The organism is Bradyrhizobium sp. B120 (genome assembly GCF_049075665.1).
GTDB lineage: Bacteria > Pseudomonadota > Alphaproteobacteria > Rhizobiales > Xanthobacteraceae > Bradyrhizobium.
The window spans coordinates 7,484,975-7,938,153 of record NZ_CP185242.1; the positions used below are offsets into that span (position 1 = coordinate 7,484,975).

418 protein-coding genes, 3 tRNA genes and 1 pseudogene (2 of these 422 running past the window's edge) are annotated in these 453,179 nt (G+C 64.5%); 207 read left to right on the forward strand and 215 right to left on the reverse strand.

Going from position 1 to position 453,179, the window contains the following annotated elements:
• The 4 genes from gudD to ACOIX3_RS34825 form a co-directional block, all read left to right on the forward strand.
• Window positions 1–260: the 3' end of a glucarate dehydratase gene (gene gudD, locus ACOIX3_RS34810; protein ID WP_420966578.1), read on the forward strand. It extends 1,096 nt beyond the left edge of the window; 260 of the gene's 1,356 nt are visible here — the last part of the coding sequence; the start codon falls outside the window, past its left edge; its stop codon occupies window positions 258–260.
• 17 nt (window positions 261–277) lie between these two features.
• Window positions 278–1,726 (forward strand): aldehyde dehydrogenase family protein, encoded by a 1,449-nt coding sequence (locus ACOIX3_RS34815; protein WP_420966579.1) that lies wholly within the window; start codon window positions 278–280, stop codon window positions 1,724–1,726.
• A 189-nt stretch (window positions 1,727–1,915) separates the two neighbouring features.
• Window positions 1,916–3,457 carry a galactarate dehydratase gene (gene garD, locus ACOIX3_RS34820; protein WP_420966580.1) on the forward strand — a complete coding sequence of 514 codons (1,542 nt, stop codon included), beginning with the start codon at window positions 1,916–1,918 and terminating at the stop codon, window positions 3,455–3,457.
• A gap of 139 nt (window positions 3,458–3,596) precedes the next feature.
• Window positions 3,597–3,803: a hypothetical protein gene (locus ACOIX3_RS34825; RefSeq protein ID WP_420966581.1), complete on the forward strand. Its 207-nt coding sequence runs from the start codon at window positions 3,597–3,599 to the stop codon at window positions 3,801–3,803.
• 89 nt (window positions 3,804–3,892) lie between these two features.
• Here ACOIX3_RS34825 and ACOIX3_RS34830 read toward each other — a convergent pair whose 3' ends face one another.
• From ACOIX3_RS34830 to leuC, 6 genes are read right to left on the reverse strand one after another with little or no spacing between them, the layout of a single operon-like run.
• On the reverse strand, window positions 3,893–4,765 hold the full coding sequence (locus ACOIX3_RS34830) for an ABC transporter permease (RefSeq protein WP_420966582.1): 873 nt from the start codon (window positions 4,763–4,765) through the stop codon (window positions 3,893–3,895).
• Entirely contained in the window at window positions 4,762–5,595 is an 834-nt protein-coding gene (locus ACOIX3_RS34835; RefSeq protein WP_420966583.1) for an ABC transporter ATP-binding protein, read from the reverse strand. Before ACOIX3_RS34835 ends, ACOIX3_RS34830 begins: the two co-directional genes overlap by 4 nt.
• Entirely contained in the window at window positions 5,592–6,653 is a 1,062-nt protein-coding gene (locus tag ACOIX3_RS34840; protein WP_420966584.1) for an ABC transporter substrate-binding protein, read from the reverse strand. The genes ACOIX3_RS34835 and ACOIX3_RS34840 overlap by 4 nt, the downstream gene beginning before the upstream one ends.
• Window positions 6,653–7,786, reverse strand: a complete 1,134-nt coding sequence (leuB, locus tag ACOIX3_RS34845) for a 3-isopropylmalate dehydrogenase (protein ID WP_420966585.1) — start codon at window positions 7,784–7,786, stop codon at window positions 6,653–6,655. Before leuB ends, ACOIX3_RS34840 begins: the two co-directional genes overlap by 1 nt.
• Window positions 7,783–8,433, reverse strand: a complete 651-nt coding sequence (gene leuD, locus ACOIX3_RS34850) for a 3-isopropylmalate dehydratase small subunit (RefSeq protein WP_420966586.1) — start codon at window positions 8,431–8,433, stop codon at window positions 7,783–7,785. The genes leuB and leuD overlap by 4 nt, the downstream gene beginning before the upstream one ends.
• Before the next feature lie 3 nt (window positions 8,434–8,436).
• Window positions 8,437–9,840 (reverse strand): 3-isopropylmalate dehydratase large subunit, encoded by a 1,404-nt coding sequence (leuC, locus tag ACOIX3_RS34855; protein ID WP_420966587.1) that lies wholly within the window; start codon window positions 9,838–9,840, stop codon window positions 8,437–8,439.
• A gap of 145 nt (window positions 9,841–9,985) precedes the next feature.
• Between leuC and ACOIX3_RS34860 the strand changes: the two genes are divergently transcribed.
• Window positions 9,986–10,756: an IclR family transcriptional regulator gene (locus tag ACOIX3_RS34860; protein ID WP_420966588.1), complete on the forward strand. Its 771-nt coding sequence runs from the start codon at window positions 9,986–9,988 to the stop codon at window positions 10,754–10,756.
• A gap of 110 nt (window positions 10,757–10,866) precedes the next feature.
• Here the strand turns inward: ACOIX3_RS34860 and ald are convergent, their stop codons facing one another.
• Entirely contained in the window at window positions 10,867–11,982 is a 1,116-nt protein-coding gene (ald, locus tag ACOIX3_RS34865; RefSeq protein ID WP_420966589.1) for an alanine dehydrogenase, read from the reverse strand.
• 126 nt (window positions 11,983–12,108) lie between these two features.
• On the opposite strand from ald, the gene ACOIX3_RS34870 reads away from it, so the two are divergent.
• On the forward strand, window positions 12,109–12,597 hold the full coding sequence (locus tag ACOIX3_RS34870; protein ID WP_420966590.1) for an Lrp/AsnC family transcriptional regulator: 489 nt from the start codon (window positions 12,109–12,111) through the stop codon (window positions 12,595–12,597).
• Between the two features lie 4 nt (window positions 12,598–12,601).
• Here the strand turns inward: ACOIX3_RS34870 and ACOIX3_RS34875 are convergent, their stop codons facing one another.
• Complete coding sequence (locus ACOIX3_RS34875) at window positions 12,602–13,150, reverse strand: cytochrome b (RefSeq protein WP_420966591.1); 549 nt, start codon at window positions 13,148–13,150, stop codon at window positions 12,602–12,604.
• Between the two features lie 507 nt (window positions 13,151–13,657).
• On the opposite strand from ACOIX3_RS34875, the gene ACOIX3_RS34880 reads away from it, so the two are divergent.
• A complete protein-coding gene (locus tag ACOIX3_RS34880; protein ID WP_420971867.1) occupies window positions 13,658–14,632 on the forward strand; it encodes a hypothetical protein in 975 nt (324 codons plus the stop codon).
• Between the two features lie 85 nt (window positions 14,633–14,717).
• Entirely contained in the window at window positions 14,718–15,431 is a 714-nt protein-coding gene (locus tag ACOIX3_RS34885) for a type 1 glutamine amidotransferase (RefSeq protein ID WP_420966592.1), read from the forward strand.
• 6 nt (window positions 15,432–15,437) lie between these two features.
• Here the strand turns inward: ACOIX3_RS34885 and ACOIX3_RS34890 are convergent, their stop codons facing one another.
• Both ACOIX3_RS34890 and ACOIX3_RS34895 read right to left on the reverse strand, forming a co-directional pair.
• A complete protein-coding gene (locus ACOIX3_RS34890; RefSeq protein ID WP_198964647.1) occupies window positions 15,438–15,788 on the reverse strand; it encodes a hypothetical protein in 351 nt (116 codons plus the stop codon).
• A gap of 248 nt (window positions 15,789–16,036) precedes the next feature.
• Window positions 16,037–16,972 (reverse strand): LysR substrate-binding domain-containing protein, encoded by a 936-nt coding sequence (locus tag ACOIX3_RS34895; RefSeq protein WP_420966593.1) that lies wholly within the window; start codon window positions 16,970–16,972, stop codon window positions 16,037–16,039.
• A gap of 202 nt (window positions 16,973–17,174) precedes the next feature.
• Between ACOIX3_RS34895 and ACOIX3_RS34900 the strand changes: the two genes are divergently transcribed.
• From ACOIX3_RS34900 to ACOIX3_RS34915, 4 genes are all read left to right on the forward strand, one after another.
• Entirely contained in the window at window positions 17,175–18,503 is a 1,329-nt protein-coding gene (locus ACOIX3_RS34900; RefSeq protein WP_420966594.1) for an MFS transporter, read from the forward strand.
• A 34-nt stretch (window positions 18,504–18,537) separates the two neighbouring features.
• The gene (locus ACOIX3_RS34905; RefSeq protein WP_420966595.1) at window positions 18,538–19,563 is read left to right on the forward strand and encodes an amidohydrolase family protein; all 1,026 of its coding nucleotides are present in this window, start codon (window positions 18,538–18,540) and stop codon (window positions 19,561–19,563) included.
• Window positions 19,564–19,596: 33 nt separating this feature from the next.
• Window positions 19,597–20,271 carry an RraA family protein gene (locus ACOIX3_RS34910; protein WP_420966596.1) on the forward strand — a complete coding sequence of 225 codons (675 nt, stop codon included), beginning with the start codon at window positions 19,597–19,599 and terminating at the stop codon, window positions 20,269–20,271.
• 613 nt (window positions 20,272–20,884) lie between these two features.
• On the forward strand, window positions 20,885–23,068 hold the full coding sequence (locus ACOIX3_RS34915) for a TonB-dependent receptor (RefSeq protein ID WP_420971868.1): 2,184 nt from the start codon (window positions 20,885–20,887) through the stop codon (window positions 23,066–23,068).
• 165 nt (window positions 23,069–23,233) lie between these two features.
• Here ACOIX3_RS34915 and ACOIX3_RS34920 read toward each other — a convergent pair whose 3' ends face one another.
• Complete coding sequence (locus tag ACOIX3_RS34920; RefSeq protein ID WP_420966597.1) at window positions 23,234–24,007, reverse strand: SDR family NAD(P)-dependent oxidoreductase; 774 nt, start codon at window positions 24,005–24,007, stop codon at window positions 23,234–23,236.
• 124 nt (window positions 24,008–24,131) lie between these two features.
• Window positions 24,132–24,752: a hypothetical protein gene (locus tag ACOIX3_RS34925; RefSeq protein WP_420966598.1), complete on the reverse strand. Its 621-nt coding sequence runs from the start codon at window positions 24,750–24,752 to the stop codon at window positions 24,132–24,134.
• A 359-nt stretch (window positions 24,753–25,111) separates the two neighbouring features.
• On the opposite strand from ACOIX3_RS34925, the gene tuf reads away from it, so the two are divergent.
• The 3 genes from tuf to ACOIX3_RS34940 all read left to right on the forward strand — a co-directional run bounded on the left by tuf (window position 25,112) and on the right by ACOIX3_RS34940 (window position 29,305).
• Window positions 25,112–26,317 (forward strand): elongation factor Tu, encoded by a 1,206-nt coding sequence (gene tuf, locus ACOIX3_RS34930; RefSeq protein WP_420966599.1) that lies wholly within the window; start codon window positions 25,112–25,114, stop codon window positions 26,315–26,317.
• Between the two features lie 195 nt (window positions 26,318–26,512).
• A complete protein-coding gene (locus ACOIX3_RS34935; protein ID WP_420966600.1) occupies window positions 26,513–26,884 on the forward strand; it encodes a DUF2946 family protein in 372 nt (123 codons plus the stop codon).
• A 147-nt stretch (window positions 26,885–27,031) separates the two neighbouring features.
• A complete protein-coding gene (locus ACOIX3_RS34940) occupies window positions 27,032–29,305 on the forward strand; it encodes a TonB-dependent receptor (protein WP_420966601.1) in 2,274 nt (757 codons plus the stop codon).
• Window positions 29,306–29,337: 32 nt separating this feature from the next.
• Here ACOIX3_RS34940 and ACOIX3_RS34945 read toward each other — a convergent pair whose 3' ends face one another.
• Window positions 29,338–30,270 (reverse strand): LysR family transcriptional regulator, encoded by a 933-nt coding sequence (locus ACOIX3_RS34945; protein WP_420966602.1) that lies wholly within the window; start codon window positions 30,268–30,270, stop codon window positions 29,338–29,340.
• Window positions 30,271–30,385: 115 nt separating this feature from the next.
• Here ACOIX3_RS34945 and ACOIX3_RS34950 point away from each other — a divergent pair, with 115 nt between their 5' ends.
• The 3 genes from ACOIX3_RS34950 (at window position 30,386) to ACOIX3_RS34960 (ending at window position 31,515) form a co-directional block, all read left to right on the forward strand.
• Window positions 30,386–30,724, forward strand: a complete 339-nt coding sequence (locus ACOIX3_RS34950; RefSeq protein WP_420966603.1) for a hypothetical protein — start codon at window positions 30,386–30,388, stop codon at window positions 30,722–30,724.
• Between the two features lie 42 nt (window positions 30,725–30,766).
• On the forward strand, window positions 30,767–31,231 hold the full coding sequence (locus ACOIX3_RS34955; protein WP_420966604.1) for a hypothetical protein: 465 nt from the start codon (window positions 30,767–30,769) through the stop codon (window positions 31,229–31,231).
• A gap of 131 nt (window positions 31,232–31,362) precedes the next feature.
• Window positions 31,363–31,515: a hypothetical protein gene (locus ACOIX3_RS34960; protein WP_420966605.1), complete on the forward strand. Its 153-nt coding sequence runs from the start codon at window positions 31,363–31,365 to the stop codon at window positions 31,513–31,515.
• Between the two features lie 37 nt (window positions 31,516–31,552).
• On the opposite strand, the gene ACOIX3_RS34965 is transcribed toward ACOIX3_RS34960, so the two are convergent.
• Window positions 31,553–32,461, reverse strand: coding sequence for a LysR family transcriptional regulator (locus ACOIX3_RS34965; RefSeq protein WP_420966606.1), 909 nt, complete (start codon window positions 32,459–32,461; stop codon window positions 31,553–31,555).
• Window positions 32,462–32,598: 137 nt separating this feature from the next.
• Between ACOIX3_RS34965 and ACOIX3_RS34970 the strand changes: the two genes are divergently transcribed.
• Both ACOIX3_RS34970 and ACOIX3_RS34975 read left to right on the forward strand, forming a co-directional pair.
• A complete protein-coding gene (locus ACOIX3_RS34970; RefSeq protein ID WP_420966607.1) occupies window positions 32,599–33,372 on the forward strand; it encodes an SDR family oxidoreductase in 774 nt (257 codons plus the stop codon).
• A 135-nt stretch (window positions 33,373–33,507) separates the two neighbouring features.
• Window positions 33,508–34,443 (forward strand): helix-turn-helix domain-containing protein, encoded by a 936-nt coding sequence (locus ACOIX3_RS34975; RefSeq protein ID WP_420966608.1) that lies wholly within the window; start codon window positions 33,508–33,510, stop codon window positions 34,441–34,443.
• A gap of 145 nt (window positions 34,444–34,588) precedes the next feature.
• On the opposite strand, the gene ACOIX3_RS34980 is transcribed toward ACOIX3_RS34975, so the two are convergent.
• Entirely contained in the window at window positions 34,589–34,969 is a 381-nt protein-coding gene (locus ACOIX3_RS34980; protein WP_420966609.1) for a carboxymuconolactone decarboxylase family protein, read from the reverse strand.
• Window positions 34,970–35,362: 393 nt separating this feature from the next.
• Between ACOIX3_RS34980 and ACOIX3_RS34985 the strand changes: the two genes are divergently transcribed.
• The 22 genes from ACOIX3_RS34985 to ACOIX3_RS35090 all read left to right on the forward strand — a co-directional run bounded on the left by ACOIX3_RS34985 (window position 35,363) and on the right by ACOIX3_RS35090 (window position 59,860).
• Window positions 35,363–36,607, forward strand: coding sequence for an acyl-CoA dehydrogenase family protein (locus ACOIX3_RS34985; protein WP_420966610.1), 1,245 nt, complete (start codon window positions 35,363–35,365; stop codon window positions 36,605–36,607).
• Window positions 36,608–36,627: 20 nt separating this feature from the next.
• Complete coding sequence (locus tag ACOIX3_RS34990) at window positions 36,628–37,347, forward strand: SDR family NAD(P)-dependent oxidoreductase (protein WP_420966611.1); 720 nt, start codon at window positions 36,628–36,630, stop codon at window positions 37,345–37,347.
• A 494-nt stretch (window positions 37,348–37,841) separates the two neighbouring features.
• A complete protein-coding gene (locus tag ACOIX3_RS34995) occupies window positions 37,842–39,092 on the forward strand; it encodes an ABC transporter substrate-binding protein (protein ID WP_176533280.1) in 1,251 nt (416 codons plus the stop codon).
• Between the two features lie 138 nt (window positions 39,093–39,230).
• The gene (locus tag ACOIX3_RS35000; protein WP_420966612.1) at window positions 39,231–40,049 is read left to right on the forward strand and encodes a helix-turn-helix transcriptional regulator; all 819 of its coding nucleotides are present in this window, start codon (window positions 39,231–39,233) and stop codon (window positions 40,047–40,049) included.
• A 119-nt stretch (window positions 40,050–40,168) separates the two neighbouring features.
• Entirely contained in the window at window positions 40,169–41,179 is a 1,011-nt protein-coding gene (locus ACOIX3_RS35005; RefSeq protein WP_223969581.1) for a branched-chain amino acid ABC transporter permease, read from the forward strand.
• Between the two features lies 1 nt (window position 41,180).
• Window positions 41,181–42,266 carry a branched-chain amino acid ABC transporter permease gene (locus ACOIX3_RS35010; protein ID WP_420966613.1) on the forward strand — a complete coding sequence of 362 codons (1,086 nt, stop codon included), beginning with the start codon at window positions 41,181–41,183 and terminating at the stop codon, window positions 42,264–42,266.
• Window positions 42,259–43,041 (forward strand): ABC transporter ATP-binding protein, encoded by a 783-nt coding sequence (locus tag ACOIX3_RS35015; protein WP_021075866.1) that lies wholly within the window; start codon window positions 42,259–42,261, stop codon window positions 43,039–43,041. Before ACOIX3_RS35010 ends, ACOIX3_RS35015 begins: the two co-directional genes overlap by 8 nt.
• Window positions 43,034–45,244: an ABC transporter permease gene (locus ACOIX3_RS35020; protein ID WP_420966614.1), complete on the forward strand. Its 2,211-nt coding sequence runs from the start codon at window positions 43,034–43,036 to the stop codon at window positions 45,242–45,244. The genes ACOIX3_RS35015 and ACOIX3_RS35020 overlap by 8 nt, the downstream gene beginning before the upstream one ends.
• Window positions 45,245–45,247: 3 nt before the next feature.
• Window positions 45,248–46,081, forward strand: coding sequence for a phosphoenolpyruvate hydrolase family protein (locus ACOIX3_RS35025; RefSeq protein WP_420966615.1), 834 nt, complete (start codon window positions 45,248–45,250; stop codon window positions 46,079–46,081).
• Between the two features lie 24 nt (window positions 46,082–46,105).
• Entirely contained in the window at window positions 46,106–48,997 is a 2,892-nt protein-coding gene (locus ACOIX3_RS35030) for a flotillin domain-containing protein (protein ID WP_420966616.1), read from the forward strand.
• Window positions 48,998–49,006: 9 nt separating this feature from the next.
• Window positions 49,007–49,444, forward strand: coding sequence for an SRPBCC family protein (locus ACOIX3_RS35035; protein ID WP_173641096.1), 438 nt, complete (start codon window positions 49,007–49,009; stop codon window positions 49,442–49,444).
• Between the two features lie 3 nt (window positions 49,445–49,447).
• The gene (locus tag ACOIX3_RS35040) at window positions 49,448–49,891 is read left to right on the forward strand and encodes an SRPBCC family protein (protein WP_420966617.1); all 444 of its coding nucleotides are present in this window, start codon (window positions 49,448–49,450) and stop codon (window positions 49,889–49,891) included.
• A 15-nt stretch (window positions 49,892–49,906) separates the two neighbouring features.
• Window positions 49,907–50,725: an FAD binding domain-containing protein gene (locus tag ACOIX3_RS35045; RefSeq protein WP_420966618.1), complete on the forward strand. Its 819-nt coding sequence runs from the start codon at window positions 49,907–49,909 to the stop codon at window positions 50,723–50,725.
• A 6-nt stretch (window positions 50,726–50,731) separates the two neighbouring features.
• Window positions 50,732–51,211: a (2Fe-2S)-binding protein gene (locus tag ACOIX3_RS35050; RefSeq protein ID WP_097673267.1), complete on the forward strand. Its 480-nt coding sequence runs from the start codon at window positions 50,732–50,734 to the stop codon at window positions 51,209–51,211.
• A gap of 12 nt (window positions 51,212–51,223) precedes the next feature.
• Window positions 51,224–52,813 (forward strand): xanthine dehydrogenase family protein molybdopterin-binding subunit, encoded by a 1,590-nt coding sequence (locus ACOIX3_RS35055; RefSeq protein WP_420966619.1) that lies wholly within the window; start codon window positions 51,224–51,226, stop codon window positions 52,811–52,813.
• 2 nt (window positions 52,814–52,815) lie between these two features.
• Window positions 52,816–53,838 (forward strand): xanthine dehydrogenase family protein molybdopterin-binding subunit, encoded by a 1,023-nt coding sequence (locus ACOIX3_RS35060; RefSeq protein WP_420966620.1) that lies wholly within the window; start codon window positions 52,816–52,818, stop codon window positions 53,836–53,838.
• 9 nt (window positions 53,839–53,847) lie between these two features.
• Entirely contained in the window at window positions 53,848–54,729 is an 882-nt protein-coding gene (locus ACOIX3_RS35065; RefSeq protein ID WP_420966621.1) for an AAA family ATPase, read from the forward strand.
• Window positions 54,726–55,844 carry a vWA domain-containing protein gene (locus ACOIX3_RS35070; protein WP_420966622.1) on the forward strand — a complete coding sequence of 373 codons (1,119 nt, stop codon included), beginning with the start codon at window positions 54,726–54,728 and terminating at the stop codon, window positions 55,842–55,844. The genes ACOIX3_RS35065 and ACOIX3_RS35070 overlap by 4 nt, the downstream gene beginning before the upstream one ends.
• Window positions 55,841–56,731 carry an amidohydrolase family protein gene (locus ACOIX3_RS35075; RefSeq protein ID WP_420966623.1) on the forward strand — a complete coding sequence of 297 codons (891 nt, stop codon included), beginning with the start codon at window positions 55,841–55,843 and terminating at the stop codon, window positions 56,729–56,731. The genes ACOIX3_RS35070 and ACOIX3_RS35075 overlap by 4 nt, the downstream gene beginning before the upstream one ends.
• A gap of 51 nt (window positions 56,732–56,782) precedes the next feature.
• Window positions 56,783–57,631, forward strand: a complete 849-nt coding sequence (locus ACOIX3_RS35080; protein WP_420966624.1) for an MBL fold metallo-hydrolase — start codon at window positions 56,783–56,785, stop codon at window positions 57,629–57,631.
• An 18-nt stretch (window positions 57,632–57,649) separates the two neighbouring features.
• Window positions 57,650–59,221 carry an isochorismatase family protein gene (locus ACOIX3_RS35085; protein ID WP_420966625.1) on the forward strand — a complete coding sequence of 524 codons (1,572 nt, stop codon included), beginning with the start codon at window positions 57,650–57,652 and terminating at the stop codon, window positions 59,219–59,221.
• A 12-nt stretch (window positions 59,222–59,233) separates the two neighbouring features.
• Window positions 59,234–59,860: an FMN-dependent NADH-azoreductase gene (locus ACOIX3_RS35090; RefSeq protein ID WP_420966626.1), complete on the forward strand. Its 627-nt coding sequence runs from the start codon at window positions 59,234–59,236 to the stop codon at window positions 59,858–59,860.
• Between the two features lie 207 nt (window positions 59,861–60,067).
• Here ACOIX3_RS35090 and ACOIX3_RS35095 read toward each other — a convergent pair whose 3' ends face one another.
• The 3 genes from ACOIX3_RS35095 to ACOIX3_RS35105 all read right to left on the reverse strand — a co-directional run bounded on the left by ACOIX3_RS35095 (window position 60,068) and on the right by ACOIX3_RS35105 (window position 62,794).
• Window positions 60,068–61,120: a sensor histidine kinase gene (locus ACOIX3_RS35095; protein ID WP_420971869.1), complete on the reverse strand. Its 1,053-nt coding sequence runs from the start codon at window positions 61,118–61,120 to the stop codon at window positions 60,068–60,070.
• A 307-nt stretch (window positions 61,121–61,427) separates the two neighbouring features.
• The gene (locus ACOIX3_RS35100) at window positions 61,428–62,120 is read right to left on the reverse strand and encodes a response regulator transcription factor (protein ID WP_420966627.1); all 693 of its coding nucleotides are present in this window, start codon (window positions 62,118–62,120) and stop codon (window positions 61,428–61,430) included.
• Between the two features lie 146 nt (window positions 62,121–62,266).
• Window positions 62,267–62,794: a hypothetical protein gene (locus tag ACOIX3_RS35105; protein ID WP_420966628.1), complete on the reverse strand. Its 528-nt coding sequence runs from the start codon at window positions 62,792–62,794 to the stop codon at window positions 62,267–62,269.
• A 433-nt stretch (window positions 62,795–63,227) separates the two neighbouring features.
• Here ACOIX3_RS35105 and ACOIX3_RS35110 point away from each other — a divergent pair, with 433 nt between their 5' ends.
• A complete protein-coding gene (locus ACOIX3_RS35110; protein WP_420966629.1) occupies window positions 63,228–64,691 on the forward strand; it encodes a catalase in 1,464 nt (487 codons plus the stop codon).
• Between the two features lie 150 nt (window positions 64,692–64,841).
• On the opposite strand, the gene ACOIX3_RS35115 is transcribed toward ACOIX3_RS35110, so the two are convergent.
• From ACOIX3_RS35115 to ACOIX3_RS35130, 4 genes are all read right to left on the reverse strand, one after another.
• The gene (locus ACOIX3_RS35115) at window positions 64,842–67,181 is read right to left on the reverse strand and encodes a Tex family protein (RefSeq protein ID WP_420966630.1); all 2,340 of its coding nucleotides are present in this window, start codon (window positions 67,179–67,181) and stop codon (window positions 64,842–64,844) included.
• 119 nt (window positions 67,182–67,300) lie between these two features.
• On the reverse strand, window positions 67,301–68,155 hold the full coding sequence (locus ACOIX3_RS35120; protein WP_420966631.1) for an amidohydrolase family protein: 855 nt from the start codon (window positions 68,153–68,155) through the stop codon (window positions 67,301–67,303).
• Window positions 68,152–69,201 (reverse strand): aldo/keto reductase, encoded by a 1,050-nt coding sequence (locus ACOIX3_RS35125; RefSeq protein WP_420966632.1) that lies wholly within the window; start codon window positions 69,199–69,201, stop codon window positions 68,152–68,154. Before ACOIX3_RS35125 ends, ACOIX3_RS35120 begins: the two co-directional genes overlap by 4 nt.
• Before the next feature lie 160 nt (window positions 69,202–69,361).
• Entirely contained in the window at window positions 69,362–69,679 is a 318-nt protein-coding gene (locus tag ACOIX3_RS35130; RefSeq protein ID WP_420966633.1) for a monooxygenase, read from the reverse strand.
• Window positions 69,680–69,759: 80 nt separating this feature from the next.
• On the opposite strand from ACOIX3_RS35130, the gene ACOIX3_RS35135 reads away from it, so the two are divergent.
• Complete coding sequence (locus ACOIX3_RS35135) at window positions 69,760–70,338, forward strand: TetR/AcrR family transcriptional regulator (RefSeq protein ID WP_420966634.1); 579 nt, start codon at window positions 69,760–69,762, stop codon at window positions 70,336–70,338.
• 9 nt (window positions 70,339–70,347) lie between these two features.
• Here ACOIX3_RS35135 and ACOIX3_RS35140 read toward each other — a convergent pair whose 3' ends face one another.
• From ACOIX3_RS35140 to ACOIX3_RS35175, 8 genes are all read right to left on the reverse strand, one after another.
• A complete protein-coding gene (locus ACOIX3_RS35140) occupies window positions 70,348–71,187 on the reverse strand; it encodes a class I SAM-dependent methyltransferase (protein ID WP_420966635.1) in 840 nt (279 codons plus the stop codon).
• Window positions 71,188–71,243: 56 nt separating this feature from the next.
• Window positions 71,244–72,101: an alpha/beta fold hydrolase gene (locus tag ACOIX3_RS35145; protein WP_420966636.1), complete on the reverse strand. Its 858-nt coding sequence runs from the start codon at window positions 72,099–72,101 to the stop codon at window positions 71,244–71,246.
• Between the two features lie 84 nt (window positions 72,102–72,185).
• Window positions 72,186–73,229 carry a hypothetical protein gene (locus ACOIX3_RS35150; protein WP_420966637.1) on the reverse strand — a complete coding sequence of 348 codons (1,044 nt, stop codon included), beginning with the start codon at window positions 73,227–73,229 and terminating at the stop codon, window positions 72,186–72,188.
• 248 nt (window positions 73,230–73,477) lie between these two features.
• On the reverse strand, window positions 73,478–74,599 hold the full coding sequence (locus tag ACOIX3_RS35155; protein WP_229166805.1) for a branched-chain amino acid ABC transporter substrate-binding protein: 1,122 nt from the start codon (window positions 74,597–74,599) through the stop codon (window positions 73,478–73,480).
• 235 nt (window positions 74,600–74,834) lie between these two features.
• A complete protein-coding gene (locus tag ACOIX3_RS35160; protein WP_420966638.1) occupies window positions 74,835–75,338 on the reverse strand; it encodes a hypothetical protein in 504 nt (167 codons plus the stop codon).
• 27 nt (window positions 75,339–75,365) lie between these two features.
• On the reverse strand, window positions 75,366–76,580 hold the full coding sequence (locus ACOIX3_RS35165; RefSeq protein ID WP_420966639.1) for an acyl-CoA dehydrogenase family protein: 1,215 nt from the start codon (window positions 76,578–76,580) through the stop codon (window positions 75,366–75,368).
• Between the two features lie 168 nt (window positions 76,581–76,748).
• Window positions 76,749–77,768, reverse strand: coding sequence for a DUF4424 domain-containing protein (locus ACOIX3_RS35170; protein WP_420966640.1), 1,020 nt, complete (start codon window positions 77,766–77,768; stop codon window positions 76,749–76,751).
• Window positions 77,769–77,804: 36 nt separating this feature from the next.
• Window positions 77,805–78,152, reverse strand: coding sequence for a hypothetical protein (locus tag ACOIX3_RS35175; RefSeq protein ID WP_420966641.1), 348 nt, complete (start codon window positions 78,150–78,152; stop codon window positions 77,805–77,807).
• A 218-nt stretch (window positions 78,153–78,370) separates the two neighbouring features.
• Here ACOIX3_RS35175 and ACOIX3_RS35180 point away from each other — a divergent pair, with 218 nt between their 5' ends.
• On the forward strand, window positions 78,371–78,697 hold the full coding sequence (locus ACOIX3_RS35180) for a hypothetical protein (RefSeq protein ID WP_420966642.1): 327 nt from the start codon (window positions 78,371–78,373) through the stop codon (window positions 78,695–78,697).
• A 39-nt stretch (window positions 78,698–78,736) separates the two neighbouring features.
• Here the strand turns inward: ACOIX3_RS35180 and ACOIX3_RS35185 are convergent, their stop codons facing one another.
• On the reverse strand, window positions 78,737–79,750 hold the full coding sequence (locus ACOIX3_RS35185) for an AraC family transcriptional regulator (protein WP_420966643.1): 1,014 nt from the start codon (window positions 79,748–79,750) through the stop codon (window positions 78,737–78,739).
• Window positions 79,751–80,089: 339 nt separating this feature from the next.
• Here ACOIX3_RS35185 and paaG point away from each other — a divergent pair, with 339 nt between their 5' ends.
• Window positions 80,090–80,881: a 2-(1,2-epoxy-1,2-dihydrophenyl)acetyl-CoA isomerase PaaG gene (gene paaG / locus ACOIX3_RS35190; protein ID WP_420966644.1), complete on the forward strand. Its 792-nt coding sequence runs from the start codon at window positions 80,090–80,092 to the stop codon at window positions 80,879–80,881.
• A 117-nt stretch (window positions 80,882–80,998) separates the two neighbouring features.
• Complete coding sequence (gene paaZ / locus ACOIX3_RS35195) at window positions 80,999–83,026, forward strand: phenylacetic acid degradation bifunctional protein PaaZ (RefSeq protein ID WP_420966645.1); 2,028 nt, start codon at window positions 80,999–81,001, stop codon at window positions 83,024–83,026.
• A gap of 8 nt (window positions 83,027–83,034) precedes the next feature.
• Here paaZ and ACOIX3_RS35200 read toward each other — a convergent pair whose 3' ends face one another.
• Window positions 83,035–83,688 (reverse strand): TetR family transcriptional regulator, encoded by a 654-nt coding sequence (locus ACOIX3_RS35200; RefSeq protein ID WP_420966646.1) that lies wholly within the window; start codon window positions 83,686–83,688, stop codon window positions 83,035–83,037.
• 171 nt (window positions 83,689–83,859) lie between these two features.
• A complete protein-coding gene (locus ACOIX3_RS35205; RefSeq protein WP_176533312.1) occupies window positions 83,860–84,780 on the reverse strand; it encodes a LysR substrate-binding domain-containing protein in 921 nt (306 codons plus the stop codon).
• A gap of 100 nt (window positions 84,781–84,880) precedes the next feature.
• On the opposite strand from ACOIX3_RS35205, the gene ACOIX3_RS35210 reads away from it, so the two are divergent.
• The 21 genes and pseudogenes from ACOIX3_RS35210 to ACOIX3_RS35310 all read left to right on the forward strand — a co-directional run bounded on the left by ACOIX3_RS35210 (window position 84,881) and on the right by ACOIX3_RS35310 (window position 108,758).
• Complete coding sequence (locus tag ACOIX3_RS35210; RefSeq protein ID WP_420966647.1) at window positions 84,881–85,654, forward strand: ABC transporter ATP-binding protein; 774 nt, start codon at window positions 84,881–84,883, stop codon at window positions 85,652–85,654.
• Complete coding sequence (locus tag ACOIX3_RS35215) at window positions 85,651–86,373, forward strand: ABC transporter ATP-binding protein (protein ID WP_420966648.1); 723 nt, start codon at window positions 85,651–85,653, stop codon at window positions 86,371–86,373. Before ACOIX3_RS35210 ends, ACOIX3_RS35215 begins: the two co-directional genes overlap by 4 nt.
• 1 nt (window position 86,374) lies before the next feature.
• The gene (locus tag ACOIX3_RS35220; protein WP_420966649.1) at window positions 86,375–87,289 is read left to right on the forward strand and encodes a branched-chain amino acid ABC transporter permease; all 915 of its coding nucleotides are present in this window, start codon (window positions 86,375–86,377) and stop codon (window positions 87,287–87,289) included.
• A 3-nt stretch (window positions 87,290–87,292) separates the two neighbouring features.
• On the forward strand, window positions 87,293–88,366 hold the full coding sequence (locus tag ACOIX3_RS35225) for a branched-chain amino acid ABC transporter permease (RefSeq protein ID WP_420966650.1): 1,074 nt from the start codon (window positions 87,293–87,295) through the stop codon (window positions 88,364–88,366).
• A gap of 30 nt (window positions 88,367–88,396) precedes the next feature.
• Window positions 88,397–89,584 carry an ABC transporter substrate-binding protein gene (locus ACOIX3_RS35230; protein ID WP_420966651.1) on the forward strand — a complete coding sequence of 396 codons (1,188 nt, stop codon included), beginning with the start codon at window positions 88,397–88,399 and terminating at the stop codon, window positions 89,582–89,584.
• An 88-nt stretch (window positions 89,585–89,672) separates the two neighbouring features.
• Window positions 89,673–90,401, forward strand: a complete 729-nt coding sequence (locus tag ACOIX3_RS35235) for a LamB/YcsF family protein (protein ID WP_092124377.1) — start codon at window positions 89,673–89,675, stop codon at window positions 90,399–90,401.
• A 39-nt stretch (window positions 90,402–90,440) separates the two neighbouring features.
• Window positions 90,441–90,683: an acetyl-CoA carboxylase gene (locus ACOIX3_RS35240; protein ID WP_420966652.1), complete on the forward strand. Its 243-nt coding sequence runs from the start codon at window positions 90,441–90,443 to the stop codon at window positions 90,681–90,683.
• A gap of 14 nt (window positions 90,684–90,697) precedes the next feature.
• A complete protein-coding gene (locus ACOIX3_RS35245; RefSeq protein WP_420966653.1) occupies window positions 90,698–92,098 on the forward strand; it encodes an acetyl-CoA carboxylase biotin carboxylase subunit in 1,401 nt (466 codons plus the stop codon).
• 43 nt (window positions 92,099–92,141) lie between these two features.
• Window positions 92,142–93,017: a 5-oxoprolinase subunit B family protein gene (locus ACOIX3_RS35250; RefSeq protein WP_092124374.1), complete on the forward strand. Its 876-nt coding sequence runs from the start codon at window positions 92,142–92,144 to the stop codon at window positions 93,015–93,017.
• On the forward strand, window positions 93,007–93,984 hold the full coding sequence (locus ACOIX3_RS35255; RefSeq protein ID WP_420966654.1) for a biotin-dependent carboxyltransferase family protein: 978 nt from the start codon (window positions 93,007–93,009) through the stop codon (window positions 93,982–93,984). Before ACOIX3_RS35250 ends, ACOIX3_RS35255 begins: the two co-directional genes overlap by 11 nt.
• A 210-nt stretch (window positions 93,985–94,194) precedes the next feature.
• Window positions 94,195–95,160, forward strand: coding sequence for a LysR family transcriptional regulator (locus ACOIX3_RS35260; RefSeq protein ID WP_420966655.1), 966 nt, complete (start codon window positions 94,195–94,197; stop codon window positions 95,158–95,160).
• Window positions 95,161–95,266: 106 nt separating this feature from the next.
• Complete coding sequence (locus ACOIX3_RS35265) at window positions 95,267–96,226, forward strand: helix-turn-helix domain-containing protein (RefSeq protein WP_420966656.1); 960 nt, start codon at window positions 95,267–95,269, stop codon at window positions 96,224–96,226.
• 190 nt (window positions 96,227–96,416) lie between these two features.
• Window positions 96,417–98,459 carry a hydantoinase/oxoprolinase family protein gene (locus tag ACOIX3_RS35270; RefSeq protein ID WP_420966657.1) on the forward strand — a complete coding sequence of 681 codons (2,043 nt, stop codon included), beginning with the start codon at window positions 96,417–96,419 and terminating at the stop codon, window positions 98,457–98,459.
• 3 nt (window positions 98,460–98,462) lie between these two features.
• Window positions 98,463–100,424: a hydantoinase B/oxoprolinase family protein gene (locus ACOIX3_RS35275; RefSeq protein WP_420966658.1), complete on the forward strand. Its 1,962-nt coding sequence runs from the start codon at window positions 98,463–98,465 to the stop codon at window positions 100,422–100,424.
• A 247-nt stretch (window positions 100,425–100,671) separates the two neighbouring features.
• Window positions 100,672–101,457, forward strand: a pseudogene (gene torT, locus ACOIX3_RS35280) (TMAO reductase system periplasmic protein TorT); the annotation flags it as partial.
• A 4-nt stretch (window positions 101,458–101,461) separates the two neighbouring features.
• The gene (locus tag ACOIX3_RS35285) at window positions 101,462–102,991 is read left to right on the forward strand and encodes a sugar ABC transporter ATP-binding protein (RefSeq protein ID WP_420971870.1); all 1,530 of its coding nucleotides are present in this window, start codon (window positions 101,462–101,464) and stop codon (window positions 102,989–102,991) included.
• Window positions 102,988–104,004 carry an ABC transporter permease gene (locus ACOIX3_RS35290; RefSeq protein ID WP_420966659.1) on the forward strand — a complete coding sequence of 339 codons (1,017 nt, stop codon included), beginning with the start codon at window positions 102,988–102,990 and terminating at the stop codon, window positions 104,002–104,004. Before ACOIX3_RS35285 ends, ACOIX3_RS35290 begins: the two co-directional genes overlap by 4 nt.
• Window positions 103,997–105,010 carry an ABC transporter permease gene (locus tag ACOIX3_RS35295; RefSeq protein WP_420966660.1) on the forward strand — a complete coding sequence of 338 codons (1,014 nt, stop codon included), beginning with the start codon at window positions 103,997–103,999 and terminating at the stop codon, window positions 105,008–105,010. Before ACOIX3_RS35290 ends, ACOIX3_RS35295 begins: the two co-directional genes overlap by 8 nt.
• Window positions 105,007–105,900: an FAD binding domain-containing protein gene (locus tag ACOIX3_RS35300; protein ID WP_420966661.1), complete on the forward strand. Its 894-nt coding sequence runs from the start codon at window positions 105,007–105,009 to the stop codon at window positions 105,898–105,900. Before ACOIX3_RS35295 ends, ACOIX3_RS35300 begins: the two co-directional genes overlap by 4 nt.
• Window positions 105,901–105,915: 15 nt before the next feature.
• Window positions 105,916–106,374: a (2Fe-2S)-binding protein gene (locus ACOIX3_RS35305; RefSeq protein ID WP_420966662.1), complete on the forward strand. Its 459-nt coding sequence runs from the start codon at window positions 105,916–105,918 to the stop codon at window positions 106,372–106,374.
• A 14-nt stretch (window positions 106,375–106,388) separates the two neighbouring features.
• Entirely contained in the window at window positions 106,389–108,758 is a 2,370-nt protein-coding gene (locus ACOIX3_RS35310; protein WP_420966663.1) for a xanthine dehydrogenase family protein molybdopterin-binding subunit, read from the forward strand.
• Window positions 108,759–108,889: 131 nt separating this feature from the next.
• Here ACOIX3_RS35310 and ACOIX3_RS35315 read toward each other — a convergent pair whose 3' ends face one another.
• The gene (locus ACOIX3_RS35315; RefSeq protein ID WP_420966664.1) at window positions 108,890–109,648 is read right to left on the reverse strand and encodes an SDR family NAD(P)-dependent oxidoreductase; all 759 of its coding nucleotides are present in this window, start codon (window positions 109,646–109,648) and stop codon (window positions 108,890–108,892) included.
• Window positions 109,649–109,727: 79 nt separating this feature from the next.
• Window positions 109,728–110,999: an ROK family protein gene (locus ACOIX3_RS35320; RefSeq protein ID WP_420966665.1), complete on the reverse strand. Its 1,272-nt coding sequence runs from the start codon at window positions 110,997–110,999 to the stop codon at window positions 109,728–109,730.
• 241 nt (window positions 111,000–111,240) lie between these two features.
• Between ACOIX3_RS35320 and ACOIX3_RS35325 the strand changes: the two genes are divergently transcribed.
• The 7 genes from ACOIX3_RS35325 (at window position 111,241) to ACOIX3_RS35355 (ending at window position 119,423) form a co-directional block, all read left to right on the forward strand.
• On the forward strand, window positions 111,241–112,206 hold the full coding sequence (locus ACOIX3_RS35325; RefSeq protein ID WP_420966666.1) for a sugar-binding protein: 966 nt from the start codon (window positions 111,241–111,243) through the stop codon (window positions 112,204–112,206).
• Between the two features lie 64 nt (window positions 112,207–112,270).
• Window positions 112,271–113,797 (forward strand): sugar ABC transporter ATP-binding protein, encoded by a 1,527-nt coding sequence (locus ACOIX3_RS35330; RefSeq protein WP_420966667.1) that lies wholly within the window; start codon window positions 112,271–112,273, stop codon window positions 113,795–113,797.
• Entirely contained in the window at window positions 113,794–114,855 is a 1,062-nt protein-coding gene (locus ACOIX3_RS35335; protein ID WP_420966668.1) for an ABC transporter permease, read from the forward strand. Before ACOIX3_RS35330 ends, ACOIX3_RS35335 begins: the two co-directional genes overlap by 4 nt.
• A gap of 307 nt (window positions 114,856–115,162) precedes the next feature.
• On the forward strand, window positions 115,163–116,512 hold the full coding sequence (locus tag ACOIX3_RS35340) for a carbohydrate porin (RefSeq protein WP_420966669.1): 1,350 nt from the start codon (window positions 115,163–115,165) through the stop codon (window positions 116,510–116,512).
• A gap of 39 nt (window positions 116,513–116,551) precedes the next feature.
• Window positions 116,552–117,316, forward strand: coding sequence for an ATP-binding cassette domain-containing protein (locus tag ACOIX3_RS35345; protein WP_207835400.1), 765 nt, complete (start codon window positions 116,552–116,554; stop codon window positions 117,314–117,316).
• Entirely contained in the window at window positions 117,316–118,398 is a 1,083-nt protein-coding gene (locus tag ACOIX3_RS35350) for an ABC transporter permease (protein WP_420966670.1), read from the forward strand. The genes ACOIX3_RS35345 and ACOIX3_RS35350 overlap by 1 nt, the downstream gene beginning before the upstream one ends.
• 92 nt (window positions 118,399–118,490) lie before the next feature.
• The gene (locus tag ACOIX3_RS35355) at window positions 118,491–119,423 is read left to right on the forward strand and encodes a sugar-binding protein (RefSeq protein WP_176533336.1); all 933 of its coding nucleotides are present in this window, start codon (window positions 118,491–118,493) and stop codon (window positions 119,421–119,423) included.
• Between the two features lie 129 nt (window positions 119,424–119,552).
• Here the strand turns inward: ACOIX3_RS35355 and ACOIX3_RS35360 are convergent, their stop codons facing one another.
• Together ACOIX3_RS35360 and ACOIX3_RS35365 are read right to left on the reverse strand one after the other, a co-directional pair.
• The gene (locus tag ACOIX3_RS35360; RefSeq protein WP_420966671.1) at window positions 119,553–119,753 is read right to left on the reverse strand and encodes a hypothetical protein; all 201 of its coding nucleotides are present in this window, start codon (window positions 119,751–119,753) and stop codon (window positions 119,553–119,555) included.
• Window positions 119,754–119,943: 190 nt separating this feature from the next.
• Window positions 119,944–120,849 (reverse strand): LysR family transcriptional regulator, encoded by a 906-nt coding sequence (locus ACOIX3_RS35365; protein WP_420966672.1) that lies wholly within the window; start codon window positions 120,847–120,849, stop codon window positions 119,944–119,946.
• Window positions 120,850–120,972: 123 nt separating this feature from the next.
• Between ACOIX3_RS35365 and ACOIX3_RS35370 the strand changes: the two genes are divergently transcribed.
• Both ACOIX3_RS35370 and ACOIX3_RS35375 read left to right on the forward strand, forming a co-directional pair.
• On the forward strand, window positions 120,973–121,911 hold the full coding sequence (locus ACOIX3_RS35370) for a ring-cleaving dioxygenase (RefSeq protein ID WP_420966673.1): 939 nt from the start codon (window positions 120,973–120,975) through the stop codon (window positions 121,909–121,911).
• A complete protein-coding gene (locus ACOIX3_RS35375; RefSeq protein WP_420966674.1) occupies window positions 121,908–122,537 on the forward strand; it encodes an alpha/beta hydrolase in 630 nt (209 codons plus the stop codon). Before ACOIX3_RS35370 ends, ACOIX3_RS35375 begins: the two co-directional genes overlap by 4 nt.
• Before the next feature lie 55 nt (window positions 122,538–122,592).
• Here ACOIX3_RS35375 and ACOIX3_RS35380 read toward each other — a convergent pair whose 3' ends face one another.
• The 8 genes from ACOIX3_RS35380 to ACOIX3_RS35415 form a co-directional block, all read right to left on the reverse strand.
• Complete coding sequence (locus ACOIX3_RS35380; protein ID WP_420966675.1) at window positions 122,593–124,194, reverse strand: Na+/H+ antiporter; 1,602 nt, start codon at window positions 124,192–124,194, stop codon at window positions 122,593–122,595.
• Window positions 124,195–124,200: 6 nt separating this feature from the next.
• On the reverse strand, window positions 124,201–124,896 hold the full coding sequence (locus ACOIX3_RS35385; protein WP_420971871.1) for a YoaK family protein: 696 nt from the start codon (window positions 124,894–124,896) through the stop codon (window positions 124,201–124,203).
• 1 nt (window position 124,897) lies between these two features.
• Complete coding sequence (locus ACOIX3_RS35390; RefSeq protein ID WP_420966676.1) at window positions 124,898–126,319, reverse strand: alginate export family protein; 1,422 nt, start codon at window positions 126,317–126,319, stop codon at window positions 124,898–124,900.
• Between the two features lie 8 nt (window positions 126,320–126,327).
• On the reverse strand, window positions 126,328–127,278 hold the full coding sequence (locus ACOIX3_RS35395) for a glyoxalase (protein ID WP_420966677.1): 951 nt from the start codon (window positions 127,276–127,278) through the stop codon (window positions 126,328–126,330).
• Window positions 127,279–127,303: 25 nt separating this feature from the next.
• Window positions 127,304–127,744, reverse strand: coding sequence for a DoxX family protein (locus ACOIX3_RS35400; RefSeq protein ID WP_420966678.1), 441 nt, complete (start codon window positions 127,742–127,744; stop codon window positions 127,304–127,306).
• A 1-nt stretch (window position 127,745) separates the two neighbouring features.
• A complete protein-coding gene (locus tag ACOIX3_RS35405; protein ID WP_420966679.1) occupies window positions 127,746–129,623 on the reverse strand; it encodes an amidohydrolase in 1,878 nt (625 codons plus the stop codon).
• The gene (locus ACOIX3_RS35410) at window positions 129,620–129,904 is read right to left on the reverse strand and encodes a XapX domain-containing protein (protein ID WP_420966680.1); all 285 of its coding nucleotides are present in this window, start codon (window positions 129,902–129,904) and stop codon (window positions 129,620–129,622) included. Before ACOIX3_RS35410 ends, ACOIX3_RS35405 begins: the two co-directional genes overlap by 4 nt.
• A gap of 132 nt (window positions 129,905–130,036) precedes the next feature.
• Window positions 130,037–130,675 carry a hydrolase gene (locus ACOIX3_RS35415; RefSeq protein ID WP_420966681.1) on the reverse strand — a complete coding sequence of 213 codons (639 nt, stop codon included), beginning with the start codon at window positions 130,673–130,675 and terminating at the stop codon, window positions 130,037–130,039.
• Between the two features lie 342 nt (window positions 130,676–131,017).
• Here ACOIX3_RS35415 and ACOIX3_RS35420 point away from each other — a divergent pair, with 342 nt between their 5' ends.
• Both ACOIX3_RS35420 and ACOIX3_RS35425 read left to right on the forward strand, forming a co-directional pair.
• Window positions 131,018–131,833 carry an alpha/beta fold hydrolase gene (locus tag ACOIX3_RS35420; RefSeq protein WP_420966682.1) on the forward strand — a complete coding sequence of 272 codons (816 nt, stop codon included), beginning with the start codon at window positions 131,018–131,020 and terminating at the stop codon, window positions 131,831–131,833.
• A 14-nt stretch (window positions 131,834–131,847) separates the two neighbouring features.
• On the forward strand, window positions 131,848–132,474 hold the full coding sequence (locus tag ACOIX3_RS35425) for a hydrolase (RefSeq protein WP_420966683.1): 627 nt from the start codon (window positions 131,848–131,850) through the stop codon (window positions 132,472–132,474).
• Window positions 132,475–132,491: 17 nt separating this feature from the next.
• Here ACOIX3_RS35425 and ACOIX3_RS35430 read toward each other — a convergent pair whose 3' ends face one another.
• Window positions 132,492–133,415 carry an AraC family transcriptional regulator gene (locus ACOIX3_RS35430; protein WP_342713092.1) on the reverse strand — a complete coding sequence of 308 codons (924 nt, stop codon included), beginning with the start codon at window positions 133,413–133,415 and terminating at the stop codon, window positions 132,492–132,494.
• A gap of 190 nt (window positions 133,416–133,605) precedes the next feature.
• Between ACOIX3_RS35430 and ACOIX3_RS35435 the strand changes: the two genes are divergently transcribed.
• Entirely contained in the window at window positions 133,606–134,037 is a 432-nt protein-coding gene (locus ACOIX3_RS35435; protein WP_420966684.1) for a hypothetical protein, read from the forward strand.
• Between the two features lie 91 nt (window positions 134,038–134,128).
• Window positions 134,129–136,990: an ATP-binding protein gene (locus ACOIX3_RS35440; RefSeq protein WP_420966685.1), complete on the forward strand. Its 2,862-nt coding sequence runs from the start codon at window positions 134,129–134,131 to the stop codon at window positions 136,988–136,990.
• A 99-nt stretch (window positions 136,991–137,089) separates the two neighbouring features.
• On the opposite strand, the gene ACOIX3_RS35445 is transcribed toward ACOIX3_RS35440, so the two are convergent.
• Entirely contained in the window at window positions 137,090–138,031 is a 942-nt protein-coding gene (locus tag ACOIX3_RS35445; protein WP_420966686.1) for a ring-cleaving dioxygenase, read from the reverse strand.
• Window positions 138,032–138,679: 648 nt separating this feature from the next.
• Between ACOIX3_RS35445 and ACOIX3_RS35450 the strand changes: the two genes are divergently transcribed.
• Window positions 138,680–139,744, forward strand: a complete 1,065-nt coding sequence (locus ACOIX3_RS35450; RefSeq protein ID WP_420966687.1) for an alkene reductase — start codon at window positions 138,680–138,682, stop codon at window positions 139,742–139,744.
• Window positions 139,745–139,920: 176 nt separating this feature from the next.
• On the opposite strand, the gene ACOIX3_RS35455 is transcribed toward ACOIX3_RS35450, so the two are convergent.
• Both ACOIX3_RS35455 and ACOIX3_RS35460 read right to left on the reverse strand, forming a co-directional pair.
• A complete protein-coding gene (locus ACOIX3_RS35455; protein WP_420966688.1) occupies window positions 139,921–140,664 on the reverse strand; it encodes a 2-keto-4-pentenoate hydratase in 744 nt (247 codons plus the stop codon).
• Window positions 140,661–142,076 carry an amidase gene (locus ACOIX3_RS35460; RefSeq protein ID WP_420966689.1) on the reverse strand — a complete coding sequence of 472 codons (1,416 nt, stop codon included), beginning with the start codon at window positions 142,074–142,076 and terminating at the stop codon, window positions 140,661–140,663. Before ACOIX3_RS35460 ends, ACOIX3_RS35455 begins: the two co-directional genes overlap by 4 nt.
• 113 nt (window positions 142,077–142,189) lie before the next feature.
• Between ACOIX3_RS35460 and ACOIX3_RS35465 the strand changes: the two genes are divergently transcribed.
• From ACOIX3_RS35465 to ACOIX3_RS35485, 5 genes are read left to right on the forward strand one after another with little or no spacing between them, the layout of a single operon-like run.
• A complete protein-coding gene (locus ACOIX3_RS35465; protein WP_420966690.1) occupies window positions 142,190–142,948 on the forward strand; it encodes a GntR family transcriptional regulator in 759 nt (252 codons plus the stop codon).
• Window positions 142,948–143,742 (forward strand): transporter substrate-binding domain-containing protein, encoded by a 795-nt coding sequence (locus ACOIX3_RS35470; RefSeq protein WP_420966691.1) that lies wholly within the window; start codon window positions 142,948–142,950, stop codon window positions 143,740–143,742. Before ACOIX3_RS35465 ends, ACOIX3_RS35470 begins: the two co-directional genes overlap by 1 nt.
• 8 nt (window positions 143,743–143,750) lie before the next feature.
• Window positions 143,751–144,410, forward strand: coding sequence for an amino acid ABC transporter permease (locus tag ACOIX3_RS35475; RefSeq protein WP_420966692.1), 660 nt, complete (start codon window positions 143,751–143,753; stop codon window positions 144,408–144,410).
• Window positions 144,411–144,414: 4 nt separating this feature from the next.
• Window positions 144,415–145,068, forward strand: coding sequence for an amino acid ABC transporter permease (locus ACOIX3_RS35480; protein ID WP_207835347.1), 654 nt, complete (start codon window positions 144,415–144,417; stop codon window positions 145,066–145,068).
• Window positions 145,052–145,789, forward strand: coding sequence for an amino acid ABC transporter ATP-binding protein (locus ACOIX3_RS35485; RefSeq protein ID WP_420971872.1), 738 nt, complete (start codon window positions 145,052–145,054; stop codon window positions 145,787–145,789). The genes ACOIX3_RS35480 and ACOIX3_RS35485 overlap by 17 nt, the downstream gene beginning before the upstream one ends.
• A gap of 330 nt (window positions 145,790–146,119) precedes the next feature.
• Here the strand turns inward: ACOIX3_RS35485 and ACOIX3_RS35490 are convergent.
• The 4 genes from ACOIX3_RS35490 to mnmA form a co-directional block, all read right to left on the reverse strand.
• Window positions 146,120–146,196: transfer RNA gene (locus ACOIX3_RS35490), tRNA-Met, on the reverse strand.
• Between the two features lie 115 nt (window positions 146,197–146,311).
• The gene (locus ACOIX3_RS35495) at window positions 146,312–146,668 is read right to left on the reverse strand and encodes a hypothetical protein (RefSeq protein ID WP_176533400.1); all 357 of its coding nucleotides are present in this window, start codon (window positions 146,666–146,668) and stop codon (window positions 146,312–146,314) included.
• Between the two features lie 52 nt (window positions 146,669–146,720).
• Window positions 146,721–147,359 (reverse strand): class I SAM-dependent methyltransferase, encoded by a 639-nt coding sequence (locus ACOIX3_RS35500; RefSeq protein ID WP_420966693.1) that lies wholly within the window; start codon window positions 147,357–147,359, stop codon window positions 146,721–146,723.
• 25 nt (window positions 147,360–147,384) lie between these two features.
• Complete coding sequence (gene mnmA / locus ACOIX3_RS35505) at window positions 147,385–148,581, reverse strand: tRNA 2-thiouridine(34) synthase MnmA (RefSeq protein ID WP_420966694.1); 1,197 nt, start codon at window positions 148,579–148,581, stop codon at window positions 147,385–147,387.
• Between the two features lie 362 nt (window positions 148,582–148,943).
• Here mnmA and ACOIX3_RS35510 point away from each other — a divergent pair, with 362 nt between their 5' ends.
• The 3 genes from ACOIX3_RS35510 to ACOIX3_RS35520 all read left to right on the forward strand — a co-directional run bounded on the left by ACOIX3_RS35510 (window position 148,944) and on the right by ACOIX3_RS35520 (window position 152,027).
• Entirely contained in the window at window positions 148,944–150,536 is a 1,593-nt protein-coding gene (locus tag ACOIX3_RS35510) for a flagellar hook-length control protein FliK (protein WP_420966695.1), read from the forward strand.
• Window positions 150,537–150,546: 10 nt separating this feature from the next.
• On the forward strand, window positions 150,547–151,266 hold the full coding sequence (locus ACOIX3_RS35515) for a flagellar hook assembly protein FlgD (RefSeq protein ID WP_212316070.1): 720 nt from the start codon (window positions 150,547–150,549) through the stop codon (window positions 151,264–151,266).
• Between the two features lie 578 nt (window positions 151,267–151,844).
• Complete coding sequence (locus tag ACOIX3_RS35520) at window positions 151,845–152,027, forward strand: hypothetical protein (RefSeq protein ID WP_420966696.1); 183 nt, start codon at window positions 151,845–151,847, stop codon at window positions 152,025–152,027.
• Between the two features lie 136 nt (window positions 152,028–152,163).
• Here ACOIX3_RS35520 and ACOIX3_RS35525 read toward each other — a convergent pair whose 3' ends face one another.
• Window positions 152,164–152,451 carry a hypothetical protein gene (locus ACOIX3_RS35525; protein WP_176533406.1) on the reverse strand — a complete coding sequence of 96 codons (288 nt, stop codon included), beginning with the start codon at window positions 152,449–152,451 and terminating at the stop codon, window positions 152,164–152,166.
• A gap of 397 nt (window positions 152,452–152,848) precedes the next feature.
• A complete protein-coding gene (locus ACOIX3_RS35530; RefSeq protein WP_420966697.1) occupies window positions 152,849–153,826 on the reverse strand; it encodes a helix-turn-helix domain-containing protein in 978 nt (325 codons plus the stop codon).
• Between the two features lie 566 nt (window positions 153,827–154,392).
• Here ACOIX3_RS35530 and ACOIX3_RS35535 point away from each other — a divergent pair.
• Together ACOIX3_RS35535 and ACOIX3_RS35540 are read left to right on the forward strand one after the other, a co-directional pair.
• Complete coding sequence (locus tag ACOIX3_RS35535; RefSeq protein WP_420966698.1) at window positions 154,393–154,572, forward strand: hypothetical protein; 180 nt, start codon at window positions 154,393–154,395, stop codon at window positions 154,570–154,572.
• 122 nt (window positions 154,573–154,694) lie between these two features.
• On the forward strand, window positions 154,695–155,951 hold the full coding sequence (locus tag ACOIX3_RS35540) for an OpgC family protein (RefSeq protein ID WP_420966699.1): 1,257 nt from the start codon (window positions 154,695–154,697) through the stop codon (window positions 155,949–155,951).
• A 142-nt stretch (window positions 155,952–156,093) separates the two neighbouring features.
• Here ACOIX3_RS35540 and ACOIX3_RS35545 read toward each other — a convergent pair whose 3' ends face one another.
• The gene (locus ACOIX3_RS35545) at window positions 156,094–156,873 is read right to left on the reverse strand and encodes an alpha/beta fold hydrolase (protein WP_420966700.1); all 780 of its coding nucleotides are present in this window, start codon (window positions 156,871–156,873) and stop codon (window positions 156,094–156,096) included.
• A 552-nt stretch (window positions 156,874–157,425) separates the two neighbouring features.
• Between ACOIX3_RS35545 and ACOIX3_RS35550 the strand changes: the two genes are divergently transcribed.
• The 6 genes from ACOIX3_RS35550 to ACOIX3_RS35575 all read left to right on the forward strand — a co-directional run bounded on the left by ACOIX3_RS35550 (window position 157,426) and on the right by ACOIX3_RS35575 (window position 163,021).
• Entirely contained in the window at window positions 157,426–157,701 is a 276-nt protein-coding gene (locus ACOIX3_RS35550; RefSeq protein WP_002714638.1) for a DUF1153 domain-containing protein, read from the forward strand.
• A 227-nt stretch (window positions 157,702–157,928) separates the two neighbouring features.
• Window positions 157,929–159,503 (forward strand): flagellar basal-body MS-ring/collar protein FliF, encoded by a 1,575-nt coding sequence (gene fliF / locus ACOIX3_RS35555; protein ID WP_420971873.1) that lies wholly within the window; start codon window positions 157,929–157,931, stop codon window positions 159,501–159,503.
• A gap of 1 nt (window position 159,504) precedes the next feature.
• Complete coding sequence (fliG, locus tag ACOIX3_RS35560; RefSeq protein WP_021077001.1) at window positions 159,505–160,590, forward strand: flagellar motor switch protein FliG; 1,086 nt, start codon at window positions 159,505–159,507, stop codon at window positions 160,588–160,590.
• Complete coding sequence (locus ACOIX3_RS35565; RefSeq protein WP_420966701.1) at window positions 160,590–161,213, forward strand: FliH/SctL family protein; 624 nt, start codon at window positions 160,590–160,592, stop codon at window positions 161,211–161,213. The genes fliG and ACOIX3_RS35565 overlap by 1 nt, the downstream gene beginning before the upstream one ends.
• An 18-nt stretch (window positions 161,214–161,231) precedes the next feature.
• Window positions 161,232–161,582 (forward strand): flagellar motor switch protein FliN, encoded by a 351-nt coding sequence (gene fliN / locus ACOIX3_RS35570; protein ID WP_050631817.1) that lies wholly within the window; start codon window positions 161,232–161,234, stop codon window positions 161,580–161,582.
• Between the two features lie 53 nt (window positions 161,583–161,635).
• Window positions 161,636–163,021 carry a sigma-54 interaction domain-containing protein gene (locus ACOIX3_RS35575; RefSeq protein WP_207835228.1) on the forward strand — a complete coding sequence of 462 codons (1,386 nt, stop codon included), beginning with the start codon at window positions 161,636–161,638 and terminating at the stop codon, window positions 163,019–163,021.
• A 41-nt stretch (window positions 163,022–163,062) separates the two neighbouring features.
• Here ACOIX3_RS35575 and ACOIX3_RS35580 read toward each other — a convergent pair whose 3' ends face one another.
• Entirely contained in the window at window positions 163,063–163,218 is a 156-nt protein-coding gene (locus ACOIX3_RS35580; protein ID WP_420966702.1) for a hypothetical protein, read from the reverse strand.
• Window positions 163,219–163,399: 181 nt separating this feature from the next.
• On the opposite strand from ACOIX3_RS35580, the gene ACOIX3_RS35585 reads away from it, so the two are divergent.
• On the forward strand, window positions 163,400–163,777 hold the full coding sequence (locus ACOIX3_RS35585; protein ID WP_342726619.1) for a hypothetical protein: 378 nt from the start codon (window positions 163,400–163,402) through the stop codon (window positions 163,775–163,777).
• A gap of 24 nt (window positions 163,778–163,801) precedes the next feature.
• Here ACOIX3_RS35585 and ACOIX3_RS35590 read toward each other — a convergent pair whose 3' ends face one another.
• The 7 genes from ACOIX3_RS35590 to ACOIX3_RS35620 form a co-directional block, all read right to left on the reverse strand.
• Window positions 163,802–164,386 carry a flavin reductase family protein gene (locus tag ACOIX3_RS35590; protein ID WP_420966703.1) on the reverse strand — a complete coding sequence of 195 codons (585 nt, stop codon included), beginning with the start codon at window positions 164,384–164,386 and terminating at the stop codon, window positions 163,802–163,804.
• 7 nt (window positions 164,387–164,393) lie between these two features.
• A complete protein-coding gene (locus ACOIX3_RS35595) occupies window positions 164,394–165,224 on the reverse strand; it encodes an ATP-binding cassette domain-containing protein (protein WP_420971874.1) in 831 nt (276 codons plus the stop codon).
• 8 nt (window positions 165,225–165,232) lie between these two features.
• Window positions 165,233–166,039, reverse strand: coding sequence for an ABC transporter permease subunit (locus ACOIX3_RS35600; RefSeq protein ID WP_092117282.1), 807 nt, complete (start codon window positions 166,037–166,039; stop codon window positions 165,233–165,235).
• Window positions 166,036–167,217, reverse strand: coding sequence for an FMNH2-dependent alkanesulfonate monooxygenase (gene ssuD, locus ACOIX3_RS35605; RefSeq protein WP_420966704.1), 1,182 nt, complete (start codon window positions 167,215–167,217; stop codon window positions 166,036–166,038). Before ssuD ends, ACOIX3_RS35600 begins: the two co-directional genes overlap by 4 nt.
• Window positions 167,199–168,152, reverse strand: a complete 954-nt coding sequence (locus ACOIX3_RS35610; protein ID WP_420966705.1) for a sulfonate ABC transporter substrate-binding protein — start codon at window positions 168,150–168,152, stop codon at window positions 167,199–167,201. The genes ssuD and ACOIX3_RS35610 overlap by 19 nt, the downstream gene beginning before the upstream one ends.
• Before the next feature lie 39 nt (window positions 168,153–168,191).
• Window positions 168,192–169,142 carry a sulfonate ABC transporter substrate-binding protein gene (locus ACOIX3_RS35615; protein WP_420966706.1) on the reverse strand — a complete coding sequence of 317 codons (951 nt, stop codon included), beginning with the start codon at window positions 169,140–169,142 and terminating at the stop codon, window positions 168,192–168,194.
• A gap of 216 nt (window positions 169,143–169,358) precedes the next feature.
• The gene (locus ACOIX3_RS35620) at window positions 169,359–170,564 is read right to left on the reverse strand and encodes an LLM class flavin-dependent oxidoreductase (protein WP_420966707.1); all 1,206 of its coding nucleotides are present in this window, start codon (window positions 170,562–170,564) and stop codon (window positions 169,359–169,361) included.
• A gap of 198 nt (window positions 170,565–170,762) precedes the next feature.
• Here ACOIX3_RS35620 and ACOIX3_RS35625 point away from each other — a divergent pair, with 198 nt between their 5' ends.
• From ACOIX3_RS35625 to ACOIX3_RS35650, 6 genes are all read left to right on the forward strand, one after another.
• Window positions 170,763–171,872: an ATP-dependent DNA helicase gene (locus ACOIX3_RS35625; protein WP_420966708.1), complete on the forward strand. Its 1,110-nt coding sequence runs from the start codon at window positions 170,763–170,765 to the stop codon at window positions 171,870–171,872.
• 392 nt (window positions 171,873–172,264) lie between these two features.
• Window positions 172,265–172,981: a peptide-methionine (S)-S-oxide reductase MsrA gene (gene msrA / locus ACOIX3_RS35630; RefSeq protein ID WP_420966709.1), complete on the forward strand. Its 717-nt coding sequence runs from the start codon at window positions 172,265–172,267 to the stop codon at window positions 172,979–172,981.
• A 115-nt stretch (window positions 172,982–173,096) separates the two neighbouring features.
• On the forward strand, window positions 173,097–173,510 hold the full coding sequence (msrB, locus tag ACOIX3_RS35635) for a peptide-methionine (R)-S-oxide reductase MsrB (RefSeq protein WP_420966710.1): 414 nt from the start codon (window positions 173,097–173,099) through the stop codon (window positions 173,508–173,510).
• Window positions 173,511–173,743: 233 nt separating this feature from the next.
• A complete protein-coding gene (locus tag ACOIX3_RS35640) occupies window positions 173,744–174,121 on the forward strand; it encodes a hypothetical protein (protein WP_420966711.1) in 378 nt (125 codons plus the stop codon).
• 137 nt (window positions 174,122–174,258) lie between these two features.
• On the forward strand, window positions 174,259–174,423 hold the full coding sequence (locus ACOIX3_RS35645; protein ID WP_016844323.1) for a DUF3309 family protein: 165 nt from the start codon (window positions 174,259–174,261) through the stop codon (window positions 174,421–174,423).
• A 222-nt stretch (window positions 174,424–174,645) separates the two neighbouring features.
• Window positions 174,646–174,936 carry a hypothetical protein gene (locus ACOIX3_RS35650; RefSeq protein ID WP_097673192.1) on the forward strand — a complete coding sequence of 97 codons (291 nt, stop codon included), beginning with the start codon at window positions 174,646–174,648 and terminating at the stop codon, window positions 174,934–174,936.
• Window positions 174,937–175,015: 79 nt separating this feature from the next.
• Here ACOIX3_RS35650 and ACOIX3_RS35655 read toward each other — a convergent pair.
• The 3 genes from ACOIX3_RS35655 to ACOIX3_RS35665 form a co-directional block, all read right to left on the reverse strand.
• Window positions 175,016–175,962 (reverse strand): IS630 family transposase gene (locus ACOIX3_RS35655; protein WP_420966712.1). Its coding sequence is split into 2 segments (ribosomal slippage): window positions 175,016–175,623 and window positions 175,623–175,962, totalling 948 coding nucleotides; the frame shifts between segments, so codons are not numbered across the junction.
• Between the two features lie 91 nt (window positions 175,963–176,053).
• Window positions 176,054–176,614, reverse strand: a complete 561-nt coding sequence (locus ACOIX3_RS35660) for a DUF4112 domain-containing protein (protein ID WP_420966713.1) — start codon at window positions 176,612–176,614, stop codon at window positions 176,054–176,056.
• 97 nt (window positions 176,615–176,711) lie between these two features.
• Window positions 176,712–177,674: an AraC family transcriptional regulator gene (locus ACOIX3_RS35665; RefSeq protein ID WP_420966714.1), complete on the reverse strand. Its 963-nt coding sequence runs from the start codon at window positions 177,672–177,674 to the stop codon at window positions 176,712–176,714.
• A 236-nt stretch (window positions 177,675–177,910) separates the two neighbouring features.
• Between ACOIX3_RS35665 and ACOIX3_RS35670 the strand changes: the two genes are divergently transcribed.
• Together ACOIX3_RS35670 and ACOIX3_RS35675 are read left to right on the forward strand one after the other, a co-directional pair.
• Complete coding sequence (locus ACOIX3_RS35670; protein WP_420966715.1) at window positions 177,911–178,153, forward strand: hypothetical protein; 243 nt, start codon at window positions 177,911–177,913, stop codon at window positions 178,151–178,153.
• Between the two features lie 78 nt (window positions 178,154–178,231).
• Window positions 178,232–178,477, forward strand: coding sequence for a GCG_CRPN prefix-to-repeats domain-containing protein (locus ACOIX3_RS35675; RefSeq protein ID WP_420966716.1), 246 nt, complete (start codon window positions 178,232–178,234; stop codon window positions 178,475–178,477).
• A 90-nt stretch (window positions 178,478–178,567) separates the two neighbouring features.
• Here ACOIX3_RS35675 and ACOIX3_RS35680 read toward each other — a convergent pair whose 3' ends face one another.
• The 5 genes from ACOIX3_RS35680 to ACOIX3_RS35700 all read right to left on the reverse strand — a co-directional run bounded on the left by ACOIX3_RS35680 (window position 178,568) and on the right by ACOIX3_RS35700 (window position 184,424).
• Complete coding sequence (locus ACOIX3_RS35680; RefSeq protein ID WP_420966717.1) at window positions 178,568–178,978, reverse strand: Crp/Fnr family transcriptional regulator; 411 nt, start codon at window positions 178,976–178,978, stop codon at window positions 178,568–178,570.
• A gap of 21 nt (window positions 178,979–178,999) precedes the next feature.
• Window positions 179,000–180,622, reverse strand: a complete 1,623-nt coding sequence (locus ACOIX3_RS35685) for an inorganic phosphate transporter (RefSeq protein WP_420966718.1) — start codon at window positions 180,620–180,622, stop codon at window positions 179,000–179,002.
• A gap of 283 nt (window positions 180,623–180,905) precedes the next feature.
• Window positions 180,906–181,340 carry a DUF5413 family protein gene (locus ACOIX3_RS35690; RefSeq protein ID WP_097673188.1) on the reverse strand — a complete coding sequence of 145 codons (435 nt, stop codon included), beginning with the start codon at window positions 181,338–181,340 and terminating at the stop codon, window positions 180,906–180,908.
• Between the two features lie 193 nt (window positions 181,341–181,533).
• Window positions 181,534–183,096, reverse strand: a complete 1,563-nt coding sequence (locus ACOIX3_RS35695) for a hypothetical protein (protein WP_420966719.1) — start codon at window positions 183,094–183,096, stop codon at window positions 181,534–181,536.
• 35 nt (window positions 183,097–183,131) lie between these two features.
• Window positions 183,132–184,424 carry an adenylosuccinate synthase gene (locus tag ACOIX3_RS35700; protein WP_420966720.1) on the reverse strand — a complete coding sequence of 431 codons (1,293 nt, stop codon included), beginning with the start codon at window positions 184,422–184,424 and terminating at the stop codon, window positions 183,132–183,134.
• A 349-nt stretch (window positions 184,425–184,773) separates the two neighbouring features.
• Between ACOIX3_RS35700 and ybaK the strand changes: the two genes are divergently transcribed.
• On the forward strand, window positions 184,774–185,256 hold the full coding sequence (gene ybaK, locus ACOIX3_RS35705; protein WP_223969685.1) for a Cys-tRNA(Pro) deacylase: 483 nt from the start codon (window positions 184,774–184,776) through the stop codon (window positions 185,254–185,256).
• 63 nt (window positions 185,257–185,319) lie between these two features.
• On the opposite strand, the gene ACOIX3_RS35710 is transcribed toward ybaK, so the two are convergent.
• Genes ACOIX3_RS35710 through ACOIX3_RS35720 form a run of 3 tightly spaced genes read right to left on the reverse strand, consistent with a single transcriptional unit; the run spans window position 185,320 to window position 187,557 of the window.
• A complete protein-coding gene (locus ACOIX3_RS35710) occupies window positions 185,320–185,538 on the reverse strand; it encodes a hypothetical protein (RefSeq protein ID WP_092117320.1) in 219 nt (72 codons plus the stop codon).
• Window positions 185,539–185,576: 38 nt separating this feature from the next.
• The gene (locus ACOIX3_RS35715; protein WP_420966721.1) at window positions 185,577–186,941 is read right to left on the reverse strand and encodes a cytochrome P450; all 1,365 of its coding nucleotides are present in this window, start codon (window positions 186,939–186,941) and stop codon (window positions 185,577–185,579) included.
• Complete coding sequence (locus ACOIX3_RS35720; protein WP_420966722.1) at window positions 186,901–187,557, reverse strand: acyl-homoserine-lactone synthase; 657 nt, start codon at window positions 187,555–187,557, stop codon at window positions 186,901–186,903. Before ACOIX3_RS35720 ends, ACOIX3_RS35715 begins: the two co-directional genes overlap by 41 nt.
• A gap of 79 nt (window positions 187,558–187,636) precedes the next feature.
• Between ACOIX3_RS35720 and ACOIX3_RS35725 the strand changes: the two genes are divergently transcribed.
• The 5 genes from ACOIX3_RS35725 (at window position 187,637) to ACOIX3_RS35745 (ending at window position 192,504) form a co-directional block, all read left to right on the forward strand.
• A complete protein-coding gene (locus ACOIX3_RS35725) occupies window positions 187,637–188,410 on the forward strand; it encodes a helix-turn-helix transcriptional regulator (RefSeq protein ID WP_420966723.1) in 774 nt (257 codons plus the stop codon).
• Window positions 188,411–188,749: 339 nt separating this feature from the next.
• Complete coding sequence (locus ACOIX3_RS35730) at window positions 188,750–189,136, forward strand: hypothetical protein (protein WP_420966724.1); 387 nt, start codon at window positions 188,750–188,752, stop codon at window positions 189,134–189,136.
• A gap of 287 nt (window positions 189,137–189,423) precedes the next feature.
• Complete coding sequence (locus tag ACOIX3_RS35735; protein ID WP_420966725.1) at window positions 189,424–190,350, forward strand: DMT family transporter; 927 nt, start codon at window positions 189,424–189,426, stop codon at window positions 190,348–190,350.
• A gap of 82 nt (window positions 190,351–190,432) precedes the next feature.
• Window positions 190,433–191,242 (forward strand): MlaD family protein, encoded by an 810-nt coding sequence (locus ACOIX3_RS35740; RefSeq protein ID WP_420966726.1) that lies wholly within the window; start codon window positions 190,433–190,435, stop codon window positions 191,240–191,242.
• Window positions 191,243–191,349: 107 nt separating this feature from the next.
• Window positions 191,350–192,504, forward strand: a complete 1,155-nt coding sequence (locus ACOIX3_RS35745) for an alpha-hydroxy acid oxidase (RefSeq protein WP_420966727.1) — start codon at window positions 191,350–191,352, stop codon at window positions 192,502–192,504.
• Between the two features lie 2 nt (window positions 192,505–192,506).
• On the opposite strand, the gene ACOIX3_RS35750 is transcribed toward ACOIX3_RS35745, so the two are convergent.
• Window positions 192,507–192,911 (reverse strand): hypothetical protein, encoded by a 405-nt coding sequence (locus tag ACOIX3_RS35750; RefSeq protein WP_420966728.1) that lies wholly within the window; start codon window positions 192,909–192,911, stop codon window positions 192,507–192,509.
• A gap of 74 nt (window positions 192,912–192,985) precedes the next feature.
• On the opposite strand from ACOIX3_RS35750, the gene ACOIX3_RS35755 reads away from it, so the two are divergent.
• Window positions 192,986–193,603, forward strand: a complete 618-nt coding sequence (locus ACOIX3_RS35755) for a TetR/AcrR family transcriptional regulator (RefSeq protein WP_420966729.1) — start codon at window positions 192,986–192,988, stop codon at window positions 193,601–193,603.
• 586 nt (window positions 193,604–194,189) lie between these two features.
• On the opposite strand, the gene ACOIX3_RS35760 is transcribed toward ACOIX3_RS35755, so the two are convergent.
• The gene (locus tag ACOIX3_RS35760) at window positions 194,190–194,591 is read right to left on the reverse strand and encodes a DUF1330 domain-containing protein (RefSeq protein WP_420966730.1); all 402 of its coding nucleotides are present in this window, start codon (window positions 194,589–194,591) and stop codon (window positions 194,190–194,192) included.
• 133 nt (window positions 194,592–194,724) lie between these two features.
• Between ACOIX3_RS35760 and ACOIX3_RS35765 the strand changes: the two genes are divergently transcribed.
• Together ACOIX3_RS35765 and ACOIX3_RS35770 are read left to right on the forward strand one after the other, a co-directional pair.
• A complete protein-coding gene (locus ACOIX3_RS35765; protein ID WP_420966731.1) occupies window positions 194,725–195,570 on the forward strand; it encodes a metal-dependent phosphohydrolase in 846 nt (281 codons plus the stop codon).
• Window positions 195,571–195,817: 247 nt separating this feature from the next.
• Window positions 195,818–196,777: a DMT family transporter gene (locus tag ACOIX3_RS35770; RefSeq protein ID WP_420966732.1), complete on the forward strand. Its 960-nt coding sequence runs from the start codon at window positions 195,818–195,820 to the stop codon at window positions 196,775–196,777.
• 2 nt (window positions 196,778–196,779) lie between these two features.
• On the opposite strand, the gene ACOIX3_RS35775 is transcribed toward ACOIX3_RS35770, so the two are convergent.
• The gene (locus tag ACOIX3_RS35775) at window positions 196,780–197,736 is read right to left on the reverse strand and encodes a LysR family transcriptional regulator (protein WP_420966733.1); all 957 of its coding nucleotides are present in this window, start codon (window positions 197,734–197,736) and stop codon (window positions 196,780–196,782) included.
• A gap of 135 nt (window positions 197,737–197,871) precedes the next feature.
• Here ACOIX3_RS35775 and ACOIX3_RS35780 point away from each other — a divergent pair, with 135 nt between their 5' ends.
• Complete coding sequence (locus ACOIX3_RS35780; RefSeq protein ID WP_420966734.1) at window positions 197,872–198,255, forward strand: nuclear transport factor 2 family protein; 384 nt, start codon at window positions 197,872–197,874, stop codon at window positions 198,253–198,255.
• Between the two features lie 222 nt (window positions 198,256–198,477).
• Here ACOIX3_RS35780 and ACOIX3_RS35785 read toward each other — a convergent pair whose 3' ends face one another.
• Entirely contained in the window at window positions 198,478–200,163 is a 1,686-nt protein-coding gene (locus ACOIX3_RS35785; RefSeq protein ID WP_420966735.1) for a methyl-accepting chemotaxis protein, read from the reverse strand.
• 269 nt (window positions 200,164–200,432) lie between these two features.
• Between ACOIX3_RS35785 and ACOIX3_RS35790 the strand changes: the two genes are divergently transcribed.
• The 4 genes from ACOIX3_RS35790 (at window position 200,433) to ACOIX3_RS35805 (ending at window position 204,958) form a co-directional block, all read left to right on the forward strand.
• Window positions 200,433–201,476, forward strand: a complete 1,044-nt coding sequence (locus ACOIX3_RS35790) for a C-terminal binding protein (RefSeq protein ID WP_194458843.1) — start codon at window positions 200,433–200,435, stop codon at window positions 201,474–201,476.
• A gap of 146 nt (window positions 201,477–201,622) precedes the next feature.
• Entirely contained in the window at window positions 201,623–202,969 is a 1,347-nt protein-coding gene (locus tag ACOIX3_RS35795; protein ID WP_420966736.1) for an ABC transporter substrate-binding protein, read from the forward strand.
• 131 nt (window positions 202,970–203,100) lie between these two features.
• The gene (locus tag ACOIX3_RS35800) at window positions 203,101–204,057 is read left to right on the forward strand and encodes a carbohydrate ABC transporter permease (RefSeq protein WP_420966737.1); all 957 of its coding nucleotides are present in this window, start codon (window positions 203,101–203,103) and stop codon (window positions 204,055–204,057) included.
• A gap of 58 nt (window positions 204,058–204,115) precedes the next feature.
• Window positions 204,116–204,958: a carbohydrate ABC transporter permease gene (locus ACOIX3_RS35805; RefSeq protein ID WP_375789772.1), complete on the forward strand. Its 843-nt coding sequence runs from the start codon at window positions 204,116–204,118 to the stop codon at window positions 204,956–204,958.
• 181 nt (window positions 204,959–205,139) lie between these two features.
• Here the strand turns inward: ACOIX3_RS35805 and ACOIX3_RS35810 are convergent, their stop codons facing one another.
• From ACOIX3_RS35810 to ACOIX3_RS35835, 6 genes are all read right to left on the reverse strand, one after another.
• The gene (locus ACOIX3_RS35810; RefSeq protein ID WP_420966738.1) at window positions 205,140–205,961 is read right to left on the reverse strand and encodes a TonB family protein; all 822 of its coding nucleotides are present in this window, start codon (window positions 205,959–205,961) and stop codon (window positions 205,140–205,142) included.
• A 5-nt stretch (window positions 205,962–205,966) separates the two neighbouring features.
• On the reverse strand, window positions 205,967–206,413 hold the full coding sequence (exbD, locus tag ACOIX3_RS35815; RefSeq protein ID WP_420966739.1) for a TonB system transport protein ExbD: 447 nt from the start codon (window positions 206,411–206,413) through the stop codon (window positions 205,967–205,969).
• A 3-nt stretch (window positions 206,414–206,416) separates the two neighbouring features.
• Window positions 206,417–207,169, reverse strand: a complete 753-nt coding sequence (exbB, locus tag ACOIX3_RS35820) for a tonB-system energizer ExbB (protein WP_420971875.1) — start codon at window positions 207,167–207,169, stop codon at window positions 206,417–206,419.
• Window positions 207,170–207,227: 58 nt separating this feature from the next.
• Window positions 207,228–207,737: a heme utilization cystosolic carrier protein HutX gene (hutX, locus tag ACOIX3_RS35825; RefSeq protein ID WP_420971876.1), complete on the reverse strand. Its 510-nt coding sequence runs from the start codon at window positions 207,735–207,737 to the stop codon at window positions 207,228–207,230.
• 11 nt (window positions 207,738–207,748) lie between these two features.
• Complete coding sequence (locus tag ACOIX3_RS35830) at window positions 207,749–208,081, reverse strand: antibiotic biosynthesis monooxygenase family protein (protein WP_021080657.1); 333 nt, start codon at window positions 208,079–208,081, stop codon at window positions 207,749–207,751.
• A 135-nt stretch (window positions 208,082–208,216) separates the two neighbouring features.
• Window positions 208,217–210,565, reverse strand: coding sequence for a TonB-dependent hemoglobin/transferrin/lactoferrin family receptor (locus ACOIX3_RS35835; RefSeq protein WP_420966740.1), 2,349 nt, complete (start codon window positions 210,563–210,565; stop codon window positions 208,217–208,219).
• 251 nt (window positions 210,566–210,816) lie between these two features.
• On the opposite strand from ACOIX3_RS35835, the gene ACOIX3_RS35840 reads away from it, so the two are divergent.
• The 6 genes from ACOIX3_RS35840 to ACOIX3_RS35865 all read left to right on the forward strand — a co-directional run bounded on the left by ACOIX3_RS35840 (window position 210,817) and on the right by ACOIX3_RS35865 (window position 216,044).
• Window positions 210,817–211,023, forward strand: a complete 207-nt coding sequence (locus ACOIX3_RS35840) for a hemin uptake protein HemP (RefSeq protein ID WP_420966741.1) — start codon at window positions 210,817–210,819, stop codon at window positions 211,021–211,023.
• Window positions 211,024–211,031: 8 nt separating this feature from the next.
• Window positions 211,032–211,982: a heme/hemin ABC transporter substrate-binding protein gene (locus ACOIX3_RS35845; RefSeq protein WP_420966742.1), complete on the forward strand. Its 951-nt coding sequence runs from the start codon at window positions 211,032–211,034 to the stop codon at window positions 211,980–211,982.
• Window positions 211,979–213,079, forward strand: coding sequence for a FecCD family ABC transporter permease (locus tag ACOIX3_RS35850; RefSeq protein ID WP_420966743.1), 1,101 nt, complete (start codon window positions 211,979–211,981; stop codon window positions 213,077–213,079). Before ACOIX3_RS35845 ends, ACOIX3_RS35850 begins: the two co-directional genes overlap by 4 nt.
• Entirely contained in the window at window positions 213,076–213,879 is an 804-nt protein-coding gene (locus tag ACOIX3_RS35855) for a heme ABC transporter ATP-binding protein (protein WP_420966744.1), read from the forward strand. Before ACOIX3_RS35850 ends, ACOIX3_RS35855 begins: the two co-directional genes overlap by 4 nt.
• Before the next feature lie 108 nt (window positions 213,880–213,987).
• A complete protein-coding gene (locus tag ACOIX3_RS35860) occupies window positions 213,988–215,340 on the forward strand; it encodes an esterase-like activity of phytase family protein (protein WP_420966745.1) in 1,353 nt (450 codons plus the stop codon).
• Window positions 215,341–215,600: 260 nt separating this feature from the next.
• Window positions 215,601–216,044 (forward strand): hypothetical protein, encoded by a 444-nt coding sequence (locus tag ACOIX3_RS35865; RefSeq protein WP_420966746.1) that lies wholly within the window; start codon window positions 215,601–215,603, stop codon window positions 216,042–216,044.
• A gap of 76 nt (window positions 216,045–216,120) precedes the next feature.
• Here the strand turns inward: ACOIX3_RS35865 and ACOIX3_RS35870 are convergent, their stop codons facing one another.
• Both ACOIX3_RS35870 and ACOIX3_RS35875 read right to left on the reverse strand, forming a co-directional pair.
• Window positions 216,121–217,788 (reverse strand): mucoidy inhibitor MuiA family protein, encoded by a 1,668-nt coding sequence (locus ACOIX3_RS35870; RefSeq protein WP_420966747.1) that lies wholly within the window; start codon window positions 217,786–217,788, stop codon window positions 216,121–216,123.
• 175 nt (window positions 217,789–217,963) lie between these two features.
• Window positions 217,964–219,391, reverse strand: a complete 1,428-nt coding sequence (locus ACOIX3_RS35875; protein ID WP_420966748.1) for an MFS transporter — start codon at window positions 219,389–219,391, stop codon at window positions 217,964–217,966.
• 85 nt (window positions 219,392–219,476) lie between these two features.
• On the opposite strand from ACOIX3_RS35875, the gene ACOIX3_RS35880 reads away from it, so the two are divergent.
• Window positions 219,477–219,935, forward strand: coding sequence for a MarR family winged helix-turn-helix transcriptional regulator (locus ACOIX3_RS35880; RefSeq protein ID WP_420966749.1), 459 nt, complete (start codon window positions 219,477–219,479; stop codon window positions 219,933–219,935).
• A gap of 74 nt (window positions 219,936–220,009) precedes the next feature.
• Here the strand turns inward: ACOIX3_RS35880 and ACOIX3_RS35885 are convergent, their stop codons facing one another.
• The 10 genes from ACOIX3_RS35885 to ACOIX3_RS35930 all read right to left on the reverse strand — a co-directional run bounded on the left by ACOIX3_RS35885 (window position 220,010) and on the right by ACOIX3_RS35930 (window position 230,224).
• On the reverse strand, window positions 220,010–221,182 hold the full coding sequence (locus ACOIX3_RS35885) for a thiolase family protein (protein ID WP_212316190.1): 1,173 nt from the start codon (window positions 221,180–221,182) through the stop codon (window positions 220,010–220,012).
• Between the two features lie 291 nt (window positions 221,183–221,473).
• Complete coding sequence (gene serA, locus ACOIX3_RS35890) at window positions 221,474–223,063, reverse strand: phosphoglycerate dehydrogenase (protein ID WP_207835184.1); 1,590 nt, start codon at window positions 223,061–223,063, stop codon at window positions 221,474–221,476.
• 210 nt (window positions 223,064–223,273) lie between these two features.
• Window positions 223,274–224,446, reverse strand: a complete 1,173-nt coding sequence (locus ACOIX3_RS35895; protein ID WP_420966750.1) for a phosphoserine transaminase — start codon at window positions 224,444–224,446, stop codon at window positions 223,274–223,276.
• A gap of 78 nt (window positions 224,447–224,524) precedes the next feature.
• On the reverse strand, window positions 224,525–224,737 hold the full coding sequence (locus ACOIX3_RS35900; protein ID WP_420966751.1) for a hypothetical protein: 213 nt from the start codon (window positions 224,735–224,737) through the stop codon (window positions 224,525–224,527).
• A 162-nt stretch (window positions 224,738–224,899) separates the two neighbouring features.
• Window positions 224,900–225,370: a GNAT family N-acetyltransferase gene (locus tag ACOIX3_RS35905; RefSeq protein ID WP_420966752.1), complete on the reverse strand. Its 471-nt coding sequence runs from the start codon at window positions 225,368–225,370 to the stop codon at window positions 224,900–224,902.
• An 18-nt stretch (window positions 225,371–225,388) separates the two neighbouring features.
• Complete coding sequence (locus ACOIX3_RS35910) at window positions 225,389–225,979, reverse strand: glutathione S-transferase family protein (protein ID WP_420966753.1); 591 nt, start codon at window positions 225,977–225,979, stop codon at window positions 225,389–225,391.
• Window positions 225,980–226,050: 71 nt separating this feature from the next.
• Window positions 226,051–226,902, reverse strand: a complete 852-nt coding sequence (locus ACOIX3_RS35915; RefSeq protein WP_420966754.1) for an outer membrane protein — start codon at window positions 226,900–226,902, stop codon at window positions 226,051–226,053.
• Between the two features lie 191 nt (window positions 226,903–227,093).
• Entirely contained in the window at window positions 227,094–227,945 is an 852-nt protein-coding gene (locus ACOIX3_RS35920; RefSeq protein ID WP_420966755.1) for an outer membrane protein, read from the reverse strand.
• A 542-nt stretch (window positions 227,946–228,487) separates the two neighbouring features.
• Window positions 228,488–229,834: a phosphoglucosamine mutase gene (glmM, locus tag ACOIX3_RS35925; RefSeq protein ID WP_092117402.1), complete on the reverse strand. Its 1,347-nt coding sequence runs from the start codon at window positions 229,832–229,834 to the stop codon at window positions 228,488–228,490.
• 216 nt (window positions 229,835–230,050) lie between these two features.
• Complete coding sequence (locus tag ACOIX3_RS35930; protein ID WP_420966756.1) at window positions 230,051–230,224, reverse strand: hypothetical protein; 174 nt, start codon at window positions 230,222–230,224, stop codon at window positions 230,051–230,053.
• A gap of 123 nt (window positions 230,225–230,347) precedes the next feature.
• Here ACOIX3_RS35930 and ACOIX3_RS35935 point away from each other — a divergent pair, with 123 nt between their 5' ends.
• The gene (locus ACOIX3_RS35935; protein ID WP_420966757.1) at window positions 230,348–231,484 is read left to right on the forward strand and encodes an alpha-hydroxy acid oxidase; all 1,137 of its coding nucleotides are present in this window, start codon (window positions 230,348–230,350) and stop codon (window positions 231,482–231,484) included.
• Window positions 231,485–231,656: 172 nt separating this feature from the next.
• On the opposite strand, the gene ACOIX3_RS35940 is transcribed toward ACOIX3_RS35935, so the two are convergent.
• The 6 genes from ACOIX3_RS35940 to ACOIX3_RS35965 all read right to left on the reverse strand — a co-directional run bounded on the left by ACOIX3_RS35940 (window position 231,657) and on the right by ACOIX3_RS35965 (window position 238,097).
• Window positions 231,657–232,265, reverse strand: a complete 609-nt coding sequence (locus tag ACOIX3_RS35940; RefSeq protein ID WP_420966758.1) for a hypothetical protein — start codon at window positions 232,263–232,265, stop codon at window positions 231,657–231,659.
• 314 nt (window positions 232,266–232,579) lie between these two features.
• Entirely contained in the window at window positions 232,580–233,158 is a 579-nt protein-coding gene (locus ACOIX3_RS35945) for a hypothetical protein (protein WP_420971877.1), read from the reverse strand.
• Window positions 233,159–233,274: 116 nt separating this feature from the next.
• Window positions 233,275–234,141, reverse strand: a complete 867-nt coding sequence (locus ACOIX3_RS35950; RefSeq protein WP_420966759.1) for a shikimate dehydrogenase — start codon at window positions 234,139–234,141, stop codon at window positions 233,275–233,277.
• Between the two features lie 31 nt (window positions 234,142–234,172).
• Window positions 234,173–234,814: a YoaK family protein gene (locus ACOIX3_RS35955; RefSeq protein ID WP_420966760.1), complete on the reverse strand. Its 642-nt coding sequence runs from the start codon at window positions 234,812–234,814 to the stop codon at window positions 234,173–234,175.
• A gap of 149 nt (window positions 234,815–234,963) precedes the next feature.
• A complete protein-coding gene (locus ACOIX3_RS35960) occupies window positions 234,964–237,012 on the reverse strand; it encodes an elongation factor G (protein ID WP_420966761.1) in 2,049 nt (682 codons plus the stop codon).
• A 170-nt stretch (window positions 237,013–237,182) separates the two neighbouring features.
• Window positions 237,183–238,097, reverse strand: a complete 915-nt coding sequence (locus ACOIX3_RS35965) for a LysR substrate-binding domain-containing protein (protein WP_420966762.1) — start codon at window positions 238,095–238,097, stop codon at window positions 237,183–237,185.
• Between the two features lie 124 nt (window positions 238,098–238,221).
• Here ACOIX3_RS35965 and ACOIX3_RS35970 point away from each other — a divergent pair, with 124 nt between their 5' ends.
• Entirely contained in the window at window positions 238,222–239,154 is a 933-nt protein-coding gene (locus ACOIX3_RS35970) for an alpha/beta fold hydrolase (protein WP_420966763.1), read from the forward strand.
• Here the strand turns inward: ACOIX3_RS35970 and ACOIX3_RS35975 are convergent.
• From ACOIX3_RS35975 to ACOIX3_RS35985, 3 genes are all read right to left on the reverse strand, one after another.
• Complete coding sequence (locus ACOIX3_RS35975; protein WP_097673135.1) at window positions 239,151–239,633, reverse strand: DUF992 domain-containing protein; 483 nt, start codon at window positions 239,631–239,633, stop codon at window positions 239,151–239,153. The genes ACOIX3_RS35970 and ACOIX3_RS35975 overlap by 4 nt on opposite strands.
• Window positions 239,634–239,895: 262 nt before the next feature.
• Window positions 239,896–240,420 (reverse strand): DUF992 domain-containing protein, encoded by a 525-nt coding sequence (locus ACOIX3_RS35980; RefSeq protein ID WP_097673134.1) that lies wholly within the window; start codon window positions 240,418–240,420, stop codon window positions 239,896–239,898.
• A 252-nt stretch (window positions 240,421–240,672) separates the two neighbouring features.
• A complete protein-coding gene (locus ACOIX3_RS35985; RefSeq protein ID WP_420966764.1) occupies window positions 240,673–241,875 on the reverse strand; it encodes a pyridoxal phosphate-dependent aminotransferase in 1,203 nt (400 codons plus the stop codon).
• A 634-nt stretch (window positions 241,876–242,509) separates the two neighbouring features.
• Between ACOIX3_RS35985 and ACOIX3_RS35990 the strand changes: the two genes are divergently transcribed.
• The 3 genes from ACOIX3_RS35990 (at window position 242,510) to ACOIX3_RS36000 (ending at window position 243,736) form a co-directional block, all read left to right on the forward strand.
• A complete protein-coding gene (locus tag ACOIX3_RS35990; protein WP_420971878.1) occupies window positions 242,510–243,163 on the forward strand; it encodes a glutathione S-transferase family protein in 654 nt (217 codons plus the stop codon).
• A gap of 179 nt (window positions 243,164–243,342) precedes the next feature.
• Window positions 243,343–243,519: a hypothetical protein gene (locus tag ACOIX3_RS35995; protein ID WP_420966765.1), complete on the forward strand. Its 177-nt coding sequence runs from the start codon at window positions 243,343–243,345 to the stop codon at window positions 243,517–243,519.
• 76 nt (window positions 243,520–243,595) lie between these two features.
• A complete protein-coding gene (locus ACOIX3_RS36000; protein WP_420966766.1) occupies window positions 243,596–243,736 on the forward strand; it encodes a hypothetical protein in 141 nt (46 codons plus the stop codon).
• Window positions 243,737–243,746: 10 nt separating this feature from the next.
• Here ACOIX3_RS36000 and ACOIX3_RS36005 read toward each other — a convergent pair whose 3' ends face one another.
• On the reverse strand, window positions 243,747–244,100 hold the full coding sequence (locus ACOIX3_RS36005) for a DMT family protein (RefSeq protein ID WP_212016991.1): 354 nt from the start codon (window positions 244,098–244,100) through the stop codon (window positions 243,747–243,749).
• A gap of 211 nt (window positions 244,101–244,311) precedes the next feature.
• Here ACOIX3_RS36005 and ACOIX3_RS36010 point away from each other — a divergent pair, with 211 nt between their 5' ends.
• The 3 genes from ACOIX3_RS36010 (at window position 244,312) to ACOIX3_RS36020 (ending at window position 246,907) form a co-directional block, all read left to right on the forward strand.
• Window positions 244,312–245,127: a PAS-domain containing protein gene (locus tag ACOIX3_RS36010; protein WP_420966767.1), complete on the forward strand. Its 816-nt coding sequence runs from the start codon at window positions 244,312–244,314 to the stop codon at window positions 245,125–245,127.
• A 103-nt stretch (window positions 245,128–245,230) separates the two neighbouring features.
• Complete coding sequence (locus ACOIX3_RS36015) at window positions 245,231–245,692, forward strand: GNAT family N-acetyltransferase (protein WP_420966768.1); 462 nt, start codon at window positions 245,231–245,233, stop codon at window positions 245,690–245,692.
• A gap of 276 nt (window positions 245,693–245,968) precedes the next feature.
• A complete protein-coding gene (locus tag ACOIX3_RS36020) occupies window positions 245,969–246,907 on the forward strand; it encodes an aldo/keto reductase (RefSeq protein WP_420966769.1) in 939 nt (312 codons plus the stop codon).
• A gap of 162 nt (window positions 246,908–247,069) precedes the next feature.
• Here the strand turns inward: ACOIX3_RS36020 and ACOIX3_RS36025 are convergent, their stop codons facing one another.
• A complete protein-coding gene (locus ACOIX3_RS36025) occupies window positions 247,070–248,299 on the reverse strand; it encodes a DUF1501 domain-containing protein (RefSeq protein ID WP_420966770.1) in 1,230 nt (409 codons plus the stop codon).
• The gene (locus ACOIX3_RS36030; RefSeq protein ID WP_420966771.1) at window positions 248,296–249,873 is read right to left on the reverse strand and encodes a DUF1800 family protein; all 1,578 of its coding nucleotides are present in this window, start codon (window positions 249,871–249,873) and stop codon (window positions 248,296–248,298) included. The genes ACOIX3_RS36025 and ACOIX3_RS36030 overlap by 4 nt, the downstream gene beginning before the upstream one ends.
• A 315-nt stretch (window positions 249,874–250,188) precedes the next feature.
• On the opposite strand from ACOIX3_RS36030, the gene ACOIX3_RS36035 reads away from it, so the two are divergent.
• A complete protein-coding gene (locus ACOIX3_RS36035; RefSeq protein ID WP_420966772.1) occupies window positions 250,189–250,863 on the forward strand; it encodes an HAD family hydrolase in 675 nt (224 codons plus the stop codon).
• A gap of 52 nt (window positions 250,864–250,915) precedes the next feature.
• Here the strand turns inward: ACOIX3_RS36035 and ACOIX3_RS36040 are convergent, their stop codons facing one another.
• Both ACOIX3_RS36040 and ACOIX3_RS36045 read right to left on the reverse strand, forming a co-directional pair.
• Complete coding sequence (locus ACOIX3_RS36040) at window positions 250,916–251,170, reverse strand: hypothetical protein (protein WP_420966773.1); 255 nt, start codon at window positions 251,168–251,170, stop codon at window positions 250,916–250,918.
• A 272-nt stretch (window positions 251,171–251,442) separates the two neighbouring features.
• Window positions 251,443–252,039, reverse strand: a complete 597-nt coding sequence (locus ACOIX3_RS36045; RefSeq protein WP_420966774.1) for a TetR/AcrR family transcriptional regulator — start codon at window positions 252,037–252,039, stop codon at window positions 251,443–251,445.
• Between the two features lie 89 nt (window positions 252,040–252,128).
• On the opposite strand from ACOIX3_RS36045, the gene ACOIX3_RS36050 reads away from it, so the two are divergent.
• Window positions 252,129–252,920: a crotonase/enoyl-CoA hydratase family protein gene (locus ACOIX3_RS36050; protein WP_420966775.1), complete on the forward strand. Its 792-nt coding sequence runs from the start codon at window positions 252,129–252,131 to the stop codon at window positions 252,918–252,920.
• Between the two features lie 151 nt (window positions 252,921–253,071).
• Here ACOIX3_RS36050 and ACOIX3_RS36055 read toward each other — a convergent pair whose 3' ends face one another.
• Window positions 253,072–253,779 (reverse strand): glutathione binding-like protein, encoded by a 708-nt coding sequence (locus ACOIX3_RS36055; RefSeq protein ID WP_420966776.1) that lies wholly within the window; start codon window positions 253,777–253,779, stop codon window positions 253,072–253,074.
• A gap of 220 nt (window positions 253,780–253,999) precedes the next feature.
• On the opposite strand from ACOIX3_RS36055, the gene ACOIX3_RS36060 reads away from it, so the two are divergent.
• Window positions 254,000–255,115, forward strand: coding sequence for an MBL fold metallo-hydrolase (locus tag ACOIX3_RS36060; RefSeq protein WP_420966777.1), 1,116 nt, complete (start codon window positions 254,000–254,002; stop codon window positions 255,113–255,115).
• Complete coding sequence (locus ACOIX3_RS36065; protein ID WP_420966778.1) at window positions 255,112–255,747, forward strand: SCO family protein; 636 nt, start codon at window positions 255,112–255,114, stop codon at window positions 255,745–255,747. Before ACOIX3_RS36060 ends, ACOIX3_RS36065 begins: the two co-directional genes overlap by 4 nt.
• 19 nt (window positions 255,748–255,766) lie before the next feature.
• Here the strand turns inward: ACOIX3_RS36065 and ACOIX3_RS36070 are convergent, their stop codons facing one another.
• Window positions 255,767–256,000 carry a hypothetical protein gene (locus ACOIX3_RS36070; protein WP_420966779.1) on the reverse strand — a complete coding sequence of 78 codons (234 nt, stop codon included), beginning with the start codon at window positions 255,998–256,000 and terminating at the stop codon, window positions 255,767–255,769.
• A gap of 111 nt (window positions 256,001–256,111) precedes the next feature.
• Here ACOIX3_RS36070 and ACOIX3_RS36075 point away from each other — a divergent pair, with 111 nt between their 5' ends.
• The 4 genes from ACOIX3_RS36075 to ACOIX3_RS36090 all read left to right on the forward strand — a co-directional run bounded on the left by ACOIX3_RS36075 (window position 256,112) and on the right by ACOIX3_RS36090 (window position 258,808).
• Window positions 256,112–257,014 (forward strand): LysR substrate-binding domain-containing protein, encoded by a 903-nt coding sequence (locus ACOIX3_RS36075; RefSeq protein ID WP_420966780.1) that lies wholly within the window; start codon window positions 256,112–256,114, stop codon window positions 257,012–257,014.
• A complete protein-coding gene (locus tag ACOIX3_RS36080; protein ID WP_420966781.1) occupies window positions 257,007–258,227 on the forward strand; it encodes an NAD(P)-binding domain-containing protein in 1,221 nt (406 codons plus the stop codon). Before ACOIX3_RS36075 ends, ACOIX3_RS36080 begins: the two co-directional genes overlap by 8 nt.
• 153 nt (window positions 258,228–258,380) lie before the next feature.
• Window positions 258,381–258,605: a hypothetical protein gene (locus ACOIX3_RS36085; RefSeq protein ID WP_097673115.1), complete on the forward strand. Its 225-nt coding sequence runs from the start codon at window positions 258,381–258,383 to the stop codon at window positions 258,603–258,605.
• Window positions 258,602–258,808 carry a hypothetical protein gene (locus ACOIX3_RS36090; protein WP_420831769.1) on the forward strand — a complete coding sequence of 69 codons (207 nt, stop codon included), beginning with the start codon at window positions 258,602–258,604 and terminating at the stop codon, window positions 258,806–258,808. Before ACOIX3_RS36085 ends, ACOIX3_RS36090 begins: the two co-directional genes overlap by 4 nt.
• A gap of 66 nt (window positions 258,809–258,874) precedes the next feature.
• Here ACOIX3_RS36090 and ACOIX3_RS36095 read toward each other — a convergent pair whose 3' ends face one another.
• Window positions 258,875–260,089 (reverse strand): hypothetical protein, encoded by a 1,215-nt coding sequence (locus ACOIX3_RS36095; protein WP_420966782.1) that lies wholly within the window; start codon window positions 260,087–260,089, stop codon window positions 258,875–258,877.
• A 290-nt stretch (window positions 260,090–260,379) separates the two neighbouring features.
• Here ACOIX3_RS36095 and uvrB point away from each other — a divergent pair, with 290 nt between their 5' ends.
• Complete coding sequence (uvrB, locus tag ACOIX3_RS36100) at window positions 260,380–263,292, forward strand: excinuclease ABC subunit UvrB (RefSeq protein ID WP_420966783.1); 2,913 nt, start codon at window positions 260,380–260,382, stop codon at window positions 263,290–263,292.
• A 12-nt stretch (window positions 263,293–263,304) separates the two neighbouring features.
• Here uvrB and ACOIX3_RS36105 read toward each other — a convergent pair whose 3' ends face one another.
• On the reverse strand, window positions 263,305–263,634 hold the full coding sequence (locus ACOIX3_RS36105; RefSeq protein ID WP_420966784.1) for a hypothetical protein: 330 nt from the start codon (window positions 263,632–263,634) through the stop codon (window positions 263,305–263,307).
• A 34-nt stretch (window positions 263,635–263,668) separates the two neighbouring features.
• Between ACOIX3_RS36105 and ACOIX3_RS36110 the strand changes: the two genes are divergently transcribed.
• Window positions 263,669–264,127 (forward strand): BglII/BstYI family type II restriction endonuclease, encoded by a 459-nt coding sequence (locus tag ACOIX3_RS36110; RefSeq protein ID WP_420966785.1) that lies wholly within the window; start codon window positions 263,669–263,671, stop codon window positions 264,125–264,127.
• 244 nt (window positions 264,128–264,371) lie between these two features.
• Here the strand turns inward: ACOIX3_RS36110 and ACOIX3_RS36115 are convergent, their stop codons facing one another.
• The 4 genes from ACOIX3_RS36115 to ACOIX3_RS36130 form a co-directional block, all read right to left on the reverse strand.
• On the reverse strand, window positions 264,372–264,872 hold the full coding sequence (locus ACOIX3_RS36115) for a GNAT family N-acetyltransferase (protein WP_420966786.1): 501 nt from the start codon (window positions 264,870–264,872) through the stop codon (window positions 264,372–264,374).
• Window positions 264,873–264,909: 37 nt separating this feature from the next.
• A complete protein-coding gene (locus tag ACOIX3_RS36120; RefSeq protein WP_420966787.1) occupies window positions 264,910–265,296 on the reverse strand; it encodes a hypothetical protein in 387 nt (128 codons plus the stop codon).
• Between the two features lie 255 nt (window positions 265,297–265,551).
• Window positions 265,552–265,743, reverse strand: coding sequence for a hypothetical protein (locus ACOIX3_RS36125; protein WP_420966788.1), 192 nt, complete (start codon window positions 265,741–265,743; stop codon window positions 265,552–265,554).
• Between the two features lie 80 nt (window positions 265,744–265,823).
• Window positions 265,824–266,063, reverse strand: a complete 240-nt coding sequence (locus tag ACOIX3_RS36130; RefSeq protein WP_420966789.1) for a hypothetical protein — start codon at window positions 266,061–266,063, stop codon at window positions 265,824–265,826.
• A gap of 142 nt (window positions 266,064–266,205) precedes the next feature.
• Here ACOIX3_RS36130 and ACOIX3_RS36135 point away from each other — a divergent pair, with 142 nt between their 5' ends.
• The 7 genes from ACOIX3_RS36135 (at window position 266,206) to ACOIX3_RS36165 (ending at window position 271,194) form a co-directional block, all read left to right on the forward strand.
• Window positions 266,206–267,039 (forward strand): hypothetical protein, encoded by an 834-nt coding sequence (locus ACOIX3_RS36135; protein WP_420966790.1) that lies wholly within the window; start codon window positions 266,206–266,208, stop codon window positions 267,037–267,039.
• Window positions 267,040–267,219: 180 nt separating this feature from the next.
• Complete coding sequence (locus ACOIX3_RS36140; RefSeq protein ID WP_420966791.1) at window positions 267,220–267,672, forward strand: nuclear transport factor 2 family protein; 453 nt, start codon at window positions 267,220–267,222, stop codon at window positions 267,670–267,672.
• Between the two features lie 354 nt (window positions 267,673–268,026).
• Window positions 268,027–268,287, forward strand: coding sequence for a hypothetical protein (locus ACOIX3_RS36145; RefSeq protein ID WP_420966792.1), 261 nt, complete (start codon window positions 268,027–268,029; stop codon window positions 268,285–268,287).
• 317 nt (window positions 268,288–268,604) lie between these two features.
• Entirely contained in the window at window positions 268,605–269,039 is a 435-nt protein-coding gene (locus ACOIX3_RS36150; protein WP_171947760.1) for a nuclear transport factor 2 family protein, read from the forward strand.
• A 245-nt stretch (window positions 269,040–269,284) separates the two neighbouring features.
• The gene (locus ACOIX3_RS36155; protein ID WP_420966793.1) at window positions 269,285–270,250 is read left to right on the forward strand and encodes a hypothetical protein; all 966 of its coding nucleotides are present in this window, start codon (window positions 269,285–269,287) and stop codon (window positions 270,248–270,250) included.
• Between the two features lie 154 nt (window positions 270,251–270,404).
• Window positions 270,405–270,824 (forward strand): hypothetical protein, encoded by a 420-nt coding sequence (locus ACOIX3_RS36160; RefSeq protein ID WP_092117486.1) that lies wholly within the window; start codon window positions 270,405–270,407, stop codon window positions 270,822–270,824.
• A 229-nt stretch (window positions 270,825–271,053) separates the two neighbouring features.
• Window positions 271,054–271,194 (forward strand): hypothetical protein, encoded by a 141-nt coding sequence (locus ACOIX3_RS36165; RefSeq protein ID WP_173640867.1) that lies wholly within the window; start codon window positions 271,054–271,056, stop codon window positions 271,192–271,194.
• 107 nt (window positions 271,195–271,301) lie between these two features.
• On the opposite strand, the gene ACOIX3_RS36170 is transcribed toward ACOIX3_RS36165, so the two are convergent.
• The 3 genes from ACOIX3_RS36170 to ACOIX3_RS36180 form a co-directional block, all read right to left on the reverse strand.
• Window positions 271,302–271,445, reverse strand: a complete 144-nt coding sequence (locus ACOIX3_RS36170; RefSeq protein WP_223969772.1) for a hypothetical protein — start codon at window positions 271,443–271,445, stop codon at window positions 271,302–271,304.
• A gap of 208 nt (window positions 271,446–271,653) precedes the next feature.
• Window positions 271,654–272,136 (reverse strand): MaoC family dehydratase, encoded by a 483-nt coding sequence (locus tag ACOIX3_RS36175; protein WP_420966794.1) that lies wholly within the window; start codon window positions 272,134–272,136, stop codon window positions 271,654–271,656.
• A gap of 8 nt (window positions 272,137–272,144) precedes the next feature.
• Window positions 272,145–272,603: a MaoC family dehydratase gene (locus tag ACOIX3_RS36180; protein WP_420966795.1), complete on the reverse strand. Its 459-nt coding sequence runs from the start codon at window positions 272,601–272,603 to the stop codon at window positions 272,145–272,147.
• 321 nt (window positions 272,604–272,924) lie between these two features.
• On the opposite strand from ACOIX3_RS36180, the gene ACOIX3_RS36185 reads away from it, so the two are divergent.
• Both ACOIX3_RS36185 and ACOIX3_RS36190 read left to right on the forward strand, forming a co-directional pair.
• A complete protein-coding gene (locus ACOIX3_RS36185; protein WP_092126096.1) occupies window positions 272,925–273,221 on the forward strand; it encodes a DUF4282 domain-containing protein in 297 nt (98 codons plus the stop codon).
• Between the two features lie 224 nt (window positions 273,222–273,445).
• Complete coding sequence (locus tag ACOIX3_RS36190) at window positions 273,446–273,592, forward strand: hypothetical protein (RefSeq protein ID WP_420966796.1); 147 nt, start codon at window positions 273,446–273,448, stop codon at window positions 273,590–273,592.
• A gap of 193 nt (window positions 273,593–273,785) precedes the next feature.
• Here the strand turns inward: ACOIX3_RS36190 and ACOIX3_RS36195 are convergent, their stop codons facing one another.
• The 10 genes from ACOIX3_RS36195 to ACOIX3_RS36240 all read right to left on the reverse strand — a co-directional run bounded on the left by ACOIX3_RS36195 (window position 273,786) and on the right by ACOIX3_RS36240 (window position 283,097).
• Entirely contained in the window at window positions 273,786–274,466 is a 681-nt protein-coding gene (locus ACOIX3_RS36195; RefSeq protein WP_021081815.1) for a ParA family protein, read from the reverse strand.
• A 181-nt stretch (window positions 274,467–274,647) separates the two neighbouring features.
• On the reverse strand, window positions 274,648–274,974 hold the full coding sequence (locus tag ACOIX3_RS36200; protein WP_420966797.1) for a hypothetical protein: 327 nt from the start codon (window positions 274,972–274,974) through the stop codon (window positions 274,648–274,650).
• A gap of 220 nt (window positions 274,975–275,194) precedes the next feature.
• Window positions 275,195–275,515, reverse strand: coding sequence for a hypothetical protein (locus tag ACOIX3_RS36205; protein WP_420966798.1), 321 nt, complete (start codon window positions 275,513–275,515; stop codon window positions 275,195–275,197).
• 925 nt (window positions 275,516–276,440) lie between these two features.
• A complete protein-coding gene (locus tag ACOIX3_RS36210; protein ID WP_420966799.1) occupies window positions 276,441–276,863 on the reverse strand; it encodes a hypothetical protein in 423 nt (140 codons plus the stop codon).
• Between the two features lie 27 nt (window positions 276,864–276,890).
• Window positions 276,891–277,823: a DUF2950 domain-containing protein gene (locus ACOIX3_RS36215; RefSeq protein WP_420966800.1), complete on the reverse strand. Its 933-nt coding sequence runs from the start codon at window positions 277,821–277,823 to the stop codon at window positions 276,891–276,893.
• Window positions 277,820–279,478 carry a DUF3300 domain-containing protein gene (locus ACOIX3_RS36220; protein ID WP_420966801.1) on the reverse strand — a complete coding sequence of 553 codons (1,659 nt, stop codon included), beginning with the start codon at window positions 279,476–279,478 and terminating at the stop codon, window positions 277,820–277,822. The genes ACOIX3_RS36215 and ACOIX3_RS36220 overlap by 4 nt, the downstream gene beginning before the upstream one ends.
• A gap of 87 nt (window positions 279,479–279,565) precedes the next feature.
• A complete protein-coding gene (locus ACOIX3_RS36225; protein ID WP_420966802.1) occupies window positions 279,566–280,876 on the reverse strand; it encodes a TAXI family TRAP transporter solute-binding subunit in 1,311 nt (436 codons plus the stop codon).
• A 108-nt stretch (window positions 280,877–280,984) separates the two neighbouring features.
• Complete coding sequence (locus ACOIX3_RS36230; RefSeq protein ID WP_420966803.1) at window positions 280,985–281,398, reverse strand: hypothetical protein; 414 nt, start codon at window positions 281,396–281,398, stop codon at window positions 280,985–280,987.
• Window positions 281,399–281,422: 24 nt separating this feature from the next.
• A complete protein-coding gene (locus tag ACOIX3_RS36235) occupies window positions 281,423–282,655 on the reverse strand; it encodes an HlyD family secretion protein (RefSeq protein ID WP_420966804.1) in 1,233 nt (410 codons plus the stop codon).
• Window positions 282,648–283,097, reverse strand: coding sequence for a hypothetical protein (locus ACOIX3_RS36240; protein WP_420971879.1), 450 nt, complete (start codon window positions 283,095–283,097; stop codon window positions 282,648–282,650). Before ACOIX3_RS36240 ends, ACOIX3_RS36235 begins: the two co-directional genes overlap by 8 nt.
• A 148-nt stretch (window positions 283,098–283,245) precedes the next feature.
• Here ACOIX3_RS36240 and ACOIX3_RS36245 point away from each other — a divergent pair, with 148 nt between their 5' ends.
• Window positions 283,246–283,698 carry a hypothetical protein gene (locus tag ACOIX3_RS36245; RefSeq protein WP_420966805.1) on the forward strand — a complete coding sequence of 151 codons (453 nt, stop codon included), beginning with the start codon at window positions 283,246–283,248 and terminating at the stop codon, window positions 283,696–283,698.
• A 25-nt stretch (window positions 283,699–283,723) separates the two neighbouring features.
• Window positions 283,724–284,524: a polyphosphate kinase 2 gene (gene ppk2, locus ACOIX3_RS36250; protein ID WP_420966806.1), complete on the forward strand. Its 801-nt coding sequence runs from the start codon at window positions 283,724–283,726 to the stop codon at window positions 284,522–284,524.
• A 43-nt stretch (window positions 284,525–284,567) separates the two neighbouring features.
• Here the strand turns inward: ppk2 and ACOIX3_RS36255 are convergent, their stop codons facing one another.
• The 3 genes from ACOIX3_RS36255 to ACOIX3_RS36265 all read right to left on the reverse strand — a co-directional run bounded on the left by ACOIX3_RS36255 (window position 284,568) and on the right by ACOIX3_RS36265 (window position 289,640).
• Window positions 284,568–285,002: a hypothetical protein gene (locus tag ACOIX3_RS36255; RefSeq protein ID WP_420966807.1), complete on the reverse strand. Its 435-nt coding sequence runs from the start codon at window positions 285,000–285,002 to the stop codon at window positions 284,568–284,570.
• Window positions 285,003–285,036: 34 nt separating this feature from the next.
• Window positions 285,037–287,787: a decarboxylase gene (locus tag ACOIX3_RS36260; RefSeq protein WP_420966808.1), complete on the reverse strand. Its 2,751-nt coding sequence runs from the start codon at window positions 287,785–287,787 to the stop codon at window positions 285,037–285,039.
• A 176-nt stretch (window positions 287,788–287,963) separates the two neighbouring features.
• Window positions 287,964–289,640, reverse strand: coding sequence for a SulP family inorganic anion transporter (locus tag ACOIX3_RS36265; RefSeq protein WP_420971880.1), 1,677 nt, complete (start codon window positions 289,638–289,640; stop codon window positions 287,964–287,966).
• A gap of 181 nt (window positions 289,641–289,821) precedes the next feature.
• Here ACOIX3_RS36265 and ACOIX3_RS36270 point away from each other — a divergent pair, with 181 nt between their 5' ends.
• Window positions 289,822–290,709 (forward strand): alpha/beta hydrolase family protein, encoded by an 888-nt coding sequence (locus ACOIX3_RS36270; RefSeq protein ID WP_420966809.1) that lies wholly within the window; start codon window positions 289,822–289,824, stop codon window positions 290,707–290,709.
• A gap of 25 nt (window positions 290,710–290,734) precedes the next feature.
• Window positions 290,735–291,325, forward strand: a complete 591-nt coding sequence (locus ACOIX3_RS36275) for an invasion associated locus B family protein (protein WP_420966810.1) — start codon at window positions 290,735–290,737, stop codon at window positions 291,323–291,325.
• 16 nt (window positions 291,326–291,341) lie between these two features.
• On the opposite strand, the gene ACOIX3_RS36280 is transcribed toward ACOIX3_RS36275, so the two are convergent.
• The 3 genes from ACOIX3_RS36280 to ACOIX3_RS36290 all read right to left on the reverse strand — a co-directional run bounded on the left by ACOIX3_RS36280 (window position 291,342) and on the right by ACOIX3_RS36290 (window position 294,382).
• Window positions 291,342–291,716, reverse strand: coding sequence for a response regulator transcription factor (locus ACOIX3_RS36280; RefSeq protein WP_420966811.1), 375 nt, complete (start codon window positions 291,714–291,716; stop codon window positions 291,342–291,344).
• A gap of 183 nt (window positions 291,717–291,899) precedes the next feature.
• Window positions 291,900–292,532 (reverse strand): response regulator transcription factor, encoded by a 633-nt coding sequence (locus tag ACOIX3_RS36285; RefSeq protein ID WP_420966812.1) that lies wholly within the window; start codon window positions 292,530–292,532, stop codon window positions 291,900–291,902.
• Between the two features lie 86 nt (window positions 292,533–292,618).
• Window positions 292,619–294,382, reverse strand: coding sequence for a sensor histidine kinase (locus ACOIX3_RS36290; protein ID WP_420966813.1), 1,764 nt, complete (start codon window positions 294,380–294,382; stop codon window positions 292,619–292,621).
• A gap of 328 nt (window positions 294,383–294,710) precedes the next feature.
• On the opposite strand from ACOIX3_RS36290, the gene ACOIX3_RS36295 reads away from it, so the two are divergent.
• Entirely contained in the window at window positions 294,711–295,379 is a 669-nt protein-coding gene (locus ACOIX3_RS36295) for a helix-turn-helix domain-containing protein (RefSeq protein WP_420966814.1), read from the forward strand.
• Window positions 295,380–295,387: 8 nt separating this feature from the next.
• Here ACOIX3_RS36295 and ACOIX3_RS36300 read toward each other — a convergent pair whose 3' ends face one another.
• The 3 genes from ACOIX3_RS36300 to aspD form a co-directional block, all read right to left on the reverse strand.
• Complete coding sequence (locus ACOIX3_RS36300) at window positions 295,388–295,825, reverse strand: ion channel (RefSeq protein ID WP_420971881.1); 438 nt, start codon at window positions 295,823–295,825, stop codon at window positions 295,388–295,390.
• The gene (locus tag ACOIX3_RS36305) at window positions 295,825–296,904 is read right to left on the reverse strand and encodes an AI-2E family transporter (protein WP_420966815.1); all 1,080 of its coding nucleotides are present in this window, start codon (window positions 296,902–296,904) and stop codon (window positions 295,825–295,827) included. Before ACOIX3_RS36305 ends, ACOIX3_RS36300 begins: the two co-directional genes overlap by 1 nt.
• Window positions 296,905–297,854: 950 nt before the next feature.
• Window positions 297,855–299,486, reverse strand: coding sequence for an aspartate 4-decarboxylase (gene aspD, locus ACOIX3_RS36310; protein WP_420966816.1), 1,632 nt, complete (start codon window positions 299,484–299,486; stop codon window positions 297,855–297,857).
• Between the two features lie 323 nt (window positions 299,487–299,809).
• On the opposite strand from aspD, the gene aspT reads away from it, so the two are divergent.
• Complete coding sequence (gene aspT, locus ACOIX3_RS36315; RefSeq protein WP_420966817.1) at window positions 299,810–301,501, forward strand: aspartate-alanine antiporter; 1,692 nt, start codon at window positions 299,810–299,812, stop codon at window positions 301,499–301,501.
• 83 nt (window positions 301,502–301,584) lie between these two features.
• Window positions 301,585–303,222, forward strand: a complete 1,638-nt coding sequence (locus ACOIX3_RS36320) for an aspartate-alanine antiporter (protein ID WP_420966818.1) — start codon at window positions 301,585–301,587, stop codon at window positions 303,220–303,222.
• A gap of 208 nt (window positions 303,223–303,430) precedes the next feature.
• Here ACOIX3_RS36320 and tenA read toward each other — a convergent pair whose 3' ends face one another.
• Window positions 303,431–304,102, reverse strand: a complete 672-nt coding sequence (gene tenA, locus ACOIX3_RS36325; RefSeq protein WP_420966819.1) for a thiaminase II — start codon at window positions 304,100–304,102, stop codon at window positions 303,431–303,433.
• A 520-nt stretch (window positions 304,103–304,622) separates the two neighbouring features.
• Here tenA and ACOIX3_RS36330 point away from each other — a divergent pair.
• On the forward strand, window positions 304,623–305,369 hold the full coding sequence (locus ACOIX3_RS36330) for an Abi-alpha family protein (RefSeq protein WP_420966820.1): 747 nt from the start codon (window positions 304,623–304,625) through the stop codon (window positions 305,367–305,369).
• 115 nt (window positions 305,370–305,484) lie between these two features.
• On the opposite strand, the gene ACOIX3_RS36335 is transcribed toward ACOIX3_RS36330, so the two are convergent.
• The 3 genes from ACOIX3_RS36335 to ACOIX3_RS36345 all read right to left on the reverse strand — a co-directional run bounded on the left by ACOIX3_RS36335 (window position 305,485) and on the right by ACOIX3_RS36345 (window position 307,961).
• Window positions 305,485–306,840, reverse strand: coding sequence for a hypothetical protein (locus ACOIX3_RS36335; protein ID WP_420966821.1), 1,356 nt, complete (start codon window positions 306,838–306,840; stop codon window positions 305,485–305,487).
• A 132-nt stretch (window positions 306,841–306,972) separates the two neighbouring features.
• Window positions 306,973–307,653, reverse strand: coding sequence for a hypothetical protein (locus ACOIX3_RS36340; RefSeq protein ID WP_420966822.1), 681 nt, complete (start codon window positions 307,651–307,653; stop codon window positions 306,973–306,975).
• The gene (locus tag ACOIX3_RS36345; RefSeq protein WP_420966823.1) at window positions 307,626–307,961 is read right to left on the reverse strand and encodes a hypothetical protein; all 336 of its coding nucleotides are present in this window, start codon (window positions 307,959–307,961) and stop codon (window positions 307,626–307,628) included. Before ACOIX3_RS36345 ends, ACOIX3_RS36340 begins: the two co-directional genes overlap by 28 nt.
• A 198-nt stretch (window positions 307,962–308,159) precedes the next feature.
• On the opposite strand from ACOIX3_RS36345, the gene ACOIX3_RS36350 reads away from it, so the two are divergent.
• Window positions 308,160–308,825 carry a recombinase family protein gene (locus tag ACOIX3_RS36350; protein ID WP_420966824.1) on the forward strand — a complete coding sequence of 222 codons (666 nt, stop codon included), beginning with the start codon at window positions 308,160–308,162 and terminating at the stop codon, window positions 308,823–308,825.
• Window positions 308,826–309,109: 284 nt separating this feature from the next.
• Here the strand turns inward: ACOIX3_RS36350 and ACOIX3_RS36355 are convergent, their stop codons facing one another.
• Window positions 309,110–310,744 carry an SIR2 family NAD-dependent protein deacylase gene (locus tag ACOIX3_RS36355; protein WP_420966825.1) on the reverse strand — a complete coding sequence of 545 codons (1,635 nt, stop codon included), beginning with the start codon at window positions 310,742–310,744 and terminating at the stop codon, window positions 309,110–309,112.
• A gap of 732 nt (window positions 310,745–311,476) precedes the next feature.
• Between ACOIX3_RS36355 and ACOIX3_RS36360 the strand changes: the two genes are divergently transcribed.
• The 6 genes from ACOIX3_RS36360 (at window position 311,477) to ACOIX3_RS36385 (ending at window position 319,126) form a co-directional block, all read left to right on the forward strand.
• Window positions 311,477–312,424 (forward strand): hypothetical protein, encoded by a 948-nt coding sequence (locus ACOIX3_RS36360; RefSeq protein WP_420966826.1) that lies wholly within the window; start codon window positions 311,477–311,479, stop codon window positions 312,422–312,424.
• A gap of 392 nt (window positions 312,425–312,816) precedes the next feature.
• On the forward strand, window positions 312,817–313,551 hold the full coding sequence (locus ACOIX3_RS36365; RefSeq protein WP_420966827.1) for a hypothetical protein: 735 nt from the start codon (window positions 312,817–312,819) through the stop codon (window positions 313,549–313,551).
• A gap of 968 nt (window positions 313,552–314,519) precedes the next feature.
• Window positions 314,520–315,347, forward strand: coding sequence for a phage tail protein (locus ACOIX3_RS36370; RefSeq protein ID WP_420966828.1), 828 nt, complete (start codon window positions 314,520–314,522; stop codon window positions 315,345–315,347).
• Between the two features lie 19 nt (window positions 315,348–315,366).
• On the forward strand, window positions 315,367–316,116 hold the full coding sequence (locus tag ACOIX3_RS36375) for a phosphoadenosine phosphosulfate reductase family protein (protein ID WP_420966829.1): 750 nt from the start codon (window positions 315,367–315,369) through the stop codon (window positions 316,114–316,116).
• A 121-nt stretch (window positions 316,117–316,237) separates the two neighbouring features.
• Window positions 316,238–316,636: a hypothetical protein gene (locus ACOIX3_RS36380; RefSeq protein WP_420966830.1), complete on the forward strand. Its 399-nt coding sequence runs from the start codon at window positions 316,238–316,240 to the stop codon at window positions 316,634–316,636.
• A gap of 528 nt (window positions 316,637–317,164) precedes the next feature.
• Window positions 317,165–319,126 (forward strand): hypothetical protein, encoded by a 1,962-nt coding sequence (locus ACOIX3_RS36385; protein WP_420966831.1) that lies wholly within the window; start codon window positions 317,165–317,167, stop codon window positions 319,124–319,126.
• Between the two features lie 419 nt (window positions 319,127–319,545).
• Here ACOIX3_RS36385 and ACOIX3_RS36390 read toward each other — a convergent pair whose 3' ends face one another.
• The 4 genes from ACOIX3_RS36390 to ACOIX3_RS36405 all read right to left on the reverse strand — a co-directional run bounded on the left by ACOIX3_RS36390 (window position 319,546) and on the right by ACOIX3_RS36405 (window position 322,636).
• A complete protein-coding gene (locus tag ACOIX3_RS36390; RefSeq protein WP_420966832.1) occupies window positions 319,546–321,168 on the reverse strand; it encodes a hypothetical protein in 1,623 nt (540 codons plus the stop codon).
• A gap of 84 nt (window positions 321,169–321,252) precedes the next feature.
• Window positions 321,253–321,329, reverse strand: a tRNA-His gene (locus tag ACOIX3_RS36395).
• A 187-nt stretch (window positions 321,330–321,516) separates the two neighbouring features.
• On the reverse strand, window positions 321,517–321,954 hold the full coding sequence (locus ACOIX3_RS36400; RefSeq protein WP_092123552.1) for a phasin: 438 nt from the start codon (window positions 321,952–321,954) through the stop codon (window positions 321,517–321,519).
• Window positions 321,955–322,237: 283 nt separating this feature from the next.
• Entirely contained in the window at window positions 322,238–322,636 is a 399-nt protein-coding gene (locus tag ACOIX3_RS36405) for a phasin family protein (protein WP_229199309.1), read from the reverse strand.
• 375 nt (window positions 322,637–323,011) lie between these two features.
• On the opposite strand from ACOIX3_RS36405, the gene ACOIX3_RS36410 reads away from it, so the two are divergent.
• Both ACOIX3_RS36410 and ACOIX3_RS36415 read left to right on the forward strand, forming a co-directional pair.
• On the forward strand, window positions 323,012–326,935 hold the full coding sequence (locus tag ACOIX3_RS36410; RefSeq protein ID WP_420966833.1) for a PAS domain-containing protein: 3,924 nt from the start codon (window positions 323,012–323,014) through the stop codon (window positions 326,933–326,935).
• A gap of 394 nt (window positions 326,936–327,329) precedes the next feature.
• Entirely contained in the window at window positions 327,330–328,157 is an 828-nt protein-coding gene (locus tag ACOIX3_RS36415) for a metallophosphoesterase family protein (protein ID WP_420966834.1), read from the forward strand.
• Here the strand turns inward: ACOIX3_RS36415 and ACOIX3_RS36420 are convergent.
• From ACOIX3_RS36420 to ACOIX3_RS36435, 4 genes are all read right to left on the reverse strand, one after another.
• Window positions 328,096–328,581, reverse strand: a complete 486-nt coding sequence (locus ACOIX3_RS36420; protein WP_092123548.1) for a cyclic nucleotide-binding domain-containing protein — start codon at window positions 328,579–328,581, stop codon at window positions 328,096–328,098. The two genes, ACOIX3_RS36415 and ACOIX3_RS36420, sit on opposite strands and share 62 nt — an antisense overlap.
• 397 nt (window positions 328,582–328,978) lie before the next feature.
• Window positions 328,979–330,673, reverse strand: coding sequence for a vWA domain-containing protein (locus ACOIX3_RS36425; protein ID WP_420966835.1), 1,695 nt, complete (start codon window positions 330,671–330,673; stop codon window positions 328,979–328,981).
• Between the two features lie 448 nt (window positions 330,674–331,121).
• Complete coding sequence (locus tag ACOIX3_RS36430) at window positions 331,122–331,649, reverse strand: tautomerase family protein (protein ID WP_420966836.1); 528 nt, start codon at window positions 331,647–331,649, stop codon at window positions 331,122–331,124.
• 102 nt (window positions 331,650–331,751) lie between these two features.
• Window positions 331,752–332,777: a GlxA family transcriptional regulator gene (locus tag ACOIX3_RS36435; RefSeq protein WP_420966837.1), complete on the reverse strand. Its 1,026-nt coding sequence runs from the start codon at window positions 332,775–332,777 to the stop codon at window positions 331,752–331,754.
• A 488-nt stretch (window positions 332,778–333,265) separates the two neighbouring features.
• On the opposite strand from ACOIX3_RS36435, the gene ACOIX3_RS36440 reads away from it, so the two are divergent.
• Complete coding sequence (locus ACOIX3_RS36440; protein ID WP_420966838.1) at window positions 333,266–334,291, forward strand: IS30 family transposase; 1,026 nt, start codon at window positions 333,266–333,268, stop codon at window positions 334,289–334,291.
• A gap of 29 nt (window positions 334,292–334,320) precedes the next feature.
• On the opposite strand, the gene ACOIX3_RS36445 is transcribed toward ACOIX3_RS36440, so the two are convergent.
• The 3 genes from ACOIX3_RS36445 to ACOIX3_RS36455 all read right to left on the reverse strand — a co-directional run bounded on the left by ACOIX3_RS36445 (window position 334,321) and on the right by ACOIX3_RS36455 (window position 336,403).
• Window positions 334,321–334,965, reverse strand: a complete 645-nt coding sequence (locus ACOIX3_RS36445) for a GNAT family N-acetyltransferase (protein ID WP_420966839.1) — start codon at window positions 334,963–334,965, stop codon at window positions 334,321–334,323.
• A gap of 1 nt (window position 334,966) precedes the next feature.
• Entirely contained in the window at window positions 334,967–335,617 is a 651-nt protein-coding gene (locus tag ACOIX3_RS36450) for a 3-oxoacid CoA-transferase subunit B (RefSeq protein ID WP_420966840.1), read from the reverse strand.
• Between the two features lie 78 nt (window positions 335,618–335,695).
• Window positions 335,696–336,403, reverse strand: a complete 708-nt coding sequence (locus ACOIX3_RS36455) for a CoA transferase subunit A (protein WP_092123538.1) — start codon at window positions 336,401–336,403, stop codon at window positions 335,696–335,698.
• 244 nt (window positions 336,404–336,647) lie between these two features.
• On the opposite strand from ACOIX3_RS36455, the gene ACOIX3_RS36460 reads away from it, so the two are divergent.
• From ACOIX3_RS36460 to ACOIX3_RS36475, 4 genes are all read left to right on the forward strand, one after another.
• Window positions 336,648–338,612 (forward strand): AsmA family protein, encoded by a 1,965-nt coding sequence (locus ACOIX3_RS36460; RefSeq protein WP_420966841.1) that lies wholly within the window; start codon window positions 336,648–336,650, stop codon window positions 338,610–338,612.
• Between the two features lie 222 nt (window positions 338,613–338,834).
• Window positions 338,835–340,220: an ABC transporter substrate-binding protein gene (locus ACOIX3_RS36465; RefSeq protein ID WP_420966842.1), complete on the forward strand. Its 1,386-nt coding sequence runs from the start codon at window positions 338,835–338,837 to the stop codon at window positions 340,218–340,220.
• Window positions 340,221–340,418: 198 nt separating this feature from the next.
• Window positions 340,419–341,288, forward strand: coding sequence for a carbohydrate ABC transporter permease (locus ACOIX3_RS36470; RefSeq protein WP_092123532.1), 870 nt, complete (start codon window positions 340,419–340,421; stop codon window positions 341,286–341,288).
• Window positions 341,285–342,136, forward strand: coding sequence for a carbohydrate ABC transporter permease (locus tag ACOIX3_RS36475; protein WP_420966843.1), 852 nt, complete (start codon window positions 341,285–341,287; stop codon window positions 342,134–342,136). Before ACOIX3_RS36470 ends, ACOIX3_RS36475 begins: the two co-directional genes overlap by 4 nt.
• A gap of 335 nt (window positions 342,137–342,471) precedes the next feature.
• Here the strand turns inward: ACOIX3_RS36475 and ACOIX3_RS36480 are convergent, their stop codons facing one another.
• Genes ACOIX3_RS36480 through ACOIX3_RS36490 form a run of 3 tightly spaced genes read right to left on the reverse strand, consistent with a single transcriptional unit; the run spans window position 342,472 to window position 345,298 of the window.
• Window positions 342,472–343,287, reverse strand: coding sequence for an ABC transporter permease (locus tag ACOIX3_RS36480; protein WP_420966844.1), 816 nt, complete (start codon window positions 343,285–343,287; stop codon window positions 342,472–342,474).
• Window positions 343,287–344,201, reverse strand: coding sequence for an ABC transporter permease (locus ACOIX3_RS36485; RefSeq protein ID WP_420966845.1), 915 nt, complete (start codon window positions 344,199–344,201; stop codon window positions 343,287–343,289). The genes ACOIX3_RS36480 and ACOIX3_RS36485 overlap by 1 nt, the downstream gene beginning before the upstream one ends.
• Complete coding sequence (locus tag ACOIX3_RS36490; protein WP_420971882.1) at window positions 344,198–345,298, reverse strand: ABC transporter ATP-binding protein; 1,101 nt, start codon at window positions 345,296–345,298, stop codon at window positions 344,198–344,200. The genes ACOIX3_RS36485 and ACOIX3_RS36490 overlap by 4 nt, the downstream gene beginning before the upstream one ends.
• 344 nt (window positions 345,299–345,642) lie before the next feature.
• On the opposite strand from ACOIX3_RS36490, the gene ACOIX3_RS36495 reads away from it, so the two are divergent.
• On the forward strand, window positions 345,643–345,957 hold the full coding sequence (locus ACOIX3_RS36495) for a hypothetical protein (RefSeq protein WP_420966846.1): 315 nt from the start codon (window positions 345,643–345,645) through the stop codon (window positions 345,955–345,957).
• A gap of 775 nt (window positions 345,958–346,732) precedes the next feature.
• Here the strand turns inward: ACOIX3_RS36495 and ACOIX3_RS36500 are convergent.
• On the reverse strand, window positions 346,733–347,020 hold the full coding sequence (locus ACOIX3_RS36500; protein ID WP_420966847.1) for a hypothetical protein: 288 nt from the start codon (window positions 347,018–347,020) through the stop codon (window positions 346,733–346,735).
• 504 nt (window positions 347,021–347,524) lie between these two features.
• Here ACOIX3_RS36500 and ACOIX3_RS36505 point away from each other — a divergent pair.
• Window positions 347,525–348,754: a tetratricopeptide repeat protein gene (locus ACOIX3_RS36505; RefSeq protein WP_420971883.1), complete on the forward strand. Its 1,230-nt coding sequence runs from the start codon at window positions 347,525–347,527 to the stop codon at window positions 348,752–348,754.
• 164 nt (window positions 348,755–348,918) lie between these two features.
• Here the strand turns inward: ACOIX3_RS36505 and ACOIX3_RS36510 are convergent, their stop codons facing one another.
• The 7 genes from ACOIX3_RS36510 to ACOIX3_RS36540 form a co-directional block, all read right to left on the reverse strand.
• The gene (locus ACOIX3_RS36510) at window positions 348,919–349,380 is read right to left on the reverse strand and encodes a hypothetical protein (RefSeq protein ID WP_420966848.1); all 462 of its coding nucleotides are present in this window, start codon (window positions 349,378–349,380) and stop codon (window positions 348,919–348,921) included.
• A gap of 126 nt (window positions 349,381–349,506) precedes the next feature.
• Window positions 349,507–350,121: a hypothetical protein gene (locus tag ACOIX3_RS36515; protein ID WP_420966849.1), complete on the reverse strand. Its 615-nt coding sequence runs from the start codon at window positions 350,119–350,121 to the stop codon at window positions 349,507–349,509.
• Window positions 350,108–350,911: a hypothetical protein gene (locus tag ACOIX3_RS36520; RefSeq protein WP_420966850.1), complete on the reverse strand. Its 804-nt coding sequence runs from the start codon at window positions 350,909–350,911 to the stop codon at window positions 350,108–350,110. The genes ACOIX3_RS36515 and ACOIX3_RS36520 overlap by 14 nt, the downstream gene beginning before the upstream one ends.
• Before the next feature lie 35 nt (window positions 350,912–350,946).
• Window positions 350,947–351,861 (reverse strand): IS1595 family transposase, encoded by a 915-nt coding sequence (locus tag ACOIX3_RS36525; protein ID WP_420966851.1) that lies wholly within the window; start codon window positions 351,859–351,861, stop codon window positions 350,947–350,949.
• A gap of 92 nt (window positions 351,862–351,953) precedes the next feature.
• On the reverse strand, window positions 351,954–353,420 hold the full coding sequence (locus ACOIX3_RS36530) for a glycerol-3-phosphate dehydrogenase (protein WP_420966852.1): 1,467 nt from the start codon (window positions 353,418–353,420) through the stop codon (window positions 351,954–351,956).
• A gap of 305 nt (window positions 353,421–353,725) precedes the next feature.
• The gene (locus ACOIX3_RS36535; RefSeq protein ID WP_420966853.1) at window positions 353,726–355,249 is read right to left on the reverse strand and encodes an ABC-F family ATP-binding cassette domain-containing protein; all 1,524 of its coding nucleotides are present in this window, start codon (window positions 355,247–355,249) and stop codon (window positions 353,726–353,728) included.
• Window positions 355,250–355,606: 357 nt separating this feature from the next.
• Window positions 355,607–358,294, reverse strand: a complete 2,688-nt coding sequence (locus tag ACOIX3_RS36540) for an EAL and GGDEF domain-containing protein (protein WP_420966854.1) — start codon at window positions 358,292–358,294, stop codon at window positions 355,607–355,609.
• A 267-nt stretch (window positions 358,295–358,561) separates the two neighbouring features.
• Here ACOIX3_RS36540 and ACOIX3_RS36545 point away from each other — a divergent pair, with 267 nt between their 5' ends.
• Window positions 358,562–359,665 (forward strand): NAD(P)/FAD-dependent oxidoreductase, encoded by a 1,104-nt coding sequence (locus ACOIX3_RS36545; protein ID WP_420966855.1) that lies wholly within the window; start codon window positions 358,562–358,564, stop codon window positions 359,663–359,665.
• A 93-nt stretch (window positions 359,666–359,758) separates the two neighbouring features.
• On the opposite strand, the gene ACOIX3_RS36550 is transcribed toward ACOIX3_RS36545, so the two are convergent.
• Entirely contained in the window at window positions 359,759–359,944 is a 186-nt protein-coding gene (locus tag ACOIX3_RS36550; protein WP_050422666.1) for a YdcH family protein, read from the reverse strand.
• Between the two features lie 240 nt (window positions 359,945–360,184).
• On the opposite strand from ACOIX3_RS36550, the gene ACOIX3_RS36555 reads away from it, so the two are divergent.
• From ACOIX3_RS36555 to ACOIX3_RS36565, 3 genes are all read left to right on the forward strand, one after another.
• Window positions 360,185–360,391 carry a YdcH family protein gene (locus ACOIX3_RS36555; RefSeq protein WP_024583705.1) on the forward strand — a complete coding sequence of 69 codons (207 nt, stop codon included), beginning with the start codon at window positions 360,185–360,187 and terminating at the stop codon, window positions 360,389–360,391.
• Window positions 360,392–360,577: 186 nt separating this feature from the next.
• A complete protein-coding gene (locus ACOIX3_RS36560) occupies window positions 360,578–360,787 on the forward strand; it encodes a hypothetical protein (protein WP_092123514.1) in 210 nt (69 codons plus the stop codon).
• 19 nt (window positions 360,788–360,806) lie between these two features.
• On the forward strand, window positions 360,807–361,058 hold the full coding sequence (locus ACOIX3_RS36565; RefSeq protein ID WP_050422668.1) for a hypothetical protein: 252 nt from the start codon (window positions 360,807–360,809) through the stop codon (window positions 361,056–361,058).
• A 3-nt stretch (window positions 361,059–361,061) separates the two neighbouring features.
• Here the strand turns inward: ACOIX3_RS36565 and ACOIX3_RS36570 are convergent, their stop codons facing one another.
• Window positions 361,062–361,778, reverse strand: coding sequence for a GGDEF domain-containing protein (locus tag ACOIX3_RS36570; RefSeq protein WP_420966856.1), 717 nt, complete (start codon window positions 361,776–361,778; stop codon window positions 361,062–361,064).
• 146 nt (window positions 361,779–361,924) lie between these two features.
• Here ACOIX3_RS36570 and purE point away from each other — a divergent pair, with 146 nt between their 5' ends.
• Window positions 361,925–362,413: a 5-(carboxyamino)imidazole ribonucleotide mutase gene (gene purE, locus ACOIX3_RS36575; protein WP_212316300.1), complete on the forward strand. Its 489-nt coding sequence runs from the start codon at window positions 361,925–361,927 to the stop codon at window positions 362,411–362,413.
• Entirely contained in the window at window positions 362,410–363,513 is a 1,104-nt protein-coding gene (locus tag ACOIX3_RS36580; protein ID WP_420966857.1) for a 5-(carboxyamino)imidazole ribonucleotide synthase, read from the forward strand. The genes purE and ACOIX3_RS36580 overlap by 4 nt, the downstream gene beginning before the upstream one ends.
• A gap of 89 nt (window positions 363,514–363,602) precedes the next feature.
• On the opposite strand, the gene aqpZ is transcribed toward ACOIX3_RS36580, so the two are convergent.
• Window positions 363,603–364,325, reverse strand: a complete 723-nt coding sequence (gene aqpZ / locus ACOIX3_RS36585) for an aquaporin Z (protein ID WP_420966858.1) — start codon at window positions 364,323–364,325, stop codon at window positions 363,603–363,605.
• Window positions 364,326–364,589: 264 nt separating this feature from the next.
• Here aqpZ and rpsU point away from each other — a divergent pair, with 264 nt between their 5' ends.
• Together rpsU and ACOIX3_RS36595 are read left to right on the forward strand one after the other, a co-directional pair.
• Window positions 364,590–364,886 carry a 30S ribosomal protein S21 gene (rpsU, locus tag ACOIX3_RS36590; protein WP_021078544.1) on the forward strand — a complete coding sequence of 99 codons (297 nt, stop codon included), beginning with the start codon at window positions 364,590–364,592 and terminating at the stop codon, window positions 364,884–364,886.
• Between the two features lie 188 nt (window positions 364,887–365,074).
• Window positions 365,075–365,659 carry a tetratricopeptide repeat protein gene (locus tag ACOIX3_RS36595; protein ID WP_420966859.1) on the forward strand — a complete coding sequence of 195 codons (585 nt, stop codon included), beginning with the start codon at window positions 365,075–365,077 and terminating at the stop codon, window positions 365,657–365,659.
• A 172-nt stretch (window positions 365,660–365,831) separates the two neighbouring features.
• Here the strand turns inward: ACOIX3_RS36595 and ACOIX3_RS36600 are convergent, their stop codons facing one another.
• The 10 genes from ACOIX3_RS36600 to ACOIX3_RS36645 form a co-directional block, all read right to left on the reverse strand.
• Window positions 365,832–366,725, reverse strand: coding sequence for a hypothetical protein (locus ACOIX3_RS36600; RefSeq protein ID WP_420966860.1), 894 nt, complete (start codon window positions 366,723–366,725; stop codon window positions 365,832–365,834).
• A 274-nt stretch (window positions 366,726–366,999) separates the two neighbouring features.
• Entirely contained in the window at window positions 367,000–367,284 is a 285-nt protein-coding gene (locus ACOIX3_RS36605; RefSeq protein WP_028340624.1) for a cupin domain-containing protein, read from the reverse strand.
• A gap of 120 nt (window positions 367,285–367,404) precedes the next feature.
• Complete coding sequence (locus ACOIX3_RS36610) at window positions 367,405–368,502, reverse strand: ionic transporter y4hA (protein ID WP_342726401.1); 1,098 nt, start codon at window positions 368,500–368,502, stop codon at window positions 367,405–367,407.
• 54 nt (window positions 368,503–368,556) lie between these two features.
• Window positions 368,557–369,375, reverse strand: a complete 819-nt coding sequence (locus ACOIX3_RS36615; protein ID WP_420966861.1) for an alpha/beta hydrolase — start codon at window positions 369,373–369,375, stop codon at window positions 368,557–368,559.
• 15 nt (window positions 369,376–369,390) lie between these two features.
• Entirely contained in the window at window positions 369,391–369,525 is a 135-nt protein-coding gene (locus tag ACOIX3_RS36620; RefSeq protein WP_420966862.1) for a hypothetical protein, read from the reverse strand.
• Window positions 369,526–369,573: 48 nt separating this feature from the next.
• Window positions 369,574–370,971: an NAD(P)(+) transhydrogenase (Re/Si-specific) subunit beta gene (locus ACOIX3_RS36625; RefSeq protein WP_420966863.1), complete on the reverse strand. Its 1,398-nt coding sequence runs from the start codon at window positions 370,969–370,971 to the stop codon at window positions 369,574–369,576.
• Between the two features lie 43 nt (window positions 370,972–371,014).
• The gene (locus tag ACOIX3_RS36630) at window positions 371,015–371,332 is read right to left on the reverse strand and encodes a proton-translocating transhydrogenase family protein (protein WP_016841609.1); all 318 of its coding nucleotides are present in this window, start codon (window positions 371,330–371,332) and stop codon (window positions 371,015–371,017) included.
• A gap of 11 nt (window positions 371,333–371,343) precedes the next feature.
• Window positions 371,344–372,468, reverse strand: coding sequence for a Re/Si-specific NAD(P)(+) transhydrogenase subunit alpha (locus ACOIX3_RS36635; protein ID WP_420966864.1), 1,125 nt, complete (start codon window positions 372,466–372,468; stop codon window positions 371,344–371,346).
• A gap of 144 nt (window positions 372,469–372,612) precedes the next feature.
• Window positions 372,613–372,765, reverse strand: a complete 153-nt coding sequence (locus ACOIX3_RS36640; protein ID WP_092123491.1) for an aa3-type cytochrome c oxidase subunit IV — start codon at window positions 372,763–372,765, stop codon at window positions 372,613–372,615.
• A gap of 250 nt (window positions 372,766–373,015) precedes the next feature.
• Window positions 373,016–374,947, reverse strand: a complete 1,932-nt coding sequence (locus ACOIX3_RS36645; RefSeq protein WP_420966865.1) for a M3 family oligoendopeptidase — start codon at window positions 374,945–374,947, stop codon at window positions 373,016–373,018.
• 142 nt (window positions 374,948–375,089) lie between these two features.
• Between ACOIX3_RS36645 and ACOIX3_RS36650 the strand changes: the two genes are divergently transcribed.
• The 3 genes from ACOIX3_RS36650 to ACOIX3_RS36660 all read left to right on the forward strand — a co-directional run bounded on the left by ACOIX3_RS36650 (window position 375,090) and on the right by ACOIX3_RS36660 (window position 381,000).
• A complete protein-coding gene (locus tag ACOIX3_RS36650; RefSeq protein WP_420966866.1) occupies window positions 375,090–376,580 on the forward strand; it encodes a sigma-54-dependent transcriptional regulator in 1,491 nt (496 codons plus the stop codon).
• Window positions 376,581–376,886: 306 nt separating this feature from the next.
• Window positions 376,887–379,136 carry a L,D-transpeptidase family protein gene (locus ACOIX3_RS36655; RefSeq protein WP_420966867.1) on the forward strand — a complete coding sequence of 750 codons (2,250 nt, stop codon included), beginning with the start codon at window positions 376,887–376,889 and terminating at the stop codon, window positions 379,134–379,136.
• Between the two features lie 265 nt (window positions 379,137–379,401).
• Entirely contained in the window at window positions 379,402–381,000 is a 1,599-nt protein-coding gene (locus tag ACOIX3_RS36660; protein WP_420966868.1) for a DUF882 domain-containing protein, read from the forward strand.
• A 32-nt stretch (window positions 381,001–381,032) separates the two neighbouring features.
• Here ACOIX3_RS36660 and ACOIX3_RS36665 read toward each other — a convergent pair whose 3' ends face one another.
• The 3 genes from ACOIX3_RS36665 to ACOIX3_RS36675 form a co-directional block, all read right to left on the reverse strand.
• A complete protein-coding gene (locus ACOIX3_RS36665) occupies window positions 381,033–382,796 on the reverse strand; it encodes an adenylate/guanylate cyclase domain-containing protein (RefSeq protein WP_420966869.1) in 1,764 nt (587 codons plus the stop codon).
• Between the two features lie 133 nt (window positions 382,797–382,929).
• A complete protein-coding gene (locus ACOIX3_RS36670; RefSeq protein ID WP_029085502.1) occupies window positions 382,930–383,202 on the reverse strand; it encodes a DUF2312 domain-containing protein in 273 nt (90 codons plus the stop codon).
• A 174-nt stretch (window positions 383,203–383,376) separates the two neighbouring features.
• Window positions 383,377–383,679 (reverse strand): DUF1244 domain-containing protein, encoded by a 303-nt coding sequence (locus ACOIX3_RS36675; protein WP_029085501.1) that lies wholly within the window; start codon window positions 383,677–383,679, stop codon window positions 383,377–383,379.
• Window positions 383,680–383,876: 197 nt separating this feature from the next.
• Here ACOIX3_RS36675 and ACOIX3_RS36680 point away from each other — a divergent pair, with 197 nt between their 5' ends.
• Window positions 383,877–384,485, forward strand: a complete 609-nt coding sequence (locus tag ACOIX3_RS36680) for a DUF1036 domain-containing protein (RefSeq protein ID WP_092123478.1) — start codon at window positions 383,877–383,879, stop codon at window positions 384,483–384,485.
• Entirely contained in the window at window positions 384,482–385,918 is a 1,437-nt protein-coding gene (pyk, locus tag ACOIX3_RS36685) for a pyruvate kinase (protein WP_420966870.1), read from the forward strand. Before ACOIX3_RS36680 ends, pyk begins: the two co-directional genes overlap by 4 nt.
• Before the next feature lie 53 nt (window positions 385,919–385,971).
• Here pyk and ACOIX3_RS36690 read toward each other — a convergent pair whose 3' ends face one another.
• Both ACOIX3_RS36690 and ACOIX3_RS36695 read right to left on the reverse strand, forming a co-directional pair.
• Complete coding sequence (locus tag ACOIX3_RS36690; protein WP_420966871.1) at window positions 385,972–386,400, reverse strand: OsmC family protein; 429 nt, start codon at window positions 386,398–386,400, stop codon at window positions 385,972–385,974.
• 82 nt (window positions 386,401–386,482) lie between these two features.
• A complete protein-coding gene (locus ACOIX3_RS36695; RefSeq protein WP_092123472.1) occupies window positions 386,483–387,157 on the reverse strand; it encodes a TetR/AcrR family transcriptional regulator in 675 nt (224 codons plus the stop codon).
• 411 nt (window positions 387,158–387,568) lie between these two features.
• Between ACOIX3_RS36695 and ACOIX3_RS36700 the strand changes: the two genes are divergently transcribed.
• The gene (locus ACOIX3_RS36700; protein ID WP_420966872.1) at window positions 387,569–389,068 is read left to right on the forward strand and encodes a hypothetical protein; all 1,500 of its coding nucleotides are present in this window, start codon (window positions 387,569–387,571) and stop codon (window positions 389,066–389,068) included.
• A gap of 2 nt (window positions 389,069–389,070) precedes the next feature.
• Here ACOIX3_RS36700 and ACOIX3_RS36705 read toward each other — a convergent pair whose 3' ends face one another.
• The 13 genes from ACOIX3_RS36705 to ACOIX3_RS36765 all read right to left on the reverse strand — a co-directional run bounded on the left by ACOIX3_RS36705 (window position 389,071) and on the right by ACOIX3_RS36765 (window position 403,909).
• Window positions 389,071–389,484 (reverse strand): DUF3052 domain-containing protein, encoded by a 414-nt coding sequence (locus ACOIX3_RS36705; protein WP_420966873.1) that lies wholly within the window; start codon window positions 389,482–389,484, stop codon window positions 389,071–389,073.
• A 12-nt stretch (window positions 389,485–389,496) separates the two neighbouring features.
• A complete protein-coding gene (gene ftsH, locus ACOIX3_RS36710; protein WP_097676103.1) occupies window positions 389,497–391,419 on the reverse strand; it encodes an ATP-dependent zinc metalloprotease FtsH in 1,923 nt (640 codons plus the stop codon).
• A gap of 258 nt (window positions 391,420–391,677) precedes the next feature.
• Window positions 391,678–392,712, reverse strand: coding sequence for a tRNA lysidine(34) synthetase TilS (gene tilS, locus ACOIX3_RS36715; protein ID WP_420966874.1), 1,035 nt, complete (start codon window positions 392,710–392,712; stop codon window positions 391,678–391,680).
• Between the two features lie 51 nt (window positions 392,713–392,763).
• Complete coding sequence (gene ybgF, locus ACOIX3_RS36720; RefSeq protein WP_420966875.1) at window positions 392,764–393,780, reverse strand: tol-pal system protein YbgF; 1,017 nt, start codon at window positions 393,778–393,780, stop codon at window positions 392,764–392,766.
• A 243-nt stretch (window positions 393,781–394,023) separates the two neighbouring features.
• The gene (pal, locus tag ACOIX3_RS36725; protein WP_092123460.1) at window positions 394,024–394,518 is read right to left on the reverse strand and encodes a peptidoglycan-associated lipoprotein Pal; all 495 of its coding nucleotides are present in this window, start codon (window positions 394,516–394,518) and stop codon (window positions 394,024–394,026) included.
• A gap of 270 nt (window positions 394,519–394,788) precedes the next feature.
• Window positions 394,789–395,523 (reverse strand): N-acyl amino acid synthase FeeM domain-containing protein, encoded by a 735-nt coding sequence (locus tag ACOIX3_RS36730; RefSeq protein ID WP_420966876.1) that lies wholly within the window; start codon window positions 395,521–395,523, stop codon window positions 394,789–394,791.
• Window positions 395,524–395,699: 176 nt separating this feature from the next.
• Window positions 395,700–398,024 (reverse strand): putative bifunctional diguanylate cyclase/phosphodiesterase, encoded by a 2,325-nt coding sequence (locus ACOIX3_RS36735; protein ID WP_420966877.1) that lies wholly within the window; start codon window positions 398,022–398,024, stop codon window positions 395,700–395,702.
• A 184-nt stretch (window positions 398,025–398,208) separates the two neighbouring features.
• Window positions 398,209–399,543: a Tol-Pal system beta propeller repeat protein TolB gene (gene tolB / locus ACOIX3_RS36740; RefSeq protein WP_420971884.1), complete on the reverse strand. Its 1,335-nt coding sequence runs from the start codon at window positions 399,541–399,543 to the stop codon at window positions 398,209–398,211.
• Between the two features lie 71 nt (window positions 399,544–399,614).
• Window positions 399,615–400,559 carry a protein TolA gene (locus tag ACOIX3_RS36745; protein WP_420966878.1) on the reverse strand — a complete coding sequence of 315 codons (945 nt, stop codon included), beginning with the start codon at window positions 400,557–400,559 and terminating at the stop codon, window positions 399,615–399,617.
• Between the two features lie 33 nt (window positions 400,560–400,592).
• Window positions 400,593–401,060: a biopolymer transporter ExbD gene (locus ACOIX3_RS36750; protein ID WP_212320444.1), complete on the reverse strand. Its 468-nt coding sequence runs from the start codon at window positions 401,058–401,060 to the stop codon at window positions 400,593–400,595.
• Window positions 401,061–401,155: 95 nt separating this feature from the next.
• Entirely contained in the window at window positions 401,156–401,869 is a 714-nt protein-coding gene (tolQ, locus tag ACOIX3_RS36755) for a protein TolQ (protein ID WP_016846954.1), read from the reverse strand.
• A gap of 808 nt (window positions 401,870–402,677) precedes the next feature.
• Window positions 402,678–403,064, reverse strand: a complete 387-nt coding sequence (gene crcB / locus ACOIX3_RS36760; protein ID WP_420966879.1) for a fluoride efflux transporter CrcB — start codon at window positions 403,062–403,064, stop codon at window positions 402,678–402,680.
• A 245-nt stretch (window positions 403,065–403,309) separates the two neighbouring features.
• Entirely contained in the window at window positions 403,310–403,909 is a 600-nt protein-coding gene (locus tag ACOIX3_RS36765; RefSeq protein ID WP_021078629.1) for a superoxide dismutase, read from the reverse strand.
• Window positions 403,910–404,051: 142 nt separating this feature from the next.
• Here ACOIX3_RS36765 and ACOIX3_RS36770 point away from each other — a divergent pair, with 142 nt between their 5' ends.
• The 3 genes from ACOIX3_RS36770 (at window position 404,052) to ACOIX3_RS36780 (ending at window position 406,743) form a co-directional block, all read left to right on the forward strand.
• Window positions 404,052–404,582, forward strand: coding sequence for a GNAT family N-acetyltransferase (locus tag ACOIX3_RS36770; RefSeq protein ID WP_420966880.1), 531 nt, complete (start codon window positions 404,052–404,054; stop codon window positions 404,580–404,582).
• A gap of 136 nt (window positions 404,583–404,718) precedes the next feature.
• A complete protein-coding gene (locus ACOIX3_RS36775) occupies window positions 404,719–406,104 on the forward strand; it encodes an MATE family efflux transporter (protein WP_420966881.1) in 1,386 nt (461 codons plus the stop codon).
• A 195-nt stretch (window positions 406,105–406,299) separates the two neighbouring features.
• On the forward strand, window positions 406,300–406,743 hold the full coding sequence (locus tag ACOIX3_RS36780; RefSeq protein WP_420966882.1) for a DUF2147 domain-containing protein: 444 nt from the start codon (window positions 406,300–406,302) through the stop codon (window positions 406,741–406,743).
• Window positions 406,744–406,814: 71 nt separating this feature from the next.
• Here the strand turns inward: ACOIX3_RS36780 and ACOIX3_RS36785 are convergent, their stop codons facing one another.
• The 5 genes from ACOIX3_RS36785 to ACOIX3_RS36805 form a co-directional block, all read right to left on the reverse strand.
• Window positions 406,815–407,963, reverse strand: coding sequence for a DUF3095 domain-containing protein (locus ACOIX3_RS36785; RefSeq protein WP_420966883.1), 1,149 nt, complete (start codon window positions 407,961–407,963; stop codon window positions 406,815–406,817).
• Between the two features lie 268 nt (window positions 407,964–408,231).
• Window positions 408,232–409,437: a zinc metallochaperone GTPase ZigA gene (gene zigA, locus ACOIX3_RS36790; RefSeq protein ID WP_420966884.1), complete on the reverse strand. Its 1,206-nt coding sequence runs from the start codon at window positions 409,435–409,437 to the stop codon at window positions 408,232–408,234.
• A 365-nt stretch (window positions 409,438–409,802) separates the two neighbouring features.
• The gene (htpG, locus tag ACOIX3_RS36795; RefSeq protein WP_420966885.1) at window positions 409,803–411,665 is read right to left on the reverse strand and encodes a molecular chaperone HtpG; all 1,863 of its coding nucleotides are present in this window, start codon (window positions 411,663–411,665) and stop codon (window positions 409,803–409,805) included.
• A gap of 86 nt (window positions 411,666–411,751) precedes the next feature.
• Complete coding sequence (locus tag ACOIX3_RS36800) at window positions 411,752–412,558, reverse strand: MBL fold metallo-hydrolase (RefSeq protein WP_420966886.1); 807 nt, start codon at window positions 412,556–412,558, stop codon at window positions 411,752–411,754.
• A gap of 60 nt (window positions 412,559–412,618) precedes the next feature.
• On the reverse strand, window positions 412,619–413,599 hold the full coding sequence (locus ACOIX3_RS36805) for an AraC family transcriptional regulator (RefSeq protein ID WP_420966887.1): 981 nt from the start codon (window positions 413,597–413,599) through the stop codon (window positions 412,619–412,621).
• Window positions 413,600–413,668: 69 nt separating this feature from the next.
• Between ACOIX3_RS36805 and ACOIX3_RS36810 the strand changes: the two genes are divergently transcribed.
• On the forward strand, window positions 413,669–414,346 hold the full coding sequence (locus ACOIX3_RS36810) for a sigma factor-like helix-turn-helix DNA-binding protein (RefSeq protein WP_420966888.1): 678 nt from the start codon (window positions 413,669–413,671) through the stop codon (window positions 414,344–414,346).
• 92 nt (window positions 414,347–414,438) lie between these two features.
• Here the strand turns inward: ACOIX3_RS36810 and ACOIX3_RS36815 are convergent, their stop codons facing one another.
• The 5 genes from ACOIX3_RS36815 to ACOIX3_RS36835 all read right to left on the reverse strand — a co-directional run bounded on the left by ACOIX3_RS36815 (window position 414,439) and on the right by ACOIX3_RS36835 (window position 420,761).
• Complete coding sequence (locus ACOIX3_RS36815) at window positions 414,439–415,383, reverse strand: ABC transporter substrate-binding protein (RefSeq protein ID WP_420966889.1); 945 nt, start codon at window positions 415,381–415,383, stop codon at window positions 414,439–414,441.
• Window positions 415,384–415,450: 67 nt separating this feature from the next.
• The gene (locus tag ACOIX3_RS36820) at window positions 415,451–416,485 is read right to left on the reverse strand and encodes an ABC transporter permease subunit (RefSeq protein ID WP_420966890.1); all 1,035 of its coding nucleotides are present in this window, start codon (window positions 416,483–416,485) and stop codon (window positions 415,451–415,453) included.
• A complete protein-coding gene (locus ACOIX3_RS36825; RefSeq protein WP_420966891.1) occupies window positions 416,478–418,013 on the reverse strand; it encodes a sugar ABC transporter ATP-binding protein in 1,536 nt (511 codons plus the stop codon). Before ACOIX3_RS36825 ends, ACOIX3_RS36820 begins: the two co-directional genes overlap by 8 nt.
• Window positions 418,014–418,129: 116 nt before the next feature.
• On the reverse strand, window positions 418,130–419,638 hold the full coding sequence (gene xylB / locus ACOIX3_RS36830; RefSeq protein ID WP_420966892.1) for a xylulokinase: 1,509 nt from the start codon (window positions 419,636–419,638) through the stop codon (window positions 418,130–418,132).
• 19 nt (window positions 419,639–419,657) lie between these two features.
• Window positions 419,658–420,761, reverse strand: coding sequence for an asparaginase (locus ACOIX3_RS36835; RefSeq protein WP_420966893.1), 1,104 nt, complete (start codon window positions 420,759–420,761; stop codon window positions 419,658–419,660).
• A 225-nt stretch (window positions 420,762–420,986) separates the two neighbouring features.
• On the opposite strand from ACOIX3_RS36835, the gene ACOIX3_RS36840 reads away from it, so the two are divergent.
• The 5 genes from ACOIX3_RS36840 (at window position 420,987) to ACOIX3_RS36860 (ending at window position 425,080) form a co-directional block, all read left to right on the forward strand.
• Window positions 420,987–422,159, forward strand: coding sequence for an acyl-CoA dehydrogenase family protein (locus tag ACOIX3_RS36840; RefSeq protein ID WP_420966894.1), 1,173 nt, complete (start codon window positions 420,987–420,989; stop codon window positions 422,157–422,159).
• Window positions 422,160–422,244: 85 nt separating this feature from the next.
• Complete coding sequence (locus ACOIX3_RS36845) at window positions 422,245–422,859, forward strand: TetR/AcrR family transcriptional regulator (protein WP_420966895.1); 615 nt, start codon at window positions 422,245–422,247, stop codon at window positions 422,857–422,859.
• Between the two features lie 329 nt (window positions 422,860–423,188).
• On the forward strand, window positions 423,189–424,358 hold the full coding sequence (locus ACOIX3_RS36850) for an OpgC domain-containing protein (protein WP_420966896.1): 1,170 nt from the start codon (window positions 423,189–423,191) through the stop codon (window positions 424,356–424,358).
• Window positions 424,359–424,369: 11 nt separating this feature from the next.
• On the forward strand, window positions 424,370–424,903 hold the full coding sequence (locus ACOIX3_RS36855; protein WP_420966897.1) for an alanyl-tRNA editing protein: 534 nt from the start codon (window positions 424,370–424,372) through the stop codon (window positions 424,901–424,903).
• Between the two features lie 87 nt (window positions 424,904–424,990).
• Complete coding sequence (locus ACOIX3_RS36860) at window positions 424,991–425,080, forward strand: hypothetical protein (RefSeq protein WP_420971885.1); 90 nt, start codon at window positions 424,991–424,993, stop codon at window positions 425,078–425,080.
• 27 nt (window positions 425,081–425,107) lie between these two features.
• Here the strand turns inward: ACOIX3_RS36860 and ACOIX3_RS36865 are convergent, their stop codons facing one another.
• The gene (locus ACOIX3_RS36865; protein WP_420966898.1) at window positions 425,108–426,397 is read right to left on the reverse strand and encodes an MFS transporter; all 1,290 of its coding nucleotides are present in this window, start codon (window positions 426,395–426,397) and stop codon (window positions 425,108–425,110) included.
• 249 nt (window positions 426,398–426,646) lie between these two features.
• On the opposite strand from ACOIX3_RS36865, the gene ACOIX3_RS36870 reads away from it, so the two are divergent.
• A complete protein-coding gene (locus ACOIX3_RS36870) occupies window positions 426,647–428,164 on the forward strand; it encodes a helicase HerA domain-containing protein (protein ID WP_420966899.1) in 1,518 nt (505 codons plus the stop codon).
• 156 nt (window positions 428,165–428,320) lie between these two features.
• Here the strand turns inward: ACOIX3_RS36870 and ACOIX3_RS36875 are convergent, their stop codons facing one another.
• Both ACOIX3_RS36875 and ACOIX3_RS36880 read right to left on the reverse strand, forming a co-directional pair.
• On the reverse strand, window positions 428,321–441,298 hold the full coding sequence (locus ACOIX3_RS36875; protein ID WP_420966900.1) for a beta strand repeat-containing protein: 12,978 nt from the start codon (window positions 441,296–441,298) through the stop codon (window positions 428,321–428,323).
• An 81-nt stretch (window positions 441,299–441,379) separates the two neighbouring features.
• On the reverse strand, window positions 441,380–442,702 hold the full coding sequence (locus ACOIX3_RS36880) for an autotransporter strand-loop-strand O-heptosyltransferase (RefSeq protein ID WP_420966901.1): 1,323 nt from the start codon (window positions 442,700–442,702) through the stop codon (window positions 441,380–441,382).
• A 152-nt stretch (window positions 442,703–442,854) separates the two neighbouring features.
• Here ACOIX3_RS36880 and ACOIX3_RS36885 point away from each other — a divergent pair, with 152 nt between their 5' ends.
• On the forward strand, window positions 442,855–443,658 hold the full coding sequence (locus ACOIX3_RS36885) for an FkbM family methyltransferase (RefSeq protein WP_420966902.1): 804 nt from the start codon (window positions 442,855–442,857) through the stop codon (window positions 443,656–443,658).
• A gap of 21 nt (window positions 443,659–443,679) precedes the next feature.
• Here ACOIX3_RS36885 and ACOIX3_RS36890 read toward each other — a convergent pair whose 3' ends face one another.
• Complete coding sequence (locus ACOIX3_RS36890) at window positions 443,680–445,092, reverse strand: HlyD family type I secretion periplasmic adaptor subunit (protein WP_420966903.1); 1,413 nt, start codon at window positions 445,090–445,092, stop codon at window positions 443,680–443,682.
• Window positions 445,076–447,217 (reverse strand): type I secretion system permease/ATPase, encoded by a 2,142-nt coding sequence (locus ACOIX3_RS36895; protein WP_420966904.1) that lies wholly within the window; start codon window positions 447,215–447,217, stop codon window positions 445,076–445,078. Before ACOIX3_RS36895 ends, ACOIX3_RS36890 begins: the two co-directional genes overlap by 17 nt.
• A 570-nt stretch (window positions 447,218–447,787) precedes the next feature.
• On the opposite strand from ACOIX3_RS36895, the gene ACOIX3_RS36900 reads away from it, so the two are divergent.
• Window positions 447,788–450,784, forward strand: coding sequence for a hypothetical protein (locus tag ACOIX3_RS36900; RefSeq protein ID WP_420966905.1), 2,997 nt, complete (start codon window positions 447,788–447,790; stop codon window positions 450,782–450,784).
• A 131-nt stretch (window positions 450,785–450,915) separates the two neighbouring features.
• Here ACOIX3_RS36900 and ACOIX3_RS36905 read toward each other — a convergent pair.
• Window positions 450,916–450,992: transfer RNA gene (locus ACOIX3_RS36905), tRNA-Met, on the reverse strand.
• 317 nt (window positions 450,993–451,309) lie between these two features.
• Between ACOIX3_RS36905 and ACOIX3_RS36910 the strand changes: the two genes are divergently transcribed.
• Together ACOIX3_RS36910 and ACOIX3_RS36915 are read left to right on the forward strand one after the other, a co-directional pair.
• Window positions 451,310–452,743 carry an aldehyde dehydrogenase family protein gene (locus tag ACOIX3_RS36910; RefSeq protein WP_420966906.1) on the forward strand — a complete coding sequence of 478 codons (1,434 nt, stop codon included), beginning with the start codon at window positions 451,310–451,312 and terminating at the stop codon, window positions 452,741–452,743.
• A gap of 124 nt (window positions 452,744–452,867) precedes the next feature.
• Window positions 452,868–453,179, forward strand: partial view of a GMC family oxidoreductase gene (locus ACOIX3_RS36915; protein ID WP_420966907.1) — the 5' portion only. It continues 1,290 nt past the right edge of the window; the window shows 312 of its 1,602 coding nt (coding positions 1–312); it begins with the start codon at window positions 452,868–452,870; its stop codon lies beyond the right edge, outside the window.

Here is a 453,179-nt window from a genome sequence, read left to right on the forward strand (position 1 = left end):
GCAAGGTGACCGCGATCGACACCCACTGGATCTGGCAGGACGGCCAGGCGTTGACCAAGGAGCCGTTGCAGATCAAGGGCGGCAAGATCGCGATCCCGGACCGTCCCGGCCTCGGCATCGAGCTCGATCGCGGTGCCATCGAGGCGGCGAACGCGCTATACAAGCAGCATGGCCTCGGCGCACGCGACGATGCGCTGGCCATGCAGTTCCTGATTCCCGGCTGGACATTCGACGACAAGCGTCCCTGCCTCGTGCGCTAACAAGAAAGGTTGGAAACATGACCGCCCACCAGAAGAACTTCATCGCCGGCGAATGGATCGACGGAACAAGCATCACGCGGGACATCAACCCCTCCAACACGGCCGACGTGGTCGGCGAATACGCCAAGGCCGACAAGGCACAGACCGAAAAGGCGATCGCCGCGGCGAAGGCCGCCTTCCCGGCCTGGGCGCGCTCAACGCCGCAGGAGCGCTTTGACGCGCTGACCAGGATCTCCGTCGAAATCCTCGCCCGCAAGGAAGAGCTCGGCCGCCTGCTGGCGCGCGAGGAAGGCAAGACGCTGCCCGAGGGCATCGGCGAGGTGGCGCGCGCCGGGCAGATCTTTGCGTTCTTCGCCGGCGAGGCGCTGCGGCTGATGGGCGAGAAGGGAGCATCGGTGCGCCCCGGCCTCGATGTCGAGATCACCCGCGAGCCGGTCGGCGTCATCGGCATGATCACGCCGTGGAATTTCCCGATCGCGATCCCGGCCTGGAAGATCGCGCCCGCGCTCTGCTACGGCAATTCAGTGGTGTTCAAGCCGGCCGAGCTGGTGCCGGGCTCCGCGCATGCGCTGTCCGAGATCATCGCGCGCTCCGGCATTCCGGCCGGAGTCTTCAACCTCGTGGTCGGCTCGGGCTCGGTGGTCGGCCAGACCCTGCTCGATCATCCTGATGTTGCCGCGATCTCCTTCACCGGCTCGGTACAGACCGGCCGCAAGATCGCGCAGGCCTGCGTGCTCTCCAATCCGATGAAGAAGTTCCAGCTCGAGATGGGCGGCAAGAACCCGCTGGTCGTGCTCGATGACGCCGACGTCAAGGTCGCGGTCGAGGTCGCGGTCAACGGCGCCTATTTCTCGACCGGCCAGCGCTGCACGGCGTCTTCGCGCCTGATCGTCACCGCGGGGATTCACGACCGCTTCGTCGCCGCGATGACCGAGCGCATGAAGGGGCTCTCGGTGGATGACGCGCTGAAGAGCGGCGTGCATGTCGGCCCCGTGGTCGACCAGAGCCAGCTCGACCAGGACCTCCGCTACATCAAGCTCGGCCAGGACGAAGGCGCCCGGCTGCACTGGGGCGGCGAACTGCTGAACCGCGAGACGCCCGGCTTCTATCTGCAGCCCGCGCTGTTCACCGAGGCGAACAACCAGATGCGGATCGCCCGCGAGGAGATTTTTGGCCCGGTCGCCTGCGTGATCCGCGCCAAGGATTATGAGGAGGCGCTTGCGATCTCCAACGACACCGAGTTCGGCCTTGCGTCGGGCATCTGCACGTCCAGCCTGAAACACGCCTCGCACTACAAGCGCAACAGCGAGAGCGGCATGGTGATGGTCAATCTGCCGACCGCCGGCGTCGATTACCACGTGCCGTTCGGCGGCCGCAAAGGCTCGAGCTACGGCGCGCGCGAACAGGGCGCCTATGCCCGCGAGTTCTACACCACGGTGAAGACGGCTTATACATTCCCGGGGTGAAGGCAGTCGCACCTCGTCGGTGCTGCGCCCCCTCTCCCGCTTGCGGGGGAGGGTTGGGGTGGGGGCTCTCTCCACAAGTCATACTGTGGAGAGAGCCCCCACCCGTCACGCTACGCGTGCCGACCTCCCCCGCAAGCGGGAGAGGTGAAGCAAGAGAGCCGTTAGCGCCGAAAACCTCAGGAGAGCGTCATGGACCAGTCGATCGGCGCGCAGGAGCAGCCCCGCTACATCAAGCTCAACGCGCGCGACAATGTCGCGATCGTCGTGAATGATTTCGGCTTGCCCGCCGGCTCGCGCTTCGCCTGCGGCCTGACGCTGCGCACCTTCGTGCCGCAGGGCCACAAGACCGCGCTGGAGGACATCGCCGAGGGCGCGGCGATCGTCCGCTATGGCGAGGTGATCGGCCATGCGCTGTCGCCGATCCTGGCCGGCGAATGGGTCGACGAGGCGCGCATCCGCATGCCCGACGCGCCGTCGCTCGATCAGCTCGAGATTGCAACCGCGGTGCCGCCGGCACCGCCGCCGCTCGAAGGCTTCACCTTCGAGGGCTATCGCAATCGCGATGGTTCGGTGGGAACGAAGAACATCCTCGGCATCTCCTCCTCCGTGCAATGCGTCAAGGGCACGATGGAGTACGCCGTCAAGCGCATCCGCGCCGAGCTATTGCCGAAATATCCCAATGTCGATGACGTCGTGCCGCTGACCCACGCCTATGGTTGCGGCGTCGCGATCACGGCGCCCGACGCCGTGGTGCCGATCCGCACGTTGCAGAACCTCGCGCTCAATCCGAATTTCGGCGGCGAGATCCTCGTGGTCGGGCTCGGCTGCGAGAAGCTCGCGCCGGAACGGCTGGTGCCGGAAGGCGTCAACGACGCCATCGTGCGGATGCAGGACGAAGCCTTCGACGGCTTCGGCGCCATCGTCGACGCCATCATGACCCAGGCCGAGGCCCGCCTGAAGGTGCTCAACGCCCGCACGCGCGAGACCTGCCCGGCCGCCGATCTCGTGATCGGCCTGCAATGCGGCGGCAGCGATGCATTCTCCGGCGTCACGGCGAACCCCGCGGTCGGCTTCGCCGCCGACCTGCTGGTTCGCGCCGGCGCGACTGTGATGTTCTCGGAAGTGACCGAGGTGCGCGACGCGATCCAGCTGCTGACCCGCCGCGCCGTCAACGAGGATGTCGGCCGCGCGCTGATCCGCGAGATGGCCTGGTACGACGCCTATCTCGCCCGCGGCGGCGCCGACCGCAGCGCCAACACGACGCCGGGCAACAAGAAGGGCGGGCTCGCCAACATCGTTGAAAAATCCCTGGGCTCGATCGTCAAGTCCGGCTCCGGCCCGATCGCCGGCGTGCTGTCGCCGGGCGAGAAGGCGCGGCAGAAGGGCATGCTGTTTGCCGCGACACCGGCGAGCGACTTCATCTGCGGCACCCTGCAGCTCGCCTCCGGCATGACCTTGCAGGTGTTCACCACCGGCCGCGGCACGCCCTATGGCCTCGCCGCAGCCCCCGTCATCAAGGTCGCGACCCGCAGCGAGCTGGCGCGGCGCTGGAAGGACCTGATCGATTTCGACGCCGGCTGCATCGCGACCGGCGAGAAGACCATCGAGGAAACCGGCTGGGATCTGTTCCGCCTGATCCTCGACGTCGCGAGCGGCCGCACCAAGCCGTGGTCGGACCGCTGGGGTATCCACAACGATCTGACGCTGTTCAACCCGGCGCCGGTCACCTGAGCAGCGCAGCGTTCGCGAAAGCGGCCCTGTTCGGGAACCTCGCTGAACAGACATTCACCTGTGTGGCGAAATGCTCATGTTCCATGTGTTGAATAGCCCGATTTGATGGCCCACGTCCTCATCAACAGGAGGACATTCCATGAAGCAATCGCAGCACTTCCTCGACAATGCGGAGAACTGCGCGCAGCTTGCCGAGCGCGCCGACGACGAGCCGACCTACAACCGCTACAAGCGCATGGAAGCGGCCTGGCGCGCGCTGGCCAAGGAGCAGGATTGGCTCGACGGCGAGACCTCGCCGTCGGAAACCGCAGCCGCAGCTCCGTCGGAAACCGCAGCACGAATCTGAGCCAGCCCAGGTCTGAAATTTCCAGGTCTGAAAATCCCATGTCTGGAAATGGCCCGCGCGCGACAATCAAATGTCGCCGCGGGCCGCTCCTACTCGGCGCTGCGGTGCCGCTGCCAGCGCAGCAGATAGGCCTGCAGCCGCCAGATGATTGCCGACAGCACGACGCCGACCAGCATCAAGACCACGACCGCGACCATCATGCCCGAGGCCTCGCCGCGCGCCTCCGACTCGATGATGAGGCGGCCGATGCCGCGCTCGGCGCCGATGAACTCGCCGACGATGACGCCGATCAGCGCGAACGAGATCGCAGGTGTCAGCGAGGCGAACACCCAGGCCATGGTCGAGGGGATCACCACCGTGCGGGTGATCTGCCACTCGCTGGCGCCGAGCAGCCGCGCCGCGTTGGTAAAGCCTTCATCGATCGAGCGCGCGCCCTCGAAGGTGTTGAAGAACACCAGGAACACAACGACGATCCAGGACGTCACGATCTTCGACATGTCGCCGATCCCGAACGCCAGGACGATGATCGGCGCCAGCGCGATCCGCGGGATCGAATTGACCGCGGTGATGAACGGCTGGAAGATCGCGCTGAGCCGATCGGATCGCCCGAGGATCAGCCCGGCGGCGAAGCCGCTGACCACGCCGGTGACGAAGCCGAAGAAGGTGTTCTTCAGCGTGATCGCCGTCGCGGCCCAGAGATTGTTCTCGTTGCGCGCCAGGCACTTTGCGAACTGGCCGTTGAACCAGCCGTTGAAGACGCCGAGCTTGGTCGTCAGGCAGCTCTGGACCAGGAAATTGTCGAAGATCATCGACGGCTTCGAGATGAAGTACGGGTCGAGCAGATCGGGCACCAGCCACGGCAGTTTGCTGCGCAGGTCATAGCCCCATTGCCAGACCGACAGCACGATGGCGCAGATCAGGAGCTGCCAGCCGATCGTGTTCATCATGCTGTACCGCTTCATGTGCTGCGGCCCTTGACGAATTCCTCGCCGAGCGAGTGCCAGATGTGCTGGAACAGCTCGGCATAGCGCGGCGTCTCGCGCACCTTCACCGCATCGCGCGGGCGCGCGAAGTCGACTGCGAACATGTCCTTGATCCGGCCCGGCCGCGCCGAGAACAGGATGATGCGGTCAGCGAGCGTCAGCGCCTCGCCGAGATCGTGGGTCACGAACAGCACGGTCTGCTGCTCGCGCTCCCAGATCCGCAGCAGCACCTCGTGCATGTCGATCTTGGTGTGGGTATCGAGCGCGCCGAACGGCTCGTCCATCAAGAGGATCTGCGGCTCGACGATCAGGGTCCGCATCAGCGCCGCACGCTGTCGCATGCCACCCGAAAGTGCCGACGGATAGGCGTTCTCAAATCCCTTCAGCCCGGCCTGCGCGACGCATTGCGCGATGCGCTCCTTCCGCTCTTGAGCCGACACGCCGGATAGCTCCAGCCCGTAGCCGATATTGTCGGCGACGGTCCGCCAGGGAAACAGCGTGTCGCGCTGGAACACGTAGCCGACATCGGGCGTCGCCTTGCCGGCGACGACGCGCTTTCCGTCGATCAGGATCTCGCCGCCGGTGGGGCGGATCAGCGAGGCGATCATGTTGAGCACCGTGCTCTTGCCGGAGCCGGACGGGCCGAGCAACGCGACGAACTCGCCGCGCCGCACGTCGAAGCTGACGTCACGGACGGCCTCGATCGTGGTTTTGGCGAGCTGGAACGACTTGCTCAGGCCCTTGACCTCGACGCGGCGGTCGGCCGAGGCGCGCGGCGATACGGTTGCGCTCGTCTCGAGCGCGCTCAACCCGGATAGGCCTTTCGCGCCGCGTCGATGAGATTGGAGTTGACCACGTCGGCGATCTTGAGCGGCTTGATGCCGGTCATCTCGCGGAACCAGACCTTCTCGCCGCGCGCGAAGCTCGCCGCGTCGACAGTACCCTCATAGTCCGCGACCTTCTGGATCGCTGATATCTCCAGCAGATTGGCGTCGCGCGAGGTGCTGCCGACATAGGGCTCGATGGCGTCGTAGACCTCGGTCGCCTTGTGGGACTTGATCCACTGCGAGGCGCGCCACAGCGCGGTGACGTAGGCCTGCATCTTGGCCGGGTCCTTGTCGATGGTGGCCTGCAATGTGAAATGCGCGGTCACCGGCACCTTGCCGCCGATATGCTTATTCCAGATCGCCTCGTCAGTGCCGTCGAACAGCAATTCGCCCCAGCCCTGCTGCTGCGCCTCGTTGAGCAGCGACAGCGAGCTGACGAGAATATCGACCTGCTTCGATTTCAACGACCCCAGCATGGTGTCGACATTGCCGGTGCCGATCCAGGTCACCTTGTCGTCGAGCCCCATGGTTTCCATGTAGTAGGACGACCAGACATGGTTGGTGCCGCCGAGCGAGGAGACCGAGACGATCGGCTTGCGGCCGTCGGGCCGCTTCCATTGCGTGAAGGCCTCCAGCGAGTTGATGCCCTGGTCCTTCAGATCCTTGCGCAGGATGAACATCACCGAGTTCGACCGTGTGTCGACCGGTAGCAGCACGCGCGCAGCACGGCCGTGATTGGTCAGCTGCATCGGATGGGTGACGTCGCCGATCCCGATATCGCCCTGCGAGGAGGCGATGATCTCGCGGGTCTTCACACCGCTGCCGCCCTGCACCAGCTTGCAGTCGAGCCCGGCCTCCTTGAAGTAGCCGATGCGGTCAGCGACAAATTGCGTCTGATAGACCGGCACCGCGACCGGATAGATCGCCCGTCCCGCGGCCGCCTGCGCCCATACCCGCCCGGTCGCCAGCGCTGCACCGCCGGCGGCGATCACCGTCAGGGCCGACCGCCGCGAAATGTGGGGCATGGCGACATAAGGCATCACGCGTGCTCCTTGGCCGAGATCTTGTCCAGCGCGCTGAGCACCGCGTCGCCCATCTGGACGGTCGACAGCTTCTTCGCACCCGCTTCCGCAATGTCGGCCGTTCGTGCGCCGGAGGCAAGCGCACTCTGCACCGCCTTTTCCAGCAGGTCGGCATCCTCGGGGCGGTTCAGCGTCAGGCGCAGCAGCATCGCGACGCTGAGGATCGAGCCGAGCGGATTGGCGACGCTCTTGCCCGCGATATCGGGCGCGCTGCCATGCACCGGCTCATACAGCGCCTTGCGCCGGCCGAAGCGATCGACCGGGCCGAGCGAGGCCGACGGCAGCATGCCGAGCGAGCCGGACGCCATCGCCGCGCAGTCGGACAGGATGTCGCCGAAGATGTTGCCGGTCACCATGACGTCGAACTGCCGCGGCTCGCGCACGATCTGCATCGCGGCGTTGTCGACATAGAGATGGGTCAGCTCGACGTCGGAGAACTCCTCCTTGTGCAGCCTGATCACCTCCTCGCGCCAGACCACGCTGGTCTCCAGCACATTGGCCTTGTCGACCGAGCAGACCTTGTTGCGCCGGGTTCGCGCCAGCTCGAATGCCGAGCGCGCCACGCGGCGGATCTGGTTCGTCGTGTACTGCTCGGTGTTGAAGCCGCGGCGCTGGCCGTCGGGCAATGTCTCGATGCCGCGCGGCTCACCGAAATAGATGCCGCTGGTCAATTCGCGGATGATGACGAAATCGACGCCGTCGAGCACCTCGGGCTTGAGCGGCGCCGACGCCGACAGCGCCGGGCTCGCCACGATCGGCCGCAGATTGGCGTAGAGGTCGTACTTGCTGCGCAGGCCCAAGAGACTGCCGGCCTTGCGCGCGGCCGCCGGCACTTCGGTGGTCTCGGGACCACCAGTCGCGCCCCACAGGATGGCGTCGGCCTCGTCCATCGCCTCCGCGGTGTCCTCGGGCAGCACCTTGCCGGTCGCCAGATACGGGATCAGGCCGTATTGCGCCTCGCGCAAGGTCATAGGCACGTTCCGTTTGGCCGCGAACCACTCGAGCACGCGGCGCGACTGTGCGGTGACCTCGGGGCCGATGCCCTCGCCGCCGACGACGGCGACCTTGACCATGTTGGATTGCGTGCTCATGCCGGTGTCCTTGAAGCGGGTGTCGTTGCAAAGTGAATCCAGGGCCGCGCCGTGCGGTCCGAAGCCTGGAAAGCGTGGATCTCGTCATCGCGCTGCAATGTCAGCGCCACCTCGTCGAGCCCCTTCAACAGCCCTTCGCGCCGCCGCGGGTCGATCTCGAAGGAATGCCGCGCGCCCGACGGCGAGACGATGGTTTGCGCCTCAAGGTCGATCGAGACCTTGCCCGCGCCCTGCGTCGCCTCGATGTCGGCGGCAAGCTGATTGACCACCGCCTTGTCGACGACGACGGGCAGGATGCCGTTCTGGAAGCAGTTGGCGAAGAAGATGTCGCCGAAGCCGGAGCCGATGACGGCGCGGATGCCGCGCTCCTGCAGCGACCACACCGCGCCCTCGCGCGAGGAGCCGCAGCCGAAATTCGGTCCGGTCACCAAGATCTCAGCCTCGCGATACGGCTCGCGGTTGAGGATGAAATCCGGATTCTCCGAGCCGTCGGCCAGATAGCGCAGCGAGCCGAACGCCCATTTGCCGAGCGTGCCGCGGATCGAATTGCCGACCAGGCGCTCGATGCGGATGATCACGTCGGTATCGATATTGGCGCGCATGATCGGCGCGGCGGTTGCGGTGAGCTTGTCGAACGGTTTTGGCATCGTCTAGCGCCCCATCATCCTGACATCGGCGATCGCACCGGCAATGGCCGAGGCCGCCGCACTCGCGGGGCTCGCCAGATGCGTCCGCGCCCGCGGCCCCTGCCGGCCGACGAAATTGCGGTTCGAGGTCGAGACCGAGCGCTGCCCGGGCGCCACCACCTCGCCATTGGCGGCCAGGCACATCGAGCAGCCCGGCTCGCGCCATTCGAAGCCGGCGTCGATGAAGATCTTGTCGAGCCCTTCGGCAACCGCCTCGCGCTTGACGTTCTCCGAGCCCGGCACCACCCAGGCCCGGACCCCGGGCGCGACCTTGCGGCCGCGCGCGACCTCGGCCGCGGCACGCAGATCGCTGAGCCGGCTGTTGGTGCAGGAGCCGATGAACACCCAATCGACCGGCGTGCCGGCAATCGGCGCACCGCCCTGCAGGCCCATATATTCAAGCGCGGTCTCGATCGCGGCGCGCCGCGCCGGATCGTCGACCGTCTTCGGATCGGGAATGAGGCCATCGACGCCGACGACATGCTCGGGGCTGATGCCCCAGGTCACCTGCGGGATGATTGTCTCGACATCGATCACCACCTCGCGGTCGAACACCGCGTCGGGATCGCTCGGCAGTTGGCGCCATGCCTTGACCGCGAGATCCCACATCTCGCCTTGTGGCGCGTAGGGACGGCCGCGCAGGTACTCGAAGGTTTTCTCATCGGGCGCCACCATGCCCATCTTGGCGCCGAGCTCGATCGAGAGGTTGCAGATCGTCAGCCGTCCCTCGATCGGCAGTTCGCGGATCGCACTGCCGGCATATTCGACCGCATAACCGGTGCCGCCAGCCGCGCCGATATGTCCGATCAGTGCGAGGATCATGTCCTTGGCGGTGACGCCGAGCGGCAGCTTGCCCTCGAAGCGCGCGCGCATCGTCTTCGGACGCTTCTGGATCAGCGCCTGCGTCGCCAGCACGTGGGTGAGCTCGCTCGACCCGATGCCGAAGGCGAGCGCGCCGAGGCCGCCATGGGTGCAGGTATGGCTGTCGCCGCAGACGATCGTCGCACCGGGCAGGCTCAAGCCGAGCTCCGGCCCGATGACGTGGACGATGCCCTGGCCGGGCTGATCGACATCGAACAGCGTGATGCCGCTCGCCGCCGTCTCGGCCCGCAGCGCGGCGAGCAATTCCTGTCCGATCTTGCTGGTTCCGGCGCGGCCGGGCGCCGTCGAGAGTGCATGATCCGGCGTCGCAAACGTCAGTTCGGGATTGTGAACCACGAGGCCACGGCTCTTGAGATCGAGCAGGCCGCGCGAGCCGCCGAGATCGTGCAGCAGATGGCGGTCGAGATGAAGGAGGTCCGTGTCCTCGCTGAGGCGGGCGATGACATGCTGGTCCCAGATCTTCTCGAGCAAACTCCGTCCGGGCATCCGCCTTCCCCTGCTCTCCGCGTTTCCATGCGGCTTGATCGAATTGGCGCCAATCTGTGCCAAAGTTGTCGTCAAGTGAAGCAGTTTTGCCCTAACATCACATATGTGATGGAGGCGCGGTCATTGCCCCGCCGCGGAGACAGCCATGCCGAACGCGAGCAAAACGGCCATCGTCAAATCGGCCATGCGGTCGTTTGCTGTTCTGGAGTTCTTTCGGGAAAGAAAGCGGGCTGCTTCCGTGACTGAAATAGCTTCCGCGCTGGAGATGCCCCAATCGAGCACGTCAGTGCTGCTTCGCAGTCTCGTTGAATTGAACTACCTTGAATACGACCGACGGACCCGGCGTTTCATCCCCAGCTACCGGGTCAATCTGCTTGGTGATTGGATCCGTCGTTCTCCGTTCCGGGACACAAAGCTCACCGATCTGATGGAGGAACTCTGGACCGCGACGGGCGGCGAGACCGTCATGCTCGGACAACAGGCCGGCGCCGCCGGGATGCGGTATCTGCACGTTGTCCCCGGCGGCAATCAGCTTCAGTTCATTGCAAATGCCGGTCAAATACGACCGATGGTTCGCACCGCGCTCGGACACGTGCTGCTGAGCCAAATGCCGAACACCAAAATTCGCGGCATCATCCGTCGGAATAACGCCGAGGAGCCGAGTCAGTCGGCGCGCGTTCGCGAAGCGGCCTTTCTGGAGGAGGTCGAGCGCATCCGCCGCCGCGGCTTTTCCGAGTCGAGCGGCCGCACGACGCCGGGCGCAAACACAATCGGCATGCTTGTTCCCCTGCCGAAGCGACGCGCGCCGCTCGCGATCGGCATCGGCGGACCAATCGAACGGATCGCGGCAAAGCGCGAGCACATCATTGAAGTCATGCAGAGCCGGCTGAAAGAACTGATAGAAGTGGCGCCGTAGCCCGGATGGAGCGAAGCGCAATCCGGGGTCAGGTCCTTCATGGAAAGACCAGCCCCGGATTTCGCTTCGCTGCATCCGGGCTACGAATACCTGGCTTTGCGCCGAAATTCCTACGACGCCAGCGCTTCCTCCGGCATCACGGCCGACAGATGCTGGCTCTCGGCCACCGCGCGGTTGGTGATGCGGCCGCGATGGACGTTGAGGCCGGCGCGCAGATGCGGATCCTCGACCAGCGCGCGCAATCCCTTCGAGGCCAGCGCCAGGCCGAACGGCAAGGTGGCGTGGTTGAGCGCATGGCTCGAGGTGACCGGCACTGCGCCCGGCATGTTGGCGACGCAATAATGCACGATGTCGTCGACCAGATAGGTCGGCGCCTGGTGCGTGGTCGCCTTCGAGGTCTCGAAACAGCCGCCCTGATCGATGGCGACGTCGACCAGCACCGCACGGCGTTTCATGCCTGCAAGCTGTGCGCGCGAGACAAGTTTCGGCGCGCTGGCACCGGGCACCAGCACCGCGCCGATCACAACGTCAGCTGCGAAAACCTCCTGCTCGATCGCCTCCAGCGTGGCGTATCGGGTGCGGACGCGCCCGAGGAAGAGGTCGTCGAGCGCGCGGAGCCGCGGCAATGAACGGTCAAGAATGGTGACGTCGCTGCCGAGCCCGGCCGCCATCCGCGCCGCATGGGTGCCGACCACGCCGCCGCCGATGATCGCAACGCGCGCCGGCGGAACGCCCGGCACGCCGCCGAGCAGCTTGCCCATCCCGTCGGCGGATTTGCGCAGCGCAGCCCCCGCGGCCTCGATCGCCAGCCGGCCGGCGACTTCGCTCATCGGCGCGAGCAGCGGCAGCCCGCCATGCGCGTCGGTCACGGTCTCATAGGCGACCGCCGTGCAGCCGGAGGCGATCAGCCCCGCGGTCTGCGGCACGTCGGGCGCAAGATGCAGATAGGTGAAGAGGATCTGGCCCTCGCGCAGCCTGATCCATTCGGATGGCTGCGGCTCCTTCACCTTCACGATCATCTCGGCGACCGAGAACACTTCTTCGGCGGTGTCGGCAATCCGTGCGCCGGCCTGGCTGTAGACGTCGTCGCCGGCGCCGATGCCGTCACCGGCGCCGCGCTGGACCACGACGTCGTGGCCGTGCGCCACATATTCCCGCACCGAGGCGGGCGTCAGCCCGACCCGATATTCCTCGACCTTGATCTCCTTGGGCACGCCAATGCGCATGGTCCGCTCCTTGAAAGATTCGCTTCCGCTACCGTCAAGGCTATGCCCCGTCACACGGCGTTTCTCAGCGAATTCCGGCTTGCTCACAGCCAAATACGCTCATATCCTTCATTGACGGCTTGGCTCTTGAAGGAAAACTGCGTGGACGGTCTCGATCGCATCGACCTCAGAATCCTTGGCGAGCTGGTCGCCGACGCCCGCGCGAGCCAGATCGAGCTGGCCGAGAAGGTCGGGCTGTCGCCGACCGCCTGCGCGCGGCGCATTCGGCATCTCGAGGAGATCGGCGTGATCCGCGGCTACCGCGCCGACCTCGAACCGAGCGCGCTCGGCCTTGTGACAACCGTCGTCGTCACCATCACGCTGGAGAAGCAGAGCGAGGATTATCTCGCGGCCTTCGAGGCCGCGATCGCACGCTGCCCCGATGTCGTGTCCTGCCATCTGATGTCAGGCAGCGACGATTATCATCTGCAAGTGATCGCCCGCGACATCGCCGACTTCGAGCGCATCCACAAGCAGCATCTGTCGCGGATGCCGGGCGTCGCTCGGATCCATTCCAGCTTCGCGATGCGCGAGGTGGTCCGCCGCACCATTCCGGAAACCGCACTGCGCGGCTAAGCAATCAGGATGGATTGCGACTCGCGCGCGGCCACATCCGCGCCAGCGTCTCGTCCTTCTTGACAACGACATGCCAGAGCGTCGCGGCGATATGCAGCGCGACCACCGCATAGACGACATAGGCCAGCAGGCCATGCGCGAGCTCGCCGGCCTCCGCCACCGCCTTGTTGTCGGCGAACAGGCGCGGCCAGCTGAAGGTCCAGAAATAGCGCAGCGAATAGCCGCCGGCCGACGAGAACATGTATCCGGTCACAGGCATCACGAACAGGACGGCGTAGAGCGCCCAGTGATTGAGCCGTGCCGCGATCCTGACGAGCGGCGAGAACGAACCCGGCTCCGGCGGCGCCGTGGTCACGGCCCGCACCATCAGCCGCAGGATCGCCAGGAAGAACAGGGTGACGCCGAGCGACTTGTGCAGCTCGAGCAGCTCGCGCCGCGGCGACGTTCCCGCCGGCTGTAGCCCGCAATAGAGCCCGATCAGCATGGCCGCGATGAACAGCACCGCCGTCGCCCAGTGAATCCGGCGGAGCAGCGGATCGTAGCTGGCCGTCATGTCCGTCGTCACAAGGCGCCTTGGCTTGAAGCCGCCCGTGCGGGTTCGGCCCGAAAATGGAAGGCCGTTCCATAGATGATCGCGCGACGCCTGCCTACGGGCGCGGGCGTCACCTTCGATCACGATCGCGAAGGCTGGAGGGCCATGTCTCCCCCTCGTCATTCCGGGGCACGCCAACGGGTCCGCGCAGCGCGCGGCGCGATGACAGGCTCCGCGCGAGCCCGGAATCCATCCAACCGCAACACGGCGGCCCGATGGATTCCGGGCCTGCGCCTTCGGCGCATCCCGGAATGACGAAGGAGGGACGGCGCGCCTCGGAATGACGAACGGAGGGTCCGCGCAGCCACGCGCTCACTGTCACAAACGCCGCGCTGTCACAAACGCTTTCACAATCGGAGCCGCCCGGCCCCGCGCCACACGCATTTTTTAGTCGTGATTCGTGACCTTCTATGACAGAATTACTACAATTCAATATCAGTTCGGTTACACGCGGAGCGGTGAATGAGCATGGAGTGGCGGGCGCGGCCGGTTTCGCTGGCTTGGTCGAATCCAGTGGTCCGGTGGTGGGGCTTCCTGAGCCTCGTCAGCGCCGCCAACATCGCGATCTGGTTCGCGCTGTACCGCCAGTTCCATGAGCAGTCGAACGGCAGCTTCAGCAACACGTCCGGCATCGGCCTGATGCTGCTGCTTTGCGCGGCCTATGTGTTCGGCTGCGCGTTCCGCTCGGTGCTGCCGCGCGCCGACGTGCAGCGCATCTGCCTGTTCGACACCTGGCTGTCGAGCGTCGTGGTCGGCCGCACGGTTGCCACCGTCGCCGAGGTCTGCTTCGCCGCGCAATGGGCGATCGTGCTGTATCAGCTCGGCAGCATGACCGGCGCCGAGACCACCATCAACATCGCCTGGATCATTGTGCCGCTGATCGTGATCGCGGAATGCTTCTCCTGGTATGCGGTGCTGACCACCCACTATCTCTGCAACGCGATCGAGAACTCGATCTGGGCCGTGGTGTTCTTCCTGGTCGGGATCGCGCTGTGCCGGCTGCTGCCCGAGTTTCAGGGCCCGGTGCGCTGGGCCTTCATCGTCGCGATCGTCGGCATCGCCGCCTTCCTCGCCTTCCTGATGACCGTCGACGTCCCGATGTACCTGAACCGGTGGCGCGCCAACCTCGCCGCCGGCGGCACCCTGCTGCATCCGCTCGAAGGCCTGCGCGACGTCAGCCGGCGCTGGGTCGTGACCCATGACATCGCCGAGTGGCGCGAGGAGATCGCCTGGATGTCGCTGTATTTCAGCATGGCGGTCTGGTCGAGCCTTGCGCTCTGCGTCGGCTACTCGCTCGAGGATCAGCTGCCGCGCTACCGCACCGAGCCTGCGATCGTCAGCACGACGCAGGCGATCGAACGCCCGGCACCGGCGATCGTGAGCACGACGCCGGCGGCGCAGCACACCGCAACGATCGACGCGGCGGCGCCGTCACGGAATTGAACGGCGCTCGCCGCGCGCGGCTTGTGGCCGTCAGCGCTTTCGGAGTAAAGGCTGGATCATCCCTGCTCATCCATCCGCGCGTTCCATGCCCCGCATCACCATCATCGAAACCGGGCTCGTCAGTCCGCAATTCCGCGAGCGCCACGGCAGCTATCCGCAGATGTTCCAGCGGATGGTGGCCGCGGCCGATCCATCCGTTGCCTGCGACGTCGTGAGCGTCGCCAACGGCGAGGCGCTTCCGGATCCCGCCACATTGGATGCGATCCTGATCACGGGATCAGCGGCCGGTGTCTACGACGATGTCGCCTGGATCGCGCCGCTCGAAGCCTTCGTGCGCACAGCCCACGACAAGCGCGTTCCGATGGTCGGCGTCTGCTTCGGCCATCAGCTAATCGCGCAGGCGCTCGGCGGCACCGTGCGCAAGTCAGAGAAGGGCTGGGGCATCGGCCGCCACGTCTATCGGATCGCACGGGACAACGGACTGCTCGACGGTGAAGCGATCGCGGTGGCCGCCTCGCATCAGGACCAGGTGATCACCCCGCCCGCCTCCGCGCGCACCATCATGGCGTCCGAGTTCACCCCGCATGCCGGGCTGCTCTATGCCAACGGCACCACGCTGTCGGTGCAGCCGCATCCGGAATTCACCGCCGGTTACGCCGACGCGCTATGCGACCTGCGCCGCGGCCTCGCGCCTGATACCGTGGTCGAGACGGCCAAGGCATCGCTCGCCGCACCGCTCGACCACGCCACGCTCGGCGGCGTGGTGACGCGCTTCCTCACGCGCCGCGCGCCTGAGTGAGAACCCTCAGGTCATGCTGCCCGGCATGAAGCAGCGCACGCGCGGGTGGCCGTCGATATAATGCTTCCACACCATGGTTCGCCCGACCTTGTTCGGCTCGGTGATCAAGGCCTCGTCCGGCACCACGACCCATTCGTCGTCGATGTGCACGCGATAATGACCGTGATCCGATTCCCAGTCCGGATCGGCGACCACGGATCCGTCGGCGTCGGAACAGCATTGTCCGTAGCCGCTGTGCAGGCTTTCAAACCAGGGCTTTAGAGGTGAATTGGCGTAGCGGCCGTCGTCGCGCGCCAGGGTCGGCGATGTCAACCACATCGTCCCCAGCAGCAGTGCCGCACGCGTGATGGCGTGCATGTTGTGGTCTCCGCAGATCTGATCCAGCTGCGGGCGCGCATCACTTACCGTTCGCCGGCGACATTGCCGTCACGGGCGAAACACGACGAATCGGCGCCCCAGCACCTTGCATTGAAGTATGCAAGAGCGACGCCAGACTGCATTCCGGGAGACTACGGCCGACGAAAGTATGTGAGCGCGGACCGCCGCGTGCCGCGCACGGCAGGTCGCCTTCTCGAGCGCGCGCGATCGGCTTCGGCGCCGCTCGATCAGCGGATCGCCGCAGCGACCTCGGGGACCAGCGGCGGCGCACTTCGCGACGCCGCCTGCAACGCGCATTCGACGAACCGGCGCGGCAGCAGCGAGGCGTTCGAGCGCATCGCCACCAGCATGCGGCTCTCCGCATCCGGCGTGTCGAGCGCTTTCGCGACCACGTTCATGACGCCGGCCTGCTGGTAGCATGATGGCAGGATCGAAAGTCCGATCCCGGCCGCAACAAGGCTGAGCACCGTGCGCAGTTCGTGAGCCTCCTGCGCGATCCGCGGCGCAAAGCCGGCGCGCCGGCATAGCATCGCGGCCTGGTCGCCGACGCCGCAACCGCTCTCCGCCATGCCGACGAATTCGTGCTCGGCAAGGTCGGCAACGCTGAGCTTGCCGGGCGCGGCGGCCAGCGGATGATCAAGCGGCAGGAACACCATCAACCGGTCGCGCCAGACGACGTGAACCTGCAGATCGGCCGCGGGCCGGAAATCCAGCGGCGGCCGCATGATCGCGACGTCGAGCTCGGCGTCAACGAGCGCCTGGAGCTGTTTTGCCGTCGACATGTGCCTGAGCTCGATCTTCACCCGCGGATAGCTGCCGCGGAAGCTGCGGAACAGTTCGGCGAACATATCGAGCATCGGAACCGAGTCGGTAAAGCCGACACGAACGGCGCCGGCCTCCCCGCGCGCGGCGCGGCGCACGGTCTCCGACGCAAGGTCGAGCTCGCTGACGGCACGCCGTGCGTGTTCCAGCAGCAATTGGCCGGCCTGGGTGAGCTCGACCGCACGCCGCGTCCGCGACAACAGCTGGGTGCCGAGCTCCTCCTCCATCGCCTTGATCTGCGTGCTCAGCGGCGGCTGGCTGACATGCAGCCGCTTGGCGGCGCGGCTGAAGCTGAGTTCTTCGGCGACCGCGATGAAGTAGCGAAGCTGCCTGTAATCCATCGCTTATTCCGTTTCCCTATAAGTGACGGGTCAAAGCGGTATTTGACCTCCCACGGCCGTTTCCCGATCTTGGCGGCAAAACGCGGATGCTCCAAGGGGCAACACGCGCAGCCGGTCAGCCATGCGAAATCGCCGCGAATAACAGGCGCTCCGCCCGGTTCGGATCACAAGCGCGATAACAAGAAAGCAAGGGAGGATTCCAATGGGCCAAGCGTCCGTCAGCGAGCTCGAACAGCAAACCATCCGCCGGGTCTATTGGCGGCTGATCCCGATCCTCTTCGTCATGATGTTCTTCAACTATCTCGACCGCATCAATCTCGGCTACGCCGGGCTGACGATGAACAAGGACCTCGGCCTCAGTCCCGCGATCTTCGGCTTTGCGGCCAGCATCTTCTTCCTCGGCTACATGGTGCTCGAGGTGCCGAGCAATTTGATGCTGCATTGGCTCGGCGCCCGGATCTGGCTCGCGCGCATCCTGATCACCTGGGGCCTCGTCGCCACGCTCACCGCCTTTGTCTGGAATCCGCTCAGCCTCTATGTGATGCGGTTCGGCCTCGGCGTCGCGGAAGCCGGCTTCATGCCCGGCGTGGTGCTTTATCTGACCTATTGGTTCCCCGCACGCTACCGCGCCCGCGCGGTGGCCGGCTACATCATCGCCGGCTCGTTCTCGGCGGTCCTGGGCGGGCCGATCTCGACCAGCATCATGACGTGGTTCGACGGCGCGTCCGGCCTGCATGGCTGGCAATGGATGTTCATCGCCGAGGGCGTGCCGACCATTCTGCTCGGCCTGTTCACGCTCTATTATCTGACCGACCGTCCCGCCAAGGCGAACTGGCTCACCAAAGAACAGGCCACCTGGCTGGAAGGCGAGCTCGCCGCCGAGCGGGCCGAGATCGAACAACAGGGGCAGCACAGGTTGATCGAATGCGTGCTCGATATCCGGGTCTGGCTGCTGGCGGCGCTGTTCGGCTGCGCGCTGGTCGGCATCTATGGCCTGCTGTTGTGGCTGCCGCAGATCATCAAGGGCATGGGCAATCTCAGCAACATCGAGGTCGGCTTCCTGTCGGCGATCCCGCCGCTGCTCGGCGTCGTCGGCACCATCGTGGTGAGCCGCAGCTCGGACAAGACCGGGGATCGCAAGTTTCATCTCGCGGCCGTCTATCTGCTCGCCGCCGTCGCCATGCTCGGCAGCGCCTATGTCGCGAGCCCGGTGCTGGCCTTCGTGTTCCTCTGCATCGTCGGCTTCAGCCTGAACGCCGGCAATCCCTTGTTCTGGAGCATCAACGCCTCGCTGCTGACCGGCGCTGCCGGCGCCGCCGCGATCGCCATGGTCAACACGCTGGCGCAGTTCGGCGGGCTGATCGGCCCCTGGTGCATCGGCCTGATCAAGGACTCCACCGGAAGCTTCTCCTGGGCGCTGGTCGGCATCGCCGGCTTCCTGTTCGTCGCCTCCGCCATCGCCGCCACCATGCGCGTCAAACCACGCGAGACGGAATTGACGGGCGCGATCCCGTCAACCGTCGCACACTGACACCCCCGCCAAGGGCAACAACAAGGACGCAACCATGATCATCGACTGTCACGGCCATTACACCACCGAGCCGGCCAAGCTGCAGATCTTCCGCGACAAGCAGCTCGCCGGCCTCGCCGACAAATCGCGCCGGCCGCTCACCACCAATCTCGGCATCACCGACGACGAGATCCGCACCAGCGTCGAGGGCGCGCAGCTCCGCCTGCAGAAGGAGCGCGGCACCGACGTCACCATCTTCTCGCCGCGCGCCGCCGGCATGGCGCATCATGTCGGCAAGGAAGCAACCAGCCGCGAATGGACCACGATCTGCAACGACCTCGTGCACCGGGTCTGCACGCTGTTCCCGCAGAATTTCGTCCCCGTCTGCCAGCTGCCGCAGAGCCCGGGCGTGCAACCCAAAAACTGCATCGAGGAGCTCGAGCGCTGCGTGACGCAGCTCGGCTTCGTCGGCTGCAACCTCAATCCCGATCCCGCCGGCGGCTATTGGTGCGATCCGCCGCTGACCGACGAATGGTGGTACCCGCTGTATGAGAAGATGGTCGAGCTCGACGTGCCGGCGATGGTCCATGTCTCTTCGTCCTGCAATCCCTGCTTCCACGGCACCGGCGCGCACTACCTCAACGGCGACACCACCGCCTTCATGCAGTTCCTGACCTCGGATCTGTTCAAGCGCTTCCCGACGCTGCGGTTCATCATCCCGCATGGCGGCGGCGCGGTGCCCTATCATTGGGGCCGCTACCGCGGCCTCGCACAGGACATGAAGCTGCCGCCGCTGTCGGAGCATCTGCTCAAGAATGTGTTCTTCGACACCTGTGTCTATCATCTCCCCGGCATCGAGCTGTTGACCCGGGTGATCCCGGTCGAGAACATCCTGTTTGCGTCGGAGATGGTCGGCGCGGTGCGCGGCATCGACCCTGAAACGGGTCATCACTTCGACGACACCCGCCGCTACATCGACGCGCTGCCCCTGAGCACGGAGGACAAGGCCAAGATCTTCGAAGGCAATGCCCGCCGCGTCTATCCGCGCCTCAACGCCCATCTCGACCGCCGCGCGCATTAGCCGACCGCGCCGACAACACACCGGAGAACACCGATGGCCATAGGATTTGCAATTCACAAGGCGAAGCGGAAAGTCTCGCCCGATCTCGTCGCGCGCTACCGCACGCTGCCGGTCGCCAATATCAGCGATGTGATGTCGCGGATCGCGGGCACCAACCGGCTGCGGCCGATGCATGCCGGCGGCTGGCTCGGCGGCCCGGCGCTGACCGTGAAGACCCGGCCCGGCGACAATCTGATGGTGCACAAGGCGATCGACCTCGCCCAGCCTGGCGACGTCATCGTGGTCGATGCCGGCTGCGTCCTCGTCAACGCCATCATCGGCGAGATCATGTCGACGCTGGCGGAGAAGAACGGCGTCGCGGGCTTCGTGATCGACGGCTCGATCCGCGATGCCGGCGCGATCCGCGCCGGATCGTTCCCGGTGTTCGCCGCCGGCGTCGCCCATCGCGGCCCCTACAAGGACGGCCCGGGCGAAATCAACTGCACGATCTCGATCGACGGCATGATCGTCGAGCCCGGCGATCTCATCGTGGCCGACGACGACGGCGTGCTCTGCGTGCCGCATGACGAGGCCGAGGCCGTTTGCAAGCTGACCGAGGCCAAGAAGGCGACCGAGGAGAAGGCCATCCAGCAGATCCTCGCCGGCACCAGCGACCGCCGCTGGGTCGATGAGGCCCTGCAGCGCCTCGGCTGCGAGTTCAAGGACTGACCTGCCGCCGCTGCCCGGGAGGCAGAATGCCTGTCTCTTGGGCATAAGTGTCCGCACAACCGGCGAAAATCGCCGGCGCGCGAACGGTTGGCGCGTCCGTCGACCGGCATCGGGAATTTTTCCCGATTGCAGATGGAAAAGAATCCCGGACCTCCGGGACACATCTTGTTTGCCAAAGCTAAAGCGCTCCCGCAGTCTCGAAGCCAAGGTTCGTCGGGGACAAAAGTCGAACCGGGACAACAGGGTGGGCGTTATGGCTGGTGCGTTGTTGCGTACGGCAACACGATTTTTGTCTGGTTCGCTCACTGCGCGCGGCGCTGCGGCCGTGCTCACCGCCATCGGAGCCGCAGCGCCGCTGACGATGGCGCAGGCCCAGACCCCCGCCCCGACCGAACTGCCGCCGGTCACCGTGATTGCCCCCTCGCCGCTTTCGGGTACGCGCAGCATCAAGCCTGCTGCCCGACCGGTGGTGCGGACCTCGCGATCCGCCCGAACCCGGGCCGCACCGGCCCAAACCGCGGCGGCGCCCGAGGGCGGCGCCGGCGTCCCGAGCCCCTCCGACCGCGACTCGAGCCTGCTCGACCGCGACAAGATCCCGTCGAACACCGAGGTGCTGACCTCGGCGGATTTCAGCCGCAACTATTCGACCAACTTTCTCGACTCGGTGAACCGCAAGCTGCCCGGCGTCACGCTGACCGACCAGACCGGCAATCCGTTCCAGCGCAATCTCGACTATCGCGGCTTCGTCGCCTCGCCGGTCCAAGGGACGCCGCAGGGCATCGCGGTCTATCAGAACGGCGTCCGCATCAACGAATCCTGGGGCGACGTGGTCAACTGGGATTTCATCCCGGAAAAGGCCATCGACCGGGTGTCGCTGGTGCCCAACAACCCCATCTTCGGCCTCAACGCGATCGGCGGTGCGCTCAGCATCCAGATGAAGAACGGCTTCACCTATCAGGGCGTCGAGGGTGAAGTGTTCGGCGGCTCCTTTGGACGCGTGCAGGGCAGCGTGCAGGCCGGCGGCCAGAAGGACAATTACTCGGCCTATGCTGCGTTCGAATCCGCCTACGACCGCGGATGGCGCGACTACGCCAATTCCTCGCACGTCAATCGCATGTATGTCGACATCGGCGCGCGCAACGACGACACCGAATTCCACGTCAATTTCACCGGCGCCAGCAATCTGCTCGGCAACGTCGCCGCAACGCCGGTCGAGATGCTCAACCAGCGCTGGTCGAGCGTCTACACCTGGCCGCAATCGACGATGCTGCAGCTCGCGTTCGTCAACGCCACGCTGAGCCATAATTTCTCGGACACATGGTCGTTCCAGGGCAACGCCTATTTCCGCGGCTTCCGGCAGACCCATGCCGACGGCAACGGCACCGACGTTGCGCCGTGCGACGATCCCACGACCTTGTGCATCGGCGACGGCCTTCCGGTCTTCGGTCCTGCGGACGGCCCCGCAACTCCGAACACGCTGGGTAACGCTTTCCTTGGCGAACTCGATCGTAACCGGGCTGCGACCAACAGCTTTGGTGGTACGGCCCAGTTCACCAATTCCGACAGGTTGTTCGGGCACGACAACCACGTCGTGATGGGTGTCAGCGTCGACCATGGCAACACCAAGTTTACCGCGACCAGCGAGCTCGGCACCGTCGATCAGAATCTGTTCGTGACGGGCACCGGGGTCTTCATCAACCAGCCCGACGCCGGTCTCAGCCCGGTCGATCTGCGCGCCACCAACACCTACACCGGCGTCTACCTCACCGACACGTTCGACGTGACGAACAGGCTCTCGGTCACCGCCGGTGGACGGTTCAACTATGCCCAGATCGACCTGCAGGACCAGACCGGGACCAACGACCTGCTCAACAGCAGCAATCGTTTCCAGCGCTTCAACCCGGTGATCGGCGGCACCTTCAAGATCACCCCGAACCTCACCGCCTATGCCGGCTATTCGGAGGCCAACCGCGCGCCGACGCCGCTGGAGCTCGGCTGCTCCGATCCCAACCATCCCTGCATGATCGACACCTTCCTGGTGGCCGACCCGCCGCTCAAGCAGGTGGTGTCGCACACCGTCGAGGCCGGCCTGCGCGGCAGCTGGGGCCGCGACGCCAGGACCGGCATGTTGAGCTGGGGGCTCGGCGTGTTCCACACCCTGTCCGACGACGACATCATCCAGGTGACGAGCCCACTCGGCGTCAACAATTTCGGCTTCTTCCAGAATGCCGGACAGACCTTGCGGCAAGGCATCGAGGCCAAGCTCGACTATCGCCTCGACCGCTGGAACGCCTACGCCAACTACACCTATGTCGACGCGACCTATCGAAGCGCGATCACGCTGTCCTCGCCGAACAATCCGAATGCGCTGACCAACGACGCCGGCGCGCAATTCGTCAACGTCACGCCGGGTGACCATATCCCCGGCATTCCCGCGCACCGCTTCAAGGCCGGCGTCGACTACAACGTGACAGATGCGTGGAAGGTCGGCGCCGACCTCAATTTCGTGGGCAGCCAGTGGATCATCCATGACTACACCAACCAGAGCCCGAAGGTGCCGGCCTACTCGGTCGTCAATTTGCACACGTCATACCAGGTCACGAAGAACATCGAGGTGTTCGGCCTGATCAACAACGTGTTCAACCGGCACTACTATCTGAGCGGCGCGTTCTACCAAACGGGCGGCTTTAGCAGCGCCGGCGGCCTCCCCAACCTGATGGCGCAGCTGAGCGATCCCCGCACCTTCGTGCCCGGCATGCCGCTCGCCGCGTACGCCGGCATCAGGGCGAAGTTCTAGGAAAATTTCCTGGGGCCCACGATGCCTTCTACGCCGTCATTGCGAGGAGCGAAGCGACGAAGCAATCCAATTTCATTCGCGGCGCGATGGATTGCTTCGCTTCGCTCGCAATGACGTGGATAGAGCAACCCACATCATCTCCGCGGGCCGGACTGATGCCGCGCGCTACGCCACCGTCCCGCCGTCGACCGGCATCGCGATGCCGGTGACGAACGAGGCCTTGTCCGACAGCAGGAACACCGCGACCTCGGCGATCTCCTCCGGGCGCGCTGCGCGGCCCATCGGGTTGCGGGTCACCGCAGCCTTGATCAATTCTTCGGGGTCCGCCTCGTTGTGGCCCGGCTGGTCGGGCCGGTTGACGAACACCCGCAGCATCGGCGTGTCGATCGCGCCGGGACAGATCGCATTGACGCGCACGCCGTCTTTGGCGTGGCGCTTGGCGAGCGCACGCGCGAGGCCGATCACGCCGGCCTTGGCCGCCGAATAGGTCGGGCTCCACGGCGAGCCGACCAGGCCCGAGGTCGATGCGGTGAACAGGATGCTGCCCTTCCGCCGCGCCGTCATCTGCCCAAGCGCGGCATTGGTGGTGATCAACTGCGAGCGCAGATTGAGATCGACGCTGAGATCCCAGCCTTCCAGATCGTCGATCACGGACGGACCGGGAATGCCGAGATGATTCCAGACGCAATCGAGCGCGCCGAACTCCTTCACGGTCGCAGCAACGATATCGCGCGAAAACTTGTCGTCGCGCAGATCGCCGGCCAGCGCCAGCGCACGTCCACCGCCCTTTTTGATCTCCTCGACCACCGCTTTCGCGCCGGCCTCGTTCTGGTCGACGATCGCTACCGCCGCGCCCTCGCGCGCGAGAATAAGCGCGCCGGCGCGGCCGGCGCCCGACGCTGCGGCGGTGACGAGTGCGATCTTGCCTTGCATGTCCATGGTTCGATCCTGACTGTGCTCGCGAGCTCGAGCCTTCTTGGTTCTGATTGAAGTTCTGGTTGGATCAGGATCGCAACGCTGTGGTCTTGCGCTGACGCGCTACCGTCAGGCTGGGGGCTTCGCGCTAGCGGCCGCCGAACAGAACCGGTGACTGGCCGGGCAGCAGCTGCGAATGAATGTCGCTGTCCATGCGCTCCGCCCCTTGCTGGGTGAAACCAGCACCGAACGACAGGGTGACATTCGAGGTCGGGCGGAACTCCAGTCCGGCACGCGCGGTATACCCGGCGTTGACGCCGGGATTGCCGCTGAACGGCGCCAGCGGACCGCCGGCGCCGGGCGGATTGTATTTCAATGAGTCGAAGCCGGCGAAGAACGTCACGGGCGTATCGCCGACGCCCTTGAAATTGTAGCCGACCTGCGCGCCCTGATATTCAAGCGAGCCGAACGCCGCCGATCGACCGAGCGCGTTCCAGCCGGCGCGGCCGCCTTCGCCGCCGATGAACCAGCCATCCGGACGGCCGTTCAGATACGAAAAGTCGCCGCCTTGCGGGGCGGTGGCGTCGAAGCCCGGAAAGTTGCCGTAGGTGTCCGCCTTCTGGCCGTCGGCCAGGCTGCCGCCGAAGCCGAACAGCGAGCCCGGCGTCCAGTAGCGCACCGGCCCAGCCTGGGCGTTGGCCTGCTGGGCGCCGAGACAGAGCACTGCGGCGATGATTGCGAGACCGAATTTGCTTGCGAAAGTGGACATCAGGTTACCGTCACGTGCGGCCAAACTATACCCGTCGGACGTCGACAATGCCAGTGCTGCGCTTCGGCGCGACAGCCCCGCCTCTTGCCAATCGCGCGGCGACCGCTTATGTACGCGCCTCCTTTTGTAGAGCGAGCGACCCAGGTTTCCAACATGCGGCAGTCACAGCGAGCATCAGTGCTGATGACGGGAGGGCTAATGCCCTCGTCCGCCGCCATTCTGCTTTGGACCTGACCCCACGTCACACCTGACATTGGAAGGCAGCCCGGAGCGGAAGCGGCTCCTGGCGCCGAACGGGCTCTCGCGGTGCCTCGAGTCGTGCAAACCCAGCACGGGAGCTCGAACACCACAGGTGTCCCATGGCCAAAGAGAAGTTCATCCGCCTCAAGCCCAACTGCAATGTTGGCACGATCGGCCACGTGGATCATGGCAAGACGACGCTGACGGCAGCGATGACGAAGGTTTCAGCCGATCACGGCTGGGGCGCGTTCGTCTCCTATCAGGACGTTGCCAAGGCGTCGGCCGCACAAGGTACGCGTGACGATACGAAGATCCTGACGATTGCGACAAGCCACGTCGAGTTCTCGACGGCGGCGCGCCATTATTCGCACGTCGACTGCCCGGGCCACGCCGATTATGTGAAGAACATGATCACGGGCGCGGCGCAGATGGACGGCGCGATCCTGGTCGTCTCCGCCGTCGACGGACCGATGCCGCAGACGCGCGAGCACATCCTGCTCGCGCGCCAGATCGGCGTGCCGCGCATCGTGGTGTTCCTGAACAAGTGCGACGTCGCTGACGATCCGGAGCTGGTCGATCTCGTCGAGATCGAGGTGCGCGACCTGTTGTCAAAGTACCAGTATGACGGCGACAACGCGCCGGTCGTGCGCGGTGCGGCGATGCAGGCGCTGCGCGGCGAGCACGGTGCGCTGGCGGATCAGGCGATCCTCAAACTGTTCGAGGCGCTCGACGCTTATATCGAGCCGCCCGAGCGGCCGAAGGATCGCCCGTTCCTGATGCCGATCGAAGGCGTGCAGTCGATCGCGGGCCGCGGCACCGTGGTGACCGGGCTGGTCGAGCGCGGCACGATCAGGATCGGCGACGAGGTCGAGATCGTCGGCCTCGGCGCGACCCGCAAGTCGGTCGTGACCAGCATCGAGAGCTACCGGAAGATCCTCGATCACGGGCAGGCCGGCGACAATGTCGGCTGCCTGCTGCGCGGGGTCGACAAGGCTCTCGTGCAGCGCGGTCAGGTGCTGTCGCATCCGGGTGGTGTGTCGCCGCACCGGACCTTCCGCGCGGAAGTGTACGTGCTGACAAAGGACGAAGGCGGCCGCCACACGCCGTTCTTCGCCAATTATCGTCCGCAGTTCTACTTCCGCACCGCGGATGTCACCGGCACCGTCCAGCTCGGCAATGGCGCCGAGATGGTGATGCCGGGCGACAGCGCCGAGTTCACGATCGAGCTCAACAAGCCGATCGCGCTCGAGGCGCGGTCGCGCTTTGCGATCCGTGAAGGCAACCGCACCGTCGGTGCCGGCGTGGTCACCGCGATCGTGGAGTGAGGAATGGGGGCGCGGCGCGAGCCGGGCCCCATTTTCCAACGTCGCGATTTGCAAAGTCATCCAATCGCCTGGAAATTGATCACACCGCTCAGCAATGCGGATTGACAGGCCGGCACGTTTTCGAAACTGTGCGACACCGCGTCGCAGGCGCCGTCCATCGGTCTTGTGACCTCTCGACGCGGAAATGGCGTCGTCATGAAGTGGTTTCGTTCGAACATCAGGCACGGGGCTCGGCTGGCGCTGTTGGCGCTGTCGATCCAGTTCGTGCTGTCGTTCGGCCATTTTCATGCCGTGGCGGCGCCGCAGACCACAACGTCATTCGCGGCGCATGTCGAGAACGCCTCGCGCGACGAGCCTCGCTCGAATCCTGATTCCGATCAGGCTGCGGATCTCTGCGCGATCTGCGCCGTGGTCGCGATGGTCAACTCGGCGACGCCGGCACCGGCGCTGCCGCCACTCCAATTGCCCGATGCCACAGCTCTGCTCGCCTGGCACATTGACAATTATGTGGCGCCGCTCGACATCGGCCGGCTGCACTATCAGCCGCGCGCGCCTCCGATCTCCTGAACTCCCTGCACGACTGAACGTCGAACGCGGCCACCATTCGGCTGCCGTTTGAGCAATGGGGAATTTCGCCGTCGCGCATCGACGGCGGGCTCGACCGCGTCCTTCGGTGAGGATCCGGATCGCAGCCTCGTGAGATCGGGAACCACCATGTCAGGAATTATGAGACGACGTGCCGCCGCCGGCGCTGCATCGCTCTTGGTCTACGGGATCAACGGCACCGCATTCGGGCAGACGACCGCGCCGACAACGACTCTTCCCGACATCACGGTGACGGCGCCGCAACGCCACACCGCGCCATCAGGACCGAACAAGCCGAAGACGCGCGTTGCGAGCGGCGGCGGCCACCGCGCGCGCAGAACCGGCGCGGTATCGGCGACGCCGGAATCTCCGGAGCAAACCCAGGCTCAAGCCGTCGCAAGCCAGAATACCCGGCTCGACCAGGCCCGCGCCGCGCTGCTGGCGCCGACCGGCGCCAACAGCTACCAGATGAGCCGGCAAGCCCTCGAGGCGTTGCCACAGGGCACCAACACCACGCTCGACAAGGCGCTGCTGCAGGCGCCCGGGGTTTCGCAGGACTCCGCCGCAAGCGGCGAACTGCACGTGCGCAACGAGCACGCCAACCTGCAATACCGTATCAACGGGATCATGCTGCCCGACGGCGTCGGCGCGTTCGGCCAGATCATCGACACCGGGATCGTCGGCAGCATGGCGCTGATCACGGGCGCACTGCCCGCGCAGTATGGCCTGCGCACCGCCGGCGTGCTCGACATCCGGACCAAGACCGACGCTTTCAACAATTCCGGCAGCATAAGCGTCTATGGCGGCAGCCACGGCAATTTCACCACCAGCGTCGACTATGGCGGCACGATCGGACAGACCCAGTACTACATCTCCGGCCGCTATTTCGGCAGCGATGTCGGCATCGAGAACCCGACGCCGGCCTATAGCGCGATCCACGACCGGACCGATCAGGAGAAGGGCTTTGCCTACGTTTCGACCGCGATCGATCCGACCAGCCGGCTGACCTATATCGGCGGCGTCTCCAACGGCGGCTATCAGATCCCCAACAATCCCGGCCACGCTCCGGCCTTCACCGCCTACGGCGTTTCGAACTTCGATTCCGCGCTGCTCAACGAACGGCAACACGAGTTCAACCAGTTCAACGTCGTGGCCTACCAGAAGTCGGGCGACGGGTTCGACTACCAGGTCGCCTATTTCAATCGCTACAGCCAGCTGCACTTCATGCCCGATCCGGTCGGCGATCTCGTCTTCAACGGCGTCGCGTCGGACGTCTATCGCCAGAGCTTCATCAACGGCATCCAGGAGGACACCTCCTACCGGCTGGGCTTCGCGCACACGCTGAAGTTCGGCGTTTCCGTCAGCGCCGAGCGCTCGCTGGTCAACAACGGCTCGACCGTGCTGCCTCTCGACGATTCCGGCAACCCGATCGATGCGCCGCTCTCGGTATTCGATTCCAGCGCCAAGACCGGATATTTGTTCTCCACCTACATCGCCGACGAGTGGAAGATCACCAACCAGCTCACGCTCAATGCCGGCCTGCGCTTCGACCAGATGTGGCAATATGTCGATGCCAACCAGCTGAGCCCGCGGATCAGCCTGACATGGAAACCCACTGACGGCACGACCTTCCATGCCGGCTATGCCCGCAACTTCACGCCGCCCGAACAGGTGCTGGCGGCACCGACCAACCTTGCGCTGGTGCAGAACACGACGGCGCAGCCGGCGACCACCGCCAATGACCCCGTGCTGCCGGAGCGCTCGCACGTGTTCGACATCGGCGTCACGCAGAAGGTTGATGCGATCCCCGGCCTCGAGGTCGGCATGGATGCCTATTACAAGATCGCGACCGACCTGCTCGATGACGGCCAGTTCGGCCAGGCCTACGTCCTGACCGCCTTCAACTATGCGAAGGGCACCAACGAGGGCGTCGAGCTGACGGCGCGATACGACCACGATAATCTGCATCTCTACGGCAATGTCGCGATCGCAAGGCAGGTCGCCACCCAGGTCGTCTCGAACCAATATCTGTTCGATCCGGACGAACTGGCCTACATCGCCAACAATTACGTCAACACCGACCATGCCCAGACGCTGACCGCATCGGTCGGCGGCTGGTACCAATGGCGCGACACCAAGTTCAGCGCGTCGGTGATTTACGGGTCAGGCTTGCGCGACGGCTTTGCCAATACGGGCACGGTGCCGCCCTACGCGCAGGTCAATCTCGGCGTCTCGCACGATTTTAACATCGTCGCGCCGAACAAGCCGACCACGCTGCGCTTCGACGTCGTCAACCTGTTCGACACCGTGTACCAGATCCGCGACGGCTCCGGCATCGGCGTGTTCGCGCCGCAATACGGGCCCCGCCGCGGATTCTATGCCGGCATCACGCAGAAGTTCTGAGGAGGCCGGCGCGAGGCGCGCGCCGTGCCGGCTCATAGCTCGGCGACCAGTTGGACCAGCTGGTCCCGCAACCAGACATGGGCCGGGTCGTGATGGTAGGACGCATGCCACAGCAATGACACCGTAACGTCTTTCACCTTCACCGGCGGCGGACTGAGGCTGAGCCCGAGATCGGCGGCGAAGCGGCGCGCCAGCCGCGCGCCCATCGTGACGATCACGGGCGCCTGCGCCACCAGATACGGCACCGTCAGAAAACGCGGCGTGGTCAGCGCAACGGACCGCTGCAGGCCGAGCTCTTCGAGCGCTTCATCGACGAAGCCGCGCACGGTGCGCCCCGGCCGCAGGCTGGTCAGCACGTGCGGAAGCCGGACGTAGTCCTCAAGCGAGATGGGCGGCGTGATACCGGTCTTCTCTGCATTGAACATGCAAAGGAAGCTCTCGGTGAACAGCACGCGCTGCTTGTGATGCAATTGTCCCTGCTGGATCGGCCCGTAGGAGAGCGCGAGATCCACTTCGTCGGCGTCGAGGTCATCGAGCAGCCGGGATGTATCGACATTATAGAGCCGCAAGTAAATGCCCGGCGCGATCTCGCGCATACGCGCCAGAAGGCGCGGCACGATCAGGATTTCCATGCTGTCCGACAGGCCGAGCCTGAACGTACGCACCGCCGTTGCCGGATCGAACGACTGGTCGCGTAGCAGCACCGTCTCGACCTGGGCGAGCGCCGTCCGCACCGGATCGACCAAGGTCATTGCGCGCGGGGTGAGGCGCATGCCATCGGCCGCGCGCGTGAGCAGCTCGTCATCGAACAGTTCGCGCAGGCGCGCGAGATTGTGACTCATCGCGGATTGGCCAATGCCGACGGAGCTGGCCGCCCGGGTCACGCTCCGTTCGGTGAGCAGCGCATTGAGATGAACAAGCAGATTCAGGTCGATGCGACCCAAATTGACGGTATCGATGGCCATTATCGATCCTATCTGTTTGATCGATGATCATAGCCTCACCATCTCCTCCGGCAAGGGAGCAGACGGGCCATCGCTCGCCGCCCAGGTTCTGACACTCAAGCCAATGGAGGATCCCATGTCGATCCGCAGTTCAGTTCTCGCCGCCGCCTTCACCCTCGCCGCACTTGGAGCCTCGCTTGGCGCCGCAGAGGCGCGCGGGCTCAGGCCGATCGAGGCCCAAAGCATTCATCTCGGCGACGTATCCGGCGTCGCCTACTACACGGTCGAGCCCGACGGATATCGCGTCGTGACCACGCTCGCACAGGGCGAGGCCGGAACCCCCGTCCGCTTCGTCTCGGTGCTCGCACCCGGTCAGCGCGCCCTGCTCTCGACGCCGAACCAGGCAGGCGCATTGGAGATCAGCCGGAACGGCGACAGCGTGACCGTCCGCAAGTCGGGCGCACTGTCCAACTAGTCGTCACAGCGGAGCCTTCCATCACAGGTGCAGGAGCCACAGATGTCCACGATCCATCTTCATCGGACGAGCAGGTTGACGCCCGAGCAGTACGTCGCCGGCCTCACCGACTTCGGGCCGGGCCGCTCCAAACTGTTCGGCAATAGCGCCGATGCCTATCTCAAGGTGCATCATCGCGGCCCCTTGCAGGCGGATGTGACGGAAGGCTCGAACGGCATCTGGGAACGCTTGCACTACGACTGGTCCGATCCCGACCATGTCGTCTTGGCGACGACCGACTCCAATGTGTGGGGCGGCAGGTCGGGCCACACCTACAGTTTCGCAAGGCGCTCCAATGGCACGACCGACATTGACGTGGTCGTGGTGCGTGAGGGCAAGAATCTCAGGGGATGGCTCCTCGGTCTCGTGCTCGGGTCGATCGGCAGAGGCGTCCTGGAGAAAGCATTCGAAAACTCCGTCAAGGCCATCGAGCAGCGGCACCCGCAGCAGGGCCGGATTGCGGCCTAGACGCGGAGCATTGAAAGTATTGCTCCGAGATCAATGTTTCTATTGTACCGAGTAATGTACCGGACCATATCTAGTTCATCGAACGCATTGCACCGGGGCAGCCCGGTGCAAGCCGAATGGAGACAACTGAAATGGAGATCAATTTTCTCGATACGTTCCTGGCATTCCTCGGAATGACCTTCGGACTGGTCTCGGTGATGCCCGGCCTGTTTTTCCAACCCAAGGTCGAGGTTAAGCGCGCGACAAGGACGACCTCGAACCGCGCCGGCAACAGCAGGCGATGACGCGCCGCAGCTTCCAGGCCGGCATCGCGCCGAAGTTCTAGCCCGCGACCAGCAGCTGCTCTTTCAGCAGTGCCGTCAGCCAATCGGCAAACACCTGCAGGCGCCGCGACAGGTGCTGGCGGTGCGGATAGAGCAAGGTCATCGGCATCGGCGTGGCGCGATGCTGCGGCATCAGCTCGACGAGCTCTCCGGCATCGAGATGCCGCTTCACGTCGTAGGCGGGAATCTGGATCAGGCCGAGGCCGGCGAGGCAGCAGGCGATGTAGGCTTCCGCACTGTTGACGGTGACACGGCCGCGCATCGCAATGCTGCGCGACGCACCCTGCTCACACCATTCCCACTCCTCGATGCGGCCGGTGGATGGCGAGGCGTAGTTGACCGCCCAATGTGTGGCGAGATCGTCGGGCGTCTGCGGCGTGCCGTGGCGCGTGAGATATCCTGCGCTCGCGACATTGATCAGCACGAGATTGCCAAGCGGCCGCGCGATCAGACCGGAATCGCCGAGCGGGCCGACGCGCACGACGCAATCGGCGGAGTCCGCGATCAGGTTGATGGCGCGATCGGTGACGCCGAGATCGATGTCGATCTGCGGATAGCGATCCAGGAAAGTCGGCAGCGCCGGCGCGACGATCAGGCGTCCGATCCGCCCGGGCACGTCGACCCTGAGCCGGCCCGACGGTTCGGCGGCGGCATGGCGGAACAGGGTCTCGGCCTCCTCGACATCGGCGACGACGCGCAGGCACCGTTCGTAGAACGCCGCGCCATCATGGGTGAGAGACACTTTTCGTGTCGTCCGGTGCAGCAGCCGGGCGCCGATGCGCTGCTCCAGCTCAGCGACCGCTGACGACACCGACGAGCGCGGCAGGCCGAGCGTGTCGGCCGCCCGCGTAAAGCTCGCGCACTCGACGACGCGGGCGAAGATGCGGAAGAGATCGATGCGGTCCACGATTAGCGCCCCGATTGTTCGCCATCCCTGACAAGTGACGTCAGAATGCACGGCTTTATCGGGAAATCCTAGACGATATCGTTGCCTCCAGAAAGCGGGCGCACGGCGCGGCCGCACGATCCGGAGAAGCGAACGCCATGACCGACCACAGCATCAAGGGCAAGACCGTCATCATCGCCGGCGGCGCCAAGAACCTCGGCGGCCTGATCGCGCGCGATCTCGCGGCGCACGGCGCGAAAGCGATCGCGATCCACTACAACAGCGCCGCGACCAAGGCCGACGCCGACGCGACCGTCGCTGCGATCAAGGCTGTAGGTGCCAATGCGGTCGCCTTCCAGGCCAACCTCACGACATCAGGCGCGATGGAGAAGCTGTTCACTGATGCCATCGCTGCGATCGGCCGTCCCGACATCGCGATCAACACCGTCGGCAAAGTGCTGAAGAAACCGATGGTCGAGATCTCGGAGGCCGAATACGACGCGATGAGCGCAGTCAACACCAAGTCGGCATTCTTCTTCCTCAAGGAAGCCGGCCGCCATCTGAACGACAACGGCAAGATCTGCACCTTGGTGACGTCGCTGCTCGGCGCCTACACGCCGTTCTATGCCGCCTATGCCGGCACCAAGGCGCCGGTCGAGCATTTCACCCGCGCCGCCTCGAAGGAATTCGGCGCACGCGGCATCTCGGTGACCGCGATCGGCCCCGGTCCGATGGACACGCCGTTCTTCTATCCGGCCGAAGGCACCGACGCGGTCGCCTATCACAAGTCGGCAGCGGCGCTGTCCGGCTTCTCGAAGACCGGCCTCACCGACATCAAGGATATCGTGCCCTGGATCCGCCTCCTGGTGTCGGACGGCTGGTGGATGACCGGCCAGACCATTTTGGTCAACGGTGGCTACACCACGAAGTGAAGTTGACCTTCCCTGCATGCACGCGCCTTTCATTGCAGGGGAAACAGACCGCCGGCGGAATTTGACCGCCGGTTTGGCCGGCGATATCTTTCGCCGCGCTGGGCCCTTCGCAGTGACGGTCTATTCGAGGCGCACATGGAATGGTCGACCAGGCCGGCCCGTCCGGATCAGCCCTTCGGCAGTTGGGCCGACGACCTCGCAGCTGCCTTCGTGCGACTGGAGCCGCGCCGGATTGCCGAGGAGTCGTTTGCCGGCGCAATCTGCAAGGTCGACGCCGCGCCGCTGCAGATATCGCGCGTCACGGCGAGCGGGCACATCGTGCACCGGCTCGCCTCGCACATCGCTGCAAGCACCGACGACCTCTGCTTCGTCAACCTCCAGCTCGAAGGGCTCGGACGCACCTCGCAGCGCGGCCATGAGCAGATCAGCGCCCCCGGCGATCTCGCGATTGCCGATACGACCCAGCCGTTCGAGATCGCCCACCGGCATCACTTCGAGCTGTTCTGCTTTGCCGTGCCACGGCGTCTGTTGCCGGACACGCTGTTCGATCGCCCGCGGCTCGGCCTGTCCGCGACCGAAACCGGCCGCGCACTGTCGCGGACGCTGGCGAGCTACGCCGAGCTCTGCCTGAGCGGCGGCCGCCTCGCAACAACCTCGGCGATGCTCGGCACGCATATCGCCGAGCTGATCGCGCACGCACCCGACATCCTCGCCGACATGTCGGCCGAGCGCGTGCATACGCCGGTGCTGCTGTCGATGATGCTTGACCATATCGCGCGTCACAGCGACGACCCCGAGCTCGGCGCGCCGGCGCTGGCCACGAAATTCCGCTGCTCCGAACGTTACGTGCACCGCCTGTTTGCGAGCACCGGCCGCTCCGTCGGCGAACACGTCAACGAACAGCGGATTGCCGCGTGCACGCGCGCCCTGCTCGATCGCTCCTCAGCGCACAAGACCATTGCCGAGATCGCCTTTGCCGCGGGCTTCCGCGACATCTCGCATTTCAACCGCCTGTTCAAGCGCCACAACGGCCTCGCCCCGCGCGAATTCCGCCGCGCCGCCGCGCACTGAAGCGCGACGAGGCCCGCGCGGCGCTCCGCGGCGAGACGTTCCGCTTCGGGCACGGTGAGTAATTGCGCCTTCTCGAATCGGACCGCCTTCCTTGAATCAAAAAGGATTCAACGGATTCAACAAAATTTCGAGACGGACACCAAAGCTATTTCCGCGAAAGCCACTCGCGGCCGCCATCCGAGCCATTCAGCATCGTGCTGTTGAAACGGACGAGCGCGGCGGTTGCAATGGCCTCCTTGATTTGAGCTTCGGTCGCACCAGCGGCTCTTGCCGCTTTAGTGTGAGCGTAAACGCAATATTCACATGGAATTTGCGCTGCCACACCAAGGCCAATCAGGTGCTTGGTTTTCCCGTCCAAAGCTCCCGTGGGATTCATCACGGCCAGGTATTCGTCCCAGTGCGGCTTCAGTGCCTGGTCAGGAAGTGCCTGCTTCATCCATTCAGGCGCCTCCTGAGCGCTGGCGCTTGGTTCCGACGTGAAAGCCAACAACAGCGCCAAGCCAGCGCTCACCAATAGAGCTCTCATGGCTAATCTCCCTAAAATTGAGATGCGTTATTCCAAAAAAGCGAGGTCTGCTGAAATGCTGCCGATGCCTGCCGACGGCATGCGCGCTACCGGTTCGTCCAAACGAAGATTCGGCGCTCCCGTCTCGGTAGCTCGGCAAAAACTTATGCGAGATTTTTGGCTACGGGAAGGCGCCTGTTTTCGACAGGCTCCAAACCGCCCCGTATTGTCCTGCAGCGGCCGAGCCAGAAACTCTACCGGGATCGGACGCGCTTCACATGCCGCGCTGCACCGCACATTTCCGAGTCATGCTGCCGGTTCACTCCGCGCCAAGAAATCGGGCACTGCCGTCCAAGATTTCCTGACCACACCGCGATAGCCATAGCCCGAACCGCCGACACGGAGGGCATTGGCATGGCGATCGATTTCACGCTCACGGCACAGCAGCGCGAGCTGCAGCTCGCCTCCCGCAAATTTGCCAGGGAGGTGCTGGCCGAGGCCAGGGCCGCCGAAAAGCTGGCGACGCCCGAGCAACGCTTTCTCGCCACCAAACCGACCTACGAGGCGATGGTGGCGGCCGGTTACTTACGCAAATGCATTCCGGCGCCCGCGGGCGGCGACAATGCCGGCATGATCGACATGGCGATCCTCGCCGAGGAATTCTACAGCGTGAACCCGAGCGTAACGCTCACCATGCTCGGCAGCGTGCTCGGCCTGTTGCCGCTGCTGCTCGGCGGCACGCCGGAGCAGTGTCAACGGCTGCTCGCGCCGTTCCTGAAGACCAGCGGCGCGCCGCTCGCCGCCTTCTGCTCCAGCGAGCCGGGCGGGAGCGCCAACGCCGCCTCGCCGCCGCCCGGCGAGGGCGTCCGCACCACGGCCCGGCGCGAAGGCGACGATTGGCTGATCAACGGCCGCAAGAAATGGGTGTCCTCGGCGACCGGCTGGAATCGCGAGGGCGCCGATCTTCTGACCATCGTGTGCCGCACCGATCCGGCAGCAGAGCCCGACGCAGCCATCTCGATCATTGCCGTGCAAGGACCGGTGAGCGGCCTTGTGTTCGAACGCGCGATCGACAGCATCGGTCATCGCGCCCACCTCGTCCCGCAGTTCGGCTTTCAGAACGTCACGGCGCCGCACCACAATCTGCTCGGGCAGCAGGGTGCCGGCCTGGCGCTGACCGCGGCGGCATTCACCGGCACCGCGGCACTGGTCGGAATCTTCGGCGTCGCGCTGATGCGCTCAGCCTTCGCGTTCGCGCTGGATTTTGCCCGCAGCGAAAAACGCGGCGGCGTCCACCCCATCATCGAGCATCAGGCGGTCGGATACGCGCTCGCCGATGCCAAGACCACGATCGAAGCGGCGCGCACTCTCAGCTGGCGCGCCTGCCATGCCCTGGACACCCAGTCGCCGGCGGCCGAGGAACTGGCGGTGCAGGCCAAGATCTTCGGCTCCGAGGCCGCCGTGCGCGTCATCACCGATCTGATGCGGGTGGTCGGGATCGACAGCTACGATCATGAGGCGCCATTCGGCAGCCTGCTGCAGGACGCGCTCGCGCTGCCGATATTCGACGGCGGCAATCTCGGCATCCGGAGGCGGCAACTGCACACGATGTTCAAGAGCCGCGACTACAGCCCGCTGGCTGCAAGCGGCGCGGCATAGCGCGAAAAAGGAGTGCAATCATGAGCACAGAGCGGAAAGTGGCAGTCGTCACCGGCGCATCGCAGGGGATCGGCGCCGGCATCGTTCAGGCCTTCAGGGATCGCAACTGCCGGGTCGTTGCGACGTCACGCTCGATCAAGCCGGCCACTGACGCGGATATCGTCACGGTGGCGGGCGATGTCGGCGCAGCTGATACGGCGGAGAACGTATTCAAGGCGGCGCTGGAGCGCTTCGGCCGCGTCGACACGCTGGTCAACAACGCCGGCATCTTCATCGCGAAGCCATTCACGGCCTATACGCAGGATGACTACGCCAGCTACATCTCGACCAACGTGACGGGCTTCTTCCACATGACCCGGCGCGCGCTGGAGCTGATGAGCAAGCAGGGCCACGGTCACGTCATCACCATCACGACCAGTCTCGTCGACCAGCCGATGAGCAGCGTTCCCGCCGCCCTCGCCTCGCTGACAAAGGGCGCCCTGAACGCCGCAACCCGCGCGCTCGCGATCGAATATGCAAGGACCGGAATTCGCGTCAACGCGGTGTCGCCCGGAATCATCAAGACCCCGATGCACCCGGCGGAAGCGCATCAAGCGCTGGCCGCGCTTCACCCGGTCGGCCGGATGGGAGAGATCTCCGACATCGTTGGCGCTGTGCTCTACCTCGATGGCGCAGGATTCGTGACCGGAGAAGTGCTCCACGTCGACGGCGGACAGGCCGCGGGCCACCACATGCCGTAGCAGCGATGCCCGGACCACGTTGGCGCTCCGCGCCCCGCGGCAGCGGATGTATGGGTCACGTTACGAACGCTGCTGCAAATTCAGTGTCGTCCCGGGCAAGCGAAGCGCGACCCAGGACCCATAACCACAGGGTACAGTTGTTGTGCGACGCTGGGGCCCCAGCGAATTCCATCGCAAAAGGCAGTGGTTATGGGTCACTGCTTTCGCAGGGACGACACCGGAGAAGCCGCGGCCTCTCGGCTCAAGCAAAGCCGCCTCTGGAATACTGGATCATCCGCATGCGCGGGCGATGACACCGAGCAAGTAACCGCGACATGGCGCCGCGAACCTCGTTGCGGCGCAACAATCAAAATGAGACTGCCCGTTAAGCACCCCCGCCGCGACGACATCCGCGCCGTGCCTGCCTTCGGCTAGCTTTGCCCGCAACAACCGGACGCCCATCCGCCTTCGTCAGGCCAGGTGGACGCCGGTGACAACACAGAGGGAGGAGAGCGATGTTGAAAGGCAGTTTGGGACTGATTGCGTTGAGCAGCCTGTTGCTTTCGGGCACGGCATTCGCCCAGGAGAAGATCAAGGTCGGCGTCACCGCGACGCTCGAGGGCACCTATACGGTGCTCGGCGAGGATGGCATGCGCGGCCACCAGACCGCGCTCAACGTGCTCGGCAAGAAGATCGGCGACAAGGAGCTCGAATTCATCGTCGCCTCGACCGATGCGACGCCGGACTCCGCCGTGCGCGCGGTGCGCAAGCTGATCGAGCAGGACAAGGTGCAGATCCTGCTGTCGCCGCTGTCCGGCGACGAGGGCATCGCGGTGAAGAATTTTGCCAAGACCCATCCGGAGCTGACCTTCGTCAACGCCGCCTCCGGCGCGCAGGAGACGACCTATGTCGATCCGGCGCCGAATTTCTTCCGTTACAACATGGACGGCGCGCAGTGGCAGGTCGGCCTCGGCAAATACGCCTATGAGACCAAGGGCTATCGCAAGATCGCGACCGTCGGCGAGGATTACTCCTTCATCTACACCCAGGTGTTCGGCCTGGTGCTCGAATTCTGCGGTGCCGGCGGCCAGGTCACCAACCGGCAATGGGTGCCGCTCGGCACCAAGGACTTCGCCTCGGTGATCGCCGCCCTGCCCGACGATGTCGATGCGATCTATCTCGGCCTCGGCGGCGCCGACGCCGTCAACTTCCTCAACCAGTATCAGCAGGCCGGCGGCAAGGCGCATCTGATGGGCGGCTCGATCATGATCGACCAGACCATCCTGTCGTCGAAGGGCAGCGCCAAGAACGCGCTGATCGGCACCATCGCCGCGAGCGGCCAGGCCGATACCTGGGAGGATCCGGGTTGGCAGAAATTCGTGAAGGCCTATCAAGACTCCTTCCCGGAGAGCAAACGCTTCCCGAGCCCGTCGCTGCTCGCGACCAACTATTACGGCTCGACCATGGCGCTGATCCTGGCGCTACGGCAGGTCAATGGCGATCTCTCCAACAACCAGGCCAAGCTGAAGGACGCGCTGGCGAAGATCGAGATCGACGCCCCGAACGGCAAGATCAAGCTCGACGCCAACCGCCAGGCGATCGGCACCAACTTCGTCACCGAGGTGGTCGATGACGGCAAGGGCGCGCTGTTCAGCAAGGTCGTGAAGGTGATCCCGAACGTCAACCAGACGCTGGGCTATGATCCGGCGGTGTTCGCCAAGATCGGCCTGCCGAGCCGCACGGTCCCGGAGTGCAAGAAGTACTGACGTATTTGTTGCAGGTGCGAGCAAGCCAGCCGTGACGGAAGCGCGCGGTTGCACGAGGAGCCCTGCTCGCCCTTGCTTTCCGCGGGCGGATGATGAACGCTTGTCGAAAAGACAAGAACATCCCGCGGGAGGGGAGGCATGAGCAGGGCGCTTGCCGTCTTCCACGGCCGGTTCGGTCGCGCGACGGTCTATCAGTTGAACCGTCCCTTCAACGTGCATGCGCACCGCGAAGGGCACCTGATCTTTCATGTCGGCGGCACGCCGGCGCAGATCGATGTCTCCGAGCACCGCCTGCTGCTCAAGGACGACACCGTGGTCGCGGTCAACCCATGGGAACCGCACAATTTTCTGCCGACCGACATGGATCACGGCGCGATCTTCTTCGTGCTCTATGTCAATGCCGAATGGTTCGTGCCGCAGCCGGCGAGCGCGCAGGGCCTGCGGTTCGGCCGCACCTTCTTTCCCCGCACCGAGGCGCTCGACCGGCTGATCCGCCGCACCGCAGCACTGGTGTGCGGCGCGCCGTCGCTGCGCAGCCTCGACTGCGAGCTCAGGCAACTGATCGACTCCTGCTACGAGGAGAGCTGGCAGGCCGCGCAGGATGCGCGGGCGGCCGCCGCGGTGACCGATTTCCGGGTGCGCAAATCGATCAAGCTGATGTCGGAAAGCCCCGGCGCCGAGATCGAGCTCGATGCGATCGCGCGCGAGGCCGGCCTGTCGCGGCCGCATTTTTACCGGCTGTTCCGCACCCAGACCGGCGTCACCCCTCACCTCTACATGAACACCCTGATCATGGAGCAGGCGCTGGATGCGCTGGTGGCGACCGAAGCGCCGATCGCCGATATCGGGTTCGATCTCGGCTTCTCCTCGCAGAGCGGTTTCACCCGCTTCTTCGCCGCCAATGTCGGCATGGCCCCGACTGACTATCGCCGCGCCGCCAAGGTGTTGCGGCCGTGAACGAGTTCCAGAGCGACGATAAAAGATACTCTCGATCAAATCCGTAGCTTTCACCCTCGGTAGGATATTGGACACGCGGCCCGGCAGACGGTCGCGACCACTGAGGGAACGCGACGGAGATGGCCAGGTTCATCGAACGCCATCCGGCCTGGGCGCTGATCGTGATCATCGCGGTCGCGGTGCTGCTGTGGCTGGTGTTCGCGATCTGGCCGCCGGGGCTGGAAGCCGCGATCGGCCGCAAGCGCGTGTTCCTCAACGCCGTGCTGAACGGCATCACGCTCGGCGGGCTGTATTTCCTGGTGGCCAGCGGCTTCACGCTGATCTTCGGCCTGATGCGCAACGTCAACCTCGCGCACGGCTCGCTCTACCTGTTCGGCGGCTATATCGGCTACGCCATCAGCACCTGGACCGGGTCGTGGATCCTGAGCTTCATCGTCGCCTTCATCGCGGCGGCGCTGGTCGGCGTGATCCTGCAGCTCGCCGTGTTCCGCCGCATGGAGGGACAGGACCTCAGGCAGACCATGGTCACGATAGGGCTCTCGATCGTGTTCGCCGATCTGATGCTCTGGGTGTTCGGCGGCGACTTCTACCAGGTCCAGACCCCGAGCTGGCTGATCGGCCCGGTACAGCTGCCGCTGCTGACAGCGATCAAATCATCGGGCGAGCCGGTCTATCTGCAATATCCGCTGGTGCGGCTCGTAATCTTCGCGGCCTCCGTCGTGATCGGCGTCGCGATGTGGCTGGCGCTCAACCGCACCCGGATCGGCATGATCGTGCGTGCCGGGGTCGACGACCGCGACATCCTGGCCGCGACCGGGGTGCGGATCCAGCTGGTGTTCGTGCTGGTGTTCGCGCTCGGCGCGGGCCTTGCCGGCATTGCCGGCGTGGTCGGCGGCACCTTCCAGTCGCTGTCGCCGGGCGAGGACACGCGCTTCCTGCTCGCCTCGCTCGTGGTCGTGATCGTCGGCGGCATGGGCTCGATCCCGGGGGCTGCGCTCGGCGCCGTCATCATCGGGCTCGCCGAGCAACTCGGCTCGGTCTACATCCCGACCTACGCCATCGTCGTCACGTTCCTGATCATGGTCGTGGTGCTGGCGCTGCGGCCGCAGGGCCTGCTCGCGAGGCGATGAAATGTCGTTGCTGCAGAGCACCCAGTTCCGCCCCGACCCATCCGCCAACGCGACCCGCCGCGCCTTGATCCGCGCCTGGCCGGAATTCCAGAATCCGGCGGCCTGGCTGGTCGCGCTGATCCTCGTGATCATGCCGCTGATCGCCAACGGCTTCTTCCTGATCGAGATCTTCGCCACCACGCTGATCCTCGGCATCATCGCGCTGAGCCTGATGTTCCTCGCCGGCTATGGCGGCATGGTCAGCCTGATGCAGCTCACCATCGCGGGCTTCGCCGGCTACATGGTCGCGGTGTTCGGCATGAGCGGCAATGCCAATATCAGCCTCGGCTGGCCGTGGTGGCTCGCGACCCCGATGGCGCTGGCGCTGGCGACGCTGTTCGGCACGCTCGGCGGCGCGCTCGCGGTGCGCACCGAGGGCATCTACACCATCATGATCACGCTCGCGATCGGCGCGGCCTTCTACTACTTTACCAACCAGAACTGGGCGATCTTCAACGGCCATACCGGCATCAACACCGTCGCGACGCCGCATTTCTGGGGCGTCGACTGGCGCGCCGATATCGCCTTCTACTACGTGACGCTCGGCGTCGCCGCGATCTGCTACTTCGCCGTCCAGTATGTCTCGCGCGCACCGTTCGGCCTCGCGCTGCAGGGCGTCCGCGACAACCCCCGCCGCATGGCGGCGCTCGGCTTCAATCCCAATGCCCACCGCATCGCGGCCTACGCCTTCGCCGCCTTCATCGCGGCGCTCGGCGGCGTGTTGCAGGTCTGGAACTACCGGCAGATCTCGCCCGGCTCGGTCAGCGTCGGCGCCTGCATCGACGTCCTGATCATCGCCGTGGTCGGCGGCATCACCCGGCCGATCGGCCCGTTCATAGGTGCGCTGATCTTCGTGCTGCTGCGCACCTTCGCGCTCGACGTGCTGATCAAGTTCGGGCTCGACGGCAACCGCTTCCGACTGCTGATCGGGCTCGGCTTCCTCGCCATCGTGTTCTGGTCGTCGGACGGCGTGATCGGCCTCTGGGACCGCTGGCGGCGGCGTAGCGCATCCGCGACACAACGTTCGGGCGGAGGCCGCCATGGATAGCGTCGCGCAGCGACTGTCCGTGGTCGGCGCCGGCGCAGCCCTGGAGCTGCGCGGCGTCACCCGGCTGTTCGGTGCGCTGGCCGCGCTGACCGACGTCACCATCACCGTGCGCCCCGGCGAACGCCGCGCGGTGCTCGGCTCCAACGGCGCCGGCAAGACGACGCTGTTCAACTGCATCACCGGCGACTTCCCGCCCTCCTCCGGCACGATCCGCTTCTTCGGCGAGGACATCACCCAGTTCCCGCCCTATGAACGCATCCGCCGCGGCTTACGCCGCACCTACCAGATCTCGGCGCTGTTTCCCGGCCTCACCGTGCAGGACAACGTCTATCTCGCCTGCCGGGGCGTCTCGCGCGGCCGGTTCTCGTTGCTGCGCCCGGGACAGAACGATGCGCTGATGCACGCGACCGAAACGCTGGTGCAGGCCGTGCACCTCGCCGGCGTCAAGGACCAGCGCGTCGCCGAACTGGCGCATGGCCAGCAGCGCCAGCTCGAAATCGCACTCGCACTGGCCGGCGCGCCGCGCTTCATCCTGTTCGACGAGCCGGCGGCGGGACTGTCGCCGACCGAGCGGCGTGAGCTGATCGAGATACTGACCTCGCTGCCGGCCCATATCGGCTACATCATCATCGAGCACGACATGGACGTCGCGCTGCGCGTCGTCGAGAGCGTGACGATGATGCACAACGGCCGCATCTTCAAGGAAGGCCTGCCGCGCGAGATCGAGTCCGATCCCGAGGTGCAGGAGCTTTATCTCGGAGGCGGCCATGAATGACCGCCGTCCCGCGCCCGCACTCGAGGTGAAGGGCCTCGACGTCTACTACGGGCATTCGCATGCGCTGCAGGGCGTCGACCTCACGCTCGATGCCGGCGTGTTCTCGGTGGTCGGCCGCAACGGCATGGGCAAGACCACGCTGTGCAAGGCCATCATGGGCCTGGTGCGCGCCAGCAGTGGCTCGATCCGGATTCGCGGCGAGGAAGTCACGCGGCTGAATCCGGCGCGGATCGCCCGGCTCGGCGTCGGCTATGTGCCGCAGGGCCGGCGCCTGTGGCGCTCGCTGACGGTCGACGAACACCTTGCGCTCGCAGGCGGCCTGCGCCGTGGCGCCTGGACCATCGAGCGCATCTACGACACCTTCCCGCGCCTCGCCGAACGCAAGAACAACGGCGGCAACCAGCTCTCCGGCGGCGAACAGCAGATGCTCGCGATCTCGCGCGCATTGCTGACCAACCCGCAGCTCCTGATCATGGACGAGCCGACCGAAGGCCTTGCACCTGTGATCGTCGCGCAAGTCGAGGAGATGCTGCTGCGTCTCGGCGACGAAGGCGACATGTCCATCCTGGTCATCGAGCAGAACATCGGCGTCGCGACGGCGGTGTCACGCAACGTCGCCATCATGGTCAACGGCCGAATCAACCGCATCATCGACTCCGCCCGCCTTGCGACCGACCGCGAGCTGCAGCAGCGGCTGCTCGGCGTCGGCACCCACGGCGCTGACGAGATCGATGCCGAGACGGCGCCGGCGAAGGCTGAGGCGGCCGGCACGCCGCAGCCGGAACGCAAGGGTCCGGCTCGCATCTACGTCTCCAATCCCGTGCTGCCGACGCGCTGGTCGCAACCGGTGCCGATCGCTCGTATCGAAGCCGCCGCGCGGACGCAGTCCGTCGCCGTCACGCGTCTCGAGGAAGCAACCCGCACGCGGCGCGAACCGGCAACGTCGAGGACATCGGGGCCGCCCGTCGTGCTGGTCGTCGGCACGCTCGACACCAAGGGTGCGGAGCTGCGCTTCATCCGGGATATCATCGCGGCCAGCGGCCTGCGCACCCGACTGGTCGACGTCTCGACCAGCGGCAAGGCGACGAGCTGCGACGTCACCGCGCAAGAGATCGCACTGAACCACGGCCGCGGGGGCGCGAGCGTGTTCGGCGCCGATCGCGGCGCCTCGGTGACCGCGATGGCGGAGGCGTTCGAACGATGGCTGCGCCGCCAGGGCAATGTCGCCGGCATCATCTCCGCGGGCGGCTCGGGCGGCGCGTCGCTGGTCGCGCCGGGCATGCGCGCGCTTCCGATCGGCGTGCCGAAGCTCATCATCTCCTCGGTCGCGTCCGGCGACGTCGGCCCCTATGTCGGTCCCGCCGACATCACCATGATGTATTCCGTGACCGACGTGCAGGGTCTCAACTCGATCTCGCGCACGGTGCTCGGCAACGGCGCCCATGCCATGGTCGGCATGGTCAAGGCGCGGCTCGAGGGACAGACCGGAAAGCAGCGCGATACGGGCGCTCATCTTCCGGCCATCGGCATCACCATGTTCGGCGTCACCACGCCGGCGGTGCAGAAGATCGCGGCTGACCTTCGCGAGGATTTCGAGTGCCTCGTGTTCCACGCCACCGGCGTCGGCGGCCGCTCGATGGAGAAGCTGGTCGAGTCTGGCCAGCTCGCCGGGGTCATCGACCTCACCACGACCGAGGTCTGCGACCTGCTGATGGGCGGCGTGTTCCCGGCGACCGACGATCGTTTCGGCGCCATCATCCGCAGCCGCGTGCCCTATGTCGGCTCGGTCGGCGCGCTGGATATGGTGAATTTCGGCGCGCCCGACACCATTCCGGAGCGCTACCGGCAGCGCAAGTTCCATGTCCACAATCCGCAGGTTACCTTGATGCGGACCACGCCGGAAGAGAACGAGCGGATGGGCCGCTGGATCGGCGAACGCCTCAACCAGATGGATGGGCCGGTGCGCTTCTTCCTGGCCGAAGGCGGCGTCTCCGCGCTCGATGCACCCGGCCAGCCGTTCTGGGATCCGGATGCCGACGCGGCGCTGTTCCGCGCGCTAGAGCGCACCGTGCGCCAGACCGGTAACCGGCAGATCATCCGCATCAAGCGCAACATCAACGATCCCGAGTTCACCGCCGCCATCGTCAGCGCGTTCCGTCCGCTGCTCGGACGCGCCGATGGCCGGCGGAGAGTGGCGAGGTGACCCATGCCCAGGTTTGAACGCGCGGCGCTGCTGAAGAAATTTCACGCCATGATCGCACGCGGCGAGCCGATCGTCGGCGGCGGCGCGGGCACTGGCCTATCGGCAAAATGCGAGGAGGCCGGCGGCGTCGACCTGATCGTGATCTACAATTCCGGCCGCTACCGCATGGCCGGCCGCGGCTCGCTCGCCGGCCTGATGCCCTATGGTGACGCCAACGCCATCGTCGTCGAGATGGCCGGCGAGGTGCTGCCGGTCGTGACCAAGACGCCGGTGCTCGCGGGCGTCAACGGCACCGATCCGTTCCGTGACATGGACGTGTTCCTCGACCAGCTCAAGGCGATCGGCTTCGCCGGCGTGCAGAACTTTCCGACCGTCGGCCTGATCGACGGCACCTTCCGCGCCAATCTCGAAGAGACCGGGATGTCCTACGCGCTCGAGATCGACATGATCGCGAAGGCGCATGACAAGAACATGCTGACCACGCCCTATGTGTTCAGCGAGCAGGAAGCGACCGCGATGGCAATCGCGGGCGCCGACATCATCGTCTGCCATATGGGCCTCACCACGGGCGGCACGATCGGCGCGCAGACCGCGCTGAAGCTCGCCGACTGCCCTGCCCGGATCGAGGCCTGGGCCGAGGCCGCGCTCAGCGTCAATTCGAACATCATCGTGCTCGCGCATGGCGGTCCGATCGCGGACCCCGCGGATGCCGATTTCATCATGAAGCAGACCCGCAACTGCCACGGCTTCTATGGCGCCTCCTCGATGGAGCGCCTGCCGGTCGAGCGGGCGCTGACGGATCAGGTTCGCAAGTTCAAGGCGATCGGCGCGCGCTAGCCGCCGTGACCAAGGGAGGAAGAGATGTCAGGGATGCTGGTCGGTGAATTGATCCTCTGGCTCATCGTCGCAATCGTCGCGATCGTCATCATCGTCTATGTGGTGAACTGGCTCTACCACCGCTCATCGAAGGAAACCTCCTTCGTCCGGACCGGTTTCCTCGGCGAACGCGTGGTGATCAATGGCGGCGCCTTCGTGCTGCCGTTCATCCACGACTTCACGCCGGTCAACATGAACGTGCTGCCGATGGGGATCGTGCGCTCCAGGCAGGATGCCGTGATTACCCGCGACCGCATGCGCGTCGACATCGAGGCCGATTTCTACGTCCGGGTGCAGGCGACCCGCGAGGCCGTCTCGATCGCCGCCGCCACGCTCGGCCGCCGCACCATGGAGCCGGAACAGCTGCACACGCTGCTCTCCGGCAAGTTCATCTCCGCGATCCGCTCGGTTGCGTCAGAGATGACGATGGAGCAGATGCACGAGCAGCGCGGCGAATATGTCGCCCGCGTCAAGGCCAATGCCGCCGAAGCGCTGGCGCAAAACGGCCTCGAACTGGAATCGGTCGCGATCACCGATCTCGACCAGACCGACCTCGAATATTTCAATCCGTCGAACCGCTTCGACGCCGAAGGCTTGACCCGCCTGATGGAGGACATCGAGGCCAAGCGCAAGCTGCGCAACGACATCGAGCAGGACTCGATGATCAAGATCCGCTCCCGCAACCTGGAGGCTGAGCGGCAGGCGCTGGACATCGAGCGCGAGAGCGAGACCGCCCGCCTTGAGCAGGAGCGCGACATCGAGATGCGCCGCGCCCTGCAACGCACTGAAGTCGCACGTGAACGCGCGCTGCGCGAGACCGAGGCCGAGCAGGCCCAGATCACCGCGCGCGAAGCCATCGAGAAGGCCCGCATCGCCAACGAGCAGGCGATCACCGAGGCGCGCATCGCGTCGGAACGGGAGACCCGGCACCGGGAGATCGAGCGCACCCGCGCGGTGGAAGAACGGGAATTGCTCGCGCGCGAGGAGATCGAGAAAGCCAGGATCGCCAACCAGCGCTCGGTCGACACTGCGCGCATCGCCTCCGAGCGTGAGGTGCGCCAGCGCGAGATCGAGCGGATGCGCACGGTGGAGGAGGCCGAGATCGCCGCCCGCGAATCGATTGAAAAGGCCCGCATCCAGCAGGACCGCGTCGTCACCGACGCTCGGATCGCCAATGAGGAAGAGACCCGCCGGCGCGAGATCGAGCGCACCCGCGCGGTCGAGGAAGCCGAGATCGCGGCCCGCGAGGCCACCGAGAAGGCGCGCATCGCCCAGACCATGACGGTCAATGTCGAGCGCATCTCCTCCGACGAGCGTACCCGCGCGCTGGAGATCCAGCAGGTCCGAACCATCCAGGAAGCCGAGATCGAGGCGCAGAAGTCGGTCGAGGCCGCCCGGATCATCAGAGAGAAGACGCTGGCGGCCGAGCGCATCGCCGCCGATCACACCACGCGCAAGCTCGAGATCGAGCGCAACCAGGCGATCGAGATCGCCGGAATCACCGCGCGCGACGCCACCGAGGCGTCCCGGATCGCGCAGGAGGAACACGTACGCTCCCTCGAGATCGCGCGCACCCGTGCGATCGAGGAGGCCGACATCGCCTCGCGTGAATCGATCGAGGCCGCGCGCATTTCGCAGGAGAAGTCGGTCGCCGCGCAGCGCATCCGTGCCGAACGCGAGACCCGCGCGCTCGAGATCGAGCGCACCGGGGCGATCGAGGCCGCCGAGCTGAAGCGCCGCGACGCGGTTGAGCGGCAGCGCATCGATGTCGAGCTGGCGCTGGAGAGCGAGCGGATCACCTCCTCCAGGACCCGCGAGGTGCTCAACATCGACCAGAAGCGGGCGATCGAGCTCGCCGACGAGGAGCGCGTGATCGCGCTCGCCGCCAAGCGCTCGGAGCGGATCGATGCCGACCGCCAGGTGAAGCAGGCCGAGATCACGGCCCGCAAGGAGGTTGAGACCACCGATGTGACCCGCGAGCAGGCGCTGGAGGCGGCGCGGATCGAACGGCGCCGTTCGATCGAGCAGCTCGAGGTCGCCCGCAATCAATCGCTGCAGGAGGCCGAGATCGCGGCGCGCGAAGAGGTCGAGCGCGCCCGCATCGCCTCCGACCGAGGTCTCGACGAGGCGAGGGTCGGCCGCGAGCGCGAACTGCGCAAACTCGAGGTGAACCGGGAGAAGGACGTCGAAACCGCGCTGATGGAGAAGGCGATCGCACTGCACCAGAAGTCGCTGGAGGAATCGGCGGCACGCGCCGCCGCCGAGGACGCCAGGGTCCACGCCACCGAGGCGGCCGAGCGCGTCGTCACCGCGCGCGAGAGCGAAATCGCCAAGCGGCGCAAGACCATCGAGGTCCTGCTCGCCGAGAAGCAGGCCGAGGAAACCAGGATCGCAGCCGGCGCCGAACGGGTCCGTGCCACGGTCGAGGCCGAGGCACAGCGCCTGCTCAACGAGGCCGAGAACGTGCTGACCGACCAGGCCCGCTACTCACTGTTCCGCCGCAAGCTGCTCGACCGGATCGAGGGCATCGTGCGCGAGAGCGTCAAGCCGATGGAGAAGATCGAGGGCATTCGCATCCTCCAGGTCGACGGCCTCAACGGCAACGGAAATGGCGGCGGCTCCGGCCGCAGCGCCACCGACGAGGTGATCGATTCGGCGCTGCGCTACCGCGTGCAGGCGCCGCTGATCGACTCGATCCTCTCCGACATCGGCGTCGAGGGCGGCAGCCTCGCCAAGATGCCCGGCCTGATCCGCGAGGCCCGGGACATGCAAGGCATCAAGGAGAGCGCACGCAAGAGCGGCGGTGAGACCAAGCCGGCAACGCCCGAAGGCGGCGGCGAGCCGCGCCCCGAACGCACGCCGCGCAAGAAGGACTGAGCTCGCAACATGGCACGGGTTTACGTCTCTACTGTCGTCAACGCCCGCAACGACCGGGTCTGGGCCCGGGTTCGCGATTTCAACGGGCTGCCGAACTGGCACCCCGCGATCGCGGAGAGCCGGATCGAAGGCGGCGAGCCCTCGGACAAGATCGGGTGCATCAGGGATTTTCGGCTGCGCAATGGCGATCGCATCCGCGAGAAGCTGCTCGGCCTGTCTGACTACGACATGTTCTGCACCTACTCGATCCTGGAATCGCCGATGGGCGTCGAGAACTACGTCGCGACGCTGCGGCTCACGCCGGTCACCGACGGCGACCAGACGTTCATGGAGTGGACGGCCGAGTTCGACTGCGCGCCGGAGCGCGAGGCGGAACTGGTCAACAATATCGGCGGCGGTGTGTTCCAGGGCGGGTTCGACGCGCTGAAGCGGGCGTTCGGGGGATAGGCCGTGCCGCATATCGTCAAAAGCACGATCCTGGATGCACCGACCGGTACGGTGTGGGCCGTGTTGCGCGATTTCAACGGCCATGACCGCTGGCACCCGGCGGTAGCGACCAGCGGCATCGAGCGCGCGCAACCGTCCGACAAGATCGGCTGCGTCAGGCGCTTCAAGCTGAAAGACGGATCCGAACTGCGCGAGCAGTTGCTGGCGCTGTCCGACCTGGAACAGAGCTTCAGCTATTGCCTGCTCGATACGCCGGTCCCGATGTTCAACTACGTCGCGCATGTTCGCCTGCTGCCGGTCACCGACGGCGACCGAACCTTCTGGCACTGGGAGTCGCGCTTCATGACGCGGACCGAGGACACGGACCGCATCACGCACATGGTTTCGGAAGACATCTACCAGGCCGGCTTCGACGCCATCCGCCGGCATCTGAAGGAGGCCGCATAAGCGGGGTAGGACATCATGCCAGTCACGGTGAAGACCTTCACCAGCACCCATGACGCCGCGGCGGCGCTGTCGTCCGATCGCAGCGCCCGCTATCTCGGCGGCGGCACGCTGGTGATGCGGGCGCTGAACGAGGGCGACATCTCGATCTCGACCGTCGTGCGCGCCAGCGACCAGGCGATGACAAGGATCGACGCCTCCGGCTCGCGCATCACGCTCGGCGCCGGCGTCACCTTCGCGCGCATCCTGGCCGAACGCGATCTCGGCTTCCTGCACGCCCCTGCCCGCTCGATCGGCGGACCGGCGGTGCGCAACATGGGCACGGTCGGCGGCAATCTGTTCGCACCGGTGCCGTATGGCGACTTCACGGTCGCGATGCTCGCGCTCGATGCAATGGTCTCGGTGCAGGGCGGCCTCGGCGGCCGCGAGATCGGAATCGAGGAATTCTTGCAATCGCGCGACCGGCAGACCGGCACGCTGGTGCTCGCGATCTCATTTGCCAAGCCCGGCAGCACTGAGGCCTTCCGCTACCGCAAGATCGCGCGGATCAAGCCCAAGGGCGGCGCGGTGATCACGCTCGCGGCGCATCTGCCGGTCAACGGCAGCCGGATCGTCGGCGCCCGCGTCGCGCTCGGGTCGATGGCGCCAACCCCGATCCGCGCCCGCGCCGCCGAGCGCGCGCTGGAGGGACGCTCGCTCGACGCCTCCACGATCAATGCGGCTGCCGCGGCAGCCGTCGAAGGAACTTCGCCCGGCGACAATGCGCTCGCCAGCGCCTGGTATCGCCGCGAGATCGTCGGCGTGCATCTCAGGCGCCTGTTGTCCGGTCAGGAATAAATCGCGATGGCCAAGACCCCTCTGCAATTCAGCCACAACGGCCGCGATGTCGCGATCTTCGTCGACGGCGGCACCAACCTCCTGGTCGCGCTGCGCGAGCTGATCGGCGACATGACGCCGAAATTCGGTTGCGGCCAGGGCGGCTGCGGCACCTGCAGCGTGCTGATCGACGGCGAGCTGCACCTCTCCTGCCTGACGCTGGCCGAAACGGTCGCCGGCCGCTCGGTCGAGACGCTCGACGGCATCAAGGACGGCCCCAATCTGCACCCGCTGCAACGCGCCTTTGCCGACAATTTCGCCGCGCAGTGCGGCTATTGCACACCGGGCATGCTGATGGCCGCGAAAGCGCTGCTCGACCGCAATCCGCAGCCGAGCCGCGCCGAAGTGGTCGAGGCGATCTCCGGCAATATCTGCCGCTGCACCGGCTATGAGCCGATCATCAACGCCGTGTTGGCTGCCGCATCCGGCGGCCGGGCCCGCGCGTAAGGGAACAGTGCCATGCTGGAATTGCGCAAGGACCTCTTCGCCGACGAGCGCGACGATAATCTGAAGGAAATCGGCAAGGGCACCCAGCGCCAGGACATGCTCGGCCATGTCACCGGCACGTCGCCTTATTTCGACGACCACAAGCTGCAAGGCATGCTGCACCTGAAGGTGGTCCGCAGCGCGCATTCTCATGCAAGACTGCGGCGCATCGACACATCGGAGGCCGAGCGGTCGCCGGGGGTGCGGCGCGTGATCCGCGCCTCCGACGTACCCCGCAACCTGAACACGCTGCTCAGCCTGATCAATTTCGGCAAGGACGACGAGCCGTCGCTCGCCGTCGACAAGGTGCGCTACAAGGGCGAGCCGATCGTCGCCATCGTCGCCGACAGTCCACGCGAGGCCTTTGAGGCCATTGCCAAGGTCAAGATCGACTACGAGCCGCTGCCGGCGGTGTTCGATGTCGAGGATGCCTTGAAGCCGGGCGCGCCCGTCGTCAACGAGGTCTACCCCAAGAACACCTTCACCTATCACGAGACCTATGATCGCCAGCAGCTGCGCTTCGGCGACGCCGACCGGGCGCTCGCCACGGCCGACCATGTGCTGGAGCAGCGCTACCAGATGTCGCCGATCGAGCATGCGCCGACCGAGACCAACGGCTCGATCGCCGCGCCCGACACCAACGGCCGCTACATTGTTTACACCTCGACGCAGGCGCTGTTCTTCTCGGTCGACACCTGCGCCAAGATCCTCGACGTGCCCTCCAACACCTTCCATTTTATCGGCGGCACGGTGGGCGGCGGGTTCGGCGGCAAGGTCGATACCTTGACCGAGCCGCTCTGCATCCTCGGCGCGATGCTGACGGGGCGTCCGGTGCGCTACGTATTCGGACGCGAGGAGGAGATGCAATACGGCCCGCCGCGCGGCGCCGAGCGCATCTACATCAAGGATGGCGTGATGCGCGACGGCCGCGTCGTCGCCCGCAAGGTGCGCGCCTATTTCGACAGCGGCGCCTATACGCGGCTGTCGAGCTACGCCGCCGTGAAATGCGCTGCGCATCTGCCCGGCCCCTACACGATCCCGAACGTCCATGGCGACGTCTACTGCGTCTTCACCAACCGCACGCCCGCCACCGCGATGCGCGGCTTCGGCGTCACGGCGATGGATTTCGCCATCGAATGCCAGATGGACAAGCTCGCCCATCTCGTCGGCATGGACCCGATGGAGTTCCGGATTCTCAATGCGTACCGCGACGGCGACATGAAGGCGCATCGGCGCGAGGCCAAGAACACCGCGCTGATCGAATGCGTGCAGGTCGCAGCCGAGAAGGCCAAATGGCCGCTCCGCGAGGAGTTCAAACAGATGTCGTCGCGCAAGGATGGTGGCGGTCTCCGCGCCGCCGTGACGCTGACGCCGCGGGAATCGCATGCGCCGGCGGCCGCACCGATCCAGCAGCGCACGACGTATGACCGCGCGCCGACCGCGACCCGCGAGCCGCCGCCACCGCCGCCCTCTTCGCCGCCACCATCACCTCCGCCACGGCCGAGCGCCCCGTCGCACGGCGCCACCCGCTTCTCTTCCGTCTTCGGCACCAGGAGGCGCTGACCATGACCCGGCATCGCGGACGCGGCATCGCGTCGGTCAACTATCCCATCGGCATGAATCTCGGCGGCGACCCGAGCCAAGCGCTGGTGCATTCCAATCCGAGCGGCAAGTTCACCGTGGCGCTGTCCTCGATCGACCTCGGCCAGGGCATGAAGTCGGTGACGCGGCAGATCTGCGCCGAGACGCTCGGCGTGCCGGTCGAGGACGTCTATGTCGACACCGCCGACTCTGACACAGGTCCGCACTGCATGGGCTCGTTCGCCTCGCGCGGCACGCATCGCGTCGGCAATGCCGTGATGGCCGCGGCACGCGAAGCGCGCGGCGTGATGATGGAGGCGGCCGCCGAGGAACTGGAAGTCAACGCCGCCGATCTCGAGACCGACGGGCGCGGTAACATCCACCTCAAGGGCGCGCCGCACCGCTCGATCTCGACCAAGGACGTCGCGATCGCCGCGCAGTTCAAGCAGGGCAAGACGATCTCCGGCCGCGGCATCTTCCTGGTGCCGCTGTCCGACGTCGACCCCGAGACCGGCGAGATGTCGCCGGCGACATGTTACGCGCATGCCTGCCTGGTCGCCGAGGTCGAGGTCGACGACGAGACCGGCGAGGTCGACATGGTCAGGATGGACTCGGCCTATGAGCTCGGCCGCGCGCTCAACCCGCGGCTGGTCGAGCAGCAGCTGGTCGGCGGCGCCTGGATGGGCGTCAGCCACGCGCTCTATGAAACGCCGGAGCCCTATTATCCGGAGCCGGTGCATGGTCCGCGCGATTTCGTCGAATACCTGATGCCGGGACCCGGCGACATCTGCCCCCACGACATCGCGGTGCTGGAACGTCCGGCGCCCGACGGCCCGTTCGGCGCCAAGGGACCGGGCGAGATGTGCGCCAATCCGGTGCTGCCCGCCGTCGCCAACGCGATCTTCAACGCGGTCGGCGTCCGGATCGATGATCTGCCGATCACGCCGGAGAAGGTGCTGCGCGCGATCCGGGCGCAGGGCGGCGCGCGGCCGCAGCCACGGCGCTGAGGTCAACTCATGCCGGTCCGCAGCAACATCGTCGGCATCGACAGCCCCGAGGCGCTGGAGAAGGCGCTGCGTGCGGCCTATTATCTCGCCGACGACGGCATCGCGACGGCCGCCTATCTCTCGCTCGCGCTCGGCAAGCCGCTGCTGCTCGAGGGCGCGCCGGGGGTCGGCAAGACCGAGGCTGCCAAGGCGATCGCCGCCGTGCTCGGCCGCAGGCTGATCCGCCTGCAATGCTATGAGGGCATCGACGCTTCGGCTGCACTCTATGAGTGGAACTATCCGCGCCAGATGCTGGCGATCCGGCAGGCCGGCGAGGAGAGCATCGACATCTACGGCGAGTCGTTCCTGATCGAGCGCCCGATGCTCGCCGCGTTGCGCGCGCCCGACGCGACCGTGCTCCTGATCGACGAAATCGACCGCGCCGACCAGGAGTTCGAGGCGTTCCTGCTCGAATTCCTCTCCGACTTCCAGATCTCGATCCCCGAGCGCGGCACGGTACGCGCCGCCGAGCATCCCGTGGTGGTGCTGACCTCGAACCGGACGCGCGACCTGCACGAGGCGCTGCGGCGACGCTGCGTCTATCACTGGATCGACTATCCGAACGCCGAGCGCGAGGCGCGGATCGTGATGATGCGCGCCTCCAGCGTCGCCGAGGCGACTGCCCGCGCCGTGGTCGCCGCCGTCGGCCGGCTGCGCCGCGAGCCGCTAAGCAAGGCGCCGGGGGTTGCCGAGGCGGTCGACTGGGCCGAGGCCGCAACCTTGCTGCACAAGGGCGGCGCACGCTGGCCGGATGCGTTCAAGCGCTCGATCGGCGTTGCGCTGAAGGACGAGGAGGATCTTCACTTCATCTCACCCCGGCTCGATGCGATCATCGCGGAGGCAGCCGCGTGAGCGACGATCTCAAGCTGCCGCGCGCCGCGCAGATCTTCGTCACCTTTGTCGCGCTGCTGCGCGCCAACGGCTTCCTGGTCGCGCCGGAACAGACGACGAGCTTCCTCGCCGCCATCGAGCTGCTCGGGCCCAGGAGCCTGGAGCACATCCGCCGGGCCGGCCTCGCGACGCTGGCGCCGCCGCCGGAGCGGCGCGCGACGTATGACCGGCTGTTCGACATCCATTTCCGCGACGCTGAGGCGATCGAGCAGGCCGAAGGCGAGGACGAGGAGACCGTCCGCCTGCAGGAGGAAGGCCGAGGCGAGGACGAGCCGCCGCTCGCTGACGAGGCTAATGAATCCGGCCTTGCCGCGGCGCGCGCCGAGGCGCTGGTCGAGCGCCGCTTTGCCCAGACCGCGACCAGCGATCCGCTGCGCCGGCTGGCGCGCGACGCGGCACAACGGCTGCCGCGGCGACGCGGCCATCGTCGACGCCGCGCGAGGAGCGGCCCGTTCGCCGACCTGCGCCGCACGCTGCGTGACAGCGTGCGCAATGACGGCGAGGTGCTGCGGCTCGGGCGGATGCGCCGCCGCCAGCGCCCGCGCAAGATCCTGCTCCTGATCGACGTCTCCGGCTCGATGAAGGCGCGCACCGAGGAGAACATGAGGTTGGCGCATGTGCTGGTGCAGGCGGCCGGCAATGTCGAGGTCTTCACCTTCGGCACGCGGCTGACCCGTGTCACCCCGGCGCTGCGGCTGAAGCGGCGCGAGCAGGCGCTGAGCGCGGCTTCCTTCCTGGTCAGTGACTGGGACGGCGGTACCCGCATCGGCGACGCGCTGCGGGCCTTCCTCGCCGTGCCCCGGTTCGGCGGATATGCCCGCGGCGCCGCCGTCGTGATCGTCTCCGACGGCCTCGAACGCGGCGATCCGGCGGCGCTGCGCGACGCCGTTGCAAAGCTGTCGCGCCGGGCCTGGCGGGTGAGCTGGCTGACGCCGCTCGCGACCTCGGCCAGCTTCAAGCCGCAAACCGAGGCGCTGATCGCGATCCAGCGCTTTGTCGATGATCTCGTGGACGGCGGATCGAGCGCGGCCGTGGTCGCGCATCTGCTGTCGCTTGCAACAAGGAGAGCTGCGTGACCGGCATTGTCGACGGACATCATCACATCTGGCGTCAGGCCGATCTCGCCTGGCTGTCCGGCCCGATGCAGCCGCGCATCTTCGGCCCCTACGAGCCGATCCGCCGCGACTATCCGATCGAGGAATATCTCGACGACCTCAAGGGCACCGGCGTCACCCGCTCGGTCTATGTCCAGACCAACTGGCCGAACGGCCAATTTGAGGACGAGGCGGCCTGGGTGCAGCAGACCGCCGACCAGCACGGCTGGCCGCACGCCCTCGTCGCCTATGCCGATTTCTCCGTCGACGACGTCCGGCCGCAACTCGATCGGTTGAAGCGCTACCCGCTGGTGCGCGGCGTGCGCATGCAGCTGCACTGGCACGAAAATCCGCTCTATCGCTTCGCGACCCGCCCCGATCTCTGCACCGATCCCGTGATCCGGCGCAACGTCGGCCATCTCGCCGACTATGGCTGGAGTTTTGACCTGCAGGTGTTCGCGCCGCAGATGGCCGATGCCGCGGGCCTCGCCGCAACCTGCCCCGATGTGACCTTCATCCTGCAGCATGCCGGCATGCTGGAGGATCTGTCGCCGCAAGGCCGCGCCGCCTGGCGCGCGGGCATGGCGCGGCTCGCGCAATGTCCCAACGTGGTGTCGAAGCTGTCGGGGCTCGGCACCTTCATCCACCGCAACGATGCCGCGCATATCGCCGGCGTCGTGATCGACACCGTCGCGATCTTCGGCGCGGACCGCTGCCTGTTCGGTTCGAACTTTCCGATCGAGAAGCTGTGGACCAGCTACCGCGATCTCATCGACGCCTTCAAGGCGGCCGCCGAACGGCTCAGCCGCGAGCAGCGCGAGGCGATCTTCAGCACGACGGCAGCGCGGGTCTATCGGCTGGAGCCATAGCCGCGCTGCGAACGCAGACACAACAACGAACACGAATTGGGAGGGAGAAAGATGCCGTTGGAGATCAAGATTCTGGACTATGGCGACATCGAGCTGGAATCGAGCTTCCTCGTGCTCGGGCACAATTGCGGCCGCACCCGCCGCGTGCTGACGCTCGGCTTCCTGATCCTCGGCGGCCCCTACCCCGTGCTGGTTGATACCGGATACCGTTCCAACCAGATCATGGAGACGCTGGGCATGCGCGGCCTCCAGTTCCACGAGAACATGATCGAGAACCAGCTCGCCCGCCACGGCGTGCGGATGGGCGATGTCCGCTTCGTCTGCCACACCCATCTGCACATCGACCATGCCGGCAAGGACGATCTGTTCCCGATGAACACGACCGTCGTCGTCAACCGCAAGGAGCTGGAATATTCCGTCTCAGGCCTGATGCATCCGCAATATCCGGCACCCGACATCAAGCATTTGATCGACCGCCTGCACACCAAGAGCGCGCTGCGCTTCCTCGACCTCGAGATCACCGGCCCTGTCGAGCTGATGCCCGGCGTCTATTGCGATGCCGCCAACGCCCATACCGAGGGCTCGATGAACATCCATGTCCACACCGGCGACGGCATCGCCACGATCTGCGGCGACGTGATCTACGATTTCAACGACCAGATCGTGACGCCCTTCAACGAGATCCACGACGCCGAGCCGCGCACCACCGGCAACCACGGCACCAGCAAGCGCGCCGAGAAGGCCGCGATCAAGAAGCTGCTGTCGAGCTCGCGCTATCTGCTGCCGGTGCACGATCGCCCGGCGAAGATCGAGGGCGGCATGGTGGTCGGCCGCCTGTACGACCAGGTGCCCGGGCCGGTCATACAAAGCCTGCCGCAACGCAGCTGGTTTCCGGCATAACCGCAGAGGACGAACGCGATGACGCATGTCACGCTGCGCGCCGAATTCGAAGACCTGATCGACCCCTACGCGCCGGTCGGCCAGGTCGGCACCGGCTTCGATTTCACGGAAGGACCGATCTGGCACCCGATCGATCACTTCCTGCTGTTCTCGGACATGCCGGGCGATGTGCGCCGGCGCTGGGATGCGCGGCGCGGCGTGGTCGAGGTCAAGCGTCCGTCGAACAAATGCAACGGCATGACCTATGATGCCGATCTCAACCTGATCGTCTGCGAGCATGCAACCTCTTCGCTGATCCGCGAGCGGCCCGACGGGCGGCGCGAGGTGCTGGCCTCGCATTACGAGAACCAGGAGCTCAACAGTCCGAACGACGTCTGCGTGCACTCCTCCGGTGCGATCTATTTCTCCGACCCCTGGTACGGCCGCATGCCGGTCTATGGCGTCGAGCGGCCGCGCCAGCTTGGCTTCCAGGGCGTCTATCGGGTGCCGCCCGGTGGCGGCGCGCTGAAACTGCTGGTCGACCGTTATCTGTTCGAGCAACCGAACGGGCTGTGCTTCTCGCCCGACGAGCGCATCCTCTATGTCAACGACACCGTGCAGGCGCTGATCCGCGCCTTCGATGTCGGCGCCGACGGCGCGCTCGGCAATCCGCGCGTGTTCGCCTCCGGCATCCGCTCCGAGCTCGAGCCCGGCTTGCCCGACGGCATGAAGTGCGACCAGCGCGGCAATGTGTGGGTCACCGCGCCGGGCGGCGTCTGGGTCTACTCGTCCGCCGGCGACCTGCTCGGCAAGGTCCGCCTGCCCGAGCTCGTCGCCAACCTCGCGTGGGGCGGCACCGATTTCCGCACGCTCTATCTGACCGCGACCCATTCGGTCTACGCGATCCCGACCAAGGTCGGGCCGCGCCATGAGCCCTATATGAACGGCAAGCGCGGCGGCGCGGGCGCCACAACGTCCCCCTCCGCGCCCAATCTCACCAGCGGCGAGATGCAGATCGACCCGCAGCGCTGCGCGATGATCATCCAGGACATGCAGAACGACGTCATCATGGACGGCGGCGCTTTTGCCTCTTCCGGCGCGCCGGCGCATGCCCGGCAGCAGCATGTCGTGGAGAATGTGCGCCGTGTCGCCGAAGCCGCCCGTGCCCGCGGTGTCGCCATCATCCATGTCTGGTTCGTCGTCGAGCCGGGCGCGCCCGGCGTGACACTGAATGCGCCGTTGTTCGAGGGGCTGGTCGACAGCAAGGCGATGGTGCGCGGCAGCTGGGGCGCGGCACCGGTCTCCGGGCTCGAGCCGCGCCCGGGCGATTTCGTGGTCGAGAAGATGCGGATGAGCGCCTGGGAAGGCACCCGACTCGAGACCATCCTGAAAGCCACCGGCCGCGACATGATCATCAACACCGGGGCCTGGACCAACATGTCGGTCGAGCACACCGCGCGCACCGGCGCCGACAAAGGCTATTTCATGATCGTGCCGGAAGATTGCTGTTCAACCATGAATGCCGACTGGCACAACGCTGCGATCAACTTCGCGCTGCAGAACGTCTCCGTCGTGACCAACGCCGACACCGTCATCAAGGCGCTCGGCTGAGAGGCGGACGCATTGCCAAAGCTGCTTCACGTCGCCTGCTCTCCCCGCGCCGATTCGGAATCGGCAGCCGGCGCGCGCGTCTTTCTCGATCGCTTCCGCGAGATGCGGCCGGATTGGGAGATCGACGCGATGAATCTCTGGCGCGAGCCGTTGCCGGAGTTCGAGGGTTACCTGCTGGAGGCGAAATACGCCCGGATCGGCGGCAAGACGTTCACCAATTCGCAACACGACGCCTTTGCCGTCGCCGAGCGCCTGGCGCTGCGGCTGTCGCTGGCCGATCGCGTGCTGATCTCAACGCCGATGTGGAATTTTTCCATCCCCTACAAGCTCAAGCAGTGGCTCGACGTCATCATCCAGCCCGGGCTGACCTTCCGCTTCGATCCGGCGCTAGGTTATCTGCCGCTGCTCAAGGACCGCCCGACGGTCGTGATCCTGGCGAGCGGCAGCGACTTCGTCACCGGCATGAACCGCGGCCGCATCGACATGGCAACGCCCTATCTGCGCGAAGCGCTGCGCTTCATCGGCGTCAGCGACGTCCGCTTCGTGCCGATCGGCCCGACCACCGGCCCCACTGATCCGATCCGCACGGCGCGCGAGGCCGCGCACCGGAGGCTCGCGGAGATGGCGGGGCGGTTTTGAGCGGGTTCGCTTGTTCCGTCGTCGTCCCTGCGAAAGCAGGGACCCATAACCACAGGGTTGCATTGTAGGAGTGAGCTGTGGCCCCAGCGCAGCAAAGCAATTCGCATTGGTGGGTCCCGGGTCGCGCTGCGCTTGCCCGGGACGACACCAAGTTTGTTGCACGGCCGGCGGACACATATCCGCGTTCTCGCGACAGCGCTAACCGCTCTACACCTCCGCGGGCGGAAACACGAGTCTGCACAGCAGTCCCGGCGCGTTGTCGCGCAATTCGATGCGCGCGCCGTGCAGGCTCGCGACCGCCGCGACCAGGCTGAGGCCGAGGCCGTTGCCCGGCGTGTAGCGGCTCTGCTCGAGCCGGTAGAAGCGCTTGAAGACGCGATCGTGCTGCTCGGCCGGAATGCCGGGGCCGTCATCGGCGACCGAGATCACCGCTTCACCTTCGTCGTTGTCGCAGGTCACGGTCACCCGTCCGCCCGGACGGCCATGCTTGATGGCGTTGTCGACGAGATTGGCGATGGCGTCGAACAAGAGGTCGCGATCACCGGTGACCAGCACCGCCGGATCGCCGGCAAGGTCGAGATGGGTCGTGACCTCTTCAGCGGCGGCATCGTAGAGCTCGACCACCTCGCCTGCGATCTCGACCAGATTGACGGTGCGGAACGCACCCTTGCGGGCCCGCGTCTCGATCTCGGAAATCCGCGTGATCGATGCGAACATCCCGAGCACCGCGTCGAGATCGGCGATGGTGTCGCCGATCAGCGCCGCATCGCCCTCCCCGTTGCGCGGGGCGTGATAGGCCTTCTCAAGCCGGCCGCGCATTCGGGTCAGCGGCGTGCGCAGGTCGTGGGCGATATTCTCGCTGACCTGCTTGACGTCGCCCATCAGGGTCTGGATGCGATCCAGCATCAGATTGAGATTCTCGGCGACGCGGTCCCATTCGTCATGACTGCCATGGAGCGGGATGCGCTGGTCGAGGCCGGAGAGCATGATGGCCCGACTGGTCGCATTGATCGACTCGATCCGGCCGACCGTTCGCCGTGTGACCCCGATGCTGGCGGCGGCCGCCAGGCCAATGATCAGCACGACGACCGCGATGCCCGCGGCCCTGATCTGCGCCATGAATCCGTCGAGATCGCTGATGTCGCGGCCGACCAGCAACCGATCACCGCCTGGCAAGGTCTTCGTCACGGCGCGCACGAGCGCGGTTCCGGAAGGCAGCGCTGGCAGCGAGGTTCGAAATTCCGTCCATCCATCTCCCACAGTGTCTGGTGGCCATTGCTTGAGATTTCCCGCGAGCACGACGGATCCGGGGCCGACCAGCAGATAAACCTGATCGGCAAGCCCCTTGTTCGCGATGCGTTGTGCGATCAACGCGGTCAGGCCATCGCGGCCCGACCGCGCATAGGCATCATCCAGGCTTGCCTGCTCGGTCATGATGGCGCGGTCGGACCTGTCGCGCACATAGGACAGCGTCGACCAGTAGACATAGGCGAAGATCACGGACACGATGAGGCCGAACGTACCGATAGCGATCAACGCCAGGCGGAACGTCGACGATCTGAGGGTCTTAGCCAGGAGCACGGAGGCAGTACCCGATGCCGCGGATCGTGTGGATCAGCGGATAGGCTTGCTGGTCGTCGACCTTGCGGCGCACCCGGCCGACATAGACGTCGATGATATTGGTGGAAGGATCGAAGTGCAGGTCCCACACGTGCTGCAGCAGCATGGCGCGCGACACCACGCGGCCTTCGTTGCGCGCGAGATATTCGAGCAGCTGAAATTCCTTCGGCAGCAGCGGAATCTTGCGGCCGCGGCGGCTTGCCGTCCGCGCGATCAGATCGACTGCGAGATCGCCGACCCGCAGGATGGTCTCCTTGGCCACGGTCTCGCTGCGGCGGCCGAGCGCCTCCAGCCGCGCCAGCAGCTCGACAAAGGAAAACGGCTTGACCAGATAGTCGTCGCCGCCGGCGCGCAAGCCGCGCACCCGATCATCGACCTCGCCGAGCGCGCTGATGATCAGGAACGGCACCGAGATGCCGTCGTCGCGCATCTGGCGCATCACTGTGATGCCGTCGATGTCGGGCAGCATGCGATCGATTGTGATCACGGCGTAGTCGCGGGCCGCCCCCTGGCTCAGCGCCTCGCGGCCGTTCGCGGCCAGATCCACGTCATAGCCGCTCGTGGTGAGCTCCTCGACGAGCTGACCGGCGGTCTCCGGATCGTCTTCGACGACGAGAATGCGGCGGTGAGCTCCGGTCATGTTCTTGAACTCTCCGAGTTGTCCTGAACTCCCCGAGTTCTCAAACTCTCCGAGCGCCCCGCAACGGTCGCCGCCAGACTATCCCATTCCGGGGCTGGATGGAACGCCTGGCGACGGCCGCGACAACGGTGCGGTTCGTTGGGCGATCACCAATAGTCCCCGCACACATTGACCCATTGCAGCCCGTACGACGTCCATACCCTGCGGTAGCAGCCGTCATAATAATCGGCATAGATGCCGGGCCCGCCGAAGAAGGCGAAGCGATGGAAGCGGTGATGGTGGTGGAAGAAGCCACCATGATGGAAGAAGTGCGAGCCGTGGAATCCGGCGCCGGCGAAGCGCGGGCCGAACGCCGGTGAACCTGCGAAGCGCGCGCCGCCAAAATGCCCACCGGCAAAATGTCCGCCACCACCCATGGCGGCGAACGCCATACCTCCACCGCGCATGCCGCCGCCGAAACCACCGCCATGCATCCCGCCACCAAAACCGCCACCGTGCATGCCGCCGCCCATGGCGGCACCAAAACCGCCGCCATGGCCGCCGCCGAAGCCACCGCCACCGCCGTGCCCACCACCACCGCCACCGCCGCCACCTCTGGCGAAGGCTACGGGTGCAAGCGAGACGCTGACGGCGAGCGTCGCCGCCGTGAGAAGCGTGAAGAGCCTGTTCGTCATGAAATCCTCCCTGATTGGGACCGCGGCGAACCTCGTGTCGCCGCACGCAGAGCATGATCAGAAGACGCAAGCGTGAAGCCGACTTCAACTGACAAATGCGCCAGATTCTGACGCCGGATTTAGGATTGGCGAGGAGGCCGGCACGCGCAGCAAATGGCTGGATCGCGGGCCGCGCCTGCGTTGGCCGAGATCGACGGACATTTGGCTGGAATCAGCGGTTAGCGCGCGTTGAATCGATCCGCCGGGTTTCTTAATCCTGCGCCGATCCAAGAAACGACGTCGTCGCGGCGGGATCGCAGATCCGGTTCACAATTTGTCGATCACCGGGTCTCCCCGTCGCGCCGGCCGTAACCCATCCGCGATGCAATCGTCTTTCACCCGGCTTCCCTCGGCGCCGGGACGACGAGTGCTGACTTCGAGCAAGGAGCTTTCGATGAGCGACGAGACCAAAAGACCGTTTCTGACCCACGCCTCCGGCGCACCCGTTGCCGATAATGTGAACATCATGACGGCGGGGCCGCGCGGGCCGGCGCTTTTGCAGGATGTCTGGCTGATCGAGAAGCTGGCTCATTTTCACCGCGAAGTGATCCCGGAGCGTCGCATGCACGCCAAGGGCGCCGGCGCGCACGGCACCTTCACCGTCACCCACGACATCACGCGCTACACCAAGGCCAGCATCTTCTCGCAGATCGGCAAGCAGACGCCGATGTTCGCGCGGTTCTCGACCGTTGCCGGCGAGCGCGGCGCGGCGGACGCGGAGCGTGACATCCGCGGCTTCGCGCTGAAATTCTACACCGACGAAGGCAATTGGGACGTGGTGGGCAACAACACGCCGGTGTTTTTCTTCCGCGATCCCTTGCGCTTCATCGACCTCAACCACGCCATCAAGCGGCACCCGCGCACCGGGGTGCGCGACCCCGACATGAACTGGGACTTCTGGACGCTGCTGCCGGAAGCGCTGCACCAGGTCACCATCGTCATGAGCGAGCGCGGCATTCCGAAGAGCTTCCGTCACCAGCACGGCTTCGGCAGCCACACCTACAGCTTCATCAACGCGAACAACGAGCGCAGCTGGGTCAAGTTCCACTTCCGCACCCAGCAGGGTGTCCAGAACCTGACCGATGCCGAGGCCGAGGCATTGGTCGGCAAGGACCGCGAGAGCCACCAGCGCGATCTGTTCAACAGCATCGAGCGTGGCGACTTCCCGCGCTGGACGCTGTTCATCCAGGTGATGACCGACGCGCAGGCCAACGCATTCAAGTTCAACCCGTTCGATCTGACCAAGGTGTGGCCGAAGGCGGATTATCCCTTGATCGAGGTCGGCCATTTCGAGCTCAACCGTAACCCGGAGAACTTCTTCGCCGAGGTCGAGCAGGCGGCGTTCACGCCGGCGAATGTCGTGCCCGGCATCGGCTATTCGCCGGACAAGATGCTGCAGGCCCGCCTGTTCTCCTATGGCGACGCGCAGCGCTACCGGCTCGGCGTCAACCACCACCAGATCCCGGTCAACGCACCGAAATGCCCGTTCCACAGCTATCACCGCGACGGTGCGATGCGCACCGACGGCAATCTGGGCGCCACGCTGACCTATTGGCCGAACAGCCATGGCGAGTGGACCGACCAGCCGCAACTGAACGAGCCGCCGCTCGAGATTACCGGCGCCGCCGCACATTGGGATCACCGCGTGGATGAGGACCACTGGCAGCAGCCGGGCGATCTGTTCCGCAAGATGAATGCCGCGCAAAAGCAGGCGCTGTTCGACAACACCGCCCGCCAGGTCGGCCAGGCGTCGAAGCACATCCAGGAACGGCACGTTGTGAATTGCAGCAAGGCCGATCCGGCCTACGGCAAAGGTGTCGCGGAGGCGCTGGCGCGATTTGCGGCTGGCAAGCTGTAACGCGCGCCGCCCTTAGCTCCGTCATTCTGAGGAGCGCCGTAGGCGCGTCTCGAAGGATGGACGGCCGCGCTCGGGCCCGTCGTGCTTCGAGACGGCCGCTCCGCGGCCTCCTCAGCATGACGAGGACGGAATTGCGCCCGTACCGCGGACCTAGGTCGGCTTGCCGCGCCCGCTCTTCTCGGCCGCGCGGCGTAGCGCTTCGGCGAGCGCGCCGCCGCCGGACTGCTCCTGCGGCTTGCGCGGAGCCGACGACGTCATCTTGGCCGAGCCGCGCGAGAAATCGCGTGACGGTCCGGCGTTGTCCTTCTTCGGCCCGATCTCGTCGTCAAGCCGCAGCGTCAGCGCGATGCGCTTGCGTGCGACCTCGACGTCCAGGACCTTGACCTTGACGATGTCGCCCGGCTTCACCACTTCGCGCGGGTCCTTGATGAAATTCCGCGACATCGCCGAGATGTGCACCAAGCCATCCTGGTGCACGCCGATATCGACGAAAGCGCCGAAGGCGGCGACGTTGGTCACGGTGCCTTCGAGGATCATGCCCTTCTTGAGATCCTTGACCTCCTCGACGCCGTCCTTGAACACCGCCGCCTTGAACGCCGGACGCGGGTCGCGGCCGGGCTTCTCCAGTTCGCGCAGAATGTCGGTGACGGTCGGCAGACCGAACGTGTCGTCGACGAAGGATTGCGGCCTCAGCCCGCGCACCACATCGGCGTTGCCGATCAGCGCCTTGATGTCGCTCTTGGTCGCCTCGAGGATACGGCGCACCACGGGATAGGCTTCCGGATGCACGCCGGATGAATCGAGCGGGTCCTCGCCATTGCTGATGCGCAGGAAGCCGGCGCATTGCTCGAACGCCTTCGGCCCAAGCCGCGGCACCTCCTTCAGTGCCTTGCGCGACTTGAACGGGCCGTTGGCGTCGCGGTGCTGCACGATGCTCTGCGCCAGCCCCTGCCCGATGCCCGACACCCGCGAGAGCAGCGGCACCGAGGCGGTATTGGCATCGACGCCGACCGCGTTCACGCAGTCTTCCACCACCGCATCGAGCGAGCGCGCCAGCTTGGCTTCGCCGAGATCGTGCTGGTACTGGCCGACGCCGATCGCCTTCGGTTCGATCTTGACCAGCTCGGCCAGCGGATCCTGCAGGCGCCGCGCGATCGAGACCGCGCCGCGAATGGTGACGTCGAGATCTGGCAGTTCGCTCGAGGCGAAGGCTGAGGCCGAGTAGACCGACGCGCCGGCTTCGGAGACCACGATCTTGGTCATCTTGCGCTCGGGCAGCCGCTTGACGAGCTCGGCGGCGAGCTTGTCGGTCTCGCGCGAGGCCGTGCCGTTGCCGATCGCGATCAGCTCGACGCCATGCTCGATCGCGAGCTTGCCGAGAATGGCCAGCGCCTCGTCCCAGCGCCGCTGCGGCTCGTGCGGAAAGATCGCCGTATGCGCCACCACCTTGCCGGTGGCATCGATCACCGCGACCTTGACGCCGGTGCGATAGCCGGGATCGAGCCCCATGGTGGCGCGCGGGCCGGCCGGCGCGGCCAGCAGCAGGTCGCGCAGATTCGAGGCGAATACGCGCACCGCCTCGGTCTCCGCCGCGGTCCATAACCGCATCCGCAGGTCGATGTTGAGATGGATCTGGATCTTGGTACGCCAGGCCCAGCGCACCGTCTCCGTCAGCCACTTGTCGCCCTTGCGGCCCTGGCTTGAGATCGCAAAGCGGTTCATGATCCTGAGCTCGTAGAGGCCGGGCACGCCGACCGCCGGCGCCTCGGCTTCCGGCTTGATCGCGAGGTCGAGGATCTCTTCCTTCTCGCCGCGGAACAGCGCCAGGATGCGGTGCGACGGCAGCTTCGGCAGCGGCTCGGAGAAATCGAAATAGTCCTTGAACTTCTCGCCTTCGGTCTTCTTGCCGGTGCGGACGGTCGAGGCCATGATGCCGTTCGACCACATCTCCTCGCGCAGCGCGCCGATCAGGTCGGCATCCTCGGCGAAACGCTCGACCAGGATCGCGCGCGCGCCGTCCAGCGCTGCGGCGACGTCGGCGACCTGCTTCTCGGCATTGACGAAGGGCGTCGCGGCCTCGTTCGGATCGTTCTGCGGCTGCGTCAACAACTGATCGGCGAGCGGCTCGAGCCCGGCCTCCTTGGCGATCTCGGCCTTTGTGCGGCGCTTCGGCTTGTACGGCAGATAGATGTCTTCCAGGCGGCCCTTGCTGTCGGCAGCCATGATCTGGGCTTCGAGCGCGGCATCGAGCTTGCCCTGCTCGCGGATCGAGTTGAGCACCGCGGTACGGCGCTCTTCGAGCTCGCGCAAATATGTCAGCCGCTCCTCCAGCGTGCGCAGCTGCGCGTCATCGAGTGCGCCGGTGAGCTCCTTGCGGTATCGCGCGATGAACGGCACCGTGGCGCCGCCGTCGAGCAGCGTCACCGCCGCCTCGACCTGCTCGTCGCGAACGCCCAGCTCCTGCGCAATCTGATGATGGATCTTTGCCACGCTTGTCTCTCTCACCCCGTTGCGCCGCCAAATCACCGATGGCGCGGACGCCGCTTATGGACCATCCCGGAATGATTCATCAAGGCGCGCTGTGGATCAAATTTGGCGCGCCGCACGCGCTATTTTCGGGATGTTGGCCGTCCGCGGCTTGACAAATAGACCCGCGCCGCATTGCCGCCGAAAATCGCAGCTCTTGCCTCACTTGACAAATCAGCAAGCAAGGTCTCTGCCGCCGCGAACCATTGCGCATAGCCGCCGGCGAGATTGACGACGGGCCAGTCGCTGCCCCACAACATGCGCTGCGGACCGAAGCATGCCAGTGCATGCTCCACGGCCTCGCGCAAATCGGCGACCTGCCAGTTCGGCGCGGCCTCCGTGGCCAAGCCCGACAGCTTGCAGACGACGTTGGGCCGCGCGGCCAAGCTTGCGATGTCGTCCTTCCAGGCCGCAATGTCGCCGGTTGCGAGCTGCGGTTTGCCGAAATGGTCAAGCACGAATTGCAGGTCCGGATGGCGATCGACCACCTGAACCAGCCGCGGCAGATGGCGCGGCAGCACCAGCGCGTCGAACACGAGACCGTACTGCGCCATGGCCTCGAGCGGCGCCGCCAGTTCCGGCCGCAGCAGCCAGTCGTCGTCGGCGATGTCCTGCACCATCGGCCGCAGACCGACCAGCAGTTCGCGCCCGGCGATCATATCGACCCGCGTCGCGGCATCGTCGGCATCGAAGTCGATCCAGCCGACCACACCGCGCACCAACTCCGCGCCCGTGGCGACGTCGAGCAAGAACGCCGTCTCCGCCTCGGTCGGCGCCGCCTGCACCAGGATCGTGCCCTCGATGGCGGCCGCGGCGAGATGCGGCATCAGGTCGGCCAGGCCGAAGTCGCGGTAGATCGGCCCGCGTTCGGGCGTCAGCCAGCCGTAATCGGCGCGCGAAAGTCGCCACACATGGTGATGGGCATCGATCCGCATCATGCCGGCACCGGCGCGTGCTGGTCGAGCAGCCCCTCGGCTTTCAGGTCGCGCCACAGCGCGGCGGGGACGGGCGACGACAAGGCGGCAGCGTTGCGCTCGACCTCCTGCGGCGTCTGCGCGCCGAGCACGACGCTCGCGACCGCCGGATGGCCCAGCGCGAAATGCAGCGCGGCGGTTGCGAGCGCCACACCGTGCGTGCGGCAGACGCGCTCGATCGCCGCCACCTTCTGCATCACGTCGGGCGGCGCGTCCTTGTAATTGTACTTGGCGCCGGCAACCGCGCCGGTCGCCAGGATGCCGGAGTTGAACACGCCGCCGAGCATCACGCCGATGCCCTGCGCCTGCGCCAGCGGCAGAAATTCGGCGAGCGCGGGCTGCTCCAGCAGCGAGTAGCGGCCGGCGAGCAGCATGGTGTCGAACGTGCCGGCTCTGGCGAAGCGCACGCACATCTCGGCCTCGTTGACGCCGATCCCGATGCCCTTGACCACGCGCTCGGCGCGCAATTTGTCGAGCGCGACATAGGCGCCCTCCATCGCCTCGCGGAATCTGGCCTCGATGGCATCGGCACCATGGGTCCAGACGTCGACGTCGTGGATCAGCAGCAAGTCGATATGATCGGTGCCGAGCCGCAGCAGCGACTGCTCGACCGAGCGCATGGTGCCGTCATAGGAATAGTCGACCACCGCACGATGCGGCGCGCCGCCGATGAAGTTCGAGCCGTCGCCGCGGCCGTGGAACGGATCCATCCAGCGCCCGACTTTGGTGCAGACGACGATGTCGTCGCGCGCCACGCGGCGCAGCGCGGTGCCGCAGCGATGCTCGGCGAGGCCATGCCCATAGAGCGGCGAGGAATCGAGCAGGTTCACGCCCAGCGCAAACGCCCGCTCCGCTGCTGCGATCGCGGTGGCGTCGTCGAGCCGCGCAAAGAGGTCGCCGAGCGGCGCGGTGCCAAAACCGAGAATGGAGACATCGAGCCCGGTGCGGCCGAGCCTGCGGCGTGGCAGCGCCGACTCAGGCGCCGGATATGAGGAAGGAGATTGGTTCACCGTGACGGCTCCCGTGCAGTTTTCTTGCTTGCAGGGAGAGTAGCCTCGCGGGCGTGCCGAACACAAGCGGACGCGCGCCGCGCCTCACATACGGGCAACGCGCCGATCGGGCGCCGATCGAAAGTTCCGTGCCACCGTCGATCTGCGATGACGGCGCCTGCTATTCGTCGTCGGAGCTGATCATCTCCGCAACATTGTCGACCACCACTGGGCTCTCGAAGTATGTGACCGTCGGATCGGCGCCGTATTTCTCGCGGGCGCGGGCGCGCCACGCATCGGTGTACAGCGCTTCCGCCTCACCCCTCGAGTTCCAGAAATAGATGCCGCCGGCCGTCATGCCGTCCTCGGACAGCACATAGGTCTTGCGAAACAGCCCCGGCACGTCGCGGTAGAGCGGTGCGGTGCTCAGGAAGATGCTGCGCGCTTCTTCGCGCGTGATCGGCTTCGGCAATCTGAACGTCGTGACGGCGGTAATCATCTGGACCTCCTGGGCATCATCCTTGACATGGTTGTCAATATTGACGATAGTGTCAAGAATGGTGCGCTGGAGCGAATCGCATGGTGGGTGTGCGTCAGTTTGACGAGGACGAGGTGATCGCAACCGCGCTCGACGTGTTCTGGCGCAAGGGCCTGCACGACGCGACCATGCTGGACCTCGCGGAGGCGACCGGCGTGCAGCGCGGCAGCCTCTACAACGCCTATGGCGACAAGGAAGCGATCTTCCTGCGCGCCTTCGATCAGTATACCGGGCAATTCCTGGAGGCGGCCGGCGGCGCGCTGGCGCAGGGCGACACTGCGGCGGGGCTGAGGCACTTCTTCGACATGATCATCGTCAACATGACCGACGGCTCGCCGCCGCGCGGCTGCCTGACCACGCGCACCGCGCTCGACGCGGCCATTTCAAGCACGGATGTGCGTCAGCGCGTGCAGGATGTGCTGACGCGGCTTGAGCAGCTGATCGGCAAGGCCATCGGCACGGCGCCGGGTAAGCGCAGCGCGGCCGATGCGAACCGGCTGGCGCGCGTCATCGTGACGTACACGCGCGGGCTGGCGGTGATGGAGCGCGCCGGATACAGCCGCAAGCAGTTGAGGGAATTGGCCGCGACGTTCATCGACGCGGTCGTCGGCAATGCCTGAGGTCGCGCTTCAGCCCGGCCGCCTGCGCGACCATGCGCCGACGAAGGTCGGTAGCGCAAAGACGCCATGCATGGCGACCACCTCGCTGCGCAAGCGCTCGGCAAAACTGTCCAGCGCCAGATCCGCTTCGGTGGCAACGCCGAGCTTGACGATATGCGGCAGATTGCTGCGCAGGCCGCTCGCCATGTAGTCGTAACCGTCGAAATCCGGCCCGCCCCCGGCCGGCGCAAACAGGCTCATGCGCGGCGCGGGAAGCCCGGCTGCGACGAATGCGCCGTGCAACGACAATCCCATGCGGTTGTTCAGGCCCGCCCTTCTGAACATCTCCTTCACAGTGCCCCACGCCTGCGACAGCAGCGGCGACGGCGGATTGGCGATCGGCCCCTCGCCCCAATCGAGATCCTGGAACGCCACGATGCCATCGGGCTTGACGTGCCCGAGCAAGCGTCGAATTAGCGCCGCTGGGTCCTTCACATAGATCAGCACGAGCCGGCCGACCACCGCATCGAAATCCCGGTCGAGCTCGATCGTGCTGATATCGCCGACCCGGAACGAGACCTGGCTCAGGCCGAGCGAGCGCGCCGTGCCCGCGGCTTCCTCAACGATGGCGGGGTTGCTGTCGACCCCGACGACCGCCCCGCTTTCGCCGACCAGGCCTGCGGCGATGAAGGACACGTTGCCGGCGCCGCTTCCGACGTCGAGCACCTTCATGCCCCGCGAGAGCCCGGCCTCCTTCAGGAGTTGCCATGTGGACGCATCGTAGAGCTGCGACTGGCGCTTGAGCCTGTCGGTCTCCGCGGTCGAACGCCCCATCACATAGTTCGGATCGTAGCCGGAGGTCTCTTGCATGGATCTACCCGCTTCAGTTCATGAATATCAGGTGCCGGATTGCCGTTCGCCCATGCTCACGCCGGATGCAGGCTCGACAAGAAAGCTTGCAGATCCGCCGCGAAGCGTTGCTCGAACGCAAGAGAGCGGTGGGGCGAATGGCCGCAGCCCTCATAACGAACGATGTCGGCACGCGGATTGTCGTGCGCGAAGCGCGCATCGTGGTGCTCCAGCAAGGCCGCCCCGCATCCAGGATCGGCATGAACGATCCTGACCGGACAGAGGAATTCCCGCCCGGTCGGAATCGCCGCAAGAACGGAGGCCGCAACGTTTCCGTCCGCCCAGCACCGCCCGTCCTGCCGCTGCAGCGCAGACGCATGGCTCAACAGATGACGGGGGCCGAAATGATCGCGGCCGATCCCGCCCATCGGCGTCGGAGAGTCCGCAACGAAGGCAAGGTAGGTGCCGAGTGGCGCGCGCGCCTGCTGCCAGGCGGCCTGACGTGCACTGACGATCGCAAACAGTTTTGGGAATGCCGATTTTTCCCACTCGCCCGGCTGGCCAAGATACCACGGCGGGTCTTCGAGGAAGGCGGCGCGCACGCCGGCATTGCCACTCTGTGCCAGCACCCCGGCAACGCAGCCGCCGAGCGAGTGCCCGACGATCACCGCCGGACGCCCGATCGCGGCCAATGCGGTCTCGGCGTCCGAAACATAATCGGCGAGCGCGTAGCCCGAGGCCCGATCCGAGTGCCCGTGTCCCCGGAAATCCAGCGTCCAGACCCGATATCGATCTTTCAGCCGGCCGCCGATTTCCTGCCATGTGTCCCGGCTGAGCGACAGGCCGTGCAGAAACAGGATCGGTTCACCGTCCGGCGGGCCAGCGACCGAAGCAGCCAGCCTGACGCCACTATTGTCGAGCGTAATGTCGGTCACCGAACATCTCCGTTGCGAAATACCATGATCATCCGGCGCCGGCCGGCTGGCTTGCAGTTCGGCATCACCCGCCGTCCGCCGATCTCAGCGTCCGATCTGCCGGAACTTGTCTGTGAGGCCGTCGAGATAACCGACCCAGGTCGAATTGATCGGCTGGTTCTCGATCAGCGCGTGAAAGCGGATCATCATGCAGATCAGGAACAGCGGCTGGATGAATGCCGCGCGCACCGTCACCGCCAGCAGGGCCGCGATGAAGACGGTGACCATGGCGCCATATTCTCTGACAGCCTCCGGCAACCAGACGGTCACCACTCCGGCGGGGACCAGCAGCAGCAGGCACAGCAGGATGCTCAGGATCCGCTCGACGATGACCATCCAGACCGACGTCGCCAGGATCGGCTTGGCGTTCTGGCAATAGTAGACCAGTCCGTCCTGGATGTTGCGCCTCGGATCGTCGCCGCCGCGCGCCAGATCGTAGGACAGCACCACCTTGTCCAGATAGCGCGTCGCGGCCGACAGGATCGTGTTGAGCAGACCGACGATCGCCTTCATGCCGGGCGCCGGCAACCAATCGCCGAGCGTATCGAGCGCATTGTGAAACGCGCGGAGCACGGCGCGGATCAGCGCACCCAGTCCGAACAGGATCGCGACCTCGCCGAACCGGTCCATCACGATCCGGCGGCCGTAGGCGAACTGCCCTTCGCTGCCGTTGCCGATGCGGCCATGCGTGATCAGCTCGGTCAACACGGCGACATGGCCGCAGGCGATCATGTGAAGCGTGTAGCGCAGGATGGCGCCCCAGATCCATCCGCCGAGCAGCAGGATGCCAAGCAGCCAGCAATAGCCGAACACGCTGGCGACATGGGTGCCGAGCCAGACTGCGCCGCCCACGGCCACGATGGCCCAGACCACGCACGCGGCGGCAAAGCCCAGCAACACGCCCCAGCGCGCCAGCGCATAAGGTAGGGTCTCGAGCAACAGCTTCAGCGCGGCGCCAAGACCGTGATCGCGCACCAGCAGCGGGTAGGAGTGGGACGGTCCTTGAGACGGTCCTTGGGATTGTCCCGCAGCGTGCCAATCGGCTGAACCGCCGCGGCCGCCGCCATTGCTCAGGCTTATGTCAGACACGTGTTGCCTCTCGTTGGCTCTTGGGTTGCCGTGATCGATCGAAATTGGCTTCAAAGGTAATTGCTATTGCGGGATCAGCTCGACGCGGTGACTGATGCGGCAACCTGCCCAAGGGCAGCTTGTCCACCGCAGACCAGGCGTCACAGCGCCAACACCTCGGGGCTGGCAGAGGGTTGGTCCGTTGGCGCTGTGAGCCGGCACAGCCGCGACATCGATCAGGGAGGAGTGGCCGATGTCGCGGCCAGCGATCATTGACCGGCGGCCGGCAGCTCGGCGTAGTTGCCGTCCTTGTCGCGCCGGTACACGACGTAGTCGATCAGGGTGATGTCACCCTTCGGCGTGTAGCTGATGTTGCCGAGCACGGTGTCCCAGTGTCCACTCTTGATGGTCGCTGCGATCTTCTTGGCGTCCGTGGTCTGGGCGCGGGTGACGGCCTGGCTCCAGATTTGGAAGGCGGCATAGCTGTAGAGCGTGTAGCCGTCCGGATCGATGCCCTTGTCCTTGAACTTCTTCAAGGTCGCGGCCGCGGTCACCTTCTTGCGCGGATCGGGCGAGAAGGTGAACAGCGAGCCCTCGGCAAGCGGACCCGCGATCGCGGCGAACTGCTTGTCGACCAAGGCGTCGCCGCCCATCAGCACGGCATTGACGCCCTGCTCGCGCATCTGGCGCAGGATCAACGCCGCCTCAGCGTAGTAGCCACCGACATAGACGAAATCGATCGATTCCTTCTTGAAGCGGGACACCAGCGCGGCAAAATCCTTGTCGCCCTTGGTGTAGGCCTCATAGAGCTTTTCCTTCACGCCCGCCGCGTTGATGGCGTTCTTCGTTTCGTCGGCAAGGCCTTTGCCGTAGGTCGTCTTGTCGTGGATGATCGCGACGTTCTTGGTCTTGTAGTTCTTGATGATATAGGCGGCCGCGACCATGCCCTGCTGGTCATCCCGGCCGCAAACGCGGAACGTGTTCCACAGCCCGCGCTCGGTGAAGAGCGGGTTGGTCGAGCCCGGCGTGATCTGCAGCACGTTACCTTCGGCATAGGCGTCCGAGGCGGGAATCGAGGTCGACGAGCAGAAGTGCCCGACCACGAACGGAATCTTCGCGCCTGCCATCTTCTCGGCAACCGACACCGCCTGCTTCGGATCGCAGGCGTCGTCGCCGACTTCCAGCTTCAGCTTCTTGCCGAGCACGCCGCCCGCCGCATTGATGTCGGCGATGGCGAGGTCAGCACCGTTCTTGAACTGCTGACCGAAGCTCGCCTCCGAGCCGGTCATCGGCCCAACCACGGCAACACTGATATCCTGGGCCATGGCCGCGCTGGACAATGCCAGGCTCGTGCCAAGCGCAAGAAAGTATCCTCGAAGTGCAAACTTCATCATATTCTCCTCGATGGTCTCAAGTCGCCTCAATGCATCGCAATCGACTGGTATCGCCGGCCGCAACGATCACCGGGGGCTGCCTTGTATGCGCGCGATGAGCAGCAGGCTCGGACTGGGGCGACGGGGGATTGGACATATGCGACATCGGGCAACAATGTGAAACACGTTGCCGTGCATTGGCGCCTGGAATCGCCCTGTGTGCGCGACAGCACATAACTGATGGCTTGTCCGATCACGGCCGCACCAATGGCTCGGGCTCCGCCGGCTTGACGTCGGCCCCGACCGGTGCTGCCGCCTCGACCGCGCCTTTCAGCTCGATCTCGTAGTAGCCGCCGACCTTGATCGCACCCCATTGCGTCGAGACCGCCAGATTGATTCTTTGTCGCGCCGGCAAATCGGCATCGGTGTGTCGGCGGGCGATGCTGCCCTGGGACAGGACTTCGATGTGGGAGAGCCGAACGCCGTCCGCATTCCAGAAGTCGAAGTTGAGATGCTGCGGCAGCGGACGGCCGAACACACCCATCTCCTTGAAGGCGAGCTCGACATCGACATGGCCCGGCCCCGCCATGAAGCTGTAGTAATGACCGCGGACATCATTGGCGATGTTGGCGCGATTGACGCCGGCGCCGAGCAGCGTCTGATGATGCGGATCGGTGGACTGTGCCGATGCCGGGGCGGCCAACCCGCCGATACAGAAAAGCAGGCGCAGGGCAGGCTTCAGGACCATCCTTGGCATGTTCATCATGTGCGGAACGCGCCGGCGCTAATTCGGGTTGGCGGATAGGGAGCGTGCTTCGTCGCGGTCATCGGAGAGCAGCAAGGGTGTCGACCGCATGTCCGCGCCGAGATACGCCTCACCAGCCATCTGATAGTTGGCCGGTGCCAAGGCGAGGTGCTGGACGGCAGCATGGACGTCCCGGACACAGCGTTCGAGCCCGCAGCTCACGTCCACCGCGGCCGAGCCGCCGGCACTGAACATCAGCTCGGTCGCCTGCTTGGCCGTGTTCGCAGCATGGGTCGCAGCCAGCCACAGCGTGGCGCGCTCGGCAACGCTGAGCACCTCGCCGGCACTGACGGCCTGCCACGCCTCTTCCAGCTTGCCGTAGAGAAAGGCCCGTCCCGAACCCAGCAAGGCCTCGGCGCGGCCGAGATCGGCCTGGATCAGCGCATCTTCACGGAGCAACTTGCGCGAGCGCGTTGCGATCTTTCGTCCGACAAGCTCGACCAGAATGTCGATCGCGTGGCGAGCGATGCCGAGCGGCACGGCGGCGAGCGCCGCCCCGAACAGTGCGATGGTCGGAAACGCATAGAGCGGCCCCTGCTCCACCGGCGGTTCGCGGAACGAAAGCGACTGCGCGGACGGCACGAAGGCATCCGCGATCGCATAGTCGTGGCTGCCCGTACCGCGCAGTCCGATACTGTGCCAGGTGTCGATAATTTCGCATTGCGCGGTCGGAAACAGCATGAAGCGCATCACCGGGGTGCCGTCGGGGCGCAAGCGCGGTTGATCGCCGTCGAAGATCCGGCAATTGCCGATCATCCAGCCGGAGTGTTGGCAGCCGCTTCCGAGCCGCCAGCGGCCCGTGACGCGATAACCGCCATCGACGATCCTGGCGGTGCCGAACGGCCGCAAGGCTCCCGCCGTTCGAACCAGCGGATCGCTGCCATAGATGTCGCGCGCGGCGTCCTTCCCGAGATAGCCGGCGAACGCGCCATAGGCGCCCCCGATGGCCATGCACCAGCCGGCGGCACCGTCGGCGCGCGAGATCTCCTCGACCACCCGAACGAGAGTCATCGGCTCAGCCTCCTCGCCGCCGATGGCGCGCGGAATCCAGAGGCGGAAGAGCCCAGCCTCCGCCATCGCCTCCACCAGCGGGACAGGCAGCCGCCTCGACCGCTCGCTCTCCTGCACTGAGGCCTGAACGCGCGGCGCGAGCGCCGCAGCAGCATCGACGAACGACGAGGTCGTGTCTTTCATTGGTGGCCTCACTGCATCTCTATCGGTGGATCGCTCGCGCGGAGCGATCACGGGGGCCGCCTTTTAGGCGCCTCTGCGATGCGAAGCTCGGACGGATGCGACGGGGGATTGGGACGGATGCGACATCACACGACAATGTTCGCAATCATTGCATGGTCCTTGCCGACGCTAATTCGGGTTCGAAACGAAGATGACAATCTTCAGATCTCGCGACGGGGTGAAGTTCGTGTGCCGGACTTCGAAGCGCGTCGGTCCGGTCTTCTTGACGCCTTCGGCGCAGAAGCTGACAAAATTGTTGGGCTCGCCCTTGTCGACGGTGAGGTGAAAGTCGCCGATCGGCGCCGCCCAATTGGCGCCGGTCGAGAGCACATAGGCGATCGACCGTTCACTAAACGGCGGATAGGGAGCGTGCCTCGTCGCGCGCGCTCGCTCAATGGTGCGGATCAGGTCATCGTCGATGCAATACGACGCGAGGAACTCTCGCGCTTCCGGATTGCTGCGCCAGTTGTCGGCGCCGATGATCGTCTGCACGGAGCCGCCGACGCTCGGGCGATAGGTCTGCTCGAACGTGATCTCCCGGCCTGCCGGAAAGGTCTGCGTCCAGGTATAGGCCGAGCGCAACGTCCAGGTCGGCACCAGATGATCCTGCATCGGGCCACCCGACCCGTAGGTCTCGATGGCGCCGACACCGAGCTTGACGAGCCCCGGCCAGTTCGATTTCGGCAACTTGTCGAGCAGCTCGCCTGCCGGTCCCCTGATCGGCATCAGCGGAATTCCGAGCTTCCGCAGCAGCGCCGTCTGGTCCACATCGTTTGCGAGCGCCGTCTGTTCGAGATGCGGCGCGGCCGCCCTGCCGTCGACCGCGACGTGGAAATCAAAGATGTTCTCGGGATCGTCAGTGGGCAGCCCGATATTCTCGTCGCCCTCCTTGCCGACGATGTCAGGCATCGGGAACGCGATCATGATCGTCTTGTCGGCAGCCGAGGTGTTGAAGAACCGGTAGACGATCCGGATCTGCTTCTCGGAGATGAACAGATCCTCGGAGCGCATCACGATGTCGGGGTCATGCTTGAAGCGAAGTCCCCCGGTTTCCAGCGCGGCGGACGTGTCATTCGCCCGCGCGCACCAGGGCATCAGCCCGGCAAGCAGGACCAAAGAGGCGCGTTTGGCCATCGGAGGCATGGTCATTCCTTCTCGCTTGATTGGGGAGGAAACACGCGGCAGTCAATCGCATCCGTCCTTGACCGGGAAGAAATCGGAGACGTCGACGTGCGTCGTCTCGATCGGCAGCACGACCCAACTGTCCATCTCGAGATGACCGCAAAGCTTGACGACAGCGATCGATTTCCGGCCCTGCCAGGCCGTCACCGTGAAACCGATCGGGACAGCACTGCGCTCGAAAACATGCAGCTTGGCAATACCGGCGGCAGCGCCGGCCGCAAGCGAGATCGTGATTTCGCCGGCGCCGGTGCCGCCAGGCTGGATCGGCGATTGCCGCGGTGGTCCGAACGAGAGTTCGCTCCCGGCCGAGACCGCAACGGTCTGTTGGAACCCGTTCTCGATACTGAGCACAGGTTTCGCACCCGCGGCCTCGGTGGCGATCGGCGCTATTCCCGCTAGAAGGCAGAGAATCACTGGTGCTGATCGAATGAGTGAAGTCGACATAAGCGCAATCCTTCCTGAATGAGTGCGCGCAACACCCAACAGGTTCGCGATGGCCGCGATCTTTTCTCTTCGACATCACACGTCATGCCGGACGACAGGCTTGCGAGCGCACTGATGCGCCCTTAATGATCGGCTGCCTCGCACGACTTCCGTTTGCCATGAAGATTGACAAGCGCCTTCTCGAACAATTTCGTTGGACGCTTCGATCCGCCGCGCTCGTTGCCATCGCGGCAGCCGCGACATCAGCACCCGACAGCGCGATCCGTTGGGATGCGAAGAATGCCTACCTCAAATGCGACGGCGCGATCGACGGCACCATCGCCTGGCCGTCCGGGCCGCAGGCGACATGCGTCGCGATGCTGATGTGCGCCAATGAGCGAGCGCTATCCGCAGAGCGTCACCAACGGCTGATCGAACAGATCCGGCGGGTGCCTGGTTGCGGAGAGCCGTAACGAGCGGCCGGGCGGCACAACGGGAATTCAGACGGTCGATCAGGGACGTCGCGGCACCGCGCGAATATCCGACGGCGTCGCGCCGTATTGCCGGCGGAAGGTGCGATTGAAGTAGGACAGATCGCCGAACCCGACCTCGAATGCAATCGTGCCGATGGCGCTCCGGCTGTGGCGCGGATCGGTCAGCAGATGATGCGCGCGCGCCAGGCGCTGGCCGAGCACGAATTCCGAGAATGTCGAACCCGTGCTCTCGAACAGCCTCTGGATATGGCGCGGCGTGAGCTTCAGCCGGGCAGCCACCGCGGGCAGCGTGAGGTCGCCGTAGCTGAGATTGTCACTGATGTCGGCCTTGACCGCGGCAAGCCGCGCAGCCGACAACCCGCCGTCTTCCGCGGCTACCGCCGCATCCCGGTTGGCACCGATGATCAGCGCGCCGAGATCGATCAGGTGCTTGACGACGGCGCCGCGCAACTCGGGAGTCGAAAGCTGGTAGCTGTCGTCGAGCTCCCTGATGTAAAGCGCCAGGAGGCGCATCGCCTCGGTGTTCGCCGGCAAAGGGCGGATCAGCATGTCTTCGGGATCGTTGACCAGCGATGCGAGCGCCTTGCGCGGCAACCGGAGACCGACGAAGCGGCTCGGCGACACCGGCACCACCATGTTGCCGGCTTCCGCGCTCGACTGCAGCACGGCCTGGCCCGGGCCGAGCTCGATATCGCGGCCGCGCTGCGAGGCACGGGCGTTGCCGCTCGTGATGATCGTCAGCACCAGGTCGTCGGTGCCGTCGAGCAGTTCGCGCGGTCTTGCGATCTTGAGATTGCTGCAGGCCCAGGATCCGATGCCGAGCCCGGACAATTCGCGTACATTGGCTTCGGCATGAAACGCGCCGTCGTCGAGCGGCTCCGGATCGAGCTTGACGATCATCCGCCCGATCTGCTCGCGAAAGATCGGCAAGCGGTCCCGCTCGCCGAAATGCGCGGTCGAAAACCGAAACCCTGTGATATCGCCCGACTGCATTGTCAGCTCGCCCTCATGGCGGCGGAGGTCGCCGTTCATATGCGGCTGATTTGTGGCGGCGCACCGCGGAGCATGGAGGCCATGCAGCGCAGCCGCAAACGTGAACCTTTCGCGGGTTCCGCCGATGCCTCGATCTGACAACTGTCAAGCATCGCGCATAAGCTACGCAAATACACAGTTTAGTGCCGCGTACGCGAAGCTCATCTGACGTCGTGCGCGAAGTCCCGACCGGGAATAGAATTATCCTCGCTCGATAAACCCGAAGACGCCGTCCGCATTGGAGCGCGATAATTATAATTGACTGACCGGACGGTCAATAGTAATCCAGATGCAGGTCACGCGACCCTCGGTCATCAGAAGCCGCAACGGGAGGTAATCATGGTCAGCGATTTGGTGTTGACCGATATCCGCGACGGATATCGCGTCCTGACGCTCAACAGGTCCGATCGCCTGAACTCATTCAGCGCCGAACTGCATACCGCCTTGCTCACCGCGTTGACGGACGCCGAACAGGACAGATCCTGCCGTGCGCTGATCCTGACCGGGGCCGGACGCGGATTCTGCGCCGGCCAGGATCTTTCGGACGGCGTGTTCACGCCGGGCGAGACGCCGGATCTCTCCGTGCGAATTGAAAAATTCTACAACCCGCTGGTGCGCAAGCTGCGCGGCATCCCGATGCCGGTCGTGTGCGCGGTCAACGGCGTCGCGGCCGGCGCCGGCGCCAACGTCGCCTTTGCCTGCGACATCGTGATCGCCGCACGGTCGGCCAAGTTCATTCAGGCCTTCGCCAAGCTCGGCCTGGTCCCGGATTCCGGCGGCACTTGGTTCCTGCCGCGGCTGGTCGGACCAGCCCGGGCGCGCGCCTTGACCCTGCTGGCCGAGCCGGTCTCCGCAGAGCAGGCGCAGTCATGGGGCATGATCTGGAGGATGGTTGAGGATGCGGACCTGATGACCGAGGCGCACGCCCTCGCCGCCAACCTCGCGACGCAACCCACAGATGGCCTCGCGCTGATCAAGCAGGCGCTCGATGCGTCCGAGACCAACACGCTCGATGCGCAGCTCGACCTCGAGCGCGATTTCCAGGGCCGCGCCGGGCGGACGCCAGATTTCGCCGAGGGCGTGACCGCGTTCCTCGAGAAACGCGCGCCGCGGTTCGTCGGACGCGCCTAGACGCAGAATTGAACATTCCGCCGCCAAGGCAAGACGCAACATAGATCACAGGTCAAAAAGGGTTCGATTTCAATGACACAGCCTCAATCCGGCGGCGCGCGAACGGGAGAGTCCGTCATGAAGCTCAACAGCTTCGTTCGTGGACATTGGACCGGTCCCGGCGAACCGGCCACCGAGATTCACAGCGCGGTCACCGGCGATGTGGTGGCGCTCGCGACCAGGAGCGATCTCGACATGCGCGATATCCTCGCCTATGGCCGCACGGTCGGCGGCAAGAATCTCCGCAAGCTGTCGTTCCATCAGCGTGCGGGCCTGCTGAAGACGCTGGCCGACTATCTGAGCCAGCACAAGGACCGGCTTTACAAACTGTCGCTCCATGCCGGCGCAACCCGCACCGACGCCATGGTCGACGTCGATGGCGGCATCGGCACGCTGTTCGCCTATGCCAGCAAGGGACGCCGCGAGCTTCCGAACACCAAGTACCTGCTCGACGGCAATGTCGAGGGGCTCTCCAAGGGCGGCGCATTCGCCGGTCAGCACATCGTCACGCCATTGCACGGCGTGGCCGTGCACATCAACGCGTTCAACTTCCCGTGCTGGGGCATGCTGGAGAAGCTGGCGCCCGCGCTGCTCGCCGGCGTTCCCGTCATCACCAAGCCCGCAACCGTCACCTCCTATGTCGCCTACGAACTGGTGCGGATGATCACCGAATCCGGAGCACTGCCGGAAGGCGTGCTGCAGTTCATCGTCGGATCGACTGGCGACCTGTTCGACCATCTCACCTGCCAGGATGTGGTGTCCTTCACCGGCTCGGCCGACACATCGCAAAAGCTGCAACGGCATCCGGTCATCGCGCGCGAGGCCGTCAGGTACATCGCCGAGCGGGATTCGCTCAACGCCGCGATCCTGGCGCCGGACGCCGTGCCGGGAAGTCCGGAGTTTGACCTCTTCATCAAGGAGGTGGCAAAGGAGATGACGGTCAAGGCCGGGCAGAAATGCACCGCGATCCGCCGCGCGCTGGCCCCCGCGGCGCAGATCGACGCCGTCATCGCGGCGCTGCGCGAGCGTCTCGCCAAGGTCACGATCGGCAATCCCGAGAACGAGAAGGTCAGGATGGGACCGCTGGTCGGCCTTGCCCAGCGCAGCGACGTGCTTGCTCATGTGGCGAAGCTTCGCACCGAGGCCGAACTGGTGGCCGGCGATCCCGACAACTTTCAGCTGGTCGACGCCGACGCCAAACGCGGCGCCTTCGTCCCGCCGCTGCTGCTGCATTGCGCGAAACCGCTCGCCGCAACCGCGGTCCACGAGATCGAGGCGTTCGGGCCGGTCTGCACCGTGATGGGCTATGACGATCTCGACCAGGCTATCGCGCTGACCAATCGCGGCGGCGGCAGCCTGGTCGCATCGGTCTACACCCACGACATCCCGGCCGCGACCGAGCTCGCGTTCGGCATCGGCAGCTTTCACGGCCGTGTCGCGATCATCGACCGCGACTGCGCGACCGAGCACACCGGGCACGGCTCGCCGATGCCGCAGATGGTTCACGGCGGACCAGGTCGCGCCGGCGGCGGCGAGGAACTGGGCGGCGTCCGCAGCCTCCAGCACTACATGCAGCGGACCGCGTTGCAGGGTTCGCCGGCGATGCTGAGCGGCGTCACCGGCCGCTGGTTCAAGGGCAGCCCGATGCTCGAAGGTGACCTGCACCCGTTCCGCTATCACTACGACGATCTCGAGATCGGCCGCACGCTGGTCTCGAAGTCGCGACAGATCACGCTCAACGACATCGAGCACTTCGCGCATTTCACGGGCGACACCTTCTACGCCCATATGGACGAGGAAGCGACCAAGGGGCATCCGTTCTTCCCGGGCCGCGTCGCGCATGGCTACCTGCTGCTGTCGTTCGCGGCCGGCTTGTTCGTCGATCCCGACTACGGGCCGGTGCTGGCGAATTACGGCCTCGATAGCCTGCGCTTCGTCAAACCCGTGCAGCCGGGCGAGCAGATCCAGGTGCGGCTGACCGCGAAGGAGAAGACGCCGCGCAACAAGCAGTATGGCGAGGTGCGCTGGGACGTCGAGATCACGACCGGGACCGGCGAGACCGCTGCGACATATGAACTTCTGACGATGAACGCGATGCGAACGTAACGCGCAGCTCAGAGCAACGCGGCCTGCCGGCTTCGGCCGGCGGGCTTTGCCTTGCTGCGAGGCCGGCTGGCGGCGGCATCCGCGGCACCGGCCAACACCAGCTGCGCAACAAAGTCGGCGTATTCAACGCGAGTCATCGGCCCGCCCTCGCGAAACCACATATAATGCCAGTTCAGCATGCCGAAGACGCTCATCGTCAGCGGCTTAAGGACGCGCTTCTGCTTCGCCGCCGGCACCGCCGCGGCCAGCGCATCCGACATGATCCCGACCAGGATCCGCTCGCTGGCGAGCAGCGGCTGCTGCTTGTCCTTCGGCAACAGCTTGAGACTAGCAATCTGGACCTGATGCTCGGCGTCGGCATGCCGGTAGAGCTCGAGCAGTGTGGCCACGATCGTCCTGAACCGCTCAACCGGATCGCCGGCCTGTGCGCTCGCCTTCCGGATCGCCGCCACGAGCGTCTCGAGATGCGAGGACAGGATGTCGAAAAGGATCGCCTCCTTGTCGGGGTAATAGTGATAGAGCAGCGCCTTCGACACACCGCACGCATCCGCGATCGTGTTCATCGACGTGCCGACATAGCCCGATGCGGCAAACAGCTCGGCCGAGCGATGCAGCATCGAGAGGCGCTTGTCGTCGTAGTCCTTGGCGCGCGATCGGGCCATGTCTTTCCGTTCCACCAGCCGGCTATTCGTTCGTCCAGAGATGCGAATCAAATGACAGCAAAATTCCGGGACCACCGCCCTGCTTGCGCCGGGCCGCGTCCGAGCCAGCATTTATTGACCATCCGGTCGAATAATTCCATGGCTGAGTTGGAATGGCGCCTCTCCGGGATGTCAGTCGAGCTTGAACGGCTCCGATCCGGGATAGGAATGGGCGACGAACTCGCAGAAGGCGCGGGCTGCCGGTGAAAGCGTCGCGTTGCCCTTCCAGGCAAGCCCGACATCCATGGTATGAACGTCGTCATCAAGCGTCTTGAGCTCGATGCGATGTCCCTCGAGCGACCAGGGACGGTAGACCATGTCCGACAGGATGGTGATCCCCATCCCGGTCGCGACCATGCTGCGCACGGCCTCCACCGACAGGGTGCGGAAGATGACGTTGGGCACATGCGCTGTATGTTGCCAGTAGCGCATTGCGGAGCGCTCAGCTTCATCGACGGTCAACATCAGATAAGGCTCGCTCGCCAGATCGGTCAGCTTGATGTTGTCCTTGCGCAGCAGCGGATGATTGACGCATGTCCACAACCGACGCGCCGAGCGCAACAGCAGCCGCGAGCGAATGGAGTGGCGGTCATGCAGGTTCGCGATCAGCATGATGGCCGCATCGACGCTGCCGCTGATCAGGCTCTGCTCGATCGCATCGCGTTGAAACTCGTGCAGTCGAACCGTGATGCCCGGGAAGGACCGCCAGAACCGCGTCAGCAACGGCGGCAGGAAATATCCGGCAACGGTATAGCTCACGGCCACGTCCACGGTGCCGTCGACCTGTGTCCCCCAGCGATGCGGCCCCCGTGTCGCATCTGACACACTGGCCTCGATCGCGCGGGCGCGCTGCAAGAACTCGTGGCCGTCAAAAGTCAGCGTCACGCCGTTGGAATGGCGGTCGAACAATTTGCGGCCGAGTTCGGCCTCGAGGGCCTTGATGGAAGACGTGACCGCCGATTGCGTCACGTTCAGAGCGGCCGCGGCCGCGGAAACGCGTCCGCTCTCCGCCGTCGCGATGAAGTGCCGAACCTGACGGAACGTCAGAGACATAAAAATTTCCGATATCAGCGAACGATATTTCGAATTTTACAATCCCGCGACGGAACGGAAAGATCAATCCGTCGGTTCCGGGTGAGAAGGCGTTGAGATGATGTCCGAAGGTTTGGAATTGGTCGCGCGCGGTGTCAGCGTCCAATTCGAAGGCCTGAAGGCGCTGTCCGACGTTACACTGGCCGTGCCGCGGGGACATATCGCCGGACTGATTGGGCCCAATGGGGCCGGCAAAACCACCCTTATCAATGTATTGACCGGTTTCCAGCCGGTTGGCGCGGGCACCGTGGAGCTGGAGGGCGAAACGCTCAACGGCATTGCAGCGCACATGCTGCGACGCAAAGGCGTGGCGCGGACCTTCCAGTCAGGCCGGCTTTTCCGCGACCTGCCTGTCGTGGACAACCTGGAAGTGACCGGCGTCGGCCTCGGCCAAGGCCGTCCCGACGCGATCAGCGAGGCCGAGCGGGTGATGGCCTGGCTCGGCATTTCGCATCTCGCCAACAGCATTGCCGGCGCGTTGCCCTATACGGACGAGCGCCGCGTTGCCATCGGCCGCGCCATCATGGGCACGCCGCGGTATCTGCTGCTCGACGAACCGGCGGCGGGCATGTCGGAGCATGAGAGCCACGAGCTCGCCGCCATCATCCGCAGGATCGCATCCGAGCTCAATGTCGGCGTGCTGCTGATCGAGCACAATATCGGCCTCGTGCTGGAGCTCTGCGAGCGCATCTTCGTGCTCGATTCCGGCGAGATCATCGAAGTCGGCCCGCCCGCCCAGATCCGCGACAGCGATGCCGTGCGGCATGCCTATATGGGCACGCAGCGCGACGAATTGATTCCACCGGTCGCAGCCGAAGCGGCCGTGGCGTCATGACCGCACTCGTCGTCGACGACATCACGGTCAGCTACGGCCGCCTCACGGCGCTTCGCGGCGTGACATTGACGGTCGACGAAGGCGAAATCCTGTTCGTGACCGGCCCGAACGGCGCCGGCAAGTCGACGCTGCTCAACGCCATCGCAGGCGTCGTGCCGCCGGGCTCCGGCTCCATCCTGATCGACGGTGAGAGGATCACCGGCGCCGCGCCCGAAGACATCGCGCGGCGCGGGTTTTCGCTGGTGCCGGAAGGGCGCAACGTCTTCGGCGCGCTGACGATCGAGGAGAACCTGAAAGTCGGCACCGGCATGCGCGCCGACCGCAAGGCAATCGCCGGCGACCTGGATCGGGTCTACCAGGAATTCCCGATGCTGGCCGAGCGTCGCCACAGCCCGGCGGGGATGCTGTCCGGCGGCCAGCAGCAGATGCTGGTCATTGGCCGCGCGCTGATGGCCGCGCCCCGCATCATGGCGATCGACGAGCCGTCGCTGGGCCTCGCGCCGAAGATCATCGACCAGGTCTACGAGATCCTGCTGCGGCTGCGGGCACAACGCAAGCTCACACTGCTGATCGTCGAGCAGAGCTCGACGCGCGCCATGATGACGGGCGGGCGGATGGTCCTGATCCGCGGCGGGCGCATCGTGCTCGAGGGCCCCGCGGCCGACATGGTCAGGGATGATCGCCTGAAGCAGACCTATTTCGGCTTCGGAGATCACTGAGATGCGCGAGTTGCTCCAGATCATCTTCGACGCGCTGAGCCTCGGCAGCCTCTATGCGCTGGGCGCGCTCGGCATCGCCCTGATCTTCGGCGTCATGCGGCTCGTCAATTTCGCCCACGGCGATTTCATCGCCTTTTGCGTCTTCGCCATGCTGTGGCCATCGATCGATGCGGCGGCGATCGTGTTTGCCGGCCAGCTGCCGTTCTATCTCTTGATCCCGCTGCTGCTGCTGATCGGCGCTGTGCTGTCCATCCTGTCGGAGGTCGTCGTCTTTCGCCGCTTCCGCAACGCCAATCCGGCAACGATGATGATCGCGTCCTTCGCGCTCGGCTTCGTCATCCGGCATCTCCTGCTGATGCTGTTTTCCAGCCGGCCGAAGTCGATCACGCTGTGGCCGAGCCTCGGCCTGCCGGTCGAAGTCCTCGGCGCCCACATCCCGATGCTTCAGGTCGTGACCATCATCATCACGCTGGCCGTGCTCGTGATCCTCGTCCTGTTCCTGAAGCGCACGCGCTATGGGCTCGAGATGCGCGCGGCGGCCGATAATTTCACCATGGCGCGCATGCTCGGGGTCCGCGCCAACGGCGTGATCCTGCTGGCCTTCGCCATCAGCGGCATGCTGGCAGCGGCGATCGGCCTGATCCTGGCGACCAATTCCGGCACCGCCGACATCGGCATGGGCGCCAACGTGATGCTGATCGCGTTCATCGCGACCGTGATCGGCGGCCTCGGCAGCATTCCCGGCGCCGTTGCCGCCGGCTTCCTGATCGGTGCGGCCAGCGTCGTATTCCAGGCGACCTTGCCTCACGACGCCCGCGTGTTCCGCGACGCGTTCGTCTACGGCGCAGTCATCGTCGTCCTTCTGGTGCGGCCGCAGGGCCTGTTCGCACCGAAATCCGCCAAGCAGAGGGTCTGATCGATGTCGCAGCGGCCGTCCGTCATCCGGCAAACGATCATCACGCCGATCGTGCTGATCGTGGCACTGCTCATCATGGCCGCCCTCTCCTATCAATTCGGCAGCCGGGCCTTCAACCGCACCGTGGTCGAGATGTTCATCAACATCATGGTGGTGGTCGGCCTCTACGTCTTCGTCGGCAATTCGGGCCTGCTGTCGTTCGGCCATATCAGCTTCATGTGCCTCGGCGCCTACATGACCGCCTGGCTCACCATTCCGCCCGTCATGAAGTCGATCACGCTCAAGGGCTTGCCGGCGTGGCTGCTCCATGCGCAACTGCCGATGTGGGTGGCGACGCCGATCTCCGGCCTGTTTGCCGCATTGTTCGCGCTGATCGTCGGGCGCGTCATCATGCGCCTGTCGGGCATTGCCGCCTCGATTGCGACCTTCGGCCTGCTCGGCGTCATCAACAACGTCTATTCGAACTGGGATTCGGTGACGGGCGGACAAGGTTCGATCGTCGGCATTCCGCCCACCATGAATGTCTGGACCGGATGGATCGGCGGCGCCGTGGCCGTCGCGATCGCCTATCTCTATTCGATCTCGCGCTCGGGGCTCGCGCTGCGCGCCACGCGCGACGAAGCGGTCGCCGCCAGCGCTTCCGGCATCGACATTGTCCGCGAGCGGCTGATCGCCTTCGTCGTCAGCGCCTTCATCATCGGGCTCGCCGGCGCGCTGTACGCGCACTTCCTGAGCATCGTCAATCCCGGCGCATTCTACCTGCGGACCACCTTCATCACGCTGTCGATGCTGGTGGTCGGCGGCATGTACAGCCTCAGCGGCGCCGTCTCGGGCGTGGTCGCGATATCGGTGCTGATCGAGCTGTTCCGTGATCTCGAAAAGGGCATCAGCCTGGGCGGGCACACCATCGGCCTGCCGAACGGCGTCCAGGAGATCGCGATCGGCATCATCACCATCGTGATCCTGATGTACCTGCCGACGGGATTGACCCGCAACCGGGAGTTCTCCTGGCGCCGATGGCCGTTGCAGCGGCGCCTGACCCGGCCCGTCCAGACCGCACTGAAGGAACTGCACTGACGCTCGTTTGTACAATTGGAGGAGTGGCATATGCGCTTTACGACATTACTCGGCATTCTGGCCGGAGCATCCGCGCTCTGGTTCACACCGGCCCAGGCGGCCGACGAGATCGTCGTCGGCTTTGCGACCGCGGCATCCGGATTCATGCAGGCCTACGACAAGCCGGCGCAGGACGCGGCGCTGATCCGGATCGATGAGATCAACAAGGCCGGCGGCCTGCTCGGCAAGAAGATCAAGCCGGTGTTTGCCGACACCAAGACCGATCAGGCCGAAGGCGCCAAAGCCGGCCTTGCGGTGCTCGATCAGGGCGCCGACCTCGTGATCGTCTCCTGTGACTACGATTTCGGCGCACCCGCGGCGCTGCAGGCGCAGGCCGCCGGCAAGGTTTCCTTCTTCCTCTGCGCCGAATCGATCAAGGCCGGCATCCCCGGCGTCGGTCCGTTCTCGTTCTCGGCCTCGGTGCTGGCGCCGGTGCAGGGCGCAACCATGTCGGAATGGGCGTACACCAAGAAGAACGCGCGCAGCTTCTATCGGCTGCTCGACAGCTGGACCGTCTACAACAAGGGCATTTGCGACGGCTTCGACTGGATGCTGCCGCGCCTGAAGGAGGCCAAGCTGGTCGGCAGCGACACCTTCAAGAACGACGACGCCTCGATCGCTTCGCAGATCACGCGGATCAAGAGCTTGCCGAAGGAACCCGACGCCATCATGCTCTGCACGATGATGCCGGGCGCCGTCTCCGCCATCAAGCAGATCCGCGCCGCCGGCATCAAGTCGATGATCCTCAACGGCTCGGGCGTCGACGGCAGCTACTGGATCAACGCCGTTCCGGATCTGTCGAACTTCTATGTTCCCGTGCAGGGCTCGGTCTACGGCGACGATCCGAACCCGAAGGTCAACGAGTTCAACAAGAAGTACAAGGAAGTCACCGGCGGCGACCCGTCCAGCCAGTACGTTTATCCGGGCTACGTCCTGATCGATGTCTGGGCCAAGGCGGTCGAACGCGCCAAATCGACCGATGCGGCGCCCGTCGTCGCCGAGCTCGAGAAGATGAAAGACGAGTCCACGCTGTTCGGGCCGCGCACCTTCAGCAAGGACATCCACCACCAGAACCAGGGCCGTTACCTGATCGTCGACACCGAGGCCGGCAAGCCGAAGGTGATCGACCAGTGGACGATCTCGGAAAAGATCCCGCTCGATTATCTGGTGTCCAAGTAACCCGGCAACGCGCTGCCCCGGGTGCGCCGGACGCACCCCGGGCGGCCGCGACGGTCGTATACAAAGCCAGTTGGAAGGAAATCAGGAGATGGTCGTGATCAACTGCGACATGGGCGAGGCCTACGGCCTCTACAAGATGGGCGACGACAAGGCATTGATGCCCCATATCGACGTCGCTAACGTCGCCTGCGGCTTTCATGCCTCCGACTTCAACCACATGCGCAAGACCGTTCAGCTCGCCAAGCAGTTCGGCGTCAAGGTCGGCGCACACCCCTCGCTGCCGGATCTGCAGGGATTTGGCCGCAGGGAGATGAAGATCGGCCGCGAGGAGCTGACCAACTGCCTGCTCTACCAGATCGGCGCCCTCAAGGCCTTCCTGGATGCCGAAGGCATGGCGCTCAATCATATCAAGCCGCACGGCGCGCTCTACGGCATGGCCTCGCGCAACGAGGACATCGCCGAAGCCGTGGCTGACGCCGCCGATGTCTACAAGGTGCCGCTGCTCGGCATGAAGGGAACGCTGCACCAGCAGGTCTATGAGCGCCGCGGCCACGCCTTCGTCGCCGAATACTACGCCGACCTCGACTACAATGCCGACGGCAGCCTGATCATCACCCGCGAGCACGAGGCGAAGGATCCGGCCGACGCCGCCACCCGATGCGCGAGAGCCGTCAACGAGGGCAAGACGCGTACGGTGGCCGGAAACGACATCGTGGTCGGCGCCGATTCGATCTGCATTCACTCCGACACGCCGAACGCCGTCGCCATCGCGGAGGCCGTCCGCGAAGCGGTTCGCCCCTATCTCACCGCGCGCTGAGTCGTCGCGGCAAGAAAACCAATTACCCACGAGGAAACCATGGCAACGCAGCAGATCTTCTCGCCGCTCCCGGGCATCTTTTACCGCAAGCCCGCCCCCGACAAGCCGTTCTACAAGAACGACGGTGACGTTGTCGCGGAGAGCGACACGATCGGGCTCATCGAGGTGATGAAATCGTTCAATGAGGTGAAGGCCGGCGCCGCCGGCAGGATCGTTCGCTTCCTGGCCGAGAACGAGGATGCCGTGATGGCCGGCCAGCCGATCGCCGAAATCGACGTTTGAGCCACCGACCAGCCATGGCGATCAAGAAGCTCCTCATAGCCAACCGTGGCGAGATCGCGGTGCGCATCATCCGCGCAGCGCGCGATCTCGGCATTGCGACGGTCCAGGTCTACAGCAAGGCCGACAAGGATTCGCTCGCGGTGAGACTAGCCGACGAGTCGGTCGATATCGGTCCGCCGCAGGCGTCGAAATCCTATCTCAACCAGGCGGCCATCCTCGCTGCGGCGCAGAGCACCTGTGCCGACGCTATTCACCCTGGCTACGGCTTCCTGGCCGAGAATGCCGAATTCGCGGCCGCGGTCGAAGCGGCCGGATTGATCTTCGTCGGTCCGACCGCGCAATCGATCCGGCTGATGGGCGATAAAGTCGCGGCGCGCGAGGCCGCCGCCTCGGCCGGCGTACCGACCGTGCCCGGCAGCCAGGGACGGCTGGAGTCGGCGGACGCGGCCTTCGCGCTGGTCGAGAAAACCGGTTTCCCTGTCATGATCAAGGCCGCCGCCGGCGGCGGCGGACGCGGCATCCGCATCGCACGCTCCGCCGAGGAATTTCATCACCTGATGCCGCAGGCGCAGGCCGAGGCGCTCGCGGCCTTCGGCGACGGCGGGCTCTACGTCGAGAAGCTGATCGAGGGCGCGCGGCACATCGAGGTCCAGGTGCTCGGCGATGGACGCGACGTGATCCATTGCTTCGAGCGCGAATGCTCGTTGCAGCGGCGCCGCCAGAAGGTCTGGGAAGAAGCCCCCTCGCCCTCACTCACCCAGGCGGTGCGTGAAAAGCTCTGCACGTCCGCCGTGGCGCTGGCCAAGGCGGTCAACTACCGTGGCGCCGGGACACTGGAATATCTCTACGACGACAGGACCGGCGAATTCTACTTCCTCGAGATGAACACCCGCATCCAGGTCGAACATCCCGTCACAGAGATGGTCACCGGCATCGACCTCGTGTGCGAAATGATCCGGATCGCCGGCGGTGAGCCGTTGCGCATTCGCCAGGACGCGGTGCGCGTCAGCGGTCATTCGATCGAGGTCCGCATCAACGCCGAGGATCCCGCCAGGAATTTCCTGCCCAATCCGGGTACGGTGAGCGCGCTCAGCCTACCTGGCGGCGATGGCGTGCGTTTCGACAGCATGCTCTATGCGGGCTACACGGTACCTCCGTTCTACGACAGTCTGCTCGGCAAGCTGATCGTGCACGACAAGGATCGGCCGAGCGCGATCAGAAAGCTCGAGCGCGCGCTTGCCGAGCTCAGCGTCGAGGGCATTTTCACGACAAAGCCCCTGCACCAGGCGCTGGCGCGCGACGCCGACGTCAAGGCCGGACGCTTCCATACGGCATGGCTCGAACCGTGGCTGGAATCCCACGCCGCCGGCCTTGCCACCACTCAGCCGCCATCGGCCGTGAAAGTCGCGCCATGATGGTGAGAGAATCCGCCCCGTCAGCAACAGGAGGCCGCTAGTCATGCAAACCCGATTTTCCTTCGGCGGCGACGAGCACATTTTCGCCGAGGTCGGCGAAGCGATGTCGCTCGAGGCCTTTTTCAAGAGCCTGTTCATCACCAATGCGGTGCGTGACGCGAAGATCAAGGGCGTCACCGAGATCTGCCCGGCAAATGCGTCCTATCAGGTCAAGTTCGATCCGGATCAGATCAAGCCCGACGATCTGCTGGCCGAGCTGAAGCGGCTGGATTCCGCATCCGAGAAATCGGAACCGGTGATCAAGACGCGGATCATCGAGATTCCCGTGCTCTACAACGATCCCTGGACGCATGAGACGTTGATGCGCTTCCGCGAGCGTCATCAGGATCCGAACGGGACTGACCTCGAATACGCCGCGCGCATCAACGGCCTCGATAGCGTCGACGCCTTCATCAAGGCGCATTCCAGCGCACCCTGGTTCGTCTCGATGGTCGGCTTCGTCGCCGGCCTGCCCTTCCTCTACCAGATGGTCGAGCGCAAGCGGCAGCTTCAGGCGCCGAAATATCTGCGCCCGCGCACCGACACGCCGAAGCTCACCGTCGGACACGGCGGCTGCTTCAGCTGCATCTACTCGGTGCGCGGCGCCGGCGGCTACCAGATGTTCGGCATCACGCCGATGCCGATCTATGATCCCAACCAGAACATCAGCTATTTGCGCGACTTCATGTGCCTGTTCAAACCGGGCGACATCGTGAAGTGGAAGCCGATCGACCGGGCGGCCTATGACGCGGCGGTCGCCGACGTCGACGCTGGCCGCTTTGCGCCCGTGATCCGCGACGTCTCGTTCTCGCTGACCGAGTTCAACCGCGACGTTGATGCCTACAACGCCAAGCTCGATGGAGTTCTCCATGGCCGTTAAGGTTTTGAAGCCGGGTCTTGCGACCACCGTCCAGGATCTCGGACGTCCGGGCTATTATCACATTGGCATCCCGCTCTCCGGCGGCATGGACCGTCACGCGCTGGTCGCAGCCAATTTGCTGGTCGGCAACGACGCCGGCTCTGCCGTGCTTGAAGCCGTGTTCATGGGACCCGAGCTCGAATTCACCGCGGACGCGACCGTCGCGGTCACCGGCGCGGAGTTGCCGCCGAAACTCGACGGCGAGCCGCGCGAAACCTGGACCAGCTTCAGGGTGAAGCGCGGCCAGATCCTCTCCTTCGACTTCCTCAAGCAGGGTGCGCGCGGCTACATCGCGGTCGCCGGCGGCATCGACGTGCCCGCCGTCCTCGGCTCGCGCTCGACCTACGCGCTTGGCGCGCTCGGTGGCTTCAAGGGCCGCAAGCTCGAGGCCGGCGACGAGCTGCCAATCGGCAGTGCGGCCGCGACGGGCAAGGATGGACGGACCGTTGCCAGGGATTTGCGCGGGCAACCGGCGGGAATGCCGACGGAACTGCGCGCCATGCCCGGTCTCTACTGGCACCGTATCACCGAGGCGGCCGGCAACGGCTTCTTCTCCGACACCTGGAAGGTCGCACCGGAAGCCGATCGGATCGGCTACCGCTTCAAGGGCGGCAAGCCGCTCGAATTCGTACCGCGCGAACCGCCGTTCGGCGCCGGCTCCGACCCGTCCAACATCACCGATGCCTGCTATCCCTACGGCTCGATCCAGGTTCCCGGCGGCACCGAACCGATCGTGCTGCATCGTGACGCAGTCTCCGGCGGTGGCTACTTCATGGTCGGGACCGTGATCGCCGCGGACATGGATCTGATCGGCCAGCTGCAGCCCAACACGCCGGTGAAGTTCGTCAAGGTCGACATGAACCAGGCGCTTGCGGCCCGCAAGAGCCGGTCGGAATTGCTGGGCAAGCTGCACAACGCGCTGGCGTAGCCGCCGGCGGCCGCGTCGCTATCCGCCAAGGACCGCGGCCACCAATCGGGGTGGCCGCGCGTATTCCAGGCTTCAGGCCGTCGGTTGCGGCCTCTCGCGCCTGATATTGACGTCACCGCGAGTTCTGCACCTGTCGGCACGAGAGTTGCAACGAATGCAGCCGGGCTGAGAAACACCGCTCGTGAGTTAGGCAACATCGGAACAACCGCGATGTCCGTTTCTCTGAAACAGATCCGCTACTTCGTCGCCGCCGCCGAAACCGGGCGCATCAGCCAGGCGGCCATCGACCTCAACGTCTCGCAATCCGCGGTCACTGCGGCCATTCAGCAGCTCGAAGCGACCGTCTGCGCCCGCCTCCTGGAGCGCGCGCCGAACGGCGTGACCGTCACCATGGAGGGCAGCCGCTTCCTGTCCCAGGGCCGTCAAATCCTCGCCGCCGTCGCCGAAGCGGTGCGGAACACACAGATATCAGCGGGACCGCTGTTCGGGACGATCCGCATCGGCGTCACCTATACCGTGTCGGGCTATTTCCTGCCGCGCCACCAGAAGCGCTTCCAGGCAAGCTTTCCCGGCATCACGATCGAGCTGTTCGAGGCGCCGCGTGACGTGCTCGAACGCGCGCTCGTCGACGGCGCGCTCGATCTCGCGGTGATGCTGGTTTCGAACCTGCGCGACAACGCCAAGCTCACCAGCGAGACACTGCTGCGATCGCCGCGCCGCCTGTGGCTTGCGCCCGAGCATCCGCTGACCCGTGCCGAGCGGGTCCATCTCGCTGAGATCGCAACCTATCCTTACGTCATGCTCACCGTCGACGAGGCCAAGCACACCTCGATGCGCTACTGGAGCAACGCTTCGCTCGAACCGAATACAATCTTCCGCACCTCCTCGGTCGAAGCCGTGCGCTCAATGGTCGCGGGCGGCATGGGGATCGCCATTCTCTCCGACCTAATCTACCGGCCCTGGTCGCTGGAGGGACAGCGGATCGAGACCCGCGTCATCGAGGACGAGGTGCCCAGCATGGATATCGGTCTTGCCTGGCGGCGCGACACCAAACCGTCGGAAGCCGCGATGGCGTTCCGCGATTTCATGCGCTTTGCGGTTGCGGGCGTGGGGCCGGCCCGGCCTCCTCTCAGCATGGATCACCCGCACCAGGCCGAGGAGGCGATCGGAATCTAGAATATCTGTTTCCGTTTTATTCGACTTGACGCCGTCCGGCAGTCCTCGCCAAACTTTGGCCGGGGACACGACGACCGGAGGCACAGCCGGCGGCGGGGAGTGAGACATGCAAGTCACCTACACGACCAACGACATCCCGTTGCAGACGCGCCGCCAGTACTGGCAGGAGGTCGTCTCGAAGACTTATTACTCGCTCGACCTGCGCTTTCCGAGCACCCGCGACTTCAATGCGCGCCTCGGCGCCTGGTCGATGGGTCCCCTCTCGGTCTCGCGAAACATCGCCAACGGCCTGCTGTACAAGCGCCATGAACGGCACCTCCTGAACGAGCGCGAGGAATCCTTCCTGATCACGGTGCCCGAACTTGCCGAAATCCGTTTCGAGCAGGACGGCAAGGTGGTGCACTGCCGGCCGGGCGCGTTCCTGATCGAGCGCAGCCATCTGCCATACGAGTTCAGCCATCAGGATCCGACGGCGCTGTGGTGTCTGAAGATCCCGAGCGCGGTGCTGCGCAGCCGGATTTCGCGGCCCGAGCGCCTCGCAACGCTGCAATTCGACGCCAGCCGCAGCGTCGGCGCGCTGTTCGTCGACACGCTGCGCCTCTCCAGTGAGCGGATCGAGGAAATGGACGAGACGGCGCGCGCGATGATGGGCAAGCACCTCATCGAGCTGCTTGCAATGGCCATCGAATCCGACGACCGCGTGCTGACCGGCCACTCGTCCTCGGTGCGCAATGGCCACCTGCTGCGCTGCGAGCAGTTCATCCGTGCCCGCCTCGACGACATGCGGCTCACGCCGCAGATGGTCGCCGACGGCTGCGGCATTTCGCTGCGCTATCTGCACCAGATCTTCGAGGGTGAGGGCCTGACCGTCTGCGCCTACATCCGCAACCAGCGGCTATCGATCTGCGACGCCCTGCTGCGCGACGCGAGCTGCCGCAAGAGCATCTCCGAAATCGCCTACCAATGGGGCTTTGCCGACCAGGCGCAATTCAGCCGCAACTATCGCGGCCGGTTCGGCTGCACCCCGAGCGAGGCGCGCGCCACCTCGCGCGCCGCCAACGCCTGAACACGGCTTCGCGACCGCACCCATCTGACCGTTTGTCTGACCGCTTCCTGGGCAGCCCGCCGCCGGTCCGGGCACGCATGGCCCGCGATGCGGTTCGCTCTCTCGCACAAGTCTTCCTGCGCTGAGCGTCAAGAAGGCGGGCCGCCGCTCTGCCTAAGATCGGCGAAACGCTTGTTCGAAAGGAAGACGCATGGTGCAGGACCTTCGTGTGCAGGACCTTCGTGTGGCTGTCGATGTCGGGGGCACGTTCACCGACATCTGCATTATGGACGAGACGACCGGCCTCATCCGCATCGAGAAGACCTCCTCCACGCGCGATCCGATCGAAGGCATCATGGGCGGCGTGTCCAAGGCCGGAATCGATCTTTCCAGGGTGGCGCTGTTCTCGCACGGCACGACGGTTGCCACCAACGCGCTGATCACGCGCCGCCTGCCCCGCACCGCCGTGGTCACGACCAAGGGGTTCCGCGACGTCATCGAGATCAGGCGCGCCAACAAGGAAGACCTCTGGGACACCTACAAGGACGTTGTTCCGCCCTACGTGCCGCGGCGCGATCGCCTGACCGTGCCCGAGCGCGTCGATGCCGGCGGCAAGGTGATCGAACCGCTCGACGTCGAAGCCGCGCGCGACGTCGCCCGCATCCTCAAGCGTCGCGGCGTCGCCGCGGTCGCGGTCTGCTTCATGAACGCCTATCTCAACGGCGCCAATGAGCGCGTGATGCGCGACATCCTGCTGGCGGAGATGTCCGACATTCCGGTGTCGATCTCCTCGCAGGTGCTTCCCGAGATCTTCGAGCACGAGCGGTTCTCGACCACGGTTGCCAACGCCGTCGTGAGCCCGGTCGTCGTCAACTACACGAGCCGGCTTGGCGAACGCCTGGCGCACGAGGGCTACACCCGCGACCTTCTGCTGCTGCACACCGGCGGCGGGGTGATGACGCCGGCGAGCGTCAAGGACTTCGCGGCGCGCCTCGCCGGCTCCGGCATCGCCGCCGGCGCCATCGCCAGTCGCTACATCGCCGGGCTGTGCGGCTTTCCCAATTCGATCGGCCTCGACATGGGCGGCACGTCCACCGACGTATCGCTTGCCTATGAGGGCCGCTCGCGCGTCACCAAGGACTGGCACATCGAATTCGGCTACCCGATCCGCTTCGCCTCGATCGAGGTGCTCACCATCGGCGCCGGCGGCGGCTCGCTGGCCTGGACCGACCCGGCCGGCTCCCTGCGCAACGGCCCGCAATCGGCCGGGGCCCATCCGGGACCGGCCTGCTACGGCAACGGCAACACCCAGCCGACCAACACCGACGCCAACGTGACGCTGGGCCGGCTCGGCACCGACCTCGCCGGCGGCAAGGTGAAGCTCGACCCCGAGCTGGCGCGGAAAGCCGTTGAGAGCGGCGTCGCCAAGCCGTTCGGCCTCGGCCTGCACGAGGCCGCAGACGCGATCGTCAAGGTCGCCAATGCCAATATGTCGGATGCGGTGCGGCTGATCTCGATCAGCCGCGGCTATGACCCGCGCGACTTTGCGCTGGTGGCGTTCGGCGGCGCCGGCGCCCTGCATGGCGTCGACGTCGCGCGCGAGCTGTCGATTCCCGTCGTGATCGTGCCGCCCAATCCCGGCGTGACCTCCGCGCTCGGATGCCTGCTCGTCGACATGCAGCACGATTTCTCGCAGAGCTGCATGGTTGACGCGGCCGACGCCGACGCCGAGGAGATCGAGGCGCAGTTCGCCGAGATTGAGAAAGCCGCGCTCGCGCGGCTCGCCCATGAGGGCGTCGCGCAGCAGGATATCGTGTTGCAGCGGTCGATCGACATGATGTATCGCGGCCAATGGCGTTCGCTCGCGGTGAACGCGCCGCAGCCGATCGGCGCGATCGCCGACCTGGTGCAAAGCTTCCACGCCGAGCACCAGCGCGAATACAATTTTCGCCGTGACAGCGCGCCGGTCAGCTTCTTCCGTCTCAATCTGAAGGCGGTCGGCGTGGTTCCCAAAGCCGAGTTTGCCGTTCACAAGCCGACCGGCGCTAGCCCCGAGCCGGTTGGCCGCCGCAGGGTCTGGTTCGAAGGCAGCGGGCTCGATACGCCCGTCTATCAGCGCGACGACCTGCCCTGCGGCTTCTCCTTTCAAGGCCCCGCGATCATCGAGCAGCTCGATGCGACGACCGTGGTGCCGCCCGGCGCCGCCGCCGAGGTCGACAAATATCTCAACATCATCATCCGCGTGAAGGAGTGAACCATGGCCGGAGCTCTCCCGCTCGACCCCGTAACCTTCGAGGTTCTGAAGAATTCCTTCATCACCAGCGTCGACCAGATGGGCGAGCAGGTGCTGCGGACCTGCTACTCCTTCGTCATCTACAACCGCGACTTCTCGAGTGCGCTGCATGACGCCAACGGCGAATGCGCGGCGCAAGGCAACCAGGATATCGCCGTCCACGTCGGCACGCTGCATTTCACCTGCAAGGACGTGATGCGCCATTTCGAAGGCGACATGCATGAGGGCGACGTCTTCGCGATCAACGATCCCTATGCCGGCGGCACGCATTTTTCCGACGTGCGGCTGATCCGTCCGATCTTCGCCGACGGCAAGATCATCGCCTTCAGCCAGTCCAACGGGCACTGGTCGGACGTCGGCGGCAGCGTGCCGGGATCGTTCGACGTCGCCGCCCGCGAGATGTTCCGCGAAGGCCTGCGCATCACGCCGGTCCGCCTGTTCGACAAGAACGGCTTGCGCAAGGACGTCGCGCATCTGATTGCCTCCAACACCCGCGATCCGGCCTCGATCATCGGTGATATCCAGGCACAGGCCGAAGCAACTGCCGTCTGCGAACGCGAGATCCTGCGTCTGGTCGGCAAATACGGCCGCGATACCGTCGAGACCGGGCTTGCCGCCGTGCAGGACTATGTCGAGCGCTCGGCACGCCAGCGCATCGCAGCGCTGCCCGACGGCGAATGGGAAACCGTCGACTACATCGACCGCGATCCGGCCGGCGGCGAAGGCATGATCCCGATCCGCATCAAGATGACGATCAAGGGCGACCGCGCGATCTACGACTTCACCGGCAGCCATCCGACCATCGGCTCGATCTACAACTCGGCGTTCGGCGCGACCTTTTCCGCTGTTGCCGCCGGCATGAAGACCTTCTTCCCCGATCTGCCGCTCAATTCCGGCTTCTACCGCTGCTTCGACATCATCGCCCCCGAAGGCTCGATCGTCGATGCCAAATGGCCGATCGCGGTCACCGGCTTCCTGATGCCGTTCGAGAAAATCATGAACTCGATCTACGAAATGTGGTCGAAGCTGATGCCGGAACGCGCGCTCGCCTGCGCCTTCAATCTCGAATATCTGCTCACCGGCGGTCTCGACGCCCGCAGCGCCGACAAGCCGATCTTCATGTTCTACGACTGGCTGCCCGGCGGCTGGGGCGGACGCAACGGCAAGGACGGCAGCAATGTCACGACCGCCTGCTTCGGCACCGGCCTGATGTCGCAGCCGGTCGAAGGCCAGGAGCGCGCCAACCCGATCCTGACCACCGAATGCGAGATCCTCAAGGACTCGCCCGGCCCCGGCAAATGGCGCGGCGGCGCCGGCGTTGTGAAGACGTCGCGGATGCTGCAGGCCGAGAAGACCGTGATCTCCTATATCTGCGACCGCGAGCGCGCCATCGTGTGGGGCATCGAGGGTGGCCTGCCGTCGATGCCGCACGGCCTGACCTTGAAGCGCGCCGGCAGCACGGCCGAGGAGCGATTGGGCTCGATCTTCTCGGACGTGTCGATCGGCGAAGGCGACGTCTTTTCGCGTCCGACCGCCGGCGGCGGCGGGTTCGGCGATCCGCTGGAGCGCGATCCGAACCTCGTGATCGAGGACATCAAGGACGACTATGTCTCGGTCGAGCGTGCCGCCAAGGATTATGGCGTCGTGGTGCACACCATCGACGCCGAGCTCTGCAACTACGAAATCGACAGGGTCGCGACCGCGGCGCTCCGAGCGAAGATCCGCTCCGAGCGCGTTGCCAATGCCCGTCTCGATCCGGAGAAGGTGGCGCAGCGCTACCGCAGCGGAGAGATCAACGCGTTCGATGTGATCCGCAGCCACGCGGTGATCCTCGACTGGGGCACCGGCGCGCTGCTTCCCGAATCCACCCGCCAATTCCGCGAAGCATTCGAGCGTCGCTCGGTCGCGATGTGGAAAGCGGGCTGATCGTCAGAAGCAGCCACGCCGCCGGCAGGCGGCGCGGTCCATGCTCCAACGAGGATTCGAGCCGTCGCCTCCCCTGCATCGCCTGCACTTTCATTCAAACCATGAGGATAGCGCTATGACGATCACGACGTGCCTTTCTTCCAACCGACTATGGCCGATGCGCTCCGTGCTCGGCATCGCCACGGTCCTCGCTCTTGCCAGCACCGCCACGCCGGCGGCGGCCGGGACCGAGACACCGTGGTTTCCAATGAAGGTCTATGACGCGTCATCCGGCACGCCGAAGCCGGCGGACTACACGCCGCTGCCGAAGGCCGAGAAGCCCTACAGGCTGTGCGTGCTGTTTCCGCACATGAAGGACAGTTTCTGGGTCGCTGTCGCCTACGGCATCGTGAAACAGGCCGAGGCGATGAACGTCAACATGAACCTCTACGAGGCCGGCGGTTACGAAAATCTGCCCAAGCAGCTTTCGCAGTTCGATGACTGCATGGCGAGCGGACCGGACGCGATCATCGTCGGCGCGATCTCCGGCGCGGGCCTCAGCAAGAAGTTCGAGGAGGCCAAGGCCAAAGGCGTGCCGGTGGTCGGCGTCACCAATCCGCTGCCGCCGAACGCGCTGCCCGCGGCCAACTACGTCGATTTCGTCGCCATGGGCGAGGTCACCGGCGACGGCCTGCTGGCGCAAACCAAGCCCGGCGACAAGCTCAACATCGTGACGTTCCCCGGTCCGGCCGGCTCGGGTTGGGCGGAATCGTTCAATGAGGGATTCAAGAAGGCCATCGCCAAGGACGCGAACGCCAAGATTCTGGCCGAGAAGTTCGGCGACTCCGGCGTCGCAGTGCAACTCCAGTTGATCCAGGACGCATTGCAAGCCTATCCCGCCATGAACGTGATCTGGGGCACCGCCCCCACCGCCGAAGCTGCCATCGGCGCCGTCGCCGAGGCCGGCCGAGGCGACCTGAAGATCGTGTCGTCCTACGAAAACCAGGCCATGCTCGACGCGCTGAACCGCGGCGACATCCTCGCCTTCGCAACCCAATATCCCGTCGGCGAAGGCGCGATCGCGATCGACCAGGCGGTGCGTCTCATCGAAGCGATTCACCGGCGTCCGTGCGCTCGACCGCGTCGACCTCGATGTCCGTGCCGGCGAGCTTCACGTCCTGTTCGGCGAGAACGGCGCCGGCAAGTCGACCCTGATCAATGTCGTATCAGGTACGTTTCCTCCCGACGAAGGCACGTTCCATTTCGGCGGCGAGGAGATCCGGCATCTGACGCCGCAGCGCGCGCGCGAGATCGGCATCAGTCCGGTGTTTCAGGAGTTCTCGCTGATCCCGAGCCTCACCGTGGAAGAAAACCTGTTCCTCGGCCGCGAAGTCACGCGCGGCGGAATGCTGCGCGCACGCGAGATGCGCAAGCGGGCCAGGGCGCTGATCGACGAGCTCGGCTTCGACCTCGACCCCGCGCAACGAATCGACGACCTGTCCCGCGCGCACCAGCAGATGGCCGAGATCGCCAAGGCCCTTCTCGGCCGCGTCCGCCTTCTGATCCTCGACGAGCCGACTGCTTCATTGACCGAACGCGAAACCGGGCGGCTGTTCGAGCTGATCGCGCGCCTGAAGAGCCAGGACGTCGGACTGATCTACGTCTCGCATCGCATGCGCGAGATCCGCGCCCTTGCCGACCGTGTGACGGTGCTGCGCGATGGCCGTCACATCCGGACTCTCGATGCCGCCAGGTCGACTGACGGCGAACTCGTGGAATTGATGACCGGCCGCACGATCGACCTGCTGTTTCCGGCCATCGCCCACCAGCCGGACAAGGTGATGGTCGACGTCGAGAACCTGACGCTCGCCGACGGCAGCGTCCGGGAGGTTAATTTCCATGCCCGGGCCGGCGAGATCACCGGCATCGCGGGCCTCGTCGGCTGCGGCAAGTCGGAGCTGATCCGCGCCATCTACGGCATCGAGCGCGCGTCAGCGGGCGCGATCCGGATCGACGGCGCGCCGTACGAATTTCCAACCCCAAGACAAAGTCTCAAGCGCGGCGTCGCCTACTTCCCCGCCAACCGGATCGCCGAAGGGCTCGCGCTGTCCCGTCCGATCCGCGAGAACGCATCGATGACCGGGCTCGACCTGCCCGCCTTCGCCCCCTTCGGCGTCTTACGGCAGGCCGCCGAACGCGTGACGATCGCGGGCATCATGGCGCAGCTGCAGCTGAGGCCGCCGAACATCGAACGGAGCGCCGGCGCACTGTCGGGCGGCAACCGTCAGAAGGTGATGCTGGGACGCGCGTTGACGCGCGAGCTGACCGTGTTCCTGTTCGACGAGCCGAGCGTCGGCATCGACGTCGGCGCCAAGCTCGAGGTCTACGAGTTCATGAAGCGCCTCGTCGAGGCCGGCGCCGCCGTGATCGTGGTGTCGTCCGAACTGCCCGAGGTGCTGGCGCTGTCGAACCGGCTCTACGTCATGCATCAGGGCCACATCGCCGCCGAGCTGACAGGCACCGCGAAGACCGAGCAGAATGTGCTTTCGAGCTTCTTCCGCGATCATCTCGCCGCGGAGGTCGCATGAACACGACCCTGGTCGCCGCAGCGCCACAGGGCTCGATCAGGCTGCGGTCGATCGCAGGCCGGATCGGGTTGCTGCCGGCCCTGCTTGTGCTGCTCGTGGCCGGCATGTCGGCGGTCGATGCACAGTTCTACGGCATCATCAACGTCCTCAACATCCTGCGCAACGCCTCGCTGCTGGCGATTGTCGCCTGCGGCCAGGCGCTGGTCATCATCGCCGGCGGATTCGATCTTTCGGTTGGCGCGGTGGTCGCGCTGGCGAGCGTCGTCACCGCCAAGACCATGGCGACCACCGCGGCCGCATTTCCCGGCTCCAACATCCTGATCATCGCAAGCGGGGTCGCAGCCGGACTCGGTTGCGGCGTCGCGGTCGGGCTCGTCAACGGCTTTTGCGTGGCAAAGCTCAAGGTCTCCGGCTTCGTGGTCACCCTGGGCACGATGTCCGCGACCGCCGGCGTCGGCCTCATGATCACCAACGGCATCCCCGTTTACGGCATGCCCGAAATATTCGTGAAGGGCTTCGGACGCGCCCAGGCATTCGGTCTGCCGACCGCCGCCCACGTCGCGCTGATCGTGATCCTGGTGATGGTGTTTGCACAGCGGCGCACGCTGTTCGGCCGCTACGTCTACGCGATCGGCGGCAATGCCGACGCCGCCGTGGTGTCGGGCGTGACGATCCAGCGCCATATCGTTGGCACCTACGTCGTCTCGAGCGTGCTTGCGGCATTGACCGGCATTCTGCTGACGGCACAGGTCGGCTCCGGCCAGGCAAGCTTTGGCGGCGACCGGATGATGCTGCAGTCGATCGCCGCCGCCGTGATCGGCGGCGTCAGCTTGCGCGGTGGCGTCGGACGCATCGAGATTGTCGCCATCAGCGCGCTGTTCCTGACCATTCTTGGCAACGCACTCAACCTCCTGCACGTCGACTCGCGGCTTCAGCCGGTCTTCCTCGGCGTCATCATGGTCGCAGCCGTGGCGCTCGACGAACTCGGCCGACGGAGCAAGCCGCGTGTCTGACCTCGAATTGACCGTCGCCGCCAAGGACACCGACCGGCCGAAACTGACGCTGGGCCGCCGGCTCTGGAGCGCCGTGCTGCCGGTTGCATTGGCGATGCTGTTGCTCGGCTTCGCCGCGGTCGACCGCGGGGTGCTGTCGCCGGCTAATCTGCTCAACATCGCACAGCAGACCAGCTATCTGGCGCTGTTCGCGATGGCGCAGACCGTGGTCATCCTGACGCGCGGCTTCGACCTTGCACTCGGCCCGACGGTGTCGATGGTCAGCGTCGGAAGCGCGCTCGCGATGGCCGGCGCCACGGCGTCTGGCCACGGCGCGGGCGCCGTGCTACTCGCCGGGCTCGGCGCCGGCTTCGCCCTCGGCATCGCGTGCGGTCTCTTCAACGGCGTGGTCGTCGCGCTGCTCGGGGTCAATCCCTTCGTCGCGACCCTCGGCAGCTACAATATCGCGATCGGGATTGCGACCACCCTTTCGGCCGGACGGCCGGTACAAGGCGTGCCGGCGCCGTTCTCGCAGATCTTCTACAGCGGCAGCATCTTCGGCGTGCCGGCGGCGATTGTGATCACCCTCGCAGTCGGCATCGCGCTTCATTTTCTGTTGGCGCGCACGGTGTTCGGCCGGTCGCTCTATCTGATCGGCACCAACCCGCGTGCCGCGGCGGTCGCCGGCCTGCCGGTCAAACGCATTTTGGTCGCGACCTATGTGCTGTGCTCGGGACTTGCCGCGCTCGGTGCGATCATGATGACGGCGCGGACCGGATCGGGCGAACCGAACCTCGGCGGCGCGCTCTCGCTGCAGGCGATCGCCGGCGCCGTGGTCGGCGGAACCAGCCTGGCAGGCGGACGCGGCGGCGTCGGCACCGCCGTGCTCGGCGCCCTGTTCATCACCATTCTCTCCAACGGCATGAACCTCACCCGGATCGACGGATACGTCCAGATGGTCGTCCTCGGCGCGATCGTCATCATCGGCGTGCTGCTGGATCGCCTGCGGCAGGAGCGGCGCCAATGATGTCAGGCTCTCCCATCCAGAACGTCCCGGTCTCGTCGTGCGATGCGCCGGCATCGATCTATGTCGCGCCCTCGCTCGCAGCCGGGCTCGATGCACTGAGCGAATACGGTGCCGCTGGTGCTCCCTTGGCCGGCGGCACATGGATTATGAGATCGCCGATCCGGCACGAGCCGCTCAGGACCCACTATGTCGCCATCGGAAGGATCGCCGAGCTGACCGCGGTCCGGATCGGCGGCGGTGCCATCGAGATCGGCGCGGCGGTCACGCACGCGGCGCTTGCGACAGCCTTGGCCGACCTTCCGGAATTTTCCGGTCTCGCCGCAGCCGCCGGCGGCTCCGCGAACCCGGCGATCCGCGCGATGGCGACGATCGGCGGCAATCTCGCGACGGCGGAATTCGCCGCGGCGGATTGCGTGCCGGCGCTGCTCTGCCTCGATGCCGATGTCGAGATCTCCGGCCGCGACGGTCGCGAGCGCATCGGCCTGGCGCATTTCCTCGCGGTCCGATCAACGCTCGCACCCGGCCGCCTGGTGACACGGATCATTGTGCCTCGGGCAGAACGCAAGACGGCCCATGCCCGCCTGCCGCTGCGCCGAGCGGGTGACTATCCGGTCGCCATCGTCAGCCTGTCGCTCAGCCTCGATGCGGCGAACCGCGTCGAGGCGGCGCGGGTCGCGGTCGGATCAGTCGAACCCAGTGCGCGCCGCTGGCCACGGCTTGAAGCGGCGCTGATCGGACATCCGCTCGACGCCGCAGCGGCGGCGCGTCGTGCGGCCGAACTGGCTGACGAGTTCGTCGGCCGCGACAGCGTCGATGCGCCGGCCTGGTATCGCGTCAGCGTGCTACCCGGCCTCGTCCGCCGCGCCGCGATCGCTGCACTTGGCTCATGAACGCGCGGAGATGACATGGGATTCAACCTGACCGTCAACGGCGATCGCGTTTCCTCTGTGGCCGATGCTGCCACCCCGCTGGTCGATATCCTGCGCGAAGAGATGCATCTGACCGGCGCGAAACCTGTCTGTCGCGAGGGCTTTTGCGGCGCCTGCATGGTGCTGGTCGACGGCGAGCCCACGCCATCGTGCCTGCTGCCCGCTGCGCTGGCCGATGGCCGCGAGATCCGCACCGTCGAAGGCCTTGCACCTCAGGGAACGCTGAACCGCATCCAGGCCGCGCTCGAGGCCAGCGATGCCGTCCAATGCGGCATGTGCTTTCCCGGCATGGTGGTGAGCCTGACGCATCTCCTGACGACCCGGCCTGACGCCACCCGTGACGATATCCTGATGGCGCTGACCGGAAATATCTGCCGCTGCACGGGCTATGAACGCATCGTCGAGGCGACACTGCTCGCCTTGGCCACGGCATGATCGGGGGCGCAAGCATGTCAAACGTTTCCGCGACGATGGATTTGCGCCGGCGTGACGCCGCCGACAAGCTGCGTGGCCGCACCCGCTACACCATCGACCGGTATCTGCCGGGCATGCTGCATGCCGCGGTGCTGCGCGCCGGCGTCCCGGCGGGGCGGATCGTTCGTCTCGATACCTCCAGAGCCGCCCGCATGCCGGGCGTGCGGGCGATCGTGACGGCGGCCGATGCGCCCGGCATGATCGGGATCGGCATCGCCGATCACCCGCTCTTCGCCCGCGACGTCATCCGCTACGACGGCGAGCCGCTCGCCGCGGTCGCAGCCGCCACATTGGCGCAGGCGCAGGCCGCACTCGCGGCGATCGACGTGGAGATCGAGCCGCTCCCAGCAGTCCTGACCATGGCGGATGCGCTGGCATCGGGTGCGTCACTGGTTCATCCGGATTGGCGCAGCTATGAGGTCTTGCTCGAAGGCAGCGCGCGTGGCGGCAACGTCGCCTGGGAGGCGACCGTCGTTCGCGGCGACGTCGATGCCGCCTTTGCCCGGCCCGACGTCGAGATCGTCGAAAGCTGTTTCCGCGTCGGGCGGCAGAACCATGTGGCCTTCGAGCCGCGCGCCGTCGTCGCGAGCTACGAAGATGGGCGCTTCCACATCGAGACGTCGACGCAAGTTCCCTGGAGCGTCCGCAACGCAACCGCGCGCCTGCTGGGCGTATCTGCGTCGCAGGTCCGCGTCACGGTACCGCCGGTCGGTGGCGGCTTCGGCCTGAAGTTCGATCTGGCCGTTGAACCCTTCGCCGCCCTGCTCGCCCGCGCCAGCGGCCGGCCGGTGCGCCTCGTCAATTCGCGCGAGGAGGAGATGCTGACCTGCCTGTTCCGCGAGAACGCCGACATCCGCATCCGCTCGGCGGTGACGCGCGTGGGAGACATCGTGGGGCGCGAGGCGGTCGTCCTGATGGACTGCGGCGCCTATGGCGGCGAACAGATCTTCCTGACCACCATGACCGCGCACACGCTGGGCGGAAACTACAGGCTTGGAAGTGTGCGCATGGTCTCGCGCGCGATCTATACCAACACGGCGCCGAACGGCGCGTTCCGCTGCTGCAACGGGGTCTACAACACCTTTGCGCTCGAGCGCCACACCGACGAGATCGCGGCGAGGATCGGAATGGATCCGCTTGCCTTCCGCCGTCGCAACGTGCTCGGCGACAAGGATCTCGGCGCCACCGGCCAGGTATTCGAAGGCGATGTGCTCGGCCCGATGCTCGAGCGGATGGATACGCTGCGCGATGCGGCCGCGCCGCCGCCGGCGCGCACCGACGGCCGGCTCTATGGACGCGCGACCACCGTCGGCACCTGGTTCGTCTTCGTCGGCCCATCGGCCGCGACGGTGAACATGAATGCCGACGGCACGGCGACGCTGGTCACGTCGGGTGTGGAGATTGGATCCGGCTCGATGATGCAGAGCCTGCCGCAGATCGTGGCCAGCACGCTCGGCATCGCACCCGAGCATGTGATCGTCCGCGCCGCCGATACCGATGCAGCCGGTTATGACGTCGGCGTCGGCGGCGGCCGTACCACGGTTTCGCTCGGCGCGGCCAGCCTGTCGGCCGCGCAGGAGGTGCGCACGAAGCTCTTGAAGGTCGCCTCCGAGATGATCGAGGCTGCGCCCGATGATCTCGTGATGCGCGACGGGCGGATCGAGATCGCCGGCGCGCCAGGCTCCGGCCATACGATCGCGCAGGTCGCGACCCGCGCCCAGGCGCTGGCCGGCCCGGTGTCCGGCATCGGCGCCTTCACCGGCGCCGGCGTGCCGGCGATGCCGGGCTGCGTCGCCGGGCATTTCATCGACGCGATCGATATCCCCGTCTTCGCGGTCCACGACTGCGAGGTCGCCGTCGATCCGGAAACCGGACATGTCGAGGTGCTCAGCTATCGCGTGGTGCAGGACGTCGGCCGCGCGCTGAACCCGCGCGCCATCCATGGCCAGATCCAGGGCGGTGTCGTGCAGGGGCTGGGTTATGCGTTGCACGAGGAAGTCACGATCGGCAGCAACGGCCGTGTCTGCCAGAGCGGTTTCGAGACCTATCGCGTGCCGCTGGCGCTCGATGTGGTGCCGGTGGAGATCAGCCTCTACGAGGGTGCGCCGTCGATCGGACCGCTCGGGACCAAGGGTGCCGGCGAGGTGCCGATCCTGAATGTCGGAGCGGCCGTCGCATGCGCAGTTGCAAACGCCACGGGCAAGCGCGTCCAGGCGCTTCCATTAACCCCGCCACGCGTGCTCGAACTCCTGCTCGATCGCAAGCAGGATCTGACCCTTCCCCACATTGCCGATGCGTGGGCCGACAATCTGATACGTTCGCATCAGACAGCTCCCAATACATAGCGACAAGCTGGCGGCAGACCGGGCCGCTTCCTGACATCTACCCTCGCGACAGCGTGGGAGCCACCAGCCAGCGCAGCTTCGCTTTAGGCTCGCCGCGCGTCCGTCCAGCTCGTCAACGCGGTCGGCAGTCGCTAGACCCAGCCGCCGTCGACGATGTGGCTCTGGTTGGTGCAGGCGCCGCTGTCATCGGCGGCGAAAAAGAGGACGACGCGGGCGATGTCGTCAGGCACGAGCTTGCGCTTGAGACATTGGCGCTGCATCAGCTCGGCCACACCTTCGGGCGTCAACCACAGATCCTGCTGCCGCCGGGTCATGATCCATCCCGGCAGGATGGAGTTGACCCGCACGTTGTGCGGCCCGAGATCGCGGGCCAGTGCGCGGGTGAGACCCTGAACCGCTGATTTCGCCGTGGTGTAGCAGGGCATGTTGCCCTGACCGATCACCCAGCTCACCGAGCCGATGTTGACGATCGAACCGCCGCCTGCCTGTTTCATGTCGGGTACGACCGCCTGAGCGCTGAAGAACTGATGCTTCAGGTTGACGGCGATCCGCTCGTCCCAGAATTCCGGCGTCACGTCCTCGATCGCGTGACGGTCGTCGCGCGCCGCATTGTTGACCAGGATGGTGATCGGCCCGAGCGCCTCGCGGATGCCGGCAATCGCGCGTCGCAGTGCGGCGATGTCGCGCAGGTCGGCGTGTTCGAAGTGCACGCGGGCATGCGCTCCCAAATCGGACAGCAGCTGCTCCGAGGACGTCACATCGATATCGATGAATCCGACCCGCGCGCCCTGGCTGATGAACTGGCGGACGATGGCCTCGCCGATGCCGGAACCGCCACCGGTTACCAGGACGGTCCGGTCCTTGAGGCTTGGATAGATGGCACCCTGCATTGGCATTCTCTCGCTTTGGCGCCTGAAGCGCGTCGGTTGCTGTGCTGCGGCTCCAGCCAAGAGCCACAGCTCCCGAGGTTCACTCGGTCGTCTCCATGTGGTTTCGGTCCACGACCCGCAGCGTCCGCCGCACCATGCCGTCGACAATCGTCGCCGACTCGCTTGGACGCACATGGATCGCGGTAGACTTGAGCAGCCACGGCAACACTGCCCGCTCGAGCCGCTCCTCATAGGCACCGCGCATCATGTCGAATGCCTGCAGGCCCGGACCCGCAAGGATGATGTGATTTGGGCGCAGCACCGATATCGTCGTGGCGACCGCATCGGCAAGCGCGTGGCCTGCCTGCCGGAATAACTGCTCGAGACGGGGATCGCCGGCACGCGCCCGCGCGCGCAGCAGAGCCATCTGCGCCTCGGACGGCTGCTGCGACACCGCCGGCGGCAGGTCGAGAAAGGTACGCGCGTCGCGGTAGAGCGCATAGTCGGCGAGATGGGCCTCGATGCAGCCGCGCTGACCGCAGCGGCATTGCGGACCGTTCGGCGCCAGCTTGACATGGCCGATCTCACTGCCTGCGCCGGCACCGTCGCGCGCTTCACCGTCGACAACGACGCCCATGCCGACGCCGTGGCCCACCATGATCGTGGCCGTGAGGCCCTGCGCCAGCGCCGGCTCGGCGGCTGCGAGCGCCAGCGCAACCGCAACCGCGTCGTTCGCCATCACGACTTCGACGCCGAATGCCTGGCGGACCGGCGTCGCCAGATCGACGTCGGTGATCGACAGCGCCGGGCTCCACAGATGCCGGCCAGTGTCGGAGTCAACGATGCCCTGCAACGCAATCCCGATTCCCAACAGCCGATCTCGCGGCGTGGCCGTCGCATCAAGCATGGCGTCGATCTGCGCGATCACGAGATCGCACAACGCGGCTGCATCGAGCGCGCGTGTCGTCAGCTCAAGTCGCGACTGCGCCAGGGCGGAGCCGCTGAAATCGGCGATCAATGTCTCGATCAGATTCATGCGCAGCGAGACCGCAATGATGCGGCCAAACTCGGGGTTCAGGGTCAGCAGGACCGCCGGCCGTCCGCGGCGGCGGCCGTTCAAGCCATCCGTATCCTCTTCGTCGGTATCGTCGGGCCACAACGTCGCCGTCTCGATCACTGCTTCGCACAGCAGGTCTTCCGCCATCAGTTTCGACGTGATGGCCGAAATGGCCGGGAAGCTCAGCCCCGTGCTGCGTGCGAGCTCGACGCGCGGCAATGGCCCCTGACGCCGCAAGACTTCGACGAGCCGGCCGCGGTTCGATCCGCGGGCCAAACTCGAAGCGCGTCTCAGCGGTTCGGGCTGTTCATTCATATCGGCTTTTTTAATTCGCTTGATAAAGTTATTCAACGCGAGCAACTCATATAATGGTCAAAAGGCGTCGATAGTGGCAACAATACATCACCGTAACACTATTATTGCTTGAAGATACGGGCAACGACATCCTTGACTGGACATTTTGCCGCGCTAATTTATTAGTTACGTGAATAAAATAAGGCGTGAAAAGCGCCGAGCGTGAAAACCCCTCACCGGGGGTGTCGACAGGGAGGTGCATATGAATGACTCAATGAAACGATTGATCGTGCCGCTATTGGCGGGCGCAGCCGCGCTCGCGATGGCCACAGGGATAGCACAGGCGCAGCAGAAAAAGACCATCGCGCTGGTGACCAATGTCGCGGCCGACTTCTGGACCATCGCGGGCCGCGGACTCGAGAAGGCGCAGAAAGAGCACCCGGAATACAATATCGAGTTGATCGTCACTAACGAAGGCACCGCGGCTGGCCAGCGGCGCGAGTTGGACGACCTCCTGGTGCGCGGCGTCGCCGGCATCTCGATCTCGGTCGACGATGCGCCGCATGCAACCGAAGAACTCAACAAGGTCGCGGCCAAGACCGTGCTGATCACGACGGACAGCGACGCGCCGCAGAGCAACCGTCTCGCCTATATCGGCACCGACAACGTCGCGGCAGGCCGGCAGGCCGGTGAGGAGATCAAGAAGGCGCTGCCGAACGGCGGCAAGATCGCGCTGTTCGTCGGAACGATGGACGCCGACAATGCCCGCGAGCGCGTACAGGGCATCAAGGAATCGATCGCCGGCACCAAGGTCGAACTGGTCGACGTGTTCACCGACCAGGTGGACTTTGCCAAGGCCAAGGCGAACATGGAGAACGTGCTCGTCAAATATCCCGACATCGCGCTGCTCTCTGGCCTGTGGAGCTACGAGACCCCGCTGATCTATGATGCGGTGAAGGCCGCCGGCAAGGCCGGCAAGGTGAAGATCGTCGGCTTCGACGAGGACCAGCGGACGCTGCGGGGCATTTCCGACGGCACGATCGAATCCACGGTCGTGCAGCAGCCCTACGAGTTCGGCTATCTCTCCGCCACCAACATCATCAAGACGCTGAACGGCGACAAGTCCTGGATTCCGAAGGACAGCAAGCTGATCGTGCCGACCAAGGTGATCAGCAAGACCAACGCCGCCGAGTTCGCCGGGCAACTGAAGGAACTGCTGAAGAAGTAACTTCAGTCGGCTTCGCCGCCCGGCCGCCACAGGCTGCCGGGCGGGATGCAGGAGGACAAGCCGAATGCCGGAGACGCTGCTCGAACTCAGCGGTATCAGCAAGACCTATCCCGGCGTCAGGGCGCTCGACGACGTCAATCTGCACGTCTGCCGCGGCGAGGTGCTGGGCCTGATCGGCGAGAACGGCGCCGGCAAGTCGACGCTGATGCGCGTGCTGGCCGGCGTGATCGCGCCGAGCGCGGGCGTGATCCGCATCGGCGGCAACGACCACGCAAGGATGACGGTGAACGAGGCGACCCTCGCCGGCATCGCCTTTGTGCACCAGGAGCTGAACCTGTTCGAGAATCTCGACGTCGCGGCCAATGTCTTCATCGGACGCGAGAAGCTCGCCGGCGGCCCGCTGAAGCTCGTCGACAATGCGGAGATGCGCGCCCGCGTGACGCCGCTGCTGCAACGGCTGGGCGCCGATTTCACGCCGAACACGCTGGTCGACAATTTGTCGATCGCGGAGCGTCAGATGGTGGAGATTGCCAAGGCGCTCTCGATCGATGCCCGCGTGATCATCATGGACGAGCCGACCTCCAGCCTGACGATTTCGGAGACGGAGCGGTTGCTGGCGGTGATCGCCGACCTGAAGGCGCACGGCATCTCGGTGATCTACATCTCGCACCGGCTGGGCGAGATCATGAGCTGCGCAGATCGCGTCGTGGTGCTGCGCGACGGGCGCACCGTGGGCGAGCTGGCGCGGGACGAGCTGAGCCATGCCGCGATGATCCGGCTGATGATCGGCCGCGACCTGAAGGCACTGTATACGCCGCCGGCGCGCTCGTCGCAGCCGGGCGGCTGCGATATCGCCGGCGTCGTGACGACCGCCTTTCCCGACCGGCAGGTCGACCTTTCCGTGCGGCGCGGCGAGATCCTCGGCCTTGCCGGGCTCGTCGGCGCCGGCCGCACCTCCCTTGCCCGCGCGGTGTTCGGCGTTGACCCGCTGCTGGGGGGCGAGATCAGGATCGACAACGAACCGGTCGGTGTCGCCTCGCCGCGCGATGCGATCAGGCAAGGGATTTACCTCGTGCCGGAGGATCGCAAGAAGTCCGGGCTGGTGCTGGAGCTGCCGATCCGGGAGAACGTGACGCTCGCGAGCCTGCTGGATCATGCGCGGATGTGGCTGGTCAACGGCGCGGCCGAACGCAAGATCGCGAAAGACCAGGCCAGGAGCCTGTCGATCAAGGCGCCGAGCCTCGACATCGAAGCCGTGACGCTCTCCGGCGGCAACCAGCAGAAGGTGGTGCTGGGCAAGTGGCTCTCGATGCAGCCGCGCGTGATGTTCTTCGATGAGCCGACCCGCGGCATCGATGTCGGCGCCAAGAGCGAGATCTACGCGCTGATGCGCAGCCTCGCCGACCGCGGCGTTGCGATCGTGATGATCTCCTCCGACATGGAAGAGGTCATCGGCGTCTCCGACCGCGTCGCAGTGATGCATGAAGGCAGTGTCAGCGGCGTGCTCGAGCGCGACCAGTTCAGCGAATACAACGTGTTGAGGCTGGCGGTCGGCCAGGCGCTCGAAACCCTGGAGACCGCTGCGCCATGATGAAGAAGGAACTCGGCCTGTTCTTGCTGCTGGCGGTGATCTCCGCCATCACCGGCGCGATCAATCCGGCCTTCCTGTCGTTCGTGAACTTGCTGAACATGGCCAATCTGATTGGCCTGTTCGGTGTGTTTGCACTGGGCGAAGGTCTCGTCATCATCACCGGAGGCATCGATCTTTCGCTCGGCTCGATGTTCGCGCTGCTCGGCGTCGTCTTCATCGACCTGCTGACGACGTATCAGGTGCCCTGGCCCTTCGCGCTGTTGCTGGTCCTGATGGGCGGGCTGGCGCTGGGCGGCATCCAGGGTTTCCTGATCACCCGGCTGAAAATGCAGCCCTTCATCGTGACGCTGTGCGGGTTGCTGATCTATCGCGGTGCCGCGCGCTATTACACCAGCGATTCGACACGCGGCTTCGGCTATGGTGACGAGGCCAGCACGCTCGGCAACATCGCCTCCGGCAATATCGCGGGCATTCCGAACACCTTCATCTTCCTGATCATCCTGGCGCTGATCCTCGGCGTGCTGCTGCATCGTTCGGTCTACGGACGTTGGCTTTATGCCGTGGGCAAGAACGAGGAAGCGGCGCGCTTCTCCGGTATCAACACAAATATCGTGATCGCGACCGCCTATGTCATCAGCGGCGGCCTCGCCGGCGTTTCGACCGTGATGTTCGTCTTCTACACCAACTCGGTCTCTCCGAGTTCCTTCGGCAATTTCTACGAACTCTACGCGATTGCAGCTGCGGTCCTTGGCGGCTGCAGCCTGCGCGGCGGCGAGGGCTCCATTCTCGGCATCGTGCTGGGCACAGCGCTGCTGCAGGTGCTGCAAAACCTCGTGAACATCCTCGGCATTCCGAACTCGCTGAACTTCGCGGTGATGGGAACGGTGATCCTGATCGGCGTGCTGGCGGATCAGCAATTGCAGGCCCGGCGCAGGCGCAAGGCGGCGCTGGCCGGCCTCGCCCGCACGGCGCCGCGAGCAAAGGAAACCACAATTCGGCAAAGCGCATCTGCGCACGGCGCAACGGCGTTGCCGACCAGTGCGGGCGATCAAGCATGACTCGACTGCGAAGAACCACGATCGGGAATATGGCCGCGGCGACTTCGGTAGAGGAACAAGGGGAAGAGAGTTCAATGCGCAAGACTGATCGAGCATACGACGCTCGCGTCCACGTTGGCCCTGCACGCCGAACCCGGTGGGACCGCGGACAGACCCTCACCACCGTCGTGAAAGGCTTTGGTGTGCGCGCAGTTTCTATCTCAAGTTGACGGTTCGATACATTGACGGGGCACGTTCCAGGCCGAAGGGCTTTGGGCAGGGACGTGAGACAAAATGGACAAAGCCGGGGACGCTGGGAGTGCAGAAAATGTTGCATAGGTCTGTAAACACCGCGCGGGCATGCGGCGTGGGGATCGCTTTGTTATCTTTGTTCGGCGGCGGCGCGCATGCGGCCGATCTCTTAACGAAAGCTCCGCCTATTCCTTACGCTGAGACCGATGATTTCTGGACGAGACCGTATCTGTTCGGCGATCTCGGCAGAACGCAACTGAAGGAGCGGGGTATCTCGCTGGCCCTGACGCTGGGCGACGAAGCCGTCGGCAATTTGTCGGGTGGCAACAGGAACACCGCGACCCAAGCCGGGCAGCTGTTCTTTCAGGCCAAGTTCGATATGGCGAAGCTTGCCGGCATCCAGGGCGGCCTGGTCGGCCTAACGCTGGTCGACCGCTTCGGCCACAACCTGAACGACGAGGCGGGCATTCCGGCCTTGCAGCTGACCAACGAAGTGTTCGGCCGCGGCAATATCCTGCGCCTCACCGAACTCTACTACTCGCAGAAGCTGTTCGATGACCGCCTTGAACTCAAGGGCGGCCGTCTTCCGGTCGGCTCCGACTTCTTCTTCGGCCTGTGCGAGTTCATCAACCTGACCTTCTGCGGCGGCCAGCCCGGCAACATCCAGGGTGGCTACATCTACAACTGGCCGGTGAGCCAATGGGCCGGTGTCGCACACTACAACTTCGCCAAGGAATGGCAGCTTTCGGTCGGCGTCTACGACGCCAACCCGAACTATCTGACAACGTCGGACTCCGCGACCTACTTCCTGCCGGGCGTTCCCGGCTCGAGCCGGGCCTCCGGCGTGCTGGTGCCGGTCGAGGTGGTCTGGGCGCCGAGCGGTCCCCTGAACGGGACCTGGCGTTTCGGCGGCTGGTATGACAGCGCGTCGACGATTGACGGTGGCCTTCCGGGTATCATCGCGATCGCCCCGGGCATCGGCGGCGTCTCGGACCAGAATCTGGGCGATCAACGCGGCCGCTATGGCATCTACGAATCGATCCTGCAGCGACTGACCGTTGAGGGTGCAAAGGCACAGGGTTGGTACATGTTCCTCAACACGACGGTCGCCGATCACCGGACGTCGTATCAGGACTACCAAGTCGCCCTGGGCTTCCGGCACACCGGAACGTTCTCCTGGCGTCCGGAAGACGAAGTCGGTTTCGCAGTGGGTACGACCCACGTGAATTCGGCTGCGCTCACCCTGAATGCGGGCGGAAACGAAGTTCCGATCGAAGCCTGGTACGGCTGGCAGGCGACCGGCTGGATGAACCTCAAGTTCGACGCCCAGTACGTGATCAATCCCGGCGGGCGCGGCTATAATGGCGCCGGCATCAAGACCGAGAATGCCTGGGTCCTTGGTCTGCGCACGCTGGTGCACTTCTGAGCCGGAGGGGGTTGCCAACATGCCCGAGCGAGGCCAGCCATGGTAACCCCTCACGACGCCGGGCTGGCCGTCCTGGAGTTGAAGGGCATCGGCAAGGAGTTCGGCGCCATTCGCGCGTTGCATGGCGTCGACCTGCGCGTTTCTCCCGGCGAGGTGGTCGGCCTGATGGGAGACAACGGCGCCGGCAAGTCGACGCTGGTCAAGATCATCGCCGGCAACTTCCCGCCGAGTCACGGCGAGATCCGCTTTGACGGCAAGCCGGTTCATTTCGCCCGGCCGATCGATGCCCGCGCGGTCGGTATAGAAGTGGTCTATCAGGACCTCGCACTCGCCGACAATCTCACGGCAGCGGCCAATGTCTTCCTCGGCCGTGAGCTCAAGCGCAAGCTTGGTCCGTTCGCGTTTCTCGACCACAAGGCGATGGCAGCCCGCGCGCTGGAGCTGTTCGGCGAGCTGCGTTCGGAGACCCGACCGCACGATCTCGTCAAGCAGATGTCGGGCGGCCAGCGTCAGGCGGTCGCGATCGCACGGACTCGGCTGTCCAATGCCAAGCTCGTGATGATGGACGAGCCGACGGCCGCGATCTCGGTCCGCCAGGTCGAGCAGGTGCTGAGCCTGATCCATCGCCTGAAGGAACAGGGCGTCGCGGTGATGCTGATCTCGCACCGCATGCCCGACGTGTTCGCGGTCTGTGACCGCGTCGTGGTGATGCGCCGCGGCGAAAAACGTGCCGACAAGGCGATCGGCGACACCAGCCCCGAGGAAGTCACCTCCCTCATCACGGGAGCGAGAGAGGCTGCGTAATGGCCACGCCCCTGGAATCTCCCATCACCTTCACCAATGTCGGCAAGACCAAATGGTGGCAGAGCGGCTTCTTTGCCTCGCAGACCGGGTACGTCCTGCTCGCGCTGGTGGCGCTGTTCGTGGTGATGAACTTCGCCAGCCCCTACTTCCTCACCGAAGGCAATATGCAGAATGTGGCGAAGAACTTTTCCTTCATCGCCATCGCCACGCTCGGCGTGACCTTCGTCATCATCACCGGCGGCATCGATCTCTCGGTGGGCTCGGTGATGTGCTTTTCCGCGATGATCACCTCGATGGTCATGACGCAAATCTCGACACCCGGCATGCCCGGCGCGGAGTGGTTCGTGCATCTGGCCGACGACGGCAAAACCGTGATCGCAAATGTGCCCGGCCTGATCCTGCTCGTCTCGGTCCTGGCAGGACTCGGCGTCGCGCTCATCGTCGGTCTCGTCAATGGCTTCTGCATCGCGGTGATCGGGCTGTCGCCTTTTGTCACCACGCTCGGCATGCTGTCGATCGTGCGCGGCCTCGGTTACGTCGTCTCCAACGGCCGCGGCAGCTTTCCCAGCGGCCCCGAAGCCGATTATCTCTACGCGCTGACATCCGGCGTCGTATTCGGCATGCCGGCGCCTTTCATCTATCTCGTGGTTCTTGCGGTGGCGATGGCGATCGTGCTGCACCACACCGGTTTCGGCCGCCACGTCTTTGCGGTCGGCGGCAACGAGAAGGCGGCCGCGCTGACCGGTATTCCGGTCGTACGGGTGAAGATCGAGATCTATGTGATCTGCGCGCTCGCCGCGGGCCTGCAGGGCATCATCGTCTCGGGCTGGCTGGGATCGGCGCCGGCAAACATGGCGACGTCCTACGAGCTCAACGTGATTGCAGCCGCCGTGATCGGCGGCGCCAATCTCGCCGGCGGCGCCGGCGGCCCGCTCGGGGCGATCGTCGGCTGCGTGCTGCTCGAGGTGATCCGCAACGGCCTCGTGCTCGCGCAGATCAACTCCTACTGGCAGCAGACCTTGGTGGGCGTGATCATCATCGCAGCGGTGCTGGTCGATCGTCTTCGCTCGCGCATGGCCTGAAGAGTTCGTCCTGGAGGATCGTCATGTCCGCCTATCCGCCTTCGGGAGTCGCTGATTTCAAGAGATAGGCACAAAAAATGTGGAGGGAAACAATGAAGAAGGCACTGCTTGCCGCTGCGGTCCTCGCCATGATGGCGACACCCGGCTTTGCCCAGAGCTACAAATTCGTGATCGTGCCCAAGGCGATGAACAATCCGTTCTTCGATTTCGCGCGCGACGGTTGCCAGAAGCGCGCCAAGGAACTCGGCAACATCGAATGCATCTACAAGGGTCCTGTCGAGCACGAGCCGGCGACGCAAGCGCAGATCATCCAGGACTTCATCACCCAGAAGGTGGACGGCCTGGCCATCTCGGTCGCCGATGTCGCGGCCATGACCAAGTCGATCGAGGCGGCAAATGCGGCCGGCATTCCCGTCATCACGTTTGACGCGGATGCGCCGGGCTCGAAGCGGATTGGCTATATCGGCACCGACAACAAGGAGTTCGGCGTCGCGCTCGGCAAGCAGTTGCTGAAGCTCCGGCCCGATGGCGGCAAGTACGCGATGGTCTCCGGCGGGCCAGGTGCGAAGAACCTGGCCGAACGCGTCGATGGCGTCCGGGAAGCGCTCAAAGGCTCGAAGTGGACCGAAGTCGGGGGATCGCCGACGTTCTGCAACGACGACCCCGCGCTGGGCGTCCAGCAGATGACCGATCTACGCACCGCCGTTCCCGATCTCGCGGCGATCATCCCAGTCGGCGGCTGGCCGATGTTCGCCCCGGAAGGCTTCAAGGCATTCGCCAGCAAGAGCAAGAAGGACCTCGACGCCGGCAAGTTCACGCTCGTCGTGGCCGACACGCTCAAGATGCAGCTTGAACTTCTGAACGAGGGCTATGTCAACGCACTGATCGGCCAGCGTCCGTTCGAGATGGGCGAGAAAGCGATGGATACGCTGCTTGCCATCAAGAAGGGCCAGAAGGTGCCGGAGATCATCCACACCGGTCTCGACGTCGTGACAAAGGACAACGTCGCAGCGATGCTGAAGTAGCAGCGTGCGCCGCCCGGAGGCGGCGTCGCCTCCTCGTGGAAAATTGCGGCCCGGCGCACAAGATCGGGGCCCTTGGTGACGGGGGAAGGCTACCGCGCCTTCCCCCACACCAACTGAACCTACGATATCTTATCCAATCCCTTGCATAGGAAGTCCGACGCCGAATTCGACAGCAGTGAAAGTAGCGGGGGTCCGCTCCTGTCCGAAACCCGCCCGGTTTCGGACAGGAGCCGCGTCCTCGACCCGCCCGTTGAACTGGTTGGTATCGAACTCTGTGCGAATGGCGTCGGGCCAAGCGGCCCTCCCCTCTTCGATCGCGTCGATGCTCATTGTTGTGTCTCCTTGGGATAAGTGATCCACGCTGCGTTACTCGACGCCGAGCCCGGTCTGGGCGCGGACGTGCTGCGCACCGAACAATGCGCGGACAGAAGCCGCCGCCGCACTGCGGTCCAGCACCGACACCGCCCACGATACGGCGAAGGCGAGCGGAACCGAGACCAGGGCCGGATTGTCGTAAGGGTCACGCGATAGCAGCGCGCTCAGCCGATCCGAACCGATCGACGAGAAAATCGATGAAGAGCCGGACCTTGACGGCAAGATGTCGCGTCGGCGGATAGACCGCGTAAAGGGTGAGCGGCGGAGCCGAATAGTTCGCAAGCACGGCCTGGAGGCTGCCGTTCTTCAGGGCCTCCGCAGCGATGAACTCCGGTATCAGCGCGATGCCCTTGCCCCTGATCGCCACGTCGCGCAGCACCTCTGCGTTGTTGACGCACAACGACCACGCCGGCTGGATCCAGTGCACGCCGTCGCTGCCCGTCAGCTTCCATTGATTGCCGGTCAGCAGGAAGCCGTAGGTCAGGGAGATGTGATCGCGCAGATCCTGCGGATGGAGCGGCGTGCCATGACGCTTCACATAATCGGGCGATGCGCAGACCAGCCGCGGGACGGGGACGATCTTGCGCGCGATCAGGCTCGAGGATTCCAGTTCGGCAATGCGCAGCGTGACGTCGAAGCCGTCCTGGACGGGGTCGAGAAGATCGTCACTCAGCACGAGTTGAATCTGAAGGTCCGGATATTTCGTCATGAAATCGGCGAGCGCGGGCCCAAGGCGCATGGTGCCGAACGACATCGGCGCATTGACGCGCAACAGGCCGCGCGGTGCCGATTGCAACTGGGTGACCGCCTGATCCGCCGCATCGACGTCCGAAAGGATGACCACGGCCCGCTCGAAATACATCTGGCCGTTTTCGGTCGGACTCGCGTGCCGGGTGGTGCGGTTCAGCAATTGCACCCCGAGGCTTTCCTCGAGATCGCCGACATATTTGCTGATCGCCGACCGCGAGAGCCGCATCTGGCGGCCGGCCTCGGCAAAGCTGCCGCTTTCGACGACCTTCACGAAGGCTCTCAGGCTCGCCAGCTTGTCCATCTACCCCTCGATTGTCGCCAAATCGTAGACATAGATGCCATAAAACCATGAATTGTCCTCAGAACAAAGCCGTCCGATATGTATTCGCGAAACGAAGTTGCTCATTCGAGCTGGAGGAAGAACATGTCAGGACTTCATCATGTCACCGCCATCGCTGGTGACCCCATCAGGAATTTTGGCTTCTACACGCGGGATCTCGGCCTGCGGTTCGTCAAGCGGACCGTCAATTTCGACGATCCGGCCACCTATCACTTCTACTATGGTGACGAGACCGGCCGGCCCGGCACGATCCTGACGTTCTTTCCCTGGCAGGGCGTTCCTCCCGGGCGGCGGGGCGTCGGCGAGACCCACCAGACCGCCTTCCGCGTGCCGCAACGCTCGCTCGGCTACTGGACGCAGCGTTTCCTCGAAAAGGGCATCCATTACGAAGCGCTGGAAAAGCGGTTCGGAGAATCGGTGCTGCCGTTCACGGATCCGGACGGCATGGCGCTGGCGCTCGTCGGCGTGCCGGGCGCCGAAGACGAACCGGCCTGGAGCAATGGCGACGTTCCGGTCGAGCACGCGATCCGCGGCTTTCACGGCGTGACGCTGCTGCTCGACAATGCCGGGAAAACCGCGGCGGTCCTGACTGACGTGTTCGGCTTCAAGGAGACGGCCCGAGAGGGCTCCGTGATCCGCTACAAGGCGGCCGGTGACGTCAATGGCAGCGTCGTCGACATCTATGAGGCGAAGGGATTCCTGCACGGTCATCAAGGCGGCGGTTCGGTGCATCACATCGCATTCCGCGCGGCCGACGATGCCGAGCAGAGCAAGATGGCGCAGAAGCTCGTGGAGAATCACGGGCTGCATCCGACCGAACAGAAGGACCGCAACTACTTCCGCTCGATCTACTTCCGTGAGCCGGGCGGCGTGCTGTTCGAGATCGCGACCGACATCCCGGGCTTTGCCGTCGATGAGCCGGTGGAGACGCTGGGACGCGAGCTGAAGCTGCCGGGCTTCCTCGAGACGCATCGCAAGGAGATCGAGGGTGTCTTGCCGAAGCTGGAAGGAGCCGTGTCGTGACGGACGCCCCCTCATTCGTCTATCGCTTTGAGAAAGCCGGCAAGGCCGACGCGCCGCCGCTCTTGCTCCTGCACGGCACCGGCGGCGACGAGAGCGATCTGCTGCAATTCGGCGCCATGATATCGCCGGGCTCGGCCCTGCTCTCGCCCCGCGGGCGCGTCCTCGAACACGGCATGCCGCGTTTCTTCCGTCGCCTGGCGGAGGGCGTGTTCGACGAGCAAGACGTGCGCAAGCGCGCGCTCGAGCTTGGGGCATTCGTCGAAGACGCGCGACGACGCCATGGCATCGCGGCGCCGATTGCGGTGGGATTTTCCAACGGCGCGAACATCGCGGCCGCGCTTCTCCTGATGAAGCCGGACGTTCTCGCCGGAGCAGTCCTGCTTCGGGCAATGGTGCCGCTGTCGGACCCGCCGAAAGCCAGGCTCGACGGCAAACCGGTGCTCATCTTGTCGGGCCAGGCAGACCCGATCGTTCCGGCCAGCAATGCGGCCAGACTGTCGGCGATGCTCGCGGATGCGGGAGCCAAGGTGATCCTCAGGACACTGCCGGCCGGTCACCAACTGACGCAGGTGGACGTCAGTCTGGCGCGAGATTGGATAACCAGCGTCGATGCCCGGGTCGCCTAGCTTGATGCGAGCCGAACTGTCCGGCAGTTCGGCTCCATTGCCTTGGATACGCCTGTCAGTCGCCTTCCATCACCTCGACCACGCGCGCCGCGAACAGCTCCTCCTGGTCCAGCTCTCCTTCCAGCCGGTGCATGATGCTGTCGTGAATGCGTCCGCCGTTGAAGAGCTCCAGCAGCTTGCTGCGGCCGGCATCCACCGCGATCAGCACAGCACGATAATGCTGCAGCCTCCGCTCTTCGTGCGGGCCCTTGCCGAGGGCGTGCTCCTCGGCAATCGCCAGACGATGCCCGTACTGCTCAACGAGTCGCGGATGCGCATGCTTCCCCTCGCCGTCAAGCGAATGTGCGCGGATCGCATCGAACTGGGCACGCGCGATTTCGGCCCGGATCGCCTCTTCGGACAGCGTTTCGTCTCCGTGCAGCAGGAACTCCTTCCCGGTCAGCGTCTTCGCCACCGGACCAAGCGTCAGTCCGAGGACGACGATGGTCGCGGCGACGACGCAGAAGGTCACGAACAGGATGATGTCGCGGCCCGGAAAATGCTCCGGCAATGACAATGCGGCGGCGAGGCTGACGACCCCGCGCATCCCGGCCCAGCTCATCACCAACGGAACGGCCAGCGGTGGATAGGGATCCCGCGCGCGGAGCGACGGGATCAGTGCTCGCGGAATGTAGGCGGTCGGGAAAATCCACGCGAATCGAGCCAGCACCATCACCGCAAAGATCGTCGCGGCTGCCGGCGCAAGCGTGCGCACGATCCCCCAATCCGAGCCGAACCGGTGCAGAACGCCGCGAAGCGCCAACCCCACCAACACGAAGACCAGCGCCTCCATCACGAAGGTCACGACGGACCACACCGCCAGCGCCTGCACGCGCGACGCTGCGCTCAAGGCCTTGTGCTGCAGGCGTCCAAGGACCAGCCCGCACGCAACCGTCGAAAGCACGCCCGACACGTGCAGCCGATCGGCTAGCAGATAGGCGGCCCAGGCCGACAGGAAGGTCCAGACCACGGTCAGCCTGGCATCGGTCAATCGTCCGGCGACGAAGGCGCAGATCCAGCCGAGCGCGAGACCGATACCGACGCCCACGGCCGAAACGTAGACGAAGCTTGCCGCGGCCGCCTCCGCGCTGAAAGCACCGGTCAGTGCGGCGGCGACTGCGAAACGAAAGAGAACGAGGCCCGATGCGTCGTTGATGAGGCTTTCGCCTTCGAGAAGGACAGCGATGCGCGGCGGGACGTTGAGATGGTCGAGCACAGCCCGCGCCGCGACGGCGTCGGGCGGCGAAACGATTGCGCCAAGCGCAAAACACGCGGCCCAGGGCAATGCCGGGAAGAAGAAATGCGTCACGACACCGACCAGCAGGGTCGTCAATACGACGGCCCCGACCGCCAACTGCAGGATGATCCTGAGATTGGCGCGAAAGTCAGGCCACACCGTGAAGTAGGCGCCCGAGAGCAAGAGCGGCGGCAGAAACAGCACCATGACGAAGTCCGGGTCGAACTCCACCTCGGGAAGCCCCGGAACCAGGGCCAGCAAAATGCCGGCCAGCACCAGCACCGACGCGGATGGGAGGCGCAAGCGACGGGCCACCGTGTCGAGCACGACGGCAATCATCAGCAGCAGAAGGATGGTCTGGAAAGACTCGGCTGAACTCATCGCGCGCTAGGCCGTCTTTTCCGGTGCAGGCTCGCTTCCCGCCAGGAACACCGCCGGTAACGCGATCAGCGGAGGCAGGACGAAGCACCAGGTGCCGAACTTGGCATAGAGGCAGGCGCCCGCCGCGCACCCCAAGGCGAACGCAGCCACACTCGCCGACATCTTGCCCAAGCGGGGCTTTGCAACAGTCAGAACTGAGGCCGGTGCGCGCCGCAGGACGTCAGCGACATCGATCATGATCTGGGTCGTCGTTCCCGTCATCAGAGTGCTGGGCGGGTCCGTCCCCATATGGATGCGATGAGCCGCGTTCTGAATGGCCATCGCGGCAACGAGAAGCATCCCGGTGACGATCGCCTGCCAGCTGTCGCCTTGCGTGAATGGCCCGAAATGGACGGCTGCTGCGCCACCTATCGCGAGAAGCAGCGTCTTGATCGCCAGCATCGAGCGGAGGATCGGCAGTTCCATGACCGGGAGATAGAAGCTGAAGATCCTCGTCACGATCACGACGACGCAGAAGACAGGAAGCGCAAGCAGCTTGGCCAACGCCCCGGACGTCCCAAGCACGATGGCAGCACCGAACGTGACGAAGTTGCCGGTGACATGCGCCGTGAACAGCCCCTGAAGGGCGAGGAAGCCGGCCGTATCAACGAAGCCTGCGTTGAGGCTCATCAGCAGGGCAAGAAGGGAAATTGGCTTTGACATGCTACCAGCCATACTGGAGTTGGACACCGAGATAGTTGCTCGTGTGCCCGCCGGCGCCGAGGATCGTATTGCCGACGGCGAAGTGTACCGCTTCGATCGCGCCGGTGAGATGATCGTTGAAGGCGTAGTCGAGGCGCAACTGCCCGTACGCACCCGTCCAAGCGCTTCCGGTTCCGGCCGTTCCAGCGACCGGCACGTTCGGCTGCACATAGATCGCATCAGCCGTCGTCTGACGCCACTGGAACGCAATCGCCACCATCACTTTGAGCCGATCCGTGGGATTGACGAAGATCGCAGGCTTGAGATGGATGAGATTGGTGTACCCCGTATAGCCACCCAGCGTGAAGTAGTAGCCGTTCGGAAACAGCGGATTGAAAGTCTCGACCACACCGTCTCCAGGGTGGCGGTCGCCCGATGCCGCGTCAAACTGCAGGCCGATACGCGGCTGCCATGTCACATCGGAAAAGGTGTAGCCGGTCCGCGCACCGACCGCCCAGGCCCGTACGTCCGTCGTACCGACCTGACCGGCCTGCCCCATGGCCTCGAGGTCCCAATCGAATCCGGCGCCCTTGCCTGCGAATCGTAGGTCCAGGATATGGCGTTGCTCATCGCCGCGCGCGTCGAGATATTTGGCGTCGCTGCGCTCGTAGAGCGAATAATAGCCGGACAGCTCGTCGCTTCCGAACACCTTCCGTTCCACGCGCAGGGTGCTGAACTTGAAGCGGTCGTTCGACGTGTCGTCGAACGGACGCACGTCGAAATATTGAACGGGTCGGCTGACGAATCCGAGGATGCGCCAGGCACCGCTTTCCCAATCGGCCCAGACCGCGTCGAAGGATTGGCGCACGTTCGGTCCGTCCCGCGATGAAACGAAACGCTGCAGGTCGAAGGCAAAATCCTGACGTCCGGCACGCGCCTTGAAGGTGCCCGCCGCAGTGGTGTTGACATACTCGATGAATGCCAGGCGCAGATCGAGGCGGTCCTGATCGACCGAGGAGACGTTCAGCTTGTCGAAGGCACGATCGTCCTCAAGCTGGACGAACGCCCGCCAGTTCTCGTCGAAATGCACGTCGGCATGGACCTGAAGCCGTTGCAGGAGGTAGCTGTCCGCGGGGGTCTTGCTGGTTCCGAATGCCGCCGCATTGTTCGACTCGAAGCGCTCGCGCAACGTGGCCCCAAGCGAGACGTAGCTCTTCGGATCCGTGGCCCACAGGGGAATGTATTTGAGCCCGTCGAAAGCTTCGGTCCGCAACCTGGGATCGGCAAGCACCGACCAATCCTCGGCCCATCGGTTGGCCTGGATCGCAGGGCGCTTCGCGGTCGCGTCATCCGCGTCCGCCGCAACGGCGACATGGACTGAGGACGCGATCGCCAGAAGGGGCAATAGCGTCCTGACAATTCGGGTGTCGATCCATGCCGGCATAACGACCATTACTTCAAGGCGCGTTCGAGGGGCTGCTGGTCTGCACGGGCAGCGTGTTTGGCAGGCGTCGGATGTATCTCCGCGATGTAACCGCCCGGAAACTGCACGATCGCTGCGGACCTTCCTTCGGTTGTGTAGGGTTCGACAAGGACAGCGGCTCCGGCCGACTTCGCCTTGGCAAGCGTTGCGTCGAGATCCGCCACCTCATAGCCCGTCGTCTCGCGGCCGTAGGGATAGGGCAGCTGACCGTCGGTCACGAGCACGACCATCTTGCCGAATGCCGATTCGATGCGAAGCCTCTTGTAAGTCTGTCCCGTCTTGCCTATCTCGATCCCGGGGGCCTTCGCGGTTTGCGACACCACCCTCCCGCGCGAAAAGGTAAGGAAGCTCCGCACGAACGCATCCGCCCTGTCGGCCGAAACATATACCCGGTTCTCCGGGATCTTCTCGAAGGCCGCGTAGTTCGGCTTAGTCGTGTGCCAGTAGATCTGCATGTTGACGCCGCCCGGCCACTGGATCACTGCGTCGCGCCCGATCGGATCCGGGAAGGTCGTGACGATCACGTCGGCGCCCGCCGCACGGGCGGCCTTGACCGCAACGTTAATGTCGCTGACCAGATATCCGTTCCGCTCAGTGCCGAACGGATACGGCACCGGCGTCTTGAAGCCGAACAGAGAGACGGTGCCGACCGGTGTCTGAAGCAGCTGCGACGTCGTGCTGCTCGGCGTAGGCGTGACCGTTGCGACCACCTGCTTGGTGCTCTGACCGCCGAACGTCGCCAGAAAGCTCGACACGAACTTGTCCACGTCATCAGGCGCGACATAGACATGCGTCGTGTCGTATTGCGGCGCCACCGCAACCATCTCCCTGGCCTTGCCCGCATCCCTGGCGACCGCTGGCGCCGCTGCGGCAATGGCCGCAACCGACAAGAGCAGGATCGATGCCGATAGCCGTTTCATGGACAACTCCTTGAGCGAGATTGGACTAGAATTCGCTGATTCGACGAGGTTGCGTCTTTTCAGCGCAGATCGTCACGACGACAAGACCGGCGATGAGGCCGAGGTGTTCGAAGAACGCATTGAGCGCCATGAACCGTTCGTGGCCCGTGGACAGCCAAAACGCGTTCGCGGTCAGCATCGCCACGAACGTCAGAACGCCAAGTCCGCCGGCGCCGAGCCAGACGAACCGGTTGGCGATGACCAGCAGCGAGCCGCCGAGCTCGACGACGATCGCGGCCACGGCCCACAGCCAAGCCGGCTGCAGACCGAAATGCGCCTGTTCGGCGACGGCTGCCGGAAAATCGGCGAGCTTCTGGATGCCGCCGATCAGGAAGGCGGAAACCAGCGCGCCCCTGGCGATCGGCAGCAGCCAAGGCCAGGACAGGATGGCTGCGATCCAACGCGGCGTGCCGGCCTTCGCAAGCATCTCAAACCGCCCAGCAGGCACAGCCGAGCGCGCCCCAGAAGCTCTTGAGGTCCGAAACCGGCAGCTTGCCGGTCCAGGCGCGCGCATGGTCATGACCGTGCACGCCGCAGCCACTGCTGCAACCGCACATCTGCATGGCGTTGGCCCGCACCGCCTTTGCCTTGCCGTCAGCTCCCAGCCAATCGCCATAGCCGCCGAAGCTGCGCACCGGTGACCAATCCGGCATCGCCGGCGGCGGCGCGTTGGCGTCGAGCGCCTTGAAGTCTCCGGCACCGTAAACGATACGGCCGCCGACCACCGTAAGGTCGCTCGACGTATCGGCGATCTCGGCCTCGCTGCACGAGAAATAGTCGCGATCCGGAACGATCAGGTCGGCGAGCTGCCCGACCTCGATACGCCCCTTCTTGCCTTCTTCATTGGAGAACCAGGTGACATTCTCGGTCCACATCCGCAGCGCCGTTTCGCGGTCGAGGCAGTTGCGCGGCGGTGTGAGCCGCAAACCGCCGACCGTCATGCCGGTCACCAGCCAGGCGAGCGAGACCCAGGGATTGTAGGATGCGACCCGGGTCGCGTCGGTGCCCGCGGACACCTTGACGCCCTTGTCGAGCATCTTCTTCACCGGCGGCGTCGCTTCGGCGGCACCGTAACCATAGCGCTCGACGAAATACTCACCCTGATAGGCCATGCGGTGCTGCACGGCGATGCCGCCGCCGAGCGCGGCGATGCGATCGATCGACTGGTCGGAAATCGTCTCGGCGTGATCGAAGAACCAGTGCAGTCCGTCCAGCGGCATGTCCTGGTTGACCTTCTCGAACACGTCGAGCGCGCGCGAGATCGTCTCGTCATAGGTCGCGTGCAGCCGCCACGGCCATTTGTTCTGGACGAGGATGCGAACGACGCCCTCGAGTTCGCCCTCCATCTCCGGCGGCATGTCCGGCCGGGCGACGCGGAAATCCTCGAAATCGGCGGCCGAGAACACCAGCATTTCGCCGGCGCCGTTGTGGCGGAAGTAATCGGTGCCCTGCTGGTATCTTGAGGTCCTGGTCCAGTTCAGGAAGTCGTCCTTCTCGCCCTTCGGCTTCTGCGTGAAGAGGTTGTAGGCCAGCCGGATCGTGAGCTGCCCCTCGTCCGAGAGTTTCTGGATGACCGCATAGTCCTCCGGGTAGTTCTGGAAGCCGCCGCCGGCGTCGATCGCGCCGGTGACGCCGAGCCGGTTCAGCTCACGCATGAAATGCCGGGTCGAATTGACCTGGTACTCGAACGGCAGCTTCGGGCCCTTCGCCAGCGTCGCATAGAGGATGTTGGCGTTCGGCTTGGCGAGCAGGAGCCCGGTCGGGTTGCCTTTCGCGTCGCGCGTGATCTCGCCGCCCGGAGGCTCCGGCGTATCCTTGGTGTAGCCGACGGCGCGCAGCGCTGCGGCATTGAGCATGGCGCGGTCGTAGAGATGGAGGATAAAGACCGGCGTATCCGGCGCGACCGCGTTGAGCTCGTCGATCGTCGGCAGGCGCCGCTCGGCGAACTGGTGCTCGGTGAATCCGCCGACGACACGCACCCATTGCGGCGGCGGCGTGATCGCGACCTGCTTGCGCAACATGGCCATTGCGTCGGCGAGCGACCACACGCCGTCCCAGCGCAGCTCCATGTTGAAGTTGAGCCCGCCGCGAATGATGTGCAGATGATTGTCGATCAAGCCCGGCAGCACGCGCCGTCCCTTCAGATCGATCACTCTGGTCGAGGGTCCGGCCAGCGGCATCACGTCGTGGTCGTGGCCGACCGCCATGAAGCGCCCGTCCTTGATGGCGACGGCGCTGGCGGCCGGGTTGGAACGGTCGAGCGTGCTGAAAAGGCCGCGATGCAGAATCGTATCAGGAGCGCTCATGACGCCTTCTCCGCAACATCTGTGGTTGTCTTGACTTCCTCGGCGTGCCGCCCCGGCAGCAGGCCGAACATGTGAGGCGCGCACTTCGCCTGCCGCCATGCGGCGGCAAGGCCCTCGCCGACGACGACCTGCCTAGCGACGGGAACGATCTGCTCGCCAATGAGGATGCCGAGCAGGCCGACCAGCGCCACCAGAGGCGGTGCGGGAGAACGTACGTTGAGCAGGCTGTAGATGACGCCGACCAACAGGCCGGCGCCAAGGGACAGAATGTAGATCTTCATCGCACCCCTCTCGGAGGATGGAGGGAGAAATCAGGCGGCCTAAGGCGCGATGAGATCAGCTCGTCGCGCGTCAGCCCCTTGCTTGAGCATGATCTATTCGGAAAACCGCTTCGCGCTTTTCCGGATGATGCTTTAGCCGGCCTCCGACGCATGCTCGCCGAGCGCCCACTTCGAGAAGCGGATCTGGATGCCGTAAGGCGAATGCGCCTTCAGGATCTCCATCATGCCGTCGTAGGTCTCGGTGCGCGCCCAGTCCTGCTGCAACTCGAACGCGTACTGGCACGAGGTGATCGGAACCGCGCCGGCCTGCACCAGGCGCTCCATCGAGCGGTTGTGGCACTCCATCGACAGGTCGCCGCATGCATCCGCCGGGATGTAGACCTCATAGCCTTCCTTCAGCATGTCCAGCGCCGGGAACATCACGCAGGCCTCGGTCCAGAGGCCGCCGATCACGAACTTCTTGCGCCCCGTAGCGGCGACCGCCTTGCGAAAATTGGCATTGAGCCAGGAGTTCATCGAGGTGCGGTCGATGATGTCATGATTGGGAAACAGCTCGGCGACTTCAGGCATGAACGGCCCGGAGAACGAATCTTTCGCCACCGTGGACAGCACGGTCGGAACCTTGAACAGCTTGGCGGCCTTCGCCAGGATCTGGACGTTGTTGAACACCACGAGGCGGTCGTGCGACTGGACGCCCTGGTACATCGCCGGCTGGTAGTCGATGAGCGCAATGGCGCTGTTGTCTGGGGTCAGCATGTCGAGTTTGGACATCGAGATTTCTCCTTGAATTGACGATTGCCGGCCGGAGCGAATGACATCCAGCGTCCGTACGGCTTCGACTGTATGACCCGAGGCGGCGCCGCCGCTTGGACAGGTTGTTCGCTGCTTGGACGAAGTCACGATGAAGGCTTGCGTGCGACAAAACTGCCCTTGGAGATGTCTCGCTCCGGGATCACGCCCTTCGGAGCTTGCAGACGGTGCGCTCGGCCGAGACCGCGAGGCCGTGCAAACAGCGCCGAGGCCGTCCAAGCCAAGGGGGCTTCCATCGATGAGTTTGGCGGGGATGGCCCAACGCATCGGTGCGCGGCCATCGCCACCACAAAGGAGCAACTGATGGCGCTGCTGAAATTACGGGACGGTACCGACCTCTACTTCAAGGACTGGGGCAACGGAAAACCGATCCTGTTCAGCCATGGCTGGCCGCTCAGTGCGGACATGTGGGACGCCCAGATGCTGTTCTTCGCCAGTCACGGCTTCCGTGCCGTGGCGTTCGATCGCCGCGGCTTCGGCCGGTCGGGCCAGCCCTGGGAAGGCTACGAATACGATACGTTCGCAGATGACATCGCCGAACTCATCAAGCATCTCGAGCTGAAGGACGTCACCCTGGTCGGCTTCTCGATGGGCGGCGGCGACATCGTGCGCTATGTCGCGCGCCACGGCTCCTCGCGGGTGTCAAAGCTGGCGCTGGTGAGCGCCGTGACGCCGCTGTTCGGCAAGACGGCGGACCATGACGGTGTCGACAAGGCCGTCTTCGACGGCATCAAGGCCGGGCTCGCCAAGGATCGTCCGCAGTTCCTTGATGATTTCAGCCCGCTTTTCTATGGGACCAACCACGGCACCAAGGTCTCCCAAGGGGTATTCAAGCAGACGCTGCAGATCGGCTTGCAGGCCTCGATCAAGGCGACGATCGACTGCGTGACCGCGTTCTCCGAAACCGATTTCCGCCCGGATATGGCGAAGATCAACGTTCCCACGCTGGTGGTCCACGGCGACGACGATCAGGTGGTCCCGCTCCAGTACACCGGAAAGCTCGCGGCCGAGATGATCAAGTCCGCCACGCTCAAAGTCTATCCCGGCGCTCCGCACGCGACTGCCACGACCCACGCGGACCAGCTCAACGCGGATCTGCTCGAATTCCTCAAGGCGTGACATTGGGTGATCACATGACTGACGCTCCCCTTCTCGAACCGAAAGACTGCGCGCTCCTGTTCGCAGACCAGCAGGCCGGGCTCGCCTTCGGCGTTAGCTCGATCGATCGGCAAGTCCTGCTCAACAACGTGGTCGCGCTGGCCAAGACCGCCACGGCGTTCAGCCTTCCGGTCATTGCTTCGACCTCTGCGACGAAAGTCTACAGCGGTCCGCTGATGCCGACGATCAGTGCAGCCTTGCCTGGCATCGTCCCGATCGAGCGGCGCAACATGAACGTCTGGGAAGACGACAACGCGCGTGGGAAGATTCTCGCAACTGGCCGGCGGCGCCTCATCGTATCGGGACTGCTGACCGAAGCATGCGTCAGCTTCACCGTTCTATCGGCGTTGACCGCCGGGCTCGAGGTCTACGTGGTCGGCGACGCCTGCGGAGGTCTCACCACGGCCGGCCATGACCTCGCGCTTCGCCGCATGGAAGCCGCGGGCGCACGGCCAACATCGTGGATCCAGGTGCTTCTGGAATTGCAGCGAGACTGGACCAGCCATGAGACATATGACCACGCGAGAGCCATCGTCGAGGCCCATGGCGGCGGATACGGGATCGGCTTGTCCTACGCGCGTGACATGATCCATCCGACCTAGGTTTCGGCGGAAGCCCTTCAGCCTTCAGAACGAGCCCTGCGCCAGGCGCCCGGGCTCGTTCCCACGCTGCGCGAGAAGACCCGGGTGAAATAGCTCTGGTCACCGAACCCGCAGATCAGCGCGATATCCGCCAACGGCAGCTTGGTGGTGGTCATCAGGCGCTTGGCCTCATCGATCCGGAGCCGGGAGAGATATTCGTGGGGAGCGATGCCCGTGCTGCGCCGGAACGAACGGGCAAAATGGCTCGGCGTCAGCCTGCACTCGGCCGCGACATCGGCGATCGTCAAACCGCTGGCGAGGCGGGCACGCATGATCTCCTTGGCACGCCGCTCCTGCCATGGCGCCAGTCCGCCCTCCTGAATGCCCTCGCGCGAGCTGAGATCACCGTAGGTCTGCGCGAAATGAGCGAGCAAGCTCAGTCCGAGCTGATCGACGAAGAGTTGATTGTTCGCGCTCTCCTCTTCGAGGGCGTTCAAGAGAACGTTTGAAAGCGTGGACAGATAGGGATCGCGCCGGTCACGGGTCCACTTCAGCGTGGAGATCGGCTTCGCGCTGTTCTCGTAGGCGAAGTCGTCAAGAGCGCGGCGCGGGATGTAGTACTGAAGCGCATCAAACGGGCCTCTGAACTCGCACTGCGGATTGTCGCGCAGGTCGATGACGCTCACGGTTCCCGCACCGAACGATCCGGAATACCTCTGGCGGCCGGCGAGCCAGCATGAGTGCCGGTCCAGATCGCCCAGTTGATGGAGGATGCTGAATGCCGGCTCCGACGGAATCGCCGCCGTCCGCTCTCGAACAAAGCGGGTACAGGTCAATCGCGTGATGGCAAGCGCCAGCTTGCCGTGGCGATTGATCTTGCGAACGCAATCGCCTTCCATTCCGAGGTGCGAGGCGAGTCGACGGCCGTAGAAGCCGTCGGATGAAGTATCGGTGTCGTCCATCGGAGCCCCGTCGAGATTCTGCACACCGCGCCGATGGTTATTCCCCGCCCCGTCGCATGGCCAGTAAATCGTTCCAAAACCACAACTGATGATGCGGTGTCGCCGTCAACCACATGGAATTTGCAAGGTTTTATTTGGCCGCGACCTTCCGCCGCGAGAGAGTTGCGTACATCGATGAGACGAGGATTTGATGAACGGCAATTTGGCTCAATTCGGTGAGGATTTGTGCCTCCATTTGGCTCGCCTGCAAGTGAGCCTTGGCAACATCAACGGACTGTTCGCGGGGGGCGCCGCGGCGCGTGACGCGGAATTCGCGAGGCGGACGCAAGAACTGCAGGCAGCCGTCAAGGAGTCCGCCGACCGCGCCGCAGCGCTTCGCGAGGCATTGCGCTCCGGCCTCGAACGCGACGCCACGCTCGCGCCCGAAACCCTGTCGAGATGGGTCAGCCAGCGGCAGACCGCGCAGCTGCACGCCCGTGCCGATCTGATCGAGCAGATGGCCACGGTCGCGGTGGAATTGGCGGCACTGTCCACGGTCGAGGCCGAACGCCTCACCGCGACCGCGATCATGGCCCGCCGGCAGGCGATTGCCCTTCAGGTCGAGCGCGAAAAACAACTATGACGTCCTCGTTCGCGCGGATCCTTGAGGGATGGACACCCTCCGGGCTGTGGCGTAGTGAGGTCCCTTGAGAAGGCCCATGGCTGACTGAAGGATGCCCGACCGCAACGACAGACCAGAGCGTACGTTTCTATTCGGACCGTTTCGCCTTTCCACCTCCAAACGGATCCTGCTCGAGGGCGACCGCGTCATTCGCCTCGGCGGCAAGGCGATCGAGATCCTGATCGCGCTGGTCGAGCGCGCGGGCGAACTGGTGAGTAAGCGCGAACTCGTCGAGATCGCCTGGCCCGATACATTCGTCGTTGAAGCGAACCTGACCGTCCAGGTGGCGGCACTTCGCCGTGCACTCGGCGAGGACGACAGCGCCAACCAGTACATCGTCAACAGTCCCGGACGCGGGTATCGCTTCGTTGCGCCCATCAAGGTGCTCGAAGAGGAGCGCCCCGCCATTGATCAGCCGGCGATGCAGGCGGCTCACAACCTGCCGGCGCAACTGAACCGGCTGGTCGGACGCGCTGAAGCGCTTCGCTCGATGCAGCAAAAACTGACCGACAGCCGCCTGCTGAGTATCGTCGGACCGCCCGGCGTCGGAAAGACGTCGGTCGCGCTTCGGCTGGCGGAAGCGATGTTGCCGCAGTTTCCGCACGGCGTGTGGCTGATTGACCTCGGCTCGATCACGGATGCCGCGTTGATTTCGAGCGTCATCGCGTCCGCCCTTCCGATCGACGCCCGTTCGAGCGACATATTGCCCGGTATCGCGGCGGCGTTGCGTTACAAGAGTCTTCTTCTGGTATTCGACAATTGCGAGCATCTGATCGACGGGGCGTCGGCCGCCATCGGCGAGCTGCTGCGCGGCGCCGGCGGCATCAAGGTGCTGACCACGAGCAGGGAGCCGCTCCGCGTCGATGGCGAACAGGTGTTCCGGCTTACTCCCCTCGAGGTGCCTCCAATCGGTGTGTCGCTCGGACCGAAGGACGTGCTGGGCTATCCGGCAGTTCAGTTGTTCGTGGAGCGGGCGGCCGCCGTCGTCAACGATTTCGAGCTTACCGATGCCAATGCCGGCTTTGCCGCGCAGATCTGCCGCGAATTGGACGGCAACCCGCTCGCGATCGAGGTCGCGGCCGCGCGCGTCGACGCGTTCGGCGTCAACGGACTGGCCGCCAGGATCGAGGACCGCGTGCACTTGCTCGCGGATGCGCGCCGCGGCACGCCGGCACGGCATCGTACGATCGCGGCGGCGCTCGACTGGAGCTATCAGCTGCTGTGCGAGCGCGAGCGATACGTTCTCCGCTGCCTCGGCATTTTCGCCGGCAGCTTCACGCTGGAGGCCGCCGTCTCCGTGATTCCGGCAGCTGACGGCGCCGACGCCGCATCGATCCTCGCCGATCTGGTCTGCAAATCGCTGGTCTCGGTCGACATCGGCTCCGAGCGCACCCGATTTCGGCTGCTGGAGATCACCAAGGCGTTCGCGCTCGCCAAGCTGGTCGAGCAATCCGAGCGGAACGAACTCGCCGCCCGGCTTGCGGCCTGCGTCACCGAAATGCTCTGCAGATACGCCGACGGCCCGAAACAGGTGCAAACCCTCAGGGATGCGGTCCAGGAACTCGATAATGTGCGCGGAATCCTGGACTGGGCGTTCTCGACGGACAGCCACGCGCAAGCGGGCGTTGCGCTCGCGGCCGCCGCCGTACCCGTGTGGCTGGAGAATTCGCTGCTGACGGAATGTATCGCTTGGACGACCAGGGCGATCGACGCTCTCGATCCGGCGATCGAAAGCGAGCGCAACGAGATGGTCCTGAAGGCAGCTCACGGGCTCGCCGTGATGTTCACCCAAGGCATGACCGGCCAGTCGCGCGACGCGCTGAACCGGGCAATCGAGCTTGCGGCACGCCTCGGCGACCGGCAATGGGAGCTGAGGGCGCGGCTGGGCCTGATCGTTTTCCTGCACCGGCGCGGCGACTTCAAGGGCGCGTTGGAAGGGACGCAGAGGATCGAGACGCTTGTCGCTGACGCTGACGAGCCGGCGGCGCTGGCGATGACGAAGAGCGCGAAGAGTGCGTCGCTGTTCTTTCGCGCCGAGTATGCGACGGCCCTGGAGCTCGCGCGCGAGGCCCACGAGTACTTCCGAACTCATAGCGACGTCTCGCAGATCGGCCGATGGGGACTGAACCACTCGGTCTATGCGCAATGCGTGATGGCGCGGGCCCATTGGAATCTGGGACGCTTCGATCGAACTGTTCGAGCCTGCCTGTCGGCGCATTCCGAAGCGGAGGAGACCGGCAATCCGACCTCGATCTGCCAGGCACTCAGCTGGTGCGGGGTTTCGTTGTTCCTGAGCCTGGAGGACCTCGACAAGGCCGCTTGCGCGATCCAGCGGTTCAGGCAGGTGGCTCAGGATAACGATATCCAAAGCTACGTGTTTTCGTCGATCGGTTTCGAAGGCAGGCTGCTGTTCCTGCGCGGCCAGATCGAGCCCGCCGAAAGATTGTTACGAGAGGCGCTCTCGAAGCTGAGCGGCGCGCAATACGAAAACGTATCGATCCCGTTTCTCGGCCGCCTGGCCGAGGTGCTGGCCGCGGACGATCGACCGGAAGAGGCGCTGCTGGCTTCCGCGGAATGCCTGGAGCGAACCAAGGCGACGGAGGCGCTCTGGTTGCTGCCGGATTCGCTGAGAATCCACGGCGATGTCCTGGCTGCATTGCAGGGACCCGACTCGAAGCCGGCCGAAGCCCATTTGCGCGAAGCGCTCGAGGTTTCGGAACGGCAAGGCGCCCTTGGATGGGAGCTGAGGTCGGCCGAAAGTCTTGCAAGCTTCCTGCGTCGGCAGCGACGAAATGGCGAGGCTGCAGCGGTGCTCGAGCGGACGCTTGGAAAATTCACCGAGGGTTTCGACGCCGTGCCGTTCCGGCGGACCAAGGCCTTGCTCGACGGGTTGCACGACCGCAAGCCCGGCTAGAGCAATTTCGGTTCTGATTGAATCAGAACCGAAGCTCTAGCTTGTTGTATTGACGCGTTTTCTTCACGCGAACCGGTGTCCACTTCGCTCGAAAACGCTCTAGCCCAGCGGGGGCAGGATGTTTTGCAGTTCCAGACGACGCTCCTCGAGAAAGCCCGGCAATCTAAGGCCCTCCCCGAGTTGATCGCGCGACTCGTCGACTGCGAAGCCGGGCCCATCGGTTGCGATCTCGAAAAGCACGCCGCATGGCGCCCGGAAGCCGATCGCAGTCAGATAGGTTCTTTCAATCGGTTCAGTCACGGCGATGTCGTGCCGTCTTTGAAGCTTCTGGATCATTTCGGATTGATCTTCGATATTGGCCGCGCGGAAAGCGACATGCCTGATCGTGCCGCCTCCAAGCCGGCCCCGCGACGACGCGCCGACCATCCGCAGCGTCAGCGTGCCTCCAGGACCGTCATGTGCGACGAACCGGACCGAATCATCGGCCTGCGAAACGCGCCTGAAGCCCAGCACGTCCTGGAGGATATCGACCGTGGCGTCCTCCGCGCGGACGTTCAGGGTCACCTCGTTCAAACCCATGACTGCTCGAACGGCATCGCTGCGCCCGGCTTCGCGACGATCCTGCACCGCTTCCACCAGAGCAAGCGTCGTTCCGTCCGGATCGGCGAAGCAAAGCAGCGGCTCGCCAAATGGCGAATGATCGAACCGGCACGCGACGTTCGCGGCCGTGAGCCGCTCCGACCACCATTCGAGCGATCCGGCCGGCACACGAAGGGCGGTCTGCACGACTTCGCCGACCCCAACCAATCCCTTTGCGACGCATCGCCATGCCAGGGTGCTCAGCACCGTTCCCGGGCTGCCGGCGTCGTCGCCATAGTAGAGATGGTAACTGCCGGGGTCGTCGTAGCAGACCGTTTTCTTGACCCGTTTCAGACCGAGAACGCCGGCATAAAAATGCGCGGCGCGCTGCACGTCATCAATGATTGTCGTGACGTGATGAAGTCCACGGGATGGCGAGCACGATCTGTCTGGTTCGGCCACGATATGCGCTCACCGTTGCCTTGCTGAACAGTAGTAAAAAGAACCCGTCATAGCCGATACGCAATCCTCGATATGGCGATCCAAATCGCACACGAACGCAATTCGTCGTTCCTGCTCCCGCCATCGGCAGGCGCAGCTGTCTGATCGCTCATTGAGGCCGATACCGGTCGAATTGTCTTGGATTTTCGCCCGATCACGTGGCGGGCAGACGGATTTAGGAGCCACAACCGGCAGCATCCTCACGTTCAACCTGGACGCAATCGTACAACTGCGCGCCAGGATGTGCAATCAGCGGGATTTGTTTTGGATCAACATCGGAACAAGATCGAGGCCGCCCAGCGAGCTCATATACACGTGCGCCGGCCGGGACATGCACGTCAAATTGAGCGCTGTGGCCTCGGCATCGCTCGCCGCCCGCGCCGGTCAGGGGATCAGATCGCAATGGACGACGCCGGACACGATACGATCGTCGCGCACAAGATCAATGCGTATTTCGCAGGGCAATGGCTCCCCGCGAACTACACGACGGTCCTGCGGCGCTAGCTGCCGGCGCCGATCTTGCGAACAGCCCAACCGAAGGTGAACAACATGGCAGGTCTCTTTCGTCCCGCAGCGCTCGGCGATCTCAGTCTCCCCAACAGGATCGTCATGGCGCCGATGACGCGCTCGCGCGCCGACGAGCATGGTGTCATCAATGGTTCCGCCGGCGAGTATTACGCGGCGCGCGCCGGCGCCGGCCTGATTGTCAGCGAGGGCATCAATGTAGGACCGATGTCCAACGCCTTTGATCGAACGCCCGGCCTGTGGACCGACGCGCAGACCGAGGGCTGGAAAGCCGTCGTCGAGCGGATCCACGAGCAAGGAGGCCGGATTGTCGCGCAGCTCTGGCATGCCGGCCGCGCGAGCGCGCGCGGTCTGTTGTCCAACAAGCAGCCGCTGTCGCCATCGGGCGTGAATGACGATCTGGAACGGCTGCAGGTATGGGCGTTGCTCGCCAACGGTGCCTATGTGCGCGTCGCGGCCACGTCGTCACGTGCGATGACCAAGTTGGAGATTGAGACCGTCGTGAACGAATTTCGAAGGGCGGCCGCCAACGCCGTTCGCGCCGGGTTTGACGGTGTGGAGATTCACGGCGCCAACGGCTATCTGGTTCACCAGTTTCTCTCGCCGACGATCAATCTGCGAACCGATCACTACGGCGGAAGCATCGAAGCGCGCTCCAGATTGCTTCTCGAAATTGTTGCGGCGATTTCCGACGTCATGCCGCGATCGCGGATCGGACTGCGGCTGTCGCCCTTTGCGGATTACAACAGCACGCGGGACCCGAAACCGGAAGACACCTATGGTCAGCTCGCGCTCCGGCTACGGACCGCGGGGCTTGCCTATCTGCACCTTGCAGACACCAACGCGTGGACCGGAGCGCCGGACTACGAGCGAATGCTGGCGATATTCCGCGAGCACTATCGCGGGCCTCTCATCGTCAATGCCGGCATCACGCCCGAGCGTGCCGCCGACATCGTCAATTCCGGCGAGGCGGACGCAGTCGCGTTCGGCCGCCTCTTTCTCGCCAACCCGGACCTCCCGGCGCGAATACGAGCTGGCGGTCCCTACAACTCGCCACAGCCGATCGGGATCTACGGCGGGTCGGATAAAGGGTATCTCGACTATCCGAGCCTGGCGTTCATTGACGAGGAAATTGCTCGAGGCGAATAGGAGCTTCCTGGTGGCGGCAGGTGGAAATTGGGCAAGTCCGGGCGCTGACATAATCGACGCCGGTAGGCGATACGAGTGTTGTTAGCTGGAAGATCTCCTCGCGCGCAATTTTGGTGAAGCCGTTGGCTGCCCAGAGTTGCCTGATCCGGATCGTGCGGACCAAGGAAGCATCGTTCTCAGAAGTCGACTGCAACCTCGCCGAGACCCGCCAAGCGCGCACGGGCGCTGGTGCGTTCTTTTGCGAAGACCATGCCGGTGCACGAGCCGGTTGTGACGATGTGGCCCGGTGAAAGAGGCACGCCTCGGTCCGCACAATGACGAATGAGCCAGCGCAGCAGACGCCAGATGTCGCTTGCCGGATTGCCTCCGGTCGTTTGCCGGCTGATCTCGTTCCCGACGGCCAGATGCGCTTCGACGCCTCTCAAATCGACGGAGGGAAGGCTAACTGTCGAGGCCGGTCCTAGCAGTAACGCGCCGTGGCTCTGCAAATCAGCAAGCTGGGCCAAGGCAGCGCTATTCTTCCAATTCTCAAGTCGCGTCTCCACCACTTCGATGGCGGGATACGCGGCGTCGAAGGCGCGTGCCAGTTCGCGGTCGGGCAACGCTGCATCTTCAGCCGTGAGAGTTCGCCCGACCCGGAGCGCGACTTCCACTTCCACACCGCGCAGGCGGAATTTCGGACCAAGTCGTGCGCCGGAGGTGAGCAGACCCGATGCAGGCAGCGGCGCGCAGATGGGCTCGGCCTCGGGGCCCGACGCCCCTACCTTCCAGCCGCCGGACGGGCCGATCCGGGAAAGCGTGGCATCCTGGATCGCGTAGGCGCCGGCGCGATCCAAAGGGAGAATGTCACGCCACGAGACCGGCCGCCCGCCGTTTCGGGCCGTGACCAACCGGTCCGCCGCTTCACCCGCATGACTCACGGCGTCCTCCCCACGGTGAGGTTGGGCTCCGGCGACAGGCGGCCGTGAGGAAAAGTCCGCTCATATTCCCGGCCCAATGCGAGCACGGCGGCGTCGGCCCCCTTCGGACCAAGCAACTGGAAGCCGGTCGGTAGCCCCGATACCCGTCCGCAAGGTATCGCGAGCGCCGGCAAGCCAGCGGCATTGGCGATGGCGGTGAAGACGGCGTGTCCCCGCGGCCCGACCGCCTGTCCGGCGATCGTCTCAGGGTAGGGGCGGTCGGCGGGCCAGGGCAAAGCCGCGGTGGCGGGCGTGAGGATCGCGTCATGGGAATCGAAGAGCTCATCCAACCGCCGCTTGAGCTGCTGAATCGCACTGACAAGATTGAACAGTGCGGTAGCTTGCGCCGAGCGGCCTTCTTGCAGAGTGGCGCGGGCCGCCTCGCCGCACATCGTCTGGTCTGGTCGCGCCCCGCGGCGGAGGCCCAGTTCAGGCCAGTGTGCGCCATCTTCAAACAGCCACGCCAGACCGATCGCGGAAAGCTGCGGCCACAAGCTGTTGATCTCTTCGGAGAGGTCGAATGACGGTGGACACTCGACGAGGTGTCCCATCGCTTCGAAGCATCGGGCCGCACGCTCGACCGCATCGGCGATGCCAGGATCGACGGGCGCGCCCGAAAAGCGCGGCACATACAGGATTCTGGCCTTTTTCGAAGCGGCGGCGAGCGGTTGCCCGGCCAGTATCTCCGTGAAGTTGGCAACGTCCGCAACACTTCGCCCAATCCCGCCCACCACCTCGTGGTCAAGAAATATCTCCGGTAAGCCACCGCGCCGCTTCACGAGCCCGGCTGACGGCTTGAAGCCGACAAGGCCGCAATGGGAGGCCGGCCGCCGTATTGAACCGCCGCCGTCGGTCGCGAGCGCCAGCGGTCCGCAGAAGGCGGCAACGGCGGCTGCCGCGCCGCCCGAGGAACCGCCTGGTGTCAGCGACAGATCGAGGGGATTGAAGGTCGTGCCTTTCAGGGCATTTGCGGTAAAGCCCTGCATCGCGAACTCCGGCAAACTGGTCTTTGCGAAAAGCACCGCACCCGCCGCCCGTATCCTGGACACCGGATCCTCGTCCTGCGCCGCGACGAAGCCGCGCATCAGTGCGCTGCCCCATGTGGTCGGCATGCCGGCGGCATGCAAATTGTCCTTCACCGAGACCGGGACCCCGTCGAGCGGGCCAAGCGGCCTCGCCTCCGCCCAGCGCCTGCCGCTTGCCTCTGCCGCCTCCAGCGCATCGGCCTCACTGAAGTGCAGGAAGGCGTTGAGCGATGAGTCGAAATTCCGTGCGCGATCCAGACAGTCTTCAATGACGTCGACCGGCGTGAATGCGCGCTGCGCATACCCTTGGATCAATTGCGCGGCATCGAGATGCCAGAAATGGGTCATGCGGGGACTGCCGTTCCAAGAGCCGGTTCAGGGCGAAAGCATGTATCACGCGCCAATCTTGTATACAACGATGCTGCATCCATGCAAGAATGAGCCTTCGTTCGAGGCAAGTGATGACTTCCGCCCTGCAGATCAGCGACCGCTTGTTGGACGCCATCCTGGCGAAGAAACTGGAGCCAGGAAGCCGTCTCGGCGAGCAGCAACTGGCCGAGTTGTTCGGCTGCAGCCGCACCATCGTGCGCGAAGCGCTGGTGCGGCTCGAAACACGAGGCCTCGTTTCGGTCAGCGCCCGCCGCGGGTGGTACCTGCTGGAGCCGACGGAAAAACAGGCAGGGGAAGCATTCGAGGCCCGACTCGTGATCGAGACCGGACTGTTGCGTGGTGCCGGTCCGCTCGGCGAGGCGGAACTCAGGCTTTTGCGAGATCATTTGCGGCGTCAATCGAAGGCGATAAAGGGCTCTGACATCGGACTAAGGAGCTTCATTCTGGGCGATTTCCATGTTTGTCTTGCCCGCTGCCTCGGAAATGAACTTCTTGCCCAGACTCTGCGCGATCTCACCGTTCGCACCGCGCTGACCGCCACACACCACCAGACGCAAAGCGAAGCCACTCGATCTTTCGACGAGCATGTCGGAATCGTTGCAGCCTTGGAGGCGCGGGACATGTCGCTTGCCGAAAAGCGCATGGGCGTCCATCTCCGCACCTGGAAGGAAAAGCTTCGCCTCAGCTCCGGCAGCGATCCGCTGGCGACGTTGCGGCAGGCTCTGTCGCCGATCGACTACATGGAACAAGACTTGCATACAAGACGAAGCAGAAGACGGCCAATTAAGCGGGTCGCCGGGCCTCTTCGATTCAGTAAGGAGAAATCGTGATGCGGTTTTCTAGATGCAGTTTGTCGGTCGGCTTCGCCGCCATTCTCTCGGTATTCGCCGCCTCGGAGGTCTTCGGACAGACAGCGCTCGACGGCATCGTTCGCAGCAAGGCGGTCAGGATTGCTATTCCAACGGACTTCCCGCCCTACGGTTTCGTGGGCTCCGACATGCAGCCGCAGGGTCTCGATATCGACATGGCGCGCCTGATCGCCGGAAAACTGGGGGCGACGCCGGAACTGATCCCGGTCACGACCGCCAACCGTATCCCCTATCTTCAGACCAAGAAGGCCGATTTCGTCATCTCGACGCTCGGCAAGAATCCCGATCGCGAGAAGGTCATCGACTTCACCGTCGCCTACTCGCCGTTCTTCATCGGCGTATTCGCCCCCAAGGCAACGGAGCTGAAGGGACCCGAAGCGCTGGCAGGGAAATCAATCGCAGTGACGCGCGGTTCGGTGGATGATGCCGAACTGACAAAGGTCGCGCCTCCGACCGCCGAGGTCCGCCGGTTCGAAGACAACAACGCCACGATTTCCGCCTTCGTCGCCGGCCAGACTCAAGCCGTCGCCACCAGCGCGCAGGTCGCCGCGGCGATGATCACCAAGAACCCGCAGCTCGGCGCCGAATACAAATTCCTTCTCAAGGACAGCCCGAACTTCATCGGCGTCGGCAAGGGCGAGGACGCGTTGCGCGCCAGGCTCAACGAGATCATCCTCGCGGCCAAGGCCGACGGCACCCTCGAGGCCCTCGCGCGGAAATGGCTCGGCAGGTCCACCGGCGACCTTCCGGAGTAAGCCGGGCCGTGGTCGATCTCGATTTTGGGGCCATCCTTGTCGACTGGCGCCTGCTCGCCAAGGGCGTCGCATGGACGCTCGGATTGACGGCGATTTCCGCAACTACAGGGATTGCGCTGGGCGTTGGATGCGCCTGGGCGCGCATTCACGGGCCGGTCTGGATGAAGGCCGTGACGGGGGCTTATGTCGAACTGTTCCGCAATACGCCGTTCATCGTGCAGCTCTTCTTCATCTTCTTCGGCCTGCCAGCTATGGGCTTCCGGCTGTCGCCGGAAGCCGCGTCTATCCTCGCGATGGTGGTCAATCTAGGTGCTTATGCCACCGAGATCATCCGCGCCGGCATCGAGGCGACGCCGCGCGGCCAAGTCGAGGCCGCACTGAGCCTTGCGTTGTCGCGCATGCAGACCTTCTTTCACGTCGTACTGCCGCCGGCGCTGCGCAAGGTTTGGCCCGCACTCGTCAGCCAGATCATCATCGTCATGCTCGGCTCATCCGTGTGCGGTCAAATATCCACCGAGGAGCTGAGCTTTGCCGCCAATTTGATCCAGAGCCGCAACTTCCGGGCGTTTGAGGCCTTCATCGTCGCGGCCCTGATCTATCTTGCGCTGTCGATAGCCCTGAGGCGATTGCTCAATTGGCTTGGCCCACGCTTCCTGTTCGGAGATTGAGGGCATGGTCGAATTCACGCTGTGGGATATTTTGCGCAACCTGCTGCTCGCCGCGCGCTGGACGGTGGGCCTGTCGCTGATTGCCTTCATCGGCGGAGGTTTCGTCGGGTTCGCCCTTTTGATTGCCCGCCTGACGCCTTCGCGCAGTGCGCGCCGCCTCGTCAGCCTCTATGTTCAGCTTTTCCAAGGCACTCCGCTTCTGATCCAGCTCTTCCTGGCCTATTTCGGCCTGGCGCTGCTCGGCATCCAGACCTCGCCCTGGACCGCCGCGGCGCTGGCGCTGACCGCCTATACCAGTGCCTTTCTGAGCGAGATCTGGTTCGGCTGCGTCGCCTCCGTTCCGCGCGGCCAATGGGAGGCCGCCCGGAGCCTGGCTCTCAATTTCTGGGAGCAGTTGCGTCACGTCATCCTTCCCCAGGCGCTCACCATCGCGGTGCCTCCAACCGTCGGATTCCTGGTCCAGGTCATCAAGGGTACGGCACTCGCCTCCGTGATCGGCTTCGTCGAACTGACCAAGGCCGGAGGCATGATCACCAATGCAACCTTCAGGCCTTTCACAGTCTATGCCCTGGTCGCGCTGATCTATTTTGCCCTGTGCTATCCCATCAGCCTTACAGCCCGCGCTCTCGAAAGGACGCTCCATGCCGCCCATCGTTGAGATCGCCGCGCTTTACAAATCCTTTGGGGAGACACAGGTCCTTAGAGGGGTCGACCTGCACGTGAACCAGGGAGAGGTGATCGCGATCATCGGCAAGAGCGGTTCGGGTAAATCGACACTCCTGCGTTGCATCAACGGGCTGGAGCGCTTCGACAGCGGCGCGATCCTGGTCAACAACAAGCAGATCGATCACGACAGCGCGGCTGCGATGCGTGAGCTGCGCCAACAGGTGGGGATGATCTTTCAGAGCTTTAACTTGTTTCCCCATTTGACTGTCGGACGCAACATCATGCTGGCGCCGAAGCTCGTCAAGAAGCGCACAACTGAGCAAGGCGAAGAACAGGCGCGCGCGCTGCTCTCGCGCGTCGGTCTGGAGGAGAAATACGACGCCATGCCCGACCGCCTGTCGGGCGGCCAACAGCAGCGCGTCGCGATTGCGCGCGCACTTGCGATGGAACCGGCCGTGCTGTTGTGCGACGAGATCACCAGCGCGCTCGATCCCGAGCTCGTCGGCGAAGTTCTACGTGTCGTCGAAAGCCTCGCCAAGGATGGCATGACGCTGATGATGGTTACCCATGAGATCGGCTTTGCGCGCAAGGTCGCCGATCGCATGATCTTCATGCATCAGGGCAAGGTTCATGAGATGGGAGCGCCCGACGAGCTCTTTGCCAATCCCAGGACTCCCGAGCTCCGGCAATTCCTATCATCGCTCCACAATTGATGGTCGTCGGTTGCGTTAGCGTGTCGCAACCCATCCTGCTGGCAAATCGCCGATGACCGCCGCAAGGCCCGGCCCAACGGCGCTATTCGAGGCGCGCGCATGGGGGCACTGCTCTCCCGCTACACCATCATGAGGGACGCGCCCCACTCTGCGCCACAGGTTCCCGGCCCTGTGTGTCCAAACGGAAGCCGAAGCGCCTCATCGGCAAGCGAGACAGTCCGCTCTCGGAGATTTCACTGTCCTTCGCGGTTGAACACGATTCGTCAGCTAGCTAGCGTGACGAGCGCGAAGTCGCAGGAGATCGTGGTCTGGCGTACAAATTCGTAGCCTTGGTAGCGGGAGAGGGACTCGAACCCCCGACCCCAGGATTATGATTCCCGTGCTCTAACCAGCTGAGCTACCCCGCCATAGGCTCGCGATCGGCGGCGTAGAGCCGCGGGTGCGAACGCGCGGCATATAAAGAGTGGCACGCACGCCTGTCAAGCAAACCCGGACGAGACCGCAAACTATTGCAGACAGAGGCTATTTTGGCCTGACCGAAGGGTCGCCGCCGGGGCTGCCGGGTGGAGGAATCACCGGCGTGTTGCCGCCTTGCGGGGTCGGCGCACGCATTTCGGGGTCGACGCCGGCCGGCGGACACAGCACGCCGTCGGATTTGGCGAGCTTGTCGCCCAAAGCTTGCCCGGTGGTGGTTCCCTCCGGAACCGCAACACCCGGATGCGAAGGCTGCTGCGGCGCGCAATTCGCGGCCGCGCGAGACGGCGCCGGCGGCGCAGTCTGTGCCGGCGGCGTGGCGGGCGTCGGCGGCGCCTGCGCCGCGGCAACGACGGGCGCCATGATCAGGGCCCAGGACAATGCGAGTGTTCGATTGATCCTCATGACGAGAAAACCGTGACAACGCGCCGATGTTCCCGTCAAAATCGCCGCATTCTCACGATTTGCGGAAGCGGATCAGCGAGAAATGCCCCATCGGCGGCATCGGCCGGCGTTCCGCAAGGCTGACGCCGCCATGCTTGGCGGCCCAATTGGTCAGCCGCTCCCACGGAAATTCCGGACGCCAGCCGAGCCGCCGCGCCAGCGGCGCGAAGGCGAGCTCGAAGATGCGGCGCGGGCCGCTCTCGGCGCCGATGTGATTGACCAGGATCAGCTCGCCGCCCGGCTTCAGCACGCGAATGAAATCATCCAGCGTGGCTTCGGGATCGGGCACTGCGGTGATGACGTATTGCGCGACCACCGCGTCGAAAAACTCGTCCGGAAATGCGAGGTGTTTAGCGTCCATCACCGCCAGCGTCTCGACATTGCTGAGGCCCAGCGCGCGCACGCGCTTGAGCGCCCGCCGCAGCATCGGCTCGGAAATATCGACGCCGCACAGTCTTGTGGTGCGCGCATATTCCGACAGCGACAGCCCGGTGCCGACGCCGACGTCGAGCACGCGTCCGCCGATCCGGTCGGCTTCCGCGATCGTCGACTGACGGCCCTGATCGAACACCTTGCCAAACACCAGATCGTAGATCGGTGCCCAGCGGCCATACGCCTTTTCGACCCCCTCGCGGTCGATGTCCCCAGCCATTCCCCTGCCCCGATGCTTCTTCTGTCTAGCCGCGAACCGCTTCCGCGAGCGGCGCCATCGCATCCTGCGTCGCGGCCCGCGCCGCGCGGCTCGCGCTCGCACTTCTGATGAAGCCGCCGCCGAGCACACGCGCCTGCCCGGAGGCCGCGTCGTAGAACACGCAGGCCTGGCCGGGCGATACGCCCTCCTCGCCCGCGACGAGCTCGACCTCATAGCCGCCATCGGCGGCGCGCAACCATGCCGGCTGCGGCGCGCGCGTCGAACGCACGCGGACATAGATCTCGATGCCCTCGCCGATCACGCGGTCCAGCGCGCCGTCGCCGATCCAGTTGACGTCGCGCAGCACGATACGATCCATCCGCAGCGCCTCGCGTGGCCCGACCACGACCCGGCGCGTCGCCGCATCGAGCTTGACCACATAGAGCGGATGGCTTGATGCGATGCCGAGGCCCTTGCGCTGGCCGACGGTGAAGTGAACGATGCCCTGGTGCTGGCCGATGACGTTGCCGGCGAGATCGACGATGTCGCCCGGCGCAATCGCATTCGGCTTCAGCCGTCCAATGATGTCGGTGTAGCGGCCGGTCGGCACGAAGCAGATGTCCTGGCTGTCCTGCTTGTCGGCGACCTCGAGATCGAAGCGCCGCGCCAGCTCGCGGGTCTGCGGTTTGGTCATGTCGCCGAGCGGGAAGCGCAGGAAGTCGAGCTGCTCGCGCGTGGTCGCAAACAGGAAATAGCTCTGGTCGCGATCGGCATCCGCCGCGCAAGTCAGCGAGCGCGATCCGTCGGCAAGCCGGCGCGAGGCGACATAATGTCCGGTGGCGAGCGCTTGCGCGCCGAGCTCGCGCGCGGTCGAGAGCAGATCGCGGAACTTGACCGAGCGGTTGCACTCGATGCACGGCACCGGCGTCTCGCCGAGCGCGTAGCTGTCGGCGAAATTGTCGATCACGGACTGCTTGAAGCGGCTTTCGTAATCGAGCACGTAATGCGGGATGCCGATCCGCTCCGCGACATTGCGCGCATCGTGGATGTCGCGGCCGGCGCAGCAGGCGCCCTTGCGATGGGTCGCAGCACCATGGTCGTAGAGCTGCAGCGTGATCCCGACCACGTCATAGCCCTGCGACTTCAACAGCGCAGCCGTCACCGACGAGTCGACGCCGCCGGACATGGCAACGACGATCCGTGTGTCTTCAGGGCGGCCTTCAAGATCCAGACTGTTGAACATCTCTAAGCGGTCATTGGTCACTGTCGCGGCGAGCTTATGCGCTCCGCGACGAAATTGGAAAAAGCCTTTGTCCAGAAAGCCTTAGAACGCGTCCAAGGCCGGTTCGGTCGGTTCGGGACGCGTCGAAGGCCACCTTTAATATAGGCCGTATTCCGGCGAGACAATCCGGCGGAATCCGTGCCTTGCCGTGCGCGGACGGCAAATCTTGCCGCCGGGCAAAAAGGAGGCCTGTCTGGAACCCGTTCCAGGCCACACATGCAACTCTTAACTAATTGAAATAGCTAACTATTTATAACGCCCGATGATTGGCCCGCTCCTTGCTGACAAAACACCGGAAGTCTCATTTGCGAGGGTTGGCAGTGGTGAGCGTGACGTCGGAAGCATTGGCAAGCCGGTCTTTTCAGGGCGCGGCACCGCGGTCGCCGCGGCCCGATCCCGCCCCGCAGGCGGGGAACGACGGCTTTGCCGCGCTGGTCGACAGCAATTCTGCGTCCGCGAGCGACAACAACAGGTACGACGCCCAACCGGCGCCCGCGCGCCGGTCCGACGATTCGACCTCGACGACCGACGCGCGCTCCCGCGACAACAGCACGGCCGCCGACCGGACGTCGCGGGATTCCGGCAGCTCGCGCGACGACAACAAGGTCGATAGCGACAGCGACGCGCCACCCAAGACCAAGTCGAAATCGAAATCCGACGACTCGAAGTCGAGCACCGATGCGCAATCGACCGGCGACAAGGCCACGGCGCAAGCCGTGCCGCAGCCGGATCCAGCCAATGCGGCAGCGGCCAACGCCGTGGTTGCCGTTCCCGTCGCCGCCGCAGCGGCGACTGATCCGGCAGCGGCGACCGCGCCAGCCGGCCAGCCGGCCGCACCGCTCGCGATCGCGGCTGCGGCTATCGCGGCAAGCTCCGCCATCGCCGCCACCGGTGCGCCGGCCAACAGCGGCGCGCCTGCCGGCGCCGACTCCGCAACGGCGGCGACCACCGCGGCGAATGCCGACAAGGTCGCCAAGGCGGCCGGCGTCAAGACCGAGGGACAGGTCATCACGACAGATGCGGCAACGGTTTCGGGCGCTGCGACGGCGACCGGTGATGCGACACTCGCCGCCACGGTCGCTGCCGGAACGCCGGCCACGAAGACGGCGACGCAAGCCAAGACACAGGTGGCCGCAAAGGACGCGACTGCGACAACGCCAACCGGCCAGGACGGCGCAACTCAAGGCAACGCCAACACCGCGCAGGCTGCTCCGACCACCATCGTTCCCGCAGCCACGCAGCCAGCGGCTGTATCCGGCAAGGCGAAAGCCACCGCGGACGGCGCAGCCGATGCCATCAAGGCCGATGCAAGCGGCGACGGCAACGCCGCGCCGGCTCCGACGGCCGGCGGCCACGCGGCTGCACAGGCCCAGCTCACCGCGCCCGATCCCAGCGCGCAGGCGGCGAATGCCCTCCAGGCGCAACTGCCGGCCAGCCAGACGACGCCGTCTGCGACCGCGCAATTGACCGTGACCAACGCCGCGCAAACCGCCGCCGTGCCGCTCAGCGGGCTTGCGATGCAGATCGCCGCCTCCGCCAAAAGCGGCAAGAGCCGCTTCGAGATCCGGCTCGATCCCGCCGAGCTCGGCCGCATCGATGTCCGCATCGATGTCGATCGCAACGGCCAGGTGACCTCGCATCTCACCGTCGAACGCCCGGAAACGCTGTCGATGCTGCGCCAGGACGCCAACCAGCTGCAGCGCGCGCTCGACAATGCCGGCCTGTCGACCGGCAATGGCGGATTGCAGTTCAGCCTGCGCGACCAGTCGCAGTCGGGCCAGAACAACAACGGCCAGTCCAATCCGAACGCCCATCGTTTGATCGTCTCCGAGGAGGACAGCGTCCCCGCCGCAGCGGCGGGCCGCTCCTATGGCCGCGCAACCGGCGCCCTCGGCGGCGTCGATATCAGAGTGTAAGGAGTTCACCATGGCAGTCGATGCAACCATGCCGACGCCGGTCGTCTCAGCGCCCGGCACCAGCAACGGAACGAGCTCCGGAAGCGGCAGCAGCACCGGCAGCGGCCTGACGACCTCGTCGCAGGGCATCGCGGACAATTTCCAGACCTTCCTGACGCTGCTGACCACGCAGTTGCAGCACCAGAACCCGCTCGACCCGCTCGACACCAACCAGTTCACCCAGCAGCTCGTGCAGTTCGCCGGCGTCGAGCAGCAGCTGAAATCCAACGATCAGCTCAAACAGCTGATCGCGATCGAGAAGAGCGCGCAATCGACCCAGGCGCTGGTCTATGTCGGCAACACGGTCGCCGTCGACGGCAGCAAGACCCAGTTCAACAAATCCGCGACCTGGAATCTGGTGTCCCCGCAAGCCACCAGCGCCACCATCACGATCACCAGCGCGTCCGGCCAGACCGCCTATTCCGGCAATTTCAACCTGAAGCAGGGTAACGCCAGCTTTGTCTGGGACGGCAAGGGCACGGACGGCACGCAATGGCCGGCCGGCACCTACACGCTGACCGCCACCGGCAAGGATTCCAAGGGCAACGACCTCGCCATCTCGACCGAGATTCAGGGCGTCGTCGACTCCGTCGACCTGACCGCCTCGCCGCCGCTGCTCTCGATCGGCGGCCAGACCTACACCACCGACAAGATCAAGCGCGTGGTGCGCGGCGCGACGGGCAGCAGCTAAGCCAAGGCTTCGTTGCATCCAACCAATCCGGCGTTCAGCTTCGCGGGAACTGCGCGGGCGCTTTGCGCATCGCGAGCTGCCGCATACACGCCTGTCGTCCCTGCGAAAGCAGGGACCCATACTCCGCGGCGGGTGTTGTTGACGGGACTCGTCATCGCAGCAACGGACAACAAGAACTTCGGTGGTCATGGGTCCCTGCTTTCGCAGGGACGACACTGAATGTGTGGCGCGATCTCGGGCAAGTTCGGTGTCATCACCCGCGCATGCGGGACGCAATACCCGTGACGATGCGCAGCGCCCCTCGATCGGGTGAGACGGGCAAACCATATACCGAGTTTCATTTCGGATAACGCTAAATACTTTTGCGACGGAGGCCTGCGCCGCCGGGCAAATCAGTGCCAGGGCCCCATGCTTTCCCAAACAACATCGCCAGACATAAACAGCAATAAATTGCGACACGTCAGCTTCCTGTAAGCAAGCGGACGTTATCTTCATATTCCGCGTGTGAACGCCGATTCCGCCCTGAAACTCCGCAGCTGCCCGGGCTGCGCGCCTTGACCGCCGGCAAGAGCTAGCCTGTGACCCCGACACGCCCGACACCGCCAGAACGCGCCCAGACCACGCCAAGCCATGCCGGGGCACCCCACCCGCAGCTTGCCGAGACAATGACCGAGAATGCGCGCCTCAGGACCATCGCCATCACCGTCATGCTCGAGATCGCAGCGCTTCGGGAACGGCTGCCGCCGACCGCCGGCGAGTAGCAACGCAGCCGGAGTGGAATGACCGGGTGCGAGGCTGTCGCGCCGCGCTCACGAACCCCGAACGCCGGTCAGGGCTGACAAGTCTGGCCTGCGCCGGCCGCGCAACCGGCGCGGCCTGCTCGATGTCCTCGCCGCATCAATAGATGCGAACGTGATTGGCCTCGAACGTCACCGGAAAGTTGTTGCGATTCTGCAAGGTCAGGATCAGCACGACGCCGACACCGCCGCGGTGATCCCAGTACACGGCCCGGTCGGTTTCGTGCAGGGGCTCCATCGAGGTCTGGTTCTTCTCGAAATGCGGCGCGATCGACACATCGAAAAACTCGTTCGGCGCCTTCGAATCCTTGCCCCACCAGAAGGTGAACGGCTGGCTCGAATTGGCAGCAATCGTATAGGTGCCTTGCTTGTGGTCAATATTGGCCATGATGTCGGGGTCCTTCGTTTTCCATTCGTCGCTCCGATGCGACGCCCCGACAATGATGCATGGCGCGCGCACACGCCGTGAGCTAGCTCACTCTGCTTTGCAACCGGTGCAACCGCGCCGGCGACGTGCCCAAGCTCTTGCAAAGGATGTCTTGCCTGAGCGACACTCTACACTTCAGGTGATTTCCGATCTCAATTCTTCCGCACGCAACGAGTTGATCGAATGAAGCCAGCTCCGAGCGATCGACGCCCCATCCATCACTCGCCGGTTTTCTGGATCGGCATCGCCTTGTGCCTGGCAGCGATCGCAATCTACCTTTGGTCCGACGACCTGTCCTGGCGGCCGACACCCCCGCGATAGAGGCGGGCATGCACACATGTCGATCCGGGCAAGTGGCTCAGTTGGCCTCCCTTCGGGCAAGCCGAACGCCGCGCGGAGAATCACCGAAGCGAACTCGGAACAAGCGGTTGAAATGCGAAACATCCGAGAAGCCAACCTCCAGCGCGATGTCGGAGATTCGCTGACGCTCGGCGCGGGACCCGGTCAGCAGTTCGAACGCCCGCTGGAGACGCAATTCGTTCAAGCGCTCCGTGAACGACGTTCCCGATGACGCCATCAGGCGTTGCAGATAGCGGGGCGAGATGCCCTGGCAACGTGCGACCGTTTGAACGCTGAGCCCAGGCTCCTGAAAGTGTGTGGTGATGTAGTCGAGGACTGCACTGTGCCGCGCAGCCACGACGGCGCTCGCGCCGCTCTCGCCCAAGGCAGGACACTCGCTGATCGCGAGTGCGACGAGATCGTGGATGTGGGTTACGACCGTATGACGAAGTTTTGGGGCGGTCAGTGCTCTCGCCTTGAGCACCGACTTCAGATATGTCGCGAATAGTCGGAATGCTTCCGTTCGGTGCCCGATCGGCCGCATGGCCAGGCTTTCGACATTCGTTACGCGCTGTTCAAGCTCCGCGCGCGGCACCGCGAGGCCGAATTGCAATCCATCAACGTAGATAACGCTGGCGGGCTCGGAATGCAGAATTGCGATCGCATCGCCGGCGCGAAGCTCAACTTCCCGGCCGCGCTGCGATAGCTGACTTCTGCCGGGAGAGCAGAAGATGACGCCGACGGAATCATCGCCATCGGCAAGGTTCGCCTGCAAACGGTTGAAGCGCATCGACGTGCCTTTCAGCGCGAGCATACGCAGGCCCTGAACCGCCTGCAGCGACGCGTCGGCCTGGATTGGAATGTTCGACAGGGGCTCGATATCGGCGTGCACGACGCATCGCCCAAAGTGCTCGCGCCAAAGAGGGAGACGAATACGCTCGGGAAGGTCGCGCGTCGAAAAATGATACGATGCAGAATTGGCTGCGTCCGTAGGCATGGGGACCTCCAGCCTTCACAGAGCATCAGGATGAAATGCTGCGGCACACCATTTTCAATGTCTGCATTATTCAATGTCTGCATTTTGCAATTCACGCACCGGCCTTCTCAGGGTCCGTGCGCGCAAGTCCAAGAAGCCATGCTATCGATCTGCTAGTCTGATTTGCCTGTGATCGATGCAGATGTGAACTGGTTCACCTGTCGGTCAGAATATTACGTTTATACTGATCGCGAAAGTCGCGGCCTTTATTTCTCCCTTAGGAGGAGACGGTCGTGATGGCTCTATCTGTAATTGCCGCCATCGGAGTCATTGGACATCCCTGGCGGCACGCAAGCGCAGATCAGCTTGATGCCCCTGTTCGCACTTGATCCGGTTTACGGAGCCGCGGGCAGGTTGTTTTGAATGATTGCAGATACCGATTTTATTTCGCTGCTCTAGCCAAATCGCTGAGCAGAATTAGTCGGACATAAAATGCCGGCGGCACGGTTGGCTTTTGGCCGCCGGTTGAAATGGTCGAAATCTGTCACGTGGGAAGTCAACCTTAGTGATCAGGAAGGCGTTCGATCATGGCCACCATATTCGACATGCTTTATCATGAGTACTGTCGTGCCCGCCTCGCCGAAATGCGGAAGCAGCTTTTGATACCCGTGATCGGCGAAATCTTGCAGGCACCGCCGGAAGACGGCGATTCATCTGGCCCCCCTGATTGTGGCTGGCCGACGAAAGCGCCGCCGGCCCTCGGGTAGCTGGAGCGCACAATCCCATTGGTTGGCCGGAGGCTGGTCCGGCACGCGCACGCCTTGGATCATCCAAGCGTTCTATGGATTTGCGCCCCACGAGGCCGCGCGCACGCCAGACAGATCGACAGATGCATGACCGAACCCACACCTCGAAGCGATTGATCGGCGAAATTCCGCCGGAGTTCAGATCGACCGACCGCGACCCGCGCATCGATGTCTGCCGCGGGATCGCGTTATGGTGGATCTTTCTCGACCACGTTCCAAACAACGTCGGAAGCTGGCTCACGCTGCACAACTACGGCTTCTGCGATGCTGCCGAAATATTCATGTTCATTTCGGGCGTGACTTGCGCGCTGGCCTACGGCAGAGCCCGTCAACGTGACGGCTGGAGAGGCATGGTCGGCCGCTCGCTGCGGCGGGCGTGGGATATCTATGCCGCCTTTCTCTTGCTCGCGCTCGCTTGCGCCGTGCTCGTCTACGTCGCGGGCAGCGATGATCTTGCCGATGACAGCAACACGCGCGTTTTGTTCGAACGTCCGGGCGCGGCGCTTGCGCACGCCGCAATCCTGCAATTTCGCCCCGTCAATACCGATGTCTTGCCGGTCTTTGTGATCTGCCACGTGTTGTTCGCACCGTTGTTGTGGCTGCTGCTGCGCGCACCAAACGTGACGCTCGGCCTTTCGCTGTTGCTTTATGCGCTGGTGCAAATCTTCGGCTGGCGCGTTCCCGCCTGGCCCGACGGCGTCTGGTTCTTCAACCCGCTGGCATGGCAGTTTCTGGTCGTGCTGGGCGCATGGTACGTCGTCGAGGGGAAGACAATCCGGGATTGGATAACGTCGCGCCCTGCGCTGGTCCTTTCCACTCTCTTTCTCGCGATGAGCCTGGTCCTTGCACTCGGCCAGCACGCCAGGCCGGTGGTGCCGCAGGCTTTGACGGACCTGCTATTTCCATTGGACAAATCGAATCTGAGCCCGTTGCGGCTCCTGCATTTCCTGGCTCTCGCGATCGTGGCGTCATGGCTCGTTCCGGCGGGTTGGCGAGGACTATCGACGCCGGTGCTGCGTGGCGCGCGGTGGTGTGGCGAGAATTCGCTGCCGATCTATTGCCTCGGCGTCCTGCTGGCGCTGGTCAGCCAGTTTGATCTGTTCAACATCTCGAACCGGCCTGCGATGCAGATCGCGCTCAGTCTCGGCGGCGTCTTGATGATGACCGCCGTCGCGGCGCTCCTGAACGCGCTCAGCACCAAGCGCAAGCCTGCGATGGGCGCAGTTGATCGGAAAATGCCCGCAGCCGTTACAAATCGGAAAGTTGAGGATCGCGCACGCGGGACCGTTCTTGATGCACAGCTGAGAGCCGTCACCGCTCCGTCGACGTACTGCCCTTGACGAAATTCGGATCGTGCCGGACATCGGCTGTTTGCCACGTTCGGGGGCACGCGCATTCGCGACGCAACCATTCCGGCCTCTCCCCGCACGCGGGGAGGGGCGAAAACGGAGCTCGCTGCCGAAGCACGCTTGCCGCCGATGCTCACTCCGACCGGCCCGCGGCGTCGAGGATCAGCCGCGCAATCGGCTCGGGCTGCGCGATCAGCGCAAGATGGCTGGCCTTCACCTCGATCGTGGTCGCGCCCATCCGCTTGGCCATGAAGCGTTCGAGATCCGGATTGATGGTGCGGTCCTCGGTCGAGACGGCATAGTAGCTCGGCTTGCTGCGCCAAGCCGCGTGGCTGGTCCTGCCGGCAAGCAGTTGCTTGTGAAACGGCTGCTGCACGGCATAGAGCACCTTCGCCTTCGCTTCCGGGATGTCGCCGGCGAAATCGCGCAGGAACGCGGCTTCGCTCAGCCGGCCCTCGTCGCCATCGAACACGATGCCGGCGCTCGCGGGCGGCGTTGGATAGGTCTTGGCCAGCGCGGTGTAATCCTCATCCGCATCGGGTGCGCGCGCGGCGACATAGACCAGCGCCGAAACATTCGGATGCACGCCGGCCTCGGTGACGATCATTCCGGAGAAGGAATGGCCGACCAGAACCGTCGGGCCATCCTGACGATCGAGCACACGCTGCGCCGATGCGACCGCTTCCGGCAGCGTGGTCAGCGGATTTTGCACGGATGTCACATTGAGCCCCGCGGCCTGCAAGTGCGGAATGACCTCATACCAGCACGAGCCGTCGGCGAACAGGCCGTGCACCAGCACGACATTGCGCGCCTTCGCCGGCGGCTGCGTTGCGGCGATGCCGCGCGAGGACACCAGCGAAGCTGCAGCTCCCGCAAGCAAGGCGGTCGAGAAGGTGCGTCTGTTCATCATCATGACAAGGGCTCGGATGGAGTGATTGGGGAAACGCGCCCACCTGCGGTGAGCGGACAACGACTCCTACGCACACGAGAGCACGTCGTTACGGCACTACGCTGTTGTCAAAGAGAAGTGATGATGGTCCGTCCGGCAATCTTTCGACACACGTCGTGACGCGCGACAGGATTGCGAAAGCGAGACTCAATTGATCATCTCGCCCCGGGGCCACCCCTCTCCCCAACCCTCCCCCGCAAGGGGGGAGGGAGCCTGACCGACATGCTCACCTCACGCTGCGAAACTCATTGCACGTCAGAAACGTAAGGGACGCACAGGCGAGAGGGTTCCCTCCCCCCTTGCGGGGGAGGGTTAGGGAGAGGGGTGCCGCTTGTTCCGCTGCCCGACAAGAGCCGCACAACCGGCTCCGCGCGGCTCCCAAGCCCCCAATCCGCCACCCTGTTCCCGGCCGTTCCAACGAGAATCGTATTGAAGCCTTGGGCTTAGGCAAATTTTAAACCGGTGGGCGTAGGTTACCAATTGCGAGTTCAGTGGTTGAGAGTTTGTGAGTACGCCATGACAGAACCCCATCGCCCGAGGGTGAAATACGTCATCGGGCCTGACGGCAGCCCGTTAACGATTGCGGACCTGCCGGCCCCCGGTACCAAGCGGTGGGTCATCCGCCGCAAGGCCGAAGTCGTCGCTGCGGTCCGCGGCGGCCTGCTCTCCCTTGAGGAGGCTTGCAGCCGCTACACGTTGACCGTCGATGAGTTCCTTTCCTGGCAGTTCTCGATCGACCAGCATGGTCTGGCCGGACTGCGCACCACACGTATCCAGCAGTACCGGCAGTAAGTTTCGCCTAAACTGTGGCATTTGACGAAAACCGGCCTCGCTTTGCGAAGCCGGTTTTTTTCATGTCCGCGTTTTTGCCGCGGTTCTTAACCTTCGTTAACCATATGGAAACCATACCCTAGGCAATATTTGCCCAGTCGGACCCGCGTGGGCCGAATCCCTGGGGGCCGTTGGTGCAAAGTCTGGTTGCTTTCTTCAGAGGTCTTGGTGCGGCCCGCCTCGCGGCCATGGTTGCGGTCACCGCGGCCCTGATCGGCTTCTTCGCGTTCGTCATCATGCGCGTCACCACGCCCCAGATGACCACCCTCTTCACCGATCTGTCGACCGAGGATTCCTCGGCCATTATCAAGGAGCTGGAGCGCCAGGCGATCCCGTTCGAGCTGCGCAGCGACGGCGCCGCGATCATGGTGCCGAAAGACAAGGTGACGCGGCTGCGGATGAAGCTCGCCGAGGGCGGCATGCCCAAGGGCGGCGGCGTCGGCTACGAGATCTTCGACAAGTCGGATGCGCTCGGCACCACGAGCTTCGTCCAGAACATCAATCATTTGAGGGCGCTGGAGGGCGAGCTCGCCCGCACCATCCGCGCCATCGACCGCGTCCAGGCCGCGCGCGTCCACCTCGTGCTGCCGGAAAAGCCGCTGTTCTCGCGCGAGACGCCGGAACCCTCCGCCTCGATCGTGCTCAGGGTGCGCGGCGCGCTGGAGCCGCAGCAGATCCGCGCGATCCGCCACGTCGTCGCCTCCGCGGTCAACGGGTTGAAGCCACAGCGGGTCTCGATCGTCGACGAGGCCGGCCAGCTGCTCGCCGACGGCGCCCAGTCCGACGCCGATGCCGCGGTCGGCGACGAGCGCCGCGCCGCCTTCGAGAAGCGGATGCGCAAGCAGGTCGAGGACATCGTTTCCTCGGTGGTCGGCGCCGGGCGCGCCCGCGTCCAGCTCTCCGCAGACTTCGACTACAACAAGATCACCCAGACCTCGGACAAGTTCGACCCCGAAGGCCGGGTGCTGCGCTCGACCCAGACCCGTGAGGAATCGAGCGCCACCGCCGACAATTCCGGCCAGGTCACCGTCAACAACGAGCTGCCGGGTAACCAGAACCAGGACAACGCGGTTCGCGCCCGCGACCAGAGCAAGAAGAGCGAGGAAACCAACAATTACGAGATTTCCCGCACCACCAAGACCGAGGTGACCGAGGCCGGCCGCGTCAACCGCATCTCGGTCGCGGTGCTGGTCGACGGCGCCTACGCCAAGAACGAAAAAGGCGAGATGGTCTACCAGGACCGCACCAAGGAGCAGCTCGACCGCATTGCCGCCCTGGTCCGCTCCGCGATCGGCTTCGACCAGAAGCGCGGCGACCAGGTCGAGGTCGTCAACCTCCGCTTCGCCGAGCCGCCGACCGCGCAGCCGATCGCCGAGCCGACCGGCCTGCTCGGCATGCTGCAATTCACCAAGGATGACGTGATGTACGTCATCGAGCTCGGCGTCATGATGATGCTCGGCCTGGTCGTGCTGTTCATGGTGGTCCGCCCGCTGGTCAAGCGCATCGTGGCGGCCGACGTCATTCCGGCGCTGGCCGGCGCCGGCCTGCCCGCGCTGGCCGAAGCCCATGCCGAGAGCGCCGGTGCGCCCGGCCAGGCGCTGATCCCGAGCGGCAGCGGCGCGGCGCAATTGATCGACGTCGCCCAGATCCAGGGCCAGGTCCACGCCCAGGCCGTGCACCGGGTCGGCGAACTCGCCGAGCGCAATCCGAACGAAACCGTCTCCATCGTCCGTCAATGGCTGAGCGAGCCGGTAGAGAACTGACATGGCCGCCGTACCCCAGACCACCAACGCCAACGACATCGCCACCGTCCTCTCGACGCTGGCGAACCGGCAGAGCGCCCGGCCCAAGGGCAAGCCGCTGCCCGGCCCGAAGCGCGCCGCGATCCTGATGCTCGCGCTCGGCGAGCAGTATGGCGGCAAGATCTGGTCGATGCTCGACGACGAGGAGGTCCGCGAGCTGTCGGTCCACATGTCGACGCTCGGCACCGTCGAGGCCGACGTGGTCGAGGACCTGATGCTGGAATTCGTGTCGCGGATGTCGGCCTCCGGCGCGCTGATGGGCAATTTCGACGCCACCGAACGGCTGCTGCAGCAATATCTGCCGGCCGAGCGCGTCACTGGCATCATGGACGAGATCCGCGGCCCCGCCGGCCGCAACATGTGGGAGAAGCTCTCCAACGTGCAGGAAGAGGTGCTCGCCAACTACCTCAAGAACGAATACCCGCAGACCATCGCCGTGGTGCTGTCGAAACTGAAGCCGGAGCACGCCGCGCGCGTGCTGGCGATCCTGCCCGAGGACATCGCGCTCGACGTGGTCGGCCGCATGCTGCGGATGGAGGCGGTGCAGAAGGAAGTGATCGAGCGCGTCGAGCAGACGCTGCGCACGGAGTTCATGTCGAACCTGTCGCAGACCCGCCGCCGCGACGCCCATGAGGTGATGGCCGAGATCTTCAACAATTTCGACCGCCAGACCGAGACCCGCTTCATCACCTCGCTGGAAGAGGAAAACCGCGAATCCGCCGAGCGCATCAAGGCGCTGATGTTCACCTTCGACGATTTGATCAAGCTCGATTCCGCTTCGGCCCAGACGCTGATGCGCAACATCGACAAGGACAAGCTCGGCGTCGCGCTGAAGAGCGCCAACGAGGAGGTGCGCAGCTTCTTCCTCGGCAACATGTCCTCCCGCGCCGGCAAGATGCTGATGGACGACATGGCCGCGATGGGCCCGGTGCGCCTGCGCGACGTCGACGAGGCCCAGGCGCTGCTGGTCAACCTCGCCAAGGACCTCGCCGCCCGCGGCGAGATCACCCTGACCAAGAACCGCGCCGACGACGAGCTGGTGTACTGATGGCCGCACCCGCAAAATTCCTGTTCGACACGGACTTCTCGGCGCCGGACCGTTCGCGCGAGCGCGCCCCGACGCCGGCCGACGTCGCGCAGAAGGTCGCCGACGCCGAGGCGCGGGCCTATCGCGCCGGCTATGAGGCCGCGCTGCGCGAGGCCAAGGTCGAGAGCGACCGCCGCGCCGCGCAGGCGCTGGAAGAGATCGGCACCGCGATCAAGGGCATCGCCGCCCGCTTTGCCGGCATCGAGACCCGGATGGAGACCGAGGCCGTCGATGTCGCGGTCGCGGTCGCCCGCAAGCTCTGCTCCGAACTGGTCGCGCGCGAGCCGCTCGGCGAGATCACCGCGCTGGTCTCCGACTGCTTCTCGCATCTGGTGGCGACGCCGCATCTCGTAGTCCGCATCAATGACGCGCTCTACGAGGCGGCGCAGGACAATATCGAGCGGGTGGCGGCGCATTCGGGCTTCCAGGGCCGGCTGGTGATCCTGGCCGAGCCCACGATTGCGACCGGCGACTGCCGGATCGAATGGGCCGACGGCGGCGTGGTGCTGGAGCGCGCCGCGATCGAAGGCAAGATCAACGAACTCGTCGGGCGCTATCTGGCGTCCCGCGGCCAGACCGGCTGAAGGATTGAGGGCTGAACCATGAGCGACACCGACACCCAAGTCCCGCTTCCCGATCTCAACGCCGCCGACGCGCCCGGGATCGACGACATCGGCTACAACGAGGACGAAAATGCCGCGCGCATCGCGGCCGACCTCGAGGCCGTGTTCGACGTGCCGGTGCAGGTCTCGGCGGTGCTCGGCCGCTCCAAGATGGACGTCGGCGACCTCTTGAAGCTCGGACCGGGCACCGTGCTCGAGCTCGACCGCCGCGTCGGCGAGGCGATCGACATCTACGTCAACAACCGCCTGGTGGCGCGTGGTGAAGTGGTGCTGGTGGAAGACAAGCTCGGCGTGACCATGACCGAAATCATCAAGGCAGAACGCTCGTAACAACCAGACGGTAGCGCGCGGAACCTGCGCGACCAGACGAACAGGAGATCATCATGCGGCTTCTCATCGTTGGCACCCTGAAGGGCCAGCTCACGACCGCGACCAAGATCGCGATGGACAACGGCGCCTCGGTGACCCACGCCGAGGCCGCCGAGCAGGCGATGAACGTGCTGCGCAGCGGCAAGGGCGCCGACCTCCTGCTGGTCGATGTCGGCCTCGACATCCGCGATCTCGTGATGCGGCTCGAGGCCGAGCACATCCACGTGCCGATCGTCGCCTGCGGCATCTCCAACGATGCCCGCGCCGCGGTCGCCGCGATCCATGCGGGCGCCAAGGAATACATCCCGCTGCCGCCCGACCCCGAACTGATCGCAGCGGTGCTCGCCGCGGTCGCCAACGACGCGCGCGATCTGATTTATCGCGACGAGGCGATGGGCCGGGTGATCAAGCTCGCGCAGCAGATCGCGGGCTCGGACGCCTCCGTGATGATCACCGGCGAGTCCGGCACCGGCAAGGAAGTGCTGGCGCGCTATGTCCATTCCCGCTCGGCCCGCGCCAAGCGGCCGTTCATCTCGATCAACTGTGCAGCGATCCCGGAACACCTGCTGGAATCCGAGCTGTTCGGCCATGAGAAGGGCGCCTTCACCGGCGCAGTGGCGCGCCGCATCGGCAAGTTCGAGGAAGCGACCGGCGGCACGCTGCTGCTCGACGAAATCTCCGAGATGGATGTCCGGCTGCAGTCCAAGCTGCTGCGCGCGATCCAGGAGCGCGTGATCGACCGCGTCGGCGGCACCAAGCCGGTTCCGGTCGACATCCGCATCATCGCGACCTCGAACCGCAATCTGTCGGAGGCGGTGCGCGAAGGCTCTTTCCGCGAGGACCTGCTGTTCCGCCTCAACGTCGTCAACCTGAAGATCCCGCCGCTGCGCGATCGTCCGGCCGACATCCTCGAGCTGGCGCAGCATTTCGCCAAGAAATATGCCGAAGCCAACGGCGTGGCGGTCCGCCCGATCTCGACTGAGGCCCGCCGCGTCCTGACCGCGAACCGCTGGCAGGGCAACGTCCGCGAGCTCGAGAACACCATCCATCGCTCGGTCCTGATGGCGCAGGGCGACGAGATCGGTGCGGACGCGATCCTGACCCCGGACGGTGACCGTCTCGACCTCGCCAAGACCGCGCCCGCGGTCGCGCACGCTACGCTCGCCGCCGAGCAGGTCACCCGCGCGCTGGTCGGCCGCACCGTGGCCGACGTCGAACGCGATTTGATCCTGGAAACGCTGAAGCACTGCCTCGGCAACCGCACCCACGCGGCCAACATCCTCGGCATCTCGATCCGCACGCTGCGCAACAAGCTGAACGAATATGCCGACGGCGGCATCCCGATCACCCCGGCCGGCAACGGCGCGCCCGATTATCAGCGCATGGCGAGCGCCGGCTGAGAAAGAGCAGCGGCGGGTGATCCCGCCGCGACGGCCGCGCCTCACGAATAGTTGGGCGCATCGGGCTTGCGAAAGATCCGGATCGGATCGCCGGGTGTGATGTCGCGGCCGGTGAAGGTCACATACGCATAGAGCGCAAGATACGCGACGGCGATTGCGCCGACGACATAGAACAGCAAGGCTCCCACGCGCTTCATCGAACCGTCACGTCTGCGAAACATCCGCGGCTTTTAGTGCGCTTGCCGGCATAGCGCCACGGCCAACATGCCGCGCCGGCCCCGTTGCCGTTCCCTTAGCCATTCATCCCTTGAGTCTTGCGGCCAGTTGCCTTATTCAATCTCCTATTGCGCTTTTATATTTCGACAACTGGAGAGTGATATGGCCCTTTACGCGCAGACCGCCGGCACGTTGTCCACCAACTCCGGGACTTTCACGCCGATGCAAGGCCTCAGCCTGACGATCCCGGAGGGCGTCGGCACCACCGCGATCATCACCCTCAACGTTCCGAATCCCTACGCCACGGGCAACGACATTCCGGGCGGCAGTTTCGGCGTCACCGTCAATGGCAAGGTCTCGCCGGTGGTCGCGAGCTTCACCTATAACGAGACCCCGTCGAGCTTCGGCCGCATCCCGACCACGCTCGTCGTCGGCATCCCGCTGGGCAATACAGCTCAGACCATCCAGGCCGTATGGGCTGGCGTCCGCGGCAGCACCGTGATCATCGACAGCCCGGCGTCGCTGAGCGCAGTGTTCTGACGCCTGATCCGGACAAGCAGCGCGCTAGCGCACACCATGGACGTGACGCGACGGCAGGCTGACCTCGGCCAGCCTGGCGGCGCCTTCGTCGCGGTCGATCGCGACATATTCGCCGTGCCAATACGCCAGCGCGGCGGTGCGCTCCGATGCGATCACATCGAGCACGCGACCGATGACGATCGCGTGCGAATGCCGCTCGATGACCTCCTCGACCTCGCAGTCGATCGCAGCCAGCGCTCCGATCAGCAACGGCACGCCCGAGGCGCGCGTCGTCCATTCGGCCCCGGTGAACCGGTCGGCGCCCTTCAGGCCGCCCTTGCCGGTGAAGCGCTCGGCGATGTCGAGCTGATCCGCGGTCAGGATGTTGACGCCGAACACGCCGTGGCGCGCGATCAGCGGCCACGACGAGGCGGCGCGGTTGATGCTGACGATCAGCGACGGCGGCTCGACCGACAGCGACGACACCGAGGTCACCGTCATGCCCGAAATATCCTTGCCCCGGCCGGCGGTGATGACGCTGACGCCGCCGGTGAGATGGCGCATCGCGCCACGGAATTCATCGGCCGCCACCGCGGGCTCGATCGAAACATTGCGGACGACGGAATTCATGGCGACCTCACAGATCGGATGTGTCTTCGCTGCCCTCGAGCAGGTGCTTCAGGATCTCGCCTTCCAGCGCGGCGAGCTCGGCCGAACCGCGCCGGCGCGGCCGCGGCAGGTCGATCGTGACATCCTCGGCGATCCGGCCGTCCTCGATGACCAGCACGCGGTCGGCAAGCGCGACCGCCTCGGCGACATCGTGTGTCACCAGGATCGCGGTAAAGCCCTGGTCGCGCCAGACCCGCTCCAGCAATTGCTGCATCGAAATGCGAGTCAGCGCATCGAGCGCGCCGAGCGGCTCGTCGAACGCCAGCACGCGCGGTTGGGAGACCAGCGCCCGCGCCAGCGCCACGCGCTGCCTCTGGCCGCCTGACAGCACCGCCGGCCATTGGTCGCGCTTGTCGCCGAGGCCGACCTCGACCAGCGCCCGCTCGGCGCGCGCCTGCGCGTCGGCGGACGAACGCTCGCGCCCCAGACCGACCTCGACATTGGACAGCACCCGCGCCCAGGGCAGCAGGCGCGGCTCCTGGAACATGACGCGGACGTCCTGCGCCCGGGGTTGTTCACCGAAGGCGATGCTTCCCGCCGTCGGCGCGTCGAGGCCGGCGACCAGGCGCAGCAGGGTGCTCTTGCCGCAGCCGCTGCGGCCGACGATCGCGACGAACTGGCCGGCCGGGATGTGCAGGTCGATGCCGCGCAGCACCTCATTGTCGCCGAACGCCTTGCGCAAGCCGCGGATGGTCAGCGACAGGCCGCGGGCCGTGCCTTCCGTCACGCGCCGCAAATGCCGCGCCTTCACGACGATGTCGGCGTGGTCGACCGGCTGGAAACGAAGCGCTTCTTGCATTCTCATTCTCACTTCTTCTGGAAGGCGGGGTGCCACGACAGGGTCAGCCGCTCCAGCGCCCGCGAGGCGCTGTCGGCGAGCTTGCCGAGCAAGGCGTAGATCAGGATCGAGAGCACGACGACGTCGATCAGCATGAACTCGCGCGCCTGCATCGCCATGTAGCCGAGGCCCGACGACGCCGCGATGGTCTCGGCGACGATCAGCGTCAGCCACATGATGCCGAGCGCAAAGCGCAGCCCGACGAAGATCGAGGGCAGCGCGCCCGGGAAGATCACCCGGCGGAACAGCTCGCCATCGGTCATGCCGTAGATGCGGCCCATCTCGATCAGCTGCGGATCGACGGTGCGGATGCCGTGCAGCGTGTTGAGATAGATCGGGAAGAACACGCCGAGCGCGACCAGGAACAGTTTGGCCGACTCGTCGATGCCGAACCACAGGATGACCAGCGGGATCAACGCCAGATGCGGGATGTTGCGCACCATCTGCAGCGTGGTGTCGGTGAGCTTCGCCGACAGCTGCGACAGCCCGTTGGCGAGCCCGAACGCGAAGCCGATACCGCCACCGATCACAAAGCCGATCGATGCGCGCCAGAAGCTGACCCAGATATTGCGGACCAGCTCACCCGACAGCAGCAGCTTCCATCCGGCCAGTGCAACGTCGGTCGGCGCCGGCAGCACCCGCGAGGGAACAAAACCGGTGACGCAGGCAAGCTGCCAGACCAGAACGATGGCAAGCGGCACGATCCACGGGATCAGGCCGTCGACCTTGGGGAGTTTCGGCGCGCCGACGCGCGGAAGACTGTCGATAAGACTCATGATTGCGATGCCTGCTTCTGCGGACGATAGTCGTTGCCGATGGTCTCGCCAAACGGCCCGGTGTTGACACGGATCGGCGTCACGTTGCCGGGCTGCGCCAGCGACAGCAGCGGGAACACCAGCTCGGCGAACCGATAGGCTTCCTCGAGATGCGGATAGCCCGACATGATGAAGGTATCGACGCCGACGTCCTGATACTCCTTGATCCGCGCGGCGACGGTCTGGGGATCGCCGACGAGCGCGGTGCCGGCCCCGCCGCGCACGAGGCCGACGCCGGCCCAGAGGTTCGGGCTGATCTCGAGCTTGTCGCGCCGTCCGCCATGCAGCTGCGCCATGCGCTGCTGGCCGACCGAATCCATCCGCGCGAAGATCTTCTGCGCGGCAACGATGGTGTCGTCGGTGACATACTGGATCAGTTCGTCGGCGGCGCGCCAGGCCTCCGCGTTGGTCTCGCGCACGATCACATGCAGGCGGATGCCGAACGACAGCTTGCGGCCGCGTTGCGCGGCAACGGCCTTCACCTTGGCAATCTTCTCGGCGACCTGCGCCGGCGGCTCGCCCCAGGTCAGATATTTGTCGACGGTGTCGACCGCGACGTCGATGCCGGCATCCGACGAGCCGCCGAAATACAGCGGCGGGCGCGGCGATTGCACCGGATTGAACAGCAGGCGGCCATCCTCGATCCGGATGTGCTGGCCTTCAACATTGACCGTCTTGCCTGCCAGCAGATCGCCATAGACGTTGAGGAACTCGCGCGTCACCGCGTAGCGTTCGTCGTGGTCGAGGAAAATGCCGTCGCCCTTGTTCTCGATCGGATCGCCGCCGGTGACGACGTTGATCAGGAGACGGCCGTTCGACAGCCGGTCCAAGGTCGCGGTCATGCGGGCGGCAACGCTCGGCGACTGCAGGCCGGGCCTGACCGCCACGAGATAGCGCAGGCGCTCGGTCCAGGGCGCGACGGCGGAGGCCACCACCCAGGAATCCTCGCAGCTCCGCCCGGTCGGCAGCAGCACGCCGTAATAGCCGAGCTGGTCGGCGGCCTGCGCGATCTGGCGCAGATAGTTGAAGTTCACCTCGCGGCCGCCGATCGACGTGCCGAGATAGCGGCTGTCGCCGTGGGTCGGCAGGAACCAGAGGATGTTGGCGTTGGTTGGGGTGCTCACGTGCCCGGCCTCCATGCGACGTCGGAAATCTTGATTTGTTTGGGGATCAGGCCGAGCGCGAAGAACGTGTCGGCGACCTGTTGCTGATCCGCGATCACGGTATCGGTGACCGGCTTGATGCCGTAGGCCTGCCGCTTCAGCGCGACCTCGACCACCGGCACCGACAGGCCGATGCTCGGCGCGAGCTGTTCGGCGACGGCGTGGATATCGCCCTTGGCCCAGTCATCGACCTCGCTGAGCTGCGCCAGCACGAGCTCGACGAGCTTCGGATCGGCCTGCAGGAACTTCTTCGAGGCGAAGTAGAACTGATAGTTGGCGACGATGCCGGTGCCGTCGGCAACGGTGCGCGCGCCGGTCGCAGCCTCCGCCGCGGCCTGGAACGGATCCCAGATCACCCAGGCATCCACGGCGCCGCGCTCGAACGCCGCGCGGGCATCGGCCGGCGCCAGGAACACCGGCTCGATCTCGGAATATTTGACGCCGGCTTTCTCCAGCGCCTTCACCAGCAGATAGTGGACGTTGGAGCCCTTGTTCAGCGCGACCTTCTTGGCCCTGAGATCAGTGACCGACTTGATCGGGCTGTCCTTCGGCACCAGGATCGCCTCGCCTTTCGGCGCCGGCGGCTCGTAGGCGACATACTGGATCGGCGCGCCGGCGGCCTGCGCGAAGATCGGCGGCGCCTCGCCGGTGTTGCCGAAATCGATCGCACCGACATTGAGCGCCTCGAGCAGCGGCGGCCCCGACGGAAACTCGGTCCACACCACCTTGGTGCCAACCGACTTCAGCTTCTCCTCGAGCGAGCCCTTGCTCTTCAAGAGCACCAGCTTGCCGTATTTCTGATAGCCGATGCGGACGACTTTCTCCTGGCCGTAGGAGGCGCTGACGGTCGCCGCGACGATGCTGACCGAGAGCACCGCGCGGGCGACCCAGCGCCGAAATAAACGCGTCATGGGAATGTCCTTTGCATATGAATTGACCAAACGCGCCGATCAGGTCTGGGTGTTGCGCCAGACGATGTCGCGGATCGCGATCTGCCTTGGGATCAGGCCGAGCTTGAAGAAGCGGTCGGCGACGCCCTGCTGGGTCGCGATGATGTCGTCGGTCACGGCGCCGACCGAGAAGCCGGCGCGCTTTGCCGCGATGGTCTGGATATCGAGCGGGACGCCGGTGACCGCGGCCAGCGATTTCGCGACCTCATCGGGATGCGCTTCGGCCCATTTCGCCGTCGATGTCGTGACATCGACGATCTGCTGCAACAGGGCGCCGTGCTTGTTCGCGAAATCGCGGTTGGCGATGTAGAACGCGTTGGTCTTGGTGATATCGCTGCTCTTGACCAGAATGCGACCGTTCTGCCTGGTCTCGGCGATCGCAAAATACGGATCCCAGATCGCCCAGGCGTCGATGCCGCCATTGGCAAAGGCGGGACCTGCGTCCGGCGGCGTCAGATAGACCGGCGTGATGTCGTCATAGGTCAGCCCGGCCTTCTCCAGTGTCTGGATCACGACGTTGTGCGCGCTGGATCCCTTGGTGAAGCCGACCCGCTTGCCCTTGAGATCGGCGATGCCTGTGATTGCCGAATTCTGCGGCACCAGGATGCCGGAGCCATTGATGATGGGCTGTGCGGCGGCATAGACGATGGCCGCACCCGCGGCCTGGGCGAAGATCGGCGGGGAATCGCCGACCGCGCCGTAATCGACGCTGCCGACATTCATCGCCTCCATCATCGGCGGGCCCGAGGAGAACTCGACCCATTTCACGCCGACGCCCTGCGGCTTGAAATGATTTTCCAAGGCCTCACGCTGGCGCGTGATAACGAGCACGCCGTTCTTCTGGTAGCCGATACGAATTTCCTTCGCGTCCGCTTGGGCCTGCGCGCGCCCTGACAGCGCAGCAGCAGCGGCTGTGGCAAGCGACAGCTGGAGGAACTCACGACGCTTCATTCCAAGATTCTCCTGACGATCAAGCGCGTTTCTCAACACGCGATCATGCGATGTCAGGATGATGGGGCGCGCGAATGAAGCTGTCGAGCACCGCACAAAAATAGCGATATCAGCACTTCGGTGCAGGCATCGCGCGTGCCGTTTCGTTCAAGGCGCAGGTCGCGCGTAGCGAATTATTTTCTTCACGCGATCGCGAGGTCGCAGCACGGGAATCGATCAGCCGGCGGCTGCGGTCTTCGGGCCGACATTGACCGCGAGTTTACCGTAGCGATCCGAGAACGCCTGGGTGTCGATCTCCTCGAGCTGGATCGAGCCGTCGAGCACGCCCTTCTTCCAGGCATCGTGCTCGGGATCGTGCTGGAACTCGGGCATCACTTCCTTACCGAACAGCTCGAGCGACTCGCAGATGTGCTCATGGGTGTTCTTGCCGGCCTGGTTGAGCAGGATCACCTGGTCGATATGCGAGGCGCGGAAACGCCGCAGCTTCTTGCGCAAGGTTTCGGGCGAGCCGATCAGGCCGCCGCGCAGCGCGGCCTCCTGTGCTTCGGGATTCTCGCGCTTCCACTTGTTGTACTCGTCCCACATGTTGACGGTGCCGGGTGCGGGGCGCTGCCGGTTCTGCGCCTGGCCGTAATAGCGCAGCGCGAACTGGAAGAAGGTCGCGCCGTCGGCGCGCTTGCGCGCCTCTTCGTCCGTCTCGGCGCACATGAAGAACGAGACCAGCGCCATATTGGGATTGATCTCGTAGTCGGCGAGCTTCTTCAACCGCTTGGTGATCGCATTGTAATAGGCATGCACCCAGGCATGCGCCGCCTCGGCGCTGACGAACTGAAAGCCGAGCGCGCCAAATCCGTTTTGCCCGGCGCGCTCGATCGTCGGCAGTTGCGAACAGGCCATCCAGAGCGGCGGATGCGGCTTCTGCACCGGCTTCGGCACGACATTGCGCAGCGGGATGTCGAAATATTTGCCGTGATGTTCGGTGCCGACCTTGGTGAACATCGGGAAGATCGCCTGGACCGCCTCCTCGAACACCTCGCGCTTGGTCTCCATGTCGCGGCCGAACGGCGTCAGCTCGGTGATCGAGGCGCTCTCGCCCATGCCGAACTCGCAGCGGCCGTTACTAAGCAGATCGAGCACCGCGACCCGCTCGGCGACGCGCGCGGGATGATTGGTGGTGAGCTGGAAGATGCCGTGGCCGAGCCGGATGTTTTTGGTGCGCTGGCTCGCGGCGGCGAGGAAGGATTCCGGTGCCGGCGAGTGCGAATATTCCTCGAGGAAGTGATGCTCGACGACCCACGCATAATCGTAGCCGAGCCGGTCGGCGGTCTCCAATTGTGTCAGCGCGTTCTGGTAAAGCCTGAGCTCGTCGCCGTCGTTCCAGGGGCGCGGCAGTTGCAGCTCGTAAAAGATGCCGAATTTCATGGCGTCACTCCCAAGGCCGTCCCCGACCGCTTGTTGTTTTCGGTCAGTCTAGTGGCGGGGCAGACCAAGTCCAGCCTCGGGGGCGAAACTCCAATTCCGTGCAGCGGGAGACGGCTTGCTTGGGACGCATGAATGTTTAGCTTGTGCGGGTGTGAGTCGCGGCGCTATCGGTCGCGCGCTCATTCTTCCGAAAGCCACATGACCACCTTTACGCCGCACCAGGATTCCGCGCTGAAAGCCGTTGCCGACTGGCTGAAAGCCAAGCCGGGCAAGAACGGGACGCCGCCGGTGTTCCGCCTGTTCGGCTATGCCGGAACCGGCAAGACCACGCTTGCCCAGCACATCGCCGAAGGCGTCGACGGCGAGGTGAAGTTCGCGGCCTTCACCGGCAAGGCGGCGCTGGTCATGCGCAACAAGGGCTGCGACAGCGCCTCCACGATCCATTCCCTGATCTACCGCGCCCGCGAGTCCGGCGTCGAGCAGCCGAGCTTTGAGCTGTGGGACGACGCGCCGGCCTCGAAAGCCAAGCTGATCGTGATCGACGAATGCTCGATGGTCGACGCCGAGCTCGGCCGCGATTTGATGTCGTTCGACTGCCCGCTGCTGGTGCTCGGCGACCCCGCGCAATTGCCGCCGATCCAGGGCGGCGGCTTCTTCACCGACGCCGAGCCGGATGCGATGCTGACCGAGGTGCACCGCCAGGCGCAGGACGATCCGATCGTGCGGATGTCGATGGATATCCGCGAGGGCCGCGAGCTCGAGATCGGCCGCCATGGCGAGAGCGAGGTGGTGTCGCGCAAGGAGCTCGATCCGGACCGCGTGATGAGCGCCGACCAGGTGCTGGTCGGCCGCAACAACACCCGCCGCGCCTACAACATGCGGATGCGGCAGCGGCTAAAGATCGAAGATCCTCTCCCCGTCGCCGGCGACAAGCTGGTCTGCCTGCGCAACAACCGCAAGAAGGCGCTGTTCAACGGCGGGCTGTGGCGGGTCAAGGCGCGCGCGCAGTCGAAGTCCAAGATCATCACCATGCGCGTGATGCCGGACGAGGATTTCGGCCACAAGGTCACCAAGGTGTCGGTGCGCGGCGAATGCTTCGACGGCGGCATCGAGGGCATTCCGTGGGAGCAGCGCAAGCCCTATGACGAGTTCGACTACGGATACATACTGACCGTCCACAAGTCGCAGGGTTCGCAATGGGACGACGTCGTGCTGTTCGACGAGAGCTTCGCGTTCCAGGACTCGCGCGCGCGGTGGCTGTATACGGGCATCACGCGGGCCGCGAAGCGGCTCAGCATCGTGGTGTGATCGTCCCGCACGCGCCGACGTCATCCTGACAGCAGCTGAGTGTATGAGCCGCAGGCGGCACCAACATTGCCCGTCGTCCTGGCGAAAGCCAGGACCCATTACCCCGCCTGCTTGTTGTTGCCCGACGCTGGGGCCACGATCCCGCCTACCGTTACATTTGGTGGTTATGGGTCCTGGCTTTCGCCAGGACGACGGGCGTGGGGAGGCCGCGGGCAAGAATCCATCACCGTCATCCATGAACCTCGCTGATTTCCCTCACGAAACCGTGTGGCCGGCGCCGTAACAAAACGGCCCCTCGCCCGTATTTTGAAGCGTCGGAGCAGCCCGGCCCGGTTTGCCAATGCCGGCTCCCGCTCTAGACTGGCCCCCAATTGCGATCCCACGAGGAACCCATGTCCAAAAGCTCCCTCAGCCGCCTCTCGCTTTGCGCCGCCGCGATCGGCGCGCTGGCCGTTGCCGCTTTTGCCGTTGCACCCTCGCTGGCCGCCGAGGACGCCGTGGTCATTCCGGCGCCGGCCGCGAGCGCCCCGGAAACCGGCATCAAGACCGCGGTGCTCGCCGGCGGCTGCTTCTGGGGTGTGCAGGGCGTGTTCCAGCACACCGCCGGCATCGTCAGCGCGGTGTCCGGCTACTCCGGAGGCAGCAAGGCGAATGCCGATTACGAGAAGGTCTCGACCGGCACCACCGGCCACGCCGAGTCGGTCGAAATCAAGTACGACCCGCAGAAGATCTCCTACGGCAAGATCCTGCAGATCTTCTTCTCCGTCGTGCACGACCCGACCCAGCTGAACCGCCAGGGCCCCGACTCCGGCACGCAGTATCGCTCGGCGATCTTCACGACCAGCGACGAGCAGAAGAAGGTGGCGGATGCCTACATCGCCCAGCTCAACGCCGCCAAGGTCTACAAGAAGCCGATCGTCACCAAGGTCGGCGCGCTGGAGGCGTTCTATCCGGCGGAGGGTTACCACCAGGACTATCTGACGCTGCACCCGAGCCAACCCTATATTGCGTATAACGACATCCCGAAGGTCGAGAACCTGAAGAAGATCTTCGCGGAGAACTACATCGAGAAGCCGACGCTGGTGAGCAGCAGCAAGGTCACCAACTGAGGCGACGCTTCCCGTCATTGCGAGCGAAGCGAAGCAATCCATGTCGCGGCAAGCGGAAAGATGGATTGCTTCGTCGCTTCGCTTCTCGCAATGACGATCAAACCAAGGAGGTTGAATGTCCGATACCAAAACCGACGGCAAGGTCCGCAAGAGCGAGGCCGAGTGGCGCAAGGAATTGACGCCGATGCAGTACGCCGTGCTGCGGGAGAAGGCGACCGAGCGGCCCTTCACCGGCGAATACGAGCATGATCCCCGCAAGGGCACCTATGTCTGCGCCGGCTGCGGGCAGCCGCTGTTCGAGTCCGACCAGAAGTTCGATTCCGGCTGCGGCTGGCCGAGCTTCTCCAAGCCCGCGGTCGAGAGTCATGTCGACGAGGAGCGCGATGTCAGCCACGGCATGATGCGCACCGAGGTGCTGTGCTCGAAATGCGACGGCCATCTCGGCCATGTCTTCAACGACGGCCCTGGCCCGACCGGCCTGCGCTACTGCATCAACTCGGCGGCGCTGAAGCTGGACGAGAAGAAGTAACAGCTGCCACGCTGCTCGTCATGCGCGGGCTCGACCCGCGCATCCATCGAAAGAGAGAGCGTTTCTCCGTGATGGATTGCCGGGTCAAGCCCGGCAATGACGACAGTGGATTTGGCAAATATCCCGCTCTCCCATCGAACGTTTGATCCACCCCGCGCGACCAAGAACCGGTCGCGCGGGGTTTTGTTTTGGCGCGGCCGTCCGTCCGCGCGCGTGAACACAAGGAAATTTTGATGTCACCAATTCCAGCAAAGCTTTTGTTTGGTCTCGGCCTTGCCAGCTTCATCGTCGGGAGCGCCGTGAGCCTGCCGGCGTTCGCCGCCGACAAGATCTCGCTGTTCAAGGTCATCACCTCCAAGGACGAAATCGTCATCGGCCTGACGGATGCCGATCTCGCGCAGGTCGAAGGCCAGAATGCCGGCGGCATCGCCAAGATGCTGGTCGCCAAGGGCTCGATGAGCGTCTGGCAATACGCAGTGCACAAATCCGCTTCTGGCGATCTCGAACAGGCGCCGCTGCACAAGATCGGCCTGATCGCCAGCGACTCGCTGCGGGTGGAGCCCTATCCGACGCCCCTGAAGGTGCTGCCGATCGACGAGAGCAAGAAGTAGCCGTCCCGGCGCCCGACAACATCCTCGTGATCGGCCGGCGGCCTTAACGACTCGCGCCCCGGAATGTGCTTTGCTCCGAATTCGCGGGGCCGTAGGCGTCTCGCCGTGCGGCTGCCGCCTGTTCTGAGGAGGGCGCCATGTCGCTTGGACTGATCCTCATCATCCTCCTGCTGATTATCCTGCTGGGCGGCTATAGCGGCCGCATCCGCGGCTACGGCTATGGTCTCGGCCACTCCGGAATGGGCCTTTTCGGGGTGATTTTGATCGTGGTCGCGATCCTGGCCTGGCTCGACAAGATTTAATGGCTACAAGCCATTGAAATAAATGGAGTTATTTTGATTGACCGCGTGCTATGCGCGGATTCAGCATGTGCCCTGCCGAGGGCGCTTCTGGGGTCGCATTTTTGTCAAAGAGGCTTATATTGGGGGTCGAAATGACATGTACGGCGGGCCGCCGATTATAGGCCGCCGTCCCCCAAAATCCCTTTCGCCGCTCTATGCCAAGAACACAAGAGGTCGTCGACCATGCGTCCCCTGCGTCCGTTCAACTATAACACGTCCGCCGAACTGTTCCCTGCCGCGATCCGCAAGAAGAAGCGGGCCGGCTTTGCCTACCGCCGTTTCGGCACTGCTGCCGAGGCCGTGCAGTTCGCGATGGAGCAGCTGCCGGCGGATTCGCTGAACGGCGCCTATCTCCAGGTCGAGGAAGCCCGTTTCGACCAGAACGGCATCCGTTCGCTGTATGAGAGCGAAGGCTTCCCGCTGCCGCGCCGTCCGCGCGCTGAGCCGGCCCAGACCGACGCGGACGCCGCGTAGACCTTCTCGCTCGTCGCTAACGAAAAGCCCTCGGACCGATCCGGGGGCTTTTGTTTTGAGAAGCTAGAGCATTTTCCGATCACGTTGCGTCGTAACCAGCCGCGACGAGATAGTTTTGACACTCCTCGGGTGAGAAGCGTTTGAGAGCGTTGGCGATTGCTTGCCAGAGATCAGGCATGGTGCGCGCTGCGGCGGCCCGCAACAGCGCCTTCAGTTTAGAGAAGGCCATTTCGATCGGGTTGAAGTCTGGACTGTAGGGCGGAAGATAGAGCAGGCTTGCTCCGACCGCCTGGATGGCCTCTCGAACACCATGGACCTTGTGAGCGGGCAAGTTGTCCATGATAACGGTATCGCCCGGCCGCAGCGATGGGGCGAGCAATTGCTCGACGTAGGCCAGGAAAGCGTCGCCATCCATTGGGCCGTCCAGAACAAGCGGCGCGATCAGACCGTCGGAGCGCAATCCAGCGGTGAATGTCGTCGTCTTCCAATGTCCGTGTGGGATAGCTGCACGACATCGCTCGCCGCGTGGCGAGCGCCCGTGAAGCCGCGCCATTTTGGTGTTGGCGCTGGTTTCGTCGATGAAGACGAGACGCTCAGGGTCAAGATCGATTTGCCCTTCGAACCACTCCTCACGCGCGGCATTTATATCGCCGCGCCGTTGCTCGGCGGCGTGCGCTGTCTTTTTTTAAGTGTGATCTTTCTGCGCTGGAAAAAACGCCAGAGCGACGCGATGCCAGTCGATATTCCACGACGTTTCAACAGTTCTCGCAACTCGGCGAGCGTGATATCCGGCTTCGCGGTCACCGCCTCCAGAATCAATTGCGAATGCGCTTCGATGCGCTGCGATTTGCGGTCACCGCCCTGGCGTTTAGGAACGATGTCGCCAACTTCCTTGAGGCGACCGCGCCAGCGGATCGCGCTGGCCGCGCTGACACCAAAGCGCTCGGCAGCCTGTCGACAGGACATGCCACCGTCAATCGCGGCTACCACCCTTTGGCGAAGATCAACCGAAAGCGCCCTGGCCATACATGCTGACCTCCCTCGCCAGCATGCAGCTTGAATCTGACTCGCGCCGTTTTGGGAATCCCCACCCGATTCATTCCGGTCGGAAAATGCTCTAGATGCGCGGCTGTTTGTCGAGCCAGCGCCGCAGCATCCGCACATTGCGCATGTTGGCGCGGAACATGACGTCGAAGGCATCGCCCGCCACCGGCACCATGCCGACCACGCCGTCGACGGCGACATTGGCAAGCATCCGCGCGGTGATGTGCCAGGGCGCGCCCAGCAGACGGGCTTCACGCACCAGCCACAGCGAGATCGCGGTGGTGATGAGATCGCCGATCACCGGGATCAGGCCGATCAGCCCGTCGATGCCGTAGCGGACATTGGTGCCCGGCACGACGAAGGCGACGTCGAGCAGCTTTGCGATCATCTCCAGCCGCGCCAGCCGCTCCTCGCGCGTTAGATTGCCGAACGGGTTGGCGGTGGAGTTGCGGAAGTCGAAGCTGAAGCCTTCCGGAAAGGCTCCCTGAAAACCTTGGAACTGCGGATGCAGCGCGCCATCGCCGAGCTCGCGCCCATCCTGATCGATGACCTTGCCGCGCGCCTGCGCCCCGCCGAAGGGCGGCCGCGATCGCGTGGCGTGGGGGGAGAAAATGTCGTCCTCGGGCATGGCCATCACATGGTAACGCAGGCAGGTGGTTCAAGTTGCGTCACATTACCACTGTGTCACATTCAAGGCCGTTACATTCAAGGCTGCCACGCGCAAGGTCCCGTCACGTGCCGCGCGCCGCCGACGGCGTCAAACCGAAGCGGCGGCGGAAGCAACGGTTGAAGTAGGACAGATCGTTGAACCCGCAATCGAAGGCGATGTCGCTGATCCGCCGCTCGGCGTCATGGACCAGCATCTCGGCAGCCTTGGTCAGCCGCAATTCGGTCAGCCGCATGGTGAAGCTCGCGCCCGCCTCGTAGAGCAGCTCGTTGACATAGCGCTCCGACAGGCCGGTCGCGGCGGCAAGCTTGTGCGCGGAGAAATCCGGCTCGGTGAAGCGCTTGGCGAGGATCATCAGCAACGACTTCAGCCTGACCGCGCGAAGCCCGCGGCGTTGCGCTGCGGCCGCAAGATCGCCGCGGGCGCCGAGGCCGAGGGCTGCGAGATCCAGCAGATGCGCCGCGATGGCGAAGCCGGCCTCATCGACGGCATCGGGCGATCGCAGCAGCAGGTCGCTATAATCCATCGCCAGCGACAGCGCGCCGCCCGGCGCGAGCTCGCGGCCGACCAGGTCATCGACCCCGGCAACCATGGATCGCAAGGTCGCCATCGGCAGATGGACGTTGGTGAAGCGCTTGTGGTGGGCGCCGTCGGCGGTGAAGAACGGCTCGTCGAGCTTGAGCAGCACCATCGCGCCCGGCCGCATCTGGAATTCGCGCCCGCGATGCGTCACGGTCGAAGCGCGGTCGCCAGTGTTGCGCGCCAGGCAATAACGGTCGTCATTGGTCGCCAGCACCTGGCGCCGCTCGCGCCGCACGGTGGTGAAGCTGCCGTCGCAACGGCCGAGCAGAGTGGTGCCGATATGGATCGAGTTCATCGTCGCGCGAAACGGCACCGCCGGTGACGGGTCGAGCTCGCCGGTGTTGGAAAAATGCTCGAACAGTTCGGCGAAGAACATGTAGCGCTGCCGCTCGCCCAGACCGGGCGGCAGCATGTCGGTCGACAGCCTTTTCTTGATGACGGACATCGGAAGGACGGGACCAAGGTGCAGGCCGCCAGTCTGGCCACCACGAGATGAACGGAAGATGAAAGCCACCGGCCCTGTGCACAGCGCCGGACAGTCCAAGTCCGGAATCCTCCGGCGCTTCCCAGTCCAAGACGCGTGTGCCGCCGGGGGCTTACCGATGGCGCCGGCTCGCAGCCAGGAAGACCACTCAAAGTGAGCCCCCGCACACAAGCGGGCCAGCCAGAGGAGACCACGAGATGAAGACTTCCGCGATCCGCAAGGTGTTGCTCGGGGTTGCGATCACCACCGGCATGGGGATCGGCTACGCGATCGGCGCCCAGCCGCACATGGACGAGAGCCTTGCGATGCTGCAATCGGCGCGCGCCGAGCTCACCAGGGCGACGCCGAACAAGGGCGGTCACCGTGAGCGTGCGCTCGGCCTGATCGATCAGGCGATGGGCGAGGTGCGTGCCGGCATCGCGTTCGCCGGCGGCGGCTAGGCACGACCCGAATAAGTGCGCAGCGGATTTTTGAAGAGATCAACGAATGACTTTTGACATCAGCAGAGGACGACACTCATGACCAGATTGCTTGCAGCGGCCTTCCTTCTCGCGACGATCGGCAGCGCCGGCGCCACGCCGCTCGCACCGGTTACAACCACCCCGAATTCCGATGTCATCGCGGTCGCCGGTGGCTGCGGCGGCGGCTGGCATCGCGGTCCCTATGGCGGCTGCCGCCGCAACTACGCGCGGCCGTGGATGCATGCCTGTCCGCGCGGCTGGTATCTCGGCCCGGGTGGCCGCTGCCGCGCCAACGGCACCTGAGCATTTCAACGTGTGGCCTTTTGCATCACGCCGGCGGCGGACGGAAACGTCCGCCGCTTTTGCGTTCGATCCACTTCGCTCGAAAACGCTCTAGAAGACGCCCTTGTTCATGGTTCTGAGCCGCTGGGCCAGCGTCCTCATGACCTTCAGGGCAAAATGCGGCGTCTGGCTGACGAGGAAGAGAAACTGCTTTTCCGAGACCGGGACGAGCTCGACATCCGTGAGCGCCGTGGCGGTCGCGCTCCTCGGCTCATTGTCGATCAACGCCATTTCGCCGAAGATCGTGTCAGCCGGCAGGTCCGCCATGGTCTTGTTGCCGACCTGAATGCGCACGAAGCCGCTCTTGATCACGAACAGCTCGTTGGCCTCCTCACCCTCACGAAAAATAATGCCACCGGCTCGGACCAGGCGCGTTTCGATATCGTTGCCTGTCAGAAGGCTGAAGCTTGCATCTGCCACTCGAAATTCCTTTCCCCGAACCCGGATGCAGATCTCATGCATCCGGTTGTCTTCCTGCTCCGGCTAGAACAAATGTGCGAACACGAAGTAGAGCATGCCCGAGATCAGCATCGCCACCGGCAAGGTCAGAACCCAGGCCATGGCGATGTTGCGGATGGTCGACCATTGCAGGCCAGACCCGTTTGCGGTCATGGTGCCTGCGATGCCGGACGACAGCACGTGCGTCGTCGACACCGGCAGGCCGTATCCGTCCGCCGCGGCGATGGTCGCCGCCGCTGTGATCTCGGCGCAGGCACCTTGCGCGTAGGTCAGATGGGTCTTGCCGATCTTTTCACCCACCGTCACGACAATCCGTTTCCAGCCGACCATCGTGCCGAGACCGAGCGCGATGGCGACCGCAATCTTCACCCAGGACGGAATGAATTTGGTCGCGGCATCCAGCGAGCCCTTGTAGCGATTGAGCGTCGCGACATCGGCATCGTTCAGCCCGCTGTCGCTGCTCTTCATGAGCGAGCGCAGCGCCTCCGATACCAGATACATGTCGTTACGCGTGTTGCCGACGGTCTCGGCCGGGAATTTCGCCAGCGAACCGTACTGAATGACCTGGTCGCGGATTTCGCTGACGAGAACGGCGAGTGACGGATAGGTATCGTCGGTGAGTTGTCGAAGCGCGATGTAGTTCGTCACCGCCGGACGCGGATTGCCCGTCACCTTGCGATCGGCTCCTCTATCCTCGATCACCTTGCTCGCCGCCGCCGAATTCGCGGTGAATGCCTCGATCTGGCTCGCAGGCATGGCGCGGTTGAGTGCGTAAGCGGTCGGGACCACGCCGATCAAGATGAGCATGATGAGACCCATGCCTTTTTGACCGTCGTTCGAACCGTGAAAGAAGCTGACCATGGTGCAGGTCAGGATCAGGATGCCGCGGATCCACCACGGCGGCGGCTGATCGCCTTTCGGCTCGCCGAACAGCGCCGGCGTTGCGCGCAACAGCGCGGTTTTCAGCCCGTAGAGCAAGATGGCAGCAAGCGCAAATCCGAACAGCGGCGACAGCAGCAGCGCCTTGCCGGTGTTGACGGCCTGCGACCAATCCACGCCGGACGTCCCTTCCCTTCCGTGCATCAGGGCATTCGCGATACCGACGCCCATGATCGATCCGATCAGGGTGTGCGAACTCGAGGCGGGCAATCCAAAATACCAGGTACCCACGTTCCAGATGATGGCGGCGATCAGCAGCGCAAACACCATGGCGAAGCCGGCGCTGCTGCCGACCTGAAGGATCAATTCGACCGGCAACAGCGAGACGATGCCGAAGGCAACGGCGCCACTGGAAAGCAGGACACCGATCAGATTGAAGAGGCCCGACCAGACAACGGCGATGTGGGCCGGCATCGAACGTGTGTAGATCACGGTCGCGACGGCGTTCGCCGTGTCGTGAAAGCCGTTGACGAATTCGAAGCCGAGCGAGATCAGCAGCGCCACGAACAGCAGCAGGAACGCGAGATACGAGGTCTTGCCGGCGCCCGTCGCGCCGACGTCCGCGTAGATGCTGTAGGCCACGAACAGCAGCGCGGCGCCGATCACGCCCAGATAGATAATGCCGGTGAGAGGATGAAAGCCCTTCTCGAGATCGGGCCCGCCGCTACGCGCAGGCTCGATCGAACCAGGTAACGCTACGTCGCTCATGGATCGCCCTCACGGCCGCGGGAGGACAAAAGCGGCCATGTGACATTGGGACTACGTTTACATGACGCCCATGTGACAGTTCCATGAAAGACAATGCGCGCTATTTGCAGCCGGCGCCTAATTTATTGACAAGATTACTGTAATAGCGCGAGCCGCCGCTGGCCCTGCGTCAGACATGGCTTCCTGTCCGGCGACGATGCGCTCATTGCGCCGACCGGTCAGAAATCGCCGATCGCATCAAAGCCGGCGACTTCTGCTTTCCGAAATGCAATGAGCACTCGCGCTAGTGCTGGGATGCCGGCGTCGCCGGCACGTGCTGCTCTTCGGCATATTTGTGCGCCAGCCAGGACGTGATCACGCCCGGGATGAAGCCGACCAGACCGTAGAGGATGAACTGCACGGCGCCACTTTCGGAGCCGTGCGAGGCGTAGGTCAGCGCCGCGCCGACGAACGCGACCGCGCCGACAATGAGCATCCGCACCGTCGGCGTGATCCGGCGCATGTGCATCAGGATGTCGTCGATTGCGCCGAACATCAGCGACGGCACGATGCCGAACAGATAATTGTATTGCAGCGACTTCACGAACACGACGAGCAGCTTCGCCACCTCACCGCCATTGGTCTCGGTCCAGTAGCCGGACTGATAGGTGGTCATGAGCAGCAGCAGGAAGCCGCCGATGAACGGCCCGATGGCTGCGAAGATCAGATAGCGTTTCATGGCGTGCCCCTGCCCGACATCAGGCGAGTGTAACGCAGTCACGCGACGGTTCTAGGGAAAATCGAAAGCGCCCGGCAATGTTCCGGGATCATCGCGCCGATGCGCTGCAACAGCGGGACTTCGCTGCGATACGGAATCGCCCGGACTCAGCCGGGCGATGAGAGCGTGAGTACCGAGGTGAGCGCTGAAGCTGTTACTCACCCCACGCCGCGAAGGCGTCGTTGAAGGCGCGCTCGCCGGGGGCGCCCTTTTCGATCGCGATGATGGCGCGGCGCTGGTTGGTGTAGACCAGCGGCACGTCGAACCAGGAGCGCTCCTTCAGGAGCTGCAGATTGCGCGAGCGGTCGGCGTCGACGTTGGAGAGGCCGACCAGGAAGAAGCCGTCGGTGACCTTGACCGCGAGCCCGGCCAGCGGCGTGCCGCGCGCCTGCTCGTTCGACTTCATCAGGATCCCCGGCACGTTGCCGACGCCGCCATTGGCGAAGTCCTGCGGCAGGATGAAGGTCAATTCCGCGGTGTGGCTCGCCGGCAGCGATGAATCGGTGTTGCGGCGGAACGACATCGTCATCTTGAACTTGCGATCGGGGATGTCGATGTCGGCGCGCACGGCGATGTCGGGCTTCTGGTTGCCCGAGCCCTTGACCTGCTCGGTGCGCCAGACCACCGAACCGACATATTGCTTGCCCTTCGGATCCGACGGGTCCTCGTCATAGAGCACCACGCGCTGCGCCACCGGGGCGACCGGCTCGCCGGACGACGACGGTTGGCCGACGCGGTCGGTGATCTTCTTGCTCGAAGGCGTCGCGGCATCCTTCGGCGCCTCGACCGGGGCCGAGGATTTGAACAGGCTGCTGACGAGGGTCGCGGCCTGCTGGTGGAACAGAAAGCCGGTGCCGACCAGGATCAGCAGGATGCCGATCGCGATCGCGGTCTTGAACGGGAACATCGAACCGACGCGCGGCCGCTTCGGCTCGCGCTCGGCATTGCTGACCCGCGCGCGTGGCGGCGGCGCCTGGGGCGGCTGCGGGGCGTAGCGCTCCGCCTCCTCGATCGACTCGTCGTAGGAATACGGCGCCTCGGGATCGCCGCCGCGGTTTTCGAGGCTCGGCTCGAGCCGGTCGAATTCCGGCGAGGGCGACGGCACGTTGGCGTAGGTCTTGCGTGCGTTGCGGCTGGCTTGCGCCGCGGCACGGCCGAGATCGTCGGCGTCGGCGGTGATGTCGCGGAAACCGCGCACCCCCGGGGCGGCCGGCGGCGTCGGGGGCGGCGCGCCTTCGGGGCCACGGCGCGGCGGCGCCGGCCGGGTATCGGTGCCGGCAGCAACCTGCGGGTTCTGCGGCCGCGGCGGGGCCGGCGGCGGCGCATCGGGGCGCAAATTGCGCGGCGGGCGCGGTTCGGCCGGCGGCCGCGGGCGCGCGGCGTTGTCGGCGGAATTGGCCTCGGGCGGCCTTGCATTTGCCTCCGGCGGCCTTGGATTGGCCCGGCGCAGCGGGTCGCTGCTGCGGGCTGCCCCGCCGCCGGGGCGCGAGGCCTCGCGGGCGCGCTGCGCGGCCTCGGACTCGACCTTGCGCACCGCCTCTTCCAGCGACAGCCGTTCGCGGGTGATCTCGGATTCGGAGAGCGGCGGCTGCACGCCGCGGAGTTGCTGGATCAACGCCGTCCGCGCCCGCGCATACAGCGCACGGCGGGCTTCGCCGGGGGCGTTGGGGTCCAGTCCGGCGATGGCACGGGCGATCAGCGGGTAGTAGTCAGCCATTTCCACACAATTGGTGGGATATAGGTAATATCCCGTTAAGCCTCGAACGGATTCTGTACCAGAATAGTATCTTCACGTTCCGGACTGGTGGAAAGCAGGGTGACCGGGCACCCCACCAGCTCCTCGACCCGGCGGACATACTTGATGGCCTGGGCCGGCAGGTCCGCCCAGGACCGCGCATTGGCGGTCGGCTGCTTCCAGCCCTCGATGATCTCGTAGATCGGCTCGATGCGGGCCTGCGCGCCCTCGCCCGCCGGCAGATGGTCGATTTCCTTGCCGTCGAGCTTGTAGCCGATACAGACCTTGATGCTGTCGAAACCGTCGAGAATATCGAGCTTGGTCAGCGCCAGCCCGGCAATTCCGCAGGTCCGGACGGTCTGCCGCACCAGCATGGCGTCGAACCAGCCGACCCGGCGCTTGCGCCCGGTGTTGACGCCAAATTCCTTGCCACGGCGGCCGATTTCCTCGCCGATCTCGTCGTTCAGCTCGGTCGGGAACGGACCCTGGCCGACCCGGGTGGTGTAGGCCTTGCAGATGCCGAGCACATAGCCGACCGCGCCCGGACCCATGCCGGTACCGGTCGCGGCCTGCGCGGCCACCGTGTTGGACGACGTCACATAGGGATAGGTGCCGTGGTCGACGTCGAGCAGCGCGCCCTGCGCACCCTCGAACAGGATGCGCTTGCCCTCGCGGCGCTTGAGGTCGAGCAGCCGCCACACCGTCTCGGCATAGGGCAACAGCTTCGGCGCCAGCGCCGTCAGCTCGGTGAGGATGCCCTTGCCGTCGATCTCCTCCAGATTGTTGCCGCGGCGCAGCGCATTGTGGTGCGCCAGCAGGCGTTCGATCTTGTGCGGCAGGGTATCGAGATCGGCGAGATCCATCAGGCGGATGGCTCGACGGCCGACCTTGTCCTCATAGGCCGGGCCGATGCCGCGGCGGGTGGTGCCGATCGAGGTGACGGCGTTGGAGGATTCGCGCAGCGAGTCGAGCTCGCGATGCAGGGGCAGGATCAGCGTGACGTTCTCGGCGATCCGCAGATTGTCCGGTCCGACCGCAACGCCCTGCCCCCTCAGCTTGGCGACCTCGTCGAGGAAGGCCTGCGGATCGAACACCACGCCATTGCCGATCACCGCGAGCTTGTTCGGGCGCAGCACGCCGGAGGGCAGCAGCGCCAGCTTGTAGGTCTCGCCATTGATCACGAGCGTATGGCCGGCATTGTGGCCGCCCTGGAAGCGCACGACGATGTCGGCCTGTTCCGACAGCCAATCGACGATCTTGCCCTTCCCCTCGTCACCCCATTGGGCGCCGACGACGACAACATTGGCCATTGCGAAGATGTTCCCTTCAGGTGTTTCAGAGACCATGATCGCGGCGAAAACGCGTCCGCCCACAGCGACCATGCATGATATGCCCAGCCCAAACCGCGGCGCCCGGCCGCGCACACGCAAGGCGCCTACCGGATAAAGGAAGCGGCTCGGCTGCGCAAGCAAGAACGGGGTCGTTTGCGCCTTTTAGAGGAGCGACAAGCCTTTGATATCCCCTGAAAATTCCATGCTGCGCCCGGCAGTTCCGGACTGGCGGGAATTTAATGTTGGCGCCGCCTGACGCTGACCGTACGGCCGATTGATCGCCGGGCCCAATGCGGCGATCATTCGGCCGTATCAACCGGCCCGGACCATGCCCAATTCGACACAAGCGACGATTGCGCTGCGCAAGCTAGGCATTGCCTTCAAGCTCCACACCTATGTCTACGATTCCAGCGCCGAGAGCATCGGGCTGCAGGCGGCGGAGGCGCTCGGGGTCGACCCGAACCGCATGCTCAAGACGCTGATGGCGGAGGTCGACGGCAAGCCGGTCTGCGCCGTGGTGCCGTCCGATTGCGAGGTCAGCATGAAGAAGCTTGCCGCAGCCCTCGGCGGCAAGTCGGCCAAGATGATGCGCCCGGCCGATGCCGAGCGGCTGACCGGCTATCATGTCGGCGGCATCAGCCCGTTCGGCCAGAAAAAGAAAGTGCCGACCGCGATCGACGAGACCGCGCTCACCCATGTCACCGTGTTCGTCAATGGCGGCCAGCGCGGCCTGCAGATCGAGATCGATCCGAACGACGCCGCGCTTGCCGCCGGCGCCACGATGAAGGCGCTGGTGGCGACGCAGGACTAGAGCTTCGGTTCCGATTGGATCAGAATCGAAGCTCTAGATTCTTGTTTTGACGCGTTTGCGCGATCAATGCGAGGGCTTGTCCCTGTTGAACTCCGCGCCGACGTAGTCGGACAGGCCGGACAGTTCCTCCGCCGAAATATCGTTGACGTTGAGCCTGAGCTGCATGATCGCGAGGTCGAGCAGATGCGCGGCGAAGGTCGCACCGGCCGCCGTCACGATGCTGCGCTGCTCGATCAAGACAGCGATGACGTCGCGCAAGCTGCGCATTTGCACTTGATCCATGGCCCTTTGCCCGATGCTGGCCGTCGTGATGTGTGTTGTCATTGGGATACCGATTGTAATGTGCTGATGGACGCCGCGCTGGCGGATGAAATGTATGGCAGCCGCTCGGCTTCCTCGCCGAGATGCAGGATGCGCGATGGCATCTCGCGGACTTCGATGTTGATCGTCATCGGCGGCGGAATCAGCGTCACCGAGGCTTTCGGCCAGGGCGCCGGATTCGGGCTGACGGCGGTGAAGCGATAGGCGGCTGCGATCTCGAGCGCGAGCAATTGCAATTCGAGCATCGCGACGCCCATCCCGGCGCAGGCGCGCGGGCCGGCGCCGAACGGGATGTAGGCGTCGGTGTTGTAGCGCCGCGTCATCAGGAAGCGCTCCGGGTCGGGGAAATGCCGGGGATCGCGCTGCAATTGCCAGGGGCAGATCAGCAGCGAAGTGCCGACCTTGAGCTCGCGCCCGCCGATCGTCACCGGCTGCATCACCTCGCGCGAGAACCACCAGGCGCTGGGATAGAGTCGGCAGACCTCCTTGACGAACGTCGCGCTCAGATTGGCGCGCTTCACCGCGTCAAGTCGCAGCTCGCCGTCGTCGCCAAGGCACTCCGCCGCCTCGTCGGCAATGTCGTCCATCAGGGCTGGATCGGCGGCCATCTGGTAGAACATCCACGCCGCCGTCGAACCGGTGGTGTGATGGCCGGCCAGCAGCAGTGTCAGGATCTCGTCCTCGAGATCGCGATCGCTCAGGCCAAGCGCCTCGAGATCCCGCAGCGCGCTGCTCGAGCCCGCCTTGCTGCGCAGCCGCTGCACCACCGTCGACATCGCAAGCTTGGCGCAGACCCGGTTCTGCCGGCGCCGGTACCAAGCCACCGGACCGAACGGCAACGCGCGGAACATCTCCTCGGCGAGATCGTCCTCGATCACGCCGACGGCCTGAACCAGCGCTTCCTCGTCGCCGGACGACATCACCTGGGAGCCGAAGATCGCGACGCAGATGGTCCGGAGCGCCAGCATCGCGGTGACATGGTGCGGATCGAACGATCCGAGCCGCGCCAGGCTGGCGCCGACCGCGCGGATCTCGGCGCACATATGCGGCAGGAATTTCTCGACGCTGCCCTTGGCCATGTGCTTCTGCAACACCGTCCGCCGCCGCTTGTGCTCCTCGCCGCTCAGCATCAGCGAGCTGCGGCCGAGCACCGGCGTCAGTTTCTTGATCAGCTTGCCCTTTCCGATGTCGGTCTCCGGCGCCTTGAGGATCGGGCGCAGCAGATCGGGATCGTTCACCAGAAAGACCGGCGCAGGACCGAGCCGCAGGGGCACGAGCCCGAGCTCGGCCTCGTTGCCGCGCGTCAGCAGCAGACGCAGCGGATCACGCTGGAATGCTCGAACGTCCGAGAACATGTGAGGCATCGTGAATCTCCAATTGCCGTCCAAGGTCGAGGAATTTGGTCAGGCCGGGATTGTCGGCGAGACCAAGCGGGATTTCTCCGGCGAGCGCCGTCAGCGGGCGGCCCATGCGATCATTGCCGATCACCTGCGGCGGGCCGTAGCGGCGGGTGCGGATCTCCATGCGGGTGAGAAAGCGCTCGTAGGAAAGGTCGGCGAGCGCCACGAGCGCCGCCGCCCCGCGCAGCTCGGCGAAGCGGAACATCAGCGCGTAGTTCACGCGTGCCGTCCACGACCTCGCGACACCAGGCAGCACGCCGAAACGGCTGATTTCCCAGGCGTCGCGGCGGCTCGGAAAGCGGCGCACCGCGAGCTGCGGGAACACCGACTTGGTCAGGTAGGGATAGTCGGTGCGGATCGCCCGGAAGCCGCCCACCAGCTCGACGCCTGCGAACAACAGGCAGTGCTCGGTATACCAGCTGTCGAACTGATCGCGTTCGACGTCGCCGGTCGTGCTCAGAAGCCAGCCGCAATGGTCGACGAACAGCCGCTTGCGTAGCCGCAACATCGCCCCGACATGCGCCGGATCAAGCTCTTCCCTGGTGATGAGTGCATGATATCCGTCCAATGAATGCGGCATTATCCTTTCCTCCAAATGCGGAACATCTGGAACGAAAGGGGTTAACTGTGGTACCCCCGGAAACCGGGGGTTTTAGTCAATGGGCCTGGTAGACGCGATTTCAACCATCGAGGCGTCGGATACCATCGACGAGCTCAGCTCGTCATTGCACCGTGTCATCCAGAACTACGGCTTCTCGGGCTTCGCCTTTGTCGATGCCGGCCGGCCCGACCTTGATCTGCCCTATCATGTCGGCACCTTTCCCGACGCCTGGAAGCGGGCGTATGTGCAGAACGAATTCGTCCATGCCGACCCGGCGCTGGCGCGGTCGCGACGCACCAACACGCCGTTCAGCTGGAGCAGCCTGAAGCTGCCGGAGCGAAGCGGACACAAGCGGGCGCCCGAGGTCAAGACGATGGATGCCGCGCGCGAGTTCGGATTCAAGGACGGCTTCGTGGTGCCTTTCCATTATCGCGACCGGCTCGGCGCCGTGCATTCGAGCTCGACGGTGTTCTTCTGGGAAGACCAGCCGCGCGACTTCGACAAACTGTTCGTCTGCCATCGGCATGAACTGCATCTGCTGATGATCTACTGGGTGCAGCGCGCGATGGACATCGTCAACCGCGACCAGCGCAACGCGCCGACCATTCTGAAGCCCGCCGACGCCGCCGAGACCATCAAGCTGACGGGACGGGAGAAGGAAGTGATCGCCTGGGCGGCGCGCGGCAAGACCGTCGCCGACACCGCGCAGATCCTCGGCATTTCGCCTGAGACCGTGGAAGGCTTCATCAAGCAGGCGCTGCGCAAGCTCGAGGCCTCCAACAAGACGCACGGGGTGGCGAAGAGCATCGCGCTCGGGATCATCGACCTGTGAGCGACAACGCCGCGAACTGTGGCGAGGTCACACATCAGGGTTGGATTTGCCTCAACGATCACCCCCAGATTGCATTCGCGTACGATCTTGATAAGAAGGCTGCGGCCCGATGACAGGGATTTCAGACCATGGGTGCGTATTGCAGTGCCCGCCCGGCGCGACTGCCGGACTGTCGTGAAAACACGGATCGTCCTGCACGTTGCCCGGTGCGCCGGGACCGGTTGTCGACCCGGGTGATCCGTAGAAGTCCCGTCACGACGAACCAGTGTTCCATTTGCTACCAATCATCGTCGCGGACATGCTGTCGACGGACGTAGCTGGAGGTCGCCCAAGCGCACCATGAGCACATCGCAGGACGATCAGATCGATCAACTGGTGCAGGCGCGCTGGCGCGCAATCGGGCTGTCGCAGGCAGATCTCGCCGAGATCCTGTGCGCGGGGGCCTCCCTGCAAAAGAACGGCGTGGACGGCACCGTCAAAATCGAGACCGGCCGCCTGGCGACCGTCGCCGAGATGCTCGGGATCGCCGCCGACATCCTCAATCGCCGGCCCGCCACCACAGCGCAGACACAAGGCGGCCAGGCGTCGGAATCGCTGCAATCCCTGCTCGAGCTGCGCATGCTGCGGGTATTCCGCGACGTCAAGGACCCCGACACCAAGCGGATCCTGATCGAGCTCGCCGAGCAGATCGTCAAGCGCCAGACCACGCCGCCGGAGACCGGCTAGAGCATGATCCGGAAAGGTGCGAAGCGGTTTCCCCTCGCGACAAACGCGGAACGCGTTTGCGCGGAGATCATGCTCAAACAAGAGGCTTGCGGATCGGCTGGTGCCGACCGGCCTGGCAAGGCGCCGTCGCGCCTCTCGTAAGGGGCCTTCGCGCATGGTCGCGATGCGTCGATCACCATTGATAGAACGGCGGAATCCGTGTCTGTGACAGGGTGCCGGGGCGATCCATGCCGGCTCGGCGACGGCCGGGCGGGCGGGCCGCGGCGTCGTGAACCCGGGCCCTTCGCATGTCTGCCACCGATTCCACCACAACGCCTGCGTCCGGCTCCTGGATCGCCAACCAGCCATACCTATTGCTCTGCATCACCGCGATGTGCTGGGCCGGCAATGCCATCGTCGGCCGGCTCGCGGCCGGCCATATTCCGCCGGTGACGCTGTCGTTCCTGCGCTGGTTCATGGCGTTCCTGATCATCCTGCCGTTTGCCTGGAAGCACCTCGCCAGCGACTGGCCTGCGATCCGCAAGAATCTCGGCATCATGATGCTGCTGTCGATGACCGGCATCAGCGCCTTCAACACGCTGCAATACTGGGCGCTCGAGCACACCCAGGCGCTCAACACGCTGCTGCTGCAATCCTCCGTGCCGCTGATGGTCGCGCTGTGGTCGCTGATCCTGCTCGGCGCACGGCTGACGCTGGCGCAGCTCTGCGGCGTCTTGCTGTCGCTCGCCGGCGTGCTGGTGATCCTGCTGCACGGCGATCTCACGACGCTGTCGAAGATCGAGTTCAACAAGGGCGACCTGATCTTCATCGCCGCGCTGGTGATCTTCGCGCTGTACTCGGTGCTGACCCTGAAGCGGCCCAGGATCCATGGCCTGTCGGTCGCGGCCTTCACCTTCGGCTGCGGCGCGCTGTTCCTGATCCCGTTCCTGATCTGGGAACTCGGCACGCGTCCGGTGATGCAGCTCACGGCCAGCAATCTGCTGTCGCTGTTCTATGTCGCGGTATTCCCCTCGACGGTGGCCTATCTGTGCTTCAACCGCGGTGTGCAGCTGATCGGCGCCAACCGCGCCGCGCCGTTCTTCCACATGGTGCCGGTGTTCGGCACCATCATGTCGATCGTGTTCATCGGCGAGCATCCGCAGGCCTTCCACTTCATCGGCTTCGCGCTGGTGCTGGCCGGGGTTTTCGCGGCGTCGCGGCGGCAGTCGGCCTGAACTCGCCCGCCGGAGGCGCGGTGACTAGCGGCGGCAAATCCGCTATCTCTTGAGGTCTGCTTCGCGGACAGGTTCCCAACGCATGGCGCGCGCCAGCAATCTCGTGATCGGCACCCTGACGCTGGCTTTGATCGCCGGCTCGCTCGGCGGCTGGCTGGGCTATCAGCGCTATGCCGGCATCAAGCGGATGGTGCCGTTCCGCGTCGTGTTCGAGGGCTCGGCCTCCGGCCTGCGCCGCGGCGGCAGCGTCAACTTCGCCGGCGTGCGGATCGGCGAAGTGGTCTCGATCAGGCTCGACCGTCACCGCGTGGTGGCGATGACGCGGATCGAGGGCAACGCCCCGATCAAGAAGGACTCCCAGGTCGGCCTCGAATTCCAGGGCCTCACCGGGATCGCCTCGATCTCCTTCACCGGCGGCACCGACGATGCTCCGCCGCCTGCGCTCGGCGCCGACGGCATTCCCGAGCTGACCGCTGACGCCGAAGGCACGATGGGCATCCAGGAGAAGCTGCGGGTCGCGTTGCGCAATGTCGACCGCGTCATCACCGAGAACCAGGCCGACATCAAGGACTCTCTGCTCGGGCTCGAGAACTTCACCAACTCGCTGTCCGGCAATGGCGAATTGATCGCCGGCTTCATCGATGCCGCCGACGACGGCATCAGCACTGTCGACGCCAAGCTGACCTCGGCCGACAAGTTCCTGAAGAGCTTCGGCAGCGACAAATATGGCGGCGAGCTGCTGCCGACCGTGATCTCGCTCCGCGAGCTGATCCAGAGCTTCGACAAGAAGTCCGGCACCATGATCGCCGAGACCCGCAAGACGCTCAGCGACGTCAGCCAGTCCGTCAACCAATTCAACGAGAAAATTGTCGGGCGCGGCGGCAGGCGCTAGCCTCGCGTTCCAGCCAAGAACCAAGAACAACGGAAACACTCGACGTGCACGACCGGACCGCAGCCCCTTCCCCGCCTCCCGCAACCGTCAACCGCGCGGCGAGCGCCGTGCCCCGGCATTTGCGGCGCTATCTCACACTCGACGATTTCGAGCCGCAGGCGCGGCGGCTGTTGCCGAAATTCCTCTACGGCTACATCTCCGGCGGCGCCGAGACCGACGCGGCGCGGTCAGACAATCGCCGGGCATTCGACGAATACGGCTTCGTGCCGCGGGTGCTGAAGGACGTCTCCGGCCGTGACCAGAGCACGACGCTGTTCGGCAAGAGCTACACCTCGCCGTTCGGGATTCCGCCGATGGGCTCGTCGGCACTGTGCGCCTATCGCGGCGACATCGTGCTGGCGCGCGCCGCGGCCGCGGCCAACGTGCCGATGATCCTCTCGGCCTCCTCCCTGATCACGCTGGAGGACGTCCGCGCCGCCAATCAGCAGGCCTGGTACCAGGCCTATCTCGCCGGGCTCGACGAGCGGATCGAGCCGCTGGTCGATCGCGTCGCGGCGGCCGGCTACGACACCTTCGTCGTCACAGCCGACGTGCCGGTGCCGCCCAACCGCGAGAACAACATCCGCAACGGCTTCCAGGTGCCGCTCGAGATCACGCCGCGGGTGTTCTGGGACACCATCACCCATCCGGACTGGCTGCTGAACACCTGGGCACGCACCGTGTTCAATCACGGCATGCCGCATTTCGAGAACATGGACGCCAAGCGGGGCCCGCCGGTGCTGTCCAAGAATTTGATGCGCAACATCGGCAGCCGCGACCAGCTCGCCTGGAAACACGTCGAGCTGATCCGGAAGCGCTGGCGCGGCAAGCTCGTGGTCAAGGGGCTGATCTCGCCGGAGGACGCGCGGCTGGCGCGCGAGCACGGCTGCGACGGCGTGATGGTCTCCAACCATGGCGGCCGCCAGCTCGACTACACCGTCTCGGGCTTGCGCACACTGCCGGAGATCGCGGCACAGAAGGGCAGCATGACCGTGATGATGGACGGCGGCATCCGCCGCGGCACCGACGTGATCAAGGCGCTGGCGCTCGGTGCGGACTTCGTCTGGATCGGCCGGCCGTTCCTCTATGCCGCCGTGGTCGCGGGCGAAGCCGGTGTCGCGCGCGCGATCTCGCTGCTGCACGCCGAGATCGACCGCGATCTTGCGCTGCTCGGCATCCGCAGCCTGAAAGAGATCACCCCCGACCTCGTGCGCAAATTCTGAGCTCACGCATAGCGCGCCGCGCCCATGCAGAGCGCGGTGATCGCGAGCAGCCCGGCCGCGATGCGCTGGGCGACCGCGAGCCGCGAACGCGCGGCTGACGGTTCGGCCGCGCCATTGCGCAGCTGCCGGATAGCGCCGCCGCCGACGATGATCTGCACGGCAACGGCGGCCAGCGCGGCGAGCGCGCCGCCCGCCAGGATCTGCTCCGACAGCGCGAACGAACCTTCATGGACCAGGCGCCAGAGCGTGGCGCCGGTCACGATCGCAACCGTCGCCGCGCCGATTTGCGGGACCAGCAGCTTCTCGCCACCGAGCCCGCCGGTGCGCGCCAAAGTGAAGCTGGAGCCGGCCCAAAACACCGATGACAGGACGTGAAGGGACAGGGCTATGATGAGGACGGTCTGCATGATCTCGCTCCAAAGGGCATTGGAAATTAGATATACATAATGTATAGTCAATCTGACGAAAGCAAGGCCAGCCGATGCCGCCGCGCAGCTACGTGAGCCCGGCGCGCAGCGCCGCCGCCGCCGAGACCCGCGAGCGCGTGATCGAGGCGGCCTCGCGCACGCTGCGCGAAGGCGAGAGCATTGCGCGCTTCTCGCTGGATACGGTGGCGAAGGCCGCCGGCGTGACGCGGCTGACGGTCTATAACCAGTTCGGCTCGCGGCGCGGGCTGCTGGAAGCCGTGTTCGACGAGATCGCGCGTCATGGCGGGCTGCACCAGCTCGCCGACGCCATGGCGATGGCCGATCCGTGCGCCGCGCTCGACCGCATGGTCGAGATCTTCTGCGGCTTCTGGAGCCGCGATTCCGCGGTCGCCCGCCTGCACGACGCGATGGCGACCGATCCCGAATTCGCCGAAGCGGTGCGCGAGCGCAACGAGCGCCGCCGCCGCGGCGTCACCGCATTGGTCGACCGCATCGCGGGCAAGGCCGCGCCGCCGCAGGCCCGCAAGGATGCCGTCGACCTGATCTTCGCACTGACAAGCTATCCGACCTTCGCCTCGCTGAGCGCGGGACGGTCGCGGGATGAGGTCTGCCGAGTGGTGCAGGCGGCCTGCCGCTCAGCCCTCGCGCGGCTAATCAACCCGTCATCCTGAGGAGCCGCGAAGCGGCGTCTCGAAGGATGAATCGGCCACAGTCGGGCCGTCGACCCTTCGAGACGGCCGCGTTGCGGCCTCCTCAGGGTGACGGTGCTACGTAGGCTTGAACTTGCTGTAGGCCTCGCGCGTCGCGATGATGACGTGCTCCTCGCTCAGCGCGGGACGGTCGAAGGATAAAGTCTGCCGGGCGGTTCAGGCGGCCTGCCGCTCGGCACTCACGCCGCTAATCAACCCGTCATCCTGAGGAGCCGCGAAGCGGCGTCTCGAAGGATGAATCGGCCACAGTCGGGCCGTCGACCCTTCGAGACGCGCGTTCCGCGCTCCTCAGGGTGACGGTGCTACGTAAGCCTAAACTTGCTGTAGGCCTCGCGCGTCGCGATGATGACGTGCGCCTCGCTCAGCGCGGGACGGTCGAAGGATAAAGTCTGCCGGGCGGTTCAGGCGGCCTGCCGCTCGGCCCTCACGCCGCTAATCAACCCGTCATCCTGAGGAGCCGCGAAGCGGCGTCTCGAAGGATGAATCGGCCACAGTCGGGCCGTCGACCCTTCGAGACGCGCGTTCCGCGCTCCTCAGGGTGACGGTGCTACGTAAGCTTGAACTTGCTGTAGGCCTCGCGCGTCGCGATGATGACGTGCTCCTCGCAGCCGTTGCGGCGATGCGGGTCGCAGCGGGTCTCGTAGTCGGCCGAGGTCATCATGTCGAGGAAGGCGGCGACACTCGGGTAATAGACCAGGGCGAGGTAATCCCAGCGCTGGCCGGCCGGCTCGCCCAGCGCCACCGTCTCGGCGCTGCCGGTCCAGAGCAGCGTGCCGCCGCGTGCCTTGATCATGGGGACGGTGAGCGCGCTGTAGCGCAGATAGGCATCCCAGCCCGAGCCGTCGCCATCGAGTGACCGCTGGCGAAATCGCATCAGATTGACCATCACGACCGGAGCCTTTTGATCCAGTTCGCTCAAGCCTTTGACGTTCAAGAGATCGACACCCATCCGCCAGCTCCCGCCCAAAGTCGCATAAGCCCGGGCCGGGTCGGTCCGGCCGCAACGATTATGTCACATCGCGGGACTACCCTGAAATGCCGGCAGGCCGTAAGCTCGTCACCCGATCTCGGAGGTCAATGCCGTGATGACCCTTCCCGAACTTGCGGCCGATGCGCTCGGCAAATTCCTCGGCGAATACATGCAGCGCCGGTTCGGCTCTTCGCAGACCCAACTGGTCGAGATGGTGCCCTCGATCGCGCGGATCGCCATCGAGTGCATCGGCAACAGCGACGCGCTGTATCACAATGTCGAGCACACCATGCTGGTGACCCTGGCGGGCCACGCCATCCTGCGCGGCCGCGCGCTGCACTCGCACATGAGCGCCGAGGATTATGCGCATGTCATCGTCGCCTGCCTCACCCATGATATCGGCTATGTGCGCGGGCTGTTCGATGCCGACGACCAGGACGGCTATCTGGTCGCTGCCGATGGCCGCAAGGTGATCCTGCCGCGCGGCTCGTCGGATGCGGCGCTGATGTCCTATCACGTCGACCGCTCGAAGATCTTCGTGATGGAGCGGCTCAAGGGCGTCGCCCTCCTCGACAAGGAGCGCATCGCGCGCGCCATCGAGGGCACCCGCTTTCCGCAGAGCGCGCCGGACGGGGATGAGGAATTCGGCGAGGAGGCCATCCTGCTGCGGGCCGCCGACCTGATCGGCCAGCTCGGCGATCCCCATTACATCCGCAAGGCCAACGCGCTGTACCTCGAATTCGAGGAGGCCGGACTGAACCGCCAGCTCGGCTACGATTCGCCGGCCGACCTCGTCGACCTCTATCCACGCTTCTATTGGGACAGCGTCGCGCCGCATGTGCAGAAGGCGATCCGCCACCTCAACATCACCTCCAGCGGACGACAATGGATCGCCAATCTCTACGGCAACGTATTTCGCGCCGAGCGCGACATCTCGCTGTCCGGGCCGCAGAAGTAGGCGGGGATGCAGCGCAATCTCTCCCCGATGTCGTCCCGGCCTAGTGCGCAATTGCGCACTAGGCCGGGACGACATCGAGTATGTTGCGTCATCGAGAGGCATACATTCACGGTCTCTCAGGATGACGGGTTCTGTTGTTCCGCGGCGGTGTAGCCTCCGCGACAGATTGAGCCCCCCGCACGCATGGCTCCAATCCGCTCTTTCGTCTTGTGGCGGCGGCGGATTCGGGCACAACATCCGCCAGATAATGACCGCCTTGCCCGCCCCCGCCACAACCCCGCGATATCAGCCGCTGCACTGGCTCAACAACCAGCCCTATCTGCTGCTCAGCCTGACGTCGCTGTTCTGGGCTGCCAATATTGTGCTGGCTCGGCATGTCGGCAGCCATGTGCCGCCGGTCACGCTGACCACGATCCGCTGGTTCGGCGTGTTCCTGATCCTGTTGCCGTTCGCCTGGCCGCATCTGAAGGAGGACTGGCCGAAGCTGCGCAAGGCGCTGCCGCTGATGCTGCTGTTGTCCGCGGTCGGCTTCGCGTTCAACAACGCGATCTCCTACTGGGCGATGCAATATACCGAGGCGTTGAACGCGCTGCTGATCCAGTCGGCGGGGCCGCTGTTCGTGGCACTGTGGTCGCTGATCCTGTTCGGCGTCCGGCTAACCCCGGCGCAGCTTGCCGGCATCGCGATCTCGCTGGCCGGCGTGCTGACCATCATCCTGCGCGGCGATTTCTCGGCGCTCGCCAGCATCAGCTTCAACCGCGGTGACATCATGTTCGGCGCCTCGCTGGTGTCGTTCGGACTGTATTCGGCGCTGATCCCGCGGCGGCCGAAAATCCATCAGCTCTCGCTGATCTCGTTCACCACCTGCTGCGGAGCGCTGATGCTGTTGCCGGTGGCCATCTGGGAATTCGCCAACGGCGTGACGCTGAAGCTCGACGTTCTGACTTTCGCAACGCTGGGCTACACGCTGATCTTCCCGTCCACGCTCGCCTATCTGTTCTTCAACCGCGGCGTCGCATTGATCGGCCCGAACCGCGCGGCGCCGTTCTTCCACCTGGTGCCGGTGTTCGGCTCGGCGATGGCGATCCTGCTACTCGGCGAGACGCTCGCGCCGTTCCATTTGATCGGCTACGCGCTGGTGCTCGCCGGCGTCATCATCGCTTCACGGCAAGGGTCTGCCAAAGGCTCGGCGAAACCCGCGAGCTGACGCTAGCCTGCCTTGCGCAAGCCGGCGGATTTGCGTGCCGAATGTGGCTTTGCCGCCAGCGTTTCCGTGATGAAGTCGATGAACCGCCGCACCTTGGCCGGCACGTGGTTACGCGAGGCGTAGTAGACGTAGAGCGGGAAACGCTCGTCGGGCCAATCCGGAAACAGCTCGACCAACGCACCGCTCCGCAGGTGATCGTCGAGGCCGAGATCGATCACCTGCGCGATGCCGAAGCCGGCCAGGCAAGCGCCGAGCTTGGTTCCTGAATCGGTCACGGTGAGCCGCCCGTTGACCGCGACCGGCACCACCTCGCCGCCGCGCCAAAACTCCCAATCGAACGGACGCCCGGTCGCCGCGTCGATGGCCTGGATGCACTGATGGTCGCAGCTCGCCAGCTCCCGCGGATCAAGCGGCCGGCCGTGTCGTGCGAGATAGATCGGCGAGGCCACGGTGAGCACGCGCGCATCGAGCACGCGGCGCGCAATCAGCGCCGACGGCGCCGGCTCGCCGAAACGCACCGCCAGATCAAAACCGTCGCTGACCAGATCCGCGATCCGGTCGCGGGTCTCGATCCGCAGCTCCATGCCTGGATTCTGTAGCAGGAACTCGCTCAGCTTCGGGGACAGCACCATGCGGGAAAACAGCGGGTCGACATTGACCCGCAGCCTGCCGCGGACCGCATCGCGCGATTTCGAGGTCTCCGCCGCCGCCTCGCCGATCCCGGCCAGATGCGCGGCAACCCGCTCGACCAGCGCACGTCCTTCCTCGGTGAGCTCGACGGCGCGGCTGGTGCGGTGAACCAGCCTGGCATCGAGGCGCGCCTCGAGCTTGGCGATCGCCTTGCTGACCCCGGATTGCGTCATGCCGAGCCGTTCGGCGGCGCGGCCAAAACTGCGCGCATCCGCCAGCGCCGCGAGGACCACCAGGCCGCCAACCAGTCGACCGTCAACTTCGTCCATGCCGATGCCTCTCAGTCATCCAAGAGATGACCGCCCAGTCGTAGCACTCCGCCACCATATCGGCCACTGTCGGCGCAGATCACCGGTTCGATCCGGTGAGGCCACCGCCACATCATCCGCTACGGAGATTTTGCAATGAGCGACATCCAGGCCATCGCATCCGCGATCGATGGATATTTCAACCTGATGTATGACGTCGACGATAGCCGGTTCCGCGACGTCTTCTCCGATGCCTGCATCGTGCACGGCATCCGGGACGGCAAGCACACGGTGCGGTCGGCCGCGGAATTCCGCGACTTCATCCGCAACCGCCCCTCGCCGGCGTCGATGAAATCGCCGCGCGATGAGGCCATCATCAGCATCGACCAGACCGCATCTGATCTCGCCATCGCCAAGGTGCGCGTCAGGGCCGGCCAAACCGGCTTCATCGACCATCTCGTGTTTCATCGGATCGACGGCCGGTGGCTCATCACCACCAAGGCGTTTCACGTCGCGCAGGTCTTCCCCGCGGGATCGTAGTGTCGCCCCACGACTGGATTTTCGGAATACTAGAAATGTGACACTGATTTGCCCGACGTGTCAAGTCGGCTGGTCGCACGCCGTCCGTCACCGGCTACTTTGCATGGGGTTGTTTTCGATATTTTGGCAGCGCGCCCCTGCGAAGTCTGCCAATTCCGTCACAGTCGTGGAATGCGCAGGGTGAGTTGCGCTTTCGCTAGCTAACCCACCCTACGCAATCCGTTACGCCGCGCGCACCTTCTGCAGGAACTCGTCGACCGCGTTGCGCAGCATGCCCGATTGTGTGTCGAGCTCGCGTGCGTTCGACAGCACGTCGCCCGCCGCGGTGCCGGTGGCGGCGGCCGCGGTGGTGACGCCGCCGATATGGGCGGAGATCTCGCTCGAGCCGGCTGCGACCTGCTGAATGTTGCGCGCGATCTCGCGCGTCGCATCGCCCTGCTGGTCGATCGCGGTCGAGATCGAGGCCGTGATCTCGCTCATCTGCGCGATGGTCGCGGTGATGCCGCCGATCGATGTCACCGCCTCGCCGGTGGAGGCCTGCATCGCCGCGACCTGCGCCGAGATCTCCTCGGTCGCCTTCGCGGTCTGGTTGGCCAGTGCCTTCACCTCGGAGGCGACCACCGCGAAGCCGCGGCCGGATTCGCCGGCGCGTGCCGCCTCGATGGTGGCGTTGAGCGCGAGCAGGTTGGTCTGGGCGGCGATCGAGTGGATCAGCTTGACCACCTCGCCGATCTTCTCGGCGCCGGTGGAGAGCGCCTGCACGGTCGCATTGGTGCGCTCGGCATCGGCCACCGCCTGGCTTGCGACCTCGCTGGAGCGCGCCACCTGGCGCGAGATTTCCGCGACCGAGCTGGAGAGCTCCTCGGCCGCCGCGGCGACGGTGCCGACATTGTTGGAGGCAGAGTCGGAGGCAGCACCCACCGTCGCGGCCCGCGCGCTGGCGTCGCTGGCGGTCGCCGTCATCGACTGCGCCGTGGTCTGCATGCCGGCGGCGGCGGAGGCCACCGTCCGGACGATGCCGTTCACGCTGCGCTCGAAATCGCTGGCAAGGCCCTGCATCGCGCTGCGCCGTTCGGCAGTGGCGCGCGCCTGCGTCTCAGCCTCGGCCTGCTCGAGGCCGCGGATGCGGATCGCGTTGTCCTTGAAGATCTGCACGGTCGCCGCCATGCCGCCGACCTCATCGCCGCGGCCGACGCCCGGGATGTCGCCGTCGAGCTTGCCGTCGGCGATGTCGCGCATGCGGGAGCCCAGCAGGTTGAGCGGCCGGGAGATGCTGCGCCCGATCAGCCAGGCGACCGAACTCGAGATGATGCCGATGCCGAGGATCGCGAGCCCAAGCAACCAGGCAATGGGACGCATCTTGGCGTCAATATCGTCGAGATAGGCGCCGGTGCCGAGATACATATCGAAGCCAGGCACTGCGACGGCGTAGCCAAGCTTCCGGATCGGCGTCTCCTGACCCGGCTTCACGTATTCGTAGAACAGCAGAATGTCGCCCTTGGCCTTCACGCCGTCCATCAGCTCCTGCGAAAGCTTGCGGCCGTTGGTCACGACGTCCATCCGATTGGTGCCAACCTGCTTCGGATCGGGTGCCAGCACCGTGATGCCGTTGTAGTCCGTGCCGAACAAATAGCCCGAGCCGTTATCGTAGGTCATCGCGTTGCCGCGCTTGCCCAACTCGGCGAGTGCCGCTTCCTTGGTCATCTTTCCGGCGTCGACATCCTTCTTCAGGCTCGCTGCCATGTTCCTGGCCATATCGACCATGGCCTTTGCCTGCTCGATGCGCGCATTCGTCATCTCACGCTGCATCAGATTGATTGCCAAGATGCCGGCCGTGCACAGGCCAAGGAGCGCCACCCCCACCAGAATGCCGAGCTTGGGGGTGATCTTCAGATTTGACAGCTTCACGGGGATCTCCAGAAGAGGCGGGGAACGCGACGCGATTGGCGGATTGATTCCGCTCACCGTAATGTGAGACCCTTTACCTGATGGTTACGGAGGTTCCCCGTAGAAGCCCGGAGAATCGGGCCACGGACCAACCGGCAATTGTGGAGAGAGCAGCGCCGCTCGCGTAGAAGTAGGGACAGCGGTGATCCAGGCCGCGCTCCGGCAAGCAAGAACATCAAGAAGCAAACCAGCAAGAAGCAAGAACAGAAGACCTCAATCGGGAGCAGACAATGTCGAAATTCAGGGTGGTGACGCCGAAGGGCGCGAGCTTCACGGTCGCCGGCGGCGGCTATGATTATGAGCGGGAGGCGCTCGATCCGATCGGCGCCGAGATCGTCGAGGCGCCGGCCAACGAGGCCGAATTCATCGCCGCGGCACGCACCGCGGACGCGATCTACGCCAAGGGCATGCCGATCACCAAAGCGGTGATCGATGCGCTGGAGAACTGCAAGGTGATCACGCTCGGCAGCGTCGGCGTCGACTCGGTCGACGTCAAGGCCGCGACCGCCCGCGGCATCCCCGTCACCAACATCCCCGACACCTTCATCGAGGAGGTTGCCGACCACGCCATGATGCTGCTGCTCGCAGGCTTCCGCCGCCTGATCGAGCAGGACAAGATGGTGCGCAGCGGCCGCTGGGCCGAGGGCCGCCCGGCGCTCTTGAAGATTCCGCGGCTGATGGGCCAGACGCTCGGCTTCATCTCGTTCGGCCGCGTCGCCCGCGCGGTAGCCAAGCGCGCCGCGCCGTTCGGCCTCAGGATGATGGCCTACGATCCCTTCATCCAGGAAACGCTGATGTACGACCACGGCGTGATTCCCTCGACCTTGTCGGAGGTGCTGTCGCAGTCGGATTTCGTCTCGATGCATGCCCCGGCGCGGCCAGAAGTGCATCACATGCTGACCGAGAAGCATTTTCGTCAGATGAAAAAATCGGCCATCTTCATCAATACCGGCCGCGGCGCCACCGTCGACGAGGAATCGCTGATCAAGGCGCTGCAAGAGGGCTGGATCGCCCACGCCGCGCTCGACGTGCTGGAGAAGGAGCCGCCGTCGCACAACAATCCGATGCTCGGGATGGACAATGTTACCTTGACCGCCCATGTCGCCTCGGCATCGGCACGTTTTGACGAGGCGCGCAAGCGCCGGGTGGGCTACGAATTGTCACTAGTGCTGCAAGGCATGTGGCCGGTAAGCTGCGTCAACCCGTCGGTGCTGCAAGACACCGCGCTGCGCCGCTGGCAGCCCGTCAGCATGGATCGCGGTCCGAACAGCTGAGGCGGGAATGCGCGCTTTTCGCGCGAGGGCCCGTCATGCGGGCCCTTTGCGCGGTGAGCGCGCCGCGACCACAAGACCCTTCACCGGCGGCCAACGCCGGGAAGGAACAATAACAACGAAACAATAAGAACGGGAGTGCGAACGACATGAAGTACGAGATTACGCGTCGCGACGCGCTGGCGCTGGGGGCGTCCGCGGCGGCACTGGCGGTCACCGGGGCTTCGGCGCAGGACGCATCGAAAGTGAAGGCTGCCGACGTGGCGGCGCCGTCGCTGCCGATCGAAAAGGGCGCGACCTTGCGCATGTTGCGGCCGGTGCGCTTCGTCCAGGCCGACGAAGACGTGTTCCGCGCCAATGCCAAGCGTTTCACCGACAAGACCGGCGTCGAGGTCAAGGTCGACTTCGTCGGCTGGGAAGACATCAATCAGCAGACCGCGGTGACCTCGAACTCCGGCGCCGGCCCCGACATCATCATCGGCTTCGGCGACGCGCCGCACATCTATATCGACAAGCTGATCGAACTGACCGACGTCGCCGATTATCTCGACAAGCGCTACGGCGGATGGCTGACGCTCGCGAAACGCTACGGCATGCGCTCGAAGTCGAAGAGCTGGGTCGGCCTGCCGTTCGGCGCCTCCGGCGGCCCGCTGGTCTACCGCAAGTCGCTGGTCAACGCGGCCGGCTTCGACAAGGTGCCGGAAGACCACGCCGGCATTCTCGAACTCTGCAAGAAGCTGAAGGCGGCCGGCAAGCCGGCGGGCTTCGCGCTCGGCAACGCCGTCGGCGACGGCAACGGCTTCGCCAACTGGCTGTTGTGGTCGCACAACGCTGCGCTGCTCGATGAGGAAGGCAATATCATCGTCAACAGCAAGGAGACGATCGCCGCGCTGAAATATTTGAAGGAACTCTATCCGACCTTCATCGCCGGCACGCCGTCCTGGAACGACGTCTCCAACAACCGCGCCTACTCGTCGCAGGAAGTCGCCCTGACCGCCAACGGCGTCTCGCTGTACTTCTCGCTGAAGAACGATCCGGCGACCAAGGCGGTCGCCGACGACACCGAGCATCAACTCCTGCCCAGGGGACTGGCATCGACTTCGCCGATGTCGGGCCTAACCCTGAACGCGATGGCGTTCAAGCACAGCCCGTATCCCAATGCGGCGAAGGCGTTTCTGCAATTCATGCTGGAGAAGGAGCAGTACGAGCCGTGGCTCAACGCCAACTCCGGCTACTGGTCGCAGCCGCTTGCGGCCTACGCGGACGCTGCGGTGTGGTCGGGCGACCCCAAGGTCGCGATCTTCAAGGATACGATGAAGAGCCCTTATTACAACGGCTACAAGGGGCCGATCTCGACCGCGACCGGCGCCGTCACCGCCGACTATGTGCTGGTGCAGATGTGCGCCTCGGTCGCGACCGATGCGGCAACTCCGGAAGCCGCCGCCGCGGAAGCCGAGCAGCGCGCCAAGCGGTACTTCCGGCGGCAAGGCCGGTAACACCGGTCATTGAACCGTAGATCTGGACCAACCTTCATTGCGAGCGAAGCGACGCAATCCATAGTTCCACCAGGAGAATGGATTGCTTCGTCGCTTCGCTCCTCGCAATGACGGCAGCGGACGAGCATTCAATGTCTGTAACGACGCTATCTACACGGGGACAAGTGCTGCGCCAGCCGGGCTGGCTCGCGCGGCTATTCGACTACAAGCCGTTCCTGATCGTGATGTGCCTTGCGCCCGCGGTCGGCCTGCTGCTGGTGTTCCTCACCTATCCGCTCGGCCTCGGCATCTGGCTCGCCTTCACCGACACCACGATCGGTCAGCGCGGCGTCTATATCGGGCTCGAGAATTTCCAGTATCTGCTCAAGGATCCCTTGTGGTGGAACGCGGTGTTCTACTCGATCTTCTATACCGCGGTCGCGACCTTCGGAAAATTCGCGCTCGGCTTCTGGCTGGCGCTGCTGCTCAACAACCATTTCCCGTTCAAGAGCCTGATCCGCGCCATCGTGCTGCTGCCGTGGATCGTGCCGACGGTGCTCTCCGCACTGGCGTTCTGGTGGATCTACGATCCGCAGTTCTCGATCATCTCCTATCTCCTGGTCGACGTGCTGCACCTGCGCGACAGCAATGTCGACTTCCTCGGCTCGCCCTGGCCGGCGCGGTTCTCGCTGATCGCGGCTAACATCTGGCGCGGCATCCCGTTCGTCGCGATCTCGCTGCTGGCCGGGCTGCAAACCATCTCGCCCTCGCTCTATGAGGCGGCGATGCTCGACGGCGCCACCTCCTGGCAGCGCTTCCGCTACATCACCTTCCCGATGATGATGCCGATTCTGGCGATCGTGATGACGTTTTCGATCATCTTCACGTTCACCGATTTCCAGCTCGTCTACGCCATCACCCGCGGCGGCCCGGTCAACTCGACCCATCTGCTCGCCACGCTGGCGTTCCAGCGCGGCATCGCCGGCGGCGAGCTCGGCGAAGGCGCCGCGATCGCGGTCTCGATGATCCCGTTCCTCGTATTCGCGACGTTGTTCAGCTACTTCGGCCTCGCCCGCCGCAAATGGCAGCAGGGAGAAGCCAATGACTGACCAAAATGTTCAAGTATTGGCCCGATCCTCCAACGTCGCCAGCGCCACGCCCGACACGATGGCGTGGGATTCCCGCGCCCGGCGCGTGGTGATGATCTATCTGCCGCTCGCCTGCTTCATCCTGATCCTGCTGTTCCCGTTCTACTGGATGGCGATCACCTCGTTCAAGCCGAACGCGGAGCTCCTGAACTACAAGGAGCACAATCCGTTCTGGATCACCTCGCCGACGCTGGCGCATGTCAAGCACCTGCTGTTCGACACCTCGTATCCGCGCTGGCTGAAGACCACCATGCTGGTCGCGATCGGCTCGACCTTCCTGTCGCTGTTCGCCTCCACGCTCGCCGCCTACGCGATCGAGCGGCTGCGCTTCCGCGGCAGCCCCTATGTCGGGCTCGGCATCTACCTCGCCTATCTGGTGCCGCCGTCGATCCTGTTCATTCCACTCGCCACCGTGATCGTGCAGTTCGGCCTGTTCGATTCACCCTTGGCGCTGATCCTGGTCTATCCGACCTTCCTGGTGCCGTTCTGCACCTGGCTGCTGATCGGCTATTTCAAGTCGATCCCCTATGAGCTCGAGGAATGCGCGCTGGTCGACGGCGCGACGCGGCTGCAGATCCTGTGGCGGATCACGCTGCCGCTCGCGGTGCCCGGCCTGATCTCGGCCGGCATCTTCTCCTTCACGCTGTCCTGGAACGAGTTCATCTACGCGCTCGCCTTCATCCAGAGCGGCGCCAACAAGACCGTGCCGGTCGCGATCCTGACCGAGCTCATCACCGGCGATGTCTACCAGTGGGGCGCGCTGATGGCCGGCTCCCTGCTCGGCTCGCTGCCGGTCGCGCTGTTCTACTCGCTGTTCGTCGACTACTACGTGTCGTCGCTGACGGGGGCGGTGAAGGAGTAGTAGCCAGCGCTTGACGCCTGCTCGAAGCGAACCCCATCTGTCCCCGTCATCCTGAGGAGCGCGAAGCGCGTCTCGAAGGAACGACGGCCACCGGCCGGGCCGTGCATCCTTCGAGGCTCGCTCCGCTCGCACCTCAGGATGACGGGAAAAGCAATGCGGCCTAGGTCAATCAGGCTTGGTACTACCGCGGCACAAACGCGACCGGCACGCTGAAACCCATCGAGCCCTGCGTGACCTCGGATGGAAACGCCGGAAACGGCTGGGCCTGGCGCAGCATCGCCAGCGCCCGCGCGTCGAAGGTCGGATTGCCGGAGGAGCCGCCGAGGTGGCTCGAAAGCACCTGCCCGCCGCGGCCGAGCGTGAACACCAGGCGGACCACGCCACGCTGGCCGTTGCCCCCGGCCGGATAGGAATGGAAGCGCAGCAGATGGGCGCGGACGCGTGCGTTGTAGGCCGCGATCGCGGACGCGGCTGCGCCGGCGCTGATCGCGGATGCCGCGGGCGCCTGACGCTCGGCCCGGCTCGGCGCGCTGGTGCGCGGCGCCGGCGTCGCCTCGGACGGCTTCTTTGCCTCCCGGCGGACCACCTTCGGCTTGATGGGCTCGGGCTTGCGCTCCGGAACAACCTCTGTGGGCTCGGGCTTCGGCGGCGTGGCCTGCTGCTTCTGCTCCGGCGGCGCCGTCACCTCGGGCTTCTCCTGCACCGGCGTCGGCGCGATCTCCTCCTGCACCGGCTGCGCCACGGCAGGCTCCGGCGGCGACGCGTCGGCCTCCTGCATCGCCGGGCCCGGCGGCAGCTCGGTCTCGGAAATCACCGGCGCCGAGGTGATCGGCGTCAGGTCGACCAGCACGGCCGGCACCGCCACACCCGGCGGCGGCGCCGAGACCCAGGTGATGCCGAGCGCAATCAGCGCCGCATGCGCGGCCAGGATCGCCGCCGCCGACAGGCCCCACCGCCTCAACCTGATATCGTCGCCCGCATCATGAAGCGCATACGCGTTCATCGGAATCAGCTTCGCCCGTCGAGGCCAACCAGCGCGATCTTGAGATAGCCGGCATTGCGCAGCAGGTTCATCACCTCCATGAGGTCGCCATAGCTGACTGCCTTGTCGGCGCGCAGGAAGATGCGCTCGTCCTTCTTGCCTTGTGTCGCGCCGTCGAGCGCCGAGGTCAGCGCGTCGCGCGCGATCACGTCCTCGCCGACCGCGACCGAGAGGTCGGGCTTCACCGTGACGAACACCGGCTTGTCCGGCCGCGGCTGCGGCTCCGCGGTCGAGGCCGGCAGGTCGACGCCGAGATCGACGGTCGCGAGCGGCGCCGCCACCATGAAGATGATCAGCAGCACCAGCATGACGTCGATGAACGGCGTAACGTTGATCTCATGCGCCTCGACGAGGTCGTCGTCGCCGCGACGCCGGCCGCCGAATGCACCGCTTGAGCCGAGCTTCGTGCCCATCGCCTACTCCGCGGCGCGCGCCAGCCGGAACAGGCTGCGATCGCCCTCGCGGCTGACCAGCAGCATCACCATGACCGAGGCGTCGCCGAGCAGCGCGCGGTAGGCGGCGATCGAACGCGTCAGATGATTGTAGATCACGACCGCCGGAATCGCGGCCACCAGGCCGAGCGCGGTCGCGAGCAGCGCCTCGGCGATTCCCGGCGCGACCACCGCAAGATTGGTGGTGTGGGCCTCGGAGATGCCGATGAAGGCATTCATGATGCCCCACACCGTGCCGAACAGCCCGACGAACGGCGCGGTGGCCCCGATGGTGGCGAGCACGCCGGTGCCGCGCGCAATCTGCCGCGACATCGCCGCCTCGACCCGCTCCAGCCGCAGCGCGATGCGCTCCTTGAAGCCGTCATCGAACATGCCGCCGGAGAGCGCGGCCTCGCGCGACGCCGACTGCACGATCTGTGCGACCGCATCGCTGCCGTCGCGGCTCGCCTGCTCGACCTCGGCAAGCTGCGTGTCGCGCTCGAGCAGCCCGATCCGTTGCCGCGCAAGCGTCGTCTTGCGGCGGATCTCGACGGTCTTGGCGAGCCAGACCGTCCAGGTCACGAGCGAGGCGAAGGCCAAGCCGATCATCACCGCCTTCACGACGATGTCGGCGCTCTCGAACATGCCCCAGGGCGAGAGGTTGCGCGGCAGCAGCGCGGCGTCGGCTGCGGCAAGGCTCGCGCCCGGCAGCATTCCGAACATGGCGCCCGCCAACATCGCGATGCGTCGCCCAAGCCTGCGATGCGACATGATCGCCTCCCGTCCTTCGTCGGTCTCAGCCTGCTTTCGGTGCCAGGCGGTCCGCCAGCGCGTGGAAGCGCGTCAACTGATCGCCGCGCAGCGCGCGCGTCTCGTCGCGGCCGACGAACACCTTGAACATGATGCCGCCGTCGAGATTGATGAAGGCGATGAAGGCCGACACCTTGCCCATGAAGGGCCGCTCGACGAACGCGATCGCCGCACAGCGCTCATGCCTGAGGTGGCCGTGCAGGCCCTTCGGCTGCATCAGGTTGAAATAGCCGCGGCCCACTTCGCCTTTCGGAATGGCGCCGGTGAACTCGAAGATCGCGTCATCGGTGTGCACGATCAGCGTCACCTCGCCCCACTCCGCGATGTCCTGCATCGCGGCGGCGAACTCGGCGGCGCCGATCCGCACCATACTTTCGGGCAGCGCCTCGAGCACCGCGCGCGGCGTCACCTTGCGCTCGCGCGCGACGTCCTCGATGACTGCGCCGGGATTGTCGGCCATGTAGGCCTTCAACCCGGCAAGCTCTGAATCCAGCACGGCCGCCTCCGTCACGCCGGGCTCTTGGCGCGCTCGGTGATCAGCACCTCAAAACCTTCGAATTTGGGATGGCCGAGATAGAGGCTGCCGCCGGTCTCGTTGCCGGCGCGGGAATGGGCGCGGCGGAACGCATCGGACTTGGTCCAGTCCTCGAACGCCGCCTTGCTGGCCCACACCGTATGGGTCGCATAGAGCGTGTGGTCCTCGGCCTCGGGGCCCTTCACGAGGTGAAACTCGATGAACCCCGGCAGATCGCCGAGATAGGATTCACGGGTCTTCCAGACCGTCTCGAACGCCTGTTCCTTGCCCTTGATCACCTGAAACCGGTTCATTGCGATGAACATGAAAGCCTTCTCCTGTTTGGCGGCGGATGCACGGGATCCTGCCGGTTGATCTCGTTGATATCATGAATAGGCCAAGGCCACGCTGGGGCACCAGCGCGGCCGGAGCAACCTGGATGGAATGATCGGCTCGTCGCGTTACGCTCCACCTAGGTGAATCCTGAGCCCGGCCTTGTAGACGGTGCCCGCACCGGGGCTCGAGAACAGCACGTCGTTCTGCGTCGTGCCGTCGCTCGAGGAGCCCGGGATCGCGTAGGGCCGGTAGTACTGGTTCAAGAGATTGTCGACCGACGCCGTGAAGGTGATGTCCTTGGTGGCGTTCCAGGTCAGATAGAGATTGACCAGCTCGTAGCCGGTCGAGGGCAGATAGCCCGCCGGCAAATCGTTGTTGGCGCCGAACGAGGACCATTGCGCGGCAATGATCAGCGTGCGGTCGAGCAGGCGGACGCCGCCGGTCGTCGTCACCTTGCGCGGCGTGATGGTGGCGAGGCCGACATTGGTCGCGGTGTTCCGGCCGCGCATCAGATGGCCGGCGACGCCAACGAACCAGTCACCGGCGTCATACATCGTCTCGAGCTCGAAACCTTCGATGCGGGCGTGGGCGATGTTCTGGTACTGGTAGAACTGGCTGAAGCGTCCGAACGGCGTCGTGGTCGGCGCCGACGCGACGAGGTCGATATAGCCGTCGACGTCGTTCTGGAACACGTTGATCTTGCCGCGGAATGAATCATTCGCGGTGAAGATGCCGTCATACTTCAGGTTGATGCCGGCTTCCTTATTCTTGCCGACCTCGGGCCGCAGCGCCGCGTTGGGCAGGAAGCAGAACAGGCCGCTGGTGCCGTCGGGGCAGTTGAACAGCGCCGGCCCGCCGCCGGTGGCGTGGCCGCCCGAGATCAGGGTCTCGGTGATCGACGGCGCGCGATAGCCTTCGGCATAGCTCACATAGGGCGTGAAGCCGGCCACCGGCGTGACGCCGACCGTGATCTTCGGCGACAGCCGATCGCCGCTGGTCGTGGTGTTGATCGAGGTGAGCTCGTAATGATCGTAGCGGACCGCACTGACGAGCTCGAGCCAGGTCGAATAGTTCTGCTTCAACTGCACGAAGCCGCCGGACACCGTGCGCTGGCCGCCCGGCGTCGTGATGTTGGAATTGCCGCGGGAGTCGAAAGTCTCGACATCGTCGCGGAAGGCATCGAAGCCGTAGGTTACAGCGTTGCGCCAGTCGCCAAAATTGAAGCGCGAGGTGTTGTTGACGTCGAGGCCGACGGTGTCGAGCGAGTAACCGCGCTTGTCGCCGACGCAGCCGGAGATGTTGTTGCCGGGATTGGCGAGCGTGCAGACGCCGCCGCCTGACGTGATGCGGTTGTTGTAGGTCTTGACCTGGTCGTTGTCGGTGCGGTTGCCGTAGACCGAGATGTTCCAGTCGAACAGCATGTCGTCGGGCTTGGAATATCGCCAGCTCAGCGTGCCGGTGTAGTTCCTTGCATCGGAGGCGTAGACCGAGGAGCCTGCGATCGCGGCCAGTGGCGCCGCCGTCGTGGTCGGACCGCGGTTCGGCTGACCGATATTGTACTGGTAGTCCTGGAAGACGCCGCCGATCTTGAACTCGTGGCCTTCGGCCGGGCGGATCGTCACCTTCATCAGGCCGGCCGCGATATCGTTGCCGGTGTTGCCGATCTCGGTGCCCGCGCCGTCCTTGTAGTTGCTCTGGGTGCGGTAGACCGCGCCGCCGAACACATCGACGTTCGGATCGGCGCGCACGCCGCCGAACACCGAACCCATGCCGCGGTCCTTGTTGCTGCCGTAGGAACCCGACATGTCGACGCCCCAGCGCTCGCCGGGACGGACCACATCGTCGATATCCTTGGTGCGGAACGAGACCACGCCGCCGATCGCGCCGGAGCCGTAGATATTCGCGGTCGGGCCGCGCACCACGTCGACGCCGCCGATCAATTCGGGATCGAGGAAGAACGAGCCGTTGGCGTTGTGGCCGGTGCGCTGATAGTTCTGCCGCGCGCCATCGACCACGACAGCGACGCGGCCAAAGTCCTGCAGACCACGGATGTTGACGACGGTCGCCGGATCATCGCCACGCTCCTGGAACGAGACACCGGGCACGTTATAGAAGATGTCGGAGACCCGGTTTGGCTGCAGGCCCTGAATCTTCTCCAGCGTGACGGAGCTGACCGGCGCCAGCGCGTCGATCGCCCGCTCTTCGGTCTTGGATGCGACAGCCGTGATGGTGTCGAGCGATTGCACCGGCACCGCCCCGATCTGCGCGCGCGCATTCATCGCAGGAGACGCCGCCGCCTGCGGTTCGGCCACGGGCCTTGGCTTGCGTTGGGCCTGCTTCGGCCGCTCGGTCGCAGGACGCGCAGCCGAAGCGTCGGCGGTTTGCGCCAAACCGCTTGCCGGCAGCGCTGCCGAAAATGAAAACACCGACGCACCCAAAATCAAGGCGCGCGAAACCCCAGCCCCGTCAGCCATTCTAGCCCCAGCCCGATCATCGCTTTTCTGGTTTGGCTGGCGTGCGCTCCACCGAGCGGCTTGCTGGCTACGTTGCGATGCAAGCCACAGGCTCGCATCGTGTGATGATTGGTTACGAGCCGGCAACAAAACGGTCAAGAATGCGGCGGCGCTGTTTACATCGATTGTAAAGTGCAGCCGTTGGAATGCGCCTTCGCCCGCTTATACAAGCAGGCATCATTTGAGGATTTCGAAGGCGCAGCACCACGAGCATGTCGGCAACTTCCGGAGACAACATCGACGCGGCGGGAAAGCAGGCCGTATCAGCGCCTGACGCGGCCAAAACGCTCGTCATGCACGGGAATCGCCTCGACAGCCGCGACCTGTTCTCGGCTGAGCGCGAGATCATCATCGTGCATGGCGAAGAGCATTACCGCTTGCGGCTGACCTCGCAGAACAAGCTGATCCTGACCAAGTGACGGCCCCGATGACAATTTGTCGCACGCTCGCTGTGCTCGCGCTCTCCTGTCTGCTGCCGATCGGCGCAGCGATCGCCGAGGGCATCACCGTGCACGACGCACGCGACCGCGGCGTCGTGATCGACGATCCCACGCAGATCGTCTCGATCGGCGGCGCGATCACCGAGATCCTCTATGCGCTCGGCTTCGAGGATCGCATCGCCGGCGTCGATGCCACCAGTCTCTACCCGCCGTCCGCGCTGCGCGAGAAGCCCGACGTCGGCTACATGCGCCAGCTGTCGCCGGAGGGCGTGCTCGGCCTGCACCCGTCGCTGGTGCTCGCGGTGCAGGGCTCCGGGCCGAAGGAGACCATGGACGTGCTAGAGGCGGCCAAGGTGCCGCTGGTGCTGGTGCCGGAGGCGTTCTCGGAAGCCGGGCTGGTCGAGAAGATCAAACTTGTGGGCCATGCCATGGGCGCCGATCCGCGCGCCGCTTGCCTCGCCACGGCGGTGGAGAGCGATCTCGCACAATTGCGCACGTTGCGCGCCAAAGTGACGAAACCGGTGCGCGTGATGTTTGTGATGTCGCTCCTGAACGGCCGGGCGTTGGCCGCGGGCCACAAGACCGCGGCGGACGAGATCATCCAGCTCGCCGGCGGCGTCAACGCGATTGACGGTTACGACGGCTACAAGCCGGTCAACGACGAGGCCATCGTGGCCGCCAAACCCGACGTCGTCCTGTCGATCGATCGCGGCAAGGACTCGCTGACGCCGGATGCCGTGTTCACGCATCCGGCTTTCGCACTGACGCCGGTTGCGGCCAACAAGGCCTTCATCGCGATGGAGGGGCTTTATTTGCTCGGCTTCGGGCCGCGCACCGCGGCCGCGGCGCGTGACCTCTCGGTCAAGCTCTATCCGGCGCTGGCGCCGGAGGCCGCCACCTTCAAGCCAGCGGCGCTGACCGCGAACTGCCGGCAATGAGTGTGCTGGCCGAACGCCGCACGCGTGCGAAACAACGGCGCGCCGGCATGTCGCTGCGGCCGGCAGCGACACTCACCCTGCTCTGCCTGCTTGCGGCGCTCGCAGGGACCGCCTTGGTCGCTCTGACGGTCGGGGCCGCGGGTATCCCAATGGCACGGCTTCCTGCCGCGCTCGGGCTATGGGCTGACGGCGCGGCCAACCCGTTGCTCGCGCGCGACCAGCTCGTGGTGTGGTCGATCCGGATCCCGCGGATCGCGGCGGCTGCGATGGTCGGCGGACTCCTTGCCGTATCGGGCACAATCATGCAGGGCCTGTTCCGCAACCCCCTCGCCGACCCCGCGCTGGTCGGCGTCTCCTCCGGCGGCGCGTTTGCCGCCGCAGTAGCGATCGTGTTCACCGACAGCCATCTCGGCGAGAGCCTGCGCTTCCTGCAACATCAATTGCTGCCGATCGCGGCCTTCGCCGGTTCGCTGATCACCACCATCGTGCTGTACGGCATTGCGAGCCGCGGCGGCCGGACCTCGATTGCGATCTTCCTGCTCGCCGGGCTTGCGATTGCCGCGATCGCCAATGCCGGCATCGGCCTTTTGGTCTTCGTCGCCGACGACCGCCAGCTGCGCGACATCACCTTCTGGATGCTGGGCTCGCTGAGCGGCGCGACCTGGAGCAAGCTCACCGCGCTGGCGCCGGTGCTGGCCGCGGCCTTGGTCGCCTGCCTCTGGATCGCGCGCGGACTCGACGTGCTGGTGCTCGGCGAGGCCGAGGCATTCCATAGCGGCGTCGACGTCGAACGGCTGAAGCGAATTTCGATCGTGCTGGTGTCGGCAATGACCGGAGTCGCGGTTTCGGTCTGCGGTGTGGTCGGTTTCGTCGGCATCGTGGTGCCGCATCTGCTGCGGCTGGTGATCGGACCCGGGCATCGCCTGCTGCTGCCGGCGACCGCATTGCTCGGCGCCATCCTGCTGGTCGGCGCCGACACCGTGGCACGCACCATCGTCGCCCCGGCGGAAATGCCGATCGGCATCCTGACCGCGGCGATCGGCGCGCCGTTCTTCCTCGCCATGCTGCTGCGCCAGCGCTCCCTGATGTCGCTATGAGCGCGCTGCTGGAGGCGCAGTCGGTATCGCTGGCCGTCGGCGGCACGAACCTTGTCGATACGGTCTCGCTGCAGATCGGCGCCGGCGAGAGGGTCGCGATCGTGGGTCCCAACGGCGCCGGCAAATCGACCCTGCTGCGGATGCTGTCGGGCGATCTCCGTCCGTCGCGCGGAACGATCCGGCTCAGGCAGCGCGACCTCAACGGCTACGGTCCGCGCGCGCTGGCGCAGCACCGTGCAATGCTGTCGCAGCACGTCAACGTCACCTTCCCGTTCACGGTCGAGGAAATCGTCAGCATGGGCGCCGGTGAAAGCCCGCGCGCGGTGACGCGCGCGCTGGTCACTGCCGCGCTAGACGAGGTTGGGCTCGCGCATTTCCGTTTCAGGCAATTGCCGACGCTGTCCGGCGGCGAGCAGCAGCGCGCGCATTTCGCCCGCGTGCTGGTGCAGCTCGCCTGCGGCGAGGCGCTGCACGGGCCGGGGCTGTTGCTGCTGGACGAGCCGACCTCGAGCCTCGATTTGCGGCATCAGATCGACCTGGTCGAGACCGCCCGGCGGCGCGCCGCGCGCGGCACCGCCGTGATCGCGATCCTGCACGACCTCAATCTCGCGATGCGGTTCGCGGATCGCATCCTGCTGCTGCATCGCGGCCGGCTTGCCGTCGACGGCGACCGTGCCGCCGCGATGCAGGCGGACACACTGAGGCGGATCTTCGAGATCGACGCCACGATCGACTACACCGGAGCTGGCGTGCCGTTCCTGTTGCCGCAGACGATGCGGCCGGCGGCCAAGGCGACGTAACGCCGCAAGGCTTATCCCGTCGCAACATCCGCGGTTCACAAAACTGTCAGCCGGCTGTAACAGGCGGCTCGGAGAACACCGCATCGTTTATCCTTTGGGAGATCAACCATGCGCCTGTCACTGCTCTGTTCCGTCGCCTCGATCCTGCTCGCCACACCGGCGTTCGCGCAGAGCGAGGGCGAATTCCCGGCGACGCTGGCAGGACATGCCGTAATGCCGGCAGAGAGCTTCATCGACGCCCCCGCCGATGCCCCGGCGGATTTGAAGACATCGGGCAAGTACACCACCGGCAAGCGCGTCGACGCCATCGGCACCGTGATGGGCAAGTCCTACGAGCGGCCGACCGGCGTGTCGCTGCCGTTCAAGGGCCAGCCGCTGCAGGGACATTCCGGCATCAAGGCGATGCCCGACGGCTCGTTCTGGGTGATCACCGACAACGGCATGGGCTCGCGCTACAACTCGGCGGACTCGATGCTGTACCTGAACCGCTACAAGATGGATTGGGCCGGCGGCAAGATCGAGCGTCAGGAGACCGTGTTCCTGCACGATCCCGACAAGAAGGTGCCGTTCCGCATCGTGCATGAGGACACCGCCAAGCGCTACCTCACCGGCGCCGACTTCGACACCGAGGGCTTCCAGATCATCAACGACACCTTCTGGATCGGCGACGAGTTCGGGCCCTACATCCTCAAGGCCGACAAGACCGGCAAGATCCTCGCCGTGTTCGAGACGGTCGCCGACGGCAAGCCGGTGCGCTCGCCGGATCACTGGGCGGTGCAATCGCCCGGCGCGCCCGGCGCGAGCTACACCAACGTCAATCTGCGCCGCTCCAAGGGCTATGAGGGCTTTGCCTCCTCCAAGGACGGCAAGTTCCTCTACGGCCTGCTCGAAGGCCCGCTGTGGGATGCCGACAAGAAGGATTGGGAGAAGGTCGACGGCAAGGAAGCCTCGCGCATCCTCGAATTCGACGTCGCGGCGGAGAAGTTCACCGGTCGCTATTGGCAATATGTGTTCGAGCAGAACGGCAATGCGATCGGCGACTTCAACATGATCGACCCCACCCAGGGCCTCGTGATCGAGCGCGACAATGGCGAAGGCACCGCCGACAAGGCTTGCCCGCAAGGCCAGCGCGGCGAGAACTGTTTCCCTGACCTCGCCAAGTTCAAGCGTGTCTACAAGATCGAGCTGTCCGACGCCAATGTCGGCAAGCCGGTGCGCAAGATCGCCCATATCGACCTGATGAAGATCCGCGATCCGAACAAGAAGGCCCGCAAGCCGCTCAACGACGGTGTCTACACCTTCCCGTTCTTCACCATCGAGAACGTCGATCGGGTCGACGAGACCCACATCATCGTCGGCAACGACAACAACCTGCCGTTCTCCTCGAGCCGCGATCCGAACAAGGCCGATGACGACGAGTTCGTGCTGCTCGAAGTCGGCGATTTCCTGAAGGCGAAGTGAGGCGGTTGCTCTCGCCGTCAACAACAGTGTCGTCGCCCGGCTCGACCGGGCGATCCAGTATTCCAGAGGCGTCCGGGCTCAATGGACAGGCCGCGGCGTACTGGATGCCCCGCTCAAGGCGGGGCATGACAATGATTATGCTGCGACTTGAGCGGCCATCAGTACAACTCCAATCCAACGGTTGTCTTGCAATTGCCCTTCTACCGACGCGCTCAATGATGATAGCCTCGACCGATACGTGGATCGCTTCGGGGCAAATCATGCGAGAAAAATCCAGCCTGACCTACATCGAGGCGTTCATCGCCGCGGGCTTCGTTGCGTACCTCAGCTGGGACCAGAACTGGGGGCTTCCGCCTCCAATCGCCGCCTTGATTATCGGCACGATCGTCTACTTTGCTTACCTGGCCTCGATGCGACGCTTGGTGAGATTCCATCAAAACAGCTATGAGGTCGTGGCGACGATCCTGGCCGTTGCGTGGGGCGTGCTGGCCTATCTGGTCACCGGCGCGCTGCAGGCGGGATTTGCCAATCAGATACCCGCCTCGCTGCTGATGCATCTGTGGCCCTGGATCGCGGCGCTGGCAGCTTTCATCGGAGCACTCGCCAGCAAAGTGCGCTTCATGGACGATGTTCGCGAATATATCGTCGGCCGCCGCGCACGCTGGGACAATCAGCAATGGCTGGAGGAGGACGCGGGCTTCTAGCCGGCGTCCTCCCGCGAAGCGTCACTTCTTCTTCGTCCGATCATTCGCGAACGTCGTGTCGTGCACCTGACGCAGATCAGCCTGCCGGCACCATCACGACGCCCTTGTCCTTCGGCCAGCGCATCCGCCAGGCGAAATTGATGTCACGGACCTCGCCGGCCTTGGCCTCGAACGCCCATTCCAGCACGCCGCGTCTGTCGCGCAGATTGGTCGTCGTTGCCGGCGTCGACGACGGCAGCATCTCGACCACGATATCGTCGTTCTCGCTGACCGGGAGCTGATCCTGGATCGCGACCTTGATCGGGAAATCGTGGCCGTTGCGCACCGTGGTTTTGAACGCGCGCTCGTCGGTCTTCGACGTCGTCACGATCAGGCCGGCGGAGCCCTCGTTGCGCTTCACCACCGTGCGCTCGATCTTGACCTTGTCGTCGGCGCCGAAGCCGAGCCGCACGGTCTCGTCCTTGGCGGCGGTCGCCATCCGGCTGCGGCCGACAAAGATGCCGTCGCGATAGATCGAGACCTGCCCCGGCAACAGCGGCGCCTCGTCGGCCTGCACGAAGCTCGCCTCCAGGAACGCGGTCGGATCGATCACCGGGACGGCGCGCACCGCGAGATCGGGGGTGATCGTCGCCGTCGAGATGCGCAGGCTCTTGGCGCCCTCATTGGCGGCGACGCTGACGCGGCCGGGAATCTTGAAGGTGGCCTGGAACGCGCCGACCTCGGCGACGGCGTCCCGCTCCTCGGCCTGCTTGAACAGATGCTGCTCCATCGGCGGCGCAGCCGGTGCCGGCATCAGCGCCGAGGGCTGTTGCACGCTGTCGAAAGCTCTGCCGGCGGCCAGCGGTCGCGGCGGCTGCGGATATCGCACGATCAACGAGTTGAGGTCGGGCGCGTTGCCGCCGCGGGCGACGCGCACGGTGGAGACGGCGAGCGCGACGTTCGACCAGTCCTCGCCGGTCGCCTGGGTGATCTCAGCGCGGCGCACCAGCTCGATCGCGGGCTTGCGGTCTTTCGCACCGGTGTCGAGGCGGGCGTCGTAAAGCGGCATCCAGCGGGCGTTGCGCACCGCATAGGTCACCCGCAATGTCGCGCGGGTCGCGGCAGCGGAAGCCAGCTCGATCCGCACCTCGAGCTTGCTCGGCGGCTTGGCGGCGCGATCGGCTTCGAGGCGCGCGATCTCGCGATCGATGTCGCGCTGCTTGCGCGCGGCGTCACGGATCGCGGTGTCGGCGGTTGCGACTTCGTCCCCGACCGCCGAGAACGCGGTGCGCCACTCGCTGACCGGGCGCGCCTCGCCCTTCTCGCCGATCCCGACCGGCGAAGCCTCGGCGAAGTGTTCGGCGAATTTGCGCCGCGCCTCGGCCGAGGTGATGATCCCCTGCAGATCTTCGCGCTGATCTCGCAGCGCCTCGATCCGCTTGTCGATCTCGGGCAGGTTCGCCGGCTCCACCGGGCGCGGCGGCCGCGCGTCGATGGCCCCGATCGTCAGCCGGCCGCCCGCCTCGCCCTCGACGCGGAGCGACGACGGATCGAGCCCCATCGGGAAATCCTTCGCGACGAGCGTGTTATCGCCGGCGGGCAGATCGAGCGTGATGACGCGGGTGACGCTCGCGCCATCGGGATAGACAGTCACAGCGTCGACCTGCGACGCCGCATCGAGATTGGCCGCATGGAGCGGCCCGGCAACCAGCGCACCCGCCAGCACCAGGCTGGTGGTCACAAGACAGTTCGCAATCTTTCGCATCACATCCCTCCGGGAAACATCGCATCGCGCGAGACGAACGGCACGCCCGCTCAAAGGCGCGCCGTTTCTCGTGGTGAGACGCAGCGAGGAAAGGACTGGTTCGATTGAGGTTTCCGTGCGGCACGACGATGGCGCGCTGGCGGCTGCCGGATGGCGCAGCGGCGGCTTTCAGCGGCTAGTGGTCCGCCTTGCGCCGGATGAACAGGTAATTCGGCACGAAACCGGCGATCGTGATGGCGATCAGGATCCACCAGCCGCGCTGAAACGCCGCGATCCGGTCCGCCATCGAGACCGGCGTTGCCAGGATCGCGACAAAGATCGCGACGCCGATCGCCAGCGCGGCCTGCCGGATCATGTTGATGACACCGGAGCCGGTCGCAAACGACGAAGGCGGCAGCGAACCGGCGCCGACACCCATCAGGGTCGGAAAGGTCAGCCCGACGCCGATGCCAGTGAACATCATGCCGACCACAAAGGCAGGCATGTCGGGGTCGGCCCCAAGCAACGTTGCCCAGATCATGAGCCCGCCTGCGAACGATGCGATCCCGGCGGACACGACTGCCGCGGCGCCAAATCGCGCGATCAGGCGGCGGGCAAACAACAGCGAGGTGAACGGGACAAGCAGCGGACCCGGCGCGATCGCAAGGCCGGTCTTCAGCGCCGACCAGCCCCACACGGTTTGCTCCCACAACGCCACCGACAGCAGCATCGCCCCGAAGGCCGCCGAGTAAGGCGCCATGACAAACGTCGCCCCGGTGAACAGCCGCACCTTGAACAACGCAGGATCGACGAAGGGGTTCTTCGAGTTGAGGCAGTGCCAAGTAAAGGCAGCGAGCGAGATGGCCGCGACGGCAAACCCAAGCACGACGCCGCGCGAACTCCATCCCCAGTCGTTCGCCTTCACGATCGCAAATGTCAGCGCGCCGATGCCGCAGGTCACCAGCAACGCCGCCCATGAACTCGGACGCGGCACGTCGTGGCCGGGCACCTCGGGCAATTTCAGCCAGCCGATGATCAGCGCGACGATGCCGATCGGGACATTGACGATGAAGATCCAGCGCCAGTCGAAGGTGACGAGCACGCCGCCGGCAAGTGGCCCGAGCGCGGCGGCAAGGCCGCCGATCGCCGTCCAGGTCCGCACCGCGCCGGGACGCTGCTCGGGCGGGAACGACGCCAGCAGCAGGCCGATCGAGGTCGGGGTCATCAACGCCGCACCGGCGGCCTGCGCGATGCGGGCGACGACCAGCAATTCGACATTGCCGGCAAGGGCACAGGCCGCCGACGCGGCCGTGAACAGCGCAACGCCGAGCAGGAAGCTCAGATTGCGGCTGTGGCGCTCCGCGAGCCGGCCGAAGAACACCAGCAGCGCCGCATAGACGATCGCATAGCCGTTGAGGATCCAGGACAGATCCTCGAGCGAGGCGCCGCGGAATTCCTGCGCGATGTTCGGCAGCCCGACATTGACGATGAACAGGTCGAGATTGGCGAGGCAGATTCCGACCGATACGATCGCCAGCACCTGGCGCGGTGTTGCGACCCGAGACCGCGGCCGCGCAGCAGTCCCGACGGCCGGCCCGATGGTCTCCGCCTCTACCTTCGACATCACACCCTCCAGACATATACGTGCATATGCATCTATTGCCATTAGGTGCATATGCATGTATCTGTCAAGCCCATTGGAGGCAGCGATGGCGAAAACGGAACCCAGCCGATGCAATCTCACCGCGTTGCGCAAGGCGACGCGGCGGGTGTCGCAGCTGTACGATCAGGTCCTTGCGACGTCCGGGCTGCGCGGTACGCAACGGGCCATTCTGGTCTATGTCAGACGATCGGGCGCGCCGACCATGGGCGAGCTGGCCGCCGCACTGGTGCTTGACCGCACCGCGCTCAACCACAACCTCAAGCCGCTGGAGCGCGACGGCCTCCTGACCATCACCGTCGACAAGAATGACCGCCGCATCCGCCTGGTGCGGCTGACCAGACGCGGCGAAGCCCGCCTTGAGGAGTCGCAGGCCGCCTGGCTCAAGGCCCAGGAGCGTTTCGAGACCGCCTTCGGCGCAAAGCAGGCCGGCGATCTCAGGCAAACGCTCGAACTGATCGCCGCGCTCGACTTCGGCGAGCGCGCGGCCGATTTGCCGGTGTCATGACCGGCTGCAAATGAAAAGCGGCCCGGCGTTGCCGCCGGGCCGCTCGTTCTCACACGATCAACACAGATCGCGCTTTAGCTGTAGATCTCGAACAGGCCGGCGCCGCCCTGACCACCGCCGATGCACATGGTCACGACGCCCCACTTGGCCTTGCGGCGACGGCCTTCCTGCAAGAGGTGGCCGGTGAGCCGGGCGCCGGTCATGCCGAAGGGATGGCCGATCGCGATCGAGCCGCCATTGACGTTGTACTTCTCGGGATCGATGCCGAGCTGGTCGCGCGAATAGAGGCACTGGCTGGCGAACGCCTCGTTGAGCTCCCAGAGATCGATGTCCTCGACCTTCAGGCCGTGGCGCTTCAAGAGCTTCGGCACGGCGAACACCGGACCGATGCCCATCTCGTCGGGCTCGCAGCCGGCCGAGGCCCAGGCCACGAAGCGGCCGAGCGGGTTGAGGCCGCGCTTCTCGGCATCCTTGGCTTCCATCAGCACCACCGCGGCGGCGCCGTCGGACAGCTGGCTGGCATTGCCGGCGGTGACGAACTTGCCCGGACCCTTGACCGGCTCCAGCTTGGCAAGGCCTTCCAGCGTGGTCTCGGGGCGGTTGCACTCGTCGCGGTCGACCACGTAGTCGACGATCGACTCGGCCTTGGTCGCCTTGTCGACCACCTTCATCTTGGTCTTCATCGGGACGATTTCGTCCTTGAACTTGTTGGCCTGCTGCGCGGCCGCCATGCGGCGCTGCGACTCCAGCGAATACTCGTCCTGGTATTCGCGGCTGAGCTTGTAGCGCTCGGCGACGATGTCGGCGGTGTCGATCATCGCCATGAAGATGGCGGGCGCGGTCTTGAGCAGGTCCGGATCGATCGATTCCTTCGGCGTGCCGCCGCCGGGAATCGAGATGCTCTCGACGCCGCCGGCAACGATGCAATCGGAGCCGTCGGAACGGATCGAGTTGGCAGCCATCGCGATGGTCTGCAGGCCCGACGAGCAGAAGCGATTCACCGAGACACCGGCGGTCGACTTCGGCAGGCCGGCGAGCAGCGCCGCCTGGCGGCCGATGTTCGGCGCGCCATGCGCGCAATTGCCGAGATAGCAATCCTCGACATAGTCCTTGTCGACGCCGGCGCGCTCGACCGCGTGCTTGATGGCGTGCCCGGCCAGCGACATCGGCGGGGTAATATTGAATCCGCCACGGCCGGACTTCGCCAGGCCAGTGCGCGCGTAGGAAACGATTACGGCTTCACGCATTGTTTTCTCCCTCTGAGATCGCCGGATAGTGGCGCGTCTTGACGCCTTCGTACACATATTTTGGACGCTGCAACAGGGATACCAGACGCCCCGGAACGGCAAACGCCGCCTCCGGGGCCGGAGACGGCGTCATGTTCCGCAGATCGGAATTTGGATGTGCTTGAAGGCGTGCTCGAACGCTGTCGCCGCTCGTCATGCCCGGGCTTGACCCGGGCATCCACGTCTTTGCGCCACGTGACAGTAAGACGTGGATGGCCGGGTCAAGCCCGGCCATGACGATGGAGAGAGCAGTTAAAACGTCAGTGCCTTGGCCTGCTTCACCTGCGGCAGCGACTGCACCTTGGCGAGCAGATCCGCCGGCACCGCACCGTCGACCTCGACCAGCGCGATGGCGTCGCCGCCCTGCTTGACGCGGCCGAGATGGAAGGTCGCGATATTGATTTTCGCATCACCCAAGAGACTCGCGAACGCGCCGATGAAGCCCGGCTTGTCCTCGTTGGTCACGTAGATCATCGACTTGCCGAACTCGGCGTCGACGCGGATGCCCTTGATGTCGACGAGGCGCGGCTTGCCGTCGGCGTAGACGGTGCCGGACACCGAACGCTCCTGGCGCTCGGTGGTGACGGTGACCGTGATCAGGCTTTCATAGTCGCTCTGCGCGGCGCGGACGACCTCGTCCACCACCATGCCGCGCTCCTTGGCGACGACAGGCGCCGAGACCACGTTGACCTCGCCCAGCATCGGCCGCAGCAGGCCGGACAGCACCGCCGAGGTGATCGCCTTGATCTTCATCTCGGCGACGTGGCCCTCATAGGTGATCGTGGTCTTGAGGATGCCGCTCTCGGTGAGTTGGCCGGCGAACGAGCCGAGCTTCTCGGCGAGCTCGATGAACGGCTTCAGCTTCGGCGCCTCTTCCGCTGTTATCGATGGGAAGTTGACCGCGTTGGAGATCGCGCCCGACAGCAGATAGTCCGACATCTGCTCGGCGACCTGCAGCGCGACGTTCTCCTGCGCCTCGGTGGTGGAGGCGCCGAGATGCGGGGTGCAGATCACGTTGGGGTGGCCGAACAGCACGTTCGAGGTCGCCGGCTCCTCGACGAACACGTCGAAGGCGGCGCCCGCGACATGCTTGGAATTCAGCGCATCGACCAGCGCCTGCTCGTCGACCAGACCGCCGCGCGCACAGTTGATGATGCGCACGCCCTTCTTCATCTTGGCGATCGCGGCCGCATCGATGACGTTGCGGGTCTTTTCGGTCAGCGGCGTGTGCAGTGTGATGAAATCGGCGCGCTTGAGCAGATCGTCGAGCTCGACCTTCTCGACACCGATGTCCTTGGCACGCTCCGGCGACAGGAACGGATCGAACGCGATCACCTTCATGCGCAGGCCGAGCGCGCGGTCGGCAACGATCGAGCCGATATTGCCGCAGCCGATCACCCCAAGCGTCTTGGCGGTGATCTCGACGCCCATGAAGCGGTTCTTCTCCCACTTGCCGGCCTGGGTCGAGGCGTCGGCCTGCGGGATCTCGCGCGCCAGCGCCAGCATCAAGGTGATGGCATGCTCGGCGGTCGTGATCGAATTGCCGAACGGCGTGTTCATCACGATGATGCCCTTGGCGGTCGCGGCCGGAATCTCGACATTGTCGACGCCGATGCCGGCGCGGCCGATCACCTTCAGCTTGGTCGCCTTCTCGATGATCTTGGCGGTCGCCTTGGTGGCCGAGCGGATCGCAAGGCCATCATAATTGCCGATGATCTCGGCCAGCTTGTCCTTGTCCTTGCCGAGGTTGGGCTGGAAGTCGACCTCGACGCCGCGATCCTTGAAGATCTGCACGGCGGCGGGAGACAGCGCGTCGGAAATCAGAACCTTGGGTTTTGTCATGTGACTGTTCCTCTGCCCTGCAGCGGGCGGGTCTCTTGGACCAATGTGGTGAAGTCTCAGATCACGTCTCCCTCTCCCCTTATCTTGCGGGGAGAAGGTTGGGGTGAGGGGCAGCCGCGGGCGAGGAACAAGCCGAGAAGGCCCCTCACCCGGATCGCTGCGCAATCCGGCCTCTCCCCGTAAGAACGGGGAGAGGTGACAAGAGAAAGCTTAGGCCGCCTTGGGCAGCGCTGCCTTGGTTTCCGCGAAGGCCCAATCGATCCACTGCGTCAGCAGTTGGACGTCCTTGGCCTCGACGGTGGCGCCGCACCAGATCCGCAGGCCGGCCGGCGCATCGCGGTAATACGCGAAGTCGAAGCCGGCGTTTTCCTTCTCCACCAGCGCGACCAGCTTCTTGCAGAAGTCGGCCTGGGCATCAGCAGGAAGCTCGGTGATCGCGGGATCGGTGAACTTCAGGCACACCGAGGTGTTGGAGCGGATCGCGGGATCCTTGGCCAGGAAGTCGATCCAGGGCGTCCGCGCCTTCCAGTCGGCGAGCGCCTTGGTGTTGGCGTCGGCACGCCCGATCAGCGCCTTCAGGCCGCCGATCGACTTCGCCCAGTTCAGCGCATCGAGATAATCCTCGACGCAGAGCATCGACGGCGTGTTGATGGTCTCGCCTTCGAAGATGCCCTGGTTGAGCTTGCCGCCCTTGGTGAGGCGGAAGATCTTCGGCAGCGGCCAGGCCGGCTTGTAGGTCTCGAGCCGTTCCACCGCGCGCGGCGACAGGATCAGCATGCCGTGCGCTGCTTCACCGCCGAGCGCCTTCTGCCAGGAGAAGGTGACGACGTCGAGCTTGGCGAAATCGAGCGGCTGCGCGAAGGCGGCCGAGGTCGCGTCGCAAATCGTCAGGCCTTCACGGGTTGCGCTGATCCAGTCGGCGTTCGGTACGCGTACGCCGGAGGTGGTGCCGTTCCAGGTGAAGACGACGTCGGACGCGGGGTCGACCTTGGCGAGATCGGGGATTTCACCGTAAGCCGCGTTCAGCTTGGTGACGTCCTTCAGCTTCAATTCCTTGACGATGTCGCTGACCCAGCCTTCGCCGAAGGATTCCCAGGCGAGCGTGGTGACGGGCCGCGCACCGAGCAGCGACCACAGCGCCATCTCGACCGCGCCGGTGTCCGACGCCGGCACGATGCCGATCTTGTAGTCCGCAGGCACCTCAAGCACCTCGCGCGTCAGTTCGATCGCGAGCTTGAGCTTGGCCTTGCCGACCTTCGCACGATGCGAGCGGCCGAGGGCGGCGTCCTTGAGATTGTTGGGGTTCCAGCCGGGGCGCTTGGCGCAGGGGCCGGAGGAGAAATGCGGCACATTGGGCCGCGAAGCGGGCTTCGCTGCAGTCATAATCTACCCTTCCAGATAGCTGCCTCTCGGTGGGGAGAGGTTTCCCGCCGTCGGAAATAGTGGAAGGGCCCCAAAACGTCAAGGAAGTTCGGACTTTTCCGGGGCAATCGGGGGATCACGGCTGATTGATGGGGCGTCCTCGACCTGCTGCATCGTCTCCTGATCGAGCAAATCCGCCGCGAGAGTCATGATCTTAACTGCCCTGCGCCGGCTCGATATTTTCAAAATGCTCTTATCGCCGGCCTGCACGATGTACTCGTTGCCGACCCGCACGATCGAATAATCCGACATTCCAATCCCCAGTCGCCGCCGCCCCGTGGGAGACGTCCGACATACCGGACTCGTTCCGACCCGTAAATTCACGGAGACCAGCTTAGTTTATTGGCTGTTAACCGGATCGCGCAGCAGCGGCTACCGCAGGCATTGTCTTGGGTGCGGCACAACTCGCGCAGGTCAGAAGCGGAGCGTCATGCCGACATGGCTGCGCGCGAATCCGAGCCGCTCATAGAAGCGCTGCGCATCGACGCGCGTGTGATGGGTCAGCAACTCGACCAGCACGCAGCCTTGCGCACGCGCCTCCGCGACCGCCCACTGCACGAGCTGCTCACCGATGCCGCGGCTGCGGCAGTGTGTTGCGACGCGGACGTCCTCGAGCAGGCCGCGCGAAGAGCCCTGCGAGCTGATACCCGGCAGCACCGCAAGCTGCAGGCAGCCGACGACGGCGCCCTCCCCGTCGACGGCGACGACAAGCTGCAGGTTGGGATCACGCTCGACCCGCGCGAAGGCGTCGTAATAGCTTTGCGGCAGCGGATCCTCGATCCGCTCGCGCGCACGGCCGAGCGGATCGTCCGCCAGCATGCCGACGATGGCGGCGACATCCTCGCGGCGGGCGCGGCGGATCGTGATCGATGAAGCTTCACGCATGGCGAGGTTTACCCGAGATCAGCGCACCGGCGGCAGAGCGAGCACATGCTCCGCATCGGCGATCCAGCGGCGGATCATCGGATAACGCGCGAGCGCGAGGCCGCCATCCTCCGCGACGCGCGTATAGGCAAGCAGCGAGACGTCGGCGAGCGAGAACGCATCGCCGACCAGGAATTTCGTACCGGCAAGATGCCGCTCCAGCTGATCGAGCGCCCCATAGCCGCGCTTGATGAGGTTCGGATCGATCTCCGACACGGCCTTGCCGAGATACACGGTCTGAAAGCGGCAGACCGCGACATAGGGCTCATGGCTGTTCTGCTCCCAGAACATCCAGGCATCCATCTGCGCTGCGCGATAGGGATCGCCGGGGATCAGATCGCTGCCGCGCGCGAGGTAGCGGATGATGGCGTTGGATTGCGCGAGCGTGCGGCCGTCATCCAGCTCGACCGTCGGCACCTGGCCCCAGCCATTCAGCTTGAGGAATTCCGCGGTCCGGCTGCCGCCCTTCATGGTGTCGATCTCGACCCATGTGTACGGCAGCGCCAGCTTGTCGCACACCCATTTCACCTTCAGGCAATTGCCCGAATTGGCGTCGCCGTAGATTTTCATCTGAGGTCGCTCCGCTCGCGGAGCAACATCGGATCAGCCGCACATTGCAGTGTCAAGCGAGGTGGCGTGCGTCAGAACTTGTAGCCGATGGCGGCGCGTACGCTGTTCTGCGTGACCGACGTGTTCTTGACCGGGCTGAACTTGACGTATTCCCACTCGCCGCGCACGAAGACACAGTTCCACAACATGTATTCCAGGCCGAGACCCGCGGTCCAGCCGGCAACGTAGGCGTCCGTTTTCGCGTCCGTCGCGGTTTGGGCAAGCTGCGGGAGCGCAAAGGTGGTCGAACTTCCGTTAGCAAAGTTGATCGTTCTGTCCACCGAGCTTGTGACCGTACGCGAAACGTCCATTCGGCCGACGGCAAGGCCGCCGAAGACGTAAGGCAGAAAGTCACCGGTTGCCCAACCTGCGCGGCCGCGGAATGTCATCTCATCCTTGAGCTTCAGCGCAGCGCTTCCATTCAACGTCACGCCGTCAGCGGCAGACGCACCGGCCGGCAGGACCAGGGTTGGCTGAGCGACTTGAATCGGACCCAGGCTTCCGGAGGTCGTTGTCGTCAGGCCGGACCAATAGGTATAGTTTGCTTCGACACCGACCACGACGTCGTCAAACTGATAGTTGCGTCCGACAAATGCTCCGAAGCCCGAGCTTTGCGCATTGACCCGGCCCAGCAGATTGAATTGGGACGTCGGCCCCTGCAGCGTGGTGTTGCGGAAGATAGAATTGGTCAGGGAAGCAACGCTGCCCCCGAAGTCGGTGTTGATCCATGTCTGGCCGACCTGACCGCCGGCATACCAGCCGTCCCAGTTCCTGGTTGGCGCGCTGGAAGCGGGAAGACTGCCGCGAAGGAAATCAGGCATGTCGGCCGCCTGCGCGCCGGTCACCGCCCCGAACATCATCGCCGCCAGCAAGAACCTACGCATTGCAACGCTCCATCCCACCCACCGAATGCGCGTTGATCATCGCCTGTTAACCTTAACCAATCGTTGTCGCCGCAAGCTTTCGAGCATGCAAGTTGCAGAAAGCGCGACGTGTCACGGCAAAGAAAAACGGCGCGGGATGATCCTGCGCCGTTTCAATCGTTAACCGTGAAGGCTCGAAATTAACCCTCAAATTAGCCCTTGCGGATCAGCGGGGGCGGCGGCGGCGGGGGCAGCACGTCGCAGCAGGGCAAGGCGAAGCGCACGCCGAGCTTCACGTCCTGCGAGGTCATGTCGCGGAACTGGAAGCTCGAGGGGCCGGCGGGCGTGCCGTCGAAGAAGTGACCCTGGCCGTGGCCGGCGGTGCCCATGTCGAGGTAGCGATAGGCCAGTTCAACCGTGAAGTTGTTGGTGACCTTGTAGGCGACACCGGCATGCAGCGCCCAGGCGAAGTTGGTCTTGGTGGCGCCGTCGGCGACGAACGAACTGGTCAGGCCGGACCCGCTCGGGAACGTGGCGACGTCGGAGAAGGCCGAGGTCTTGATCACCGCGGCACCGACACCGGCACCGATGAACGGGGTCAGGCAACCCCAGGTGCCGAGATCGGCATAGATGTTCGCGAGGCCGACCCAGCTCTGAACGCCGCCGTGGTAGGTGTCACCCAGCGAGCTCGGCCCGGGGAACGTGAAGAAGTCGGTGCCGTTGAAGCTCACCTTCGAGCGATACTCACCGGTGATGTCGGCACGGAACCAGCTGTTGAACTGATAGCCGACGCCGACGCCAAACAGCATGCCGCTGTCGAAGCCGGTGCCGAACTGGTTGAACGTGGTGCCCGCCGGCAGTGTGTCGTAGGCATTGGCGTGCAGCTTGGCCTGGGTGTTGGTCATGCCGATGTCGCCGCGCAGATACCAGCCGCCGAAGTCCTGGACCGGCGGAGGAGCATACGCCATCGGGGGCGGCGGCATGATCGGCATGTCGGCAGCGAACGCCACCGAAGACAGCAGGGATGCCGCGCCTGCGGCAATCAGGGTCGTTACGCTACGCATTGGCTTCGTCCTTTTGGGCCAGTGAGGCGACACGAAAGCCCCACGTCTGAAACTCACGGGCCGGACGATGCCAGCAAATGTTTAAGCGGCACTTAACCCTAATTTTTAAGGTTGATTTTCTCTCACCTTTTGCTGTGGCTGTTGCTTATGGGTCCATAGAAGCGCGCGTGCGGCGGCGAAAGATGGCGATCTCGCCACAGGTGCTAATGAAGCGTTGACGGGCGAGCGCGGTTTGCGGCGCACGCGAGCTTTGAGTGTTAGCGAATGCTTAATGCGCGCGGGGGTGAAGCGGACCAGTTGCACCAGCCGATGGCAGCGATGCGCTGTGTAGTTCTCATCAACGACCCGTCATCCCCGCGCAAAGGCTTCGCCTTTGTCGCTGGAGGAGCGGCCGCTTGGCCGCGTCTCGAAGGATGAATCGGCCACCAGCCGGGCCGTGCATCCTTCGAGACGCGCGCAAGGGCGCGCTCCTCCAGCGACAAAGGCGAAGCCTTTGCGCGGGGATGACGGGACCGGTAGATGCGAAATTGGAATCAGCAGCCCTAAGCCGCGGCGGCGTGGCCGAGTGCGCTGACGATGTTGTCGACGACCTCTTCCACCAGGATGCGATCGTCGCCCTCGCCCATCACGCGGATCACCGGCTCGGTGCCGGAGGGGCGGATCAACAGGCGGCCATGGCCGTTGAGGCGCTTCTCACCATCGGTGATCGCGGACTTGACCTCGGCGTCGTCGAGCGGCTTGCCGCTGCGATAGCGCACGTTCTTCAGGATTTGCGGCAACGGATCGAAGCGCCGGCAGATCTCCGACACCGGGCGGCGCAGCTTCTGCACCACAGCCAGCACCTGCAACGCAGCGACGAAGCCGTCGCCGGTGGTCGAATAGTCCGACATGATGATGTGGCCGGACGGCTCGCCGCCGAGATTGTAGCCGCCGCTCAGCATCTGCTCGAGCACATAGCGGTCGCCGACCGGGGTGCGGACCATCGAAATCCCGTGGCCCTGCAGGAACCGCTCCAGCCCGAGATTGGACATCACGGTCGTGACGATGCCGGGCTTGGCGAGGCGCCCCTCTTCCTTCCAGCTCTGCGCGATCACCGCGAGCAGCTGGTCGCCGTCGACGATGTGGCCGCGCTCGTCGACCAGGATGACGCGATCGGCGTCGCCGTCGAGCGCGATGCCGATGTCGGCGCGCATCTCGCGCACCTTCCGCGACAGCGCTTCCGGCGAGGTCGAGCCGCATTCCTTGTTGATGTTGAAGCCGTCGGGTTCGACCCCGATCGGCACCACATCGGCGCCGAGCTCCCACAGCGCTTCCGGCACCACCTTGTAGGCGGCGCCGTTGGCGCAATCGACCACGACGCGCAGCCCGTCGAGCGAGAGGTCGCGCGGCAGGGTGCGCTTGGCGAATTCGATGTAACGGTCATGGACGCCGTCGATGCGGCGGGCGCGGCCGAGGCTCGCGCTCTGCGCCAGGCGGCGGTCGAGCGATTCGTCGAGCAGCTGCTCGATCTGCTTCTCGACATCGTCGGAGAGCTTGAAGCCCTGCGGACCGAACAGCTTGATGCCGTTGTCCTCGAAAAGATTATGCGACGCCGAGATCATGACGCCGAGATCGGCGCGCATCGACTTGGTCAGCATCGCGATCGCCGGCGTCGGCATCGGGCCGACCAGCAGCACGTCCATGCCGACCGAGGTGAAGCCCGCGACCATGGCGTATTCGATCATGTAGCCGGACAGCCGCGTGTCCTTGCCGATCACGACGCGATGGCGATGGTCGCCACGCTGAAACACCAACCCCGCGGCCTGCCCCACCTTGAGCGCGAGCTCCGGCGTGATCAGCCCATTGGCGCGGCCCCGAATTCCATCGGTCCCGAAATATTTGCGGCTCATGATACCCCCAACACGGACCTCTCGAACCACCCGGCGAGAGAGTCCTGAACGCCTACCAGTGTAGCGTGCATCGGCCTTATAGACTGCCAGGCGCTAAAATGACTTCAAAAAATATGATGAATCATTACCGCGGCTAAACCCCGCGCTTCGACCGTAAAGCACTGAAAGATATAACATTATCGTCTCTTCGGCAACCTCGATAACGAACGCCGTCCCCTATCCCTTGCCGCTGCGCTTGACGTGCTGGTCGCCCTTGGAGGGGGCCGGCTGGGTCACATTGACGGGGTCGGAACCGGGAAACGTCTCCTCCAGGCCCTCTTCCAGGGCCTCGTCGAGCCGGCGCTTTTCGGCGTTGTCGTCTGGTTTCGGCTTGGAGCCTGATTGCGTCATCGTGCTCTCCTGTCCGTCTTCAGATTTGGCGGGCCATCCAACCATGCTAGATGACGGCAAGACCGAACACCCGCAAGACGTCTGCATCGAACTTGCGACATAGAAGAAGGGCCGGGAACGTCCATGAAGCACATTACCTGCATCGAAGATCTGCGCCAGCTGCACAAGCGCAGGGTGCCGAAGGCGTTTTTCGATTATGCGGACCGCGGCTCCTACACCGAGGACACGCTGCGCGCCAACTCCGAGGACCTGCAGCAGATCAAGTTCCGCCAGCGTATCCTGGTCGATGTGTCCAAGCGCAGCCTGGCGACTACGATCCTGGGCGAGCCGGCCGCCATGCCGCTGATCCTGGCGCCGGTCGGCCTGCTCGGCATGCAGCATGGCGACGGCGAGATCCACGCCTGCCGCGCGGCGCAAGCGGCCGGCATCCCGTTCACCCAGAGCACGATGTCGATCTGCTCGATCGAGGACATCGCGGCCGCCGTCGACAAGCCGTTCTGGTTCCAGCTCTACGTCATGAAGGACCGCGGCTTCATCAAGTCGCTGATCGAGCGTGCGATCGCGGCGAAATGCTCGGCACTGGTGCTGACCGTCGACCTGCAGGTGATCGGCCAGCGCCACCAGGACATCAAGAACGGCATGACGGTGCCGCCAGAATGGTCGCTGTCGAAGCTGATCGACTTCGCGAGCAAGCCGTCATGGGTCGCCGGCGTGCTGCGCGGCAAGCGCCGCAGCTTCGGCAACATCGTCGGTCACGTCAAAGGCACCGAGGATCTGACCAAGCTGTCGGAATGGACCGCCTCGCAGTTCGATACCACGCTGAACTGGAAGGATATCGACTGGATCCGCAGCATCTGGCCGGGCAAGCTGATCCTCAAGGGCATCCTCGATGTCGAGGACGCCGAGCTCGCCGCCAAGACCGGCGCGCAGGCGATCGTGGTGTCCAACCATGGCGGCCGCCAGCTCGACGGCGCGCCGTCCTCGATCGAGGTGCTGCCGGAGATCGTCGACGAGGTCGGCTCGAAGCTCGAGATCATGTTCGACGGCGGCATCCGCACCGGCATGGACATCATGCGGGCGCTCGCGCTCGGCGCGAAGTCCTGCATGATCGGCCGCGCCTATGCCTACGGCCTCGGCGCCGGCGGCGAGGCCGGCGTCGCCAAGGCGCTCGACATCCTCGGCAAGGAGCTCACCACCACGATGGGGCTGTGCGGCGTCAACACCATCGCCGAGATCGACGACAAGGTGCTGGCGGTTTAGCGCACAGCTACACACACTCTCCGTCGTCCCGGGCAAGCGAAGCGCGACCCGGGACCCATAACCACCGATAGTCATCGTTTCGCAACGCTGCGGCCACAGCGCGCTTCAACAACTCAACCCTGTGGTTATGGGTCCCTGCTTTCGCAGGGACGACAGCGGTGCCTGCTTCACCTCACATCGGCGGGGCAATGCCGTCGCGGCCGACATTGACGCGGTTGGCTTCCAGCGTGCCGTCGTCCTTCTTCACCGCGCCGAAGATGATGATCTTGGCGCCCGGCTTCAGCTCCGACTTGTCGCCGGAGACGAAGGTGACGACCGGGGTTCCCGGCGGCACCACGACCTTCTTCTCACCGTCCTTGTATTTCACCGTGATGTTCTGGCCGTCGGTGCCCTTCACCGTCTCGGCAACGGTCGCGTTGGTCATGGTCGAGTTGGCGCGCAGGTCCCAGGGACGAAAACCTTCGGCGGCGCCGCGCTGGTTTTCCGGGAAGATGTGCACCGCGATCGCCTTCTGGGTTCCGTCCGGCTCGGGCATCGCGGTGACGCCGATATAGGAACCGGACTTGATCTCCGACAGATCGGTCTTGGCGACGCCGAACACCGCGACGTTGTCGGTGGTGCGTACCTTCATATCGTCGCCGGCGCGCGACTTGATCGACAACATCGCGCCGTCGACGGCCTCGATGGTGCCGCGGATGCGCACCGTCGGCGGTTGTTGCGCCGATGCGGCCGAGGCAAAGGCAACGAGAAGCAATGCGGCGAACAGCGTCGATTTTGGCATGGTGTTCCTCATGGGTTTGGCTGGCGGATAAAGGAACACCGAGGGGTTGCAGGTATTCCGTGCGGCTACCTCGCCTTCCCGGGAGAGGTGACACGCACGACAACTACGGACCGGATGAGGGGGCCGTTACTGCGGTAACGGACAGGTGATGTTGTGCTCACTTCCCTTCTCCCCTTGTGGGAGAAGGTGGCTCGCATCGCAGATGCGAGCCGGATGAGGGGTCTCTATCCGCGGAGACAAACCCCTCACCCAGCTTCATCTCGCTCCGCTCGATTTCGCCACCCTCTCCCACAAGGGGAGAGGGAACGATGGGATCACATCGGCGGCGTGAGGCCATCGCGGCCGACGCTGACGCGGTCGGTCTCAAACGAGCCGTCGGGCAGCTTCTTCATGAAGGCGATGACCTTGGCGCCGGCCTTCAGGTCCGCCTTGTCGCCGGGAACGTACGTCACGACGGGCGTGTCGGGCGTGACCTGCACCTTCTTCTCGCCGTCCTTGTACTTGACCAGCAATGTATGACCGTCATTGCCGACGACGGATTCCGCGACGGTGGCGTTGGTCATGCTGCTGTTGGGCTTCAGATCATACGGCCGCGAACCCTCGCCGGTGCCGCGCATGTTTTCCGGGAAGACATGCACCTCGACCGCTTTCGGCACGCCGTCGGGCCCCGGCACCGTGGTCGTACCGATGAAGGAACCGACCTTGATGTCGGCCAGCGCGATCTTGGTGAGGCCGAGCACGACCATATTGCCCGCCATGTGCAGCTTGACGTCCTCGCCGCCGCGCGACTTCACCGCGAGCGTATCGCCATCGACGCTCTCGACGGTTCCACGCACCCGCGTCGGCGTCGGCGGCTGCTGCGCAAGTGCGTAGAGCGTGGATGCCGTCACCATCGCGAGCGCAATGAACGGACGAATGAAATGGGAACGGCTGGCAGGCATCATTGATCTCCGGGAGGGAACGCGGGGGACTAACACGAGACACCGCTCCGGAGACGCTATTCCAGGCCTCAAGTCTTTGTGAGATCGGCTTCGACAAGCGCACGCAATTCCGCCGTGACCTGCGGGCGCTGTCCGAACCACAATTCGAAACCGCGCACCGCCTGATGCAGCAGCATGCCGAGGCCGTCGGCGGTCTTCAGGCTACGCGCCTCGGCTGCGGCGAGCAGCGGCGTCACCAGCGGCACATAGACAATATCGGAAACAACCGCATTTTGCGGCAGCAACCGCACATCGACCTCGAGCGCGGGCTGGCCATGCTGGCCGAGCGACGTGGCGTTCACCAGCAGCCCTGCGCGCGGCAGCAGCTCGCCGACCGTGTCCCACGTCGCGGGATGAACGCGTGCGCCGAACTGGTCGGCCAGCGCACGGGCTCGGTCGATGGTGCGGTTGACCACATGCACGCGCGCAATCCCGCGCTCGATCAGGCCGAACACCACCGCGCGCGCCGCGCCGCCGGCCCCTAACACCAGCGCGTCCTCGGTCTTGTCCCAGCCGGGCGCGCAGGCATCGAGATTGTTGATGAAGCCTTCGACATCGGTGTTGGTCGAGCGCAGCTCGCCATCGGCGAACCACAGCGTGTTGGCGGCGCCGACGGCGCGGGCGCGCTCATCCGGGGCCGACAGCGCCAGTGCCTGCTCCTTGTGCGGGCGGGTGACGTTGGCGCCGACGAAGCCGCGCAGCGACAGGCGGAACAGGAAGTCCTTGAAATCCTCCGGCGGCACCGCCTCGATCACATAACCGCCCTCGATGCCGAGCGTGCGCAGCCAGTAATGATGGATCAGCGGCGAGCGGGAATGCGCCGCCGGCCAGCCGATCAGGCACGCCGCGCGGGATTTGCCTTGAGTGTTACCGTGGATGTCGCCTTGGGATGTCATGGCTGTGACATCGGCCAAGGCAGGCGCGCTGTCAATCCGTCCGCTTCGCGGTTGCGGCAACCAGCGCGCTGAGGGCGAACGCGGTGGCCGCGGCAAACCAGATCGCGCCGAGATTGATCGAGCGGTAGGCAAGTGCCCCGAGCAGAGCGCCCGCGACCAGCGCCGCCCACAGCAGGAGGTTCGGCAGCCAGGCCCAGGGCGCACCGCCGGTCAGGGCGGCAGCGATCAGCTGCCCGGCCTTCACCAGCGCGCCCGTGACATAGGTCAAACCAAGCCCGGCCCCGCCTTCGAGCTGGAACACGGCGTTCTCGAGCCCCATCGCCAGCACGATGGCGGCGACCGCCGTGTTCGGCAGGCCAGACGCATAAGCCAATGCCGCCGCCATCAGCAGCAGCGCCTCGACGAGCAGGATCAGCGGCTGGCGATGCGCGATGCGGCTGAGCACGACCAGGCTGCCGGCCGCAGCGCCGGCGACGAACAGCACGATCAGTTCCAGTGCATCCAGAGCGTGCTGCCAATGGCCCTCGGCCAAGGTCACGCCGAGCCGCGTCGAGTTGCCGCTCATGAAGGAGACGAACAGCCCGCCGAGATGCAGATAGCCGATGCCGTCGACATAGCCGGCCAGCGCGCTGAGCGCGCAGGCCAGCGCCAGGTTACGGCGGGATTCAAGCATGATGTCGTTGCGCCCCCATCAGGGACACAAGCTAGAGCATGATCCGGAAAAGTGCGAAGCGGTTTTCCGAAAGGATCATGCCAAACAAGCTACCTCCGGCCATCCTGCCAACGATCACGCCCGCGCGGGGCGTGATCGCAGCAGCAGCCTCACGCCGCGTCGCGATGCGCGGCGATGATCTGGTCGGCGGCGCGGCCGGTCACTTCGGCCATGCGGTCGAACTGGCGGGTGAAGGTGCCGGCGCCGGCGGTGGCGGAGCGCAGCTCGACGATGAGGTCGCCGATCTCGGATTCCGGCATCGTGGCACGGACACAGTCCCAGCCGCTCCAGCCCTCGCGGGTGTCGAAGCCGAGGATCTGGCCGCGGCGCGCCGACAGGATCGCGTTGACCTTGGCGGTCGCATCGGTCGGGCAGACGATCTCGACCGTGTGGATCGGCTCCAGCAGCACCGGCTGGCACTGCGGCAGCGCCTCGCTGACGCCGGCCCGCGCCGCGGTGCGGAACGCAAGGTCGGAGGAGTCGACGCTGTGATAGGAGCCGTCGGTCAGCGTGACGTCGACGTCGATCACGGGGAAGCCGAGCGGCCCGCGGACCAGCGCGTCGACGACCCCCTCCTCAACCGCGCCGATATAGTTGCGCGGCACCGCGCCGCCGACCACCTTCTCGTGGAATTCGAATCCGGAGCCGCGCGGCTTCGGCTTGATGTCGAGCACGACGTCGCCGAACTGGCCGTGGCCGCCGGACTGCTTCTTGTGCCGGCCGCGCTGGGTGACCGCCTTGCGGATGGTCTCCTGATAGCCGATCGCAGGCGGATGCGATTTGACGTTGACGCCGTAGCGGTCCTTCAGCCGCTCCTGGGCGACACGCAGATGCATCTCGCCCTGCCCCCACAGCACGGTGTCGTGGGTGCGCGGGTTCTGGATCATCGTCAGCGACGGATCCTCCTCGTTCAGCCGCAGCAGCGCCTGGCCGAGCTTGACGTCGTCCTTGCGGTCGGTCGCGGCGATCGAGATCGACAGCACCGCCGCCACTGGCTCGATCTTGACCAGCGAGGCCGGAGCGGTCTTGCCGCTCGAGACCGTATCGCCGGTCTTGATCGCATCGAGCTTGCCGAGCGCGACCGCGTCGCCTGCCTCGGCCTGCGGCCGCTTGCTGTCATGCGTGCCCGAGACCGCGAGGATGCCGGAGAGGCGTCCGCTTTCGCCGCTAGAGGCTTGCAGCGTCGCGCCGTCGTCGAGCCGGCCTGCGAGCACGCGCGCCAGCGACAGCTTGCCGCCGTGCTGCAGATGCACGGTCTTGAACACATAGGCCAGCGCATCCTTGTGGTCCTTGATGCCGAGCCGGGCGGCGGTCTCAGTGACGCCGGGCGCCTCGTGGCGCAGCGCCTTCAACAGGCGGAGCACGCCGTTCTCGCGGCTCGCCGCACCAAGCAGCACCGGACAGATCAGCCCTTCGCGCAGTTCGCGCGCAAGATCGTCGAACACGGCATCGCGCGGCGGCTGGATATCCTCCAGCAACTGCTCCATTAGCGCATCGTCGTGATCGGCGAGCTTCTCCAGCATCGAGAAGCGCGCTTCCTTCTCGCGATCGAGATTGCCGCCCTCCAGCGCCATCACCTCCGACGGCTTGTGCTCGCGATAGACGAAGGCGCGCTCCAGCGCGAGATCGACGAAGCCTTCGATCAGATCGCCGTTCCAGATCGGGATCTGGCGCAGCACCAGCGGCACGCGCGACGCAGGCTGCAGCGTCGCAAGCGTCTCGCGGACGCGCTTGTTGGCGCGGTCGATCTTGTTCAGGAACAGAAAACGGGGAATCCCGAGCTCCTCGAGCTCGCGCAGGATGATCTGCAGCTGCGGCAGCTTCTTCTCGTCAGCCTCGCAAACCACGACCGCGGCATCGACCGCCGGCAACGCGGCACGCATATCGTGCGCGAACTCGATCGAGCCGGGACAATCGATAAAGGTGTAGCTGTCCCCCATAAAGGTGGTGGTCGCGGCGGTGAGGCCTACGCCCATCTTGTGTTGACGTGCCTCGGGGCTGGCATCGCCGACGGAGGTTCCGGCATCGACGCTGCCGGCAGTCTTGATGGCGCCAGTACGCGCCAGGATCGCTTCCAGAAGTGTGGTTTTACCGCTTTGGAAAGGGCCCACCAGCGCGATGCACCGTGGACCTCGGGGACTTCTGACGTCTTGTCCCATTGCCGCCTCCTCGTGTTGGAGCTCGGCCCATGATTGGGTCGGCGACCGTTTATGCTCTGCCTGCGTTTGACATTTGGCAAGCGGGAAAACGTCGCTGCGGTGCGGCGTCGCGGAAGTTACCGATGGCGGAGCTGCACGCCGCCATTCGCCGGACGATTGCGTCCGATGCATCAGTTCCTTGGCGCAGGTCCCGGCGCAATCGCGCGCCAGCGCTGCGCGATGTCGAGCAGGCGCTGCACGGCAGGTGACACATCTTCCTCGCGCCACGCAATCGTGAGCGGAGCCGTCACCACCGGCGCGGCAAGCGAAACATACGACACACCACGACCGGTTTGCGCGCGCGCCGCGGCTTCCGGAACGAGTGACACGCCGACACCGGCGGCGATCAGGCCGATCGCGGTTTGCAGATGCAGAACTTCCTGTGCGAGCCGCGGCGTGAAGCCGGCGGCCTGGCATGCGGCGACGATCAGGCCGGTGACCGACGGCTCCGGCTGCGCCGGATAGAGCACGAAGGCATCGTCGGACAGTTCGGCGAGCGCAATGTCGTCGCGCGCCGCGAGGGGATGCGCGCGCGGCAGCGCCGCGACGTAGGGCTCATGGAGGATCAGACGTTGCGCAAGCCCTGCTTCGGGCAACAGCGCCGGGCGCGCGAAGCCGACATCGATCCGGCGCCGCCGCAATGCCTCGGCAATCTCCGCCGCCAGCATCTCGTCGAGCACGAGCTCGACATCGGGACAGGCATCACGATAGGCGCCGATGATATCGGGCAGGCCGGCAAACATCGCGGAGCCGACGAATCCGATTGCGAGCTTGCCGGCCTGGCCGCGCCCGACGCGCCGGGTGTCCGCAACCGCACTCTCGAAACTTGCGAGCAGCGCGCGTGCACGCGCCAGAAACAGCTCGCCGGCCTCGGTGAGCCTGACAGGACGGCTATTCCGCTGCAGCAGCGTCACGCCGAGTTCATCCTCGAGCTGGCGGATCTGCTGGCTCAGCGGCGGCTGTGCGATGTGCAGCCGCTCGGCCGCGCGGGTGAAATTCAATTCCTCGCCGAGCGCCACGAAATATCTGAGGTGTCGCAATTCCATGCCGGCGATATAGCACGGCGGCCGGCGCCGGCAGCCATACGCAATAGCTCTGCTACCGTATCGAACGGGTATTGGACCGGACGCGCGAACACGGACAGCCTGCGGCAAACCACAGGAGGTCGCCATGACGGCACTGGAAAAAGCTTTCGCGGACGCGGCCGCGGCCGGCATTACGCAACGGAAGATCGATATCGGCGGCCTGTCCGTCAACGTCGCGCGTTTCGGCAAGGGCCCGGCGCTGCTCCTGCTCCATGGCTGGCCGGAATTCTGGCTGGTGTGGCGCCCGCTGATGCTGCGGCTTGGCGACAGTTTCGAGCTGATCGCGCCGGACCTGCGCGGCTGCGGCGACACCGGCAAGCCGATGCCGGGACCTGACGCGTCCGCCACGGCGGAGCGCCACGCGCTGGATATGTTCGCGCTCATGGACGCGCTCGGTCGTGACCGCTTCGGCGTGATCGGCGGCGATCTCGGCGCCTATGTCATGCAGGCGATGTCGCATCGTCAGCCGCGGCGGCTGAGCGGCACGCTCTATCTCTGCACGCCCTATCCGGGCCTCGGCCAACGCTACGGCGAGCCCGGCCACCTGATCGAGGTCTGGTATCAATACTTCCAGCAGCTGCCATGGGCCGCGCAACTGGTCGGAAGCTCGCGCGAGTCATGCCGGCTCTACTTCCGCCATTTCCTCGACCATTGGTCGGGCGACGATCCCGCCGTATTCGGCGACCTGTTAGAGGCCTATGTCGACAACTTCATGAAGCCGGGCAACATCCAGGGTGGCTTCGACTGGTATCTCTCGTCCGCGCCCAATCGCCGGCTCTGGCTGGAAGGCAGACTGCCGGCGCAGCCGCGCATCGAAATCCCTTCGCGCTTTCTCTGGGGCCGCCGTGATCCGCTGATCGCGCCGGAATGGTCGGACCGGCTGGGGGACTACTGGAGCGAACCTTCGATCAGCTTCGTCGACACCGGGCATTATGTCCACGCCGAGGCGCCCGGGATCGTTGCCGAAGAAGCCCGCGGCTTCTTCGGCGGATTGCAGAACGGTGCGCGCGAAAATTAACGCCCCGGACGCAGCTCCAGGCTCTCGAGGCCGGCGGCGATGTTGACACCGACCTGGCCCTGCACGCTGAGCGGCTGCAGGGCGATCGTGTTGTCAGAGCCACCGACCAGCACATTGCCGCCGACGCCGACGCCGAGCGTCGCGCTGCCCTGCGCGCCGGCATAATTGCCGGAGAGCGCACCCGGCCCGAGCCGCTCGACCGGTGCGTAGACGCCCCAGGCCAGCGCCGATTCCTGGGTGATGCCGAGATCGATGCCGACCTTTTGGATGGTCGCGATGTAGCGATCCTCAGGCAGGCCATTGGCGCGCAGCACGCAACCGAGATGGGTCACGGAGCCGACGATGAAGCCGACGCTCGCGCCACCGCGGCATTCCAGGACGCCGACCTGTACGCGCTGGCTCGGCTGTTGGGCGTCGGCGCCAACGATTGCGGTCAGCGTGGCGATGGCAGCACCGGCGAGGAGTGTGAAGCGACGCATGTTGGGGAGTCTCCGGCTGAGAGGCATGACGCGAGCAGAGAGCAGAACGGCGCCGTGTCTGTGACGCCTTGCGCATCCTATGCCACAACATCGATTGTGCAGCCAGAATTTGCGGTGCTTGGCCACCAATTGTTACGAGATGTGGCGGTGTTGCTATGCCCCGCGCGCCCTGCAGAAGCTGTCACGCAACCGACAACAAACGACAGACCGCAAAGAAAAGAGGCCCGCTTTCGCGGGCCTCCTTGATCGAACACCGACCGACTTAGTGGTGGTGATGATGACGGTGGTGACGATGATGACGGCGCGGACCAGCGGTGCGGACCGGCTCGAGATCGATCCCGGCGATGCCGGCCGCAACGTTGAGGCCGGTCTGGCCCTGCACGCTGATCGGCTGCAGCGCATAGGCGTTGTTCGGGCCGCCGAACAGGAAGTTACCGCCGGCACCGAGGCCGACCGAAGCGTTGACGCCGACGCCGCCGTAGCTGCCGGCGAGCGCACCGCGCGGAACCACCGTGGTCGGCGCGCTGACGGCCCAGGCGAGCTGGGTCGTCGCGGTGACGCCGAGGTCGACGCCGATCCGCTTCACGGTCGCAAGATAAGGCTCGGGACGGCGACCGCCGCTCTGGAACACGCACTCGAGGCGGGCAACAGAGCCGACGACGAAGCCGACGTTCTCGCCGCCCTGGCATTGCAGAACCCCGGCCTGAACCTGCTGGGGTGCCGCGTTGGCGGTGGCGAACGGCGCCAGCAACGCAAGCGCTGCAAGGGTGAGAGTCGAAAGTCGCATTGGTCTGTCTCCGCAAGGTGAACTGAATTTGTGCGGCGGACAGAATGCAAGGGTCGTGTCCAAAACAAGGCAGTTCGCAAAGACGCCGTAAAAACTTCCCGCGTGTGGCATCGATGTTCGCACACACGCGCGTGAGATGAGCTGGTTGTGATTTGACTCCGCGATTTTACCGCCGCGCGATCTCAGCACACAAACAGAAACGCTCCCGCACCAGGTGCGGGAGCGTTTCTTGGTTTCTTAGTTCAGAACCGACTATCGCAGATTACCGCAGAAGCGCTGGATGCGCTTGCAGGCATCCTCGAGATCCGAGGTCTTGGTGGCGTAGGAGATGCGGAACGCGGGTCCGAGGCCGAACGCCGACCCCTGCACGACCGCGACCCCTTCGCTCTCGAGCAGCTCGGTGACGAACGCCTCGTCGTTGTCGATCACCTTGCCCGAAGGCGCCTTCTTGCCGATCGTGCCGGCGCAGGACGGATAAACGTAGAACGCACCTTCCGGCCGCGGGCACTCGATGCCGTTCGCCTGGTTGAGCATCGACACCACGAGGTCGCGGCGTTCCTTGAACACCTTGTTGTTCGCGGCGATGAAGTCCTGCGGACCGTTGAGCGCCTCGACCGACGCCCACTGCGCGATCGACGACGGGTTCGAGGTCGACTGCGACTGGATCGTCGCCATCGCCTTGATCAGCTGCGCCGGGCCGCCGGCATAGCCGATGCGCCAGCCGGTCATGCAGTAGGCCTTCGACACGCCGTTCACGGTCAGCGTGCGATCGTAGAGGCTCGGCTCGACCTGCGCCGCGGTGGTGAAGACGAAGTCGTCATAGACGAGGTGCTCGTACATGTCGTCGGTCATCACCCAGACATGCGGATGCCTGACCAGCACGTCGGTGATCGCCTTGAGCTCGCTCCGAGTATAGGCCGAGCCGGTCGGGTTCGACGGCGAGCACAGGATCACCCACTTGGTCTTCGGCGTGATCGCCTTCTCGAGATCTTCCGGGCGCAGCTTGAAGCCGGTCGAGGCCGGGCAAACCACCGGCACCGACTCGCCGCCGGCGAGCGCGACCATCTCGGGATAGCTGACCCAATACGGCGCCGGGATGATCACCTCGTCGCCCGGATTGATGGTCGCCATCAGCGCATTATAGAGCACCTGCTTGCCGCCGGTGCCGACGATGATCTGGTTCGGCTTGTAGCTCAGGCCGTTCTCGCGCGAGAACTTGTTGATGATGGCTTCCTTGAGCTCCGGAATGCCGCTGACATCGGTGTACTTGGTCTTGCCGGCCTCGATCGCGTGGATCGCAGCCAGCTTGATGTTGGCGGGCGTGTCGAAGTCAGGCTCGCCGGCGCCGAGGCCGATGACGTTGCGGCCCGCGGCTTTCAGCGCGCGTGCTTTGTCCGTGACCGCGATCGTCGCGGACGGCTTCACACGGTCGAGCGCAGCGGACAGGAAGGCCATTATCATCTCCTGGCAAACGTCGTGAGCCGTTGGGCCACGACTTGATTTGAATGGGATCGCGGCACCCTAGGCCTGTCGCCGCTGCATCGCAAGAAGCTTGGCGGTTAAGCACGAAAACTTTCCGGCATGGCTCGCAGCATGCGCAATTTTCCGCAAGTTCCGGCCCCAAATGACTCATATCCGGCAAGCGCAGCTGTGGCCGCTCCAGCCTTGCCGGCAAGGGCTGCGACCGCGTGCGCCGGCGCGGATTGCTCCGAGGACAATTGCCGTGCGGCGCGTGCCAGATGGTGTCGACGGAAGGCGGTCTCGTGCGGCCGCCGACGGACAGTCGCGCGATCGGGATGGCGCGTTAACGTTTGTGAATTGCCGCGCGCCGGCCAAGGTATCAACGGCATCGACCGGCACCGTGCAAAGCGTCGCGCAGCCGTGATCCGAGTTGTTCTGCCGTGTTGATGGAATCGTTCTGCACGCGTGCAGTGCGGTAGACGTTTCGACTTTTTCCACGTTCCAGGGCTTGCGACGCACCCCTGTCGGCATCATTGTTTAGCGGCATTGCGGTGTGACAGGCCGCGCAATTTTCAAGCGTACCGTCTCAGACCAAGTGAACCTGACGCACCGAGTGAACACCGACGCAATGTACAAGCTCTATTCGATGCAACGCTCCGGCAACAGCTACAAGGTCCGGCTGGCGCTTGCGGTGCTGAACACGCCATACCAGGCGATCGAGATCGACATCCTGCGCGGCGAGAGCCGCACCCCGGACTTCCTGGCCAAGAATCCGAGCGGCCAGGTGCCGTTGCTCGAGGTTGCCGAAGGCCGCCATCTCGCCGAGTCCAACGCCATCCTCTGGTATGTCGCGATCGGCACGCCGCTGGCGCCGGAGTCGCGGATCGAGCGCGCCGAGGCGCTGCAATGGATGTTCTTCGAACAGCACGCGCTGGAGCCGAATATCGGCGCGGCCTATTTCTGGCTGTCGCTGGTCAAGGGCGGGCGCGACCTGCAGACGCACGCGCTCGAGGACTGGATGGAGCGCGGCTACGCGGCGCTGCAGGTGATGGAAAATCACCTCAAGGGGCACGCCTTTTTCGCGGCCGAACAGTTCACGGTCGCCGACATCGCGCTCTACGGCTACACCCACGTCGCGGACCGCTGCGACTTCGACCTGGCGACCTTCCCGTCGATCCGCGCCTGGCTGAAACGGGTCGAGCAGACCCCCGGATTTGTCTCGATGGATTGGCGGCCTGATGCGGGGGCCGAGCCCCCGGCCCGCCTTGTGGCAGGCGTTTGAACAACGGGTCTGAATTCCGGGAATAGCAGGGAAACTGCCCAAATAACGGGCAAAACCCTCGCCGAGGCCGCATTTTCGCCGTTTTCGAGGGACCCAGCCGCCGCAATGTTGCCGGTGACGCTGGGCAGATTCGCTCGGATGTCGCGAGTGATTCGCTCGCGGCCTGAGGGATTTACACCATGAAACGGTGGTCCGGCACGGCAGGCTTCCATGGCCGCCCTGCCCCAGTGGCATCATCCCGCCTGACCAACGCGATCGCCGCGTTGCTCGCGCTTGGCGCACTGACGCTGTGCCTGGTCGTCGCCGTGACGCTGCTGGCGAGCAACATCGGCATGGCGACATCGATCCCGGCGTAATCCAGCATTTTCCATTTGGCACGTTATCCGCGGCAAGGCGCGGGAGAGACAGCGGCGCGACATGATGAAGACCCCCGTGGGACTTGTGACTGTGACGCTGTCGGCGGCGATCCTGCTTGCGGCCTCGCTCCTGATCGTGACCGGCACGCAGGGCGAAAACCGCGCGCACCCGGCGCATGTGACGACGCCGGCCGCCAAGCCGGCCCCGCACCGCTAGCACGAACGCGCTAGCTCCATTTGTGGAAGATGAAGAACGCGCCGGCGGCGATGAAGGCAAATCCGAGCGCGTGATTCCAGCCCAGCGGCTCCTTCAGATACAGCACCGAGAAGCCGGCGAACACGACCAGCGTGATCACCTCCTGCATGGTTTTGAGCTGCGCCGCGCTATAGACCGCGCTGCCCCAGCGATTGGCCGGCACCGCCAGCCAGTATTCGAAGAAGGCGATGCCCCAGCTCACCATGATGACAAGGGGGAGCGAATGATCCTTGAACTTGAGATGGCCGTACCAGGCGAAGGTCATGAAGACGTTCGAGGCAAACAGCATCAGGATCGGCAGCAGCGAAGGCGAAATGGCGGGCATCGATGTCCTCTTTCAAGCAAAGCACGCGGTAACCCGCAGGCCCGGAACCGGGTTCCATGCCGATCTGCATATCATTTGATTTGAAAGCAGCGAAAGCTGGTTCGGCCCCTGCAAGGCCGGCTTAACGGTCGGGGCGAAAATCCCGGCGCCGTTGAGGAGCTGTCGTCAAACTACCGCTTTATCGTTCGTTTGACAGATAGCGAGAACGCGCATGCGGCTTGATTGGCGTGCAATTTCAGGTCCGGCCCTGACGGCGATCACGGCGCTCGCCGCCTTCCTGATCGACCGTCTCCTTGTCGCCGTCCCCAATCCGGCGCCGCTGTTCGTCTGCATCGTGGCGCTCGCCAGCTCGATCAGCGGCATCGCCTCCGGGCTCACGTCCGCCGCGATCGCGGTGGCCGCCTCGGCGCTGTTCTTCCTCGATCATCGCGCGCTGCCCGGCTACGACACCGCCGACGTCGCGCGGATGCTGATGCTGGCCGCGACCGCGGCCGGCACAGCCCTGATCACCGGAATGCTGCGGCAGAAATGGATCGACGCCTTCGCCGCGGACCAGCAGCATCACGCCACCTCGGCGCGGCTCGCCGCCGCGCTCGACCAGGTCGACATCGGCATCGTGCTGCTCGACGCCGACACCCGCGCCGAATTCATCAACCGCGCCTTCCGCGAATATTTCGCGCTCTCCGACGCGCAGGCCGACAGCAAGCCGCCCTTCGTCGCGCTGATGTATCATGGCCGCGACACCGGCGCCTACGAATTGGCGGAAGACGAGCTGGGCGCGTTCATCGCCGAGCGCATCGCGATGATGCGATCAGGCGATTCCACGCCGATCAACCTCAATCTTGCCGATGGCCAGGTGCTGCGCTTCAGCTGCACGGCGCTGCCCGACGGCGGCCGCATGCTGAGCTATACGCCGGTGACCGATCTCGTGCGGCACACCGACGATCCGGCCAGGGCCGACGAATATCGCGCACAGCGCGCCGGGCGCGAACGCCATCTGGCGCGGCTGCTGCGCGCCGCCGAGTGAGGCAGCGACCACGTCGGCAATTGATCCCACGCGAGAGCGACGGTAGAACGGTCGCGAGCGGTGCGCAGACATCGTGCAACGCGGGATCATCCAAGGTTCGCTCATGTCCGACGACGTCACCATCCGCTTCGTCACGCGCGACGATTACGCCCAGTGGCTTCCTCTATGGGACGGCTACAACGCCTTCTATGAACGGTCCGGACCGACCGCGCTCGCGCCCGAGATCACCGCGATGACGTGGCAGCGCTTCTTCGATGCCTACGAGCCGATGCATGCGCTGGTCGCCGACGCCGGCGGCACGCTGCTCGGGCTGACGCATTATCTGCTTCACCGCTCGACCACGGCGATCGCGCCAACCTGCTATCTACAGGATCTCTTCACCAGTGAGGCCGCGCGCGGCAAGGGCGTCGGCCGCGCCTTGATCAACGGCGTCTATGCGCAGGCGAAACTCGTCGGATCGCCGCGCGTCTACTGGCAGACGCATGAGACCAACCACACCGCGATGCAGCTTTATGACAAGGTCGCGGACAGACCCGGCTTCGTGATCTATCGCAAGATCATCTGAGCGCGCCTGCGCGGCCTGTGGATGGAATGGAGATGTCACCGGCGCGTTACAAAGCCCGGCTAGGCTTCCGCTCGCGTAAGATCAGGCCCCCCGTCTCAGATCTCGCGCCCCGAGCGGTCCCCGTCAGTCGCCGCGTCTGACCGGGACCGCTTTTTTTGCGACATTGCTGTGCGCGATAGGTGCCATGCGTGATCGGCGGTAGGGCGGCACCTTGCCGCGCCGCGGCGCGATTGTCACAATGCGCCGCATCCCTCGCCTATCCCACAGGATTGTCTCATGGAAATTCGTAATCTCGGCGGCTCCGGCCTCCGCGTGTCCGCGGTCGGCATCGGCTGCAACAATTTCGGCCAGCGCACCGATCTGGAAACCTCGCGCAAGGTGATCCACAAGGCGATCGATCTCGGCATCACCCTGTTCGACACCGCCGACATCTATGCGGGCATGGGCGGCTCGGAGACCGTGCTCGGCACCGTGCTGGGCGATCGCCGCAAGGACATCGTGCTCGCGACCAAATTCTCCAAGCCGATGGCGACCGACGGCACCAAACAGGGCGCCTCGCGGCGCTACATCATGTCCGCGGTCGAAGCGAGCCTCACCCGCCTGAAGACCGACTACATCGATCTCTACCAGCAGCACGATTATGATCCGCTGACCCCGATCGACGAGACGCTGCGCGCGCTCGACGATCTCGTGCGCCAGGGCAAGGTTCGCTACATCGGCAACTCCAACTTCCCGGCATGGCGGATCGCGGAGGCGGAATACGTCGCGCGCGAGCTGAACGTGAATCGCTTCGTGTCCTGCCAGGACGAATACAGCCTCGTGGTGCGCGGCATCGAGAAGGACCTGTTGCCGGCGGCGCAGCAATACAATCTCGGCCTGCTGCCGTTCTTCCCACTCGCCAGCGGTCTTCTGACCGGCAAGTACCAGCGCGGCACTGCTGCGCCCGCCGATACCCGCTTCGCCAAGGCACCGGCCCTGAAGGATCGCTACGTCACGCCGCGCAACGAGGATATCGTCGAGCAGCTGCAGGCCTTTGCACAGGAGCGCGGCCACACCATGCTGGAGCTCGCCTTCTCCTGGCTCGCCGCCCGCCCGCAAGTCGCAAGCGTCATCGCCGGCGCGACGCGTCCCGAGCAGATCGAGCAGAACGTGAAAGCGATCAGCTGGAAGCTGAGTGCGGAGGAGATGGCGGAGATCGATCGGATTACGAAGTAGTCCTCGCTGTCGTCCCTGCGAAAGCAGGGACCCATAACCACAAATGTTTGGGGGTGATGCTGCGCTGGGGCCCCAGCGCGCTCCAGCAACTCGTAACGGTGGTTATGGGTCCCGGCTCGCGCTTCGCTTGGCCGGGACGACAGCGTGGTTGGGACACACGCTTTAAGTAACCAACCCCTTCATCGGCTTCACCGGAGCGCTGTCCGGGAACACGGCATCGGCCAGCACGCGCTCGCCGAGGCCGAACTGGTCGTGCAGCACGCCCTTGATCACGGCGCGCAGGTCGGTGGTCGGGGCGAGGTCGCGGGCCTGGTAGAGATTGGCCTGCTTCAGCCCCGGCCAATCGGTGATCATCCGGCCGCCGTTCACCGCGCCGCCGGCGAGCAGCGCGATGGTGCCGGTGCCGTGGTCGGTGCCCTCGGTGCCGTTGATGCGCGCGGTGCGGCCGAACTCGGTGGCGACCACGATCACGGTGTCGCGCCAACGCGCACCTAAGCCGCTCTGGAATTCCGCGAGCGCGCCGTCGAGACCGCCGAGCAGTTGCGCGAGCCGGCCAACCGGGCCGCCTTCGTTGGCATGGGTATCCCAGCCATCGAAAGCGAGCGCGCCGATCCGCGGGCCGTCATCCGCCGCCATCAGCTTGGCGGCGCCGCGCGCCACCAGCCGCATCGCCGCGACGCCGCCACCGCCGGGCTGCGGCTTCATCTCGTTGCCCTGCGCCTGCTTCTCGAGCTGCAAGCCTTGCGTCAGCGCGCTCGCCAGCGTCGGATCGCGGTGCTGGTAGAGATCGAGCAGCCGCATCGCGGTGTCGTCGGCGGCCTGTGGCAGCGCGGTCGGCGCCCAGCCGACGGTCGGCGCCGCGCCGCGCAGCACCAGCGGCGTGGTCGGACCGACCGCGAGCGCGCTCGTCACCCGCTCGCCCTTCGGCAATGCCTCCAGCGCGCGATTGAGCCAGCCGGACTGCACCCGGCCAGGACCGGGGAAACCGCTCTCCAGCACATCCTGGCCGTCGAAATGCGAGCGATCGCGATAGGAGGTCGCGACCGCATGAACCACCGCGGCCTGCTTGGCGCGATACATCCGCGCGAATTCCGGCATCGCCGGGTGCAGGCCGAAGAACGGATCGAGCATCACCGCCGCGTTGGGCCCATCGGCCTTCAGCGCGATCGCGCCGTGCAGGCCGGCATAATCGGGGTCGCCGATCGGGGCTACGGTGGCAAGGCCATCGAGCGCACCACGCAGGATGATGGTGACGAAGCGCGGATCGCGGCCGTCGGCCGCCCGCGCGAATTTCGGCAAATAGGCCCAGGCGGCAAAGGAGGCGCCGCCGAGCAGCAGCGCGCGCCGCGACGTCGCCTGCATCATCAGGCTCTCGGAGCAATCCATGATCATCTCCTCTGGAATTCCGGCGACATCAGCAGCAGCGCCAGCGCCTGCTGCCGCGATTCCGCACGCTCGATGGTGCGCCGCGTCTCGACCGACGCAGCATCCGCCGCGATCAATTCGAGCAGGTCGCGCGGATCGAACCGATCGGCGAGCTGGGAGCCGAGCTGCGCCGAGATGTCGAGCCTGAGCTTGATGCCTTCAGGCGCGGCCCAGGCTGCGGCGGTATCCGGAAAACCGTTCGGCCCGGCCGGCGACCACAGCGGCTGGCCGAGCAAATTAAGACCATTGAGATAGCGGCCCGGGTCCTCCGGATTGCGCGCCAGCAGCCGGCCGGAGGCGAGCAGGAATTCGTAAGGCGAGCGCATTTTCGTCAGTGGCGCCTGCCACGCCTCGTTCGACTGAACGAGCGCGGTGGCCAGCGCCCTGAGATCGCCGTCGGTCCTGGTGAAGGTGTCCTGCAGCTTCGCCACCAGCGCCGGCGGCGGATCGTCGGCAACGAAATGACGGGCGAACTTGCTCGCGATGAATTTCGCGGTCGAGGGATGCCGCGCGATATCCGACAGCACCGCCTCGCCCTGCGCGAGACCGGCCTGCGCGTAGGTCTTGCCCAGCACCTGCTGCGGCCCGGGCTGATGCGCATTGGCGTTGAACACGAAGCTGCCGGGCGCACCGAGCTGGCCGCGGCGGCCGGCAAAGGTCCAGCCGGTGATGACGCGCGCCAGCGCCGTCACGTCGTCCTGGGTATAGCCGCCGCCGACGCCGAGCGTATGCAGCTCCATGATTTCGCGCGCGAGGTTTTCATTCAGGCCGCGATTGCGGTTGATGCCGGCGCGCGACTCCGGCCCGAGCGATTGCTGGTTGTCGAGGAAGAACAGCATCGCCGGATGCTGCTCGACAGTCTTCAGCATGTCACCGAAGCGGCCGAGCACATGCGGGCGGATCGCCTCGCGTTCGAACGAGCCGGCCCACATCCGCGCCAGCGCGCCCTTGTTGGCGGAGATGCAGAAGTGGTTGGACCAGAACACCACGAGCCGCTCGACGAAACCGCAATCGGCGACCACGCCACGTTGCAGCCGCGCCAGCGCCTCGGCGCGAAACGTCTTCTGGATGATGTTGAGCGGCTGCGCCGGCGGCTTGGGCGGACCGGCCACCGTCTGCATCGTCGGAGGCTGCATCGTCGCGGACGGCGTCATCGCCGCATTGGCGCTGTCGGCGGCCTGCGGCTGCATCGCCGGATCCTTTCCGGCGATCTCCTTGGCGGCCGTCGACAGCGACAGATTGCGCCGCTGTTGCCCCTTCGCGTCCTGCGGCGGCGTCTCGCTCGCGCCTTGCTGCGCGGCTTTCGCGGCGTTGCGCGCCTGCTGGATCTCGAACTGATAGTCGAACACCTGCTTGCCGAGCTCCGGCGTCGAGAGCAGGCCCGGCACTTCGAGCAGCGCGCTGTTCGGACGCGCCAGCTCCGCCAGCACGAAACCGCGTGGATCGGAGGCCGCGTTGATGAAGTCGCCGGCCGCCCCGCCGCGGGCGCCAAATCCAAACCGGTTGAGAGCAATCAGCGCGGCTTGCGAATCACGGGCCATCGGAATTCCCTTAACGGCCTATCCCGGCTATATCTGTTGCCCGGCATCATAGCGCGCTCCGGGATGAACCCGAGATTAATTCGCGCATTAAATCGCGGTTAGAATGGACCTCTCGTCACACGATCGTTCCGAACAAGCCTCACCGCGCCGGCTTGCCTGCGCGGCATGCGGCAGCGAATTTTCCTGCTCGCTCACAGGATCGTGCTGGTGTTCCGACGAGAGCTTCCGCCTGCCGATGCCGGCCGATAGCGGCGACTGCCTGTGCCCCACATGCCTGCGGAAACTCGCGGCACAGCAGATAGCGGCGGGCGCCAAGTGAACGCACCCTGGACCATCGACGCCGTCCTGCTCGACATGGACGGTACGCTGCTCGACACCGAGAAAGTCTACTTCGACAGCCTGGTCGCGGCGCTCAATGCATCCGGCTACACCGACGGCGCCGTCGCGCTGTGCCATTCCATGGTTGGGCTTCCCGGCCCGGTCTGCGAGGCGATGCTGCGCGATCGCTACGGCGCGGCGTTCCCGCTCGCCGAGGTCAATCGCGCCTTCATCGTCACCCGTGATCGCATGTTTGACGCCGGCCTGCCGCTCAAGCCCGGCACGCTCGCGCTGCTCGACGGCCTTGCCGCCGCCTACTGCCGGACCGCGATCGTGACCTCGTCATCCCGCCGCACGGCCGAGCGTCATCTCACGCTCGCCGGCATCCGCGATCGCTTCGACACGCTGCTGACGCTCGACGACGTGACGCACGGCAAGCCGGACCCGGAGCTCTATCTCAAGGCAGCCGCGCGGCTCGACGTGATGCCGGCGGCCTGCATCGCCGTGGAAGATTCCAACCACGGCGTCACGGCCGCCCACGCCGCCGGCGCCATCACGCTGATGGTGCCCGACATGGCGCCGCCGACCGACGAGACCCGCGCGAAATGCGCAGCCGTGCTGCCGGATCTCAATGCGGTGCTGGCGCTGCTGCAGGAGCGCGGCGCGCTCTAACCGTCATCCCTGCGAGTGCCGGCAACAGAGTTGCTTTGCCCTCAAAAGATGCTCACCAATGAACGGGGCTGTTTATGGCATGGATGAATGCTCGCACTTCCTCGATCACCATTACAATCCCTGTACAGAGCAGCACGAAACCTCCTACGACAGTCGCGATAAGCATCATCCTTTTACCCATGGGCGGGACGGCCTCATGATTCCCGCGCCTGCGCGCTATAAAAATCCACGCTTGGTCGATCAGCAGCACAAGTGCGATACTCGGCCCGAGAAAAATGAGTACGTACACCCAGACGGAAGGCGTCATGTCAACCAATCCTGGCAGTCGCGACCGCTAACTCTGGCGCATTTCAGTCGTATGGCAAACAGAGGTTGCGAAACCAATCGATATCCGACGACCTTTCGGCACGCTATCTTCACTGAATGTTAGTCAAGCGCACGAACGGAGGCTCACGGCGATCAGCACAGCATCCTTAGCTATGCTGGCAAGTCCACGTCCGGCCAAAGGCCGCCGTGCACTCCGATCGGAATCCATGTCCGTTTCGGAGCGAAGCGGACACGGCCTTTGTGGGTAAACGCCTAACCCCGCTTACGCCTCGGCTTCGTCGTCGCCGTCTCGATCAGCGTGCGCGCGGCCTCGCCCGCGGTTTCCATGTAGCTCGCGTCGCGATGCAGCAGCACGACGGCGAATGAACCGTCGAGCAGCAGCAGGATCTGCCGCGCCAATTTCAGCGGATCGGCAATGCCCTGCTCGGCGAAGGTCGCGCGCAGCCAGTCCTCGAACTTCTTCTTGTGCGCGGCGCCGATCCGGATCGCGGGATGGCCGGGCATGTTGGCAAGCTCGGCGGAGGTGCGCAGGAAGCCGCAGCCTTTCCATTTCGGATGCCGCGCCGAGCGCGCGAGGTTCTTGAAGATCGCCTCGACCTTCACCGGCACGCCGCCCTCGGCCTCCGCGAACCACTTTCGGAACAGCGCAAGGTTGGGCTGGTCGCGCGCGGCAAGATAGGCGGCGACGAGGTCGTCCTTGCTCTTGAAGTGATAATACAGCGTGCGCTTGGTGAGGCCGGCCTTGGCGGCGACCTCGTCGACGCTGACGCGGCGGATGCCTTCGCTGTAGAACAGCGAATTCGCCGCCTGGACGATGCGCTCGCGGGTGGGTTCTGAGGGTCTGGGCATCCGTCGTATGTATACTTACCAGTGAATATACACAAATTCCGCCAGCCTCTAGGTTCGGTCCCACGAACACCCATGCCGGAGACTGCGCCATGCCCGACCCCATCCTGCTCGCGATCGACGACGGGATCGCCCTGATCACCCTGAACCGCCCCGCGCAGCTCAACGCGCTCAATTACCAGCTGATCGACCAGCTGATGGCGGCGCTCGACCGCATCGAGGGCGACGCCCGTGTGCGCGCCGTCATCCTGACCGGCGCCGGCGAGCGGGCGTTCTCGGCGGGCGCCGACATCAAGGAATTTTCGGAAAGCGTCAAGCAGGGCGCCGCCGTCGCGGTGCGCGACTTCGTCCGCCGCGGCCAGGCCATGACCGCGCGGCTGGAGGCGTTCAAGAAGCCGGTCATCGCCGCGGTCAACGGGCTCGCCTTCGGCGGCGGCTGCGAGATCACCGAGGCCGTGCATCTCGCCATTGCCAGCGACCGCGCGCTGTTTGCAAAGCCCGAGATCAAGCTCGGCATGCCCCCGACCTTCGGCGGCACACAGCGGCTGCCGCGGCTGGCCGGACGCAAGCGCGGGCTCGAACTGTTATTGGCCGGCGATCCGTTCCCGCCCGAGCACGCACGCGAGATCGGGCTGATCAACCGGATCGTGCCGCACGATCAATTGCTGACCGCCGCGCGCGAGCTCGCCGGCCGCATCACCAGGCATTCGCTCGGTGCGGTGGCCGGCACCATCACCGCGGTGACGCGCGGGCTGAATATGCCGATTGCGGAAGGACTGCTGGTCGAGAGCGAGCAGTTCGCCGCGCTGGTGCCGAGCCGCGATCTCGCCGAGGGGCTCGCCGCGTGGAAGGAGCGGCGGCCGGCGAAGTATGTCGGGGCGTGACTGCGCTGGTCCCACATCCGTCATTGCGAGCCACCCGGTCGGCGCGAAGCGCCGCCGGATGACAGGCTCCGCGAAGCAATCCATCGACCCGCATGCGCGGAAAGATGGATTGCTTCGTCGCTTCGCTCCTCGCACTGACGGGAGCCGCGCCCTACCGCACCACCGCCGCGGTCTGCCCGAACAGCAGCTTGCGCTCTTCCTCGGTGCGGATCGCGGGCTGGCCGAAATTCGGGTTGACCTCCTTCGCCTTGGCATAGGCGCGCTCGGTCGCCGGGCGTTTGCCGATCGTCTCCAGCCAGCGCTTCAGATGCGGGAAGTCGTCGATCTCCTGGCCCTGGTTCTTGTACGGCACGACCCAGGGATAGCTCGCCATGTCGGCGATCGAATAGTCGCCGGCGATGAATTCGCGGTCGGCGAGCCGCTTGTTGAGCACACCGTACAGCCGGTTGGTCTCGTTGACATAGCGATCGATCGCGTAAGGCAGCTTCTCGACCGCGTAGTTGCGGAAATGATGGTTCTGCCCGGCCATCGGTCCGAGCCCGCCCATCTGCCAGAAGGTCCACTGGATCGCGTCATAGCGGCCGTAGAGATCCTCGGGCAGGAATGTTCCGGTCTTCTCGGCGAGATAGAGCAGGATCGCGCCGGATTCGAACAGGGAGATCGGCTTGCCGCCGCCCTTCGGCGCGTGATCGACGATGGCCGGGATGCGGTTGTTCGGCGCGACCTGCAGGAAATCAGCCTTGAACTGATCGCCCTTGCCGATGTTCACCGGGAAGACCTTGTATTCCAGGCCGGTCTCTTCGAGGAACATCGTGATCTTGTGACCGTTCGGCGTGGACCAGTAGTGGAGATCAATCATGGGCGTGATCCTGCATTTCCGGGGATTGCTGACGCATCACGAGAAAGATGCGAATGCATGAACTTGCGCGCATAACCGCATCCAAGTCAATGGCGCGCGCATTGCACCGCGCGCGAATGTGATCTGCAAACGACGCAAGCGCGCGATTGAGCCGCGCCCCGATTGCTCCTAGGCTCCGTACGGTTCGTATTGAAAATTTTTCAGAACATTGGAGATTGTGATGACGCGGGATTTGGCACGGCGTGATTTCCTGAAAGGCACGGCGGCGATCGCCGGCGCGGCGGCCGCGGGCGCATTTTCCTGCGTCGAGATCGCGAGCGCGGCACCGATCGCGGTGCCGACCGTCGATAAGCTGTCGATCCGCGTGCTGGTCGATTCCAGCTTCGACCTGTTCCTGCGGCCGAAGCAGGCGCACGGCGTCTCGATCGCGCCGGCGGCACGCGGCGCCGATTTCCGCAAATCGCTGCACAATGAATGGGGCCTGTCGTTGTGGCTGGAATCGGAGGCCGCAGGCAGCCAGCGCACCCTGATGCTGGATTACGGCTACACGCCCGAGGTGCTGCTCAACAACATGGAGCTCGTCGGCGTCGACCCGGCGAAGCTCGACGCGCTGATCGTGAGTCACGGCCATTACGATCATTTCGGCGGCCTCAACGGCTTCCTCGACAAATTTCGCGACAAGCTCCCGGCCGACGTGAAGCTCTATGCCGGCGGCGAGGATAATTTCTGCCACCGCGTCAACGCGACGCCGACCAAGGGCCAGTTCACCGATTTCGGCACGCTGGATCGCCGCCAACTCGCAGCCCAACGCGTCACCACGGTGCTGTGCGAGACGCCGACCGTAATCGCCGGCCACGCGTTCACGACGGGCAAGATCACCCGCCGCAGCATCGAGCGCGTGCTGCCGCAGACCTGGGTCGAGTTCGGCATCAAGGACGGGCTCGGCTGCAACGCCAGCCACTATCTGCCGGCCGAGCTGGACGGCAAGATCGTGCCCGACGAGCACATCCACGAGCACGCCACCTGCTTCAACGTGAAGGATTTCGGCCTGGTCGTGATCTCGTCCTGCGGCCATGTCGGCATCGTCAATTCGGTAAAGCAGGCGCAGGAGGTCTCGGGCATCCAGAAGGTGCACGCGATCGTCGGCGGCTTCCATCTCGGACCGGCGCCGAAGGACTACCTCACCGAGGTGGTGGCCGAGATCAAGAAACTCGACCCCGACGTGCTGATCCCGATGCATTGCTCCGGGCTCAACTTCGTGCAGGAGGCGACCGCGCAGATGGGCGACAAGGTGCTGGTCACGACGACCGGCAGCCGCCTCTCCTTCGGCATATGATCGCGCCGATCCTCCGCGCCATTGCATGCGCCGGCGCCGGCCTGTGGCTGACGTTGGCGTCCGCACTGGCCGGCGATGCGCCACAGCAATCGACGCGCTCGGCCGCCGAGATCATGGACATCCTGATGTGGAACAGGGAGCCGGTCGGCGGCCCGTTCGCGCTGACCGATCAGGCCGGCCATGCGCGTACCGACGCTGATTTCCGCGGCAAGCTGATGCTGGTCTATTTCGGCTTCACCTACTGCCCCGACGTCTGCCCGACCGATCTGCAGGCGATCGCGCTCGCCCTCGACAAGCTCGGCCCTGACGGCGATCAGGTGCAGCCGATCTTCATCACGGTCGATCCCGAGCGCGACAGCGCTGCGCATCTCGCGGAGTACGTGCCGCTGTTTCACCCAAGGCTGATCGGGCTGACCGGCAGCTTTGATGCGATCCGCAAGGTCGCCGATGCCTACAAGGTCTACTATGCCCGCGTGCCGCTCAAGGACGCCGGCGACTACACGGTCGACCACACCGCCTACATCTATCTGATGGACCGCGACGGCAATTATCTCGGGTTCTTCCCGCCGGGCACGTCGGCCGACCGCATGGTCGAAATCATCCGGCCACGGCTCGCCGCGCCGGCGCGCTGATGACGCGCTCGGCGGCGCCTCAATGCATCCGCCCATGCGCGCGCAGAAATGTCTCGCCGGTTTCCGTCACCATCACCCGCATGCCCTCGATCGAGGGACGGCGGGCGACATAGCCGCGGTCGACCGCGTCTTCCCAGATCGTCAGCCGCGGGCATGAGGTGCGCCAGACCTCGAGCACCTCGGCATAGGGCCGCGGCTCGCGCGCGACCCATTCCACGAGATCGAGCACCAGGGCGTCTGAGGTCTCAGTCATGTGGTCCTCGCCGGGGTCAGCAGGGATTGTCGTCTGCAATATTTCTGCGCTGCTTGGCCTCTGCCGGCAAACTGAGTTATCTTGCCCTTGCATCAGTTTTCCTGAGGGTTCATGCGGCGGCTGCTCTTTCTCAACGGCATCAAGGCGTTCGAGGCCGCGGCGCGGACCGGCAGCTTCGCCGCCGCAGGCAGCGAGCTCAACGTCTCGGCCGCCGCGATCAGCCGGATGGTGCATCTCCTGGAAGAGCGGCTTGGCGTCGCGCTGTTCGAGCGCAAAGCCAATCGCCTCGTCACCACACCGGCCGGCCGCGCCTATCAAGGCGGGCTGACGCCGATCTTCGACGCGCTGGCGAGCCTCACCGCGCAAGTCACGGCGTCCGCGAGCGCGCGCGTGCTGACGGTCGGCGTCGGCCCGACGTTTGCGATGAAATGGATGATCCCGCACCTCGCCGAGTTCCGCAAAGCCGAGCCCGACATCGAGGTGCGGATCACGACCGGCGGCATGGCGGTGCCGTTCGCCGACGACTGGAGCTGCGGGATCCAGCTCGGTGACGGCCAGTGGCCGGGGCTCGTCGCCGAGCCGCTGTTCGCCGCCGACCTGATGCCGGTATGCACCGCGCGGCTCGCCAACACCCTCAAGCGTCCCGCCGACCTGAAAGGGCCGAGTCTGATCCGCGTCGCGCATTCGCCCGACGACTGGCCGTCCTGGCTGAAGGCCGCGGGCGTGCCGCGCCTGACGGCGCGCGGGCCCGAATTCCAGTTTTACGGCCAGGCGCTGCAGGCAGCGAGCGACGGACTCGGGATCGCGATGGGCATCCGGCCGTATATCGATGACGATCTCGCCGCCGGCCGGCTGGTGGCGCCATTTGCGCTCAGCGTGCCTAAGGGCATGCGCTGGTATCTGGTCTATCGCGGCTTCCACACCGAGCAACGCGATTTCGCCGCGTTCCGGCGCTGGATCATCCGCGCCGCCGCGGAACCAGCCGCCCGCCGCAAGGGAGCGCGCAATGCCTGACGAGACCATCGACACGCTGGTGATCGGCGGCGGCCAGGCCGGGCTCACCATTAGCCACCGGCTGAAGCAGCGCGGCATTGCCCATCTGGTGCTGGAGCGGCGACGGATCGCCGAGCGCTGGCGCAGCGAACGCTGGGACGGCCTGATGTTCCAGTTTCCGAACTGGTCGGTGCGGCTGCCGGAGTTTGCGTTTCCGCACAGCGATCCCGACGGCTTCTCGGACACCGCATCCATCATCGCCTTCATCGAGGACTACGCCGCCTTCGTCGCGCCGCCGATCCGCTGCGGCGTCGAAGTGACTAAACTGCGCCGCGACGCCGACGGCTTCCTCGCCGAGATTGCCGGCGGCAGCGTCGCCGCCCGCAACGTCGTCGTCGCCACCGGCCCCTACCAGCGGCCGCTGCGGCCCGACATGCTGCGCGAGCGCCCCGGCCTGTTTCAGGTTCACGCCAGCGATTACAAGAATCCCGCGCAATTGCCTGACGGTGCGGTGCTGGTGATCGGTGCCGGCGCCTCGGGCGCGCAGATCACCGACGAGTTGGTGCGCGCCGGCCGCAAGGTCTTCCTCTCGGTCGGGCGTCACAACCGCCTGCCGCGCCGCTATCGCGGCCGCGACCTGATCTGGTGGCTGGCCGAGATGGGCGTCGACCAGACGTCGGTCGAGCAGCGCGGCCCGTCACGCCTGCTGCCGGTGATCTCGGGCGCCCATGGCGGCCACACCATCGATTTCCGCCGCTTCGCCGCCGATGGCGTGACACTGCTCGGCCGCGTGACGGCGGCGCGCGACGGCGTGCTCGAGATCGCACCCGATCTCGCCACCGACATCGCCAATGGCGACGCCTACTACGCGACATTTCTCGGGATCGTCGACGATTTCGTCGCGGCGCGCGGCCTCGAGCATCCCGACGATCCCTTGGCGCGCGTCCGCCTGCCCGATCCGCCGGCCCTCACTGCGCCGCTGCGCACCATCGATCTGGGCACGGAGCGGATCAGCAGCGTGATCTGGGCCACCGGCTATGGGCTCGATCTGAACTGGATCGACATACCGGTGCTGGACGCCGATGGAGCACCACGACACCGCCACGGCGTCTCCGACGTGCCGGGCCTGTATTTTCTCGGCCTGCAATGGCTGTCGAAGATGAAATCCTCGTTCCTGTCAGGCGTCGGCGACGACGCGGCCGTGCTCGCCGATCACATCGCCGCCCGCGGCTAGCGCGTCGGTACGGTTCGCCGGAAGAAACCGCGTCAAAACAAAATGATGGAACTCCTTTGCCCCGTCGGAAATAAACCGCGCGATTTGTGATCTGGTTCACATTGGGCGTCTTGCGCCCGTGCTTCCTATGAGAAGGGGCATTTCGAGGTCGCGATGATTTACAGCGGTTTTGAGATCAAATCTTTCGAGGTGGGGAAGGGGCAATGGCACGCCAGGATTCAACGGGTCGATCAAAGGCCGGTCGTCATCGATGGCATGCCGTTTCCGATGCTCGACATCGGCTTTGCGTGGTCCGATCCGGATGCGGCGATCGACGACGCGAAGCGGACTATCGACCGGTTCCCACAACGGTATGGCATGACAATGCCATCGGCGTGACCGGCAACGTCGTGGTCGCCGTCGTCCCGCAATGCGAGCCGGATCCGGTCTGGCCGGCGCAGGTCAGAACCAGTTGCCCGGAATGCGCCGCCCGGCTTTCGCTGCTGCGCGTCATTCCCGGCCGCGCCGCCGAATACTGGACCATGCGCTGTGACGGCTGCGGCGGGATCCATCTCGACATCGTCGACCTGCCGCGGGCCTGACGCACCGGGTTGCTGGATATCGCTTTGCCGAGCGTCCCGGTCCAAGCCAGCCGTCCGACCGTGATGTTAGCGAGCGGGTGCGGCATTCGGCTGACCAACCGAACCAGTCGATTCCGGCTCGCGGGGCGGAGCAGCGATCACCTTCGGAGCCCCGGACGTCTCGGTCGGCGCAGCGGGCGGCCGTCGTACAAGCCGCGACGGAATGCGCACCGATGCGCTGTAGATGCGATTTCCCTCATTCACCTTCACGAGTATCGCTTCTCCAGCGGCCTGCGCGACAGCCTTGGTCAACACGTCGGTACAATCCGACTGCTTGAGAAGATTGTTGCAAGACCGCCAGATCAACCGCGAAACCAGCACAAAGTGCGGTGCGTAGGCCTCGATCCCCATCCCGACGTAGTTCATGTGAAACACGAAGTTGCGCCAGGTGCGCAGATCACCGTTGCCGTAGTTCAGGATGTAGGACGCGTACGCCTTGGTCTGACAGTCCAGAGCGAAGCTTGGTGCGGGCGTTCCATCCTCGAGCAGGACGATGTCCTTCAGCAACGGCTTGGGATCCGCGCAAGATCGCGTCAGCGTGTCGACGATGACCCACATGTTCATTTCAAGGGAGTCGCGATAGAGCGGCAGCAGCGTGAGCACCGGTCCCAGGCTTGAAAAGCTGAGGTTCAGGAGATCGTCGACGATCGTCGTCGCTTGATTGACCGCCCTCGCCCCGAAGATGGCTGCCTTCGCCGATGCAGACAGGACCGGCACTTCACCAACCAGCTTGTCGCGGATGGACGCGAGTTGCACACTGGTTTTCTCGTTGAAGAGCGAGCTCAGCGCCAGGCGGTACAGCGCGTAGTCAAGCCGCGCCATCTTCTCGTCAAAGAACTGGCAAATGGCGGGAGCGACAAAATTGACCGCTTCAAACGTGCCGATTGGGCTGTTGGCGTTGTTGACCTGGGTCGCGATCTTGATCCAGGCAGAAGGAGCGCCGGCGGCGTCCTGATAGAGGCAATCGTAGGCTTCAAACGCCACGGCGAGCGCGGACTTCAAATTGCCCTCGATCGCCGCCACATCGGCCTCGTTGTGACCGCCTTGTCTGGCCGCCGCCAGGAGAACGCCGATCAGCAGATATGACCGGAACAGGCGGTGACTCTTGGTGTGGGCTGCGAAGAGGACGTAGTCCTCCATTTCTGCGACGGTCCCGCCCCTGCGATCAATTTCAGCGCAGCCGATCAGCATCGATATCGCGACGGCAACCGCGACAAGGCGGCTTGCGGCCTTCAAAAACATCTTGGCCCCCGGAAAAGCGTCATGAAAAAAATCAAACCAGCGCGCGGATCACGTCATGCGCCGGCTTGATTCGCGAGAGGGTTGCGGAGGAATGCCGCAACTACCTCCGGATTTTCCACAACCTTCGGTTCCGTCAATCGCGCTCCCGCCGCTGCGTTTCAGGCACGGGTCGTCCCCTCCGGGCCTGCCGCCCGGCCTGCTGACACCCTGCTGTCAGCAGCCTCGCCTGTGCGCCAATCCGGCCGTCGATTGCCCTTTTCTCGCTGCCGGACTCGTCCCATATTCCGGCCATGGCGAAGACATCAGGCACTCCGAAAAAGCCCGGCAAATCCCCGAAATCCAAAGCACACCGGCCCGAGGTCCAACCGATCGGACCGGCGCTGGCTGAGCTGCTCAATCCCGCGATCAATCGCGGCGATGCCGGCATGGGTTCGGGCACCGGCCTGCAGCCGCCGCCGGACAATTCCTGGGACCGTCGCGCCGGCGGCGAGGCTGCGGCGCATCGCGCGCGGGCGTCGACGCGCGAGACCAGCGAGGACGTCGCCAGGCGCGACGCGTCCGGCCTCGAGGAAGCCCCGCAGGCCAATTACGGCACCTCGGCCACTATTCCGACGCTCGATCCGGAACTGGCGCGGCAGCTCGGCCTGCCGACCGCCGAGGACGACGACGAAGCGCTCGCCCGTCCGCCGCGCAGCAAGATGGAGGCGCTCGGCGTCAAGGCGACCGCCGACGCGCTGGAAAACCTGATCCGCGACGGCCGTCCCGAGTTCCGCAAGGATGACGGTTCGATGCGGGTGTGGACCCCGCACCGGCCACCGCGCCCGGAGAAATCCGAAGGCGGCGTGCGGTTCGAGATCAAGTCGTCCTACGAGCCCAAGGGCGACCAGCCGACCGCGATCGCCGAACTGGTCGAGGGCATCGGGCGCAACGACCGCACCCAGGTGCTGCTCGGCGTCACCGGCTCGGGCAAGACCTACACCATGGCCAAGGTGATCGAGGCGACCCAGCGCCCGGCGCTGATCCTGGCGCCGAACAAGACGCTGGCCGCGCAGCTCTATGGCGAGTTCAAGAGCTTCTTCCCCGACAACGCGGTCGAGTATTTCGTCAGCTATTACGACTACTACCAGCCGGAAGCCTACGTGCCGCGCACCGACACCTACATCGAGAAAGATTCCTCGATCAACGAGCAGATCGACCGCATGCGCCACTCGGCGACGCGTGCGCTGCTCGAGCGCGACGACGTCATCATCGTTGCTTCGGTGTCCTGCATCTACGGTATCGGCTCGGTCGAGACCTACACCGCGATGACCTTCGCGCTGAAGAAGGGCGAGCGCATCGACCAGCGGCAGCTGATCGCCGACCTGGTCGCGCTGCAATACAAGCGCACCCAGGCCGACTTCACCCGCGGCACCTTCCGGGTCCGCGGCGACGTCATCGACATCTTCCCGGCGCACTACGAGGACCGCGCCTGGCGGGTGAACCTGTTCGGCGACACCATCGAGACCATCGAGGAGTTCGATCCGCTCACCGGCCACAAGCAGGACGAGCTCGAATTCATCAAGATGTACGCCAATTCGCACTATGTGACGCCGCGCCCGACGCTGGTGCAGGCGATCAAGTCGATCAAATCAGAATTGAAGATGCGGCTCGACCAGCTCAACGACCAGGGCCGGCTGCTGGAGGCGCAGCGGCTGGAGCAGCGCACCACCTTCGATCTCGAGATGATGGAGGCGACCGGAAGCTGCGCCGGCATCGAGAACTATTCGCGCTACCTCACCGGGCGCCGCCCCGGCGAGCCGCCGCCGACGCTGTTCGAATACGTCCCCGACAACGCGCTGGTGTTCGCCGACGAAAGCCACGTCACCGTGCCGCAGATCGGCGGCATGTTCCGCGGCGACTTCCGCCGCAAGGCGACCTTGGCCGAATACGGCTTCCGGCTGCCCTCCTGCATGGACAACCGCCCGCTGCGCTTCGAGGAATGGGACATGATGCGGCCGCAGACGGTCGCGGTGTCGGCGACGCCGAGCGGCTGGGAGATCAACGAAAGCGGCGGCGTATTCGTCGAGCAGGTGATCCGCCCGACCGGGCTGATTGATCCTCCTGTCAACATTCGCCCCGCCCGCACCCAGGTCGACGATCTCGTCGGCGAAGTCCGCGCGACCGCGCAGGCCGGCTATCGCTCGCTGATCACGGTGCTGACCAAGCGCATGGCGGAGGACCTCACCGAATATCTGCATGAGCAGGGCATCCGCGTCCGCTACATGCACTCCGACATCGACACCATCGAGCGCATCGAGATCATCCGGGATCTCAGGCTCGGTGCATTCGACGCGCTGGTCGGCATCAATTTGCTGCGCGAGGGCCTCGATATTCCCGAATGCGCGCTGGTCGCGATCCTCGACGCCGACAAGGAAGGCTTTCTGCGCAGCGAAACGTCCTTGATCCAGACCATCGGCCGCGCCGCGCGCAACGTCGACGGCAAGGTGATCCTCTATGCCGATCAGATGACCGGCTCGATGGAGCGCGCCATCGCCGAGACCAACCGCCGCCGCGAGAAGCAGGTTGAGTATAATACTGAACATGGCATCACGCCGGAGAGCGTGAAGAAGTCGATCGGCGACATCCTCAACTCCGTCTACGAGCGCGACCATGTGCTGGTCGAGATCGGCGACGGCGGCATGGCCGACGACGTGATCTCGATCGGGCATAATTTCGAGGCCGTCCTGAGCGACCTCGAAACGCGGATGCGCGAGGCCGCCGCCGACCTGAACTTCGAGGAAGCCGCGCGGCTGCGCGACGAGGTCAAACGGCTGCGCGCCACCGAGATGGCCGTGGTCGACGATCCCACCGCCAAGCAGCGCAACGTGCAGAAGCAGGCCGGCGCCTATGCCGGCACCCGGAAATACGGCGATGCCGCCAACCTGCCGGTCGCCGCGCTCAAGAACAAGATCGCACAGACCTCGCTCAAGGCGAGCCGCGGCGGCAAGTCCGGATCGCGGGTGCACAAGCCCGACCTCGACGAGATGCACGGCCCGGAATCGCTGCCCTTCCGCCCGAGCGGCGCACTGCCGGCGAAGCCGTTCGGCACGACGAGCCGCATCATCCAGCCGAACGACTCGCGACAATCAGGGCCGGAGTTCGGGCCAGCGCCGCGGAGCAGCGGTGGTGCGCCGGGCAAGCGCGGCGGGTGGAAGAAGCGCTGAGGAGGACCGCCCCTATAGATCCCGAGCATGCCACGGTGCAACGCTCACAAATTCGGGGGTATCGGTGACGACTAGTACATCTGCCTGCTCGAGCGTTCGCAAAGTTGCGGCCCAAATTTTTCCTAGGTCGTTCAACTCAATGCCAAGCAGTATTTCCGAACGCTCCATAGACCACCCCCCTGAACCTATCGCTTTTGAACCATCCTCGAAAACGATCACGTCTTCTGGCGCATAGGACTCGTCGTAGTCATCACCCCAGCTGTCATCCACTTCGTCTTGCTCTGAATGGGGGCCAATATCGAAGAAGCGGAGGTAGGGGAATGCCCGTTCGATTCCTCCCATCATAAACTGCCAGTGAGACCTGAAAACTTCCCAATTGTCGTCAGGCGTCCTATCAACTGCATGTCCGAAGGAATGGCGCGAACTGCAGGAGGTCCTTCGTCAATTCAAACTTCTCAAGTCCGAAGTCCGCATCGCGGGCGGCAACCGTTCACTCATCAGTCGTAGGATCGATGAGCCGCTCTACGCGAAAGGTTGGGTCGAGAAGGAGTTCAAGACCTCGATCATCGTCGACGAGAACAAGATTGATAGTCCGACTCACGCGGTGGACTGCTTCAAGGGTGGTGTTGCCGTCGAGATGGAATGGAACAATAAGCGCGACCGTTTTAGCCGCACAACCTTTGCTTTCGACCACACTTCTTTACCGACTTATTTGAACGGCAACTGTTTTGGGGGAGCTCTATGGCTAGGAAGGCACGGAAACGGAGACCTGTTTCCAAACGAAAGACAACCATTACCATTCAGGGACGACCAACCAAGCGAGCGGAGCGAATGACCGACGGCCGATACAGGCTCGTTGCCGTCAAAGGTGCGCGTGTCTTTGTCGGAACTCTTGTCGACACGATCAACAAGGGTAAGGTCCGTTTGGCGATTTTCAGCGTGCCGAAGGGTTGACCGATCCACAGGCAGTCTAGCGGTTCCTGAGCAACACCGTTTGGATGATGGAACCGTTCATAGCCGCAACGAGCGGCTAATCCCAAAAGGGAATGGCTCCCGTTCGTAACCATCGCGCTACGCGATCACGCGACGTCAAACGCCGGGTGGAAGCTCACATCCCCTTTCGGCGCCCCGCCCTTCAGCACCAGCCGCTGAAAGTACCGGCTCGGCTTGCCGCCATAGGTCAGCCAGCGATCATCGAGGAAGCAGAAGCGACGGTAGTACGCGGGATCGCCGAGCACGACACAGCCATCGGCACCGAGTGCCGCAAGCCGGACAAGGCCCTCACAGATAAGCACGCTGCCGACGCCCTGGCTTTGCAGGTCGGGCGTGACCGAGACCGGGCCGAGGCCGTACCAGCGGCCTGCTGCGCCGTCGATTTGCACCGGCGAGAAGGCGATGTGGCCGACGATGGGGCCGTCGTCCGATGTCGCCACCAGCGAGATGGCCAGCGCGCCGGCCTGGCGCAGCGCCTCGACGATGCGGGCTTCGGTGCCGCTGCTGTGCGGCGCGCTCGCGAATGCCGCCGCCGTGATGCGGCTGATCGCGGCGGCGTCTTCATCGCGTTCGTCCCTAATCTGCATGTGCGCAGATAAGGCTGATCGGCGGCGCAGCGCAAGCTCAGCCCACGCTGACCACCGCGACCGCCAGCAGCGACATCATGACCGTCGTGGTCATGAGTTGCAGCGAGACGCCGGGCTGGCTTCGCCATTGCGCGATCTTCTCGGAGAACGTCAGACTCGAATCGAAGAACATCGGCGCGTGGATGTGCACGAAGCGTTGCGGGAATTTGGCGGCAAGCCACGGCGTGATCGCGGCATAGACCAGCGAAGCGAGCACGACGTAGATCGCGGCGCCATAGCGCTCGCCGACGATTTCCGGGGCGCCGAACATCTTCAGCACCAGCACGGCGGCGGCGAAGGTCGGCAGGCCCTGCAGGATGGCGGTGAGCGCAAAGCCTTCGAGCCGGTTCTGCGCGGAAGATTTCGGTGCAGCGATGGCGTTCATGGCGGCGATCCCTTCTCGATCGGGTGATCCGATGCCGCCACGCTAGCCAGGCGCCCTCGCCTGCGGCGTGATGCAGGTCACGGCGGAAACGGGACTTCCACCCGCGTCGTCCCGGCGAAGGCCGGGACCCATTACCCCAACTGCCTATTGTTGTGCGACGCTGTGGCTCCACCCCCCTTCAACAACACAACCCTGTGGTTATGGGTCCCTGCTTTCGCAGGGACGACATCTGAGGGTGTGGCGCCCTCGCCGCCCCTACCCCGACCGCTTGTTGCTGGTGTTCTGGATCAGATTGCCGTGCGCGGCCTGCTCGCGGATGTTGTGCTTCTCGTCGTCGCGATGGCCCTTGGTGGTGTCGAGGGGAACGTCGGGGGCGCTGCCGGGGCCCTTGTGGCTCTGGTTGTCGTCGGGAACGGGCTGGATGGTCTTGTTCAGTGGTTTCGTCATCATCGTCTCCGTTACGCGAGGAGACAACGCCGCCCCAGCGGGCGGCGTTCCGAAAATGAGGCTTCAGAACTGGTCGGGCCTTACAGCTTCTCCTGCTGCGAGGGCTGCGCCTGTTGCTGTTGGCGCTGACGTTCCTGCTCCTTGGCGTGATGGCGGCCGTAAAGGCATCCGGCGGCCGCGCCGAGCATGCCGTGATGGCCGGCATAATGACCGGCGACGCCGCCGACGACCGCGCCCTTGATGCAGCCCTTGGCGTCGGCGGGCGAGGTGGCGGCAATCGCACTGACCGCAATGGCGGACGCGAGAAGAAAAGATTTCATGATACGGCTCCAATGGAATTCTCAAGACAGTAACGGCCAAGCCGCCCCGCCGGTTCCCGCCGCTTCGCCGCAGAAATTCGCTGCGCGCCTGTCACGATCATGCTCTAAATGCCGCCGCATTGCGGACAGCGTCTTGAAGATCATGCGGACATCACACATTGCTCTCCTCTCGGCCTTCATCCCGGCCCTTCTCGCGCCGGCACTCGGCGCCGCGATGCTGATCATGCCGAGCCCGGCCCGTGCAGAGGACAACGACCGCGCGCTGCTCTCGACATTCTGCGCCAGCGCCAACATCAAGGGATCGACCTGCACGCGGGCGAAATCCTATCCCGACGGCCGTGCCTGCGACGTCAAGCTGACGAAGGAGCGCTACGCCGGCCGCTTCCTCGCCGCCGGCAATGCGCTGCTCGCTGTCAACTATGAAAGCGAATGCGAGCCGCACGCGACCGATTTCGGCGGCGTCGCCCTGTTCGAGCAGAACGGCACGGCCACTCGCTTCATCCGCTTCCTGCCCGGCGCGCAAGGCCACGATTGCGTCGTCCTGCCAAGGGACGAGCAGCAGGATGTGCTGGTCTGCACGGTCGGCCACATGGGCCAGGGCATTCTCGAAAGCGCGGTGGCGCGGATGGAATTTTTTAGAAAATCCGGCAAGCGGATCGAGATCGCGCCCGACTTCCTGCTCAGGGCCGAGGATGCGGTCAGCGCCTACGGCTCCAATGTCGTGACGTGCAACGAGGGTCCGAAATATTTCGGCCTCTCCAACCTCGCCGCGGGCCCGCGCCGCAACACGGTCGCGGTCGACGTCGACTATGCCGACGACGAGACCATCCGCACCGCCTGCGGCGAAGGCTTTCCCAAGCCGAAGGAGCTTTACTACGACTTGCTGCCCGGCGAGGCCTTCGTGCCGCCGGGCTCCGAGAAGACGAAGCGGTTCACGATCGATCTCGTGACCGGCAAGGCCGCGCCAACGGAGTAAAGACCACGCCAATGAACTGGAGGCCGCCGTGCACATGTTGTGCCGCAATACACGCTCCGGTTGCCGAACCTAATCGCGTCTCGCGCGTCAAAAACATATGTTTGAGAGTGGAACGCTTCGGTTCACAATGCGGGCCAGGGCCAGTCAAAGGCGAGTCGGACTGAACCGGCGGAGTCGAACATGGGCGAGGATTTGAACCGGCAACGCGTCTTGAACTTCCTCGACGTCTATTATGCCGGCGGCATCGAGGGCGCGCTCGATCGCTGCAGCGACGACGTCGCGTTTCTCGCCAACGCCCCGATCGACATTCTTCCGCATATGGGCCAGCACCGCGGCAAGGCCGCGCTGCGCCAGATGTGGACCACGATCCACGAGCGCTATTCCGACATGCGCTACGAGGCGCCGATGGTGGTGGCCGAAGGCGACAAGGTCGCGGCCCAGCTGCGGGTGTTCTTCCGCAAGCGCAACAACGCCCGCGTGGTACAGTTCGACGTTGCGGTGTTCTACACGCTGCGCGACGGCAAGATCACCGAGATCCGCGAGATCATCGACACATTCGACCTCGTCCAGCAGGTGCTGGAGCGTGATGTCGCCGCGGCGCTGATCGGGCAAAACACCGACTACGCCAAGTAGTCCCTCCGCCCGCGACGGCACTCTCCGTTCCCTCCCCCTTGCGGGGGAGGGTCAGGGAGGGGGGTGCCGCTTGCTCCGCTGAGAGTTGTAGACAACGGCGGCGCTCTCGTCGTCCATGCGACACGCGTTGACACAGCCATCGCGCAACCTCTTCCCTCAGCATCCGGGGCCACCCCTCTCCCCAACCCTCCCCCACAAGGGGGGAGGGAGCCTGATCAGTGTGGTCACCTCACGCTTCTGAAGTTCGCTTCGCACACAATCGAAGAGGCGCAAATTCGTCCCCGCCAGCGTTGAACCTCGAAGGCCCGGCGCTGACCTATCACTGGGCTTGTTGCGGTCGGGGCTGAAATCACCATGAAAGTCGCATTGCTCGCTGTGCTTGGCCTTGCACTGGGCGCCCTAGGCGGCGCCGCTCTCGGCATCGGAGCCGGGCTCACCTGGATCGGACTGGCCAGAACCTCGGGGATCGACAGCGGAACGCTGGTGTTTTTCACCTTCATGCCGCTCGGCGCCGCGATCGGCGGCATCGGCGGCGCGCTGCTGTTCGCGGTGGTGGCGATCCGCGACGCCGAGATCGTGATCGAGCGGCAGCCGCTGCGGCAACGCGACCGCTGAATTGCGGTGACCGGAGCGTTTTCGAGCGAAGCCTGCCCCGCAATGGATGCGGGGTGGATGCCGGTTCGCGTCAAGAAAACGCGTCAAATCAGAATCCAGAACCCCGTTCCGGTCCCATCGGAACGGGGTTCTGCGGGCGGGCGGTCACATTCCAGTAAAGACCACTGCAATTGTGCATTGCAAAAAAGTCATTTGCGTTTTTGCCGTTCCGCCCTATTTGAGGCGGTAATAGTGACGTGCAGCAACCTGGCAGGGCGTCGGCGCAGACCGCCTGCCATTCGTTTGCTTTGAATATCCAGTTTCAGGACGAGACCAAAATGACAGAGCACAGCCTCTGGCGTTTTTCGCGCGCGTTGCATCGCGCGATCAACGAACGCCAGCTTGCAGACATCGAGCCGCTGCTCGATGACGAGGTCGAATGGGCCATCTACGGGCCGATCGACCTGTTTTCCTTCTTCGGCTCGCGCCGCGGCAAGGCCGCCGTGCTCGAGGTGATCCGGCAGATCGGCGAGAACCTGAGGGTTCACCGTTTCGATCGGGAGTCCATCATGCTGGGCGCGGATTCCGCGGCCTCGATGCTGCGCTATTCGCTGACGGCATTGGACTCCAACAAGCCGATCTCGCTCAGGATTGCGCATTTCGCGCAGTTCAAGGCCGGCAAGCTGACGAGCTTCCGCGTGCTGGTCGACAGTTTCGACCTGGTCGAGCAGACCGTCGGCTACCCGATCCATCTGCCGCGCATCGCGGTCTGACGGATCCTGAGATTTCACGCCTTCGTCATGTCCGGGGCCGCGCCTTCGCGTCAAGGCGCCCCGGCAGCTGCGGCCTGTTTGGCCAGCCCCGAACGGCCGCGCCCGGGCGGCGCGATGCGCCAACGCGCTTAGCGTTTGTCCCGGACATGACGATCACGCGTTGATCAGTTGCCTTCGCAGCGCCGTTGCCACAATTTTGCGCCAAGAAAACCGCATGTTGCGGCGCTGGAATTTGCGGGCTGGGAATGACTTCTACATCACGATTTGGCTGGACAAGGCTGCCGGTGCTGGCGGCCGGCTTCAGCGTGGCGATCGCGCTTTCGGCCGCGGCGCAGACCTCACCATGGGCGATCGCTCCCGCCGCCCAAGAGGTGGCGAAGGACACCGCGAAAGGCACCCCCGCTGACGATGCCGAGGCTACGGCCGATGAGGCGCCGCCGGCGGCCGACGCCAATGACGCCGACATCCTGAAGGACATCGACCAGAGCAAGCTCGACTGGAGCCAGCTCGATACCGACTCCACCAGCCTGCCCACGCTTGCGCCGAAGAGAGCGGGCAAACCCAGCAGCATCGCCGGCAACGATCCGTCCTGGTCGACCAACAACAACGCCAACGGCTCGTCGGCAGTGTCGGTCAAGCAGTCAGTCTCGCCGTTCCTCGACACCCGCATCGGCGCCGACATGACGGTCGCCAAGCAGGGCACGATGACGACGTCGGAGCAATTGTCGGAGCGGCTCGCCAATGGCGGCAGCCTGCCGCAATCTGGCGGCTCGGCCTGGGCTTCGGTGTCGGCACCAGGCGTGGCTTCGATCTGGGACAAGACCTCGGTCGAGGCGCGGGTCGATCCGGGCGCCGACCAGAGCAAGATCGGCACCTCGCTGAGCAAATCGGTGCCGCTGTCGGAGCAGTATTCGCTGACCTTGCAGAGCGGCTACAATTTGATCCAGCAGGGCGTGGTGCCGGTGCCCGGGGTCGACGGCCACCCGTCGCGCAGCTACGATACCGATCAGTCGGCACGCCTGTCCGTGACCGACACCGGCACCAGCATCATCGCCGGCCAGACGCTGTCGACCGCCGAGGACAGATGGCTGCGCCGGGTCGGCGCCGAGCAGAAGCTGTTCGACGGTGTCACCGTCTCCGGCTCGGTCGGCGAGACCCCCCAGGGCACGATCAACAAGAGTATCGGCGCCGGCTACAAGCGCTCATGGTGAACGATCTGTTAGCCCTGTCGCGCTAATGATCAGGCATTGCCCCAACTTGGCCCAGATGCGGTCAAATTCGGCGGCACTGATAGGTCCGTAACTTCATCAATTCGTCGTGCGGGGGACAAGCCGCGCTTCGCTATTGCGAACCAGGGGAAAGCCGATGAACGCCACCAACCGTACCGAGGAAGCCGCCGAAACGACTTCCGAGGTCGATTCCAACCTTGCTGCGGTCTCGGAAGTCGAAGCCGGCATCCGCGACTTCGTGCGCAACGACATCGCCTATCTGCGCCGGCCGGTGGCGAGCCCGGAGACCGCGCCGACCGACACCAATACCGATGCCACTGTCAGCAACGTCAACTCGCTGATCCAGCGCGTCGCCGGCACCTCGCTCGCCGAGATCGAGAAGCTGATCGGCGAGCTCGAGAGCCTGCGCGACCTGCTGCATGCCGAGGGCCAGCGCGTCCAGCGCGAGATCTCCGGCTATGCCCAGCTCAGCCAGGCCGCGATGAAGTCGACGCGCATGATCGCCGACAACGTCTCGCAGTGGAAGCGCGCCGCCGACGGCCTGCGCAACAGCTGATCCCGATCAGTTTTCCAGACTGATGGCCGCCGCCTCCCGAACAGGGGGCGGCGGCTTCGTTTTGCGCGGGCCGATTCAGCGCAAAACGATTCGTTATTCAGCGTGGTGTAAACTCCGCAGCGTCAATTCTTACAGAAGCCGATTTGAACTTGAGATGCCGAGCCGGCGTCCAATCCTGAATTTCGCGTCCGGACCGCGCCCTGGCGGGACGTCCATTTGGAGAGAATTCATGCAGAGCGTCCGGCCGGATAACGCCGCCGATCCGATACCGCTGCGCCAGCCGCAGCAGGGTATCGGCACGATCATGATCCGGTTCCTCGGCATCCTGGCGGCCGCGACCGTCGTGATGGTGCTGATCTGGAATCGCTAGATTTCGGGATCGGGAGAAGTGTGACGCAGCCTGCCGACGGGTCACATTGAAAAACGCAAATGCGCACTACGGCGCTCGCTCGAGCGCCGAGGGTTACAGACGGTCGATCAGCGATCGATGCTCGCGGTGGTCTCGAAAGAGTAATTGCCGTCGGCAAAGCCCTTCACGACCATTCCGGTGGCCACCATCACCACAACCGTTACCGTCGCAAAGATAATGCCGACGAGTTTCAGCGCGCTGCGATCTGCCATAGTAGTCCCCAGGTGTTCGGCCCAAGTTTTCGGTCCAAGTGCCAGGCCAAGTGTTCGCCCAAGTGCTCGTGCCCCCGGCCATAAGGCAGGGACAAAGGTTCAAAATGCGTTAGCAAAAAATGAGTTCCACGCAACGCACAACTACGTCGGCAGCAGAAGTAGCTGCCAACCATGGCGTCCGTGCAACATCAGAGGCGCTGGGGCAACATCAGGAACCGGGATTCCGGCGCGGCACGAAGGCGGTCGCGAGGAACGAGAATACCACCTCATTGCGCTGATTGACGCCGGTGTTGCGGGCCTGAAGGATGCCCCATTCCGGCCGCTTCTCGGACGTGCGCTTGGTCTCGATCTGGTTGGTGAAGCTGATGGTGTCTCCGGCCAGCACCGGACGGATCCAGCGCAGCTCACGGAAGCCCGGCGAGGGTCCCCAGACCGCGACCGTCTCGCCGCGGGCGGCGGCTTCCGCGGCGAGCTGCTTGCCGTCGGCGACGAGCAGCTTCATGCAGACGCTGGCAACGTGCCAGCCCGATGCGGCGAGCCCGCCGAACAGCGACTTGCGCCCCGCCTCCTCGTCGAGATGGAAGCGCTGCGGATCGAACTGCGCGGCAAACCGCTTGATGTCCTCGGCGGTAAAGGTGAATGAGCCGAACTCGCGCTGGGCGCCGATCTCGATGTCTTCAAAAAAGCGCATGATGTCTCCTATGCGCTCGCGGCGTTACGGCGGCTGATCATGATCGGCGCCTCCATCTCGCACAGCATCTCGCCGCGCGCGTTGCGGATCGTGCTCTTGAAGGTGACAATGCCGGTCTCGGGACGGCTCTTCGAGACGCGCGCTTCGACGACATCGACATCCAGCGTCAAATCGTCGCCCGGACGCAGCGGCGCCACCCAGCGCATCTCGTTGACCCCGGGCGCGCCCAGCGAGGCAGTGCGGCCGATGAAGCCGTCGAACATCATCCGCATCATCAGCGAGCCGAGATGCCAGCCCGAGCCCGACAGGCCGCGGAGCATCGATTTCTTCGCCGCCTCCTCGTCGAGATGCATCGGCTGCGGGTCGAATTCGGCGGCAAAGGCGAGGATTTCCTCGCGCGAAACATGGCGCGGGCCGAACGTGCCGAAGCGGCCGGGCTTGAAGTCTTCGAAGGTCAGCGTGGTCATTGGGTGAGGATATGCTGGAGGGAAGCCCGATTGTGGCCGTTATTTGCAGCAATCACAACCAGCCCACTCGCATAGCTCGCCCCTGGACTGCCGGTGCCCGGTCCCGGGCCTGGCTTTGGCGAGACTGATTGGGCGTCTGCGGTATCGATCCCATTGGGTGCGGAGGCGCTTTGGCGCCGCCCCGAACCATTGGCCCGGCGAAACGCCTCGTCCCGACGGACGCCTGCTGCGCAGGCTGCCGGGATGAAGTGATCACGCCGGGGGTGACGCAGTAGGATGAACGAGACGCGAATCATATTTCGGCTGGCCGGGAGAACCATGATGTTCGATTTCCAGGATCTGTTTCAGTGGGACCGCTTCATCACGCCCACGATCATCAAGACGTTCTACTGGCTGGTGATCGCGGTCATCGTGCTGTTCGGGATCTCAGGCATCCTGTGGAGCCTCACCGCGATGGCGATCAGCCCGTTCGTCGGCTTCATCCAGTTGCTCGCGTCGATCGCCAGCATCTTCGTCGGCATCGTGCTGTCGCGCATCGCCGCCGAGTTCATCCTGATCGTGTTCCGGATCAACGAGCATCTCGGCGCGATCCGCGATCGCGACGGGGGCATGCACTGAGACGAATGGCCGGGCCATTCGATTGAGAGTCGACTGACCTTTCTGCACCGTCATGGCCGGGCTCGTCCCGGCCAGGGCATGACGGATTGAGAGAGCCCGCCGCCCCGGCTGTGGTTAATCCGAAGTAGCACCCGCGCGCAAATGCCAGCAAAATTCCGAGCGGGATTTTAAAACCGCTCGCGTATCAGTCTCCGCATTGCGCTTAAGATCAACGCGGGGGCGTCGTGAATTCCAGGAGTGGTTTTTTTGCCGTGAGGCCGGGTGCCGAGCCGGGCTTTACGACCGAGGATATTCTTTGGGCTGTCGGCATCTGGTCGGTGATCCTGACCCTGGCGCCGGTGATCGCGTTCTATCTGCTGATGGTGGCGTAACGATCCCGTTTCGTCATTGCGAGGAGCAAAGCGACGAAGCAATCCATTGCTCCGCAAACGCGGGAAAATGGATTGCTTCGCGGAGCCTGTCATCGGGCGCGCGTTCGCGCGACCCGTTGGCTCGCAATGACGCTCACACAAAAAACGCGCGACTGTCGCGCGTTTCTTTCCAGTTCGAACCAAAGCGGCGTTGTTACGCCGCCTGCTTGTGCATCGCGCCGGACGCCGACGCCGTGCCGCGAATTGCCTTGATCGAGCGTTCGATCGCGGCCCACAGCCGATTAATCTCGGCGGCAGCGCGGCCTTCCGCATAATATTCGCGCGCGCCTTCACCCTGGCCGAGCGCCATCAGAAGGTCGGCGCGGTTGGTGATCTGGCCGCTCCACACCGGTGCGCGGAATTTCGCCAGCGCCTCGCGCGCGATCGCGACGATGCGGCTTTCGGCGCCGTCACGCTGCGCAGGCGCGCCGTTGATCACGACGGCGTAGGGCTTGCGCATCGAGCGGCAGGTCTGAATGGTTTCCTGCACCGCGTTGACGTCGAACACGCCGGGCCGCGCCGGAATGATCACCATCGTGGCGTTCTTGATCGAGTCGTCAACCACAGCCGACAAATTCGGCGGCGTGTCGATGAACACCCACTCGATGCCGTCGCGCTTGGCTTGAGCAATGATCCCGCTGACCGAGTTCACCGCCGTCTTGATCGCCGGCTCGTTGGTGCCGCGCAATTTATGCCAGAGCGTCAGCGAGCCCTGCGGATCGGCGTCGATCAGCAGACAGGGCTTCGTTGCCTTGTGCACTTGCGCGGCGAGGTGAGCAGCCAGGGTACTTTTCCCCGAGCCCCCCTTACGCGAAGCGAAAACAATCACGTTCATACGTTGGCCTCCAGATTGACCCCAGGAGGCGAAAATGAATCAGCACGCTGATTCGCGAAAGAAGAAACTTCTTGCAATCCGCAAAGTGGCCAAGATTACCGGTGCAATCTGCTTTTTGAGTCACACTCAACTTATGACACAACCGAAAATGGAAGCGCTAAGCGCTTGATAAGACTCACGCCTAGCGCTTTTCGGCAGTTTTGGCGCGCTGGCGCGCGATCCACTTGCGCTCGATCCAGCCGAGCAATTGCGCCGTCGGTTTCTGCAGGAACGGGACATCCTGCGCGAACAAAAGGAGTCCGAGCGGCAGCATCCAGAGTCCGAGCACCGGCAGGAAGCTGAAGATGCCGCCGATGATCAGGAGGATCGCGAGCGGAAACCGCACGTAGCGCGACGACGGCTTGCGCAGCCACGCGACGAAGCGTGCCGGCCTTTCCGGAAGCTTGGCTTCGAACCAGGCGAAGTGCCGATCGATCTCTTGCTTGTCGTATTCGCTCACGCGCCTCACTCCATCCGTTCCGTCGCGAAACGGATTTGGCAAACAGCACCAGCCCCAGAGATGATGCTGCGTGACAGCGTCACAAGGCGTCAGTCTGTCGCGTATGACGGTCTTGAAATTGCCGCCGAGCGATCAGCACGCGCGAATGCACAACGGTTCGCGTCAGGACAACGCGCCGAGGCTGGCGGCTCTCGCGTGCGCGTGATGGGAACCAGCTCAGGGGCGGACGTCAGTGGGTGGACTTCTTCGCCTTGTGCGACTTGGAGACCTTCCGCTTCGCAGGCCGCCGCTCGCTCGCCTCACGCGGCTCGGGATCTGCGCGGAAGAACACGCGGCAGGCCGGTGACAGCTGCGCCCTGTTCCTGATCATGCAGGCCGTGATGCGATCGACATCGGGAATCTCGGGGCCACAAAGCCGGAACGCATCGGGCGTACAGGCCTGCTGCTGGTCGGGCGTGTAGGCCTCGCCTCGGCCCGGCAGCAACATCGCGGCAAAGGTGACGGCTGATATCAACGCAAACGAAAAACTCCTTGAACCGGCGGTCCCCATGCGTCCCCCCAAAGGTGTCACTAGGCGTCGTTAAGGCGTCGTTTCGGGGAGTGTGGGTGATGGCACCGGAAATCGCAAGCGGACGAGATGACACGGCCGGGGGATTCCCGACATCCATGGCGGCCCCTGCGGCGATCCGGCAGAGCCTTTCTGCTGAATGAAGCTTGCGCATTGGTGCATTTGGCTGGAACCGCGAGGCTCCCGTTCTCAGTCAGCGGGGCTGCAATTGCAGCTCGATCCGCATTCCGATAGACTCAGCAACCTATACGTGCAAAAATGCGATTGTTCTATCTTGTCTTGATATTGCAAGAGGTGAACCATGGCGTCGGCAGAGGGTAGGATTTACGTCTACGCCCGCGACGATCGTAGAGTGGCTTTCAGCAGGCGCGTCGCCCGTGCCTCACTGCTGCGCAGTTCGGTCACTAAGTGGCTCCTCTGCGGCAGCTGGGTCTATCAGCGAGGCGCAACCGAGCGGGCCTATTTGGACCGTTGGCACAGCTAGATTCAAGATTCATATAGGGTGTTTTGTGCCGCGTTGTGCCAGCTTTGTGCCACGAAGCTTTTTGCACTGTTTGGAAAACGACGTCGGAATCCATCTAACTAGCTGGAATCATTTAGTTCTGCTCCACAAAGATTGGTAACGTGCGGTAAGGCATGAAAAAGCCCGCCAGAGGCGGTCTAATTCATTGATCCAACATCAGAAAGTTGGTTGCGGGGACATGCAACCGTCTCAAATTGCTATTTCAGCCGGTCGCCCAGGCATGGCCAGTACTGCTCGCCATCCAATCGCTACCGGTACCTCCAGTCTTCAATGCGGACGCTGAGGAAGACGAGGTAGAGATCGTTCCGAACTTTGCGTTCGACTTCGAGCGGCTTGAGATGCTCGCCAAGTGTTCTTGGTCTCCGCGCCGATTCTCGCTCGATCTCACCGCAGCGAAATCGTTAACCCGCCCAGATTTGCCGCAAATTCAAGGCCTGCTTTCGGCCCTCTGAGCATGAGCAGAACACCGCGTTCATTTCGCATACTCACGCCGCCCACGCCGGCCGCCCATGCGCCACCTCCCCCGACCAGCGTATAGCTGCCGGCGAAATCGTTGACTTCCCTGATGCCTGAGGCGGTGCCTTCCAGCCAGGTCACCGATGCGCCCGCGCTTACGCCGAGGCTGAAGCCGGACACGATGAACCGATAGTGCCGCCCATGGTAGATGAGCGTGCCGCTCCCGCCGCCACCACCCAGGACGAGAGCCGCCTTCACGAACTTGACCTGGACATGGCCGGTCGCTTGCGCGGAGCATGGCGTGACCGCCAGGATCATCGCCACAAGCGCCAATAGGATGGGACGGATCATGCCTCGCATCATTGCAGCCCTCTTCGCTCAGGGATTTGTAGGGTCCACTTTCTTCCAGGTGAGATCCGGATCGAAGACGATCATGCGCTTGGCGAGGAAATCGGTGCGTGAACCGAGATCCTTTTGATAGACAGTGCCTGCGTGGCTGACCAGGAAGGTCATGACGCCGGAATTGGCGTACTCGGCGGGCCAGGCGACCAGTGCAAATCCACCGATCATCTTGCCCTTCACGACATAGTTCAGCGCACCGCCCGGAGCATCGGAGCCCTGCGCTTTCAGGATCCGATAGTAGTATCCGTGGTACGGCGCGCTCTGCTCGCCGACCTTGTAGCCTTCCGCCGCGGCCTGGGCCGCCAGTTCACCCAGCGGACTCGGGTCCTTGTCATCGCGCCAGAACAATCCGTCGGTCTTGCCCGGCCTGCTGACGATGCGCTGGGCATAGGCGCCGACGCCCTCGCCGCGATCCTTCTCGGCATATTCATTCTGCGCGTCGACATAGGCGAGACAGGTCTGGATCGCGGCAAGCTCATTGCGGCCAATCCTGCGATAGAGGATTTCGCGACGCCCCGCAGCCGCGTCAAAGCTCCAACCGTCGTTATTGTTGACGAGGGGAATCGGGAACGGGAAGTCGTCCGGCCCCAGAATCAGGATGGCTTTCTTGTTGCCGTCAGCCTTGATCGAATGCCTGGCGTCGTAGGCCAAAAGGAAGCGCTCTCGCGCATTGGCGTCGGCGACATCGTCGCCGGACTCGATGATATCGGCAGCATCGCGGCCCAGCACCTTCAGCATGGCCCTACTCGTGCCGGCCTTGACGGCGGTCGCCAGGGCGGACGCCGCATCTTCCGGATTGGGGAAGCCCTGCTGGGCGCGAACGGGAGAGAGTAGCAAGGCGAATGCTGCGGCCGCCGCGATGCCGATCCAGGCGAGGCGATCCAATCGCACGTACGAAGTGCCTGTCATCGTGAAGCCTCCGACGGGGATGGAATCTTCGCACCGGCAGCGAGCCAGTCGTGGTAGCTGCGGAATTTGAGCCCGAGCTTGTCGTAATAGACCCTGAGATAGCCGTCGGCGCCGCGTGTCACCGCCGCCGGCATCACTTGCTCGACCTCCTGCGCTATCACGCCGACATAGGGTCTGTTGCTGCCGAGATAGCTGAAGCGGTAATAACCGAGGCCGTTGGCGAGATATCCAAGCAGTTCGATATCGTGCTTGAGCGCGATGTCGGAACGCCGCCCGCCGCCACCGCCGCCGCGGAAGCCGCCACCTCCTCCGCCACCTCGGAAACCACCTCCGCCACCCCCGTGGAAGCCTCCGCCGCCGCGCGGCATGCTGGCCATGCTCGATCGCCCGCGCGCCGATGCCGCCGCGGCTGCCCGTCCGGACGACACGTTCATGGCGCCGCCGCGACTGCCGCCGCCACCGCGATTAGCCGCAGCGGCGCGGTTACCGGCACTGCCACGGTTGGCGGCCTTTGCGCGATCGCCGCCGCCCTTGGCCTTGTTGCCGGCACCGGCGCGGTCGCCACCTTTGGCACGGTCCCCGGCGCGGTCACCTCCACGATCTCCAGCGCGATCACCCGCACGGTCTCCGGCGCGATCGCCGCCGCGGTCTCCTGCCCGGTCTCCTGCTCGATCTGCGCCACCCGCGCGATCGCCGCCCGGGTTGAGAACCTGCTGACCATCGCGGCCGCGATAGTTCATCCGGTCGCTGACGCCGGCACGATTGTTGTTGCCCCCGAAGCGCTGCTGGACGCTGCTGTTGTTGTAGCGAACGCCCTGGCGATGCGCCGAATTGTGCTGCCAGCCGTTCGCAATATTGTTGGTTCTGTTGAAATGGTTCACATAGACGTTGCGATTGCCCCAGTTGCAGCCGCCGCCCCAATAATTGCCCCAGCGTCCGATCGCCCATCCCGCACCGAAGGCAAGGCCTGCCGCGATCACACCGGCGCCGATATAGGACGGATAGCCGAAATAATACGGCGGGTATGCAGCATAGGGCCAGGTACCGTAGACCGTGGCGGGATCGTAATAGGGAACGTAAACCGTGTCCGGATCGGTCTGCTCGATGACGATGACCTGCTTGTTCTCCTGGGTCTGGACGCTGACCTTCTGCTGCTTGGTCGTCACCAGCTTGTTGTTCGCCTGCGCCTTGCTGCGCAGCCGCTGGATCGCGTCCATGACGTCGGCCTGTTGGGCCAGCACGGCGTCGCCCAGATTCTTTGTCCAGTCGATCTTGTCGCTCATCATCGACAGCACGTCGGCGGTGCTTGCGAGTGCCTTCACGCTGTCATCCCAGGCCTGCTTGTCGACCTCGGCCTTGAGCGCGTCCCCTTTCAGGCTCTTGCGTTCCTTCAGCCAGCGATCGGCCTGAACGACCTCGAGCGGATAGGTCGAAGCCGCCAGCACATTGGCCAGCAGCGAGTCCGGATAAAGGGCAATCGGCGCCACCAGGGCTTCCAGTTGCTCCGGCTTCAGGAGTTGATCGGCCGGCTGCGTCGCTGCCGCGGCTGGCTGGCTGGCCTGGGCCGGCGGCTTGTCGGCAGTCTGCGCCAGTGCGGCAACGGGCGTTACCGACACCAGCGCAATCGCAAGCAGGGTCTTGCCCCAACGGAACATGGCCACCTCCATTGACACGACGGTCGACAGAATCGGCCCCGGCCCACGTCCGCTCTTTGATCGAGATCAAGGAAAGCGCCGGTTCGCTCAGCTTCCGACCTGGCCCTCTTGCCGCGACGCAAGATGGGCACGGCGATCGTGGATCAGGCTTTCGAGCCGATGGGCCGCAACGTTCACCGCGGTGACGGCACGCTCGCTCTTGTCGTCCCCGACCGGCTGGCTGCGCTGCGTCCGCAGCACCTGGTCGATTTCGCGCTCGATCTCTTCCAGCTCCGGCACATGTTCGGCCGCCCGGATCCGAGGTCCCAGCGCATAAAGCATGTCGAGCGCTTCCTGGCGGCTCTTGGTCTCGACCGGCCGGAGAAATTTCCAGGCCGCGGCAAGCATCGATGCAAGGCCCCCCGCGATCATCGGCGCCAGGAAAATCGCATTTCCCCATTGATCGAGAAAGCTCTCCCGGGTGCCCTCGTAGAACGCGGCCGCGCCCGGATGTACGGGGATGTAGGCATCTGCATCGGTGTCGGGCGTCACGATCTGCGCCAGCCCGGGCAATTCAGCAAGCAGATCGTGCCGTGCGGTCATGATCGCCTGGGTCAGGTCGCCGATCAGGTCATTGCCGAGCTTCTTCTGCGCCACCAGGTAGAATGAGGTCCGCAGCGTCGTCAGGTCATCGGGGGGAATTGGCGGCGAGCCCCGCAACGTTCCCTTGGGCACGTCAAAGCTTTCGTAGGCGCGCTCCTTTTCAGCAATCGCGCCCGCGGACTCGATGGCAATCATCACGGGGCCGGTTCGCGCGGTGTGCGGCAGAACACCCCGAACAAGTGACAGGTATTTCTCGGTCAGCGGAATCACGAGCAGGATGGCCCGGACTTCCTTGGTTTCCAGCGCCCGGCGCGCGTCCGAGGGCAACAGCGGCTTGAACGTCACGCCCGCGCGCGCAAGATCATATTCGTCCGATAGCACCTTGATCAGCTTCTGATTGGTGTCGAACCCGATCACGCCGAGCGTGGTGCGCTTCAGCTCCGTCACGTCGGATATCGAAGCCCCAGGCGGAGCAACGATCAGCACGGCGGCATGGGCCAGCACGATCACGGCCTGGGCCTGCGACAGGTCGCCGACATCGCCACGCACCACCGCAAGATCGACCTTTCCGGACGCGAACGCAGCAGCAGACTCGAGCGGCCCCGTGGTCTGGACCAGGCGAAGCCGGACCGTCGCCTTCGACTCCGTGAGCTTGCCGGCGATCGCCGAAATGAGCTTGTTCGCCTCGCCATCGAGCGAACCGACGGCGACCGTGAGCGTTGTCGGCCGAAGATACCAGCGATAGGCGAATAGGCTGGCACCCCCGAGCATCAGCACGAGCCCGACGACCAGGGCGATGCGCAACGACCTTGGCAAATTGCTGGGATCCACGGCGCGCTACTCGGTCAATCCGGCGTTGACCGGATTCTGCTTCACAGCGCTCAATATATCGGGCCGCAGAAATTGGTCAAAGGCTGCATTCCGCTAGAGTTTGCAGCGATGATAGGAGACCTGCATCCCTTCGACACCCGGAAACTCGCGCGTGATGGTGTCGTCGTCGACGACCTTGAGGAAGAACTGCACGTTGGACACCATGATCCCCGACGCGCAACTCACGATGATATTGATGTCCTTGCTGTCATCCTTGCGCGATTTGATCTTGCAGTTCTCGAACTTCCCCCTCAGGCGGTCGGCCTCTGCGATGAAGCCGCCGCCATAGACCCCGGAGAAATTCGTGAACGTGACCTGGTTCGCCCTGCCCTTGCGGGCGAACACCTTGCCGCATTGGTTCGCGCTCGTGGCCCAGGCGCCGGCGAGATCGAACGCGAGCGCATGATCCGGCAGTGCGAAGATCATGCCCACCACCACGATTGCACGAAGCTTACCGCCCGGATTCATCTGCAGTCTCCCTGTTCACGCCCGTCAGTGACCACTGAGCACCAGCGTCTGGATTGGCAGCAGCAGAGCCTGGATCCGAAGCAGCAGTGCATGAACGAGTGCGGTCGCGTCAACAGCGTGCAGGGCAAAACCCTTCAACGTGCCGGTTTTCGGATCGGCAATCACGTCATGGTTGCTGGTGTAGGCATTGACGATGCAACTGCTGCCCGGTGTCACGCCATCAAGCCCGTCCTTGTAGAGCGGCTCGAGAAACACGAGGATCGATCCCGGCTTTTGCAGGCTCTGCGGGTCGATCAGCACCTCGGTGGCCCGAAACTGCCCGGCGGCGATAAAATCCTGCACGCTGGTGACGACCAGCGGAATGATCACCCAGGGTTTCGACATACACGTGGCTTCCGCAACCATGCCGGGCTTCATCACCTGGGCCTCGATCTGCCCGAACCCCGCCTGCAACCTGTTGCGGCCCGCTTCGTCCGGTATCAGGACTCCGGCCGGCCGCATGATCTGGGCGACAAGGTCTCCGGGGCGAACGGCGAATTGCTCGACGCGGCCATCGACGCCGGCACGGACGAACGTCTTGTCGAGATCCACCTGCGCCTGCGCCTGCGCGGCCTCGGCGCTCGCCTTCTCTGCCGGCAGGAGTGTGGAGACGCGCAACGTCGCCGATTCCTTGACCGCGCTAGCCGCATCGACGCCGGACTGCCGCTGATCAACCAGGACCTGCAGCTTCTCGATGTCGCGTTGCGGCACAATGCCGGGATTGCGGCGCTGCAATTCGCTCTTCACATCAAGTTCGTCCTTGGCCTGCTGCAATGAGGCTTTCGCCTCCCCGATCTGAGCCTCCGCCTTGACGACGTCGGCCTGCGCCGAGATCAGCGAGGCATCCACCTCGGCGATCTTTCGCCTGGCGGTCTCGAGCGCGGCCTCCTGCTTCGAACTATCGAGCCGGAACAGAACGTCGCCCTTCTTCACCGGCGCGGTGAAGTCGACATTGACCTCGACCACACGGCCGGAACCTTCGGGCAGGATCGGCACGGTCCTGAAGTAGATCGCCGCGGAGGTTGTCGAGGGATGGAAGTAGAAGATCATCGTGATCAGGGAGATCGTGAGCATCAGGCAGCCGGTGATGCCCCATCGCAGTTCGTACCAGACAGAGAAAAACGTGATCTCCTTGCCGAACCGCTTGCCTTGCCGATAGCGGCGGTAGAGGTAATCCGGCAGGATCGTCACCAGCGAGCAGATCATGAGCTCAAGCATGGTTGTGCACCTCCTGCTTCGCGGGCGTGCGGGCGTCGGGACTGCCGGCAGGTCCGGATTCGGCTTCCGGTTCGGCAGCGGGCGCGCCCGGCGTCGCGTCGGCTATGCGCTCGACGGAGTCTGCGATGCTGCGCATCGGCGTGCCGAAATCCGGCAGGTCGATGAGTGCCAGCAGCAGGCCGGCGACCCAGAAGATATGCATGTGGGTGAAGAGCGATATCAGGCCGAGCACGGCGACGATCTCAAACTGAAGCTTCTGGGACTTGTGCGCCATGCGCTCCGGCAGGCTGTGCAGCTTCCAGTAAAGGGTGCCAACCCATAGAACTGTAGCTACGAGGAAAATGCCCATCACCACCATCAGGGTGTCGGACCCGTCGGCGCCGGGAATGAAGAACGGCAGATGATGGGGGGCTGCCGGATGCATCTGTTCGCTCAATTTCATCTCCCGTCCGGGCACCTGGCGCTTCGCAGCCGTGCCTCGCACCGTGCATTTCCGCCATGCGGCTTGCTTGATCTGGATCAAGGAAGCCGGTCGGCCCGCTCCTACCGTTCGAGGCATGGTCGAAGCTTGGGCTTAGGAGTCCCCAGCCATGCGAGACAAAATCGATGACCTGATCCCGAATGCGCACGAGATCCAGAAGCAGGCCTCGCTCAGGGAAGCGGAAAAGGCCGAGGAGCATGCCAAGCGCGCGGCAGCTATAGAGGCCGAGAAGCGCGCCCTGATCGAGCAGTTGAGCAAGCCGTCCGGCCTCAGCGAGGACGAGAAGGTCAAGCTGGCCTCGACGGTGATTCAGCGCGCGGTACGCAACGGGCTGACCGAAGTGCAGGTCTACCGTTTCCCCAACACGCTGTGCACCGACAAGGGGCGGGCCATCAATCAGATGGAGGTGGGCTGGGAAAAGACGCTGACAGGCATACCGAAGGAAATATACCAGCTCTGGGCGGACTACCTGCAACCGCGCGGCTACCGCATCCGATACCAGGTCGTCGAATACCCCGGCGGCATGCCCGGCGACATCGGCATCGTCATTGCCTGGGGCTGACAGCTCAAACGATGGACGGGTATCAATGGCGAAGGAAAATTCCTCGGGAAAGATGAAGCGCAAGCATTACGAGGAAGAGCTGCACAAGCTGCAGGTCCAGCTCTGCCATCTCCAGCACTGGGTGGTAGCGAACAAGCTCAGGGTCATCATCCTGTTCGAGGGGCGCGATGCGGCCGGCAAGGGCGGAACCATCAAGGCCCTGACCGAGAAGGTCAGCCCGCGCGTGTTTCGCGTGGTCGCCCTGCCCGCGCCATCCGATCGCGAGAAGTCCCAGCTCTTCATCCAACGCTACATGCAGCAGTTTCCGGCCGCCGGCGAAATCGTGATCTTCGATCGCAGCTGGTACAATCGCGCGGGCGTCGAATATGTGATGGGATTCTGTACGCCGGCGGAGCACAAGCGGTTCCTCTCGCTTTGCCCGCAAATGGAACAGTACATCATCGAGGGCGGCATCATCCTGATCAAGCTTTGGCTCGAGGTCGGGATGGACGAACAGGAACGCCGCTTCAGGGCGCGGATCGACGATCCACTGCGGCAGTGGAAGCTGAGCCCGATGGACACCGAATCCTACCGGCGCTGGTACGACTATTCCCGGGCACGTGACCTGATGTTCAAAGCGACGAGCTCGAAGCATGCGCCCTGGCACATCATTCGTTCCGACGACAAGCGGCGGGCACGACTGAACTGCATCGCTCACCTCCTGAAGACGATCCCCTACGGACGGATCAGGCGTGACAAGGTGAAGCTGCCGAGGCGCGCCGGCAAGGGGCGCTACAACGATCAGGCCGGTCTGCGGGGGATGAAGTTCGTCGAGGAACGCTACTGAAAGGCCCAGGCCGCGCCGGATGCGCAGCCCGGGTCTTTGCCACCTATTTCAGGCGGATCGTGACACCGCCCACGGCGGCCGAGACTTCGGCGCCGACCTTCGGGCCGCTGAGCTGCAGGATCACGCCATTGGCGTTCTGCAGTTGCACTCCTCCGGCGCCCGCGGCGATCGCACCTCCAGCGCCCGCGGCGCTGTACGAACCTTCGATTGAGCCGGGCCCCCTCAGGTTGATGGCGCGCCCGACAAGCTTGGTGGTCGAGGCGCCGATCGTGAAGCCGACGCTCATGCCCGACACGGTGAACGGATAATGCTTGCCTCGCAGGGTCAGTACGCCCTCGCCGCCTCCGACACCAACGATGAAACCGCCCTTGGTGAAGATGACGGCGACCGCGCCGGTTTCGGCCAGCGACGGCGCGGCGAAGCCAGCCGATCCGATTGCCAGCGCAGCGAGAGCTCCAAGCAAATCCACTTTCCTCATGATTTCCCTCCAGGGATCGGTTGCGCCAACGGTTCTATGATGCAGCCTTGAGCTTCGGCGCTGACGCCTTCGGCTTGCCCATCCTGGCGAGAGCGTCGGTTGTCACGAGCTTCAGGCCTTCGGCCGCGTCATAGCCATGGATCTCCTTCACATCGAGCTTGCGCATGAAGTCGATCGTCTCCTGCGTGATGACCTGGCCAGGGACCATGATCGGGAAGCCCGGCGGATACGGGATCACGAAGCTCGCGGAGACGAGCGCGGGCCCGCTCTTCAGGCGCCTGTCGATCTCGGGATCGTTCAGGCGAATGTATTCGCATCCGGCGGCATCATAGGCTGAATAGAATCCGCTGCGGATGTCGCCCTCGTTCGTCCTGGTGCCGGCATCGCCACGATAAGTCTCGTGGAAATGCGAGAAGTTCGGCAGGTCGGGCACGTCCTTCATCAGGCTGTTGACCCGCGCGTCGAAATCGGCCCTGGCGTTCGCTCCGCCTTTGGCGAGGCCGCGATCGATTTCGCCGGAGATTTCGGCCAGCACCCGGACCAGATGCGCGACGTCGCTCCGCGTATTGTTGATGTTGGACTGGATCAGGACCGAGTTGCGCGAGGTCTTGTTGACCTGGATGTTGTAACGGCTGGCGAGCAGGCCCTTGAACTGCGTTCCATCGTATCCGGCGGTACCGCAGACCAGCGTCATGCGGGTCGGATCGAGGCAGAACTCGTCGTCGTTCAGGCTCTTGAGCGCGCTCGCCCAGTTGGTGCCATCAGCCAGATAGTCGGTGAACCCGCTCTGGCGATATTCCCCGGGGACCATCGCATCCGCACCCAGAACGCGGAAATACCGGGAAATCAGCGGATTGGTGTTGACCGCATTGCGGATCGCGAACGCGATCTCCATCGCATTGGCCACCAATCCATAACCCTCGAGCTCCATCTGGCGGCGCGAGACGTCGAGGCTTGCGATCAGCTGCTGGTTCGGACTGGTCGATGCGTGCGTGAACACGGCTTCCTTGAACTGCGCCTCGACGGTGTGGAATTCGATGTCCTTGACGGCCAGCATCGAGCCCTGCCGGATCGCCGACATCGACTTGTGCGTCGAGTTGGTCTGGTAGACCCGCAACCGGATCTGACGCGGATCGGGGATGAGCCTGGTCTTGAGCAGCACCTCATCCGACGGGCTCTTGCCGAGTTCGGCCTGCTGCTTCTCGTAGGCCGCAATCGATTTTGGATCGCGCATCCAGGCTTCGATCTCGTTCGCCGCACCCATCGCGGTTCGCCGTCTCAGGAACGGCGAGAACCGCGCGAAGCCGAACCAGGCCTCGTCCCAGAGGAAGATCAGGTCGGGCTTGATCGCGAGGCATTCCTCCATCACCCGTCGTGTGTTGTAGATGTGACCGTCGAAGGTACAATTGGTCAGGTCGATCATCTTGACCCGGTCGAGCCGGCCATCGGACTTTGCGTTCAGCAGCGCCTGCTTGATCGTCTTCAGGGGCACCGCGCCGTACATCGAGTATTCCGTCATCGGGAATGCCTCGACGTAGAGCGGCTGCGCGCCCGCCAGCACCATGCCGTAGTGGTGCGACTTGTGGCAGTTGCGATCGACGATGGCGATATCGCCGGGGCCCAGCAGCGCCTGCACCGCCATCTTGTTGGAGGTCGAGGTGCCGTTGGTCACGAAGTACACGCGATCGGCGCCGAGCGCGCGCGCGGCCTTCTCCTGCGCTTTCTTGATGTTGCCGGTCGGCTCCAGCATGCTGTCGAGGCCGCCGGTGGTGGCGCTGCTCTCGGCAAGGAACAGGTTCAGCCCGTAGAATTCGCCCATGTCGCGGATCCAGTCCGACTTGAACACGGACTTGCCCCGCGCGATCGGCAGCGCATGGAAGGTCCCGATCGGCCGCTGCGCGTATTTCTTCAAATTGTCGAAGAACGGCGTATCGAAGCGATCCTGCACACCTTCCAGAATGGAAAGGTGCAATTCGAGGATATCCTCGACCGAGTAGAACACCCGGCGTACCACGTCGGCCTCGGGATTGCCGGCCAACTCCTCGACGTCGCGATTGGACATGAGGTAGAGATCGAGCTCGGGACGGATCCGCTTCAGGATGTGGGCCAGCCGCAGCGCGGACGCGTCGGACTCTTCGCTGAGCCCCATGGCGCCGGTCATGGCGCGCAGCACAGGCGCATCGTGGCGCGAGCGCAACCCAAAGCCTTCGTTGATCACCACCGCCGCAATGTTGGGGTTGAGCATTGCCGCGCAGAAGGCGTCCTCGAGACTGCCCACCACCACGGGCTCATAGATGAAGGCATCGACCGGACGCCGCAGCCTGCGCCATTCCGCCAGGAGTCCCGGCCAGTTGCTGGCCGGCACCCCGGTCACGATCAGGGTCTCGAAGTAGGGACGGCGCGCTGCCGATTGTCCGAGAGTTGGCGGAAGCAGATCTGGAACGTCGCCATTGCCGTCATCCTGCGTGCTCCAGTCACCGGCGTACTGGCGGAAGGATTTTGTCTGAAGTGCCTGCGCGATCCGTGCCGCAAGCATATGCGAGGTGGCGGCGTCGCCCGCCGCCGCGGCTTCCTTCAGCGCCGTCATCAGGCGCAGGCCCGGGTAGCCGTGAAACTCCTCCGTGACCGCGAGCGCCGACAGCGCCGCGTCATACGGCGCACGGTCGCCGCCGCCGCTCCACCGCTTTGCCGCCTCGACCAGATCGCGCCAATTGTCGGCGCGGCCGCCGGGTCCGGAGAAGAACTGGTCGATGCGCTGCTGTGCCGGCTTCGCGTCGTTGGCCATCGATATCTCCCGATTTTGGCGCTGGTTCTCCGATTGTAGGAACGGTGCCCACCGCGCGGTTTGATCCAAGTCAAGCCGCAGCCGGATGAGACAAGTCTCGCAGCCGGCGAGTGAGCGCCCTGCCTTGCGATGCAACAAGGCCTGCAATATCGGAGCGGTCCGCATGGCTGCGCACGCTAGGTGTTTGCCGACGGCTTCCTGTTGTCCAACACGCTGTCGAGCGTGCGCATCCAATCTCCGCTATCGGTCTTGTCGGCAAGACCATCGGCCTGAAGCAGGTCCCGCAACTGCGCGTGCGCGCCGACGATGCAGAACGTGATTCCGCGCGATGTGAGCTCTTGGTGAAGATCGTGGAGCATGCGCGACCCCGCGAGGTCGATGAACGGTGAGGCCGACAGGTCGCAGGCCACCAGCTTGACGTCGGGAGACGTCCGGAGCGCCGCCAATACCGTCTCGAAGATCGTCTCGGCATTGACATAAAGTAGAGAGGTTTCCGGGCGAAACGCGATGATCCCGGTCAACGTCTCCACGTCGTCGTGCCGCGCCCGGTCGGAATAACGGCCGCTGCCAGGCAGACGGCCGAGAAACGCGATATTCGGCTGGGACGCGCGCAACAGCAGCAGGAAGATGGTGGCGATGGCGGCCAGCAGCACGCCCTGCAGTATCCCGAGGAACAGCACGGAGACGAGCGCGATGACCGCGGCATAGAAATCGATCCGGCTGATCCGCCACATTCGGGCGAGCGCCGGAATATCGACCAGTTTGTAGACCGCCGAAAAGACGATCGCGGCAAGCACGGTCTTCGGCAGATTGGTCAACAGACCCGTGAAAAACAGCAGGCAGAGGGCAAGGGTTGCCGAGCAGAACACGAGAGCCAGCGGCGTTCGCGCGCCGGCGGCGTCGTTCACGGCCGACTGCGACAGCCCGCCGGCGACGGGATAGCCATGTCCAAGGGCTGCAGCGAGATTGGCCGCGCCGAGCCCCAGAAACTCCTGCCGGACATCCAGGGCATAACCGTGCTTGGCCGCGAAGCTTCGCGCGGCGGACACGCCTTCCACGTAAGCCAGCACAAGGCATCCGGCGGCGATGGGAAATAGATCGTCAAATTCGAGCAAGCCGAACGTCGGCAGCGCAAGGCTCGGCAACCCGGTCGGGATTTTTCCGGTCACCGGCAATCCCATTTCTGCAAGTCCAAGGACGGAGACCGTGAGGATCGAGAGCACGACCACGGCGAGCCCAACGGGCCTTCCCGGCAACCTGCGCTCGCCGAGCAGGAGCAGCACGGTCGCAGCCGCTCCGATGCCGAGCACAAGCGGCCGGGTATCGCCCAACTGGCCGGCCAGCTCGATCGCGCGATCGAAAAAATTGTGGCCGCCGCCTGCCACGCCGAACAGGCTCGGCAGCTGGCTCATGATGATGGTGAGCCCCGCCCCGGCCTTGAAGCCCACCAGGATGCTGTCGCTGATCAACCGCACCAACAGGCTGAGCCTGAACAGCCAGGCAATCAGGCAGAGCAGCGCGACGCTGAAGGCAACGAGGCTGACGATCTGCCCGTAACGCGTGGCATCGCCGCCGGCCAATATGCCGACAGCGCCGGCGATCATCAGCGAAATTGCCGAGGTCGGTCCGACCGCGAGTTGCCGGGATGAGCCCAACAACGCATACCCAACACCGCCAAGCAGATAGCCGTAGATGCCGACCTGCGGCGGCAGCCCGGCGAGCCCCGCATAGGCCAGCGACACCGGTATGGCGTAGGCCGCCAGCGTAACCCCCGCGATTGCGTCCGCGCCAAGCCAGGAGGCGCGATAATCGGCGAGCCAGATCGCGGGCGGAAACCGGCGCATCCAACTCATGTCTCCCCGGATCGACATCAAGCCCGCCGTATGAAGCCGCAATGGCTGCATGTGGTTGCGCCGGCGGACGCGATGCTCGTTGACTCTGATCAAGCCTCGCTGCCCGCAATGTGCTTCTCACCTACGTCGGCTCGATTATCGTGACCTGCACATTTGCCGAACGACCGCTGGAGCGCATGGCATGCGTCAGCACCGCTTACGGATCCTCGCAACCGCAGCGCTTCTGTTGCTTGGCCTGACCGCTCCCGCACGCACCGATGATCAAGACCCATCCCAGCGCATCCAGGAAGAGATCTGGGCATTGCCGCTGCCGCTACCGATGTTCGCTTACCTGGTCCGCCCCGTGGGCGACGGACCCTTCCCGCTGCTCATCATGAACCATGGCGTTTCGCTGAACGCTCGGGATCGCAGCTTCTTCCCGCTGGTGGAGTTTCGCGATGCCGCAATGTGGTTTGCGCGGCGCGGCTATCTGGTGGTGGCGCCAGTCGGCACCGGCTATGGCGCGGCGGCCATTGATATTCCCGAACGCGGTCTTTATGGCCCGTTCTTCTCCAAGGTCGGGAAATGCACCAATCCGAATTTCCTCGATCCGGGTCTCGCCGTAGCGCAAGCTGATCTCTGGATCATCGACTACATGGCCGCCGAAAAACGCACCTTGCCGAAAGACGTGATCGTCGTCGGGCAGTCGGCCGGCGGCTGGGCGGCGATCGCGTTGTCGAGCCTCAACCCACCGCAGGTCAAGGCCATCATCACCTTCGCCGCGGGCCGCGGCGGCCGGGTCGATGGCAAGCCCAACAACAATTGCAATCCCGATAAACTGGTCGAAGCGACCGGTGTGTTCGGCCATACGTCGCGGGTGCCCATGCTGTGGCTCTACATCGAGAACGACACATTCTTCGGCCCGGTTCTGTCGAAGCGAATGCACGCGGCCTTCACGCGCGCCGGCGGACGGGCTGAGTACCACCTATTGCCGCCCTTCGGCGACGAAGGGCATTTCCTGATCGGCTCTCCTGATTCGATCCCCATCTGGTCGCCATTGGTCGAGCGATTTCTGGACACGGTGCGCTAAGCGCAACCTCGCTGGAGGAGCATCCATGGACCGATCTGGTGCCTTGTATCGTGCTTTGGCGACGTTGGCACTGTTCGCGGTCGGCATCAGTGCTGCGAACAGTCAACAGACGCCCTCGCCGCCCGCTGCGGTCAAGGACGGCGCCGAGGTCACCCCGCGGGGCGCACGCGCCGCGCGGGACGTCAAATATGGCGATTGGCGCAAGCTCTGCTTCACCGCGGCCGGCGCCAAGACATTGTGCCGGACCACGATCACCGGGACCTTCGGGACCGGCCAGACGGCCGTTCGCATCGATCTGATCGAGCGCGAAGACGGCACCGCCCGTCTCCAGCTATTCCTGCCCGTGGGGATGTACCTGCAGGCGGGAGTCAAGCTGTCGGTCGACCAACAGCAGGTCCATCGCCTGCCCTATACCTGGTGCGTGAGCAACATGTGCATCGCCGCCGACGTTGCCGATCCCAAGCTGCTCGAGGAAATGGATGGCGGAAAGGCGCTCTCGGTCGACGTCGTCGACACCAGCATTTTGACGGTGACAACGTCGGTGCCGCTCGACCGCTTTGCGACCGTCCGCAAGGGACCGCCCACGCTGACGCTCGATCAAGCCATCGACGAATGATCGAGACCCGCGATCGCTAGACTGCGCCGGCCAACAATTGCTCGATCGGCTGCATCAGCGATGTTGCCGTGAACGGCTTGGTCAGATAAGCCACGCATCCCGATGCCATCGCCGCCATCCGGGTCGCCGGATTGTCATTCCCGGTAATGTAGATAACGGGAACTTGAATGCCCTGATCCGCCAGGCGATGCCGCAATTCGATCCCTGAACCATCGCTGAGATTGATGTCCAGGATCAAACACAGCGCGCCATCGAAGCCACCGTCACTTAGCAATGCAGTTCCGGTCTCGAATAATCTGGATGCAAATCCATATTCCCGAAGCAGCCGTCCGATTCCACGGAGCATCGAAGGGTTGTCGTCTACGACGAAAACAATTTTCGGGGTCGACAAATTCTGAAACCTCTACCTCGGCGCCGAATCTTGACTCGGGATCCAACGTCCGTGTCCCGATGCAGGACACTGAACCTCGATCGACGCGCAAAACCGTCGCGGCCAATATTCGAGATAAGCGCCGTCACGGAGCTTTCATATTGTACCATGGGACAGGACGGCCGCAGCCGCGCCCGCGGCGGGTCACCCCTTGACCTCGCCGTCAAGCTCGCGCGCGCCAAGCCGCTCCGCGATCGAGACCAGCTCGGCAAGCGACTGCACCTGCATCTTCTCCATGACCTGGTGACGATGCGCCTTGATCGTGCGTTCCGTCGTGCCGAGCTCATAGGCGATCTGCTTGTTGATCCGACCGCGCACAATCAGATCGAACACCTGCCGCTCGCGCGGGGTCAACCTTGCCAGCAGCGCGCGGAGCGAGTCGAGCCTGGTTCGCTGGCTGCGGGCCACCTCGTGCCGCGCGACAGCGCGATTGATTGCCTCGATCAGTTGCTCCGACGTGATCGGCTTGGTCAGGAAATCCTCGGCTCCGGCCTTGATCGCCTGCACGGTCGTCGCCGTGTCGGCATGTCCAGTGAGGAATACGATCGGAAGCGTCGACTCCAGCTCGTTGAGACGCATCTGCAGCTCCGGACCACTCATTCCGGGAATGCGCACGTCCAGCAGGATACAGCCGGCATCTTCGTCGCCAGGCAATTGATCAAGCAGTTGCCGGGCCGATGCATAGGTCGCAACACGGTAGCCGGCGAGCTTGAGCCTGCGCTCAAGTGCTGTGCGAAACGAGGCGTCGTCGTCGACAATATGCACGTAAGCGTGCATTACCCTCTCTCCTACACATCCGACGACAAAAGACTGCGATCGTTAAAGTTAGCACTGCCTCCAGCTAAAGTAAGAGCCCAAACGCGCTATGCCGCCAGCGGCAACGACAGATGGAAAGCCGCTCCACCACCGGACTGGTTCTCGGCCCAGATCTGGCCACTATGCGCCAGAACGATCGTCCGCGCGATAGACAGTCCGATGCCCATTCCCTGATCCTTTGTGGTGAAGAACGGATCGAAAATCTCGTTCAGCCTGTCCGGGGGAATTCCCGGACCGGAATCGCAAATCGAAATCATGGCCGACGCCCCTCCGTTGACTTCGGTACGACCGATGATCGTGCGTCCGTAGGGCATCTTTCCCATCGCGTCCATGCTGTTGACCACGAGGTTGAGAATGACCTGCTGCAACTGGACCGGATCTCCTTTCACCCGCAGGGTCTGCGGTGACGTCTGCAGGTAGATTGCGACGTTGCGTGCCGACGCTTGCAGCTTGAGGAAATCGAATGCTTCCCGCATGGTCTGGTTGAGATCGATCTCCTTCTTCTCAAACGGCGCACGCTTCAGCAGGCTGCGCATCCGGCGGATCACCTCGCTCGCACGCAGATCATCGCGCTTGATGTCGGAAATGATTTCCCGCACCTCCTGAAGGTCGGGCGTCGGCGAGCCGAGGATCAGCTCCGCGCTCTCGGCATTGGTCAGGATCGAGCCAAGCGGCTGGTTGAGCTCATGCGCAATCGAGGACGACAGTTCTCCGGCGGTCGCCTGCCGATTGCTGTGAGCAAGCTGGGAAAGGCGATTCCGGGCCTCGACTTCCGCCTTTCGTCGCATGTACCGCTCGTGCAGCAGGAACGCAATCAGCATCGTCTGGACCAGCAGCGCCGCAGCGAGCGCAACCGCCCGCCAGCGATACTTCTCCAGAAAGGTCGGCTCTCGGAAGCGAATTTCGCTGCCTTGCGGCAGACTGGCTTCGCTGACGTTCCAGCGCTGCATCTGCTGCCAGTTGAAGATCGGCTTCACGGCATCGATGATCGACGGCGGCAGGTTTTCCGGCGCTTCGCCATCCAGGAGCCGCAACGCCCTGTGTGCCGCCTCGGCGCCGATCAAGGACGGGACGATAACGAATCCGCCGATGCCGCCCGGCTCGAGGAACGTCTCCGCCGCAACGACAATGGGACGATTTGCCTTCGCTGCGACAAATGCGAGGGCATCCGAGGGCGGATAATAGTTGCCTTTGCCGTCGCTATAGAGCCCTGTGTAGATGATCGCGCTGTGGTCCGGTAGCGCGGCAACCTTGTCGATGACGTCAGGCATCGGATGTCCGATGATCTCGATCAGGTCGAGGCCCGGAAGGCCGGCCGCAGCCTGGTCCTTCCAATTGCGAAAAAGAACCTGCCGATCCCAATCTGCGCCAACGAGCACGACCGTCTTGAGGTCTGGCACCACGGCGCGGGCGGCCAGAACGGCATCCTTGAGCTTCAAGGACACGATCCCGCCGGTGACATAGGCCGGCGGCCGCAATCGTTTGAAATCACCCTCTTCAACCAGCGCGAACACGATCGGCGTGTCCGGCCAGAGCTGCGGGCGCCAGCGGATTGCAAGCTCGAGCGCGGCCGCTCCAACGGCAATCACGACGCCGATCGGTCGATCGCGGTATTTCTCCTCGAGAAACCTCCGGAAACCGTCCTGATAGGCCTCGCCGCCGAAGCGATTGAGATCGAGGCTCTCAGTGTAAATTGTCGTCGGAGCGTGACTGTGCGCGCTCACGGCGTCCCTCAGCCCGACGAAGACCTGGTAGTAGAAGGGGCCACGCCGATCGGACTGGTCCAGCACCAGCATGGAATGTGGACGCATATCCTGCGCCTGGAGACCAGCCGGCCACAGCAAGGTAGCCAGCAGGATAATCAGTCCAGGGAGCCGCATTGCCTTGCCCATAGCGCTCGCAGCCGGAGATCAACGGGTTCAGGAAAGCTAGCACGGTTATCGTCGCAAATACTGAAAAGTCATCCAGGACTTGCGTACCAATTACGAACAAATTGCCGCATTCCGCGCACCCTGTCCTTTGGGACAATGGCCTCAAGACCAATAGAGCCTGGCCGGGCCGTGTCGTAGTGATTGCACGCGGACAAGCGTTTTCGAGCCGCTGCGGACGCCGCAAGACCGTTGTAAAGAGAGTTGGTCCATGTTCGCTCGCGTCAATGTCAGACCGGCCAATATACCGAGCATCCTCGGTGGGCTGACCGCTCATCGTGCCAACTTCATCACCAGCGAATTCCACTACAGAAGGGGCGCCGAGATCTACGGCGAGAAGGAGCCCGCGGAGTACGTCTACCAGGTCGTTTCGGGAGCTGTCCGCAGCTACAAGCTGCTCTCCGACGGACGACGCCAAATCGGTGCTTTTCACCTCGTCGGAGATATTTTCGGCCTCGAGAATGCCGACACCCATCGCTTCACAGCCGAAGCCATCGTCGACACGAACGTGCGCCTAATCAAGCGAATGAGCCTTGAACGGGTGGCCCATTCCGATTCTGACCTGGCTCGCAACCTGCTGATCATGACCACCAGCAACCTGCAGCATGCCGAAGATCACATGCTGCTGCTCGGCCGCAAGACCGCATTGGAGCGGGTGGCCGCGTTTCTGCTCGAAATGGATCGCCGGCTGACCGGCGTCGGCGTCGTCGCCTTGCCGATGTGCCGGCGTGATATTGCCGACTATCTCGGACTGACTCTTGAGACCGTATCGCGTGCGCTATCCAAGCTGCACGCCTACGGAGCCCTCGACTTCCTCGGTTCAAACCAGCGCGAAATCATGCTGGTCGACCGCGACCAGCTCTCCAGGCTCGACAACTGACCGGGATATTACGAGGATTTCGTGAGCGTGCCCTGGCGTTCGATGGTCTTTTGCAGCACCTCGAACAGGACCGCAGTCGACCAGCCGAACATCAGTATGCCGTTCATGGCGGCCATCGGGCCGACCAGCAGCCACTGCTTGACCGGAACGACGTCGCCATAACCCAGCGTGGTGTAGTTCACAAAGGCGAAATAGAGCAGATTGCTGCCGGCGGGCGCTGCACCGATTGCGAGGTAGGCGAGCGACCACACGACGATCTCCAAGGTGTGAGCCACCATCAGGATCAGCGCGGTCGTAACCATCACGCCGCTGAGCTGCAGCTCAAACCGGCCTGTGGCGCGCAGGGCGACGTTGCGCATCCGTCCGATCACCAGGACGGTGAACAATGAGTGGAGCACGATATTGATCGCGCTGACCGCCGATCCGACGATGAGTTGAAACAGTATCATCGCTCGCCCGCCAGTCGGGCACGGTCGTCCCGGATCCACGCCGTGACCAGCTCCCAGGCGACCGCGAGAATGATTGGGCCGATGAACAGGCCGACGATGCCGTGGGCAAGCGTGCCGCCGATCACGCCGACGAAGATGACGAGGGCCGGCGTGGTCAGGCCCCGCCCCATGACCAGCGGCTTCAACACATTGTCGAGGACGCCGACCACCAGGAAGAACAACGTCAGGGCGAGCGCCGTCGTGAAGTCTTTGGCCGACCAGAGCCAGATGACGACGGGGAACAACACGATCGCCGCCCCGATCTGCACGATCGCCAACAGCATCACGACGAACGCCAGCAGGCCCGCATTCGGAATCCCCGCCAGCTTGAAGCCAATGCCGGCGAGTAGCGATTGCAGGACGGCGACGCCGATCACGCCCTGGGAGACCGCCCGAATGGTCGCGCCGGCCAGATCGAGGAAGTGCTCGCTCTGCTCCGGCACGATGCGGGACAGGAAGCCCCTGCATGCCGCGGCAAGCTGCCGGCCATGGGGGAACAGGAACCCCGCCAGCACGACCGCCAGCAGAAACTTCAGCATCCCGACGCCGGCATTGCTGGCAAACGCAAACAATATCCCGGCCAGCGGCTTCAAGTGCGGCACGACCTCGCGCAGCACGGCGCGCAGATTGGTCGACGCCCGATCCCAGAGGTCATAGAGCGGGCCGCCGATCAGCGGCCAATCCTTGATCTCCGGCATCGGCGATGGGACGACAACGTTACCGGCGTTCAGTTGTCCGGCGAGTTCCCTCACCCCCTCCACCGCCCCGATCCCGAGCCAGGTTGCCGGTCCGATGACGACGGCCAACGCGATCAGGGTCAGGACGAGGGCCGCGATGCCCGCATGGCCCCCGAGCATCCCTGTGAGCCAGTTGAAGACCGGATAGAGCGCGACCGCGAGCACGACGCTCCAGGCCAGGATCGGAACGAACGGGCGGACCAGGACGAACGACCAGTAGATCAGCAGCGACAGCAATCCGAGCCGAATTGCGAGCTGGATGAATTCGTCTCCGGCCACGAGTTGGCGAAGGGTTTTCAAGAACGTGCTTTCGATTGAGCATCAGCAGGCACGCAGCAAGCGGTGCCATCGCCTTGGCATGCAGCGCTTGATCCAGATCAAGCGTCACGCGTCCGCCGCTCGCAACGAAACGGCCCCGGTTCGGGGGTAGGAATCGGGGCCGCTCCAACGTCGTCGGGATGCGATCACGGCCGGGATCACGACCGCGGTCGCGGTCCCATTAGGCAGCGGACTGCGGCCCGCGGCAATTGTCCCAAGGTGCAGGATCAATCGTCCGCCCTGTCGAGCAGTCGCCATGGTCACTTTGACTCAAATCAAGCCTTGGCCGGCACCGTCTGACAGGCTCGCTGCGCGTGATCTGCAAGTTGGCCATCGTTGGGCAGCGCAACCGTTTGCTGTGCACAGCAGCACAAGAAGATCGTGACGCAGGCCCCGATGGCGAACCAACCCGCCAGGCGGTCTCGATGTCCGGTCGAATTCGCAACTATTCTGCAGCGCATTCATTGGCGCCGGGAGTAGCCGTCTCGTGCTGAAATGGCCCTCATATTGCCCGCTCGACTTCCGGTAACGGCGCGTTAGGGCGACAGCAATCCGAATGCAAACGCCATGGTCGACAAGGCGCAAGCCGTCCCAACGATCATCCTGAACCCAAAATCGCCGTCGATGGCCTCAAGCCAATGATTCAACCAACCGCGACCGCGAGCCGGCGCGCTTGCACGAACGATTCGACTCAATATGTCGCTGCCATTCCTCATGATCGTCATCGTAGATCACGCGGAAACCGGATGACCAGTGCAGCTTGTGCCACACGATCGAAATCACTTGCGACAACCTGGCTAACCCAATCGGACTATGAGCAGACCGGTTGACGACGCGACACCTGAATGACGGATGACCGGGCAGTGCCGTCCGCGGCCAGCCGTCGCGCCGGAAATCAACGGGGTCTCTCCGCCCCGTGGAATTTCAGTTCGTCAGCGCCTTGCGCCTCCGCCCTTCCCTGTCGCAGCTTCATAGGCATCGCGATAGCCCCTGGCGATGGATCGAACGCCGCGTCCGATATCGTCGTAGACATCGTCAGGGAGGTTCGCGAGCGACACACGAAGCGACCATTCCGGAGCATCGAAGCCACCTCCGTTCAACAGCACGATCCCGTGGGCCTCGGCCAGCCTGAACGCAAGGTCCAGCGGGTGGACATTCTTCTTCAGGTTTTCAACGGCATCGTCGCCGATGTTCTTTCGGGCCCAGAACTCGAAATCGATAAGGGCATAGTAGGCATCGTAGTTCGGGTTCGGGGTCAGCTTGTCGGCAAGCCCGAGCCCGTCGAGCAGCGACCACAGACGTTTGTTGACGATTTCCATGCAGGCGGCCTGGTAGGCCTTCTTCACGTCCAGCATCTCCGCGAGCGAGAACAGGCTCATCATCACCTGCTGCGGCAACGACAGTCCCGCGGTGTGATTGAGCGCCACATCGCGGCTGTCGGCGACGATGCGGTCGATCAGCTTGAGCTTGCGTGGCTCCAGCGTCAGCGGCCCGTAACGCTTGTCGAGCGCCTTCACGGCTTCGTCCGGGAGCTTGGCGATCTTCTTGTCGAAGATATTGTCTTCGTGGATGGCGATGGCCCCGAGCCGCCATCCCGTGCAGCCGAAATACTTCGAATAGGAGTAGACGCCGATGGTGTTGTGCGGCAGCTCGCCGAGCAGCGAACGGAAGTTGTGCACGAAGGTTCCGTAAACGTCGTCGGTGAGGATCATCAGGTCGGGGCGCTTGGTCTTGACCAAATTGGCCAACTTGGCAACCGTCTCCTTGCTCAACGCCATCCCCGGGGGATTGGACGGATTGACGACGAAGAAGGCCTTAACTTTCGGATCCTCCAGCTTCTTGATTTCCTCGTCGGTGAACTGGAATTTGTTTTCCTGCGGAGCCCTGATCTGAACGACCTTCAGATCGTAGTCTTCCAGGTGCGTCATCTCGATGTAGGGCGTGAAAATCGGCGTCGCCAGCGCAATCGTATCACCGGGCACCAGCAGCCGATTGGCCTTCAGCGACTTGAAGAGGTAGCACATCGCCGCCGTGCCGCCCTCGACCGCATAGATGTCGAATTTTCCGGCCGGCCGGGGCTCGCCGCAGACGGCCCACATCAGGTACTCGTGCACGATCTTCTCGTTGTGCACCAGCATGCGGTCCGGCACCGGATAATTGTCGCCGATGATCGAATCGACCAATTCGTGGACGAAGGCGTCGGGATCGAAGCCGAATTTCCTCACCGCAAAAGGCAGCATCTCGGTCAGGAAGCTCGCGCCGGGCATATCCTTGTGCTGCGCGAGCCAGGTCTCGAAACGCCCGGCAATGCCCTTTGCCTGAGGCATGCCGCCGATGCCCGCCGGGTGCTCCATCACCCGCTTGCTCTCGGTGATGGCGAATTGCCCGAGCAGGAAGAAGCCTTCGCGCGGCGTCGTGGCCACCCAGTTCGGATTGCCCCGCCCGGCGTTCAGGAAGGGCATCTGGCTCCGCTTCGAATTGCTCTTCGCGAGGTTAATCAGCTCGTCCTTGATCTCGAAGGGGCTCAACGCCTCAAATTTCTTTAAGGTCAGAAGATCGGCCATTTGACACTCCCGGGGCGATGCAGGCTGTTGGATGGAGGCGGACGGGCTGTTCGCCTGCACAATCGCGGTCAGCATGATCGGCAGCCGGTGACCGAGCTTGATCTATGTCAACGGTCCTGTGCAGGCGATGCAGCCGCAGCGGCCGCGTCACGATGCAATGTGCGAACCGCGCATGAGCTGCAGGCAAGACGATGAAACAGCGAGGGCTCTCGCAGTTGCGCTTGACATAGATCAACGTCCTTCTCACCAGCCGCCGCCTGATGTCGATCAATACGGTCGCCTCGCCCTCCTTAGGCCCCGGGACAGCATGAACGGGTGACATCATGATCGATTGGCTCTTCCAGACGCTCCGCACCTATCCCGAAATCGCGATCTTCCTCTCGCTGGCCCTCGGCTATTATTTCGGATCCTTCACCTACAAGGGTCTCGGTCTCGGCGCGGTCACCGCGACACTGGTCGCCGCGGTCATCATCGGTCAGATCGGAATCACCATTTCGGGGCCGCTCAAGCCGTTCTTCTTTCTGATGTTCCTGTTCGCGATCGGTTATGGCGTCGGACCGCAGTTCGTACGCGGTATCGCGCAGGACGGCGTTCCGCAGGCGATCTTCGCCGCGGTGGTGTGTGTCTTCTGTCTGCTCTCGGCGTATTTCGGCGCGAAGATCGCCGGCTACGACGTCGGATCGGCCATCGGGCTCTATGCCGGCTCGCAGACGATCTCGGCGTCGATGGGGCTCGCGACCGACGCCATCAATCGGCTTGGCCTCCCTGCGGACGAAGCCAAGAAGCTGCTGGATGCGATGCCGGTCGCCTACGCCGTGACTTATATTTTCGGCACGGTCGGGTCGGCGATCGTGCTGGCCCTGCTCGGGCCTGCGCTGCTCGGCATCGATCTCGAGGCCGCATGCAAGAAATATGAAGAGGAGCATGGCGGCAAGAAGCAGCTGGGCGGCCCGGGAACGGCCTGGCACCAGTTCGATTTGCGCGCCTACCGCGTCAGCGAGCGCGGGCCCGTCGTCGGCAAGACGGTCGAGCAGGCAGAGGCGCTGATTCCAGATCATCGCATCTTCGTCCTCCGGCTTCGGCAAGGCGGCAAGATCGTGGAGGCAACCTCCGACACCGTGATTCACGCCGGCGATGTCGTCGCTGTCGCCGGCCGCCGCGATGTGCTGGTGCAGCTGATCGGCGAGCAGGCGGAGGAAGTCGACGATCGCGAGCTGCTGGCGGTGCCGATCGAGGGCGTCGATGTCTACGTGACCAGCAAGGACGTCGATGGCAAGACGCTCGAGGAGCTGGCGAAGGCCCCGGGCGCGCGCGGCGTATTCCTGCGCAAGATCGTCCGGGGCGCGATCGCGACCGAGATCCCGATCCTGCCGAACACCAAGATCAACCGGGGCGACATCGTTACCCTGGTCGGCCGCACGGCCGATGTCAGCGCCGCCACGACAATGCTTGGCCGGCCGGATCGGGCGACCGACATTGCCGACGTCGCGTTCATCGGCGCAGCGATCGCAATCGGCGCCCTGGTCGGCGCCTTCGTCTACAAGATCGGGAGCGTGCCGCTCACTTTGTCCACATCCGGCGGCGCGCTGATCTCCGGTCTGTTCTTCGGCTGGCTGCGATCGGTGCACCCGACGTTCGGCCGCATCCCCTCACCCACCGTGTGGTTCATGAACTCGGTCGGCCTGAACGTCTTCATTGCCGTGGTCGGCATCTCCTCGGGACCGGGATTTGTCGCCGGATTGCAGAAGCTCGGCTTCAGCCTGTTCCTCTGGGGGGTCGTCGTGACCACCGTGCCGCTGATCCTCGCGATGTTCGTCGGCAAATACCTGTTCCGCTTCCACGACGCGATCCTGCTCGGATGCTGCTCCGGCGCGCGCACCACCACTGCGTCTCTCGGCATGATCAACGATCGCGCGAAAAGCCAGATTCCCGGCCTCGGCTACACCGTCACCTACGCGGTCGGAAACACGCTGCTGACGATCTGGGGCATGGTGCTGGTGATGATGATGACATAGCCGCGGCGAGCGACGATGTTGAAACAATGGTGATTTGGCTACAGCAGTTTCTCGTCCGCTATCCGGAGCTCGCGCTGTTCCTGGTGATCGCGGCGGGCTACTGGATCGGCAGCTTCAGGATCGGCGCTTTCAGCCTTGGCCCGGTGACGGGCGCGCTCTTCGCCGGCCTCGCGGTCGGCGATTTCGCGCACGTGCCCGTGTCCAGCATGACCAAGTCGTTCCTGTTCCTGCTGTTCCTGTTCGGGGTGGGTTATTCGGTCGGCCCGCAATTCGTGCTGGCGATGAAGCGCGACGGGCTGAAGCCGATGTTGATGGCGGTTGTCGTCAGCCTCACCGGTCTTGCGGCGGCGATCGTCGTGGCACGCGTGCTGCGCCTAGACCCCGGCTTTGCGGCCGGACTGCTGTCTGGTGCGCTCAGCCAGAGCGCTGCGATGGGTACGGCGACCGACGCAGTCAATTCGCTTCCCGTGTCCGAAGCGCAGCGCGCGCTGTTCGTCTCGCATATCGCGGTGGCCGATGCAGTCTGCTACATCTTCGGCTATGCCGGCGTGATCACATTCTGCACGATTGTCGTTCCGGCGCTGCTGAAAATCGATCTGAAGACGGAAGCGGTCAAGCTGGAACGGACCCTGGGCATCACCCGCACCAAGCCCGGCCTGGCGTCCGCCTGGCGCAAGTTCGAAATGCGTGCCTACCGGCTGGATGATCACGCGGCGATCGTCGGATTGACGGTTGCGGCGGCCGAAACACAGGCGCCCGCGCAGCGCGTGTTCGTCCACCGCATTCGACGCGGAGAGCGTATCCTCGAGGCGGAGCCTGGAACCATAATGGCGGCCGGCGACGTTGTCGCGCTGTCCGCTCCGCGCCAAATCGTCGTTGAGCTGATCGAGCCGCGCGGCGAGGAGGTGGAGGACCGCGAGCTGCTCGATATCCCGCTGGTCTCGGCCGACGTGTTCCTGATCAACCCGAAGCTCGCGGGCAGCACTCTCCAGCAAGCGTCGGAGCAGAGCTGGGCACGCGGCCTCTATCTGCGCTCGGTGAGCCGGGGTGGCGAGGCACTTCCCATCGCCGCCGGCGTCGTCCTGCAGCGCGGCGATCTGCTTCGCATCGTGGGTCCTGAACCCGTGGTGCAGAATGCGGCCAAGAGCATCGGCGCCGTCGTCGCGCCGAGCACCAGCATCGATTTCGTCGTGCTGGGGCTCGCGATTTTCCTCGGCGGCCTCGTTGGTGTTCTCCTGAGCTTTTCCGTTGGCGGCATCACGATCTCGCTGAGCACCAGCGTCGGCACCCTGCTCGCCGGACTTCTGGTTGGCTATCTCCGCACCCGTCTGCCGTATTTCGGCCGGATCCCCGACGGCGCGATCAGTCTGATGACGTCGCTCGGACTGGCGGCCTTTGTCGGCCTCACCGGGATTCATGCCGGACCGATCTTCCTTTCCGCCATACGGGAGTCGGGTATCGGCCTGCTGCTGGGCGGCATGATCGTCACCCTGTTGCCGCAGATTGTCGGCTTCTGCTTTGGCCATTTCGTGCTGCGCATGAATCCCATCCTCCTGCTCGGTGCATTGACCGGGGCACAGACGGTCACGGCAGCGATGGCCGCCATTCAGGAGCGCTCCGGCAGCTCCGTGGTGGTGCTCGGCTATACGCCGGCCTATCCGATTTCGAACATTTTGCTGACGACCTGGGGATCGATCATGGTGGCCATCGTCGCGGGATGAGCCGACGCGCGTACGAAATCGCAGAAAATCGCAGGCTGGCGTACAAATTCGCAGCCTTGGTAGCGGGAGACCGCTACCGCCTTTCCCCACACGACGCCAATCTGCGATACTTCCTCCGGTCGTCCGCCTGAACTCAGAAGCTTGTCGAGCGGTAGGTTCAAATCGGGGATAGGATTTGAACCTATGACCTTCAGGATGAGCCTTATGATCACCGACGCTGGCCCGCGCGCCAGCCCATCTCCCAGAAGTCCGCCTCGAGTCGGGTGGCTTCCTTGAAGATCGTAATCAGCTCTGCCTCGCGGGCCGGCGTGGCGTAGAGATCCGCGAGATGTTCAATGTGCGCCAGCGCTTTTGCCGCGACCTCCTGGTACGGCCCCCCGGCGTATTCGGCGATCCAAACGCGATAAGGATTCGTCGCAGCGTCAGCACCGGGTCGCGAAGCCAGTCGTGTTGCGATCTCCGCGTACCCGATCACGCAGGGGGCAAGCGCCACCTTGAGCGCCAGCAAATCGCCGCGCATTCCTGCGTCGAGCACGTAGCGTGTATAGCCCAGCATCTCGACCGCCGGAGGGGATTGTTCAAGGTCGCTCACGGATAGACCCCAACGGGCACAGAGCTTCACGTGTAAGTTCATCTCGACATCAAGGATGGCAGAAAGGCCGGTTGCTGCTTCACGCATGTCGGCAAGTTTGGACGACTTGTAGACTGAGAGCGCGTAGACGCGAGCAAACTCGATGAGGAACAGGTAGTCCTGAACAAGGTAGTGACGAAACGCCGCTTCGGGGAGCGAGCCGTCTGCCAATCCGTTCGTGAAGGGATGGTCGGTGTAGGCCCGCCACTCAGCGGATGCTTCTGCCCTTAGACGCTCGAAGAAACTCACGATCTTTTTCGCCCGGCTTTCTTATCCATGAACGTCTCTGGCTCGCTGCCGATTGCGCATCGCGAGCCGGCCGAACCCTGGCCTTACAGGCAGCCGCGCCCAGTCGGCACGACAGCGAAGGGAATTCGCTTGCCTCTGTCGCCGGGACTTACTTAGCACACCCCGGATCGCGCAAGGACCCGGCAGCAATTCACTAGGTTGAATGATGTCGCAAATAGCACTCGAAACCTCTCTACGAACGACTGCTTTTGGAATCAGACCACGTCTGCGTCGCCGCGGTAGCTAACGGCCATTTGCAGCGTACGAAGGCTAGAGCAAATCATTGATTTCGCTGGTACAGTTGGGTGGGTACTGCCAGTTCCCAGCTTTGACATTGATAAACCTAGCGAATTTGCTCGCAAGTGATTTTCTTTTGTAGCAGGTTTTTGTATTCGCCTCAATCGAATCAGGTCGCCGGTGATAGGTTCAGCTCAGCTTTCACACGCGACACAATCGGCCTAACGGATTGTCGAGGCATCCTATGGACGACTTCAAAGAGGCCGCGAAGGCCGCCGAGGAACTAGCAAAGGCGGCCGGAAAAGCGATAGACGCCGGCAGGGATGCTGGCGGCTGGCTCGATAAGATTTTTGGCAGAGGGATTGAACATGCTGTCGCGCGCCGCTGGTCCGACAGAGAACTAACGAAACGGATCGAAGCGGCCATATTGGATTGGGAGCGGCTGGAGTTGCTGGTCCAAAAGGCAGAGCAGCGTCTGCGCGCCAAGGGAATACGGCAGACACGCCTGCCAGCGCCGAAGGTGGTGCTCCCCCTGCTCGAACAAGCCACGATGGAGTACGAGGACGAGTTGCATACGATCTGGGCAAACCTGCTCGCGACGGCAATGGACCCGGCAGAAGAGCAAGTGCAACGAAAATACGTCACCACGCTAGCGGAAATGACGAGCGAAGATGCGATGGTTTTAAGGACCTTGTGGGCGCAATGGGAGGTTCACGATAAAGGCCAAGCGTGGTTTTGGAATGGACCACTAAAATACGAACCAGGCGTTGATGCCCCTGAGAATGCAGATATTTCCATGATAACGCTGAATCGCCTAGGGCTGGTCGATGGCAGCAGGACACAAATCCACGCGTACAAGAAAAATGAATCGGCCAAGTACGGTGAGCAGGAGGGTTATGAGGAGGAGTTGATTGTACCGGGCACCTTGGAAGTGGTGATTTTCACTCCGTTCGGCGAGGCGTTTTGCAGGGCCGTACAAATGGGTGTGTGAGCCACTGCAACGGGGTTCTACAGTTGCCAATTTTTCCGCTGGCCAGAAACGGCCCCTTACTTGGTAGCGGGTTCGGGAAACGATGGATGCGATGCGCAGCCGCGTGCCTGAAAGCTTAAGCGCTCCTTTTCAAGTATTGTGACCAGTCTCTGGCCCGCGCCATGACTCCGCACGTGCTCATGAGTTCCGTTACGATTTCGCTCTTGAGTGCAGGCTTTTCGCGGACCTGCATGACCAATGTGAAAAGTTGTACGCCAGTTATTGCGCAAATTTTCGATCTGGAAAGTAGCCTAAGGACCGGCTCCGGGAAATCGGGCTCGGATCGGTCGGCTAGCGGTGTTGCCCGAAATGTCCCAACAACCAATAGGCCCTTACAGTCCTCAGAAATCGAATCAAACGGGACACCAAGCTTGTTGAGCTGTTCGAAATACCTTCTGAGGTCAGAGTCTCGTTTCACCTCTTCTGCTGGCAACTCTACAGTTGAGTTTACCTCTGCAACCCATCTTTCTACTTGGCGCAACTGGGCTTCCCGAACGGGGCCATCGACTCCTTTGGCTTCAACGGCGATGAACCTGTTTATCCAAGCTGAAAGCAGGTCTGCTCTTGGATGAGGCCCATCGACCACCGTTAGAGAAAGCTCTGCAAGCGCGGAGGCGACGGCGGAGGCAAACGCAGCACCGGTACTGCAGACTAAATGCTTCAGCGCTCCATACTCCGCAAGAGTCTCCTTTTCTCCAGTGATTTGAACTTGAAGCTCGGCGGCTGATCTTTCTAGGCCTGCAATCTTTTCCGCGGTCTGCCTTTCGGGCTCGGTTTGGTATTCGCTCATCCATACCGGCAGTTCAGTTGGGGTTGCCCTCAAAAGCTTGGGCAACCTCGCAAGCTCATTCATAAGAATCTTGTATTCGGGGGCTGTCCCATTAAAGGGCGGAATATAGAACACGAGGCCAAGGCCAACCTTTCGGTAGCCTCCAATGACTTGGAGCGTGCCCGTAGTAGCGGCCGCGACCCGCAGCAGCGGAACCAATTCGGCGCTGTTCAACAAGCAATCGTATCTCATCCGAGGAACGAGCGATGTAAACACGTTCGCTAAGGTGCTTGGCCCGCAGTATTCAACGCGCGTGCCCGTCGCAACAGAGAAATCGATACCCGCAAGCGGCGCAAATTCTTCTAAGCGGGCCTGACGACCAGCACCGCTCTTGTCGTAGTGAGCGAAGGGAAGAGTTGAAGCTCCGATGAGTACCAACGTATGGCCCTGCTCCACCCAGCGAGTAAGCAAAGCCAGCCTCTGCTGCAGAGAACTGTGCGCGTGCGCCGGGATTACTGTCCCGAGCTTTGCCAATTCGCTAGCAAGCGTCGAGGGTGTCCAGAAGATGATGTTTGCTTCATCGAGATTGTGGTTTCCTAAGAGAGGGACTGCCCCTGCACCGGTCCCATAGTCCATCCCAATGAAAAGCCGTCGCTCATCCATCTCTGCCCCTCGCGTAAATTGTCGCAGACAAGCATAATTTCCAATGTCCGGGAGATAGTCGTCTTATCCGTCCGTCAGCCGAGCCTGCAAATTCGGATCGCTCCGATTCAAAAAATGTCAGATTGCTGCCAGCTACTCGTGTGAGCCTTCCCGGCGACGACGAACCTGCTCCGCGAACTCTTGTTCTTCCTGCCTTAGTTCCGCACGCGTGACAGTTTCAACAGGCAAGGGCCGCATCCTCCAATTCTGCATCTCCCCAACGATGTCACGCGCCGCCCTTGCCAGTTCTTCCTGTGGATTATTTCCGGCTCTGCCAAATCCCTCGAACTGTCCGACATCAATCTCATACTTTTGCACGTGTTCGCGTTTCTTTAGGTCCCGGTAACTCACCTCTATCGTAAATGGCTCTAATCGAGGCTCTGCGAACATCTCCGGGCCCATTCCGATGAACGTCTCGTAGCGGTCACCTTGCGGAATGACCGTCAGCGGCACTGTCAACTTTGGGAACAACACTCGGTGCTTCTCGAAATCGTGGCCGCCACTCACCAACCGGAAACGGACGTTGAAGGCGGGACCCTGACCGACGTTGGCCAAAGCGAATTGCAAAGGTCCGATTATCCGTGGATGGGGCGTGAGATAGGCGACGACCTGGGGCTCGGTACCCGCCTTTCTAAGCAGCTTGTTCTCCCTCGCAAGGATAGCCGTAAGCCACGCGTAGACCATCGTCGTCACGGTTAGCACGACCGTTGAGAGTGCCGTAGTGAGGCTCGCGCCTTCACTGGTTTTCAAAAATTCCCAAACGGTTGCGAGCACGGCTCCCCCCTATTAAGCCGGCTCCGCATGAAGCTCGCGCTTTTGCCACGTGACGAATGCAATTGACTTGCTCTGCCCTTGATTCCAATCGCCGCCATAAGCTCGTAAAGACCATCGCGCAGCAGCGGTATTCTCTCGAGGTCTCCTGCTGTCCACTGACCGAGCTCCAAGCTGAGCGCATCGCAAAGGGCATTGAGGTCAGTTTCGTTCAGGTATCGCCCCACGGGAAAGTTCAAGCCGCGCGTCAGCTGAATGAGGTTCTCCGCGTCCTCGCGCACCCGTCCGAGCAGTTGGTTTCGCTTGTCCATTGGGGAATCAGCCATTGGGGGAACCCAAGCATACCATGAGCGAAAGTTGCTAGGCGCACCCTTATTGGTTGCACACAGGGAAGGGGGTTCGCGACGCGAGGGGAGGCATGCAAATCGGAATCCCTGTGATTCCTGATTGAGGTTTGTATATACCCTAAATGGACGATAAGGTTTTACACAGATGTCAAGGAGGCTGCTGTGACCGACCTCATCACATACATTCGCGTATCGACATCCCAGCAAGGCCGCTCGGGCCTTGGGATCGAAGCCCAACGACAAGCCCTTGCTCACTTCGCGAAGTCCGAGGGCTTCACCATCACCCGCGAGTTTGTGGAGGTGGAGACCGGCAAGGGCTCGGATGCCCTGGACCGTCGTCCGCAGCTCACGGCCGCACTGGCCGCGGCAAGGAAGCTCAGGTGTCAGGTGGCCGTCGCGAAGCTCGACCGTCTGAGCCGTGATGTTCATTTTATCAGCGGCCTCATGGCCCACAAGGTGCCGTTCTTGGTTGCCGAGTTGGGACCGGATGTTGACCCGTTCGTCCTTCACTTGTTCGCGGCACTAGCCGAGAAGGAGCGCTCGCTTATCTCGACACGGACCCGGCAGGCTCTCGCGGCGGCAAAGGCTCGCGGGGTGACCCTTGGTAACCCCAAGCTCTCCGTGGCCCGCAAAGGCGCACTAGAAGCCGTCACAGCCGAGGCCAATAGGTTCGCTGCCAACGTGCTGCCGATCATTCGAGAAGCACAGAAGGCTGGCGCTACGACCTTGAGGGAAATCGCGTCTGCCTTGAATGCTCGTGGTGTCGCTACAGCACGCGGGGGCCAGTGGTACGCGAAGTCGGTGGCGAACATTCTGGAAAGAGCATAGGAGCAATTGCGGGCGCACTCATCGGGGTATCGTACCGGCGAGCGGTAAACCAACCGGTTCGATTTGGGTCCCTTTCGCGGCCCACCTACGGTTATCAAATTCGAGGCACTCCCGGCTTCAAGATTGCCGGCTTCGCTGGCGCGCCGCTGCCGAGCTAAGACGAGCCGGGTGTTCGCTTGCGGTCGTGGAGAAGGAGCGCTCGAGTATCTCGACGCGGACCCGTCGGGCCCTCGCTGTCGCCGCCGAGGTTACGGCAGGTTGCGCCCTCTAACCAGCACCGAGATTCATATCGAATTGATAATCTGCTCGACCCCCTCCACGACGGCGAGGGCTTCTTGGCGCGACACTCGCTTCCCGCCGTGAACCGCATCATTCCGAAGCTTCGTCCAACCCAAGACTTCCTTATAGTTCTCCGGCGCCATGCCTTCTTTAGCGGCAACCTCGAGAAGCTGGCGTATCGACATGGGGCGCCGCAGAGCTTCTGGAGCCGCTTCATTCAATCGCTTGCTCAATGCTAATTCGAGAAGTGTCATAGCGGCAATCACCGCTGCTCGATACTCTTTGGCATCCAAAAGTCGCCGAGGTTCGTCAAGTTGTGCAAGGCCCATTTCGCTCGCGATGGCCTCGAGCGCTTCAGCGATTTGCCACACAAACTGGTTATCATCTGATAATTCATAGGGCCGCCGAATAGCGACTATGTTGCGAGCAGCCCCCTGCAACTGGGCGAAATCGGTGACGACCGGTATTATCCGCAAGGGCCTGCGGTTCGGGCGCGCGGCCCCCTCCTGCGAGCGCGAAACGGCAAGGCCGAGTTCGAATTGTGTGAACGACGAGGTCGCATCGACGACCATTACGGAAGCCCGGTCAATAAGCGTATCAATTTTTGCGCTGACGCTTTCCCCGAGATTGATCACGTCGGCGGCCGTAACCGGCACGAAGCCGACGGCTTCTGCAAGCGGAAACACATTCTCACGATAGAAGGGGAGCACCTCCAACGGCGTCGAAAAGAGACATAGCCTGCTCATTGCATCCCGCGGCAGCAAGAATTGCTCTAGCGGCTTCTCCTCTGTCGGTTTGAGCGTTGGTCCCGCATGGTCGCGCCGATATTCCCGCAATTCGGCAAAAGCTTCTGCGAGTACTTCGCCGTATTTCTCGCGGGGGCCCGGAAGATTGACGACCTTAACACCACGGCGCTCGAACCTTGCGATGTCCCCTGGGCGAGCGTTCACCATGATGGCGTAAGCCATACGCCGTGTCTTACCCAAGCGACTTGCTACCAAGTGCCAGATTTGACGAAAGTCGGGATCGTCTAAGCTGTAACCGATAAAGACCGCAGTCTTGGTAATAAGCTGGTTTGCTAAATAGGTCGCGATGAGCGGATAGTTAGTGAGGAATCCATCGTAATCCGCCTCGGTTACCACAAGCCGCGTCGGATGACGAACATCGCCGTGCAATTTGAATAGAAGAGTGCCTGAGGCTCCGATGTTAATCGACAGCTGATCTTCGTCCACCACCGGATGCACTGTTCGATTATCTTGGCGGTCGAGGTCATACTGCCTCTCGAGTAGGAAATCGAAGTTGGTCGTACAGACGATGTCGAACGGTAGACTGCAAAACTCTTTGTGCGCGGGTCCCGGTTGAGCCCGGTTGATGTGTAAAAGTTCTGCGAGACGCTCTATGAGACGCGCCCTGCCAAATTCATGCTCGTATGCAGAAATGCCGTCCAGCACGCTCGTTGGCGAATAGTCCAGAAGCTCGTCGGCAAAAGCTTTGCCCAGCTCGGGCCATAGAGGCATCTTTGCCGGAGGTGCCAATTTTGCATTCAACGACATGCCCGCCCCGATGACGGGCAGCCATCGGCCACTCACTAAGTCTTCCAGAAGCGGCTTCGGGAAGTGGACGAGATGCTTTGGCGCCATCTGGGCAACTCGAAATTGTACAAAACTTTCAAGCCCCCATTAAGGTGATAAAGGGTCCCATTCAAGAGATTTCACTTCGAGAAAGCAGGAACGCTGGCACGACCGGCAGCGTTGCGTGTCTGTCCTTGTGCTCGGCGTTCACCCGGCTACCCCCTTTGGAAGGCGGATCACTCGCCGAAATCCTTCCGTTGCCGCAGGGCCACCAAGTGGCTCCGCTTGTACGCATAGCCCCTTACCTGCGAACAGTCCCTTCATCGCATGTACCGCTCAAGCTCGTGTGCTGGTATCGCCATCGGTCACCACGGTTCACGGGATTGCTGATGAGCTGCATACGAGGGGCATAAGCGCTCCACGGGGAGACACATGGCACCCCACGGCCGTCACGCGCCTCCTCGCGCGGCTCTCGCCATAGAGAGACCCACGAGCGCGGGATGCCTGATCGCATCTCAGGCTCGGCCCAGGGCGGCCTCAGGTTTGATTTGGGGCCCCTTTTGAGGGATCTACGGCGCTGGAATTGGCCGTCCCTCGGCTTCAAAGGAGCCGGCTTTCGCTGCCAGCGCCTGCCGAGCTGAAACGAGCCGGGTTTCCGTCCCGAGATTCGCAATCGCGGCCTGCCCCCCAAACTGGCGTTGTCCTCGGGCAACCGTCTTCTCTCTTGATGGATTTGGTGTTGCCGCTCTTGTATTTGAAGGACGATGGTGACGTGAGCCATTTTCCTCTTGGGTTCGCTGTATGGCAGATGCTGATATACCGACATCGTGGGCTAGTGCCGGCCGTAGTGCTCTAGGTAACTCTATTTGGATTCTGCCTCTGGTGGCTTTTGAAAGAGTAGTCGAAGGGCATTTTGGTCAAGCCGGGGTAGCTTTGCTGGCTTGGTTGGCTGCGTTAGCAATAGCGGTCAAACTACATTTGCTTCATGACTTGATTTCGGATGGAGAAAGGCAGCGACAGTTGTTGACCTGGGCATTGATTTTGGGTGGCGCGCTCTTGATCGGAACTGGTATTTATCGATTGTCGTTCCCAAGCGTAGCCGCTGGTGACACAGATTTGTCGCAAGTGGATGACCTCAAAGGTCAACTTCGGAATGAAAGAGACAACAGAGCTGTGGTTGATCGTCAACTAGGCGACACGCGACGCGAGTTGCAAGCAACTATCGCTCAGCGCGACGCACTTCAGGCGGAAATAGAGCGCCGAGGGCGACAAGCACTCTCTGCTACACAACCTAGACTTAAGGCCGCGGCTGGACCTGTCAGCTGGAATTTGGACGTCGGAAACCAATTGATCGTCGCGAGCGGCAGCGGCCAGACTGCGGTGGTGAATGGCCTTATCTTTCAAGGAAAGAGCGAAGCGCCTCTGCATTTCAAAGAGGCTTACCTGATCTCTGCACTCACAGGTCACAAGGTCCAGCTAAAAGCGAATGTTCAGCAGCTCGGGACTTATTTTCCAATTACCGCAGTGGACGTTCCCGCAGACGCACCGGTCCAGCTTGACTATATTTTCGATCCGGCACTTTCAGTCCGAGACTTCTTTGATCAATGGGGAAAGTTTCGTTTTGTTGTAGTTTATGAGGACGCGCAGTCTTTCGAGTATAATTTTTCCGAGGATCAGGTCCGGACGCAGGTTCAACAAATGATCCCGACTGCTTTCGGCCCGCGAGTTACGCCGCGAGAGCAAAAGTGAAGCGGACGCCTTCACTGCGGGCGCCGTCTTGGCTGGACGCGCGGGTGTCCCTTAGGTTTCCCAATGGCGTCCCGTGGTGTTCGCACGTCTCTTTCTGTTGAAGACGGTTCCCACTCGGTTCCTGTTGGATGATCCTATTTGCTTGAACGTATGCTCTGCGGGTGTCTCTTGCGGCCACCTAAGGGGATACTGGGCACCATGATTGAACAAGTGCGAATGACGCGGGTAAATCGCATTGCCGCAATGCGGCTCGGAAACGCCCTAGCGCCGCTTGTTCGTCTTGACAGCAACATGGCCTTCCCGAGGTTTCACCCGCGGCGCGCGATGGACAATGGCGCACTCCGACAATCGCGAATACTCTGGTGCGAGGCATTGGAGGCCTCGATAGCCGCATGAATTGGGACGGATTGCACCAACATCCCCTCGCCAACGCGTTGCGAGCGGTCTTTTTCCAAACCAACAACACGGAGTATCCGCACGCAACCCACGGCGGGACTTTATTCATCGTGACGTATCGTGGACGGCCCTACGGAGTGACCTGCGAACATGTCTTCGGTGACTTCGATCCCAACATGCTCCACGTAAGCGCGCGGGCCGAATTGAAACCAGGGCAGCTTTCAGCACGGCTCAAGAACCTGGGTTTCGCCAGTAACCTAGGCGGCGCAGCGGTGGGCTCTGACTTAGGTGACCTGTGCATCATAGAGTTTGCCGATGATCTAGCCCCCGACTTTTTCGGAGACACTGCTTATCCCATTGAGGACAGAACAGTTGGTAGTAGCGAAGCTGAACACGACTTGTTTGCGATTGGCATTCTGAAGGAAAAGTCTCTGTTATTGCCTAACGGCAATTTTGCCGTCTGTGTATTGCCCCTACGTGATCGAGGTCGCACCAGTGATCTGCTCTTGCGGCAGGCGAGCGCGCGATACAGTGAGACAGAATATAAAACCATCACCGGGATGAGCGGCGCACCGGTATTCGACCTGACAAAGCAAGTCCTGTGCGGAATGGTGATACGCGGCAGCTATCGAGACGGCCTTTGCGAGGTGCGTTACCTCGACGTCAGGCACATCGTGAGCTTGATTCACTCAATCCACACCCGCACGCCGCGGGACTTTTACTATGTGTAGACGCGCCGGTAGGCGTGGTTTTTTTTTGGGGCCCCGTTCATGGGGACCTACGGTGCTGCCATTTCACACTCACCAGCTTTCAAAGCACATGGCTTCGTTGGCCGGCGCCTGCCAAGCTGAAACAAGCCGTGTGCTCTCCCAAAGTTTCCCCCAGGGCCCCGACATTGAAATCTCAAGACAATTTCGAACTCATCAATGACTTAGCACCCCTACTTGGCGGATTATTACACAGAGCGCCAAGTCGGCCTTGGCTCCCAACGTCTTTCCTTCACCCCACCACCGCACAACAAATCGATTGCTAGACCCACCTAACGACCTCACCCCTTCAACGTCACTTCAGGCCCCCGATTTCAAGCAGGTACGCCGCTATCTCCGAACGCTCCAGCAACGCGAAGCACTTGGCCAATTCATCAAAGCAGGCTGGTCCCCCGCCCAACTCGGGGAATACGCGCGCACCCTGTACCTCGTGCCTGGGCAGACAAAGCCCACGGCAGTGAGCTATCGATTCATCATCGAGAAGGGTCCCGACCACGCGACGGCCAAGGAAGCCTTAGCCACCATGCGGGCTCCCGGTTACGTCATGCCGCCGTTCGATAGGCCTGCGCCGCAGCACTATGATTGGGACGACCCCAACAACCCGGCACACAGCGCAGAAACGCGAAGTGCAGTTGAAACGCTCGCTCGTGGATACATGGCCGCTTATGACGACAGACAAGGCCGGCCGCGGCGAGGGCCCAGTACTCCTATCCGGAAAGGGCTTCTGAAGAAGTGCTTCCGCGAGCTTTACACCAATAACGCCTTCGGGCTGCGGACAGCGAAATAACGCTGCGCCGCACACACCCGATAACGCACCTATTCTCACCTAATCTATTGCTGACTGAATGCCATTAGAAACTGCTACCTACATCTCTGACTTAGTAACCTCTAACCCCGCCCACTCGGACGGTCTCAATGCCGCAGACGCTCACATGCGTCTCATCAAGAGCGTTCTGAAGAATACCCTAGGCGGCGCCGGGCTCCTCGTGAATGCCACAGGCAACCTGCTCCTGCAGGCTGACGGTAGCGCCACGGCACCTGCCATCACGTTTGCCAGCGAGCCCACGTTGGGCCTCTACCGCTCAGCGCCGGGCACCATTAGCGTTGCAGGCGGTATGCTTGCTGTAGTGCCAGTTGGCTTCATTGGCGACTTCGGCATGGCCTCGGCTCCCTCAGGCTGGCTTGCTTGTGATGGTCAAGCCGTTTCGCGCACGGCCTATGCCGCGCTGTTCAGTGCCATAGGGACCACGTGGGGCGCCGGTGATGGCAGCACTACCTTCAACGTGCCAAACCTGATCAACCGCTATCGGCGGCACAGGGACGGCTCAACGGTCGCTGGCAGCGTAGGAAACCTACAGGCTGCTGACACCGCTCCGCATACACACGCGGTGAACGGCAACACCAGCAACGAGACGGCAGCGCATTCGCATTTCTACAGCGGCACCACGGGTGCTATGACTGCGAACGCTACCCATACGCACGGTCCTGGCGGCTCCGGGGTGTCCGCTTGGCGCGAGTACGGCGGATTTCAATCAATCACGTCAGGGGGCGCCATCATCGGCATCCAAGTCAACAACGGCACTGACGGTTCATTCGCTCTGACTGACACGAACACCGACCACGGACACCCGTACAGCGGCAACACGGGAACGGAAAGCGCCAACCACGCGCACGTTATCAACCTGACCTCGACGTCCTATGGTGGCACTGAGACGCGGCCTCTGTCAGCGACGCTGCTCACCTGCATCAAAGCCACCTGACGTGCCACAGCAACCTTGGTTGGCCAATGCCGTGCACGTGATTTCCGACGCCATCAGCAGGCACGGCCGTGTTGCGCTGCTCTATTCTGGCGGCCTCGAAAGCTCGCTGCTGTTGCATCTTGCCGAACCCGAGCGCGCTAGCATCACCGCGTACACCGTGCGGACAGGCGCGGAATTTCCTCACATGGTGGATTTCATCGACCGCAAACTAGTGGGCTGGGATCACCGCATCATCCGCACGGACCTTGCGAAGTCTTTCCGTGAGTTTGGCATCCCCGCTTCTGTGGTTCCGATTGAACACAATCCAGTCACGGCCTCGATGCTGAACGCTGAGGAGCGGTCGCCGCGAATTGTCCCTTGGCCGGCTTGCTGCCTCAAGAACAGGTCGGTGCCGGGCTGGGAAGCAGCCAAGGCGGACGGCCTTACTGCGGTACTCTACGGACAACGTGCCGGTGACTTTGCGAAGCCGGAGCTTGCCTCATGTCCAGGTCTTGAGATTGTCGCGCCGCTGTGGGCTGTAACACGCGCTGAAGTGCAAGCGGCAATCGATCATCTCAACGTTGAGCTTCCCGAGCACTACAGCGAATACCCGTCATCCCTCGATTGCTCCGTGTGTCCGTCCTCTCTCACCACTAAGCGGCGGGCGTGGATGGCAAAGCGTTGCCCTGAGGCCCTCTCGGTGGCCGAGGGACTGCATAACGAGGTGACGAAAGCCGCCTTTTCTGCTCTCGACGGCGACAACACCAAGAATGCTTTCGTCGTGACATAGGCGGACGGCGTTTTCTTAAGCAACTATCTGTTCAAGATAGTCCCCTTTCGGGCACCCATCGGGTCTGCGCTTCGAAGCCTGTGGTTCACTCAGGTTTCCAATAAAGCTAGGAGAGAACCACATGTCCGAGGCGATAACCGAACCAAGATCATACTTGACGCGCGCCCATCGCATCATTGCGATGCGGCTCGGAAACGCCTTGGCGCCACTCCATCACCTCAATAGCAACATGCGCATGCGTGTCGTGCTTATGTTTATCCTCGTGTCGCAGGAAGACGGCCTCACGGTGGGTGAATTGGCGAAGCGTTGCGGTGTCTGGAAAACCCTTGCCTCTCGCTACCTGAGCGACCTGGGCATCACCAATAGGCACGGCAAGCCGGGTCTAGGTCTCGTTACGATTGTTCAGCAGGTGTATGGCGACCGACGCGAGAAGCGCGTGTATCTGACCGAGCGCGGCTTGGAGATACTTTGGCAGATGAGAGCCGCCCTCACCGAGTCGAGGCCCCGAGCCCGGTTCTGACAGGCAGCCCGAAGATACACCCTTGGATCACCTGGGCGACCCCAAGTGGTACCCCAGCCTTGCCCCTGCGCGGTCTCTCGGGGTGTCGCGCGTGGTGATCCTTCGCGCCGGCATCCGGGTTACATAGGCTAGCCTGGGGCGCGCTCAGGCGCGATACACCAAGCTAGATAAGTCAACACCACGGAAGAATTACACTGAGTTAATCTACTACAACGCTCCACAAGAGGCCCGTAGTGACTCTTAGGAGGCTCTGTGGTGCGTGTTATTTCAACCAAGGCAAGTTAGCTCTGAGGAGGCTTACCGAATCCCTGAGCGTCCTACGGGCTCCTGAGCCCGCTTTGCTAATAAGGAGAGGCTCTGCCCCTCCCGCTTTGCGACTTTACGGGGTGCAGTATTGAGCGCTGCGCTCGAATAGCCCGGCCACCTGTGTGGCCCTAGTGGCAACCCAAAGAATGGGGTGCAGACCTCTATAGGGTATCTTCTTTAGAGGTTCCCCCCCCATTTCCGACTCCGGAATCCAATACCTACATGCTCGACTTTATCGGCCTGCACGAGGAATACGCTCTCGTGTCGCCGCAGACCTTCGTGGACCGCGTGTCCCACGAGTGGACCACATCCTATCACAACGTGCCCAGTGCGTCCCTAAGGAAGCTGTGGGCCTCCATGGCCAGCACTTATCAGGAGGCCATCGTAGACACCGCCACTGGTGTCACTCCGCGGTGGCGCGTCCTGTGGCCCCCAACCGGCTCAGGGAAGACCTTGGGAGCCAAGGTGTATGCGGCCCTCCAGGCTGAGCAGAACGCCGCGGCGGCGAAAGATAGGAAGCCCGTGGGTATCCTCATCGTAACCCGGCTGATCGCCCAAGCTGACGAGATGGTAGCGGGCATCAACGCTCTCGCTGGCCGGCAAGTGGCTGTGGCAGACCACACGGACCATCGTGCCACCAATGAGCAACTGAGCACGAGCGCCGTGCTCGTTATCACCCATCAGGCTTACGTGAACGCCACGCAAACCCTCACCAGCACCCAGGCTGGAAAGTGGGAGCGTCTTACGCACTGGCGAGGCGGCCGGCGTCTCTTGACCATCGTGGACGAAGCTCTCTGCAACGTCATTGAGGAAAGCCAAGTGAAGGTGGACCGCCTCGGCCAAGCTATCGGATTCATTCCATTTGAGCTGCGCACTATCCACGCTGCAGAGGTGGAGGCCTTGGAGACGCTCTACGTGGACCTGGGCCATCATGCTGGCGTTAGTGCCGGCTTCGGAGGTGGCGCGTGTATGGCTTGGGGACCGGAGGGGGCTGCGCACGGCCCCGTGAGCCTAGGTCCCCTTCGAGCGGCGATGCTTGGGCTCCCCTACGACAACTACATTGGCAAGAATGACGCTACCGAGCGCAACCGGATTGCAGGCCAGATAGACAAGACGCTAGCTGCAGCGGAGGCGGTGTTGGACCAGTACGCATACTTCGCGCTGAAAGGTAAGGAGCCCACACTCAACTCATCAGCGCTGGTGGTCCCTCTCGATGCTCCTGGCCCCGTGGTGCTCGACGCCACAGCACGAGAGGATTTCATCTACAAACTCATGGAGGACAGGGCAGTCACTATCCCAACACCCTCCGGAGTGCGCGACTACAGCAGCGTGACCCTGCGAGTTGCATGGACACGCTCCGGGATCGGCAAGGGCACCATGGTTGAGCGCGCAAAGACACGCTTTCCACGTCTCATTCAAGACCTGACACAACGCCTTGGTCCTGAGCGTAAAGTCTTCTTCTGCGTTCACAAGGCGGTTGAGCATGAGTTGCCTGAGGCCTCCGACCTTCCATTCGCCAAGGTCGCCAAGGCCCATTGGGGTGCCGTGGATGGAAGCAACGACTATGCCGACTGTGACGCGGCGGTGATATTCGGCCTTCCCTTTCGCGATGCGACAACGTGGCCCAGTAACGTGTTCTTCGCGCTTCAAGGCGTTCAGGGCGATGACTGGCTCGATAATCCTACTTGGAACGGCCAGCTGAATTTGCGGGAACACATGGTGCGCCGGCAGCTAGCCGCGTCCGTCATTCAAGCCATCAATCGTATCTGTATTCGTCGGGTCACTGACGAGCACGGCGGATGCCCTGCAGCGGACGTGTTCATCGTGCTGCCATCAGGCGACCGCGGAAATGATATCCTTGCTTCCATTCGTAGAGAGATGCCGGGCATCAACGTTGCTGATTGGCCCTTTGATCCCGATGCAGGCCCTAAGGCTCGGAAGCGCGGCGCTGGGACGCCTCATGGGCGTCTGCTAACCTTCATGGAGAACCGGGCCCCAGGGCGGACCTCGCTGCAGGTTGTTGCGCGGGAATTAGGCCTGAAGCCGAATGCGAAGAAGGAGCTGCAGAAGTACCTGCGTAACGAGAACCATCCGACCACCCTGGCCTTGAGAGCGATTGGTGTAACCTACGTTGTTAGCGGCAAGGGCAGGGGCGGAAAGAGCGAGCTGGTAAAAGCAGCGTAGCGACAAGGAAGACATGGGCCGCACACAGGTATCCTTTGGGAGCCCGCGTGCGGCCTTTTTTCATCGCGGCGGCAGAGGGTCCAATACATCGAGAATATCAACCCTGAGCAGCTCTGCGGTTATCTCAGTCCAAGCCTCCAGGGCCAACCCGGCTGACAGGCAGCGCATGTACAACCGCACAATGGCCATAGGAGCGCGGCTCATATCCCAGCGGCTCCCGAACCGAATTAGTGTCCATGCAAGCTTGACGCTCTTTGCGAGCAGCGCAGTTGTGAAGTGTCTCGTGATGCTAGTCCCAAACATGTGGCGTCCCTATGTTTCCCCAGTGAGCACCGCGCCCCCTGGTGGCAGTGTCGCGTGTACGCCGTTACAGCCCCGCACCATTGGACACGCGACATGTCCGGTGCGGGGTTAGAGGTTCAGCTCAACTTGTATCGGGGGAATTTCTTGAGGGCCTCGGCCATGTCTTCGGCTGTCGGCTGTCCGTACTTCCTGCCTTCGCTCGCTGGAGCGTGGCCCGTGATTGCGTCGTGCACCTTCTCGGTGATCCCTACGCGCTCAGCAATTTGCTTGAACGTGTGTCGCCAAGCATGGGTAGGGCTCAACTCGGGGTCCGTAACACCCAGCACTCGCACCCACTCCGCCAGCTCGCCGCGGACGTTACCCGCCCTGCTTCGACTGGGGTTCATCGGATCACTGCTTGCGCGGTGCGCAGTCTTGTCATCATAGAACAGTGCGCCCTTGCCTACCGAGCGGACCATTTCAAGGAACCCTTGCGCGATGAGGTGCTCGTGGAGCGGCACTACACGAACCTTACCGGTCTTGATCGTGCCAGCATCCGGCATGAGCTTCATGACATGGAGGCCGCCCCGCTTCTCGATGTCCGCGCCACGGAGCTGGGTCACCTCTCCAGCGCGCGCCCCTGAGTAAGCACACAGCCACGGCACCCATCGCTTTGCGCGCTCCAAGGGTGTCTTGGGCGACTTGATAGCGCTTGCCGCGCGGAGGATCGTGCAGGCTTCCTCCTGAGTAAACGCCTTTGTCTCGCGACTTCTGGCCCTCTTGGGAACATCAATTCTGACTTCAGCGAACGGATTTCTCCGAACGTGCTTGTGTTCTGCGCCCCAGTTGAACACTCGCCGAGAAGAAGAAAGCCAGACCTCGCGCACAGTCAATGCGGAGCGTTCTTCGGTAACCAATCCGCGTACCCAGGCGCGTGCGGCTTCCTCGCTGATTCCATTGGCGCCGACTTCGGCGAAATGCCGTTGCATCTCAAGAAACACAGCGCGCCAACGGCTGACTGTGTTATCCGCGGGCTGAACAGCCTTCACGAATGCTTCGAACAAATCCCAACAGCTGATACCTGAGCCGCGCACGGGCCCATCGGTGAATGCTGGGAAGCTGTCCGGGGTGTCGTCAGGGGAATAGTCGCCGTTGGCGCGTCTTTCGAGCAGCGCTATGGCCGGCAAAAGACTGTCGCTAACAGCATCGACAAACAGCGCATAGGCAGTGGCGTTGAGCGCCCTGCCCTCGCTTGCAAGGAAGGTGGCCACGCGCGCCAGCTCAGCAATTTGCGGCCGTACTGCCTCGCGAACTTCAGGCGTCTTGGCCCATTCCCAAGTAGGATCGGCCTTAGGGTCCTCGTGGTAGCTATCGGGCGCCTCGGGGTAGATCACGTTCCATACGATGTGATCACTCATCTCCCGCCAATGCTTGGCCGGGCCTGGGTCATCCTCGTGCTGACCAACGAACCATTTGTACCACTTGCCTGCGAGAGCAAGGGCATTGAGCCTCGTGAGAGGTTGGCCTTCACCATTTCGCTCGGCACGCAATGCGGCGATGCGAGTTTCTACTTCAGCTAGCCACTCTCCGTGACGCGTCTTTGCCTCGTGCTTCGACGTTCCGGCAGGTAGCTTAAGCTGCGCTTCCGAGCGCACGCCGTAGAGGCGCTGGTACGCGTCTTTGACATCGGCGGGGATAACTTTACGCGCAAAAAACTGACCGTTCTTTAGACGATTGAGCCCAGCCATCTTGAATGCCATTTGTAGCGCCTTTTGTATTTTAGGCGGCACAAATACGTTAGGTCTATCAGTAAGATGCTGAGATTGTGGGGCAATTCAACTGTGTGGTACAGTTGGGTGGGCTCGAACCACCGACCTCCTGTTCCACAGACAGGCGCTCTAACCAACTGAGCTACAACTGCATCCTGACGCACGGCCCCGCAAAAAGGGGGCGGCGATTTCGGCGGAAACTAGGTGCAACGCCCGCCTTTGGCAAGGCCGTAACGCGCTGATTTCCGCTCTTATCTCGGGCCAATCCACGGCCCCCGTCCAGCAAAAAGGCCCGGACCGCATCGGCCCGGGCCTTCCGCTATCTCATGCAGGCTGCGATCAGGCGGCCGGCTGCTGGTAGAACTTCGAGGCGCTGGCCTTGATCGGCTCGGCGGTCTCGGTGGCGACCTTCTGGCCGAGCTCGGCCAATTCCTTGGCCTGCGCGGTGTAGGTCTCGAACTGCTTGCGGGCGTGCGAGGTCCACAGCTCGACCGCTTCGGTCGGCGACTTCACGCTGAACAGCTCCTGGGCGAAGTCGAGCGAGGAGGTGGTGTTGGCCTTGAAGAACTCGATCAGCTTGGCCGAATACGCGGTGGCGCCCTTGTTCACCGAGGTGAACACGGCTTCGACCGTCGAATTGTGGGTCTCGGCAGCGTCCTTGAACTTGGCGTAGCTGTCGCGGGCCTGCAGCACGCCCTTTTCGGCGAACGCGCGCATCTGCTCGGGAACCTCGAACGGGATGATCGAGGCGGAAAACGGATCGGACGGGTTGGTCATACGTGTAATCCTTCGCAACGGGTGAGTAGATGTGACCATTGCGGACGTCCCGGAGACACAAAGGCCGGGAACGTTGAAATGGATCACGCTGCCTTGATTCACGGGAGTGCCCTTCGTCGGGCGCGCCTAATAAACACCCATATCATGTCAATTTTGTGCAACGCAACGTAAGATCGCGTGCGACGCCACATTTTTTATGTGGCGGAATATGGGATTACCGCGCCCGGCGAGGGTTGGGCCTGCCGCAGTCGGCCCGGCTCAGCTCGCTCTCATCAGCTCTCCGTCAGCTCTTGGGCTTGACCGCATCCATCGCGGCGCGGCTGACCGCCTGGCCCATCTCGCTGGCCTGCTCGGCGAGCGAGCGCATCTGGCCCTGCACATATTCGCTGTGCAGCCGCATCACCTCGGTGAGGTCCTTGGCCTTGAGCAGCGACTGGGCGTAGTCCAGCGACGATTGCACGTTCTTCTCGGCGTAGGACAGCGCCTTGGTGGAAAGCTCCTTGGCGCCGGCGCGCACCGTGGCGTTGCGCTCCTCGATCTTGCCGGCGGTGTCCCTCGCGTTGGTCACGAACTGCTCGAAAGCCTTGCGCGCCTGATCGAAGCTCGCCTCCGCCATCGACCGCATGTCCTTCGGAATCTCGAACTTGGGGATCTCGAAATGGTCACGCCCGTTGTCGCTCATGGTCGCTCTCCCTCGCTTGGTGGTCGGCCCGCCGGTTGGCCTTGCGGGCCCAAGGTGGAATACAAGGCAGAATACAAGGTAGAATAGACGGCAGAACATATCGCGGCACTGCAATCGCAGGTATGACGCGGCGCCGCCCTGGCTCCGCACCACGCTGTCGCAGCTGCCTCTCTCTACCCCACAACGCCAAACGGCTGTGGATCGTTCAGCCAAGTTAACGTTATCCCGGCTTAAGCCGGGGCACGCTGGCCGCGGACATGGACCTGCCGCCCCCCAGTTGCGATACTAACCTTCTGTTAAGGCTGTCGTCCTGCGGCCGCCGGCGCTCCGGCAAAGCTAAGGAAGAAGCCAAACCATGCGGTCAAATCTTGCGTGATGAGTGACGCGGAATTCCAGATCCAGGCGCTCGGCGACGTGCGGCTGGCGGACCATGCGACGAGCGGCCTGCCGGCATGGCTGTGGTCGGCCGACGGCGCACGGATTCTGTGGGCCAATCCGGTCGGCGCGCAGGTATTCGGTGCCGCCAACGGCGCCGAGCTGGCGAAGCGCGCCTTCGGCCCGGCCGATCCGCATCGCCGCCAGGTCGCGCGGCTCGGCCCGAGCCTCGACGCAGGCGGCGCGGTGCGGCTGGAGCGGCTGCGCGGCTTTGGCGCGGCGCCCGGCATGCTCGCGACCTGCGGCTGCAGGCGGATTGACCTGCCCGACGGCAGCCACGGCATCCTGATGAGCGCGCTCAATGCGATCGGCCGCAACATGCCGCTCGCCGAGCGCTTGCTGCGGCTGGTGCAAGGCTTGCCGCGTCCGGCGGCCGCCTTCAACGGCGACGGGCTATTGGTCGCAACCAACGAGGCGGCGCGTTCGCTGCCCGGCCTGCACGATCTCACCGAAGCCGGCCTCGATGCCGCGCGCAACGAAGCGCTGGCGCAGGGCCGCGCGGCGGCGAGCGTTGCGATCGGCCGCGTCGTGCTGCAGCGGATCGGCCACGGCGCCGATCGCGCGCTGATCGCGCTGATCAAGCCGACACCGCATCTCGCCGCCAAACCGGCGGCACCGATCGTGCCTGAGCCGGTTGCGCCGGAGGCACCGGTAGCGGCAGCAGCGCCGCAAGAGGCCGCAGCCGTGGAGCCGCCGCCAGCGCCGGCCGCCGTCGAACCGCCAACAACGCATGAAGAAGTCCCCGCGCCCACAAGCGAAGCACCGGGCAGCTTCACGCTGTTCGATGCGCTCGACCCGCAGTTGGAAGAGCGCATCGCGATCGAGCCGATCGTCAGCGCGGCTGAATCCGAGCCCGCGGGCGCGGCTCCATCTCCCGTGTCGGAAGAGACGCACATCGAGACCGCGCCCGTCGAGGCCGCGGCATTCGACACCACGCCGGACGAAAGTCCCGCCGTCGAGGAGCCATTATCGGAAGCGCTGATCGAAGTGCCCGCTGAGGGACAGGTCGAAGCGCCCGCGCACCCTGCGCCATCGCTCGCGTCGGCCGAGCTGACGCATGCAGAGCAAGCACCGGTCGAGACCACGCCTCTCGACACCACGCCAGACGAAACTGCCGCGGTCGAGGAGCCGCTGTCGGAAGCTCTCATCGAGGTGCCCGCTGCGGCACAGGTCGAAGCGCTCGCAGCTGCGCCTACGCCCGCTCTCGAAGAGACCGCACACGCGCCGGCTCCAGAAATATCGGCGCCACCGGCCGAGCCCGTGCCCTCGCCCTATGCGATCGCGGATGTGCCACCTCCGCCGCCTGCCGCCGAGCCGGCGCCTGCGACGCTGGCGCCGGTGCCGCCGCCATCCTGGCTCGACGAGCCGCTGCCGGTGCGGCGGCATCCGCTGCGCTTCATGTGGCAGATGGACCATGAGGCGCGCTTCTCGCTCGGCTCCGACGAATTCACCCGCCTGATCGGCCTGCACACCGCGGCAAGCTTCGGCCGTCTCTGGAGCGATATCGCCGAGAGCTTTGGCCTCGATCCCGAGGGTCGCGTCCTCAAGGCGTTCGCCAGCCGCGACACCTGGAGCGGCATCACGCTGCATTGGCCGGTCGACGGCGGCGGCCGGCTGCCGGTCGAACTGTCCGGCCTGCCGGTGTTCGATCGCAACCGGAATTTCGCCGGCTACCGCGGCTTTGGTGTGTGTCGCGACCTCGACGGGCTTGCGCGACTCGCGGCATTGCGCCGCTATGAGTTCTTCAGCGGCTCGATCGCGCCGCGATCGCTGTCGGCCGATGTAGCGCCCGCGCTGCGCACCGCCGCGCCGCCCGGGCCCGCCGCGCCGCATGATGTCGCTCCGCCGCCCGACCCGACCGCAGCACCACCCGAGGAATTGACCGAACCGAGCGCCGCAGAGACTTCACACCAAGCCGATCCGGATCACGCCGTGGAAACGCCGCAAGAAACGAAAGGAGGAACGCAGGAGGAAACGCACGACGTGCGTCACGACCCGCCGCAGAACGTGCTGCCGTTCCGGCTTGCCGGCGATACGCGGCCGCCGTCATTGACGCCGGTCGAGAACAACGCCTTCAACGAGCTCGCCCGCCAATTGTCGGCGCGGCTCGAGAGCGAGGCCGGCCTCACCGCGACGACGAACGAGCGCGCCACCACGGAGGCCGTTGCCGAGGAGCCGCCCGCCAGCGAACCGCCGCAGGAGGCGGATACGCCGCGGCCGCAAGAGACGGTCGCGCAACTGGAGACGCCGGCCGAGGCGCCAAAGGCGGGTTGGCTCGCCGCGAGCGAACCTGCACCCCGCGGAGAGTCCCGCCGCGACCGCGCACTGCTCGACTTGCTGCCGGTCGGCATCCTGATCTACCGGCTCGACCGCCTGCTCTATGCCAACCACGCCTTCCTCGCCCGCATGGGCTATGACAGCCTGCACGCGCTGGAAGCCGCCGGCGGGCTGGATGCGCTCTATGTCGAGCCCGGCGTCTCGCAGGCGAGCAGCACGTCGGGTACCGGCACGCCGGTCACGATCTCCGCGAACCAGAACGCGGACGACGGCGCGCAGTCCGTGTCCGCAGAGGCACGGCTGCACACCATCACCTGGGACGACGATTCCGCGCTGGCGCTGATCTTCTCGCGCACGCTGGACGAAGACGCCGCGGTCGCGGCCGCTCTGTCCGATCCGGAGCCCGATCACGAGCCCGATCCGGAGCCTGTTGCTGCCGCCGAGCCGGTGCTTGCGCCACTACCGCCGCAGGCCGGCCACGCCGACGCCGAGGAGCTCGGCGCGATCCTCGACACCGCGGCCGAAGGCATCATCATGTTCGATGCCGAGGGCAACATCCATTCCTGCAACCGCAGCGCCGAGGCGCTGTTCGGCTATGACGGCGACGAGTTCATCACGCATAATCTCGCCGACCTGTTCGCGCCGGAAAGCCAGCACGGCATCTTCGACTATCTCACCAGCGTGAAATCGGCCGGCGTCGCCAGCCTGCTCGACCACGGCCGCGAGACGCTCGGCCGCGTCCGCCAGGGCGGCATCATCCCGCTGTCGGTGACGATGGGCCGCACCCGCGCCGACGGCCCGAACTTCTTCGCGGTGTTCCGCGATCTCTCGCAGACCAAAAAGAGCGAGGGCGAATTGCGCGAGGCGCGGCGGCTCGCCGAACGCGCGGCGAACGCCAAATCCGACATGCTGGCTCGGATCAGTCACGAGCTGCGCACGCCGCTCAACGCTATCATCGGCTTTTCCGAGGTGATGATCGGCGAGCGCTTCGGCGCGCTCGGCAACGAGCGCTATGTCGAATACATGAAGGACATCCGCGCCTCCGGCGAGCGGGTGATCGCCATCGTCAACGACCTGCTCGACCTGTCGCGGATCGAGACCGGCAAGCTCGACCTCGCCTTCACCAGCCAGAACCTCAACGAGATGGTGGAGAGCTGTGTCGCTGTGATGCAGCCGCAGGCCAACCGCGAGCGCATCATCATCCGCACCTCGCTCGCGCACACGCTGCCGCCTGTCGTCGCCGACGCCCGCGCGTTGCGCCAGATCACGCTGAACCTGATCGGCAACTCGATCCATCTCGCCAATGCCGGCGGCCAGGTCATCGTCTCGACCGCGCTGTCGGATTTCGGCGAGGTGATGCTGCGCGTGCGCGACACCGGCCAGAGCCTCAACGACAACGAGGTCGCCGCCGCGCTCGAGCCGTTCCGGGCGCCTGCGCCATCCGATCAGGCCGGCTCCGGCGGCGTCAGCCTGTCGCTGACCAAGGCGCTGGTCGAAGCCAACCGCGCCAAATTCCAGATCCGAACCGGCGGCCGCACCGGCACGCTGATCGAGATCGTGTTCTCCCACGCCGCGGCAAGGGTGTGATTGGGCGGGCGCGCTCCGTCGCCCGCGTTAGGGACGCACTTGCGGAGGGGCTCCCTCCCCCCTTGCGGGGGAGGGTTGGGGAGAGGGGTGGCCACACGGCACGCTCTCTCCGTGTAATATTCTTCAACGCCACGCGGGCGAGATTGTGAGACCGACACTCACCTCGATCATCTCGCTCGGGGCCACCCCTCTCCCCACCCTCTCCCACAAGGGGAGAGGGAGCCTGACAGGCGTGCTCACCTCACGTCGTTCGAGCCGCGCGTACACCTGAGTACTGCGGGAATCTGTCGCGCTTGATCGGCGCGGCACGGCATAGATCTTGCTGCAATTCCGATTGTTTGAAATTCATTATCTTCCGAACCCAGCCCGCTTTCCGGGCATCTGGATCTGGCGGATGCGCTGCCTCGTCGTCGCCGACTTGCATTATTCATTGCCGCAGTTCGACTGGCTGCTGGCGGCCGCGCCGCAATTCGATCTGGTGATCTTCGCCGGCGACGCGCTCAACCTCGGCTCGGCGGTCGATTTCCGCGCCCAGATCGTCGTGGTCACGAAATACCTCGCGCGCCTCGCCGGCCTCACGCGCGTGATCTTCTGCTCGGGCAATCATGACCTCGACGAGCGCAACGCAGAGGGCGAGAAGGTTGCGCGATGGGTCGCCGCCGTCAGGGAATTCGGCGTGGCCTGCGACGGCGACAATCTGACCATCGGCGACACGCTGTTCACGGTGTGCCCGTGGTGGGACGGCCCGATGGTCAAGGCGCGGATCGACGACCAGCTGCGCGAGGCAGCCGCCATGCCGCACCGCCGCTGGGTCTGGGTGCATCACGCCCCGCCGGCGGATTCCCCGATCAGCTGGGGCGGCAAGCGCTTCTTCGGCGACGTCGAGCTGCTGCGCTGGATCGAACGCCACCACCCGGCGATGGTGATCTCGGGCCATGTGCATCAATCGCCGTTCATCCCGAACGGCTCGTGGTTCGACCGGATCGGGACGACCTGGGTGTTCAATACCGGCCTGCAGCCCGGCCGGCCGCCGGTCTACATCGTGCTCGATCTCACCCAGGAGAAGGTTTTCTGGCTTGCCGCCGGCGACGCGCAGATCGTCGATCTCAACGCCCCCCTGCATCGGCCGGCAACGCCGCTCGGCGAGGCGCCCGACTGGCTTACATCCTTGGATCGGATTGCCGATCCGAGCCTGGCGCGACCTGCATCGGCGGCAGGTTGATCATGCTCTGCAGCACTTCGCTGACCATCGCCAGATGGGTGCCGTGATCGGCATATTGATGCATCAGATCGGCAAGATAGGTCGTGGCGACATGCAGCCGTTGCGCCAGCAGCTGCGCGATCAGCAGCGCCAGCGCAGGCTGCTCCCGCAGGAACGACGCCGCATCGTCGAACTCGTACAGGACGCAGTCGGACGCCGCGCGCACCTTTGCGCTGTGCGGCCGGTCGAGCAGAACACTCATCTCGCCGAACACCGCGCCGGGCTCGTCGATCACCGCGACCAGACTGTCGCCCTTCACGACCTCGACCTTGCCCTCGAGCAGCACGAACAGATGACCTGTCTGGCCGCCCTCCTCGATGAAATCCGTGCCGGCCGGCAGGCTGCGCCTGCTCCCGCCGGTGCAGTGATCAAGGATCGCCCGCATGCTGTTTCGCCTCCGTCTGCTGTCAGACTAGGCGGAGATGCGGCCGAGGTGAACGGGATTAGCCGGGCGGTCTGCCCAAATTGTCGGCAGGCCATGCGGGCGGAGCGGCGTGCGGAGGCGGAGACATAGTCTCCACTCACGCACGCTAGTGTGAGGGACGCACCGGCGAACGGGCTCCCTCCCCCCTTGCGGGGGAGGGTTGGGGAGAGGGGTAGCCACACGATGGACTCCCTCTACTCAACTCGCTTCAATACCATACGGTCGAGATTGTGAGACCGACCTTCAACTCGAACATCTCGCCCGGGGCTCACCCCTCTCCCCACCCTCCCCCGCAAGGGGGGAGGGAGCCTGAGAGGCGTGCTCACCTCACGCGCGAGCGGCGCTGGGCAGCGGCGCCCTACCGCTTGATCTCCAGCGTCTGGCGCTTGCCGGCGGCGATCGAGAACGGCTTTTCCGCCTTCTGGCCGTCGGCGTAGGTGGCGACCGCGACGTAGTCGCCGGCGCCGAGCGCAACGTTGTAGGTCGCCTCATAGCTCACCGAGACACGCTTGCGCTCGTCATTGATGTCGCGCTCGGCACCGTAGATGTCGATCTCCTGGGCGCCATCGGCCTTGATCCCGACCACGCCGGCGTTGAGGTTGACGTTGATCCGGGTCGGCGCGCCGGACTTCACCTCCGCGCGCGCCGTGCCCTTGGCCTCGCCGACCGTCACCATCACCTCGTAGCTGCCGCCGGGCAGATCGAACTTCGATTCGGCGTCGTATTCCTGCGCGACCTTCTCGCCCTCGTCACCGTCGGCCTTGGCCGGCTGGTGCACGGCAACCACGAGGTCCTTCTCGACCTTGGGGCCGCCCTCGGCATAGGTGGTGGTGACGATCAGCTTGCCGACATCGAGGGTGAGCTGGACGTTGCTGGAGTCACCCGCGGCGACCACGAACGGCTTGCTCGTCTTCGACTGCCCCTTGGTCAGGGTCAGCGTATAATTGCCCGCCGCGAGCACGAAGCGCGGCACCGCGTCGTATTCCTGCGCGATCAGTCTGCCGCCCTTGTCAGTGACCTGCCAGACCACGTCGTCGACCTTGCCCGCGCCGCCGGCAACCGAGCCCTCGCTGGTGACGTAGCCGGCATCTAGGATGACGTCGAGCGCGGCCGGCTTGCCGTTCTCGACCTTGAGCGGAAACTCGCGCTTGAGCTGCCGGTAGCTCACCTCCACGATGTAATCGCCGGGCGCGATGTTGTCGGCGAACGGCGCACCGTAGAAGGTGTTGACATGCTCACCCTTCTCGCCTCCGGCGCGCTTGTAGACGCCCCAGTTGACGTCCTCATCGCTGATCGGATCGAGCCCTTCGGCGAGCCGTGCCACGCCGCGAAGGTTCTTGCCGAGATAGGGATCGGCGGCCACAGGCTTTGGCGGCGCCTCGCTTGCGACCTTGGTGCCTTGCGTCGCCGCCACCGCCTTGGTCAGTGCGCCAGTGAGGCTCGCGGCGTTGCCGGCATCGAGATAGACGCCGCCGGTCGCGCGCGCGATGCATTGCAGCTGGCTCTTCGCCGCGGGATCGGCGACGTCGAGGCCGATGACATGGGCGGTGAAGCCGATGCCGGCCTTCTTCAGCTCGGCCGCGGCCGCGCACGGATCCGGCGCGCAGGTTTCGATCCCGTCGGAGACCAGGATCACGTTGGCCTTGTTCTCGGTCGAGTGCAGCGCCTCGGCGGCAGCACGCAGCGAATCCGAGATCGGCGTCTTGCCCTTCGGATTGATGCCGTCGATCGCGGCCTTGATCCTCGCCGGATCGAACTTGCTGACCGGCACCATCAGCTCGATGTCCTTGCAGTCACCCTTCGAGCGATGGCCATAGACCATCACGCCGAGACGATCGGCGGGATTCCATTTCGACAGGATCGCATCGACCGCCTGTCGCGCAGCGGAGATCTTGCTCTGCCCGTCGACCAGGCCCCACATCGAGCCGGACGCATCGAGCACGAGAATGGTGTCGGTGCCCTGTGCTTGCGCCTGGGCGCCATGAAGTGACAGCAACGCCAGGCCAAGCGACAACAGGCCGGCAACGAACGAGCGGCGAAAAACCTTAATCACGGATCGATCCTCGATGATGGAGACAATCGGAGGGCAAAGATGGCTGCGGCGGCGGGCATGTCGTGAGATCATCCGCACCTTGCCACAGCTGCGCCCTCCTTCGATCCGGATTTTGTTTTTTGTTGGCCGGAATGCTGATGCGATACACTTCCGGCGTGCACGCGACGAAACGCCAAAATGTCTTTGATTGGCGTCACTTGGGCCCGAACATTTGGACTATTGCGACAGGCGTTTGGACTGATGCGACACGCGGATGACAATTAAATTGCTTCCAACGTTGCGAGCATCGCGACCGCCGGCGTGAGCGTCATCACAGATGACGCTGATTTACACGCTGCCGTGCGCTGGAGCATTTTCGGTTCTGATCGAATCAGAACCGAAGCTCTGGATTCTTGTTCGACGCGCGTATTCTTCACGCGAGCCGGTGTCCACTTGGTTCGAAAGCGCTCTAATCGGCGCCGCGGCGCACCGCATCGAACGCGCCGCCCAAGAGTTCGAGCGCCTTGACGCGCCGTCGCCGTGCAAGGCGTTCTTCGCCGACCTTGCGTTCATGCTCGCCAGCGATGAAGGCCTGGATGTCGGGCAGCAGACGTATGACGCCGCGGCTGCCCCACTGGCCATCCGGTATCTCGGTCGGAAACACCCAGACTTGCGGCGCCACATCCTCGTACGAACCACCGTCAGCGCGTACCACGGCAGCGGTCACGTCCTTCACCAACGCCGCGCGCGAGGCTTCGGTGTACTGCCCCTCGGGCACCGTCGGCACGATGCGATAGCGTGGCGACGGCGACGGCTCGCCCGCCACATAGACGGCGGCCGGCCGATGCAGGAACACGACGGTGACGCCTTGCGCAACCTTGTTGGCCGGGTCGAATCCCTCGTGACCGATCAGGATATCGCCGAGCTCCTTGATGAGCCGCGCTTCCGCTGCCGGCTTCAGGGCTCCTTCGGGAATTGTGACGTCGATCATCGGCATTGAGAGACCTCCTGTTGTTGGGAGCATGAGGTCTATGCGCGAGGTGCTTCCGGTAGCAGTGGCAGTATCGCCATTCTCAGGGCAAATTCGGACACGGCGTCGTCAGCCGGCAGGCGCCATGCGCGCGCTGACACGCACAAACCGGCGCTGGTATTCGCGCGGCGAAAGCCCGGTTTCGCGCTTGAACAGGCGGCGAAAGGTCGACAGATCGTTGTAGCCGACACGCGCACTGACCGCGTCGAGCTTCAGCCGCCTGGATTCGATCAGGCGCTTGGCCACATCGACGCGCAGCGCCTGCAGATATTGCAGCGGGGCCTCGCCGACCGCGAGCTTGAAGCGACGGTTCAGGGTGCGCTCGCTGACCGAAAGGTCGCGGGCCAGCCTGGCGAGGCTGAAGCCCCGTTGCAGCGACTTCTCCATCAGGCTTTGCGCCTGCGCCACCAGCGCGTCCGAATGCTGGGTGTCGTGCGTGCGGCTGGCATAGGACGCCTGCGAGACGCGATTGCCGTCGATCAGCATCAGCTTGGCGGTCTCGGCGGCCAGATCGGCGCCGGCGAACTTCTCGACCAGCCGAAGCGCAAGATTGAGCGAGGTGGTCACCGCGCCCGAGCAGACAATCCGGTTCTGCTCGGTGAGGATCTCGGCGACGCGCAGATCCACCGCCGGGTAACGCATCGCGAAGGTCCGCCCCTTCGCCCAATGGGTGGTCGCGACCCGGCCGTCGAGCAGGCCGGCTTCGGCGAGGATGAAGCTGCCGGTGCAATAGGATGCGAGCAGGGTGCCGCGCTCATGTTGCCGCCGCAGCGCGGCGAGCAACGGCTCGACCGTATCGAGCCGGGCGAAGAAGCGCTCGATGTCGCCGACGAACGGTCCGGGGATCACCACCGCATCCGCCGCAGACCGCGCGCTGATCGGTCCATCGACGCCGATGATTTGGCCGGACGCGGTCTGCACCGGCCGGCCATTGAGTGACTCGACGCGCCACCGCAGCTGGGACGGCTTGCCGTTGTGGCGCTGCGGCCGCTTCGCCGCCACCGAATTGGCGGCCGTGAACACGTCGACAATGCCCGCAACGCCCGAAGCGAGGATACCGTCATAGACCCAAATCCGGATGAGTGGCATGGCCATGTCCGATCTTGCACAAAAGTGAGGCAATTCTGCCATCGCGCGCGCGAGCGGGCAAGCAGCTGGCCTCTCGGCTCAATCGCTGGCGTCTCTGGAATACTGGATCGCCCCGTCAAGCCGGCGATGACACCAACATGAGGTACGCAATGACGGTGCGTCGCATCGCGCGAGGACCATCCTCATCGTCGTCCCTGCGAAAGCAGGGACCCATTACCCCACATCTCAATTGTTGCGCGACGCTGGGGCCACAGCCCTCTTCAACAACACGACCCTGTGGTTATGGGTCCCTGCTTTCGCAGGGACGACACGACGATTGAGGTGGGCAATGCCACACACTCAGTGTCGTCCTGGCGAAAGCCAGGACCCATTACCCCAAATCTCAATTGTTGCTCGACGCTGGGGCCGCAGCCCTCTTCAATAACGCAGTGCGGTGGTTATGGGTCCCCTGAGTTCACAAACGAAGTGCAACACTTCCGACTGGAGGTGTTGCCATGGGGCGGACTTACAAGCAGCTCTCTCTCGAAGATCGATGCGAGATTGCCCGGCTTTCGGCCAATGGCCGCTCGGTCCGGCAAATCGCGGCAGCTTTGGATCGTCCGCCATCAACGATCTCTCGAGAGCTGAACCGCAATGGGGGCGCTCAGGTGGGCTACAAACCCAGCTATGCCCAGCAACAGATGCGAGCGCGGCGCTGGACGGGCGGACGCCTCGAACGGGAGCCCGTCCTGCGCCGCGCGGTGTTGGAACGCCTTCGCCGAGGTTGGTCGCCCGAGCAGATCGCCGGCCGACTGGCCCGCGAGTACGGGCGCAAGGTGATCTCCCACGAGACTATCTACCGCTTCATCTATGGCCAACTCAGGCGCACCTCGGACTTCAGCTGGCGGCGCTATCTGCCGCGCGCCAAGAGCAAGCGCGGCCTCCGCGGCAAGAGGGGCGGCAGCCCCGCAAGCTTCATCGAAGGCCGTGTTTCCTTGGCAAATCGACCCCTCGAGGTTGCCGACCGCAGCGTGCCCGGGCATTGGGAGGCCGATTTGATGATGTTCTCGAAGTACGGTCAGGCCGTGCTGACCGTGCATGAGCGCACCTCGCGTCTGCTGCTCGGCATCCGCCTCGCCAGCAAGGTTGCGCGCGGTGTCGCCCACCATCTCGTGCGCTTCTTCGCTACCCTTCCACAAGAGCTGCGCCAGACCGTCACCTTCGACAACGGCACCGAGTTTGCAGGTCACCTGGCACTGCATCGCCTCTCGATCGAGACCTTCTTCTGCGATCCCCACGCACCCTGGCAGAAGGGTGGTATCGAGAACGCCATCGGCAGGATGCGCCGCTTCATCCCTCGCAAAACGGATCTCGTATCCCTCTCGACCGCCAGATTCCGCCAGTTCATCGCCGCCTACAACAACACCCCACGCAAATGCCTTGACTACCGCACGCCTGCGGAGTCCTTTGCCGATCAAGTGTTGCACTTCGAGTGTGAATCCACCTCCTGGCTTTCGCCAGGACGACGGCGGTGGCTATGACCACGTGCTACGTGCCCCTCGCCGCCGCCTCAGATCCCGCGCGCAAATCGGCGAAAGCCCGGCGCGCCGGTCAGCGCTTCGAATGCCGCATCGCGCTTCTCCTCGGCGAAGGCAAAGCCAGCCATGGTGTAGCAGCGCTCGGCCGCGTGGTTGCCGATCACGAACGAGATCGATGCCCGCGAATAGCCGGCAGCCTTGCCGTCGGCGAGCGCGCGGGCGATCAGGGCCTGCACCAGGCCGCCGCCGCGATGCGACACTTCGGCTGCGACGTGCTCGATCAGCCAGTCGCCCTCGCCGCCCTGAACCCAGCAATTGCGGGCATAGCCGCCGCGCGCGACGATGCCGTCGGCATCCGCACCGGTCTCGGCCGCGATTTCCTCGATCGCCGCGCGTGCGGCGACGACCGTTCCGGATGCAGGCATGGCGCACAGCGCGGCAGCCGGCACACCGTCGACCTCAGCGATCAGGAAATGGGCGACATGATACCATGAGCGCACCCGCGCCACGGCGAGCCGCGCCATGAACGCGAGACACTCCCTCTCCGGCCGGTCGAGCGCGATGTCGAACCAGCCGCGCGGCAACGGGCCGCGCTGCGCGGCCAGCACGATGCGGGCGATGAAGCCGGCGTCGTCGGATCGTGCGGGACGGATCGTGGATCGTCCCGCGCCGGTCATCTCAGGTGTTCGTCAGCGCGACGCGGAATTCCGCCTCGGTCTTGGCCTTGACCTCGTCGAGCATGACGCCGTCGGCGAGCTCGATCAGCGCCATGCCGTCCTTGCCGTGCTTGTCGATGGTGAACACCGCAAGGTCGGTCACGACCATGTCGACCACGCGCTCGCCGGTCAGCGGCAGGTTGCACTGCTTGAGCAGCTTGGCGCCGTCCTTGGCGGAATGCTCCATCACGACTACGACGCGCTTGACGCCGGCGACGAGGTCCATGGCGCCGCCCATGCCCTTCACCATCTTGCCGGGGATCATCCAGTTGGCGAGGTCGCCGTTCTGCGCCACCTGCATGGCGCCGAGGATCGACAGGTCGATATGGCCGCCGCGCACCATGCCGAAGGACTCGGCCGAGGAGAAATAGCTGGTCGAGGGCAATTCGCTCACGGTCTGCTTGCCGGCATTGATGAGGTCGGCGTCCACCTCGTCCTCATAAGGGAACGGTCCCATGCCGAGCATGCCGTTCTCGCTCTGCAGGTTCACGTCGACGCCGTCGGGGATGTAGTTCGAGACCAGCGTCGGGATGCCGATACCGAGATTGACGTAATAGCCGTCGCGCAATTCCTTGGCGGCGCGGGCGGCCATCTGTTCACGGGTCCAGGCCATGAGGCTCTCCTGAAGAGTTCTGTCTTAGTTGCGCATGATCTTGCCGGAAAACCGGTGCCCGGCTTTCCGAATCATGCGTTAAGCGGCGGGCCGCGGGCGGGTGTTGCGGAACTCGATCCGCTTCTTGCCGGTCCCGACCTCGATGATGCGTTTGACGAAAATGCCGGGGGTGTGGATGTGGTCCGGATCGATCTCGCCGGCCGGCACCAGATGCTCGACCTCGGCGACGGTGACCTTCGCGGCGGTCGCCATCATCGGGTTAAAGTTGCGCGCGGTCTTGCGGTAGACGAGGTTGCCGGCGGTGTCGCCCTTCCAGGCATGCACGATGGCGACGTCGGCGAACAGGCCGCGTTCCATGATGTACTTCTCGCCGTCGAATTCCTTCACTTCCTTGCCTTCGGCGATCAGCGTGCCGACGCCGGTCTTGGTGTAGAAGGCCGGGATGCCGGCGCCGCCGGCGCGGATGCGCTCGGCCAGCGTGCCCTGCGGATTGAACTCAAGCTCGAGCTCGCCGGCGAGATATTGCTGGGCGAACAGCTTGTTCTCGCCGACATAGGACGAGATCATCTTCTTGATCTGGCGCGTCTCCAGCAGCCGGCTGAGGCCGATGCCGTCGACGCCGGCATTATTGGAGACGACGGTGAGGCCCTTGACGCCGGAATCGCGGATCGCGTCCGACAGGGTCTCGGCGATGCCGCAGAGGCCGAAGCCGCCCGACATGATCATCATGCCGTCCTTGAGGAGACCATCGAGTGCCGATTTGGCGTCGGGATAAACCTTGTTCATGCAATGAATACCTGATGGAGGGCGCGGAACGGCTCTGTCCAGCGGATTATTAGGCGAAATCTTCGCAATGCGTCAATCGCGGCCCCGTGCGGCGACCGGCGGCGGCCTGCGACATCAACATGGCCTTGAAAGCGACAAGAAAACCCTTCAAGTTGCGTGGGTTGGCACCGGCTTCCATTGCGCAGCCGGCAGTGTTCGACGACGACCCGACAAAACTCAACCAGACCCGGATATGTCATTGACGATGGCCCAAGGAATTAAGCGCCTGGGGATGCCGATCGCGGCGCTTCTCGGCCTGGCGCTCGTGGGGCTGGTCGCAACGTCCTGGTTCCTCAACCGGGACGCGCTGCGGAGCGCGGTGGAAGCGCAGATCCGCGCCGTGACCGGGCTCGAACTCGTCGTCAACGGCCCGATCGATGTTTCGGTGTTTCCCGGCAGCTATGTCTCCTTTCACAATGTCGGGCTGAAGGGCGCCGATACCACCGATCCTGCCCTGCAGGTCGACGTGCTGACCGCGAACCTGCGCCTGCTGCCGCTGTTGCTGCGGCGGTTCGAGATCGCCGACGTCATGATGCTCCGCCCGCATATCCATGTGGTTCGCGACAGCGCCGGCGAGAGCAACTGGACCCCGTTCGTCGAGACCATCGCCAAGACGATGACGCCCGGCGCCGAGAACCAGGTGTCGTTCTCCGAAATCCGGATCCAGGACGGCGAGCTGAATTACGAGGACGGCACCAACCACATCTCCGAACAGCTCGGCGATATCGACCTGTCGCTGGCCTGGCCCTCCATCTCGCGTTCCTTTGCCGCAACCGGCCAGTTCGACTGGCGCGGTGAGCGCGTCGACGGCTCGATCAGCGCCAGCGATTTCGTCGCGCTGCTGTCGGGCGACCGTTCCGGCCTCAAGGCACGGCTTGCCAGCGCGCCGCTGAAGATTGCGTTCGACGGAACCGTCGCCAACCGCACCAGCCTGATGATGGAAGGCACCGCCACCATGGACTCACCGGCGCTGCGCAACGCGTTGCGCTGGATGGGCCAGGCGCCGCCCGGCGGCGGCGGCGGCTTCGGCCGCTTCGCACTGAAGGCTCGCGCCAATGTGGTCGGCGGCTCAGTCGCGCTGACCAATGTCAATGTCGAGCTCGACGGCAATGTCGCCGAGGGCGTGATGACCTACGCCAATAACGGCCGGCAGACGCTGCAGGCGACGCTTGCCGCCGGCAATCTCGATTTCACGCCCTACATCTCGACGTTCCGCCTGCTGGCCAGCGGCCAGCGCGACTGGAACAGGCAGCTGTTCGACCTCTCCTCGCTGTCGTCGACCGATCTCGACATGCGCCTGTCGGCCGCCAAGGTGACGGTCGGCCCGTCCAAGCTCGGCCGCACCGCGTTCGGCGCCAATCTGCGCGGCGGCGCGCTCGCGCTCAGCGTCGGCGAGGCGCAGATGTATGGCGGTATCGCCAAGGGCTCGTTCGCGATCGCGCGCTCGGATGCGGTCGCCGACGTCAGGGCGCAATTCCAGTTCACCGATGTCGATTTGCAGGCCTGTGCCAGCGAACTGTTCGGCATCAACAAGCTGTCCGGCCGCGGCAACCTCAACGTCTCGCTGACGGCCTCCGGCTCGAGCCCGTTCGGGCTCGCGTCGTCGCTGGACGGTACCGCGACCTTGAACGGGCACGACGGCGCGATCGCCGGCTTCAATGTCGAGCAATTGCTGCGGCGGCTGGAGAAGCGGCCGCTGTCCGGCGGCGGCAATTTCCGCTCCGGCTCGACGCCCTATGACAATCTCAGCGTCTCGGTGAAATTCGCCGACGGCGTCGCGACCGCCGACGACATCCATGTCGAGAGCCCCGCGGCGAAGATCACGCTGACCGGCACCGCCTCGGTGCCGTCGCGCGAGTACGATCTCAAGGGCGTCGCCAGCCTGACCTCGGCGGCGGCCGGCGGCACCGCGTTCGATCTGCCCTTCGTGATTCAAGGCCCCTGGGACGATCCGTTGATCTTCCCGGATCCGGAAAGCCTGATCCGCCGCTCGCCCGCATCCGCCCCGTTGCTCGACGCCGTGAAGGATCGCAAGACCCGCGACGCGGTGCGCTCGGTGATCGAGCGCATCACCGGCGGAGCCGCACGGCCCGCGGCCGCGCCCGATCCCGCGGCCGGCGCACCCGCCAACGCACCGGCGACAGCGGCCGAGAATGCCAAATCGAACTGACTGAAGTCGAGCTGACTGAAGTCGAGCTGACCAAAGTCGCACTTCCCAACGGTCGAACTGACCGATCCATTCACTTTCCGCATCGATGCACTGGTACTGATCCACGCTCTCCCGCGAGCCCCCTACAGAAGTCGTCGATGCGGCATCTTTATCGGGTCACGGGCATGCGCTAGTGTTTTCCCCAACCGGTTAAAAAAGCCGGCCTCATGAGGGGAGAAGAACGTGAGATCCAAGGTTATCGGTGCGCTATCAATTGCGGTCGCCGCGGTCGGCCTGTTCGCCGCAACTGCACCCGCTCTGGCCCAGGGCAAGACGATCACCGTCTGGTGGGGCAAGGGATTTTACAAGTCCGAAGACGACGCGCTGCTCGATACGATCAAGAAGTTCGAAGCCAAGACCGGCATCAAGGTCGAACTGTCGCAATATGCGATCCAGGACATGATTCCGAAGACCGTTGCCGCGCTGGATTCCGGCACCGTGCCCGACGTCGCCTATTCCGACACCTACGATGTGCAGGCCCAGGGCAAGTGGGCCTTCGAGGGCAAGCTCGAAGACCTCTCCGACATCATGCTGCCGATGAAGGACGCCTTCGCGCCGAACACGCTGGAAGCGGCCCTGCTCTACAATGACGTCACCAAGAAGAAGTCCTATTACGGCTTCCCGCTGAAGCAGCAGAGCATGCACGTCCAGATCTGGGGCGACATGCTGGAGAAGGCCGGCTTCAAGGCCGATGACATCCCGACCAAGTGGGAGGATTACTGGACGTTCTGGTGCGACAAGGTGCAGCCGGGGATTCGCAAGGCGACCGGCCAGCGCATCTACGGCGTCGGCCAGCCGATGGGCGTGGAATCCACCGACTCGTTCCAGTCGTTCTACACCTTCATGGACGCCTACCACGTCAAGCTGGTCGACGACGACGGCAAGCTCCTGGTCGACGATCCCAAGGTGCGCGACGGCCTGATCCACGCGCTGAAGGACTATACCGACACCTACATCAAGGGCTGCACGCCGCCGTCCTCGACGACCTGGAAGGACCCGGACAACAACGTCGCCTTCCACAACAAGACGATCGTGATGACCCACAATTTCACGATCTCGATCGCGGCGAAGTGGTTCGAGGATTCGACCAACCCGGCGCTGACCGACGCGCAGCGCGCCGCCGGCAAGCAGGCCTACGAGCAGGACATCATCACGGCGTCCTTCCCGAAGGCGCCGGACGGCTCGACGATCCGCTACCGCTCCGACGTCAAGACCGGGCTGATCTTCGCCAACGCCAAGAACAAGGCCGAAGGCAAGCAGTTCATCAGCTTCCTGATGCAGGAAGACAACGTCCGGCCCTACATCGAAGGTGCGCTCGGCCGCTGGTTCCCGGTGACCAAGGCCAGCCAGGCGAGCCCGTTCTGGCAGGCCGACCGGCATCGCAAGGCGGTCTGGAATCAGTTCACCGGCGGCACCGCGCCGTTCGACTTTACCAAGAACTGGAAGTTCACCATTCTGAACAATGAGAACGTCTGGGCCAAGGCGATGAACCGCGTCGTCAGCGAGAAGGTACCGGTGGACAAGGCCGTCGACGAACTGATCGCCCGCATCAAGCAGGTCGCGGGGTAAGCTAAACGATGACCGGCACTGCCGACACTGGCTCCGCGTCGTCCCGGCGAAAGCCGGGACCCATACGCCGCGGCAGCAATTCTGGAGTATGCTGGTCGACGGCTTTCGCGCAACGACCGGGACCTGTGGTTATGGGTCCCGGCCTTCGCCGGGACGACACCGTGGATGCGTCCGACACCTCGTTCTTAGAGTAACCGAATGGCGATCACGCTCTCTGCATCCGATGTCCCCTCGCCGCCGCTGTCGGCGCGGCTGTCGCCGCCGCAGGTCTGGGGCATCGTGCTGCTCGTGCCCTATCTGCTCGTCTTCCTCGCTTTCGTGGTCTATCCGGTCGGCTACGGCCTGTGGCTGGCGCGCCATCCGTCGAGCTATGTCGCGCTCTATAATGACCCGATCTTCGCGCGCGCCGCGGTCAACACGCTGATCTTCCTGGTCATCGGCATCAACATCAAGATGCTGATCGCGCTGTTCCTGTCCGGGTTCTTTGCTCAGCAGCGGCCCTGGATCAGGTGGCTGTCGGTCATCTTCATCCTGCCCTGGGCGGTGCCGTCGATCCCGACCATCCTGTCGGTGCGCTTCATGCTCAATCCGGAATGGGGTGTGGTCAACCAGCTGATCTTCAAGTTCACCGGCGACGACGGCCCGAACTGGCTGAACGATCCGGCGGTCGCGCTCGCGATGGCGATCGGCGTGCACATCTGGAAGTCGCTGCCGTTCTGGACGCTGATCCTGCTGACCGGACGGCTCGCGATCCCGCACGATCTGTACGAGGCGTCCGACGTCGACGGCGCCAATTGGTGGCAGAAATTCCGCTATATCACCTGGCCGTCGATGCAGACGCTCTACATCACCTGCACGCTGCTCTCGATGATCTGGACGCTCGGCGACTTCAACAGCGTCTATCTGCTCACCGGCGGCGGGCCCGCCGACCTCACCCACGTACTGTCGACCCTCGGCATCCGCTATCTCAGGCTCGACCAGCTGTCGCTGGCGATGGCCTCGATCGTCTGCGCGATGCCGTTCGTGTTGCCGCTGGTCTATTACATGATGAAACGGTTGTCGCGATGAAGCTGCCCACCCTCCGCGAAGCCGGCACCGAAGCCAAGCTGCTGCTGATCGGCATCCCGGTCTTCATCTGGACCATGATCCCGATCTACCACATGTTCGTGTTCGCGATCTCGCCGAAGGAGGACGCGTTCACCGGCAAGCTGTGGCCGACCCATCCGACGCTGCATAATTTCTCGATCGTGTTCCACCAGCAGCATTACTTCCTGCGCGACTTCTGGATCCAGTTCTGGAATTCGGCCGTGATCGCGCTCGCCGTCGGCGCGCTGACGCTGTTCGTCGCCACCGCCGCGGCATTCTCGATCTCGCGGCTGCGCGTGCCGGGCGGCCGGGCTGTGATGAATCTGGCGCTGTTCACCTATTTCATCCCGGCGGCATTCCTCGCCGTGCCGATGTACCGCACCATGGGCACCTACGGCCTGCTCAACAATCACTGGTCGCTGATCCTGGCGATGGTCACGATCGCCGCGCCCTACGCGATCTGGGTGCTGAAACAGGCCTCCGACAAGCTGCCGGTCGAGCTCGACGAGGCCGCGACGATGGATGGCGCCACCACGCTGCAGCTGTTCCGCCTGGTCTATGTGCCGCTGATGATGCCCTCGCTGGTCGCGGTCGGCACCTATGCGATCCTGCTCGCCTGGAACGAATATCTCTACGCGTTCCTGCTGCTGTCGAAGGACACCGACATCACGCTGCCGGTCGCGCTCGGCAACTTCCTCGCCGCCGACGACTCGCCGTGGGAGCTGCTGATGACCACCGGCTTCATCTACGCGCTGCCGCCGGCCGCGGTCTACTACGCCTTCAAGCGCTACATGGTCGGCGGCCTGACGGCTGGCGCCGTCAAGTCGTGAGGCCAGAGCGTTTTCGTGCGAAGTGGACGTCCGGGCGGCGCGCGCAACTTCTCTCTCCTCACTGCTCTAGAAACTGACGTGAGGTGAGCACGCTGCCCAGGCTCCCTCCCCCCTTGCGGGGGAGGGTGGGGAGAGGGGTGACCCCGGGTGAGATGATTGACGCGAGCCTCGGTCTCGCAATCTCGATCGCGCTTCGTTGAAGCGCTGAACTGAGAGAGTGTGCCGTGTAGTACCCCTCTCCCCAACCCTCCCCCGCAAGGGGGGAGGGAGCCCTGCCGCCGGTGGCTCCCTTGCACGGAGATGTTTCGCGCAAGGAAAACGCGTCAAACAAGAATCTAGAGCGGCGCGGCGCTCTCGCCGCGGGCGCTCGACAATTTCGAGGCGAACGAGGCGACCACGATGATCACTGCGATCAGCGCGATCACCAGCGTGCAGATCGCGTTGATCTCGGGCTTCACGCCGAGCCGGACCTCGGAATAGATCCGGATCGGCAGCGTCGCCGAGCCGGGACCGGTGGTGAAGCTCGCGATCACGACGTCGTCGAGCGACAGCGTGAAGGCGAGCATCCACCCCGCCACGATCGCCGGCACGATCAGCGGCAACGTCACCAGCAGGAACGCGCGCACCGGATCGCAGCCGAGGTCCATCGCGGCCTCCTCCAGGCTGCGGTCGAGCGTGGCGAGGCGCGACTGCACCACGACGGTGACGAAGCACATCGTCAGCGTGGTGTGGGCGATCGTCACAGTCCAGAAGCCGCGCTCGGCATTCAGCGCCACGAACAGCAAAAGCAGCGACAGGCCTGAGATCACCTCGGGCATCACCAGCGGCGAATACAGCATGCCGGAGAACAGCGCCCGTCCCCGGAACCGTTCGCCGCGCGCCAGCCCGACCGCCGCCAGCGTGCCCAGCAATGTCGCCAGCGTCGCCGACACCGCGGCAACCGACAGGCTCATCCACGCCGCCTCCAGCATGGCGCGATCGCTGAAGAACTCGTGATACCAGCGCAACGACCAGCCGCCCCACACCGTCACCAGCCGCGAGGCGTTGAACGAGTAGATCACCAGGATGACGATCGGCAGATAGAGGAACGCCAGCCCGAGCGCCAGCGACGTCATGTTGAAGCGCGTGAGCCTGGTGACACTGGAAGCCATCAGCGGCCCGCCTCTAGCTGACGCCGCTGCAAGCGGTCGTAGAGCACGAGCGGCGGCACCAGCAGCAGCAGCAAGGCCACCGCCGCAGCTGACGCCACCGGCCAGTCCTTGTTGGTGAAGAACTCGAGCCACAGCGTCTGCCCGATCATCAGCGAGTTGGAGCCGGCGAGCAGATCGGGGATCACGAATTCACCGACGATCGGAATGAAACAGAGCAGCGCGCCGGCGCCGACGCCCGGCAGCGACAGCGGGAACGTCACCAGCCAGAACGCCTGTAGCGGCGAGGCGCCGAGATCGCCTGCCGCCTCCAAGAGCGAGGCATCCATCTTCGAGAGCGTCGCATAGAGCGGCAGGATCATGAACGGCAGGTAGGAGTAGACGATGCCGAGATACATCGCGCTGTCGGTCGACAGCCAGACCACCGGCGTCAAGACAATGTGCAGCGCCAGCAGGATCTGGTTGAGCAGGCCATCATGCTGCAAAATGTTGATCCAGGCATAGATGCGGATCAGGAACGAGGTCCAGAACGGCACGATGACCAGCATCATCGCCAAGCCCTGCCAGCGCTGCGGCAACCGCGCCATGCCGTAGGCGATGGGATAGCCGATCAGCAGCAGGATCACGGTCGAGGTCACCGCGACGACGAGGCTGCGCAGATAGGACAGGATGTACAGATTGTCCTGCAGCAGCAGGCGGAAATTGTCGAACGACAATTGCGCAAACGCGGCCGCCAGCGCCGCGCGGCCTTCCGTGAAATCGAACACCGGCGTATAGGGCGGCTGCGCGATCGCGGTCTGCGACAGGCTGATCTTCAGCACGAAGCCGAACGGCACCAGGAAGAACAGCACCATCCAGAGATAGGGCGCGATCGCGGCGAGTCGTGCCGGCCGCGCGAAGATGCGGCGCGCGCTCATTGCTCGAGCACCAGGCAGTCGTCGGCGGTGAACCACGCCACCACGCGCTGGCCGGCGAGATAGGCGTCGACATCGAGCCGCGCGGTGTTGGCCATCGACGACCGCACCACCGCGCCGGATTCCAGCTTCACCCGGTAGCTGGTGACGCCGCCGAGATAGTTGACGTCGGTGACGACGCCCTCCAGCCGGTTGATCGTCTGCGATGCGCCCGCGTCCGACGCCGGCGCGCGGCGCGACAACTTCACCTTCTCGGGACGGATCGCGACGCTGACCACCTCCTTGGTCACCGGCGGCCACAGTTCGCTGACCGCGAGCCTGCCCGCCTCCGCGGTCGAGACCGTCAACCGTCCATTCTCGCGGGCGGCGACCTGGCCGTTGAACAGATTGATGTCGCCGACGAACTCCGCGATCCAGCGCGAGGCCGGCGCCTCGTAGAGGTTACGCGGGGTCGCGACCTGGACCAGACGGCCGGCATCCATCACCCCGATCCGGCCGGCCATCGTCATCGCCTCCTCCTGATCGTGGGTGACGATGATGAAGGTCGTGCCGAGCCGGCGTTGCAGCTCCATCAGCTCGCCTTGCGTGCTCTCGCGCAGCTTCTTGTCGAGCGCGGCGAGCGGCTCGTCGAGCAGCAGCACCTGCGGGCGGCGCGCCAGCGAGCGCGCCAGCGCCACGCGCTGCCGCTGTCCGCCGGAGAGCTGGTCGGGCTTGCGCTTCTCGAGCCCCTCGAGCTTGACGAGCGCGACCATCTCCGCAACGCGGGTCGCGATGTCACGACGCGCCATTCCGGCGCGCCTGAGGCCGAAGGCGATGTTGTCGCGCACCGACAGATGCGGAAACAGCGCATAGTTCTGGAACATCATGTTGACGGGCCGCTCATGCGGCAGCACCTGGGCGATGTCGTTGCCGCCGAGCAGGATGCGGCCTGCGTCCGGCGTCTCGAAGCCGGCGAGCATGCGCAGCAGCGTGGTCTTGCCGCAGCCGCTCGGGCCGAGCAGCGCGAAGAACTCGCCGGCGCGGATGTCGAGCGAGAGCTGGTCGACCGCGCGGAAATTGCCGAACGACTTGGCGACGCCCTCGATCCGCAGCAGCGGCATGTCCGAGACGGCCGGTTCAGGCAACGGCCTTGCCGCCTCCCCACTCGCTTCGCCCGATGTCACGTCCGCAAGCCCCGATTCCCCGCAAGGTCCGATCCTGGCGGCAAGCTAGCGGCGGATCGCCACCGGCTCAACCGCTTCAAGAACATCTCCCGCAATATTGTCGACGCCCGCACCTCTGCTGGGCGTGTACTCAAAAGCGCGTTGCGTCGGCTTTGAGGTCCAAACCGGAAGACACTTGCTCAGTCTGAACCTTGTGCTCCTGACTCGAAGCTGACGTTTGGCGCTACCGTGAATTTAGCAGTATGTTGCGGCAAGCAGCTTCTCGATGGGAACATCGCAAGATGACCGAAAGCGAAATGAATTTGTTGGTCGCTCTCGCGGGGATGGTCGATCAATTTTGTGGCAGCTCAAAGGGGTTCGCTGATCTCCAGGCCATGTCCGCTCCTCATCAAGCGGCAGCGGTGCTGGCGGACTACGGACTGATGAAGGTTCTCGATGCGCGCTCCGCTCAATGGACTGAAGCTGGCCGGAAGTTGCTTGAGGACGCCAACAGCGCTGTGCAGTCCCGGCTCGCTGAGGTCCTAAAGCCAGAACATAGGGACGTTGCTCCAGTGCGTGATGCGGGGGTTTGGATCTTGAAATCGAGAGACCGTTAAACACACGAACACGGAGTTATCAGATCTCGCCCATTTGCAGGTTGCGATCTGCTCTTGTCTTTCGGGCATCCGGTTACGATCGCATGCCGAAACGCATTTTTAACTATCCAGTTTCGTCAGCGCATAACACGCTGCATCCTATCATATAAGTCGAGAAACAGCACACGTAGCCTCGCGTAAAACACACCCTCTTTGGTTCGATGTGAACGGGCGAAGCAGCAATGATTTCGAGCCGCAATGCTTTAAGGTTGCAGACGACGCTCTACGTCGTGACGCTTCTTTTATTTGCCGCGTCGCTGTTTCTGCCCGTGGTCGTGACAGTTGAAGCCAACCACGGCTCACCCCCCACAACGGATTAATGGATCGGTTGGTGGTTTCTGTTCTTTGGCCCCCTCGGCGTCTCGAAGGGGCAGCTCGGCTGGTTCGCCAATCCGTTGATGCTGCTTTCCGCCATGCCGATGCCGCCTCATCTCAAATTGATTTTTGCGGGTCTTGCCGTGGCGCTTGCCGTCTCAAGCCTGACAACAACTTCGATGCATGTCGTAGATGCTGAGTTGGTCGTAACGAGCGCCAGGTCGGGATTCTATCTTTGGCTTGCTTGCCCGTTTCTTCTGTTATTCGGGGCACTTGTCGGACCAGACGGCGAGATCATTGGTACCGGAAGGGGGCAGAACGTTTGATCGCAGCCCCCGTTCCCCGCATGTCAGAAGGTGAGCCGACCTAGGCCAGGCGGTCTGGCGTGGGCGGCTTGTGACCCAAAGCAGCATCTTGCTTGTCAGAATCCGGGGCCTTGATGACTGTATCGGGGCACTGAGACATGCGACAGCTTGATTTCGACCAGAGCAAGCTTCTCGCTACCAGCAACCTCAAGTTGAGTTTGAATTGGTCCAGGCGCATCAACTCGCACGCCGTCGAATTCGACGTAATATCCCGCGTGAGCGATGTCCGATCGCACTTTGGGATCATAGCCATAGGCGACGAACGCAAGGTTTTTTGCGATCTGGACCACGAACAGATGAACCTGCCAACCAGTCTGTGGTGTATACATCGTTTTTTTGGTCACCACCCTTCCGGTCCAATGAGTTATGTCGTGCGGAAGCTGCGTTTGGCCCGCGGATTGAACCCAAGCCTTTTGGAAGGCTGCTTGACCAGCCGGCACGGGAAGCATTTCCTCTTCTGGTTCTGGGGGCGCGCATGACGCCAGAGAAATCGCGCACAATAGGAGCCCAACGGTTCTTTTGCCAAACATGATGGACGTGAACGTGCACGCACGACGCTAAGAATTGGTTGCGTACACCAAATAAAGCGCCGTCGCCCTAAGCCAGCAGCAGGCAAGCCGATGTCCCCTGTTGGCCCAACTCGGACCTCCGGCCATTTCCGCTCTTGCGATGCTGTTAAGAGCTAAGCAGACGTAAGCCCCGAAGTGGCTCGTTGCCTTTGCGAGTGCATGCCCTAGACTTCGCAGCCGAATTCGGGAGGACAACCGATGATTCACGACCGCTACGGCCTGCAGCTGACCACCAATTCGGACCGCGCCGCTGCCTATTATGTCGACGGCGTCGATCGCATGCTGGCGGCGCTGCACGGCGCCGACTCAGCGTTCGAGGCGGCGATCGCCGAGGACCCCGATTTCGCTTTGGCCCATCTCGGCCGTGCCCGCGTCCACCAGCTCAACATGGAGGGTGCCGCGGCCCGCGCCAAGGCAAACGATGCGCGCCAGCTCGCGCCGGCCGCGAGCCCGCGCGAGCGTCAGCACATCGACATCATCGCGTCCGTGATCGAGGGCCAGGGCAAGAAGGCGATGACAGCGGCCGAACAGCATCTTACCGAGTATCCGCGCGATGCGCAGATACTCTCGCTGTTGCTCGGCGCCTTCGGCCTCTACGCCTTCTCCGGCCGGTCCGACCATGACGCCGCGCGGCTCGCGATCTCGGAACGTCATGCCGGCGACTATGGCGACGACTGGTGGTTCCTCACCTATCTCGGCTGGTCGAAGACCGAGGCCGGCGACCTCGTCTCGGGCCGCGCCGTCACCGAGCGCGGCTATGCGCTGAAGCCGGAGAATGCCGGCGCCGCGCACGCGGTGGCGCATGCGCTGTTCGAGCAGGGCGACGCGGCGGAAGGCCGCAGCTTCCTCTCCGCCTGGCTGCCGGCGAATGATCGCACTAGCTTCCTGCAGGGCCATCTCGCCTGGCACCTCGCCTTGATCGCGATCGAGGAAGGCGACGCCGACGGCGCGCTCGCGATCTACGAGCAGCACATCAAGCCGGCGGGCCGGCCCTATCCGCCGCTCAATATCTACACCGACACGGCCTCGCTGCTGTGGCGACTGTCGGTCGCCGGCAAAACGGGTCTCGAACCGTACTGGAAGGACGTCGCCGCCTATGGCGACGGCTACTTCCCGAAGGCCGGTGCGCATTTCGCCGACGTGCACCACGCGCTGGTCGCAGCCACGACGAACAACGATGCGCTTGAGGCGCGACTGGCCGAGATGGCGGCGCGCGACGCCGACGGCAAGCTGGCGCCCGGCCCTGCCGCGATCGGGCTCGGCCGCGGCGTTGCCGCCTTCGCCGCCGGCGACCATGAGCGCGCCGTGCGCATCCTGGCGCCGCTGATGCCCGAGCTGGTCCGGATCGGCGGCAGCCATGCGCAACGCGAATTGTGGGAGGACACCTTCATCGTCGCGTGCCTCCGCGCCGGCCAGGGCCGGCAAGCGACGAACCTGATCTCGGAGCGGCTGCATCGCCGTCCATCCAGGCGTGACCTCGCCTGGTCGCAGGAGGCGGCAAGGCAGTAGAGCTGTTGGAATGTTCTCCTTCCCCCTGAAAGGGGGAAGGTCGGGATGGGGGGCGGCCGCAAGCGACGACCGTTGTTGTGGAGGCAGGATCCCCACCCGCTTTGCTCTGGCGAGCAAAGCGACCTCCCCTTTGCAAGGGGAATTATATACTTGACAAGTACGGCCTAACGGTTGAGTAACCGTTTCCATAGTGGCCGGATTACATCAAATGGCGAGGCTAGCCGCAGCTGCCTCATAACGGCTACGTGAATTTTTTCGCTGATTTGGCTGCCCGGGGTCATCCTCGCAAGATTGCGAAGATAATCACCAGCGGACCGAACATAGCAGCGCCGAGACCCAAGCCAACGGCTGAGCAACAGTTGGGTAAAGAACGAATTAGAAATGGAATAGGCAACAAGAGCAACTCCGGCCCTCTCGTAAGCGATTTGTCGTTTTTCCAACCACTCCTTCGTCGGCGGCTCCTCTTCCGGATTGCCCGTCCATAATCGACTATGTTCAAATTCTGCTAAAGCCGCCGCCACGTCTTGCCGCAGTTGGATAAACTTCTGAAAAGGCTGCGCCAGTGCCGTGGTGAACAGCCATCCAATCACACCGCCAGCAAAGCCAGAAATCAGCGGCCAAAGCATCATTTTTGCTTGCGAGGCTCTGGCTTCTTCGTCGCCAGCCGTTTCATGAGTTCGTCCGCAGCGGATTTGTCTTCGTCCGCTTCGATCTCGCGAGCCTTGTCAATGAAAGCTCTCGATTGCTCTGGGTCATCCCGCGCCGGGTTGGTCTTCTGGCGAGTCCGGCTCTTGATGGGCTTTGGTTTGGGCTGAGATTTCATCGGAGACGCTTTGCGTTTTCTCGAACGGGAGTTGGCCTTGTGCAGTTTCTGGCGGCAGTTCCAAATCAGCCAGACCTAGCGTCGGGATATTCACCGATTTTGCGATGGCGATAATATCGTCATCATCCGTGTAGATGACAGAAGCCTGCGTCGTTTTGGCAATGGCAACGATCTGCCGGTCAAATTTGACCTTCTGCCATGGCGCAGTTAGTCCGCCCTTCTTATCTCCGGCTGCGAGCGCACCCCTAGTCATGACAGCCACTTCAACAGCGGCCTTAGTTTCGAATGGTTCAACGCGAAAGACCGCCAATTTGTTGATTTGTTCAAGGATAAGCTGGCTGTCTTGTGGGCTGGAACGAACAAGTAATTCGCTCAGAACCGGCGTTGGAATGACAATCTTGCTCTTCTGAGCGTCTAACATCTTGACCAAGTGAGCGACCCTCGCGTCAGCATGGTCAATCACATTGCCCTTTGAGTCGGTAATTCGCTTCGGTACATCTCGCCGAAATAGAAGCATTGCCATGGTGGTATCAATGACCACCATTCTTACTCTCCGGGCCTTTCCGCAGCATCTCTATATCGTCCAAGGTAGTATCCTTGAACGCGTTTATCGCGCGAATCCGATTGAGCGCATCAGACAGCGGCTCGTTGCTCAACGTTTCGTAAGCTTCGACTACAAACTCTTTTAGAGACCACTTCCCGTCAGCGCCGCGCTCCCATTTACCAGTGCCAATGAGACGCACCGGCTCAAATAGATGCCTTGCAAGCTTCTTTGCAGTGATGCGATCAGCCCAGCACCCGCTTACGGCTTCGCCGTTCGCTTCAATCAATACAGGAACCCACTTATGGATCCCCCCAACGCGGACAAGCATCCCGTCAATCGTTCCGCGCTCTTGCACGGCGAACTTTTCTTCAGAACTTTGCACACCAGGAAAGGGAATGATGACCGCTTCCTGGTTCGTGTCTGGGGCCTCCTTCAGAGCGCCGCAGCCATCGTCCTCGCGCAGCATCCTGTTGACAGTGTCATATGCGCGCAAGGCATCGCGCGGCGCGTCGCCACGGCGAACAGCCGCAGCGCGCTCCCTAACCTTCGGGACAGCTTCGCGCTGCACGCGGTGAACCAAGCGCGTGCTTCCGCGCTTCAACTTCACAAAGTGAACAGAGGATTCCTCGCCAAGCATGGTAGCCAGTTGGGCCATGTACTCAGCGAGTCTCGCCATCGGAATTGTGGAAGGGCTGTATGCGTCGATAAAGAACTCGAATTCGGTCGCGTCCGCCCGGCGGCCTTTTACAGCCTTCCTTGCCGGTTTGGGTTTTTTATGTGCCATGCCCATTGGAGTAGCCGTCTTCCGTCTTATTCCGACGCTGGTTACGAGTCCCGATACTTCAAGCGCTTCCCAATGATACCACGAAGCGCCTTGGTCGTGCGAGCTTCATCAGACACGCCAAGAGCCATCCGTTCGTTGTATCTGAAGTCAAACTCAGCCAAATATCGCTTCAGATGCTGCGGGCTGACATGGTGATAAGTGCCAGTAATCCCGCGTTTTAGAATAGAGAAATACCCTTCAATCGTATTGGTATGTGCATCGCCGCGAACGTATTCGCCGATGCCATGGTTAACGACCTCATGCGTAAAATCCTTATGCGTCTGGCGATACTGGCCAGCGTCGTCCGTCATTAGCGTAGTATCGGCGTCACGCTGACAGACCAGCGTTTCGCGCAATGTCTTAGACGTAACGCTCGCGACATGCTGGCTACGGACCTTGCCCCTGCGCTCAACGAGGGAGAAGGCAATCTCCTTGCCCATGCCGCCGATATTCCCTGCATTGCGCTTGCTGCGATGCTTGTTCTTCTCTTTGCCGCCGATGCAGGTCTCATCGGCTTCAACGATTTTGCCTTCGCCGCCCATGACGGTGAAATGGCCTTCACGCATAGCTTCGCGCAACCGATGCTCCATGAACCACGCGGTCTTGTAGGTGACCTTGAGCGTGCGGTGCAGTTGATGCGCGCTGATGCCCTTCTTGCTGGATGCCATCAGGTGCGCGGCCTGAAACCAGATATGCAGCTTGACGTGGCTGCGTTCGAAAATGGTGCCTACCGTGACCGTGAATTCGCGTTTGCAGGGGCCACAGCGGCGCAGGCCAGCCCGGCCGCCCCTTACGTCCGTAATGCGGTCAAAGCTGCCGCAGCGCGGGCAATGAGGCCCCTGCGGCCATACGATCTCCTCCAGCCGCGCAATGGCTGCGACCTCATTGTGGAAGTGCGATGCGGACAGGACGGACATAGCGGATTCCCTCTATGGTTGACTCTACCAAGGGGCACCCGTACTTGTCAAGTATATAGCTCCCTTTTGCAAGGGGAGATTTGAGAGTGCGTTCAATCCGCCTTCGCCATGAACGCCGCAAGCGCATCGCGATCGGCTTGCGGCATGGTCAGGCCGAGCTTGGAGCGGCGCCACAGGATATCGTCGGGAAAGCGCGCCCATTCCTTGCGCATGAGGTAGCGCACCTCAGCGCCGGTCAATTCCGGGCCGAAGGCCGGACCGAGATCGGCCTTCTGCTTCGCCTCGCCCAGGATATCCTTCACGTTCAGCCCGTAGGCGGCCACCAGCCGCCGCGCCTCGTCCTCGCCCAGGAAGCGCCAGCGGTCGCGCGCGATGTCGACCTCGGTCTCGAAACGCTGCCAGGCGAATTCACCGCCCGGCAGCGGCACGGTTGCGGTCCAGCGCGGCGTCATCGGATAGAACCGGGTGAACTCCGAGACCGCCCGCTCGGCACGGCGCCGCGAGGTGGTGATGTCGCCGCCGAAGATGGTGAGCAGCGGCGCCCTGCCGCGCCGGAAATCGAGCGATGCAGCGCCATCGCTGCTGCGCCGGCGCACGGGAGCGATCACGGAATTGGCGCCGGAAATCGTTCGCAGCACGTCGGCCGGGGTGATCTGCTCGCGAAAATACCGATTGGCTGCGTCGCAGAGATAGGCAACCTCACGCACACCCATCGCGACAATGGCGGGATCGCCCTTGAAGGGATGACCGACGCTGCCGATCAGGGTGAAGTCGCGCGCGTAGGGACTGGCGAAGATCAGTTGGCCATCGCTGTTCTGGAACGCATAGACGTTGTCGCAGTCAAACAGGCGGCGCACCACGATCTGGCTGATCTGCACGGTCGCGAGCGGTGGCGCCGGCACGCGCAACACCGTGTCGGCGACGGAGGCGGTCCACGCACCGGTCGCATTGACCAGCGACCGCGCTGTGATCACCCGGCGGTAGCCACGGTCGATTGCGACCAGCCGCCAGGCGTCGCCGCGCTCGGCCCGGGTCACGCGCGCGCCGGTGCGGATATCGGCGCCGCGCGCCGCGGCATCGACGGCATTGAGCACGACGAGCCGGGAATCGTCGACCACGCAGTCGGAATATTCGAACGCGGTTCCAAACGGCCGCTTCAGCGCATTGCCGACCGGATGGTGGGTGACATCCAGCGTCGCCGAGCGCGGCAGGCCGCTGCGCGAGGCGAGCCGCTCGTACAGCAGCAGCAACGACCGCAATTGCCACGGCGGCCGTTCCTCGGCATGCGCCGGGATTGCGAAGCGCGCCGGCCGCACCAGATGCGGCGCGATGCGCAGCAACACATCGCGTTCCCTCAGCGCCCTGCGGACGCGGAAGAACGCGCGCCGTTCCAGCCCGGCCAGATCGCCGTGGACCAGCCGCGGCGAGGCCCCCGACGCGCCGGAGCCGAGATCGCCCTGCTCCAGCAGGATCACACGCAGGCCGCGGCCGGCCGCATCACGCGCAATGCTCGTGCCGTTCAGGCCTCCGCCGATGATCGCGACGTCATAGTCCGCCATGGCAACGCCTATCGCATTTCAATGCGAACGAAATACGTGTTCGCGCGAAAAATGCGTCAAGGCGTGGCGCTTAACGACATAATGCCCGGGTGAAGCGGTCTCACGCATACCCCACCTCTCCCGCTTGCGGCGACGAGCGTACGCCTGCACGATTTCGGAATATTAGAATAATGCTCCTGAGTTGCCCGACGTGTCAAGTCGCTTGCCGGAACGCCGACCGCCACCGGCTACTTTGCATGGGGTTGTTTTCGATATTTTGGTGGCGCTCCGCCTGCGGCGGCCATCCAATCTGATTCCATCACGCGCTAATCCGCAGCGGCCGCGGCGAAAAAGCCTTCGGGGCCATCGGCCTCGATCAGCTTCTTGCCTTCGATCACCCAGAACCGGTTGGCGACCGTGCGCACGAACTGGCGGTCGTGCGACACCAACAGGCAGCTGGCCTGCTGCTCCATCAGTTCGTCCTCCAGCGTCTCCTGGCCCTCGATGTCGAGGTGATTGGTCGGCTCGTCGAGCAGATAGAAGTTCGGCTGGGTGAGCCGCAGCACCAGCATGCCGAGACGGGCCTTCTGCCCGCCCGACAGCCGCCCGATCGGACGGCCCTGCATCTCGATCGAGAGCCCGGCGCCGGCGAGCAGGCCGCGCGCTCGCTGGTCACCGACCGCGAAGCGCCGCGTCAGCATATGCAGCGGCGTGTCGCCGTCGGCGAGATCGGCCAGCGCCTGGTCGCAATAGCCGAGCACGAGCGACTCGGTGGCCCTGATCTCGGCGGCTGCCGCCGCCGCGTCCTCGATCGCCAGCCGCAGCGCCGCGACGAACCGGGTCTTGCCGGCGCCGTTCGGCCCGAGCAGCGCGATCCGGTCGCCCTTGCAGATGATCTGCTGGCCGGTCCTGAACAACGGCCTGCCGTCCGGAGTGGCGATCGCGGCGTTGTTCAGCCTGATCAGAACCTTGGCATGGGTGTCGCGGTTGGCGAGCCGGATCGTGCCGGCCGAGCGTTCGACATGCGCCGGCTTTGCCGTCTCTTCGAGCTTTTCGGCGCGCTGCTTCAACTGCTTGGTCTTCGACAGCAGAAGGTCGCTGCCGGAATTGATGCCGAGGTTGTTGAGCTTGGCGGCCTGCTGCCGGAGTTGGCGGACGGCCTTCATGTCGCGCTGGAAGCGCCGCTCGTCCGAGGCATCGAACTCGTCGAGCGCCGCGCGCGCCGCGGTGTAGGGCAACGCGAACAGCTGCGACCGCTCCGGGCGCAGGAACACCGTCCGGTTGGTGGTCGCATCGAGGAAGGCACGGTCGTGGCTCGCGATCACCACCGGCATCTCGCGCGGCAGCGAATTCAGCCAGGCCTCGAGCCGGCTGATCTTGGCGAGGTCGAGATGGTTGGTCGGCTCATCGAGCAGCAGCACGTCGGGCTCGGTCACCAGCACGCGGGCGAGCAGCGCAAGCCGCAGCCAGCCGCCGCTCAGTTGCTTGAGCGGTCGTGCCCAAAGCTCCTCCGGCACCTCCAGCGATTGCAAGGCGACATCGACCCGCCAGCTCTCGCTGGCGCGCTGCTCGCCGGGTAGCGCCTCGAGCACGGCGGCATGGAACGGGGTATCGAGCAGCCTCGGCGGCGCATCCTGCTCGACATGGCCGATCGTCAGGCCACGCGCGCGGGTGATGTCGCCTTCATTGGGCTCCATGCTGCCTGCGATGCAGCGCAGCAGCGTGGATTTGCCGCGGCCATTGGCGGCGACGAGGCCGATCCGGTCGCCCGCATTGACGACGAAATTCAGTTCGGAAAACAGCGGCGCGTTCAGCGTCACGCCGAGATTGCGTACATTGATGAGGGTCACGATCGATTCTCTGGTCTTGCCGGCGATCACGACAGCATCCAGCGGCGTCCAGCCAGCATCGGATGTGCGTGTCGGTGCGCGGCGAGGGATTCAAATGCAGGCGCAAACGCTCAAACGTTCGACGCCGCACGGCCACGAAGGGCAGACCAGGAAGAGATTTTGTCCGAGTTTCCGGTCAGCCCTGCAAACGCATTTGCAGGGCGTTGACGGGGCCACGCTTGAGGTGGGGATGAGTGAATCTCGCCACGACGCAGCCCTCCTTTCTCGGCAAGAATGTTGTGGTGGGCCGAGATTTAACCGGACGCGCAACGGATGGCAAGCGCAGCCGGCGGGTCCGGGCTGACGGTTCAGGCCGGTTTACCCGGCCCTGCGCACGGTTTCGGCGAGCAGGTCGCCGCCGACCAACGCGGCAAATTGACCGATCGGGGCCGGCCGGCCGATCAGATAGCCCTGCACCGCATCGCAGCCTTCTTCCGCAAGGAAGCTGAGCTGCGCCTCGGTCTCGACGCCTTCGGCGACGATCGACATCTCGAGGCCGTGGCCGAGATCGATGACCGCGCGGACGATCGCGGCGGATTGCGGATTGCGGCCGAGATTGATGACGAAGGCGCGGTCGATCTTGATCTTGTCGAACGGAAACGCCTGCAGGTAGCTCAGCGAGGAATAGCCGCTGCCGAAATCATCCATCGAGATGCGCACGCCGAGCGCCTTCAGCCGCCGCAGCAGCGACAGGCCGCGGTCGAAATCCTCGATCAGCACGCCCTCGGTGATTTCGAGCTCGAGGCGATCGGGCGTCAGCCCGGTCTCGAGCAGGATCGAATGGACGAGGCCGACGAGGTCGCCATGGGTGAACTGCGCCGGCGACAGGTTCACGGCGATCTGCATCGGCACCGCCCAGGAGGCGGCCTCCCGGCAGGCTTCGCGCAAGATCCATTCGCCCATCTCGACGATCAGGCCGCTTTCTTCCGCGAGCGGAATGAAGTCACTGGGCGGCACGAAGCCGCGCTGCGGATGGTGCCAGCGCGCCAACGCCTCGAAGCCAATGATCTGGCTGCCCGCAACGCTGGCGCCGGTGGCAGCCTGCGGCTGGTAGTAGAGCGACAATTCGCCGTTCTTGATCGCGACCGACAGCTCCTGATGCAGCACGCGGCGATCGCGGATCTGCTGGTCCATCTCCGGCTCGAAGATCGAGATCGTGCCGCGCGACTTGGCCTTGGCGCGGAATAGCGCCGCGCCCGAATTGGCCAGCAGCGAGGCGGCGTCGGATCCGTTGTGCGGGAACACCGCGATGCCGGTGGTGAGGCCGGTGCGCACCGACTTGCCGTCGATCGCGAAATCCTCACCCAGCGCCTCGGCGGCCTGCTCGGCCAGCGCAATGCCGGCGGCCGGCTGCCGGCCGTCGATGATGAGGCCGAATTCGTCGCCGGACAGCCGCGCAACCACGCCGCCGCGCGCCACGGTCTGCAAGCGCTGCGCGACTTCGATCAGCACCTTGTCGCCCATCGCATGGCCGTAGACGTCGTTGATCTCCTTCAGCCCGTCGAGGTCGACGCAGAGCACGGCGAACTGCTCGTCGGTGCCGTCGCAGGCCTCGATCATCTGGGTCAGCGCCTGCAGGAAGGCGGCGCGGTTCGGCAGATCGGTCAGGCCGTCATGATAGGCCATGTGCGCCATGCGCGACTCGGTCTGGCGCCGGTCGGTGACGTCCTCATGGGTCTTGATCAGATATTGCGGCTCGCCATGGTCGTCGAGCACGGTCATGCGGCGGGTCAGGAACAGCCGCAGGCCATCCTTGGTCGAGATCGGGTGCTCCTCGGCGATCATGCTGCGCTTCCGGATCGCAGCCTCGTCGCGGGCGACGATCAGCTTGGCTTCGCGCGCATTGAAGATATCGGACGCGGTGAGGCCGGCGGCGTCCTCGCGGCGGCGATTGAGGATCGTCTCGGCACTGCGGTTGGCCAGCAGGTAGCGGCCGTCGCTGACGCGCTGCACGATCAGCGAGACCGGGATGTTGTCGACCACGAGCTCGAGGAATTTCTTGTTGTTCTCGAGCTCGCGCGACAGCGAACGGCGGTCGGTGACGTCCTCGAACAGCGCGATCAGGAATTCGGGATCGCCGGCCTCGTTGCGGGCGATCACGCGGTTCGACGCCAGGATGCGCTTCTCCGAGCCGCGTTCGACGAAGAATTCGCTGCGGTGATAGCCTTCCGGCGCGTCCAGCGCGGCGCGGTCGGCGGTGTCGATGCTGACGGCGGTCTCGGGACGGAAGATCTCGTCGGCGCGCTTGCCCACGATGTGATCGCGCGAGAAGCGCGAGAAGCGCTCGAACGCGCGGTTGGCGAAGATGTAGCGGCCGTCCTCGATGTTCTTGGCCGCGACGCAGACCGGGACGTTGTCGAGCACGGATTCGAGGAATTGCGTGGTCGAGGCGAGCTTGCGCGACAGCTTGCGCTGGTCGGTGCAATCGAGATGGGTCGCGACCGAGCCGCCGTTCGGCAGCGGAAAATATTTCACCAGCACCGACCGGCCGCCGGGCAGTTCGGTAACCAGCCCTTCGGGCGCTGCGGCCCTGGCGAAGAAATCCTCGGCGCTGATGTCGAGCACGCCGCGGTCGCGGCGCAGTTCCAACAGCTCGGTGCCGGTCATGTTGCGCCTGATGTCGGCGCGCGACAGGCCGTAGATGTCGAGATAGCGGTCGTTGCAGAACACGATGCGCTCATGCACATCGGTCATCACCACGCCCTGGTTCAGGTGGTTGAGGGCGGACGACACGAAGGCGTTGCGCCGCAGTTGCGCGCGCTTGGCCTTGCGCAGGGCCGAAAGAATCCAAAGCCCAACCGCGCCGAGGAAGGACGCAACCACCACGCTGCCGATCAGGAGCTCCCAGACCACGCCGGGATCGAGGTCGCCAAGGTAGGTCGACGGTGCGAAGGCGGCGGAGGCTGCCCGGGCCGCTTCGACCGGCACGACGGCGGCGATCAGGCAAAGGACGGCCCTTGCCGGAATCGAATTCTTCCCGCCCGCCTGCCAATTCCTGCCAGCCATCAATCACCCGCGGATTACCGGGGCGAGTGTTCGGCTCCGGCGGTTTGGATCGGGTAAACGCGTAGGGATGCAACCGGGAAATGCCACTTAATGTACGGCAATTGCCCTGACATGATTAATGCTGCCCTAACAGGGCATGGCTCCCCAACTATTTGAGATGGCCCAAGCACTTGCCTAATAAGCACTTGCCCAAAACGATGGGATCGGCTGAACGATGTTGGCGGCAACGGCGTGGCTGCGCGGAAATGTTCGGACCTGAAGGACGAGATGGACAGGGTTGATTGTGTGGTCGTCGGTGCGGGGGTGATCGGCCTCGCGGTGGCGCGCCGGCTGGCACAGGCCGGCCGCGAAGTGATTGTGATCGAGGAGGCCGAGGCGATCGGCACGGTGACCTCGTCGCGAAACAGCGAGGTGATCCACGCCGGCATCTACTACCGGGCCGGCAGCCTGATGGCGCGGATGTGCGTCAGCGGCAAGCGGGCGCTTTATCGTTACTGCGCCGAGCACGGCATCCCGCACAGGAATTGCGGCAAGCTGATCGTCGCCACCACGGCCAAAGAGACCGAAAAACTGCAGTCGATCCGGGCCCACGCCGAGGCCAACGGCGTCGACGACATGCAGCTCTTGTCCGGCGAGACGGCACGCGCGCTGGAGCCGGCGCTGAACTGCGACGCTGCGCTGCTGTCGCCTTCCACCGGGATCATCGACAGCCATGCCTACATGCTGGCGCTGCGCGGCGACGCCGAGGCGGCCGGCGCGGCATTCGCCTTCCATACGCCGCTGCTCCACGCCAGGGCCACAACCAACGGGTTCGAGATCGAGGCCGGCGGCGCGGCGCCCATGACGCTGGCCTGCGATCTGCTGGTCAATGCCGCCGGCCTCGGTGCAACGGCGGTCGCGCGCAGCGTCGAGGGCATGCCGATCGAATTGATTCCAACGGCCTATCTGGCCAAGGGCAATTACTTCAGCTGCAGCGCCAGGGCGCCTTTCTCGCACCTGATCTATCCGGTGCCGGAGCCCGGCGGGCTCGGCGTACATCTGACGCTCGACCTGGCCGGACAGGCGAGGTTCGGCCCCGACGTCGAATGGATCGATCACATCGATTACGCCGTCGACCCTGATCGGGCCGAGCGGTTCTATCCGGCGATCCGCAAATATTGGCCGACCCTGCCGGACGGGGCGCTGATGCCGAGCTATTCGGGAATCCGGCCCAAGATCGTGCCGCCAGCGGTCGCCACCCAGGATTTCCTGATCCAAGGACCGGCCGATCACGGCGTCGCGGGCCTGATCAACCTGTTCGGGATTGAATCGCCTGGACTGACGTCATCGCTCGCGGTCGCCGACCATGTCGGCGAGCTGGCAGAGCTCTGAGCAAATGCAACATAGCCTACCGAGGGACGCGCGCTGCGGCGTTCATCCCTCGGTAAAAGGCCAGATTATTTGCAAATTTGCGGAGGAACCGGCTTAGTGGACCGTGTCGTCGGCGGAAAGTCTCAACCGCTCGATTTGATCCTTGACCATCAACTTGCGGCGCTTGAGCTCGCAAATGTGGAGATCGTCTACGGAGGGGTGAACGAGTGCTTCGTGCAGTTCGTTCTCGAGTATTTTGTGCTTACGCTCCAGCTCAACGAGATGGGCCTGTATTGCCATTGCGAACACTCCTCGGTGCGTTAAACCTCAGGTTCGATCCGGACCAATAAGTCTACACGAGTGGGCGGTGCTGTCGATAGGGGACGCGAAATGCCGCACGCACTCATTTCGGTTTATCTGTAACTAATCGTGACTATGGAACCGGTTCGGCTTGCGCCGCGCGCGCTCAGGGAGGATATTCCAGCGAGCGGCTGCTTCGGTCGCAACAACCTCGTCGTGCTTACCAGTCAATACACAACCATGAACGATCAGGATGAGCGCGAACTCCTCGCCGAGCTTGCGCGTCTGCAACAAGAGCACCGCGACCTCGATGCCGCGATCGACGCGCTGCATCAATCGCCGGCGCCGGATCTCTTGATGCTGCAACGCTTGAAGAAGCGGAAGCTGCAATTGCGCGACCGCATCGCCTTCATCGAAGATCAGATCACGCCCGACATCATCGCCTGACGCCCGCCTCGGCGGTTCGGCGGCCCGCTGGTTCAGATCCGGCGGCGGTTTTCCCCGTCATCCACAGCGCCCGACCGGCTTCACGTTCGCGGCAACGGACGCGGGCGTACTTTTCGGCGCTTGACTCCAAAAGAACAAAATAAGAACATGCCGATCCAGCCGCCAGCCATCAGAGGGAGTTTCGCCATGTCCGCACCGCCTTCCCTGCCCGACAACAGCCGCTACGAGCAGGCCTGCGATCAGGCGATCGCGATGTGCGACGGCAACCTGCGCAGCACCATCAAGGCGCTGATCATGGCCAACGAATATCTCGAAGCCGAGCTCGAGGAATTGCAGGCTGCGATCGCGGCCGGCTGCGTGCCGGCGCGAACCCATGCAGCGAGCGACGCCGCCTGATCTCTGAGGGAGCACAGCAATGGCGGACGTGACCTATTACGTGGCGCTGCCTTTCATGCAGGACGACGACGGCACACCGGTCGCCGGCAGTGCCGAGGAATGCCAGAGTTCGGCGATCGCGCTGCGCCGGGCGGAGACGATGTCGCGGATGCCCGGCAGCATCGGCGCCGTCGCGTTCAGCCGCACCGGCGATCCCGCGATCGGCGAATTCGGCGATGCCAAGCTGCTGCGGGCCTACGGCAATGTGCCGGAGGATCTGAGCGCACTGTAATTTTCAGGATTCATGGCGCCGCTGCGCCTTGCGCACATACATCGCACGATCGGCCTCATCGAGCACGCGATCGGCATCCGAATGCGCGGTGAGGATCGCAACGCCTGCGGAGGCGCCCGCTGAGACCCGGCTGCCACGGAACACGAAAGTCAGGCGGTCGATCGCCTCTTCCAGCGCCGCCGCCTTGGCGCGAGCATCGGTCTCGCTGAGATTCCACAACAGCACCGCGAACTCGTCGCCACCGAGACGGCCGATCACGTCGGAGGCGCGCACCTGGTCCGATATCGCGGCGACGATCGTCTTCAGCACCTCGTCGCCTGCCGCGTGCCCGAAGGCATCGTTGATCGGCTTGAGGCGATCGACGTCAAGCACGATCAGCGCGCCGGAGGCCTGATAGCGCTTGATGAAGGAGAGCGAACGGACGAGCTCGCGCTCGAAGCCGCGCCGGTTCAGGATGTCGAGCAGGAAGTCGGTCTCGGCGGAGGCCTGCAGCTCCTCGATCCGGGCCTGGGCCCGCGCCAGCTGCGCCCGCAACCTGCGGATCGTGGATTTGTCGCCAGACGCGACCGCGCCTCGCGTGGAAGCTTCGGTTCCAGCCGCTTTGGTTCCAGTCCCCTTTGTTGCCGTCCTGGCGGGTGCGGATTTGCGCGCGGCGGGCGCGCCTTTTCGTCGTTTTGCCGCCCCGGAGGCCGCCGCCGTCGTCTTCTTCTTCATGCGCATCCTTGTTGAGGCCTGCTTATGAAGGCTTGCCGGGATTCACCAAGACAGGATAGTCCATTCTAACTCCCTTGCCACGCCTTGGATGACGCCCGGGCCGCCCCTATAATCCGGCCTATGCTTTTGGATTCCTGCACAGAATTGAACAGATGACCGCTCCGATCGCCATCATCATGGGAAGCCAGTCCGACTGGGAGACCATGCGCCATGCCGCCGAGACCCTGGCTGCGCTGGGTGTTGCCTGCGAAACGCGCATCGTTTCGGCGCACCGCACCCCCGACCGACTCTACGCCTTTGCCAAGGGCGCCAAGGCGGCCGGGCACAAGGTGATCATTGCCGGCGCCGGCGGTGCCGCCCATCTGCCGGGCATGACGGCCGCGCTGACGGAGCTTCCGGTGTTTGGGGTTCCCGTCGAGTCGAAGGCGCTGTCCGGCGTCGATTCGCTGTACTCGATCGTGCAGATGCCGGCCGGCATCCCGGTCGGGACGCTGGCGATCGGCAAGGCCGGAGCGATCAATGCCGCGTTGCTCGCGGCGAGTGTGCTCGCGCTCAACGATCCCGCACTGTCGGTCCGTCTTGCGGCCTGGCGCACGCAGCAGACCGATGCGGTCAAGGAGCATCCGGAGGGCTCGGCGTGACGGCTTCGAACCTCGTGAAGCTGAAGCCGGGCGACACCATTGGAATCCTCGGCGGCGGACAATTGGGCCGGATGCTGGTGCTTGCCGCCGCGCGCCTCGGGCTCCGCTGCCAGGTGTTTTCGCCGGATCCGGACTCGCCGGCCTTCGACGTGGTGCAGAACGCGACCTGCGCGGAATATGCCGACGTCGAGGCGCTCGAACTGTTCGCCAACGACGTCGACGTCGTCACCTATGAATTCGAGAATGTCCCGGCCGCGACCGCGATGGTGCTCGCCGCACGCCGTCCGGTGCTGCCCGCACAGAAGATCCTCGAGACCACGCAGGACCGGCTGATCGAAAAGGATTTCGTCAGCAAGCTCGGGATCGGCACCGCCGATTATGCCGACGTCTCCTCGGTTGCCACGCTACACGCAGCGATCGAACGGATCGGCCTGCCTGCCGTGATCAAGACCCGCCGCTTCGGCTATGACGGCAAGGGCCAGGCCATCATCCGCGCCGGCGACGACCTCGAGCAGGTCTGGCAGGACCTCGGCACCAAGTCGGCCATCCTCGAGGCGTTCGTGCCGTTCGAGCGCGAGATCTCGGTGATCGCGGCCCGCTCCGCGTCCGGCGAGGTCGAGTGCTTCGACGTCACCGAGAACGAGCACCGCGACCACATCCTGAAGTTTTCCCGCGCGCCGGCCGCGATCCCCGACGAGCTTGCGGCACAGGCGCGGGCGGTCGCCGAAAAGATCGCCGCGGCGCTCGACTATGTCGGCGTGCTCGCGGTGGAGATGTTCGTGGTGCCCGGTAACGGCGCAGCGACGGTGCTGGTCAACGAGATCGCGCCACGCGTGCATAACTCCGGCCACTGGACGCTCGACGGCGCCTCGATCTCACAGTTCGAGCAGCACATCCGTGCGATCGCCGGCTGGCCGCTGGGCAAGCCGGTGCGCCACGGCGATGTCACCATGACCAACCTGATCGGGGACGACATCCTGAGCTATGAGCAGTGGCTCACCGTTCCCGGCGCCACCGTGCATCTGTACGGCAAGGGCACGCCGCGCCCCGGCCGCAAGATGGGGCACGTCACCGAAGTGACGCCGGCCCGTAAGCCGTAATTGATTCCACACCGGCGGCCGCGGCCGCCTTCGCGTCATCGACGGAAATGGGATCGTGGCAACCACGACCCCATTAACGCTCTAGCCGATCACGCAGTCTTGACGCCGGCGACGATGCCGGTCGGCTCGTCGCTGAGCCAGCGATAGATCCCGCCGCCGAGCGCGCCGCCGATCAGGGGCGCGACCCAGAACATCCAGAGCTGCCCCAGCGCCCAGCCGCCGACGAACAGAGCCGGCCCGGTGCTGCGCGCCGGGTTCACCGAGGTGTTGGTGACGGGAATGCTGACCAGATGGATCATCACCAGCGCGAGGCCGATGGCGAGCGGCGCGAAGCCGGCGGGCGCCTTGCCGTGGGTCGATCCCATGATGATGAACAGGAACATCATGGTCATCACCACTTCGGTGATGAAGCACACCACCATGCTGTAATGGCCCGGTGAGTGCGCGTCATAGCCGTTGGAGGCGAAGCCCTTGGTGACATCGAAGCCGGGCGCGCCGCTGGCGATCACATAGAGCAGCCAGGCTGCGATGATCGCACCGGCGACCTGCGCGATGATGTAGGGCAGCACCTGGCCGCCCGGGAAACGCCCGCCCGCGGCGAGCCCGACTGTCACGGCCGGATTGAGGTGGCAACCCGAAATATGGCCGATCGCATAGGCCATGGTCACCACGCTCAGCCCGAACGCCAATGACACACCGACCAGGCCGATCCCGACCTGCGGAAAGCCGGCCGCGATCACCGCGCTGCCGCAGCCAGCGAATGTGAGCCAGAACGTACCGATCAGCTCGGCCGCGTATTTCTTCATGTCCATGTGTCATCTCCCCTATTTCCAATGTCCGGGCTATCTGAAACTCCGGGAGCGGCCCCGATCCTGGCGCCAAACCACCCAAATCAGGGCCGCACGAAGGCATTTTCGCCCCATTTCGTGGCTTTACTAGGCCCTAAAGTCACTCGACCGGTGGACATCTGCGCGTTTGTCTGATACATGCGCGCGCCTAGGGTTAAGAGGCAGGCCTTTTGCCGCCGCTTTACCTCGCCAGAATTCCGAACCGATCAATTCAAAAGAGGATGCCGCGTGCAGGTTCTCGTCCGCGATAACAATGTCGACCAAGCCCTGAAGGCGCTGAAGAAGAAGATGCAGCGCGAGGGTATTTTCCGCGAGATGAAGCTCCGCGGTCACTACGAAAAGCCCTCTGAGAAGAAGGCTCGCGAAAAGGCCGAAGCCGTGCGCCGCGCACGCAAGCTTGCGCGCAAGAAGCTGCAGCGCGAAGGCCTGCTGCCGATGAAGCCCAAGCCGGTGTTCGGCGCTGGTCCCGGTGGCGACCGTGGCGGCCGTCCCGGTGGTGCAGGCGCTGGTCGCGGACCGCGCTGAACCGTTTTGCCGATATGGAAGTCTAACAACGCGGGCCACGGGCCCGCGTTGTTGTTTTGAAGCCAGCCGTGTTCCGGGGTACCCATGCAAAACGACCGGCAAGAGCACTTTGCATGATGGCCGTTCCGGCGCTCCGCTCCCCGCTCCCAGAAGCAGCGCACCGCCCTCGTGCGGCGCACCTCGTCATCATGGCCGTGGTTCTCGGCCTGCCGCTCGGGGGCTGCTCCTTCGACTTGGGATCATGGGGCCCGGACGACAAGCCGAAACCGGCTGCCGCTGCCGACAAGCCTGCTGCCGACACCATCACCCCACAGGACATCAACAGCGCCAAGGATCACGCCACCCGCGGCCAGGTGCTGGCGCATTCCGGCAAGCTCGATGAGGCGCAGGCGGAATTCGAGCAGGCGCTGACCGCCGACCCTTACAACATCCAGGCGCTGTACGGCCGTGGCCTGATCTATCAGGGCCGCGGACAACATCAGCAGGCGATCGACGATTTCACTGCGGCGAGCGGGCTGTCGCCGCAGAAGGCCGAGCCGCTGGTCGGCCGCGCCACCAGCTACCTCGCGCTCGACAAGGCCAAGCAGGCCGCGACCGACCTCGACGAGGCCGTGCAGGCCGATCCCAGCAATGTTGCGGCGTGGAGCGCGCGCGGCCAGGCCTATGAGCGGCTCGGCGACAGGGCCAAGGCAGCGGCGTCCTACAATCGCGCGCTCGCGCTGCGACCAAATGACGGAAGCGCGCGCAGCGGGCTGGCGCGCACCGGCGGCTAGAGTTTCGGTTCTGATTGAATCAGAACCGAAACTCTAGCTTCTTGCTTTGACGCGTTTTCTTCACGCGAACCGGCGTCCACTTCGCTCGAAAACGCTCTGGGCGCTTTCGAACGAAGCGGATACCGCTTCTCTCAAAGCAGATGCGTCGAGAGCGATAGATCCGTGCTGCGGGTTACTTCGGCAGGACGGCGTGGAACATCGACTTCATGCCGGAGAACATGTCGTCGGTCACCGACGTGCGCTCGTTCTTCGGCGCCGGCATCGCAGCGTCGGCGCGCAGGTCGAGCGGAGCCTGCAACACCGGGACCGGAATGTCGGCCGGCGGCGTCAGCCGATTCGCATCCTGCGCATTGGCGGCGTAGGGCGGACGCGGCTGCGCGGCTTGATCGGCATTGTCGCTGGACGGGTTCGACACCATGATCGGCGGCGGCAACGGCCGGATCGCCGGGGCTGCCGCCGGACGCTGCTGGTCAGGCAGACGGGCGAGATCGGTGCTGCGAGCGTCCTGGGAACGCACGGCGTCCTGGGAACGCGCAGCCTCCTGCGGACGCTCCTTGCGCAGCCGCTCGATGGCAGCACGCGCAAGATCGTTGGCATCGCGGGCTTCCTCCGGCGTGACGGCGGACTCGACCGGCGCCGCGGCGGGCGCAGCCTTCGCGGCCGCCTTCGGCGCCGCCGGATGATGGCGCGCGTCGGCCGGGATGCTGGCCGTCTCGGCCGGCGCATCAGCTTTGGTGTCGGCAGATTTGGGGTCAGCCGATTTGGGATCGGCGGGCTTCTCGGTGACGGTGGCCTTCTCCGACGCCGACCGCTCGATCAGGGTGCGCTCGGACATCCCCTTGGCCTTCACGCCGGCTTCCGGGAGGCTGCTGACCACGGTGGACTTTTCGGCGGGCTTGGCTGCGGCTTTCGGATCGACCTTGGGATCCACGGCAGCGGTCACGGCTGCGGCGTCCGGCGCTTGCGGCTTGGCCACGATGTAGTGATTGACGATGTACGCCCCGATGATGGTCGCTGCCACCGAGGGTAAGATGTCCATCACAAATTTCTTCAGGTAACTCAGCATGACCTGCCACTCCCCACCCCGTTATTTCATGCTGGAACTTTGAGGCACATTCAGGGATCAACTGCGACGGATCGGTGGCAAACCCCGTTCCGACGTCACCTTTGGTGTCACTTTGGTTTCAGCGGAGGCGCCCCCTGCGTAGGCCGCATCCGCCGTCTAGATCATCGTGCAGCCGTTAACGGGTTATGAATTTCCACAGCCCCGCGGACTCGGATCTGCCATTCGGCGCGCGCAGGGTTCCTCATAAGGTTCCTTGCTGGGCTTTTGCACCGCGTCAGGGCTTGAGTTCGACCTCGAGGAATACGATCTCGCTGGCCGTCTCGTTAAGCACGTCGTGCTGGACCCCGGCCTTGCGGAAATAGGACTTCCCGGCCCCGAGCTGCGCCTTCGAGCGCTCACCGTTCGGCGCCACGATGGTCATTTCGCCTGCCGTGATCGGAACGATGACGTAATCCATCTCGTGGGTGTGGTGGCCGGTGGCGCTGCCCGGCGCGAGCCGCCATTCGGTCACGCGGACCTCCGCCGTATCCACCTGAACATCCGATTTGGCGCTGAGCATCGTCACTTCACTTCTCCACGAAAGCGTTTTCAAGCGAAGTGGATACCGGTTCGCGTGAAGAAAACGCGTCAAAACTAGAATCTGGAGCCCCGTCCCGATTCGATCGCGACGGTAAAGGCTCTAGGGCACGAAAACCATGAACACGAACACGGCGAACACCACCATGTGAACGAGCCCGAACAAGATGTTGGTGCGGCCGGTTCCGAAGGTGAGCATGCTGACCATGAAGGTGAGCAACAGGATCAGCATATGCTGGTTGCTGAGCCCGAGCACCAGCTGCTTGTCGAGCGCATAGGCGGCAACGGCCACCGCCGGAACCGTGAGCCCGATGGTAGCGATCGAGGAGCCGAGCGCGAGGTTGATGCTCTTCTGCAGGTCGTTCTTGCGCGCCGCCGACACCGCGGCAACGCTCTCCGGCAGCAGGATCAGGGCCGCCACCACCAGGCCGGCAAAGGCCGGCGGCGCACCGATCTTGACGGTGACGACATCGACCACCAGCGAGAATTTCTTGGCCAGCAGCACCACCGCCAACAGCGAAACCAGCAGCAGGGCGACGCTGATCGCCGTCATGCGGTCCGACATCACCTCACCATGCGCCGCCGCCTCATTGGCGCCGCTGACGAAATAATCGCGGTGGCGGATGGTTTGGGTATAGAGGAACACCGCATAAAGCAGCAGGGTCACGACGCTGATCACGGCGAGCTGGGCCGTGGAGTAGATCGGGCCCGGCGCAGTGAGCGTGAAATTCGGCATGTCGAGCGTGATGGTCGCGAGCACGAACAGCACGCTGAGGTAGAGGTTGGCGCCGGTGATCTGAAAATCCTGCTCGCGGTAGCGGATGCCGCCGATGAAGATGCAGAGCCCGACCAACCCGTTGCAGACGATCATCACCACCGCAAACACGGTATCGCGTGCCAGGGTCGGCGCCGGCGTGTCGCCCAGCATGATGGTCGAGATCAGCGCCACCTCGATGACCGTCACCGCCAGCGTCAGCAGCAGCGTGCCGAACGGCTCGCCGATCCGCTCGGCAATCATCTCGGCATGGTGGACAGCCGCAAACACAGTGCCGAACAGGATCAGCAGCAGCACGGCCGCGAACACCCAGCCCCCGGCCGATGGCGCGAAGCTGTAGCCGGAGGCGGAGACCGCGGCAAACAACAGCACCGCCAGAACGGGATACAGCCAGGCCGACCGTGGCATCGGTCCGTGTGCGCTCATCGTGGGGTCCCCTCACGTCATTGGCCCCGATTATGCGACAGACAATCGCGGCCGTCAGCCTCTTGCGGCGCCGATAAACCGCCTCGCGGCATCCATCGCACCGAAATCGTCGAGATTGTCGTGCCCGCCACCGGGCAGGCGGACGAATTGCTTGGGCTCGCGGGCGAGGCCGAACAGCCGCTCGCCGAAGCGGATCGGGATCGCGGGATCGTTGGTGCCGTGCATGATCAGGAGCGGCGCCGTGACGCCGGTGATTCGCCGGTCGGAGTGGAATTGATCGCGCATCAGCAGGCTGACCGGCACATACCAGAAGACCACGCCGGCGACGTCAACCGTCGAGGTATAAGGTGCCTCCAGGATCAGTCTGCCGACCGGATGTTCGGCGGCGAGCGCGACCGCAACGCCGGTGCCGAGAGAGAATCCCCAGGCTACGATCTGCTCGGCGCGGTAGCGTGCGGTGGTGAACGCGTAGGCGGCCGCGGCGTCCTGCAGCAGCCCCTGCTCGCTCGGCGATCCGCTCGAGCCCGCGTAGCCGCGGTAGGATAACGCCACCAGCCCGGTGCCGTCGGCCGTGATGGCCTTGAAGCGCGCCACGCGGCCGGCGAGGAAATCGCCATTGCCCGGAAAGAACAGCACGACCGGCCGGCCCGGCTTCGCCGGCACGTGCCAGACGATGACCTTCTCGCCATCGGCCGTGGTCAGGACATGCTCCTCCGCTTCGGGAAGGCCGGCGGCTGCGGGCGCCGTCCGCCCGACCGGCGGGATCGGAAACAGCAATTCGCGCTGCTTGACGTACAGCACCGCGAGTCCGCCGAGATAGACGACGGCCGCTGCGATCATGAGCCATTTCAGGATTGCGAGTACTAGCGCCATCACAGGTAGCCGCAGCTATGTCTTGTTGCGAAGCTTAAGCAGCTTCTCGACGTCAGCCTTGATGCTGTCGGGGATCGGCCGGCACGCGCACGCCGACGCATGCGCGGCATGCCACTTGATGCGCTGCTCGCGCGTAGCGAGGAGCGGCATGCGATGGTCTCGATGCCACTCCCGGTTCAGCGCCATTCGCCGCCCGCCTTACATCGCCTTGACGATGTTCTCGGTGACCTTCTTGGCGTCGCCGAGCAGCATCATGGTGTTGTCGCGGTAGAACAGCGGGTTGTCGATGCCGGCATAGCCCGACGCCAGTGAGCGCTTGATGAACATCACGGTGCCGGCCTTCCAGACCTGCAGCACCGGCATGCCGTAGATCGGCGAGGTCTTGTCCTCTTCCGCCGCCGGGTTGGTGACGTCGTTGGCGCCGATCACGAAGGCGATGTCGGCCTGCGCGAACTCCGAGTTGATGTCCTCGAGCTCGAACACCTCGTCATAGGGCACGTTGGCCTCGGCCAGCAGCACGTTCATGTGGCCGGGCATGCGGCCCGCCACCGGGTGAATGGCGTACTTCACCTCGACGCCTTCCTTCTTCAGGATATCCCCCATCTCGCGCAGCGCGTGCTGGGCCTGCGCCACCGCCATGCCGTAGCCGGGCACGATGATGACCTTGGAGGCGTTCTTCATGATGAAGGCGGCATCGTCCGCAGAGCCGAGTTTTGCCGGTTTCTGCTCGCCCGAGCCGCCGCCGGCCGCCGCGGTCTCGCCGCCGAAGCCGCCGAGGATCACCGAGATGAACGAGCGGTTCATCGCGTGGCACATGATGTAGGACAGGATCGCACCCGACGAGCCGACCAGCGCGCCGGTGATGATCAGCGCCGAGTTGCCGAGCGTGAAGCCGATGCCGGCCGCGGCCCAGCCCGAGTACGAGTTCAGCATCGAGATCACGACCGGCATGTCGGCGCCGCCGATCGGGATGATCATCAAGACGCCGAGCGCCAGCGCGATGATGGTGATCAGCCAGAAGTCGAGCGCGCTGCCCGACATCACGAGGCCGACGATGAAGAACACCAGCGCCAGCGCCAGCACGATGTTGATGACGTGGCGGAACGGCAGGATGATCGGCGCGCCGCTCATCCGGGCCGACAGCTTCAGGAACGCGATCACCGAGCCGGTGAAGGTCAAGGCGCCGATCGCAACGCCGAGCGACATCTCGACCAGGCTCTGCGGATGGATGTTGCCGGGCGTGCCGATATCGAACGCTTCGGGGGCGTAGAACGCGCCGGCGGCGACCAGCACCGCAGCCATGCCGACCAGCGAGTGGAACGCGGCGACCAGCTCCGGCATCGAGGTCATCGGCACCCGGCGCGCGATCACGGCGCCGATGCTGCCGCCGATCGCGATCGCGACGATGACCAGCAGCCAGGCGATGCCGTCGGCCGGCGGATGGCTCGCCAGCGTGGTGGCGACCGCGATCGCCATGCCGATCATGCCGAACATGTTGCCCTGGCGCGACGATGCCGGGCTCGACAGGCCGCGCAGCGACAGGATGAACAGCACCCCCGCCACGAGATACAGAACAGCAGCCAGATTGGCGTTCATCTCAGGTCCCCCTTTGTCTTCGTCACCCCGAGGTGCACGCCGCTCACTTGGCTTTCTTCTTGTACATCGCCAGCATGCGCTGGGTGACCAGGAAGCCGCCGAAGATATTCACGCAGGCGAAGATCAGCGCCACGAAGCCGAAGCCGCGGGCCCAGCCCGAGCCGCTCGACACCATGCCGACGCCGACCGCGAGCAGCGCACCGACCACGATCACCGAGGAGATCGCGTTGGTCACGCTCATCAGCGGGGTGTGCAGCGCGGGGGTCACCGACCACACCACGAAATAGCCGACGAATACCGCAAGAACGAAGATCGACAGCCGGAACACGAACGGATCGACGGCCTGCGCGAGATGCTCCATGGCTTCTCTCCTTACTTCGGCTGGAAGTTGGGATGGATGACGGCGCCGTCTTTGGTCAGCGCGGTGGCCTTCACCAGCTCGTCGTCCCAATTGACCGCGAGCGCCTTGTTGGCCTTGTCGACCATGGTCTCGATGAACGAGAACAAATTGCGCGCATAGAGGCTCGAGGCCGACGCCGCGACGCGGCCGGCGACGTTGGTGTAGCCGACGATCTTGATGCCGTCGGTCTCGACCACCTCGCCGGGCCTCGCACCCTCGACATTGCCGCCGCGCTCGACCGCGAGGTCGACCAGCACCGAGCCGGGCTTCATCGACTTGACCATCTCGCCCGAGACGAGCTTCGGCGCCGGACGGCCCGGGATCAGCGCGGTCGTGATCACGATGTCCTGCTTCTTGATGTGCTCGGCGGTCAGCGCGGCCTGCTTGGCCTGATACTCCTTGGACATCTCCTTGGCGTAGCCGCCGGCGGTCTGCGCGTTCTTGAACTCCTCGTCCTCGACGGCGAGGAATTTGGCGCCGAGCGATTCCACCTGCTCCTTGGTGGCGGGGCGCACGTCGGTCGCGGTGACGACGGCACCTAACCGCCGCGCGGTCGCGATCGCCTGCAACCCGGCGACGCCGACCCCCATCACGAACACTTTGGCGGCCGGAATGGTGCCGGCTGCGGTCATCATCATCGGGAAGGCGCGGCCGAAGGCTTCGGCGCCCTCGATCACCGCCCGGTAGCCGGCGAGATTGGCCTGCGAGGACAGCACGTCCATCACCTGGGCGCGGGTGATGCGCGGCATCAGCTCCATCGCAAACGCGGAGACGCCGGCATCGGCCATCGCCTTCAGCGCGGCCTCGTTGCCATAGGGATCCATGATCGCGATGACCAGCGCACCGCGCTTGTACTTCGCGAGCTCGGAGGCCTCGGGCCGCTTCACCTTGATGATGATGTCGGCGTCCTTAAGCGCATCGGCGCTGACGGTCGCGCCCGCCGCGACAAGCTCCGAATCGGGCAGCCCCGACTTGATGCCCGCGCCCGGCTCGACCGCGACCTCGGCGCCCAGCGCCTTGAACTTCTTGATGGTGTCAGGCGAAACCGCAACCCGCGGCTCGGACGCATCGATTTCCTTGGCAACGGCGATCTTCATGGGCCCTCCGGCGGCGCGCGCGGCGCACGCGTCTTCAAACTAGCGTTATTTTCGCCAGATTGGATACCCGGTTTTTCCATCCGGGTTTTCGACAGGAATTCCGGCACCGCCGCGGGACGGCGATGCCGCTAGCCGATCTGAGGATCAGACCAGGAAATAGGCCATCAGAGCGAGGAGGATGGCGACGCTGATGGTGCCGTATTTGACCAGCACGATAAACCCTTCATAGGTTTGCTCATGCGCCACGTAATCGTTGCCGTCGGCGGTCGTATAGGCCACTTCGCTATGGTCTGCCATCGCTGTCCCCAGTCAGAAATTCGCGTTCTGCGAGCCATTACCGCAAACAGGTTGGCAGGGCAACGGCGTGGTCCCGATCGGGCGATTTGAACCGCAAATCGTCCCCGATTCACCCCTCGAGCGACGGCCCTGCGGCCGCCCCTCTAGCAGGATTGATCTCCCAAACGCGGGCGTCACGGGACGATCATGCCGTGAGGCGCAAAAAACGCAGCGCGAATCCGACCCGAGCCAGCCGGAAGGCCGATGGTCGTCAGCCCATCGTCTCCAATTCGTCGATCATGCCGGCGATGACGGACAGGCCGCCGTCCCAGAATTTCGGGTCCTTGGCGTCGAGCCCGAACGGCCGCAGCAGCTCGGAGTAATGCTTGGTGCCGCCGGCGGCGAGCATGTCGAGATAGCGCTCGGCGAAACCGTCGGATGCGTGCTCGTAGACCGCATAGAGCGAGTTCACCAGGCAATCGCCGAACGCATAGGCGTAGACGTAGAACGGCGAGTGGATGAAGTGCGGGATGTACATCCAGAACGTCTCGTAGCCCGGCTTGATCTCGATCGCTGGCCCCAGGCTCTCGCCCTGCACGCTGAGCCACAGCTCGCCGATCCGCTCGGCGGTGAGCTCGCCGTTCTTGCGCTCGGTATGAACCGCACGCTCGAATGAATAGAACGCGATCTGCCGCACCACGGTGTTGATCATGTCCTCGACCTTGCCCGCGAGCAGCGCCTGGCGCTGCTTTGCGTTCTTGGTCTGGGACAACAGCCGCTTGAAGGTCAGCATCTCGCCGAACACGCTCGCGGTCTCCGCCAACGTCAGCGGCGTCGGCGCCATCAGCGCGCCGTTCTTCGCCGCCAGCACCTGATGGACGCCATGGCCGAGCTCATGCGCCAGGGTCATCACGTCGCGCGGCTTGCCCTGATAGTTCATCAGCACATAGGGATGCGCCGACGGCGTGGTCGGATGCGAGAACGCACCGGGCGCCTTGCCGGGACGCACCGGCGCATCGATCCAGCGATCGCTGAAGAAGCGTTCCGCGATCTCGGCCATCTTGGGCGAGAAGCCATTATAGGCCGACAGCACCATGTTGCGCGCCTCGGGCCAGGCGATGGTGCCGGTCGCCGCGAACGGCAGCGGCGCGTTGCGATCCCAGTGCGGCAGCTTCTTCTTTTTGAACCAGCCGGCCTTCAGCGCGTAATAGCGGTGCGACAGCTTCGGATAGGCCGCGCGCACCGAGGCGACCAGCGCATCGACCACCTCGCGCTCGACCCGGTTGTTGAGATGGCGGGAATCCGCGACATCCTGGAAGCCGCGCCAGCGGTCGGAGATTTCCTTGTCCTTGGCCAGCGTGTTGGTGATCAGCGCGAAGGTGCGCTCATTGTCCTTGAAGGTCTTGGCGAGCGCCTGCGCCGCCGCCTTGCGCTTGTCGCCGGCCTTGTCCTGCAACAGGTTCAGCGTCGGCTCGATCGCGAGCTCCTTGCCCGCGACCTTGAAGCGCAGGCCCGAGATGGTCTGGTCGAACAGCCGGTTCCAGGCCGCGTAGCCGCTCTGCGCCTTTTCGTGGAAGAGCTGCTCGACGCGGTCCTCGAGCTGGTACGGCTTGTCCTTGCGCAGATCCTCGATCCACGGCCGGTAGTGGCCGAGCGCGGGTTCGGCCATCGCGCGCTCGATCACATCATCGTCAACGCGATTGAGCTCGAGCGAGAAGAACAGCAGATGCACCGACGCCGCCGTCAGCCGCTCGGAGACGTCGCCGTAGAATTTCGAGATCGCGGGATCGACGCTGTCGCCGGCATGGACCAGGCCGGCATAAGAGCCGAGACGGCCAGCCAGATCGTCGATCGCCTCATAGCGCCGGATCGCCCCGGCCAGCCACTTTCCGCCGCCTTCCTTGCCGGTATTTTCGGCAAGCTTGCCCTTGTAGTCGGTCTCAAACGCGACGCAATCTGCATCCATTTTCTGCAAATCGCGTGCGACCTCTGGCGCGTCGATACCGGAGTAGAGATCTGCCAGATTCCATTCCGGAAGCTTGCCGGTCTTGCCGGCTGCCTGTTTCGCCGCCGGGGTGGCTGCGGCCGGTTTGCGTTGCGCGGCCGTCTTGCGCAGCACGACGTCCTTGCGGAGCGCGGCCTTGCCGAGAGCAGACTTGCTGAGAGCAGACTTCTTGGAAGCAGTTTTGGAGCGCGAGGTCATCTTGTTCGTAACCTTACTTCAGTCGGAAAGATGTCGGCGGCGGCGGAATGAAAGCGGGTTTGCAAGGTTTAAGAGTGCGTTAATCGGCATCGGCGACATTGCCCCGATTCGAGACAGATAAACGTAGCGTGCGGGGAAAACCATGGCTGCCACCATTTTGATCGCCGATGATGACGCAGTACAGCGTCGTTTGGTTGAAAACATGGTGCAGAAGTGCGGCTATGAGCCCCTCGTCGTGGACAGTGGCGACGCGGCGATAGCGGCCCTGACCGCATCCGAGACGCAGGCGATCGATGCCGTCGTGCTCGACCTCGTGATGCCGGGCCTCGACGGTCTCGGAGTCCTCGCAAAAATTCGTGAAGCTGGTTTGAACGTCCCGGTCATCGTGCAGACCGCGCATGGCGGCATCGACAATGTGGTGTCGGCGATGCGCGCCGGTGCCCAGGATTTCGTCGTCAAGCCGGTCGGCTTCGAACGGCTGCAGGTCTGCCTGCGCAACGCCCTCAACGCATCGGCGCTGAAGGGCGAATTGCAGCGCATCCGCCACAGCCGCGAGGGCCGGCTGACCTTCTCCGACATCATCACCCGCAGCGAGGCGATGGCCGGCGTGCTGCGCACGGCGCAGAAAGCGGCATCCTCGACCATCCCGGTGCTGATCGAGGGCGAGTCCGGCGTCGGCAAGGAACTGTTCGCGCGCGCCATCCACGGCAGCAGCGAACGCAAGGCCAAGCCGTTCGTCGCGGTGAACTGCGGCGCGATCCCGGACAATCTCGTTGAATCGATCCTGTTCGGCCACGAGAAGGGCGCCTTCACCGGCGCCACCGAGCGTCACCAGGGCAAGTTCGTCGAGGCCCATGGCGGCACGCTGTTCCTCGACGAGGTCGGCGAACTGCCGCTGGCCACGCAGGTGAAACTGCTGCGCGCGCTGCAGGAAGGCACCGTCGAGGCGGTCGGCGGACGCAAGCCGGTCAAGGTCGATGTCCGCATCATCTCGGCGACCAACCGCAAGCTGCTCGATCTCGTGAAGGCCGGCCAGTTCCGCGAGGACCTGTTCTATCGCCTGCACGTGCTGCCGCTGACCATTCCGGCGCTGCGGCAACGGCGCGAAGACATCCCGCATCTGCTACGGCATTTCCTGGCGCGGTTCTGCGCCGAGGAGAACCGCAACATCACCGGCATCAGCGGCGATGCGATGGCGCACCTCGCGCAGCTCGATTGGCCGGGCAACATCCGCCAGCTCGAGAACACGGTGTATCGCGCCGTGGTGATGAGCGATGGCGACCAGCTCGGGCTCGCCGACTTCCCGCAAGGAGCGTCGCATCCGGTGCCGGAAGGCAAAATGCTCCAGGGCGAGCCGCTGGTGGTGTCGCCGTCCACGGCGCCTGCCATGATATCTGGTAATGAAATACCGGTAACCACCGCCCTGCCGACAGCGGGCGGCCTCTCGATACTCACTGCCGCGGGCGAGGTGCGTCCGCTAGAAGATCTCGAGAACGAGATCATCCGGTTCGCGATTTCGCATTATCGCGGACAGATGTCGGAGGTCGCGCGCCGCCTCAAGATCGGCCGCTCGACCCTCTACCGCAAGCTCGACGAAGCCGCGGCCGGCACGCGCACAAGCGACGCCACCTAACCCTGAGGCCGACACGGCCATACCAGGGAACCTTTTGAACCGTGTCCCGTCGGTGACAGACAAAGGCTGTGCCGCGTGGCAAAAACGCACGGCCCGAGCGAAATCAGCCGCTTCGAGGTCAGTTTGTCGTGAGTTGCCCCGCAAGGCGCTGGCTGCATAAGAGGGGCAAATGTATCGTCTGCGTCAATTGCGTGCAGGCATACGAGTCGTTTGAGAAGCCGGCGCCTTTCGCGCAAGCTATGAAACCGAATACCGATTTGAACTGTTCCAGAATCTGAGGGGCAGTTCCACCCAGGGGGTGTGAAAATGCGTGACTGTTCCAACAACCGTCGAGGATTTGACCGCGTATTGATGGCCGTCGCGGCGACCTTCCTCACGGTGTCCGCGAGCTCGGCCTTCGCGCAGGACACGCCTCGCTCCAGCGCCTCGGAATTGGCGATCGACGCCGCGATCCCGCGCCCCGAACCGGCCAATGTGCCGCCGCCCACCGCAAGCGATTTCAAGGCCGACACCACCGCCGCGCTGCCCGACGCAGCCAAGCCGGCGGACGTGAAGCCCGCCGAGGTGCAGGCCACCGATGCAAAGCCGGCAGAACCGAGCGCGACCGCCAAGGCCGTCGAGCCGAAGCCCGCCGATGTCGTCACTGCGCCGGCGACCAAGCCCGCCGATGCACCCAAGATCGATACACTGAAGACCGATACCGCGGTCGCGCCGGCTGCGGCCACACCCGCCCCTGCAACCGCAACGGCGCCTGCCGCAGCTCCGGCTCCCGCGACAGCAGCAGCCCCGGCGACTGAGCCCGCGAAAGCCGCGAGCAACGTTGCCGCCGAGGATCAGCCGGTCGCCGACAAGCTGCGCGAGCTGCTCGCCGGCAAGTCGCTGCGCACCTTCGATCGCAAGAACGAACGCGCAGCCGCCGAGAAGTTCTATTCGGCCCGCGAATATGCACCCGTCTTCACCAAGGCCGGCAAGTTGACCGATGCCGGCAAGGGCGTCATCGCCCGCCTGAAGGATGCGGCCGCCGACGGCCTCGATGCATCAGACTATCCGGTGCCGGATTTCACTGCTGCGACGACGCCGGATGCGCTGGCCGACGCCGAGCTGAAGCTCGCGGCCAGCATGCTGGACTATGCGCGCCAGGCCCAGAGCGGCCGCATGCACTGGTCGCAGGTGTCGGCGGACATCCTCTATCCGGAGCATCCGATCGATCCGGCTGAGGTGTTTGCGAATGTGACCTCGGCCAAGGACGCCTCTGCCGCGCTCGACGGCTACAACCCGCCGCAGAAGCTCTACAAGGAGCTGAAGAAGAAGCTCGCCGAGCTGCGCGGACAGGGCGACGGCCCGGTGATCATGATCGCCGACGGCCCCGCGCTGAAATACGTCCCCGCGCGCAAGAAGCAGGCCGCGGTCGAGATGGACGATCCGCGCGTGCCCGACCTGCGCAACAAGCTCGGCATCACCGAGGATGCCGACAGCACCAGGTATGACGCAACGGTGGCGCGGGCCGTGGAGAAATTCCAGAGCAGCGTCGACCTCAAGGCGACCGGCGTGCTCGACGAGCGCACGGTGAAGGCGTTGAACAATCCGAAGCGCGACCGTCAGATCGACACCGTGCTCGTCAACATGGAGCGCTGGCGCTGGCTGCCGCGGCAGCTCGGCGCGGCCAATGTCGGCAATGCCTATGTGATCCTCAACATCCCCGACTATACGCTGAAGGTGATGCAGAACGGCGCGCAGGTCTGGACCACGCGCGTCGTCACCGGCAAGCCCGGCCAGCACGCCACGCCGCTGCTGACCGAGACGATGAAGTACATCACGGTCAACCCGACCTGGAACGTGCCGCCGTCGATCATCTACAACGAGTATCTGCCGGCCCTGCAGCAGGATCCGACGGTGCTGCAGCGCATGGGCCTCAAGCTCGAGCGCAACCGCGACGGCTCGATCCACGTCTCGCAGCCGCCCGGCGAAGCCAACGCACTCGGCCGCATCCGCTTCAACTTCCCGAACAAGTTCCTGGTCTATCAGCACGACACGCCGGACAAGTATCTGTTCGCGAAGGATGAGCGCGCCTTCAGCCACGGCTGCATGCGCGTGCAGAATCCGGATCAGTACGCGTCCGTGCTGCTCAACATCACCGAGCCGAACCAGCACTACACGCCGGAGCGGATCCGCAGCATGTACGGCTCGAGCGAAGTCGATCTGAAATTCCCGACGCCGATCCCGGTCAACATCACCTACCAGACCGCGTTCGTGGACGACGCCGGCAAGCTGCAAATCCGCAGAGACATCTACGGCCGCGACGCCGCCATGCTGTCGCTGCTCAAGAACAGCCGCGGCAAGGATCTCGAAACGGTCGTGGCGCACGCCCAGCCGAGCTACGCGCGGCCGTCGAGCAGCAGCCTGCCGCCTGGCGTCAACGTCGCCGGCGACAACAGCGGGTTTGGCTCCTCCGGACCGAACTTCTTCGAGCGCCTGTTCGGGGGATTCGGCCAGCCGGAGCCGCAGCCGGTCCGCCGCGGCCAAGCCCAGCAGCAGCGCCGGGTGATCACCCGCTAAATCTGCCTCTCCGCCCGATTGGGATAAATATTGAAGTAAAATCAACGATCTCGCTCAAAAAGCGAGATCGTTTACGTTAACCATTTGCGATGGGGTCCGGGGAACAGGGCTATCTTTTGCCACACTCCCCCAGTTAGTTAAGCCCAACTTGGGGGCGGGTCGGTAAACCTCGGTTAACCCTCCCGCTTTAAGAAAGCGTTCACCGTCTTCCGCAGGGGGTCTGCGAGGATGCCGACCGAACGCTCGTCGACTGGGTGGGCTCATAGTGCTGGCTGTTTTCGCACGCCGCTACAAACCTCTGTCGCTGCCTAAGGCCGGGTACCAAGTCGGCCTGACCGCGCTATTGCTGTTGGCGGGCGCCGGCTCGGTGCACGATGCGACTGCGCTGAACCAGACCCGCACCCTCTCCTTCCACCACACCCATTCCGGCGAAGACCTCACCATCACCTTCAAGCGCGATGGCCGCTACGACGAAGCCGCGCTGAAGCAGCTCAATCACTTCCTACGCGACTGGCGCTCCCAGGATGAGACGGTGATGGACCGTCATCTGTTCGACATCCTCTGGGAAGTCTACAGCGACGTCGGCGGCAAGCAGCCGATCCAGATCATCTCCGCCTATCGCGCCCCCGCCACCAACGCCATGCTCCGCCGCCGCTCCTCGGGCGTTGCGCGCCACAGCCAGCACATGCTGGGGCATGCGATGGACTTCTTCATTCCCGGCGTTCCGCTGGAGCAGATCCGCTTCGCCGGCCTGCGCCTGCAGCGCGGCGGCGTCGGCTTCTATCCGACCTCGGGCTCGCCCTTCGTGCATCTCGACACCGGCGGCATTCGCCACTGGCCGCGGATGACCCGCGAGCAGCTGGTCCGGGTGTTCCCCGACGGTCGCACCGTCCATGTCCCGACCGACGGCACGCCGCTGAAGGGTTATGAACTCGCCAAGGCCGACATCGAACGCCGCGGCAATGGCGATGATGCTGCGACCATCAGCAAGCCGACCCTGTTCGCGAAGCTGTTCGGTGGTGGCAAGTCGGGCGACGATGAAGACGAAGGCGCGGCTGCCGTGAACGACAAGCCCGCCGCACCGACCGTGGTTGCGGCCGCAGCGCCCGCCAAATCCACCGACCCCGTTCCGCTGCCGCGCGCCAAGCCGCAGCAGTTCGCCGCCGCGATCCAGCTCGCCGCCGCCGACGCCCAACTCGTCCCGATGCCGAAGGCGAAGCCGGCGGTGCAGGTGGTGCAGACTGCCGAGAACACCGCGCCGCAATCGCCCGCCGACATCATCAATGCCCGCGGTTTCTGGGGTGACGAGTCCGCGGCGCCGAAGCAGGCATCGGCCGCGCAGATCGCCGCGCTGAAGGCGCGTGAGGCGGTCGGCGGCTCCGATCCGCAGACCACCGCCAGCACGACCGAGAACTTCAACAAGGCGCTCGCTTATGCGCCGGCTGCGTCCTCGCCGGTCGACCGTGCCAATATCGTCGCGGCGACTGCGCCGATCCCGCGCAATGTGCGCCCGGCGCGCAATACGGCGGCGCCGGCCACCGAAATCAACACCGTGGTTGCGAAGGGCACACCTGGCCAGGGCGTGATCACGACATCGGCGCGGATTTCGGCCGCCAAGGGCAACGACATCTGGATGCGCGTCGTGATGCTGGCGCCGAGCGCGAGCAGCGGCATGCTGACCACCGTGCTTGGCGACACCGATATGAACATGATGCGGGCTCACTTCGTGAAGCCGCAGGCCGCCGTCGCCATGACCTTCTCGGAAGATCCGATGATGGGCATGACCTGCGACCGCTTCTCGGGCTCGGCGACCGCCCTCCTGACGACCCAGTCCTTCGTGCTGCGCACCGCCTCGCTGCGCTAGGCGTCTGCCCACAAGATCACTTCTTCAGCCGTTCAAGCCGGCAGCCCTGCCTTGAGCAGGCCGGCCTCGTAGCGCGCCCTGTCGGGCGCGCGCTTGTAGTGCTGGGTTGCCAGGTGAGCGGCGACCGAGAAGGTCGGCTCGCGCTTCAGCACTTCGGTGGCATGGGCTGCGGCCGCCACCGCGTTGCCCATCTGCGCCAACGTCGCAGCGAGGAAGGCGTGATGGGTGTGGTCGGGCCGCGTGATCCGCGAGAACGCCTCGGCCGCATCAGCATATTTCTCGGCGCAATAGCAGGCGCGGCCGAGATGACTCCAGAATCGCTCCGGATGGAACGGATTGAGGCGCATCGCCCGCTTGATCCAGTCGATGCCCTCCTCCGGCCGCCCGAGCCAAGTCAGGAGCTCGCCCTGCTGCACGACGACGAGGTCGTAGTTGGGATTGAGCGCGAGCGCGCGCTCCTGATGGAAGGCCGCCTTGTCGTGGTCGTCGCGGTTGAGGTTCAGCGCGGCGAGGATCCGGTGCACGTCGCTGTCGTTGTCGTCGAGCTTGAGCGCGATCTCGAGCTCGGCCGCCACCTGCGCGAAGGTCGCGTCGCGGTCGTCGCACCAATTGTAGACCCAGGTCTGGCCGAGCACGCAGGCCCGCCAGGCGTGCGCATGGGCGTAGTTGGGATCGAGCACGATGGCGCGCTCGAGCAAACGCTGCGCCTCCGCATTGTCGTCGCGCGCCGAGCGATGATGCAGCACCTTGGCGGCGAGCACGCACTCATAGGCCGCCATGTTGTCGGTCGGCTTGCGCTTGACGCGGTCATGGGCGGCAGCCTCGACACGCCCCGGCAAGGTCGACACGATCGCGCGCGTCATCTCGTCCTGGATCGCGAAGATATCGGCGAGCTCGCGGTCGTAGCGTTCGGCCCAGACATGCCGGTCGGCCTCGGCATCGATCAGCTGCACGGTGACGCGAATCCGGCCGCCCGCCTTGCGCACGCTGCCTTCCAGCACATAGTCGACCGCGAATTCCTTCGCGACGTCCTGCACTTTCACCGCCTTGCCCTTGTACACGAAGGTCGAGTTGCGCGAGATCACGAGCAGATCGTGAAAGCGCGACAGCTCGGTGATGATGTCCTCGGTGAGCCCGTCGGCGAAGAATTCCTGCTCGGGATCGCCGCTCATATTGACGAGCGGCAGCACGGCGATCGAGGGCTTTTTGGCGACGACAGGGGCGGCCGCCGCGCTCGGATGGTCGGTTGCGGATCTTGCGCCGGATTCGAGATGGACGCGGAAAACCCGGATCGGCCGCGCGATGTTCTTGACGGTCTGGTCGCCGAGATCCTCGAAGCTCAGATCTTCCAGGCGATCGCCGACCTGATCGCGGACCGCACCTGAAATGCAGATGCCGCCGGGCTCGGCCAGCACCTCGAGGCGCGAGGCGACATTGACGCCGTCGCCGAAGATGTCGGCGCCGTCGACGATCACATCGCCGAGATTGATGCCGATGCGAAACTGCATCCACCGCGCCGGCGCGACGTCGGTGTTGCGCTTGGCCATCCGGCGCTGGACCTCGGCCGCGCACAGCACCGCATCGACGACGCTGTGGAATTCGACCAGCAGACCGTCGCCGGTGGTCTTGATGATGCGGCCGCGATTCTTGGTGATGGCCGGATCGATCAGCTCGATCCGATGGGTTTTGAGGCGCGCAAGGGTGCCCGTCTCGTCAGCCTCCATCAGGCGGCTAAAGCCGACCATGTCGGCGGCGAGGACCGCAGCGAGCCGACGCTCTGGTCCTGGCACGTCCATCTGAACGCTCTGCCCGGTTACCTCACCGGCAGTGTAGCAAATCCCGGGATTTCACCCAAGCCTCGCCAAGAGGATTGGGCGAGTTACCTCGGGCGGGCGCCTTGACGACGCGAGAACCGGCCCGCCGGCCGCCTCAGAGCATCCCGAGAGCCTGCATATAGGTCTCCAGGATGGTTTCCTGCTCCTGGCGCTCGTTGGCATCCTGCTTGCGCAGGCGCACGATGGTGCGCAGCGCCTTGACGTCGAAGCCGTTGCCCTTGGCCTCGGCATAGACATCGCGGATATCGTCCGAGATCGTCTTCTTTTCCTCTTCCAGCCGCTCGATGCGCTCGATGATGGATTTGAGCTGGTCCTTGGCAAATCGCGTTGCGGGTTCATCCTGAACGGCGGCAGACGTGGTGGCCATCGCGTACTCCTGAAATGGCAATGAAATGTCGCGCGAATACGCGCCACGCGCACCGCTTGTCGCGGGCGACCCTCGATTTTGGAGCACGTCCCGTCAAGGAAACATCGCGCTCATCCACAGCGCGCCCACAGGAGATGCAGACGGCCACGGAACTGGCGTCACATCAATCGGGAATTAGTGCCCGCTTTGGGCCTTCTTCATCGCCGCGAGCTGCTCCGGCGTCGCGCTGCCCTGATGCTTCGCCTTCCACTCCTCATAGGGCATGCCGTAGACCGCCTCGCGGCTCTCGTCCTTGCTCACCGCAAGGCCCTTGGCGTCGGCCTCTTCCTTCATCCAGTTGGACAGGCAATTGCGGCAGAAGCCGGCGAGGTTCATCAGGTCGATGTTCTGCACATCGGTCCGGTTGCGGAGATGATCGACGAGGCGCCGGAACACCGCGGCCTCAAGTTCTGTTCTGGTTTTGTCGTCAATGCTCATGATCGTGATCCCGGTGTGATGCGCTCACCATATTGATATCAGGTGGGAATTGTCACAGATTTTGCCACATCGACGCGCAATACGGACCTCTCCGGCCACACTTGCCACGGTCCCACAGCGTGGGGGACGGGCGCCCGCCCGTTGACAGTGCCTGCCGGGCACGCGAAATCGACAATGAACTGATATAGCTTCGCCGCATGAGCCCAACAGATTCTCTCGCCTCAGCTCCCCGCACCATCCGCCTGATCCTGGCCGGCATCCTGCCGGTGCTGGCGCTGGTCGCGGCATGCCTGTGGACGAGCCCGGCGGCCGCCGATTTCCGGCTCTGCAACAACACCTCGAGCCGGGTCGGGATCGCGCTCGGCTACAAGGATGCCGAGGGCTGGACCACGGAGGGCTGGTGGAATGTGTCGTCGCGGACCTGCGAGACCTTGCTGCGCGGCAATCTTGTGGCGCGCTACTACTACATCTACGCTCTCGACTACGATCGCGGCGGCGAATGGTCGGGCCAGGCCTTCATGTGCTCGCGCGACAAGGAATTCACCATCAAGGGCACCGAGAATTGCCTGGCGCGGGGTTTTGACCGCACCGGCTTCTTCGAGGTCGACACCGGCGAGCAGCGTGCATGGACCGTCCAGCTGACCGAAGCCAACGAACAACAGCCGCAGAAAGTACCGGGAATGCCGGGCGGCGTGGCTCCGGGAAGCCCCGGGGCGATGCCGGGCCTGCCCAACCCGCCGCCGGGCGCAGCGCCGCCGGGCGCGTCGGGTCTGCCGCCAGCCGCACCACCCGGAAACAAACAATGAGACGACTGCGCCGAATCAAGATCCTTGCAACGCTCGGCCCGGTCTCCTCAGACAGCGCGATGATCCGCAAGCTGTTCGAGGCGGGTGCCGACGTGTTCCGCATCAACATGAGCCATACCCCGCATGACAAGATGCGGGAGCTGGTGAAGACCATCCGCAATGTCGAATCGAGCTACGGCCGGCCGATCGGCATCCTGGTCGACCTGCAAGGACCGAAGCTGCGGGTCGGCGCCTTCGCGGAAGGGTCGACCCAGCTCAAGAACGGCCAGAGCTTCATTCTGGATTCCGACAAGACGCCGGGCGACAACAGCCGCGTCCAGCTTCCGCATCCGGAGATCCTCGCCGCGCTCCGCCCCGGTCACGCGCTGTTGCTCGACGACGGCAAGGTGCGGCTGATCGCCGAGGAAACCTCGCCCGACCGCGCGGTCACGCGCGTCGTGATCGGCGGCAAGATGTCGGACCGCAAGGGCGTCAGCCTGCCCGACACCGACCTGCCGGTCTCCGCGATGACCCCGAAGGACCGCGCCGATCTCGAAGCCGCGCTGCCGGAAGGGATCGACTGGGTTGCGCTGTCCTTCGTGCAGCGTGCCGAGGACGTGATCGAGGCCAAGAAGATGATCCGCGGCCGCGCCGCCGTGATGGCCAAGATCGAGAAGCCGCAGGCGATCGACCGCCTCGCCGACATCATCGAGGTGGCAGACGCACTGATGGTGGCGCGCGGCGATCTCGGGGTCGAGCTGCCGCTGGAGCGGGTGCCGAGCCTGCAGAAACAAATGATCCGGATGGCGCGCCGCGCTGGCAGGCCGGTGGTGGTCGCAACCCAGATGCTGGAGTCGATGATCCAGGCACCGGTGCCGACGCGCGCCGAAGTCTCCGACGTCGCCACCGCCGTCTACGAGGGCGCCGACGCCATCATGCTGTCGGCGGAATCCGCGGCCGGCAAATTCCCCATCGAAGCGGTCTCGACCATGAACCGCATCGGCGAGGAGGTCGAGCGCGATCCGACCTATCGCAGCGTGATCAGCGCACAGCGCGTCGACCCCGAGGCGACGGTGGGCGATGCCATTGCCGATGCCGCGCGGCAGATCGCCGAGACGCTCGATCTGTCGGCGATCATCTGCTGGACCTCATCCGGCTCGACCGCGATCCGCGTGGCGCGCGAGCGGCCCAAGGTGCCGGTGGTCGCGATCACGCCGAACCTCGTCACCGGGCGCAAGCTGTCGGTGGTGTGGGGTGTGCATTGCGTGGTCGCCGAGGACGCGCATGATCTGGACGACATGGTCGAACGCGCCGGCTCGATTGCATTCCGGGACGGCTTTGCCAAGGCCGGCCAGCGCGTCATCATCGTCGCCGGCGTGCCGCTCCGCGCGCCCGGCACCACCAACATGCTGCGCATCGCCTCGGTCGGACCGAACGGCGACGCGCAGCTTTAACCCGCCGCGCCGGACCACGCATCAGCGTGGCCCCGATGCTGCGCTCCAGACCGTCAGCCCTGCAACGCCGCGTCGAGCGTGATCTTGGTGTTGAGCAGCTTCGACACAGGGCATCCGGCCTTGGCCTTGCCCGCCAATTCCTGGAACGCTGCGTTATCGGCGCCGGGGATCTTCGCCGACAGCGTCAGGTGCACGGCGGTGATGGCGAAGCCGTCGGCGACCTTCTCCAGGGTCACGTCGGCCTTGGTCTCCATGTGCTCGGCCGTCAGCTTGGCTTCGCCCAGGATCAACGACAGCGCCATCGTGAAGCAGGCGGCATGCGCCGCGCCGATCAGCTCTTCGGGGTTCGAGCCGGGCTTGCCCTCGAAGCGGCTGGCGAAGCCATAGGGATAATCCGCGAGCGCGCCGCTCTTGGTCGAGATCGCGCCCTTGCCGTCCTTGATGCCACCCTGCCATTTGGCCGAACCATGGGTCGTCGTCATGCGTTGCTCCGTGAGGTTGGTTGAACCCAGCCTCAACCTACAACGCCAATGCGACGGAAGTGTTCGCCGCGCAGTCGCGATCTCAGGCCCCGACCAGCGCCTTTGCGGGGGTCGTCGCCTGCACCACAAGGCCACGGGCGCGCGCGTCCATCACACCGACCGCGCGCAGCGCGAGCAGCGTCACGGTCTGCACCGCATCGCGCAGCTTGATCGGATCGTCGAGATTGGCCGGCGCCAGCGGGCCGACCAGCGCTTCGTGCAGCGCGCCGAGCAAGGCGGTGGCGGCCAGCCCCGTGTCCTGCGCCGGCAGATGTCCGGCGCGTACGGCGGCGTCGATGCGCATGGCAAGCTCGCCGGAAATATCGCGGCGGCTGGCGAGGCGCGAGGCGGTGACATCGACATCCACCGGCTCGGCCAGGATGCCCCAGGCCAGCTTGCGCTGCGACAGCACATGGACCGCAATCGTCGTGACCGCGGCGGCCAGCGCCGATGACGGTCCGGGCGCGGCCTCTGCGGCGCGCCGGATCGCGGACAATTCGTCACGCGAGACTTCGGTGATCAATTCCGAGATCAGCTCGGCCTTCGACGGGAAATAGCGATAAACGGTTCCGGCCGCGACATTGGCCCGCACCGCGACGGGTGCGATCTGGACCGCGGCCATGCCGCCCGCCGCCGCCGCGTCGCGCGCAGCCGACAGGATGGCGCTGCGCCGGGCAGCCAGCCGTTTCACGACCTGATGAGTTCGCCGGTAGACCATGGCATTCCGCCCCCCACCGTGTGCCTGGGCCGGCGCCCACCGGCAGAACACACGCTTCTTCAATGTTTTGAACGATCGATCCCGCAACCGTTTGAAGAAGTGAACAACTATTCAGACTGAATGACAAGCTGGAATTGTAAGGATTTTGCGACGGCCGCAACGCCACCTCCGATTGAACTGGCGGCCGCTTCGGCCGACGGAAGCGCCAGGTGCCAACGGCACTTGGGTCCGGATCGGGCTTCCGATGGTAAATCGCGCGCCAAGATGATTGCTCGAAAGCGAGACATCCGATCTCGCGCGGACCCACGGCATCGCGGTCGCATTTACCCGAATTTATCGGAAGCCGTGGTCGAGTGCGCCCAACGCCACGTGTGCGTTGCCTCGATGTCCCCGGCCGAGCCAAGAAAGCGCATGTCACTTTCCATCACCAGCAGCGTGAGCAGCCGTAGCGCGGTGCGAGGACTGCTGCCGCTGTGCGCCGCCGTGGGCGCCTATCTGTTCTATCTCTCTGCCGGTGAAATCCTGCTGCGCGATTCCGACACCGAGTGGCAGATCAAGGTCGGACAGTGGATCCTCGAACACGGCGCGATGCCGACATCAGACGTGTTCTCGTTCACCCGTTTCGGCGAGCCCTGGATCTCGAGCTCGTGGCTGTCGCAGGTGGCGTACGCTCTCGTGTACGGCGGCGATTGGGCCGGGCCGGTGATCCTGACGTCGATCGCGATCGGTGCGTCGGTCGCGATCTTCCTGCATCTGTTGAGCCCGTATTTCGATCCGGCGCGGGCACTCCTGATCGCGGCGCTGGCGCTGCTGCTGTCGACGATCCACTTCTTCGCGCGGCCACATATGCTGGCACTGCCGGTGCTGCTGGCGTTCATCGGCGGCCTGATGTCGGCCGCGGATCGCCGCACCCATCCGTCATGGTGGCTGCTGCCGCTGATGGCGCTGTGGGCCAATCTGCATGGCGGCTTCGTGCTCGGCCTGGCGCTGATCGGGCCGATCGGACTGGAGGCGGTGTGGAGCGCGGAGCCGAGCCGCCGCCGCCAGCTCATCGTGCGATGGGGATTGTTCGGCGTCGCTGCGCTGGCCGCGAGCTGCGTGACGCCCTATGGCTGGAATAGCCTGCTGGGTGCGACCAAGATCCTCAGCCTCGGCAAGCTGCTGTCGATGATCGGCGAATGGCTGCCCGCGGATTTCAGCAAGCCCAGCTTCTTCGAAGCCACGCTGCTCGGCCTGATCGGTATCATCTGCTATCGCGGGCTGACCCTGTCGGCGCCGCGGATCCTGTTGCTGCTCGGGCTGATCTGGATGGCGCTGAGCCATATCCGTAACATCGAGGTGTTCGCGTTCATCGCGCCGCTGGTGCTCGCCAAGCCGGTCGCCGAACAATGGGGAATGGCAGGCGTCCGCGCCGCCCGCTTCGAAGAAGGACGCGCCGTCCCCGTCGTCACGATCCTGGCTGCCATCGCGATGGTGATCGGAGCGTGGGTGACGACGACGATGTTCGTCGCACAGCACGAGTTCAAATTCCTGCCGGTGTTCTCGCCCGTTGCCGCGGTCGACGTCCTCCAGCAACACAAGGCGCAGCGCGTGTTCAGCACCGCGCCGTTCGGCGGCTACATGGTGAGCCGCGACATGAAGGTGTTCATCGACGGCCGCGCCGAGCTTTATGGCGAGCAATTCGTGCTCGACTATTACGCCGCGCTCGATGCCCGCGACGTCGGCCAGCTGCTGGACCTGCTCGACAAATACCGGATCGACGCCACGCTGCTGAGCTCGGACTCTCCGGCCGGAAACGCACTGGACCATCTCAAGGGCTGGAAGCGGCTCTACAGGGACGACATCGCCGTCATCCATGTGCGATCGGACGAGACGGCCGGCGTAGTGCCGGCGGCTGAGGGTTCGAAGTAGCCTCAGCGCTTGCCGCGTTCTTTGACCGGGATCACGAATTTCAGCCCCGACCACACCGCATCGACGGCGCAGACCTTGATGTCGACCAGGCCGGACGCGAGCCCGATCTCGCGCACCGCTCTGTCGTCGAGATCGGTCGCGACGCCTGAGCTCTTCTTCGGCCACGACACCCAGATCATGCCGTTGGGCGCGATCGCCTCCCGGTAACGCTGCAGCTTTGCGGCCAGCCCCCTGGCCTCGGCGGCGAACAGATGCACGGCATCGAGCGGCGCCCTTGCGGTCTTCGCGATCCGCACATCAGCAGGCAGCTCGCCGACGATGTCGCCATAGGGAACGGACAACCCGTCGACAAAAATACAAAAGCCCGGCTTGAAGCCGAGCTTTTGCACAATCGGTTTGCCGGAAGTGCCGGCCATGGCAAGCGAGGCTTACGCCTGCGGCTGCGGCTCCATGCCGGTGTCCGGATCGGGACGCGGGCGCGACTTGCCGGCCGGCGGCACGGCGGAGGCGCGCGGCGTCGACGGCTCGAGCACGGACTCGCGGTTGGGCTTCTTGCCCTTCAGCAGGTCGATGATCTCGTCGCCGGTCAGCGTCTCGAACTCGAGCAGGCCCTTCGCCAGGGCTTCGAGGTCGCCATGCTTCTCGGTCAGGATCCGGGTCGCTTCCTTGTAGCCTTCCTCGACCAGGCGCTTGATCTCGGAGTCGATCTTCTGGACCGTCGCCTCCGACGCATTCTGGGTGCGCGAGACCGACATGCCGAGGAACACCTCGTCCTGGTTCTCGCCATAGGACACGGTGCCGAGCTCTTCCGACAGGCCCCAGCGTGTCACCATCATGCGGGCGAGGCGGGTCGCCTGCTCGATGTCGGAGGCGGCGCCCGAGGTCACCTTCTCGCGGCCGAAGATCAGCTCTTCCGCGACACGGCCACCCATCATGATGGCGAGGCGCGAGGTCATCTGCTCCAGCGACATCGACAGCTTGTCGCGCTCCGGCAGCTGCATCACCATGCCCAGCGCACGGCCGCGCGGAATGATGGTCGCCTTGTGGATCGGATCGGTCGCGACGACGTTGAGGCCGACGATGGCATGGCCGCCCTCGTGATAGGCCGTCAGCAACTTCTCTTCTTCGGTCATGACGAGCGACTTGCGCTCGGCACCCATCATCACCTTGTCCTTGGCCTCTTCGAACTCGGCCTGCGTCACCATCCGCTTGTTGCGGCGGGCAGCGGTCAGCGCAGCCTCGTTGACAAGGTTCATCAGGTCGGCGCCCGAGAAGCCCGGGGTGCCGCGTGCGATGGTCTTGAGGTTGATATCCGGCGCCAGCGGCACCTTGCGGACGTGGACCTTGAGGATCTGCTCGCGGCCGACGACATCCGGATTCGGCACCACGACCTGACGGTCGAAGCGGCCCGGACGCAGCAGCGCGGGATCGAGCACGTCGGGACGGTTGGTCGCCGCGATCAGGATCACGCCTTCATTGGCCTCGAAGCCGTCCATCTCGACCAGCAACTGATTCAGCGTCTGCTCGCGCTCGTCATTGCCGCCGCCGAGGCCGGCGCCGCGATGACGGCCGACCGCGTCGATTTCGTCGATGAAGATGATGCAGGGCGCGTTCTTCTTGGCCTGCTCGAACATGTCGCGGACACGGCTCGCGCCGACGCCGACGAACATTTCGACGAAGTCAGAACCGGAGATCGTGAAGAACGGCACGTTGGCTTCACCCGCCACCGCGCGCGCGATCAGCGTCTTGCCGGTGCCGGGAGGGCCGACCAGCAGCACGCCGCGCGGAATGCGTCCACCGAGCCGCTGGAACTTGCCGGGGTCGCGGAGGAATTCGACGATCTCCTGCAGATCCTGCTTGGCTTCGTCGACACCCGCGACGTCCTCGAAGGTGACGCGGCCATGCGCTTCAGTCAGCATCTTGGCGCGCGACTTGCCGAAGCCCATCGCCTTGCCGGCGCCGCCCTGCATCTGCCGCGACAAGAAGATCCAGACGCCGATCAGCGCGATGAACGGCAACCAGGAGACGAGCAGCGAGACGAACCACGGCACGTTGTCGCCGGGCGCCTTCGCGGTGATCTGCACCTTGGCGTCATAGAGGCGCTTCACGAGCGACGGATCGCTCGGCGCGTAAGTCTGGAAGCTGGTGCCGTTGTTGAAGGTGCCGTGAATCTCGGGCCCCTGAATCACGACGTCGCGGACATGGCCCTGATCGACTTCAGTGAGAAGCTGCGAGAACGAGATATCCGAGGACGACGAGCGCTGGCCAGGATTCTGGAAAAGCGTGAACAACGCCAGCAACAGCAGGACAATGATGACCCAGAGGGCGAAATTCCGCAGATTGGCGTTCATGGTCTTCCTTCGTGGTCGCGCGGATCGCGGCCTCTCTCTAATCCTTGGGCAGGCTCTGTGGGAATCCCCAGGGAATCCATCCCGTCGATGCCTACAATCTAGGTGCCGCTGGGGTCGATGCCAAGGGAACCACGCACGACTATTTACCGCATCCTAGCCCGATTCCCGGTCAAAAAATGACGCGGAATCCGGTGTTTTTCCGGGGTGGTTAAGCCACCTTGCCGGTTTATGACAGCGATTGAAACAATCGAACCCGGCTCAGCGGGAACGGGCCCGGCGAGGCGGCGCCGGGCTGATCCTGATGCGGCCGGAGGCGACGCTGATGACCGCTCCGGCAAGCGTCTGTTTCAGCTTGGATTCGCGTTGTCCCAAGCGCTGACTGACGGCCTCATCGACCGCGGCGAGCAGGGTTTCGACCTTGCCGAGTTCGGCCGGCCCCTCATGTCCGGTGCGGTCGATGGCGCGCTTGAGCAGGCGGAGGCGAATTTCGTCCGGCATCATCGCGAACAGCGCCGCGTCGAAGCCCGCGTCGAGGTTATCCTCGCTTTTCAACGCAAGATAGCGCTCGGCGCCATCGACCAGCACCTCCAGTGCGGCGTTGGCGCGCGCGATCCGCGCCGCGAGCCGTGCCAGGTTCCGCGCGTCGCCGCCCTCCTCCGCCAGCAGCGGCATCAGCGCACGCAGCCGCGGTCGCGTGAAGGACGGATCGCGGTTGGTCGGATCGTCGGCAAAGCCGATGCGCGCCTTCTTCAGCGTTGCGATCAACTGCGCCTTGGAGATATCGAGCAACGGTCGCGTCAGCATGACGCCGTCGCGCTCGGTCTCGCGCGCCATCGCCGAGAGGCCCGCGACGCCACTGCCGCGCAGCATCCGCATCAACAGCGTCTCGGCCTGGTCGTCACGGGTGTGCGCGGTCAGGATATGCGTCGCACCGTGCTTGCGCGCGGCTTGCGCGAGCAGGCGATAACGCGCCTCACGCGCGGCTGCCGGCACGCCGCTCCTGGGCTTGGGCCCGCTCCAGCGCAAGGTGTGATGCGGCAGGTCGAGGCTTCGCGCCAGCCGCTTGACGTCGCGCGCCTCGCGGGCAGCTTCAACACGCAGGCCGTGATCGACGGTGACCGCCACCAGCCGCGGCCCCTGCGCCAGCGCGCGGCGCCAGCGCGCGGCCAGCCACATCAACGCGACGGAATCGGGACCGCCCGACACCGCGAGCACGATCGCCGGCGCACGCGCCAAGTCTGCGAACAGGCGCTTGGCGTCGCTTGCCGGGATAGCGGATTGGACGTCGGGCATCACAGAACCAGCAGGTCGCGGAAAGGCCGGAAGCGGCCTCCCCCGGCTGGTTTAGCACTTCACGCGCTTCTGCTCGCGGTCAACCGCAGCTTTGACCCCGCCTGACGCGCGCGGGTACTTCCGCGTGATCTCGCCGAACGCGGCGCAGGCGGCTTCCTTTTCCTTCAGCGCCGCCAGCGACTGGCCGAGCCGCAGCAGCGCGTCGGGCGCCTTCGCGGACTTGTCGAACTTGGTGGTCACACCGAGGAAGGTTTCCGCAGCATCGCGATATTGCTGGCGCTGGAAATAGCTTTCGCCGAGCCAGTATTGCGAATCCGCCACCAAAGGATCGCTCGGATATTTGGTGGCGAAGTTCTTCATCGTCTCTTCGGCGAGCGCATAGTCCTTGCGCTGCATGTAGCCGATGCCGAGGTCGAACTCGTCCTTCGGCGTCGCCGACGGCGGCAATGTGGTCAGGGCCGCGCTCGCGCCGGGCGCCCGCTGCGGGCTCGTGTTGCCGAGATCGAGCGGCTCGCCCGCGCCGCGGCCGCCGGGCGCGCCGACCGCCGCATCGTTCTGCACCGGCATCTGGCCGCCGCCACCGAGCACGCGCGGCGCGCCGGGGGCATTCGGATTCTGGGCCGGATCGAAGGCATCGCCGCGGCCGCGGCGGCCGGGAGCCGCCGCCGCCGGCTCCTGCACGATCGGCGCGGGCGCCGCGATCTGCTGCTGGTCATAGCCGCCCTGCGGCTGCCGGCCATATCCCTGCTGCGGCTGGGCGTAGCCGGGCTGCGCCTGCGGGTACCCCTGCTGCGCCGGCGGCACCGCCGCGACACCGGGCTGGGCCGCCGGAGGCTGTCCATTCGGGCCGGGCGGCTGGCCGCCGAGCTGGCGCAGGCGCTCCTCGAGCTGGCGGTTGCGGTACTGCAGTTCCTCGTTCTGCCCGGTCAGCTGCCGCAGCTGGTTCTCCAGCCGCTCGATCCGCATCTCGGCATCGGAATCGTCGGATTGGGCAAACGCTGGTGCGGAAACGGCGAACAGCGCCGCGATCGCCGCGGCGGAAGAAAGAAAATGTAGCCTGGATGACATTTTGCCCTGACGACGAGATCGACGTGAAAAGCGCGCGACTTTGAGGGACGGAGTACGCCAGAATTGTGACTTGCAGTTCAAATCCGGGACAGCGTCGCGGATACCGGTTTAGTACGGACGGTGGAACAAGCAAGCGGCCAATTGCACGCAGCTTCGTTCATCTTGATGAAGCCGGGGTCAGGCTCTCACGCGCCAAAACCGGCGCCCGAAGGCGCCGGCTTGGAAAACGCATCCAGGATCGCGTCAGGAACTGGCGTTCAGCACGGTAACGGCGCGGCGGTTCTGCGACCAGCACGAGATGTCGTTACAGACCGCGACCGGGCGCTCCTTGCCGTAGGAGATGGTGCGCATGCGGCTCGGGTCGATGCCGCGCGAAGCGAGATAGGCGCGAACCGACTGGGCACGGCGCGCACCGAGCGCGATGTTGTATTCGCGCGTGCCGCGCTCGTCGGCGTGACCTTCGATGGTGAAGGAATAACGGTTGTAGGTCTGCAGCCACTGCGCCTGCTTGTCCAGGGTCGCTGTCGCCTGCGGGCTGAGATCGGTCTGATCGCTCTCAAAGAACACGCGGTCGCCGACATTGACCACGAAATCCTGTTGGCTGCCCGGGGTCGCGGCGCCGCCAATCGCGCCATTGGCGTCCAGCGGGTTCTTGTTGGCACAGGCACCCATCGACAACGCCACCGCCAGAACCGCAGCCAGCTTCATACCCTGGAGGATACGCATCTGATGTTTCATTCCGGAGCCTCCACGCTCACGCTCTTCGTACTGTCCATTGGGTCTACAGGGCGATGGTTAAGCGAACGTTCCGTCAACCTTGACGAGACCTTGCTGGACCCGATCAAATGCCAGGCAATGGCGAAAAGCGCCCCCGATGGTTAATGGGTGGCAAATGTGGCGCGATGGTGAAGGGAAGGCAAGGTTCGCAGGAACCGGCCGCTTTTGCAGGACAATTTGGCCCGCGCGCAACAGTCGATCGATGACAGATTGATCAGAGCGCCGGTTTGCTCACGGATTCGGCACGATCGAGGCGCGCTCGAACGGCCGGACGATACCGTCGGGCTGCAACTGGCCTTCCCGCTCAAACAGCATCCGCCGCTCGAAGGCGCTCGAGCGCAGGAACGGATAGCGGGCGAGCACACGCTCCCGCACGGTCGGCAGATGCGACGCCATTAACCCGACCGGCTTCACGAGCCCCGGATAGAGCCGCGGCTCCGACCAGGTCTCATGCAGGAACACACGCCGGTAGAACGCCATGTGCTCGGGCCGGACCGGCGCCAGGCCGTAATCGGCGTTGAAATGCACGCCCGCGGTCGAGCCGAGCCGCACCGTGACATAGGGCAGTTCCGGATTGTTCCGCGCCTTGTCGGGGTCCGCGACGAAGCGCGTCGAATCGATGAAGACCAGCCCCTGATCGAGTTTCGGCAGCAGCACGTCGCCGAACACGTCGAGCGTCGGCGACGAGCGCCACTCCGGTGTCGCGACGGTGATGCGGATCGAGCTGCAGAGCTCGCCTTGCAGATAGACGCCGAACACCCAGGCGTTCGGCGCATCGTCGAACTGATCGACGACGCGCTCGTCCGCCGAGGGCCGGATCGCGCCTTCGCGCAGATAGGCACGATAACGCAGCCGGTAGATTTCGTCTTTCTGTTCGGGGGTCTGAGCGAGACGGTAGTCGACTTGATCCAGAGGGTCCGCAAGCCTTCCTGTCGCGGGCTTAATGACTTCGGCCGCGGACCTCATATGGTACTCCCTGAAACACCAACAACTTCAACGCGCGAGCCAAAAGATTAACAGCTTCTTAATTTTCGTCAAAGCAATCGCGGCATTACAGTTAACCTCTGACCGCAACGGTGCAATTCGAATCGTGCAGCCAAAGACTCTTACAACTATCGATTGAGAACAGTTGGTGCGTCAGCTCACGCGATTGAGCGCGAGGGAACCACGTGCAGTTGCTCGTCGGCCCGCCGGCCGTGCGAGGCATTGAGCAGCTGGCGAATACGGACGGCGGGAACCGGCCGGCTGAACAGGTATCCCTGTGCTTCGGTCACCGCGCCGTCGGCACTGATCAGTTCGAGTTGCTCGTTGGTCTCGATCCCCTCGACCACGACCGACATGCCGAGGTCCGCGGACAGCCGCGCCACGCCGCGCAGCAAGGTCAGCGGCCGGTCGCTGTCGATGCCTTCGAGGAAGGAGCGGTCGATCTTGACCTTCTGCAGCGGGAAATTGTGCAAATAGCTGAGCGACGAGTAGCCGGTGCCGAAATCATCCAGCGAGATCCGCACGCCGAGCGAGCGCAGTTGCGACAGCACGTCGTGGGTCAGCTCGGTGTTGTGCAGCAGCGAGGATTCGGTGATCTCGATCTCGAGGCGCTGCGCCGGCAGACCGGAGACCTCGAGCGCATAGCGGACCTCGCTCAGCACGTCGCGCTGATGGAACTGCTGCGGCGAGAAGTTGACCGCGACGCTGACCGCTTCGGGCCACTTCATGCATTCCATGCAGGCCTTGCGCAGGATCCAGCGGCCGAGATCGACGATCAGGCCCATGTCCTCGGCGACCGGAATGATGTCGACCGGTGAGACCGTGCCGCGCACCGGATGGTTCCAGCGCAGCAGCGCCTCGCAGGTCGAGACCTTGCCGGATTTCAGGTTGATCAGCGGCTGGTAGAACAGCTCGAATTCCTCGTTGGCGAGCGCCTTGCGCAGATCGAGCTCGAGGATACGGCGGGCCTCGACAGTCTGGGCCATCTCGTCGCGGAAGAAGCAGAAGGTGCCGCGGCCGTCGGCCTTGGCACGGTAGAGCGCCATATCGGCATTCTTCAGCAGCGTGTCGGCGCCGACGCCGGGCGCGGTCATCGCGATGCCGACGCTGGCGCCGATCTCGACCAGATGGTTGTCGATCTTGTAGCGCTCGCTGAGGCGGTCGACGATGCGCCGCGCCAGCGCGGCGGCGTCCTCATGCGAATGGATGTTCTGCTGGAACACGACGAACTCGTCGCCGCCGAACCGGGCCACGAAATCCTCCGGACGCAGCATCTCGCGCAGCCGTTCGGCGACCGCGCAAAGCAGCTGGTCGCCGCAGGGATGGCCGAGCGTATCGTTGACCTGCTTGAACTGGTCGAGGTCGACGAACAGCAATGCGGAGCGATGATCGCCATGCTGCATGGCGAGCAACCGGCCGATCTCGTCGCGGAAATTGACGCGGTTGGGCAGCGCGGTCAGTTCGTCGTAGCGCGCGAGATGGCTGATCCTGGCCTCGGCGTCCTTGCGCTCGGTGATGTCCTCGACCAGCACGACCGTGCCGCCGCCCGGCATCGGCTGGAACGTCCAGTCCAGCGAACGGTTCTGGGCCGGATCGGGGTCGCTGGTGACGATGTCGCCGCGCTGGGAGCTCTCGATCTCGTAGAGAATCTGTTGCGCGGCCGCGGCCGAGATCGCGCCGGACAGCACGCAGGCATTGCAGATATCGGTCGCGCTGGCGCCGCGCTGCACGAAATCGTCGGACAGCTCCATCATCTCGATGAAGCGGTGGTTCATCACCGCAAGGCGGCCGTCGGCGCTGAACATGCACAGGCCGTGCGGCATGTTGTTCAGCGCGGTATCGAACTGGCCCGCCAGCGCCGCCTCGCGCTCCTTGGCGATCCAGGCGTTGACGTAGATGCGCTGCAGGCTGGAGGTAAGGTGCCGGATGGCGCTGAAGAACACCAGGCTGAGCAGCGCAAGGGCGATGTGATAGGGACCGCCGACATACATCAGCGCTGCGATCAGGGGACCGATCGACATCAGCAGGTGCAGGTGGAATATCTGCGGCCGGCCGAAGGTCCGCCCCACTCCCGCCGAGGTGTAGGCGACCACGGTGGTCACGCAGAGCATATGCGCGGCGGCGTCGTTGGTCGTGAGCAGGACGGTGACGCCCCAGATGCCGAGCGAGATGCCGTAGGCGATGGTGCCGATCCGGTAGCGCTTCTCCCACGTCACGGATTCTTCGACGGTGAGACGGGAACTGCGCTGCTGATAGCGGTACATCTGCAGCGCGCGCGCCAGACCCACCACGATGAACAGCGGCACGCACAGCCAGGACAGCAGATTGCCGGTGACGAACGCAATCACGGCGCCCGCGATGGCGGGGCCGAAGGCGCCGAAGATCATGGGCGCGGGGTTCATGAACAGGGAATCGACCAGCGCCGCGGAGATCGTCGGCGACATCGACTGGTCCGGTTCTCCCGTCTGACTTGCAAACTGCATTGTGAGAGCGCGCGTCCTTTTCAGCTCGCACTCTTACTGATCGCAGGTGAAGTCTTTCTGAGGGAACATCGTTAGCGAGTCGTTGCCGCGACCCATTGATAGTCGAAATTCGGCATAAGTTTCAGTGCGCTAGGTAAGAAGTGCCGACCGCCCCAGGGTTCCCCGGAGCAGCCCTGCGCGAGCCTCACGACAACAGCGGCGACCAGGCGGGGTCGGAGGCAAAACCCGGGGTCGGCACCCGCAGTTCGTTGCGCCCGGAAACGTCGATGGTGAACAGCGACGGACCGCTGTTGCCGCCGGGATCGCGGAAGAACATCACGACGCGACCGTTCGGCGCAAAGGTCGGGCCTTCATTGTGGAAGCCCGAGGTCAGGATGCGCTCGCCGGAGCCGTCCGGCTTCATGATGCCGATCGCGAACTGCCCGCCGCCCTGCTTGGTGAAGGCGATGTAGTCGCCGCGCGGCGACCACACCGGCGTCGAATAGGTGCCGTCGCCGAACGAGATGCGCTGGGCCGCGCCGCCGGTTGCCGGCATCACATAGATCTGCGGCTTGCCGCCGCGATCGGATTCGAAGCAGAGCCGCGTGCCGTCGGGCGCGTAGGACGGCGAGGTGTCGATCGCCGGCGTGTCGGTCAGCCGCGTCATCGACTTCGAGCGCAGGTCCATCACGAACAGGTTGGAGTTGCCGCCCTGCTGCAGGCTCATGATGACGCGCTGGCCGTCGGGCGAGAAGCGCGGCGAGAACGACATGCCCGGGAAGTTGCCAACGATCTCGCGCTGGCCGGTCTCGATGTTGAGCAGATAGACGCGCGGGTCGCCCTGCCCGAACTCCATGTAGGTGATTTCCTGGGTCGACGGCGAGAAGCGCGGCGTCAGCACCAGATCCGAGCCGCGGGTCAGATAGCGCACATTGGCGCCGTCCTGGTCCATCAGCGCGAGGCGCTTGACGCGGCGATCCGCAGCGCCGCTCTCGTCGACGAACACGACGCGGGTATCGAAATATCCCTTCTCGCCGGTCATGCGCTCGTAGATCTGGTCGGAGATGATGTGCGCGATGCGGCGCCAGTATTCGGCCGAGGTGTCGTACTGCTGGCCCGCGAGCTGCTGGCCGGTGTTGACGTCCCAGAGGCGGAATTCCGCCTTCACGCGCCCGTTGCCCTGGCGTGTCATGCGGCCGGTCACCAGCGCCTGCGCGTTGATGCTCTTCCAGTTGTTGAAGTTCGGCGCCGCGTCGATGTTGATCTGCTTCTCGAGATAGGCGGCCTGATCGATCGGCGCGAACAAGCCGCTGCGCTTCAGGTTGTTGGTGATCACCTGCGTGACGCCGACGCCGACTTCGGCATCGCCGGGCGTGCCGGCGGCGAAGTTCGGGATCGCGATCGGCACCGGCGCAAACTCGCCTTCCGGAATCGGGATTCGCTTCGGGCCGGCCTGCCCGAAAGCGCTTCGGCTTCCGGCAAGGGTGCCTAGGGCGGCGATTCCGGAGATCATCTGTCGACGGTCGAGGCGAAATTTCATGGTCCGCAAATCATTCGTGTTGGTCATTGTCGGTAACTTTGCTTGCCGTTGGCCAGGCGACGCGGTTGTCCTCAGGTCTTCCGTTCCGTGAACACCGGCGCGAAATACTTCCATTCCTCGAAGAATGCCGCCGGCAGTCTGTACGGCTGGCATTCGATGATCGCCCGCAGCGCGCTCTCCTGATAGACGCGCAAATAGGGCGTCGCCGGCGTGCCTTCCGGCACCGGCGGCGCTTCGAGCTTGCCCTCACGGTTCAGCTTGATCTCGAAAACGGCCTCGGTCTGCTGCGCCTCGATGCCGCCATAGGGCTTCTTCCAGCAGCGCTCGACCTGCTGCTTGAACATCGCGCCCCAGGTCGCGGAGTTGTCGGCGGCCTTGCCCTTTGCCGTGCCGAGCGAGGCATTGGCGTTGAGCGTATCGCCGGTCGCCGAGGCACGGGTCGGATCGCGCTTGTCGAGCAGCGCTGCGATCTTGCTCTGGTCGAAGGTGCGCTCTTTCGGCTTCTGCTCCGGCGGCGGCTTGGCGGCTTGCTGAACCGGCTTCGGCGGCGGCTTCTTCTCTTCCTTCTTGATCGCTTCCGCGATCGGGTCGGGCTTCACCGGATCGGGCTTCTTCTCGACCGGCTTCGGCTCTTCCTTTGGCTTGTTATCCGGCTTGTTCTCGACCTTCTTCGGCGGATCCGGCTTCTTGTCTTCCGGCTTCTCCACCTTCGGCGTCGGCGCCGGCGCGGTATCGGTCACGACCGGCGGCTTCTTGTCATCGATCTTGCCGACGGCATCATCCATCGGCTTGGCCTCGGCGACCTTCTCGACCAGCGGCTTGGGATTTTCCTTCTTGCCGTCCTTCAGGCCGGCCATGACATGGGAGAGCTGGTCGGGCGAGATCACGTCGACGGCAACAGTATCCTCTTCAGGCATCACGTACGCCCTGGTCGAAAACGACACGAGGCCCCACCCGATCACGAGGACGTGCAGGACAATCGATGCCGCCAGAGTCTTGTCGACCTTGACCTTCAAATCAGGCTCCCCGTGCCTTGCCGCACATTGGCCCTATCCACCTTCCGGGATAATGACGATATTCGCCTTGAATCCCGCGGCCCGGACCTCCCCGAGCAATTTCATCATATCCGTGTAACAGACATCCTTGTCGCCACGCAGATAAACCACCTTTTCGGCATCCGACCGGGCGTCCCCGATCGCCTTGATCTTGGCCGGAAAATCGGCCGCCGTGACCGGCGCGTCGCCGAGATAGAGCTCGACATTCGAGTTGCAGCCACCGCCGGTGCGCTTCACCGACAGCGTCAGCGGCGGCTGGTTCGACGAGATCGACTTGCCGCCGCTCGCGACCGGCAGGTCGATGTCGATGTTCGACGTCATCAGCGGCGCGGCGACCATGAAGATGATCAGCAGCACCAGCATCACGTCGACCATCGGCGTGACGTTGATCTCGGCCATGACCGGCTTGCGCCCGCGGCGGCGTCTGCCACTACCGCCGGACCCTGCCATGCTCATCGCCATGATCGTGCGCTCACAACAGTGACCATCGTAAGTTCAGTTCTTTGTTCGAGCATGATCCTTTCGGAAAACCGGTCTCCACTTTTCCGGATCATGCTCTAGCCCCGCTCGTCGATCTGACGCGACAGGATGGCGGAGAACTCGTCGGCGAACCCCTCCAGGCGCGCGGCCTGCCGGTTCACCTCCGAGGTGAACTTATTGTAGAAAATAGTCGCCGGAATTGCGGCAATCAGGCCGATTGCGGTCGCAAACAGTGCTTCCGCGATACCGGGGGCCACCACCGCCAGGGAGGTGTTTTTCGAGGCCGCGATCGACTGGAAGCTCGACATGATGCCCCAGACGGTGCCGAACAGGCCGACAAAGGGGCCGGCCGAGCCCACGGTCGCCAGCACCAGCAGCCGCCGTTCCAGCCGCTCCACCTCCCGGGCGATCGAGACATTCATGACCTTCTCGATCCGGGCCTGCAGGCCGGCAAAGGACCGCGACTGGCTCTCGAAGGAGCGCTTCCACTCCCGCATCGCCGCCACGAAACAGGCCGCCATCGACTGGGTCGGCTTGGCCGAAAGGGCCCGGTAGAGTTCCTCGATCGACTGGCCGGACCAGAACGCCTGCTCGAACTTATCCATCGCCCGCTTGGTGCGGGCGTAGAGCAGGATCTTGTCGATCGCGATCGCCCAGACCCACACCGAGCAGGACAAAAGTCCCAACATCACGCATTTGACGACCCAATGAGCCTGCCAAAACAGTGCGATCAGCGACACATCGCTCGATGCCAGTGGCAGAGTTGACTGAGCCACGTCGGCGGGATTCATCGGCAATATCCTCTCAACGCAAGTGTCCCCATCAGGCGGGCCGCCAATCGGCACCGATTCCACGGCCGCATCAGGCGCGGCGAAACTGCGCGAAAGCCTCTTGCATCTGTCGCATGGGGGGCCCGTCCAAAGCCGGGCCCTGCTTCCCCTGCCAACATGTCAAAACGAGGGCTTTTCACGCGGCATTCCGACCCTAACCAAACGCTAATCATGGTTAAGGCGAGGTTACCAAAGGGAAATTTGAGGGCGGGAAACGCCGCTGGCGGAGCCGGTTGGCGGGTTCCGCAGATGAATGGATTCGGCGGATGGTGGGGTGGTGCCGGGCGCCCCCTCCCCGCGTCGTCCTGGCGAACACCGGGACCCATAACCACCACAATCGGTGATGAAGCGGATCGTGGCCCGGCGTCGTGCAACAATTGAGATTTGGGGTAATGGGTCCTGGCTTTCGCCAGGACGACACCGAATGTGTGGCGCGACCTGCATCCACAATCGTCGTCCCTGCGGAAGCAGGGACCCATAACCACAGGGTTGTGTCGTTGAAGAGGGCTGCCGCCCCAGCGTCGCGCAACAATCACCTTCAGTGGTTATGGGTCGCGGCCCGTGCGCAATTGTGCACTAGGCGGGACGACGTGGATGGTTCTCGCGCGCTACGACGCACTCGACCGGGCGATCCAGTATTCCAGAGACGCCGGTGTTTGAATTGAGAAGCCGCGGCGCGAAGCGTAACCCGCCCTCCGTCTGCGAATGATGACGGAGCGTTGGTGGGTTATGCCTTCGGCTAACCCGCCCTATGGCTACGGCTCTTTCGTCAGGTCAAATGCCTGACGATCGCAAGCCCGGCGAACAGACCCGCGATCGACAACGCCACCGAGCCCGCGACATACAGCGCCGCAAGGCCGAGCTCGCCGCGCTCATAGAGCAGTGCGGTGTCGAGCGAGAAGGCGGAGAAGGTGGTGTAGCCGCCGAGGATGCCGGTCATCAGGAACAGCCGCCAGGGCTGCGAGGCCTCGCCCTTGAACGCGAGATAGCCGGCGATCAGGCCCATCACGGTCGAGCCCGTGATGTTGATGATGAAGGTGCCGTAGGGAAACGCGGTGCCGATGCAGCGCGCGCAGGTGACGTTGATCAGCTGCCGCAGCGTTGCGCCGAGGCCGCCGCCGAAGAAGACGAGGAGATAGCTTGCCGCGTTAGCCACCAATGCCCCCGCTGGTGTGTCGAGAAGTTCACGATACGCGCCGCTCAAAAGCTCACCCTCCCCTGGAGGGGGAGGGTCGGTTCGCATGAAGCGAAGCGGAATGCGAAACGGGGTGGGGTGATCTCTCAACACGGACAGTGTCGCGCGTGGATAGACTGTCACCCCACCCCGCCGCTCATTTCATTCGCGTCGACCCTCCCCCTCCAGGGGAGGGTAAGAGGGTCGAGCCGAATTGCGATATGCGCTCAGCCGGCCTTGCCGAACAGCTCGTCGACGTAATCCCAGTTGACGAGGCTGTCGACGAACGCCTTCAGGTAGTCCGGACGGCGGTTGCGGTAGTCGATGTAGTAGGAGTGCTCCCAGACGTCGACGCCGAGGATCGGCACCGCGCCATGGACCAGCGGGTTCTCGCCGTTCGGGGTCTTGGCGATCTCGAGCTTGCCGCCCTTGACCTGCAGCCAGGCCCAGCCGGAGCCGAACTGGCCGACGCCGGCGGCGGCGAAGTCGGTCTTGAACTTCTCGAAGCCGCCGAGGTCCTCGTTGATCTTCTTCTCCAGCCGGCCGGGCAGCTTGCTGCCGCCGCCATTCGGCTTCATCCACTTCCAGAAGTGGATGTGGTTGTAGTGCTGACCGGCATTGTTGAAGACGGCCGCGTTCTTGCCGAACGAGCCCTTCACGATCTCCTCGAGGGACTTGCCTTCGAATTCGGTCCCCTTGATCGCGTTGTTGCCGTTGGTGACGTAGGCCTGGTGATGCTTGTCGTGGTGAAACTCCAGCGTTTCCTTGGACATGTAGGGCGCAAGGGCGTCGTGGGCGTAGGGCAGATCGGGTAGCGTGAAGGTCATGGGGTAATGTCCAACAGAGGGTGGGAGACTACACTTAACGGGTCCCCCTTATAGAAGGTTCCACGGCGGAGAAACACCGCATTTTCGGATCGTGTATGACAGATCGGCGCAGCCGAGGACCAAGACCCAGGGACCTGAGACGATGAGCATCGAAATCGACATTCTCAACGGAGATGCGTCGTGGCGGCGCGCCGAGCCGCTGCTCCGGACGGTTTGGAGCCCGGATATCATGGCGAACAAGCAGTGGGCGGACATCAAATGGGCTCACGCGGATTTGCGCGTGTTTCTCGATGCGCCCGACGACAGCGGGCTCGCCTGCCACGTCGGTATCTACTTCCGGACCATCACCTGGAATGGCCACAAGGTGCATGTCGGCGGCATCGGCGGGGTTGCGACCCGCGCGGACTGCCGGCGGCGCGGCTATGCGTCGCTCGCGTTAGATGCCGCCGTGCACACCATTCGTGCCAATGACGCGGTGAAATTTGCAATCTTATTCTGCGAGCCGCACAATTTCGCATTCTACCAGTCGCGCGGCTGGCATCCCTTCGCCGGCGAAGTCACGTGCGAACAGCCCTCCGGGCAGATCCGCTTCGAGGCGATGGCGCCGTTCGTCAACGACATCGTCCGCGCGCCGCGCCAAGGCAAGATCGACCTATGCGGCCTGCCGTGGTGACCCCTGCGCGGGCGCGGGTAGCGAGCACCAGCCCGAACTCGTAACATGTCAATCATCATTTATTGATTGCGAGCCTGGTTCACTGGCGTCGAATTGCAGTGCGCCCCTCTCCCGGTTGCGAAGTGAGCCGTGACGCATGACCATTGACGCCTCGATCGACGACCTGCGGCCCACCGCGGCCGCGCCTGCGGTACCGGTCGATCATTTGTTGACGGCGCCGATCCTGCCGACGCTGCTCAAGCTCGCGGTCCCCAACACCATCGCGATGTTCGGCTCGACGCTGGTCGCGGTCGCCGAGACGTCCTATATCGGCCGGCTCGGCACCGAGCCGCTGGCCGGCATCGCGCTGGTGTTTCCGTTCGCGATGCTGACACAGATGATGTCGGCCGGCGCGATGGGTGGCGGCGTTTCTTCGGCGATCAGCCGCGCGCTCGGCGCCGGCGACCGCGACCGCGCCGCCGACCTGGCGCTGCATGCGGCGATCATCGGCGCCTGTGCCGGATTGTTCTTCACCGTGATGATGCTGGGCTTCGGCCGCAACTTCTATGCGCTGCTCGGCGGCCGCGGCGGCGTGCTTGAGCAGTCGATGCATTACTCACAGGTGCTGTTCTCGGGCGCGATCTCGATCTGGCTGGTCAACACGCTCGCCTCCGTCGTGCGCGGCACCGGCGACATGCGCGTCCCCTCGATGACGCTGATCACCGTCTCGATGATCCAGATCGCGGTCGGCGGCGTGTTCGGTCTCGGGCTGTTCGGCATGCCTAGCCTTGGCATGCGCGGCGTCGCCGCGGGCCAGCTCACAGCGTTCACGTGTGGTGCGATCTTCCTCGCCTGGTATCTCGCCTCTGGCCGCAGCCGGCTGAAGCTCGACTTCGCCGCCTTCAGCTTCCAGCGCGCGATGTTCCTCGACATCCTGAAAGTCGGCGCGATCTCCTGCCTGTCGCCGCTGCAGAGCGTGCTGACCATCCTGATCTTCACCAAGATCCTGGCTGGCTTCGGCACCGAGACCTTGGCCGGATACGGCATGGGCTCGCGGCTGGAATTCCTGCTGATCCCGATCGCATTCGCGGTCGGCGTCGCCTCGGTGCCGATGGTCGGCATGGCCATCGGCGCGGGCCTTGTCACGCGGGCCCGCAAGGTGGCGTGGACCGCGGGCACGGTCGCCGGGCTTGTCGTCGGATTGGTCGGACTCGTGGTTGCACTCAAGCCGACGCTGTGGATTGCGCTGTTCACCACCGATCCCGGCGTGACGGCCGCGGCCTCGTCCTATTTCGCGCTGGCCGGCCCGGCCTTCGGCTTCTTCGGCGTCGGCGTCTGCCTGTATTTTTCCTCGCAAGGCGCGGCCAAGGTCGGCGGGCCGGTGCTGGCCGGGACCATCCGCCTGCTGCTGGTCGGCATCGGCGGCTGGTGGCTCGCCACCGCGAGCGCGCCGGCATGGACGCTGTTTGCGCTGGTCGGAGGCGCGATGGTGGCATTCGGCCTCGCGACCATCATCTCGATCAAGCTGACCCGCTGGGGATAGACCCGGAGGGGCCGGGGCTTTCGTTGCGCTTTCGGTCGCGACAAGGCACCGCCACTCTTCCGTGCCTTGCCGCAGCATGGCGGCCTCGGAAAAAGGCTAGAAAATTTTTCAGATCGCGCCCGCCTGATCGCGCGATTATTACATTGCAGAAATCTTTCGACTTGTTATGCAGGCCGACCTCTTGGGGAATATTTCATGGCCTGCAAATTCGGATTCGTGATCGCAATCATTGCGACGGCACTTGCTGTGCCTGCCGCGCATGCGCAAAGCGCGCCTGAGCCTTTCGGCGTCTGGCAGACCCAGGCCGGCGATGCCCGCGTCAAGGTCAGCAAATGCGGCGGCGGCATCTGCGGCGTGGTGGTCAGTCTGCGCGATCCGATCGATCCGATGACCGGCAAGCCGCAGGTCGACAACAAGAATCCCAATCCGTCGCTGGCCAACCGGCCGATCATCGGGCTGCCGCTGTTCTCCGGCATGCAGCCGGTTGCCGCGGGCAAATGGTCGGGCCAGATCTACAATGCCGACGATGGCGGCACCTATGCGAGCAGCATCTCGGTCACCGGCGAGAGCACGCTGCGCGTCGAAGGCTGCGTCGGCGCGCTATGCGGCGGCGAGACCTGGACGCGCGTGGGGCGGTAAACGCGAGGCGGGATTTTCCTTCACCTCCTCCACAAGCGGGAGAGGGAGCAGAATCCCGATGTTGCAACAACTCACACCGCGCGCGTCTTCAGCACGGTGGCGGCCGAGGCGTAGCCGCCGCGGGCGCCGTCGATGAAGTGGACGTGGTCGGCGCGCATCACCGACGGGGTGAAGCAGGTCATCATCGCGGCATCCTGCTCGTGCAGGCCGTAGCGCACGATGCCCTGCGCGGCGGCGGCAACCAGGCGCTGCTCGAGCTCGGCCGCGAGCTCCGGCGTGCAATCCAGGATCATGCGCAGGCCGTCGTCGAACTTGCGGAAGTCGGAATTCTCGACCAGCTGTCGCACATAGTTTTTCGGCACGAACTTGCCGACCGGGATATTGAACCGCATCAGCGCATAGGCCCACAGCGTGAACGCGAGCACCGTGGCACGGCGCAGTGCAAGCGAGCCGCCGCGCCGCGCACGCGCCTCGTACTCCATCCCCTGAGGCGGCCAGCGCAGCGGCGGGCCATTTGCAGGCACCGGCCGTCCAGCCTCCGGGCTCTTCTCGACCAGCACGACAATATCCTCGATCACCTTGCGGAAGGCGGCGGGATCGACGTCCTTCGCCGGCAGCACCAGCACCGAGAGGATGACGCCGCGCACTGAGGGCATCACCTCGAAACGGCAGGACAGGCCGGACAGATCGGGCTGCGTGCCCTCAGGCGCCGGATCGACCGCGAACGCGCCGCGCTTCATCGCGGCATCGGCAAACGCGAGACCGCCGCCGGAGAACATCGCATAGGACAGATTGGCCGACGGTCCGAAGCGCGCGACGCGCACGTCGGCGCCCGCGGCGCGGATCGCGGACATCGGCACCAGCGCCACCCGCAGCACCAGATCGAGATCATCGCGCACCCAGCGCGCGGTCGCCGCGAGCGCGTCGCGTGCCCTGTCGAGATCGGCCGGCGCGACCGCGAAGCTCGCGCCGTCGCCGCCGAACACGAACGGGAATTCGCGGCCATCCAGCGCATTGGTGACCGAGGCGACCACCGCGGCGCCGGCCATGTTGACCGCCTTATAGCGCTGCGCCGCGATCGCCTTAGTCGACTCGACGATGTCGGCGACGCCGACCGTCCAGTCGTCGGGCAACGGCGCATACAGCGCCGGATCCATCAGGCGCGCGAAGCCGCGAAACACCGGAATGCCGCCGTAGAAGATCTCGCTGCCGCCAGCCATCGCAACGCCGCGCTGTTTCCGCCTGTCACGAAACTCTCTAGCAGATACGGCGCGGGTTGGGACCGGGTTTTGAAAGCGCAGCCCGAGTGGAGCTAGGTCCCGTCACCCTGAGGAGCCGCGAAGCGGCGTCTCGAAGGGTCGACGGCCACCAGCGGGGCCGTGCATCCTTCGAGACGCGCGGAGCCTGTCATCGGGCCGCGCTTCGCGCGGACCCGTTGGCGCTCCTCAGGATGACGGGGACGGCATCACGCGCCGGATCAAAATGCCTTCACGCCGCCTCGCCCGTTCTCCTCCACGGCGGAAACGGATCGCGGAGTTTTGCCCTGGCCTGCGGGTCCATGCCCGGTCTGCCCGCGACAAGGCAAAGATCGAGCCGACAGCGAATGTCGTCCTCGTTCATGCCGGAGCCGATGAAGACGAGCTCCTGCCGGCGATCGCCGTAGAGATCGTTCCAGCTCCGCTGCATCATCAGCCGCCAGTCCGGATGATCCGGCCAGCGCTCGCGCGGGATCGCGGCCCACCACGAGCCGAGGCCTTCGGTCCGGACGATCGCGCCGGCCTGGCTCATCTCGCCGCACCAATCCGGGCGCGTCGCGATCCAGAAATGGCCCTTGGCGCGGATCACGCCCTGCCAACTCTCGCGCAGGAAGCCGTGAAACCGCACCGGATCGAACGGGCGCCGCGCGCGATAGACGAAGCTCGTAATGCCGTATTCCTCGGTCTCCGGCACATGCCCGGCAAAGCCGTAGAGCTCCTTGTGCCAGAGCGGATGCTGCTGCGCGCGTTCATGGTCGAAGCGGCCGGTGTCGAGCACGCGGTCGAACGGCACGTTTGCAAAGTTCGCCTCGACGAGGTCAGCGTCGGGATTAAGCGCACGCACGATGGTGCGCGCAGCTTCGCGCTGTGCCGGCGTCGCGGCATCGACCTTGTTGAGCACGAGGACGTCGGCGAATTCGATCTGCTCGACCAACAGATCGACCAGCGTGCGCTTGTCGCCGTCGAGCGCCTCGCCGCGCTGGCTGAGGAAATCGGTCGAGGCATAGTCCTTCAGCAGATTGGCGGCGTCGACCACCGTGACCATGGTGTCGAGGCGCGCGACGTCGGAGAGGCTGTTGCCGTCCTCGTCGCGAAACTCGAAGGTCGCGGCGACCGGCAGCGGCTCGGAGATGCCGGTCGATTCGATCAGGAGATAATCGAAGCGGCCGCTCTCGGCGAGCGCGCGCACCTCTTTCAACAGATCGTCGCGCAACGTGCAGCAGATGCAGCCATTGCTCATTTCGACCAGTTTTTCGTCAGTCCGGGACAGGTTCGCACCGCCATCGCGGACGAGGTCGGCGTCGATGTTCACCTCGCTCATGTCGTTCACAATCACCGCAACCTTCAGGCCGTGGCGGTTGTTCAGCACGTGGTTCAGCAAAGTGGTCTTTCCAGCCCCGAGGAAGCCGGACAAGATGGTGACGGGGAGTTTTTGCATCGAGATCAAACAGTTGCTGGAGGGACAGGCGGCGGCGGGGCATGGGGCACGGGATTTATGCAATGTTATAACATAACATCATTGAGACGACAGCCTGTCAAGCGCCGGTGTGAGGCGCGGTCAGCCTGCCGTTCTCACAAATGCGTAGCCCGGATGTAGCGCAGCGAAATCCGGGGGCCGCACGATCCGCGGATGGACCTGTCCCGGATTACGCTGCGCTCCATCCGGGCTACGAACGACCCAGTCCGTCATGCTGAGGAGGCCGCGCAGCGGCCGTCTCGAAGCATGCACGGCCCGACTGTGGCCGTGCATCCTTCGAGACGCGCTACGCGCTCCTCAGGATGACGGGGATGGCGCAGCCGCCCCTACTTGCCCAACCCCCGCAGCACGAGCTGGTTCAGGCGGCTGGCGAAGGCGGCGGGGTCGTCGGGCATCTCGCCGTCGAGGATCTGCGCCTGCTCGAACAGCAGGAGCGACAGATCCTTCGCCTGCGCGGTGTCGGTCGCAAGCGCCGCGACCAGCGGATGGCGCAAATTGATCTCGAGGATCGGCTTGGTGATCTCGCCGCGGTTCTGCTGGGCGAGCAGCCGCTCCAGCGCGCGGTCGCGCGCGTCGCCGCCGGCGACGAGGCACGATGCGCTCGCGGTCAGCCGCTGCGAGGCGCGGACGTCGGAGACGCGCGCGCCGAGCGCATCCTTGATCACGGCGATCGTGGTCGCGGCATCGGCTGCGGGCTCGTCCTTTTTGTCGTCCTTGTCGTCGGCAAGCGGGATCAGGCCGAAATCGACATCGCCCTGACTCAGCGACTTCAGCGGCTTGCCGCCGAACTCGAGCGGCGCCGAGGTCCAGAACGCATCGACCGGATCGGTCAGCAGCAGCACCTCGATGCCACGCGCGCGCGCCGATTCCAGCTTCGGATTCGACTTCAGCCGCTCGACGCTGTCGCCGACCAGATAGTAGATCTCGGTCTGGTTCGGCTTGAAGTCGTCGACAATCTGCTTCAGCGAGCGCTTCTCGCCCGACGTCGTGGTGAAGCGCGCCAGCGCCAACAGCTTCTCGCGGCGCTCGAAGTCCTCCCACAGGCCTTCCTTGATGACCGGACCGAACGCGTCCCAGATTTTTGTAAAGGTCTCCGGCTCCTTTTCGCCGAGCGTTTCCAGCTCGCCGATCACGCGGCTGGTGACGGCCTTGCGGATCTGTGCGAGCTGCGGATTGTTCTGCAGCATCTCGCGCGAGATGTTGAGCGGCAGGTCCTCGCTGTCGATCACGCCGCGAATGAAGCGGAGGTACGCCGGCAGCAGCTCGGCATCGTCGGCGATGAAGACGCGGCGGACATAGAGCTTGACCTTGCCCTTGCGCTCGACCTGGAACAGGTCGAACGGCTTCTGCGACGGTGCGAACAGCAGCACGGCATAGGACTGCCGGCCCTCGGCACGGTAATGCAGCGTCATCGCCGGCTCGTCGTACGCGCCCGCGATCTGCTTGTAGGCCTGCGCGTAGTCTTCCGGCGTCAGCTCGGATTTCGAGCGCTGCCAAAGCGCACTCGCCGAGTTGATCTGGCGCGGCTCGCCCTCCTCCGGCACCAGCAGGATCGGAAACTGGATGTTGTCGGAGTATTCGCGGACGATGCGCTCGATCTCGTAAGCCTCGAGATATTTGGCGGCGTCCTTTTTCAGATGCAGCACGATCTCGGTGCCGCGCGTAACGCGGCTTGCGGCCTCCTCGCTTGCCGGCGCGATCTCGAAACCGCTGCCGCCTTCCGACGTCCATACCCACACTTCGTCAGAGCCGGCGCGGCGGCTGGTGACGACGATCTTATCGGCGACCATGAAGGCGGCATAGAAGCCGACGCCGAACTGGCCGATCAGATTGGCGCCGTCCTTGGCCTCGGTGAGCTTCGACAGGAACGATCTGGTGCCGGAGCGCGCGATGGTGCCGAGATTGTCGATCAGCTCCGCACGCTCCATGCCGATGCCGGTATCGACCACGGACAGCGTATCAGCCGCCTTGTTCGGGACTATCCTGATTTCCGGCGGCGTGCCGTCGGTGATCAGGCCGGGATTGGCGATCGCCTCATAGCGCAACTTGTCGCAGGCGTCGGATGCGTTCGAGATCAGCTCGCGCAGGAAGATATCGGTCTCGGAATAGACCGAATGCACCATCAGGTGCAGCAATTCGGCAACCTCGGCCTGGAACGGCTGGGATTCGGCGGCGGCAGTTGTGGTCATGCAGAAACTCGGACAAACGGTAAGTGGCGGGAAAGCCCTGATATAGCGCGATCGCGCCGCCTGGCAAGACGAGCGGGGGGAACCCGTCAGTCCGAGATCGCCGCGAGATAGCGCTCGACCGAGCGGTCGAACGCCGCCTTGGCGTCGGTTGCGATATTCTTGCCCCACCAGGCGCCGTAGATCCGATCATACGCCAGCGGCGCGACCGTGCGCGCGATGCGGCGGACTGCAGATGCGTTGAGCGGGATGTAGTTCGGGTAGGAATACATGAAGCTGACCGAGCGGCGGTCCATCGCCACCATCGCGATGTCGCCGGTCAGGAGCGCACCGCGCCCGTCGGCGCCCTTGCGCCAATGCAGCATGGTGGCGCCGGCGAAATGCCCGCCGCCGCGCACCAGGAGAATGTCGTCGGAGATGCGATGGCTGTCGCCCTGCCACGGCACGATCGACGCGTAAGGCCGCGTCACCCATTGCGCATCGTCGCCGTGCAGATAGACCGGCGCATCGTCGAACGCCGCGCTCCAGTCAGCGACGGCGCCATAATAATGCGGATGCGAGATCGCGATCGCCTTCAGCCCGCCAAGCGACCTGACATGCGCAATCGCCTCCGCGGTCGCTAGCGGCACGCAGTCCCACATCACGCAGCCGCCGCGGTCCGGCACCAAGAGCGCGCGCTGCCCGATCGCAAATGACGGCTCGAGCGCCAATCCAACCAGCCCGAGATCGTCGCGCCAGACCAGCCGATGCCGCTGCGCGAGCTCCTCGCGCGTCAGCCACGCCTGCCCTTTCCAGTTCACATATTGCCGCTCATCCTCGCAGATCGGGCAAGCCGGCGGCGGCACCGCGGTTGCGGGAAATTGCGCGCCGCATTGTTCGCAAGTCCAGAGAGGCATTGAGACCACGCGCGTTGGGATGAAGCTAGACTCCTGATCTACGTCAGCAGCGCAACGCGTTCAATGACGGCGCCCCAGTTCCATCTGCATCTCCACCGGCGCTGCGCCGAACTTGCGGCGGAACGCGCGATGGAAATAGGACAGGTCGTTGAAGCCGACCGTATAGGCGATGTCGCTGACCTTGCGGCCGGCGCCCTGCGCGTGCAGCAACAGCCGGCGCGCCAGCAGCAGGCGCTGCTCCAGGACGTATTCCGAGAACGTGGTCCCTGCGGAGGCGAACAGGCGTTGCGCCTGGCGTGTGCTCAGCGCATTCGCCTTCGCGATGGCCTCGATCGTGAGCCCGCCATTGTCGAGATTCTTCAGGACATCGGCCTTCATCAGGTCGAGCCGTGCCTTCGCCACGCCGTCGCGCGCGGCAAGCTCCCTCTGCTCGGCACTGCTGCCGAGCACGAGGCCGACCAGATCGGCGAGGTGATGCGCCGCCGCCTGCTGGCCCGGCACGTCCAGATCACCGGCCAGCTCGGTGCAGAGCGTCGAATAGCGCTCGATCATCGCGCTCAAGGCCGGCTCGCGCCCGAGCGGCCGCGCCAGCTGGGTCTCCGCCATGGGCGCGACCTGGAGCAGGAGGCGCCGCGGAAACCGCGTCGTCGTAAAGCTGCCGGACTGGGTGAGATCGGCGGTGCCGACGATATTCATTTCGGTGAGGCACATCTGGCCGCGCTTGAGCTCGATCGCCGTGCTGCCTTGTGTGACCTGCACGGTGCCGCGCGTCGCTGATATCAGCACCAAATCGTCGCAGCCGTCGCTCAGAAGCGCGCGGGTGCGGGCAAAACGGGCCGAGCCGCCGCGCGGTGTCGCGATCGCGACCGAATGCAGCAGCGTGAACTCGTTGTGGCAATCGATGCGGTTATCGTCGGTCGGTCCGACGTCGAGCCGGCAGAAGCCGCGGCAGATGCCTTCGCGCCAGGCCTCATAGGCCGGCCCCTTCGCCAGCCCGCGGTGGAAGATCGAGAACCGGTTGGGCACCTGTGTCTCGGACATGATCCGTGCTCCGAAAGCGCGATCGATCGAAACGAGGCGACGAACGATCGCGTTCTTCCCGGCGTGCGCATGTCGTTCCTGTCCCTACGCTTGGCGCGACGGTCCACGACTCCGGCGGGGAGCCTGATACCACTCCGCCGATTGACGGTAAAGCTATTCACGAGATGCAACCCTATGATGCAAGGTGCGAAAGCCGGGAATAAAACGGCGCAGCAGTTTCGTGACGCCGCGCTGCCATGGCTCGACGATGCCTATGCGTTCGCCCAGGTGCTGATGCGAACCGACTCTGACGCCGAACAGGCCGTGCAGGACTGCTATTTGCGCGCGCTGCGCCAGTTCGACGGCTTTCGTGGCACCGCCATCAGGCCGTGGCTGCTCGCGATCCTCAAAACCGTCTGCCAGGAAAAGCTTGGCAAGACGCTCGGTCGCCGCGGCTCGCCGACGGACGTTGCCGGCACCAAGGAAAAGTCCAACCGGTGCGCCCCGCCGACGATCCGGCAACTCGTCGACGACCTGCCCGCGCCGCTCGGCGAGGTCATCGCCCTGCGCGAAATGATCGATCTCTCCTACAAGGAGATCGCCGAGGTGACCGGCGTTCCCGTCGCCACCGTGATGTCGCGCATCGCGGAGGCCCGCGGCCTGCTGCTCGCGGCGCGGCGAGCAGCGCAAGCGTCGGCGGAACCGGCGGCGGCGAGACCCACGGGCGGTACGTCAAAACCGACGGTCTACCGCGCGGACGCCTGTTAAACCGCCGCCGCACCCGCGCTGTCGGCGCTAGAGCTTCTTGTTTTGACGCGTTTCCTTCACGCGAACCGGTGCCCGCTTCGCTCGAAAACGCTCTATTGCGAACGGTTCGACGTCCAGCCCTTGTAGTCGGCGATGTTGTCGCGCGTCACGAGCTTTGACGGCAACAGCTCGACGGTCGAGGCAGGCTTCTGGCCGTTGAGCAGGGCGACGCCGATCTGCACCGCGCGGCGCGCCATGAAGAATGGATCCTGCGAGGAGGACGCCTGGATTTGCGGCGAACCGGGATCCTTGAGTGCGGCCTCGATGTCGGGCGCGCCGTCGACCGCGGTGATGACGATGCCGCCGCGGTTCTGCTGGCGCGCGGCGAGATCGGTGCCGATCGCCTGCGGGTCGTTGATGGCGAAGACGGCATCGATCTTGGCGAAGCGGGTCAGATAGCCTTGCGCCACGGTGAGACCGCCTTCGCGCGAGCCCTTGCCGTCCTGGTCGCTGGACAGCACCTTGATGCCGGGGTTCTTGCCGAGCACGTTCTTGCAGCCGGTCACGCGATCGATCACCGCGGAAACCTGCGGTCCGTTCTCGATGATCACGTCGCCCTTGCCGCCGAGTTTGTCGACGATGTACTGGCAGGAGATCTCACCGGCCTGAACATTGTTGGTGGTCACCGTGGCATCGGCGCCTTCGGCCGCGGTGTCGACGGCAACGACGACGATGCCGGCGGCCTGCGCTTTCTTGATCGCCGGCCCTACAGCTTTGGGATCGCCCGGGTTGAGCAGAATCAGATCGACGCCGGCGGCGATGAAATTGTCGATCTGGGTCACCTGCTTGCCGAGGTCGTATTCGAAGCCGACCGTCGTGATCTTGACGCTGGGATTGGTTTTCTTGGCCTCGAACTCGGCACCCTTCGACAGGGCGACGAAGAACGGGTTGCCCAGCGAGCCGAGCGAGATGCCGATCGACTTCAGCTCCTTGGCGAAGCACGGCGCTGAGCCGAGGGCGAGCACGATGGCGGCGCCGGCAAATGAGATCGTCTTCATTGGCTTCCTCCCTGGTCTGTTTGAAGCTCCGGCGCAGCGACCAGTGACCGCGCCGGATTGTTGTGGCTCAGGTGCGCGCTGAACCCTGCAGCCGGTAGCGGTCGAGCGCCACCGCGCCGATGATCACGAGGCCCTTGATCACATATTGCCAGACGTCGGACACGCCGGTGAGGATCAGGCCGTTCGACAGCACGGCGATGATCAGCGCGCCGACCAGCGTGCCCCAGATCGAGCCGATGCCGCCGACAAAGGAGGTGCCGCCGAGGATCACGGCGGTGATCGCATCGAGCTCGTAGGACTGCCCGAGCTGCAGGCCGTTGGCGGCATAGAGCCGCGCCGCCTGCATGGCGCCGCCGAGACCTGCGAGCAGGCCCGACACGCCATAGACGAAGATCAGCACGGCCCAGACCTTGATGCCGGCGAGCCGCGCCGCGCTCTCATTGCCGCCGACCGCGTAGATATGCACGCCGAGCACGGTCCGACGCAGCACCAGCCATGAAGCAACGATCACGAGCAGCGCGATCACCCAGAGCCAGGGGATCGACAGCATGCCGGGAATGAGCGTCAGCGAGCCGTTGCCGATGAAGGCATAGGGAATCGCCGAATTGAACACTGTGGTGTCGGCGCCCAGCAGCCGCGCCACGCCGCGCACGGCGGTGAGCGACCCCAGCGTCACGATGAACGGCGGCAGGCGCAGCAGCGCGATGAAGCCGCCATTGAGGATGCCGAAGACTGCCCCCGTGAGCACCGCGGCCGGTAACCACAACGCGCCGAAATCGGGAAATTTGGAGATGATCAGCCCTGCCATGGCCGAGGCGGCCAGAATGGAGCCGACCGAGAGATCGATGCCGCCGGTGAGGATCACGAAGGTCATGCCCGCTGCCAGCACGGTGTTGACGGCGGCCTGCTGCACCACGATGCCGAGATTCTGCGCGGTGAAGAAACGGCCATCCGACAACAGATGAAAGCCAATACACAACAGCACCAGCACCGGCAGCATGCCGGCCGAGCGGATCAGCAGCCGCGTGCGCTGACGCCTGCTCTCCTGCGCGGCGACGAGGCCGGGCGCGGCGGCCTTTGCGGAAGCACCGTCATCAGGCATCGAGCCGCTCCATTCCGGTTGCGAGCGCCATGATCTGCTCCTGGTCGAGCGGCGTCGTCGCGGTTCGCTTGATCTCGCCGGCAATCAATCCGGCGCGCATCACGATGACGCGGTCGCAGATGCCGATGATCTCGGGCAAATCGGACGAGATCACCAGCACCGCGGTGCCCGACTTCGCGAGGTTGTCGATGATCGAATAGATCTCGGACTTGGCGCCGACATCGACGCCGCGTGTCGGCTCATCGAGGATCAGGATTTTGGGCGCGGTCGCAAGCAGGCGCGACAGCAGCACCTTTTGCTGGTTGCCGCCGGAGAGGCCGCCTGCCGGGACGCGGACATCCGCGGCGCGGATACCCAGTGTCGCGAATGCCTTTTTCGCCCGGTCGCGCGCCGTGTCGCGGTCGAGGATGCCGCCTGGCCTCGCATCGCGGCCCAGCACCGCGAGATTGATGTTGTCGAGGCATGACATGTCGAGGAACAGCCCGAGCGCTTTCCTGTCCTCGGTGAGATAGGCAATGCCCGCCGCGAGCGCCGCGCCGGGGTTGCGGATGTCGACGGTGCGTCCTTCGATCTCGACATGGCCGGCGGTCCTCGCCGCGGCGCCGATGATCAGATGCGCGAGCTCAGTGCGGCCGGCGCCGACCAGCCCGGCGAGGCCGACGACCTCGCCGGCACGCACGGCCAGCGAGCAGCCCTTGACGCGCCGTCCGTCGGCGATGTCGACGGCCGCGAGCATGGGGGCGCCATGCAGCGCCCTGCTATCGCTGCCGGGATCGTGCTCCTTCTTGTAAAAGGACGAGACGTCGCGTCCCACCATCAGGCGGACGATAGTGTCGGCGCGGATCTCGGGCTTGTCGAGCGAGCCGACCAGCGTGCCGTCGCGCAGCACCGTGACGCGGTCGCCGAGCGCATAGACCTCGTCCATGCGGTGCGAGATGTAGATGATGGCAAGGCCCTCGTCGCGGAGCCGGCGGATCAGGCCGAACAACCGTTCGCTCTCGCCCGCCGACAGCGCCGTGGTCGGCTCGTCCATGATCAGGATCTTCGAGCGGGCATGCAACGCGCGGGCAATCTCGACCAGCTGGCGCTGGCCTATCGACAGACCGGCCACCAACGCCTGTGGCGCGAAATCGGCGCCGAGCCGCGCGAGGATCGGGCCGACGGCGGCTTCCATCGCCTCGCGCGCCAGTATTCCGAAGCGCGAGACCTCGCGGCCGAGATAGATGTTCTGCGCGACGCTCAGATTGGGCGCGAGCGACAGCTCCTGATAGATGATCGAGATGCCCGCCACGCGTCCGGCATGCGGGCCGTTGAAGCTCACGGGCTTGCCCTCGATGCGGATTTCGCCGCCCGGATCGGGCCGGTAGGCGCCCGACAGGATTTTCATCAACGTCGATTTGCCGGCGCCGTTCTCGCCCATCAGCGCGTGGATTTCGCCGGCATAGACCGTGAGGTCGACACCGCGCAATGCCTTGATGCTGAAGAAAGACTTGGAGACCCGGCGCATCTCGAGGATCGGGTCGTTCATCTTGCCTCCCCACTGCACCGACGGCGTTGCGTCGCACCCGCAAGTTGCATTCGAATTCTCGCGCGCGTGCGCACATTAAACAAAAGGCCGCGGCGCAGGGCAATAGCTTCTGATGATCACAAGTCGGGAACCGGATTCATGTTGCGGAACTGGCCGCCGTTCCAATGCGCTGACTTTGATCCGCGCCGTGGCCGGTACAGGCTGCGCCATTTCGGAAGCCGCTCGGCATAGGCCGCCGCGAGCGCGCGGTCAGGCTCGAACGTCTCGACGCGTTGCGGCGCCGTGCAGACCGCTTCGATCGCCTCGCCGCTGGCCGCAAGGCGGCCGAGCCGCGCGGCGCCGAACGCGGCGCCGGTTTCGCCATCGGCAAAGCGATGCACGGGAATGTCGAGGACGTTGGCCAGCACCGAAAGCCAGAACCGCGAACGAGAGCCGCCGCCGATCGCATCCACGGCGGTGATCGCCATTCCGCTATCCGCAAGCACGTCGCGGCAATCCGCCAGCGCAAAGGCAACGCCTTCGAGCACGGCCTGCACGATCGCGTTGCGATCGGTGCCGTGGCTTAGACCGTCCAGCATGCCGCGCACATCCGGATCGTCGTGCGGCGTCCGCTCACCGGACAGATAGGGCAGGAAGCTGACATGCGACGGCGCTGTCGGGCGCGACCCGAGCGGCGCCAGCAGCTCGGCCTCGGAGGCCTGCAACAGCCGCGCGATCCAGGCAAGGCACGACGCGGCCGAGAGGATCGCGCCGGCCTGGATCCACATCCCGGGAACGGCATGACAGAAGGTGTGCACGGCGCGCTCCGGATTGGCGGCGATCGCTTGCGTCGGCACCAGCAGCGCGCCGGAGGTTCCGAGCGAGACAAAGGCGGCGCCGTTCCCGATCGCGCCGATGCCGACGGCGCCGGCCGGATTGTCGCCGGCGCCGCCTGCGATCATCGGCCGCTTGCGCATGCCCCAGCGCTGCGCAAGTTCGCGCGAGAGCCGCGCCGCCGGAGCGCAGCCCTCGACGAGGCGCGGCATCTGACGACGCGACAGGCCGGTCGCGTCGAGCGCGGCGTCGGACCAGTCCCGTCGCGCCGCATCAAGCCATAGCGTTCCCGAGGCGTCCGAGATATCCTCGATCGCCTCGCCCGTCAGCACTAGGCGCAGATAGGCTTTCGGCAGCAACACAAGCCTGGTCGCCGCGAAAATCTCCGGTTCGTGTTTGGCGACCCACAGCAGCTTGGGCGCCGTGAAGCCCGGCATCGCCTTGTTGCCGGTCGTCGCCCGCAAGGCCGGCCAGCGCTGCTCCAGCTCGCCGCATTCCAGAGCCGAGCGTCCGTCGTTCCAGAGAATGCAGGGCCGCAACGGCTTCCAATCGGCATCCAGCAGCGTCGCGCCGTGCATCTGGCCGGACAGGCCGATGCCGTCGACGTCAGCCAGTTCGGCTGGATGCTCCGCCTTCAGCGCGTCCAGCGTCGCGAACGCGGCGTCGACCCACTGCGCCGGATCCTGCTCGCTATGGCCAGGAAACGGCGAGGCCACCGTCAGCGATTGGCTGCGGCTCGCCACCACGCGCTGCGCGTCGTCGACGAGAACGGTCTTGACCGCCGAGGTGCCGAGATCGATCCCGAGATACATGGTGCTTCACGTCGCTCGATCACGGCTGCGCGAACGCCTGTTGGACCGCGGCGGACTCGGTCACGCCGTTGGCGATCAGGAGCTGGAGCAGCACGCGCGCCTTCTGCGGATTGAGATCGAGCGAGACCGCAAAGCCGAGCTTGTCGTCCTCGACCTCGACGTTGCGGTTGACATAGCCCGAGCCGACGCGGGTCGAACGCACCACCATGACGCCCTGCTTCGCCGCGGCCGCCAGCGCATCGATCGCGCCCTTCGATGAATTGCCGTCACCGACGCCGGCCAGCACGATGCCCTTGGCGCCGCGCTTGACCGCATCCTCGACCTCCGCAGCATCCATGTTGGCGTGCGAATAGATGATGTCGACCCGCGGCAAGGGCGGCGCGTCCGGCAGCTTCAGCTTGGCCGTTTTGACCGGTGCGGCCGGTTGCAGGAAGCGCAGCGAGCCGGTGTCGACGTAACCGACCGGACCGGCGTCGGGCGAACGGAACGTCTCGACGCTGGTGGTATTGGTCTTCTGCACCCAGCGCGCGGCATGGATGGTGTCGTTGAGCACCACGAGCACGCCGCGGCCGCGAGACTCCGGCGCCGATGCGACCCGCATCGCCTCGTAGAGATTGGCCGGACCATCGGCCCCGATCGCAGTGGAAGGCCGCATCGATCCGACCAGCACGACCGGCATGTCGGTGTCCAGCACGTTTTGCAGGAAGAACGCGGTCTCCTCCATCGTGTCGGTGCCATGCGTGATGACGACGCCGTCGACTTCCTTGTTGTCAACAGCCGCGCGGATGCGCTTGACGAGGTCGAACCAGACCTTGTCATTCATGTCCTGCGAGCCGATCGACGAGATCTGCTCGGCCGAGATCTGGGCGAGTTTGTCGATCCCCGGAATGGCGGCGATCAGGTTCGCCGCACTGACCTTGCCTGAATCATAGGCATTGCCGGCGCGTGCATTGGCCTGGCCCGCGATGGTTCCGCCGGTGCCGAGCACGAGCACGCGGGCCAGCGCGGTGCCGGCGGGCGACTGCTGTGCGATGGCCGGCGACGCAAGCCCGATCACGAGGGCTGCGGCAAGGCCGATGATGATGCGTGCGGAACAAGCCGATCGGAACGAGTGCAGCGTCATTTCTTCCCCCAGCGACGGATTACCTAATCACAACTCGTGGTTTTATCGCGCAAGAAGTGGACAAACTTGCGGCGGAAAGCATCGGGGGCAAGATTCCGACATCCCGGCAGCTCTTACCCAGTATCCCGCGAACACCGCCTTGTTTTCCGGCACTCCCGCAAAATCTTGACACCGCCGGCATGACGGCGCACATTTTTCGAATATTATTCGAATTTTGGTGAGGGCATGCATTTCGATCTTCCCGACGATCTCCGCATCCTGCAGGGCCGGGTGCGCGAATTCGTGCGCTGCGAGCTCAAGCCCCACGACGCCGCGACCGAGGCGACCGGCGAGGTCCCGGAGAGCGCGATGGCCGGCCTGCGCAGGATGGGATTGTTCGGCACCAACACGCCGAAGCAATTCGGCGGGCTCGGCCTCTCGATGCTCGGCAGCTGCCTCGCGATCGAGGAGCTCGCGAAGGCGCACACCGCCTTCTACTATCTGAGCGGGGTGAACGTTCATATCGGATCGAAGGCGATCGAGTTCTTCGCGCAGCCTGGGGTTCGCGACAGATGGTTGCCCGAGCTCGCCAGCGGCCGCATGATCGGCGCCTTCGCGCTGACCGAGCCGAACGCCGGATCGGATGCGGCCCGCATCCAGACCAGGGCGCGGCGGGACGGCAATCATTACGTGCTCGACGGCCGCAAGACCTACATCACCAATGCGCCGGTCGCCGGCGTCTTCACGGTGTTCGCCACGTTCGACCCGTCGGCGGGCGCGAAGGGCATCGCGGCGTTTGTCGTGGACGCGAAGACGCCGGGCCTCTCCATAGGCCGCCTGGTCGAGATGGTCGCCGGCCGCGGCTCGGCGCATGCCGAAGTGATCTTCGAGGGCTGCCGCGTTCCGCGCGAGAACCTGCTCGGCCAGGAGGGCGACGGATTTGCCATCGCGATGCGGTGTCTGGATGCCGGGCGTACGCATTGGGGCGCCTATTGCGTCGGCGCTGCGAGTCAGCTCATGGACTACGCGCTCGATCATGTCTCGGAGCGCGAGACGTTCGGCCGCAAGCTGCGCGACCATCAAGGCATCGAGTGGCAGATCGCCGACATGGCGAGCGCGCTGCATGCCGCACGCCTCGTCGCCTATGAGGCGGCCTGGCGTTACGACCAGGGCGACGCCGCCGCCCGCACCGCCGCGGCCGCACTGTCCAAATATACCGGCGCCGACATGGTGCAGCGGGTGGCCGACATGACCATGCAGCTGTTCGGTGGTGCCGGTTATTCCAAGGACCTGCCGATCGAGCGCATCTGGCGGGAAACGCGGGTGGTCCGCATTCTGGATGGCACATCCGAGATCATGCGGCAGATCATCGCCCGCAACGCGTTCCGCAACCATGAACGGCGGAACGCGTCAATCTGACAACGGCCTCTTCCACTTTATGTTGCAATTGTTCTTGGTGATCCACTTCCGCTGTCTTACTGTTTTTACGGAATGGGAGAAGGAAGTGGCTTCGGGGACGACGCTCAAGCTCAAGCAACAACGCAGCCGCGATCGGCGCGAGCAGATTCTCTCGGCAGCGACCAAGCTGTTCGGCCAGCGGGGCATCGACGGCACCTCGCTCACGGAGGTCGCTGCGGTGGCGAAAGTACCGCTCTCCAGCATCTACGACTATTTCGAGGACAAGCGCGCGCTGGTGCTCGATGTGCCCGAGGGCAATTTCGAAGCGCTGTATCAGAAGACCGAGCCGCTGCTGGTGAAGGGCGGCGACCCCGTCGAGCAGCTTCGCATCATCTTCCTGACCAACTTCCAGTACATCAAGGACAATCCGAGCTGGGGCCGCGTGTTCTTCCTGGAGATATGGCCGAGCGTCCTTGCCGCCGAGCCGCGGGTCAAGAAGGCGGTCGACAAATACGCGCTGCGCTACGTGCAGCTGATCAAGCAGGCGATCCGCGCCGGTACCTATCGCCGCAACCTCGATCCCTACACCGCGATGTCGCTGATGATGGGCGGCATGTGCCACCTGACCGCGGTCTGGCTGCTCTATGGCCGCAAATACGATCTGGTGAAGAAGGGTAAGACGCTGTTCACCACGCTGCACAACGGGTTCGTTCAGCATTAGCTGCGCCGGTGCGCGGCCCCGGCTCTGGTAGGATGGGTAGAGCGCAGCGAAACCCATCATTGGTTGGGCTGGCACGGAGTAATTGGTTTCGCGGAGTTTATCATCGGGCCGCGCGTTGCGCGGACCAGTTGGCTCTACCCATCCTACGCACGGTCTGCTGACGATTGGTTCGCGGCCCGAATGATTTGATCCAAATTCATCGTGGTTCGGCGGTGTCGACTGCCAACCCTCCCGGAAAACCAATACCCAACCGTCGAAATCCTGTTCTAGTATGACGCGGTGGACGCCCCGCGGCAGAACGCGCGGGCACTGGGGATGGGAGCGAACCGATGGACGTCAAGGCTGTTCTGCCGCCGCGTGGCCGCGACTATCGCCTCGATCTGTTGCGCGGCTTCGCCAACTGGGCGATCTATCTCGATCACATCCCGAACAACGCGGTGAACTGGATCACGCAGAAGAATTTCGGCTTCAGCGACGCGGCCGATCTGTTCGTCTTCATCTCCGGCTACACCGCGTCCTTTGTCTATGCGCGCATGATGATCGAGCGCGGCACCGTGATCGGCGCCACCCGGCTGATCAAGCGGGCCTGGCAGATCTATGTCGCGCATGTCCTGCTGTTCGTGATCTACATCGCCGAGATCGGCTATCTCGCCCAGCGCTATCACGACCCCAATCTCGAGAACGAATTCAACGTCGCGGGCTTCATGCAGAACCCGGCTGAGACGCTCTATCAGGGCCTGCTGCTGGCGTTCAAACCGGTCAACATGGACGTGCTGCCGCTCTACATCGCGCTGATGCTGGTCTATCCGCTGGTGCTGTGGGCGATGCTGCGCAAGCTCAATCTGACGCTGGCGGCCTCGTTCCTGCTCTATCTCGCCGCACGGCATTTCGGCTGGAATCTGCCGGCCTATCCAGGCGGCTCGTGGTACTTCAACCCGTTTTGCTGGCAGTTCCTGTTCGTGTTCGGCGGCTGGTTCGCGCTCGGCGGCGCCAGCGAATCGATCACATTCATCCGCTCGCGCGCCTTCCTCTGGCTCGGCGGCGCCTACCTGTTGTTCGCGCTGGTCATGACGCTGGCGGGCCGCTTCCCGGAGCTCGGCCAGGCGATGCCGGCCTGGCTCTATGACGCCTTCAATCCGAACGACAAGACCAACCTCGCGCCCTATCGCGTGCTGCACTTCGTGGTGCTGGCCTTCTTCGTCACGCGCTTCCTGCCGCGCGAATGGGCTGGATACGAATGGCCGATATTCCAGCCGATCATCAAATGCGGCCAGCAGTCGCTCGAGGTGTTCTGCGCGGGCGTGTTCCTCGCCGTGGTCGCGCATGTGGTGCTGGTCGAGGTCTCCGGCAGCCTCTGGATGCAGATCGTGGTCAGCGCGATCGGCATCGTGCTGATGACCGTGCTCGCCTATTACCGCTCGTGGTCGAAGAAGGTCGACAAAGCGCCGAAGCCGCCCGTGGCTGCGCAGGCGCAGGCGGCCGCGAAGCCGGCGGAATAGGTGCGTCATCGATGTCGCGCGCCTTCTATCACGATCATCCCGACATGCTGCAGCTCGAAGCTGAGGTGCGCGACGTCAGGCCCGGCGCCGTCCTCGTCGAACGCTCGCCGTTCTTTCCCGGAGGGGGCGGGCAGCTTCCTGACCAGGGTGTCCTGAGATGGTCCGGCGGCGTGCTGCCCATCACCGGACTTGAGCGCGACGAACGCGGCCTGTGGCATCTGTTTGCCGGCGAAGCCCTGCCCTCCGGCAACGTGACGCTCGAGATCGAGCCGGCATTTCGCGCCCTGATGTGCGAACTGCACACGCTCGCCCATGTCGTCAATGCACTCGTCTACACGCAGTTCGGCGGCGCCCTTCTCACCGGCGCCCAGCTCAACGCCGACGCCACGTTCCGCGTCGATTTCGATCTGCCGGGAGCCGACAATGACACGCTGCGGGCGCTCGAGGCGCCGTTGAACGAGATCATTCGGCGGGATCTTCCGGTGAGCAGCGTCTTCATGCCACACGATGAAGCGCAGGCCGTGCCCGGCCTGTTCCGCAGCTAGGCCGTCACCCCGCCGGCCGGGGAGGACGGACTCGTTCGCATCGTCGAAATCCTCGACCTTGATCGCCAGGCCTGCGGCGGCACCCATCTGGCGTCGACCGGGCGCGCGCGACCCGCACGGATCGTCAAGATCGACAACAAGGGCCGCCAGAATCGCAGGATCAAGGTTGCGGTCTGACCGGCTCTCGCATGCCGCGTGCGCTTGCTATTTCGCGAGCGGCTTTCCGGCCGTCTCCGGCGCAAGCCGGATCAAGGGCAGACCGATCAGATAGATCAGCGACAGCATCGAGATCGCCAGCGGGAAACTCCCGGTGCGGGCGGCGAGCGTGCCGATCAGCGTCGGGCCGGCGGCGCCGAGCACGCGGCCCATGCTGAAGGCGAAGCCGGAGCCCGAGCCGCGCAGTGCGGATGGAAACATCTCCGGCAGCCAGATCGTGAACAGGCCGAACACGCCATTGGTGAAGAAGCCGAGCACCGGCAGCAAAGCCATGAACAGCACCAGACTGTCGAGCCATTCGATCGCGACTTCATAGCAGACCACGACGGAGATCAACCCGCCGATGAAGAACAGCACCGCGGTGCGGCGCCGGCTGCCGAGCCAGCCGGTGATCCATGGCACAAGAAGGCAGCCGATCAGCGTGCCGACATTGGTGATCAGCCCGGCCACCGCCCCCATCTCCTGCGCATGCGCAGGCGTCGCCCCCGCCGCGACCAGCTTGGTCGAAATCACGGTCGGCGCCCAGAAGTTCGACGACCACAGGCCGAAGATGATGCAGGCCATCATCAGCGCCGCCGCCCAGGTGGTGCGCGCCTGATCTCCCGCAAACAGCGCCGAGATCGACGGCGGCTCGCGCGACGCGCTGCTCTCGGGTTCAGGAATATTGCTGCGCAGATACGCAATCAGCAGCGCCGGCAGGATGCCGAGCAGGAACATGCCGCGCCAGCCGAGCGTGCCGCCGATCGCGAGCGTCACGGCAGCGGCGAGGAACAATCCGGTCGGCGTGGCCGTATGCAGCCAGCCCGCGAGCCGCACCCGCGTATTCTCCGGCACGGATTCCTGCAGCAGCGGCGTGCCCGCGGCCCATTCGCCGCCGATGCCGAAGCCGGCAACGAAGCGAAACAATGCGAACATCACGATACCGGTCGCAAGCCCGCATAGCGCCGTGAACAGCGAGTAGACCAGCACCGTCCAGCACATGATCCTGACGCGCCCGTAACGGTCTGCGGCCCAGCCCCAGACCATCGAGCAGGCCCAGCCCAGCATGAAGATCGAGAACAGCAGGCCGCCATAGATGCCGATATTGGCCTTGCTCGGCTCGATGCCGCTGGCGGGCAACAGCTCGCTCAGCGCGCTGACCAGGATGTAGCCGTACATCGAGGAATCGAAGCCATCGAGCATCCAGCCGAACCAGGTCGCCCAAAACACCTTTCGCGGCGACACCGCACCAGTCGCCGCGACCGACGGCGCAACGGCATCAACGATGCTCTCAGTCATGTTTCCTCGCACGTTTCTTTTGTGCTGCGGACTATGACGGGGTTTGCGCAAACGAACACCTCCGGCAAACGGGACGGAGGTATCCGGCATGAGAATGGCGGCGGCCCTCACGTCGGCGTCACGGCCACGGCCGGCTCAAAGGTGTCACGGTGGAGATCGCCTCGCGCCTGGGGATCATGCCGCGGTTCGCTCGACGGGGCGCGATCGGCTTGTTAAGCCGCATGCCGCAAGAGCAACTTGAGTCGGGACATGACCGTAGCGATCGAGATGGGACAAACGACCGCCGGCGCTTCGGCGGCCATCGACCTCGAGGAGCTATTGGCGACGCGCCTTTTGGTGCAGGGCAATTCGGGTTCCGGCAAATCTCATCTGCTGCGCCGGCTGCTGGAACAGAGCGCGCCCTGGGTGCAGCAGACCATCATCGATCCCGAGGGTGACTTCGTGACCCTGGCCGAGCGATTCGGCCACCTCGTCATCGATGCCGAGGACCATACCGAGCGCAGTCTGCAGGTCGCCGGCGAGCGCGTGCGCATCCATCGTGTTTCGACCGTGATCAATCTCGAGGGGCTCGACGCCGAGAACCAGATGCGGCGCGCCGCGGCCTTCCTCGGCGGCATGTTCGAGGTCGCCCGCGACCATTGGTATCCGATGCTGGTGGTGGTGGACGAGGCGCAGCTGTTCGCGCCGGCGATCGCGGGCGAAGTCTCCGACGAAGCGCGCAAGCTCTCGCTCGGCGCGATGACCAATTTGATGTGCCGCGGGCGCAAGCGCGGGCTTGCCGGGATCATAGCGACCCAGCGGCTGGCCAAGCTCGCCAAGAATGTAGCCGCCGAAGCATCGAACTTCCTGATGGGCCGGACCTTCCTCGATATCGACATGGCGCGCGCCGCCGATTTGCTCGGCATGGAGCGGCGGCAGGCGGAGGCGTTCCGCGACCTGGAGCGCGGGCAATTCATGGCGCTGGGACCCGCACTCTCCCGCCGTCCGCTGGGCTTGCGCATCGGTCCGACCGACACCCAACCGCGCAACGCGGCGCCGCGGCTGATGCCGCTGCCTGAAGCGGCGCTTGAGGATGCACGCGCCATCATCCTCGCGGCCCCGCCGCCCGAGACAACGGCCAGGCCGCCGCGCCGGACACCGCCGCCCGACCTGCTCAGCCAGCTGATGGCCGCCAAGCAGCCCGCACCGGAGGCCGATCCCGAGGCTGCCGAACCGCCACTCAGCGCGGAGCAGTTGGCCGAACGGCGTGAGCGGCTGGATCGCATCCTGCGCGCGATCCTCGCCGAGCCCGACGCCGGCTTCCGCGCCATCGGCGTGCTCTATCAGGAGTTCGTGGTCCGCTGCCGGATCGAGGGTCTCGGTGCCGTCGTACCGGAGCTGACCGATTTCCGCCGCATGCTGACGCGCGCCCGCGCCGGACTCGGCACCGAGATGGCGGAGGACGACGCGTGGCAGGATGTCTCGCTGCGTGCCGCCATCCTGCCCGAGGACATGCAGGGCGTCTTTATGATGATCGCCCGTGCCGCGAAGGAAGGCTGGCCCTGCCCGAGCGATGCAGCGATCGCGCGCGCCTATGGCACGCACTCGCTGCGCCGCGCCCGGCATCTTCTGACCTACATCGAGGAGCAGGGCCTGATTGTCTGCCAGCTTGACGGTGCCGGCCGGCGGATCGTGACACTCGTCGAACTCGCCTGGGCCACGGCAGCGGCCGACCCGAATGCCGACGAAGTACCGGCGGAAGCGGCCTCCGACAGCTCGTCGCTGTGATCAGTCGCTGGGCGACGCAGCGTTCGGTATTGCGCGGAATCCGGCAAGCGTCGCAAGACACGAAAAGGCCCGCCGAGAGGCGGGCCTTTTTGTCTCTTGAGGGATCTGGTTGCGGTGGGCCCGCGACAGGCCCACACACCCCCTCATCTTCAGGCCTCACGCATGCTGCGGCTGCGCCAGCTGGCTGACCTGCATCGCCGGCGGATCGACAACCAGGGTACCGCCATGGCCATCACTCGAGGTCGTGAAGGTCGAGGCCATGTAGTTGCCGAGCAGCGCAATGCTCGCCGTGATGGTGCCGTCCGTCACCGTGAGCGTTCCGTGCGTTGAGTCTCCGCTGAAGGTCGGCGTGTGAACGTTCGCGAAATTGATGTTCACGAAATCGATCGCGTCCGAACCGGTCATCCCGGCGACGGTTCCGCTAAAGCTCGCGGAATTGTCGAGCTTCAGCGTCCCCGTCGAGCCCTGGAATGCGACGCTGGCATTCGACGTCCCCGTCAATTCGAGGGTGCCGCTCGGGACGATGGTGGCGCTGCTCGGGCTCTCGCCCGTCACGTTGAACGACTGCCAGGCTCCCCACGCGGTGCCGTCATTCGCCCGGATCCAGAGTTGGTCGGTGCCCGAGCCGGCCTGATAGGTCGCCTGGGCAAGCTGTGCCGCCGTCACGTCGATCTCGGTATTCGCCGGCTGGTTGACGCCGCCAACGTTCCAGCGCCCGTTCGTGTTGGAATCCCACAGCGCATACTTCGTGATGGCATCGCCGTCGGCGTCCGTGGCAGTGACGAGGTTCGCAGCAGCAAAGGTCTGCCCCGAGACCGTCACGACGTTGGAGACCGACACCGTCGGTGCCTGGTTGGTGGCGGTGGCCGTGAAGGCCTTCCAGCTGCTCCACTCGCTGCCGTCATTGGCCCGCACGTAGAGCGTATCCGACGGCGAGCCGCCGGGGCCGAACACGTAGCTGACCTGCGACAGGTTCGCCGCCGAAACATCAATCTCGGCGTTGGCGGCCTGGGCGACACCGTTCACCACCCAGTGACCGTTGCCGCCGGTGTCCCAGAACGCGTACTGGGTGATCGGATCGCTCTCGGCATCCGAGGTCGAGAACAGGCTCGACGCCGCCACCGAATGGTCGTGGATCCCGGTCGCGTTCGCTGCCGTCACGACCGGAGCCGTGTCGGGTCCCGGCGTTGCCGTGAACGCAGTCCAGGTGCCCCACTTCGATCCGTCGTTCGCCCGCACGTAGAGCGTATCGGGCGTCGAGCCACCCGGTCCGAACACGTAGCTCACCTGCGACAGGTTCGCCGCGGCGACATCGATTTCGACGTTGGCGGCCTGGGCGACACCATTCACCACCCAGTGGCCGTTGCCGCCGGTGTCCCAGAACGCATACTGGGTGATCGGATCGCTCTCGGGGTCCGAGGTCGAGAACAGGCTCGAGGCCAGCGCCGACATCTCACCATGAACCGCGGTCACGTTCGATGCCGTCACGACCGGAGCCTGATCGGGGCCCGGGGTTGCCGTGAACGCAGTCCAGGTGCCCCACTTCGATCCGTCGTTCGCCCGCACATAGAGCGTGTCGGCTGGAGAGCTGCCGGGCCCGAACACGTAGCTCACCTGCGACAGGTTCGCCGCCGCAACATCGATTTCGACATTGGCGGCCTGGGCGACACCATTCACCACCCAGTGGCCGTTGCCGCCGGTATCCCAGAACGCGTACTGGGTGATCGGATCGCTCTCGGGGTCCGAGGTCGAGAACAGGCTCGAGGCGAGCGCCGACATCTCACCGTGAACCGCGGTCACGTTCGCTGCCGTCACGACCGGAGCCTGATCGGGGCCCGGGGTTGCCGTGAACGCAGTCCAGGTGCCCCACTTCGATCCGTCGTTGGCCCGCACGTAGAGCGTGTCGGCTGGAGAGCTGCCGGGCCCGAACACGTAGCTGACCTGCGACAGGTTCGCCGCCGCAACATCGATTTCGACATTGGCGGCCTGGGCGACACCATTCACCACCCAGTGGCCGTTGCCGCCGGTGTCCCAGAACGCGTACTGGGTGATCGGATCGCCCTCGGGGTCCGAGGTCGAGAACAGGCTCGAGGCCAGCGCCGACATCTCACCATGAACCGCGGTCACGTTCGCTGCCGTCACGACCGGAGCCTGATCGGGGCCCGGGGTTGCCGTGAACGCAGTCCAGGCGCCCCACTTCGATCCGTCGTTCGCCCGCACGTAAAGCGTATCGGGCGTCGAGTCGCCAGGCCCGAACACGTAGCTGACCTGCGAGAGGTTCGCCGCCGCAACATCGATTTCGACATTGGCGGCCTGGGCGACACCATTCACCACCCAGTGACCGTTGCCGCCGGTGTCCCAGAACGCATACTGGGTGATCGGATCGCTCTCGGGGTCCGAGGTCGAGAACAGGCTCGAGGCGAGCGCCGACGCCTCACCATGAACCGCGGTCACGTTCGCTGCCGTCACGACCGGAGCCTGATCGGGGCCCGGCGTTGCCGTGAACGCAGTCCAGGTGCCCCACTTCGATCCGTCGTTCGCCCGCACGTAAAGCGTATCGGGCGTCGAGCCGCCCGGTCCGAACACGTAGCTGACCTGCGACAGGTTCGCCGCGGCGACATCGATTTCGACATTGGCGGCCTGGGCGACACCATTCACCACCCAGTGGCCGTTGCCGCCGGTGTCCCAGAACGCGTACTGGGTGATCGGATCGCTCTCGGGGTCTGAGGTCGAGAACAGGCTCGAGGCCAGCGCCGACGTCTCACCATGAACCGCGGTCACGTTCGATGCCGTCACGACCGGAGCCTGATCGGGGCCCGGGGTTGCCGTGAACGCAGTCCAGGTGCCCCACTTCGATCCGTCGTTGGCCCGCACGTAGAGCGTATCGGGCGTCGAGCCGCCCGGTCCGAACACGTAGCTGACCTGCGACAGGTTCGCCGCGGCGACATCGATTTCGACGTTGGCTGCTTGGGCGACACCATTCACCACCCAGTGGCCGTTGCCGCCGGTGTCCCAGAACGCGTACTGGGTGATCGGATCGCTCTCGGGGTCCGAGGTCGAGAACAGGCTCGAGGCCAGCGCCGACGTCTCACCATGAACCGCGGTCACGTTCGACGCCGTCACGACCGGAGCCTGATCGGGGCCCGGGGCTGCCGTGAACGCAGTCCAGGCGCCCCACAGCATCCCGTCGTTCGCCCGCACATAGAGCGTGTCGGCTGGAGAGCTGCCGGGCCCGAACACGTAGCTCACCTGCGAGAGGTTCGCCGCCGCGACATCGATTTCGACATTGGCGGCCTGGGCGACACCATTCACCACCCAGTGGCCGTTGCCGCCGGTGTCCCAGAACGCATACTGGGTGATCGCATCGCCATCGGCGTCCGAGGTTGCGAACAGCGTCGAGGCGAGAGCCGACGTTTGCCCATGATTGGCGGTGACGTTCGATGCCGTAACAACCGGAGCGGTTTCGGGCCCCGGTGTTGCCGTGAACGACTTCCAGGCTCCCCACAACGTTCCGTCGTTCGCCTTGATGAACAGCGTGTCGGGGGCTGACCCTGTCGGCCCGAACACGTAGCTCACCTGCGACAGCTGCGCCGCGGTAATGTCGATCTCGGTGTTGGCAGGCATAGCCACACCGTTCACCACCCAGTGGCCGCTTCCGCCGGTGTCCCAGAACGCGAACTGGGTCATCGTGTCGGGATCCGGATCGCTCACCGTGAACAGGCTGGATGCGGCAATCGACGTCTGGCCGTGCGTCGCAGTGACGTTGACTGCGTTCACGGTCGGCGCGGTGTCGACAAACGACTTTGCCGTAAACTGAGTCCAGCCGCTCCAAACCGTGCCGTCATTGGCGCGCACGAAGAGGGTATCAGTCGAGCCGCTCGGACCGAAGACGTAGCTCACCTGCGACAGGTTCGCCGCCGAAACATCGATCTCGGCATTAGTGGGCTGGACGGCGCCGTTGACGACCCAGTGTCCGTTACCCTGGGTGTCCCAGAACGCGTATTGGGTGATGGGATCGCCATCGGCGTCCGTGACCGAGAACAGGCTGGAAGCGAGCGCAGAGCTCTCGCCAAAGATTGCCGTTACATTGGGCGCTGACGTGACCGGTGCGATATCGGCGCGCGTCGTGACCAGCGTGCCGCTGCCGGAATCGGTGCTGACGCTGAACCGCACGCCAGGCGTCGCATCAAGCTGCACATCGAACGAGGAAGCCCCCTCCGTGACATGCAGGACATTGCCCGCAAGCAAGGTCGCCGACCCGCCGGACACGAAACTGAGGCCTGCGAGATCGATGCTGTCGCCGAGCACCAGCCCGCTGACGGTGGTGCCAGCCAAAGACGTGCCGTCGATCTTGAGCTGCCCGCCGGAACCGCTGAATGCGATGCCGCTCGCGACGCTTCCCGCCTGCAATTCGACCACGCCGCCGGAGATCGTGACCGGACCTGTGGAGCCGCCGGAAGATACGATCTCACTGCCACCAGCGAACACGAAGACGTTGCTCGTCGTCGTGCCTGCAAGATTGAGCGCGCCACCGCTCGACACCGCGATGTCGTGCGCCGTGCCTCCGGAGGCAATGTTGAACACGCCGCCGCTGGAAACGGTCAGGTGATCCAGCGCGCCGCCCGAAAAGACGTTGACCGTGCCGCCGGAGACGGCCGTCCCGGAGCCCACGGCGCCGGTGACAACACCACCTGAGAAGACATTCTCAACACCACCGGCATAAACGCCCACGCGGCTGAGCACGGTGCCCGACACATTGAATATGCCGCCGCTGGAGACGCCGACGAAAGCCGCCGTGCCGCCGGCCAGAACGTTCAATACGCCGCCTGCGCTGACGCCGGTGCCTGAACCGACGGCTCCGGTGATCAGTCCACCGGACAGCACGTTCTCGACACCACCGTTGTAAACGGTGACATTGCTCAGCACGGTGCCCGACACATTGAAGATGCCGCCGCTGGACACGCCGACAAAGGCGGCCGTGGCGCCGGCCGACAGGTTCAACGTACCGCCCGAAATTCCCGTCCCGGATCCGCTCGCGCCGGAGATCGATCCACCGGACAGGACGTTCTCGACGCCGCCGGCGTAGACACCGGTATTGCTCAGCACCTTGCCTGCGACATTGAAGATGCCGCCGCTCGACACACCGACGTGAACAGCCGAACCACCGGCCAGGACGTTCACGGTGCCGCCAGCGAAAATGACGGTCGCCGCGCTCGATGCGCCGGAGATGAGCCCGCCGGACAGCACGTTCTCGGTACCGCCGCTCGAGACCAGCGTGTTGCTGGTGATCGTACCCGCAACATTCAGGGTGCCGCTCGACACCGTAATGTCGTGTGCCGTGCCACCGGCCGAGACATTCAGGGTGCCGCTCGAAACCGTCAGGTGATCCAGTGCACCGCCGGAAGATACGTTGACGGTACCGCCGGATATGCCCGTCCCGAGGCCCGGGGCGCCGGTGACCACGCCACCCGAGAGAACATTCTCAACGCCACCGCCAAAGACGCCGACATTGCCGAGTACGGTGCCAGCCACGTTGAACGTGCCGCCACTCGACACACCGACGAACGCCGCCGAACCACCGGCAAGAAGATTCAAAGTGCCGATAACTCCGTTCCCCGCGGTGAAGGATCCCGAGATCAGTCCGCCGGACAGCACGTTCTCGACACCGCCGCTCGACACCGTCGTGTTGCTGGTGATCGTGCCTGCGACATTCATGGTGCCGCCGCTCGACACCGCAATGTTGTGCACCGTGCCGCCGGCGGAGACATTCAGCGTGCCGCTCGACACCGTCAGGTGATCCAGTGCACCGCCCGAAAGGACGTTGACCGTGCCGCCGGATACGCCGGTCCCGGATCCGGTCACGCCGGTGACAACGCCACCCGAGAGAACGTTTTCAACACCGCCGCCATACACGGCCCCATAGCTGAGCACCGTGCCCGCAACGTTGAAGACGCCGCCGCTGGACACACCGACGAACGCCGCCGAGCCGCCCGCAAGCAGGTTCACGGTGCCGCCGGAAATATAGGTTCCCGAGCTGGTCGTCCCGCTGATCACACCGCCCGAAGAGACGTTTTCGGTGCCGCCCGCGAACACCGTCGTCTGGCTCTGGACGGTGCCAAGCACATTGAGCGTGCCGCCGCTCGAGACAGACAAATTGTCGGCGAGGCCGCCCGAAAGCACCGTCGCGTTGCCGCCGTTCAACACCGTCGTGCTGGTCGCATCGCCGCCGGACGACACCTGCAACTGGCCACCACTCGAGACGATCGTGCTGATTGCCGTCCCGCTGTCGATCTCGATACCGCCTTGGAGCACCATGTTCAGTGCGGTGCCGCCTGACTGCACGGTCAAGGTTTGGCCGCTGCTGATCACCAGGCCCGCGCTGACCTGGCCATTGCTCACAACGATGTTGGTGCCGCTGGTACCTCCACTGCTGGTGACCAGGAAGATATCGGTGCCGCCACCGTCAGCGGCGCTGCCAAACTGGAGGCCGCTAAAGCTTTGGCTTGGATTAAGCTGGATCGCCAGCGTGCCGTGGTCGTTGGTCGCAACATCGAGGACATTGCCAGCGCCGAGACCGACACTCGTGATCTCCGACATGCTCACGCCCGTCAGGTCGATCGTGTCCGTGGCGGCAAACCCGGAGATGACCGTGGCCGGCATCGCCGTGCCATCGATCTCGAGCTTGCCGTTGGCGCCGACAAACACCACCGATCCGGCTTCCGCGGCGCCGCCGCTGAGATCGGCCGTGCCGCCGGAAATCGTGAGCACGCCACCAGCCATGATCTGCGTATTCGACGTCGTGCCGTGCGACAACACGATCTCGGTGCCGCCGCTCGACACCGTCGTACCAATGTCAACACCCCCGGACAGCACATTCTCGATGCCGCCAGACACAACCGTGACGTTGGACGTGATTGTACCGGCCACGTTGAGCGTACCGGATCCGGAGAAGGTGAGGTTGTGTGCCGAAGCCCCGGCCGCAATGTTGAGCACCCCGCCGGAAAGGAGCGCGGCATGGTCGAGCGCGCCGCCCGAACTGACGTTGACCGTACCGCCGGAAATGCCCGTGCCGCTGCCGGTGAAGCCGGTGACGACACCGCCTGACAAGACATTCGTGGTACCACCGCCGTAAACGGCCATGTTGTGGAGCATCGTGCCCGCGATATTGGCGACCGCTCCGCTCGACACGGCGATATTGGCACCCGAACCACCAGCCGAGATATTCAGCACGCCGCCAGCGGAAACACCCGTACCATTGCCGGTACCGCCGCTGATCAGCGCGCCCGACATGAGGTTCAGGACACCACCGCTGTTGACCAGGATATGGTCGGCCCGGCCACCGGACAGAATGGTGATCGTGCCGCTATCGACGGTGAAATTATTGGGGTTGCCTGTTGCATAACCTCCGGAGGAAACGGTCTCGGTCCCGCCGGAGCCGATGAAGACATTACTGACGGTCGTGCCGTCTACGATCAGCGAACCGCCGCTCGAAACCGATATGTCGTGCGCCAGATTATTGCTGGTGACCACGGTGTACGTGCCGCCGCTGCCGACGAAAACCCCGCCGCCGCTGAGGATGTTCTCGCCTGAAACGGTGCCACCGGCGAAGATCGCCAGCTGCCCGCCACTTCCGATCGTCGGATCGATGGCAACGCCGCCCGAGACGGTCAATCTTGCCAACAATCCGGGAGCATTTATGCCCGATACAGTCGCTGAGATGCTTTCGCCGCCGACGAGGACGTTCTGGTTGCCGGCGGTCAGAATCTGGGCTCCGGTATCCACGCCACCGCTGATAATAGCCTCGAAACCGCCGGACAGGATCGTTCCGGTGGCCGTGCCGCCGGACGAGCCGGCATTACTGCCAAAGGGCGTCAGACCGAGGTCGAGGAAACCTTGGTTGGACACGACAGTACCCGTCGCAGTGCCACCGCCCAGCACGGTGAGACCGCCGAAGCTGCCAACCTGGGTATGCGAAGCCGCGCCGCCGGAGGAAACCGTCAGCACGCCGAAGCTGCTGTTGTTGCTTCCGCCGATCTGCGCGGAAATGCTGACGCCGCCGGCTGAAATCGACTCGTTGCCACCCTGGATCACGGCAGAGGATTCGACGCCGCCGCTCTTCACCGCTTCGAAGCCGCCAGACAGAATCGTGGTGCCGGTGGCGCTTCCGCCATCAATTTCCATGTAGCCGGCGGAGGCGACGATGACGTCGAACGCACTACCGCCAGAAATAGATATGCTGCCGCCCGTCTCCACGGTCGCGCTCGACGTCACGCCACCGGAAGAGACCACCTCGGAGCCTGCGGAAACGATGGTGCCTATCGCGGTGCCATTGTCGATCTCGAGACCGCCATCAATGATGGTGTTGTTCACCGTGCCGCCGGCCAGCACCGTCAGCGTCTGACCATTGCTGATCACCAGACCCGAGCTGGTCTGACCGTTGCTCACGGTGATATTGCCGACGGTGTTGCTGACAAGGAAGATATCGGTGCCGCTGCCGTCTGCGGCGCGGCCGAATTGGTTGGTAAAGGTTTGACTGGGATCGAGCTGAATGTTGAGCGTACCGTGATCGTTGGTCGCTATCTGCAGCACGTTGCCGGCGCCGAGGCCGACGCTGGTGATCTCCGACATATTGACGCCGGTCAGATCGATGGCGTCTCCGATGGCGAGGCCGGCGACGACCGTTGTCGGCATCGATATCCCGTCGATCGCAAGCTTGCCGCCGACGCCCGAGAAGAACACCGACCCGCTTTCGGTTGAGCCGCCGTTCAGATCGGCAACGCCACCGGCCGAGATCATGACCAGGCCGCCTGACAATATCTGCGTGTTCGAGGTCGCGCCGAGGTTCGCGGCGGCCACAAAGCCGCCGCTTGAGACCCTGGCGCCAATGCTGAGGCCACCAGCCGAGACCGTCTGGTTGCCGCCCGACAGAATCGTGGCGCCGGAATCGACACCGCCCCTGGAAATGGCCTCGAATCCGCCGGACACGATCGTACCCGTCGCGCTGCCGCCGGCCGGACCGGAGCTGCCGTTGAACGGTCCCTGGCCGAGTTGGAAGTAGCCGCCGCTCAGCACCGTCGTGCTGGTCGCCGTGCCGCCGCTCAGCACGGTCAAGCCGCCGGAGCTCGAGATCGTCGTTGCGGATACCGCACCGCCCGAGTTGACCTGTATGCCGCCAAAACGCACGCCGTCGCCGGTAATCGTGGTGGAAACCGCAAGGCCAGCGGAGTTCACGTTGAGCGTACCGCCCGCCACCGTCGTGTTGCTTGCCGTTCCGCCCGCCGAACCACCCTGTCCCAGGTACGGCGGAACGCCGAGTTGCATGAAGCCGTTGTCACCAACAATGGTGCCCACGGCTGTGCCGCCCGCGAACACGTTCTCCGTCCCATTCGCAGTAACGGTGATGGCGGAAGTTGAACCGCCTGACAGAACGTCGAGGATCAGGCCGATCCCCACCGAATAGCCGCTCACGACAGCGCCAGGCCCCACCTCAAGGTTGGTGCCGCCACCGAAAGTGGTGTTGGAAAGCTGCGAAACGGACGCTCCGCTGACGAGTTCTACGGCGCCGAAATTGGTGACCGAAACTCCACTCAGGGATCCGCCTGAGAACAGCTTCAGCAGACCGCCATTGACAGTCGTGGCGTTTGCCGATCCGCCGGAGAGAACGTCGACCTCGCCACCGCCGAAGATATTGGTGCCGTTCGCCACGCCTCCGGATGAAACGGTTTCCAGGCCGCTGTAGAAGACGTTGATGTTACTGGTCGTTGTTCCCGCGACATTGAACCGGCCACCAGTGTTGACGCTGATGTCATGCGCGGATGCGCCGGCCAGCAAGTTCAGGGCGCCATTGCTGTTGACCGCAGTGAAGCCGACAGCGGCACCCGCCGATGCATTCACTGTGCCGGCGACGTTGACCGTTGGGAAGCCGGATGGATTCAACGACCCGTTGATGGCGCCGCCGGCAGAGACGTTCAGTGTGCCGCCGCCATTGATGAACACGTTGCTCGTTGCCGTGCCGAGAAGGCCGAGCGTTGCTCCGCTCGATACGGTTACGTCATGAATGGTGGCGCCAGCTGCGATACCGGCCGAGGCTCCGGACGACAGGGTAAAGAGCTCGGACAGGCCTCCTGAGGAAACGTTGAGCGAACCTCCCGACAGCGTAAAGAGCTGTGCATTGCCGCCGGAAAGCACATTCACCGTGCCGCCCGACACGGCGAAGCTCTGCGCGCTGCCACCCGAAGAAATGTTCTCGGTGCCGCCTGAATAGATCGACGCGTTGCTGGTCTGAGAGCCGGCGAGATTGAGGACGCCGCCACTGCTGACGCTGATGTCGTGGATCGTCGCGCCATTGTCGGCCGTGACAAGACCGCCACTGTTGACCGTGAAGTAGGAGAACTGACCGCCTGCGGTCACGCTGACCGTGCCACCCGAGACACTCGTCCCGCTGCCGGGAGCGCCCGTCTCGACGCCACCCGAAGAGATCACGATCAGGCCGCTCGAATAGACGCCAACCTGGCTTGTCACCGTTCCCGCGACATTCATCGTGCCGCCCGAAGACACGGCAATGAAGGACGCCGCACCGCCCGAGGAGACATTGAGCGTGCCGCCCGTATACACCGTGGAATGCTCGAGCGTAGCGCCGACCAGAACATTGAGCGTGCCGCCGGAAACCCTGGTGCCCGAACCGGTGACGCCGTTGGCGTCACCGCCGGCGAGGACGTTCTCGGTGCCGCCGGAGAACAGGAAGGTGTTGCTGGTGGTCACTCCCGCGAGATTGAGGGTGCCGCCGCTCGACACGGTCAAGTCGTGCGCGACGCCGCCGATGTCGATATTGAGCTTGCCGCCACTGCTGACCGTCGTGCCTTGCTCGGTCCCGAACACGTTCTCCGTGCCGCCGCTCAGCGTTGTGCCGATTGCCGCGCCGCCCGAGAGAACGTCGAGCGTTTGCCCAGCGCTGATCACGAGACCGGTGGAGGTCTGGCCGGCGCTTACGGTGATGGCCGAGCTATCGAGGAAGGTGATGTCCGTTCCCGCGCCGTCAGTCGCGCTGCTGAACTGGCCGTTGAACGTGTCCGCGGGCGAGAGCTGCAGGTTGAGCGTTCCGTTGTCGCTGGTCGCAATCGCCAGAACATTGCCGGCACCGAGGCTGATGCCGGTGATGTTCGCGGCACTCTCCCCGGTAAGATTGATCGTATCCCCGAAGCCGAATCCGGAGATGACGGTGCCCGGCATGGCCGTGCCGTCGATTTCGAGCTTGCCGCCCGCGCCGGTAAAAATCACCGAGCCCGACTCGGTCGCGCCTCCGCTCAGGTCGACCGTGCCTGCGCCGGCGATCGTGACTACACCGCCGGACAGGACTTCCGTGTTCGACGTCGTGCCATGGGCGTAGACGATCTGTTGGCCGCCGCTGGATATCGTGGTGCCGATGTCGATGCCGCCCGACAACACATTCTCGACGCCGCCCGAAACGACGGTGGCGCTGGACGTGATGGTGCCCGCCACATTGAGGCTGCCGGATCCGGAGAACGTCAGGTTGTGTGCAGTCGCGCCGGCACTGATGTTGAGTACGCCACCGGAGAGAAGCGCGGCATGATCGAGCTCGGCGCCCGACTTCACGTTGATGGTGCCGCCGGAAATGCCGGTGCCGCTGCCGGTGAAGCCGGTGACGACACCTCCGGACAGAACGTTCTCGACGCCGCCTGTGAGAATCGCCTGATTGCGGAGCACGGTGCCGGCGATGTTTGCGGTACCGCCGCTCGACACGCCGATGAAGGCACCCGAGCCGCCGGCGAGGATGTTCAAGGTGGCGCCAGCCGATATGCCCGTGCCCGAACCGGAGGTGCCGCTGATGAGGCCGCCCGAGTAGACGGTTTCGACCGCACCGGCCGAGACGCCGACATTGCTCAGCGTCTTGCCATAGACATTCAGAACGCCGCCCGGCTGGACAACGACATGGTCGGCTTGGCCGCCAGACAGGACGTTGATCGTGCCGCTGTTGCCGGTGAAAAGGCCGCCGCTACCGCCGCCGCTGCCCGTGATAAGGCCGCCCGACAAGACGTTGACCACGCCGCCACTGGCGACGAACAGATTGCTCGTGACGGTGCCGGCGACGCCAAGGACGGCGCCGCTGTTGACGGCCATATGGTCGAGCGTGGCGCCCGACAGCACGTTGACGAATCCGTTGTCAACGTTGTTGCTGCCGCTGCCGAATGCGGTCTCGACACCGCCGGAGGCTATGGTTTCGATAGCGCCGGACTTGACGAAGACGTCGTGCAGCGTCTGGCCGGCTGAAACGGTGAAGAGCGCGCCGCTTTCGAGCGTGACGCGACCGCCGCTCAGGACGGTTTCGCCGACCACCGTGCCGCCGCCCGCGATGTCCAGTAAGCCGTTGCTGCCGACCGTTGTGCCGCTGGCGACGCCGCCGTTCGACACGAATTCGATTGCAAAGAACCCGGAACCGTTCGCGCCAGAGACCGTAGCCGAGATGCTGAGCCCGCCGCTCGAGATAGTTTGGCCGCCGCCGAACAGAATCGCGGCGCCGCTGTCAACGCCACCGTTCGAAATCGACTCGTGGCCACCGGACAAAGTCGTTCCAGTGGCACTGCCGCCGCTTGAAATGTTCAGGCCAGCGGAGACGCCGACCGTCGTATTGATCGCTGAGCCGCCCGAGGAAATTGTGATGTTGCCGAAGGAGCCTGCGCCGCCGGTCACGGTGGTCGAGACGGCCAATCCCCCCGACACGATATTGACGAAGCCACCCGACACGATTGTGTTGCTTGCAGTCCCGCCGGCCAAAATCGCCGAACCGTTGCCGGGGTCGAATCCCAGCCCCAGGAAGCCGCCGGCGTCGACCACGCCGCTCACGAGCGTCGCACCGCTCAGGACGGTCTCGGCACCGCCCGCGGAGATGGTCGTGCCGGAAGCAACGCCACCGGAGTCCACTTGCTCCTGACCGCCATTGTAAACCGTTGTGCCGGTCGTGGTACCGGAGTCGAACTCGAAGCCGCCGCTCAATTGCGTGCCAACGGCGCTGCCGCCGGGCGCAATGATCAGCGTCCCGCCATTCAGGACGGTATCGCCGGTTTCGGTGCTGCCAGAAGATACGGTAACGGTCACGCCGCCGGAAATCGTCTGCATGGCTCTGCCCCTGGGCCAGAATGAAATTTATTTTGCCGGTTTCGGGCATCGATGCCCGTCGGCATCGATGTCCTTTACGCGCTACGCTTTGGCGCCGACCGGAAAGCCCGGTATGCGCTGAATAACCTGCTTGACGTGATCGGCCGTAATCAGCCGCGTACACTCAAATTGCCGGGGTGAATTGGCATGCCGCGGACACCACAGGAAATCCTTGTGGTCGAAACGCACCCGCGGATCGTTCCAGCAACTGTTGCACGCGTGAAAATTGACAATGCGGTAGGGCGTTTCAAATTCGTTGGTCGGATGGGTGAACCCGCTGATCATGACGACCGGCGTTCCTGACGCCCATGCAAGCCACGACAGGCCGCTCGACAGACCAATGAAAAAATCAGCATGCTTCAGGTAGCGAAATCGCTCGGCCAGCGGCTTGTCGCCGGTCTCATCCTCGGCACCGTTCGGAATGTGGTTCCAGATCAACTGAGTGCCGTGGGTGGCCTTCTGGTCGATACAGACCACCCGGTAGCCGGCCGCCTTCAGGAAATTGACGATCTCGCGCCAACCGTGGGGATTATTCCAATATTTGCTTTGCGTGGTGCTCTGAACCGCGATGCAGACATAGGGCTCGGCTATCGGCCTCGTATCATCCTTGATGGCGATGCGCGGCGGTTGCTCGGTCGGATCGACGCCCAGAATGTAACCCGCGGTCCGATGTAGCCCGACATGGCGAAAATCGGTCGGCTGATAGACGCAATCCTTGTCGTCGAAAAACAGTCCGATGCTGTAGGTCGCGTAATATTGCTCCGGCTTTACTTCTTCGTGCGTGATGAACTCGATGTCAGGATAGGCGTCGCGGAACAGTTCGATCAGCGGCGCCGCCATGGCGCAGCTCAGCTTGCAACCGTGCTTGTCTTTGAATTTCACGGCATAGGGAAACCATCCCATTGTATCGCCGAGCGTCCCGACCGGAAACTGGATCAGGACAGCGCGATCCTTCGCCGAGTATTCATGATCAATGACGGATTCGCCCTGCTGGGAGACTTCTATTCCGAAACGGATGTAGTAGCGCTTGCTGCTGTTGACATAGCCGCCCGCGAATTCCGTTTCGAACAACACATTGCCTGTGTCGAGATCTCGAATCCTCACCTTCCAGGGCTGCTCGCCATGAGGGCAAACAATTCGCGCGCCGTCATTGAAGTCGAATTGCAGTCCTTTTGGACCGACCTGAGTGGGCAGTTTGGCGGCCGCAGGATAGGCAGGTTTCGGGGCGTCGGCATTCGACGAAACAGCCTCCGACTTGACTGGCGGGGCGTCGGTCGAACGATCAACGATGACTTTGGGTTGTTCCGGAAAATGATCCGCCGGGCGTTTGAGCCCAATCGCCGGCGCGACGGCAATCGCATTCACGAATATCCCCTGCCCTGAAAATATAAAGACCGCTAAAAATGCGGGCAGAAGGTAAGCGAGATTGACAACCGCGTCAACGGACGAAAACCTTAGCGAGTACCCCCTTGCAGCCCGCTCGTCCCGGACCTGCAGAAACAAAGAAACATGAATCGATGAGCCGCAATCCCAGCAAGGTCCCGTTTGTGATCGCAGCGTCGGCGCATGGCCCGCTGATCGTCAACCGGCTCGACTACCACACCGCGGGCGATCACACCTTTGGCGTGGGGATTCAGATTCTCGAGCACGGCGCGTTCGACGTCACAGAAATCGAGCTGACGAAGGGACTTCTTGCCCTGCGAAGGACTTACCGAGGGGACGGCGTGGTCGCCATCGACTGCGGGGCGAACATCGGCGTTCACACCATCGAATGGTCCAAGCACATGACCGGCTGGGGCTCAGTCGTTGCCATCGAGGCCCAGGAGCGGGTCTACTACGCCCTTGCCGGCAACATCGCCATCAACAACTGCTTCAACGCGCGGGCGATGCACGCGGTTATTTCGTCGGAAACCGGCAAGACCTGGGTGCCGACCTTAAGCCATCAGGAACCCGCCAGCTTCGGAAGTCTGGAGGTGACGCAACGCCCCGGCACGGAGCAGATCGGCCAGAAGATCGATTATTCCGAGGCCAAAGGCTCTGAGACGACGATGATCACCCTGGACTCCCTGAATCTGAGCCGCTGCGATCTGATCAAGATCGACGTCGAAGGGATGGAGTTGAAGGTGCTGGAAGGAGCCAGCGCCACGATCCGGCAGCATCACCCCGTCATTCATGCGGAATTCATCAAGACCGACAAGGCTGCACTCGTTCGCGCGCTGGCCGATCATGGATACCGGACCTACGACGCGGGGCAAAACTGCCTTGCGATCCATGAATCCGACCCCACCCTGAGCCACGTCGAATCGCGAACCACGTCATGACGGCCCGACCGCCGAATTCCTTCACCGCTCGCGGAGAGCATCCTGCCGGTAGCGCATGATCGGCGACAGCAAATAGCTCACGACGCTGCGGGCACCCGTCCTGATTTGGACGGTCACGGTCATTCCCGGCGAAAGATTGATCTCCTTGTCATCGACGACCATCTTGGTCCGGTCGATCGAGACATGCGCGACATACACCGGCCCCTGCCCCTTTGGCTCGCTGCTTTCCTCCGGCGCTCCGCCATTGGGCTCGCGGGCTGGATCCCGCGCCTTGTCACGGGAGACGGAATCGGGCGAGACGCTGACGATCTTGCCGTGCAGCAGGCCATAGCGCGTGAAGTTGAAGGTATCGACCTTGATTTCGGCGTCCTGGCCCGGGTGCACGAAGCCGATATCGCGATTCGAAACCATCGCTTCGATTTCAATCAGATTGTCGCTGGGCACGACGACCGCGAGCGTCTGGGCGGCGGTTGCGACGCCGCCGACAGTGTGCACGGCCAGTTGCTGCACCACGCCATCGATGGGGGCGGCAAGTTTTTGAAGGCTGGTCCGGTGCTCGGCCTTGGAGACCTCGTCCTTGAGGCTGCCGGCCTTCTGCGTCGCCTTGGCCAGATCATCGTACAGGCGGTGCCGGTATTCCGAGACAAGCTTGCCGCGCGTCTCCTCGAGCGCGGCGACCGCCGCATTGGCCTCCTGGAGCTTGCTCCGTTGCACCAGGATGTCCTGCTGCATCCCGACGAGTTCCTGGAGCTCCTGCAGGTATTGCAGCTTTGAACCGTACTCCCGGTCCGCCAGGTACTTGCGAACCCCGACCCGCTCCTGCAGCACCGGAAGCAGAGCCTCAATCTTGGCGATGCTGGCGTCGATCGTCCTGGTCTCCGCGACCTTCTGCACCCGTTGCCGATCCAGTTCGGACAATTTGGCGCGCTGCTCGGAATCCTGACTGCGCAAATACTCCAGATGCATTTGAATCAAGGCGGGCGGCGTGTCGTCCGGTACGCCCTCGAGCGCGTCGGTATTTCCGTCAAGCGCCGAACGGGTGCGTGAGATATCCAGCAGTGCCGAGAGAAGATCGTTCTTCAGGTGCTGAAGCTCCGCCTGATTGCTGGTCGGATCCAGCTCGATCAGAATCTCGCCGGCCTTGACGGTTTGGCCGTCGCGGACGTGAATGGCCCGCACCACTCCGATCTCGAGCGGCTGAACCAGCTTCACACGGTCGCCCGGCACGATCTTGCCGGGTGCCGAGGCAACGATGTCGATCTTGCCGAGACCCGCCCACGCCACGGCGCAGCAGAACAAGGCAGCAAGCAGGCCGGCGGTCAGCCTGGCGGTGGGAGACGGCGGCGTCTCGACAATTTCGAGGGCGGCCGGCAGGAAGGCCAGCTCGTCCCGGGTTTTGCCCCCGACCGCGACTACTTCACGAGCCGACTTCATGGATCCCCGCCTGCAACCGGTACAGCGACGCGTATCTTCCGCCTGTGCTCAGCAACTCCTCGTGGGATCCCTGTTCGACGAGCCGGCCGCGATCAATGGTGATGATCCGATCGGTGCGCCTGACCGCGGATAGACGGTGGGCAATGACGAAAACCGTTCGTCCCTTCACGATCCGGCTCATGTTGTCCTGAATGACCCTTTCGCTTTCGTAGTCCAGCGAACTCGTCGCTTCGTCGAAAATCAGGATGCGGGGATCAGTGATCAGGGCCCGCGCGATCGCGATGCGTTGCCGCTGCCCTCCCGACAGGCTGGAGCCGCGCTCGCCGACGACGGTGTCGTAACCTTCCATCAGCTCCAGAATGAATTCGTGAGCTCCCGCAAGCTGAGCCGCGGCGACCACTTTCTCCATCGGAGCGGCCGGATCGGCGAGCGCGATGTTTTCCCGTACGCTGCGATTGAACAACACGTTTTCCTGCAGGACGACGCCGACCTGGCGACGCAGCCACGCCGGGTCGACCATCGCAAGGTCAATCCCGTCGACAAGGACCCTGCCCTTCTCCGGAACGTAAAGGCGCTGCACGAGCTTCGTGAAGGTGCTCTTGCCCGAACCGGACGGGCCGACGATGCCGACGACCTGGCCCGCCGGAATGCTGATGTTGATGTCGTGCAGAACTTCGGGTCCATCCACCCGATAGCGGAACGACACGTGTTCGAGGGTGACCTGACCCTTGATGGGCGGCGGCACGGCGCGACCGGGGCTGAACGTCTGCTCGGCCGGCGTATTCAGGATGTCGCCGAGCCGCGCGACGGAGAGCCTGGCCTGATGGAAGTCCTGCCAGAGCTGCGCCAGCCGCAGAACCGGCGCACTCACGCGTGACGAGAACATGTTGAAGGCGATCAGCTCGCCCACGGTGAGGCTACCGTCGATCACCAGCTTGGCGCCGGCGTAAAGGATCACCGCGGTGACGAGCTTGCTCACGAACTGGACCGACTGGCTCGCGACATTCGCCAGGCTGAGCACGCGGAAGCTGGCCGCCACGTATCCGGCAAGCTGCTCCTCCCAGCGGCGCTGCATCTGCGGTTCGAGCGCCATGGCCTTGATGGTCTCGACACCGGTCACGCTCTCGACGAGAAAGGCCTGGTTTTCGGCCCCGCGCTCGAATTTGGTATCCAGCCGCTGACGGAACATCGGCGTCGCGCCGGCCGAGATGCCGACGTAAAGCGGGAAGGACCCAAGCACGATCCAGGTCAGGATCGGCGAGTAGATAAACATCACACCGATGAAAACGACGGTGAAGAACAGGTCGATCACGACCGTCAGCGCGGAACCGGTCAGGAAGTTGCGAATGTTTTCCAGCTCGCGGACCCGCGCAACCGAGTCGCCAACCCGGCGAGCCTGAAAATAGGCAATGGGCAGCCCGATGAGGTGCCGAAACAAGCGGGCTCCCAGTTCGACATCGATCCGGTTGGTCACGTGCGAGAACAGGTAGGTCCTCAGTATCGCGAGGGCCGTCTCAAAAACCGCGATGCCGATCAACCCCACGACGAGCACGTCGAGTGTGCTGAGTGTGTGATTAACCAGGACCTTGTCGATCACCACCTGAAAGAACAGCGGCGACACCAGTGCAAACAGCTGCAAGAAAAACGAGGCGATCAACACCTCCACGAAATGGTAGCGATATTTGTGGATCGCCCCCAGAAACCACGACAGGTCAAAGCGGCGCGCAAGATTGACCAGTCCCGCCCGCCGGCTCACCAGGATCAGCTTGCCGGTCCAGACCGCTTCCAGTTCGGCCCTCGTGATCAACTCCGGGCGCTCTGACAGAGGCGATTGAACGAGGATCTTGTCTGCGCCCACCTTGGCGAGGATCAAATGACCGCCGTCGCGCAACAGCGCGATGGCAGGAAGCGGGACCTTCTCGAGCCTCAACCAGTTGGTGCTGAGCTCGCGAGCCTTGACGCCGGTCGAGCGCGCGTACCGCAGCATCTCCGGCGTTCCGAACGGGCCGTTGCCGACTTGATGACGAATCTGGTCGACATCGGCCGGGAGGCCGTGAAAACGCAGCAGCATCGCGAGCCCAACTATCCCGCTGTCTGCTGTCGTACCGCTCCGCGTTTCAATCATCTCGCGATTTAATCTGCTCAGTAGCTGAAAATAACTGCAGTCGAAGGTGAGCCGAGATTGCCGTGAGCGCGCCCCGCCCCTGCCCGTCGGCCTCGCGGTCAGCGCAAACTGACTATTCGCAACGAAACGACAGAGCAGCAAATGAATATGACAGTTAGAGTACTATGGCTGTCCGGCGAGATGCAATTGGCGTTATCAACGGCCAAGCCGAATTCGCGAGCAACATCATGCCGATTCCGGGGTCCATCGCGGAACCATTCGAAACCGAACCGGGCTCCGTAGTCTTACGGATCGCGGCACTTGGTATGGTCGTAACCGGGGTCACATGGATGATCGTATCGGCCGGATAGCCTATAAAGGTGATGCCCTTCCGATCTTGCAGCATGCAAGAATAGCCCGGGCCTCTGTGCCATGCTCCAAGCCCATCGCGCCCCAGGCGCTGAACGTGAACAGCCTCACGCGCGCCTTGTCCGGTGCCGGCCGTTTGGCGCCTGTTGACTACGCCGTGGCTGGTCCGCATGAATACTACTGATTGTTGCTACGCTACCATAGATTGAAGGCCCGACCAAGATGACTTGGAATTATTCAGTAACATTGAACGATTCATCGAACGTGGGCGGATCTGCCGACACGTCTCTGGTTTACGACCTCGAGCAGGCCCTCAATATTTGGCAGCGATATATCCTGGGCATCGGCACCGTGGTGGTGTCACTCAACATCCTGCCCACCGCCGTTGGCCGCGCCGACGGCGGGCCGACCTCGAGCTACTACATCGGCACGAATGGCGGGCTCGCGGTTTATGAGCCGTCAAGCCAGTACGAGCTGACCACGGGACAGCACGTCCCTGGAACGACGAGCGACATCACCATCAACATCGATCCCGGCTACTTCCAGTACATCGACCTCGACTATGGCCTGAGCTGGTCCAGTCAGGTGCCTGGAAACGTGATCAATCCGATCAACGTTTTTCTGCATGAGCTCATGCACGGCTTCGGCATGACGGGCTGGTACAGCCAGAGCGGCCAGTTGCCCGGCGCCTACGAATCCGAGTTCGACACCCTGATTCAAAAGACCGCAACCGGGGCCAACTTTGTCGGTGCAAATGCCGAGGCCGCCTACGGCGGCCCGGTGCCGTTGACCACCAACAGCACCACCCAGAACTACTACCATTTCGGCAACCAGCAATCCGACCTCTACGCCACCCCGTCGACCGTGAAGGATCCACTTACGCTGGACCTGATGAACGGGATCGTTTTCTACGCCGATTACCAGTACGCGATCTCCAACCTGGACATCGGAGTTCTGAAGGACCTCGGATACAGCATCCGGACGACACCTGTCGTCACCGCCAGCGATCAGTCCGCCGCCCGAAATCAGGTCTATGCGGCCTCATCGTTGTTCTCGGTGAACATGGCCACGGGCGATTCCATCACCGAATATTCCTTCTGGGACACCAATGGCAACGGTCACTGGACAGTGGGAGGAACAATCCAGGGCACCAACACCGAGATCGACATCAGCGCGTCACAATTGGCCCAAGCGAGTTACCAGGCTGGACCTGGTTCGGACACGCTGTGGGTGAGAGCCTTCGACGGCTATTTGTGGAGCGACTGGAAATCCTTCGTGATTTCTCCGGCTGATCATGCGCCCGTGGTCACGGCAACCAACGTGACCGGGTCGCACGGGCAGCTCTCGGCAACAGGATCCTCACTGTTCTCAGCCAGCGACACGGACGGCGACAGCATCACCAAGTATGCATTCTGGGACACCGAGGGCCACGGGCACTGGGCGATCAATGGTGCCACACAAGCCACCAACGCCGAGATCGACGTCTCGGCCGCCAGCCTCTCGCAAGTGAGCTATGTGTTCGGTACGGCCCCGGACACGCTCTGGGTGCGGGCCTATGACGGATATCTCTGGGGAGCATGGGTCCCGTTCACGGCGACGCCAACTCCGGATCATGCTCCGGTTGTTTCGGCTTCCGGCTTCACGGCAGCACACGGGCAAATGTCGGTCGCGGCTTCGAGCCTGTTCAGCGCCTCCGATCCGGATAGCGATACGATCACCCAATACGCACTCTGGGACAGCAACGGAAACGGCGCTTGGGTGGTGAATGGTGCCGTTCAGGCCACCAATGCCGAAATCGACATCACTCCTGCTCAATTTGCCCAGACCAGCTACCAATTCGGCTCGGCTCCGGACCAGCTCTGGGCCAGGGCTTACGATGGAACGCTGTGGGGAGCATGGGTCCCGTTCACGGCCACGCCAGGTCCGGATCATGCACCGGTGGTCAACGCAACCGACATGTCGGCGACCCATGGCCAGGATATCGCCGCATCCAGTCTCTTCAGCGCGACCGACGGCGATGGCGACACGATCACCGCCTATCAGGTTTGGGATTCAACGAGCGATCCCGCCAGCGGCCACTGGGTGGTCGGCGGAGTGGCGCAGGCCACCAACATCGCCATCGATGTGGCGCCTGCTCAATTGACGAGCACCTCGTTTCAATCGGGCTCCGGATCGGATGACCTGTGGGCGCGAGCCAATGACGGCATCACATGGGGAGCCTGGAAGGAATTCCACGTCAACGCGCCGGTCGACCATGCGCCCGTGGTGAGCGCATCGGACATGACCGCAACGCACGGTCAGGACATCGCCGCGTCAAGCCTGTTCTCGGTCAGCGACGCCGACAACGATACGTTCACCCACTATCAGTTCTGGGACTCGACCGCCGATCCCGCCAGCGGGCATTGGGTGGTCGGCGGCGTGGCGCAGGCCGCCAACATCGCCATCGATGTTACGCCCACCCAATTGACGAATGCCACGTTCCAGAGCGGTTCGGGCTCCGACGACCTCTGGGTGCGAGCCTTCGACGGCATGATGTGGAGCAACTGGAAGGAGTTTCACGTCAACGCGCCGGCCGACAACCTTCCGATCGTATCGGCCACCGACTTTTCCGCGAGCCACGGCCAGGATATCGCGGCCTCCGCGCTGTTCTCGGCCACCGACGCGGATGGAGACACTATCGCCAACTATCAGCTGTGGGATTCGACGTCTGATCCCAGCAGCGGGCACTGGGTGGTCGGAGGCTTAGCTCAGGGCACCAATGTCGCAATCGACGTGACTGCAGCCCAGTTCTCGACCACAAGCTTTCAGAGCGGCTCCGGTTCAGACGATCTGTGGGCGAGGGCCTACGACGGCTTCGCCTGGGGACCATGGAAGGAATTTCACGTCACTGCACCGATTGACCAGGCTCCGGTCGTCTCCGCATCCGACTTCCACGCGACCGCCAACCAGAGCGTGGCCGCAACGAGCCTGTTCTCGGTCGCGGATGGCGACGGGGACAGCATGAGCCAGTATCAATTGTGGGATTCGACGCCGTCGGCCAGCAGCGGCCACTGGAGCATCGGCGGGATTGCGCAGCCCACCAACACCGCAATCAACGTCAGTGCGGCCCAGCTCGCCAGCACGACTTTCGATGGCGGCACCGTGTCTGACGACCTTTGGGTTCGCGCCAACGACGGCATGACCTGGAGCGCCTGGCAGGAATTTCATTTCATCGTCTAGGACGCGCCCCGTGTTGCCGGGACGCAGTGATCCGCACCCCGGGCAACCCGCAACGTGAGCGCGAATCCATCTCAAAACAAAAATGGCCCGCGCGATGCGGGCCATTTTATCGGAACCGGTTGGTCCGAACTTGGTTGCGGGGATAGGATTTGAACCTATGACCTTCAGGTTATGAGCCTGACGAGCTACCGGGCTGCTCCACCCCGCGTTAAACTGTTGCGTGCCTTGCAGAAAGAGTGCCCGAGCCGGTCGGCCAACGCATCAGATGGCGCCGATCGATCCGTCCGGAGGGCTTCCTGAGAAGGCGACCCGGGCCGAAGCCGTTCGGGTGCGAGGGGTATGTATCAACGTGAGTACGGTTTGGAAAGCCCCGGATGCGGGTTTTTGAGGATTTTGTGACGCCGAAATCGGTGGTTTTCCTGGCAAATTTACCGCCGGGAACCGGGCTCTTGCCAGATCGCGCGCAAAAGCGGAGCTTGGCGCCAATAAAGTCCGTCAAGGACACGTCATTCGAGGGGAAACGCCATGGACCGGCCATTGAAGAGCCCGGGGCTGCATGCGCTTGAGGACACCTTTCACCGCCAGTTCGAGCTATCGCGCAGCGAATCGGCGCCGAGTTTGCAGGCGCGACTCGACCGGCTGCGCCGCCTGCGCGCCGCGCTGACCGAGAACGAGGCGCGATTCGAGGCGGCGATCTCGGCCGATTTCGGCCACCGCTCGACCGTCGAGACCGCGATCGCCGAGACCATGCTGGTGCTCGGCGAGATCAAGCATGCGGCCAAGCACCTCAAGGGCTGGATGGCGCCCGAGCGGATCCCGACCACGGTGCAGTTCGCGCCGGCCAGGAACCGGCTGATCCCGCAGCCGCTCGGCGTGGTCGGGATCATCGCGCCCTGGAATTATCCGCTGCAGCTGACCTTGGCGCCCGCGGTCGCCGCGATCGCCGCCGGCAACCGCGCCATCATCAAGCCAAGCGAGCTGGTGCCGCGTTTCGCCGAGCTGCTGGCCGAGGTGATCGAGAAGAAATTCGACACCACCGAGCTTGCGGTCACCGATATCGACGACGAGATCGCGAGGGCCTTTGCCGGCCTGCCGTTCGATCATTTGATCTTCACCGGCTCGACCCGCGTTGGCCGGCTGGTCGCGGAGGCGGCCGGCCGCAACCTGACACCGGTGACGCTCGAGCTCGGCGGCAAATCGCCGGCGATCGTCGACGGCTCCGCCGACCTCGACGAGGCCGCGCAGCGCATCGCCTACGGCAAGCTGCTCAATGCCGGCCAGACCTGCATCGCGCCCGATTACGTGCTGGTGCCGCAAGCCTCGGTGCAGCCGTTCGCGATGCGGCTGCAGGGCCACATGCAGCACATGTTCGGTACCGATCCGAAAAACCCCGATTACACCTCGATCGTCTCGGACCGGCACTATGCCCGGCTCGAGGGCCTCGTCGCCGACGCCGCCGCCAAGGGCGCGACCATCATGCAGCCGGCCGCGCCGAACGATCCCGAGTGGAAAGCGAGGCGCAAATTCCCGCCGACCGTCATCGTCGATGCCACGCCCGAGATGACCGTGATGCAGGAGGAGATCTTCGGACCGCTGCTGCCGGTGATGGGCACCCGCGATGCAACCGAGGCAATCGGCTTCATCAACCGGCGCGATCGCCCGCTGGCGCTGTACTGGTTCGGCACCGACAACGCCGCGCGTGATGCGGTGCTGGCGCGCACGGTGTCGGGCGGCGTCACAATCAACGACTGCCTGTTCCATTTCGCGCAGGCCTATCAGCCGATGGGCGGCGTCGGCGCGTCCGGCAGCGGCGCCTATCACGGCGAATGGGGATTCAAGACGCTGACCAAGCTGAAGCCGGTGTTCTACCGCTCGCGCTTCAACCGGCTCGCCGATCTCTATCCGCCCTATGGCGCGAAGGTCGCGCGGCTGGAGAAGCTGATGCGGCTGTTGTCGTAACGCGCAGAGCGTCATTGCGAGCGAAGCGAAGCAATCCATAGCGACGCACAACGGACAGATGGATTGCTTCGTCGCTACGCTCCTCGCAATGACGGATAAGAATGAAGACCAGGGGGAAACATACGTGACTGACACATTCGATTTCGTGGTGGTGGGTGCAGGCTCCGGCGGCTGCGCGGTGGCGGGGCGGTTGTCGGAGGATCCGGCGACGTCGGTGGCGATGCTCGATGCCGGCGGCAAGAACGACAATTGGGTGGTGACCACGCCCGGCGCCATCATTCTGATGCTCTCGAGCAAGCTCAACAACTGGGCGTTCGACACGGTGCCGCAGAAGGGCCTGAACGGCCGCATCGGCTATCAGCCGCGCGGCAAGGGGCTCGGCGGCTCCAGCGCCATCAACGCCATGGTCTATATCCGCGGTCATCGCGCCGACTAC

What these genes read in the sequence shown, in the direction of transcription:
- ACOIX3_RS34815 (WP_420966579.1), top strand. Translation starts at nt 278, where the DNA reads ATGACCGCCCACCAGAAGAACTTCATCGCCGGCGAATGGATCGACGGA.
- garD (WP_420966580.1), top strand. Translation starts at nt 1,916, where the DNA reads ATGGACCAGTCGATCGGCGCGCAGGAGCAGCCCCGCTACATCAAGCTC.
- ACOIX3_RS34825 (WP_420966581.1), top strand. Translation starts at nt 3,597, where the DNA reads ATGAAGCAATCGCAGCACTTCCTCGACAATGCGGAGAACTGCGCGCAG.
- ACOIX3_RS34830 (WP_420966582.1), bottom strand. Translation starts at nt 4,765, where the DNA reads ATGAAGCGGTACAGCATGATGAACACGATCGGCTGGCAGCTCCTGATC.
- ACOIX3_RS34840 (WP_420966584.1), bottom strand. Translation starts at nt 6,653, where the DNA reads ATGCCTTATGTCGCCATGCCCCACATTTCGCGGCGGTCGGCCCTGACG.
- leuB (WP_420966585.1), bottom strand. Translation starts at nt 7,786, where the DNA reads ATGAGCACGCAATCCAACATGGTCAAGGTCGCCGTCGTCGGCGGCGAG.
- leuD (WP_420966586.1), bottom strand. Translation starts at nt 8,433, where the DNA reads ATGCCAAAACCGTTCGACAAGCTCACCGCAACCGCCGCGCCGATCATG.
- leuC (WP_420966587.1), bottom strand. Translation starts at nt 9,840, where the DNA reads ATGCCCGGACGGAGTTTGCTCGAGAAGATCTGGGACCAGCATGTCATC.
- ACOIX3_RS34860 (WP_420966588.1), top strand. Translation starts at nt 9,986, where the DNA reads ATGCCGAACGCGAGCAAAACGGCCATCGTCAAATCGGCCATGCGGTCG.
- ald (WP_420966589.1), bottom strand. Translation starts at nt 11,982, where the DNA reads ATGCGCATTGGCGTGCCCAAGGAGATCAAGGTCGAGGAATATCGGGTC.
- ACOIX3_RS34875 (WP_420966591.1), bottom strand. Translation starts at nt 13,150, where the DNA reads ATGACGGCCAGCTACGATCCGCTGCTCCGCCGGATTCACTGGGCGACG.
- ACOIX3_RS34880 (WP_420971867.1), top strand. Translation starts at nt 13,658, where the DNA reads ATGGAGTGGCGGGCGCGGCCGGTTTCGCTGGCTTGGTCGAATCCAGTG.
- ACOIX3_RS34885 (WP_420966592.1), top strand. Translation starts at nt 14,718, where the DNA reads ATGCCCCGCATCACCATCATCGAAACCGGGCTCGTCAGTCCGCAATTC.
- ACOIX3_RS34890 (WP_198964647.1), bottom strand. Translation starts at nt 15,788, where the DNA reads ATGCACGCCATCACGCGTGCGGCACTGCTGCTGGGGACGATGTGGTTG.
- ACOIX3_RS34895 (WP_420966593.1), bottom strand. Translation starts at nt 16,972, where the DNA reads ATGGATTACAGGCAGCTTCGCTACTTCATCGCGGTCGCCGAAGAACTC.
- ACOIX3_RS34900 (WP_420966594.1), top strand. Translation starts at nt 17,175, where the DNA reads ATGGGCCAAGCGTCCGTCAGCGAGCTCGAACAGCAAACCATCCGCCGG.
- ACOIX3_RS34905 (WP_420966595.1), top strand. Translation starts at nt 18,538, where the DNA reads ATGATCATCGACTGTCACGGCCATTACACCACCGAGCCGGCCAAGCTG.
- ACOIX3_RS34910 (WP_420966596.1), top strand. Translation starts at nt 19,597, where the DNA reads ATGGCCATAGGATTTGCAATTCACAAGGCGAAGCGGAAAGTCTCGCCC.
- ACOIX3_RS34920 (WP_420966597.1), bottom strand. Translation starts at nt 24,007, where the DNA reads ATGGACATGCAAGGCAAGATCGCACTCGTCACCGCCGCAGCGTCGGGC.
- ACOIX3_RS34925 (WP_420966598.1), bottom strand. Translation starts at nt 24,752, where the DNA reads ATGTCCACTTTCGCAAGCAAATTCGGTCTCGCAATCATCGCCGCAGTG.
- tuf (WP_420966599.1), top strand. Translation starts at nt 25,112, where the DNA reads ATGGCCAAAGAGAAGTTCATCCGCCTCAAGCCCAACTGCAATGTTGGC.
- ACOIX3_RS34935 (WP_420966600.1), top strand. Translation starts at nt 26,513, where the DNA reads ATGAAGTGGTTTCGTTCGAACATCAGGCACGGGGCTCGGCTGGCGCTG.
- ACOIX3_RS34940 (WP_420966601.1), top strand. Translation starts at nt 27,032, where the DNA reads ATGTCAGGAATTATGAGACGACGTGCCGCCGCCGGCGCTGCATCGCTC.
- ACOIX3_RS34945 (WP_420966602.1), bottom strand. Translation starts at nt 30,270, where the DNA reads ATGGCCATCGATACCGTCAATTTGGGTCGCATCGACCTGAATCTGCTT.
- ACOIX3_RS34950 (WP_420966603.1), top strand. Translation starts at nt 30,386, where the DNA reads ATGTCGATCCGCAGTTCAGTTCTCGCCGCCGCCTTCACCCTCGCCGCA.
- ACOIX3_RS34955 (WP_420966604.1), top strand. Translation starts at nt 30,767, where the DNA reads ATGTCCACGATCCATCTTCATCGGACGAGCAGGTTGACGCCCGAGCAG.
- ACOIX3_RS34960 (WP_420966605.1), top strand. Translation starts at nt 31,363, where the DNA reads ATGGAGATCAATTTTCTCGATACGTTCCTGGCATTCCTCGGAATGACC.
- ACOIX3_RS34970 (WP_420966607.1), top strand. Translation starts at nt 32,599, where the DNA reads ATGACCGACCACAGCATCAAGGGCAAGACCGTCATCATCGCCGGCGGC.
- ACOIX3_RS34975 (WP_420966608.1), top strand. Translation starts at nt 33,508, where the DNA reads ATGGAATGGTCGACCAGGCCGGCCCGTCCGGATCAGCCCTTCGGCAGT.
- ACOIX3_RS34980 (WP_420966609.1), bottom strand. Translation starts at nt 34,969, where the DNA reads ATGAGAGCTCTATTGGTGAGCGCTGGCTTGGCGCTGTTGTTGGCTTTC.
- ACOIX3_RS34985 (WP_420966610.1), top strand. Translation starts at nt 35,363, where the DNA reads ATGGCGATCGATTTCACGCTCACGGCACAGCAGCGCGAGCTGCAGCTC.
- ACOIX3_RS34990 (WP_420966611.1), top strand. Translation starts at nt 36,628, where the DNA reads ATGAGCACAGAGCGGAAAGTGGCAGTCGTCACCGGCGCATCGCAGGGG.
- ACOIX3_RS34995 (WP_176533280.1), top strand. Translation starts at nt 37,842, where the DNA reads ATGTTGAAAGGCAGTTTGGGACTGATTGCGTTGAGCAGCCTGTTGCTT.
- ACOIX3_RS35000 (WP_420966612.1), top strand. Translation starts at nt 39,231, where the DNA reads ATGAGCAGGGCGCTTGCCGTCTTCCACGGCCGGTTCGGTCGCGCGACG.
- ACOIX3_RS35005 (WP_223969581.1), top strand. Translation starts at nt 40,169, where the DNA reads ATGGCCAGGTTCATCGAACGCCATCCGGCCTGGGCGCTGATCGTGATC.
- ACOIX3_RS35010 (WP_420966613.1), top strand. Translation starts at nt 41,181, where the DNA reads ATGTCGTTGCTGCAGAGCACCCAGTTCCGCCCCGACCCATCCGCCAAC.
- ACOIX3_RS35015 (WP_021075866.1), top strand. Translation starts at nt 42,259, where the DNA reads ATGGATAGCGTCGCGCAGCGACTGTCCGTGGTCGGCGCCGGCGCAGCC.
- ACOIX3_RS35020 (WP_420966614.1), top strand. Translation starts at nt 43,034, where the DNA reads ATGAATGACCGCCGTCCCGCGCCCGCACTCGAGGTGAAGGGCCTCGAC.
- ACOIX3_RS35025 (WP_420966615.1), top strand. Translation starts at nt 45,248, where the DNA reads ATGCCCAGGTTTGAACGCGCGGCGCTGCTGAAGAAATTTCACGCCATG.
- ACOIX3_RS35030 (WP_420966616.1), top strand. Translation starts at nt 46,106, where the DNA reads ATGTCAGGGATGCTGGTCGGTGAATTGATCCTCTGGCTCATCGTCGCA.
- ACOIX3_RS35035 (WP_173641096.1), top strand. Translation starts at nt 49,007, where the DNA reads ATGGCACGGGTTTACGTCTCTACTGTCGTCAACGCCCGCAACGACCGG.
- ACOIX3_RS35045 (WP_420966618.1), top strand. Translation starts at nt 49,907, where the DNA reads ATGCCAGTCACGGTGAAGACCTTCACCAGCACCCATGACGCCGCGGCG.
- ACOIX3_RS35050 (WP_097673267.1), top strand. Translation starts at nt 50,732, where the DNA reads ATGGCCAAGACCCCTCTGCAATTCAGCCACAACGGCCGCGATGTCGCG.
- ACOIX3_RS35055 (WP_420966619.1), top strand. Translation starts at nt 51,224, where the DNA reads ATGCTGGAATTGCGCAAGGACCTCTTCGCCGACGAGCGCGACGATAAT.
- ACOIX3_RS35060 (WP_420966620.1), top strand. Translation starts at nt 52,816, where the DNA reads ATGACCCGGCATCGCGGACGCGGCATCGCGTCGGTCAACTATCCCATC.
- ACOIX3_RS35065 (WP_420966621.1), top strand. Translation starts at nt 53,848, where the DNA reads ATGCCGGTCCGCAGCAACATCGTCGGCATCGACAGCCCCGAGGCGCTG.
- ACOIX3_RS35080 (WP_420966624.1), top strand. Translation starts at nt 56,783, where the DNA reads ATGCCGTTGGAGATCAAGATTCTGGACTATGGCGACATCGAGCTGGAA.
- ACOIX3_RS35085 (WP_420966625.1), top strand. Translation starts at nt 57,650, where the DNA reads ATGACGCATGTCACGCTGCGCGCCGAATTCGAAGACCTGATCGACCCC.
- ACOIX3_RS35100 (WP_420966627.1), bottom strand. Translation starts at nt 62,120, where the DNA reads ATGACCGGAGCTCACCGCCGCATTCTCGTCGTCGAAGACGATCCGGAG.
- ACOIX3_RS35105 (WP_420966628.1), bottom strand. Translation starts at nt 62,794, where the DNA reads ATGACGAACAGGCTCTTCACGCTTCTCACGGCGGCGACGCTCGCCGTC.
- ACOIX3_RS35110 (WP_420966629.1), top strand. Translation starts at nt 63,228, where the DNA reads ATGAGCGACGAGACCAAAAGACCGTTTCTGACCCACGCCTCCGGCGCA.
- ACOIX3_RS35120 (WP_420966631.1), bottom strand. Translation starts at nt 68,155, where the DNA reads ATGATGCGGATCGATGCCCATCACCATGTGTGGCGACTTTCGCGCGCC.
- ACOIX3_RS35130 (WP_420966633.1), bottom strand. Translation starts at nt 69,679, where the DNA reads ATGATTACCGCCGTCACGACGTTCAGATTGCCGAAGCCGATCACGCGC.
- ACOIX3_RS35135 (WP_420966634.1), top strand. Translation starts at nt 69,760, where the DNA reads ATGGTGGGTGTGCGTCAGTTTGACGAGGACGAGGTGATCGCAACCGCG.
- ACOIX3_RS35140 (WP_420966635.1), bottom strand. Translation starts at nt 71,187, where the DNA reads ATGCAAGAGACCTCCGGCTACGATCCGAACTATGTGATGGGGCGTTCG.
- ACOIX3_RS35155 (WP_229166805.1), bottom strand. Translation starts at nt 74,599, where the DNA reads ATGAAGTTTGCACTTCGAGGATACTTTCTTGCGCTTGGCACGAGCCTG.
- ACOIX3_RS35160 (WP_420966638.1), bottom strand. Translation starts at nt 75,338, where the DNA reads ATGCCAAGGATGGTCCTGAAGCCTGCCCTGCGCCTGCTTTTCTGTATC.
- ACOIX3_RS35165 (WP_420966639.1), bottom strand. Translation starts at nt 76,580, where the DNA reads ATGAAAGACACGACCTCGTCGTTCGTCGATGCTGCTGCGGCGCTCGCG.
- ACOIX3_RS35170 (WP_420966640.1), bottom strand. Translation starts at nt 77,768, where the DNA reads ATGACCATGCCTCCGATGGCCAAACGCGCCTCTTTGGTCCTGCTTGCC.
- ACOIX3_RS35180 (WP_420966642.1), top strand. Translation starts at nt 78,371, where the DNA reads ATGATCGGCTGCCTCGCACGACTTCCGTTTGCCATGAAGATTGACAAG.
- ACOIX3_RS35185 (WP_420966643.1), bottom strand. Translation starts at nt 79,750, where the DNA reads ATGAACGGCGACCTCCGCCGCCATGAGGGCGAGCTGACAATGCAGTCG.
- paaG (WP_420966644.1), top strand. Translation starts at nt 80,090, where the DNA reads ATGGTCAGCGATTTGGTGTTGACCGATATCCGCGACGGATATCGCGTC.
- paaZ (WP_420966645.1), top strand. Translation starts at nt 80,999, where the DNA reads ATGAAGCTCAACAGCTTCGTTCGTGGACATTGGACCGGTCCCGGCGAA.
- ACOIX3_RS35200 (WP_420966646.1), bottom strand. Translation starts at nt 83,688, where the DNA reads ATGGCCCGATCGCGCGCCAAGGACTACGACGACAAGCGCCTCTCGATG.
- ACOIX3_RS35205 (WP_176533312.1), bottom strand. Translation starts at nt 84,780, where the DNA reads ATGTCTCTGACGTTCCGTCAGGTTCGGCACTTCATCGCGACGGCGGAG.
- ACOIX3_RS35210 (WP_420966647.1), top strand. Translation starts at nt 84,881, where the DNA reads ATGTCCGAAGGTTTGGAATTGGTCGCGCGCGGTGTCAGCGTCCAATTC.
- ACOIX3_RS35215 (WP_420966648.1), top strand. Translation starts at nt 85,651, where the DNA reads ATGACCGCACTCGTCGTCGACGACATCACGGTCAGCTACGGCCGCCTC.
- ACOIX3_RS35220 (WP_420966649.1), top strand. Translation starts at nt 86,375, where the DNA reads ATGCGCGAGTTGCTCCAGATCATCTTCGACGCGCTGAGCCTCGGCAGC.
- ACOIX3_RS35225 (WP_420966650.1), top strand. Translation starts at nt 87,293, where the DNA reads ATGTCGCAGCGGCCGTCCGTCATCCGGCAAACGATCATCACGCCGATC.
- ACOIX3_RS35230 (WP_420966651.1), top strand. Translation starts at nt 88,397, where the DNA reads ATGCGCTTTACGACATTACTCGGCATTCTGGCCGGAGCATCCGCGCTC.
- ACOIX3_RS35235 (WP_092124377.1), top strand. Translation starts at nt 89,673, where the DNA reads ATGGTCGTGATCAACTGCGACATGGGCGAGGCCTACGGCCTCTACAAG.
- ACOIX3_RS35240 (WP_420966652.1), top strand. Translation starts at nt 90,441, where the DNA reads ATGGCAACGCAGCAGATCTTCTCGCCGCTCCCGGGCATCTTTTACCGC.
- ACOIX3_RS35245 (WP_420966653.1), top strand. Translation starts at nt 90,698, where the DNA reads ATGGCGATCAAGAAGCTCCTCATAGCCAACCGTGGCGAGATCGCGGTG.
- ACOIX3_RS35250 (WP_092124374.1), top strand. Translation starts at nt 92,142, where the DNA reads ATGCAAACCCGATTTTCCTTCGGCGGCGACGAGCACATTTTCGCCGAG.
- ACOIX3_RS35255 (WP_420966654.1), top strand. Translation starts at nt 93,007, where the DNA reads ATGGCCGTTAAGGTTTTGAAGCCGGGTCTTGCGACCACCGTCCAGGAT.
- ACOIX3_RS35260 (WP_420966655.1), top strand. Translation starts at nt 94,195, where the DNA reads ATGTCCGTTTCTCTGAAACAGATCCGCTACTTCGTCGCCGCCGCCGAA.
- ACOIX3_RS35265 (WP_420966656.1), top strand. Translation starts at nt 95,267, where the DNA reads ATGCAAGTCACCTACACGACCAACGACATCCCGTTGCAGACGCGCCGC.
- ACOIX3_RS35270 (WP_420966657.1), top strand. Translation starts at nt 96,417, where the DNA reads ATGGTGCAGGACCTTCGTGTGCAGGACCTTCGTGTGGCTGTCGATGTC.
- ACOIX3_RS35275 (WP_420966658.1), top strand. Translation starts at nt 98,463, where the DNA reads ATGGCCGGAGCTCTCCCGCTCGACCCCGTAACCTTCGAGGTTCTGAAG.
- ACOIX3_RS35290 (WP_420966659.1), top strand. Translation starts at nt 102,988, where the DNA reads ATGAACACGACCCTGGTCGCCGCAGCGCCACAGGGCTCGATCAGGCTG.
- ACOIX3_RS35300 (WP_420966661.1), top strand. Translation starts at nt 105,007, where the DNA reads ATGATGTCAGGCTCTCCCATCCAGAACGTCCCGGTCTCGTCGTGCGAT.
- ACOIX3_RS35305 (WP_420966662.1), top strand. Translation starts at nt 105,916, where the DNA reads ATGGGATTCAACCTGACCGTCAACGGCGATCGCGTTTCCTCTGTGGCC.
- ACOIX3_RS35310 (WP_420966663.1), top strand. Translation starts at nt 106,389, where the DNA reads ATGTCAAACGTTTCCGCGACGATGGATTTGCGCCGGCGTGACGCCGCC.
- ACOIX3_RS35315 (WP_420966664.1), bottom strand. Translation starts at nt 109,648, where the DNA reads ATGCAGGGTGCCATCTATCCAAGCCTCAAGGACCGGACCGTCCTGGTA.
- ACOIX3_RS35320 (WP_420966665.1), bottom strand. Translation starts at nt 110,999, where the DNA reads ATGAATGAACAGCCCGAACCGCTGAGACGCGCTTCGAGTTTGGCCCGC.
- ACOIX3_RS35325 (WP_420966666.1), top strand. Translation starts at nt 111,241, where the DNA reads ATGAATGACTCAATGAAACGATTGATCGTGCCGCTATTGGCGGGCGCA.
- ACOIX3_RS35330 (WP_420966667.1), top strand. Translation starts at nt 112,271, where the DNA reads ATGCCGGAGACGCTGCTCGAACTCAGCGGTATCAGCAAGACCTATCCC.
- ACOIX3_RS35335 (WP_420966668.1), top strand. Translation starts at nt 113,794, where the DNA reads ATGATGAAGAAGGAACTCGGCCTGTTCTTGCTGCTGGCGGTGATCTCC.
- ACOIX3_RS35340 (WP_420966669.1), top strand. Translation starts at nt 115,163, where the DNA reads ATGTTGCATAGGTCTGTAAACACCGCGCGGGCATGCGGCGTGGGGATC.
- ACOIX3_RS35345 (WP_207835400.1), top strand. Translation starts at nt 116,552, where the DNA reads ATGGTAACCCCTCACGACGCCGGGCTGGCCGTCCTGGAGTTGAAGGGC.
- ACOIX3_RS35350 (WP_420966670.1), top strand. Translation starts at nt 117,316, where the DNA reads ATGGCCACGCCCCTGGAATCTCCCATCACCTTCACCAATGTCGGCAAG.
- ACOIX3_RS35355 (WP_176533336.1), top strand. Translation starts at nt 118,491, where the DNA reads ATGAAGAAGGCACTGCTTGCCGCTGCGGTCCTCGCCATGATGGCGACA.
- ACOIX3_RS35360 (WP_420966671.1), bottom strand. Translation starts at nt 119,753, where the DNA reads ATGAGCATCGACGCGATCGAAGAGGGGAGGGCCGCTTGGCCCGACGCC.
- ACOIX3_RS35365 (WP_420966672.1), bottom strand. Translation starts at nt 120,849, where the DNA reads ATGGACAAGCTGGCGAGCCTGAGAGCCTTCGTGAAGGTCGTCGAAAGC.
- ACOIX3_RS35370 (WP_420966673.1), top strand. Translation starts at nt 120,973, where the DNA reads ATGTCAGGACTTCATCATGTCACCGCCATCGCTGGTGACCCCATCAGG.
- ACOIX3_RS35380 (WP_420966675.1), bottom strand. Translation starts at nt 124,194, where the DNA reads ATGAGTTCAGCCGAGTCTTTCCAGACCATCCTTCTGCTGCTGATGATT.
- ACOIX3_RS35385 (WP_420971871.1), bottom strand. Translation starts at nt 124,896, where the DNA reads ATGTCAAAGCCAATTTCCCTTCTTGCCCTGCTGATGAGCCTCAACGCA.
- ACOIX3_RS35390 (WP_420966676.1), bottom strand. Translation starts at nt 126,319, where the DNA reads ATGCCGGCATGGATCGACACCCGAATTGTCAGGACGCTATTGCCCCTT.
- ACOIX3_RS35395 (WP_420966677.1), bottom strand. Translation starts at nt 127,278, where the DNA reads ATGAAACGGCTATCGGCATCGATCCTGCTCTTGTCGGTTGCGGCCATT.
- ACOIX3_RS35400 (WP_420966678.1), bottom strand. Translation starts at nt 127,744, where the DNA reads ATGCTTGCGAAGGCCGGCACGCCGCGTTGGATCGCAGCCATCCTGTCC.
- ACOIX3_RS35405 (WP_420966679.1), bottom strand. Translation starts at nt 129,623, where the DNA reads ATGAGCGCTCCTGATACGATTCTGCATCGCGGCCTTTTCAGCACGCTC.
- ACOIX3_RS35410 (WP_420966680.1), bottom strand. Translation starts at nt 129,904, where the DNA reads ATGAAGATCTACATTCTGTCCCTTGGCGCCGGCCTGTTGGTCGGCGTC.
- ACOIX3_RS35415 (WP_420966681.1), bottom strand. Translation starts at nt 130,675, where the DNA reads ATGTCCAAACTCGACATGCTGACCCCAGACAACAGCGCCATTGCGCTC.
- ACOIX3_RS35420 (WP_420966682.1), top strand. Translation starts at nt 131,018, where the DNA reads ATGGCGCTGCTGAAATTACGGGACGGTACCGACCTCTACTTCAAGGAC.
- ACOIX3_RS35425 (WP_420966683.1), top strand. Translation starts at nt 131,848, where the DNA reads ATGACTGACGCTCCCCTTCTCGAACCGAAAGACTGCGCGCTCCTGTTC.
- ACOIX3_RS35430 (WP_342713092.1), bottom strand. Translation starts at nt 133,415, where the DNA reads ATGGACGACACCGATACTTCATCCGACGGCTTCTACGGCCGTCGACTC.
- ACOIX3_RS35435 (WP_420966684.1), top strand. Translation starts at nt 133,606, where the DNA reads ATGAACGGCAATTTGGCTCAATTCGGTGAGGATTTGTGCCTCCATTTG.
- ACOIX3_RS35440 (WP_420966685.1), top strand. Translation starts at nt 134,129, where the DNA reads ATGCCCGACCGCAACGACAGACCAGAGCGTACGTTTCTATTCGGACCG.
- ACOIX3_RS35450 (WP_420966687.1), top strand. Translation starts at nt 138,680, where the DNA reads ATGGCGCCGATGACGCGCTCGCGCGCCGACGAGCATGGTGTCATCAAT.
- ACOIX3_RS35460 (WP_420966689.1), bottom strand. Translation starts at nt 142,076, where the DNA reads ATGACCCATTTCTGGCATCTCGATGCCGCGCAATTGATCCAAGGGTAT.
- ACOIX3_RS35465 (WP_420966690.1), top strand. Translation starts at nt 142,190, where the DNA reads ATGACTTCCGCCCTGCAGATCAGCGACCGCTTGTTGGACGCCATCCTG.
- ACOIX3_RS35470 (WP_420966691.1), top strand. Translation starts at nt 142,948, where the DNA reads ATGCGGTTTTCTAGATGCAGTTTGTCGGTCGGCTTCGCCGCCATTCTC.
- ACOIX3_RS35480 (WP_207835347.1), top strand. Translation starts at nt 144,415, where the DNA reads ATGGTCGAATTCACGCTGTGGGATATTTTGCGCAACCTGCTGCTCGCC.
- ACOIX3_RS35485 (WP_420971872.1), top strand. Translation starts at nt 145,052, where the DNA reads ATGCCGCCCATCGTTGAGATCGCCGCGCTTTACAAATCCTTTGGGGAG.
- ACOIX3_RS35495 (WP_176533400.1), bottom strand. Translation starts at nt 146,668, where the DNA reads ATGAGGATCAATCGAACACTCGCATTGTCCTGGGCCCTGATCATGGCG.
- ACOIX3_RS35500 (WP_420966693.1), bottom strand. Translation starts at nt 147,359, where the DNA reads ATGGCTGGGGACATCGACCGCGAGGGGGTCGAAAAGGCGTATGGCCGC.
- mnmA (WP_420966694.1), bottom strand. Translation starts at nt 148,581, where the DNA reads ATGTTCAACAGTCTGGATCTTGAAGGCCGCCCTGAAGACACACGGATC.
- ACOIX3_RS35515 (WP_212316070.1), top strand. Translation starts at nt 150,547, where the DNA reads ATGGCAGTCGATGCAACCATGCCGACGCCGGTCGTCTCAGCGCCCGGC.
- ACOIX3_RS35525 (WP_176533406.1), bottom strand. Translation starts at nt 152,451, where the DNA reads ATGGCCAATATTGACCACAAGCAAGGCACCTATACGATTGCTGCCAAT.
- ACOIX3_RS35530 (WP_420966697.1), bottom strand. Translation starts at nt 153,826, where the DNA reads ATGCCTACGGACGCAGCCAATTCTGCATCGTATCATTTTTCGACGCGC.
- ACOIX3_RS35535 (WP_420966698.1), top strand. Translation starts at nt 154,393, where the DNA reads ATGGCCACCATATTCGACATGCTTTATCATGAGTACTGTCGTGCCCGC.
- ACOIX3_RS35540 (WP_420966699.1), top strand. Translation starts at nt 154,695, where the DNA reads ATGCATGACCGAACCCACACCTCGAAGCGATTGATCGGCGAAATTCCG.
- ACOIX3_RS35545 (WP_420966700.1), bottom strand. Translation starts at nt 156,873, where the DNA reads ATGATGATGAACAGACGCACCTTCTCGACCGCCTTGCTTGCGGGAGCT.
- ACOIX3_RS35550 (WP_002714638.1), top strand. Translation starts at nt 157,426, where the DNA reads ATGACAGAACCCCATCGCCCGAGGGTGAAATACGTCATCGGGCCTGAC.
- fliF (WP_420971873.1), top strand. Translation starts at nt 157,929, where the DNA reads ATGGTTGCGGTCACCGCGGCCCTGATCGGCTTCTTCGCGTTCGTCATC.
- fliG (WP_021077001.1), top strand. Translation starts at nt 159,505, where the DNA reads ATGGCCGCCGTACCCCAGACCACCAACGCCAACGACATCGCCACCGTC.
- ACOIX3_RS35565 (WP_420966701.1), top strand. Translation starts at nt 160,590, where the DNA reads ATGGCCGCACCCGCAAAATTCCTGTTCGACACGGACTTCTCGGCGCCG.
- fliN (WP_050631817.1), top strand. Translation starts at nt 161,232, where the DNA reads ATGAGCGACACCGACACCCAAGTCCCGCTTCCCGATCTCAACGCCGCC.
- ACOIX3_RS35575 (WP_207835228.1), top strand. Translation starts at nt 161,636, where the DNA reads ATGCGGCTTCTCATCGTTGGCACCCTGAAGGGCCAGCTCACGACCGCG.
- ACOIX3_RS35580 (WP_420966702.1), bottom strand. Translation starts at nt 163,218, where the DNA reads ATGAAGCGCGTGGGAGCCTTGCTGTTCTATGTCGTCGGCGCAATCGCC.
- ACOIX3_RS35585 (WP_342726619.1), top strand. Translation starts at nt 163,400, where the DNA reads ATGGCCCTTTACGCGCAGACCGCCGGCACGTTGTCCACCAACTCCGGG.
- ACOIX3_RS35590 (WP_420966703.1), bottom strand. Translation starts at nt 164,386, where the DNA reads ATGAATTCCGTCGTCCGCAATGTTTCGATCGAGCCCGCGGTGGCGGCC.
- ACOIX3_RS35595 (WP_420971874.1), bottom strand. Translation starts at nt 165,224, where the DNA reads ATGCAAGAAGCGCTTCGTTTCCAGCCGGTCGACCACGCCGACATCGTC.
- ACOIX3_RS35600 (WP_092117282.1), bottom strand. Translation starts at nt 166,039, where the DNA reads ATGAGTCTTATCGACAGTCTTCCGCGCGTCGGCGCGCCGAAACTCCCC.
- ssuD (WP_420966704.1), bottom strand. Translation starts at nt 167,217, where the DNA reads ATGGAGGCCGGGCACGTGAGCACCCCAACCAACGCCAACATCCTCTGG.
- ACOIX3_RS35610 (WP_420966705.1), bottom strand. Translation starts at nt 168,152, where the DNA reads ATGACGCGTTTATTTCGGCGCTGGGTCGCCCGCGCGGTGCTCTCGGTC.
- ACOIX3_RS35615 (WP_420966706.1), bottom strand. Translation starts at nt 169,142, where the DNA reads ATGAAGCGTCGTGAGTTCCTCCAGCTGTCGCTTGCCACAGCCGCTGCT.
- ACOIX3_RS35620 (WP_420966707.1), bottom strand. Translation starts at nt 170,564, where the DNA reads ATGAAATTCGGCATCTTTTACGAGCTGCAACTGCCGCGCCCCTGGAAC.
- ACOIX3_RS35625 (WP_420966708.1), top strand. Translation starts at nt 170,763, where the DNA reads ATGACCACCTTTACGCCGCACCAGGATTCCGCGCTGAAAGCCGTTGCC.
- msrA (WP_420966709.1), top strand. Translation starts at nt 172,265, where the DNA reads ATGTCCAAAAGCTCCCTCAGCCGCCTCTCGCTTTGCGCCGCCGCGATC.
- msrB (WP_420966710.1), top strand. Translation starts at nt 173,097, where the DNA reads ATGTCCGATACCAAAACCGACGGCAAGGTCCGCAAGAGCGAGGCCGAG.
- ACOIX3_RS35640 (WP_420966711.1), top strand. Translation starts at nt 173,744, where the DNA reads ATGTCACCAATTCCAGCAAAGCTTTTGTTTGGTCTCGGCCTTGCCAGC.
- ACOIX3_RS35645 (WP_016844323.1), top strand. Translation starts at nt 174,259, where the DNA reads ATGTCGCTTGGACTGATCCTCATCATCCTCCTGCTGATTATCCTGCTG.
- ACOIX3_RS35650 (WP_097673192.1), top strand. Translation starts at nt 174,646, where the DNA reads ATGCGTCCCCTGCGTCCGTTCAACTATAACACGTCCGCCGAACTGTTC.
- ACOIX3_RS35660 (WP_420966713.1), bottom strand. Translation starts at nt 176,614, where the DNA reads ATGGCCATGCCCGAGGACGACATTTTCTCCCCCCACGCCACGCGATCG.
- ACOIX3_RS35665 (WP_420966714.1), bottom strand. Translation starts at nt 177,674, where the DNA reads ATGTCCGTCATCAAGAAAAGGCTGTCGACCGACATGCTGCCGCCCGGT.
- ACOIX3_RS35670 (WP_420966715.1), top strand. Translation starts at nt 177,911, where the DNA reads ATGAAGACTTCCGCGATCCGCAAGGTGTTGCTCGGGGTTGCGATCACC.
- ACOIX3_RS35675 (WP_420966716.1), top strand. Translation starts at nt 178,232, where the DNA reads ATGACCAGATTGCTTGCAGCGGCCTTCCTTCTCGCGACGATCGGCAGC.
- ACOIX3_RS35680 (WP_420966717.1), bottom strand. Translation starts at nt 178,978, where the DNA reads ATGCATGAGATCTGCATCCGGGTTCGGGGAAAGGAATTTCGAGTGGCA.
- ACOIX3_RS35685 (WP_420966718.1), bottom strand. Translation starts at nt 180,622, where the DNA reads ATGAGCGACGTAGCGTTACCTGGTTCGATCGAGCCTGCGCGTAGCGGC.
- ACOIX3_RS35690 (WP_097673188.1), bottom strand. Translation starts at nt 181,340, where the DNA reads ATGAAACGCTATCTGATCTTCGCAGCCATCGGGCCGTTCATCGGCGGC.
- ACOIX3_RS35695 (WP_420966719.1), bottom strand. Translation starts at nt 183,096, where the DNA reads ATGGCTGACTACTACCCGCTGATCGCCCGTGCCATCGCCGGACTGGAC.
- ACOIX3_RS35700 (WP_420966720.1), bottom strand. Translation starts at nt 184,424, where the DNA reads ATGGCCAATGTTGTCGTCGTCGGCGCCCAATGGGGTGACGAGGGGAAG.
- ybaK (WP_223969685.1), top strand. Translation starts at nt 184,774, where the DNA reads ATGCCCAATTCGACACAAGCGACGATTGCGCTGCGCAAGCTAGGCATT.
- ACOIX3_RS35710 (WP_092117320.1), bottom strand. Translation starts at nt 185,538, where the DNA reads ATGGATCAAGTGCAAATGCGCAGCTTGCGCGACGTCATCGCTGTCTTG.
- ACOIX3_RS35715 (WP_420966721.1), bottom strand. Translation starts at nt 186,941, where the DNA reads ATGCCTCACATGTTCTCGGACGTTCGAGCATTCCAGCGTGATCCGCTG.
- ACOIX3_RS35720 (WP_420966722.1), bottom strand. Translation starts at nt 187,557, where the DNA reads ATGCCGCATTCATTGGACGGATATCATGCACTCATCACCAGGGAAGAG.
- ACOIX3_RS35725 (WP_420966723.1), top strand. Translation starts at nt 187,637, where the DNA reads ATGGGCCTGGTAGACGCGATTTCAACCATCGAGGCGTCGGATACCATC.
- ACOIX3_RS35730 (WP_420966724.1), top strand. Translation starts at nt 188,750, where the DNA reads ATGAGCACATCGCAGGACGATCAGATCGATCAACTGGTGCAGGCGCGC.
- ACOIX3_RS35735 (WP_420966725.1), top strand. Translation starts at nt 189,424, where the DNA reads ATGTCTGCCACCGATTCCACCACAACGCCTGCGTCCGGCTCCTGGATC.
- ACOIX3_RS35740 (WP_420966726.1), top strand. Translation starts at nt 190,433, where the DNA reads ATGGCGCGCGCCAGCAATCTCGTGATCGGCACCCTGACGCTGGCTTTG.
- ACOIX3_RS35750 (WP_420966728.1), bottom strand. Translation starts at nt 192,911, where the DNA reads ATGCAGACCGTCCTCATCATAGCCCTGTCCCTTCACGTCCTGTCATCG.
- ACOIX3_RS35755 (WP_420966729.1), top strand. Translation starts at nt 192,986, where the DNA reads ATGCCGCCGCGCAGCTACGTGAGCCCGGCGCGCAGCGCCGCCGCCGCC.
- ACOIX3_RS35760 (WP_420966730.1), bottom strand. Translation starts at nt 194,591, where the DNA reads ATGGGTGTCGATCTCTTGAACGTCAAAGGCTTGAGCGAACTGGATCAA.
- ACOIX3_RS35770 (WP_420966732.1), top strand. Translation starts at nt 195,818, where the DNA reads ATGACCGCCTTGCCCGCCCCCGCCACAACCCCGCGATATCAGCCGCTG.
- ACOIX3_RS35775 (WP_420966733.1), bottom strand. Translation starts at nt 197,736, where the DNA reads ATGGACGAAGTTGACGGTCGACTGGTTGGCGGCCTGGTGGTCCTCGCG.
- ACOIX3_RS35780 (WP_420966734.1), top strand. Translation starts at nt 197,872, where the DNA reads ATGAGCGACATCCAGGCCATCGCATCCGCGATCGATGGATATTTCAAC.
- ACOIX3_RS35790 (WP_194458843.1), top strand. Translation starts at nt 200,433, where the DNA reads ATGTCGAAATTCAGGGTGGTGACGCCGAAGGGCGCGAGCTTCACGGTC.
- ACOIX3_RS35795 (WP_420966736.1), top strand. Translation starts at nt 201,623, where the DNA reads ATGAAGTACGAGATTACGCGTCGCGACGCGCTGGCGCTGGGGGCGTCC.
- ACOIX3_RS35800 (WP_420966737.1), top strand. Translation starts at nt 203,101, where the DNA reads ATGTCTGTAACGACGCTATCTACACGGGGACAAGTGCTGCGCCAGCCG.
- ACOIX3_RS35805 (WP_375789772.1), top strand. Translation starts at nt 204,116, where the DNA reads ATGGCGTGGGATTCCCGCGCCCGGCGCGTGGTGATGATCTATCTGCCG.
- ACOIX3_RS35810 (WP_420966738.1), bottom strand. Translation starts at nt 205,961, where the DNA reads ATGAACGCGTATGCGCTTCATGATGCGGGCGACGATATCAGGTTGAGG.
- exbD (WP_420966739.1), bottom strand. Translation starts at nt 206,413, where the DNA reads ATGGGCACGAAGCTCGGCTCAAGCGGTGCATTCGGCGGCCGGCGTCGC.
- exbB (WP_420971875.1), bottom strand. Translation starts at nt 207,169, where the DNA reads ATGTTGGCGGGCGCCATGTTCGGAATGCTGCCGGGCGCGAGCCTTGCC.
- ACOIX3_RS35830 (WP_021080657.1), bottom strand. Translation starts at nt 208,081, where the DNA reads ATGTTCATCGCAATGAACCGGTTTCAGGTGATCAAGGGCAAGGAACAG.
- ACOIX3_RS35835 (WP_420966740.1), bottom strand. Translation starts at nt 210,565, where the DNA reads ATGGCTGACGGGGCTGGGGTTTCGCGCGCCTTGATTTTGGGTGCGTCG.
- ACOIX3_RS35840 (WP_420966741.1), top strand. Translation starts at nt 210,817, where the DNA reads ATGTCGGCAACTTCCGGAGACAACATCGACGCGGCGGGAAAGCAGGCC.
- ACOIX3_RS35845 (WP_420966742.1), top strand. Translation starts at nt 211,032, where the DNA reads ATGACAATTTGTCGCACGCTCGCTGTGCTCGCGCTCTCCTGTCTGCTG.
- ACOIX3_RS35850 (WP_420966743.1), top strand. Translation starts at nt 211,979, where the DNA reads ATGAGTGTGCTGGCCGAACGCCGCACGCGTGCGAAACAACGGCGCGCC.
- ACOIX3_RS35855 (WP_420966744.1), top strand. Translation starts at nt 213,076, where the DNA reads ATGAGCGCGCTGCTGGAGGCGCAGTCGGTATCGCTGGCCGTCGGCGGC.
- ACOIX3_RS35860 (WP_420966745.1), top strand. Translation starts at nt 213,988, where the DNA reads ATGCGCCTGTCACTGCTCTGTTCCGTCGCCTCGATCCTGCTCGCCACA.
- ACOIX3_RS35865 (WP_420966746.1), top strand. Translation starts at nt 215,601, where the DNA reads ATGCGAGAAAAATCCAGCCTGACCTACATCGAGGCGTTCATCGCCGCG.
- ACOIX3_RS35870 (WP_420966747.1), bottom strand. Translation starts at nt 217,788, where the DNA reads ATGCGAAAGATTGCGAACTGTCTTGTGACCACCAGCCTGGTGCTGGCG.
- ACOIX3_RS35875 (WP_420966748.1), bottom strand. Translation starts at nt 219,391, where the DNA reads ATGTCGAAGGTAGAGGCGGAGACCATCGGGCCGGCCGTCGGGACTGCT.
- ACOIX3_RS35880 (WP_420966749.1), top strand. Translation starts at nt 219,477, where the DNA reads ATGGCGAAAACGGAACCCAGCCGATGCAATCTCACCGCGTTGCGCAAG.
- ACOIX3_RS35885 (WP_212316190.1), bottom strand. Translation starts at nt 221,182, where the DNA reads ATGCGTGAAGCCGTAATCGTTTCCTACGCGCGCACTGGCCTGGCGAAG.
- serA (WP_207835184.1), bottom strand. Translation starts at nt 223,063, where the DNA reads ATGACAAAACCCAAGGTTCTGATTTCCGACGCGCTGTCTCCCGCCGCC.
- ACOIX3_RS35895 (WP_420966750.1), bottom strand. Translation starts at nt 224,446, where the DNA reads ATGACTGCAGCGAAGCCCGCTTCGCGGCCCAATGTGCCGCATTTCTCC.
- ACOIX3_RS35900 (WP_420966751.1), bottom strand. Translation starts at nt 224,737, where the DNA reads ATGTCGGATTATTCGATCGTGCGGGTCGGCAACGAGTACATCGTGCAG.
- ACOIX3_RS35905 (WP_420966752.1), bottom strand. Translation starts at nt 225,370, where the DNA reads ATGCGTGAAGCTTCATCGATCACGATCCGCCGCGCCCGCCGCGAGGAT.
- ACOIX3_RS35910 (WP_420966753.1), bottom strand. Translation starts at nt 225,979, where the DNA reads ATGAAAATCTACGGCGACGCCAATTCGGGCAATTGCCTGAAGGTGAAA.
- ACOIX3_RS35915 (WP_420966754.1), bottom strand. Translation starts at nt 226,902, where the DNA reads ATGCGTAGGTTCTTGCTGGCGGCGATGATGTTCGGGGCGGTGACCGGC.
- ACOIX3_RS35920 (WP_420966755.1), bottom strand. Translation starts at nt 227,945, where the DNA reads ATGCGTAGCGTAACGACCCTGATTGCCGCAGGCGCGGCATCCCTGCTG.
- glmM (WP_092117402.1), bottom strand. Translation starts at nt 229,834, where the DNA reads ATGAGCCGCAAATATTTCGGGACCGATGGAATTCGGGGCCGCGCCAAT.
- ACOIX3_RS35930 (WP_420966756.1), bottom strand. Translation starts at nt 230,224, where the DNA reads ATGACGCAATCAGGCTCCAAGCCGAAACCAGACGACAACGCCGAAAAG.
- ACOIX3_RS35935 (WP_420966757.1), top strand. Translation starts at nt 230,348, where the DNA reads ATGAAGCACATTACCTGCATCGAAGATCTGCGCCAGCTGCACAAGCGC.
- ACOIX3_RS35940 (WP_420966758.1), bottom strand. Translation starts at nt 232,265, where the DNA reads ATGCCAAAATCGACGCTGTTCGCCGCATTGCTTCTCGTTGCCTTTGCC.
- ACOIX3_RS35945 (WP_420971877.1), bottom strand. Translation starts at nt 233,158, where the DNA reads ATGGTGACGGCATCCACGCTCTACGCACTTGCGCAGCAGCCGCCGACG.
- ACOIX3_RS35950 (WP_420966759.1), bottom strand. Translation starts at nt 234,141, where the DNA reads ATGACATCCCAAGGCGACATCCACGGTAACACTCAAGGCAAATCCCGC.
- ACOIX3_RS35955 (WP_420966760.1), bottom strand. Translation starts at nt 234,814, where the DNA reads ATGCTTGAATCCCGCCGTAACCTGGCGCTGGCCTGCGCGCTCAGCGCG.
- ACOIX3_RS35960 (WP_420966761.1), bottom strand. Translation starts at nt 237,012, where the DNA reads ATGGGACAAGACGTCAGAAGTCCCCGAGGTCCACGGTGCATCGCGCTG.
- ACOIX3_RS35965 (WP_420966762.1), bottom strand. Translation starts at nt 238,097, where the DNA reads ATGGAATTGCGACACCTCAGATATTTCGTGGCGCTCGGCGAGGAATTG.
- ACOIX3_RS35970 (WP_420966763.1), top strand. Translation starts at nt 238,222, where the DNA reads ATGACGGCACTGGAAAAAGCTTTCGCGGACGCGGCCGCGGCCGGCATT.
- ACOIX3_RS35975 (WP_097673135.1), bottom strand. Translation starts at nt 239,633, where the DNA reads ATGCGTCGCTTCACACTCCTCGCCGGTGCTGCCATCGCCACGCTGACC.
- ACOIX3_RS35980 (WP_097673134.1), bottom strand. Translation starts at nt 240,420, where the DNA reads ATGCGACTTTCGACTCTCACCCTTGCAGCGCTTGCGTTGCTGGCGCCG.
- ACOIX3_RS35985 (WP_420966764.1), bottom strand. Translation starts at nt 241,875, where the DNA reads ATGGCCTTCCTGTCCGCTGCGCTCGACCGTGTGAAGCCGTCCGCGACG.
- ACOIX3_RS35990 (WP_420971878.1), top strand. Translation starts at nt 242,510, where the DNA reads ATGTACAAGCTCTATTCGATGCAACGCTCCGGCAACAGCTACAAGGTC.
- ACOIX3_RS35995 (WP_420966765.1), top strand. Translation starts at nt 243,343, where the DNA reads ATGAAACGGTGGTCCGGCACGGCAGGCTTCCATGGCCGCCCTGCCCCA.
- ACOIX3_RS36005 (WP_212016991.1), bottom strand. Translation starts at nt 244,100, where the DNA reads ATGCCCGCCATTTCGCCTTCGCTGCTGCCGATCCTGATGCTGTTTGCC.
- ACOIX3_RS36010 (WP_420966767.1), top strand. Translation starts at nt 244,312, where the DNA reads ATGCGGCTTGATTGGCGTGCAATTTCAGGTCCGGCCCTGACGGCGATC.
- ACOIX3_RS36015 (WP_420966768.1), top strand. Translation starts at nt 245,231, where the DNA reads ATGTCCGACGACGTCACCATCCGCTTCGTCACGCGCGACGATTACGCC.
- ACOIX3_RS36020 (WP_420966769.1), top strand. Translation starts at nt 245,969, where the DNA reads ATGGAAATTCGTAATCTCGGCGGCTCCGGCCTCCGCGTGTCCGCGGTC.
- ACOIX3_RS36025 (WP_420966770.1), bottom strand. Translation starts at nt 248,299, where the DNA reads ATGATCATGGATTGCTCCGAGAGCCTGATGATGCAGGCGACGTCGCGG.
- ACOIX3_RS36030 (WP_420966771.1), bottom strand. Translation starts at nt 249,873, where the DNA reads ATGGCCCGTGATTCGCAAGCCGCGCTGATTGCTCTCAACCGGTTTGGA.
- ACOIX3_RS36040 (WP_420966773.1), bottom strand. Translation starts at nt 251,170, where the DNA reads ATGACGCCTTCCGTCTGGGTGTACGTACTCATTTTTCTCGGGCCGAGT.
- ACOIX3_RS36045 (WP_420966774.1), bottom strand. Translation starts at nt 252,039, where the DNA reads ATGCCCAGACCCTCAGAACCCACCCGCGAGCGCATCGTCCAGGCGGCG.
- ACOIX3_RS36050 (WP_420966775.1), top strand. Translation starts at nt 252,129, where the DNA reads ATGCCCGACCCCATCCTGCTCGCGATCGACGACGGGATCGCCCTGATC.
- ACOIX3_RS36055 (WP_420966776.1), bottom strand. Translation starts at nt 253,779, where the DNA reads ATGATTGATCTCCACTACTGGTCCACGCCGAACGGTCACAAGATCACG.
- ACOIX3_RS36060 (WP_420966777.1), top strand. Translation starts at nt 254,000, where the DNA reads ATGACGCGGGATTTGGCACGGCGTGATTTCCTGAAAGGCACGGCGGCG.
- ACOIX3_RS36065 (WP_420966778.1), top strand. Translation starts at nt 255,112, where the DNA reads ATGATCGCGCCGATCCTCCGCGCCATTGCATGCGCCGGCGCCGGCCTG.
- ACOIX3_RS36070 (WP_420966779.1), bottom strand. Translation starts at nt 256,000, where the DNA reads ATGACTGAGACCTCAGACGCCCTGGTGCTCGATCTCGTGGAATGGGTC.
- ACOIX3_RS36075 (WP_420966780.1), top strand. Translation starts at nt 256,112, where the DNA reads ATGCGGCGGCTGCTCTTTCTCAACGGCATCAAGGCGTTCGAGGCCGCG.
- ACOIX3_RS36080 (WP_420966781.1), top strand. Translation starts at nt 257,007, where the DNA reads ATGCCTGACGAGACCATCGACACGCTGGTGATCGGCGGCGGCCAGGCC.
- ACOIX3_RS36085 (WP_097673115.1), top strand. Translation starts at nt 258,381, where the DNA reads ATGATTTACAGCGGTTTTGAGATCAAATCTTTCGAGGTGGGGAAGGGG.
- ACOIX3_RS36095 (WP_420966782.1), bottom strand. Translation starts at nt 260,089, where the DNA reads ATGTTTTTGAAGGCCGCAAGCCGCCTTGTCGCGGTTGCCGTCGCGATA.
- uvrB (WP_420966783.1), top strand. Translation starts at nt 260,380, where the DNA reads ATGGCGAAGACATCAGGCACTCCGAAAAAGCCCGGCAAATCCCCGAAA.
- ACOIX3_RS36105 (WP_420966784.1), bottom strand. Translation starts at nt 263,634, where the DNA reads ATGGGAGGAATCGAACGGGCATTCCCCTACCTCCGCTTCTTCGATATT.
- ACOIX3_RS36115 (WP_420966786.1), bottom strand. Translation starts at nt 264,872, where the DNA reads ATGCAGATTAGGGACGAACGCGATGAAGACGCCGCCGCGATCAGCCGC.
- ACOIX3_RS36120 (WP_420966787.1), bottom strand. Translation starts at nt 265,296, where the DNA reads ATGAACGCCATCGCTGCACCGAAATCTTCCGCGCAGAACCGGCTCGAA.
- ACOIX3_RS36125 (WP_420966788.1), bottom strand. Translation starts at nt 265,743, where the DNA reads ATGACGAAACCACTGAACAAGACCATCCAGCCCGTTCCCGACGACAAC.
- ACOIX3_RS36130 (WP_420966789.1), bottom strand. Translation starts at nt 266,063, where the DNA reads ATGAAATCTTTTCTTCTCGCGTCCGCCATTGCGGTCAGTGCGATTGCC.
- ACOIX3_RS36135 (WP_420966790.1), top strand. Translation starts at nt 266,206, where the DNA reads ATGCGGACATCACACATTGCTCTCCTCTCGGCCTTCATCCCGGCCCTT.
- ACOIX3_RS36140 (WP_420966791.1), top strand. Translation starts at nt 267,220, where the DNA reads ATGGGCGAGGATTTGAACCGGCAACGCGTCTTGAACTTCCTCGACGTC.
- ACOIX3_RS36145 (WP_420966792.1), top strand. Translation starts at nt 268,027, where the DNA reads ATGAAAGTCGCATTGCTCGCTGTGCTTGGCCTTGCACTGGGCGCCCTA.
- ACOIX3_RS36150 (WP_171947760.1), top strand. Translation starts at nt 268,605, where the DNA reads ATGACAGAGCACAGCCTCTGGCGTTTTTCGCGCGCGTTGCATCGCGCG.
- ACOIX3_RS36155 (WP_420966793.1), top strand. Translation starts at nt 269,285, where the DNA reads ATGACTTCTACATCACGATTTGGCTGGACAAGGCTGCCGGTGCTGGCG.
- ACOIX3_RS36160 (WP_092117486.1), top strand. Translation starts at nt 270,405, where the DNA reads ATGAACGCCACCAACCGTACCGAGGAAGCCGCCGAAACGACTTCCGAG.
- ACOIX3_RS36165 (WP_173640867.1), top strand. Translation starts at nt 271,054, where the DNA reads ATGCAGAGCGTCCGGCCGGATAACGCCGCCGATCCGATACCGCTGCGC.
- ACOIX3_RS36170 (WP_223969772.1), bottom strand. Translation starts at nt 271,445, where the DNA reads ATGGCAGATCGCAGCGCGCTGAAACTCGTCGGCATTATCTTTGCGACG.
- ACOIX3_RS36175 (WP_420966794.1), bottom strand. Translation starts at nt 272,136, where the DNA reads ATGCGCTTTTTTGAAGACATCGAGATCGGCGCCCAGCGCGAGTTCGGC.
- ACOIX3_RS36180 (WP_420966795.1), bottom strand. Translation starts at nt 272,603, where the DNA reads ATGACCACGCTGACCTTCGAAGACTTCAAGCCCGGCCGCTTCGGCACG.
- ACOIX3_RS36185 (WP_092126096.1), top strand. Translation starts at nt 272,925, where the DNA reads ATGTTCGATTTCCAGGATCTGTTTCAGTGGGACCGCTTCATCACGCCC.
- ACOIX3_RS36195 (WP_021081815.1), bottom strand. Translation starts at nt 274,466, where the DNA reads ATGAACGTGATTGTTTTCGCTTCGCGTAAGGGGGGCTCGGGGAAAAGT.
- ACOIX3_RS36205 (WP_420966798.1), bottom strand. Translation starts at nt 275,515, where the DNA reads ATGGGGACCGCCGGTTCAAGGAGTTTTTCGTTTGCGTTGATATCAGCC.
- ACOIX3_RS36210 (WP_420966799.1), bottom strand. Translation starts at nt 276,863, where the DNA reads ATGATCCGTCCCATCCTATTGGCGCTTGTGGCGATGATCCTGGCGGTC.
- ACOIX3_RS36215 (WP_420966800.1), bottom strand. Translation starts at nt 277,823, where the DNA reads ATGACAGGCACTTCGTACGTGCGATTGGATCGCCTCGCCTGGATCGGC.
- ACOIX3_RS36220 (WP_420966801.1), bottom strand. Translation starts at nt 279,478, where the DNA reads ATGTTCCGTTGGGGCAAGACCCTGCTTGCGATTGCGCTGGTGTCGGTA.
- ACOIX3_RS36230 (WP_420966803.1), bottom strand. Translation starts at nt 281,398, where the DNA reads ATGAATCCGGGCGGTAAGCTTCGTGCAATCGTGGTGGTGGGCATGATC.
- ACOIX3_RS36235 (WP_420966804.1), bottom strand. Translation starts at nt 282,655, where the DNA reads ATGCTTGAGCTCATGATCTGCTCGCTGGTGACGATCCTGCCGGATTAC.
- ACOIX3_RS36240 (WP_420971879.1), bottom strand. Translation starts at nt 283,097, where the DNA reads ATGAAATTGAGCGAACAGATGCATCCGGCAGCCCCCCATCATCTGCCG.
- ACOIX3_RS36245 (WP_420966805.1), top strand. Translation starts at nt 283,246, where the DNA reads ATGCGAGACAAAATCGATGACCTGATCCCGAATGCGCACGAGATCCAG.
- ppk2 (WP_420966806.1), top strand. Translation starts at nt 283,724, where the DNA reads ATGGCGAAGGAAAATTCCTCGGGAAAGATGAAGCGCAAGCATTACGAG.
- ACOIX3_RS36255 (WP_420966807.1), bottom strand. Translation starts at nt 285,002, where the DNA reads ATGAGGAAAGTGGATTTGCTTGGAGCTCTCGCTGCGCTGGCAATCGGA.
- ACOIX3_RS36260 (WP_420966808.1), bottom strand. Translation starts at nt 287,787, where the DNA reads ATGGCCAACGACGCGAAGCCGGCACAGCAGCGCATCGACCAGTTCTTC.
- ACOIX3_RS36265 (WP_420971880.1), bottom strand. Translation starts at nt 289,640, where the DNA reads ATGAGTTGGATGCGCCGGTTTCCGCCCGCGATCTGGCTCGCCGATTAT.
- ACOIX3_RS36270 (WP_420966809.1), top strand. Translation starts at nt 289,822, where the DNA reads ATGCGTCAGCACCGCTTACGGATCCTCGCAACCGCAGCGCTTCTGTTG.
- ACOIX3_RS36275 (WP_420966810.1), top strand. Translation starts at nt 290,735, where the DNA reads ATGGACCGATCTGGTGCCTTGTATCGTGCTTTGGCGACGTTGGCACTG.
- ACOIX3_RS36285 (WP_420966812.1), bottom strand. Translation starts at nt 292,532, where the DNA reads ATGCACGCTTACGTGCATATTGTCGACGACGACGCCTCGTTTCGCACA.
- ACOIX3_RS36290 (WP_420966813.1), bottom strand. Translation starts at nt 294,382, where the DNA reads ATGCGTCCACATTCCATGCTGGTGCTGGACCAGTCCGATCGGCGTGGC.
- ACOIX3_RS36295 (WP_420966814.1), top strand. Translation starts at nt 294,711, where the DNA reads ATGTTCGCTCGCGTCAATGTCAGACCGGCCAATATACCGAGCATCCTC.
- aspD (WP_420966816.1), bottom strand. Translation starts at nt 299,486, where the DNA reads ATGGCCGATCTTCTGACCTTAAAGAAATTTGAGGCGTTGAGCCCCTTC.
- aspT (WP_420966817.1), top strand. Translation starts at nt 299,810, where the DNA reads ATGATCGATTGGCTCTTCCAGACGCTCCGCACCTATCCCGAAATCGCG.
- ACOIX3_RS36330 (WP_420966820.1), top strand. Translation starts at nt 304,623, where the DNA reads ATGGACGACTTCAAAGAGGCCGCGAAGGCCGCCGAGGAACTAGCAAAG.
- ACOIX3_RS36335 (WP_420966821.1), bottom strand. Translation starts at nt 306,840, where the DNA reads ATGGATGAGCGACGGCTTTTCATTGGGATGGACTATGGGACCGGTGCA.
- ACOIX3_RS36345 (WP_420966823.1), bottom strand. Translation starts at nt 307,961, where the DNA reads ATGGACAAGCGAAACCAACTGCTCGGACGGGTGCGCGAGGACGCGGAG.
- ACOIX3_RS36355 (WP_420966825.1), bottom strand. Translation starts at nt 310,744, where the DNA reads ATGGCGCCAAAGCATCTCGTCCACTTCCCGAAGCCGCTTCTGGAAGAC.
- ACOIX3_RS36360 (WP_420966826.1), top strand. Translation starts at nt 311,477, where the DNA reads ATGGCAGATGCTGATATACCGACATCGTGGGCTAGTGCCGGCCGTAGT.
- ACOIX3_RS36365 (WP_420966827.1), top strand. Translation starts at nt 312,817, where the DNA reads ATGAATTGGGACGGATTGCACCAACATCCCCTCGCCAACGCGTTGCGA.
- ACOIX3_RS36370 (WP_420966828.1), top strand. Translation starts at nt 314,520, where the DNA reads ATGCGTCTCATCAAGAGCGTTCTGAAGAATACCCTAGGCGGCGCCGGG.
- ACOIX3_RS36380 (WP_420966830.1), top strand. Translation starts at nt 316,238, where the DNA reads ATGTCCGAGGCGATAACCGAACCAAGATCATACTTGACGCGCGCCCAT.
- ACOIX3_RS36385 (WP_420966831.1), top strand. Translation starts at nt 317,165, where the DNA reads ATGCTCGACTTTATCGGCCTGCACGAGGAATACGCTCTCGTGTCGCCG.
- ACOIX3_RS36390 (WP_420966832.1), bottom strand. Translation starts at nt 321,168, where the DNA reads ATGGCATTCAAGATGGCTGGGCTCAATCGTCTAAAGAACGGTCAGTTT.
- ACOIX3_RS36400 (WP_092123552.1), bottom strand. Translation starts at nt 321,954, where the DNA reads ATGACCAACCCGTCCGATCCGTTTTCCGCCTCGATCATCCCGTTCGAG.
- ACOIX3_RS36405 (WP_229199309.1), bottom strand. Translation starts at nt 322,636, where the DNA reads ATGAGCGACAACGGGCGTGACCATTTCGAGATCCCCAAGTTCGAGATT.
- ACOIX3_RS36410 (WP_420966833.1), top strand. Translation starts at nt 323,012, where the DNA reads ATGAGTGACGCGGAATTCCAGATCCAGGCGCTCGGCGACGTGCGGCTG.
- ACOIX3_RS36415 (WP_420966834.1), top strand. Translation starts at nt 327,330, where the DNA reads ATGCGCTGCCTCGTCGTCGCCGACTTGCATTATTCATTGCCGCAGTTC.
- ACOIX3_RS36420 (WP_092123548.1), bottom strand. Translation starts at nt 328,581, where the DNA reads ATGCGGGCGATCCTTGATCACTGCACCGGCGGGAGCAGGCGCAGCCTG.
- ACOIX3_RS36430 (WP_420966836.1), bottom strand. Translation starts at nt 331,649, where the DNA reads ATGCCGATGATCGACGTCACAATTCCCGAAGGAGCCCTGAAGCCGGCA.
- ACOIX3_RS36435 (WP_420966837.1), bottom strand. Translation starts at nt 332,777, where the DNA reads ATGGCCATGCCACTCATCCGGATTTGGGTCTATGACGGTATCCTCGCT.
- ACOIX3_RS36440 (WP_420966838.1), top strand. Translation starts at nt 333,266, where the DNA reads ATGGGGCGGACTTACAAGCAGCTCTCTCTCGAAGATCGATGCGAGATT.
- ACOIX3_RS36445 (WP_420966839.1), bottom strand. Translation starts at nt 334,965, where the DNA reads ATGACCGGCGCGGGACGATCCACGATCCGTCCCGCACGATCCGACGAC.
- ACOIX3_RS36450 (WP_420966840.1), bottom strand. Translation starts at nt 335,617, where the DNA reads ATGGCCTGGACCCGTGAACAGATGGCCGCCCGCGCCGCCAAGGAATTG.
- ACOIX3_RS36455 (WP_092123538.1), bottom strand. Translation starts at nt 336,403, where the DNA reads ATGAACAAGGTTTATCCCGACGCCAAATCGGCACTCGATGGTCTCCTC.
- ACOIX3_RS36460 (WP_420966841.1), top strand. Translation starts at nt 336,648, where the DNA reads ATGGCCCAAGGAATTAAGCGCCTGGGGATGCCGATCGCGGCGCTTCTC.
- ACOIX3_RS36470 (WP_092123532.1), top strand. Translation starts at nt 340,419, where the DNA reads ATGGCGATCACGCTCTCTGCATCCGATGTCCCCTCGCCGCCGCTGTCG.
- ACOIX3_RS36475 (WP_420966843.1), top strand. Translation starts at nt 341,285, where the DNA reads ATGAAGCTGCCCACCCTCCGCGAAGCCGGCACCGAAGCCAAGCTGCTG.
- ACOIX3_RS36480 (WP_420966844.1), bottom strand. Translation starts at nt 343,287, where the DNA reads ATGGCTTCCAGTGTCACCAGGCTCACGCGCTTCAACATGACGTCGCTG.
- ACOIX3_RS36485 (WP_420966845.1), bottom strand. Translation starts at nt 344,201, where the DNA reads ATGAGCGCGCGCCGCATCTTCGCGCGGCCGGCACGACTCGCCGCGATC.
- ACOIX3_RS36490 (WP_420971882.1), bottom strand. Translation starts at nt 345,298, where the DNA reads ATGCCGCTGCTGCGGATCGAGGGCGTCGCCAAGTCGTTCGGCAATTTC.
- ACOIX3_RS36495 (WP_420966846.1), top strand. Translation starts at nt 345,643, where the DNA reads ATGACCGAAAGCGAAATGAATTTGTTGGTCGCTCTCGCGGGGATGGTC.
- ACOIX3_RS36505 (WP_420971883.1), top strand. Translation starts at nt 347,525, where the DNA reads ATGCTGGCGGCGCTGCACGGCGCCGACTCAGCGTTCGAGGCGGCGATC.
- ACOIX3_RS36510 (WP_420966848.1), bottom strand. Translation starts at nt 349,380, where the DNA reads ATGCTTTGGCCGCTGATTTCTGGCTTTGCTGGCGGTGTGATTGGATGG.
- ACOIX3_RS36515 (WP_420966849.1), bottom strand. Translation starts at nt 350,121, where the DNA reads ATGGTGGTCATTGATACCACCATGGCAATGCTTCTATTTCGGCGAGAT.
- ACOIX3_RS36520 (WP_420966850.1), bottom strand. Translation starts at nt 350,911, where the DNA reads ATGGGCATGGCACATAAAAAACCCAAACCGGCAAGGAAGGCTGTAAAA.
- ACOIX3_RS36525 (WP_420966851.1), bottom strand. Translation starts at nt 351,861, where the DNA reads ATGTCCGTCCTGTCCGCATCGCACTTCCACAATGAGGTCGCAGCCATT.
- ACOIX3_RS36530 (WP_420966852.1), bottom strand. Translation starts at nt 353,420, where the DNA reads ATGGCGGACTATGACGTCGCGATCATCGGCGGAGGCCTGAACGGCACG.
- ACOIX3_RS36540 (WP_420966854.1), bottom strand. Translation starts at nt 358,294, where the DNA reads ATGGCTGGCAGGAATTGGCAGGCGGGCGGGAAGAATTCGATTCCGGCA.
- ACOIX3_RS36545 (WP_420966855.1), top strand. Translation starts at nt 358,562, where the DNA reads ATGGACAGGGTTGATTGTGTGGTCGTCGGTGCGGGGGTGATCGGCCTC.
- ACOIX3_RS36550 (WP_050422666.1), bottom strand. Translation starts at nt 359,944, where the DNA reads ATGGCAATACAGGCCCATCTCGTTGAGCTGGAGCGTAAGCACAAAATA.
- ACOIX3_RS36555 (WP_024583705.1), top strand. Translation starts at nt 360,185, where the DNA reads ATGAACGATCAGGATGAGCGCGAACTCCTCGCCGAGCTTGCGCGTCTG.
- ACOIX3_RS36560 (WP_092123514.1), top strand. Translation starts at nt 360,578, where the DNA reads ATGTCCGCACCGCCTTCCCTGCCCGACAACAGCCGCTACGAGCAGGCC.
- ACOIX3_RS36565 (WP_050422668.1), top strand. Translation starts at nt 360,807, where the DNA reads ATGGCGGACGTGACCTATTACGTGGCGCTGCCTTTCATGCAGGACGAC.
- ACOIX3_RS36570 (WP_420966856.1), bottom strand. Translation starts at nt 361,778, where the DNA reads ATGCGCATGAAGAAGAAGACGACGGCGGCGGCCTCCGGGGCGGCAAAA.
- purE (WP_212316300.1), top strand. Translation starts at nt 361,925, where the DNA reads ATGACCGCTCCGATCGCCATCATCATGGGAAGCCAGTCCGACTGGGAG.
- aqpZ (WP_420966858.1), bottom strand. Translation starts at nt 364,325, where the DNA reads ATGGACATGAAGAAATACGCGGCCGAGCTGATCGGTACGTTCTGGCTC.
- ACOIX3_RS36595 (WP_420966859.1), top strand. Translation starts at nt 365,075, where the DNA reads ATGGCCGTGGTTCTCGGCCTGCCGCTCGGGGGCTGCTCCTTCGACTTG.
- ACOIX3_RS36600 (WP_420966860.1), bottom strand. Translation starts at nt 366,725, where the DNA reads ATGCTGAGTTACCTGAAGAAATTTGTGATGGACATCTTACCCTCGGTG.
- ACOIX3_RS36605 (WP_028340624.1), bottom strand. Translation starts at nt 367,284, where the DNA reads ATGCTCAGCGCCAAATCGGATGTTCAGGTGGATACGGCGGAGGTCCGC.
- ACOIX3_RS36610 (WP_342726401.1), bottom strand. Translation starts at nt 368,502, where the DNA reads ATGAGCGCACACGGACCGATGCCACGGTCGGCCTGGCTGTATCCCGTT.
- ACOIX3_RS36615 (WP_420966861.1), bottom strand. Translation starts at nt 369,375, where the DNA reads ATGGCGCTAGTACTCGCAATCCTGAAATGGCTCATGATCGCAGCGGCC.
- ACOIX3_RS36620 (WP_420966862.1), bottom strand. Translation starts at nt 369,525, where the DNA reads ATGCCGCTCCTCGCTACGCGCGAGCAGCGCATCAAGTGGCATGCCGCG.
- ACOIX3_RS36625 (WP_420966863.1), bottom strand. Translation starts at nt 370,971, where the DNA reads ATGAACGCCAATCTGGCTGCTGTTCTGTATCTCGTGGCGGGGGTGCTG.
- ACOIX3_RS36630 (WP_016841609.1), bottom strand. Translation starts at nt 371,332, where the DNA reads ATGGAGCATCTCGCGCAGGCCGTCGATCCGTTCGTGTTCCGGCTGTCG.
- ACOIX3_RS36635 (WP_420966864.1), bottom strand. Translation starts at nt 372,468, where the DNA reads ATGAAGATCGCCGTTGCCAAGGAAATCGATGCGTCCGAGCCGCGGGTT.
- ACOIX3_RS36640 (WP_092123491.1), bottom strand. Translation starts at nt 372,765, where the DNA reads ATGGCAGACCATAGCGAAGTGGCCTATACGACCGCCGACGGCAACGAT.
- ACOIX3_RS36645 (WP_420966865.1), bottom strand. Translation starts at nt 374,947, where the DNA reads ATGACCTCGCGCTCCAAAACTGCTTCCAAGAAGTCTGCTCTCAGCAAG.
- ACOIX3_RS36650 (WP_420966866.1), top strand. Translation starts at nt 375,090, where the DNA reads ATGGCTGCCACCATTTTGATCGCCGATGATGACGCAGTACAGCGTCGT.
- ACOIX3_RS36655 (WP_420966867.1), top strand. Translation starts at nt 376,887, where the DNA reads ATGCGTGACTGTTCCAACAACCGTCGAGGATTTGACCGCGTATTGATG.
- ACOIX3_RS36665 (WP_420966869.1), bottom strand. Translation starts at nt 382,796, where the DNA reads ATGGACGTGCCAGGACCAGAGCGTCGGCTCGCTGCGGTCCTCGCCGCC.
- ACOIX3_RS36670 (WP_029085502.1), bottom strand. Translation starts at nt 383,202, where the DNA reads ATGGCCACCACGTCTGCCGCCGTTCAGGATGAACCCGCAACGCGATTT.
- ACOIX3_RS36675 (WP_029085501.1), bottom strand. Translation starts at nt 383,679, where the DNA reads ATGAGCATTGACGACAAAACCAGAACAGAACTTGAGGCCGCGGTGTTC.
- ACOIX3_RS36680 (WP_092123478.1), top strand. Translation starts at nt 383,877, where the DNA reads ATGAGCCCAACAGATTCTCTCGCCTCAGCTCCCCGCACCATCCGCCTG.
- pyk (WP_420966870.1), top strand. Translation starts at nt 384,482, where the DNA reads ATGAGACGACTGCGCCGAATCAAGATCCTTGCAACGCTCGGCCCGGTC.
- ACOIX3_RS36690 (WP_420966871.1), bottom strand. Translation starts at nt 386,400, where the DNA reads ATGACGACGACCCATGGTTCGGCCAAATGGCAGGGTGGCATCAAGGAC.
- ACOIX3_RS36695 (WP_092123472.1), bottom strand. Translation starts at nt 387,157, where the DNA reads ATGGTCTACCGGCGAACTCATCAGGTCGTGAAACGGCTGGCTGCCCGG.
- ACOIX3_RS36700 (WP_420966872.1), top strand. Translation starts at nt 387,569, where the DNA reads ATGTCACTTTCCATCACCAGCAGCGTGAGCAGCCGTAGCGCGGTGCGA.
- ACOIX3_RS36705 (WP_420966873.1), bottom strand. Translation starts at nt 389,484, where the DNA reads ATGGCCGGCACTTCCGGCAAACCGATTGTGCAAAAGCTCGGCTTCAAG.
- ftsH (WP_097676103.1), bottom strand. Translation starts at nt 391,419, where the DNA reads ATGAACGCCAATCTGCGGAATTTCGCCCTCTGGGTCATCATTGTCCTG.
- tilS (WP_420966874.1), bottom strand. Translation starts at nt 392,712, where the DNA reads ATGCCCGACGTCCAATCCGCTATCCCGGCAAGCGACGCCAAGCGCCTG.
- ybgF (WP_420966875.1), bottom strand. Translation starts at nt 393,780, where the DNA reads ATGTCATCCAGGCTACATTTTCTTTCTTCCGCCGCGGCGATCGCGGCG.
- pal (WP_092123460.1), bottom strand. Translation starts at nt 394,518, where the DNA reads ATGAAACATCAGATGCGTATCCTCCAGGGTATGAAGCTGGCTGCGGTT.
- ACOIX3_RS36730 (WP_420966876.1), bottom strand. Translation starts at nt 395,523, where the DNA reads ATGAGGTCCGCGGCCGAAGTCATTAAGCCCGCGACAGGAAGGCTTGCG.
- ACOIX3_RS36735 (WP_420966877.1), bottom strand. Translation starts at nt 398,024, where the DNA reads ATGCAGTTTGCAAGTCAGACGGGAGAACCGGACCAGTCGATGTCGCCG.
- tolB (WP_420971884.1), bottom strand. Translation starts at nt 399,543, where the DNA reads ATGAAATTTCGCCTCGACCGTCGACAGATGATCTCCGGAATCGCCGCC.
- ACOIX3_RS36750 (WP_212320444.1), bottom strand. Translation starts at nt 401,060, where the DNA reads ATGGCGATGAGCATGGCAGGGTCCGGCGGTAGTGGCAGACGCCGCCGC.
- tolQ (WP_016846954.1), bottom strand. Translation starts at nt 401,869, where the DNA reads ATGAATCCCGCCGACGTGGCTCAGTCAACTCTGCCACTGGCATCGAGC.
- ACOIX3_RS36765 (WP_021078629.1), bottom strand. Translation starts at nt 403,909, where the DNA reads ATGACCTTCACGCTACCCGATCTGCCCTACGCCCACGACGCCCTTGCG.
- ACOIX3_RS36770 (WP_420966880.1), top strand. Translation starts at nt 404,052, where the DNA reads ATGAGCATCGAAATCGACATTCTCAACGGAGATGCGTCGTGGCGGCGC.
- ACOIX3_RS36775 (WP_420966881.1), top strand. Translation starts at nt 404,719, where the DNA reads ATGACCATTGACGCCTCGATCGACGACCTGCGGCCCACCGCGGCCGCG.
- ACOIX3_RS36780 (WP_420966882.1), top strand. Translation starts at nt 406,300, where the DNA reads ATGGCCTGCAAATTCGGATTCGTGATCGCAATCATTGCGACGGCACTT.
- ACOIX3_RS36785 (WP_420966883.1), bottom strand. Translation starts at nt 407,963, where the DNA reads ATGGCTGGCGGCAGCGAGATCTTCTACGGCGGCATTCCGGTGTTTCGC.
- zigA (WP_420966884.1), bottom strand. Translation starts at nt 409,437, where the DNA reads ATGCAAAAACTCCCCGTCACCATCTTGTCCGGCTTCCTCGGGGCTGGA.
- htpG (WP_420966885.1), bottom strand. Translation starts at nt 411,665, where the DNA reads ATGACCACAACTGCCGCCGCCGAATCCCAGCCGTTCCAGGCCGAGGTT.
- ACOIX3_RS36800 (WP_420966886.1), bottom strand. Translation starts at nt 412,558, where the DNA reads ATGCCTCTCTGGACTTGCGAACAATGCGGCGCGCAATTTCCCGCAACC.
- ACOIX3_RS36805 (WP_420966887.1), bottom strand. Translation starts at nt 413,599, where the DNA reads ATGTCCGAGACACAGGTGCCCAACCGGTTCTCGATCTTCCACCGCGGG.
- ACOIX3_RS36810 (WP_420966888.1), top strand. Translation starts at nt 413,669, where the DNA reads ATGTCGTTCCTGTCCCTACGCTTGGCGCGACGGTCCACGACTCCGGCG.
- ACOIX3_RS36815 (WP_420966889.1), bottom strand. Translation starts at nt 415,383, where the DNA reads ATGAAGACGATCTCATTTGCCGGCGCCGCCATCGTGCTCGCCCTCGGC.
- ACOIX3_RS36820 (WP_420966890.1), bottom strand. Translation starts at nt 416,485, where the DNA reads ATGCCTGATGACGGTGCTTCCGCAAAGGCCGCCGCGCCCGGCCTCGTC.
- ACOIX3_RS36825 (WP_420966891.1), bottom strand. Translation starts at nt 418,013, where the DNA reads ATGAACGACCCGATCCTCGAGATGCGCCGGGTCTCCAAGTCTTTCTTC.
- xylB (WP_420966892.1), bottom strand. Translation starts at nt 419,638, where the DNA reads ATGTATCTCGGGATCGATCTCGGCACCTCGGCGGTCAAGACCGTTCTC.
- ACOIX3_RS36835 (WP_420966893.1), bottom strand. Translation starts at nt 420,761, where the DNA reads ATGACGCTGCACTCGTTCCGATCGGCTTGTTCCGCACGCATCATCATC.
- ACOIX3_RS36840 (WP_420966894.1), top strand. Translation starts at nt 420,987, where the DNA reads ATGCATTTCGATCTTCCCGACGATCTCCGCATCCTGCAGGGCCGGGTG.
- ACOIX3_RS36850 (WP_420966896.1), top strand. Translation starts at nt 423,189, where the DNA reads ATGGACGTCAAGGCTGTTCTGCCGCCGCGTGGCCGCGACTATCGCCTC.
- ACOIX3_RS36855 (WP_420966897.1), top strand. Translation starts at nt 424,370, where the DNA reads ATGTCGCGCGCCTTCTATCACGATCATCCCGACATGCTGCAGCTCGAA.
- ACOIX3_RS36865 (WP_420966898.1), bottom strand. Translation starts at nt 426,397, where the DNA reads ATGACTGAGAGCATCGTTGATGCCGTTGCGCCGTCGGTCGCGGCGACT.
- ACOIX3_RS36870 (WP_420966899.1), top strand. Translation starts at nt 426,647, where the DNA reads ATGACCGTAGCGATCGAGATGGGACAAACGACCGCCGGCGCTTCGGCG.
- ACOIX3_RS36875 (WP_420966900.1), bottom strand. Translation starts at nt 441,298, where the DNA reads ATGCAGACGATTTCCGGCGGCGTGACCGTTACCGTATCTTCTGGCAGC.
- ACOIX3_RS36885 (WP_420966902.1), top strand. Translation starts at nt 442,855, where the DNA reads ATGAGCCGCAATCCCAGCAAGGTCCCGTTTGTGATCGCAGCGTCGGCG.
- ACOIX3_RS36890 (WP_420966903.1), bottom strand. Translation starts at nt 445,092, where the DNA reads ATGAAGTCGGCTCGTGAAGTAGTCGCGGTCGGGGGCAAAACCCGGGAC.
- ACOIX3_RS36895 (WP_420966904.1), bottom strand. Translation starts at nt 447,217, where the DNA reads ATGATTGAAACGCGGAGCGGTACGACAGCAGACAGCGGGATAGTTGGG.
- ACOIX3_RS36900 (WP_420966905.1), top strand. Translation starts at nt 447,788, where the DNA reads ATGACTTGGAATTATTCAGTAACATTGAACGATTCATCGAACGTGGGC.
- ACOIX3_RS36910 (WP_420966906.1), top strand. Translation starts at nt 451,310, where the DNA reads ATGGACCGGCCATTGAAGAGCCCGGGGCTGCATGCGCTTGAGGACACC.